Genomic DNA, 441,526 nt, shown 5'->3' on the forward strand with positions numbered 1-441,526 from the left:
TCGAGCTGTCCCGCGGTGAGGTCACGGTCACCGTGGCCGCTGCCGACTACCTGGGCGTGATGCTCGCGCTGCGCGACGCGCCCGAGGCGCGCTTCGAGCAACTGATCGATCTCTGCGGCATCGACTACTCCACCTACGGCGATGGCCGCTGGGAAGGCGCGCGCTTCGCGGCCGTGTCGCACCTGCTGTCGGTGAGTCTGAACCAGCGCGTGCGCGTGCGCGTGTTCTGCCCCGAAGACGACTTCCCCGTGCTGCCCTCGGTCACGGCCATCTGGAACAGCGCCAACTGGTACGAGCGCGAGGCCTTCGACCTGTACGGCATCGTCTTCGAAGGCCACGCCGACCTGCGCCGCATCCTCACCGACTACGGCTTCATCGGCCACCCCTTCCGCAAGGACTTCCCGCTCTCGGGCCACGTCGAGATGCGCTACGACGCCGAGCGCCAGCGCGTGATCTACGAGCCCGTGACGATCGAGCCGCGCGAGATCACGCCGCGCGTGATCCGCGAAGACAACTACGGCGGCCTGCACTGAAGGCGCGAGGCACACCGACATGGCAGAGATCAAGAACTACACCCTGAACTTCGGCCCGCAGCACCCGGCCGCGCACGGCGTGCTGCGCCTGGTGCTCGAACTCGACGGTGAGGTCGTGCAACGCGCCGATCCGCACATCGGCCTGCTGCACCGCGCGACCGAAAAGCTCGCCGAGCACAAGACCTTCATCCAGTCGCTGCCCTACATGGACCGTCTCGACTACGTGTCCATGATGAGCAACGAGCACGCCTACTGCCTGGCGATCGAGAAGCTGCTCGGCATCGAGGTGCCGATCCGCGCGCAGTACATCCGCGTGATGTTCAGCGAAATCACCCGCATGCTCAACCACCTGATGTGGCTGGGCTCGCACGGCAACGACTGCGGCAGCTCCACCATCCTGATCTACGCGTTCCGTGAGCGCGAAGACCTGTTCGACATGTACGAGGCGGTGTCGGGCGCGCGCATGCACGCCGCCTACTTCCGCCCGGGTGGCGTCTACCGCGACCTGCCCGACAGCATGCCGCAGTACCAGGCGAGCAAGGTGCGCAACCAGCGCGCGATCGACGAGATGAACCAGAACCGCCGGGGTTCGCTGCTCGACTTCATCGACGACTTCACCCAGCGCTTCCCGACCTACCTCGACGAGTACCACACGCTGCTCACCGACAACCGCATCTGGAAGCAGCGCACCGTGGGCATCGGCGTGGTGCCGCCCGAGCGCGCGCTCAACCTCGGCATGACCGGCCCCATGCTGCGCGGCTCCGGCATCGCCTGGGACCTGCGCAAGAAGCAGCCCTACGAGGTCTACGACCGCCTCGATTTCGACATTCCCGTGGGCAAGACCGGCGACACCTACGACCGCTACCTGGTGCGCATGGAGGAGCTCAAGCAGTCCAACCGCATCATCAAGCAGTGCGTGGACTGGCTGCGCGCCAACCCGGGCCCGGTCATCACCGACAACCACAAGGTCGCGCCGCCTTCCCGTGAGGCGATGAAGACCAACATGGAAGAGCTGATCCACCACTTCAAGCTCTTCACCGAAGGCTTCCACGTGCCCGAGGGCGAGGCCTATGCCGCCGTCGAGCACCCCAAGGGCGAGTTCGGCATCTACCTCGTGAGCGACGGCGCCAACAAGCCCTACCGCCTGAAGATCCGCGCCCCCGGCTTCGCGCACCTGGCCACGCTCGACGAAATGGCGCGTGGCCACATGCTGGCCGACGCGGTCGCCATCATCGGCACCATGGACATCGTTTTCGGAGAGATCGACCGATGAATGCCGCTGTGAGCGCTCCTGTGCAATTCTCTGCCGCCACCATCGCGCGTTTCGACCGCGAGGTGGCCAAGTACCCGCCCGAGCAACGCATCTCCGCGGTGATGGCCTGTCTGTCCATCATCCAGCAGGAGCAGGGCTGGGTGAGCACCGAGGCCGAGGCCGCGCTGGCCGCCTACATCGGCGTCGAGCCGATCGCGGTGCACGAGGTCACGACCTTCTACAACATGTACAACCAGCGGCCGGTGGGCAAGTTCAAGCTCAACGTCTGCACCAACCTGCCGTGCCAGCTGCGCGATGGCCAGAAGGCGCTGCACCACCTCGAGCACAAGCTGGGCATCGCGATGGGCGAAACCACGCCCGACGGCCTGTTCACGCTGCAGCAGAGCGAGTGCCTGGGCGCGTGTGCCGACGCACCCGTGATGCTGGTCAACGACCGCCACATGTGCAGCTTCATGAGCCACGACAAGCTCGACCAGCTGGTCGACGGCCTGCGTGCCGCGGAGGGCAAAGCCTGATGAACGCCGAACAGATCATTGGCCAGTTCGCCGCCACCGGCGTGCAGACCTGCTTCCATGGCCGCCACATCAGCCCGCAGATCTACGCCGATCTGAACGGCAAGAACTGGTCGCTCAAGGACTACGAAGCGCGCGGCGGCTACCAGGCGCTGCGCAAGATCCTGGGCAAGGACGGCGGCGAAGGCCTCACGCAGGACCAGGTGATCGCCACCGTGAAGGAATCGGCCCTGCGCGGCCGTGGCGGCGCGGGCTTCCCTAGCGGCCTCAAATGGAGCTTCATGCCGCGCCAGTTTCCGGGGCAGAAGTACCTGGTGTGCAACTCCGACGAGGGCGAACCGGGCACCTGCAAGGACCGCGACATCCTCATGTACAACCCGCACATCGTCATCGAAGGCATGGCGATCGCGGCGTACGCCATGGGCATCACCGTGGGCTACAACTACATCCACGGCGAGATCTTCGAGGTGTACGAGCGCTTCGAGGCCGCGCTGGAAGAGGCGAGGGCGGCCGGCCTGTTGGGCGACAACATCCTGGGTTCGGGCTTCTCGTTCCAGCTGCATGCCCACCACGGCTTCGGCGCCTACATCTGTGGCGAGGAAACCGCGCTGCTCGAATCGCTCGAAGGCAAGAAGGGCCAGCCGCGCTTCAAGCCGCCGTTCCCGGCCAGCTTCGGCCTCTACGGCAAGCCCACCACGATCAACAACACCGAGACCTTCGCGGCCGTGCCCTGGATCATCCGCAACGGCGGCCAGGCCTACCTCGAGATCGGCAAGCCCAACAACGGAGGCACCAAGATCTTCTCGGTCAGCGGCGACGTCGAGATGCCCGGCAACTTCGAGATCCCGCTCGGCACCCCGTTCAGCAAGCTGCTCGAACTCGCGGGCGGCGTGCGCAAGGGCCGCCAGCTCAAGGCCGTGATCCCCGGCGGCTCGTCGGCGCCGGTGCTGCCCGCGCACATCATGATGGAATGCACGATGGACTACGACTCCATCGCCAAGGCCGGCTCCATGCTGGGCTCGGGCGCCGTCATCGTGATGGACGACTCGCGCGACATGGTGTCTTCGCTCAAGCGCCTGTCGTACTTCTACATGCACGAGAGCTGCGGCCAGTGCACGCCCTGCCGCGAAGGCACGGGCTGGCTCTGGCGCATGGTCGACCGCATCGACCGCGGCCTCGGCAAGCCCGAAGACATGGTGCTGCTCGACAACGTGGCCGAGAACATCATGGGCCGCACCATCTGCGCGCTCGGCGACGCGGCGGCCATGCCGGTGCGCGCCATGATCAAGCACTTCCGCCACGAGTTCGAGGCCAAGATCGCCGCCGCGCAAGCCGCGGGCAACAACGCGGCCACGGCCTGAACCGAGGAACACGGACATCCCCATGGTTGAAATCGAACTCGACGGCCAGAAGGTCGAAGTGCCCCCGGGCAGCATGGTCATGCATGCGGCCGAGAAGGCGGGCACCTACATCCCCCACTTCTGCTACCACAAGAAGCTCTCGATCGCGGCCAACTGCCGCATGTGCCTGGTCGAGGTGGAGAAGGCGCCCAAGCCCATGCCCGCCTGCGCCACACCGGTGACGCAGGGCATGGTCGTGCGCACGCAGAGCGACAAGGCCGTCAAGGCCCAGAAGTCGGTGATGGAGTTCCTGCTCATCAACCACCCGCTCGACTGCCCCATCTGCGACCAGGGCGGCGAATGCCAGCTGCAGGACCTGGCCGTGGGCTACGGCGGTTCGGGCTCGCGCTACCAGGAAGAAAAGCGCGTCGTCTTCCACAAGAACGTGGGCCCGCTGATCTCCATGCAGGAGATGAGCCGCTGCATCCACTGCACGCGCTGCGTGCGCTTCGGCCAGGAAATCGCCGGCGTGATGGAGCTCGGCATGAGCCACCGCGGCGAGCACGCCGAGATCGAAACCTTCGTGGGCCAGTCGGTCGACTCCGAGCTCTCGGGCAACATGATCGACATCTGCCCGGTCGGCGCGCTCACGAGCAAGCCCTTCCGCTACCAGGCCCGCACCTGGGAGCTCTCGCGCCGCAAGAGCGTGAGCCCGCACGATTCCACCGGCGCCAACCTCGTGGTGCAGGTCAAGAACCACCAGGTCATGCGCGTGGTGCCGCTCGAGAACGAAGCGGTCAACGAATGCTGGATCGCCGACCGCGACCGCTTCTCGTACGAAGCGCTCAACGGCCCCGACCGCCTCACCCAGCCCATGCTCAAGCAGGGTGGTGAATGGAAGACCGTCGACTGGCAGACCGCGCTCGAGTACGTGGGCGAAGGCCTGCGCCAGATCCAGGCCGAGCACGGCGCGAACGCCATCGGCCTGCTGGCCAGCCCGCACAGCACGCTCGAGGAACTGGCCCTGGCTGGCGCGCTGGTGCGCGGGCTGGGCAGTGCCAACATCGACAGCCGGCTGCGCGCGGCCGACTTCGGCAACGCCGCGCCCGCCCACAGCGCGCGCTGGCTGGGCCTGCCCATTGCCGAACTGTCCACGCTGCAGCGTGTGCTCGTGGTCGGCTCCAACCTGCGCAAGGACCACCCCCTGTTCGCACAGCGCCTGCGCCAGGCCGTGCGCCATGGCGCGCAACTGAGCGCACTGATCGCCGCCGAAGCCGACTGGGCCATCAAGCGCCGCCACACCCTGCTGGCCGACAGCCGCCAATGGGTGGGCGCGCTGGCCGGCATCGCCGCCTCCGTGGCCGCCGAGAAGGGCGTGAGCGCGCCCGTGGCCGCCGAGGTGAACGACACGCACCGCGCCATCGCGGCCTCGCTGCTGGGCGGCGAGCGCAAGGCGGTGCTGCTGGGCAACGCCGCCGCACACCACGAGAAGGCTTCCAGCCTGCTCGCGCTCGCGAACTTCATCGCCGAACACACCGGTGCCTCGGTGGGCTACCTCGGCGAGGCCGCCAACACCGTGGGCGCGCAACTCGCGGGCGCGCTGCCCGGTCAGGGTGGCCTCAACGCCGCGCAGATGCTCGGTGGCGCCGTCAAGGGCGCGCTGCTGCTCAACGTCGAAGCGCAAGATACCGCGCTGGGCCTCGACGGCCTGCAGAAGGCCGAGATGGTCGTCACGCTGAGCCCGTTCAAGACCAACCTCGAGGTGAGCGACGTGCTGCTGCCGATCGCGCCCTTCACCGAAACCTCGGGCAGCTTCGTCAACGCCGAAGGCCGTCTGCAGAGCTTCCACGCCGTGGTGCGCCCGCTGGGCGACACCCGACCGGGCTGGAAGGTGCTGCGCGTGCTGGGCAACCTCATGCGCCTGCCCGGCTTCGATGCCGATTCTTCGCAGGCCGTGCTCGCCAAGGCGCTGCCGGGCGTGGAGCAGGGCGCCCTGGTGCCCGCCGCGCGCCTGGACAACCGCAGCCAGGCCACCATCGACACCACGCCCGCGCAGACCGAACCGGTCGTGGCCAGCATCTACCAGCTCGACGCGCTCGTGCGCCGCGCGCCCGCGCTGCAGCTCACGGCCGATGCCCGTCGGGCGCGTGCCGAAGAAGGAGCCGCAGCGTGATCGACGCCATGTACAACGGTGGCCTGGGCCTGATCAACGCGCCCTGGTGGACAGGCGCCGCCTGGCCCGTTCTCTGGGCCCTGATCAAGATCGTGGCCGTGCTTGCGCCGCTCATGGGCGCGGTGGCCTACCTCACGCTGTGGGAGCGCAAGCTGCTCGGCTGGATGCAGGTGCGCCACGGCCCCAACCGCGTGGGCCCCTTCGGCCTGCTGCAGCCCATCGCCGACGCGCTCAAGCTGCTCACCAAGGAACTGATCCGCCCGAGCGCGGCCGCCAATGGCCTGTTCCGCCTCGGTCCCATCATGGCCATCATGCCGGCGCTGGCCGCCTGGGTGGCGATTCCCTTCGGTCCCGAGGCCGTGCTCGCCAACGTCAACGCGGGCCTGCTGGTCATCCTGGCCATCACCTCGATCGAGGTCTACGGCGTGATCATCGCGGGCTGGGCCTCGAACTCGAAGTACGCTTTCCTGGGCGCGCTGCGCGCCTCGGCGCAGATGGTGAGCTACGAGATCGCGATCGGCTTCTGCTTCCTGGTGGTCGTGATGACCGCAGGCAGCCTGAACCTGGCCGAGATCGTGGCCTCGCAGAACCGCGGCACGGGCGCTGGCATGGGCCTGAACTTCCTGTCGTGGAACTGGCTGCCGCTGCTGCCCATCTTCATCGTCTACCTGATCTCGGGCGTGGCCGAAACCAACCGCCACCCCTTCGACGTGGTCGAAGGCGAGGCCGAGATCGTGGCCGGTCACATGGTCGAGTACTCGGGCATGGGCTTCGCCATCTTCTTCCTCGCCGAGTACGCGAGCATGTGGCTGGTGTCCATCCTGGCCGTGCTGATGTTCCTCGGCGGCTGGCTGCCCCCGCTCGACAGCGACCTCTTCAACTGGATCCCGGGCTGGATCTGGCTCGGCATCAAGACCTTCTTCGTGGTCTCGCTGTTCATCTGGATCCGCGCCACCTTCCCGCGCTTCCGCTACGACCAGATCATGCGTCTGGGCTGGAAGATCTTCATTCCCGTCACGCTGGTGTGGCTGCTGCTCGTGGGTGCGCTCATGAAGTCGCCCTGGAACATCTGGCACTGAGGACAGGGGAACCAACATGTCCACCTCCACGACCGCCGTCGCGCCGTTCAGCTTCCGCGACTTTTTCAAGAGCTTCATGCTCGTCGAGCTCTTCAAGGGCATGGCCCTGACGGGCCGCTACGCCCTGCGCCGCAAGGTCACGGTGCAGTTCCCCGAAGAGAAGACGCCGCTGTCGCCGCGCTTCCGCGGCCTGCACGCGCTGCGCCGCTACGACAACGGCGAAGAGCGCTGCATCGCCTGCAAGCTCTGCGAAGCCGTGTGCCCGGCCATGGCCATCACCATCGAGAGCGATGTGCGCGATGACGGCACGCGCCGCACCACGCGCTACGACATCGACCTCACCAAGTGCATCTTCTGCGGCTTCTGCGAGGAAAGCTGCCCGGTCGACTCCATCGTGGAGACGCACATCTTCGAATACCACGGCGAAAAGCGCGGCGATCTCTACTTCACCAAAGAGATGCTGCTGGCCGTGGGCGACCGCTACGAACCGCAGATCGCCGCGGCGAAGGCGGCCGACGCCCCGTACCGCTGAGCCCATCAGAGATCCCATGGACTTCACGACCGGTTTCTTCTACCTGTTCGCGGCGGCGTTGCTGTTCGCGGGCTTTCGCGTGGTCACCGCGCGCAACGCGGTGCACGCCGTGCTCTACCTCATGCTCGCGTTCTCGCAGGCCGCGGCGCTCTGGCTGTTGCTCAAGGCCGAGTTCCTGGGCATCACCCTGGTGCTCGTGTACCTGGGCGCGGTGATGGTGCTGTTCCTGTTCGTCGTGATGATGCTCGACATCAACATCGACGCGCTGCGCCGCGGCTTCTGGAGCCACTTCCCGCTCGCGGCCCTGATCGGCGCCGTGGTGGCGGGCGAGCTCATCGCCGTGCTGTGGGTGGGCTTCCCGAGCATCGCGAACAACGCGCCCGCGGTCTCGCCCACGGTGTCCAACACGCGCGAGCTCGGCAAGCTGCTCTACAGCGCTTACCTCTATCCCATCCAGGTCGCGGGCTTCATCCTGCTCGTGGCCATGGTCGCGGCCATCGCGCTCACCCTGCGCCAGCGCAAGGACAGCAAGGCCATCAACCCGGGCGACCAGGTGCACGTGCGCGCCAGCGACCGCCTGGTGGTGGTGCCCATGGCGGCCGTGAAAACCGCCGCCCCGACCGCTCCCGCCGCCACCGCCGAGGAGGGCAAGAAGGCATGAACGCCATGAACCACCTGGGCCTGGGCCACTTCCTCGCGGTCGGCGCGATCCTGTTCGCGATCTCCGTTGTCGGCATCTTCCTCAACCGCAAGAACCTGATCGTGCTGCTCATGGCCATCGAGCTCATGCTGCTCGCGGTCAACATGAACTTCGTGGCCTTCTCCCACTTCCTGGGCGATCTGCACGGCCAGGTGTTCGTGTTCTTCATTCTCACCGTGGCAGCGGCCGAATCGGCCATCGGCCTCGCCATCCTCGTGCTGCTGTTCCGCAACAAGTCGTCGATCAGCGTCGAAGAACTCAACACGCTCAAGGGCTGACCGGACATGAGCAACACGCTTTCCGCTTCCACGCTGCTGGCCGTGCCGCTCGCGCCCCTGGTGGGCTCGGCCGTGGCCGGCATCCTGGGCACGGCCTTCGGCGGCAACGTCATCGGCCGCCGCGCCTCGCACGGGGCCACCATCCTCGGTGTGCTCGTGGCCTTCATCCTGTCGGCCATGACGCTGTCCGACGTGATCGGCGGCGCGCGCTTCAACCAGACCATCTACGAGTGGATGGTGATCGGCGGTCTCAAGATGGAGATCGGCTTCCTGGTCGACGGGCTGACCGCGATGATGATGGTGGTGGTCACCTTCGTCTCGCTCATGGTGCACCTCTACACCATCGGCTACATGGCAGACGACGAGGGCTACAACCGCTTCTTCGCCTACATCTCGCTGTTCACCTTCTCCATGCTCATGCTGGTCATGAGCAACAACCTGCTGCAGCTGTTCTTCGGCTGGGAAGCGGTGGGTCTGGTGTCGTACCTGCTGATCGGCTTCTGGTTCAACAAGCCCTCGGCCATCTTCGCCAACATGAAGGCCTTCCTGGTCAACCGCGTGGGCGACTTCGGCTTCATCCTCGGCATCGGCCTGATCGTGGCCTACGCCGGCACCATGAACTACACCGAGATCTTCGCCAAGGCCGGCGAACTCGGCGCCCTGGGCTTCCCGGGCACCAGCTGGATGCTGGTCACCGTGATCTGCATCTGCCTGTTCATCGGCGCCATGGGCAAGAGCGCGCAGTTCCCGCTGCACGTGTGGCTGCCCGATTCCATGGAAGGCCCGACCCCCATCTCGGCGCTGATCCACGCCGCCACCATGGTGACGGCCGGCATCTTCATGGTCGCGCGCATGAGCCCGCTGTTCGAACTCTCGGACACCGCGCTGAACTTCGTCATGGTCATCGGCGCGATCACCGCGCTGTTCATGGGCTTCCTGGGCATCATCCAGAACGACATCAAGCGCGTGGTCGCGTATTCCACGCTCTCGCAGCTGGGCTACATGACCGTGGCGCTCGGCGCCTCGGCCTACTCGGTCGCGGTGTTCCACCTGATGACGCACGCCTTCTTCAAGGCGCTGCTGTTCCTGGCCGCGGGCTCGGTGATCATGGGCCTGCACCACAACCAGGACATCCGCTGGATGGGTGGCGTGCGCAAATACATGCCCATCACCTGGATCACCTCGCTGCTGGGCACGCTCGCGCTGATCGGCACGCCGCTGTTCTCGGGCTTCTACTCGAAGGACTCGATCATCGAGGCGGTGCACTTCAGCAACCTGCCCGGCGCCGGCTTCGCGCACTTCGCGGTGCTCGCCGGTGTGTTCGTGACCTCGTTCTACTCGTTCCGCCTGTACTTCCTGGTCTTCCATGGCCAGGAGCGCTACGACCAGAACCCCGACGCGCACCACGATGACCACCACGACGACCACGGCCACGGCCATGGCGACGGCAAGCCGCACGAGTCGCCCTGGGTCGTGACGCTGCCGCTGGTGCTGCTGGCCGTGCCTTCGGTGTTCATCGGCTTCTTCACCATCACCCCGCTGGTGTTCGGCGACTTCTTCCGCGACGCCATCACGGTGAACGCTGCGGCCCACCCCGCGCTCACCGAGTTCGCCAAGATCTTCCACGGCCCGCTGGCCATGGCCGCGCACGCGCTGAGCACGCCGCCGCTGTACCTGGCCCTGGCCGGCGCGGTGAGCGCCTGGTACTGCTACCTCGTGAATCCCGCGGTGCCGGCCGCCATCGGCCGCGCGCTCAAGCCCCTCATCACCATCCTCGAGAACAAGTACTACCTCGACTGGTTCAACGAGAACGTGCTCGCCCGTGGCGCGCGCGCCCTCGGCGTGGGCCTGTGGAAGGGCGGCGACCGGGGCGTCATCGAAGGCGGCGTGGTCAACGCGAGCTGGAAGCTCGTGGGCCTGATCTCGTCCGTGGTGCGTCGCTTCCAGACCGGCTACCTCTACCACTACGCGCTCATGATGCTGGTGGGGATCATGCTGTTCATGACGTACTTCGTCTGGCTCGCGAAATAAGACAACAGAAAGAAAGCCACCATGGGTTTGCTGAGCCTTGCCATCTGGACGCCCATCGCCTTCGGCATCGTGCTGCTGGCGCTGGGCCGTGACGAGCACGCGGGCATGGTCCGCTGGGTCGCGCTGATCGGCGCCATCGCCGGTCTGGTCGTCACCCTGCCGCTCTACACCGGCTTCGAGGTCGGCAGCGCGGCCATGCAGTTCACCGAGAAGATGCTCTGGATCGAGCGCTTCAACATCCACTACCACCTGGGTGTGGACGGCATCTCGCTGTGGCTGGTGCTGCTCACGGCCTTCATCACCGTGATCGTGGTGATCGCGGGCTGGGAGGTGATCACCGAGCGCGTGAACCAGTACATGGGCGCGTTCCTGATCCTGTCGGGCCTGATGATCGGCGTGTTCGCCGCGCAGGACGGCATGCTGTTCTACGTGTTCTTCGAGGCCACGCTGATCCCCATGTACCTGATCATCGGCATCTGGGGCGGCCCGAACAAGATCTACGCCGCGTTCAAGTTCTTCCTCTACACGCTGCTGGGTTCGCTGCTGCTGCTGATCGCGCTGATCTACCTCTACGTGCAGTCCAAGGGCAGTTTCGCGCTCACCGACTGGTACGCGCTGCCGCTGGGCAAGACCGCGCAGACCCTGCTGTTCTTCGCCTTCTTCGCGGCCTTCGCGGTGAAGGTGCCGATGTGGCCGGTGCACACCTGGCTGCCCGACGTGCACGTGGAAGCGCCCACCGGCGGCTCTGCCGTGCTGGCGGCCATCATGCTCAAGCTCGGCGCCTACGGCTTCCTGCGCTTCTCGCTGCCCATCCTGCCCGACGCCTCGCACCAGTGGGCCGGCCTCATGATCGGCCTGTCGCTGGTGGCGGTGATCTACGTGGGCCTGGTGGCCATGGTGCAGCAGGACATGAAGAAGCTCGTGGCCTATTCGTCGGTCGCGCACATGGGCTTCGTCACGCTGGGCTTCTTCGTCTTCAGCGACCTCGGCGTCAGCGGCGCCCTGGTGCAGATGGTGTCTCACGGCTTCGTGTCGGCCGCCATGTTCCTGGCCATCGGCGTGCTCTACGACCGCGTGCACTCGCGCGAGATCGCATCCTACGGCGGTGTGGTCAACACCATGCCGCGCTTTGCCGCCTTTGCGCTGCTGTTCACCATGGCCAACGCCGGCCTGCCCGGCACCGCGGGCTTCGTGGGCGAGTGGATGGTGATCATTGCGGCGGTCAAGGCCAACTTCTGGATCGGCCTGCTGGCGGCCTCGGCCCTGATCTTCGGCGCCGCCTATTCGCTGTGGATGTTCAAGCGCGTCTACCTCGGTGAGCCGGGCAACGACGACGTGCGCGCGCTCACCGACATCAACGCCCGCGAATTCCTCGTGATGGCGCTGCTCGCGATCGCGGTGCTCGCCATGGGCGTGTACCCCAAGCCCTTCACCGACGTGATGGACCCCTCGGTGGCCGAGCTGCTGCGCCACGTGGCCCAATCCAAGCTCCCGCTGAACTGAAGAGAGCCCTCCCATGATCGACAAACTCAGCTGGGTCGCGGCTTACCCGGAAATCCTGCTCGCGGTGATGGCCTGCGTGATCGCGCTGGTCGACCTCGGCGTCAAGTCGCCCAAGCGCGGCGCCACCCATGTGCTCACCCTGCTCACGCTCGCCGTGGTGGCGCTGCTGCTGGGCGTGGCCGCATCCGGCGGACAGACCATCGTCGGCTTCGGCGGCATGATCGTGAGCGACCCCATGGGCAACTGGCTCAAGTGCTTCGGTGCCCTCGCGCTCATGGTCACGCTGGTCTACGGCCGCGGCTACGCCAGCCAGCGCGACATGCTGCGCGGCGGTGAGCTCTTCTCCATGAGCCTGCTCGCGCTGCTGGGCATGTTCGTGATGATCTCGGGCCACAACTTCCTGGTGATCTACCTGGGCCTGGAGCTGCTCACGCTCTCGAGCTATGCCCTGGTGGCCCTGCGCCGCGACGACATCGCCGCCACCGAAGCCGCCATGAAGTACTTCGTGCTCGGCGCGCTGGCCAGCGGCTTCCTGCTCTATGGCCTGTCCATGGTCTACGGCGCCACCGGCTCGCTCGACCTGGCCCAGGTGCTGGCCGCCATCTCCGGCGGTGCGGCCACGCTCAAGGGCTCGCCCCAGGTGCTCACGCTGGGCCTGGTGTTCGTGGTGGCCGGCCTGGCCTTCAAGCTCGGTGTGGCGCCGTTCCACATGTGGGTGCCCGACGTCTACCACGGCGCGCCCACGGCCGTCACGCTGCTGATCGGCGGTGCGCCCAAGCTCGCGGCCTTCGCCATCGTGATCCGCCTGCTCGTCGAAGGCATGGCCCCGCTCGCGGTCGACTGGCAGCAGATGCTGGGCGTGCTCGCGGTGGTGTCGCTGCTGGTGGGCAACCTGGCCGCCATCGCGCAGACCAACCTCAAGCGCATGCTGGCCTTCTCCACCATCGCGCAGATGGGCTTCCTGCTGCTGGGCCTGCTGGCCGGCGTGTCGGGCGGCAGCACGGCCAACATGGCCAACGCCTACAGCTCGTCCATGTTCTACGTGATCACCTACGTGCTCACCACCCTGGGCACGTTCGGCGTGATCCTGCTGCTCTCGCGCAGCGGCTTCGAGTCCGAGAACATCGAGGACCTCGCGGGCCTGAACCAGCGCAGTCCGCTGTACGCCGGCGTGATGGCCACCTGCATGTTCTCGCTCGCGGGCATTCCGCCGCTGGTGGGCTTCTACGCCAAGCTCTCGGTGCTGCAGGCCCTGCTGGCCTCGCCCTCGGCCTTCCACGTGGGCCTCGCGGTGTTCGCTGTGGTCATGTCGCTGGTGGGCGCGTTCTACTACCTGCGCCTGGTCAAGGTCATGTACTTCGACGCGCCGGTGCAGACCGCGCCGATCGAGGCCGGCCTCGAGGTGCGCTCGGTGCTGTCGCTCAACGGCCTGCTGGTGCTGGTGCTGGGCATCGTGCCGGGCGGTCTCATGGCCCTTTGCGCGCAATCCATCGCGGCGCTGTTCGCGTGATCGCAAAGGCCACGGAACCCGTGGCCCGCGCCGTGCTCTGACGCCCCATGGACCAAACCGCTGCCGTCTGGCTGGTGCTCACCGCCGCCCTCGTCGCCGCCAACCTGCCATTCGCCAACGAGCGCTGGTTCGTCGTGGGGCCGCGGCGCGCGCCCAAGTCGATGTGGGTGCGCCTGCTCGAACTCGTGGTGCTGTACTTCGTGGTCGGGGCGATCGGCCTCGGCCTCGAACAGCACGCGGGCCAGATCTACCCCCAGGGCTGGGAGTTCTACGCCACCACGGCCTCGCTGTTCGTGACCCTGGCCTTCCCCGGCTTCGTCTACCGCTACCTCTACAAAAAGCGGCATGCCTGACGCCCACCTGAAGGAAGTGCCGCTGGCGCGCACCGAGCTGTTGCGCGGCCACTTCCTGCACGTGGTGCGCGACACCGTGCGCCTGCCCACGGGCGCCGAGGCCACGCGCGAATTTGTTCTGCACCCGGGCGCGGTGATGGTGATCGGCCTGCTCGACGACGGCCGCGTGGTGCTCGAGCGCCAGTACCGCCACCCCATGCAGGCCGTGATGGTGGAATTCCCCGCGGGCAAGCTCGACCCGGGCGAGGGCAGCCTGGCCTGCGGCCGGCGCGAGCTGCGCGAGGAAACCGGTTACACCGCGCGCGAATGGGCCTTCGCGGGCCGGCTCGCGCCCACCATCGCGTACTCCGACGAGGTCATCGACATCTGGTTCGCGCGCGGCCTGCGCCTGGGCGAGCGCGCGCTCGACGACGGCGAGGCGCTCGACGTGTTCGCCGCCACGCCCGCCGAGCTGCAGGCCATGTGCCGCGACGGCCGCGTCATCGACTGCAAGACCCTGGTGGGCGCCCTCTGGCTGCAAAACGTCCTGAGCGGCGCCTGGGTTCTCGATTGGCAGGAGAATCCGGGGCCATGAAGGTCCTCGATCTGCAATGCGCGCACCAGCACGTGTTCGAAGGCTGGTTCGCGTCCGAAGACGATTTCAACAGCCAGCTCGCGCGCGGGCTGGTGAGTTGCCCGCTGTGCGGTGATCAGCACATCGAGAAGAAGCTGTCGGCGCCGCGGCTGAACCTGCGCGCCGGCAAGCAGGACGCGACGCCGGCCCCCGCGTCCGGCGTGGCCATGAGCAACCACCCCGCGCACGCCGAACTGGCCGAGCTGCAGGCCCGCATGCTGCGCGCCATGCGCGAGATCGTGGCCAACACCGAAGACGTGGGCGAGCGCTTCGCCGAACAGGCGCGCGCCATGCACCACGGCGAGATCGAACGCCGCAACATCCGCGGCAGCGCCACCCCCGAGGTGGCGCTCGAACTCATCGAAGAGGGCGTGGACGTGATGCCGCTGCCCTTGCTGCCGCCGGCGAAGGAAACGCTGCAGTAGCTGGTTCTTCGGGGTTTCGTACGACCACCTCGCGGGGCCGGCTGGCGGGGTTCGCGTGCTTCGGCGTGCTCGCGGGCGGCCGCCCGGGCTTGCACACATCCCTTCGTCAACACTGTTTCTGGCGCGCGCCTTCTGTGGCAACCGCGAATGGCGCCTGCGCCCGCGAACCCCGCGAGCCGACCTGAAGAAACCTGTGCACACCACTGTGGGTGTGCCTGGGCGTCGCTGGGGTCGCCGGAGCATGGGCACCCGCTCCAGCGGCCCTGAGGCAACCCAGGCAAGAGAACCTCAGGGATACAACCCACGCAGATCCCGCGCATGCAGGATGCGCTGGCACGCGATGATGAAGGTGGCCGTGCGCAGGCTCACCTTGTGGTCTTCGGCCACCTGCCACACGGCGGCGAACGCGTCTTTCATGATCTTCACGAGCCGCGCGTTGATCTCGTCTTCGGTCCAGAAGAAGCTCGAGAAATCCTGCACCCACTCGAAGTAGCTCACGGTGACGCCGCCCGCGTTGGCGATCACGTCGGGCAGCACCAGCACGCCGCGGTCGTGCAGGATGTCGTCGGCCTGCGGCGTGGTGGGGCCGTTCGCGCCTTCGATCACCATGCGCGCCTGGATGCGGCCCGCGTTCTTTTCGGTGATCTGGCCTTCGAGCGCCGCCGGGATGAGGATGTCGCAGGGCAGGCCCCAGAAGTCTTCGCTGGCCACGGTGTCGGCCCCCGCGAAGCCGGCCACCGAACCGTGGCGGCCCACATGGTCGAGCAGTGCGGGCACATCGATGCCGCTGTCGCGGTAGAGCGTGCCGCCGTGGTCCTGCACCGCGACGATGCGCGCGCCGGCCTCGGCAAACAGCTTGGCGGCCACGCCGCCCACGTTGCCGAAACCCTGTACGGCCACGCGCGCCGCGGCCACGTCGAGCCCGGTGCGGCGCGCGGCCTCGGCCCCCACCGTGAACACGCCGCGGCCCGTGGCCTCGCGCCGGCCCAGCGAACCGCCGAGGTCGACCGGCTTGCCCGTGACCACGCCCGTGGCCGTGGCGCCTTCGTTCATCGAGTAGGTGTCCATCATCCAGGCCATCACCTGCTCGTTGGTGTTGACGTCGGGCGCGGGGATGTCCTTGCTCGGGCCGATGATGATGCCGATCTCGCTCGTGTAGCGGCGCGTCACGCGCTCGAGCTCGCCGCGCGAGAGCTGGCGCGGGTCGACGCGGATGCCGCCCTTGGCGCCGCCATAGGGCACGTTCACCGCGGCGTTCTTGATCGACATCCAGGCCGCCAGCGCCATCACCTCGGACAGCGTGACGTCCTGGTGGAAGCGCACGCCGCCCTTGCCCGGGCCGCGGCTGGTGTTGTGCTGCACGCGGTAGCCCTCGAAGTGCGCCACCGTGCCGTTGTCGAGCTGAATGGGCACGTCGACGATCAGCGTGCGCTTGGGACGCTTGAGCGTTTCGACCCAGCGCGCGAGCCGGCCCAGGTAAGGCGTGACGCGGTCGACCTGTTGCAGGTAGATGCCCCAGGGGCCGAGGTGGTGGGGGTCGAGGTAGGAGGGCAGGGCCTGGGTGAAGGTGGCTGGGGCGTGGGCAGGTGTCATGGTGGGGGACTCCGGGATCGTGCGGTCTAGTGCGGTCTAGTGCGGTCTAGTGCGGTCTTGTGGGGTGCGGTGACCGGTCTGCAGGGCACTGTAAGCAGGCGCCTGCGCTGTGTCCAAGGCCGCGTCTCGATGGTTCCATGCCGGCCCTGCATGGGACATGGCCGCGCCGCTGCTAGCATCGCGCGCGGGCGGGCGCACAGACCCGCTCCCACGAGGGAGGAAAAACCATGACACCGATCGAGGCCGCCACCGTGCCCGGCCCCGCGCCAGTTGCGCCGCAGCAGGACACACCACCGCGCGTGCAGACACTGCCGATCCGCTTCACCGGCTCGGGCAGCGAGTACTTCCGCATCTGGATCGTCAACCTGCTGCTCACGCTGGTGACCTTCTCGCTGTACTGGCCTTTCGCGCGCGCGCGGCGCATTGCCTATTTCCAGAACAACACGCTGGTGGGCGACGACCCGCTGGGTTTTCACGGCGACCCCTGGAAGATGTTCCGCGGCTACATCGTGGTGATGGTGCTGGCCATCGCCTACGGCGCCTTGTCGGAGACCGTGCCCGCCGTGGCCGCGGTGCTGCTCTTGCTGTTCGCGCTGGTGTGGCCCGCGCTGTGGCGCGCCTCGCTGCAGTTCCGCCTGCGCAACACCAGCTGGCGCGGCGTGCGCATGGCCTTCGTGGGTGACCTCAAGGGCGCCTACGGCGCGTTGCTGCCGTTCTTCGTGCCTGCGCTGGTGCTGGTGCTGTTCCTGCCCGACGTGGCCAGCGACGAGAAGCCCTCGCCCGAGGCCTCGCGCCGCGTGCTGTGGGTGCTGGGCGCGGTGGCGGTGTACACGCTCGCGGTGCTGCCCTGGTGTTTCGCGCGTCTCAAGCGCTACCAGCACGGCAGCTACCTGTTCGCGGGCGAACGCACCGAGCTGCGGGCCGGCAACGGCCGCTTCTACGGCCTGCTCGCGCGCGTGATCGGCCTGCTGCTGCTGGTGGTGGCGCTGGTCATCGGTGTGGTTGCCCTGATCGCCTACAGCGGCGGGCCGGGCGCGCGCATGCTGGGCTTCTTCGCCGCCATCGGCGTGATGTACCTGCTGATGCCGCTGATCGTGGTGCCCTATGCCACGGTGGCGCTGCAGAACCTGGTCTGGGCGAACACCCGCACCCGGCACACGCGCTTTCGCAGCGAACTGCGCTTCGGCACGCTGTTTCGGCTCACGCTGGTCAACTGGCTGCTGATCGTGTGCACGTTGGGCCTGTACTGGCCGTTCGCGCAGGTGCGCACGGCGCGCGCGCGGCTCGAATGCATGGCGCTGCAGGTCAAGGGCGACGTGGACAGCTGGATGGCCCGCGCCCAGGTGCGCCAGGGCGGCGTGCTCGGCGATGCCGCGGGCGATTTCTTCGGTATCGACGTGGGCCTGTGATGCCGCGCGGCGCGCCCCTGCTCACGCGCTGGTACGACGGCACCAGCCCGCGCGCGCACGCGGTGTTCGTGCGGCTCGACGGAGACACGCTGGTGATCGAGCCGCGCGAGCCGGGCCTGGCGCCGCAGCTCTACCCCTTGCGCGGCGTGCGCTGGCCCGAGCGCCGCACCCATGGCCAGCGCCAGACCGAGCTGCCCGATGGCGGTCTGCTGCAGCACGCCGACGCGCGCGAGTGGGACGCCTGGTGGGCCAATCAGTCGATCGGTGAGTCCTTCGTGGTGGGCTGGCAGCAGAGCTGGCGTGGCGTGCTCGTCGCGCTGCTCACCACGGTCGCGGTCCTCGGCCTCACCTGGGTCTGGGGCGTGCCCTGGGCCAGCGCGCGGATAGCGCAACACGTGCCGCCCGCGCTCGAGGCGCGCATCGGCCGCGAGAGCATGGAACAGCTCGAGCGGGTGTTCTTCCAGCCCAGCGCCCTGCCCGCGGCGCAGCAGCAGGCGCTGCAGGCGCGCTGGCAGGCCATGGTGCAGCGCGCCCACGCGGCCGGCGAAGCGCCCCCGCACACCCTGGCGTTTCGCGCCTCGCCGCGCCTGGGGCCCAACGCCTTGGCCTTGCCGGGCGGGCAGATCGTGGTCACCGACGAGCTGGTGCGGCTGCTGCACGACCAGCCCGACGTGCTCATGGGTGTGCTCGGCCACGAACTCGGCCACGTGCAGCACCGCGACGGCATGGACATGCTGGTGCGCTCGACCTTCATCAGTGCGCTCGTGGGCGTGGTGTTCGGCGACATGGGCGGCTTCGTCGCGGCCGTGCCTGCGGCGCTGCTCACGCAGTCGTACTCGCGCGACGCCGAACGCCGCGCCGACCAGCGCGCGGCCGAACTGCTGCACGCCAACGGCGTGCCGCCCGCGGTCATGGCCACGCTGTTCGAGCGCCTGCGCGCGCGGCACCAGGCCGGCGAGGACGAGGCGCTGCCCATCGCCATTGCGAGCCACCCGGCCGACGCCGAGCGCGTGCGCTTCTTCCGCGAGTGGGCCGCCAACCCTAGCCGTTGAACTGCAGCGCGGCCAGGCCCGCGTACACGCCGCCGCGCGCCACCAGCTCGGCGTGCGTGCCCTGTTCCACCAGGCGTCCGTGGTCGAGCACCACGATGCGGTCGGCGCGCTGCACCGTGGCCAGGCGGTGCGCGATCACGAGCGTGGTGCGGTCGCGCATGGCGGCCTCCAGCGCGGCCTGCACCACACGCTCGCTCTGCGCGTCGAGCGCGCTCGTGGCCTCGTCGAGCAGCAGCAGCGGCGGGTTCTTGAGCATGGCGCGCGCGATCGCGATGCGCTGGCGCTGCCCGCCCGACAGGCGAACGCCGCGCTCGCCCAGGAAGGTGTCGTAGCCCTCAGGCAGGCGTTCGATGAACTCGTCGGCGAAGGCCGCGCGCGCGGCCGCCTTCACCTCGTCGTCGCTCGCGCCCGGCTTGCCGTAGCGGATGTTCTCCAGCGCGCTGCTCGAGAAGATCACCGGCTCCTGCGGCACGATGCCGATGCGCTCGCGCAGGGCCTGCAGGTCCATGGCGTCGATGGGCGTGCCGTCGAGCACGATGCGGCCTTGCTGCGGGTCGTAGAAGCGCAGCAGCAGGCCGAACACCGTGCTCTTGCCCGCGCCGCTCGGGCCCACGATGGCCACGGTCTGCCCCGGCGCCACCGCGAGCGAGAAACCGTCGAGCGCGGCCTGGGCAGGCCGCGAAGGGTAGTGGAAGCGCACGTCTTCGAACGCCAGCGCGCTGCCGCCCTCGGGCAGCGGCGCGGCCAGTGGCTGTGCGGGCGAGCGCACCGGCGATTCGGTGGCCAGCAGCTCCATCAGGCGCTCGCTCGCGCCCGCGGCGCGCAGCAGATCGCCATAGACCTCGCCGAGCACGGCCACCGCGCCCGCGAAGATCACCACGTAGAACACCGCCTGCCCCAGCTGGCCGGGCGTGAGCTGGCCATTCAGTACCGCCTGCGTGCCCTGGAACAGGCCCCAGAGCACCAGGGCCGCGTTGGCGATGATCACGAAGGCCACGAGCGCGGCGCGCGCGCGTGTGCGCCGCACGGCGGTGTCGAAGGCGAACTGCGTGGAGCGGTCGAAGCGCTGCGCCTCGCGCCCCTCGGCCGCGTAGCTCTGCACCGTGGGAATGGCGTTGAGCACCTCGGCCGCGATCGAGCTCGAGTCGGCCACGCGGTCCTGGCTGGCGCGCGAGAGCCGGCGCACGCGGCGGCCGAACCACATGGCCGGCAGCACCACGAACAGCACCACCGCCACCACCTGCACCATCACATAGGGGTGCGACCACACCAGCATGCCCAAGGCGCCCAGGCCCATCACCGCGTTGCGCAGGCCCATCGAGAGCGACGAGCCCACGACGGTCTGCACCAGCGTGGTGTCGGTGGTCAGGCGCGAGAGCACCTCGCCGGTCTGCGTGGTCTCGAAGAACTGCGGACTCTGGCGCAGCACGTGGCTGTACACGGCGTTGCGCAGGTCGGCCGTGATGCGCTCGCCGATCCAGCTCACGAAGTAGAAGCGCACCGCCGAGAACACGCCCAACGCCACCGCCACCGCGAACAGCTCGGCGAAATGCTCGCGCAGCGCCAGCGCCTGCTCGCCGCGCCCGGCCGGCACCAGGCCGTCGTCGATCAGCAGCCGCAGCGCCGCCGGAAAGGCCAGCGTGGCCGCCGCGGCCAGCACCAGGAACAGCAGCGCCAGTGCGATCTGCAGGCGGTAGGGCCGCATGAAGGGCAGCAGCCCGCTGAGGGAGCGCGGCGATTGGCCGCGCGGACGGTCGGAGGCGGTGGTCATGGCCGGATTCTGCTCCGGCGCCGTGACGCGCCGTCACAACCCGCGTGTGCAACCCGATTGCGTGTCATCGAATTGCACGATAACAATTGGCACACCACCCAACCAGGAGCCGGTTCATGTTCGCCAAGTCCCTCATCACCGCCACCGTGCTCGCGCTGGCCGCCGGCGCTGCGTTCGCCGAAGGCCCGACCTGCCAGGCGCAGTCGGCCGAGAAGAAACTGGCCGGCGCGGCCAAGAACAGTTTTCTGAAGAAGTGCGAGAAAGACGCCGCCGCCGTGTGCGAAGCCAACGCCGCCGAGAAGAAGCTCGCGGGCGCGGCCAAGAACAGCTTCACCAAGAAGTGCGTGAAGGACGCGGTGGGCATGGCCGAGGCGAAGAAGCCGGCCTGAACAGCGGGCGCCGTCGCAGCGGCTACAGCACCAGCCGCTTCGCGTACCCCGTCATCTCCAGGTAGCCACGCCCCACCGTGCGGCCGTTGCTGTCGATCAGGTCCGACAGCCCTTCCCAGTAGATCGCGCCCGTGCTGGCGCGGCTGTCGAGCTCCTGGGCGTCGATGCGGGCGCGCACGGTGTAGAAGTCGGCCGGCGTGCGCACGGCCCATTCCACCGGGTAGCGCGTGCGCGTGAGTGGGCTGGTCCACCAGCGCCGCGGCGCGAAGTCCACCTCGCCCACCGGGAAGCGGTGGATGGCGTTCGGGTCTTGCGCGTCGCCCGCAGCGCGAAAGGAGCCCCCGGCCCAGAGCTTGCTGCCATCGGCGCGGCGCAGCTGGAAGGCCGTGAGGCTGTGGCCCTCGAACAGGTTCATGCCGATCCAGTCCCAGCCCACGGCCTCGGGGTGCAGCAGGGCCTCGCTCCATTCGTGGTCGAGCCAGGCCGTGCCCGTGACGGCGAAGCGCTGGCCCGCCAGGCCGAGCGTGCCGCGCACGCGCAGCTGCGGCTGCGTCACGTAGAAGCTTGCCTGCGCCGCATCGGGGCCCTTGCGCGAGAAGCCGCGATCGCCCTGCAGCAGCCAGGTCTGCGGCGCCTCGGCCTCGAGCTCGATCAGCAGCGTGTCGCCGGTCAGGCGCGTGCGGTAACCGCCGTCGGCGCGGCGCTGCAGGAACCAGTCGCGGATGTGCACCTCGGTGTCGCGCTCGCTCGCGAACACCGCGCGCTCGGGGCTCGGCGGCGGCTCGCCGTTCCAGCGCGCGATGCGCTCGTCGTGGTGCAGCCGCTGGCCGGCCACGTCGGTGATGGCCGCGTGCGCGAACAGCAGTTGGCGCGCCGCGAGCCGGCCCGACAGGGCCTGGGCCGGGTCCACGCGGCTGCGGAAGAAGGTCACCTGGAAGCCGAACTCGCGGCCGGCGGCGTCCTGCGCCTGGCCCGTGAGGTACCACCATTCGGTGCGCGTGTCGGGGTGGGCGCCGTGGTCGCGCGGGAACACCAGCGGCCGCGGCCGCAGCGCGTCGCCGGGGCGCGCCACGTCGCGGGCCTGCGCGCGCGGCAGCGCGAGGGCGGGCGCGAGTGCGAGTGCAAGTGGGGTCAAGAGCAGGGGGCGGCGCGCGATCATGGGTTCACCAGTCCTGTTTCACGGCCTGCACCGCGTCGCGCGAGGCCGCGGCCCGGCCCGCGAGCCAGGCCGTGAGCGTGCCCGCGAGCACCACCGCCACGCACAGCGCCAACAGGCGCGGCCAGGGCAGCACGAGGTCCATGGTCCAGTGAAAGCTCTGCGGGTTCACCACGTGCACCAGCACCAGGCTCACGAGCAGGCCCAGCCCCAGGCCCGCGAGCGCACCCAGCACGGTCCAGGCCAGGCCTTCGAGCGCCACCACGCCCAGCACCTGCGCGCGCGTGAGCCCCAGGTGCGCGAGCAGGCCGAACTCCTTGCGCCGCACCAGCACCTGGGCGCTGAAGCTCGCGGCCACGCCGAACAGGCCGATGCCGATGGCCACCGCCTGCAGCCACACGGTGACGGCAAAGCTGCGGTCGAAGATGCGCAGCGAGGTGGCGCGGATCTGCTCGGCCGACGCGAACTCGACGGCCTCGGCCAGGCCCTGCTGCGCGGCCAGCGCGCGCAGGGCTTCGCGCACCGCGTCCGGGTCGACGCCCTCGGCGGGGTGCAACGCGAGGTCGCTCACGCGGCGGTCGCGCGTGAGCCGCGCGTACACGGCTTCGTCGATCGCGATGCTGCCGTGCTGGCGCGCGTAGTCGCGCCACACGCCGGCCACCACGTAGCGCGCCGCGCGCGCCTCGGGCGCGGCCAGGGCCTGCGCGAGCGCGGGCAGCGCCTGGCCAGGGCGCGCGCCGTACAGGTCCTGCATGGCCTCGCTCACGTACACCGGCACCGTGCCCTCGGGCACGGGCACGGCGCGGCCCACCAGCGGCAAGGGCAGGGGCTCGCCCTGCAGCGTGCGCACCAGCAGGGTCACGGGCGGGCGCGCCGGGTCGAACTGCAGCGGCAGCGCGCGCAGCGTGTCCACGCGCGCCACGCCGGGCAGGGCGCGCACGCCGGCCACGAAGGCCTCGGGCAACGGCGCGCCGTCGGGCCCGCCGCTGCTGCGCAGGTACAGCGGCGCGGGCAGCACGGCGTCGAGCCAGTGCGAGACCGAGTCGCGAAAGCTCGCCACCATCACCGTGAGCGCCACCGACAAGGCCAGGCTCGCGACCACGCCGCTGGTGGCCACGGCCGCGGTTTCGCGCAGGCGCCGCGCGCGCTCCACCGCAAGCAGCGGCAGCGCGTGGCGCGCCACGCGGGGGGCCAGGTGTTCGAGCAGCGCGCCCACCGCGAGCGGCAGCGCCGCGATGCCGCCCACCAGCAGCAACCCCACCGACAGGTACGCCCCCAGCGCAATGCCGGCCACGGGCGGCGCGAGCGCGCACAGCCCGGCCAGCAGCACCAGGCCCAGCGCCAGACCGTGGCGGCGGCGCGGCGGCAGCGCCGAGCCCAGGCCCTTGAGCGCCTGCGCGGGCGCGAGCGCCGCGGCCGCGCGCGCGGGCCACCAGCCGCCCACCAGCGCCGCGGCCAGGCCCAGTGCGCCGTACAGCAGCGCGGCCGGCGCGCTCCAGCGCAGCGGCGGCGTGACACCCGTGAAATAACCGCCGCCGAGGTCGCCGCCCAGCCGCTGCAGCGCCAGCGCCGCGAGCGCCGTGCCCAGCAACAGGCCGAGGGCGCTGCCCAGCAGGCCGATGCCGGCCGACTCGGCCAGCACCAGGCGCAAGCGCTCGCGCGCCGACAGGCCCATGACCCCGAGCAGCGCGAACTGCGGCTGGCGCCGTGTGACCGACAGCGACAGCACCGAGAACACCAGGAAAGCGCCCGTGAACAGCGCCACCAGCGCGAGCACCGTGAGGTTCACGCGGTAGGCGCGCGACAGGCTGCTCACCCGCTCGCCCGCCTGCGCCGGGCCTTGTGCGAACACGCCGGGCGGCAGATCGAGCGCGGCGACCACGCGGTCGAGTGCGGCGCCGGGCGCCAGCCGCAGATCGATGCGACTGAGCTCGCCGGGCTGCCCGGCCAGGGCCTGCAGCGCGGCCACGTCCATCACCGCGAGCGGCGCGCCCGGGGCGTTGACGCGGCCGGCCACACGCAGGTCAGCGCGGCGCGCGCCCAGGCGCAGCGACACGGTGTCGGCCGCGCCCAGCGCCTCGCGCGCGGCGGCGTTGAGGAACACGGTGTCGGGCGCGAACAGGTCGAGCCGGTCGGCGCCAGCGCGCTCGCTGTCCACCAGCGGCAACAGCGCGGGCGCCACGCGCGCCACCAGCAGCGCGTCCACGCCCAGCAGGCGCAGGCCCAGGCGCTCGCCGCTGGCGCTGCGCGCCTCCACCGTGCGTTCGAGCACCGGGCTGGCCACGGCCACCGCAGGGTGGGCGGCCACGCGTTCGAGCAGCGCATCGTCGAGCGGTCCCTGGCGCGCCCGAAGCTCGGCGTCGGGCTGGCCATTCACCGCGGCCACCGCCTGGCCGAATTCGGCCAACGCCGAGGCGTTGATGAGCTGCACCGCGAAGGCCAGGGCCACGCCCAGCGCGACCGCGAGCACCGCCACCGCGCTGCGCCACGGGTGGTGGCGCAGCTCCTGCCAGGAGAAGGTGGCGAGCAAGCGGCGCATGCGCGCAGCTTACGCGGCCCGGCTTGCCCCCGCCCGGCGGTCGGGCCGGGCAGGGCGGGTGTGGTTGAATACGGGCTTTGCTTTTTTCCGTTGAACTGAGGATTTGCCATGGGCAACAAGATCGTCACCGAGGCCGACCGCAAGGCCACCCCGCGTCCCACCGCCGCCAACGGCGTCGTGCTGCCCACGCCCGGCCGTGGTCAGCGCCGCAGCCTGGAGCGCGGCGTGGCCACGCGCAGCAAGAAGAACCCCGGCAAGCGCCCGCACAGCGGCTGATTGAGAACCCCCCCGCCGCGCTGCGCGCGACCCCCCCAGGGGGGCGGCGCCAGCGGCCCGGCGGAGCCGGTTCCGCGGCGCCCCTCGGTCGAGGGGCTCGCGCCAACAAGTCCGCTTTGGCGGGCTTTTTGTTTTCTGCTTTTTGTTTTCTGGTCTGGTCTAGGAGTCCTTCCATGCAACGCCGTTGTCTGTTGGCCGCCGCCCTGATCGCTTCGGCCGGGCTGGCCGCGGCCCAGGCCCCGTTGCGCGTGATCGCGCACGACTCGTTCGAGCTGCCGGCGCCGCTGCTCGCGCAGTTCGAGCGCGAGGCCGGCGTGAAGCTGCAGCTCATCAAGGGCGGCGATGCGGGCGAGGTGCTCAACCGCCTGATCCTCACGCGCGCCAAGCCCATCGCCGACGTGGCCTTCGGCATCGACAACGCGCTGCTGCCGCGCGCCGAGCAGGCCGGCGTGTTCGATGCCTACGACGGCCCGGCCGCCAAGCGCCCGGCCGCCGCGCCACTGGGCGCGGGCGTGGTGCCGGTTGACCTGGGCTATGTGGCGCTCAACGTGGACAAGGCCTGGTTCGCCGGCAAGGGGCTGGCGCTGCCGGCCTCGCTCGACGACCTCGCCAAGCCCGCCTACAAGAACCTGCTCGTGGTGCAGCACCCGGGCACCTCCAGCCCGGGCCAGGCGTTTCTGCAGGCCACCATCGCGGGCCTGGGCGAGGCGCAGGCCTTCGAGTGGTGGGCGAAGATGCGCGCCAACGGCGTGAAAGTGGCCAAGGGCTGGAGCGAGGCCTACTACACCGACTTCACGCGCAACGGCGGCACGCGGCCCATCGTGGTGAGCTACGCGAGCAGCCCCGCGGCCGAGGTCTTCTTCAGCAAGACGCCGCTGACCGAATCGCCCACCGCCAACCTGTTCCTGCGCGGCAGCGTGTACCGGCAGGTCGAGGGCGTGGCCCTGGTCAAGGGCGGCAACCCCGCGCTGCGCCAGGCGGCGGGCCAATTCATCGAGTTCCTGCGCTCGGCCCCGGTGCAGCAGGCCCTGCAGACCAGCATGTGGATGTACCCGGCCGAGCCGGGCACGCCGCGCGCCGAGCTGCTGCGGCGCCACGCGGCCGAGCCCGCGCGCTTCGACAACCCGCCCACCGAACCCGCGGGCGACACCTTGCGCGCCTGGCAGGACCGCTGGGTGCGCACGGTGTTGCGCTGACCCGGCCCATGCGCTTCGCCCTGAGCGCGCTGCCCCTGGGCTTTCTGCTGCTGTTCGCGGCGGCGCCCGTGGCGCGCCTGCTGGCCGAGGGCTGGGGCACGGCCGAGCCGGGCTTCTGGGGCCTGTGGGCCGACGCCTACCTGCGCGGCCGCGTGCTGTGGTCGCTCGCGCAGGCGGGCCTGAGCGCGGCGCTGTGCGTGCTGCTCGGCCTGCCGCTGGCCTGGGTGTTCGCGCGCTTCGAGTTCGCGGGCCGCGCGCTCGCGCTGCGTGCGCTCATGCTGCCCTTCGTGGTGCCCACGCTGGTGGCGGCCATGGGCGTGCTGGCGCTGTTCGGGCCGCGCGGGGTGCTGGGCATCGACGGCTCGGACACGCCCTGGCTGCTGGTCTATGGCAACGTGTTCTTCAACCTCTGCCTCGTGGTGCGTGCCGGCGTCGACGCGCTCGATCAGGTCAGCGCTTCGCGCGTGGCCGCGGCGCGCACCCTGGGCGCCACGCCCTGGCGCGCGTTCTGGCGCGTCGAATGGCCGGCCGTGCGGCCCTGGCTCGCGTCGGCGGCCTGCCTGGCGTTTCTGTACTGCCTGAGCGGCTTCGGCCTGGCGCTGGTGCTCGGTGGTCAGCGCTGGGCCACGGCCGAAGTGGAGATCTACACCCTGGTGGCGCACGAGCTTGCACTCGGCCAGGCCGGCGTGCTCGCGCTGTGGATGCTGCTGCTCAACGGCGCGGTGGCGCTGGCCTATGCGGCGATCGAGCAGCGCCTGGCCGTGCCCGCGCGCGCCGACCGGCTGCCGCGCCGCGCGGCCCGCGGCATGGGTGAGCGCGCCGCCGTGGCGGCCGCGCTCGCGCTGCTGGGGGCGGTGGCGGCCGCGCCCCTGCTGGCCATCGTGTGGCGCGCGGCGCCGGCCCTGGCGGACGGCAGCGCGTGGCGCGTGCTCGGCGAGCCCGCCACGCAACTCGCGCTGGGCAATACGCTGCGCTTCACCGTGCTGGCGCTGGCCCTGGCGCTGCCCATGGGCGTGCTGCACGCGGTGTCGGCGCAGGCGCTGCGTGGCTGGGGCGTGGTGTGGCGCGCCGCGGCCTTCCTGCCCTTCGTGGTGTCGCCGGTCACGGTGGCCTTCGGGCTGCTGCTGCTCTACCCCGAATGGACCGCGAGCCTGCCGCTGCTGGTGGCGGCCTACGCGCTCATCGCCTATCCCTTCATCGCCAAGGCGCTCGCGGCCGCGCTCGACGCCGTGCCGCCGCACCTGGCGCAGGCCGCGGCCACGCTGGGCGCTTCGCCCTGGCGCGTGTTCTGGCGCGTCACACTGCCCCAGGTGTGGCCCGCGCTGCGCCGCGGCACCGCGTTCGCGGCCGCCACCATGCTGGGCGAGTTCGCGGTCTCGCTCTTTCTCTCGCGGCCCGAATGGCTCACGCTCACCACGCTGATCCACCAGCGCCTGGGCCGGCCGGGCGAGTCCAACCTGCAGGCCGCGCTGGTGCTCGCGGGCCTGCTCATGGCGCTGGCGCTGCTGGTCTTCGTGCTCATCGAAGGCCGCGCCCGCCCGCGCCCCGACCCCGCCGACCATGCTCGAACTGCGTGACATCCACCACCGCTGGGACCAGCGGCCCCTGCTCGATGGCGTGAGCCTGCGCGTGGACGCGGGCCGCACCGTGGCGCTGCTCGGCGCTTCGGGCAGCGGCAAGAGCACGCTGCTCAAGATCGCCGCGGGCATCGAGACGCCCGAGCGCGGCAGCGTGTGGTTCGACGGCGCCGATCTCACACGCACGCCGCCGCACCGGCGCGGCTTCGCGCTCATGTTCCAGGACTTCGCGCTGTTCCCCCACCTCGACGTGCAGGACAACGTGGCCTTCGGCCTGGTGGAGCAGGGCGTGCCGCGGCGCGAGGCGCGCGAGCGCGCGCGCGCACTGCTCGAGCGCTTCGGCCTGGGCGCGCATGCGCGCTCGCGCGTGGCCCACCTCTCGGGCGGCGAGCAGCAGCGCGTGGCGCTGGCGCGCGCGCTCATCACGCAGCCGCGCGCATTGCTGCTCGACGAACCCTTCTCCGCGCTCGACGCCGCGCTGCGCGAGCAGCTGCGCGCCGAATTCCGCGAGCGCATCGCCGAGGCCGGCATGGCGGCGATCCTGGTCACGCACGACGAGGCCGAGGCGCGCGCGATGGCGCAGCAGGGCTGGGCGCTGGAGGGCGGCCGGCTCGTGCCGCGCTGGTGAGGTCCGGCACAATGCCCGACACCGTGGACAAGCCCGCCCCCAGCCCGCGCCGCGACGCGGCCAGCCAGCGCCTGCGGCGCATCGACCAGCCGCTGGTGGAAGACATCCGCCTGCTCGGCCGCCTGCTGGGCGAGGTCATCCGCGATCAGGACGGCGCGGCCGCCTACGACACCGTGGAGCGCATCCGCCTGCTCGCGGTGGCCTTTCGCCGCGACGCCGACCTGCAGAGCGAACAGGCGCTCGAGCAGTTGCTCAAGTCGCTCAGCGACGACCAGACGGTGAGCGTGATCCGCGCCTTCACCTACTTCAGCCACCTCGCCAACCTCGCCGAAGACCGCCACCACATCCGCCGCCGACAGGCGCGCGAGCGCGCGGGCGACCAGCAGGAGGGCTCGCTCGACGTGGCGCTGGCGCGGCTGCGCTGGAACGGCGTGCTGCCGCAGACGGTGCGCGAGGCGCTGGCGCACAGCCACGTGTCGCCGGTGCTCACCGCGCACCCCACCGAGGTGCAGCGCAAGAGCATCCTCGACGCCGAGCGCGGCATCGCACAACTGCTCGCGCAGCGCGACGACATCCGCGCGCGCTCGCAGGGCACGGGCGGCGCGCTCGACGCCGTGGCCACGCGCGAGATCGCGGCCAACGAGCTGCAGCTCAAGGCGCGCGTGATGCAGCTCTGGCACACGCGGCTGCTGCGCTTCTCGCGCCTGACCGTGGCCGACGAGATCGAGAACGCGCTGAGCTACTACGACACCACCTTCCTGCGCGAAATCCCGCGGCTGTACGCGAACCTCGAACGCGAACTGCCCGGCGGGCCGGTGGCGAGCTTTCTGCGCATGGGCCACTGGGTGGGCGGCGACCGCGACGGCAATCCGCAGGTCACGGCCGACACGCTCGCGCTCGCGCTGCGCCGCCAGAGCGAGGTCGCGCTGCGCCACCTGCTCACCGAGGTGCACCACCTGGGCATGGAGCTCTCGCACTCGGCGCGGCTGGTGAGCGTGCCCGAGCCGCTGCAGGCCCTGGCCGCCGCCAGCCCCGACACCAGCGAGCACCGCCAGGACGAACCCTACCGGCGCGCGCTCACGGGCATCTACGCGCGCCTGGCCGCCACGCTCAAGGCCCTGAGCGGCGGCGAGGCCGCGCGCCACGCGCTGCCGCCGCAGAACCCCTACGTCGATTGCGCCGATTTCGTGCGCGACCTGCGCATCATCGAAGACGCGCTGCTCGCGCAGCACGGCGAGGTGCTGGCCGACCTGCGGCTGCGCCCGCTGATCCGCGCGGCGCAGGTGTTCGGCTTTCACCTCGCCACGCTGGATCTGCGCCAGCACGCGCAGCGCTTCGAGGCCGTGGTGGCCGAACTGCTGGCCACCGCGAAGCTCGAGCCCGCCTATGGCGCGCTCGACGAAGCGGCGCGCTGCCGCCTGCTGCTGGCCTGCCTCGACGACCGGCGCGCGCTGCGCGTGCCCGGACACACCTACTCGGCCGACACCGAGAGCGAGCTCGCGGTGTTCGTCGCCGCGCGCGAGCTGCGCGAGCGCTACGGCGCGCAGGCGCTGCGCCACCACATCGTGAGCCACACCGGTTCGGTGAGCGACCTGCTCGAGGTGCTGCTGCTGCAGAAGGAGACCGGCCTGCTGCCGCGTCCGCTGGCCGACGGCGGCGTGCCCGGCCTCATGGTGGTGCCGCTGTTCGAAACCATCGACGACCTGCGCCGCGCCGCGCCGCTGCTGCGCGACTACTTCGCGCTGCCCGGCATTGCGTCCATGGTGCAGCGCGCGGGCGGCGAGCAGGAGGTGATGCTGGGCTACTCCGAGAGCAACAAGGACGCCGGCCTGTTCACGAGCAACTGGACCATCCACCGCGCCAGCGTGGAGCTGGTGGCGCTGTTCGACACGCTCGCGCGCGATGGCCTGCCCGGTGTGCCGGCCACGCGCATCCGGCTGCGCATGTTCCACGGCCGCGGCGGCAGCGTGGGCCGCGGCGGCGGGCCGAGCTACGACGCCATCCTGGCCCAGCCCGAAGGCACGGTGCGCGGCCAGATCCGCCTCACCGAGCAGGGCGAGGTGATCGCGTCCAAGTACGCCAACGCCGACATCGGCCGGCGCAACCTCGAAACCCTGGTGGCCGCCACGCTCGAGGCCACGCTGCTGCCGCCGGCCAAACCGATTCCGGCCGAATGGCACGAGGTGGCCGAGCGGCTCTCGCAGGCCAGCGCCGCGAGCTACCGCGCGCTGGTGCAGGAAACGCCGGGCTTCGACCGCTACTTCTTCGGCGCCACGCCGATCCGCGAGATCGCCGAGCTGCACATCGGCTCGCGGCCTGCCACGCGCGGCGCACCCGGGCGCATCGAAGACCTGCGCGCCGTGCCCTGGAGCTTCAGCTGGAGCCAGTGCCGCGTGACGCTGCCGGGCTGGTTCGGCCTGGGCAGCGCGGTGCACGATTACCTGGGCGAAGGCCCGGGGCGCGAGCAGCGCCTGGCCCTGCTCAAGAGCATGCACCGGCGCTGGCCGTTCTTTCGCACCGTGGTCGCCAACATCGACATGGTGCTGGCCAAGAGCGACATGGCGCTGGCGCGCCGCTACGCCGACCTGGTGGACGACGAGGGCCTGCGCCAGCGCATCTTCGCGCGCATCGAGGCCGAGTGGCAGCGCACCGCGCAGGCGCTGCAGCTCATCACGGGCAATGCGCAGCGGCTGGCGGACAACCCCTCACTGGCGCGCTCCATCCACCACCGCTTTCCCTACATCGATCCGCTGCACCACCTGCAGGTGGAGCTCATGCGGCGCTACCGCAGCGGGCAGGCGGGCGAGCGCGTGCAACTGGGCATCCACCTGTCCATCAACGGCATCGCAGCCGGCCTGCGCAACACCGGCTGAGCGCGCGCGGGCGCGGCGCGCTCAGCCGCCGCGCAGCGCCTTGAGCAGCTTCTGGCCCGCGCGGCCGTCCACCGCCCAGCCCAGGCGCTGCTGCTCGGCGCGCACCGCGGCGCGCGACTTCTCGCCAAGCTGGCCGTCCGCCGTGCCGATGTCGTGGCCGCGCGCGAGCAGCAGGGTCTGCAGCTCGCGGCGCTCGGCGCGCGACAGGCCGGGGTCGTCGGTGGGCCAGGGCGTGGCGAAGGGGCCGGCGCCGCGCAGGCGGTCGGCCAGGTGGGCGATGGCCAGGCCGTAGCTCTCGGCCGCGTTGTAGCTGTAGAGGGCGTCGAAGTTGCGTGTGACGAGGAAGGCCGGGCCCTGCACGCCCGCGGGCGCGAGCAGGCCCAGGCTCAGGCCCTCGGGAATCGGCGTGCCGTCGACCAGGTGCACGCCGCGCGCGCGCCACTCGGCGCTCGGGCGTTTGCTGCGCCGGCCTTCGCCCGCGGCCGAGAAGCCTGCGGGCAGCTTCACCTCGAAGCCCCAGGGCAGGTCCTGGCGCCAGCCCGCGCGCTGCAGGAAGTTCGCGGTCGAGGCGAGCGCGTCGGGCGCGCTGTCGAACAGGTCGGCGCGGCCGTCGCCGTCGAAATCGACCGCCAGCCGCTCGAAGGTGCTGGGCATGAACTGCGTGTGGCCGAAGGCACCGGCCCACGAGCCCGTGAAGCGATCGGGCGCGAAATGGCCGGCCTGCAGGATGCGCAGCGCGGCCACGAACTCGGTGCGGAAATAGGCCTGGCGGCGGCCGAAGCACGAGAGCGTGGCCAGCGACTGCACGATGGGCGTGCGGCCGAAGCCCTGGCCGAAGTTGCTCTCGACGCCCCACACCGCGACCACGGTGGCCGGGTCCACGCCATAGCGCTGCTGCACGCGCTGCAGCACCTCGGCGTGTTCCTTCAGGCGGGCTTCGCCGTCGGCCACGCGCTCGTTGTCCACGAGCACGGCCAGGTAGTCCCAGATCGGGGTCTTGAACTCGGGCTGGGCGTCGAGGTTGGCAACCACGCCCATGTTGGGCTGCAAGGCCTCGGTGTGGGCGCGGAACGTGGCCTCGCTCACGCCCGCGCCGCGCGCGGTGCTGCGCAGGCCGTCGAGGCACTGGCGGAAGTCGTCGGTCTGGGCATGGGCGCTGGCGCTGGCGGCCAGCAGCAGGGGAAGCAGGAATCTCATCGCAGACAGAGGCGCGCGGCGCGCCAGAAGTTCAAGCCATCCAGGTGCTGTTGTGTTCGGGCACCAGCGCGCGCCAGCCGAGTTCGTGCTCGATGCGCAGGCGCAGGGCATCGGCGGCCTCCATGTCGCCGTGCGTCACGAACACGCGGTGCGGCGCGCGCGGCAGCTGGCGCAGCCAGGCCATGAGCTGGCCCGCGTCGGCGTGGGCCGAGGCCGAGGCGAGCTGCACCACCTCGGCGCGCACCGGCCAGTCCTGGCCGAAGATGCGCAGTGTTTCCGTGCCCTGCGCCAGGCGCGCGCCGCGCGTGCCCGGCGCCTGGTAGCCGGTGAGCACCACCATGTTGCGGTGGTCGCCCAGGTGCTGGCTCAGGTGGTGCAGCACGCGCCCGCCGGTGGCCATGCCGCTGGCGGCCAGGATCAGCTTGGGCCCGCGCTGCATGGCAATGGCCTTGGACTGCTCCACGCTGGTCACCAGGTGCGCGGCGCGTTCCATGTCGCGGCACTGCGCGGCGCTCAGGCGGTGCTCGCCCAGGTGGTGTTCGTAGAGTTCGGTGGTGTGCACGGCCATGGGGCTGTCGAGGTACACGGGCAACGCCTTGGGCAGCTCGCCGCGCGCCTTGAGCTGGGCGATCGCGTGCAGCAGCGACTGGGCGCGGCCCACGGCGAACACCGGCACCACCGCCGTGCCGCCGCGCGCGGCCAGGCGCGCGAGCGCGGGGCCGAGTTCGGCGAGCAGGTCTTCCTGGGGGTGGCTGCGGTCGCCGTAGGTCGATTCGCACACCACCACGTCGGCCTCGGGCGGGGCATCGGGCGCGGGCATCAGCGCGTCGTCGGGCCGGCCCAGGTCGCCCGAGAACAGCAGCCGCTTACCGCCCACCTCGATCAGCACGCTGGCCGCGCCGAGGATGTGGCCCGCGCCCGACAGGCGCACGCGCCAGCCGCGCAGCGGCTCGAAGACCTCGTGCGGCGGCACCGCGTGCAGGTGCTTGAGGCTCTCGCGCGCGTCGTCCTCGTTGTAGAGCGGCAGGGCCGGCTGGTGCTTGCTGAAGCCCTTGCGGTTGGCGTAGGCGGCTTCTTCCTCCTGCAGGTGGCCGCTGTCGGGCAGCAGGATGCGGCACAGGTCGCGCGTGCCCGGCGTGCACCAGGCCTTGCCCTTGAAGCCTTCGCGCACCAGCAGCGGCAGGTAGCCGCTGTGGTCGATGTGCGCGTGCGTGAGCACCACCGCGCCGATCTGCGCCGGCACCACGGGGAGCGGGTCGCGGTTGCGCAGGCGCAGTTGTTTGTAACCCTGGAACAGACCGCAGTCGACCAGCAGCCGCTGGCCCTCGTGTTCGACCAGGTACTTGGAGCCGGTGACGGTGCCGGCCCCGCCGAGAAATCGGATGTTGACGCCCATGCGGGCATCTTAGGCGCTGCGGCCTGGGTTCAGGCCAGGGCCTCGTTGAGCCAGATCATGAAGACGAATCCGGCGAGCAGCGTGGCGCTGGCCGCGCCCTCGAAGCCGTTGCGGTGCGTCTCGGGAATGATCTCGTGGCTGACCACGAAGATCATGGCGCCGGCCGCGAGCGCCAGGCCCAGCGGGTAAAGCGCGGGCAGGCTGCCCAGCACCGCGATGCCCAACATCGCACCGAGCGGCTCGGCCAGGCCCGTGAGCGCGGCCACGCCCCAGGCCTTGCCCGCGCCCAGGCCCAGGGTGCGCAGCGCCATCGCCACGATCAGGCCCTCGGGCATGTTCTGCAGACCGATGGCCAGCGCCACGGCCGCGCCGCCGTGCACGGCGTCGGCGCTGGCCGGGCCGGCATAGGCCACGCCCACGGCCAGGCCCTCGGGCAGGTTGTGGATCATGAGCGCCAGCACCATGAGCCAGGCGCGCTGCGCCGCGCGGTCGCCGGGCCGGGCGGCCACGGCATGCCCGGGCGCGGCCGGCGGCAGCACCGCGTGTTCGTGCGGCAGGGCGCGGTCGATGCCGAGCATGAGCGCCATGCCCAGCGCCAGGCCCAGGCCGCTGAACAGCGCGCCCGCGCCGCCACCGCCCACCAGGGCGCGGCTGGCCTCGAGCGAGGGCAGCAGCAGCGAGAACACCGCGGCCGCGAGCATCACGCCGGCCGAGAAGGCCATGAAAGCCGCTTCCTGGCGCTTGCCGATGCGCTGCACCACGAACACGGGCAAGGCACCCACGGCGGTGGCCACGGCCGCCAGCAGCGAGGCCTGCACGCCCGCCACCATCGCGCTGCCGCCGTCCACCGCGAGCCACCAGGCCTGCGTGGGGCCCCAGAAGGTCGAGGCCGCCGCCAGGCCGGCCATGGCAAGCACGCCCGCGGCCAGGGCCAGCAGCGCGGTGCGCAGGGCGTGGGCGGGCACGGGGCTTTCGAGCTGCTGCAGCTGGGCCCAGACGGGCTGGATCTGGCGGAACAGGGCGGTCATGGCTGGCGTCCAATCGATATGGCCAGATAGTTTTGCAAAAACTATCGATGAAGGCCAATCGATGCTCGTTATGGCGGGGATAGTCGCGCCATGCCGCCCGCTCACGACCCCTGGCCCGCGCTGACCGATGTGCTGAACCGCCTGCGCCGGGTGCGCCAATTGCGCTTCGAATCGCGCAGCGCGGCGGGCACGGGCTGGGACGGCGAGGGCAAGGGCGGCGTCGCGGTGGGCGAGCCGGCCCCGGGCGTGCTGGTGTTCGAGGAACAGGGCCATTGGCAGGCCGCGGCGCCGGGGCGCGAGCCCACGGCCTTTCGCAACGTGTTCCGGTGGTCGGCGCTGCCCTCGGGCGCGCTGCGCCTGGAACACCTGCGGCGCGGGCCCGAGCAGCCGGTGTTCCTGTTCGACATGGCGCCGGCCGCCGAGGGCCACTGGCGCGAGATCGAGGCCCACCAGTGCGCGGCCGACCGCTACGCCGCCACGCTGGTGTGCGAAGGCCCGCTGCTGCAGGTGCGCTGGACCATCGCCGGCCCGCGCAAGCGCGAGGCCATCCACTACACCTACGGGCCCTGACCGGGCCTCAGCTGAAGAAGTCCTTGGCCTTCTCGAACCAGCCCTTGTCGTTCGGGCTGTGCTTGTGGCCGCCCTTCCTGAACGACTCGTCGAGCTCCTTGAGCAGCTTGCGCTGGTGCTCGGTGAGCTTGACCGGCGTTTCCACCGCCACGTGGCAGTACAGGTCGCCCGGGTAGCTGCTGCGCACGCCCTTGATGCCCTTGCCGCGCAGGCGGAAGGTCTTGCCGCTCTGCGTGCCTTCGGGCAGGTCGATGGTGGCCTTGCCCTGCAGCGTGGGCACGTCGATCTCGCCGCCCAGGGCGGCGGTGGTCATGCTCACGGGCACCTGGCAGTGCAGGTCGTCGCCGTCGCGCTCGAAGATGTCGTGCTTGCGCAGCCGGATCTCGATATACAGGTCGCCCGCGGGGCCGCCGTTCTGGCCCGGTTCGCCGTTGCCGGTGCTGCGGATGCGCTGGCCGTCGTCGATGCCCGCGGGGATCTTGATCTCCAGCGTCTTCTGCTTCTTGATCTTGCCCTGGCCGTGGCAGGTGGTGCAGGGCTCGGGGATGACCTTGCCGCGGCCCTGGCAGGTCGGGCAGGTCTGCTGCACGCTGAAGAAGCCCTGGCGCATCTGCACCACGCCCTGGCCGTGGCAGGTGCCGCAGGTCTTGGCGCTGGTGCCGGGCTTGGCGCCGCTGCCGTGGCAGGTCTCGCAGTCGTCCCAGCTCGGGATGCGGATCTGCGTTTCCTTGCCGGTGGCGGCCTCTTCGAGCGTGACCTCCATCGCGTACGACAGGTCGGCCCCGCGGTACACCTGGCGGCCGCCCGCGCCGCGGCGCGCGCCACCGAAGATGTCGCCGAAGATATCGCCGAAAGCGTCACCGAAACCGCCGAAGCCCTCGGCGCCGCCGGGGCCGCCGCGCATGTTGGGGTCCACGCCCGCGTGGCCGTACTGGTCGTAGGCGGCCTTCTTCTGCGGGTCGGAGAGCATCTCGTAGGCCTCCTTGGCCTCCTTGAATTTCTCCTCCGCGCCCTTGGCCGCATCGCCCTGGTTGCGGTCGGGGTGGTACTTCATCGCGAGCTTGCGGTACGCCTTCTTGATCTCCTCGTCGGAGGCGTTCTTGGGCACGCCGAGCACTTCGTAAAAGTCGCGTTTGGCCATGGTCTTGTGGGCTTGTTGTCGTCGAACACGAACGCCGCGTCAGGTTGCCCGGACGCGGCGGTGTGGGGCTGCTGCGGGTGCGATCAGCCTTTCTTGACTTCCTTCACTTCGGCGTCCACCACGTCGTCGTCGGCGGGCTTGCTGTCGGCGCGGGCCTCGCCCTGGGGCGCGGCACCGGCGGCGGCCTGCTCGGCCTGCTGCGCGGCGTACACCTTCTCACCGAGCTTCTGGCTCGCGGTCATCAGGGCCTCGGTCTTGGCTTCGATGGCGGCCTTGTCGTCGCCCTTCGTGGCCTCTTCCACGGCCTTGATGGCGTCCTCGATGGCGGTCTTCTCGCCGGCCTCGAGCTTGTCGCCGTGCTCGCCCAGGCTCTTCTTCACGCTGTGCACCATGGCCTCGGCCTGGTTGCGCGCCTGAACGAGCTCGACCTTCTTCTTGTCTTCGGCGGCGTTGAGCTCGGCGTCCTTCACCATCTGCTGGATCTCGGCTTCGGAGAGGCCCGAGTTCGCTTTGATGGTGATCTTGTTCTCCTTGCCCGTGCCCTTGTCCTTGGCGCCCACGTGCAGGATGCCGTTGGCGTCGATGTCGAAGGTCACCTCGATCTGCGGCATGCCGCGCGGCGCGGCCGGGATGCCTTCGAGGTTGAACTCGCCAAGCAGCTTGTTGCCCGAGGCGATCTCGCGCTCGCCCTGGAACACCTTGATGGTCACGGCGGGCTGGTTGTCGTCGGCGGTGGAGAACACCTGCGAGAACTTGGTCGGGATGGTGGTGTTCTTGGCGATCATCTTGGTCATGACGCCGCCCATGGTCTCGATGCCCAGCGACAGCGGGGTCACGTCGAGCAGCAGCACGTCCTTGCGGTCACCCGAGAGCACCTGGCCCTGGATGGCGGCACCCACGGCCACGGCCTCGTCGGGGTTGACGTCCTTGCGCGGCTCCTTGCCGAAGAACTCCTTGACCTTGTCCTGCACCTTGGGCATGCGGGTCATGCCGCCCACCAGGATCACGTCGTGGATCTCGCCCACGCTCACGCCGGCGTCCTTGATGGCGGTGCGGCAGGGCGCGATGGTGCGCTCGATCAGCTCTTCGACCAGGGCCTCGAGCTTGGCGCGCGTGAGCTTGATGTTCAGGTGCTTGGGGCCCGAGGCATCGGCCGTGATGTAGGGCAGGTTGATGTCGGTGGCGGCCGAGGACGACAGCTCGATCTTGGCCTTCTCGGCGGCTTCCTTCAGGCGTTGCAGGGCCAGCACGTCCTTGCTCAGGTCGACGCCTTGCTCTTTCTTGAACTCGGAAATGATGTGGTCGATGATGCGCTGGTCGAAGTCTTCACCGCCCAGGAAGGTGTCGCCGTTGGTGGACAGCACCTCGAACTGCTTCTCGCCGTCGACGTCGGCGATCTCGATGATGGAGACGTCGAAGGTGCCGCCGCCGAGGTCGTACACGGCGATCTTGCGGTCGCCCTTGTCCTGCTTGTCCAGGCCGAAGGCCAGGGCCGCGGCGGTGGGCTCGTTGATGATGCGTTTGACATCGAGGCCGGCGATGCGGCCGGCGTCCTTGGTGGCCTGGCGCTGCGCGTCGTTGAAGTAGGCGGGCACGGTGATCACGGCCTCGGTCACGGGCTCACCGAGGTAGTCCTCGGCGGTCTTCTTCATCTTGCGCAGGATGTCGGCGGAGACCTGCTGGGCCGAGATCTTCTTGCCGCGCACCTCCACCCAGGCGTCGCCGTTGTCGGCGGCCACGATGGAATAGGGCATCAGGTCGATGTCCTTCTGCACTTCCTTCTCGGTGAACTTGCGGCCGATCAGGCGCTTGATCGCGTACAGCGTGTTCTTGGGGTTGGTCACGGCCTGGCGCTTGGCCGAAGCGCCGACCAGCACCTCACCGTCTTCCTGGTAGGCGACGATCGAGGGCGTGGTGCGCGCACCTTCGCTGTTCTCGATCACCTTGGTGTTGTTGCCTTCCATGATGGCCACGCACGAGTTCGTGGTGCCGAGGTCGATGCCGATGATGCGTCCCATGTTGGTTCTCCGTCCGGTGTGGAAATAGGTGTGAAAACGATGTGCGGAAGATGTGGATAACTGGTGGGTATTTCAAGGCCGCTTATTTGGGCGCCGCCACCGTGACCAGGGCCGGGCGCAGCACGCGCTCGGCAATGAGGTAGCCCTTCTGCAGCACCGTGACCACGGTGTTGGGCTCCTGGTCGGCCGGCACCATGCTGATGGCCTGGTGCTGGTGCGGGTCGAAGCGGCTGGCCGCGGCCGGCGCGATCTCGACCACCTTGTGGCGCTCGAGCGCGCTCTTGAGCTGCTTGAGCGTGGCCTCGGTGCCTTCGCGCAGCTGCTCGCGCGTGGCTTCCTGCACCGCGAGGCCGGCCTCGAGGCTGTCGGCCACGGCGAGCAGGCTCTCGGCAAAGCCCTCCACCGCGAATTTGCGCGCCTTGGCCACTTCCTCGTCGGCGCGGCGGCGGGCGTTCTCCGCCTCGGCCTTGGCGCGCAGGAACTGGTCGGCCAGATCGGCGTTCTGGGCCTTGAGCGTGGCCAGTTCGGCCTGCAGGCCGGCCAGGGCCTCGGCCTCGTTCGCCGCCTGGGCGGCTTCGGCCTCTTCGGGGCTCACAGGGGCCTGGGCAGCGGGGTTCTGAGGGTCGGTGGGGGGCGTCTGGCTCATCGTGGCGAAGGCGGTTCGGGTTCGTGGAAACGGGCGGTTCGGGGGGGGCGGTTTGCCCGACAAGTCGGGCATTTGGGGCCGGTGCGGCGGATTTCAAGGGGGTGACAGGGGCCCGATCGCGGGCGCGGCAGAATGGCCGGCCTTCTTCGTCACTTCCAACGCCGACACCTGCACCATGAAACTCATCCGCCACGGCCGGCCCGGCGCCGAGCAACCCGGTCTGATCGACGCCAGCGGCACGCCGCGCGACCTCTCAGGGCTGGTGGCCGACTTCGGGCCGGCCACGCTGGGCCCGGATTCTATGGCCCGGCTGGCCGCGATCGACCCGCTCACCCTGCCGCCCGTGCCCTCGGGCACGCGCCTGGGACCCTGCGTGGGCCAGGTGGGCAACGTGGTCGCCATCGGCCTGAACTACGCCGACCACGCGGCCGAAGCCGGCCTGAAGGCGCCCGGCCAGCCCATCGTGTTCAACAAGCACAGCGGCGCCATCAGCGGCCCCCACGACGACATCTGGCTGCCGCCCGGCGCGACCCAGCTCGACTGGGAGGTCGAGCTCGGCATCGTGATCGGCCAGCGCACCTTCCACGTGAGCGAGGACCAGGCGCTGCGCCACGTGGCCGGTTTCTGCCTGGTCAACGACGTGTCCGAGCGCGCGTACCAGATGGCCTACGAAGGCCAGTGGGTCAAGGGCAAGAGCTACCCCACGCACTGCCCGATCGGCCCCTGGCTGGTCACGCCCGACGAGCTCGGCGACCCGCAGGACGTGGACCTCTGGCTCGACGTGAACGGCCAGCGCCGCCAGACCGGCAACACCCGCACCATGATCTTCGGCGTGGCCCACATCGTGAGCTACCTGAGCCGCTTCATGGTGCTGCAGCCGGGCGACGTGATCCCCACCGGCACGCCGCCCGGCGTGGGCATGGGCCACAAGCCGCCGCTCTACCTGAAGCCGGGCGACGTGGTGACCCTGGGCGGCCGCGGCCTGGGCGAGCAGCGCCAGGTGGTGGTGGACAGCCCGGCGCGCTGAGCGCCGCGGCTCAGGCCTTGGCCGCTTCGGCCGCGGTCAGGGCCGGGTCCGCGGGGCGGCGCGCGTAGCGCTGCGCCAGCACCGCGCACACCATGAGCTGCATCTGGTGGAACACCATCAGCGGCAGCACGATGGCCCCCGCGACGTTGGCCGCGAACAGCACGTTGGCCATGGGCACGCCGGTGATCAGGCTCTTGGTCGAGCCGCAAAAGACGATGGCGATCTCGTCTTCCTTGGAGAAGCCGAGCCGGCGGCTGCCCCACACCGTGACCGAGAGCACCAGCGCCAGCAGCACGCCGCAGACCACGAGCAGGCCCGCCATGGCGCTCAGCGGCAGCTGCGACCACAGGCCGTCGATCACCGCGTGGCTGAAGGCCGCGTAGACCACCAGCAGGATCGAGCCCTGGTCGACCACCTTCATCACCGAGGTGCGGCGCTTGAGGAAATCACCGATCCAGGGCCGCAGCAGGTGGCCGGCGATGAAGGGCAGCAGCAACTGCACGCCGATGCGGCCGATGGCGCCCAGCAGGTCGCCCATGGCCGCGTCCTGCGCCAGCAGCAGCCCCAGCACCAGCGGCGTGAGCACCACGCCCAGCAGCGTGGAGGCCGAGGCGCTGCAGACCGCGGCCGGTACGTTGCCGCGCGCCATCGAGGCAAAGGCAATGGCCGACTGCACGGTGGCCGGCAGCGCGCACAGGTAGAGGATGCCGGTGTACAGGTCGGGCGTGACCAGCGGCCGCAGCACGGGCGACAGCGCCCAGCCCAGCACGGGGAACAGCGCGAAGGTGGTGGCCACCACCGCGATCTGCAGCCGCCAGTGGCCGATGCCCGCGAGGATCGCTTCGCGCGAGAGCTTGGCGCCGTGCAGGAAGAACAGCAGGCTCACGGCGACCTTGGTGGCGATGGCGAGCGCGTCGGCGAAGACGCCCTGCGCAGGCAGCAGGCTGGCCAGCGTGACGGTGGCGATCAGGTAGAGGGTGAAGTTGTCGGGCAGCAGGCGGGAGCGGGCCATGGCGGTGGGCGGCGGGTCGGGGCGATGGCCGCGATTGGACCGCAGCCCTGCTCCAAAGAGAAATGAATTTATCGGATGCATTTATCATGCGAGCGCATGAACATCAGCCTGCGCCAGTTGCGTGTGTTCCAGGCCGTGGCGGCGCACGGCAGCTTCACGCGCGCCGGCGCGCAGGTGGGCCTGAGCCAGCCCGCGGTGAGCCGCTGCGTGACCGAGCTCGAACAGCAGCTCGGCCTCAAGCTGCTGGACCGCACCACGCGCGAGGTGCTGCTGACCGCGGCGGGCCGCAACCTGGCCACGCGGCTCGAGCGCGTGCTCGACGACCTCGACGCGGTGCTGCTCGACGTGCGCGGCCTGGCCACGCAGCGCCAGGGCCGGGTGCGCATCGCGAGCAGCCCCACGCTGTCGGCCAACCTGCTGCCCGAGTGCATCGCGCGCTGCCAGCGCGAACACCCGGGTCTGGCGCTGGTGCTGCTCGACCGCATGCAGCACGACGCGCTGGCCAGCGTGCTCGCGGGCGAGGTCGACTTCGGCGTGGTGATCGACCCGGGCCCGAACAGCGCGCTGCACGCCGAGCCCGTCCTCAGCGAGCCGTTCTGCTTCGTCGCGCCGCCCACGCACCGGCTGGCGCGCAAGCGCTCGGTGCGCTGGACCGAGCTGGCCGGCGAGCCGCTGGTGCTGCTCGACCACGCCTCGGGCAGCCGGCGCCTGATCGACGACGCGCTGCGCGAGCAGGGCGTGGCGCCGCCGCTGGCGCAGGAGGTGGGCCACGTGACCACCATCTTCCGCATGCTCGACGCCGGCCTGGGCGTGTCGGTGGTGCCCACGCTGGCGTTGCCGCCCGGGGGCCTGCCGGGCCTGGTGGTGCGGCCGCTGCTGCCGCGCATCGACCGCAACATCGTGCTGGTGCGGCGCGCGCGGCGCGTGTTGTCGCCCTTGGCCGAGGTGGCCTGGGCGCTGGTGGCGCGCGTGGCGGCCGAGCGGGCTTGAGCGGGCCTGAGCGGGCTTGAAGCCCGCGGCGCGATCAGGCGGTGCTGCGGGCGGCGCTGCGCGGCGCGGGCCGCGCGGCCGCGCGCGCGCCCTGGTTGCGGTGCTGCCAGCGGCCCGCAAAGGGCTTGAACTCGCCGAGCCGGCGCGCGAGCTCGGCACCGTGCGGCGTGAGCTTGTAGCCCGTGCCGCAGTGGTCGAGCAGGTGTGCGGCCCGCAGCTCCTTCAGCCGCGTGTTGAGCGTGTTGGGCGTGACCCCGCCCACGCTGTCTTGCAGCAGGCGAAAGGTCTGGGGGTGTCCGTCGGCCAGCGCGTGGATCACGCGCATGGCGTAGCGCGCTTCCAGCAGATCGAACAGCTGGCTCAGGGCTTCGGTGTCCTTGCTCATCGGCGGTCTCCTCGCGCGAACCGGGCAGCGGGTGTCGGCCGGTTCACTATAGGCATGCCCACCGTCGCTATCAAGTTGGTAGCTGTGTGCGGTGCAGCATGTGGCTGCCGGGCCACCCGGGTTTGACCGGATGGCGGATCAGACGGCCGCGTCCCCGTTTCCGGTGGCCGCCGTGCCGGGCCGGTACACCTTGCGCAGCAGCGCGATCAGCGTCTGCACCTCGTCGGCCGTGAGCGCCGCGGTGGCCTCGGCTTCGAGCGCGCTGGCCGTGGCCTGGGCCTCGCGGTACAGGCGCTCGCCCGTGGGCGTGAGGTGCAGGCCCTGGGCGCGCCGGTCGCTCGGGTGCGGGCGGCGCGTGATGAGGCGGCGCCGCTGCAGCGCCTTGACCATGCCCACGAGGTTGGGCGGCAGGATGTCGAGCGCGGCGCAGATCTGGCGCGAGGTGACGCCCGGGTTGTGGGCGATCACGCTGAGCACCGAGTAGTCGACCGGGCGCAGCTCGAACGGCGCCATGCGGCGCAGGAAGATGCCGATGACCGAGAGCGCCGCGCGCCGCGCGTTGTAGCCCACCAGGGTTTCGAGGTGGCCGGTGTCGGGCAGGCCGTCGCCGGCCGCGCCCGCGGCCGCATCGGGCGCCGCGGCCTTGCGCACGCCACGGGGGCGGCGCAGGGCGTTGGCGATCGAGGGTTCGCTCATGGCTCTCTCAGGCGCACAGGGCCTTGATGTCCTCGGGCACGGGGATGGCGCGGATGCGCGAGGCATCGGCCGGGTCGCGTTCGCAGAAGGCGCGCACCTCGGTGCCTTCGCACAGCAGGGTGTCGCCGCGCATCACGCGGTGCTGGTGCTTGAACACCTTGGCGCCCCATTCGATCACGCTGGTGTGCACCTGCAGGCGCTCGCCGTAGGTGGCGGGCTTCTTGAACTGGGTGTGGATCTCGAGCAGCGGCGTGCCGATGATGCCGCGCGTCTTGACGAGTTCGCGCCACGGCGGCACGCCGCACTGCACGAAGAAGTTGAGGGACGAGGCGTCCATCCACTTGCTGAAATTGGGGAAGAAGACGATGCCGGCGGGATCGCAGTCGCCGAACATCACCTCCACTTCATACACAACGGTCTTGGTCATCGAAGGGGTCACTGACAGGAAAAACTGGAAGCGTCTTCAGGGTTGCCCTGGCCCTTGTAGCGGGCCACGGCAGGATACGCGCACAAGGGGCGGCTGCGCTGCGCCGACCAGGCCGCGGGCAGCTCGGTGTTCACCCCGCCCGGGTTGCCCGCGCCGCGCGCCTGGGCCTTCACGGCCTGCGGCGGCACGCCGTGTTCCACCCATTGCACCAGCGGGCCGAGCAGGTCGAACTGGTCGGTGGCCGGGCCGCCGCTGCAGTGGTTCATGCCGGGCACGGGGAAGTAGCGCGCGAAGTCGGCGGCGCGGCCTTGCTGGCTGGCGTTCACGCGCTCGAGCCACTGGCGCGTGTCTTCTGCCGAGAAGATCGCGTCGCTCACGCCGTGGTACAGCACCACCTTGGCGCCGCGCGCGCGCAGCGGCAGCAGGTTGTCGGGCTTCTCGTGGCCGGGCGGGCCCATGAGCGACAGACCCGATTCGCGGTGGGTGGCGTCGGTGGCCGCCACGGCGGCGAGCAGCGCGTCGATGTCGGCCTTGGCCGGGTCGACCAGGCCCACGGGCGGCGCGGTGAACACCGTACCCACCGAGAGCGGGTCGAGCGCGACCGCGTTGACGAACTTCCAGGTCGCCCAGTTGCTGCCCGCGATGCCGGCGTCCCAGGGGAAGGCGCTGTAGATCGGCTGGCCGTTGGCGGCGCGGCCGCCCGCGTGCACCTGGGCCAGCGCGCTCTTTTGCGCGGGTGTGAGGCAGCGGCCGTCGCGCGCGCCGCTGCAGGTGGGCACATCGCGTGCGGGGTCGAACGTGGCCTGGCAGGCCTGCGTGGCCTGCACCAGGCCGTCGGTGAGGCCGTCGAGCGCGTCGCAGCGCTGCAGCACGGCGCGCGCCACGGTCTCGCGCTCGGCCGCGGTCAGCGCGCTGGCGAGATCGGGGATGCTGGCGTTGGGGTTGAGCGGGTGCTTCACCGTGGCGCCCGGCGTGGCCAGCGGCAGCCAGCGCTGCGCGCCCCAGAGCTGCGCGAGCGCGGCGTTGGGCAGGCGGTAGCCGGGCGCGCCGATCAGGTAGCCGTCGTACTGGTCGCCCAGCCGGCTTGCGGCCACCAGCGCGTGGCGGCCGCCGTTGGAGCAGCCGCCGATGTAGGAGCGGTCGGGGCCCTTGCCGTAGGCGCTGGCGATCAGCGCCTTGGCCATGGGCGTGAGCGTGGCCACCGCCTGGTAACCGTAGTCGAGCCGGGCCTGGGGCTCGAGGCCGAAGTAGGGGGTTTGCGCACCGGTGTGGCCGGCGTCCGAGCTGATGACGGCGAAGCCCTGCACCAGCGCGCCGGTGAGCGGGCCGCCGCCGAGAGCGCCTTCGGCCGGGCGCACCACGCCGTCCAGGCCGCCGTTGCCCTGGTGGTAGAAGCGCCCGTTCCAGGCCTGGGGCAGGCGCATCTCGAAGCCGATCGCGTAGTCGCGGCCGTCGCGGCCCTTGCGCTCGTTCACGCGGCCCTTGACCAGGCAATGCGCGGCCACGGGCTGGCCGGCGAGCTTGAGCTCGCCCGCGGCCACGGGCACGGCCGATTCGATGCGCGTGGCCGGGTGCTGGAATTGCGCGGCCAGCGCCTCGCAGCGCTGCAAGGTGGCGCCGGTCGCGGGGCTCAGGCGCGCGGGCGTGGCCACGGCGTTCGGCGCGCCGCCGGGCGCGTTCGCGCACGCCGCCAGCAGCGCCGCCACACCGAGGGCGGCCGCACCGGCCAGGGGCAGGGGCTTGTTCATGGTGTCTCCTCGGGTGGTTCTTGTCGTCGCTCGGGCGCGGCGGTCTTCAGCGCGGCGCCATGCGCAGCGCGCCGTCGAGCCGGATCACCTCGCCGTTGAGGTGGGTGTTGGTCACGATGTGCGCGGCCAGCGCGGCGAACTCTTCGGGCTTGCCCAGGCGCGACGGGAAGGGGATGCTCGCGGCCAGCGAAGCCTGCACCGGCTCGGGCAACTGGCGCATGAGCGGCGTGGAGAACAGGCCCGGCGCGATGGTGCAGACACGGATGCCGTGCTGCGCGAGGTCGCGCGCCATGGGCAGCGTCATGCCCACCAGGCCGCCCTTGGACGCGCTGTAGGCCTGCTGGCCCACCTGGCCGTCGAAGGCCGCCACGCTCGCGGTGAACAGCATCACGCCGCGCTCGCCGTCTTCGAGCGGGTCGAGTTTGGCGCAGGCCGCGGCGAACAGGCGGCTCGCGTTGTAGGTGCCCACGAGGTTGACGGTGATGACCTTGGCGAAGTCGTCCAGCGGCGCGGCGCTGCCGTCTTTCTGCACCACGCGCTTGGCGGTGCCGATGCCCGCGATGTTCATGAGCATGCGCGCGGGGCCGTGCGCGGCGGCCGCGCCATCGATCGCGGCCTGCACGCTGGCGGTGTCGGTCACGTCGCACTTGAATGCAACGCCGCCGATGTCGGCGGCCACGCGCTGCGCGCCCTCGAGGTTCACGTCGAGCACGGCCACCTTGGCGCCCAGGCGCGCGAGTTCGCGCGCGGTGGCCTCGCCGAGGCCGGAGCCGCCGCCGGTGACGAGTGCGGCCTGTCCTTCGATCTTCATGCGTGTCTCCTTCAGTTCTTGGCAGGGGGAAGCAGGGTGTTCGGCGCGGTGCCGGCATGCAGCGCGGCCACGAGCTCGGCGCGGTGCTTGAGCACGGCGCGCTGGTTGATCGAGCCTTTGTCGGTGACCTCGCCCTTGTCGATGCTGGGCGGCTCGGCGAGCAGGATCAGACGCGCCACGCGGTTGGCGCTGCCGGTGGCCTGCGCGGCCAGGTCGTTGAGCACCCGCTGGAAGTGCGCGAGCACCGGCGGCTGCACCAGCACCTCGGCCAGCGGCGCGTCGGCGCTCAGGCCGGGCGCGAGCGTGCGCACCGCGCCGGTGGTGAACAGCATGGCGCCCACTTCTTTCTCGTTCAGGCCGGTGATGACCGCGTCCTGCACGAAGGGCGCGCCGGCCGCGATGATCTTCGCGCGCAGCGGGCCCACGCTCACGAAGGTGCCGGTGGCGAGCTTGAAGTCTTCGGCGATGCGGCCGTCGAAGCGCAGGCCCAGGTTGGGGCGCGCGGGGTCGATCCAGGCCACGGCGTCGCCGGTGCAGAAGAAGCCTTCGTCGTCGAAGGCCTCGGCTGTTGCTTCAGGGCTGCGCCAGTAGCCGGGCGTGATGTTGGGGCCGCGGTAGCGCACCTCGGTCTTGTCGCCGCTGGGCACGAGCTTGAGCTCCAGGCCCGCCGCGGGCAGGCCAAGGTCGCCCGACTTCACCTCGGGCCGCGTGATGTAGAGGCCGAAGGGGCCCGACTCGGTCATGCCCAGGCCGGTGCCCATCACGATGCGCTCGCCGACCTCCTGCTCCTGCACCGCGTGCAGCGTGTCCCACACCGGCTGCGCGAGCGCGGCGCCGGCGTAGAAGAACATGCGCACGCGGCTCAGCAGGTTCTTGCGCAGCACCGCGTCGGTCTTCATGGCGTTGGCGATCGCCTCGAAGCCCGTGGGCACGTTGAAGTACACGGTGGGCGCGATCTCGCGCAGGTTGCGCAGGGTCTCGCCGATGAGCGCGGGCGTGGGCTTGCCGTCGTCGATGTAGAGCGTGCCGCCGTGCATCAGCGTGAGGCCGACGTTGTGGTTGCCGCCGAAGGTGTGGTTCCAGGGCAGCCAGTCGAGCAGCACCGGGGGCGTGTCGGGGTCGGCCAGCACCGGCATGCTCTGCGCCATCTGCTGCTGGTTGGCGCACCACATGCGCTGGGTGTTGATGACCGCCTTGGGCAGCTTGGTCGAGCCCGAGGTGAACAGGAACTTGGTGATGGTGTCGGGCCCGGTGGCGCGCATGGCGGCGTCCACCGCGGGCGTGGGGCGCGTGGCGCGCAGGGCCGCGAAGCTGGTGGTGGCGCGGCCGGGCACGCTGCCGCTGCCGGTGACGATCTCGACCTCGGGCCCGAGCGTGGCGAGCAGGGCGCGCTCGTAGCGCGGCGCGTCGGCCGCGTAGACCAGGCCGGGCGTGAGCGTGTTCACCAGGTGGCGCAGCTTGTCGTAGTCCTGGCTCACCAGCGAGTAGGCGGGCGAGGCCGGGGCCCAGGGAATGCCGGCGTAGAGGCAGCCGAGCGCGATCTGCGCGTGTTCGAGGTCGTTCTCGCTGGCGATCAGCACCGGGCGCTCGGCGCTCAGGCCGCGGTCGAGCAGGGCCTGGCCGATGCTGCGCGCGGCGTCGAGCGCCTGCGCGTAGCTCAGGTGCACCCAGTCGCCGGTGCTGCCGTCGGCCATGCGCGCGCGGCGCGCCATGAACGTGCGATCGGGCGCCACCTGCGCCCAGTGCACGAGGCGGTCGGTGAGGCGATCGGGGTAGGGCTGCAGCGGCTGCACGGCCTTGAGGTAGGCCGTGCCGTCGGCGGTGTGGCGCAGCTCGGCCTCGGTGATGCCGAAGGCGAGCGCGCGGTAGCGCGGCGCCCCGCTGGATGGAGCCTGCGCGCTGCGCGCTGCGGCGCGAGCGCCTTCGGGCGGCCGTGCGGCGCTCATTGTTTTTTCACCTTGGGCCCGCGGCCTTCGAGGAATTCGCGCACGCGCGCCTTGGCCTCGGGCGCGTCCTGCACGATGGCCGAGATCAGGGCTTCGGTGAAGAAGCCGTGGTCGGCGGTCTGGTCGGCGATGCGCGGCAGCGCCTGCATGAGCGCGTAGTTGGTGAGCGGGGCGTTGCTGGCGATGCGCGTGGCGAGTTCGAGCGCCTTCTCCAGCGCCGTGCCCTGCGGCACCAGGTACTGCGCCAGGCCCACGCGTTCGCCTTCTTCGGCGCCCAGCACGCGGCCGGTGAACATCATGTCGGCCATGCGCGCGGCGCCGATCAGGCGCGGAATGCGCACCGAGCCGCCGCCGCCCACGAAGATGCCGCGCGAGCCTTCGGGCAGCGCGAAGAAGGCCGAGGCGTCGGCCACGCGGATGTGGCAGGCGCTCGCGAGTTCGAGGCCGCCGCCCACCACCGCGCCGTGCAGCGCGGCCACCACGGGCACGGGACCACGTTCGACCTGGTCGAGCGCGTGGTGCCACATGCGCGAGTGGTGCACGCCGGCGGCGGCGTTGCGCTCGCTCAGCTCCGACAGGTCGAGGCCGGCGCAGAAGTGGTCGCCGTTGCCGTGGATGACCGCGGCGCGCACGCTGTGCGGCATGCCCTGGAAAATGTCGCGGATGGCCAGCACCAGGCCGTCGTTGAGGGCGTTGCGCTTGGTCGGGCGGTTCAGGGTGATGAGCGCGATCTGCTCTTCGTCACCGCGCAATTCGATCGTCAGGTCGTTGGTCTGGATGGGCATGGTTGGCTGCCTTGTGGGGGTGGTCGATTATTGTTATAACGAATAACCAAATCAATCCGGCGGCCGACGAAATCGGCCCCGGGTTTACCCTAGGAGCACTGCTGTGGACCATCAGAACCTGGTCGCCATCGACATCCACACCCACGCCGAAGTGAGCTGCTGGAACCCCTTCGACAACTACGGCGAGGAGTACGACCGCGCGGCCGACAAGTACTTCGGCAACAGCCGCCGGCCCACCATCGCCGAGACCATCGCCTACTACCGCGAGAAGAAGATCGGCCTGGTGATGTTCACCGTGGACAGCGAGAGCAAGCTCGGGCGCCGCCGCATCCCGAACGAAGAGATCGCGCAGGCCGCGCGCGAGAACAGCGACATGATGATCGCCTTCGCGAGCATCGACCCGCACAAGGGCAAGATGGGTGCGCGCGAGGCCGAGCGGCTGATCAAGGAGGAAGGCGTCAAAGGCTTCAAGTTCCACCCCACGGTGCAGGGCTACCACCCCTACGACAAGATGGCCTGGCCGATCTACGAGGTGATCAACGCGCACAAGCTGCCGGCCATCTTCCACACCGGCCACAGCGGCATCGGCTCGGGCATGCGCTGCGGCGGCGGCCTGCGGCTCGAGTACAGCAACCCCATGCACCTCGACGACGTGGCGATCGACTTCCCCGACATGCAGATCGTGATGGCGCACCCCAGCTTCCCGTGGCAGGACGAGGCGCTCTCGGTGGCCACGCACAAGCCCAATGTGTGGATCGACCTCAGCGGCTGGAGCCCCAAGTACTTCCCCAAGCAGCTCGTGCAGTACGCCAACACGCTGCTGAAGGACCGCGTGCTGTTCGGCAGCGACTACCCGCTGATCACGCCCGAGCGCTGGATGAAGGACTTCGAGGTCGCCGGCTTCAAGCCCGAAGTGATGCCCGGCATCCTCAAGGGCAACGCCGTGCGCCTGCTCGGCCTGGCCTGAACCCCGGCCACCCGGCGGGGTGGCCGAAAGTTTCATGCCATAACGGCATAGCAGCTTGATCCCCCGGCCCGTGGCGCAAGCGGCGCGGGCGCGGCAGAGTCGCAGCACTTGTGCCTGACGTGGCACATGTCTCCGGCGCGCTCCCCGCGAGCGCCGCTTCCGTTCTCTTCTGACAGGATCGACTCCATGACCGCTCTGAGCCGTCGCCGTGCCCTCACGGCCGCCGCTGCATTGGGTGCCAGCGCCGTTGCTGGCAAGGCCTTCGCCCAGCAAACCGTGACGCTGCGCCTGCACCAGTTCCTGCCCCCGAGCGCGACCATCCCCGCGCGCGCCATCGTGCCCTGGGCCCAGAAGCTCGAAGCCGAATCGGGCGGCCGCCTCAAGCTGCAGCTGTTCCATTCCATGTCCATGGGCGGCTCGCCGCCGCAGCTGTTCGACCAGGCGCGCGACGGCGTGGTCGACATGGTGTGGACCGTGCTCGGCTACACGCCGGGCCGCTTCAACAAGGCCGAGGTGTTCGAACTGCCCTTCATGAGCGGCAAGGCCGAGCCGGCCTCGCGCGCCTTCCACGAGTTCGTGCAGACCCACGCCGCCGACGAGTTCCGCCAGGTGCACCTGCTGGCCGCACACACCCACGGCCCGGGCCTGTTCCACAGCAAGTTCCCCATCAGCGGCCTCGACAGCCTCAAGGGCAAGAAGGTGCGCGGCGGCTCGCGCGTGATCAACAACATGCTGCTCAAGCTGGGCGCCACGCCCGTGGGCATGCCGGTGCCGGCGGTGACCGAGGCGCTCACCAAGGGCGTGCTCGACGCCACCACCATCCCCTGGGAGGTGACGCCCTCGCTCAAGATTGCCGATCTGGTGAAGCACCACACCACCTTCGCCGGCCCCACCGGCCTGTTCACCCAGACCTTTGCGCTGGTGATGAACCGCAACAGCTACGACAAGCTGCCCGCCGACCTCAAGGCCGTGCTCGACAAGAACTCGGGCGTGGAGGCCGCGGCCTTCTTCGGCCGTGCCATGGACGAGGGCGACAAGGCGGGCCTGGAGGTGGCGCAGAAGGCGGGCAACAGCATCGTCACGCTCAACGCCGCCGAGACCCAGCGCTGGAAGTCCACCGCCGCGGCGGTCGAGGCCGACTGGATCAAGGAAGTGAAGGCCAAGGGCATCGACGGCGCGAAACTCGTGGCCGACGCGCGCGCGCTGATCGCCAAGCACACGGGCTGATTCAGCCCGCCGTCAGGCGAGTCACCAGGCGCCGCGTGAGCGGCGCCACCACCAGCGCCACGGGGAAGGCCACCGCCCACGAGGACAGCCAGGCGCTGGCCCACGCGCCGGGGAAGGCCGCGTCCAGACCCGTGGCGCGTGCCGTGGCGATGCCCGAGACCAGCAGGGACATCAGCCCCGACAGGATGAAGCCGAACAGGGTGGGCGCCCATCGCTGGGGCAGTTTCATGCGGACATCTCCGGGTTGGTGGTGGCATTGCGAACGGGGCGCGAGTGTGCCAGCCGCTGAAGGCTGTGCGCCACATGGGCGCCGAACAGACGCGCGGTTTTCAAATCGCCGGGTGCAAAGGCGTCGGCCGGCGAGGCATGCCCCGCCTGCGCCATGAGGCCCGACCACGACCCAAGGCGGTTGGCGGCTTCCTCGTAGGGCACGCCGCTGTGCTGCTCGGGCAGGATGGGGTTGCCCACCCACCACATGCCGTGCTGCATGGCGAACACGAACATGGACAGCAGTGTGGACTGCTTGTCGCCCGCGGGCAGCGAAGACACGGTGAAGCCGGCGGCCAGCCGCCCCTGCAGCGCCTGCTCGCGCCACAGGCGGCCCGTGGCGTCCATGAAGGTCTTGAACGGCCCCGACACGCCGCCCAGGTAGGTGGGCGAGCCCATCACGATGCCGTCGTAGGCGGTGAGCCGTCGGGGCTCGCGGGTGAGCGTGTCCACGTCGAGCAGATCGACGATCACAGCGCCGGTGGCGGTGGCGCCGGCCGCGACCTGGCGCGCGATGTGTTCGGTGTGCCCGTGGGCGCTGTGAAAAACGATGGCGAGGGTGTTCATGGGCAGATCCTTTCGAGGAGGGCGGCGCTGAAGAAAAGACCGGCGCCGAAGACGGTGTGGTTGGCCAGGCTGCGCAGGCGGTTGGCGCCAGGCTGAGGGGTTTTCGAGGCCGCGATGCCGGCGCCCATGGCAGGCTGCATCAGCAGGAACGGCGCGGCGACCGTGAGCAGGCCGAAGGCCAGTGCCGGCGGCCACGACGGCCGCTGCAGCCAGCCATCGCCTTGCCACAGCACCAGCAGCACCGCATAGGCCACGCCCACCGTGTAGTGGGTGAGCCAGCCGAGCGCCTGTTCGCCGGGTACCGGCGCTGCGCGTGCGATGGCGGGGTGGGCAAAGCGGCCGTGGCGCATGTGGCCCACCCAACGGCCGATCAGGCCGAAGCCCGCGAACGGCTGGCCGAAGCGCGTGAGCAGCAGCAGCCAGGCGTCCATGGCGGCGGTGGCGCCGAGGCCGATGAGCACGATCCGGCCGGGGTCGGAAAGCAGGGGCATGGTGTACCTCCGGGGTTGACGGTGAAAAGGCTTGACGGTTACTGTAGAAGTTGAAGTCAACTTCAAGTCAAGCCCCCATGGACATCTCGGAAGTCGCCAAACGCTCGGGCGTGCCGGCGTCGGCATTGCGCTACTACGAACGGCGCGGGCTGATCCGCTCGCTCGCGCCCGAAGGCCAGCGCCGCCGCTTCGCGCCGGCGGTGCTGGAGCAGTTGTCGTTGATCGCGCTGGGGCAGGCGGCGGGCTTTTCGCTCGACGAGATCCGCCAGCTGTTCACCGCGGGCGGCGCGGCGGCCATCGACCGCCAGGTGCTGGCCGCCAAGGCCGACGAACTCGAGCGCATGGTGCGCCGCTTGAAAGCCATGATCGACGGCCTGCGCCACGCGGCCATCTGCCCGGCACCCAGCCATGCCGAGTGCCCGTCGTTCCAGAAGCTGCTCAAGGCGGCCGCGAGCGGCGCGCTCGAGCGCCGGACGCGCGCACGCGCGGGCACGGGCACGGGCTCGGAAACGGGCTGAGCCATCGTGGTTTTCCCGGGGGCCTGACGCGTTTCGCGTCGGGGTCGTGACACAGGGGGGGGGTATGCCGGTCCGGCCTGCCTCTCACCCCGATCCGAGGAGACAACCCCCGTGAGCCTGTCCGCCATCACCCGGCCGCGCACGCGCGCCGCCCAGGAGGTCCGACCATGCACGCCATGAGCCGGAGCTGTCCGCCGTCACCCTCCAAGCCGCTGCTGCCGCGGCTGCCTGCACGCCCGGCCGGCGAGCGGCCGCTGCACACGAGCCTGAGCCCGCGCATCAGCCGCGAGCTGGCCGAGCAGCGCTACGACCGCCAGACCGGCGCGGTCAGCACCGAGCTCGTGCAGCGCACCAGCCGCAACCTCGCCACCGGCAAGACACCCGCGGTGCGCCTGCCCGACGAAGACCTGGTGGCCTCGCTGCCGCCCGGCGCGCAGGCGATCGACTTCGGCATTGCCGACGGGCAATGCCTGCCGGCCTTTCTCAAGCGGCAGGTGCACGTCACCGGCATCGACCAGGACGCCGCGGCCATCACCACGCTGCAGCGCCACTGGGGCCAGCACCCCGACGCGCAGCGGCTGCGCTTCGTGGTGGGCAGCAGCCTGAGGGCCGCGCCCTTCGACGACGGCGCCGTGGACTACGTGCGCCTGTGCAACGTGCTGCCCTACCTGAGCGACGCGGCGCTGCGCGAAACCCTGCAGCAGGCGCGCGACCTGTTGCGGCCTTCGGGGCGCATCTTCGCCACGCTGTACCACCGCGCGCAAACCAGCGAATGGGGCCGCCGCCACAGCGTGGCCGAGGCGCTGGCGCTCGCGCCCGACGGCCTGCGCTGCCGGCTGCACGGTGTGCACTACGAGGCCTATGGGCGCAACCAGTTGCTGCTGCCCGACGGCGCACGCCACAGCTCGGGCTTCACCGGCATGCGCCTGGACAGCACCGGCGGCGCCGGCGCCGTGCCCGCAGCCCAGGTGGACCGGGAGATCGGTCTGGCCGCGCGCATGCTCGACGAGGACGGCGCCGAGTTTCTCGTGATCCGCGTGTGCCTGGTGCTGGGCCGGGCCGGGCCGGTCGAAGACCCGGTGGCCTTCGCCGAGTACCGGCCCCACTAGGCCTCAGCCGCCCCAGACCTCGCGCGCCGTTTCCACCACCAGCGCGAGCTTCTTGCGCTGGTCTTCCACGGCGATGTTGTTGCCGTGCACCGTGCTCGAGAAGCCGCACTGCGGCGACAGGCAGAGCTGCTCCAGCGGCGCGTACTTCGCGGCCTCGTCGATGCGGCGCTTGAGGTCGTCCTTGCTTTCGAGCTGGCCGAACTTGGTGGTGACCAGGCCCAGCACCACGGTCTTGCCCTTGCCCAGGAAGCGCAGGGGGCGGAAGTCGCCCGAGCGGTCGTCGTCGTACTCGAGGAAGAAGGCGTCGAGCCGCATCTCGGACAGCAGGGCCTCGGCCACGGGTTCGTAGTTGCCGGCCGCCGCGTGCGTGCTCTTGAAGTTGCCGCGGCACAGGTGCATGGCCAGGGTCATGCCCTTGGGCTTGCGGTCGACCACCTTGTTGATGAAGCTGGCGTAGCGGTGCGGCAGCTCGTTGGGGTCGTCACCGCGCTGGCGGGCGGCCTCGCGCATCTTCTCGTCGCACAGGTAGGCCATGTTGGTGTCGTCCATCTGCACGTAGGTGCAGCCGGCGTCGGCCAGGCTCTGCAGCTCGTCCGCGTAGGCCTGGGCCACGTCGTCGTAGAAGGCCGGGTCGAGCTCGGGGTAGGCGTCCTTGCTGATGCCCGCGCGGCCGCCGCGGAAGTGCAGCATGGTGGGCGAGGGGATGGTCACCTTGGGCAACAGGCCGGGCAGGCCCAGCGCCTTCACCTGCGCCTGCAGGTACTGGAAGTCGGCGAGCTGGATGTTCTTGGCGTGGCGCACCTTGTCGATCACGCGGATCACGGGCGGGGCCAGTTCCTCGGTGCCGTCGGGCTTGCGGATGGTGACCGGGATGTCGGTCTTCACGCCGCCGAGCTGCTCGAGGAAGTCGATGTGGAAGTAGGTGCGGCGGAACTCGCCGTCGGTGATCGACTGCAGGCCGACGTCGGCCTGGAATTTCACGATCTCGGTGATCGCGCGGTCCTCGACCTCGCGCAGCTGCGCCGCCGTGATCTCGCCCTTGGCCTTCTGTTCGCGCGCCTGCAGCAGGTAGGCGGGGCGCAGAAAGCTGCCGACGTGGTCGGCGCGGAACGGGGGGTTCAGGCTCATCTTGTCTCCAGGGAGGGGGGGTTGGGTTCGGGAGCGGCGACGGTAGCGGATGCGCCGCCGGGCCGCAACCGCTGCGTTCGCCATGGATACAGAAAATGCCTGAATCCCAGCGATTCACCCGGAAATCGCGCGGTTTTCGGGCATCCATGTATACATTGCGTATCCATGAACACCACCCCCAACCACTTTCCGCTCAACGCCTGGTACGCCGCCGCCTACGACGTGGAGGTCGGCCGCAGCCTGCTCGCGCGCACGGTCTGCAACCAGAAACTGGTGCTCTACCGCCAGACCGGCGGCCGCGTGGCCGCGCTCGAAGACGCCTGCTGGCACCGGCTGCTGCCGCTGTCCATGGGCCGGCTCGAGGGCGACGAGGTGGTCTGTGGCTACCACGGCCTGGTGTTCAACGCCGAGGGCCGCTGCACCCACATGCCGAGCCAGGAAACGCTCAACCCCTCGGCCTGCGTGCGGCGCTTTCCGGTGGCCGAGAAGCACCGCTTCGTGTGGATCTGGCCCGGCGACCCGGCGCTGGCCGACGAAGCCCTGATCCCCGACCTGCACTGGAACCACGACCCCGAGTGGGCGGGTGACGGCAAGATGATCCGCGTGAAGTGCGACTACCGGCTGGTGATCGACAACCTCATGGACCTCACGCACGAGACCTTCGTGCACGGCAGCAGCATCGGCAACCGCGCGGTGGCCGAGGCGCCCTTCGTGGCCACGCACGGCGATCGCACCGCCACCGTCACGCGCTGGATGGAGAACATCGAGGCGCCGCCGTTCTGGGCCGGCCAGATCCAGCAGGCGCGCGGCTACCAGGGGCCGGTGGACCGCTGGCAGATCATCCGCTTCGAAGCGCCGTGCACGGTGGCGATCGACGTCGGCGTGGCGCCCGCGGGCAGCGGCGCGCTGCCGCGCGACGGCGGCGACCGCAGCCGGGGCGTCAATGGCATGGTGCTCAACACCATCACGCCCGAGACCGACAACACCTGCCTGTACTTCTGGGCCTTCGCGCGCAACTACTGCCTGGGCGAGCAGCGCCTGACGCACCAGCTGCGCGAGGGCGTGGCCGGCATCTTCCGCGAAGACGAGTTCGTGCTCGAAGCGCAGCAGAAGGCGATCGAGGAACACCCCGACCACAAGTTCTACAACCTCAACATCGACGCCGGCGCGATGTGGGCGCGGCGCCTGATCGACCGGATGGTGGACGCCGAGCGCGGCACGCCGGGCTCCACCGTCCTCCCCATCCGCCGCGCGGGCTGACGCCATGGCCCCCCAAGTCCTGGCCGATGGCGTGCCCGAAAGCGCCCAGGTGCGTGCGCTGCTGCAGCTGCGCGAGCTGATCCTCTCGGGCGAGCTCGCGGGCGGCTCGCGCATCGCCGAGCTCGCCATCGTCGAGCGCCTGGGCGTGTCGCGCACGCCGGTGCGCGCCGCGCTGCTGCGGCTCGAACAGGAAGGCCTGCTGCGCGCGCTGCCCGGCGGCGGTTATGTGGTCGAGACCTTTTCCGAGCGCGACATCGCCGACGCCATCGAGCTGCGCGGCACGCTCGAAGGCCTGCTGGCGCGGCTCGCGGCCGAGCGCGGCGCGCCAGCGGCCGTGCTCACCGAAGCGCGCGGCGTGCTCGCGCGCATCGACGCCGTGCTCGCCACGCCCACGCTCGACGACGAGGCCTTCTCCGACTACGTGGCGCTCAACAGCCGCTTTCACGTGCTGCTGGCCGAGATGGCCGACAGCCCCACGGTGGAGCGCCAGCTCGAACGCGTGTGCGCGCTGCCCTTCGCCTCGCCCTCGGGCTTCGTGCTCGCCGAGGCCGAATCGACCCAGGCGCGCGACATGCTCATCGTCGCGCAGGACCAGCACCGCCAGGTGCTCGACGCCATCGAACGCCGCGAGAGCGCGCGCGCCGAGGCCATCCTGCGCGAGCACTCGCGGCTGGCGCAGCGCAACCTGCGCGCCGTGCTCGCGGGCCACACCCAGGGGCAGGCGCACGCCGCCATGCCCGCGCTCAAACTCATCCGCCGCCGCTGACCCCATGAAGAGCAACCCCGTCTGGCAGACCGCGCGTGTCGCCGCCATCACCGATCTCACGCCCACCGTGCGCGAATTCCTGCTGCAGCCCGAAGGCGGCAGCGCCATCGCCTGGCCGCCGGGTGCGCACCTGCAGCTGCGCCTGCGCGTGGCCGGGCGCGAGCAGACGCGTTCGTACTCGCTGGTGGGTCTGCCCGTCGAGGCGGGCGGCGCCTACCGCATCGCGGTCAAGCGGCTCGACGACGGCCGCGGCGGCTCCCGGGCCATGTGGTCGCTCGCGGTGGGCGACACGCTGCCCGTGAGCGCGCCGCAGAACCACTTCGCGCTCGCGCTCGACGCGCCCGAGAGCCTGCTGCTCGCGGGCGGCATCGGCATCACGCCGCTGGTGGGCATGGCGCGCGCGCTGCGCCAGCAGGGGCGCGCCGTGCGCCTGCTGTACGGCGCGCGCAGCCAGGCCGAGCTGGCCTATGCCGAGGCGCTGCGCGCCGAGCTCGGCGAGGCCCTGGTCACCGCGGTGGCCGAGCGCGGCGAGCGGCTCGACCTCGCGGGCGCCATCGCCGCGCTGCCCATGGGTGCGCCGTGTTACGTCTGCGGGCCCGCGGGCCTGCTCGACGCCGCGCGCGCCGCCTGGGCCGCGCAGGGCCGCGCCGCGGCCGACCTGCGCTTCGAAACCTTCGGCAGCGGCGGCCGGCTGCCCACGGGCAGCTTCGTGGTGCAGGTGCCGCGCCACGGCTGCGAGCTCACCGTGCCGCCGGGCGAATCGCTGCTGGACGCGCTCGAGGCCGCGGGCGTGGAGGTCATGAGCGACTGCCGCCGCGGCGAGTGCGGCCTGTGCGCCATGGACGTGCTCGCGCTCGAAGGCGAGATCGACCACCGCGACGTGTTCCTGAGCGCGCACGAGCGCGCCGCCAACCAGCGCATCTGCGCCTGCGTGTCTCGGGTGGTGGGCCGCATCACGCTCGACAGCGCCTGGCGCCCCGACGAGCCGGCCGCCGGCGGCCCCGCGAGCCAGACCCAAGCTCGGGGTTTGCCCCAGGTTTCATAACATAACGGCATAGCTGAAAGTCGGTCTCCGGACTGGCTGCCCGGCCGGGCCGCATGCACAGTGTGGGCGCGTTTTTCCCGCCGCCCGTGCCGCCGAGCACCCACACCCCCCCAGGCGCGGGCCCCAACCCGATCGGAGACAGACGATGAACTTCCTGAAGCGACGCACCGCGCTCGCGGTGCTCGGTGCGGTGGCCGCGGCCACGGTGGCCGGCACCGCCATGGCCCAGACCGTCACGCTGCGCCTGCACCAGATGCTGCCGCAGCAGGCCACCATTCCCGCGCGCGCCCTGGTGCCCTGGGCCCAGAAGGTCGAGGCCGATTCGGGGGGGCGCATCAAGGTGCAGCTGTTCCACGCCATGCAGCTCGGCGGCGCGCCGCCGCAGCTGTTCGACCAGGCCCGCGACGGCGTGGTCGACCTCACCTGGACCGTGCTCGGCTACACCCCGGGCCGCTTCCCCAAGACCGAGGTGTTCGAGCTGCCGTTCATGAGCGGTGACCCGGTGGCCTCGTCGCGCGCCATCCAGGAGTACGTGGAGAAGTTCGCCGCCGACGAGTTCAAGGACGTCAAGCTCATCGCCGTGCACACCCACGGCCCCGGCCTGTTCCACAGCAAGACGCCCATCACCGGCCTGGAGAGCCTGCGCGGCATGAAGGTGCGCGGCGGCTCGCGCATCATCAACAACATGCTGGTCAAGCTCGGCGCCACGCCCGTGGGCATGCCCGTGCCGGCCGTGACCGACGCGCTCACCAAGGGCACCATCGACGCCACCACCATCCCCTGGGAGGTCACGCCTTCGCTCAAGGTGACCGAGCTGGTGAAGAACCACACCACCTTCGCCGGCAAGGAAGGCCTGTACACCCAGACCTTCGCGTTCTCGATGAACCGCGCGTCCTACGAGAAGCTGCCGCCCGATCTCAAGGCGGTGATCGACAAGAACTCGGGCATCGAGACCGCGGCCCTGTTCGGCCGCGCGATGGAAGAGGGCGACAAGGCCGGCCGCGACATCGCGGTCAAGGCCGGCAACAACATCGTCGCGCTCGACATCCAGGAAACCCAGCGCTGGCGCCGCACCGCGTCCACCGTGGAGACCGACTGGATCAACGAAGTGAAGGGCAAGGGCATCGACGGCGCGAAGCTCGCGGCCGAGGCCCGGGCCCTGATCGCCAAGCACAGCCGATAATCGCGGCTCTTTCGACGGCCGGTCCGCTCCCGGTGATGCCGGGGCCGGATCGGCTTGATTTTTCTGATTGGACCCCGCCTTGAAGTTCCTCTCGTTCTTAGCCCAGGTCTGCGCGGTGCTGGCCGGCTTCATCCTCACCGCGGTGACGCTGGTCACCTGCGTCAGCCTCATCGGCCGCAACACCACCGGCTGGACCATCCTCGGCGACTACGAACTCACGGCCGTGGCCGCGGGCGCCGCCGTGGCCCTGTTCATGCCGCTGTGCCAACTGCGCCGCGAAAACATCATCGTGGACTTCTTCACCGCCAAGGCGCCGGCTTCCGTCAACGCCCTGTTCGACCGCTTCGGCGCCCTGCTCATGGCCCTCATGATCGGTGTCATCGGCTGGCGCACCGCCGTCGGCGGCCTCAGCGCGCGCGAGTCCATGACCACCACCATGATGCTCGGCTTCCCCGAGTGGATCACTTACGCGGCCATGGTGCCGCCGCTGCTGCTCACCGCGGCGATCGCGCTGGCGCAGACCTTCGGCCCGGCCCTGGACGAGGAGGGCGCTGCATGAGCTCGCTTGCCATGGCCCTCAGCATCTTCGGCGTCATGCTCGGCCTCATGGCCGTGCGCGTGCCGATCGCGGTCGCGATGTTCGCGGCCGGCACCTTCGGCTACCTCTACCAAGTGGGCCTGCCGCCCTTCCTCAACAACCTCAACGGCCTCGCGTTCGCGCGCTTCGCGAGCTACGACCTGTCGGTGATCCCGCTGTTCATCCTGATGGGCAACTTCGCCACGCAGGGCGGCATCTCCAAGGCGCTGTTCCAGTTCGCGAGCGTGATCATGGCGCGCTTCAAGGGCGGCCTGGCCATGGCCGCCGTGGGCGCAAGCGCGGCCTTCGGCTCCATCTGCGGTTCGTCCATCGCCACCGCGGCCACCATCACCTCGGTGGCCCTGCCCGAGATGAAGCGCCACGGCTACTCGGGTCGCCTGGCCACGGGCACGCTGGCTGCGGGCGGCACGCTGGGCATCCTGATCCCGCCCTCGGTGCCGCTGGTGATCTACGCCATCCTGACCGAGCAGAACATCGCCAAGCTGTTCGCCGCGGCCACCATTCCCGGCATCATCGCGATGCTGGGCTACATGATCGCGATCGCGATCTACGTGCGCGTGCGCCCCGGCCATGCGCCCGACCACAACCTCGACCTGCCGAAGATGTCGCTTCAGGCGGTGATGGGCGTGCTGCCGCTCGCGGTGGTGTTCCTGATCGTGTTCGGCGGCATCTACGGCGGCCTGTTCACCCCCACCGAAGGCGCGGGCGTGGGCGTGGCCTGCACCTTCATCGCGGCCGTGCTCAAGGGCGAGCTCACGCTCAAGAAGGTCAAGGAGTGCTTCCTGTCGACCGCCTCGGCCAGCGCCATGATCTTCATGATCTTCATCGGCGCCGACATGATGAACACCTCGCTGGCGCTCACGCAGGTGCCGGCGCAGCTGGCCAGCGTGATCCAGGGCTGGGACGTGCCGCCCGTGATGGTGGTGGGCGGCATCCTGCTGTTCTACGTGGTGCTGGGCGCGGTGATGGACGAGCTGTCCATGATCCTGCTCACCATCCCCATCTTCTTCCCCGTGATCATGGGCCTGGATTTCGGCATGCCGCAGGAATCGGTCGCCATCTGGTTCGGCATCATGGTGCTCATGACGGTCGGCTTCGGCCTGCTCGCACCGCCCGTGGGCCTGAACGTGTACGTGGTCAACGGCATGGCCAAGGACGTGCCGATCGGCGAGAGCTACCGCGGCGTGATGCCCTTCCTCGCGGCCGACACGCTGCGCACGCTGCTGCTGCTGTTCTTCCCGCCGATCTCCCTCTGGCTCGTCCAGTTCGTGGGATGACGCTGCCGCGCCGCGCCGCCCTCGTGGCCCTGGGCCTTGCGCCCTGGGTCGGGGCGCTGGCGCAGCAGCCCGCCTTCCCCACGCGCGGTCTGCGCCTGGTGGTGCCGTTCGCGGCCGGCGGGGTGGGTGACCTCACGGCGCGCATCGTGGCGGGCAAGCTGGCCGAGCGGCTCGGCCAGCCCGTGGTGATCGAGAACCGCCCCGGCGCGGGCGGCGTGGTGGCCGCGGAAACCGTGGCGCGCGCCGAGCCCGACGGCCACACGCTGTTCCTGATGTCCAACGGCACGGCCGTCACGGCCGGGCTGTTCAAGTCGCTGCCCTTCGACACGATCAGGGACTTCGCGCCCGTCTCCACGCTGGGCTTCTTCGACATCGCGGTGCTCGCACACCCCGACGCCCCGTTCAAGACCTTTCCCGAGCTGCTGGCCTACGCGCGCAGCCACCCGGGCAAGCTCAACATCGGCAGCATCAACATCGGCAGCACGCAGCACCTGGCGGCCGAGCTGTTCAAGAGCAGCGCCGACATCGACGCCCAGACCGTGCCCTTCAACGGCACGCCCAACCTGATCGGCGCGCTGCGCGGCCGCCAGGTCGACGTGGGCGTGGAGATCCTCGCGCCGGTGCTGGCCCAGGTGCGCGCCGGCGCGCTGCGCGCGCTCGCGGTGGCGGGCGAGAAGCGCTCGGTGGTGCTGCCCGACGTGCCCACGGCGGCCGAATCGGGCGTGGCGGGTTTCGTGGCCTCGTCGTGGAACGCGATCGCCGCGCCCGCGAAAACGCCGCGGCCGGTGATCGATCGCCTTCAGCGCGAGATCGCGGCCAGCGTGGCCGACGCCGAGGTGCAGAAGAAGCTGCGCGAACTCAACATCGACCCGCGTTCCTCGTCGCCCGAGCAGACGGCCGCGCTGCTGGCCGGCGACATCAAGCGCTGGAGCGCGGTGATCGAGCGCGCGGGCATTCCCAAGCAGTGAGCGCGCCGCGGGGTGCGGCATGCCGCCCCGCGCTCAGCGCCACATTCAACCCCACCAGGGCAGCAGCCGCTTCATCGCCGCCACCTCGCCGCAGTGGTCGGGCTGGTAGCCGGGCAGGGCGGCCATGCGGGTCTGCCAGGCGCGGCTGCGCAGCAGCTGCAGCAGGCGCTGCATGGGCGCTTCGTCGAGCGTGCGCTTGAGGCCCACGAGCAGGTAGCGCTCGTCGGTGATGGGCACGAAATCGAGCCGCGCGCTGCGCGCCGCGTACTCGGTGCCCAGGCCCACGTCGGCGGTGCCGCCGGCCACCGCCAGCGCCACCGCCGCGTGCGAGCGCTCGATGTGGTCGTAGCCGTCGATGTCCAGCGGCATCAGCCCCGCGCGTGCCAGCAGCTCGTCGAGCAGCAAGCGCGTGCCCGTGCCCAGCGCGCGGTTCACGAAGCGCGCCTGCAGCCGCGCCACGTCGTGGATGTCGCGCAGCCGCATGGGGTTGCCGGGCGCCACGATCAGGCCCTGCGTGCGGCGCGCGAAGCCGATGATCTTGTGCTGGCCCGGCTTGAGCATGGGCCGGTAGGTGCGGGCCGTGGCCGTGCCCGCGTCGGCGAAGGGCTGGGCGTGAAAACCCGCCACGTTGCAGCGGCCCTCGTTGAGCGCGCGGATCGCGTCCACGCTGCCGCAGAAGTGCACGTCCAGGTGCAGCGCGGGCCCGCCCTCGCGCTGGGCCGCGAAGTCCACCAGTTCGTTGAGCGCGTGGTCGTGGCTCGCGTACAGGCGCAGCGTGGGCGCGTTGTCTTCCCCGCCCTCGGGCGCGAGCACCTGCTGGAAGGCGCGTTCGAGCTCCACGCGCAGGCTCTCCAGCTGCGGGCCCAGCCGCGCCTGCGCGAGCCGCTCGGCCGCCAGCAGCTTCTCGCCAAAGGGCGTGAGCCGCGCGGCCTGGCCACGCTCCCAGAAGATCAGGCCCTGGCCGAGCGCGGCCTCCCAGTCCTTCAACTGGCCCCACACGTGGCGGTACGACAGGCCCACCTCGCGCGCCGCGCCCGAGATCGAACCGCTGCTCTTGACCGCCTGCAGCACGTCCATCATGGGGTTGCGCAACAGCGACGCCCCATGGGGCTGGGTGGGCTCGCGGGTGCTCAGGTGGTAGGCCAGCTCGATGCGTCGCATGGCCCCGAGTGTGCCGCAAGCCCCCTTATGCAATGCGGTGCATATCGCGTCTTCACGCAGGGCGCGATGCCCGGCACTTGGCTACAGTGCAGGCCCTGATGAACACCTTCTCCGACAGCCTGGGCGTGGCCTTCGCCCTGATCGCGTCGGGCGACACCGGGCTCTGGGCCATCGTGTGGCGCTCGCTTTTCGTGAGCGCCTGCGCCACCGCCATCGCCTACGCGCTGGGCCTGTGGCTCGGGGCCTGGCTGGCGGCCGCGCGCTTTCGCGGCCGTGGCGCGGTGCTCACGCTGCTCAACACCGCGCTCGCGGTGCCCGCGGTGGTGGTGGGCCTGGTGGTCTACCTGCTGCTGTCGCGCTCGGGACCGCTGGGCTTTCTGGGCTGGCTGTTCAGCGTGCCCGCCATGGTGCTCGCGCAGACCGTGCTCGTGCTGCCGCTGGTGACCGCGCTGGTGCGCCAGGTGGTGGAAGACGCCGAGCTCGGCCACGGCGAGCAGCTGCGCTCGCTGGGCGCGGGCACCACGGTGCGCAGCCTGCTGCTGGCCTGGGACGAGCGCTACGCGCTGCTCACCATCTTCATCACCGCCTTCGGCCGCGCCGTGTCCGAGGTGGGCACGGTGATGATCGTGGGCGGCAACATCGACGGCTTCACGCGCGTCATGACCACCGCCATCGCGCTCGAGACCAGCAAGGGCGACCTGCCGCTGGCGCTGGGCCTGGGCGTGGTGCTGCTGGCCGTGGTGCTGCTGCTCAATGCCGCCGTCTCGCTGCTGCGCCGCTGGCGCGAGAAGGCCGACGGCCTGCTGCCCGTGGGAGCGCCTGCATGAGCGCCGCCGGGCCGTTCCCAAGGCGCTCAGCCCCGCAGTGCGCAGCGCGGAGGGTGGTCCAGTGACCGGCATGCCCGGCGCGCCCACGCTGCCCGCGGCCTGCTTCGATGTGCGCGGCCTGCAGGTGCGCCTGGGCCCGGCGCCGCGCGCGCCCGCGCTCGACGGCGTGAACCTGCGCATCACCGAAGGCGAGCGCGTGGCCCTGATCGGCGCCAACGGCAGCGGCAAGAGCACGCTGCTGCGCGCGCTGCACGGCCTGCTGCCGCTCACCGAAGGCCAGTGCCAGCGCCCCGAGGCGCGCCGCATGGCCATGCTGTTCCAGCGCCCGCACATGCTGCGCGTGCGCGCCTGGCAGAACGTGGCGCTGGGCCTGTGGCTCAAGGGCCTGCGCTGGCGCGAAGCGCGCGAGGCCGCGCACGCCGCGCTGGGCCGCGTGGGCCTGGCCGACATCGCGCAGCGCAACGGCCGCGCGCTCTCGGGTGGCCAGCAGCAGCGGCTCGCGCTCGCGCGCGCCTGGGCGCTCAAGCCCGACGTCTGGCTGCTCGACGAACCCACCGCCAGCCTCGATCCGCACGCCAAGCGCGAGGTCGAGCAGCTCATTGCCGAGTTCACCGCCACGCCCGTGGGCGGACGCCCCACCACCCTGGTGTTCGCCAGCCACAACCTCGGCCAGGTCAAGCGCCTGGCCAGCCGCGTGGTTTACCTCGAGCAGGGCCGCGTGCTCGCCGACCTGCCCGTGGACGATTTTTTCAATGCCGACCTGTTGCGGGCCCTGTGCCCGCACGCCCACCTTTTTGTTCAAGGAGAAGCCTGGTGAAACCCATCCACACACTCGCCACGCTGGCCGCCGGCCTGCTGCTCGGCGGCGCCGCGCTCGCGCAGAACATCGTCGTGGCCTCCACCACGTCCACCGAGCAGTCGGGCCTGTTCGGCCACCTCCTGCCGCAGTTCAAGCAGGCCACGGGCATCGACGTGAAGGTGGTGGCGCTGGGCACCGGCCAGGCCATCGACATGGCGCGCCGCGGCGACGCCGACGTGCTGTTCGTGCACGACAAGGTGGCCGAAGAGAAATTCGTCGCCGACGGCTTCTCGGCCAAGCGCCAGGAGGTCATGTACAACGACTTCGTGCTCGTCGGCCCCAAGGCCGACCCGGCCAAGACCGCGGGCAAGGACATCGTGGCCGCGCTCAAGAAAGTGGCCGCGGCCAACGCGCCCTTCATCTCGCGCGGCGACAAGAGCGGCACGCACGCGGCCGAGCTGCGCTTCTGGAAAATGGCCGGCGCCGAAGCCGCAAAGGGCAGCGGCTACAAGGAATGCGGCTGCGGCATGGGCCCGGCGCTCAACATCGGCTCGGGCTCGAACGCCTATGTGCTGACCGACCGCGGCACCTGGCTCAACTTCAAGAACCGCGGCGAGCTCGTGGTGCTCGTGGAAGGCGACCAGCGCCTGTTCAACCAGTACGGCGTGATGCTGGTGAGCGCGGCCAGGCACCCGCAGGTGAAGACCGCCGAAGGCCAGAAGTTCGTGGACTGGGTGACCGGCGCCGCGGGCCAGGCCGCGATCGCGAGCTACAAGATCGGCGGCGAACAGCTCTTCTTCCCGAACGCGGCCCGGTAAGGGGTCGCCCGCGGCTCAGCCTTCAGCGGCCGCGAGCGCGCACGCGGCCTGGTGGTGCGTGAGCCACACGCGCCCGCTCAGGTGCCGCAGGAAGTCGCTGCGCTGCAGCTTGTCCATCACCGGGCCCTTCACCTCGGACAGGTGCAGTTGCAGGCCGGCATCGCGCAGGCGCTGGTTGATGGCTTCGAGGCTGTCGAGCGCGCTGGCGTCGATGTCGTTGATGGCCGAGCACTGCAGCACCACGTGGCGCAGCGCGGGCCGCTCGGCCACCGCGGCGTTGATGCGGTCTTCGAGCGCGCGCGCGTTGGCGAAGTACAGGCTCTCGTCCATGCGCAGCGCGAGCACCGCGGGCTGCGTGATCACCGTGTGGCGCTGCACGTTGCGGTAGTGCTCGGTGCCCGGCACCTGGCCCACCTCGGCGATGTGCGGCTGGCTGGTGCGCCACAGGTGCAGCAGCAGCGACAGGCCCACGCCCGCCACCAGGCCGCTTTCCACGCCCGCCGCGAGCGTGACGACCAGCGTGGCGAGCACCGCGGTGAAGTCGGCCTTGGCATAGACCCAGGTGCGGCGCAGCATGCCGAAGTCGACCAGCGAGAGCACGGCCACCACGATGGTGGCGGCCAGCGTGGCCTGCGGCAGGTGGAACAGCGCCGGCGTGAGCAGCAGCGAAGCGAACAGGATGCCGACGGCGGTGAACACGCCGGCCGCGGGCGTTTGCGCCCCGGCGTCGAAGTTCACCACCGAGCGCGCGAAGCCGCCCGTGACCGGAAAGCCCCCGCTGAACGCGGCCGCGAGGTTGCTGCCGCCCAGGGCCACGAGTTCCTGGTCGGGCTCGATGCGCTGGCGCCGCTTGGCCGCCAGCGTCTGCCCCACCGACACCGACTCCACGAAACCCACCACGCTGATCAGCAGCGCGGGCACCAGCAGCGACTGCCAGAGCGCGACATCCCACAGCGGTTGCGTGAGCGGCGGCAGGCCCTGTGGCACCGCGCCCACGAGCTTCACGCCGTGCGCGCCGGCGTCGATCGCCCAGGCGAACACGGTGGCGCCGACGATGGCCGCCACCGGCCCGGCCTTGGCCGCGAGCTCGGCCGCGCGCGGCGACAGGCCCAGGCGCTGCAGCAGCGGCTGCAGGCCACGCCGCACCCAAAACAGGAAAGCCAGGCTGCTGGCGCCGATGGCCAGCGTGAGGCCATGGATGTGGCCCCGCTGCGCCCACACCGCCGCGAGCATCTCGACCAGGTTGTGGCCGCCTGCACTCACGCCCAGCAGCGTCTTGAGCTGGCTGGCCGCGATCAGCAGGCCCGAGGCCGTGATGAAGCCCGAGATCACCGGGTGGCTCAGGAAGTGGGCGATGAAGCCCAGCCGCAGCAGGCCCATGGCGAGCAGGATCAGGCCCGAGAGAAAGGCCAGCGTGATCGCCACCGCGAGGTAGGCCGCGCTGCCCGCGGCCGCGTGTTCGCCCACCGCCGCGGCGGTCATGAGCGAGACCACGGCCACAGGGCCCACCGCGAGCACGCGGCTGCTGCCCAGCAGCGCGTACACCAGCAGCGGCGCCACGCTCGCGTACAGGCCCACCTCGGGCGGCAGGCCCGCGAGCTGCGCGTAGGCCAGGCTCTGCGGGATCAGCATCAGCGTGACGATCACCGCGGCCAGTGCGTCGCGCAGCAGGGTGTCGCGGCGGTAGTCGCGCGCCCACACCAGGGCGGGCAGGGCCGGCAGCCAGCGGGGCGCGCGCGGGTTCATGGCGTGGGGCGGGGCAGGCGGCTGAGGTCGTAGCCCGCGGCGGCGGCGGTGGCCAGCAGTTCGTCCCAGGGCCGCTGACCGGCCTGCGACAACGCCCACAGCGTGGTGCAGCGCGTGCCGCTGCGGCAATAGGCGAGCACCGGGCCCGTGGCCTGCGCGAGCGCTTCGCCGAAGGCCTGCACCTGCGCGGGGCCGATCTGGCCCGAGACCACGGGCTGGAACACGAAGCGCAGGCCCGCGGCCTGCGCGGCCGCGGCCATGGTGTGGTGGTCGGGCTGGCCGGGCTGTTCGCCGTCGGGCCGGTTGCAGATGACGGTGGTGAAGCCGGCCGCGGCCAGCGCGGCCATGTCGGCGGGCGCCACCTGCGGCGCCACGGCGAGGCTGGGGGTGAGGCGTTTGAGGTCCATGGGGGTTCCTGAGCGTGGGGGTGTCAGGCGTGGCGCGGCGGCTTCTGGGCGCGCAGCCGCTCGATCCATTCGTACACCAGCATGCCGGCCACCATGGCCACCACGAACACCAGGCCCTTGAGCTCGCCCGAAGCCATGGAGACCAGGCCCGGGCCCGGGCAGAAGCCCGCCAGGCCCCAGCCGATGCCGAAGGTGAGGCTGCCCAGCACCAGCCGGCGGTCGATCTGCGTGGCCTTGGGCAGTTGCATGGCGCCGTCGAGGAAGCTGCGCGTGCGCCGCTTGGCGAGCGCGAAGGCGAACAGGCCCACGGCGATGCCGCCGCCCATCACGAAGGCCAGCGACGGGTCCCAGGCGCCCGCGAGGTCGAGGAAGCCCTGCACCTTGCCGGGGTCGGTCATGCCCGAGAGCAGCAGACCCAGGCCGAAGACCAGGCCGACGATGAACGCAACGAGTTTCTGCATGGCGGTGTCCTCAGAGCAGGTGGCGGATGACGAACACGGTGGCGAAGCCCGTGGCCATGAAGGCCAGCGTGGCCACCAGCGAGCGCGGCGACAGGCGCGAGAGCCCGCACACGCCGTGGCCGCTGGTGCAGCCCGCGCCGTAGCGCGTGCCGATGCCCACGAGCAGACCGGCGATCACGATCAGGCCGAAGCCGGCGTCGATGCGCGGCGCGTTGATGAAGCCTTCGGGCGCGAGCGCGCGGTAGACCAGGGGCGACACGAACAGGCCCGCGAGCAGCGCCACGCGCCAGCCCACGTCGCCGCGGACGGGGTTGAGCACGCCGCCCAGGATGCCGCTGATGCCGAGCACGCGGCCGTTGAACAGGATCAGCAGCGCGGCCGCCACCCCGAGCAGAACGCCGCCGGCCAGCGAGGCCCAGGGCGTGAAGTTGGCGAGATCTATGGTCATGCGGGGTCTCCTCAGCGTTGGCAGAACTGTTGGTAAAGGGTGCGGATGACGGCCTGGGCCTGCGGGCTGTCGATCTGGTAGTACACGTGCTTGCCTTCGCGGCGCGTGCTCACCAGCGACTCTTCGCGCAGCACCGTGAGCTGCTGCGACAGCGTGGGCTGGGTGATGCCCAGCGTGGCTTCGAGTTCGCCCACGTTGTGTTCGCCCTGCAGCAGCTGGCACAGCAGCATCAGGCGATCGGGGTTGGACAGCACCTTCATGAGCCGGCAGGCGGCTTCGGCGCTGGCGTGCATTTCTTCGAGGTCGAGTTTGATGGCGGGCATGGGGATTTCCGTCGAATGGTCGTCACTATATTGACAGATATATTGTTTGTCAATATATTGGCGTTTACTTATTCAAAGGAGCGCCCCATGCCCACCCATCCCTCGCGTCCCCAGGTCCAAGGCCTGTTCGACCCCGCCACCTGGACCGTCACCTACGTGGTCCACAACGGCCCGGGCACGCCCGCGGCCATCGTCGATTCGGTGCTCGACTACGACCCCAAGTCCGGCCGCACGCGCACCGCGTCGGCCGACCGGGTGATCGAATACGTGAAAGCCCAGGGCCTGACCGTCGAGTGGATCCTCGAGACCCATGCCCATGCCGATCACCTCTCGGCCGCGCCCTACCTCAAGCGCCAGCTCGGCGGGCGCATCGGCATCGGCGGGCGCATCACCCAGGTGCAGCAGGTGTTCAAGGGCCTCTTCCATCTCGAGTCCGAATTCCACCCCGACGGATCGCAGTTCGACCACCTGTTCGCGGACGGCGAAACCCTGCGCATCGGCGCCCTCGAAGGCCGGGTGCTGTTCGTGCCCGGCCACACCCCGGCCTGTGCGGCCTACCAGGTGGGCGACGCGGTGTTCGTGGGCGACACGCTGTTCATGCCCGACGTGGGCACGGCGCGCTGCGACTTCCCCGGCGGCGATGCGAAGACGCTCTACGCCTCGGTGCAGAAGATCCTCTCGCTGCCCGGCGACACGCGGCTCTTCATGTGCCACGACTACCCGCCCGAAGGCCGTCCGGTGCGCTTCGAGACCACGGTCGCGGAGCAGCGCGCGCACAACATCCACGTGCACGCGGGCGTGAGCGAGGCGCAGTTCGTGGCCATGCGCACGCAGCGCGACGCCACGCTGGAAATGCCCACGCTCATCCTGCCCTCGGTGCAGGTGAACATCCGCGCGGGCGAGATGCCACCGCCCGAGGCCAATGGTGTGCGCTACCTCAAGATCCCGGTGAACGCGCTCTGAGCCCGTGCGGCCCTCACGGGCCGAGCTGGCGCATCACCTCGGTGTGGAAGTCGCCGCTGGCCGAGGCCGCGGTGAAGTCGGCGGTGCGGCCATCGAAGCGCACCGTGCCCTGGTGCAGCAGCACCAGGCGCTGCGCCTGGCGCGCCTCTTCGATCAGGTGCGTGGCCCAGAGCACCGCCATGCCGTGGTCGGCGCACAGCGCGAGCACGGTGGCCATGAGCTGCTCGCGCGAGGCCGGGTCCAGGCCCACCGTGGCCTCGTCCATGAGCAGCACGCGCGGGCGGTGCAGCAGCGCGCGCAGCAGCTCCACCTTGCGCCGGTTGCCGCCCGAGAGGCTGCGCACCGGCGCGCGCGCCTGCGCCTGCAGGCCCAGCCGCTCCAGGCCTTCGTCGATGCGTGGGTTCGCCTGCGCGCGCGGCAGACCGTGCAGGTCGGTGTGGAAATGCAGGTTGGCGCGCACCGAGAGGTCGAGGTCGAGCGCGCTTTGCTGGAACACCACGCCCAGGCCCGCGAGTGCGCGGTCCGGGTGGCGCGCGAGGTCGTGGCCCAGCACCACGATGCGGCCCTCGTCGGGCGTGAACAGGCCGGTGAGCAGTTGCAGCAGCGTGCTTTTGCCCGCGCCGTTGGGCCCCAGCAGCGCCACCAGCTCGCCGGCCTGCAGGCTGAGGTCCACGCCCTTGAGCGCGGGTCGCGGGCCGTAGCTTTTCTTCAGGCCCTCGGCCTGCAGCAGCGGGGCGTTCATGGCTTGAGCAGGTTCATGCGTTGCAGCAGGCGCTTCTCGCGCTCCACCGTGGCGGCCACCGCGGCGCGGTAGTCGCGCGTGTTGAGGTAGTCGATCGCCTGGTCGAAGCGCGCGAGCTCGCGCACGTGGCGCTCGCTGAACATGGCCTTGTGGAAGGCCTCGTGCAGCACCTGCACCGCGGCCTCGGGCGTGCCCGCGGGCGCGGCCAGGCCCCAGGGCGAGCTGTGCACCGCATACGGGTGGCCGAGCTCGCGCAGCGTGGGCACCTCGGGCCAGCGCGGGCTGCGCTGCGCGCCGAAGGTGGCGAGCAGCCGCACCTTGCCCTGGTCGACCCAGGGCGCGAAGCCGGTGGAGTTCACGCCCGCCATCACCTGGCCGCTGGCGAGGTCGAGCATCTGGTCGGCCGTGCCGCGGTAGGGCACGTGCACGTAACGCACGCCCTGTTGCTGCAGCACCTCTTCCATGGCGAGGTGCGCCGTGGTGCCCACGCCGGTCGAACCGACGATGAGGCGGCCCGGGTTCGCACGCCCCCAGTCCAGCAGGTCGGCAAAGCGCTGGAACGGCGAGGCCGCGGGCACCAGCACGCCGAAGGTGGTGCCCGAGACCTGCACGATGGGGCTGAGGTCGGTCAGCGGGTTCCAGGGCACGGCGTTCATGAGCGCGTGCCGGTACACGGTGATGGGCACCTGGCCGATGGTGTGGCCGTCGGCGTGCGCGGCCTTGAGCAGCGGTGCGACCTGGCTGCCGCCCGCGCCGGGCCGGTTGATCACCACCAGCGGCTGGCCCAGCAGCGGCGCGGCCTCTTCGCACAGGATGCGCAGCGTGAGATCGGTGGCGCCGCCCGCGGGCCAGGGCACGATCAGCTCGATGGGCCGCGAGGGATAGGCCGCCGCGCGCGAAGCGCCCGCGCGGCCCGCCAGGGCCGCCACGCCCAGGCCCAGCATGGCACGGCGTGTCACACCCGGTTGTTGCAGGCTGGAGCAGTGTGGCGCAGGGGTTGGGGGCAGGAGCGGGGGTGACACGGCACAAAACCAGGGTTTGTCCGGAGCCGCAACGGCGTGTGGCGGCCCCGATGCGCGGTGATCGGCAAGTTCCACGCCACGGTGCGCGCGTGGCACCGAACTTGCACCCCGAAGCCCACCACAACGACATTCAGGAGACTCCCCATGCCCCGTTGCCTGCGCCCGCTGCTGGGCCTTGCCCTGCTCGCCGCCGCCCCGGCCTTTGCCCAGGTGTTCGTGTCGAGCGAGAAGGACAACAAGCTCTATGTGTTCGACGCCCAGGGCGAGCGCACCGGCGCCATCGACGTGTGCAAGCGGCCGCGCCACCTGATGTTCAACGCCGACAAGAGCCAGATCTACGTCTGCTGCGGCGACAGCAACCAGCTCGGCATCGTCGATGTGGCCACGCAGAAGATGACCGGCAAGCTCGCGCTCGGCGACAGCCCCGAGATCTTCGACCTCAGCCCCGACGGCAAGACGGTGTACGTCTCGATCGAGGACGAGAACGTGATGGCCGCCTACGACCTGGCCACGAAGAAGCCGCTGTTCCAGGTGAAGACCGGCGGCGAGCCCGAGGGCGTGCGGGTCACGCGCGACGGCAAGACCGCCTACGTCACCTCCGAGGTGGCCAACGTGGTCCACGTGATCGACCTGAGCCAGAAGAAGGTGGTCAAGAACATCACCGTGGGCAAGCGCCCGCGCCGCTTCGTGCTCTCGGCCGACGGCAGCGAGCTGTGGGTGACCAACGAGCTCGACGCCAGCGTGAGCGTGGTGGACACCGCGACGCACACGGTGAAGGCCACGGTGAAGTTCGCGGTGCAGGGCCTGCGCGAGGCCGACATCACGCCCGTGGGCATGGCGCTCAGCGGCGACGGCAAGACCCTGTGGGTGGGGCTGGGCCGCGCCAACCGCGTGGTCGAGGTGGACGTGGCGAGCAAGACGCCGGGCCGCCAGGTGCTGGTGGGCAAGCGCGCCTGGGGCCTCACGCTGCACCCCGATGGCAAGACCTTGTACGTGAGCAACGGCCTGTCCGACGACATGACGCTGGTGGACACCGCGAGCGCCAAGGCCGTTCGCACCGTGGCCGTGGGCCGCGTGCCGCACTCCGTTCTCGTGAAGTGACGTGAAGCGACTCGCCGCCGTCGCCCTCGCCGTTGTCCTCGCGCTGTGCGCGGCCTTCGCGCACGCGCAGGCCACCCGACCGGTCCACGTGACGCTGGGCGTGGTCACGCTGGCCGACGACCCGCGCCACGCGCCGCGCCGCATGGAGAAGGCCTACCCCGGCCACCCCACGGGCACCGCGCTGGCGGGCGTGGCACTGGCCGTGGACGAGGCGCAGGTGGAGCTCGACACGCGCGGCCTCGCGCTGCAGGTCAAGGCCTTCGAACTCGCCGACGCGGCTGCGCTGCCCAAGCTGCTCGCCGAGCTCAAGGCCGCGCGCGTGCAGCATGTGGTGGCCGACCTGCCGGTGCCCGAACTGCGCGCGCTGGTGCAGGCCGCGCCCGCGGCGCTGGGCGGCGCCATCGTGTTCAACACCGGGCAGGACGACGACGGCCTGCGCGCCGAACACTGCGCCGCCGCGCTGCTGCACACCACCCCGAGCGCGGCCATGCGCGCCGATGCGCTGGCCCAGTACCTGGCCGCGCGCAACTGGCGCAAGGCCCTGCTGCTCAACGGCCCGACGCCGGCCGATGCGGCGCAGACCCGCGCCTTCGAGCGCGCCGCCAAGCGCTACGGCGTGCAGATCGTCGAGCGCAAGCCCTTCAAGCTCAGCGGCGACCCGCGCGAGCGCGACCTCGCCAACACGCGGCTGCTCACCGGCGAGCGCAGCCACGAGGTGGTGGCCGTGATGGACGCCGACGGCGAGTTCGCGCGCACCGTGCCCTATGCCACGCAGTGGCCGCGGCCGGTGCTGGGCGCGGCCGGCCTCACCGCGCAGGCCTGGCACCCGCACTGGGAGCGCAACGGCGGCCCGCAGCTCACGCGGCGCTTCGCGCGCGCGCAGCAGCGGCCCATGGACGCGCACGACTGGGCCGCCTGGGCCGCGGCCAAGGCCGTGGCCGCGGTGCTGGTGCACGACCCCAAGGCCGGCGTGGCGCAGCAACTGCAGGCGCTGCGCAAGGGCGTGGTCACCATCGACGGCTTCAAGGGCCAGCGTCTGAGCTTCCGGGCCTGGGACGGCCAGTTGCGCCAGCCGCTGTTCCTCGCGCACGGCGACGGCGTGGTGGGCCTGGCGCCGCTCGATGGCGTGCTGCACCCGCGCGAGGTGCTCGACACCCTGGGCGTGGACGAGGCGGAGAGCGCATGCAAGGCCCGCTGAACCCGCCCGCCGACGGCGTGGCAGCCGACCCCGCGCCGTCGCCGCTCGCGCACCGCCTGCGCGCGCTGCGCGCCGTGGTCGGCCGCGAGCTCAACCGCTTCCTGCGCCAGCCCTCGCGCCTGGGCTCGGCGCTGGTGCGACCGCTGCTGTGGTTCGTGGTGTTCGCGGCGGGCTTTCACAACGTGTTCGGCGTGGCCATCGTGCCGCCGTACCAGACCTACATCGAATACAAGGTCTACATGGTGCCGGGCCTGCTCGGCATGGTGGCGCTGTTCAACGGCATGCAGAGCTCGCTGTCCATGGTCTACGACCGCGAGATGGGCGTGATGCGCCTGCTGCTCACCGCGCCGCTGCCGCGTGGCTGGCTGCTGGGCTTCAAGCTGCTGGGCAGCACGGTGCTGTCGGTGCTGCAGATGGCGGTGTTCCTGCTGATCGCCGTGGCGTTCGGCATCGACCTCGCCTGGGGCGATCTGCCCGGCCTGCTGCTGGCCATGGCCTGCGCGGCCACCATGCTGGCCGCACTCGGTCTGATGCTCTCGGTGTACGTGAAGCAGCTCGAAAACTTCGCCGGCACCATGAACTTCGTGATCTTCCCCATGTTCTTCATCAGCCCCGCGCTGTACCCGCTGTGGAAGCTGGAGGAAGCGGGCGCCTGGTGGCTGCTGATGCTGGCGCGCTGGAACCCCTTCACCCACGCGGTCGAGGCCATGCGCTTCGCGAGCGTCGGGCAGTTCAACGCCACGGCCTGGGCCGTGGTGCTGGGCTGCGGCGCGGTGTTCTTCGTGCTCGCGCTGCGCGGCTACGACCCGCAGCGCGGCTTCATCAAAACCAAGGGCGGAGGCTGACCGTGGTGCTTCGTGTCTCGATGCAACGCCGCGCCGTGCTGGGCGCGGCCGCACTGGCCGCCGCCGGCGTGCGCGCGGCCGACGATCCCACCGGCGGCGACCCGCTGGGCTCCATGCAATGGCCCGGGCTGCGTCAGCAGTACCTGGCCGGCGCGCCGCTGCGCTTCAGCGAGGCGGTGAAGGTGCAGGGCCCGCGCTTCGCCGACGACGCCATGAACGTGCCGATCCAGGTCGACGCGCGCGCGCTCGCGCCGTTGGGCGTGGAGCGCATCCAGGTGGTGGTGGACCGCAATCCGGTGCGCGAGGTGCTCACCTACGAGCCGCTGCGCGCGCTGCCCATGCTGGCGTTCCGCATCCGCATGGAGCAGGCCTCGCCGGTGCGTGCCTTCGTGAAAACCCGCGACGGCCAGTGGCACGTGGGCGGCAGCTGGGTACAGGCCGCGGGCGGCGGCTGCACCGTGCCCGGCGCCACGCGCGCCGACGGTTCGTGGAGCCGCACCCTCAACCAGGTGCAGGCACGGGTGTTCGACGACCTCATCGAAGGCAGCCGGCGCTTGCGCCTGCGCGTGATGCACCCCATGGACACGGGGCTGGTGGCGGGCATCCCGGCGTTCTACATCGAGCGGCTGGAGCTGGCCGACAGCGCCGGCCAGCCCTGGTGGCGCGTGGCGCTGCACGAGCCGGTGAGCGAGAACCCGCTGCTCACCTTCGAGCTGCCGGCGCGCGCGCGCGGCGTGATGCTGCTGCGCGGGCGCGACAACAACGGCAACCGCATCGAGGCCGAGGTGGCGGCATGAAGCGCGCCGCGCTGGCGTTGTGGCTGCTGGCGGTGGCCGGGGCCGCGGCGGCGCAGCCCTTGCGCTACGAGCTTCAGCCGCGCCGCATCGCCGACGGCCACTGGGTGATCGAGGGCGCGGTCGAGGACTTCTCGCGCGCCAACGGCTGCAACATCATCAACACCGCCTTCGTGAGCACGGGCGAGGGCGTGGTGGTGATCAACACCGGGCCGTCGAAGCGCTACGGACAGGCCCAGCGCGAGGCCGTGGCCGCCACCACGCGCGAGCCGGTGCAGCGCGTGCTGAGCCTGAACCTGCACCCCGACTACTTCTTCGGCCACCAGGCCTGGGCGGACGTGCCCACGCAGGCCCTGGCGGGCACGGTGGGCGGCATGCGCGCCGAAGGCGCGGCCTACGCCGACAACCTCTACCGCCTCTGCGGCGACTGGATGCGCGACACCGAGGCCACGCCCGCGCGCGAAGCCATCGCGCCGCAGGCCCTGGCCACGGCCACGCGGCGCCTCGAGCTGCGCCGCCTGAGCGGCCACACCGCCGACGACCTGGTGGTGATCGACCGCGCGGCCGGTGTGCTGTACGCGGGCGGCCTGGTGTTCAGCGAGCGCGTGCCCACCACGCCGCACGCCGACTTCGAGGCCTGGCTGGCCGCGCTCGACACCTTGCAGCGCTGGCACGCCGAAGGCCAGTGGCGCGTGGTCGTGCCCTCGCACGGCCCGGTGCACGAGGGCCTGCGCGGCATCGAGCAGACGCGCGACTGGCTGCGCTGGATCACCGGCCTCATGCGCGAGCGCGCCGAGCGCGGCGTGGACCTGAGCGAGCTGCTGCGCGAGCCGGTGCCCGCGCGCTTCGCGGCCTGGGCCGCGCAACCGGCCGAGTGGCACCGCACGCTCGCGCAGTGGTACCCGGTGTACGAGCGGCGCGCGCTGGGCGGGGGGCGCTGAAGCGGCTTCTAGAATGCGGGCGCCCATGTCCTTCCCGGCGCTGAACGCTTTCGCCCTGTGCCTTGTGATGCTGCTGAGCACCGTGCTCGGCGGCCCGGTGGTGTCCGTCCCGTCCGGGGACACCGCCGCCTGGGGCGCGAGCGCGGAGCTGCCGCTGCGCAGCGCCAGCCTGCGCAGCGGCGACCTCAAGCCCTTCGGCGCCGAGCGCCGTGCGGCCAAGAAGGCCACGGCGAAGAAGATCGACGACGCCCTGCCACCCGGTGCGACCCCGCTCGTGCTGGCGGCTTGGGCCGATGCCGGCCCGGCCCCGACCGCGCAGCACCCGCTGCCCGCGCCGCTGCCCGCCGGCTATCTCGCGCGCGCGCCGCCGCTCCCCGCGGCCTGACGTCGCGCGCACCCCCGGTGCGCTGTTCCCGCAACAACCGGATCTTTCTTCATGGACAACATGGACATCATGTGGGCCGCCTACGCGCTGCCCGTTCTGCTGCTCTGGATGGCCTGGCGCGAACGCCGCAGCCGCAACACCCCGGACGCGCGCCTGCTCGGCACGCTCGCCGCACTCAGCGCCGCCATCGTGGGTTCGTACGAACTGCTGCTCTGAGGTCGCCAACGCCCCGCGCGCCCCACGCGCGACCGCTGTGCCGGTGCTTCGTTTTTGAACACTGTCACAGCCGCGACCGTGGTGGCGCTGCGGCGTGGCGCAGTGGCGGGGGCCTCAGGCGGCCCGATCTGTCTCAAAAACCGCTGGCACGGTTGTTGCCATTTCTGTCGTGTGCCGGGCCCATGCCGAGGGGGCGAGGCCAGGCCACGGGCGATCGCGCGGGTGCGCGGGCGCCGAACAACCACCCACGACAGCAGGAGACAAACCGTGAAACGCAGCCTATTGAGCCTCTTGGTCCTGGCCGCCACCGCCCACGTGGGCGCGCAGGGCGTGACGGACGCGATGATTGCCGACGACGCGAAGTCGACCAACAACGTGTTGAGCTGGGGCCTGGGTACCCAGGGGCAGCGCCACTCGCCGCTCACCGGCATCAACGCCAAGAACATCAACCGCCTCACGCCGGCGTGGTCGATGTCGTTCGGCGGCGAGAAGCAGCGCGGCCAGCAGAGCCAGCCGCTGGTGCACAACGGCAAGATGTTCGTCACGGCCTCGTACTCGCGCATCTTCGCGCTCGACGCCAAGACGGGCAACAAGCTCTGGAAGTACGAGCACCGCCTGCCCGAGGGCATCATGCCCTGCTGCGACGTGATCAACCGCGGCGCCGCGCTCTACGACAACCTGGTGATCTTCGGCACGCTCGACGCCCAGCTCGTGGCGCTCGACCAGGACACCGGCAAGGTCGTGTGGCGCGAGAAGATCGACGACTACAGCGCGGGCTACAGCTACACCGCCGCGCCCCTGATCGCCGAGGGCCTGCTGCTCACCGGCGTGTCGGGCGGCGAATTCGGCGTGATCGGCCGCGTCGAGGCGCGCGACCCCAAGACCGGCAAGATGGTGTGGACGCGCCCCGTGGTCGAAGGCCACATGGGCTACAAGGACGGCAAGGAGAACGGCATCTCCGGCACCACCAACGCGTCGTGGCCCGGTGAGACCTGGAAGACCGGTGGCGCGGCCACCTGGCTCGGCGGCACCTACGACCCCAAGACCGGCCTGGCCTACTTCGGCACCGGCAACCCCGGCCCCTGGAACAGCCACGTGCGCAAGGGCGACAACCTGTACTCGGCCTCGACCGTGGCGATCGAGGTCAAGACCGGCCAGATCAAGTGGCACTACCAGAACACGCCCAACGACGGCTGGGACTACGACGGCGTGAACGAGTTCGTGACCTTCGACATGGACGGCAAGCGCGTGGGCGCCAAGGCCGACCGCAACGGCTTCTTCTACGTGAACGACGCCGCCACGGGCAAGCTGCTCAACGCCTTCCCCTTCGTCAAGAAGGTCACCTGGGCCACCGGCATCGACCTCAAGACCGGCCGCCCGAACTTCGTCGACGACAACCGCCCGGGTGACCCCACGGGCGCGGGCGGCGACGGCGCCAAGGGCAAGGCGGTGTTCTCGGCCCCGGGCTTCCTGGGCGGCAAGAACCAGATGCCCATGGCCTACAGCCCCAAGACCGGCCTGTTCTACGTGCCCACCAACGAATGGGGCATGGAGATCTGGAACGAGCCCATCACCTACAAGAAGGGCGCGGCCTTCCTGGGCGCGGGCTTCACCATCAAGCCGCTGTTCGACGACCACATCGGTTCGCTGCGCGCGATCGATCCCAAGACCGGCAAGGTGGCCTGGGAGGTCAAGAACAGCGCGCCGCTGTGGGGCGGTGTGCTGACCGCGGGCGACCTCGTGTTCTGGGGCACGCCCGAAGGCTTCCTGAAGGCCGCCGATGCCAAGACCGGCAAGGTCGTGTGGCAGTTCCAGACCGGCTCGGGCATCGTGGCCCCGCCCATCACCTGGACCGAGGGCGGCGAGCAGTACCTGAGCGTGGTGAGCGGCTGGGGTGGCGCCGTGCCGCTGTGGGGCGGTGAAGTGGCCAAGAAGGTCAACTTCCTCGAACAGGGCGGCTCGGTCTGGACCTTCAAGCTGATGAAGTAAGCCCCGCCAGCGACTCCTGGTTTTTTCGTGGTGTTCACGGGTGGCCCGCCTCGGGGGTGGGCCACCCGCTTTTTTTCTCCGCTCCGTTCCATGCGATATCTGATCTTCATCGGCCTGACCGCGGCCGCGGGCCTGGCGCAGGCCGCCGACCTCAACGCCGCCGTGGACCTCGCGAAGGCCAGCGGCTGCTACTCGTGCCACGCCAACGCCGAGAAGGTGGTGGGCCCGGCGTTCTCGGCCATTGCCGACAAGTACAAGGACGAGAAGGACGCCGCCGCGTCGCTCGCGCAATCGATCCAGAACGGCTCCAAGGGCAAGTGGGGCCGCATTCCCATGCCCGCGCACCCCAGCCTGAGCGCGGCCGACCTCAAGACGCTGTCGGCCTGGGTGCTCACGGTCAAGCCCTGAGGGCCCACGGCGCCGGCCAGCCGGCGTTCAGCGGCAGCGCACCACGGCGTTGCCGCCCGGCGCGCTGGCGCTGCTGTCGCGCGCCAGCACCTCGGCCGCGGGCCCGGCGTCTTTCGATTGCGCCTCGGCCCCGGCGCGCAGGCGCACCACGTCACCCACGCGCAGCGGCAGGCCCTCGGGCGCGCGCGCGATCCACACCGGCGCGTACCAGTCGCCGCCGTCCACCACCTTGAGCTGGCAGGCCAGGCGCAGCACGCGGCCGGCGCGGAAGTCGTCGTCGCTGAAGGCCTCCAGGCGCTGCAGGCCGGCCTGGGCGAAGGGGTGCATCCAGCCGGGCACGGCGCCGCGCAGCCGAACGCGCCAGACGCTGCCCGGCAGACCGGCGGCGTGGCACAGCGTGGGCGTGCGCGCCGCGTCGGCCGTGCCCGCGGCGCTGCCCGCGAAGCCGCCGTGCAGGTGGGCGGGCGGCGGGCCACCGGGCCGCACGGGCCAGGCGGGACGCGGATCGCGCACCTCGATCACGCTGCCCGGCGCCAGCGAGGCGGCTGCGGTGCCCGCGGGCAGCAGCGCGGTCACGCCGGTCCAGCGCAGGCCCAGGGGGCGGGTGGCGTCGGGCTCGGCGCATTCGCCCTGCACGAGGCGGCCGGCCTCCATCTCCTGCGCCGTCACGCCGGCGCGCAGCGCGGGGTGGAGCTCGGGATGGCCGTCGCGCAGCGCCTGGCGCTCGCGCAGCACCTCGACCACCTGCGCGCGCGTGTCGGCGCCCGCGCGTGGCGCGGTTTCGCAGCCGGCGAGCAGGGCCGCGGCGAACAGGGGCAGCAGCATGGGGCGTTGCATGGGGGTCAGCCGGCCTGGCGCAGCGCGGGGAAGTCTTCGTCGCGGTACTCGCGTTCGCCGCGCGCACCGCGCGCACCGCGGTCGAGTTCCTGCTTGCGCAATTGCACGCGGCGGATCTTGCCCGAGATGGTCTTGGGCAGTTCGTCCACGAACTCGATGCGGCGCACGCGCTTGTACGCCGCGAGCTGCTCGCGCGCGAAGCCCAGGATGTCCTGCGCGAGCGCGGGGCCGGGCGCGGCGCCGGCCGCGAGCAGCAGGTAGGCCTTGGGCACCAGGCCGCGGATGGGGTCGGGCGCGGGCACCACCGCCACCTCGACCACGGCCTCGTGTTCGATCAGCGCGCTTTCGAGCTCGAAGGGGCTGATGCGGTAGCCCGAGGCCTTGAAGACGTCGTCGGCGCGGCCCACGAAGGTGAGGCAGCCATCGGCGTCGCGCACCGCGGTGTCGCCCGTGTGGTAGTGGCCGTCGCGCATGACCTCGGCGGTCTTCTCGGGGCTGTCCAGGTAGCCCACCATGAGGCCGAGCGGGCGCTGCGAGAGGTCGATGCAGACCTCGCCTTCGTCGGCCTCGTGGCCATCGGCGTCGAGCAGGCGGATGGTGTAGCCCGGCAGCGGCCGGCCCATGGAGCCGGGCTTGATCGGCTGCCCGCTCACGTTGCCGATCTGCGCGGTGGTCTCGGTCTGGCCGTAGCCGTCGCGCAGCCACAGGCCCCAGGCCGCGTGCACCTGCCCGATGATCTCGGGGTTGAGCGGCTCGCCCGCGCCGATGAGCTCGCGCAGCGCGAGCCGGTCTTTCCACGCGGCCAGGTCTTCCTGGATCAGCATGCGCCACACCGTGGGCGGGGCGCACAGGCTGGTGACGCCGCAGCGCGCGAGCGTGGCCAGCAGCGCGGGCGCCGAGAAGCGCGGCGTGTTGTGGATGAACACACAGGCGCCCGCGTTCCAGGGCGCGAAGAAGCAGCTCCAGGCGTGCTTGGCCCAGCCCGGCGACGAGATGTTCAGGTGCACGTCGCCCGGGCGCAGGCCGAGCCAGTACATGGTGGACAGGTGGCCCACGGGGTAGCTCTGGTGGGTGTGCAGCACGAGCTTGGGCTGGGCCGTGGTGCCCGAGGTGAAGTACAGCAGCAGCGGGTCGGTGGCGCGCGTGGGGCCGTCGGGCGTGAAGGTGTCGCTGTGCGAGGCCGCGGCCGCGATGTCGTGCCAGCCCTCGGGCACGGGCGCGTCGGCACTGGCCACGGCCACGCGCGTGAAGCCGCTGCCCAGGGCCGCGAACTTGGGGGCCTGCGCGGCGCCGGCCACCACGTGTCGGACCTCGCCGCGCGCGAGGCGGTCGCGCAGGTCGTCGGGCGTGAGCAGGTGGGTGGCGGGGATCAGCACCGCGCCGAGCTTGATGCACGCGAGCATGGTGTCCCACAAGGCCACCTCGTTGCCCAGCATGAGCAGCACGCGCTCGCCGCGCCGCACGCCCAGGCCGCGCAGGTAGTTGGCCATGCGGTTGGAGCGCGCGCGCATCTCGGCAAAGCCCAGGCGCTGCTCGCTGCCATCGGCCTCGGTGATCCAGAGCGCGGGGCCGTGGTGGTCTTGTGCGAGGGCGTCGAAGTGGTCGAGCGCCCAGTTGAAGTGCTCGAGCACCGGCCAGCGGAACTCGCGCCGGGCCTGGTCGGGGTGGTCGCGCAGGCGCAGCAGCTGTTGGCGGGCGGATTCGAAGGCGGGGTGGGCGGTGGTCATGCGGGTTCGCTCGGGCGGGGGGGCGTTCGCGCCGCATCTTGGGTGCGCGGGCCCGCCCCGCCCAAGCGGGTTTTCCCCGGTGGGGGGTATCAGTCCACCAGCTCGGCCACCAGCCGGCCGCCGACCATGAAGCCCGGCGGCACCGGCTCCTCGCGCTCGAACTTCACCAGGCCTTGGCCCTTGCAGTACCACTCGCGGCTGGTGAGCGGCACGTTGGTGAAGCCGTTCACCGGGTCGGTGTAGAGGTTGAGCACCGCGCGGCCGACCACGCGCAGGCAGGGCCCGAAGCGGCCCGCGGGCGTGGTGACCTGGTCGTCGTCGGCCTCGATGCGCCAGCCCATGGGCACGCGGTGGCTGTGCTTGAGTTCGCGCGGGTGCTCGTTGCGGCGCAGGATCAGGTAGGGCACGGTGGGCGTGGTCCATTCGGTACCCACGGTGTAGGGCGCCTTGAGCACCCACAGGGGCTCTTTCTCGGGCGTGGGCTCGGCGTCGATGTCGAGCCGGATGGCCACGCGCCGGATGCCTTGCGCGTCTTCGCGCAGCCAGTAGGACACGCCCTCGGAGTGGTGGCGCACGGCCACGGGCTGGCCGTCGAGCGTGGCGGGGCTGGTCACGCGCAGGGTCCAGCGTTCGTCGGGCCGGCGCTCTTCGCTGTCCACGCGCACCGCGTAGGTCTGGCTGAAGCCCGTGTGCAAGGGGAACCAGGCCTCGCCGCCGGAGGGCGTGCAGGCTGCCAGCGGCCAGGCGGCGAGCAGCAGCAGCGCTTTCATTTTTCGGGCAGCTGCGCGCGCGGCAGGTCGCTGAGCTTGATCTGCAGCGGGTCGCTGCCGGGCGGTCGCAGCCACGAGAAGCCGCCGGGGCCGCGGCGCGGCTCGGTGCTGCCCATCTGGGTGTTGCCCTCGCGCGCTTTGCGCAGGCCGTCGCCGAGCAGGCGGTGCAGGTCTTTCTCGTAGGGCACGCGGTGCACGCGCGGCATCTCCAGCGGCGCGTTGTCCTTCATGGGGTTGACCCAGATGTAGATCGCGCCCGCGTGGCCGCGTGCGGGGCTGGGCTCGTCGAACACCGCCGAGAGCAGCACGAATTTTTCGGGCAGCGGCGCGTCGCTGGGCCAGCCCGACACGCCCATCAGCGTGGTGTGCGCCACCGCGTAGAAGGCGCTCACCAGCAGCACGCCGCCGAGCTTGACGGCCCAGTGCCAGCGCGTGGCCAGGCAGAGCACGAGCAGCAGCGCCGCGAGCAGCGCGTAGACGATGACGAGCCAGAGCAGGGCGGTGGAGGTGGCGGGGATCATGGCGGTCGGGGCCGTCTGCAAGGCGGCTAGAGGCCGGCCCGCTGCACGAGGGTGCGCGGCCGGGTGTTGATGTCGAGCACGCGGCCCGTGTCGTCGAGGGTGAAGCGCACCAGCGTGCGCTCGTCGCCCTTGCGCGGGATCTGCTGGGTGCCGGTGAACACGATCTCGGCCTGCGGGTTCACCTTCACCACGCTCACCGACACGTCCACCGGCTGCTGGTCGCGGCTGTCGTAGTAGTGCGCGTTCACCACGTACTCGCCCGGCGCGAGGCCGCGCAGCGTGACGATCTCCTGGCGCACCGGGCTGCTCACCACGCGGCCGTTCACCAGCACGCTGCTGTTCTTCTCGCCGCGGTCGTCGCGGTCCAGGTGCAGCAGGCCGGCGTCGCGCTGGCGGAACCACAGGGTCTGGCCGCTGGGTTCGAGCACCCAGGCGTCGATGTCGTTGGGGTTGTTGTCGGGCCAGCTCACGGTGACGATGAACTCGGCCTTGGCCGGGATGTCGCCGGCCTTGCGGCTCTTGGGGTTGAAGGCCAGCAGCGCGATGACGAAGCAGAAGACGAAGGCGATCAACATGTTGAACAACATGTCGTAGAACGGGTCGGCCTCGGTGTCACGCGCCGTGCGGCCGATCGCCATCGGGCGTCTCCTGGGGGGGCGCGGCCGACGCGATGGCGTCGGCGATCAGCGCGTCGGCGAAGCGGTCGAGCCGCATCAGTTGCAGGCCGAGCAGGATGTTGCCCGTGAGGCCGGTGACGGTGGTGAGCAGGGCGATGCCCAGGCCGCCGGTGAGGCTCTTGAGCAGCTGGCCCGACATCGAGGCGTCGAAGGTCTGCACCTGGCCCAGCTGCAGCGCGAGGATGGAAAAGCCGATGACCTTGCCCAGCAGGCCGAGCTTGAGCTGGATGCCGTTGAGCCACCACGCCATCTCGTGCGGGCCGTGCGCGCGCTCGCCCAGCACCTGCAGCCAGGTGGCGCGGTCGGCGCCGGCCGGGGCGCAGCCGCTGCGGTATTCGTGCGACCAGTCGCCGCTGGCGCCGGGTGTGCGGGTGGCGATCCAGCGGTCCAGCGCCAGCCGCTGTTCGCCCAGCACCCAGGCGCGCCGGCCGGCCCAGGCGGTGCAGCCGGTGAACAGCAGCGCAATCACCAGCGTGAGGCCGGTGGGGTCGGCGTCGAGCAGGCGGTGCCAGGCCCCGGCGCGCCACAGCAGCAGCGCGCCGAAGGCCAGCAGGCCGGCGTAGGCGCACCACAGCAGGAACAGGCCGCGTTCGCCGCGCTCGAGCGCGAGCGGCGCGCGGCCCAGGCCGGGCAGGCGGCCCACCACGGCGGCCCCGAGCATGCGCTGGTGCGGCGCGGCGCTGCTCATGGCGCGGGCTCGGGGTGCAGCAGGCGCGATTCGGCGTCGCTGCGGAACACGATGGGGATGTGGCGGCGCGCCGGTGCCTCGCGCACCAGGCGCAGCACCCGTTCGTGCTGCGGGCTCTTGCTGCACACCGGGTCGGTGTTGGCCGCATCGCCCGTGATCTGGAAGGCCTGGCAGCGGCAGCCGCCGAAATCCTTGTGGCGCTCGTGGCAGCTGCGGCAGGGCTCGCGCATCCAGTCTTCGCCGCGGAAGGCGTTGAAGGCGCCGCTGCGCTGCCAGATCTCGGCCAGCGTGTGCTCGCGCACGCTGGGCAGCGCCAGGCCGGGCAGCTCGCGCGCGTTGTGGCAGGGCATGGCCAGGCCGTCGGGCGCGACCGACAGGAACACCGAGCCCCAGCCGTTCATGCAGGCCTTGGGCCGGTCCTCGAAGTAGTCGGGCACCACGAACAGCAGGCGGCAGCGGTTGCCGATGCGCTCGCGGTATTGGTTCACCACGGCTTCGGCGTGCAGCAACTGCTCGCGCGTGGGCATGAGGTGGTCGCGGTTGACCCAGGCCCAGCCGTAGTACTGCGTGTTCGCGAGTTCGAGGTACTCGGCGCCCAGGTCCAGCGCCATCTCGATGATCTTGTCCACGTGCGGCAGGTTGTGCCGGTGCAGCACGCAGTTCATCACCATGGGCCAGCCCTGGTCCTTGATGGTGCGCGCCACGCGCTGCTTGAGCTCGAAGGTGCGCGTGTGGCTCAGGAAATCATTGAGCTCGCGCGTGCTGTCCTGGAACGAGAGCTGCACGTGGTCCAGACCGGCGTCGTGCAGGCGCTGGGCGCGCGCGGGCGTGAGGCCCACGCCCGAGGTGATGAGGTTGGTGTAGAAGCCCAGCCGGCGCGCCTCGGCCACCAGTTCTTCGAGGTCGTCGCGCAGCAGCGGCTCGCCGCCCGAGAACCCCAGTTGCGCCGCGCCGAGCGCGCGCGCCTGCTGCATCACGTTCACCCACTCGGCGGTGCTCAGCTCCTGGGTGATGCGCGCATGCCGCGTGGGGTTGTAGCAAAACACGCAGTGCAGCGGGCAGCGGTAGGTGAGCTCGGCCAGCAGCCACAGCGGCGGGCCGGTGCGGTGGCTGGGTTCAGTCCAGCCAGCCACGGCGGCTTCCTTCTTCGAGCAGGGCGCGCACCTGCCCGCCGATGCCCAGCACGCTGAACGCGGTCTCGAGGTCGGCCACGATGCCGTCGAGGCTGTGCGCGCCGTCGCAGCGCTTGAGGATCTCGGCCGCGCTGTGGTTGAGCTGGACCATGCCCTCGGGGTAGAGCAGCACCCAGGCCTGCTGGGCGTCTTCGTACTGCAGGCGGAAGCGGCGCGACAGGCGCGGCAGATCGGGCAGGGGGGTGTCGGTCATGGGAGCGGTCCCTTCATTCGCAAGAGGCCTTCTCGATCGCGTCGAGCATGGTCCAGAGGATGTCGAGCTTGAACTGCAGGATCTCCAGCGCGCGCTGTTGCTGCTCGCGCGTGGTGAAGTGCGCCAGCGTCACGCGCAGGCCGTGTTCGACGTCGCGGCTGGCCAGGGGAATGCGGCTGCGGAAATAGCCCAGTCCCTCGGCCTCGATCCAGGGGTAGTGCTGCGGCCAGCTGGCGAGCCGGTCCTTGTGGATCTGCGGCGCGAACATCTCGGTGAGCGAAGAGCAGACGGCCTCCTGCCAGGGCGCGCGCGCCGCGAAATTCACGTAGGCGTCGCACGCGAAGCGCACGCCGGGCACCACGCGCTGCAGCGAGAGCAGCTCGGCGCGCGGGATGCCCACCGCTTCGCCCAGCCGCGTCCAGGCCTCGATGCCGCCGGCGTTCGGGCCCTGGTGATCGCCCTGGCCGTCGTGGTCGAGGATGCGCTCCACCCACAGACGGCGGTGCTCGCGGTCGGGCATGTTGGCGAGGATGGCGGCGTCCTTGCGCGGGATGCAGACCTGGTAATAGAAGCGGTTGGCCACCCAGCAGCGGATCTCGTCGGGCGTGCAGCCGCCCGCGTTCATGCGCACGTTGAACGGGTGGTGGATGTGGTACGCGCGGCCCTTGGCGCGCAGCTGCGCTTCGAATTCGGTGGGGGTCCAGGCGTCCACGGCGAGCCTCAGAAGTGAATCACCATTCCGTCGTGCGCGACCTCGACGCCGTGGCGCACGAGCTCGGCCCGCTCGGGCGAGTCCTCGATCAGGATGGGGTTGGTGTTGTTGATGTGGATGAGCACCTTGCGCACCGAGGCCGGCAGGCGCGAGAGCTCGCTCAGCATGCCGCCGGGGCCGCTTTGCGGCAGGTGGCCCATCTCGGCCGCGCGCTTCTTCGACAGGCCCAGCCGGATCATTTCGTCCTCGGTCCAGAAGGTGCCGTCGACCAGCACGGTGTGGCAGCCCGCCATGAGCGCGCGCAGCGCGGGCGTGAGCGCGCCCAGGCCGGGCGCGTAGAACACCTGCGCGCCGCTCTGCGGGTTCTTCAGCAGCAGGCCGATGTTGTCGCCCGGCCGCGGCCGGCCGCGGAACGGCGAGTACGGCGGCGGCTGCGAATCGAGCGCCACGGCCACCACCTGCAGGCCGGGCACGCCCGGCGGCTCGATGGCGCGGCCGTCCAGGGGCAGCGGGTGCTCGGCCACGCCGCAGTAGTGCGAGAGCACGCGCGTGAGCGGCAATGCGTTGCCGATGTCCGAGAGCACCTCGGGCGTGGCCAGCAGCGGCAGCGGCGTGCTGCGCTCGCGCAGCATGAGCAGGCCGGTCACGTGGTCGATCTGCGCGTCCATCAGCAGCACGGCGGCGATGCCGCTGTCGCGCACGGCGCGCGCGGGCTGCAGGGGCGGGTGTTCGCGCACCTGCTGCAGCACGTCGGGCGAGGCGTTCACCAACAGCCAGTCCTGGCCGTTGGCGCTCACCGCGATCGAGCTCTGCGTGCGCGCGCGCGCCTTCACCGTGCCGGTGCGCAGGCCCTGGCAGTTGGCGCAGTTGCAGTTCCACTGCGGAAAACCGCCACCGGCGGCAGAGCCCAGGACGCGGATGTGCATGTCAGCCCACCAAGAAAAAGGCGCACGCGTGGATCACACGTGCGCCCGGACGCTTCACCGCGGGTCAGCGGTTGGCGATGTACATGGTGATCTCGAAGCCGAAGCGCAGGTCGGTGAAGGCCGGGGCGGTCCATGGCGAAGGGGTTTGCATGGCGTTGTCTCCTGTGGGGTTGGCATGGAACGTGACTGCGGCGGGCTGGCGTGTCACACCGACCGCTCGCCCCCACCCAACTGCAAAATCGATGCCATGTCGCCACGCCCGTTCACATTGCCCCTGCCACGCGCCCAGCGCATGGCCTGGCGCGAGCGCGGCGCGCGCGAGGGTGAAGCCTGGCTGGTGCTGCACGGCGGCCCCGGCAGCGGCGGCAACCCGGGCCTGTGGGCGGCGCTGTCGCCGGCCTCGCAGCGCGCCGTGATGCCCGACCAGCGCGGCAGCGGCGCCAGCGCGCCGCGCGGCGGCCTGCGCGGGCAGACCGCGGCACAGCTCGTGGCCGATGCCGAGGCCCTGCGCGGGCACCTGGGCATCGCGCGCTGGAACCTGCTGGGGGGATCGTGGGGCGCGGTGCTGGCACTGCTCTACGCGCAGGCGCACCCCGGACACGTGGGGCAGGTGGTGTTGCGTGGGGCCTTCGCGCTGCGCGCGGTCGAGATCGCGGGCGTGCTCCTGCCCGCGCCGCGCTGGGGGAAAACCCTGGGGCCCTTGGCCCATCCCCTGCCCGCGGGCGGTCGTCTGTCGCTGCCCGCGGTGCTCAAGCGGCGGGTGCAGTTGCTGCAATCTGGCACACCGGGTGTTGCATCGCTGCGCGCCGGTCGCGCCTGGGCGCTGATGGAGGCCTTGCTGGCCGCGCACGGTCAGCGCCGCGCGCTGCGCCACGCGCCCGCGGGCGCGCCGCGAAGCGCCGCGCTGCGTCGCCAGTGGGCCGTCACGCAGCGTGGGCTGCGGCGCGCACAGGCCCGGGCTTGCGCCACGCGGGCCGACCGGCGCGACCGCCAGGTCTGGCGCCGCCTGCGCGTGCAGGCCCGGCTGCTGCGCCGCCGCGCCGGCCTGCGCCCGGGCGCCTTGCAACGCGCGGTGATCGCCTGCGCGCGCGCGGGGGTGGCCGTGCACTGGCTGCATGGGGATTTCGACGCCGTGTGCCCACCGGCCAACAGCGCGCGCGGGGCCGCGCTGGGCCGCGCCCACGGCGGCCCCGTGCGGCACACGCGGGTGCACAGCGGCCACCTGGCCCACGAACCCGCGATGGCGCGGGCCTTGCGCGCGGCCGCTGTCGGGCCGGGGCAGGCGCCCGACGCGCCCGCCGAGGCCGCATGAACCGGCGGCGTGCGCTGGCCATGGCCCTGGCCTGCAGCGGCCTGGGTGCGGGCTGCGGCAGCGCCACGCGCCCCGGGTCCGGTGAGCGCGAACCGCCGTGGCGTGCCCTGGCCGATGGCCTGTGGGTCTGGGACGGCGCCAACGCCGAGATCGACGCGCACAACGCCGGCCACGTGGCGCCCACGGTGGCGCTGGTGCGCGGGCCAAAGGCGCTGCTCATCGACCCCGGCCCGAGCGCCCGCCACGCGCAGCGCGTGCGCGCCTCGCTGCGCGCGCGTTTCGGTGCCGAGGTGGTGGCCATCGTGAACACCCATGCGCACGCCGAGAACGTGCTGGGCAATGCGGCCTTCGCCGACGGCATCGGCGCCGGCCGCGTGCGTGTGTGGGCCAGCGCCGCCACGCGCCAGGCGATGCAGCAGCGCTGCCCGGCCTGTCTCAAGAGCCTCACCGAGCGCGTGGGCGCTGAGGCCATGGCGGGCACGGCCATCGTGCTGCCCACCGACACCCTGGCCGAGGGCGATGCGCTCACGCTGGGCGGGGTGCGTCTGCGCGCGCTGCGCGTGGAACAGGGCCACACCGAAGGCGACCTGGTGCTCTGGTGGCCCGAGGCCGGCGTGCTGATCGCCGGGGGGCTGGTGTGCGACGGCCGCCTGCCCGAGCTGGCCCAAGGCTCGCTCGACGGCTGGCTGGCCGCGCTGCAGCGGCTGGCGGCGCTGCAGCCGCGCGTGGTGGTGGGTAGCCGCGTGACCGACGCGCAGGGCATCGTGCAGACCCAGCGCTACCTGACCACCTTGCGCCGCGAGGTGCTCGCGGCCATGGACGCCGGCCGGCTCGCGGGCGAGCGCGGCCTGGTGCCCATGGACGACTGGCGCCACTGGGCCGGCCACGCCGAGCGGCAGGGGTTCAATGTGCAGCGCGCGTGGCGGGAGCTGGAGGCGGTGTGGATGCAGGCACCGTCCGGCGCGGCGACGTCGCGTTGAACGGCTGCGCCCGGGTCAGCGCAACAGATCCGCCGGCAACTGGTCCTTCTTGCGGTAGATGGTGTTGCGCGACACCCCCAGCGCCTTGGCGGCGGCCGACACATTGCCCTTGTGCTGGCGCAGCGCCTCGGCCATGGCGGCCAGGGCCACGTCCTGCAGGCGGAAGGCTTCGCCGCGTGACTCGGGGGCGCCGGTGGCGGCGGGCGCGTCGGGCCCTGCGGCCGTGGGGGTCGCAGGCCCTGGCAGCGGGGCCGTGGGGGCCGCCTGCCGATCGAGCTTGAGCTCTTCCACGAAGTCGTCGGGCAGGTGTTCGGTGGTGATGCTGCCTTCGCAGCCCACCATCACCACCGCCGTGCGCAGCAGGTTGTGCAGCTGGCGGAAGTTGCCGGGCCAGGCGTAGCGCTTGAACAGCGCCATCACCTCGGGCGCGATCTGGATGTTCTCGCCCTGGGTGCACAGGGTCTGCAGGATCTTCTGCACCACGGTCTCGAAGTCGGTGCGTTCGCGCAGCGCGGGCAGGCGCACCACCAGGCCGTTGAGACGGTAGTAGAGGTCTTCACGGAAATCGCCGCGCGCGATCATGTCCTTGAGGTTCTTGTGCGTGGCGCAGACCACGGCCACGTCGACGTCGACCTCCTTGCCGGCACCCAGCGGGCTCACCTTGCGTTCCTGCAGCACGCGCAGCAGCCGCGCCTGCAGGTGCTTGGGCATGTCGCCGATCTCGTCGAGGAACAGCGTGCCGCCGTGGGCCTGCGCGATCTTGCCGATGGCGCCCTTCTTGCGCGCGCCGGTGAACGCGCCTTCTTCGTAGCCGAACAGCTCGCTCTCGATCAGCGTCTCGGGAATGCTCGCGCAGTTCACCGACACGAAGGGCTGGCCCGCGCGCGGCGAGTCGCCATGAATGGCCTGGGCCAGCAGGTCTTTGCCGGTGCCGGTCTCACCCAGGATCATCACCGGGATGTCCTTGCCCGCCACCATGCGCACCTTGTGGATCACCGCGGCCACCTGCGGGTCGCCGGTGTTGAGGTATTGCAGGCTGGAGAAGTGCGGCTTGCGCGAGAAGGCGGGGGCGGGCGCCGGTGCGGCCACGGCGGGGCTCACCACGGGCGGTGTCCACGCGCTCGGGTTCTTGATCTTCACGCGGCACCACACCGAGACGCCGTTGTGCATCACCAGCTGCTTGGGCGCGGGCAGCGCGCCCGCGAACAGGTCGATCAGCGCGCCGATGGGCATGCCGAACAGCGACTGGAAGGTGTGCGTCTTGAGCGCCGCGAACGACAGGCCGAACTGGAACTGCGCGCTGCGGTTGGCCGACAGGAAGCGCCCCTCGGGCGAGAACACCGCGATGCCCTCGACCAGCGTGCCCAGGAATTCCGAACGGCTGTGGAAGTGAAGCCGGATCGCCTTGGGGAAGATGTCGGCGAACATGTGGTTCTCGATCATCTGCGCCGACATGCGCACCAGCGCCAGCGTGTGCTGGTGGTAGCTGCGGTGGTCGCCCGTGACGTCGAGCGCGCCGATCACCTGGCCGTAGGGATCGAAGATGGGCGAGCACGAGCAGGTGAGGAACTTGTTCGCGTCGAGGTAGTGCTGGTTGCCGTGCACCGTGAGCGCTTCTTCTTCGGTGAGCGCGGTGCCGATGGCGTTGGTGCCCTTGCCGCGCTCGGACCAGTCCATGCCCGGCGTGAGCGCCACGCGCGACGCCTTCTCGAGGAAGTCGGGGTCGCCCAGCGAGTGCAGCACCATGCCGCGCGCGGACGTGAGCAGCACCATGCTGTGCGTGTTCACGATCTGGTCGTACAGCGTTTCCATCACGGGCGCAGCGTGCTGGAACAGGAAGCGGTTTTCTTCGATGGCCTCGTGCAGCACGTGGCGCGCCGGGCTGCTGAAGTCCGGTTCGTCGGCCGCGGCGATGCCGTACTTCAACGATCGCTGGTGCGATGCGTCGATCAGGTCCGCACTGCCGGCGGACACCGCCTGGGCGCCCGCTGCGGGGCTGTGCGGCCGTGTGGGCATGGCTGCGTTCATGTTGTCTCCTGCACCGGGCGCCGGCGGCAGACCACCCCAGTAGTCCGCCGCCCATCGGGGGTCCTCACCGTGTTCGGCGGGACGTCCTCTGTCGGGGCGATCGCTCTTGTCGGTCATGAAATTCTCTTCATATCGGTTGCGCGCGACAACACGGAACTTTCCCGCAATGCTTCCGGCTGACACACGGTGTCTCCGGTGTTGTTCCCTGCAAGAAGCCGGCCACGCGGACACTGTTCCGATTTGGAGCAATGCGCCCGTGGCAGCCCCACGGGCCCGCTTTTTGCAGACCTGGGGCAGGACCGTTTCGAACCCTGGAGACAACGCATGAAGACCCCCACCCGCCCCCGAACCCTGTTGCGCGCGCTCACCGCGCTCGGCCTCGCCGCTGCGCTGGCCAGCGCCTTCGCCCATGGCGACGTGACGCCGCAAGCGGTGGACACCAGCACGCTGCCGCCGCTCGGCGCCAAGTGGCTGGACGCCAACCCCTACAGCAGCGGCCCCGCGCACAAAGAGGCGCTGCGCATCGGCACCTCGGCCTACAACCAGAACTGCGCGCGCTGCCACGGCCTGGAGGCGATCTCGGGCGGCATCTCGCCCGACCTGCGCAAGTTCGACGCCGACTGCACAGGCCTGGCCGACCCGGCCAAGAAGGCCGCCTGCTACAAGGAGATGGACGACTACTACCTGGCCACCGTGCGCCGCGGCCGTGTGCGCGACGGCCGCGTCTACATGCCGCCCTTCGAGGGCACCATGAACCAGGAAGCGATCTGGGCGATCAAGACCTACCTGGAGACGCGCCGTGAAAAGTGACGCGGCCCGCCTGAACCGGCGCACGTTGCTGACCGCGGCACTGTGCGCGGGCCTGCCTGCGCTGCATGCGCAGGAGCTCAGCGACCTGGCGAAGATCCGCGCGAGCGGGGCGCTCAAGGTGGCCGTGTACAAGGACAACGCGCCGTTTTCCGACGGCCCCGCCAACGACATGCAGGGCCTGGACGTCGCCCTGGCCGGCGCGCTGGCCAGGCAACTCGGCCTCAAGCTCGCGCTGCTGCCTTTCGACGCCGGCGAGAACATGAACGACGACCTGCGCAACATGGTCTGGCGCGGCCACTACCTGGGCTATGGCCCGGCCGACGTGCTGCTGCAGGTGCCGGTCGACCGCACCCTGATGCAGAAGAACCGGCAGGTGCTGATCTTTGCGCCCTACATGCGCCAGCAGCTCGTGCTCGCGCACGACACGCAACGCATCGCCGAGGTGAACACGCCCGAAGACCTCAAGGGCCAGCCGCTGGCGGCCGAGCGCGGCGCGGCCGCGGCGAGCGTGCTCATGGGCCACGGCGGCGGGCTGCTGCGCAACCAGGTGGCCATCCTGCCCAGCGGCACCGAGGCCGTGCAGGCGGTGCTGGACGGCAAGGCCGCGGGCGCCTACGTGCTGCGCGCGCAGGCCGAGGCGGTGCTGGCGCGCGCGGGCGCTGCGGGCGGGCGGGTGCGGCTGACGCCGCTGGCCTTCCCGGGCATGGCCGTCAATGGCTGGCCGGTGGGCATGGCGATCAAGGCCGAACACAAGGCCCTGGGCCAGGCGATCGAAACCGCGATGGGGCAGTTGCGCGAAAGCGGCGAGCTGCTGGCCTTGTTCAAGGCCAACGGCCTCACGCTGACCGCGCCCTGAAGGGGGCGGTCGGCTGCCCTGGCGCCTCAGGCGCCGAGCCGCTGCACAACCGCGTCGAAGTTGGCCGTGGCGCGGGCAAGTTCGGTCTGCAGCGCCGACACCGTATTCGACGCGCCTGCGCCGTCGCCCGGTTGGTCTTCAACGACCAGCGGGTGCGCACGCAGCGCGTCAAGCTGCCATTGCAGCGAACGGATCCGCTCGACCGCCTGGGCGCCCTGGTCGTGCAGGCTTTGTGCCTTGCCCAGCGCGATGGTCGCCTGCGCGAGCGATTGCTCGGCCTTCATCCGCGTCAGGGTGGCCTGCCGAAGCGTGGTCGCGCTGTTGCGCATGGCCGCGGCGTTTCGCAGGCTGCTGATCCAGCCGCGGTCCCATTGGCGATGCACCGTCTCGGCGGCGATCTCTGCCGCTTCCGATGCCTGCAGCGCCTGGCGGGCCGCGGCGACGGCTTGCACGCCTTCGCGGACCTGACGCTGCAGGCGGGCCATGGTGTCGGTGAAGCGCGTGGGTGCTGTGGCGGCTGCGACCGGTTCATCCGGTTCGGCGGCGTCGCCGGCGCTCAGGCCATGCTGGATGTTCCGTGCAATCTGGCGATCGGTATCGGCGTCCGCCAGGGCCTGCGCATAGGTGGGGTCTGTGGGCGAGAGGGCGTCCATCTCCGCCTGGGCAGCGGCTTCCTGCTGCCGGGCGGCGTCGCGCGCCAGTTGCATGATCGCCGGCTCCTGCGTCGGCAGCGCATCGGGCAAAGACAGCTCGACCAGTGCGCTCCATTCTTCCTCGCTGGCCTTGCGCCGGGCGCGCAAGCGGTCCAGCTGCCCCTGATCGGTGCTGCGTTCGATCCAGCGGTCGAGCTCGATCATCGTCTGTTGGGCCAGCAGCAGTTTGCTGTGTTGCCGAATGAGGTTCTCGGCGGCCGCTTCATCGCGCTCCGTGATCATGGGAATGATCGGCTCGATCCCGTCATCGCGCGTGGCAGCCGTGCCTGACGGAGCCGTGGCCACTTCGGTGGCTTGGGTGCTGTCCGGCGGCGTCGTCGGCGCTTGCGGAACGTCCGTGGTGCTGGCCTCGACCCAGGCGGTCCAGTCGTCGTCGGTTCCGTTCAGCGCCTTATCCAGGGCTTCGAATGCGGCGTTGGCCGTCGCCGGTTTGCCACGGCCTGCCGTGTTCGCGGGGCTTTGCAAACGCGCCGGCGCTCGGGCGGCTTGGGCCGAGCGCGCGGCCTGAAGGTCTTGCTCGTTTGCCTGCAAGCGTGCCTCAGCGTCTTGCAGTTGCCGGGTCATCGCGCGCAGGGCGGCGGCCGTTTTGTCCATGGCCGTTTGCGCACGCTGGATGGCCTCGAGCTTGCCAGGCATGAGTTGCTGCAGGCGCGACTCGCCCGATTTCTGTTCCCGGTTGTGCGCTTCCACTGCGATCTCGTGGGCCCTTTCGAAGGGTTTGCGGCGGAGCCGCAGTTGTGCAACGTCTGCCTCGGCCCGGTCCACTTTCACGCGAAGCTCGATCACCTTCGCCTCATCGCCACGCGTCGGGTCGTTCAAGGCGCTCGTGCGGGCCAGCACCGCGGCTCGGGCCAGTTCGATTTCGCGCAGCCGGTTTTGCGTCATGTCCACGCGCGTCTCGAGAAGCGCCACCGCATCTGCGGTGGCGGCCCCGGCTTTGCGGTGTGCAAGGGCGCGGGCTTGCGTGAGCTGGGCGCGCAACGAGAGCAGGTCGTGGTTGGCGCGTTGCACCTCGGTCTCGAACAATGGGGTTTGCGAAATCGGCGCACGAGGCGCTGCGTTCTTGCGGTCGGCCGATGCGGGCGCCGACGCCAATGCCTGTCGGGTTTTTTCCACCAGCAGCTGTTGCTCCTGATGCTGCTGTTTGACCCGGGCCACCCAATTCAGCGAAGCATCGGCCTGCTTGCGCAGCGACGCGCTGCGCTCGCCGTGCAATGTGGTCCAGTCCGTCGAGACTTGGTTGTCGTGCGCCGCGATCCGCTCGGTCGCGATGCGCAGCTGGTCGAGCTCGACGAGCCTGGCCGAGGCCTCCCGGTGCGCCTCCTCGGCCGCTGCGATGACCTGCACCTCGCCCGCCGTCACCGGCTGGGACTGTCGCTGATTGATGTCGGCCAGGAGTTGGTCGAGTTCATCGTCTTCTGCCGGGCGGGCCGCTTCAACCCTCTTTTCCTGCGCAGCGATGTCGGCCAAGGTGATGCGCACCGAATCTTCGGCAGCGCGGACGATGTCGTTCAGCCTCTTGCTGCCCTTGCCATGCTCGCTCCGCCATGCGGCGGCTTTTGCGCGCGCCTCGGCCAAGGCGTTCTGCTGCAGGCCGAGTCGCAGCCGGAGGTTATCGAGTTTCTCCTCGACCGTGCGCGTGCCGGGCGCGGGCTTGGCCGGCAGCGCGGCCCGGGGACTTTTGCCCGCGTCCCGGGGAAGCGTCGGGGCCGGGATGGCGAGCCGCGCGGTGGCTTCGCCGAGGGCAAGGGCGGTCTCGCGGGCGCGGACGAAGTCACCTTGATGCGCCTGGTCCGCAGGATCGCCATTGAGCGCCACCGTGCCCGCCTCGCGCTCGCGTTGCAGCGGGTCCGCCGGCGCAGCGAGATCCTCGACCACAATCTTGTGGTTGCCCGATGACGGGCGCCGCTGGCGGGCCGCGATGTTTTCCGATAGCCACTCGAAATGCCGAGCGGAGAGCGGGCGCTTCCGGGGCAGTGGCGAGGCCGATGGCCAACCGATGGCGGCCGAGGCGGCATCGAAGTCCCCGCTGGTGTCGTCTGCGGTTTCGGGTGCGGTCCCCGGCAACTGGGGCAGGGCGTTTGGGCCATCGCCGGTGTTGATGGCGCCTGTCGCCACCGGCGCGGTGTCGGCCACCGCGGCGGCGCTGGCGTTCGATGCGGCCAGGCCCGCCGATGCCGGGGCTCGGAGCCTCAGCATCAGCTGCATGGCACGACGCGCCTTGGCGGGATCGTCGGCGCCCAGGCGGGCCAGCCGATAGAGCTGCGCGGTCTGCTGGTCTGGTGCCGTCAGCGCATGGACCATGCCGAGCACTGCGCAGCCCATTGCCTGCAGCCGGGCGCAGCCGGCATCGGCCAGGGCGGGGTCTGCTTGCTGAAGCGTGAGCAGTTCTTTGGCGAGTGCGTGAAGCTTGGCCAGCACCTCCTCGTAGCTCTTCACCGCCTGCTGGCAGCCCTTTGCCAGCTCACGGTTGGCCGCCGCTACCTCGTCCGGGCGGTGGGCCGGATGCGCGAGGCGTTTGGCTTCGCGCTTCGCCGCTTGCTTTTCTGCCTTCTTCACCGCATTGGCCAGTTCCTGCAGCGGCTGCATCGCGGTTCTTGCTTCGTCATTCAAAGCCGAGAGGCGTTGGGGGATGGCCAGCAGGTAGGCCATGCCAATGGACAGGTCGAGGTCGAGGGTGGGGTGGCGATGGCGCAGCGCGGTGCTGTGCCCGAGGCCAGCTACCGATTGGCTGGTGGGTGACCGACGCACGACCTGGCCCAGGCGCAAGAGAAACCGGGCCCGGGACAGTTCGGGCACAGCGTGGCGCGCGTCTGCTCCGGCGCGTTGAGCCTGCGGAGCGGTTTCACCCTTGATGAAATACAGCTGCGCTCGCTGAGCCAACGCGGTGGCCTCTTTCAGTGCGACGCGGGCCGGCGTTTGAGCGCTTTGTGGCGCGCGGTTGAGCGCCACGGACCCGGCGGTGCGCGCAAAGTCGGTCTCGTCGCGGATGTCCGCTTTGCGGAGCCGGGTCTGGGCGTCCAGCGAGCGCTGGAGCAGCGTTTGGGTGGCGGCGGCCGACTCGCTCTGGATGGCCTCTGACAAGGCCTGCAGCGGAGCGGCGAGGTCGCTGACCCGCAGGGGTCCCGCGTCCGCATGGGCTGCCCAGTCCTGCAAGGCCTTCAGCGCATTTCGAACCGCACTCGCGCGCTGACGGTCGGCCGGCTTGAGGTTGTTTCTGAGGCCCTCGATGGCGGGGTGTGCCATGGCGGCGGCCAGCAGGTTGTTGACCACCGCCCTGGATTCGCGGTCGGTGCGGTCGGGCGCCCGGCGGCCCAGGGCCACCTGCAGGCGCCGGATGGCGCCACCGCCGGTGGTGACCACATTGGCGCCTTGTCCGTTTCGTTTGACGTGCAGCCGGGCGTCGGGCTTACGGCCGGCCTTGTCGCCCAACCATTGCGCCACATGCGGGATGCTGATGTCGGCGGGGGTGACGATCGGTGCGCGCGAGGATGAGGCTTTCATGGGAATCGACGTGTGTTGGCGGGTTGGTCGGTGCAGTGCCGGGCGGCGACGCGCTGCAGCGGGCGTTGTGGAGGCGGCTGGGGTCAGGCCCGCTCGGCAAGAGGGGCCAGGGCGGCTTCGGGTGGCATGGGTTCTTGGGCCATGCCCTGCAGGGCCAGCACCCACAAGGCACGTACCGCGCCGAAGCGCGCCAGGGCGTCGGTCAGCGGCTCGTCGGCGAGCGCCGCTGCCGGCAGTTCGGTCATCAGCAGCAGGTCGCCCTCATCGGGGTCGCGGGCCACGCGCACCCCGCCGTTGTGCTGCCACTGGGCGTTGTAGGTCAGTGCGGTCTGGCAGGCCAGCAGTTCGTGTCCGGGCGCCGGCTGACCCAGGGGCGCCGTGAGCACCAGCCGCGGCGGGGCAGGCGCCCATTCGACCAGCAGCGGCTCTTTGCCGAGCGCCTCGATCAGCCAGGCCGCATCGTCAAGCCGTGTCACTGCACCCAGGTCGGGCTGCGCTTGAACGGCGTCATTGAGGGCGACGTCGATGTCGTGGGCGTTCTGGGACGGCATGGGCGCACTCCAGCGGGTGGGATGTGCGTGTGTGCCGCGCCACTAACGCCCGATCCGGGCTTAACCCATCATGGCTCGGTCAACGGTCTGTGGCGGTCGACCGTTCGGCGAGGGCCCTTGCGGCGGCTGACCGCCATTCAGCTTGAACCGGGTCCCGCAGCCTCTGCGGCGTTGACCCGATTGGCATCACCGATCGGGGGCCTGCTTGGTCTGCCGAACGATCTCGTTCAGCACGGTGTCTGCCTGCGGGCCCGCGGCCGAATGGATCCACGGCGCTGCCTGGGCGGGATCGGTCTGGCCCTGCCGGGCCGGTGCGTAAGCCTGCGCACAGGGCAGGTCTATTTCCGTTTCGCCATGCGCCAGTGTCAGAAACGCCTCAGCCAGCCGGGTAAGCACCATGCGGTCTTGTGGGTGCAGGCCGACGCCTTGGGCTGCCTGTGCCAGGTCCTCGCCCAAGGCCGTGCATGTGTCGATGCAGGCTTTGGTTTTCTTCGTCAACTCGGTGCAACACCGCGTGAAGGCGGTGCGCGCTTTGGCCAGGGCCTGGGGCAGGGACGCAGGGGCCACGCACTGGGCTTGTTCGCGGCGGGTGGCTTTCAGCCGCTGCGCCAGGTGGGCGTCGCGCACCAGGGCGTCGAGCTGCTGCAAAGCGCCTGGCCATGAAGTCGCCCAGACCGACCTTTCGCAGTTTCAGCTCGGTCCGCTGGCCGCGGGCCCGAACGTCGAAGATCTTGCCGTGGTTCTTTTCGGAATGGCTCCAGGTGAGCAGCTGCGGAACCAGGCTCGAAGGGAGGGGGCGTGAGAGGGTGTTGTGCGCGGGCATGGCCGGGGAGGGTGTTCGCTTCTGCTTGTGGGTGACGCACGCAGGCCCGATCTGCCCGACGGGCTGGAGGCTTGGCCTGATCAGGACTGCTCGTCAGGCGCTGGTGTGGGCCGGGACATCTGTCTCTCGAACCTGGCGATCTGGAATGCCTCTGCGGCCTCTTGAAAGACCGCATTCATGTCGGCCTGTATGCGCTCGTGGATATCGCAGACCAACCTTGCGGTCTCGATCTGGGTGCGCTCCTCAGCGCCCTTGCCATGCGGTTCGCTCTCCAGATTTTTCAGAACCTCGGCAGCCTCGGCGGCCTCCTCCTGCGCTTCCTGTGCAAGCACCTCACAGTCGCTCAAGTACGACCCGGTGCTGAAGGCCACAAAGCCCAGGACCTGCCTGCTTTGCAACAGCGCGTGATGGCGTTGCGCCGCGAGCAAATCGGCCCGCACTCGCTGGATCTGCGCGGCGCGCACCGCGTTGTCGACGTTGCTGCTTGTGCTCGCCTGACGCGGCAACACAAGCTGAAGGCGGTTCTGCGCGGTCTTGCCGCTCACGTCGCTGGTGTTCTTCGAAGCCAGGAGCTTCTGCAAGGTGTCGGTGAGGACATTGATCTTGATCTCGGCGAACCGCAGTTGTGGCGGCCTCGGCGCCGGGACTTGCTCAACCATTCGGGGCGACACGGCGGGCGAAACGGGCTGTGGCTCCTCAGCCCAGGCTTCGTTCTCCGCGTGTTCGATGTCTAGCGGCTGCAGCGGTTGATGGGCATCGTCAAAGGTGTCGCGATCCTCTGGTTCCGGAAACGCCGCCGCATTGCCTTCGTCTGCTTCCAACGGGGCTGGATCGCTGACCACGTTGTCGTCAATGCGTGCCGCCTCGTCGGCATTGAACGCGACCCAAGCCTCCCGCACGACCTGTTCCATTTCGGCGTGTATGCGATTGCTGATCTTTAGGACCAAGCGGGCTGTCTCAGCGCGGGCGAATTCCTCGGAGCCACCTTGCGATGCGCCCTCCATGCGATTCAGAACCTCGGCGGCCTTGTCGGCATCGTTCTTCGTGTCCTGTTCGAACCGCTGGCATTCGCTCAGGTACGAGTTGGCCGTGAATGCCGAAAGGTCAGGGATCTGCGTGCTTTGCAACAGCGTGAGATGGCGTTGTGCAGCGAGCGAATCGGCGCGCACGCGCTGAATTTGGGCCGTGCGAATCGCGTTGTTGACGTCTTTGCTCTTGCTCGCCTGGCGCGGCAACAGATCCTCGAGGCGCTTCTTCATGGCCTTGCTGCTCGCACTGCTTGTCTTCTGCTGCGCCTGGAGCTTTCGCAATTCTTCCCCAAGGATACGAACCTTGATCTCGGCGAGCCTCAGCGGCGGCGACAACGGTGCCTGGACTTCGTCGGTTTCCGGCGGCTCAAGCTCGAACAAGACCGGATCGATCCTGCTGCCTTGCGTCTCGAGGTCGTCCGTGAAGTACGGCTCGCCGCGCAACAGCCGCAAGGCCATTTGCTGCCGATCACCGTCGGAACTGCAGCCCATGGTGGCCACCTGGTACAGGGCACCCTGATAACTGTCGGGCGCGCTCAGGAAGGGAATCAGCTTCTTCAGAATGCTCTCGCCATAGGTGCGAAGCGCGACGCGCTCACTGGGGAGCAAGCTGATGGACAAGGCGTGCGTGCGCATCAGCCGGATGGCCAGTTCTCCCAGGTCTTTGATCGCCGCGTCGTGAGCCTGGACCAGTGCTTGGGATGCTGCGTGGAACGCATGCGCGTCGCTGTTTTTGGCGGCTTCTTCGGCCTGCAGTCTGCGTTCAGCGAGGCCTTGCAGAATGCTCGCAGGCTGGTCGATCCAACGCTTCTGGAGCAGCATGCCTGCATGGTAGAACCCGTTGCGCCGATAGGGATCTCGGGTCAGCTTCTTCTGTTCCCGAAGCAGCCGTGTCTTCTCTTGCGGCGTGTTGTTGGCTCCGAGGAGCGCTTGTTCGCCGAGGGCTTCGAAGTACCGTTTGGCTCGGTATTGATGGAGCTTGAAGGTGCGGCGGTCTGCTTTGCTGGCGGTCTTGTCGGCCTTTTGAGCTTCTTGAGGCGTGCGGAAAGCGCCGAAGGCCTCGAAGTCGATGCGAAATGCATTCAGCAGGTCGTTCTCGGCGGCGTCCACCAGCACTTTTGCAATGGCTCGGACATCCGGCGATTTTTGTGACATGCGCCGCAGACCGGCATGGGCCTCCGTGGCGGCAGCCGCGGTCTCCTCGGCGATCTCGGATTCGGTGGTCAACAGCGCCCCATTGACCAGCTTCATTTTCTCAGCCACCTCCTGCGCGCTGAACTGGACCTTTTCGTCTTTCGAGAGCCACCGGATCAGGTCCAGGGCGGCATTGAAGGGCAGGAGATCGTTTTTGCGGATGGCGATGCCATTGATGCCGGTTCCCGCTTCATCGACAAGGCTCTGGATCGCGAGATGCACCGGGCCTTTCGCGGGCTCCTCCACCCGGGCGCGCCAGCGGGCCCGCATGCGCTGCAGGAAGCTCGGGGTCGGTCGCGCCTTGGTGTGCCGCGCGGCGGCCGCGGGCTCGGCCATGGCCTTGATGTTCGGGCTGGTCTTGTCGCTGACCTGGCTTCGGGGCTGCGAAGGGCCATTGCGGAGGGAGGAGAGGGTGTTCTTGAACATGGCGCGTGCAGGGTGCGTTGGCTCGATGGCGGCGCGGGCTCAGGCGCGCAGTGCCGAGGCCGGCCCCATGGGCGGCGCTGCCGAAGGGTTCGCGGCGGCGCCCGGGCTCGCCGCCTGCCCGATGCGCTGCAGTGCCAGCGTCCAAAGCGCCTGCTCCGCGCCAAAGCGCAGCAGTTGATCGGGCAGTTCGGGCCCTTGCAGCGCCGACGCCGGCAGATCGGTCATCAACAGCCACTCGCCCTCGTCGTCGCGGCCCACGCGCAGCGGGCCGTGCTCGGGCCACTGGGCGTTGTGCAGCAGGGCGGCCCGGCTGGCCGCCAGTTCGTGCTCGGGCTCGGGTTGGCCCAGGGGGGCGGTGAGCACCAGGCGCGGCGGCTCGTCGGCCCATTCGGCCAGCAGTTCGTGGCCACTGGCCAGCGCCAGCACCCAGGCGCTCGAATCCAGCCGTGTCACCATGCCCAGCTCGGGCACCGCCTGCGTCGCCTGATCGAGCGCGGTGTCGACGTCGTCGGGGGTGAGCAGGGGCATGGGGCACTCCGGGCGGTGGAATGCGTGTGGGTGCCCCCAGGCCCCACCCCGATCCGGGCTTAAGCCTTCACGACTCGGTCAAAAGACCGGCCTCAGCGCCGCTTGGCGCCCAGCTTGCGGTAGATGGTGGCGCGGCTGATGCCGAGCGCGCGCGCGGCTTCCATCACGTTGCCACGCGCGTCGTCCACCGCTTTGCGGATCATCGAGGTTTCGAAGTCCTTGAGCGGCACGCCCTGGGGCGCGGGCGCGCTGCGCGCGGCGCGGCGTTCGGGCTGGGCCAGCACCTGCAGACGCAGGCCCGACCACAGCGGCACCTCCTGCGCGCCCAGGTGGGCGGTGGCGGCGTCGAACAGGCTTTCCACCGGGGCCGCGAAGTACAGGCTCGCGTGGCCGGCCTCCTGGCCCATGGGCACGCACAGCATGTCGGCCGCGGGGCGGTTGAGGCCAGTGATGGCGCCGTCGGCGTCGAGGCAGACCAGGCCGTCGCTGTCGTCGCCGAGCACGCGGCCGGGCCAGTTCATGCGCAGCAGCAGGTGGTGCGGCCGCGCCAGGGCCAGCGCGTTCTCGATGCTGCGCGCCGACTGCGACACCAGGTGCTTGAGCGCGGGTTGCTCGGTCACGTTCACGCCTGTGAGGTCGAGCATGCCCACACAGCGGCCGTCCGGGTCCCAGATGGGCGCGCCGGCGCAGCTGTAGATGCTGGTGGCGTCGAAGAAGTGTTCGCCGCGGTGCAGCCACACCGGCTGCAGGTCGGTCAGCGCCATGCCGATGGCGGTCGTGCCCACGGCGCGCTCGGACAGGTCCACGCCGAGCCGGGCGATGCGGCTGACGCTGGGCTCGTGCAGGTCCACCGGGCCGTTGACGTCGATCACCACGCCTTGCGCGTCGGTGAGGATGGCGAAGTAGCGCGTGTGCGCCATGGCCCGGGAGAGCGAGCGGATCACCGGCGCGGCCGCCTGCAGCAGGGGCTGGCTGGCTTCCATGGCGCGGCGCGCCTGGGCCGCGCTCACCGGGTCGAAGCTCACGCTGCGCCGCGGGTCCAGCCCTTGCTGCAGACAGCGCCGCCACGAGCGCGCCACCCACGGCGCCAGGCGCGGGCCGGCTTCGGGGTTGCGGCCGTCGAGCACGGCGCGGCGGGCCTGTTCGATCAGGGCCAGCCGGTCGTGGGCGGGAGAGGGGGGGCTGAGCGGCATGGAGGCCATTGGAGCAGTCCGTTCGGGGAGGATCAACCGATGACCGCGCCGCTGGGGGGCGGGGCCTCGGTGCTGGGCAGGCTGACGGGCAGGCCGGTGTCTTGCGCCAGCCGCTCGAGGTCGTCGGGCGTGTCGAGGTCGCGCACATGCCGCGGGTTGTCGGTGGGCCAGGCGGCCACCGCGTCGGGCTGATCGCGGCGCCAGGCGCGCAGGCCGCCGTGGCCGCGGCCGCGCAGCGTGGCGCAGGCGATCTCGTCGAGCACCACCGGGTGGCCGGGCTGGCCGTTCACCGTGGGCACCAGGGCATGCAGCCCGCGCTCGCGCCGATCGAAGGCGTCGAGCGCGGCCTGCAGCGCGGACGCATCGAGCAGGGGCAGGTCGGCCAGCAGCACTAGGAGCCGGTCGGGCATGGCGGTGAGGTGGCGCAGGCCGGTGTGCAGGGAGTCGGACGGGTCGTCACCGGGCTGGGGGTTGCGCACCACCAGGGGCCAGAGCGCGCGCGGCAGGGTGTTGAGGTGGCGCAGGATGGCCGCGCCGTGCGGGCCGCCGACCACCAGCACGGTGTTCACCGCGGGCAGCGCCTGCAGCGATTCGAGCAGCCGCTGCAGCAGCGTGCGGCCGCCGAGGCGCACCAGGCATTTGGGAATGCTCCCCAGGCGCTGGCCCGCACCGGCGGCCAGTATCAGCGCGGTGGTGGTCATGCGGCAGGTGTCTCGTTTTGGAACAGCACCCCCGTATCCTGCACGAAGCGTGCCCGGCGCGGGTTCAGTCGGCTTCGCGCACGAAGCAGGCCACGGGCTCATTGGGGTCGATCTCGAGCCGGTCCTTGGCCTCGCCCACCGCGAGGTCGCGCGGCAGCGGCACGCCGTTCTTCACGGCCAGCAGCTCGGCCATCACGCTCACCGCGATCTCGGCCGGCGTCTTGCTGCCGATGTAGATGCCGATGGGCCCGCGCAGGCGCGCCAGGCCCTCCTCGGTCTGGTCGAAGTGCTCGATGAGCCGCGCGTGGCGCAGCGCCTGGTTGCGCCGCGAGCCGATGGCGCCGATGTAGAAGGCCTCGGTCTCCAGCGCTTCGAGCAGCGCCAGGTCGTCGAGCTTGGGGTCGTGGGTGAGGGCGACGATGGCGGTGCGCCGGTCGGCGCGGAAGCCGCGCACCAGGTCGTCGGGCATCTCGTGCGAAAGCGTCACGCCCGGCACCTGCCAGGCCCCGCGGTATTCCTCGCGCGGGTCGCAGACGGTGACCGAGAAGCCGCTGAACAGCGCCATGGTGGCCAGGTACTCGGTGAGCTGGCCGGCGCCGATCATGAGCAGCCGGTACTCGGGGCCGAAGGCGTTGTGCAGCCAGCCCTCGTGCTCGCGCAGCGCCTCGGGCTGTTCGATGTCGGTGAGCACCACGCGGCCGGTGGCGATCTCGGTGCTGCGCTGGGCCATGCGGCCCGCGCTCAGGCGCGCCACCAGGTCGTCGAGCGTGGCCGCGTCGGGGTTGAATTCGAGCAGCAGTTCCAGCGTGCCGCCGCAGGGCAGGCCGAAGCGGTGGGCCTCGTCGGCGCTCACGCCGTACTTCACCTTGCGCGGCGGGCCGTCCTGCAGGGCGTCGCGGTAGCGGTGGATCAGGTCGTCCTCGATGCAGCCGCCCGAGACCGAGCCCACCACCGCGCCGCCCTCGCACAGGGCCATGATGGAGCCCACCGGGCGCGGCGAACTGCCCCAGGTGCGCATGACGGTGGCCAGCAGCGTGGCCTTGCCCGCGCGCCGCCAGTCCAGCAGGGTGCGCAGCACGAAAAGATCGAGGTTTTCCATGGTCGGTGTCACCGCCAGGCGGCGGTGAAGAAGAAGGCAGCGGCAATGACGAAGACGGCCCCGAACCGGGGTGGCGGTGCCCGCATTTTTCCTCGAAGCGTCGGCCGCAGCCGTCGGTGATGCCTTTGGCCGCACGGTCGACAAGGCGTTGGCCGGGCTGGGCGATCTTGCCACCCACGGCGGACCTGGCGGTCGGGTTGGGGTGCGTGTGTCCGCTGTCGCAATCTGAGACTTTGTGGGGCCGGCAAACATCCCACTGGGGTTAACCCTAGGCGATTCGGTGCGGTCGGCTTCAAACAATCGTATGCAGACGCTTGCATACGTCCCGCTTTGCAAGGCGTCGCCCCACAGGAGACAAGAATGCAGAAGGTGCTTCACATCAACCCCGACAAATGCACGGGTTGCCTGCAGTGCGAGATGGCGTGTTCGTTCGAGAACTACGGCATCTACGCCACGTCGAAGTCGCGCATCAAGGTGTTCGACTTCCACCACACGGGCAAGAAGGTGCCCTACACCTGCACGCAGTGCGACGAGGCCTGGTGCCTGCACGCCTGCCCGGTGGAGGCCATCAAGGTCGACAAGGACACCGGCGCCAAGGTGGTCAACGAGACCACCTGCGTGGGCTGCAAGGTCTGCACCATCGCCTGCCCGTTCGGCACCATCAACTACGTGCAGGAAACCGGCAAGGTGCAGAAGTGCGACCTCTGCGGTGGCGACCCGGCCTGCGCCGACGCCTGCCCCACCGGCGCGATCACCTTCATCGACGCCAACTGGACCGGCATCGACCGCATGAAACAGTGGGCCGACAAGCTGGGCAACCAGCCGAGCGCCGCCTGACCCGTAGCCGCACAAGGAGACCCTCATGTCCTGGGCTGGAAAAATCCTCCGCGTCAACCTGAGCGCGGGCACCGTCACCTCCGAACCGCTGAACATGCAGTGGGCCCGCGCCTACATCGGCTCGCGCGGCCTCGGCAGCAAGTACCTTACGAGCGAGGTCGACCCCAAGGTCGACCCGCTCTCGCCGGACAACAAGATCATCTGGGCCACCGGCCCGCTGACCGGCACCATGGCCTCCACCGGCGGCCGCTACACCGTGATCACCAAGGGCCCGCTCACGGGCGCCATCGCCTGCTCGAACTCGGGCGGCTACTGGGGCGCCGAGCTCAAGATGGCGGGCTGGGACATGGTGATCTTCGAGGGCAAGAGCCCCAAGCCCGTGTTCCTCTACATCAACGACGACGTGGCCGAGCTGCGCGACGCCTCGCACCTGTGGGGCCAGACGGTGTGGAAGACCGAGGAGATGGTCAAGACCCAGCTCCAGGACCCGCTGGTGCGCGTCTCCTGCATCGGCCAGGCCGGTGAGAACCAGGTGCTCTACGCCGCCGTGGTCAACGACCTGCACCGCGCGGCCGGCCGCTCGGGCGTGGGCGCGGTGATGGGCAGCAAGAACCTCAAGGCCATTGCGGTGCGCGGCACCAAGGGCGTGGGCAACATCCGCGACCCCAAGGCCTTCATGCAGGTCACCAAGGAGAAGAAGAAGATCCTGGCGGAGAACGCGGTCACCGGTCAGGGCCTGCCCACCTATGGCACCCAGGTGCTGATGAACGTGATCAACGAGGTGGGCGCGCTGCCCACGCGCAACCACCGCGACGTGCAGTTCGAAGGCGCCAAGGACATCTCGGCCGAGGCCATGGCCACGCCGCGCGAGAGCGACGGCAAGAAGCACCTGGTGACCAACCAGGCCTGCTTCGGGTGCACCATCGCGTGCGGTCGCATCAGCAAGATCGACGAGACCCACTTCACCGTGCAAAACAAGCCGCAGTACTGGGGCGCCAGCGGCGGCCTTGAATACGAAGCGGCCTGGGCGCTGGGCGCGGCCAACGGCGTGAACGACCTCGAGGCCCTGCAGTACGCCAACCTGCTGTGCAACGAGTACGGCATGGACCCCATCAGCTTCGGCGCCACCGTGGGCGCGGTGATGGAGCTCTACGAAATGGGCGTGCTCACCAAGGAGCAGATCGGCGTGGACGCGCCCTTCGGCTCGGCCGCCGCGCTCGCCGCCTTCGCCGAGATGACCGGCAAGGGCGAGGGCTTCGGCAAGGAGATCGGCCTGGGTTCGGCGCGCCTCACGAAGAAGTACGGCCACCCCGACCTCTCGATGAGCGTGAAGGGCCAGGAATTCCCCGCCTACGACGGCCGCGCCATCCAGGGCATCGGCCTGGCCTACGCCACCAGCAACCGCGGCGCGTGCCACCTGCGCGGCTACACCATCGCCTCGGAAGTGCTGGGCATCCCGGTCAAGACCGACCCGGTGGAGAGCGAGGGCAAGCCCGAACTCGTGAAGGCCTTCCAGGACGCCACCGCCGCGTTCGATTCGTCGGGCCTGTGCGTGTTCACCACCTTCGCCTGGGGCGTGGCCGATCTGGCCCCGCAACTGCAGGCCGCGTGCGACGAGCAGTACACCACCGAGGAACTCGAAAAGATCGGCGAGCGCATCTGGAACATGGAGCGCGAGTTCAACAACGCCGCGGGCTTCACCAAGGCCGACGACTCGCTGCCCAAGCGCCTGCTCACCGAGGCCGCCAAGACCGGCCCCGCCAAGGGCATGGTCAGCAAGCTGCCCGAGATGCTGCCCAAGTACTACGCGGCGCGCGGCTGGGACAGCGAAGGCCGCCCCACCGCGGAAACCAAGGCGCGGCTCGGCCTGTAAGCACGCATGCACCACGTCATCCTCGGCGCCGGCCCGTCCGGCGTGATCGCGGCCGAGACCATTCGCAAGCACGCGCCGCTCGACACCATCACCCTCGTGGGCGATGAGGCCGAGCCGCCGTACTCGCGCATGGCCATTCCCTACCTGCTCATCGGCAACATCGACGAGCGCGGCACCTACCTGCGCAAGGGCGCGTCGCACTACGACGCGCTGCGCGTGCGCCAGGTGCGCGCGCGCGCCACGGCGGTCGACAGCGCGCGCCGCACCGTCACGCTCGACGACGGCCAGACCCTGGCCTTCGACAAGCTGCTGATCGCCACCGGCTCGCACCCGGTGCGTCCGCCCATCCCGGGCATGGATGCACCCGGTGTGCACCCGTGCTGGACGCTGGAAGACGCGCGCGCCATCATGGCGCGCGCCAAGCCCGGCGCACGCGTGCTGCAGATGGGCGCCGGCTTCATCGGCTGCATCATCATGGAGGCGCTCAAGCAGCGCGGCGTGGCGCTGAGCGTGGTGGAGATGGGCGACCGCATGGTGCCGCGCATGATGGGTCCCACCGCGGGCGGCATGATCAAGCGCTGGTGCGAAGCCCAGGGCGTGAAGGTCTACACCGGCACGCGCGTGGAAGCCATCGAGCCCCAGGCCGGTGGCGCTCTGCGCGTGAAGCTCTCGGGCGGCGACACGGTGGAGGCCGATCTCGTGATCAGCGCCACCGGCGTGCGCCCGGCCATCGGCTTCCTGAAAGACTCGGGCATCACCTGCCTGCAGGGCGTGCTCACCGACGAGCACCTGCAGACCAACGTGCCCGGCATCTACGCCGCGGGCGACTGCGCGGAGGCCTACGACAAGGTCAGCGGCAAAACCATCGTGAGCGCGATCCAGCCCAACGCCGCCGAGCAGGCGCGCGTGGCCGCGCTCAACATGGTGGGGCAGGTGGCCGAGCTCAAGGGCGTCACGCAGATCAACGTGCTCGACACCCTGGGCATGATCTCGGCCAGCTTCGGCAACTGGGAAGGCGTGCCCGGCGGCGAACACGTGGAGCTCACCGACCTGAACGCCGGCCGCCACCTGAGCCTGCAGTTCAAGGGCGATCAGCTCGTGGGCTGCAACTCGGTGGGCTGGACCGAACACGTGGGCGTGATGCGCGGCCTGGTCGAAGGCCAGGTGAAGCTGGGCGAGTGGAAGGACAAGCTCAAGGCCGACCCGACGCGCCTGATGGACGCCTACCTGGCGTCCGCGCAGGCGCAAGGCCACTGGGCCGGTGCCGGCGACACGCGCCGACGCTGAACATGAGCCCCCACGCTCCGCCGCTGCGCGGGTCGCTGCCCCCCGAGGGGGCTGCCCCGCCTTGGGGCGGCCCGGCGGCGGGGCGTCCTCACGGACTCCCATGAAGATCACCTTCAAGCTCTTCGCCACCCTCACCGACTACCTGCCGCACGAGGCGCGCCGCGCCAACCAGGTCGATCTCGACGTGGCGCCCGGCACCACCGTGCAGCAGGTGATCGACCCCTACGGCATGCCGCCCAAGCTCGTCCACCTGGTGCTGGTGAACGGGCGCTTCGTGCCGCCCGAGCAGCGCGCGGGCACGGCGCTCGCCGACGGCGACGTGCTCGCCGTGTGGCCGCCCATCGCGGGCGGCTGAAGCGGCGACCTGCGCCGCCCGCACCGTGCAAAGCCACTACCCCGAGCGCTTCGAGCGCGACATGGGCTGCACCGAGGCCGACTGGCTGCGTTGGCTGCCCGATGCCATCGGTGCCGCGGCGTGGCAGCTCGGGCCGGATCGCGCGCAGGTCGAGCTGCCTCCGGGCCGCCTCGAACTGCGCTGGCAGCTCATGCCGCCGCGCACCATCGCGCTGGTGCGCCTGCCCGTGCTGCGCGTGGCCTTCCGCTTCGAAGGCCTGAACGACGCGCAGCGCCTGGCCTTCATGCGTCGCTTCGACCTGTACATGCAGCGCGGCGGCGGCTGAGGCTTGCACAGGCGTATCGCGGCGCTTTGCAAACGGTGACGCGCGCGCCAATTAGTGCGCTCGCGGTAGTGCCGCAGAGACAGGCCCCTCCTAACCTCGCGGGCGTTTCCAAGGAGGGCGCCCCGTGAGCGCGAAACGCAACATCGAGCACGACAGCGAATTCAGCAACCCGGTGTACGCCGCCAAGATGCGGCGCAAGCGCTGGTTGCGCCGCCTGTGCGTGCTGCTCGGCATCGCCCTGGCGATCGTGCTCTGGGGCCTGGGCTTCAAGGGGGCCCGCCTGTGAGCACACCCAACCCGAACAAGCCCCGGTCCGGCTGGGCCGAAGGCGACTGCTACAGCCTTGAACTCGTGCCCGCCCCCCAGCCGCGCCGGCGCTGGCGCCGCTGGCTGCTCGGGCTGCTGCTCATCGGCTTGCTCGTGGTGGCGGCCGTGGTGGCCGTGTGGCTGCACAAGGCCCAGCGCATCGACGCCCCTCAACCACCCGCCAGGTTGCGCAGCAGGTAGCGCGCCAGGGCCTTCCAGAAATCCAGGCCCGAATGCTGGTCCCACACCAGCGACACGTCGGCCACCGCCTTGTGGCCGATCATGGCGAGCAGGCCGACGATGCACACGATGGCCACGGCCTGCAGCACTGTCTGCGAGGAGGGCGCTTTCATCGGCGTTGGCGCCTCGCCCACCGCCCTCACACGTGCCCGAAATCCCGCCGCAGCGTGGGCAGGCCCACGCCCGCGGCGTCGAAGCCGCCGTCGACCGCGAGCACCTGACCGGTCACGTAGCTCGCCTCGGGCGAGCACAGAAAGCCGATGCCGTTGGCGATCTCTTCTTCGGTGCCGTAGCGCGCGAGCGGCACGGTGTCGTGGTAGTCGGCGCGGATGGCCGGGGTGTGCACCTGCTTGGCCATGGCGGTTTCCACCGGGCCGGGCGCGATCGCGTTGCAGCGGATGCCCAGGCCCGCGAGTTCCACCGCCTGCTGCTTGGTGAGGTGGATCAGCGCGGCCTTGCTCGTGCCGTACGCCACGCGCAAGGTGCTCGCGCGCAGGCCCGAGATGGACGCGATGTTCACGATCGCACCGCCGCCGTTGCGCCGCATCACCGGCACGCAGGCCTGGCTCAGCAGGAACACGCCGTCGAGGTTGGTCGCCATCACGTAGCGCCACTCTTCGAAGCTGGTCTGCACCAGCGGCTTGAACACGGCCACGCCCGCGTTGTTCACGAGCGCGTCGATGCGGCCCAGCGCGGCGTCCACCTGCGCCACCATTGCCGCCACCTGCGCGGGGTCGGACACGTCGGCGTGCACGGCCAGCGCGCGTCCCGGGCTTTCGGCCTCCAGCGCGGCGTGGGCCGTGGTGAGGGCGGGCGCGTCCTTGTCGACCACGGCCACGCGCCAGCCGCGTGCGAGGAACCAGCGCGCGCTGGCCAGGCCGATGCCGCGCGCGGCGCCGGTGACGATCGCCACGCGCTCGGGCGTGGCCTGCAGGGCTTGCAGGGATTCGGACATGGCGCGCTCAGTTGCGCGTCTGGTCGACGAGCTTGTTCTTGGCGATCCAGGGCATCATGGCGCGCAGCTGGGCGCCCACCACCTCGATGCTGTGCGCGGCCGTGTTGCGCCGGCGCGCGGTCATGCTCGGGTAGCCGGTGCGGCCTTCGAGGATGAACATCTTGGCGTAGTCGCCGTTCTGGATGCGCTTGAGCGCGTTGCGCATGGCCGCGCGCGACTGCTCGTTGATCACCTCGGGGCCGGTCACGTACTCGCCGAACTCCGCGTTGTTGGAGATCGAGTAGTTCATGTTCGCAATGCCGCCTTCGTAGATCAGGTCCACGATGAGCTTGAGCTCGTGCAGGCACTCAAAGTAGGCCATCTCGGGCGCGTAGCCGGCTTCCACCAGCGTCTCGTAGCCCATCTTGATCAGCTCGACCGCGCCGCCGCACAGCACGGCCTGCTCGCCGAACAGGTCGGTCTCGGTCTCTTCCTTGAAGTTGGTCTCGATGATGCCGGCCTTGCCGCCGCCGTTGGCCATGGCGTAGCTCAGCGCCAGGTCGCGCGCCTTGCCCGTCTTGTCCTGGTGCACCGCCACCAGGTGCGGCACGCCGCCGCCCTGGGTGTAGGTGCTGCGCACGGTGTGGCCCGGGGCCTTGGGCGCGACCATCCACACGTCCAGGTCGGCGCGCGGCACCACCTGGTTGTAGTGCACGTTGAAGCCGTGCGCGAAGGCCAGCGAGGCGCCCTGCTTGATGTTGGGCTCGACGTTGTTCTTGTAGACCTCGGCGATCTGCTCGTCGGGCAGCAGGATCATCACCACGTCGGCGGCTTTCACCGCGTCGTTGACTTCCATCACCGTCAGGCCGGCCTTGCCCACCTTGTCCCACGAGGCCCCGCCCTTGCGCAGGCCCACCACCACCTTCACGCCGCTGTCGTTGAGGTTCTGCGCGTGCGCGTGGCCCTGGCTGCCGTAGCCGATGATCGCCACCGTCTTGCCCTTGATGAGGGACAGGTCGCAGTCCTTGTCGTAGAAAACTTTCATGGTGTCTTGTCTGTGGTTGCGGTGAGGGTCACACGGCCGCCGCCGCGGGGGCGTCGGCCATGAGCGATAGCGCCGCCTCGATCACGGCGGCGGGCGAGATGCGGGCCACGGCCTCGAGGCGCGAGGCGTAACCCACGGGGATGCGGGGCGCGCCCAGGCGCGCGATGCGGCAGCCCGTGGCCTGCACCGCGGTGGCGGCCACCTCGGCGCCGAAGCCGCCGGGCTGCACGGCGTCGTGCACCACCAGCAGGCGGCGCGTGCGGGCGGCGTCGCGCAGCACGGTGTCGCGGTCCCAGGGCCAGAGGGTGCCGAGGTCGATCACGCTGGCGTTCACGCCTTGTGCGGCGAGCGCCTCGGCGGCCTGCGTGGCGGTGTGCACCGCGGCCGACCAGCTCACGATGCTGAGGTCGTCGCCCTGGCGCAGCACCTGGGCGCGGCCGGGTTCGTGCACCCGCGTGTCGTCGACCTCGCCCTGCAGGCCCCAGAGCTCCTTGTTCTCCATGTAGATCACCGGGTCCTCGCCGCGCAGGGCCTGGGTCAGCATGCTGTAGTTGTCCTGCGGCGTGGCCGGGCACATCACCACCACGCCGGGCAGGTGGGCGAACCAGGCCTCGAGGCTTTGCGAGTGCTGCGCGGCCGAGTTGGCCCACAGGCCGATGGGCATGCGCATGACCAGCGGCACGCGGCCCTGGCCGCCGAACATGTAGCGGTTCTTCGCGGCCTGGTTGACGATCTCGTCCATGCCGCAGAGCGCGAAGTCGACCACGCGCATCTCGACCACGGGGCGCATGCCGACCAGGGCCATGCCCACGCCAGCGCCCACGATGGTGGCCTCGGAAATCGGCGTGTCGATCACGCGCTCGGCGCCGAAGCGGGCCTGCAGGCCCTTGTACTGCTGGAAGATGCCGCCCCGGCCCACGTCTTCGCCCATCACCACCACGCGCGGGTCGTCGCGCATCGCGTTGGCCACGGCGAGCACGGCCGCTTCGGCATAGGTCATGCGGGTCACAGCCATGCGCCGGCTCCGGTGGTTTGAATGTCGGTGTAGGCCGCGGCCACGTCGGGCGGCGGCGAGGCGTCGGCAAAGGCCACGGCGTCGTCGATCTCGGCCTGCACCTCGGCGTCGATGGCGTCGAGCTGCGCGGCGCTCACGCCGCTGGCCAGCGCACGCGCGCGGGCGCGCTTGAGCGGGTCGGCGTCGAGCGCACCCTGCAGGTCTTGCGGGTCGCGGTAAGCCTGGGTGTCCACCGACACGTGGCCGCGCACGCGCCAGGTGAGGGCGTGCAGCAGCTGCGGGCCTTCGCCCCCGCGCACCTTCGCCACCAGGCGCTCGGCCATCGCCGACACGGCCTCCACGTCGTTGCCGTCCACCGTTTCGCTGGGCACGCCGAGCGCGTTGGCGCGCGCCGCCACGCCCGGGCCGGCGGTGAGGCCGGCGGTGCTGGTGGTGGCCGAGTAGCGGTTGTCTTCGCAGACGAAGAGCACCGGCAGGCGGTACACCGCGGCCCAGTTGAGCGCTTCCAGGAAGGGCCCGCGGTTGATCGCGCCGTCGCCGAAGAAGCAGGCCACCACGTTGGGCTTGCCCTGCAGCTTGAGCGCGTGCGCCGCGCCGCAGGCGATCGGCAGCCCCGCGGTGACCACACCGTTGGCGCCCAGCATGCCGACCGAAAAGTCGGCGATGTGCATGGAGCCGCCCTTGCCGCCGTTGCTGCCATCGGCGCGGCCGAACAGCTCGGCCATCATGCGGCGCACGTTGCCGCCCTTGGCCAGCGTGTGGCCGTGGCCGCGGTGGGTGCTGGTGAGCAGGTCTTCGCGCCGCAGGTGGGCGCACACGCCGGCGGCCACCGCTTCCTGCCCGATGGACAGGTGCAGCGGGCCGCGCACCTTGGCGCGCTCGTCCACCTTGGCGCCGAGCACGCCCACGCCGCCCTGGCTGGCCACTTCGGCCGCGAGTTCGAAGGCGCGGATGCGCGCCATGGTCCGGTAAAGATCGATCATGGGGAGCGGGTCGGTCAGAGGGCGACGGTGGAGATCCAGGGCACGGCCGCGATCACCAGCACGCCGACCATCAGGGCCACGAGGTAGGGCCAGATCGCGCCGATGACCTCGTCGGGCGGGGCATCGCCGATGCGGCAGGCGATGTAGAAGCCCACGCCGATGGGGGGCATCATCAGGCCCACGTTCATCGCGCACACGATGACCATCGAGTAGTGGATGTCGTGGATGCCGAGCTTGCGCGCGATGGGAAACATGATGGGCGCGAGCAGCAGCACCGCGGGCAGGCCTTCGAGCAGGCAGCCCAGGATCACGAACACCACGATGGTCACCGCCATGAAGGCGATCCAGCCGCCGGGCAGGGTGGTGAGGAAGGTGGAGAGCTGCTGCACCACGCCGCTTTGCGTGATCGACCAGGCCATGGCCGAGGCCGCGCCCAGCACCAGCAGCACCACGCCCGAGAGCGCGGCGGTTTCCACCAGCATGTCGTAGAACTTGCGCAGGCCGATGCCGCCGTACATGACCTGGCCCACGAACAGCGCGTAGACCACGGCCACGGTGGAGACCTCGGTGGCGGTGGCCACGCCTTCGCCCACCGCGGTGCGGATCAGGAAGGGCAGGGCCAGCGCGGGCGCGGCGATCAGCAGGAAGCGGCCCACGAGCTTCATGGGTGCGCGTTTCGCGCCGTGCATGTTCTCGTGGCGGGCCTTCCAGCGCGCGAGCACCAGCAGCATCAGCAGCAGCACCATGGCGATCACGAAGCCGGCCTGGAACAGGCCCGCGATGGACACGCCCGCGACCGCGCCGAGCACGATCAGCACGATGCTGGGCGGCACGGTGTCGGCCATGGCCGCGCCGGTGGCCAGCAGGGCCACCATCTCGCGCGGCTTGTGGCCGCGGCGCTTCATTTCGGGGAACAGCGCCGGCGCCACGGTGGCCATGTCGGACACCTTGGAGCCCGAGATGCCCGAGACGATGAACAGCGAGCCCAGCAGCACGTAGGACATGCCGGCCTTGATGTGCCCCAGCAGCGAGGCCAGGAAGTCGACGATGGCCTTGCCCATGCCGGTGGCGTCGAGCACGCAGCCCAGCAGCACGAAGATCGGCACCGAGACCAGCACCAGGCTGGACATGCCTTCGTCCATGCGCCCGATCACCACGCTCAGCGGCACGTGGGTGCTGAAGGCCAGGTAACACACCGCGCCGATGCCGAAGCAGAACGCGATCGGCACGCCCGCCACCAGGCACACGGCCACGAAGCCGATCAGGAAGATGGCGATGTTGGTGGTGCCCAGCTTCATGAGCTGCGGCGACAGCGCCCAGCAGGCCGCGGCGATCGCGGCCACCAGCACCACCGCGAGCGCGAGCTCGGTCTTGCGCACGGTGCGGCCGGCGTAGAGCAGGATCAGGCCGAGCATGGCGATGAAGCCGAAGGCGATCGAGGCCACGCGAAAGCTGTTGGGCAGGTCGAGCGCGGGCGTGTGGATGAACCACTCGTCCTTGGCGTATTCGACGGCCGAGGGGATCAGCGCCACCAGCATCGCGGCCATGGCCATGAGCGCGAAGGCGTGCACGAACGAGCGCACGCGTTCGGGCATGAGGTCGACGAAGAGCGCCAGCCGCAGGTGCTCGTTGCGGTGCACGGCGATGGCCGCGCCCAGCATGGTGAGCCAGATGAAGCAGATCGACACCACCTCGTCCGACCACACCAGCGGCTTGCCGAACACGTAGCGCGAGATCACGGCCGTCAGCAGCAGCACCGTGATGGTCAGCATCAGCAGCGCCGCGACGGCTTCGAAGGGGCGCAGCCACAGCGGGCTCTTGCGCGTGTCGGCGGGCGTGGCGCCCTCCAGGGCGTCACCGCCCGAAGGCGGCGACCCGGCGGTCATTTGGCTCATAGGAATCTCGAAAGTGGCGCGCGCCCGGGTCGAACCGCGAGGCACCACGGATCCGGCTCCGCCGGTCCGTCGGTGCCGCCCCCCTGGTCAGGGGGGACGCGCGCAGCGCGGCGGGGGGTCAGCCCAGCTTCCCGGTGTGCTTCTCGAGCACCGCCCAGGCTTCGTCGCCGAACTTGGCCTTCCACTCGCTGTAGAAGCCGGCGCTGCGCAGCTTGTCGCGGAAGGGCGCGGTGTTGGGCGTGTTGAACACGATGCCCTTGGCCGCGAGCTCCTGTTGCAGCGTGGCGTTGGCGGCGGCCACGTCGGCGCGCTCGGCCATGGCCGCGGCGTTCAGGTGCTTGGCCACCACGTCGCGGATGTTGGGCGGCAGGCGGTCCCAGGCGCGCTTGTTGATCAGCGTCCAGAAGCCGTCCCACATGTGGTTGGTGATCGAGCAGTACTTCTGCACCTCGTGCAGCTTGAAGTTCGAGATCACGGCGAACGGGTTTTCCTGGCCGTCCACGACCTTGGTCTGCAGTGCGGTGTACATCTCCGACGCGTTGATCGAGGTCGGCGCCGAGCCGAAGGCCTTGAACATCGAGGTCCACATCGGCGACACCGGCACGCGGATCTTGAAGCCTTCGAGGTCGGCCGGCGTCACGATGGGCTTGGTCGACGTGGTGATCTGGCGGAAGCCGTTGTCCCAGATCTTGTCGAGCGCCACCAGGTTGACCTTGGCGATCTGCGCGCGGATGTAGGCGCCGACGTCGCCGTCCATGGCCTTCCACACGGCGTCGTAGTTGGGGAACGCGAAGCCCAGGCCGTTGAGCGCGGTCTGCGGCGTGAGCGTCGACAGGATCAGGCCCGAGAGGTTGAACATCTCGACGCCGCCCGAGCGCAGCTGGCTCAGGGTGTCGGTGTCGGAGCCGAGCTGGTTGCTGGGGAACAGCTGGATCTCCATGCGGCCGTTGGTTTCCTTGCGGATCGCCTCCACCGCTTCCTTGGCGCGCACGTTCATGGGATGCGCGGGCGGCTGGTTGTTGGCGTACTTGAAGGTGAACTCGGCGCTCTGGCCATACGCCATCTTCAGCGGCGCGGCCACGCTGGCCGCGGCGATGCCGGTGGCCTTGATGAGGGTGCGGCGGGAAAAGGTCATCGATGTCTCCTCGTTGGGTTCTGCGGGCGGGGAAAGGGGGGCTCAGGATACGGGCGCGGCGGCCGGAATGTCGAACAGCTTGGGCATGAACAGGCCGCTGGCGAGGTAGCCGCCGTCCACGCCGAGGGTCTGCCCGGTGATGAAGGCGGCGGCCTCGCTGCAGAAGAACAGCACCGCGGCCGAGACCTCCTGCGGCGAGCAGAAGCGCTGCATGGGGCACACGTCCTGGTAGGTGCTGGCCTTGGAGCTGCCGTGCAGCGAGCGCAGCATGGGCGTGTCCACGAAGCCGGGCGCGATGGCGTTGACCGTGACGCCCTGGGCCGCGACCTCGATCGCGAACTGGCCGGTCATGGCGATGAGCGCGGCCTTGGAGCTGCCATAGGCGAGGCGCCCCGTGCCCGCGCGCACGCCGCTGATGGACGAGACGTTCACGATGCGGCCCCAGCGCTGCGCCTGCATGGCGGGCAGCACGCGCTGCGTGAGCAGCATGGGCGCGGTGACGTTGACGGCCAGCGTGGTGTTCCATTGCGCGAGCGTCACGTCGCGCGCGGGCGTGGTCGAGACGATGCCCGCGTTGTTCACGAGGATGTCGACCTGGCCCACGCGCGCGAGCAGCGCGTCCATGCCGGCCGCGAGGGCCTGGGCATCGGCGAGGTCGAACACGAAGGCCTGGGCGCGGCCGCCCGCGGCCGTGATGGCCTGGGCCGCGGCCTCGGCCGCGGGGCCGTTGCGGTCCACGATGCAGACCATGGCGCCCTGCTCGGCGAGGTCGTGCGCGATCTGCAGGCCGATGCCGCTGGCCGCGCCGGTGATCAGGGCCACCCGTTGTTGGTGCTGCTTAGGGTTGTCCATCTCGCCCTTGTGAGGTTGAATGTCCAGAATGTGAATCAAGTGGAGCGATGGTGGCAGCAGCGCTCTGAATGGCGTCCCAGGGAAACCCTGAATGGGCCTGCAAAAGCGGTTCACATGGTGGATCACTTGCTGCGGGTTTTCACCGACATGAATGCACCTGAACTACCGGCCGGCGACACGCCCGGCGCGCAGACCCTGCGGCGGGGCCTGTCCATCCTCAAGCTGCTGGCGCGCCACCAGCCCGATGGGCTGCGCATCGGCGAGATCGGCCGCCGCCTGGGCCTGAGCAAGGCCACGGCGGTGCGGCTCACGCACACCCTGGCCGACGAGCGCTTCGTGGTGCACGACCCGGCCTCGCGCTGCTACCGGCTCGGGCCCGAGTCCTTCGTGGTGGGGCTGGCGGCCGAGCCCAGCTACTCGTTGCAGCGCCTGGCCACGGCCTCGCTGCGCGCGCTCGCGCTCGAAACCGGCGACTGGGTGTTCTTCTCGGTGGTGCAGGGGATGGAGGTGATCTGCCTGTCGCGCGAGACGGGGCATGGCCCCATCCCCAGCGACGCGCTGCGCCTGGGCGACCGCCACCCGCTGGGCGTGGGCGCGGGCGGGCTGGCCATTCTGGCGGCGCTGCCCGACGACGAGGTGGAACAGGCGCTGCAGGTGAACGGCGCGCACATCGACAAGAACTACCCGAAGTCGCCGGTGGCGGTGATCCGCCACCTGGTGGCCGAAACGCGCGAGCGCGGCTACGCGGTGATCCCCGGCATCGTGGTGCCGGGCTACTGGGCATTGGGTGTACCGCTGGTGCAGCGCGACGGCCGGCCGGTGGGCGCGATCGTGCTGGTGGCGAGCGAGTCGCGCCTGCACCCCACGCGGCGCGCCGCGCTGGGCGACCGCATGCTCGCGATCGCGCGCGACCTCATGAGCCGCGCGGAGCAGGGCGCGGCGGCCTGAGCGCGCCGGGCGGCGTGTGGGGGCTTGCCGCTAAGCTCCCCGCATGGACGCCCTGATCGCTGCCGCCGCGCGGGCCTTGTCGGCCGGCGACCCGCTGGCCGCACTGCAGCGCGTGGCCCTGCGCGATGACCCGCCCGCGCTCGCGCTGCGCGGCATCGCCATGGCGCAGTTGGGCGAACTGGTGCGGGCGCGCGAGCTGTTGCGCCGCGCGGCGCGGGCCTTCGGTGCGCGCGAGACCGTGGCGCGTTCCCGCTGCGTGGTGGCCGAGGCCGAGGTGGCGTTGGCCCTGCGCGAGCCGGGCGGGCCGCCGCGCGCCCTGCTGGCGGCCTGTGCCGCGCTGCGCGTGCGCGGCGACACCGCCAACGCAGGCCAGGGCCACCTGATCGCGGCGCGGCGCGCGCTGCTGCTGGGGCAACTGGGCGAGGTCCGCGAGCAGCTCTCCCAGGCGCGTGCGCTCGACCTGCCGCCGCTGGCCAGCGCGGTGATGGAGCTGGTGGCCGCCGAACTCGCGCTGCGATCGCTGCACACCCGCGCTGCGCGCGAGGCGCTGATCCGCGCGCATGCCGCGGCCCAGGTGGCCGCGGTGCCGGCCCTGCTGGCCGAGGTGCGCGCGCTCGCGGCCGAGCTCGACCGGCCGGCCGCGCGCTGTGTCGACGCGCGCGGCGAACAGGCCTTGCGGCTCGATGGCGTCGAGGCCTTGCTGGCCTCGCGCGCGCTGGTGGTCGACGCCTGCCGCCACGGCCTGAGCGCGGGCGCGGCCTGGCGGCCGCTGGCGGGCAGGCCGGTGCTGTTTGCGCTCGCGCAGACCCTGGCCGAGGCCTGGCCGGCCGACGTGCCGCGCGAGGCGCTGATCGCGCGCGCGTTCCGCCAGCGCGTGACCGACGAGACGCACCGCGCGCGGCTGCGGGTGGAGATCGGCCGGCTGCGCGCGCTGATCGCGCCGGTGGCGGGCATTGCGGCCACGCCGCGCGGCTTCGTGCTGCGGCCCGAAGGCGATCGGCCCGTGGCGTTGCTGCTGCCGCCGCTGGCGGGCGAAGGGGCCGCGCTGCAGGCCTTGCTGGCCGATGGTGCGGCCTGGTCGAGCGCGGCGCTCGCGCAGGCCCTGGGCGCGAGCCAGCGCACGGTGCAGCGCGCGCTCGCCGCGCTCGAAGCGCAGGGCCGGGCGCGCGCGGTGGGGCGCTCGCGCGCGCGGCGCTGGCTCGCGCCGCCGCTGTCGGGTTTCACGACGATCTTGTTACTCCCCGCGGCGCTCTCGCCTGACTAGAGTGGCTTCACCGCGCCACCCCGGCGCATTCACGGAGAGACACCATGAGCCGCAACACCCCGACCCAACCGGCGCAGATCGTGCGCGAATACGGCCCCTTCGACGGCACCGCGGTGCACGGCGTCACGCACGACGGCCGGCACGTGTGGGCCGCGCTCGGCCCCTGCCTGGTGGCCATCGACCCGGCCAGCGGTGAGACCGTGCGCACGCTCGCGCGGCCCGGTGACGCCGGCACCGCCTTCGACGGCCGCCACCTCTACCAGATTGCCGAGGCGCGCATCGACAAGATCGATCCCGCCGATGGCCGTGTGCTGGCCTCCATTCCTGCGCCGGGCCAGGGCGCCGACTCGGGCATGGCCTGGGCCGAAGGCAGCCTGTGGGTGGGCCAGTACCGCGAGCGCAAGATCCACCAGATCGACCCCGAGACCGGCGCCATCCTGCGCACCATCGAATCGGACCGCTTCGTCACCGGCGTCACCTGGGTCGATGGCGAGCTCTGGCACGGCACCTGGGAGGGCGACGACAGCGAGCTGCGCCGCCTGGACCCGGCCGATGGCGCGGTGCTGCAGCGGCTGCAGATGCCCGCGGGCATGGGCGTGAGCGGGCTGGAGTCCGACGGCGGCGACCTGTTCTATTGCGGCGGCGGCGGCAGCCAGCGCGTGCGTGCGGTGCGCCGCCCGCGGGGCTGAGGGGCGCGCTCAGGCCTCGGCGTCGTCGGCCACCACCACGCGCAGGTGTGTCGTGGCGCGGGCCAGGTCCTCGGGCAGCGGGCGATCCACCACCAGCACCTGCACGTCGGCCCAGGCCAGGCTGGTGATGAGGCCGGGCGCGTAGAACTTGCTCGCGTCCGCCACCACCATCACCGTGCCGGCGTGCGGGGCCACGGCCTGCTTGAACTCGACCTCGAAGGGGTCGAAGTCGAGGCAGCCACCGCGCGGATTGAGCGCGGCCACCGAGGCGATGAAGAAGTCGGGGTGGAGCTGGCCCGCGAAGCGCAGCGCGTTGGCACCGGCCAGCGTCATGTCGGCGCTGCGCAGCGTGCCGCCGGGCAGCATCACGCTGTGGCGGTCGCCGCTTTGTGCGAGCGTGCGCGCCACCTCGAGCGAGGGCGTGGCCACGGTGAGGCCGCGGCGCTCGGCCAGGGCCTCGGCCACGAAGCAGGCGGTGCTGCTGTTGTCGAGCACCAGGCTCGCGCCGTCGGGCAGCAGCGCTGACACCGCGCGCGCGAGCCGGCGTTTGGCGCCCACGTTGCTGCGCAGGCGCAGCTGGAAAGGCGACTCCTGGACCGCGCGGTGCAGGCTGACGCCACCATGGAATTTCTCCACCACGCCCTCGTCGGCCAGGGCCGCGAGGTCGCGCCGCACGGTTTCGCCCGACACGCCCAGGCGCTGCGCGAGCTCCACGGTGGTGATGGTGGGGGTGGCGCGCAGGATCTCGACGATGCGTTCCTGGCGCGCGCTCAACACGGGGGTGGTGCCCATGCTCAGGCCCCCCGCTCGGTGAGCAGCGCGCCGCTGCGGCTGTCGAAGGCGCGCAGGCGCGAGAGCTCGGGCGTGAGCACGATGGGCTGCTCGGTGTCGAGCACCGCGTCGGCCGCGGTGCGCACCAGCACCTCGGCACCGCCCACGCGGATCTGCGCGTAGGCCTCGGCGCCCAGGCGCTCGACGCGCTGCACCACACCGCTCCAGTGCAGCGGCGCGGCGGGCGCGTGGTGCGAGAGCGTCAGCTCCTCGGGCCGCAGGCCGAGCACGGTGCCGGGCTGCAGCGCGGCTTCGCCGTAGCGCGCCTGGAGCCAGGCGCGGCCGTCGGCGGCGTCGTCGGGCACGGTCAGGAAGTTCATCTCGGGCGAGCCGATGAACGAGGCCACGAAGCGCGTGCCGGGCTGGCGGTAAACGTCCATGGGCGCGCCCACCTGCTGCAGCCGGCCGCGGTCCATCACCGCGATGCGCGTGCCCAGGGTCATGGCCTCGACCTGGTCGTGCGTGACGTAGACGATGGTGATGCCGAGTTCGGTGTGCAGCTTCTCGAGCTCGCCGCGCATGTGGGTGCGCAGCTTGGCGTCGAGGTTGGAGAGCGGCTCGTCGAACAGGAAGACCTTGGGCTTGCGCACCAGCGCGCGCCCGATTGCCACGCGCTGGCGCTGCCCGCCCGAGAGCGCGTTGGGCCGGCGCTGCAGCAGGTCGGTGATCTGCAGGCGCTGCGCGGCTTCGTTCACGCGCTGGTCGACCTCGGCGCGCGAGAGGCGGCTGGTGCGCAGCAGGCCGAAGGCCATGTTCATGTAGACCGTCATGTGCGGGTAGAGCGCGTACGACTGGAACACCATGGCGACGTCGCGCTCGTGCGGCTCGGCGTGGGTCACGTCGCGCCCGCCGATGAGCAGGCGGCCTTCGCTGATGCTTTCGAGGCCCGCGATCATGCGCAGGGTGGTCGACTTGCCGCAGCCCGACGGCCCGACGAGGACCATGAATTCGCCCGCCTGCACCTCGAGGTCGAGGTGGTCGACGGCCACGTGGTCGGGGTAGCGCTTGCAGATGCCTTGGAGCGAGATGGCGGCCATGGTGTTCGGTGGGTGAGGGTTGAAGCTTATTTCAGGCCGGCGTGCATGAAGCTGTCGACGAAACGGCGCTGGAAGATCAGGAACAGCAGCATCAGGGGCGCGATGACCACCATGGTGGCGGCCATCAGGCGCGGCCAGTCGGCGCCGCTGTCGGCCTTGGCGAGCAGGCCCAGGCCGATCGGCAGGGTGCGCACCGATTCGCTGTTGGTCACGAGCAGCGGCCACATGTAATCGTTCCAGTGGGTCACCACGGAGATCATGCCGAAGGCCACCAGCGTGGGCTTGACCAGCGGCAGGTACACGTGCCACAGCGTGGCCCAGTGGCCGCAGCCGTCGAGCCGCGCGGCGTCGGCCAGTTCGGTGGGTACCTGGCGGAAGGCCTGGCGCAGCATGAAGGTGCCGTAGCCGCTGGCGATGAAGGGCACCATCAGCGCCCACAGGCTGTTCATGATGCCGAGCTCGCGCACGGTGATGAAGTTGGTGAGGAAGGTGGCGTAGATGGGGAACATCACCTGCAGCAGGAACAGGCCGAAGAGCAGGTCGCGCCCGGGGAAGCGCAGCCGCGCGAAGGCGTAGGCCGCGAGCGTGATGGTGGTGAGCTGCGCCAGCAGGATGCCGCCCGTGACCATGAGCGAGTTCAGCAGGTAGGTGCCGAAGGGCGCCACCGCGAGCGCGGCCGGGTAGTTGGACCATTGCAGCGCCTGCGGCAGCAGGCCGGCCGCGGGGTCGAAGATCTCGGCGCGGGTCTTGAACGAGGTGAGCAGCATCCAGGCCAGCGGGCTCAGCCACAGCAGCATGGCCGGCAGCAGCAGCCAGTGCATCCAGCTCGACCGCGAAAAGGGTTTCGGTGTGCTCATGCTCAGCGCCCCAGGTAGTGCACGCGGCGGCCCAGCGTCGCGGCCACGATCGCGATCAGACCGCCCACGACCAGCAGCAGGATGTTGGCCAGCGCCGAGGCGGTGCCGATGTCCTGGAACTGGAAGGCGTTCTGGTAGATGTAGAAGGTGAGCACGTTGGTCGCGTCGGCCGGTCCGCCCTGCGTCATCACGAACACGTAGTCGAAGATCTGGTAGGAGTGCAGCACGCCGATCACCACCACGAAGTACAGCGTGGGCGAGATCAGCGGCACCGTGATGTGCACCAGTTGCCGGAAACCCGAGACGCCGTCGAGGCGCGCCGCTTCGTACAGGTCGCGCGGCACCAGTTGCAGCGCGGCGAGCAGGATCAGCATGAAGTAGCCCGCGTACTTCCAGATGCTCATGAAGATGATGGCCGGCAGCGCCCAGCGCTTGTCGTAGAGCCATTCGAGCTTGGGCAGGCCCAGGAAATCCATGAGCCCGTTGATGGGCCCGTAGCCCGGGGCATAGAGGAACACCCAGACCATGCCCGCGGCCACCGAAGGCACCATGACCGGGTAGAAGAACACCGAGCGGTAGAGCGCGGTGCCGCGCAGCTGGCGGTCCAGCGCCACCGCCAGCAGCAGCGCCAGGCCGATTGAGGTCGGCACGGTGACCACCATGTAGACCACGGTGTTGCGCAGCGAGGTCCAGAACAGCTCGTCGTGCCAGAGGCGCTGGTAGTTCTCCCAGCCGACGAAGAAGCGCTCGGGCGAGCCGAGCTGTACGTCGTGGAAGCCGTAGACGATCGATCGCAGGATGGGCCAGTAGGTGAAGGCCATCAGGAACAGCAGCGAGGGCGCGAGCATGACCACCGCGGTGGCCAGCTCGCGCCGCCGCTGGCGTTTCCACGCCAGCGGCTCGGCGCCCGGGGAGTCGGCGGGGAGCTGGTTCATGGCCGGATCAACCGCGGCGGCGCGACAGGCGCTGGATCTCGAGGTTGGACTTGGCCGTGGCCTCGCGCAGCGCGGCGTCGGGCTTGAGGTCGCCGGCCAGGGTGCGGTCGATGGCGCTCTGCAGGTGCGCGCGCACCTTGTGGTAGCCCGGCACCTGCAGGAAGGCGCCGGCCACCTCGGCGGTGACGAAGGCGGTGCGCGACTCGGGCACCTTGGCCACGTGGGCCTTGAGCGCCGGCGTCTCCCACGAGGACTTGCGCGCCGCGAGGTAACCGGTGTCGATGCACCACTGGGCTTGGTTGGCGGTGTTGGTCATCCAGCGCGCGAAGGTCCAGGCGGCGCGCTTGTGCGCGTCGGGCAGCTGGCGCGCGATGAGGATCGGGCCGCCGCCCATGGTGGAGCCGAGCTGCTTGCCCTTGGGCATGGGTGCCACGCCCACCGGGAACGAGGCCGACTTGAGGATGTTGGTCATCGAGCCCGTGGAGTGGTAGAGCATGGCGGTGCGCCCGGCCATGAAGTCGTTGGCCGAGCTCTCCCAGGTGGAGGCCGCGGGCATGTTCTTCGCGGCCGCCATGCGCTGCCAGAACTCCAGCGCGTTCACGCTCTCGGGCGCGTCGAAGTTCACCTTGTCCTTGGTCCAGAAAACCAGGCCGTTCTGGCGCACGAAGCTCTCGAAGATCCAGTCGTGCCAGCCGCCGCCGATGGTCAGGCCCCACTGCGAGACGGTGTCGCCCTGGCGCACGGTGAGTGCCTTGGCCGCGGCTTCGAGCTCGGTCCAGGTGGTGGGCGCGGCCTTGATGCCGGCCTTCTCGAACGCGGCCTTGTTGTAGTAAAGCACCGGGGTGCTGCACTGGAAGGGCAGGCCGTAGAGCTTGTTGTCGGACATGCAGGTGCCGAGGAAGCCGGGGATGAAGTCCTGGAACACGTCGTCGGCCTTGGCCAGTGCGGTCACGTCTTCGAGCGCGTTCATGTCGAGGAAGGTGCGCATCATCGAGTTGATGGGCAGCCAGGTGGCCGGCGGGTCGCCCACGCCGAGGGCGGTCATCACCTTCTGCTCGGTGTTGTCGTAGCTGCCGGCATAGATCGCCTCGACCTGGATGTCGCTGTGCGCGGCGTTGAAGCCCGCGATCATGGTCGACACCAGCCGGTTGATGTCGCCCGACACCCCGACCGGGTACATGAAGGCCAGCTTGACCTGCTGCTGGCCGCTGGCGAACAGCGGCATGCCGCCCAGCAGGGCCGCGGCGGACACGCCGGCGCTGCGCTGGATGAAGTGGCGGCGCGAAGGGGTTTTCACGGGATTCACAGGGGACATGGCACAGCTCCTAAAAAAAGGTGGAACGGGGAAGTGGCACGGCAAATGCTCAACAGGCATCGTGACAACCATGTGAAATCCACAAAAGCAAGAATGATTCCAACAAAAAGCTTGGATATGCGTTGAAACCATGAATAAACTGCCTTCCCCATGAACGCCCCCCTGCTCATCGCCCAGTTGTCGGACCCGCACGTGGGCACCGGCCCCGACTTTCTCGGCGGGCGCATGGACACGCGGGCCGCGCTGCAGCAGGCGGTGGCGCACGTGGCGGCCCTGCGGCCCGCGCCCGATGTGGTGCTGCTCACCGGCGACCTCACCGAGCGCGGCAGCGCGGCCGAGTACGCCCAGGTGCTGGCCGCGCTGGCCCCGCTGCCCATGCCGGTCTATGCCGTGCCCGGCAACCACGACGACCCCAAGGTGGCGCAGGCGGCACTGCCGCAGTGCATGCCGGTGGCCGCCGACGCCCCGTCTGGTGCGTGCTGCTACCGCGTGCGCGTGGGCGGCCTGCACCTGATCGCGCTCGATACCGTGGTACCCATGCGCTCGCACGGCGCCCTGCCGCCGGTGCAGCTCGCCTGGCTCGCGCGCGCGCTGGGCGCCTGCCGCGGCGAGCCGGTGCTGCTGTTCATGCACCACCCGCCGCTGCCCACGGGCATCGAGGCCATGGACGCGTGCAGCCTGCTGGAAGGCGGCGACGAGCTCGCCGCGCTGGTGCGCGCCCACGGCGCGGTGCAGGGCATCCTGTGCGGCCACCTGCACCGCCCGGTGCAGATGCAGTTTGGCGGTGCGCCGCTGCATGTGGCGCCGTCGGTGTCGCACCAGATCCGGCTCGACCTGCGGCCCGGTGCGCCCCTGCTCGCGCAACTGGAGCCGCCCAAGGTCTCGCTGCACCGCTGGACGCCGGCACACGGCCTGTGCACCCACAGCAGCTACGTGCAGGACTTCGGCCAAGGGGTGCCCCTGTGATGCGCGCCCTGGCTGGCGGCGAGCGCCACACCTTCAGCGACCTGCGCGCCCTGCTGGCCTGCGCCTCGCCCGCGCGATCGGGCGACGAGCTCGCGGGCATCGCCGCCGGCAGCGCGCAGCAGCGCGTGGCCGCGCGCGAGGCGCTGGCCGATCTGCCGCTGCGCCACTTCCTGAACGAAGCCGTGGTGCCCTACGAAGACGACGAGGTCACGCGGCTGATCGTCGACACCCACGACGCGCCGGCCTTCGCGCCCGTGGCCCACCTCACCGTGGGCGGCTTTCGCGACTGGCTGCTCTCGGACGCGGCCGACACCGCCGCGCTGCGCGCGCTCGCGCCCGGGCTCACGCCCGAGATGGTGGCCGCGGTGAGCAAGCTCATGCGCAACCAGGACCTGATCCTGGTGGCCAGCCGCTGCGAAGTGGTCACCCGGTTTCGCAACACGATCGGCCTGCGCGGCCACCTCGCGGTGCGCCTGCAACCCAACCACCCGGCCGACAGCCCGGCCGGCATCCTGGCGAGCGTGGTCGACGGCCTGCTCTATGGCGCGGGCGATGCGTGCATCGGCGTGAACCCAGTGAGCGACAGCGTGCCCGAGCTGGTGCGGCTGCTGCACCTGTTCGACGGGCTCGTGCAGGGCCACGGCGTGCCCACGCAGGCCTGCGTGCTCACGCACGTGACCAACACGCTGCAGGCGATGGCGCAGGGCGCGCCGGTGGACCTGGTGTTCCAGAGCATCGGCGGCACCGAGGCCACCAACCGCAGCTTCGGCATCCACCTGGGCCTGCTCGACGAGGCGCATGCGGCCGCGCTCGCGCAGCGCCGCGGCACGCTGGGCGACCACTGCATGTACTTCGAGACCGGCCAGGGCAGCGCGCTGTCGGCCGGCGCCCACCACGGCGTGGACCAGCAGACGATCGAGGCCCGGGCCTACGCGGTGGCGCGGCGCTACCGCCCGCTGCTGGTGAACACCGTGGTGGGCTTCATCGGCCCCGAGTACCTCTACGACGGCAAGCAGATCGTTCGCGCGGGCCTCGAAGACCACTTCTGCGGCAAGCTGCTCGGCCTGCCCATGGGTTGCGACATCTGCTACACCAACCACGCCGAGGCCGACCAGGACGACATGGACAACCTGCTCGTGCTGCTGGCCAGCGCGGGCCTGAACTTCATGATGGGCGTGCCCGGCGCGGACGACGTGATGCTCAACTACCAGAGCACCTCGTTCCACGACGCGCTGTTCGTGCGCCAGCTGCTGGGCAAGCGCCGCGCGCCCGAGTTCGAGGCCTGGCTGCAGGCGCAGGGCATCACCGATGCGCAGGGCAGGGTGCGCCCGGCGCGCGAACTGCCCGCGCTTGCGCGCGGCTTCAGCCCCTGGCTGGAGGCGCCATGAACGGACCGCTGCCCCCGGCCGACCCGCCGCGCGCGCCCGACCCCTGGGTGGCGCTGCGCCGCCACACGCCGGCGCGCATCGCGCTGGGCCGCTCGGGCGACAGCCTGCCCACCGACGAGCTGCTGCGCTTTGCCGCCGCGCACGCGAGGGCGCGCGACGCGGTGCATGTGCCGCTCGACGTGGATGCGCTGTGCGCCGCGCTCGCCGGCGCCGGCTGGGCGCCGCTGCGCGTGGCCAGCCAGGCGCCCACGCGCGAGGACTACCTGCGCCGCCCCGACCGCGGCCGCCGCCTGCGCCCCGAAGATCTGCAGGCCTTGCGCGACGCCGCCACCGGCCCGGTGGACCTCGCGGTGGTGCTGGGCGACGGCCTGTCCGCCCTGGCCACGGCGCAGCACGCGCTGCCCGTGCTGCAGGCCCTGCGCGACGCCCTGGCCCCGGCCGGCCTGCGCTGGGCCCCGCCGGTGGTCGCCACGCAGGCGCGCGTGGCGCTGGGCGACGAAATCGGCGCGGCGCTGCAGGCGCGGCTGGTGCTGGTGCTGCTGGGCGAACGCCCGGGCCTGAGCGCCGCCGACAGCCTGGGCGCCTACCTCACGCACGCGCCGCGCGTGGGCCGCACCGACGCCGAGCGCAACTGCGTGAGCAACATCCGCCCCGAGGGCCTGGCCCCGGCCGCTGCCGCGCAGCGCCTGGCCTGGCTGGTGCAGCACGCGCTGCGCCGCGGCCTCACCGGGGTGGGCCTCAAAGACCTCAGCGCCATCGAACAACTGCCGCCATGACCCCTCAGACACCGCCCCCGCTGGCCTTGTTCGATCTCGACCACACGCTGCTCGACGGCGACGGCGACGACCTCTGGTGCCGCTTCATGATCCGCCACGGCGTGATCGGGCCGGCCATGGCCGAGGCCAACGAGCGCATGGGCCGCGACTACCGCGCGGGCCGCGTGGGCGCGCAGGCCTTCAGCGACTTCTATGCGGGCCTGCTGGCCGGCCGCAGCCCGGCCGACTGGGCGCCCTGGCAGGACCGCTTCCTCGCCGAGGAGGTGCTGCCGCGCCTGCCCGATGCCGCGCGCGCGCTGGTGGAGAGCCACCGGGCGCAAGGTCATGCACTGCTGCTCACCACCGCGAGCAACCGCGTGATCGCCGCCCGCAGCGCGGCCGAGCTGGGCTTTGCGCACTGGATCGCCACCGACCTCGAACTGGTGGACGGCCGCTACAGCGGCCGCGTGCAGGGCACGCCCAACATGCGTGATGGCAAGCTGCACCGGCTGCTGGCCTGGTTGCAGGCGCACGGCCGCTCGCCCGATGAACTCGACCGCGCCTGGTTCTACAGCGACTCGATCAACGACCTGCCCCTGCTCAGCCGCGTGGGCCGGCCGGTCGCGGTGAACCCCGATGCACAACTGCAGGCCCACGCACAGGCGCACGGCTGGCCCGTGATCGACGTGCTGGGGCGTGCGACCGCGGCCTGAGGCGCGCGGCAGCGTCGTCCGCCCTCAGGCCAGGGTCTTCAGGCCCAGCCAGGTGAGCAGCAGCGAGCCCATGAGGTGCAGCGCCGATACGCCGAAGGCCATGAGCACGCGGCCCTGCTGCAGCAGCATGACCACCTCGATCGAGAAGGTGGAGAAGGTGGTGAGCGCGCCCAGCAGGCCGGTGACGATGGCCAGGCGCCACACCGGGTCGATGTGCGGGTTGGCCTGCAGCACCGCGAACGTGAGGCCGATGGCGTAAGCGCCGACCCAGTTGGCCGCGAGCGTGCCCCAGGGCAGCAGCGCGTGCGGCGTGTTCAGCCACAGCCCGAGCCGCCAGCGCAGCAAGGCGCCCGCGCAGGCGCCGATGCAGATGGCGAGCACGGGCTGCATGCTCAGAAGGGCGCGTCGCCGTCGGCGGTGGCCGTGGCGGTGCTGGCCGCGGCGAAGCCGGCGCCGGTGGTCACGGTGCCGGTACCGCTGGCGCTGCCCTCATGCCCGGGCACCTGGCCCGGCTGCAGTTCGCCGCCGAGCGCGGCGATCAGCGCGTCGAGCACGCCGCGCAGCTCGCCGGTGCCGATGGCCACGTTGGTGTCGAAGGACTGCTCCTCGCTGCCGGCGTCTTCGAACACGCCCTCGAGGAACTGGATCTTCTTGAGCGCCATGCTTTCCGTGAGCACGAAGCTCACGCGGCCTTCCCAGTTGAGCGCGAGCCGCGTGGGCAGCTTGCCTTCGCTGATGTGGCGGCGCACCTCGTCGTTGAACAGGTGGTGGCGCGTGAAGCGCACCACCGAGCGCTCTTCGTCGCTCGATCGCAGCTCGCAGTCGCGCTCCACGGCCAGGCCCTCGGGCCATTGTTCGGTGTCGGTCACGCTGAGCCACTGCGTCATGGCCGCCTGCGGCGTCACCTGGGTGTTGAACAGCGTGACGGCCAGGCCGTCGAAGGCGCGCACCAGCGCGGTCACGATGTCGTCGAGCTTGCCCTGGCTGCTGGCGTCGGTGGCGAGCCAGCCGCGTTCGGGGTCGATCCAGATCCAGGCCGACTGCTGGCGCGCGAAGGCCTGGGGCAGCAGCGCGAGCAGCGCGTCTTCGCGCAGGCCCTTGGTTTCCTTCTTGCCGGGCTTGCGGCCGGTGGTGGCTTCGATGTGGTCGGCCGCCTCCTGGGCCTTGCGCCGCACCACGGCGCCGGGCACGGCCTTGGTTTCGATCTGCAGCTTGAGGATGCGCTGGCCGGCCACGGCCTCGACCAGCGGGCCATGCGCTTCGCCGCGCGGCTCCACCCAGCCGACCGATTTGTCCTGTGTGGCGGTGCAGGGCACGAAGCGCGCGCCATCGAGCGCTTTCTCCATCGCATCGGGCGTGGGCGACCAGCCGGGCGCGATGCGGTAGAGCGTGAGGTTCTTGAACACGAAACGGGTCTCCGGGAAAAACAAACCCCGCGGCCCTGGGGACGCGGGGTGTGCAGTTTAGTGGCTGGTGCCGGGCGCTCACATCTTCGACGGCATCCAGGTGACCAGCCCCGGGAACCAGTACAGCAGCAGCACGGCCAGCACCATGATGAAGAAGTAGGGCAGGCAGGCCACCGCGATCCAGGTGATTTCGCGCCGGGTCATGCCTTGCAGCACGAACAGGTTGAAGCCCACGGGCGGCGTGATCTGCGCCATCTCGACCACGATCACGATGAAGATGCCGAACCAGATCAGGTCGATGCCCGCGGCCGTGACGGTGGGCAGGATCACGCCCATGGTGAGCACGATCATGGAGATGCCGTCGAGGAAGCAGCCCAGCACGATGTAGAACACCGCCAGCGCGATCAGCAGCATGCCCGGCGACAGGCCCAGCCCGCCCACCCATTCGGCCAGGTGCCGCGGCAGGCCGATGTAGCCCATGGACAGCGTGAGGAAGGCCGCGCCCGCGAGGATCAGCGCGATCATGCAGTACAGCCGCGTGGCGCCGAGCAGCGCGTCGCGAAAGCTCTGCCAGTTGAGCGAGCCCTGCGAAGCGGACAGGATCAGCGAGCCCACCACGCCGATGGCCGCGGCCTCGGTGGCGGTGGCGATGCCGCTGTAGATCGCGCCGATCACGCTGCCGATCAGCAGCACCACCGGGATCAGGTGGCGCGATTCGCGCACCTTCTCGGCGAAGCCCATGCCCGCGTCGGCGCTGGGCACCTTGCCGGGGTTGAGCAGGGCCCAGACGATGAGCGAGCCGCTGAACAGCGCCGCGAGCAGGATGCCCGGGATCACGCCGGCCACGAACAGCTTGGCGATGGACACCTCGGCCGCCACGCCGTAGACGATCATGATGATCGAGGGCGGGATCAGCAGGCCCAGCGTGCTCGCGCCGCCGAGCGAGCCCACGATCTTCTCGGCCGGGTAGCCGCGCCGCGTGAGCTCGGGGATGGTCATCTTGCCGATGGTGGCGCAGGTGGCCGCCGAAGAGCCCGAGACCGCCGCGAAGATGGTGCTGCCCAGGATGTTGGTGTGCAGCAGCCGGCCCGGCAGCGCGTTGACCCAGGGCGCAAGGCCTTTGAACATGCTCTCGGACAGCTTGGTGCGAAAGAGGATCTCGCCCATCCACACGAACAGCGGCAGCGCGGTGAGCGTCCAGCTGCTCGCCGAGCCCCAGATGGTGAGCGCCATGGCGTCGCCCGCGGGGCGCGAGGAGAACAGCTCCATGCCGATCCAGGCCACGCCCGCGAGCGTGAGGCCGATCCACACGCCGCTGCCCAGCAGCACGAACAGCGCCACGATGAGCAGGCTGGTGACGACGAACTCATTCATGGCGGGTCTCCGCTTCGGTGCGCAGGCGTTGGCCTTGCAGTTCGAGCACCCACTCGTCGATCAGCGCCACGAGCAGCACGGTGCAGCCCAGGCCCATGAGGATCTGCGGGATCCACAGCGGCGTGGCGTCGGACGCGGTGGAGATGTCGTGGAACTGGTGCGATTGCCACACCAGCCGCCACGAGAACCACGCGAGCGCGCCGCTCATGAGCACCGCGACCGACAAGGCCCAGAGCTCCATGCCGCGGCGCGCACCGCCGGTGAGCTTGCCGATGATGAGCGTGACGCGGATGTGCTCGTTCTGCTTGAGCGTGTGGGCCAGCGCGAGAAAGCCCGCGCCGGCCATGGCGTAGCCCGCGTAGGCGTCGGTGCCCGGCACGTAGAAGCCGGCGAGCCGGCTCACGATGGACAACAACACCATGACGAGCACGCCGATCATGAACAGCGCGGCGAGCCAGCCCGCGCCGAGGTAGAGAGCGTCCAGCGTTTTGCGCATGCGCTCACTTGCGGTAGGCGTCGATCATCTGCTGGCCCTCGGGGCCGGCCTTGCTCAGCCATTCCTGCAGCATGGTGGCGCCCACCTTCTGCAGGTCGGCCTTGAGCGCGGCGGACGGCGGCTCCACCGACATGCCATTGGCCTTGAGCGTGGCCATGGTGTCGGTGTTGACCTTTTCGGAGGCGGCCCAGCCGCGGGCCTCGGCGTCGGCGGCGGCCTTGAGCAGCGCGTCCTGCGTGGGCTTGTCGAGCGCGTCGAAGGCCTTCTTGTTCACGATGACCGCGTTCTTGGGCAGCCAGGCCTGCACGTCGTAGTAGAACTTGAGGTGCTCGTAGAGCTTGCTGTCCACGCCCGTGGCGCCCGAGGTCATGTTGTTCTCGACCACGCCGGTGGCCAGGGCCTGCGAGAGCTCGGCGGCCTGCACCGTGACGGGCTGCGCGCCCACGAGTTCGGCGATGCGCGAGGTGGCCGGGCTGTAGGCGCGCCACTTGCTGCCCTTGAGATCGGCCGCGCTGGCCACGGGCTTCTTGCTGTACAGGCCCTGCGGCGGCCAGGCCACGGCGTAGAGCAGCACCATGCCCTGCTCGGCGAGCTTCTTCTGCAGGATGGGCTTTTGCGCGGCGTAGAGCTTCTTCGAGTCGGCGTAGCTGGTGGCCAGGAAGGGGATGCCGTCGGCGCCGAACATCTGCCATTCGTTCTGGTAGGCCGTGAGCAGGATCTCGCCGGCCTGGGCCTGGCCGCCCTGCACGGCGCGCTTGATCTCGGGCGCCTTGAACAGCGAAGCGCCGGGGTGCACCGTGATCTTGAGCTTGCCGTTGGAGGCCTTCTCGACGTCGCTCGCGAAGGTGGCGAGGTTGACCGAATGGAAGTTGGTCGCGGGGTAGGCGGCGGGCAGGTCCCAGCTGGTCTGGGCCAGGGCGGGCAGGCTGGAGGCCAGGGCGGCGGCGGCCACGGTGAGGCTGAACAGGCGACGTTTCATGGTGGGGGACTCCAAGGGGTGGGGACGCGTGGTGTGCTGCGTAGGCGGCGCGCCGACTCTATCGGGCAGCGTGCAAAGTGTGATCGGTGTTTTCCCTTGATGTCAACAAATCGTTGGCAAATCGTCGGCATAACGCCTAAACTGCCGCGCACCGAAATCACGCACGCCCGCCGCCATGGCCAAGTCCAAAGCAAGCGCCAAGCCAACCGCCGCCACATCGCCCATCGTGTCCTCGGCCCACCTCGTGTCGCCGCACAGCGCCGAGATGAGCGAGTTCGAGTTCGGCCTCATCGTGGCGGGCAATGCCTTTCACCGCTGGGTGGTGCACTGCATGTCGGCCGCGGGCCTCAAAGACCTCACCGCGCTCGACGTGCTGGTGCTGCACCACGTGTCGCACCGGGCGCGCGACAAGCGCCTGGCCGACATCGCCTTCATCATGAACGTGGAAGACACCCACCTCATCAACTACGCGCTCAAGAAGCTGCAGGGCCTGGGCATGGTGGAGTCGAGCAAGAACGGCAAGGAGGTGACCTACGCGCCCACCGACGCCGGCAAGGGCTACGTCACGCGCTACCGCGAGATCCGCGAGACCTGCCTCATCAACGCGCTGCGCGCCGACGACGCGCTCAACCACGACATCGGCGAACTCGCGCGGCTGCTGCGCGTGCTCTCCGGCATCTACGACCAGGCCGCGCGTTCCGCGGCATCGCTGTGAACCCCATGAACCCTTCAATCGACACCCGCTGGCAGTTCTGGATCGACCGCGGCGGCACCTTCACCGACATCGTGGCCAAGCGCCCCGACGGCACGCTCACCACGCACAAGCTGCTGTCGGAAAACCCCGAGCACTACCGCGACGCCGCGGTGGCGGGCATCCGCCACCTGCTGGGCCTGAAGGCCGGCGAGGCGGTGACGCCCGCGCAGGTGGCCTGCGTGAAGATGGGCACCACGGTGGCCACCAACGCACTGCTCGAACGCAAGGGCGAGCCCACGCTGCTCGTGACCACGCGCGGCTTTCGCGATGCGCTGCGCATCGCGTACCAGAACCGGCCGCGCCTGTTCGAGCGCCACATCGTGCTGCCCGAACTGCTCTACAGCCGCGTGATCGAGGCGCAAGAGCGCATGGGCGCAGGCGGTGAAGTGATCGAGCCGCTCGACCAAGCCCACCTGCGCGAGCGCCTGTGGGCGGCGTTCGACGCCGGCCTGCGCAGCGTGGCCATCGTGTTCATGCACGGCTACCGCCACACGGCGCACGAGGCCGCGGCCGCGCGGCTGGCGCGCGAGATCGGCTTCACGCAGGTGAGCACCTCGCACGAGACCAGCCCGATGATGAAGTTCGTGAGCCGCGGCGACACCACCGTGGTCGACGCCTACCTCTCGCCCATCCTGCGCCGCTATGTGGACCAGGTGGCCGGCGAGATGCCGGGCGTGCCGCTGTTCTTCATGCAGAGCAGCGGCGGCCTCACCGACGCGCACCGCTTCCAGGGCAAGGACGCGATCCTCTCGGGCCCGGCGGGCGGCATCGTGGGCATGGCACGCACCGCCACGCTGGCGGGCCACGACAAGGTGATCGGCTTCGACATGGGCGGTACGTCCACCGACGTGTCGCACTACGCGGGCGCGTTCGAGCGCGAGTTCGAGACCCAGGTGGCCGGCGTGCGCATGCGCGCGCCCATGATGAGCATCCACACCGTGGCCGCGGGTGGCGGCTCCATCCTGAGCTTCGACGGCTCGCGCTTTCGCGTGGGCCCCGAGAGCGCGGGCGCCAACCCCGGGCCCGCGAGCTACCGCCGCGGCGGCCCGCTCGCGGTGACCGACGCCAACGTGATGCTGGGCAAGATCCAGCCCGCGCATTTCCCCCGGGTGTTCGGCCCCAACGCCGACGAGCCCTTGAGCGCCGAGGCGGTGCGCGAGAAGTTCGATGCGCTCGCGCAGCAGACCGGCCGCACCGCCGAAGACGTGGCCGAGGGCTTCATCCGCATCGCGGTGCAGCAGATGGCCAACGCGATCAAGAAGATCTCGGTGGCGCGCGGCTACGACGTGACGCGCTACACCCTGCAATGCTTCGGCGGCGCGGGCGGACAGCACGCCTGCCTGGTGGCCGACGCCCTGGGCATGCAGCGCGTGTTCGTGCACCCGCTGGCGGGCGTGCTGAGCGCCTACGGCATGGGCCTGGCCGACCAGAACGTGATCCGCGAGCAGGCGGTGGAGCGCGTGCTCGACGCGGCCGCGCTGGCGCCCATCGCGCAGCAGCTCGACGCGCTCGCGCAGGCCGCGCACGACGAGCTGCGCGCGCAGCAGGCGGGCGCGGGCGAGGTGCCCATTGAGCTTCGCTTGCACCGCCGCGTGCACGTGCGCTACGAGGGCAGCGACGCCGCGCTCGTGGTGCCCTTCGGCGAGCTGGCCGCGATCGAAGCGGCCTTCGAGGCCGCGTACCGCCAGCGCTTCGCCTTCCTCATGCCGGGCAAGCGCCTGATCGCCGAGGCCGTGTCGGTGGAGGCGGTGCTGGCGGGCGATGCACCCGCCGAGCCGCGCCACGCGCTGCACGAGCCGCGAGAAGTGCCACGCCGCGACACCGTGCGCATGTACGCCGAAGGCCAGTGGCTCGACGCCGCGCTGGTGGTGCGCGAAGACCTGCGCCCGGGCGACGTCATCCCCGGCCCGGCCATCATTGCCGAGAAGAACGCCACCACCGTGGTGGAGCCGGGCTGGGAGGCCCAGCTCACCGCGCTCGACCACCTGGTGCTCGAGCGCCGCGTGCCGCGCGCCACGCGCCACGCGGTGGGCACCACGGTCGACCCGGTGCTGCTCGAGGTGTTCAACAACCTGTTCATGAACATCGCCGAGCAGATGGGCCTGCAGCTGCAGAACACGGCCTACTCGGTGAACATCAAGGAGCGGCTCGATTTTTCGTGCGCGCTGTTCGACGACCAGGGCAACCTGATCGCCAACGCGCCCCACATGCCGGTGCACCTGGGCTCGATGGGCGAGAGCATCAAGACCGTGATCCGCGAGAACCGCGGCCGCATGCAGCCCGGCGACGTGTACGTGCTCAACGACCCGTACCACGGCGGCACCCACCTGCCCGACGTGACCGTGATCACGCCGGTCTACATCGGCGGCGCCGCCGAGCCCACCTTCTACGTGGGATCGCGCGGCCACCACGCCGACATCGGCGGCACCACGCCGGGCTCGATGCCGCCGTTCTCCACGCGCATCGAAGAAGAGGGCGTGCAGATCGACAACGTGAAGCTGGTCGAAGGCGGCCGGCTGCGCGAGGCCGAGATGATCGCGCTGCTGCAGAGCGGCGAATACCCGAGCCGCAACCCGCAGCAGAACATGGCCGACCTCAAGGCGCAGATCGCGGCCAACGAGAAGGGCGTGCAGGAACTGCGCAAGATGGTCGATCAGTTCGGGCTCGACGTGGTGCAGGCCTACATGCGCCACGTGCAGGACAACGCCGAGGAGTCGGTGCGTCGCGTGATCACGCGCCTGAAAGACGGTGCGTTCACGCTGCCGCTGGACAACGGTGCGCAGATCCGGGTGGCGGTGCGCGTGAACGCCGCCGCGCGCAGCGCGCAGATCGACTTCACCGGCACCAGCCCGCAGCAGACCAACAACTTCAACGCGCCCACGGCGGTGTGCATGGCCGCGGTGCTCTACGTGTTCCGCACGCTGGTGGACGACGACATCCCGCTCAACGCGGGCTGCCTCAAGCCCATCGAGGTCATCATCCCGCCGGGCTGCATGCTCAACCCCAACCCGCCGGCCTCGGTGGTGGCGGGCAACGTGGAAACCTCCACCTGCATCACCAACGCGCTGTACGGCGCGCTGGGCGTGATGGCGGGCAGCCAGCCGACGATGAACAACTTCACCTTCGGCAACGCGCGGCACCAGTACTACGAGACGATCTCGGGGGGCAGCGGCGCCGGCGAGGGTTTTGACGGCACGTCGGTGGTGCAGACGCACATGACCAACTCGCGCCTGACCGATCCCGAGATCCTGGAGTTCCGCTTTCCGGTGCGGCTGGAGAGCTACGAGATCCGCAAGGGCTCGGGCGGGGCGGGGCGCTGGCGCGGCGGCGACGGCGGCGTGCGCCGCGTGCGCTTCCTCGAACCCATGACCGCGAGCATCCTGTCCAACGGGCGCGTGCACCCGGCCTTCGGGGCCGCGGGCGGCGCGCCCGGCGCGCCGGGCATCAACCGCGTGGTGCGCGCCGATGGCCGCCAGGAGGATCTGCAGCACATCGGCCAGGCCGAGATGGGCGTGGGCGACGTGTTCGAGATCCACACGCCGGGCGGCGGGGGCTACGGAAAGCCCTGAGCCGCGCGGCTCAGAGTTCTTCGACGCGGCGCGCGGGGTAGCTGTCCCAGGCCTGGCAGCCCGGGCATTGCCAGAAGTGCTGGCGCGCCTCGAAGCCGCAGGCCGCGCAGCGGTAGCGCTTGAGCGGGCCGCTGGCGTTGTCGAACGCGCGCTGCACGCTGGCCTGGGCCTTGGCGTCCGACAGGGTTTCGCCCGCGAGCCACTGGCTGGCGATCACGAGCGAAGGTTCGGCGTCGAGGTGGCGCAGGTAGGCGCGGCGCGCGTCCTCGGGCTGTTCGGCCAGGCGCGCGAGCGCCTCCGTGACGTCGATCGAGGGCGCCTGCGCCTGAGCGTCTTCGAGCAGGGCGCGCACCGGCGCGCTGCGCCCGGTCTGGCGCGCGAGCTCGGCCATGCCGCGCGCGGCCAGCGGCAGGGCCAGCGGCGCCTGGCGCGCGAGCGCGAGCAGGTCGTCGAGCGCGCCCGCAGCATCGCCCTGCTGCGAGCGCAGCGCCGAGCGCGCCATCCAGCCGCGCGCGAGGCCGGGCGCGCGGCGCACCACCTCGTCGAGCAGGGCGCGCGTGTGCGCGGCCTCGCCCTGGCGGTGCGCGGTTTCGGCCTGCTCGCACAGGTAGTGCGCGATGCGCGTGGTGAAGCTGCCCTGTTCCACGGCGTCGAGCTTCTCGGCGATGGCCTGGGCCTGAGGCCAGTCGCGCGAGCGTTCGTAGATGCCCAGCAGCGCCAGGCGGGCCTCGCTCTCGAACGCCGTGCCTTCGAGCTTGTGCAGCGCCGATTCGGCGCGGTCGAGCAGGCCGGCCTTGAGGAAGTCGAGCGCGAGCGCGTGCTGGGCGCGGTCGCGGTCCTTGCGGCTGAGGTCGGCGCGCGCGAGCAGGTGCTCGTGCACGCGCACCGCGCGGTCGTAGTCGCCGCGGCGGCGGAACAGGTTGCCGAGCGCGAAGTGCAGCTCGGTGGTGTCGGGGTCGCCCTGCACGGCCTCGATGAAGGCGTCGATGGCCTGGTCCTGCTGCTCGTTGAGCAGGTGGTTGAGGCCGCGGAAATAGGCCTTGGGGGCCTGGCGGCTTTCGAAGCGCCACTGGCGCAGGTCGAGCCGCGAAGCGGCCCAGCCGAGCGCGAACGCCACGGGCAGGCCCCAGAGCAGCCAGGTCAGGTCAAAGTCCATGCCGGCGATCGATGGGCTCGTTGGGCATCACGGTGGTGTCCGCGCCGAAGGTGGTGTGGCCGGCGCGTGCCCGGGCGCGCTTGGCGCGCAGCCACAGCGGCAGCATCACGATCACGCCCAGGAACACGCCGAGCAGCAGCACCACCAGCAGCACCAGCACGAGCGGCGCCTGCCAGCTGTGGCCGAAGAACAGGTGCAGCGTGACGCTGTCCTGGTTGTTCAGCGCGAAGGCGAAGAGCACAAAAAAAAGGGCTGCGTTGAGCAGCCACATCAGGTACTTCAATGCATCCCCTCTGTGGTGGGCTGCGATTGTAGTCAGCAGGGTTCAAGCCGGGTCTTTGGGCCCTTGTTGCAGCAGCAGCCTGGTGCGTTCGTCCACCTGCTCGCGCAGGGCCTTGCCGGGCTTGAAGTGCGGCACGCGCTTCTCGGGAATCATCACGCTCTCGCCCGAACGCGGGTTGCGTCCGATGCGGGGCGAGCGGCGATTCACCGAGAAGCTGCCGAACCCGCGGATCTCGATGCGATGGCCCTTGACCAGGGCGTCACCCATCGCGTCGAGGATCGCCTTGACGGCGAACTCCGCATCGCGGTGGGTGAGCTGGCCGAAACGGGCCGCCAGGGCTTCAACGAGATCGCTGCGGGTCATCAGCGGCCGTTGTTGCTGTTGTCGAGCTTGGCGCGCAGCAGGGCGCCCAGGCTGGTGGTGCCGGCGTTGCCCGCGTTCTGGCTCAGGCTGGCCATGGCTTCCTGCTGGTCGGCAGCGTCCTTGGCCTTGATCGAGAGCTGGATGTTGCGGGTCTTGCGGTCCACGTTGACGACCACGGCAGAGACTTCGTCGCCTTCTTTCAGCACGTTGCGCGCGTCTTCCACGCGGTCACGGCTGATTTCGGAGGCACGCAGGTAGCCGATCACGTCCTCGCCGAGGTCGATTTCAGCGCCCTTGGCGTCCACGGTCTTGACCTTGCCGGTCACCACGGCGCCCTTGTCGTTGACGGACACGAAGGTGGTGAACGGGTCGCCGTCGAGCTGCTTGATGCCCAGGCTGATGCGCTCGCGCTCGACGTCGATGGCGAGCACCACGGCGTCGACTTCCTGGCCCTTCTTGTAGTTGCGCACGGCTTGCTCGCCGGGCTCGTTCCACGAGAGGTCGGACAGGTGCACCAGGCCGTCGATGCCGGCGGCCAGGCCGACGAACACGCCGAAGTCGGTGATGGACTTGATCGGGCCCTTCACGCGGTCACCGCGCTTGGTCTGCTCGGCGAACTCGTGCCAGGGGTTGGCCTTGCACTGCTTCATGCCCAGCGAAATGCGGCGCTTGTCTTCGTCGATGTCGAGCACCATGACTTCGACTTCGTCGCCCAGCGACACCAGCTTGGACGGGGCCACGTTCTTGTTGGTCCAGTCCATTTCGGAGACGTGCACCAGGCCTTCGATGCCGGGCTCGAGTTCCACGAACGCGCCGTAGTCGGCGATGTTGGTGACCTTGCCGAACATGCGGGTGCCTTGCGGGTAGCGGCGGCTCACGCCCAGCCACGGGTCGTCGCCCATCTGCTTGAGGCCCAGCGAAACGCGCTGCTTCTCGGTGTCGAACTTGAGGATCTTGGCCGTGATTTCCTGGCCGGCCTGCACCACCTCGCTGGGGTGGCGCACGCGGCGCCAGGCCATGTCGGTGATGTGCAGCAGGCCGTCGATGCCGCCGAGGTCCACGAACGCGCCGTACTCGGTGATGTTCTTGACCACGCCGTGCACGATGGCGCCTTCTTTCAGGGTCTCCATCAGCTTGGCGCGCTCTTCGCCCATGGAGGCTTCCACCACGGCACGGCGGCTCAGCACCACGTTGTTGCGCTTGCGGTCGAGCTTGATGACCTTGAATTCCAGGGTCTTGTTCTCGTAGGGGGTGAGGTCCTTGGTGGGACGGCTGTCCACCAGCGAGCCCGGCAGGAAGGCGCTGATGCCGTTGACCATGACCTTGAGGCCGCCCTTGACCTTGCTGGTGGTGGTGCCGGTGACGAATTCACCCGACTCGAGGGCTTTCTCGAGGGCCATCCACGAAGCCAGGCGCTTGGCCTTGTCGCGCGAGAGCAGGGTGTCGCCGAAGCCGTTCTCGACGGAGTCGATCGCGACCGACACGAAGTCGCCGACCTGCACTTCGAGCTCGCCCTGGTCGTTCTTGAACTCGGCCAGCGGCACATAGGCTTCCGACTTCAGACCGGCGTTGACCACCACGTGGTTGTGTTCGATGCGAACGACTTCCGCGGTGATGACTTCACCAGCGCGCATTTCGGCGCGCTGCAGGGACTCTTCGAAGAGAGCGGCAAAAGATTCAGACATGGGGTTTCCTGAGAACCGCTTCGCGTCGGCAGGGGGCGGCCCGGGAGGGCTGCGGAGACGACGGCTGGGCGGTTGTTGCTTGTGCCGTGCGAAACACGGCGGGTTGGTTGAAAGAACCCTGGGACCTGCGGACGGGGAACATCCGGCGGGGTCTTCGGGGCCTGGAGAAAGGCCTGCTCAGCGAACCGGGAAGGCCTGTTTGCCGTGCCACCAGTCCAGCACCCGGGCCACCGATTGCTCGATGTCGAGGTGGGAGTTGTCCAGCAGCACCGCGTCTTCGGCCGGCTTGAGGGGCGCGTGCGTGCGGTTCATGTCGCGCGCGTCGCGTGCCTGCAAATCGGCCAGAAGGTCGGCGAGTATAGCGGGGATTCCCTTTGAAATCAATTGCTTATGGCGGCGCAGGGCGCGCTGCTCGGCGCTGGCCGTGAGGTAGACCTTGAGCGGCGCGCCCGGGAAGATCACCGTGCCCATGTCGCGCCCGTCGGCCACCAGGCCGGGCAGGTGGCGGAAATTGAGCTGCAGGTCGAGCAGCGCGGCGCGCACCTGGGGCACGGCCGACACGCGCGAGGCAGCCATGCCGGCGGCCTCGGCGCGCAGGGCCTCGGTCACGTCCTCGCCCTCGAGCCAGGTCTTGCCGGGGGTGAAGCGCACGTCGAGCCGGGCCGCGAGCTCGCCCATGCGCTCGGCGTGGGCGGGGTCGCGCAGGTCGGCTTCGGTGGTGGACAGGCCTTCGCGCTCGGCGGCCAGGCCCACGAGGCGGTAGAGCGCGCCCGAGTCGAGCAGGTGGTAGCCGAGGGTGGACGCGACCTCGGCCGCGAGCGTGCCCTTGCCCGAGGCGGTCGGGCCGTCGATGCAGATCACGGGGATGCGCTCGGCGGGTGTGCGGCACACGCTGAACAGCGTTTCGAAGTAGTCGGGGAAGGTCTTGCCCACGCACTTCGGGTCGTCGATGCGCACGGGCAGCTGCGCGGGGTTGAAGGCCGCGAGCGAGAAGCACATGGCGACGCGGTGGTCGTCGTAGGTGTGAATCGTCGCTTGCCGCCATCCATGCGCCCCCACGCTCCCCACTTCGTGGGGTTCGCTGCCCCCCGAGGGGGCTGTCCCGCCTTGGGGCGGCCCGGCGGCGGGGCCGCGCGGCGGCGTGATGCGGATGAAATCGGCGCCTTCTTCGACCGTGGCGCCGAGCTGGCGGCATTCGGTGGCCATGGCCGCGATGCGGTCGGTTTCTTTCACGCGCCAGCTCGCGATGTTGCGCAGCGTGGTGGTGCCGTCGGCGTAGAGCGCCATCACCGCGAGCGTCATCGCGGCGTCGGGGATGTGGTTGCAGTCGAGGTCGATGGCCTTGAGCGGCCAGGCGCCGCGGCGCACGCGCAGGGCGTTGTCTTCGCCGACGATGTCGGCGCCCATGAGGCGCGCGGCCTCGACAAAACGGATGTCGCCCTGGATGGACGACAGGCCGATGCCATCGATGGCGATGCCGTCGGTGCCGGGCGTGGGCGCGGCGATGGCGCCGAGCGCGATGAAGTAGCTGGCCGACGACGCGTCGGCCTCGACGGCGATGCGCCCGGGCGAGGTGTAGCGGCTGCCGCGCGCGATGGTGAAGCGGTCCCAGCCGTCGCGCTGCACGCGCACGCCGAAGCGTTCGAGCAGGTTGAGCGTGATCTCGATGTAGGGCTTGGAGATGAGCTCGGTGGCCATCTCGATCACCACGTCGCCGTGCTGCGCCACCAGCGGCAGCGCGAGCAGCAGCGCGGTGAGGAACTGGCTGGACACGTCGCCGCGCACGCGGATCGGGGCGTCGAGCCGCAGCGGGTGCACCTGGCCGTCGCCGATGCGCAGCGGCGGATAGCCCTCGTTGTGCAGGCACTGCACCGGGCAGCCGAGCTGGCGCAGGGCATCGACCAGGTCGCCGATGGGGCGTTCGTGCATGCGCGGCACGCCAGAGAGCTCGAAGCGCGCGCCCTGGGCCGTGGCCATGAGCGCGAGCGCGGCGGTGAGCGGGCGCATGGCGGTGCCGGCATTGCCCAGGAACAAGGCGGCCTCGCGCACGGCGAGCCGCCCGCCCATGCCCTGCACACGCACCGATTGCGGGCCGGTGGTATCGATCTGGCAGCCCAGCGCGCGCAGCGCGTCGAGCATCACGCGGGTGTCGTCGGAATCGAGCAGGTCGTCGACCTGCGTCGGGCCTTCGCTGAGCGCGGCGAGCAGCAGCACGCGGTTGGAAATGCTCTTGGAGCCGGGCAGTCGCACGCGGCCGCCGGCGGTGGCGAGCGGGGGCAGGTCGAGGCTGGGGATGCTGTACATGCGCGGCCTCAGCCCTGGGGCTTGACGGCCGTCATGCGCCAGCCCGCGCGAGCTTCGCTGGCGACGTCGATCAGGTCTTCGAGCGCCTGCGCATCGCCATTCTTGATGACGCTTTCGAACTGCTGCAGCGCGCGCAGGAAGTGGCGCGACTGTGTGATGAGCTCTTCGCGGTTGGAGAGCAGGATATCGCGCCAGATGGCGGCGTCGCTCGCGGCGATGCGGCTGAAGTCGCGAAAGCCCGGGCCCGCGAGCGAGAGGAAGTCTTCGCCCTCGGGCTGGTTCTTGATCGCGGTCATGAGTGCGAAGGCCAGCAGGTGAGGCAGGTGGCTGATGGCCGCATAGGCCGCGTCGTGGCCTTCGGGCGTCATGCGCTTGACCTGGCAGCCCAGCGCGCGCCAGACCTGCTCGGCCTTGTCCACGTGCGAGGGCAGGGTGCGCTCGATCGGCGTGAGGATGACCTGGCGGCCGCGGTAGAGCTCTGCGTCGGCGTGGTCCACACCCGCGAGTTCCTTGCCCGCGATGGGGTGGGCCGGCACGAACACGCCCACCTGCTCGCGCAGCACACGGCGCGCGGCGTCGATCACCTCGCGCTTGGTCGAGCCCACGTCCATGATGAGCACGTCGTTGCGCACCAGGTGGCGGATGGCCTTGAAGGTGGCCTCGGTGGCGGCCACGGGCACGGCCAGCAGCACGAGGTCGGCGCCCGACACGGCCAGCAGCGCCGACGGCGCCTCGACGTCGATCACGCCGAGCTGGCGTGCGCGTTCGGTGGTGGACGGCGACTTGCTGTAGCCCACCACGCGTTTGACCAGCCCCGCGCGCTTGAGCGCCAGCGCGAACGAGCCTCCCATGAGGCCACAGCCGATCAGACCCAACTGTTCAAACATCATTCGGTCACCGGGTAGGCACCCAGCACCTTGTAGAAGGCGCACAGGCTTTGCAGTTCTTCGAGCGCGGCGGCCACGTGCGGCTGCGAGGGATGGCCCGCGATGTCGATGTAGAAGTAGTACTCCCACTGGCCCGACTTGGCGGGCCTCGACTCGAAGCGCGTCATGGACACGCCGTGGCGCTTGAGCGGCACGAGCAGGTCGTGCACCGCGCCGGGCCGGTTGGGCACCGAGACCACGAGGCTGGTGCAGTCGCGCCCGCTGGCCGGCGGCATGGCCAGGGTCTGGGGCAGGCAGATGACGGCGAAGCGGGTGCGGTTGTAGGCCTCGTCCTGCACCGCGTGCGAGACGATGTGCAGGCCGAACTGCGCGGCCGCGCGTTCGCTCGCGAGCGCGGCGCAGCGCGGGTCTTCGGCGGCCAGGCGTGCGCCTTCGGCGTTGCTAGAGACCGCACGGCGTTCGGCATTCGGCAGGTGCTGCGTGAGCCAGCCCTGGCATTGCGCGAGCGCCTGCGGATGGGCCATGACCACCTCGACGCCGTCGAGACCGGCCTCGCGGCGCAGCAGGTTGTGGCGGATCAGCAGGCTCACCTCGCCCACCACGTGCACGGGCGAGCGCAGGAACAGGTCGAGCGAGCGCGCGACCACGCCTTCGGTGGAGTTCTCCATGCCCACCACGCCGTACTGCGCGGTGCCCGCGGCGGTGGCGTGGAACACCTCGTCGAAGCTGCTGCAGTAAATGAGGTTGGCGGCGCTGCCGAAGAACTCGACCGCGGCCTGTTCGCAGAAGGTGCCCTGCGGGCCGAGCACGGCCACGCGCTGCGGCGTTTCGAGCGCCAGGCAGGCCGACATGATCTCGCGCCAGATCGCGCCCACGTGCTGGTTGAGCAGCGGGCCGGGGTTGGCGGTCTGGATCTTCTCGATCACCTGGGCCACACGGTCGGGACGGAAGAAGGGCGAACCCTCCTGGCGCTTGAGCTCGCCGACCTGCTCGGCCACGCGCGCGCGCTGGTTGAGCAGGCTCAGCAGCTGCTGGTCGATGGCGTCGATCTGCACGCGCAGCGCGCCCAGGGCCTCGGTTTGCTGGGGTAGGGCAGCCATGCTCAGGCCATTTCCTTTTCGAACTGCTGCATGTAATCGACCAGGGCGCGAACGCCCTCGATGGGCATGGCGTTGTAGAGGCTCGCGCGCATGCCGCCGACCGACTTGTGGCCCTTGAGCTGCAGCAGGCCGCGCGCCTGCGCGCCCGCCAGGAAGGCCTCGTTGCGCGACTCGTCCTGGAGGAAGAACGGGATGTTCATGCGCGAACGCGCTTCGGGCGCGACGCGGTTCTCGTAGAAGGCGGAGCGGTCGATGAAGTCGTAGAGCAGCGCCGCCTTGGCGATGTTGCGGCGCTCCATCTCGGCGATGCCGCCCTGGCGCTGCAGCCACTGGAAGGTGAGGCCGGCGAGGTAGATCGCGTAGGTGGGCGGGGTGTTGTACATCGAGCCGTTGTCGGCCACGGTCTGGTAGTTGAAGGCGCTCGGGCAGATCGGCAGGGCGTGGCCCAGCAGGTCTTCGCGGACCACCACCAGCGTGAGGCCCGCAGGCCCGAGGTTCTTCTGCGCGCCGCCGAAGGCCAGGCCCACGCGCGACCAGTCAACCGGGCGCGAAGCCACGTGCGAGGAGAAGTCGATCACCAGCGGCGCGTCGCTGCCCAGGGCCTTGAGATCGGGCAGCTCGTGGAACTCCACCCCGTGGATGGTCTCGTTGCTGCACAGGTGCACGTACTGCGCGTCGCCGCCGATGGCCCAGCTCGCGGGCGCGGGCAGGGTGGTGTGCTTGGTGTCAGCGTTGCTGGCCGCGACGCGCGCCTGGGCATAGCGGCCCGCTTCCTTGTGCGACTTCTGGCTCCAGCTGCCGCTGATGACGAAGTCGACCGCGCCGCCGCGCGAGAGGTTCAGCGGCACGATGGCGTTTTCGCCCAGGCCGCCGCCTTGCATGAACAGGACCTTGAATTGCGCGGGGATCGCGAGCAGCGAGCGCAGGTCGGCCTCCGCGCGCGCGATGATTTCGCCGAAGGCCTTGCCGCGGTGGCTCATCTCCATCACGCTCATGCCCGTGCCGTGCCAGTCGAGCATTTCGCCTGCGGCGATCTCGAGCACCTCGGCGGGCATGGCGGCCGGACCGGCCGAGAAGTTGTAGGGCCGCGCCGTCATGCCGCGGTCTCGGCGTCACCGCCTTCGGGTTCGCCGCCCTCGGGCATGTTGGCGTCGTTCTCGACGATGCGCTGCAGACCCGACAGCTCGTCGCCGGCGTCGAGCGAGATCAGCGTCACGCCCTGGGTGGCGCGGCCCATCTCGCGGATCTCGGCGACGCGGGTGCGCACCAGCACGCCCTTGTCGGTGATGAGCATGATCTGGTCGTCGTTGTGCACCAGCGTGGCGGCCACGACCTTGCCGTTGCGCTCGCTCTGCTGGATCGCGATCATGCCCTTGGTGCCGCGGCCGTGGCGCGTGTACTCGCCGATGGGCGTGCGCTTGCCGTAGCCGTTGACGGTGGCCGTGAGCACGCTTTGCGACTCGTCTTCGGCCACCAGCATGGCGATCAGGCTCTGGCCTTCTTCGAGCATCATGCCGCGCACGCCGCGCGCGTTGCGGCCCATGGGGCGCACGTCGTTCTCGTCGAAGCGCACGGCCTTGCCGCCGTCGGAGAACAGCATCACGTCGTGGCGGCCGTCGGTGAGCGCGGCGCCGATGAGGAAGTCGCCCTCATCGAGGTCGACAGCGATGATGCCGGCCTTGCGCGGGTTGCTGAACTCGTCGAGCGCCGTCTTCTTCACCGTGCCGCCCGCGGTGGCCATGAACACGAAGTGGTCGGCCGGGAAGCTGCGGTTGTCGCCCGTGAGCGGCAGCACCACGTTGATCTTCTCGCCTTCGGCCAGCGGGAACATGTTCACGATGGGCTTGCCGCGCGAGCCGCGCGAGCCGCTGGGCACCTCCCAGACCTTGAGCCAGTACAGGCGGCCGCGGTTGGAGAAGCACAGGATCCAGTCGTGCGTGTTGGCGATGAAGAGCTGGTCGATCCAGTCGTCTTCCTTGGTGGCCGTGGCCTGCTTGCCGCGGCCGCCGCGGCGCTGCGAGCGGTACTCGGACAGCGGCTGGCTCTTGATGTAGCCCGAGTGGCTGAGCGTGACCACCATGTCGGTGGGCGTGATCAGGTCTTCGGTGGCGAGGTCCTGCGCGTTGTGCTCGATCTGGCTGCGGCGCGCGCCGAGCTTGGTCTGGCCGAACTCCTGCTTGAGGGCGATCAGTTCCTCGCTGATGATGGTCGACACGCGCTCGGGCCGGGCCAGGATGTCGAGCAGGTCGTCGATCTCGGCCATCACGTCCTTGTACTCGGCGACGATCTTGTCCTGCTCCAGACCGGTCAGGCGCTGCAGTCGCATCTGCAGGATTTCCTGGGCCTGGGTTTCCGAGAGGCGGTACAGCCCGTCGCTCTGCATGCCGAAGCCGCGGTCGAGGCCGTCGGGGCGGTAGTCGTCGGCGTTCACCACGCCGCCATCGGCCTTGGCGCGCGTGAGCATCTCGCGCACCAGCGCGCTGTCCCAGCTGCGCGTCATCAGTTCGGCCTTGGCCACGGGCGGCGTGGGCGACTCGCGGATGATGCGGATGAACTCGTCGATGTTGGCCAGCGCCACGGCCAGGCCTTCGAGCACGTGGCCGCGCTCGCGCGCTTTGCGCAGGTTGAAGATGGTGCGCCGCGTCACCACCTCGCGCCGGTGCTCGAGGAAGACCGTGACCAGGTCTTTCAGGTTGCACAGTCGGGGCTGGCCGTCGACCAGCGCCACCATGTTGATGCCGAAGGTGTCCTGCAGCTGCGTCTGCTTGTACAGGTTGTTGAGCACCACCTCGGGCACTTCGCCGCGCTTGAGCTCGATCACCAGGCGCATGCCGGATTTGTCCGACTCGTCCTGGATGTGGCTGATGCCCTCGATCTTCTTCTCGTGCACCAGCTCGGCCATGCGCTCCTGCAGGGTCTTCTTGTTGACCTGGTAGGGCAGCTCGTCAACGATGATGGCCTGGCGCTGGCCGCGGTCGATGTCCTCGAAGTGGCACTTGGCGCGCATCACCACGCGGCCGCGGCCGGTGCGATAGCCGTCCTTGACGCCCTGGATGCCGTAGATGATGCCGGCGGTGGGGAAATCGGGCGCGGGGATGATCTCCATCAACTCGTCGATGGAGGCCTCGGGGTTCTTGAGCAGGTGCAGGCAGGCGTCCACCACCTCGTTGAGGTTGTGCGGCGGGATGTTGGTGGCCATGCCCACGGCGATGCCGGCACTGCCGTTGACGAGCAGGTTGGGCAGGCGGGTGGGCAGCACCAGCGGTTCTTTTTCGCTGCCGTCGTAGTTCGGACCGTAGTCGACGGTTTCCTTGTCGATGTCGGCCAGCATCTCGTGGGCGATCTTCGACAGCCGGATTTCGGTGTAACGCATGGCGGCGGCGTTGTCGCCGTCCACCGAACCGAAGTTGCCCTGGCCGTCGACCAGCATGTGCCGCAGCGAAAAATCCTGCGCCATGCGCACGATGGTGTCGTACACCGCCGAATCGCCGTGGGGGTGGTACTTACCGATGACGTCACCGACGATACGCGCCGACTTCTTGTACGGCCGGTTCCAGTCGTTGTTGAGTTCGTGCATGGCGTACAGCACGCGCCGGTGCACCGGCTTGAGGCCGTCGCGTGCGTCTGGGAGCGCGCGGCCCACGATCACGCTCATCGCGTAATCGAGATAGCTCCTGCGCATCTCTTCTTCCAGACTGATGGGCAGGGTTTCTTTGGCGAATTGGGTCATGGCTGGGGGACGCAGGCGGCGCCGTCTGGAATGCAGCCAAAGATTCTAAGGCGGGCCCGGAAGTTGCCTTTGGCCGGCTATTTGTTGCACATGGACAACGGATGCAGGCCTGTCTTTGTAGGCGGATGCCGCGTCCGGAGCAGCGGGCAGCCGTTTATCGCGCTTGTGGCACAATTCCCCGAGCGTTACGGGTCTTTAAGGCTTCGCCCGGACGTCAACCAATGTCACGCAGGTCGTCTGCGGCTTACCAAGAGGAAAACCATGAAAAAACTCAACCGAGTGGCAATGCTGTTTGCAACCGCCGCCATGGCAACGGCTGCTGGCGCCCAGACCATCGACAACTGGCGCAACGGCACCAGCGAGCTGGTGTGGAAAAACGGCACGAACGAACTCTGCTGGCGCGATGCCTCCTGGACGCCGGCGACCGCCGCCCAAGGTTGCGACGGTGCGATCGTTCCGCGCGCTGCCGCTCCGGCGCCTGCCCCGGCGCCCGCTCCGGCCCCGGCCGCTGCGCCCGCTCCGGCCCCCGCCCCCGCTGCAGCCCCTGCCGCTCCGGCCGCCACCAAGGTGACCTACGCCGCTGACGCCTTCTTCGACTTCGACAAGGCCGTGCTCAAGCCCGAAGGCAAAGCCAAGCTGGACGACCTGGCTGGCAAGGTCAAGGGCATCAACCTCGAAGTCGTGATCGCCGTGGGCCACACCGACTCGACCGGTAAAGCCGCTTACAACCAGGCCCTGTCGGTGCGCCGCGCCGAAGCCGTCAAGGCTTACCTGGTGAGCAAGGGCATCGAAAGCAACCGCATCTACACCGAAGGCAAGGGCCTGACCCAGCCGGTGGCCGACAACGCCACCCGCGAAGGTCGCGCCAAGAACCGCCGCGTGGAAGTGGAAGTGGTCGGTACCCGCAAGAACTGATTGGCTTCCCCATCACAAAGAACCGCGCCCAGGCGCGGTTTTTTGTTGCCTTCGCATAATTGCTGCCCATGACCGTTCATTTGAATGCCGACCCGGCCGAGCTGGCCAAGTTTTCCGATCTGGCCCACCGCTGGTGGGACCCCGACAGCGAGTTCCGCCCGCTGCATCAGATCAATCCTCTGCGGCTGGACTGGATCGATGGCCTGGCCGGCCTGTCTGGCCAGCGTGTGCTCGATGTGGGTTGCGGGGGCGGCATCCTGTCGGACTCTATGGCGCGCCGCGGCGCGAACGTGACCGGGATCGATCTCGCCAGCAAGGCTTTGAAAGTGGCGCAGTTGCATGCGCTGGAGGCCGCGACGCCGAACGTGCAATACCTCGAAACCAGCGTCGAGGCGCTGGCCGCGGAACAGCCGGCGAGCTTCGACGTAGTCACCTGCATGGAGATGATCGAGCACGTGCCCGACCCGGCCTCGGTGGTGCGGGCCTGCAGTGAACTCGTGAAGCCGGGGGGCTGGGTGTTCTTCTCCACCATCAACCGCAACCCCAAGGCGTTCCTGTTCGCGATCATCGGCGCCGAGTACATGCTCAAGATGCTGCCGCGTGGCACGCACGAGTACGCGAAGTTCGTCAAGCCCAGCGAGCTGGCCGCCCATTGCCGCGCCAGCGGGCTCGACCTGCTGCACACGCGCGGCATGGAATACAACCCGCTGACGCGCCGTTACTGGCTCAGCGGCGACACCAGCGTCAACTACCTGGTTGCCACCCGCAAGGCCTGAGATGGCCGCAGTGGTGTTCCGTGGGGTGAGGGCCGTGCTGTTCGATCTGGACGGCACCCTGATCGACAGCGCACCCGACCTGGGCGCGGCGGCCGAGGCCTTGCGCACGGCCCGTGGGCTGCCGCCATTGGCTCCGGACGCCTACCGGGCGCATGCGGGATCCGGCGCGCGCGGCATGCTGCGCGTGGCCTTCGACCTCACGCCCGACCACCCCACCTACCCGGCGATGCGCGACGAATTTCTGAACGCGTACGAACGGTGCATGCTGATCCGCACCCAGGCCTTCCACGGGGTCGACGGATTGCTACAGACACTGTCGGCACGGCGCATCGGCTGGGGGGTGGTCACCAACAAGGCCCAGCGGTTCGCCCTGCCCATTGCGCAGGCCATGCCGGTGCTGGCCGGGGCTGGTGCGATCGTCTGCGGGGACACCACACCGCATGCCAAGCCGCATCCCGCGCCCTTGCTGGAAGCTGCGCGACGCCTGGCACTCGAGCCTTCGGACTGCATCTACGTGGGCGACGACCTGCGCGACATCCAGGCCGGCAAGGCCGCGGGCATGCGCACGGTGGCCGCGCGCTACGGTTACCTGGGTGCGGCGGCCGTGGTGGACGACTGGGCCGCCGACGCGGTCATCGATTCACCGGCCGAGGTCTTGAATCTGCTCGAATTGCCCTAAACTCCCCGGTCCTGGGGCTGTACCGGTTTCGACGTGGGTTCGGACACGCAGCAGGGCATGTCGAGGTTCTGTCACCTCGTAAAACCGCAGAAACAAACCAACTGCAAACACCAACGCAGCAAACGACTCTTACTTCGCCCAAGTGGCGAATGCCTAAGGTCGTATCCGGGGACTAACCTCCCCGGTCCTCGCAGCAGCTCGTCGATGGGCTGTGCCGATGGCCGCAAGGCCTGAAGCCGCGAGGTCATTCACATCGACTGGACCTGCCACGGGCACCTTGTGGCAGGTCGAGATCCAAGGGTGCTGGCTGTCCCGGTAGCGTGCCGCTGCGCGACCGGAACGGCGAGATCCAATCCAGACGGCTAAACATGTAGATCTGCGCGAAGAAGGCTTACGGACGGGGGTTCAATTCCCCCCAGCTCCACCACATTCCTCGGTAAGTACCGGAGGCCGCGTTGGCGCGATGCGCCCTGCGCACACCCCCTCTGCGGACTCCTTCCAAGGGGCGTCCGAATCCAGATGTAACCACTCGTCGTCGCGGGCCGGACGCCCGTCTTGTCGGGCGTTCCCAGCGGGTCGAAGACGGAAAGCATCTTGGGATGAGAACTACCTTACAGGGTATGCATGGACTCAGCTCGCCTCGACCAGGGCAGCGCGGAGTGACCTTGATCGAGCTTCTGATGGCCTTGGTTGTCATGGCGGTGTTGCTGGCGATCGGGGTACCCAGCTTCCGCACTTCCATTGCGGGCAATCGATTGAGCTCATCGACCAACGAACTCGTGAGTGCGCTGGCGCTGGCCCGCAGCGAGGCGGTGCGACGTGGCAACCGAATCACTGTGTGCAAGAGCGCCGATGGCGCCAATTGCACCACCGCGGGGGGGTGGCAGCAGGGGTGGATCGTGTTCACTGATGGCACACGTGCCACCGCGGTTGCCACCGTCGACGTCGGAGAAACCGTGATATCTCGTGGACAGGCTGTAAGCGCGCCCGTCATGATCACGGGCAATGCCGGAGCGCAGAACTTCGTCTCGTTCGCTGCGGACGGCACAGTTCGCACAATGGCCGGTGCTTTGCAGGCTGGCGTGCTCAGGGTGTGCTACCCCAACAGCGCGCTTGGCAATGAGCGACGCGCGCGGGATATCGAATTGCTGGCCACCGGACGACTCACGCTCACCACGCCCGGCAACGTAGCGGTTGCCTGCCCCGCACCATGAATAGCCAGTTCTCATCTCCCCAGGCCGGACGGTCTGCGCGTTCTCGTCAGCGGGGCGTCGGCCTCATTGAAGTGCTAGTGGCCGTATTGGTGCTGTCGCTGGGCATGCTGGGCATGGCCGGCTTGCAAGCCAGTGCCCTCAAGGCGGGGCAGAGCAGCCACGCCCGAAGCCAAGCGGTGATGTTGAGTTACTACATGCTGGACATGCTTCGTACCGATCGTGCCGGTGCCGTGGGGGCCGCGTACAACATGCCGGCCACTTGCGACCCGGATGCGATCGTGAACAATGACCTATCGGGCAATACCCGTCGGCACTGGCTTCAGAGCGTGCGCAATACGCTGGGTCAGAGTGACACGAGTTGTGGCGCCATCACTTGTGATGCGGGCGGTCTTTGCTCAATCACGATCAACTGGGATGACAGCCGGGCTGGTGGCTTGGGTAACCAGACCTTTACAACCAGCAGTCGCATATGAGGCACGTCAACAAGATGCGCGGTCTGGGAGCCGCCCGACAACATGCTCGCGGCTTCAGCCTGATTGAGCTGATGGTCGCGCTCGTGCTGGGCTTGGTGATCGTTGGCGGCGTGGTGAGCCTGTTCGTGAACAACCAACAGGCGGCACGCACCAATGAAGGGCTTGGTCGTCTGCAGGAAAACGCCCGCACGGCCTTCGAATTGCTGGCACGCGAGATTCGCCAGGTTGGCGGCAATCCCTGCGGCGCTGTCACCACGACGAATGCCCTGATCAATCCGGCGGCGAACTGGTGGTCGAACTGGGATGGTGGCGTGTTGCGCGGCTTCGACGAAACCCAGGACACCCTCGGCATGGCGCCATTCGGTGCCGGCGTCGGTCAGCGCGTGGCTGGTACCCATGCCTTGATCGTCCTGAGCGGCGGCATGTTCAATGGATCGATCATCACCAACCACACTCCCGCCAACCAGACCATCACGCTCAACAGCACAGGCCATGGTCTTGTGGCTAACGATCTGGCCGTGGTGTGTGACGGTGAGTCGGCGGCGTTGGTGCAGCTCACCGCAGTTACGACCACACCGGCCGGTACCGTGAGGCATCAGGTGGGCGGGACCTCATTGAATTCGACAGTAGACATCGGCTTTCCAGCTGGCACCCCCAAGACGTTTCAACCGAACGGGCTGGTCACGCGGTACACCGCCAGTTTCTGGTACGTTGGTAACAACCCGCGTGGAGGTAGGTCGCTGTATCGCATGGGTCGCAACGGGGTGGGTGAAGAGATTGCGGACGGCGTGAGCAACATGCAGGTGGGTTACCTCACCAGGAATCAGGGCAACGGCAACCTGGCTAACGACTGGGTGACGGCCAGCGCCGTGACGGACTGGACGAACGCCGCTACCAATCTGCCGGTCGCCGTACGGTTGACGTTGACCTTGAGCAGCGCGGATGGCGTAGGCGTTGGCCAGGTGCCGTTGCAGCGGCAGGTGTTCCATGTGATCAACCTTCGAAATCGTCCAGCGCCATGAGATCTCGTTCGTCGAACCGTTTCTCCCGGCCAAGCGCGCAGCGCGGCGTGGCCTTGGTCATCGCTCTTGTGCTGTTGGTGCTCATGACTCTGCTCGGACTCACCAGCATGCGTGGCGTTGCGCTCGAAGAGCGCATGACGGGCAATACCTACGATCGAAGTCTTTCTTTTCAGGCGGCGGAGTCTGCCCTTCGTGAAGCGGAGGCGTTGGTGGAGGCCAATCGACCCACGCCTGCGGCACTGGCCGCTTGTGTCAATGGCATTTGTGGGTCGCCAAACCCTGCCGATCTGGAGCGCTGGCTTGACCCCGCGTTTCCGTCGCCACCCAACCCCGGTGGCTGGCAAGCTGCCACTCAAGTCTCGAATGGGCCCATTTCGCTCACCCCGCAGTACATCGTTGAATACCTGGGCGATACGTTCCCGTGCCAACCTGGAAATCCTGCATCGACTAACGATTGCAAACGCTACCGTATCACCGCGCGCAGCGCGCCCGGTGGCGACCGTTCGGTTGTCATGTTGCAGTCCGTTTTCGCTACCGATTGAGCCTGTCTGACAGGGAGACCCCATGAAACCTCAACTTCTGCGACGCGCTGCGGCGTCCATCGCGCTCACCTTGGTGTCGCTGCTCTCGGTTGGAATGGTGCAGGCGGTGGATTGGCCGTCTCGGCCTCTTACAGCCAACGTCACGGCCAAGCCCATGACGATGCTGATTGCCGGGCGAGACCACAAGTTTTTTTACGAGGCCTACAACGACGCGAGCGACCTGAACCCCTCTGCCAATGATGGTCTCGATCTGTGGTTCAAGCCGGGCATCACCTACTACGGTTTATTCGACTCGACGCTGTGCTACACATATAGTGGAAGTGGAAACAATGGCCTGTTCCGTCCGGCGTCGCAGGCAGATGCCCGTGGACGCTGCCTGACGGGTGGAAGCGCCGGAGAGTGGTCAGGCAACTGGCTCAATTACGTCACCACGAGCCGCATTGATGCGCTGAGAAAAGTGCTGTATGGCGGCTCGCGAGAGGTCGATAGCCTCACCCAGACGGTTCTGCGCCGCTCCTATGTGCCGCAGGACGCGCACAGTTGGGGCAAGGAGTACCACCGCAGCCAGGGCTACTTGATCAGCGAGTACACCGACCTGCCTGACCTCACAGCCGATAACGTCCGCCACTTTTTCGGCAGCCTGACCGCTAACCGCGCCACCAATTGCGCCACTCTGAACGACTGCAGTAATTTGCCGCCCTTATTGCGCATCCGCGCCAACGTGGGCAACAACGCGCGCATCTGGGAGTGGGCATCCAAAGAACGACCGGTGCTCGACAGCGATCTCTCGACTGGCGCCTTCCCTGCGGGTACCGGAGCACAGCGCGACCTCACCGTTCGTGTCGAGGTCTGTACTGCCACCTTCAATCGCGATTGCAAGCTCTACCCCAATGGCCAGTACAAACCGGTGGGCATCCTGCACGAGTACGGCGAAAACGATGCCATGCTGTTCGGTCTGATCACAGGCAGCTACGACCAGCATTTTTCGGGCGGTCGATTGCGCAAAGTGGTGTCTTCCTTCCGAGGCGAGGTCAACGCAACCACTGGGCAGTTCACCAGCGACGCTCGCATCGTCCAGACCTTTGACCGCTTGCGGATCCGAGGTTTCAACCAGTCCACTACATCCTCCGAGTACTGGAAATCCAGTCCGTACACCGACTCATCCAAGGACCCGACGGAGGGGCAGCTGGTCGATTGGGGCAACCCGATCGGCGAAATGATGTACGAGGCCCTGCGCTACTTCGCGGGCAAGGGCTCGCCCACGGCTGCCTTCAACACCGGCACGGCATTCGACGCCGCTGTCGGATTGAGCACGGCCACCTGGGACGATCCCTACGACCGTACAAACAGCGCGGCAAAGGCCTCGTTCTGCGCCAAGCCCAATTTCTTGACTATTTCAGACATCAACCCGTCCTACGACTCGGACCAGTTGCCGGGCAGTAGCTTTCCGCTGCGTGGCGGATCGGCCAGCAGCCGCTTCCCGAACGATACTGCCAGCAGCGGAACCACGGGCGATTTGTCTGGCCTGAACGTCACGACCCTGGGCAATACCATTACGGCGATTCAGTCGGATATCACCGGCCGTACCTTCTTCATTGCGCAGTCCGGCACGGTCAATGACCGATCTCCAACCCCCAAGACCGTCAATTCGCTTGGGAACATTCGTGGACTGTCGCCAGAAGAGCCAACCAAAGACGGCTCGTACTACGCAGCGTCCGTCGCCTACTTCGCAAAGACCCGAAACATCCGCAACTTCGGCGCCGACCGGCCAGTGAATGTGGATACGTACGCGATTGCGCTAAGTTCTCCGTTGCCCCGTATCGTGGCGAAGCTACCCAACGGGCGCGAAATCAGTTTGGTGCCATTCGCCAAGACTACCAATGGCAACGGCGTATCGAACACCAAGGGTGACTACCAACCCACCAACCAGATTGTCGATTTCTACGTCGAATCAATCGTCAACTCCGGCCCCGCCGATGCCAACCCGGCGGTGAACGGTGGCCGGTACTCGGCGCGCTTCCAAATCAACTTCGAAGACGTGGAGCAGGGTGGCGATCACGACATGGACGCCATTGCCGAGTACCTTGTAGTTGCCAACGCCGATAACACTTTGTCGGTGACAGTCACGCCGCGTTACCAAGCTGGCGGCGCATTGCATTCCATGGGTTACGTGATCTCTGGCACCAACAGGGACGGCACGTACTTGGTTTCGCAAGATGAGGCGACCACGCGTCAGTATTTCCTCAATGTCCCCTCAGCCACCGGTTTGCCTGGAATGTGTGACGTTGCTTCGCCGCCCTCGGGCTGCAACCGGCTTCCCACTATCGGCGAAACTCCCCGGACCTTTGTGTTCTCGCCTGGTACCAGTGGTGGCGCTTCCTTTCTGAAGGATCCGCTGTGGTATGCCGCCAAGTTCGGTGGCTTTGTGGACCGCGACAAGAGCAATACGCCCAACCTGCCGCTCGAATGGGATGCCAACGGCGATGGTGTACCCGACACCTACTTCCTGGTACAAAACCCCATCACGCTGCGCGAAACGCTGCGCCAGACCTTTAATACCATCATCGACAAGAGCGGTTCGGCTGGCAACATCGCATCGAACTCCACCGACCTCAACACGGGCACCCGGGCCTACCAGGCCAAGTTCAACTCACAAACGTGGTCGGGCGAGCTAGAGGCGCGTGGCGTGACCACCAATGGCGTCGACGCGGCCACTGCATGGCGGGCCTCCGACTTCCTCAAGAGTGACAGCGGTCGGCGCATCTACTACTCGTCGCCTAGGACCGGTGTGAGCGGCGGTGAGTTCTCTGTCACTGCGCTCACCGCCAACGGTGACCTCGCCCTCTTCAACAACGATGGCGCTCTGGTGAACTACCTGCGCGGTGACCGCTCTCTTGAATTGCAGCGTGCTGGTGGCCGATTCCGCGATCGCGGCGATCTTGCCAGCGGGACAGTGCTGGGCGATGTCGTGCACTCTTCGCCGGTGTTCCAAGCGGACACCCAGACGCTGTACGTCGGCGCCAACGACGGTATGCTGCATGCGTTCGACGCGAACACTGGCCGTGAGGTGTTCGCCTACATCCCCAAGCCGGTCATGCCGCAGCCGGCGCCCTGTGCCGCCGCGGACTGCGCGGGCATCAAGGCGCTCGCGGACCTAGGCTACAACGAGAACCACCGCTACTTCGTCGACGGCGAGATCGCTGTCAGCAACCGCTCGCAGACGCCGGGTAAGAACCTGCTGGTGGCTGCGCTCGGGCGGGGCGGTAAAGGCTTGTTTGCCCTCGATGTGTCCGATCCCGCGAGCTTCGACGCCAGCAAGGTGCTGTGGGAAGCCTATGGCAATGATGTAGACATGGGATACGTGCTGGGCCGTCCGGTCTTAGGGCGGGTGCGCACCAACGCCGGTACCGTCTGGGCCTCTATCACGGGCAATGGTTACAACAGTACGAATGCGAGGGCGGTGCTGTTCGTGCACAACCTTGAGACCGGTGCCCTGATCGCCAAGATCAATACCGGCGCAGGCGGCGATAACGGCCTTTCGTCCCCCGGTTTGTTCGATGCTGATAACGATGGTGTCATCGATACAGTTTATGCCGGCGACCTGCGGGGCAACTTGTGGAAGTTCAATATCGCGTCGGCTGATCAGACCACCTGGGCAGTGGCCAACGGGGGCGTGCCGTTCTACGTGGCGCGCGATGACAATGGCAATGTTCAGCCGATCACTGCGCCAATCCGTATGGTGCGCAACTTCACCACGGGGGATGCCAATTTCGGCAAGCTCTTCATCCATTTCGGAACGGGCAGTTACTTCCGAATTGGCGATCCCAGCATGGGCGGCGAACTGGTGTTGCCACAAATCCAATCATGGTATGGGCTGATCGACGAGGGCGCGGCGATTACCGGAAACCGCAACGACAGTCTCGTGCGTCGCACCATGAGCAGCGACAGCACGTTCGCGAGCCGGGTTGTCCGTACGTTCTCAGCCGCTTCGCCGGGTGACATGGCGGGCAAGAAAGGCTTCTTCATCGATATGCCTGCACTCGAGCGTATCGTGACGGCTGCCAACACCGTTCGCGCGGTCGAACCGGCCCTGCTGGTCAGCATCATCCGACCTCAAGCCGACGAGTGCGTGCCAGGCGGCACCGGCTTTGTAGCGGCCATTAACCCTTTCACCGGCGCGCGCCTCACCCGACCGTTCTTCGATATCAACAATGACGGCAACTTCAACAACGACGCCATCAACGGCGTGTACATCGGCGCCGTCGACCTGAGCGTGGGCATGCCGGGTGAGTCGATCCTCATCGGCAACCGCCTGGTGGTCGGTGGCTCGCTTGGCACGATGAGCTCGGTCAAGGTCAATCTGGGGCTCACGCCGGTGCGAGGTCGCCTGACCTGGCGCGAGATTGTTCGGGACTGATGCGACACCATCTGAAAACTGTAATATCCAATATGCACCGCCGTACCTTGCCCATCCCGCGCCAGAACGGTTTTACGCTGGTTGAGTTGATGATAGTGGTTGCGATCGTGGCCATACTCGCTGCGGTCGCCTACCCAAGCTACCAGTCCCACGTGCAGAAGACTCGTCGGGCCGCTGCGGCCGCTTGCCTGACTGAGTTGTCTCAATGGATGGAGCGAAACCACACCACATGCTTGGCCTACAACCTCACAGGAGCCGCTTGCGGCACCGCGATGACCACGGCCCAACTGCCCGCCTTGCAATGTCGAAACGATGTAGCCATTGCATACACCATCGCATTTGCGGCTAACCCGACTGCCAGCGCGTATACGTTGAATGCCGTTCCGCGAGGCCCTCAGGCGTCAGATACCCGTTGCGGTACGCTGACCCTCAACCAGGCGGGCACCAAGGGTGCGGTTGCGGCGTCGGGCTGTTGGAACTGAGCGCGCCCTCGGCGTCATGCGCCGACAATGCGACGCATGATGCTTTCACTTGAAGAAGTTCTCTTTTCTCAGGGATTCGGTACCCGCCGCATTTGCCGTGGTCTCATTCAGCAAGGACATGTTGCGATTGGCGACCGAGCCTCGTTGTGTACCGATCCCGAAGAGGTAGTTGATCCAATCGGGTTTCGCTTTGTCGTCGACGGCACTGCGTGGACCTGGCACGAACGTGCTTACCTCATGCTTCACAAGCCGGCGGGCTACGAATGCTCGCAGCGCCCGTCGGCACACCCGAGCGTGTACACGCTGTTGCCGGCCCCGCTGCGCCAGCGCGGCGGCGGTGCAGCGGCTGGCGTGCAAGCCGTGGGGCGGCTCGACCAGGACACCACCGGCCTGCTGCTGTTGTCCGATGACGGGGCCTTCATTCACAAGATGACTTCGCCCAAGCACCACGTGCCCAAGGTCTACGAGATCACGTTGCGGCACGCCATGGAGGCCGGCGCCGTTCAGCGCCTGTGCGATGGCGTGGTGCTCGACGACGATCCGAAGCCGGTGCGCGCGCTGGCCGCGGAACTCGTGGCGCCGCTGCACCTGCGGCTCGTGCTGGGAGAGGGCAAGTACCACCAGGTCAAACGCATGGTGGCTGCGGTGGGCAATCGCGTTGAGGCACTGCACCGGTCGGCCTTCGGCGAGCTGCGCTTGCCGCCCGATCTGGCGCCCGGTGGCTGGCGCTGGCTCACACCCCAAGAGGTGCAGGGGTTGCGCGATTTCCGCGCGCGCCGATGACGGACCATCGTCCGTGCGGCGTCAGAGCAGGTCGCCCTTGCGGCTGTCCAGCGGCATCAGGAACGAGTTGTTGTCCTGCCACTGCGAGTTGAAATCGCTGCTGCGTGCGTCGGCCGGCACGCTGTTCTGCCAGTTCGACGACAGTGGGTTGAAGTCGCTGTGCGGGCGGCTGCTGCGTTGGCGGTTGATGGCACTGCGCAGGTTGGTCTGGGCCGCGATGATCGCGCGCTCTTCCATCTCGCGCTCGCGCATCGCGCGGTTGAATTCGGATTCGCCCAGGAATTCGGCGCGGATCTCGGCCACCGTGGGAAGGCTGTTGGACCGAACCACCCAATAGGGCAGGCCGATCTGGCTGAGCAGCGAATGCTTGAGCGCCCGCGTGCTGCGAGGAATGCCTGCGGGGCCGGGCACATCGAGGCAGCCCACCACACGCCCATCTGACTTGCAGATCGTGAACGTGCAGTACACACCACCCAGCAGCTTGTACCAGTCCACCCCTTCTTCACGCTGCCGCGGCAGCGTGAAGCGCGTGACCGGCAGCTTGATCATCACGTGGTGGTCGTAGAAGGCGCGCGCGAGCCAGTGCCACACGCGCGCTTCTTCGCTGTTGGCCAGGGGGCGCGCTGCCAGCGGCCAGTGCTTGGGCAGGCGACGCCGCTTCTTGGCCTGGCGTTCCACCCAGATGCGGTGCAGCAGCGCACCCACCGCCAGCAGGGCGGGGGTGAGAGCGGCGAGCAGCCAGGGTTGGTTCCAGTCGATCATGGATTCGGGCAGGTGGCCAGATTTGTATCAAAGTGTATAGAAGCCGCCACGGATCCGATAAGGCGTCAAGCCGAAAGCCGGCGAGGTCGTGATTTCCTTGGGATTCGCGCCGGCCGCCTGTGGCGGCCGCACCGCGTTGCCGCGAAATGCTTCTCGGGCTGGACCCGGATTGTCCGCGCGCCGTTCCCCCGAGCCCATCCCTCAATTGCAGGAATGCGTGATCAGACACGCGGATTTGTCACGAACTGCTGCAACAAGCGCGTCAATGCCTCGGGTTGGTCGCGGTGCGGGCTGTGGCCGCAGGCGGGCAGGGCGTGCAGGCCGGCGTGGGGCGCAGCTCGGCGGATCGCTCGCAGCTGGTCGAGTGTGCCGTACTCGTCGTTTTCGCCTTGCACCAGCAGCAAGGGGCTGCCGATGCGGCGGCATTCCGCTTCGATGTTGTAGTCGCGGAAGGCCGGGCTGAGCCAGACGTCGTTCCATTGCCAGAAGGCGTTGTCGACGTCGCGGTGGTGCCGGGCCAGCCGCTGGCGAAGGCTGCCGGGGGCGTCCGGGTCTTTCAGGTAGGCGTCACGCGCCTGGGCGATGGCCTGCACCGATACGTCTTCCACGAACACATGGGGCGCCAGCACCGCACACGCCTCCACGGGGTGGGCGCTCGCGTGCAGCAGGGCGATGGTCGCGCCGTCCGAGTGCCCGACCAGCACGGGCCGCTCGATGCCCAGCTTCGCGAGCAGCGCGGGCAGCACCTCCAGCGCTTCGCGGTGCATGTAATCGGGCTCGTGGCGACCGACGTGCCAGAAACCCTCGATGCGGGGCTCGCCCCGCACGTCGTGGACCGGGTCTGATTGCCCGTAGCCGCGCCGCGAATACAGCCAGCCCGCACGGCCGGTGGCGCGGCACAAGGTTTCGGGCCAGCTCTGGCCCCGCTGCGTCCAGAGGGAAACGCTGCCCAGGCCTTCGTGCAGGAACACCAGGGGCGCGCGCGTGTTGTCTCCCGGGATGTGCGCCACTTCCAACCGCACCCCGTGCACGTCGATATGGGTCATGCGCCGATCGTAGCGGCGTCGCCGGATGCGCGCCGGGTGCGCGGACGGGTATTCTTCGCGCCATGCGATCCATGTTCGATGCTTTCTGGCGCTCGGTCGCCTACTGCCTGCACCCGCGCGTGATCGCGCTGTCCTTCCTGCCGCTGGTGCTGATGGTGGTGCTCTCGTTCGCGCTCGGCTACTTCTTCTGGGACACGGCCGTCAGCGCGGTCGCCGCCTGGTTCGAAGCCTTCGACCTCGTGCAGGCCTTTCTGAGCTGGCTCGAGCGCATGGGGCTCGCTTCCTTGCGTGCGGTGTTCGCGCCGATGGTGGTGCTGGTGCTGGCCACGCCCGTCATCGTGCTGGTCTGCCTGCTGCTGGTGGCCCTGTTCATGACGCCCGCGATGGTGGATCTGGTCGGGCAGCGGCGCTTTGCGCGTCTGGACAAGCGCCACGGCGGCTCCTGGGTGCTCGGCCTGTTCTGGTCGCTCGGCTCCACGCTGGTCGCCGTGCTGGCGCTGCTGCTGTCCATGCCACTGTGGCTGGTCCCGCCCCTGGTGCTGATCCTGCCGCCGCTGATCTGGGGCTGGCTGACCTACCGCGTGTTCGCCTTCGATGCGCTGGCCACCCACGCCAGTGCCGACGAGCGCCGCCAGCTCATGCGCGAGCACCGCAGCGTGCTGCTGGTGATGGGCGTGCTCAGCGGCTACCTGGGTGCAGCGCCCAGCCTGCTGTGGGCCTCGGGGGCCATGTTCATCGCCCTGGCGCCGCTGCTGGTGCCGGTCGCGATCTGGATCTACACCCTGGTCTTCGCGTTCGCCTCGCTCTGGTTCGCCCACTACCTGCTTGCCGCGCTCGAGCGTCTGCGCGCCACGGCCGCTGTCGAGGTGGTGGACCCGGCCCCTGCAACGCCGGTGTCCGAAGCCTCGGTCACCCCCCCGAATGGCCTGCCGCCGGCCGACCCGCTTCCTCTGCCCCCCGGACCGCACCAACCATGAGCCCTGCTTTCGGCCTGATCATCGTCGGCGACGAAATCCTCTCCGGCAAACGCCAGGACAAGCACCTGCCCAAAGTGGCCGAGCTCCTGGGCGCGCGCGGCCTGTCGCTGGCCTGGGCGCGCGTGGTGGGCGACGACCGCGAGCGCATCACCGACGCCTTGCGCAGCGCGTTCGCCGGCCGCGACGTGGTGTTCTGCTGCGGCGGCATCGGCGCCACGCCCGACGACCACACGCGCCAGTGCGCCGCAGCCGCCCTGGGCGTGGAGTTGCAGTTGCACCCCGAGGCCGCCCGCCTCATCGAAGAGCGCATGCGCGACGTGGCGGCCGAGCAGGGCGTGCCCTTCGACCCGCAGCGGCCCGACAACGTGCACCGCTACAACATGGGCGTGTTCCCCGCTGGCGCACGCATCGTGCCCAACCCGTACAACAAGATCCCCGGCTTCTCGTGCACCGGGCCCGGGGGCGCCGAGCTGCATTTCGTGCCAGGCTTTCCCGTCATGGCCTGGCCGATGATCGAGAACCTGCTCGATCAGCGCTACGCGCATCTGCACCGCGCGAACGCCTGGCAGGAGCGCTCGGTGATCGTCATGGGGGCCATGGAGGCCGCCCTCACCCCGCTCATGGAACGCATCGAAGCCGGCCACCCCGTGAAGGTGTTCAGCCTGCCCAGCGTGGACCACCCGACCTACGGGCGGCACATCGAACTGGGCGTCAAGGGTGCGGTGGAGGCCGTGGCGGCGGCATTCACCGATCTGCTCGCCGGCCTGCAGGCACAGGGGGCCGAGCTGGGCCCCGAAGTGGTGCGCTGACTGTTTGCACTGTGTTGGTGCCTTGATGCCTTGTTGTGGTGCATGGGCGGTATCGGGCTGCCGCTCACCCGCGCAAAGGCGCCAGGAGCCGGCGCCATGCCCCGACATGGAACCGTTCTGGCGCACCGGCCGCGGGCCATAATCGCCGCTTCGCCCCAAGGATGAGCTCGGGCGACATGCCCAGTGGCATGGAACCTGCATACCCCCCAGCCGTCGCCTTTCTTTTTCCCACCCCTTCCAGAGACACAGGAGCATTTGATGGCCAAGACCGTCGCAGACGTGATGCAGATGGTGAAGGACAACGAAGTCAAGTTCGTTGATTTCCGTTTCACCGACACCCGCGGCAAAGAGCAGCACGTCACCGTGCCGATTTCGGCGTTCGACGAAGACAAGTTTTCTTCGGGCCATGCTTTCGACGGCTCGTCGATCGCCGGCTGGAAGGGCATCGAGGCCTCGGACATGCAGCTCATGCCCGACCCGAACACCGCCAACATCGACCCGTTCTTCGAAGAGACCACGCTGTTCCTGCAGTGCGACGTGGTCGAGCCCAGCGACGGCAAGGCCTATGACCGCGACCCGCGCTCGATCGCCAAGCGCGCCGAGGCCTACCTGAAGGCGTCCGGCCTGGGCGACACCGCCTACTTCGGACCGGAACCCGAATTCTTCATCTTCGACGGCGTTCGCTACAGCAACGAACCTGGCCGCGTGTTCTTCGAGATCGAAGAGTACGAAGCCCCCTGGAACAGCGGCGCCAAGCTCGAAGGCGGCAACCGCGGCCACCGTCCCACCGTCAAGGGCGGCTACTTCCCCGTGCCCCCCGTCGACAGCACGCAGGACATGCGCGCCGAGATGTCCCTGATCCTCGAATCGCTGGGCATCCCCGTCGAGGTGTTCCACCACGAAGTGGCGGGCGCCGGCCAGAACGAGATCGGCACCAAGTTCTCCACCCTGGTGGAGCGCGCCGACTGGACCCAGGTGCTCAAGTACGTGGTGTGGAACGTGGCCAATGCCTACGGCAAGACCGCCACCTTCATGCCCAAGCCCTACGCCGGCGACAACGGCTCGGGCATGCACGTGCACCAGTCGATCTGGAAAGACGGCAAGAACCTGTTCGCCGGTGACGGCTACGCCGGCCTGAGCGACTTCGCGCTGTATTACATCGGCGGCATCATCAAGCACGCCCGCGCGCTCAACGCCATCACCAACCCCGGCACCAACAGCTACAAGCGCCTGGTGCCCGGCTTCGAAGCGCCCGTGAAGCTGGCCTACAGCTCGCGCAACCGCTCGGCGTCGATCCGCATCCCGCACGTGGCGAACCCCAAGGGCCGCCGCATCGAGGCGCGCTTCCCCGATCCTTCGGCCAACCCCTACCTGGCCTTCTCGGCCCTGATGATGGCTGGTCTGGACGGCGTGGAAAACAAGATCCACCCGGGCGAAGCCGCCACCAAAGACCTGTACCACCTGCCGCCCGAAGAGGACAAGCTGGTCCCCACCGTGTGCAGCAGCCTCGACCAGGCACTCGACTACCTCGACAAGGACCGCGCCTTCCTGACCAAGGGCGGCGTGTTCACCGACTCGATGCTCGACGCCTACATCGAGCTCAAGATGGGCGAAGTGACGCGCTTCCGCATGGCGCCGCACCCCGTCGAGTACGAGATGTACTACAGCCTGTGATCCGGCACCCGCTTGCGCGGGTACGGTGAATGCAGAGGGACGGCTCCGGCCGTCCCTTTTTCTTGGGCGAATGTCTCCGCAGGGTTCGCCTGAGGCACTTTCGCCGGGCAATTCGGTCATACTGCCCGCCGAAAAAACCGCCTTGGAGTGCCTGTGTCCGTTGCCCTGTCCTTTCCGGTTCGTCGCCTGCTGCCCCTGCTCATGCTGACGGGCGCCTTGCCGGTGTTCGCCCAGGACACCATCTACCGCTGCGGCAACGAGTACATCAACAACGCGGCCATCGCCAAGCAACGCGGCTGCGCGCCGCTGCAGGGCGGCAACGTCACGGTCATCGAAGGCACCCGCCCGTCACCCGCAAGCACCGCCCCGGCGCCGCGCGGCAACGGCGCGGTTCAGGGCAGCGGCCCGCGCGTGGACAGCACGGCCCAGCGCCAGCGCGACGCCGACGCCCGCGCCACGCTCGAGGCCGAGCTGCGCAAGGCCGAAGAGCGGCTGGCCGAAGCGCAGAAGGCCTATGCCAACGGTGAGCCCGAAAAGCAGGGCATCGAAGGTCGCAACCACCAGCGCTACCTCGACCGCGTGGCCAGCCTCAAGGACGCCGTGACCCGCGCCGAGAACGATGTCGCCAGCATCCGCCGCGAACTGCAGCGCCTGAACTGAGCCTGTCGCACAATCGGCGGCTTGAACAAGTCAGACGCTCTCTCCCTCTTCAAGCTGGTCACGCGGCGCGGCGGTGAACGCGAGGCCGCGCGGCCCAACGCCGCCGCCGCTTCGCGGTTCCAGGCCCTCGACCTGCTCGCCACGCTTGTGGCCGTGGTCGACACCGAAGGCCAGGTGCTCTACGCGAACGCCGCGCTCGAAGACGCGCTGGGCATCTCTCGGCGCAGCATCGCGGCCGTGCGGCTGCAAGACTGCTTCACCGAGCCCGTGCTGCTCGACAATGCCTTGCAGGGCGCGCGCAGCAACGAGTTCGCGGCGCTGCGCTACGACGCCTTCCTGCACCGCCTCAACCACGAGCCCATGCCGGTGCACGTGGTGGTGGCGCAAACCGAGCAGACCGGCGAGGTGGTGGTGGAAATGCTGCCGCAGGAACAGCAGACCCGACAGGAGCGCGAAGAGCGCCTGCTCGACCAGGCGCAGGCCAACAAGGAGCTGATCCGCAACCTCGCGCACGAGATCAAGAACCCGCTGGGCGGCATCCGCGGGGCGGCGCAGCTGCTGCAGATGGAGCTGCAGAGCAAGGAGCTCATCGAGTACACGCAGGTGATCGTGCACGAGGCCGATCGCCTGCAATCGCTGGTCGATCGCCTGCTCGCGCCGCACCGCCGGCCGCACGTGGTGGGCGATGTAAACATCCACGAGGTCTGCGAGCGCGTGCGCTCGCTCATCGTGGTCGAGTTCCCCAAGGGGCTGAAGGTCGTGCGCGACTACGACACCTCCATCCCCGAGTTCCGCGGCGACCGCGAGCAGCTGATCCAGGCGCTGCTCAACATCGTCCACAACGCGGCGCTGGCGCTCAGCGAGCGCATCGAAGCGGGCGATGCGCGCATCACCCTCAAGACGCGTGTGGGTCGCCAGGTGACCTTCGGCAAACAGCGCTACCGGCTGGCACTGGAATTGCATGTCATCGACAACGGGCCCGGCGTGCCGGACTCGATCAAGGACCGCATCTTCTTTCCCCTGGTCTCGGGGCGCGACGGTGGGTCCGGCCTGGGGCTGACGCTGGCGCAAACCTTCGTGCAGCAACACCATGGCCTGATCGAGTGCGAGAGCGAGCCGGGCCGAACGGACTTCAAGATCCTGATTCCGTTGCCTTGACCACTTTGCACCACGCTCGCCGAGCCACCTGAAGGGACGACCGTTAAATGAAGCCGATCTGGATAGTGGATGACGACCAGTCCATCCGCTTCGTGCTCGAGAAGGCTTTGCTCCGCGAAAACCTGCCCACGCGCAGCTTCACCAACGCCACCGAAGTCCTCAAGGCCCTGAGCGACACCCCCGAGAGCGAGGGCCCGCAAATCCTCGTGAGCGACATCCGCATGCCTGGCGGTTCGGGCCTGGACCTGCTCGAGAAGGTCAAGCAGCGCTACCCCGCGCTGCCCGTCATCATCATGACGGCCTTCTCCGACCTCGACAGCGCGGTCTCAGCCTTCCAGGGCGGGGCCTTCGAGTACCTGCCCAAGCCCTTCGACCTGACCAAGGCGGTGGAGCTGATCCGCCGCGCGGTGGACGAGAGCCAGCGCGAGGAAGTGTCCGAAGAGCGCCTGAGCGCCATGCCCGAAATGCTGGGCCAGGCGCCCGCCATGCAGGACGTGTTCCGCGCCATCGGCCGCTTGAGCCAGAGCCAGGTCACCGTGCTGATCACGGGCGAATCGGGTTCGGGCAAGGAGCTCGTGGCGCGCGCATTGCACAAGCACTCGCCGCGCGCGAGCGGGCCCTTCGTGGCCATCAACACCGCCGCGATCCCGAAAGACCTGCTGGAAAGTGAACTGTTCGGCCACGAGCGCGGCGCCTTCACGGGCGCGCAGACCATGCGCCGCGGCCGCTTCGAACAGGCCGATGGCGGCACGCTGTTCCTCGACGAGATCGGTGACATGCCCTTCGATCTGCAGACGCGCCTGCTGCGCGTGCTGTCCGACGGCCAGTTCTACCGCGTCGGCGGCCACAGCGCCGTGCGCGCCAATGTGCGCGTGATCGCCGCCACCCACCAGAACCTCGAGCAGCGCGTCAAAGAGGGCGTGTTCCGCGAAGACCTGTTCCACCGCCTCAACGTGATCCGCCTGCGCCTGCCCGCGCTGCGCGAGCGCCGCGAAGACGTGCCCATGCTCACGCGCTTCTTCCTGCAGCAGAGCGCCAAGCAGCTCGGCGTGGAGCCCAAGCGCATTTCGGACGCCGCGCTCAAGCTGCTCGGCAGCTTCGATTTCCCGGGCAACGTGCGCCAGCTCGAAAACGTGTGCCACTGGCTGACCGTGATGGCGCCCGCGCAGGTGATCGAGACCAAGGACCTGCCGCCCGAGGTGCTTGGCGCCGTGGGCAGCCCCGAGATGGTCGCCGCGGCCAGCACGGCCCTGCCGGCCTCGCTGGCGCCGGTCGCAGCGCCGGCGGCGTTCGCCAGCCCGGCCCCGGCCGAGGCCGCGCGCGAAGCGCTTGCGCCCGCCACCGCGCCGGTGGCGGCCGTGCCCGCGCCCGTGACCGCCGATGCGCCCGCCGCGCCGTCGTCGTGGGAAGCGGGCCTTCAGGCCGAGGCCCTGGCCCTGCTCGAAACCGGCCGCACCGACGTGTGGGACGTGCTCACGCGCCGCTTTGAAACGCGGCTGATCCAGACCGCGCTGGCCAACACGCGCGGCCGCCGCATCGAGGCCGCGCACAAGCTCGGCATCGGCCGCAACACCATCACGCGCAAGATCCAGGAACTGGGGATGGAGTGACCGCCCGGGTGGTGCTCACGCCAGCGTGAGTACCACCGGCGCGTGATCGCTCGGGCGCTCGTTCTTGCGCGGCAGCTTGTCCACCGCGCAGGCCGTGGCGCGGGCCTTGAGCGCCTCGCTCACCAGGATGTGGTCGATGCGCAGGCCGCGGTTGCGGCGGAAGGCGAGGTCGCGGTAATCCCACCAGGAATAGTTTTTCTCGGGCTGGGGGAACAGGCGCACGCTGTCGGTCAGGCCCAGGCCGATCAGTGCCTGCAGCTGCGTGCGCTCCTCGGTCGTGCAGTGGATGGTCTCGCGCAGGCCCACCGGGTCCCACACGTCGAGGTCGTCGAAGGTGATGTTGTAGTCGCCCATGAGCACCAGCGACGGGTGCGCCGCGAGCTCGCCGCGCACCCACTCGCGCAGCGCGTCGAGCCAGCGCATCTTGTAGGCGAACTTGTCGCTGCCCGGCGCCTGGCCATTGGGAAAGTAGCCCCCGATCACGCGGATGCCCTCGACCGTGCCGGCGATCACGCGCGCGTGGTCGTCCTCGAAGCCCGGGATGTTCTTCACCACGTCGGTGGCCGGCGACTTGCTCAGCAGCGCCACGCCGTTGTAGGTCTTCTGCCCGTGCCACTGCGCGTGGTAGCCCGCATCGGTGAAGGCCTGCGCGGGGAACTTGTCGTCGGTGAGCTTGAGCTCCTGCAGCACCAGCACCTCGACCGGGTTGGCCGCGAGCCAGTCGAGCACCTGCGGCAGGCGGATGGACAGCGAGTTGACGTTCCAGGTGGCAAGGCGCATGGTTCAGGGCTTTCGCACGTAGGTCACGAAGGCGAATGGCAGGCCGTTCGCCGCGGTATGGGCCTCGCGCGCGGTTTCGGTCCATTCGGGGCCGAGCGCGGGCATGAAGGCGTCGCCCTCGAAGGCCTGTGCGATCTCGGTCACGACCGCGCGCTGGGCGTGGGGCAGCGCTTCGCGGTAGAGCTCGGCGCCGCCGATCACCCAGATCTCGGGCGCGTCGCCGCACAGGGCCAGCGCCTCGGGCAAGGAGCCCGCGCGCTGCGCGCCCTCGGCCCGCCATTGCGCGTCGCGCGTGAGCACGGTGTTCTGACGGCCCGGCAGCGGCCGAAAACGCGGGGGCAGCGAGTCCCAGGTCTTGCGGCCCATGAGCACGGGGGCGCCCAGCGTGTGGCGCTTGAAGTGTGCAAGGTCTTCGGGCAGGTGCCAGGGCAGGGCGTTGTCCTTGCCGATCACGCCGTTGGCGGCGCGCGCGTAGATGAGGTTCAGGCGGGGCATGGCTCGGGCCTTTTCAGACCGCCACGGGCGCCTTGATCACCGGGTGGTGCTGGTAGTCGAGGATCTCGAAGTCGTCGAGCTCGTAGTCGAAGATCGAGGCCGGACGGCGCTTGATGCGCAGCGTGGGATAGGGGTAGGGCGTGCGCGAGAGTTGCAGCTCGACCTGTTCGCGGTGGTTGCTGTAGATGTGGCAGTCGCCGCCGGTCCAGATGAACTCGCCCACCTGCAGGTCGCACTGCTGCGCCAGCATGTGGGTGAGCAGCGCGTAGCTCGCGATGTTGAAGGGCACGCCGAGAAAGATGTCGGCGCTGCGCTGGTAGAGCTGGCAGCTCAGCTTGCCGTCGGCCACGTAGAACTGGAAGAAGGCGTGGCAGGGCATGAGCGCCATCTTGTTCAGGTCGGCCACGTTCCAGGCGCTCACGATGATGCGGCGCGAGTCGGGGTTGGTCTTGAGCTGCTTGACCACCTCGGCGATCTGGTCGATGTGCTGGCCGTCGGGCGTGGGCCAGTTGCGCCACTGCACGCCGTACACCGGGCCGAGGTCGCCGTCTTCGCGCGCCCATTCGTCCCAGATGGTGCAGCCGCGCTCCTGCAGCCATTTCACGTTGCTGTCGCCGCGCAGGAACCACAGCAGCTCCACGATGATGGCCTTGGTGAACACCTTCTTGGTGGTCACGAGCGGGAAGCCTTCGTTGAGGTCGAAGCGCATCTGGTGGCCGAACACGCTGACCGTGCCGGTGCCCGTGCGGTCCGTCTTGGGCACGCCCGTGGTGTACACGTGGCGCATGAAATCTTCGTACTGGGAGCGGACGGGGCGGGCGGTGGTCATGGCGGCGGCAAATGGCAAGCCGGCATTTTGCACCGCCATGGCGCGCGGCCTTCAGGGCCGCGCCGAAACCGTTTGCGCGAGCAGGGGCGAGGCGGGGGCGATGGTGGGGTCGAACGGGTGCTCGGTGAGCGCGTAGAAGCGCTGGATGCGGCGCACGTAGTCGCGCGTCTCGGCGAACGGCGGGATGCCGCCGTGCTTGTCGACCGCGCCCTCGCCCGCGTTGTAGGCCGCCACCGCCAGGGGCACCTGGCCGCGGAAGTACGACAGCAGCCAGCGCAGGTAGCTCATGCCGCCGCGGATGTTCTGCTCGGCATCGAAGGGCTTGCTGATCGCGAAGCGCGCCGCGGTCTCGGGAATGAGCTGCATCAGCCCCTGGGCGTTCTTGTCGGACACCGCGTGCACGTTGAAGTTGGACTCGGCGCGGATCACCGCATACACCAGGCCCGGCTCGAGCCCGTAGCGCGGCGCGAGCCTGTAGACGATCTTCATGATGCGCTGCTGCTCGGCCCCGTCCACATGGGCGCGGTAGGCCGTGGCCAGTGCGGCCTTGCGTTCGGCCTCGCGCTGCTGTTCGGCGCGTTCGGCCTGTTCGCTGGCCGCGCGCGCCTCGCGCCGTTCGGCATCGCGCACGCAGTCGGGCTTTTCGGCGGCCACGCCCAGGCGCTTGAACATCTCGGCCGCACGCTCGTCGCCGAGCAGCGCGGCGCGCGCGAACCAGTGCGCCGCGAGCGCGTCGTTGCGCGACAGGCCGCGGCCGTTGGCGTGCATCCAGCCCAGGTTGAAGGCCGACACCGCGTCGCCCGCGAGCGCGGCCTGGCAGTACAGGCGGACCGCCTGTGCCGCGTCGCGCGGCACGCCCTCGCCATGCTCGTACGCGATCGCCTGTTCGCGCCATTGCTGGCGCAGCGCGCCGTCCACCGGCTGCACCGCCTGCGCCGCGCCCGCGCACGCGCCCAGGCCGATGGCCAGGGCGGGCAGCGTGCGGCGAAGCAGCGGGTTCATGGCGTCAGGACGCGGCCAGGGTTGAAGCGGTTGTGGGGGTCGAGCGCCGCCTTGATGCGGCGCATCAGCGCGAGCGCCACCGGGTCCTTGAAGTGCGGCAGGTGGCCGGCCTTGAGGCTGCCCACGCCGTGCTCGGCGCTGATCGAGCCATGGTAGCGGGCCACCGTGTCGAACACCAGTTGGTTCACGCGGCTTTCCTGCGTTTGCAGGAAGTATTTGGCATCGGCGCCGGCCGGCGCCTGCACGTTGTAGTGCAGGTTGCCGTCGCCCAGGTGGCCGAAGTTCACCAGCCGCACGCCGGGGATTTCGCGCTGCAGCAGCGCGTCGGCCTCGTCGCAGAAGGCCGGGATGCGCGACACCGGGATGCTGATGTCGTGCTTGATGTTCAGGCCTTCCTGCGCCTGCGCGAGCGGGATGCTCTCGCGGATGTGCCAGAGCGCATGGGCCTGCGCGATCGATTCGGCCACCACCGCGTCGCTCACCAGGCCCTGTTCCATGGCGGCCTCGAGCAGGCCCTCGAACTGGGCGCGCGCGTGGTCTTCGCCTTCGCTGTCGCTGTTCTCCAGCAGTACGCAATAGGGCGTGTCCTGCCACAGCGGCACCCTCAGCTGCGGCATGTGGCGCGCCACCAGCGAGAGCGCGAACTGCCCCATCACCTCGAAGCCCGTGAGCCCGGCTGCCAGGCGCTGCTGCGCCAGGCCCAGCAGATCGACCGCGGCCTGCAGCGAGGGCACCGAGGCCCAGGCCGTGAGCGTGGCCGCGGGTTGCGGGAAGAGCTTGAGCGTGGCCGCGGTGATGATGCCCAGCGTGCCCTCGCTGCCCACGAACAGGTCGCGCAGGTCGTAGCCGGTGTTGTCCTTGCGCAGGCCCGAGAGGCCATGCCACACCTCGCCCTCGGGCGTCACCACCTCCAGGCCCAGGCAGAGCTCGCGCGCATTGCCGTAGCGCAGCACCTGCGTGCCGCCCGCGTTGGTGGCCAGGTTACCGCCGATGGTGCAGCTGCCCTCGGCCGCGAGGCTCAGCGGGAACAGCAGGCCTTCGGCCTCGGCCGCCTGCTGCACCGCCTGCAGCACGCAGCCGGCCTCCACCGTCATGGTGAGGTTGGCGCGATCGATCGCGCGCACCGCGTTCAGGCGCTGCAGGCTCAGCACCACCTGGGTGCCGCTGTCGTCGGGCACCGAGCCCACGACCAGGCCGGTGTTGCCGCCCTGGGGCACCAGGCTCGCGCCGTGCGCGGCGCAGGCGCGCACCACCGCGGCCACTTCGTCGGTGCTGCCCGGCCGCACCACGGCCAGGGCGCGGCCGTGCGCGCGCTGGCGCCAGTCGCGCTCGTAGGCTTCGAGGTCGTGGGTGTCGCGCGTGAGCACCTGGGCGGGGCCCACGGCGGCACGCAGGGCGTTCAGCAGATCGGCTTTCATGGCGGGCACCGTGGCATCAGGGTTCGCGCGCCACCGCGCGCTCGGCCGCGGCATTGGCCGCGGCCACGTCGGCCGCCACGGCCTCGGGCCCGGCCGCGCGCAGGCGCAGCCGCACGTGCAGGGCGCAGGCCACGAACAGCGTGATGCACAGCAGGGTCTGCAGCACGGCCATGAGCGTGGACAGGCCGCTCTCGCCGCTGGTGGCGCGCACCACGCCCTCGGTGAAGTACAGCCAGACCAGCAGGCTGACCCAGCGGTAGGTGTACATGCGGTTCTTGAGCAGGCCGGCCAGCGGCAGCGCCAGCGGCAGCACCTTGATGGCCCACCACGAGCCGCCTTCGCGCAGCGGCGCGAGCCAGAGCTCCCAGGCCAGGCCGACGGCGATCAGGCCCACCAGGCTCGCGACGGCCAGGCGCCGCGTGAAGGCCACGCGCGTGGCCGGATCGGAAGAGAGGAACGACATGCGGGCCCGGCGAAAAAACGAGGCTGGCATGATACCGGCATGACCTTGTCCGAGCGGCTCGACACCCTGCGTCCCCTGGCGCGCGACCTCTGGCGCAACGCGCTGAATTTCCCGTGGCGCACCACCGCGCTCACGCTGCAGGAGCGCTTCCGCGAAGACCGCCTGGGCCTCACCGCCAGCAGCCTCACCTTCACCACCACGATCTCGCTGGTGCCGCTGTTCGCGCTGGCGCTGGCCATCTTCAGCGCCTTTCCCATGTTCGACCGGCTGCAGCGCGGCCTGCAGCGCAGCCTGGTGGAGAGCCTGGTGCCCGAGAGCATCGCGCGCCCGGTGCTGATGTACCTCAACCAGTTCGCGGCCAAGGCCACGCAGATGGGCTGGGCGGGCGCGCTGGCGCTGCTGGTCACGGCGCTCGCGCTCATCCTCACCATCGACCGCAAGCTCAACGACATCTGGCGCGTGCGCCAGGCACGGCCGGTGACGCAGCGCATCCTGGTGTACTGGGCGGTGCTCACGCTGGGGCCGCTGCTGCTGGCGGCGAGCGCGGCGGCCACCACCTACGCCTTCGGCGGCGCGCGCGGCCTCGCGGGCCTGCCGGGGCCGCTGCGCCTGCTGATCGATTCGCTGCAATTGCTGCTGGTGACCGCGGGCATGGCCGCGCTGTACCGCTACGTGCCCAACACGCGCGTGCGCTGGAGCCACGCGCTCGTGGGCGGCCTGTTCACCGCGGTGGGCCTGGAGGTGGCCAAGCAGGTGCTGGCCTGGTACCTCAAGCAGGTGCCCACCTTTTCGGTGCTCTACGGCACCTTCGCCACCGTGCCCATCCTGCTGGTGTGGATCTACCTGGGCTGGGTGATCGTGCTGCTGGGCGCGGTGATCGCGGCCTACCTGCCGAGCCTGCTGCGCGGCGTGGCGCGGCGCGGTGACGTGCCGGGCTGGAGCTTCCAGCTCGCGCTCGAACTGCTGGCCCAACTCGCCGTGGCGCGCGCCGGGCAGCCGCGCGGCCAGAGCCTGGAAGCGATCGCGGCCGCGCTGCGCGTGGAGGCGCTGCAGCTCGAAGAGCCGGTGGCCGCGCTGGTGGCGCTCGACTGGCTGGGCCGGCTCGACGAAGAGGGCGAGCGCTACGTGCTGCTGATCGACCCGGCCACGACCGCGCTGGGCCCGCTCATGGAGCGGCTGCTGCTGGCGCGGCACAGCGCCACGGCGCGCCTGTGGGAGCGCAGCCATTGGGCCGGCATGACCGTGGCCGAGGCCCTGCCCGAGCCGCTCATGCCACGCTGAACGGCGCGGCCAGGAAACCGCGGAAGCGCGCCCGCCCGCCGCGCGTGGGCGCGGCCGTGAGCCGGTAGGCCGGAAAGCGCCGCAGGAAGCGGCCGATGGCGATGCGCCCTTCGAGCCGCGCCAGGCTCAGCCCCGCGCACTGGTGGATGCCGAAGCCGAAGGCCAGGTGCTTGTTGGGCTCGCGCGCGATGTCCAGCGTTTCCGGGTCGGTGAACTGCGCCGGGTCGCGGTTGGCCGCGCCGATGCACAACGTCACCAGCGTGCCCGCGGGCAGGTCGAGTTCGCCGATGCGCGTGTCTTTCACGGCGCGGCGGTTGCCCAACTGGTTCGACGACTCGTAGCGTAGGAACTCGTCGACCGCGCGGTCGAGCACGGCCACCTCGTCGCCGGCGTCCATGCGCTGCAGCAGTTGCGCGCGCACGGCCGGGTGTTCGTGCAGCGCCACCAGCGCGTTGCCGATCAGGTTGGTGGTGGTCTCGTGGCCCGCGTTGAGCAGGAAGATGCAGTTCTGCAGCAGCTCGACCTCGCTCAGCTGCTCGCCGTCGGCTTCGCCCTGGATCAGGCGCGTGAGCACGTCGCGCTCCGGGTCTCCGGGGGCCAGGCGCCGCGCGGCCACCAGGGTGCGTAGGTAGTCGCACATCTCGGTCACGGCGCGGTGGCCGCGCTCGGCCTGCGCGGGCGTCACCACCGGTTCGAGGGCGCCCAGGATGGCGAGCGACCATTCGCGCAGTGGCCCGCGCTCGGCGTGCGGCACGCCCAGCAGGTTGCCGATGATCTCCACCGGAATGGCGGCCGCGAAGTCTTCGATCAGGTCGCCGCCTTCGTGCGCCGCGATGCCGTCGAGCAGGCGGTCGACCAGTTCCACCAGGCCGGCCTCCATGTCGGCGATGGCGCGGCGCGTGAGCGCGCCCATGATCAGGCGGCGCACGCGCGTGTGCAGCGGCGGGTCGTTGAACACCAGGCTGGTGGTGTGGTGCTCGAACAGCGGCGTGCCCCGGCCGTACTTGGGCGCGAACTCCACCTGCTTGTCCGAGCTGAAGGCCTGGGCGTCGCGGTACACGGCCACCAGGTCGGCCCAGCGCGTGAGGAAGACCGAGCCGTCGGGCATGCGGCGGATCGGCTCGCGCTCGCGCAGCGCGCGGTAGACCGGGTAGGGGTTGGCGAAGAAGTCGGGCGGCAGGGCGCGCAGGTCGAAGGCCTGCGCAATGGCCTGGGCGCGCTCGGGCGCCATCGGGGGGGTGATGAGCTCGGCGGTGATCATGCGCGCAGGAAGTCGCGGATCGCGAACAGCGTGGCGTCGGGGGTTTCGGTCATCTGGTGGTGGCCCACGGGCAGCGTGACCACCTGCACCCGCTTGCCCGCGGCTTTGCCGGTGTCGATCAGCGTCTTCGCGGCCCGGGCCTGCGTCATCTGGTCGAGCGCGCCGAGCACGAAGAGCACGGGGCAGGTCAGGGCCTGCATGGCGGCCTCGCCGTTGGCGTAGCGGTCGCAGGCCACGAAGCCGCGGTGGAACACGTTGACCTCGGGGTTGCTGCGCAGCACGCGCCGGCCCAGCGCCATGCCCGCGCCGTAGACCCAGGTGCCCGGGCCCAAGGCCGAGGGCGGCGCGGCCAGCGTGCTGCGGCTGAACACGTTGACCATGCGCAGCGCCTTCTCGGGCTCGTTGAGCGAAGACTCGATGAGCGCGGGCGAGACCTTCATGGGGTAGGCCGTGCCCACGAGCACCGCGTGCGTCACCCGGTCTTTGAGGCGGGCCGCGGCCTCGAGCGCGATCAGCGAGCCCCAGCTGTGGCCCACCAGCGCGGCGCGCGGCACGCCCGCGGCGTCGAGCAGGGCGGCGATGAAACCGGCGGCTTCCTCGACGCTGGACGGCGCTTCGCCCGCGCTGCGAGCGTGGCCCGGCAGATCGACCGCGAGCACGTTGAAGCCGTGGTTGGCCAGGTAGCGGCTTTGCAGGATCCACACGCTGTGGTCGTTGAGCACGCCGTGGATGAACACCACCGTGGGCTTGGCCGGGTCGAGCGCCTTGCCGCCGGTGTAGCAGTAGGTGCGGGCGCCGTTGACGAGCAGTTCCATCACGCGGCCTTTTCTGCGGCCTTGAGCGCGCGCTTGAGGTCGTCGATCAGGTCGTCGGCGTCTTCGAGACCGATGGACAGGCGGATGGTGCCGGGGCCGATGCCCGCGCCCGCGAGCGCCTCGTCGCTCATGCGGAAATGGGTGGTGCTCGCGGGGTGGATCACCAGGGAGCGGCAGTCGCCCACATTGGCGAGGTGGCTGAACAGCTTGAGCGCCTCGATGAAGGCGCGGCCCTGGGCGCGCGAGCCTTTGATGTCGAAGCTGAACACCGAGCCCGCGCCGCGCGCGCCAAAGCGCAGCAGCTTGCCGGCAAGCGCATGGCTGGGGTGCGATTCGATCAGCGGGTGGCCCACGCGCCCCACCAGCGGGTGGCTCGCGAGGAACTGCACCAGCTTCTCGGTGTTGGCCATGTGGCGGTCCATGCGCAGCGACAGCGTCTCGATGCCCTGCAGGATCAGCCAGGCCGAGTGCGGGCTCATGCAGGCGCCGAAGTCGCGCAGGCCCTCGCGGCGCGCGCGCAGCAGGAAGGCGCCCACGGTGCTTTCCTCGGTGAACACCATGTTGTGGAAGCCCTCGTAGGGCTCGCTGAACTCGGGGTAGTGGCCCGCGGCGTCCCAGTCGAAACTGCCGCCGTCGACCACCACGCCGCCGATGACCGTGCCGTGGCCGCTGAGGAACTTGGTGGCCGAGTGGTAGACCAGGTCGGCGCCGAGCTCGAGCGGCTTCACCAGATAGGGCGTGGTGAGCGTGGAATCGACCAGCAGCGGCACCCTGGCCTCGTGCGCGATCTGCGCCACGGTGGGGATGTCGAGCACGTCCAGCCCGGGGTTGCCCACGGTCTCGCCGAAGAACAGCTTGGTGTTGGGCCGCACCGCCGCGCGCCAGCCGTCGATATCGCCGGGCTTGACGAAGGTGGTGTCTATGCCGAAGCGGCGCAGCGTGTAGTGCAGCAGGTTCTGGCTGCCGCCGTAGAGCGCGGTGCTGGCCACGATGTGCGAGCCCGCGCCCATGAGCGTGGCCACCGCCAGGTGCAGCGCGGCCTGGCCGCTGGCCGTGGCGATGGCGCCGATGCCGCCTTCGAGCGCGGCCATGCGCTGCTCGAACACCGCGTTGGTGGGGTTGCTGATGCGGCTGTACACGTGGCCCGCGCGCTCCAGGTTGAACAGGGCCGCGGCGTGCTCGCTCGACTCGAAGACGAACGAGGTGCTCAGGTGGATGGGCACGGCGCGTGCGCCGGTGGCGGGGTCGGGGCTGGCGCCCGCGTGCAGCGCGAGCGTGTCGAAGCCGGGGTCGGCATGGCCTGCCATGGGTGTCGTCTCCAGGGTGTTTTTCGGCGGATTGTGGGCTATATTGGCCGCCAGTCTCGCCTGCAGGCGACACATCCCGAGGAGCACACATGAAAGTCAGCGACATCCTGCGCGTCAAGGGCGGCACGCTCTACACCGTTTCCCCGGACGAACGCCTCGAAATCGCGGTGCAGACCATGGCGCAGTACGACATCGGCTCGCTGGCCGTGATGGAACACGGCGAGCTCGTGGGCATGCTGACCTTCCGCGAACTCATCGAGACCCTGGCCGACAACGGCGGCCAGCTCGGCAACCGCACCGTGCGCTCGGTGATGGACGACCACCCCATGACCTGCACGCCCGAGACCGAGCTCGAACAGGTGCGGCCCATGATGCTCGAGAAGCACACGCGCTACATGCCGGTCATGGAGAGTCGCATGCTCATGGGCGTGATCAGCTTCTACGACGTGGCCAAGGCCGTGGTGGACAGCCAGAACTTCGAGAACAAGATGCTCAAGGCCTACATCCGCGACTGGCCCGAGGAAGAAGCTGCGCAAGACCCGCAGCCGCGCTGAGCCCCGCGCTCAGCCCAGGCTGGCGTGGATGTGCTCGCGCACGCGCGGGTAGATCTGCGCCTGCCAGCGCCGCCCGCTGAACACGCCGTAGTGGCCCACCCCCGTCTGGATGTGGTGCGTCTTGCGGTAGGGCCGGATGCCCGGGCACAGGTCCTGGGCCGCCACGGTCTGGCCGATGGCGCAGATGTCGTCGCGCTCGCCCTCCACCGTCATCAGCGCCGTGCGCCGGATCGCCGCGGTGTTCACGCGCCGGCCGCGCCACATCAGCTCGCCGCGCGCGAGGTCGAAGGTCTGGAACACCTTGGCCACCGTCTCCAGGTAGAACTCGGCCGGCAGGTCGTTCACGGCCAGGTATTCCTCGTAGAAGTCCTGGATGGTGCGGGCCTCGTCCACGCGGCCGTCCACCAGGTGATCGACCATGGTGCGAAACGACTGCTGGTGCCGCTCGGGGTTCATGCTCATGAAGGCCGTGAGCTGCACGAAGCCCGGGTACACGCGGCGCATGTGGCCCGCGTGCGGCAGCGGGACGTGGCTGATGAGGTTCTGCTCGAACCACTCGATGGGCTTGCTGGTGGCCAGCCGGTTCACCTCGGTGGGGTTCACGCGGCAGTCCACCGGGCCGGCCATGAGCGTGAGGCTGGCGGGTGCGGCGGCGTGCCCGTCCTCGGCCATGAGCGCCGTGGCCGCGAGCGCCGCCACGCAGGGCTGGCACACCGCCACCATGTGCGCGCCCGGGCCCAGGTGCGCGGTGAAGCGCACCAGGTAGTCGATGTAGTCGTCGAGCCCGAAGGCGCCGTGGCGCAGGTGCACGTCGCGCGCGTTGTGCCAGTCGGTGATGTAGACGTCGTGGTCCTGCAGCAGGGTGCGCGCGGTTTCGCGCAGCAGCGTGGCGAAGTGGCCCGAGAGCGGCGCCACGAGCAGCACCGGCGGGCTGGGGTCGGCCGCGCGCTTCTTGAAGTGCAGCAGGCTGCCAAAGGGCAGCTGCAGCGCCACCGTTTCGTCCACGGCCACCGGCTCGCCGTTCACCAGCACCTCGCCGATGCCATAGGGCGGGCGGCTGTGGGTGAGGCGCAGGCGACCCACGAGGTCGCAGGCGGCCGCGAGCTGGCGCAGCCAGGTGCGCTCCGTGCGCGGCACCCACAGCGCCGAGGCCAGCGACTGGGCGGCCAGCCGCCAGGGTGAGAGCAGGTCGGACTGGGTCTGGTAGGCCTGATAGAGCAGCATGGTGTGCCTCTCGGGGAGGGATGTGCGGCATGCAGGCAAGTCCTGCGCCAGCCCGGCCGTGCACCGCCGCGGTGCCTCGCGCCGGCCCGCGCATGGCACAGGCTTTGCTGCGGCCGTGCATCCACAGGAGACGCCCATGGCCACGGCAGAACTCACCATCAGCAGCAAGAACTACGGGGCCTGGGCCTTGCGCGGCTGGCTCATGTGCAAGCTCGCGGGCCTGAAGTTCACCGAGAAGGTGATCCCGCCCGACGATCCTTCGGTGCGCGCCGAGATGCTGCTGCTCTCGTCGTCCATGCGCGTGCCCTCGCTGGTGCACGAGGGTGTCACGGTGTGGGACGTGCTGGCCATTGGCGAGTACCTCAACGAGATCAAGCCCGATGCCGGTCTGCTGCCGGCCGACCGCGCGGCGCGCGCGCACTGCCGTGCGATCTGCGGCGAGATGCACTCGGGCTTCACGGCGCTGCGCTCGTCGCTGCCCATGAACATCAAGGCCCACTTCCCGGGCTTCAAGCTCTGGAGCCGCGCGCAGACCGACATCGACCGCATCGAGGCGATCTGGACCGAGTGCCTGGCCAACTACGGCGGCCCCTGGCTGTTCGGCGCCAGGCCCTGCATCGCCGACGCCATGTTCGCGCCGGTGGTGACGCGCTTCATCACCTACGCGGTGCCGCTGGACCCGGTGTGCGTGGCCTACTGCGACACGGTCATGGGGCTGCCGGCGATGAAGGAATGGGTGGCCGCGGCCGAGGCCGAGCCGGACGAGATCGACGAGTTGGATGCGGAGTTCTGACACCCGCCGATCAAGCCGGCGTAAAACGACTCACGCCGGCCAAGGCGTCGGCTTCGGGATTTCGCACACCGGGTCCACGTCCACCGTCTTGAAATCGGCGGGCGAGACGATCTCCAGGTACTCCATGTCGGGCGAGTAGTCGAACAGGTAGTGCCGCACCCCGGGCCGCTGGTGCACGCAGTCGCCGGCCTCCACCAGCGTCACCTGGTCCTCGTACATGAAGCGCGCCCAGCCCTTGAGCATGATCACGATCTGGAAATCGGCCTCGTGCCGGTGCCAGCCCGTGCCCTCCTCGGGCGGCAGGTTGGCCTTCACCAGGTGCGCAATCACCTTGCCGTGCGTGGCCTTGGCGATGCCCAGGTCGCGGTAGAGGAAGAAGTCGCGCAGGCCGCCGCCCTGGTAGGGCGTGTCGGCGGGCTTGACGTGCGAAAACAGGGTTCCGGTGCGATCCAGCATGAGACGCTCCTTTCTGGGGCATGGCAGCCGCGGTTGCGCTGCTATGCAAGCCGAAGCACGAAGCATTCCGGAACCGGCCCGGGCAGGCCCCCGCCGGTCGCTCGCCGATAATCGGCTCCCATGAGCGGCAACACCCTAGGCACCCTGTTCCGGGTCACGAATTTCGGCGAATCCCACGGCCCGGCCATCGGCTGCGTCATCGACGGCTGCCCCCCGGGCATGGACCTGTCCGAGGCCGACATCCAGGGCGACCTCGACCGCCGCCGCCCCGGCACCAGCAAGTTCGTCACCCAGCGCAACGAGCCCGACACGGTCGAGATCCTCAGCGGCGTGTACGAGGGCAAGACCACCGGCACGCCCATCTGCCTGCTGATCCGCAACACCGACCAGCGCAGCAAGGACTACAGCGAGATCGCGCGCAGCTTCCGCCCCGGCCACGCCGACTACACCTACTGGCAGAAATTCGGCATCCGCGACCCGCGCGGCGGCGGTCGCTCCTCGGCCCGCCTCACCGCGCCCACCGTGGCCGCGGGCGCGGTGGCCAAGAAGTGGCTGGCGCAGAAGTTCGGCACCACCTTCCGCGGCTGCATGGTGCAGATCGGCGAGATCGCCATCCCCTTCGAGGGCTGGGAGCACGTGCCGAACAACCCCTTCTTCGCGCCCGTGGCCGACGTGTCCGCGCTCGAGGACTACATGGGCGCGCTGCGCAAGCGCGGCGACTCTTGCGGCGCGCGGCTGCGCGTCACGGCCAGCGGCATGCCCGTGGGCCTGGGCGAGCCGCTGTACGACCGGCTCGACGCCGACATCGCCCACGCCATGATGGGCCTGAACGCCGTCAAGGGCGTGGAGATCGGTGCGGGCTTTGCGAGCGTGGCCGATTTCGGCAGCACCCACGGCGACAGCCTCACGCCCGAGGGCTTCGCGGCCAACAAGGCCGGCGGCGTGCTCGGCGGCATCAGCACCGGGCAAGACCTGGAGGTGCAGATCGCCATCAAGCCCACGAGCTCCATCCTGGTGCCGCGCGAGAGCATCGACATCACGGGCGCAAGCACCGAGGTCATCACCAAGGGCCGTCACGACCCCTGCGTGGGCATCCGGGCCACGCCCATCGCCGAGGCGCTGCTCGCGCTGGTGGTGATGGACCACGCGCTGCGCCACCGCGCGCAGTGCGGCGACGTGGTCACCGACACGCCCGACATCGCCGCGCGCTCGCGGGGCTGAGGCTTGGCTCCGGCGACGACCCGCGCGGGGGCGGAGCGGGGCGGCTCCGTGCTGGCCTTCTGTGCACTGTCGGCGAGCTACTTCGCCCACATCGGCTTCTTCAACCCCTACCTGCCGCTGTGGCTCAAGGACATGGGCTTCGGCCTGCTGGCCATCAGCGTGCTCACCTCGGTGCAGTCGGCCACGCGGCTGTTCGCGCCCTACGGCTGGGGCTGGCTCAGCGACCACACGGGCGAGCGCGTGCGACTGCTGCGCCTGGGCTCGGCGATCGCGCTGCTGTTCTCGCTCGGGCTGTGGTTTCCGCTCGGCGGGCCGCTGCTGTTCGCGGTGCTGCTGGGGATGTTCACCCACACCAGCGGCATGATGCCCATGAGCGAGGCCGTGCTCGCGCAGATCGTGAGCCGCGACGGCCGATTCGACCCGCGGCGTTATGGCCGCGTGCGCGTGTGGGGCTCGATCGGCTTCCTGTTGACGGTGCTGCTCGCGGGCGCCTGGTTCGATGCCTTCGGCATGGGCAGCTTCGCGGCCTGGACCTCGCTCACGCTCGCGGCCGTGGCGCTGAGCACCTGGTGGCTGCCCGACCACCGCGAGCCCGCTGCGCACGAACAGCGCCCCGAGCCCATCGGCCCCGTGCTGCGCCAGCCGCGCGTGCGCTGGTTCTTCGCGGCGGTGTTCTTCCACGTGCTGGCCCACGTGTTCGTCTACGTGTTCTTCTCGCTGCACCTCGATGCGCAGGGTTACGCCAAATCGGCCATCGGCCTGTTCTGGGCGATCTCGGTGCTGATCGAGATCGGCTGGTTCTTCACCCAGGGCCGCTGGCTGCCCGCGCTGCGGCTGCCGGGCTGGCTCGTGCTCGCGGGCGTGCTCATGGGTCTGCGCATGGCGGTCACCGCCACGCTGCCCGCGGTGTGGCCGGTGCTGGCGCTGGCGCAGCTGCTGCACGCCATCACCTTCGCGGCCCACCACACGGTGTGCATTGCCTGGATCAGCGAGCACTTTCCGGGCCGCCTGCGCGGGCGCGGGCAGGCGCTGTACGCGGTGATCGGCTATGGCCTGTCGGGCGTGAGCGGTGGCGTGCTGGGCGGGCTCGTGTCGAGCCGCTTCGGCCTGTCCAGCGTGTTCTGGCTCGCCAGCGCCTGCGGTTTCGCCGCGGCGCTGTGCGCGCTCAGGGTGCGGGCGTTGACGCGAGCCAGCGGCGCAAGGGGTTGAAACCCGTGACGAGCGCGGTGGCCACCAGCACCAGCGCGCCGCCCACGAAGATCCCGCTGGAGAGTTCTTCGCCCAGGAACAGGTGGCCCCAGGTGACGCCGAACACCGGGATCATGAAGGCCGGGCTGATGGCCGCCACGGGCGAGACCTGGCGGATGATGCGCAGGTGGATCCAGTAGGCCACGCCCGAGGTGACCACGCCCAGCACCAGCACCGAGAACATTGCTGCGGGCGTGAACTGCGCCTGTGGCAGGGCCCAGAGCGCGCCCGGCGCGAGCACCACCAGCGCGGCCAGGTGCAGGCCGCCGGCAATGGCCAGCGGCTCCATGCGCGTGGTGGCGCGCTTCATGAGCGGCGTGGACGCGCCGTAGCAGGCCGAGGCCACGATGCAGGCCAGCACGGCGAGCACCGTGGGGCCGTCGAGCCGCACCGGGCCAAGCTGCACGATCAGCGCCACGCCCGCGAAGCCCACGGCGCAGCCGAGCAGCTTGCGCACGGTGAGCGTGTCTTCCTTGAACCAGGCCGCGGCCAGGGTGCCGAACAGCACCGCCGTGGTGTTGAGCAGCGCGCTGTAGCCTGCCGGCAGGCGCAGCGAGGCCCAGGAGTACAGCAGGAAGGGCAGGGCCACGGTGAGCATGCCCAGCAGCCCGAGTTCGCGCCAGTGCCGCCAGGGCCAGGGCTGGCGCAGCGCGCGCATGATGCACACCAGCGCCACGATGGCCAGCGACACGCGCAGGCCGGCCAGCGTGAGCGGCCCCAGCAGCGGGGCCGCGATGCGCAGGAACAGGAACGAGCTGCCCCACAGGGCCGACAGGCCCACGAGCTGCGCGAAGTGGCGCGTCTTCACCGCGCAGCGGACTTGCGGACCAGCCCCTCGATGGCGAGCTCGTAGCCCGCGATGCCCATGCCCACCACGATGCCCGCGGCCACGGGCGAGATGTACGAGTGGTGGCGGAAGGCTTCGCGCGCGTGCACGTTGGAGATGTGCACCTCCATCACGGGCAGCGGCGCCACGCCGGCGATCGCGTCGTGCAGCGCGATGGAGGTGTGGGTGTAGGCGCCCGGGTTCATCACCACGCCCAGCAGCTCGCCGGCCTTGAAGCGTTGGCCCGCGGCATGGATGGCGTCGATCAGCGCGCCTTCGTGGTTGCTCTGCAGGGCCTCGAGCGTGTGGCCATGGCGCGCGGCGGCGGCACGGCAGTTGGCCTCGACGTCGGCCAGCGTGGCCGCGCCGTAGGTGCCGGGTTCGCGCGTGCCGAGCAGGTTGAGGTTGGGACCGTTGAGCAGCAGGATGACGGGCATGGGTGGTGTCTCCTCGGGAATCGATGAAGCTTAAACCAGCGGGGCCCGCGGCCGGCTCAGGCCAGTGGCACAGTGAGCGCTGCGATCACCTGTTTGGTGGACGGCCGCACGCCGCGCCACCACAGAAAAGCCTCGGCCGCCTGCTCCACCAGCATGCCCACGCCATCGGCCAGGGTCTGCACGCCGGCCTCGCGCGCCTGGCGCAGGAACGGGGTGAGCCCCTTGCCGTACACCATGTCGTAGGCCAGCGCGCCGGGCGCGAACAGGCCCGCGGGCAGCGGCAGCGCCTCGCCCGCGAGGCCGGCCGAGGTGGCGTTGATCACCACGTCGAAGGCTTCGCCCGCGAGGTCGGCGTAGCCGCCGCTCTGCAGCGCGGCGTGGGCCGCGAAGTCGGTGCGCAGCGCGTGCGCCTTGTCGGCGCTGCGGTTGGCCACGGCCAGCAGCGCCGGGCCCTGCTGCGCGATCGGCAGCAGCGCGCCGCGCGTGGCGCCACCAGCGCCCAGCAGCAGCACGCGCCGGCCCTTCAGGGACCGGCCGAGGTTGACCTGCAGGTCGTTCACCAGGCCGATGCCGTCGAAGTTCTCGCCCAGGATGCGATCGCCCTCGAACTTGAGCGCGTTGGCCGCGCCGGCCAGGCGCGCGGCCTCGCTCGGGTGGGTGGCGAGCTCGCGGGCCTGCAGCTTGAAGGGCAGGGTCACGTTGACGCCGCGGCCGCCCTCGCGGCGGAAGGCCTCGACCGTGGCGGCGAAGCCGTCGAGCGGGGCTTCGATGGCCGTGTACGTGAGCGACTGCCCCGTGGCCTGGGCGAAGGCGGTGTGGATCTGCGGCGATTTGCTGTGCGAGATCGGGTGGCCGATGACGGCGTAGCGGTCGGTCATGAAGGCTTTCGGGGGGCAGGGTCTTGGGCGAACCCGCCATTGTCACGCAGCGCCGGGCCGGACAATCGCGGCCATGAACACCCCACGCCTCAAGATCGATTTCGTCTCCGACGTGTCCTGCCCCTGGTGCGCCATCGGCCTGGGCGGGCTGGAGCAGGCCCTGCAGCGGCTGGACGGCGAGATCGGCGCCGACATCACCTTCCAGCCCTTCGAGCTCAACCCGCAGATGGCACCCGAAGGCCAGGACATCGGCGAGCACCTGGCGCAGAAGTACGGCAGCACGCCCGAGCAGCAGGCGCAGATCCGCGAGACCATCTGCGCGCGCGGCGCCGAGGTGGGCTTTGCCTTCAACCCCGCGGGTCGCGGGCGCATCTGGAACACCTTCGACGCGCACCGCCTGCTGCACTGGGCCGCCGAAGAAGGCCAGGCCGGCCGGCAGACCGCCTTGAAGAAGGCGTTGCTCGCGGCCTGCCACACGCGCAGCGAGGCCATGGGCCACCCCGAGGTGCTGCTGGCCTGCGTGCGCGAGGCGGGGCTCGACGAAGCGCGGGCCCAGGCCATCCTGGCCAGCGACGAATTCGCCGCCGAGGTGCGCGAGCGCGAGCAGTTCTACGTGTCGCACGGCATCCACTCGGTGCCCGCGGTGATCATCAACGACCGCCACCTGATCTCGGGCGGCCAGCCCGCGGCGGTGTTCGAGCAGGCGCTGCGGCAGATCGCTGCAGGGCAGGTGGGCTGACGCCGCTCAGCGCCCCAGCTGCGTCAGCGCCGCCTGCAGGCCCGCGAGGCCGCCCACGCGCTGGTCGTTGATGAAGATCTGGGGCATCTGCCGCACCGAGGGACCGCACTTGGCGTAGAAGGCCAGGCGCTCGGCCTCGTCGTCGATCTTGATCTCCTCGAAGTCCAGCGAGCGGGACTTGAGCAGCATCTTGGCGGAATCGCACTGCGGGCAGGCGGACTTGGAGTAGACGGTGATCTTGAGGCTCATGGCGCACGAGTGTAGAGCGCTGGCGCCGGCCCCACGGGGCGTATGGGGGCGAATCCGGGTAGGCACGCGGCGGGTCGGCCCGCACAATCGCGGCCCATGAAAATCAAGCCCACCCCCCTGACCGCTGCCGTGGCGGGCGCCGCTGCCGCGCTCGCCTGGCCCCTGATCGCATCGCACTCGGGCACGCCCGGCGGCTCGTGGGGCATCGACCTCATCGTGCTCACGCTGCTGGCCATCGCACTGCCGGCCCACCTGCTGGTGGTGGGCTTCGAGCGCCCCGCGCCCGGCGCCGAGCGCAAGGTGGACACGGCGCTGCTCAAGCGCATCGCGGTGTGGCTGGCGGTGGCGCTGGGGGTGACGCTGCTGCGGTCGGCGATGGGGGGGTGAAGCGCCGGCCTCAGGCGGTCTCGCGCTGGGCCAGGGCGCGCGCGATCCGGTGCTTCTTCACCGTCGGCCGCGGCACCGGGTAGGGCAGGTGCTCGAACCAGGCGCGCACGTCTTCGTCGAGCCCGGTGCCGTGCATGAAGTTGTAGAGCGCCTTGCGCAAGCCGATGCCCAGCGCGTCGTGGTCCACACCCGTGGGATCGATGAAGCCGATGTCGTTCTTGGCGAACCTCACCTCGGGCAGCGGGATCAGCTCGATGCCATAGGCCTTGGGGTCCAGCCCCACCGGCGAATGCACGGTGCACGAGAAGCGGTGGAAGAAGCCGCTCTGGATGCAGCCGTTCTGGAACAGCTGGCGCACGTATTCGAGCGCGTCCACCGTGTCCTGCACGGTCTGGGTGGGAAAGCCGTACATCAGGTAGGCGTGCACCAGGATGCCGGCGTCGCTGAAGCCCTTGGTGACGCGCGCCACCTGGTCCACGGTGACGCCCTTTTTCATGAGCGCGAGCAGGCGGTCGCTGGCGACTTCGAGGCCGCCGCTCATGGCGATGCAGCCGCTGTCGGCGAGCAGCTGCGCGAGCTCGGGCGTGAAGGTTTTTTCGAAGCGGATGTTGCCCCACCAGCTGATGGGCAGTTCGCGCCGCAGCAGCTCCTCGGCCAGGGCCTTGAGGGCCTTGGGCGGTGCGGCCTCGTCGACGAAGTGAAAGCCCGTCTGGCCGGTTTCTTCGACGATGCGCTCGATGCGGTCGGCCAGGGTGCGGGCCTCGGCGGTCTCGTAGCGGCCGATGTAGTCGAGCCCCACGTCGCAGAAGCTGCACTTCTTCCAGTAGCAGCCGTGCGCCACGGTGAGCTTGTTCCAGCGCCCGTCGCTCCAGAGCCGGTGCATGGGGTTGAGCATGTCGAGCAGGCTCAGGTAGTCGTGCAGCGGCAGGCCGTCCCAGGTGGGTGTGCCCACGTCTTCGAAGGGCACGTCGGGCTCGGCGAGGTTCACGTACTTCACCGCGCCGTCGGCGTCTCTCACGAAGGTGCGCTGCAGCCGCTGGGGCCCGCGCTGTCCGCGCAGGTGCTCGATCAGCGACAGCAGCGGCCGTTCGCCGGCGTCGAGCGTCACGTAATCGACGAAGTCGAACAGGCGCGGCTCATTGAGTTCGCGCAGCTCGGTGTTCACATAACCGCCGCCGAGCGCGATGGGCCGTTGCGGCCAGCGCGCCTTGATGGCCTGGGCGATGCGCAGCGCGCCATAGACCGCGCCCGGGAAAGGCACCGAGAGCAGCACGAGCTGCGGCGCGTGGCGCTCCAGGGCCTCGAGGGTGAGCGATTGCAGCAGCGTGTCGATCAGCGTGGGCGGCGCGGCCAGGGCCTGGGCGAGCGGCTCGAAGCTGGGCTGGCTGCTGGCCAGCGATTCGCCGTAGCGCACGAAGGCGAAGCGCTCGTCCACCGCGTCGCGCACCACGTCGGCGAGGTCGTCGAGGAACAGGGTGGCGATGTGGCGCGCGCGGTCTTGCGTGCCCAGCGCGCCGAAGGCCCAGCCCAGCGGGTCGCCGCTGCCATCGCCGTCGTCGCCGCTGAGGTGGCCGTACTGCTCGAGCGCCGCGAAGCGCGGACCTTCGGGCAGCAGCTCGCGCGCGGCGATGCGGTGCGCGAGCGTGCCGTCGCGGCCCTGCAGAAACGCGATGGTGGGCGCGATGCTGCGGCGGTAGCGCGCGAACTGGTCGAGGAAGGCGTGCACGCTGGCCGTGCGCTGCGCCTCGGGCAGGGCGAGCGCGCGCTCGCGCACGGCGTCGAGTCCGGCGGGCGTGAACAGGCGCAGCACCAGGGCCAGCGCGAGGTCGGTCTGCACGGCGTCGATGCCGCGCGAGCGCAGAAAGCCCGTGAGGTAGGCGGTGGAGGGGTAGGGCGTGTTGAGTTGCGTCATCGGCGGGATGACGCTCAACACCCGAAAGGCGGGCGCGTTCATGGCAGGCAGGGCGAGGGCGGCAGTGTACGGCCGCCCCGCCGCGCCCGCGCGCCCCAGGTCAATCGGCGAGCTCGCCCACGGGCACGCAGCTGCAGAACAGGTTGCGGTCGCCGTAGACGTTGTCGACCCGGCCCACGGGCGGCCAGTACTTGTTGTGGCCGCGCGCGTCGAGCGACGCCGCGCCGACCTCGCGGCCGTAGGCGTGGGCCCAATCGCCCTTGAGCAGGCTGGCCGCGGTGTGCGGCGCGTTCTTGAGCGGGTTGTCGTCCTGCGGCCACTCGCCCTGTTCGATGCGCGCGATCTCGCCGCGGATGGCGATCATGGCGTCGATGAAGCGGTCGAGCTCTTCGAGCGTTTCGCTCTCGGTGGGTTCGACCATGAGCGTGTTGGCCACGGGGAAGGACAGCGTGGGCGCGTGGAAGCCGTAGTCGATCAGGCGCTTGGCCACGTCCTCGGCCATCACGCCGCTGCTGTCTTTCAGGTCGCGCAGGTCGAGGATGCACTCGTGCGCCACGTGGCCGTTCGCGCTCGCGTACAGCGTGGGGAAGTGGTCTTTGAGGCACGCGCTGATGTAGTTGGCCGAAAGGATGGCCGCCTCGGTGGCGCGCTGCAGGCCCTCGGCGCCCATCATGCGGATGTACATCCACGAGATCGGCAGCACCGCCGCGTTGCCCAGCGGCGCCGCGGAAATGGCGCCCACGCCGTTCACCGGCAGGCCGCCGGCCGCGTGGCCGGGCAGGAAGGGCACGAGGTCTTCGACCACGCACACCGGGCCCACGCCCGGGCCGCCGCCGCCGTGCGGGATGCAGAAGGTCTTGTGCAGGTTGAGGTGGCTCACGTCGCCGCCGAACTCGCCGGGCGCGGCCACGCCCACCAGGGCGTTCATGTTGGCGCCATCGACGTAGACGCGGCCGCCGTGCCGGTGCACCAGCGCACACAGCTCTTTCACCTGGGTCTCGAACACGCCGTGCGTGCTGGGGTAGGTAATCATCACCGCGGCCAGGTTCGCGCTGTGCTGTTCGCACTTGGCCTGCAGGTCGGCCAGGTCCACGTTGCCGTTGGCGTCGCACTTGGTGACCACCACCTGCATGCCCACCATCTGCGCGCTCGCGGGGTTGGTGCCGTGCGCGCTGCTGGGGATCAGGCAGACGTTGCGGTGGCCTTCGCCGCGCGCACGGTGGTAGGCCTGGATCACCAGCAGGCCCGCGTACTCGCCCTGCGAACCCGCGTTGGGCTGCAGGCTGATGCCCGCGTAGCCCGTGGCCTCGCACAGCCACTGGCGCAGCTGCTGGTCGAGCAGCGCGTAGCCCTGGCGCTGGTCGGCCGGCGCGAAGGGGTGCACGTGCGCGAACTCGGGCCAGGTGATGGGGATCATCTCGCTGGTCGCGTTGAGCTTCATGGTGCACGAGCCGAGCGGGATCATGCTGCGGTCGAGCGCGAGGTCTTTGTCGGACAGCGCGCGGATGTAGCGCAGCATGCCGGTCTCGCTGTGGTGGCTGTTGAACACCGGGTGCGTGAGGAAGTCGCTGGTGCGGCGCAGTTCGGTGGGGATCAGCGGCTCCACGCCTTTCTCGAAGGCCTCGAAGTCGGGCAGGGCCTGGCCGTCCTTGGCGAAGATGGTCCACAGCAGCGCGATGTCTTCGCGCGTGGTGGTTTCGTCGAGCGTGGCCATCACGTACTCGCCCCAGGCGCGGCGCAGGTTCACACCGTGCGCCACCGCGCGCGCCATCAGCGCCTCGGCCTCGGCCGCGCCCACGTGCAGGCACACGGTGTCGAACACGCCCTGCTCGCCATGGTGGGTGTTGGCGTGGCCGAGCTGCGCCAGTCCGCGCGCCAGCACCGCGGTGTAGGCGGCCACGCGCTGCGCGATGCGCTTCAAGCCCTGAGGGCCGTGGTACACGGCGTACATGCTCGCGATCACCGCGGGCAGCACCTGCGCGGTGCAGATGTTGCTCGTGGCCTTCTCGCGGCGGATGTGTTGCTCGCGCGTCTGCAGCGCCAGGCGGTAGGCGGGGTTGCCGTGGGCGTCCACGCTCACGCCCACCAGGCGGCCGGGCAGGCTGCGCTTGTACTCGTCGCGGCAGGCCATGAAGGCCGCGTGCGGGCCGCCATTGCCCATGGGCATGCCGAAGCGCTGCGTGGTGCCGACCACGATGTCGGCGCCCATCTCGGCCGGCGTCTTGAGCAGCGTGAGCGCGAGCAGGTCGGCGGCCATGATGAAGGCCGCGTGTTTGCCGTGCACGGTGGCCGCGTCCTGCGTCCAGTCGTGCAGCCAGCCGCTGGAGGCGGGGTACTGCGCGAAGGCCGCGAAGTAGTCGTCGGCGGCGAGCAGGCGGTCCCATTCTTCGCCCGACATGGCCACGCGCACCTCCAGGCCCAGCGGCGCGGCGCGGGTCTGGATCACCTCGATGGTCTGCGGGTGCGTGTCGCCCGAGACCACGATGGCATTGCCGCGCGCCTTCACCGAGCGCTTGGCCAGCGTCATGGCCTCGGCCGCGGCGGTGGCCTCGTCGAGCATGGACGCGTTGGCGATGGCCATGCCCGTGAGGTCGGTGACCATGGTCTGGAAGTTCACCAGCGCTTCCATGCGGCCCTGCGAGATCTCGGCCTGGTAGGGCGTGTAGGCGGTGTACCAGGCCGGGTTCTCGAGGATGTTGCGCAGGATCACGCCCGGCGTGTGGGTGCCGTGGTAGCCCTGGCCGATGAAGCTCTTGAGCAGCTTGTTCTGCTGCGCAATGGCCTTGAGCTCGGCCAGCGCCGCGGCCTCGGTCACGGGCGCGGGCAGCTTCATGCCCTGGCTGCGCGCGATGCTGCGCGGCACGATGCTGTCGATCAGCGCGCGGCGCGAGGCCTCGCCGATCACCGACAGCATGTGGGCCTCGTCGGCCTCGGTGAGGCCGATGTGGCGGGCGACGAACTCGCTGGCGTTCTCGAGTTCACCCAGGGGTTTGACGGCGGGCATGAGCATGGCTCGGGCTTTCCTGCAGGGGCGGGGGTGGTCAGTTGTTCGCGGCGAAGGCGTCGTAGGCGGTCTTGTCGAGCAGCGCGTCCACCTGCGAGGCGTCGCTGAGCTGCACCTTGAAGAACCAGCCGGCGCCCAGCGGGTCGCTGTTGGCGAGCGCCGGGTCGGCGCGCAGGGCTTCGTTGACCTCGGTGACGGTGCCGCTCACGGGCATGTAGACGTCGGCCGCGGCCTTCACCGACTCGACCACGCCGGCCACGTCTTTCTGGGCGAAGGCCTTGCCCACTTCGGGCAGTTCGACGAAGACCACGTCGCCCAGCGCGTCCTGCGCGTGGTGGGTGATGCCGACCGTGGCGACGTTGCCGTCCACGGTGATCCATTCATGGTCTTCGGTGTACTTGGTGGTCATGAGGAAAGCTCCTGGGGGATGGGGGGAAGGATCAGCCGCGGTAGTAGCGGTTGGGCACGAAGGGCATGGGCGCCACCACCATGGGCACGGCCTTGCCGCGCACCAGCGCGTTCACGCGGGTGCCGGGGGCGGCGAACGCCGGCGGCAGGTAACCCATGGCGATGGGCTGGTTGATGGTAGGGCCGAGCAGGCCGCTGGTGACTTCGCCCAGGCGCTCGCCCGCTTCGCTCTGCAGTTCGGTGTGCTCGCGCACCGGCACGCGCTCCTGCGCGATCAGGCCCACGCGCACGCGCTCGGGCGGGGTGGCGCCGTCGAGCTGGGCGAGCACGCGCGCGGCGCCGGGGAAGCCGCCGGCGCGCGCGCCGCCGCTGCGGCGCACCTTCTGCATGGCCCAGTTCAGGCCGGCTTCGACGGGCGTGGTGGTGGTGTCGATGTCGTTGCCATAGAGGCACAGGCCGGCTTCGAGGCGCAGCGAGTTGCGCGCGCCCAGGCCGATGGGCTGCACCTCGGGCTGCGCAAGCAGCGCGCGCGCGAAGGCCTCGGTGTCGGCCGCGGCCAGCGAGAGCTCGAAGCCGTCTTCGCCGGTGTAGCCGCTGCGCGTGACGAACAGCGGCCGGCCCTGCCATTCGAAGGCCGCGCCGGTCATGAACACCAGCTTTTCCACGCCGGGCAGCAGGCGCTGCAGCGCGGTCACGGCCTGCGGGCCCTGCAGCGCGAGCAGGCCGCGGTCGAATTGGGGTTCGATGGTGCAGCGCTGGCCGATGCGCTGCTGCATGTGCGCGAGGTCGCCGTGCTTGCAGGCGCCGTTGACGATCACGAACAGGTGGTCCTCGCGGTTCACGAACATCAGGTCGTCGACGATGGTGCCCTCGTCGGTGAGCAGCAGGCCGTAGCGCTGCTTGCCCGGCGCCAGGCCGATCACGTCGACCGGCATCAGGCTTTCGAAGGCGGCCGCGGCCTCGGGGCCCGACAGGCGCAGCTGGCCCATGTGCGACACGTCGAACAGGCCGGCGGCGTTGCGCGTGTGCTGGTGCTCGGCCATGAGGCCCGCGGGGTACTGCACCGGCATGCTGTAGCCCGCGAAGGGCACCATGCGCGCACCGAGTTCGAGGTGCAGGGCGTGCAGCGGGGTCTGGAGAAGTTCGGTGGCGGACAAGGGCGGACTCGCTGGCAGGGCAGGCCCCTCGCGGGGCGAAACACGGCATGCCGTGTGCTGCCCCGCTGTCCGCTCTACCTGAGAGATTCACGCGGGCGATGCCGCGCTTGCTCCTTCGGTGGACCCCATCGCGTGGGGCCTCTCTCCAGGGGGGATCGCCTGCCTTGCGGCGGGCGTTTGCCAGTCCTTTTGCCTGAGCGTTCGGGGCCGTTGCGGCCTCCTGCGCCTTCGGCGGCCCCACGCGGGAGCTCTCTCCTGAGCAACGCCGCGGATTCTAGTGCAGTCGACGCGGGTGGCGTTGATCAAACCCCGAGCGGGGCCGATTCCGGCAGCAGTTTGGCCAGCCGCGCGCTGACCGCCTGCGCCCGCTCGCGGCCCGCGATGCGCTCGATCTCGGCCAGCATCTCGCGGCCCACGGCGACCATGCTCGCGGCGTCGCGCGCTTCGCGCAGCGCGTCGCGCAGGCGCTCGGCCATCTGCCGGTCGCGCGGCGCGAACATGCGGTCCGAGAGGTCGAACAGGAACATGCGCGCGCTGGCCAGCGAGCGCGGGCCGCTGAAATCGTCGACCGAGCCCTGCACCGCGAGGCCCGGTGACGGGGCCGGGGCGGGCGGCGGGCGGTCGTCCAGCAGGTAGCCGCCCGCGATCAGCGATTCGACGATGGCCTTGCCGTCGCCGTGGAAGAGGGCATGCAGCGAGGCGGTGGATTTGCGGCCGTCGGCCACGAGCAGGATCGCGCGCTCGCGCTGACCCAGGGTGCGCTGGCCGGGTTGCAGCTCGGCCCGGCCCTTGTCGGTCTTGTTGAGCATGGGTGTGGCAGGGAGTGCTACGGATGACGCAGCACTCTGCGCAGGCCGCATGACGTTCGCGTGTCATGCGGGCGCAAAAAAGCCGCCCGCAGGCGGCTTTCGCCGAGGGATGTGAACGAACGCACATCCCGCGCGGCGGCGCGTCACATCCCCGCGTAGTTCGGCCCGCCACCGCCCTCGGGCGTGACCCACACGATGTTCTGCGTCGGGTCCTTGATGTCGCAGGTCTTGCAGTGCACGCAGTTCTGCGCGTTGATCTGCAGCCGGTCGGCGCCGTCTTCGGTCTTGACGTACTCGTACACGCCCGCGGGGCAGTAGCGGCTCTCGGGGCCCGCGTACTTGGCGAGGTTGATCTTCACCGGCACGCCCGCGTCCTTGAGCGTGAGGTGGGCGGGCTGCTGTTCCTCGTGGTTGGTGTTGCTCACGAACACGCTGCTCAGGCGGTCGAAAGTGAGCTTGCCGTCGGGCTTGGGGTAGGCGATCTTTTCGCACTCGGCCGCGGGCTTGAGGTAAAGGTGGTCGGCCTTCTCGCGGTGCAGCGACCACGGCGGGCTCTTGAAGCCCAGGCGCGGCAGCAGCCAGTGCTCGATGCCCACCATGAGGCCGCCGATGAGGTTGCCGTACTTGAACCAGCTCTTGAAGTTGCGCGAGCTCTCGAGCTCTTCGCGCAGCCAGCTCCGGTCGAAGGCCGCGGGGTAGGCGGCCAGTTCGTCGTGCTGGCGGCCGGCCTGCACGGCCTCGAAGGCGGCCTCGGCGCAGAGCATGCCGCTCTTGATCGCCGCGTGGCTGCCCTTGATGCGTGCGCCGTTGAGGTAGCCCGCGTCGCAGCCCACGAGCGCGCCGCCCGGGAACACCGCCTTGGGCAGGCTCATGAGGCCGCCCGTGGTGATGGCGCGCGCGCCGTAGCTCAGGCGCTTGCCGCCTTCGAGGAACTGGCGGATGCGCGGGTGCGTCTTCCAGCGCTGCATTTCCTCGAACGGGCTCAGCCAGGGGTTGCTGTAGTTCAGGCCGGCCACCAGGCCCAGCGTGACCTTGTTGTCCTCGAGGTGGTAGAGGAAGCCGCCGCCGTAGGTGTCGTTCTTCATGGGCCAGCCCGCGGTGTGCACCACCAGACCGGGCTTGTGCTTGGCCGGGTCGATCTCCCAGAGCTCCTTCACGCCGATGGCGTAGGCCTGCGGATCCTTGCCTTCGTCGAGGTGGAACTTGGCGATCAGCTGCTTGCCCAGGTGGCCGCGCGCGCCTTCGGCGAACACGGTGTACTTCGCGTGCAGCTCCATGCCGAGCTGGAAGTTCTCGTTGGGCTGGCCGTCCTTGCCCACGCCCAGGTTGCCGGTGGCCACGCCCTTGACCGAGCCGTCTTCGTTGTAGAGCACCTCGGCGGCCGCGAAGCCGGGGAAGATCTCCACGCCCAGGGCCTCGGCCTGCTGGCCCAGCCAGCGCACCACGTTGCCCAGGCTGATCACGTAGTTGCCGTCGTTGTGGAAGTTGTTCGGGATCAGGAACTTCGGGGTGTCGAAGGCGCCGGTCTCGGTGAGCCAGAGCAGCTGGTCGTCGCTCACGGGCTGGTTCAGCGGCGCGCCGTCGGCCTTCCAGTTGGGCAGCAGCTCGGTGAGGGCCCGGGGGTCCATCACGGCGCCCGAGAGGATGTGCGCGCCGGGCTCGGAGCCCTTCTCGAGCACGCAGACGTTGACCTCGCTGCCCTTCTCGGCAGCCAGTTGTTTCAGCCGGATCGCGGTGGACAGGCCGGCCGGGCCGCCGCCGACGATCACCACGTCGTATTCCATGGCTTCGCGGGGGCCGTACTGGGCCAAGATCTCGTCTTGCGTCATGGGGTCTCGCTCATAATGGTTGGCACACCCCCCGGATGCCCGCCTTTGCGGCGGCGTTCGTGTGTCCGGGGAGCGCGCATTTTATGCGGCGATGCAATAAATCGAACGGTCGTTCGCATTTCAGAGAGACCTCCCCATGGCGTACACCCTCGACCTGTCCGGCCGCGTGGCCCTGATCACCGGCGCGTCCAGCGGCCTGGGCGCCCAGTTCGCCAAGACGCTGGCGCGCGCCGGCGCGGCCGTGGTGCTGGCCAGCCGCCGCACCGACCGCCTCATGAACCTGCGCGCGCACATCGAGGCCGAGGGCGGCGCGGCGCACGTGGTGGCGCTCGACGTGACCGACCTGGCCTCGATCCGAGCCGCGGTGGCGCACGCCGAGACCGAGGTCGGCCCGATCGACATCCTCATCAACAACTCGGGCGTGAGCACCACGCAGCGCCTGCAGGACGTGGCCGAGGCCGATTACGACTTCGTCTTCGACACCAACACCAAGGGCGCGTTCTTCGTGGCGCAAGAGGTGGGCAAGCGCATGATCGCGCGCGCCAAGGGCGCGGCCCCGGGCAGCTTCGTGGGCGGGCGCATCGTGAACGTCGCGTCCATGGCCGGGCTCAAGGTGCTGCCGCAGATCGGCGTGTACTGCATGAGCAAGGCCGCCGTGGTCCACATGACCAAGGCCATGGCGGTGGAGTGGGGCCGCTTCGGCATCAACGTGAACGCCATCTGCCCGGGCTACATCGACACCGAGATCAACCACGCGCACTGGCAGACCGAGCAGGGCCGCAAGCTGGTGGACATGCTGCCGCGCAAGCGCGTGGGCCAGCCGGCCGACCTCGACGCGCTGCTGGTGATGCTGTGCGCCCACGAAAGCCATTTCGTCAACGGTGCGGTGATCGCGGCCGACGACGGCTTCGGGGTCTGAATGACCGCGCTGGTGGTGCAGCGGCCGGGCGGCCTGCCGCCCGGCATGGTGACGGGTCTGGCCGCGGGCCTGGGCGCGGGCGCCTTCTGGGGCTCGGCCTTCATCGCGCCGGTGATCGTGCCCGAGTTCGGTTCGGTCGACGTCACCGTGGGCCGCTTCCTGGCCTGCGGGCTGCTCTCGCTCCTGCTGCTGCTCTGGGGTGCGCTGCGCGGTGAGGCGCGCTGGCCCACGGCGCCCCAGGCGCGCGCCGCGCTGGGCCTGAGCGTGCTGGGCTACACCGGCTACTACCTGCTGCTGGTGATCGCGATCCAGGCCGCGGGCGCGGCGCTGCCGGTGCTGATCATCGGCACCATCCCGGTGTGGATCATGCTGCTGGGCAAGCCGCAGGGCCTGCGCTGGCGCAGCCTGTTGCCGGGCCTGCTGCTCACGGCCGCGGGCATTGCGCTCATGGTGCGCGCCGACGCGCACGGCGCCACCGGCGGCGGCGCGGGGCTGTGGCTGGGCGTGCTGTTCGCCGCGCTCGCCGCCGCCGCCTGGACCGCCTTCGGCCTGCTCAACGCGCGCTGGCTCGCGCGCCACCCCGAGGTCAACTCCACCGTGTGGGCCAACTGGCTCGGGCTGGCCGCGGGCCTGGGCGCGCTGGGCATCTGGGCGGTGGCGGGCAGCCCGCTCGCCACGCTGCTGGCGCAGCCGCGCCTGGGCCTGTTCGTGGCGGTGTGCGCGGTCACCGGCATCGGCTCGGCCTGGATCGCCTCGGTGCTCTGGAACATGGCGAGCCGGCGCCTGAGCGCCAGCCTCGCGGGCCAGCTCATCGTGAGCGAGACCGTGTTCGGCCTGCTCTACAACTTCGTCTGGAACGGGCAGTGGCCCGTGGCCCTGCAATGGGCCGCGTGCGCGCTGTTCGTTGCCGGCATCCTCGCCTCCATCCGAGCCCACCGATGAAATTCGAACTGCCCGATAAGAAGAAAGCCGTTCACACCATGCGCATCCCCATCCGCTGGGGCGACATGGACGCCATGGGCCACGTGAACAACACGGTGTACTTCCGCTACCTCGAAACCATCCGCATCGAGTGGATGCGCTCCATCGGCTGCCAGCCCGACCCGCAGGGCGAGGGGCCGGTGATCATCAACGCCTTCTGCACCTTCCACAAACAGCTCGAGTTCCCGGGCGAGGTGGTGGCGACCATGTTCGTGAGCGACGTGGGCCGCAGCAGCTTCGAGAGCTGGTGCACGCTCGAACGCGCCGACGTGCCGGGCGTGGTCTATGCGTCGGGCGGGGCGACCACCGTGTGGGTGGACTTTCCGAAGCAGAAGTCGGCCCCCATCCCCGACAGCCTGCGCCAGCACCTGATCGACTGAGCCCCGCCCTCAGGGGTGCCAGTTCGACAGCACCGGCGGCGTGTTGGCCGATCGGCTGCCCGCGAGCGCGTACGACAGCGCGTTGGCCGCGCGGATCACGTGCTGCGCGTGCTGGTCGAGCGTGCGTTTGGGCAGGCGCGAGCTCGGGCCCGAGATGCACATCGAGCCCAGCAGCCGCCAGCCCAGGCCGAACACCGGCGCGGCCACGCTCGACACCTCGGGTTCGCGCTCGCCCAGCGAGAGGTGGTAGCCGCGCTTGCGGATGCCTTCGTAGGGCTCGCCGCGCTCGCCGCTGAAGGCCAGGATCACGCGGCCCGGCGCGCCCTTGTCGAGCGGCAGCCGCTCGCCGATGCGCACGTGGTGCCGCACCGAGTGCGGCCCTTCCACGCGTGAGATGCAGGCGCGGATGCTGCCCTCGCGCACGTAGAACGAAGCGCTTTCGCCGGTGAGCGCGACCAGCTCGCGCAGCACCGGCTCCACCACCAGGTTGACGTCGAAGCCGCGCTGGTAGCGCGCGCCCAGCCAGCCGGTGGCCGGGCCCAGGCGCCACTGGCCGTCGTCTTCCTGGACCATGTAGTGCGACAGCGCGAGCGTGCGCGCCAGCCGCAGCACCGTGGTCTTGTGGATGCCCGTGCGCCGGCTCAGCTCGGCCAGCGAGAGTGTGGATTCACCGGCCTGGAAGGCCTCCATGAGCGAGAGCGCGCGCGTCACCGCGGTGACGCCTTCGGCGGGTTCGGTGTCGGACGGGGCGGGGTTTCGCATGCTGCACCATGGTTCACTGGGTGAAACGGCATTGTACTCAGTGCAACCTTTGCCCAGAATCCGGCGCACAGCGAAGCGGTTCGCTGCACAACGATGGAGACAAGCCAGTGAACATTTCCCGCCGCCTTCTGACGGGCCTTGCCCTCGCCACCGCCTTCGTGGGCCTGTCGCACGCCCAGGCCTGGCCCAACAAGCCGATCCGCCTCGTGGTGCCGTTCCCCGCGGGCGGCGGCACCGACCTGATCGGGCGCGAACTCACGCAGAAGATCACCGAGGCCACCAAGTGGAACTTCGTGGTCGACAACCGCCCTGGCTCGGGCGGCAACATCGGCATCGACAACGTGGTGAAGTCGCCCGCCGACGGCTACAACCTGGTGCTGGGCCAGACCAGCAACCTTGCGATCAACGCCACGCTCTACGAGAAGCTGCCCTACGACCCGGTGAAAGACCTCACCCCGGTGTCGCTGGTGGCGAGCGCGCCGCTCACGCTGGTGGTGGCCACGAACTCCAAGTTCCGAACCCTGGCCGACGTGATCGCGGCCTCCAAGGCCAAGCCCGGCTCGATCAACTTCGCCACCTCGGGCAACGGCACCGTGGCCCACCTGGCCATGGAGCTGTTCCAGCGCGAGGCCGGCATCAAGCTCATGCACATCCCCTACAAGGGCGCGGCCCAGGGCATCAACGACGTGATGAGCGAGCGTGTCGAGGTCTATGTCTCGTCCATTCCCACGCTGCTGGGCCACATCAAGAACGGCAAGCTGCGTCCGCTCGCGGTCACCTCGCTCAAGCGCGTGGACGACCTGCCCGACGCGCCCACCATCGCCGAGTCTGGCTACAAGGGCTTCGAGGCCGTCACCTGGTTCGGCGTGCTCGGCCCGGCCAACCTGCCCAAGGACGTGGTGGCCCGCCTCAACACCGAGATCAACAAGGCCCTGCAGACGCCCGCGCTGCAGAAGCAGCTGAGCGATCAGGGCGCCGACGTGCTCGGCAGCACGCCCGAGGCCTTCGGCAAGCTGGTCCGTGACGACATCGTCCGCTGGGGCAAGGTCGTCAAGGAGTCCGGCGCCAAGATCGACTGAGACCCGGCCGATCCCCCTCTTGTCCCACCTCCAGGAAACCACCGTGTCCCTTCCCGACATCGTGCGCGACTTCGATCGCGTGTCCCCCGAACTCGTGCAGCAGGCCGGCGCCTACCAGGCCGCGATCCTGGCCGACGTGAACGGCCGCCGCGGCGCGCTGCACGGCCGCATCGCCGCGCTGCGTCCGTCCATGAAGGTGGCCGGCACCGCGTTCACCGTGGAGGTGCGCCCGGGCGACAACCTCATGATCCATGCCGCCATGTCGCTCGCGAAACCGGGCGACGTGCTGGTCATCGACGGCAAGGGCGACCAGACCGCCGCGCTCATGGGCACCATCATGATGACCGCCTGCCGCAAGCTCGGCATCGCGGGCGTGGTGGTCGACGCCGCGGTGCGCGACTCGCTCGAGATCGAGGAGATGGGCTTTCCGGTGTTCAGCGTGGGCACCAACCCCAACGGCCCGACCAAGCAGGTGGGCGGGCGCATCGGCCACCCGGTGTCGGTGGGCGGTGTCACCGTGCACCCGGGCGACCTGGTGGTGGGCGACGCCGACGGCGTGGTGGTGATCGAGCGCGCCCGTGTGGCCGCGCTGATCCCGCTGGCCGAGAAGAAGGTGAAGGACGAGGCCGCGCGCATCGCCGCCATCGGCCAGGGCGACACCGCCGCCAAATGGCTCGATGCGGCCCTGCGCACCGCGGGCGTGTTGAAAGAAGGGGAGCGCCTGTGAGCAACGCCGTCGCCCTCAAACCCGCGCTGCTCGTCACCGCGGCCGACCTCGCCCCGCAGGCCCTGGCCCTGTTGACCGATTTCGAGATCGTCTACGCGGGCAAGACGCCCACCGACGAGGACATCGTGGCCCTGTGCAAGGCCCACAACCCCGAGGCCATCATCGTGCGCTACGGCAAGGTGGGCGCGGCCGCGATGGACGCGGCCCCCGCGCTGCGCGTGATCTCCAAGCACGGCAGCGGCACCGACACCATCGACAAGGTGGCGGCGCAGGCCCGCCACATCGAGGTGCGCGCCGCCGTGGGCGCCAACGCCGCGGCCGTGGCCGAGCAGGCCCTGGCCCTGTTGCTGGCGTGCGCCAAATCCGTGCCCAAGCTCAACGCGCGCATGCAGGCCGGCTTCTGGGACAAGGCCACGCACAAGAGCGTCGAGCTCGCGGGCCGCACCGTGGGCCTGATCGGCCTGGGCGCGATCGGCCAACGCTTCGCGCGCATGGCCCTGGCGATGGAGATGCGCGTGATCGGCTTCGACCCGTTTGCGAAGAGCCTGCCCGCCGGCATCGAAGCCGTGGACCTGGCCACGCTGTGGCGCGAGTCCGACGCGATCTCCCTGCATTGCCCGCTGACCGCGGACAACCGCGGCCTGCTCAACGCCGAGACCCTGGCGCAGTGCAAGCGCGGCGTGATCGTGGTGAACACCGCGCGCGGTGGCCTGATCGACGAGGCCGCGCTGCTGGCGGCCGTGCGCTCGGGCCAGGTGGGCAGCGCCGGCCTCGACAGCTTCGCGGTCGAACCCATGACCGCGGGCCATCCCTTCCAGGGCGACGAACGCATCATCCTGAGCCCGCACATCGGCGGCGTGACCGCTGACGCCTTCGTGAAGATGGGCGTGGGCGCGGCCGAGAACGTGCTCTCGGTGCTGCACGCCTGATCCGCCATGGCCCCGCGTTGGAAACACTCGCCCGACGGGGCGCGCTGGGGCGAGTTCGGCCCGGACGATCAGCGCGGCCGCATGAACCTGGTGACGCGCGAGAAGGTGCTGCAGGGCGTGGCCGAGGTGCGCGAGGGCCTGAGCTTTTGCCTCTCGCTGCCGCTCGACGTGCCCGGCGGCGCCCGCATGAACCCGCGCCGCCAGCCGCCGCAGCGCTACTCGGTGATCCGCAACGGCCCCAGCGCGGGGCAGCAGGGCTTTTGCTGGTCCTACGCGTCGGAAGACCCCGAGCTCACCGACGTGGTCAACGACGACGTGGCCCTGCTCAGCCTGCAGTACTCCACGCAATGGGACAGCCTGGCCCACGTGGGCAGCCTGTTCGACGCCGATGGCGATGGCGTGGCCGAGGCGGTGTTCTACAACGGCTACCGCGCGGGCGAACACATCCGCCCCGGCACCGAAGACCCGCAGGCCACGCAGGCTTTCGCGCGCTTCCCCGGTCCGCAGGCCGATGCCCTGGGCATCGAACACCTCGCGGAGCACGGCGCGCAGGGCCGGGGCGTGATGATCGACCTTGAACACCACCTGGGCCGCCGCCGCCAGGCCGTGGGCTACGACGCGCTCATGCGCATCCTCGAGGCCGACGGCATCGCGGTGGAAAGCGGTGACATGGTGTGCCTGCACACCGGCTTTGCCGACACCCTGCTCGCCATGAACCGCCGGCCCGACCTGGAGACCCTGCACGCCACCGGCAGCGGGCTCGACGGCTGGGACGACCGGCTGCTCAACTGGATCGTCGACGTGAAGCTGGCCTGCCTGCTCGCCGACAACCCCGCGGTGGAGCTGGTGGTGCCCAAGCTGGCCCGGCCCGCGGGCGGCCCCGCGCTGCGCCAGCCGCGCCTGCCCCTGCACGAGCACTGCCTGTTCAAGAACGGCATTCACCTGGGCGAGCTCTGGTACCTCACCGAACTCGCCCGCTGGCTGCGCGCGCATGGGCGCAGCCGCTTCCTGCTCACGGCGCCGCCGCTGCGCCTGCCGGGCGCGGTGGGGTCGCCGGCCACGCCCATCGCCACCGTTTGATCCCGAGGCCCACCCACAGGAGACCACCATGAACCCATCCCGAACCCGCCGCACCCTGTTCGCCGCCTGCGCGGCGCTGGGCCTGACCCTTGCCGTCCCGATGGCGCAAGCCCAGGGGCTCTGGCCCGCCAAGGCGGTGCGCATCATCGTGCCCTACGGGCCCGGTGGCGCCGTTGACGTGGTCACGCGCAAGATGGCGCAAAAACTGACCGAGCAGACCGGCCAGAGCTTCTACGTCGAGAACAAACCCGGTGCGACCGGCACCATCGGCGCCAGCCTTGCCGCCAAGGCCGAGCCCGACGGCTACACCCTGGTGGCCAACGACACCACGTACTCGCTGTTGCCCCACATCTTCAAGAAGCTGCCTTTCGATCCGCAGACCGACCTGGTGCCGGTGAGCGCCTATGTGTTTGCGCCCATGGGCCTGGCGGTCAATGGCCAGTCGCGCTTCAAGACCCTGAACGACCTGGTGACCGAGGCCCGTCGCGAGGCCAACCGCGTGAGCTACGGCACCGGCGGCCCGGGCACCACGCCGCATTTCGCCACCGAAGCGCTGGGCATCGCCGCGGGCGCGAACTTCATGCACGTGCCGTTCAAGGGCGCGGCCGAGGCGACCACTGCCATCCTGTCGAACACCATCGACATGCAGATCGCGTCCACCACCGGCCTCATGGGCAACGTCAAGAGCGGCAAGCTGCGCCTGCTCGCCGTCAGCGGCGACAAGCGCCTGGCCGCGCTGCCCGACGTGCCCACCTTCGCCGAGACCGGTGTGGGCTGGTCCGGCGTGGTGAACTGGACCGGTCTCTGGGCGCCCAAGGGCACGCCCGCCGACGTGATGGCGCGTCTGCAGAAAGAGATTGCGACCGCCATGGCCTCGGCCGACATGAAGTCCTTCGCCGAGGGCATGGGCGCCGAGCCGCGCCAGGTGGGCGGTGAGGCCTTCGGCCGCATGCTCAAGGACAGCACCGATGCCTGGGGCAAGGTCGCTGCCAACACCGCATTCGAAAAGCAATAAGTCACGCCGGGCGCGCCTGAGCGCGCCCGGGTTCCCGAGGAGACAAACATGCAGAGACAACGGGGGCGCGTTCGCGTCCTGGCCCCGCTCGGCCTGGCTGCCTTGATGATGGGCCTGGGCGGTGCCCAGGCCCAGACGCCCGCTTGGCCGGCCAAGCCGGTGCGGCTGGTGGTGGGCTTCGCTGCCGGCGGCCCCACCGATGTGGTGGCCCGCGGATTCGCCGAGCAGGCGGGCCGGGGCCTGGGTCAACCGGTGGTGGTGGACAACCGGCCGGGGGCCAACACCATCATCGCGGCCGAGGCCGTGGCCAGCGCCAGCGATGGCCACACCTTGCTGATGGCCGCGACCAACCACACCATGATCCCGGCGCTCTACAGCGCGCGGATCAAGTTCGACGCCGTGCGCTCGTTCAAGCCGGTGTGTCGCATCGCCAGCGCGCCCACGGTGCTGGTGGTCGGCCCTGCGCTGGCGGTCAAGAGCCTGGGTGAGTTCGTCGAACGCGCCAAGGCCACGCCGCTGGGCATCACCTACGCCACGCCGGGCATCGGCAGTTCGGTGCATTTCGCCAGCGAGCTGTTCGCCCGGCAGGCGGGCGTGAAGCTCACCCACGTGCCTTACAAGGGTGCCGCACCCGCCGTGGCCGATGTGCTGTCCGGTCAGGTCGATGCCTCGTTCGCCACGCTCGGGTCGGTGCTGCCGCTGATCAAGTCCGGCCAGCTCACCGCGCTGGCGCTGGCGCACCCGCAGCGATCGCCGCAGTTGCCGGGCGTGCCCACCTTCGCCGAGGCCGGCTTCAAGGACTATGCGGCCGACGCCTGGTACGGCCTGCTGGCACCGGCCAGCACACCCGAGTCGGTGATGGCCTTGCTGCAGCGTGAAGCGCGCGCCTACGCAACCTCGACCACGGGCGGTGACAAGCTGCGCTCGCTGGGCATGGAGCCCCAGGTGCAGTGCGGTGAAGCCTTCGCGCGCGACGTGGCCCGTGAGACGGCGCTGTGGACGCAGATGGCGCAGCAACTCAAGCTCAAGGTCGATTGAGACCTTCCGGCCCACCCGACACAGGAGACTCGCATGAAAACCTTCCCCCTGGATACCGCGCGCCGACGCCTGGTGGTGGCCCTGGGCGGCGCCGCTTCACTGGCCGGGCTGGGTGGCCTGGGTGGTTGCGCCACGGGGGGCGCGCCCGCGGCTGCGGCAACGCCCGCCACGCCGCCCCAGCCCGCGCCGACCACCGTGCCGCATTCCGCCGGCAGCGCCGTGCCGCGCTCGGCCATGCCCGCACTGGCCTGCGACTGCCATCACCACATCTACGACCGGCGCTACCCCGCGCACCCCTCGGCCACGCTGTTGCCCGATGACGCCAGCGTGGCCGACTACCGCCTGTTGCAGCAGCGCCTGGGCCTGCAGCGCCATGTGGTGGTCCAGCCCTCGACCTTTGGCACGGACAACCGCCTGCTGGTCGACGCGCTCAAGGCCTTCGGGCCGACTGCGCGCGGCGTGGCCGTGGTGGACACCAGCGTCACCGACGCCCAACTGCGCGACCTGCACGCCGCCGGCGTGCGCGGCATCCGTTTCAACCTGAGCTTCCTGGTCGGCATCGGTCCGGAGATGATGGAGCCCCTGGCCCGCCGCATTGCGCCCCTGGGCTGGCACCTGCAGGTCAACGGCAGCGCCGACCGGCTGCTGGCCGCGGCCGACACGCTGCAGCGCCTGGCCTGCCCGGTGGTGTTCGACCACATGGGGCAACTGCCCCAACCGCAAGGGCTCAAACACCCGGCCTTCGGCCTCTATGCCCGCCTGCTCGACGCCGACAAGGCCTGGTTCAAGCTGTCCGGCCCTTACCTCACCAGCAAGAAACCCGACTTGTCCGACGCGGGCGTGGTCGCGCGCGCCCTGATCGGTCTGGCGCCGGAGCGCATGGTTTGGGGCAGCGACTGGCCGCACCCGACCAAGAAGGCCGACGAAAAGCCCGACGATGCGGCGCTGCTCAACCTGCTCGATGATTGGGCGCCCACCGCTGCGATCCGCCAGCGCATCCTGGTCGAAAACCCGGCCAAGCTCTACGCCTTCTGAGACCCGCCATGCTGCTGTTGAACCCGCCCGACATCCGTTCGCTCGACGTCTTCACGGTCTTGCCCGAGCGCTTCCGCCAGCGCCGGCGCACGGCGTGGAGCGACGCCAACCTGGGCGGGCGCGAGGTCGACTCGTTCCTGGAAGGACCGGTGTTCGACGACGCCGGCAACCTCTACGTGACCGACATCCCGTTCGGCCGCGTGTTCCGCATCGACCCGCAAGGCGAGTGGGCGCTGGTGGCGCAGTGGGACGGCGAGCCCAACGGCATGAAGTTCCTCAACAGCACCGAGCTGCTGGTGACCGACTACCGCAACGGCCTGATGGTGGTGGACAGCCGCAGCGGCGCGGTGCGGCCTTACCTGGGCCGGCGCAACACCGAGGCGTTCAAAGGGCTCAACGACCTGACCTTCGACAGCCAGGGCAACCTCTACTTCACCGACCAGGGCCAAACCGGTCTGCACGACCCCACGGGCCGCGTTTACCGGCTCAGCCCGTCGGGCCGGCTCGACCCGTTGCTGGTCAATGTGCCCAGCCCCAACGGCATCGTGCTGTCGCCCGACGAGAGGTTTTTGTTCGTCGCGGCCACGCGCGGCAACTGCGTGTGGCGCATGCCCTTGCTCGCCGATGGTGGCGTGGCCAAGGCGGGTCAGTTCTTCACCTCCTACGGCCCTAGCGGGCCCGATGGCCTGGCCATGGACCAGGGGGGCCGGCTGCTGGTGGCCAATCCCGGGCTGGCCTATGTGTGGGTGCTCAACCACCGGGCCGAGCCGGTTGAGGTGTTGCGCACCGACGCCGGTGCCTCACTGACCAACCTGGCCTTCGGCGGGCCCGATCGCAAGACGCTGTACTGCACCGAGTCGGTGAGCGGCTCCATCCTGCGCATCGGCATGGACCAGCCCGGCCTGCCGCTGGCGCGCGGCCCGGGCTGAGCCGGCGCAGCGCGTCTGTACTCAGGCCGCGGGCTTGGCCTTGGGCACGCGGCCCAGCAGGTAGAACTCGGGGTTGGGCAGCATGCCGGTGACGTTGGCCATGCGGTTCGAGAGACCGAAGAACGCGGTGATGGCGGTGATGTCCCAGATGTCTTCGTCGTCGAAGCCGTGCGCATGCAGCGCGTCCATGTCGGCGTCTTCCACCTCGTGCGAGGCCAGGCAGACCTTCATCGCGAAGTCGAGCATGGCGCGCTGGCGCGGCGGGATGTCGGCCTTGCGGTGGTTCACCGCCACCTGGTCGGCCAGCAGCGGCTTCTTCTCGTAGATGCGCAGGATCGCGCCGTGCGCCACCACGCAGTACAGGCAGTGGTTGGCCGCGCTGGTGGCGGTCACGATCATCTCGCGCTCGCCCTTGGTGAGGCTGCCGGTTTCCTTGAGCATGAGCGCGTCGTGGTAGGCGAAGAAGGCGCGCCACTCGGCAGGCCGGCGCGCGAGCGCCAGGAACACGTTGGGAATGAAGCCCGATTTCTCCTGCACCTCGAGGATGCGGGCCTGGATGTCCGGGGGCAGGGCGTTGAGGTCGGGCAGGGGGTAGCGGTTCTTCTGGGGCATGGGGTGTCTCCGGGTTGAGGCGCCCGCCAGTATCGGCGAGGCCTGCGGTATCGTTGCGCCCGTCCGCGACAACCCTGCCCACCCTCCCATGAACCTGCCCGACGATCCCGAATTCCAGCGCGGCCTGGCCGCCCGCACCGAAGTCATGGGCGAAAGCTTCGTTGCCAACGCCTTCGGCAACATGACGCCTTTCACCGAGCCCATGCAGCACCACATCACGCGCCGCGCCTGGGGCGACGTGTGGCAGCGCGGCGTGCTCGACCGCAAGACCCGCAGCCTGATCACCGTGGCCATGCTCACCGCGCTGGGCCGCCAGCACGAGCTCAAGGGCCACGTGCGCGGCGCGCTCAACAACGGCGCCACGGCCCAGGAATTGCAGGAGGTTCTGCTGCACGCCGCCGTGTACTGCGGCATTCCCACCGCGGTGGACGCCTTCCGCACCGCCGCGAGCGTGGTCGACGGCGAGTCCGCCTGATCCATTTTCTTGTTCCCGAACGGAGGTTTCCGATGATGCGTTCTTTCTCCCTCAGCCGCCGCGTGGCGGTGCTGGCCGCGCTGGCGCTGGGCACCGGCCTGGCGCAGGCCCAGTCCGCCACCACCCGCATCCTGGTGGGCTTTCCGCCCGGCGGCGGCACCGACGCCATCGCGCGCATCCTGGCCGAGAAGCTGCAGCCCGAGCTGGGCCACCCGGTGGTGGTGGACAACAAGCCCGGCGCGGGCGGCCAGCTCGCGGGCCAGGCGCTCAAGGCCGCGCCGGCCGACGGCGCCACGGTGTTCCTGAGCCACGACCACAGCGTCTCTATCCTGCCGCTGACCATGAAGAACCCCGGCTTCGACCCGTCCAAGGACTTCGTGCCCGTGGCCGGCTTCGCCACCTTCGTGAACGCGGTGGCGCTGTCGGGGGGCACGCCCGCGCGCGACCTCAAGGCCTGGATCGACAGCGTGAAAGCCGCGGGCGGCAAGAGCACCGTGGGCATCCCCGCGCCCGCGTCCACGCCGCAGTTCGCGGTGCAGGTGATCGGCAAGCAGTTCGGGCTCGACCTGGTGGCCGCACCCTACCGCGGCAGCGCGCCCATGATGAGCGACATGCTGGGCAACCAGATTCCGGCCGGCGTGGGCTCGGTGCCCGACTTCATCGAGAACCACAAGTCGGGCAAGCTGCGCGTGGTGGCCGTGATGGGCACCCAGCGCCAGTCCGCGCTGCCCGACGTGCCGACCTTCACCGAGCTCGGCATCAAGGGCTTCGAGGACGTGCCGTACTACGGCATCTTCGCGCCCGCGGGCACGCCGCAGGCCGCCATCGACCGCCTCGCGGCCGGCGTGCAGAAGGTGATTGCCATGCCTGAGGTGCGCGAGAAGCTCGCGGCCATGGGCCTGACCGTGGGCTACATGAGCGGCGCCGAGCTCGGCAAGCGCGAGACCGCCTACCGCAGCGTGTGGGCGCGCATCATCAAGGACAGCGGCTTCCAGCCGCAGTGAGACCGGCGCGCCTCAGCCGGCCATGAGCCGGTGCACCAGGTCCGGCGTGCTGTGGGCCTGGTACTTGCGCATCAGCCGCGCGCGGTGCACCTCCACCGTGCGGTGGCTGATGGCCAGCAGCTTGCCGATCTGCTTGCTCGTGAGGCCGTCCATGATGAGCGCGGCCACCTCGCGCTCGCGCGCGGTGAGCTCGGCGCGCACCGGGCGGTGCGAGCTCAGGTCTTCGAAGCTCCAGATGCCGGCCGCGTGCGGCGCGCTGCGGTCCACGGCGCGGCCGGTCACGTGGCACCAGAAGGTCTCGCCGGCGTGCCGGCCGCCCACCCGCTTCATGATGCGGTTGTCGGCGTAGGTGCCGCTGCGCCCGAGCAGCGGGGCCATGCGCGCGCCCAGGCGCTCGTACTCGTCGGCGCTGGGGTAGAGGATCTGGAAACTCTGGCCCACGAGCTGTTCGCGCGTGGCGCCGAACATGTCGCACAGCGCCTGGTTGCAGTCGACCATGGTGCGCTCGCGCGACAGCGCCAGGCCCACCGGGGCCAGGTCGAACGCGAGCCGGTAGTCGATGTCCATCGGGTTGCCCTTTACGAAATACTACGTAATGCGCTACGTAGTATCGTTGCGCTTTCCCCCAGACCCAACGGAGGCAAACCCGTGAACAAGATCTACCCCAGCGCGGCCGCCGCGCTCCAGGGCGTGGTCGCCGATGGCCAGCTCATGGCCGTGGGCGGTTTCGGCCTGTGCGGCATTCCCGAAGCGCTCATCGACGCGCTGCGCGACAGCGGCGTGAAGAACCTCACCGTCATCTCCAACAACGCGGGCGTGGACGGCTTCGGCCTGGGCAAGCTGCTCGACACGCGCCAGATCAAGAAGATGATCAGCAGCTACGTGGGCGAGAACAAGGAGTTCGAGCGCCAGTACCTCGCCGGTGAGCTCGAGCTCGAGTTCACGCCGCAGGGCACGCTGGCCGAGAAGCTGCGCGCCGGCGGCGCGGGCATTCCGGCCTTCTTCACCAAGACCGGCGTCGGCACCATCGTGGCCGAGGGCAAGGAGCTGCGCGAGTTCGACGGCGAAACCTACGTGATGGAGCGCTCGCTGGTGCCCGCGGTCTCGCTCGTGAAGGCGCACCGCGCCGACAAGAGCGGCAACCTGCAGTTCCGCTACACCGCGCGCAACTTCAACCCCGCGGTGGCCATGGCCGGCAAGGTCTGCATCGTCGAGGTCGAGGAGATCGTCGAGACCGGCGAACTGCACCCCGACCAGGTCCACCTGCCGGGCATCTACGTGCACCGCATCGTGCTCAATGCCTCGCCCGAGAAGCGCATCGAGAAACGCACCATCACCGAAAAGGCAGGAGTCTGACCATGCCCTGGACCCAGGACCAGATGGCCGCGCGCGCGGCCCAGGAACTCGAAGACGGCTTCTACGTGAACCTCGGCATCGGCATTCCCACGCTGGTGGCCAACCACGTGCCCAGCACCAAAGAGGTCTGGCTGCAGAGCGAGAACGGCATGCTGGGCATCGGCCCGTTCCCCACGGAAGACGAGGTCGACGCCGACCTCATCAACGCCGGCAAGCAGACCGTGACCACCATCAAGGGCTCGTCGATCTTCGGCAGCCACGACAGCTTCGCGATGATCCGCGGCGGCAAGATCAACCTGTCCATCCTCGGCGCCATGCAGGTGAGCGAGCACGGTGACCTCGCCAACTGGATGATCCCGGGCAAGATGGTCAAGGGCATGGGCGGCGCCATGGACCTCGTGGCCGGCGTGCCGCGCGTGATCGTGCTCATGGAGCACGTGGCGAAGAAGAAGGACGGCACCGAGGACCTGAAGATCCTGCCCAAGTGCACGCTGCCGCTCACGGGCGTGGGCGTGGTCGACCGCATCATCACCGACCTCGGCGTGATGGACGTGACGCCGCAAGGCCTCAAGCTCGTCGAGACCGCCCCGGGCGTCACGCGCGAGTTCATCCAGAGCAAGACCGGCGTCACGCTGTTCTGATCGACACCCCGGCGGGTATACTCGCCGCTTCACCCGTCATTGGGGAGTAGCCGCCCGGCGTTCCAAGCGCCGGGGTTCGCGTCAACAGACTTGGCCCGCAGGCCATGGCGCGAACAGCCTCCAGCCTGGCAAGACCTTTGACCACACCGCCTCCGCATGTGCCGGGGAGGCGGCGTGGTCTTTTGGTTTTTCGCCGGCCATCGGAGTTTTCCTTGGAAGCCTTCCTCATTTCCACCGGCATCGTCGCGCTCGCCGAAATGGGCGACAAGACGCAGCTGCTGTCGCTCGTGCTCGCGGCGCGTTTCAAGCGGCCCTGGCCGATCGTCGCGGGCATCTTCGTGGCCACCATCCTCAACCACGCGCTCGCGGGCGCGGCGGGCGCCTGGATCATGGCGGCCGTGGGCCCGACGGTGATGCGCTGGGTGCTGGGCCTGTCCTTCATCGCGATGGCGGTGTGGATGCTGATTCCCGACAAGCTCGACGAAGGCGAGGTCAAGGCCAGCCGCGGCCTGGGCGTGTTCGCGGCCACCACCTGGGCCTTCTTCCTGGCCGAGATGGGCGACAAGACGCAGATCGCGACCATCGCGCTGGGCGCGCAGTACGCGCCGCTGTTCGCGGTGGTGGTGGGCACCACGCTGGGCATGATGCTGGCGAATGCGCCCGTGGTGTTCTTCGGCGACGCGATCACGCGCCGCGTGCCGATCAAGCTGGTGCACACGGTTGCCGCGCTGATCTTCGCGGTGCTGGGCGTGATGGCTCTGCTGGGCGTGGGGGCCTGAAAAAGAAACAGGCCCCGGAAGGGGCCTGTGGCGTGTGTGGAGCGGGTGAAGGGAATCGAACCCTCGTATGAAGCTTGGGAAGCTGCCGTTCTGCCATTGAACTACACCCGCATCGGGCGCCGATTCTACTGGCTAGAATCCGCGCCCCCATGTCCGCATCCGCCCCCCACCGTCCCTTCTGCGCCATCGACTTCGGCACTTCCAACTCGGCCATCGCGCTGTCCTCGCCCGGGGGCGGCGCGGCCCTGATCCCGGTCGAGGGCGCCGAGTGCACCATGCCCACCGCGGTGTTCTACGGCGTCGAGGGCCTGGCGCCGCACGAGCCGCCACAACGCCTGTTCGGCCGCCAGGCCCTGGCCGCGTACGTCGAGGGTCACGAGGGCCGGCTGATGCGCTCGATGAAGAGCGTGCTCGGATCGCCGCTGGCCGAGCAGAGCACCGACGTGGGTGAAGGCCGCTCGGTGCGGTACCTGGACGTGGTGTCGGGCTACCTGCAGCACCTCAAGTCGCTCGCCGAACGGCGCGCGGGTGCGCCGCTGGAGCGCGCCGTGCTGGGCCGGCCGGTGTTCTTCGTCGACGGCGATCCGGCGCGCGATGCGCAGGCGCAGCACACGCTCGAACAGGCGGCGCGTTCGGTGGGCCTGCGCGAGCTGAGCTTCCAGTACGAGCCGATCGCCGCCGCGCTCGACCACGAGCAGGGCATCGACCGCGAACAGCTCGTTCTGGTGGCCGACATCGGCGGCGGCACCTCGGACTTCTCGCTGGTGCGTGTGGGGCCCGAGCGCCGCCGCCGCGCGGACCGCAAGGACGACATCCTGGCCAACCACGGCGTGCACACCGCGGGCACCGACTTCGACCGCCAGGTCGAGCTCGCGGCCATCCTGCCGGTCTGCGGCTACCGCGGCCTGGGCCCGGCGCGCGCCGACGGGCCGCCGCGCGAGGTGCCCAGCCGGGTGTACTTCGACCTCGCCACCTGGCACCTCATCAACACCGTCTACAGCGCGCCGCGGGTGGCCGAGCTGCGCCGCATGCGCGATTTCTACGGCGACCCGCGCCAGCACCAGCGGCTGATGCGCGTGGTGGACGAGCGCCTGGGCCATGGCCTGCTGGGCCTGGCCGAAGCGGCCAAGATCGCCGTGGCGCAGGGCGGCGACACGGTCATCGACCTGTCGCGGCTCGAGGCCGGGCTGCGGGCGGGCTTCGACGAAGCGGCTGCACTCAAGGCGCTCGACGCGGAACTGCAGCGCATTGAAGACGCGGCCGATGAAACCCTGGCCCTCGCGGGCGTGAACGCCGGCGCGGTGGACGCGGTGTACTTCACCGGCGGCTCCACCGGCTTTCGCCCGCTTACCGAGCGCATCGCCGCGCGCGTGCCCGCGGCGCAGGCCCTGCACGGCGACCGCAACGCCAGCGTGGCCCAGGGGCTGGGCGTGCACGCTCAGCGGGTGTTCGCCTGAGGCGGCGACGGGCCTTGGGCCCGCGCGCCAGGGGCGCTCAGAACCCCACGGCCTGCCCGTCGCGGCGCGCATCGCTCGCGGCCACGTAGCCGTCGGCAAGGTCGTCGCTCAGGCGCGCGATGAACTGGCCGCTGCCGAAGTCGAGGTAACTGTCGGCCGCGGGTTCGAAGCGGTGGCCCAGGGCCTTCAGGCCGTCGCGCAGCGCCGGGTCCATGGTGGATTCGAAGTCCACGTTCAGGCCCTGGCCCCACTTCCAGCGCGGCGCGTCGCACGCGGCTTGCGGCTGCTGGCCGTGCACCAGCATGCGCACCAGCGTCTGCACGTGGCCTTGCGGCTGCATGTTCGCGCCCATCACGCCGAAGCCCATCACGGGCTGGCCGTTGCGCGTCAGGAAGCCCGGGATGATGGTGTGGAAGGGCCGCTTGCCCGGCGCCACCTGGTTGGGGTGGCCGTCCTGCAGCGTGAAGCCGTGGCCGCGGTTCTGCAGGCTGATGCCCCAGCCTGGCACCACCACGCCGCTGCCGAAGCCCAGGTAGTTCGACTGGATGAAGCTCACCATGCGGCCCTGCGCGTCGGCCGCGGTGAGGTAGATGGTGCCGCCGCGCGGGGGCTGGCCCGGGCCGGGGTCGATCGCGCGTGTCGGGTCGATCAGGCGCGCGCGCTCGCGCAGGTAGGCCGGGTCGAGCAGGTCCTGCGTGCGCACCTCGGTCATGTAGCGCTCGTCGCCCACCCAGCGGTAGGTGTCGGCGAAGGCGAGCTTGATGGCCTCGATCTGCAGGTGCTGGCCTTCGACGCTGTCGGGCCCGAAGCGGCCGATGTCGAGCTGTTCGAGCATGCCCAGCGCCATCAGCGCGGCGATGCCTTGGCCGTTGGGCGGCAGCTCGTGCACCGTGTGGCCGGCAAAGCCCATTTCGATCGGCCTGACCCACTGCGGGGTGTGGGCCGCGAGGTCGCTCGCGCGCAGCTGCGCGCCGTGCTCGCGCGCGAAGGCTTCGATGGCCTGTGCGATCTCGCCGCGGTAGAAGGCCTCGCCGCGCGTGGCCGCGATGGCGCGCAGCGCACGGCCCGCGTCGGCGAAGACGAAGCGCTCACCCGTGGCGGGCGCGCGCCCGCGCGGCAGGAAGGCCTGCGCGAAGCCGGGCTGGTTCTGCAGCAGCGGCACGGCGCGGGCCCATTTGTCGGCCACGATGCCGCCCACCGCATGGCCGCGCTCGGCGAGCTCGATCGCGGGCTCCATCAGGTCGGCGAAGGGCAGGGCGCCGAAGCGCTCGGACAGCGCGGCCCAGCCCGCGACCGCGCCGGGCACGGTCACGGCGTCGAAGCCGCGCAGCGGGATCTGGCCGTGCTTGTCGCGGAAGTAGGCCGGGCTCCAGCCCGCGGGCGCCTGGCCCGAGGAGTTCATGCCGTGCAGGCCCTGTCCGTCCCACACGATGGCGAAGTTGTCGCTGCCCAGGCCGTTGGACACCGGCTCGACGACGGTGAGCGCGGCCGCGGCCGCGATGGCCGCGTCGATCGCGTTGCCGCCCTTGAGCAGCATGCGCAGGCCGGCCTGCGCCGCCAGCGGCTGCGAGGTGGCGACCACGTTCCTCGCCATCACGGGCGAGCGCAGGGTGGGGTAGGGGTTGGTCCAGTCGAACTTCATCGTGACGTCACTTGAGCACGTCGCCGAGGCACAGGTATTTGATCTCCACGTAGTCGTCCATGCCGTGGTGCGAACCCTCGCGGCCCAGGCCCGACTGCTTCACGCCGCCGAAGGGCACGTGTTCGGTGGCCAGGATGCCCACGTTGATGCCCACCATGCCGTACTCGAGCGCCTCGCTCACGCGGAAGATGCGGCCCACGTCGCGGCTGTAGAAGTAGCTCGCGAGGCCGAACTCGGTGTTGTTCGCGGCGGCGATGGCTTCCTGCTCGGTCTCGAACTTGAAGACCGGCGCGAAGGGGCCGAAGGTTTCTTCGCGCGCGCAGAGCATGTCGGCCGTGGCGTCGGCCACCACCGTGGGCTCGAAGAACTGGCCCTGCAGCTTCTTGCCGCCGGTGAGCACGCGGCCGCCCTTGGCCACCGCGTCCTGCACGTGGCGCTGCACCTTCTCCACCGCCGCGTCCTCGATCAGCGGGCCCTGCACCACGCCGTCCTCGAAGCCGTTGCCCACCTTGAAGGCCTTGACCTTGGCGGCGAACTTCTGCACGAACTGCTCGTACACGCCGGCCTGCACGTAGAGGCGGTTGGCGCACACGCAGGTCTGGCCCGCGTTGCGGTACTTGCTCGCGATCGCGCCCTCCACGGCCGAGTCGATGTCGGCGTCGTCGAAGACGATGAAGGGCGCGTTGCCGCCGAGCTCCAGGCTGAGCTTCTTCACCGTGGGCGCGCACTGCGCCATCAGGATGCGGCCGACCTCGGTGGAGCCGGTGAAGCTCAGGTGGCGCACGGTGTCGCTTGCGCACAGCACCTTGCCCACGGCGATGCTCTGTTGCGCATCGGCCGTGATCACGTTGAGCACGCCGGCCGGAATGCCCGCGCGCACCGCGAGTTCGGCCGCGGCGAGCGCGGTCAGCGGCGTGAGCTCGGCCGGCTTGATCACCACCGGGCAGCCCGCGGCCAGCGCGGGCGCGACCTTGCGCGTGATCATGGCCAGGGGGAAGTTCCACGGCGTGATGGCCGCGCACACGCCGATGGGCTGCTTGAGCACCAGCAGGCGGCGGTTGGGGTCGAAGGTGGGCAGGGTTTCGCCGTTGACGCGCTTGGCCTCTTCGGCGAACCACTCGACAAAGCTCGCCCCGTAGGCGATTTCGCCCTTGCCCTCGGCAAAGGGCTTGCCCTGCTCGGCCGTGAGGATGCGGCCCAGGTCTTCCTGGTTCGCCATCAGCAGGTCGTACCACTTGCGCAGGATGCCCGCGCGTTCCTTGGCGGTCTTGGCACGCCAGGCCGGCCAGGCCTTGTCGGCCGCGGCGATGGCGGCCTCGGCGTCGGCCGGGCCGAGGTTGGCCACGTCGGCCAGCTTCAGGCCGGTGGCCGGATCGTGCACGTCGAAGCGCGCGCCGCCCTTGGCCCACTGGCCGTTGATGAGGCCGTCGGTCTTGAGCAGGGTCGGGTCCTTGAGCAGGGCCAGGGGGGAGGTTTTCATGTCCATGGGCGTCGTCTCCGTCGGTTCGCGAGCTGGGGGAATCGGGTAAATATTTAACTTGTTAAATATTTCGGGCGCCATTGTGCCGCCATTGCGCCCACGAGCATAGCCCCCGACCCGCGCCGGGGCGGTGCCAGCGGCGACTGCCCGCCCGGTGCCCGTGGTTTTCCCTGGGCTGGCCGGGCCCGCCCCGCATGTTGGAAAATAGCGGGTTCGCGTGCGCGGCACGCGCCCCTTCCGATCCCAAAGGCCCCCATGACCCGTCCCGTCTCCGTCGCCGACATCCGCAAGAGCTTTCTGGACTTCTTCGCTTCCAAGGGCCACACCGTGGTCGCGTCCAGCCCGCTGGTGCCGGGCAACGACCCCACGCTGATGTTCACGAACTCGGGCATGGTGCAGTTCAAGGACGTGTTCCTGGGCACCGACAAGCGCCCCTACGTGCGCGCGGCCTCCGTGCAGGCCTGCCTGCGCGCCGGCGGCAAGCACAACGACCTCGAGAACGTGGGCTACACCGCGCGCCACCACACCTTCTTCGAGATGCTGGGCAACTGGAGCTTCGGCGACTACTTCAAGCGCGAGTCGCTCAAGTGGGGCTGGGAGCTGCTGACCGAGGTCTACGGCCTGCCCAAGGAACGCCTGCTGGCCACCGTCTACATCGACGACGACGAGGCGTACGACATCTGGACGAAAGAGATCGGCCTGCCGCCCGAGCGCGTGATCCGCATCGGCGACAACAAGGGCGGCAAGTACAAGAGCGACAACTTCTGGATGATGGCCGACACCGGCCCCTGCGGCCCCTGCTCGGAGATCTTCTACGACCACGGCCCGCACATCCCCGGCGGCCCCCCGGGCAGCCCCGAGGAAGACGGCGACCGCTTCATCGAGATCTGGAACCACGTGTTCATGCAGTTCGACATGAAGGAAGACGGCAGCGTGGTGAAGCTGCCCGCGCCCTGCGTGGACACCGGCATGGGCCTGGAGCGCCTGGCCGCCATCCTGCAGCACGTGCACAGCAACTACGAGATCGACATCTTCGACGCGCTGATCAAGGCCGCCGCGCGCGAGACGCACACCGCCGACCTCGCCAACCCCTCGCTCAAGGTCATCGCCGACCACATCCGCGCCACCAGCTTCCTGGTCAGCGACGGCGTGATCCCGAGCAACGAGGGCCGCGGCTACGTGCAGCGGCGCATCATCCGCCGCGCTATCCGCCACGGCTACAAGCTGGGCCAGAAGACACCGTTCTTCCACAAGCTGGTGCCGGTGCTGGTCGAACTCATGGGCGCGGCCTATCCCAACCTTGCGAAGCAGGCGCAGCGCATCACCGAGGTGCTCAAGACCGAAGAGGAGCGCTTCTACTTGACCCTGGCCAACGGCATGGAGATCCTCGACGGCGCGCTGGCGGGCGACCAGAAGGTGCTGCCCGGCGACGTGGCCTTCAAGCTGCACGACACCTACGGCTTCCCGCTCGACCTCACCAACGACGTCTGCCGCGAGCGCGGCGTGACGGTGGACGAGGCGGGCTTCCAGGCCGCCATGGAGCGCCAGAAGGCGCAGGCCCGCGCGGCCGGCAAGTTCAAGATGGACAAGGCGCTCGAGTACACGGGCGCGGGCAACCGCTTCGTGGGCTATGAAACGCTCGAATCGCCGGCCCAGGTGGTGGCGCTCTACCACGAGGGCACGCCGGTGCAGCAGCTCACGGCGGGCCAGAGCGGGGTGGTGGTGCTGGGCACCACGCCCTTCTACGCCGAGAGCGGTGGCCAGGTGGGCGACCAGGGCGAGATCGCCGCGAGCGGTGTGCGCTTCGAGGTCGCCGACACCCAGAAGATCAAGGCCGACGTGTTCGGCCACCACGGCAGCGTGGCCGAGGGCACGCTCAAGGTGGGCGACGCCGTGACCGCGCGCGTGGACACCGCGCTGCGCGCCGCCACGGTGCGCAACCACAGCGCCACCCACCTCATGCACAAGGCGCTGCGCGAGGTGCTGGGCGACCATGTGCAGCAGAAGGGCTCGCTCGTGAACGCCGAGCGCACGCGCTTCGACTTCGCGCACAACGCGCCGCTCACCGACGAGCAGATCCGCCGCATCGAGGCGATCGTGAACGCCGAGATCCTGGCCAACCCGGCCACCGAGGCGCGCCTGATGGACATCGAGTCGGCCCAGAAGACCGGCGCCATGATGCTGTTCGGCGAGAAGTACGGCGAGACCGTGCGCGTGCTCGACATCGGCAGCAGCCGCGAGCTCTGCGGCGGCACCCACGTGCAGCGCACCGGCGACATCGGCCTGTTCAAGGTGGTGGCCGAGGGCGGCGTGGCCGCGGGCGTGCGCCGCATCGAGGCCGTGACGGGCGAGAACGCACTGGCCTATCTGCAGTCGCTCGAGCGCACCGTGGCCCAGGCCGCGGGCGCGCTCAAGGCGCCGGTGGCCGAGCTCACCACGCGCGTGGGCCAGACGCTGGAGCAGATCAAGGCGCTCGAGAAAGAGATCGCCGCGCTCAAGGGCAGGCTGGCTTCGAGCCAGGGCGACGAGCTCGTGGGCCAGGCGGTGGACGTCAAGGGCATCAAGGTGCTGGCCGCCACGCTCGACGGCGCCGACGCCAAGACCCTGCGCGACACGCTGGACAAGCTCAAGGACAAGCTCAAGACCGCGGCCATCGTGCTGGCGGCCGTGGACGGCGGAAAGGTGCAACTGGCCGCGGGCGTCACGGCCGACAGCGTGGGCCGCGTGAAGGCCGGCGAACTGGTGAACTTCGTGGCCCAGCAGGTGGGCGGCAAGGGCGGCGGCAAGGCCGACATGGCCATGGCCGGCGGCACCGACCCGAGCGGTCTGGCCAAGGCGCTGGCCTCGGTGCAGGGCTGGGTGGCCGAGAAGGCCTGACCCCCAGGCCAGCCGGGCTGGTCAGCCCGGCTGGCCGATCGAATCGCGCAGGTCGGCCGGGCGCGAGGTCGCGAAGCCCAGGCGCCCGATCAGGAACAGCACATTGCGCAGCAGCCGCGCGAGTTGGGCGCGCGCTTCGCGCGAGTGCGCGGGCGCGCTGAGCTGGATCGAGGGCATGCGCGTTTCCACGGCGTCCTCGTCGCTGGCGGCGCTGCCGTAGTGCAGCAGCGGGTCCTTGCGCAGGGCCAGGCGGGCCTCCACGAGTTCCACCGCGCGTTCGAGCTTGCGCATGTCCTCGAAGCCGATGTCCCAGCACACCTGGCGGCCTTCGAGGCGCTCCACCACGCTGCAGCCCATGGGCAGCTCCCAGCGCTTGGGTTCCTGGCGGCCCGAGAAGAAGCGCCGTGCCTGCTCCCAAAGCGAACCGGTGTCGGCGGCGAAGTGTTCGAGCGTCTGGCGGATCTCGACCGCGAGGTCGCCCTGCGAGCCGGGGCCGGGCACCACCACCACGCCGTCGTTGTCCAGGCGCGCGCCGTCGACCGTGACGCGCTGAGGGTGCCAGCCCGCGGCCACCGACTGCGCGACGCCGCGCACCATCTCGCGCGCGCTCCAGGGCGCGAGCATGAGCGTGACGCCGCCGGCCTGCAGCCAGCGCAGGCCCACGGCCGCGTCGCTGCCGTCGCCGAGCAGGCGCTGCAGGGCCGTGGCCGCTTCGCGCTGGTCGTGGCGGCTGGCGCCCATGAGCACCACCACCACCAGCGCCTCGTTGCCCTTCATGGCCGGGGCGTTGCACACCATGCAGCGCACCTTGGCATCGGTGCGCGAGAACACGTCGCAGGTGGTTCGGGGGGGAAGTACCGCGCCGTCGTTGTTGAGCGTTTGCAGGACGGCGGCGGGGGTGTCGGTGTTGAGGCGGGGCATGGACATCGGGCGAGCGGCTCGCGGCGGGCCCCGACATCTTGGCTTGCGCGGCCCCGGGGCCGTTCGCGGGCGGTTCGTGCGGACGGTGGGGGCGACTGCCGGTCGCGCGCCGGGCGGCGCCAGGGCGGGGCCTGAGTCCTTAGTGTTCAGGTGCCCGTCAGGGCATCGTCATCGCGGGCCGGAACCGCCCCGCCGGGGCCCGGACTCAGGCGGTTCCTTCCACTCCCCCCTGTACCCATGAACGCTATCAGCCTGGGCGGCACCGGCCGCACGCAAGGCCAGGTGCCGGCAACGGCCGCTTCCTTTCCCCATCACCGCAACGGCGCCGAGACCGCCGGCACGGCGGTGCCGCAGCCGCTGGCCGCCGGTGATCTGTCCGGCCAGATCGAGCGCATCGACCAGTCCCTGCGCCAGGCCGGCCGCTGCGCCGAGGAAGCGGGCCACACCGTGGCCCGGCTGGCGGCGAGGCTCGGTGTCCTGCGCGAGCAGCAATCGGCGGCGCGCGCGGCCCGCGGGCGCGACAAGGACCAGCGGGACTATCTGCGACTGCAGATCGGCCTGTGTGAGCAGCAACTGAGCGAGGCCGAGCGCGACATCGTGGTGGCCCGCGCGTCCATGGAGGCCTTCGAAGCGCAACGGCACGCATGTGTCGCGGCGCTCGAACAGGCCCGGGCGCGCGCGCGTTCGCGCGAATCGGCGCCGGCGATCCGTCCTGTGCAGCCGCGGGATGCGGGGGGCGGCACCGCCGCCGCCCGGCCCCACGTGCTGCGGGCCGCGCGCGCGCGCACGAAGGCGGTGACCGAAGCGCGCGCCTCGGACGTCGCCGACAAGGGCAAGGACCGCATGGACCCCGTGTCCCCGACGCCGGTGATGCCGGTCGACGCGCCCCGCGACGAGGTGCGTTTCATGGCCGCGACCGCGCTGGGGGCGCTCGCCTTGGGCTTGATCGGCGTGTTGGTCGACCGCTCCGTGGGGCTGAAGATCGGCGAAGCGCACAGCATTGCGCCCACCTTTGCCCACCTCGGTGCCATGGGCAGCCTGAGCGCGCTGGTGGCCCGCGGGGAGCGCCTGGACACGCCGCTGCGCGTCACGGTGCTCGCGCTGATGGTGGGGCTCACCGCGCTGTTGATCGCGCAGGGGCTTCAGTCGGCGTCCGATGCCGCCGGTGCCGGCCAGTCCAGGCCCAGCCTGCTCTGAAAGCGCCGCGCCTGCCCCGTGACCGGGTCGGTGAAGGCGATGCCCTGTGCGAGCAGGCGCAGCGGCTCGGCGAAGTCCTCGGCCTCGTCGGGGCCGCGGCGCACGCGCGGGTAGAACCGGTCGCCGGCGATGGGCAGGCCCAGCGCGTCGAGGTGCACGCGCAGCTGGTGGCGCTTGCCGGTCAGGGGCTCGAGCGCGTAGCGCGCCCAGTCGCCGCGCACCTCGAGCCGCTCGATGCGCGTTTCGCTGTTGGCCTCGCCTTCGGTCTCGACCATGCGGAAGAAGGCCTCCACGTCTTCTTCGATGCGGCTGCGGCGCGTCTGCGGAAAGGCCTGCGCGGGGTCGTGCGGCGCGATCGCCTCGTAGCGCTTGTGCACCTGTCGGTCGCGGAACAGCGCGTGGTAGGCGTTGCGGTCCTGCGGCCGCAGGTTGAACACCACCAGGCCCGCGGTCTCGCGGTCGATGCGGTGGATGGGGTTGAGCGTGTCGATGCCGGTGCGCCGCTTCAGCCGCACCATGAGGCTGTGGCGTACGTATCGGCCCGTGGGGGTCACGGGCATGAAGTGCGGCTTGTCGGCCACCAGCAGGTGCTCGTCCTGGAACACGATGCGTTCTTCGAACGGGATCGCGGCCTCGCCCTCGATCTCGCGCCAGTAGTACAGGCGCGCGCCCGGCACGCAGGGCGCGTCGGCCGCCACGGGCCGGCCCTCGTCGTCGAGCACGTCGCCCTGGGCCAGGCGCTGCGCCCAGGCCAGCGGCGCCACCACGGGCAGCCGCTCGCTCAGGAACTGCAGCACCGAGCCCCAGGGCACAGGCTTGGCGAAGGGGATCGCGACGCAGCTCGGCGAGAGGCCTTCGCGCGTGGGGATCAGGGGGTTTTTGGGGCGGTGCGCCATACCAGGTCCCACACACCGTGGCCGAGCTTCAGGCCGCGATTCTCGAACTTGGTGAGGGGGCGGTAGTCGGGCTTGGGCGCGTAGCCGCCGTGTTCGTCGGACACCGTGTTGTGCAGCAGCGGCTCGGCGCGCAGCACCTCGAGCATCTGCTCGGCGTAGGGCTGCCAGTCGGTGGCCAGGTGCAGGTAGCCGCCGGGCTTGAGCTTTCTGGCCAGCCGGTTCACGAACGGTCCCTGGATCAGCCGGCGCTTGTGGTGCTTGGTCTTGTGCCAGGGGTCGGGAAAGAAGATGTGCACGCCGTCCAGGCTGGCCTCGCCGAGCATGTGGTCGAGCACCTCGACCGCGTCGTGCCGCACGATGCGGATGTTGTCCAGGCCGCCGTCGCCCGCGAGCTTGAGCAGCGCGCCCACGCCGGGCTCGTGCACCTCGCAGCACAGGAAGTTGTCTTCGGGCCGCACGCTGGCGATGTGCGCGGTGGCGCCACCCATGCCGAAGCCGATCTCGAGCACCAGCGGCGCATCGCGGCCGAAGGCGGCGCGCGCGTCGAAGGGGCGCTCTTTGTCGAAGGGCAGCAGCAGGCGCGGGCCGTACTGCTCGTAGGCCTTGGCCTGGGCGGTGGTGGTGCGGCCGGCGCGCAGCACGTAGCTCTTGACCTGGCGCAGGTAGGGCACGTCGGTGGGCGGGGTGCGCGGCTGCGCGTGGCGGGGATCGGTCATGGGAAGGCGGCCTTGAAGGGCCGGGATTTTAGGCGGGCCGGCGCTGCGCCCAGGCCGCGGTCCAGGCGGCGGTCCAGCTGGCCAGGGCATCGGGCAGCGGGCCGCTGGCCGCGGGCAGGCCCAGGGCCTGCGCGGCCGCGTTCAGCGCGGCCAGCGGCTCGCGCAGGTCGAGCGGCTGGGCGCCGTTCTGCTTGCTCAGCTTTTCGCCGTTGTCGCCCAGCACCAGCGGCGTGTGCAGGTATGCGGGCGTGGGCAGGCCGAGCGCGCGCTGCAGCAGGATCTGGCGCGGCGTGTTGTCGGCCAGGTCTTCGCCGCGCACCACGTGGGTGATGCCCTGGTCGGCGTCGTCGACCACCACCGCGAGCTGGTAGGCCCAGAGGCCGTCGGCGCGCCGCACGATGAAGTCGCCGACGGCGCGCGCCACGTCCTGCGTCTGCGGGCCCAGGCGGCGGTCGGTCCAGGCCACCTCGGCCTGTGCCGGCACCCGAAAGCGCCAGGCGCGTGCGGGCCGCCCGGCCAGGCCGCCGCGTTCGGGCCGGCAGGTGCCGGGGTAGGGCGCTGCGGCGTGGCGCTCGCGCGGCGTGCCCGCGGCCTGCAGCGCGCGTTCGATGTCCTGGCGCGTGCAGGCGCAGGCGAAGGCGTCGCCCTGGGCGAGCAGGCGATCGAGCGCGGCCTGGTAGGCGGCACCGCGCGCCGATTGCCAGCGCACCGGCTCGTCGCTCAGGAGGCCGCAGGCGGCGAGCTGTTCGAGGATGAGCGTGTCGGCGCCAGGCACGCAGCGCGGGCCGTCCACGTCTTCGATGCGGACCAGCCAGGCGCCGCGGTGGGCGCGGGCGTCGAGCCAGCTCGCGAGTGCGGCCACCAGCGAGCCCGCGTGCAGCGCGCCCGTGGGCGAAGGGGCGAAGCGGCCGCGGTAGGACACCTCAGGCCAGGGCCAGCGCGAGCTCCAGGCCCGAGACGAAGGCGTCTTCGACGCGGTGGCCCAGGCACCAGTCGCCGCACAGGCCGATGCCCAGCGCCGCGTCGAGCAGGTGGCTGCGGCCCAGCGGGGTCTGGGTCTGCGCGTAGCGCCAGCGGTGCACCACGGCGTGCGGCGGCGTGGCGCGGATGCCCGTGATCTCGGCAAAGCCCTTGAGCAGCTTGGCTTTCACGCGCTCGGGGTCGTCTTCGAGGTGCTTGGTCGACCAGGCCGGGCTGGCCTGCACGGTCCAGCGCTCGATCGGGTCGCGCCCAGGCTTGCTCGATTCGCGCGCCAGCCAACTGATGCGGTGGTGCGTGCTGCGCGCCGCGCTCCACTGCGGGCCCAGGTGGGCCAGGCCGGGCTGCATGGCCTGCGGGAAAGCGACCATGAGCGTCCAGCACGGCGCCACGTGCACGGGCGTGAGCGCCTGGCGCAGCGCGGGCGCCACGCCCGAGGCGAGCAGCAGGTCGTGCGCCTGCGGGTGCGGGATGGCGAGCAGCACGCGGTCGAAGCCGCCAAGCACGCGCTGGCCGCCGTCGCCGCCCGTGCTGTCTTCGCAGCGCAGCTGCCACTGGCCGGGGTGCAGGGCGTCGGCTTCGATGCGGCTGACGCGGGTGTTGAGCAGGGTCTGCGCGGGCAGGCCGCCGTGCTGCTCGGGGTGCAGCAGCGGCTGGGCCCAGAGCGTGACCAGCGCGTTCATGCCCGGCGCGGCCACGAAGTGCGGCTCGGTGGGCGGCGGTGCGCTGGCCAGCACGTGGCCGAAGGCGTCGAGCACGCGCACGGTGCTGGCGCTCCAGGCGCGCACCGCGCTGGTGGCGGTGGCGCGCAGCACGCGCTCGAAGCGCTCGTCGCGGACGGTGAAGTACTGCACGCCGTGGTCGAAGCCGCCGAACTCGGTGCGGCGCGTGGCCATGCGGCCACCGAAGCCGCGGCTCTTTTCGAGCAGGGTGACGCGGTGGCCGGCCTGCAGCAGGGTGCGCGCGCAGGCCACGCCGGCCATGCCGGCGCCCACCACGGCGAAATGGAGCGATTCGGAAGCGCGAGCGGTCGGGCTGGATCGTTTCATGGCGTTGGGCGTGCGAGGGTGGGGCGACTGTAGCAGCGCGCTCCGGCGCGCCGCCATGGGGCCTTCACTGCTGGTGGTGGCGGTTGAGCAGCGCGTCGCGCGTGCGCTCGTGCTTGAGCTGGTCGAGCCACCAGCGCAGCGCGCGGCCGCTGTCGCCGGCCACGCGCGTGCTGTGCCAGCCATAGGCCACGCGGATCTGGCGCTCGGTCTGCTGCACCGACTTCACCACCAGCCGGCCCGCGGCGATGTAGGGCTGGGCCAGCGGCAGCGGCAGAAAGCCCGAGCCCAGGCCGCGCAGCTGGGCCTCGAGCTTGTGGTGCATGGTGGGCACGGTGAGCACGTCCTGTCCGGGCAGCAGGTTGTGGCTCATGCCGCGGCCGCGCTGCGTGCTGTCGGCCACGGCCACGGCGCGGTGGGGGCGGATGTCCTGCTCGCTCAGGCTGCCTTCCACCGCAGCCAGCGGGTGGTGCGGCGCCACGGCGTAGACGAAGCTCACGCTGCCCAGCGTGGCCGACTGCAGGCCGGGCGAGGAAATCTGCGCCGCGATGCCCAGGGCGAGGTCGGCCAGGCCGTTCTGCAGCACCTCGAGCGTGCCCGACAGGGTTTCCGAGCGGATGCGCAGCTGCGTGGGCGCGCCGGTGGCGTAGAAGGCCTCGCAGAGCTCGAACAGGGTGTCGCGCGCGATCAAGGCGTCGGCCGCGATGGTGAGCTGCGGCTCCCAGCCCGTGGCCACGCGCTTGACGCGCTGGGCCACGGCGTCGAGTTCGTTGAGCAGGTACTCGCCCGCGCGCAGCAGCTCGGCGCCGGCCGGCGTGAGCACGGCGCGCCGGGCGCTGCGGTCGAACAGCAGCACGTCGAGCGCGTCCTCGATCTGGCGCACGCGGTAGGTCAGGGCGCTGGGCACCATGCCCAGTTCGCGCGCCGCCGCGGCCATGCTGCCCAGGCGCGACACGGCTTCGATCAGGGCCAGGTTGTCGGCCGACAGGGCGCTGCGCGGGATGGTGCCAGAGGTGGGCATGGCGGGTTCAATCGTTCAAATGATTTGAATGATGCCATCAAATCGCTGCGAACCCGGTGCGGGGGCGCACGCCCAGAATTCATACCCATGCCGGTCCCGTACCGGCCCGTTCAACCCCTCACCAGGAGCCCCAGCCATGATGCAGATCCGCCGTTCCGACGCCCGTGGTTACGCCGACCACGGCTGGCTCAAGAGCTACCACTCGTTCTCCTTTGCCAACTACTTCGACCCGGCCTGGATGGGCTGGGGCAACCTGCGCGTGATCAACGAGGACCGCATCGCCCCGGGCACCGGCTTCGGCACGCACGGCCACCGCGACATGGAGATCATCAGCTACGTGCTGCACGGCAACCTCGCGCACAAGGACAGCATGGGCAACGTCAAGGGCATTCCGCCCGGCGACGTGCAGCGCATGAGCGCGGGCAGCGGCGTGATGCACAGCGAGTTCAACCACGCGCCCAACGACACCACGCATTTCCTGCAGATCTGGATCGAGCCGAACCAGCGCGGCATTGCCCCGAGCTACGAGCAAAAGGGCTTTGCCGAGGCCGAGAAGCGCGGCCGCCTGCGCCTGGTCGCCTCGCCCGACGGCGCCGAGGGCTCGGTGAAGATCCACGCCGACGCCGCGATGTACGCGGGCCTGTTCGACGGCGCCGAGCAGGCCTCGCTCGAACTGAACCCGGCCCGCAAGGCCTATGTGCACCTGGTGCGCGGCGCGCTCGAGGTCAATGGCGAGCAGCTTTCGGCGGGCGACGCCGCCGTGATGGACGGCGAAGCCGCGCTGCACCTGGCCAAGGGCCGCGACGCCGAAGTGCTGGTGTTCGACCTCGCACGCTGATTGTTTTTTTCCCGGTCCCCTTTTTTCTTTTCACCCCTTCTCAAGGACTCAGCCATGAACGCACTGCAAAACCCCCTGTCCCTGATCGGCCGCATCCTGCTGGCCATCCTGTTCGTGCCCGCGGGCTTCAGCAAGATCGGCGGCTTCGCCGGCACCGTGGGCTACGCCACGGCCATGGGCCTGCCCGCGCCCACCGTGGGCGTGGCTGCCGCGCTCGTGATCGAGCTGTTCGGCGGCCTGGCGCTGCTGATCGGCTACCGCACCCGCGTGGCCGCCATCGCACTGGCCGTGTTCACGCTGGTGGCGAGCTTCTTCTTCCACGCCTACTGGGCCGTGCCGGCCGAGCAGCAGATGGTGCAGCAGCTGATGTTCTTCAAGAACATCGCCATCGTCGGCGGCCTGCTGGCCTTTGCGGCCTTCGGCGCCGGCGGCTTCAGCCTCGACGCCAAGCGTGGCCAGTGATTTCCCTCAACCCTGGAGCCATTCCATGACCAAAGTTGTTGTTGTCTACCACTCGGGCTACGGCCACACCCAGCGCATGGCGCAATCGGTTGCCGAAGGCGCCGGTGCCGAGCTGATCGCGATCGACGCCGACGGCAACCTGCCGGCCGGCGGCTGGGAAGCCCTGGACGCCGCCGACGCCATCGTTTTCGGTTCGCCGACCTACATGGGCACCGTGAGCTGGCAGTTCAAGAAGTTCGCCGACGCGTCCAGCAAGGCCTGGTTCTCGCAGAAGTGGAAGGACAAGGTCTTCGCCGGCTTCACCAACAGCGCCACCATGAACGGCGACAAGCTGTCCACGCTGCACTACCTGTTCACGCTGGCCATGCAGCACAGCGGCGTGTGGGTCGGCACCGGCCTGATGCCCAGCAACAGCAAGGCCGCGCAGCGCAACGACGTGAACTACGTCGGCTCGTTCAGCGGCGCCATGGCGCAAAGCCCCTCGGACGCCGGCGCCAACGAGATGCTGCCGGGCGACCTCGAAACCGCCCGCCTGTTCGGCGAGCGCGTGGCGGCGACCGCGAAGAAATTCAAGGGCTGATGCCGCCAGGGCTTCACGCGGCGATAACATCCGGCGCGTGAAGATACTGACCATCCTCCCCTGGGCAGACTGGCTTGCGCTGGTCTGCTTTTTTTCGTTGTGGGTGGGCTATGCGGTGTTCGCCAAGACCTGGGCGCGGCAGCGGCCCTCGCTGCTGGCCACCACCAACCGCTACCGCCGCTACTGGATGGAGCAGGCCATCACGCGCGACCCGCGCATGCTCGATGGCCTGATCACGCAGAACCTCTCGACCACGCCCGCGTTCTTCTCGTCCACCTCGATCCTGGTCATCGGCGCGCTGTTCGCGCTGCTCGGCACCACCGACAAGGCCAGCGAGCTCATGAGCGAGATCCCGTTCGCGCAGGCCACCACGCTGCTGGTCTTCGAGTTCAAGATCCTGGTGCTGATCGCGATCTTCGTGTACTCGTTCTTCCGCTTTTCCTGGTCCATGCGGCAGTACACCTTCGTGGCGCTGGTGATCGGCTCGATGCCAGCGCCCGAACGCTTCGAATCGGGCGAGTTCGACCGCCGCGCCTACGCCGACCGCGCGGCCGCGCTCGTGGCCTCCGCGGCCGAAACCATGAACGACGGCCTGCGCGCGTACTACTTTTCGTTCGCCCTGCTGGGCTGGTTCGTGTCGCCGCTGGCCATGGTGATCGCCACCACGGTGGTGGTCGCCATCCTCTACAGCCGCGAGTTCCGCTCCGAGGTGTTGCACATCCTGCGGGACTGATCGGGTGGCGCCGGATCGGGCGCCACGGCCTCCTAAAATCGGCGCGATGTTCGTACACCTGCGCCTGCACACCGAGTTCTCCGTCGTCGACGGCACCAACCGCATCGACGACGTGATCGCCGCCGCCGCGGCCGACCACCAGCCCGCGCTGGCCATCACCGATCTCAACAACCTGTTCGGCGCCGTCAAGTTCTACAAGGCGGGCCGCGACAAGGGTGTCAAGCCCGTGATCGGCGCCGAGGTGCTGCTGCAGGGCTTCAGCGAAGAAACCCCCAACGCCATGCCGGGCGCGCACCAGCCGCCGCTGCCGCGCGTGCTGCTGCTGGTGCAGGACAAGCAGGGCTACCTCAACCTGTGCGAACTGCTCGCGCGCGCCTGGACGCGCAACGTGGTGCGCGACCAGGCCGTGATCAAGCGCGAGTGGCTCGAAGAACTCAACGCCGGCCTGATCCTGCTGTCGGGCGCGCAGGCGGGCCCCGTGGGCCAGGCGCTGCTGGCCGGTGACGCGCAGCGCGCCGGCGAGCTCGCGCTGCAACTGGCCTCGCTGTTTCCGCACCGCTTCTACCTGGAGCTGCAACGCGCCGGCCGCGCCGACGACGAGCGCCACGTGGTGGCCGCGGTGCAACTGGCCGCGCGGCTGCACCTGCCGGTGGTGGCCACGCACCCGGTGCAATTCCTCACCGCCGACGACTACGAGTCGCACGAGGCGCGCGTGTGCATCGCCGAGGGCGAGATCCTGGCCAACAACCGGCGCGTGCGCCGCTTCACGCGCGAGCAGTGGTTCAAGCCCGCGGCCGACATGGCCGCGCTGTTCGCCGACCTGCCTTCGGCCGTGGCCAACACGGTGGAGATCGCGCGCCGCTGCAACCTCACGCTGGTGCTGGGCAAGCCGCAGCTGCCCAACTTCCCCACGCCGCTGATCGACGGTGTGCCCATGCCCATGGCCGACTTCTTCCGCCAGTCCTCGTACGAGGGCCTGGAAGAGCGCCTGGCCCACCTCTACCCCGACCCGGCCGTGCGCGACCAGCAGCGCCCGCGCTACGTGCAGCGGCTCGAGTTCGAGATCGGCACCATCCTCAAGATGGGTTTCCCGGGTTACTTCCTGATCGTGGGCGACTTCATCAACTGGGCCAAGAACAACGGCTGCCCCGTGGGCCCGGGCCGCGGCTCGGGCGCGGGCTCGCTGGTGGCCTACGCGCTCAAGATCACCGACCTCGACCCGCTGCAATACAACCTGCTGTTCGAGCGCTTCCTCAACCCCGAGCGGGTGTCCATGCCCGACTTCGACATCGACTTCTGCCAGGGCAACCGCGACCGCGTCATCGAGTACGTGAAGCAGAAGTACGGCAAGGAGGCGGTGAGCCAGATCGCCACCTTCGGCACCATGGCCGCGCGCGCGGCCATCCGCGACGTGGGGCGCGTGCTCGACCTCTCGTACGGCTTCTGCGACGGCATCTCCAAGCTCGTGCCCAACAAGCCCGGCATGAGCGTGACCCTGCAGTACCCGCCGGTGCCCAAGAAAGAGGGCGACAAGAACAACTACGCGCTCGAGATGGAGCCGGTGCTGGCCGAGCGCGTGCAGAAGGAAGAAGACGTCAAGACCCTGATCGAGCTCGCGCAAAAGCTCGAGGGCATGACGCGCAACGTGGGCATGCACGCCGGGGGCGTGCTGATCGCCCCGGGCAAGCTGACCGACTTCTGCCCGCTCTACGCGCAGCCGGGCAGCGATTCGGCCGTGAGCCAGTACGACAAGGACGACGTCGAGGCCATCGGCCTGGTGAAGTTCGACTTCCTGGGCCTGGCCACGCTGACCATCCTGGAGATCGCGCGCGAGTTCATCGTCAAGCGCCACAAGGGCCGCGAGAACTTCCGCTTCGAGGACGTGCCGCTCGACGACCCCAAGGTGTATGCGCTGTTCGCGCGCGGCCAGACCGAGGCCGTGTTCCAGTTTGAAAGCCGCGGCATGCAGGGCATGCTGCGCGACGCCAAGCCCACGCGGCTCGAAGACCTGATCGCGCTCAACGCGCTGTACCGGCCAGGCCCGATGGACCTGATCCCCAGCTTCGTGGCGCGCAAGCACGGCCGCGAAGAGGTGGTGTACCCGCACCCCGCGGTGGCCGACATGCTCAGCGAGACCTACGGGATCATGGTCTACCAGGAGCAGGTGATGCAGACCGCGCAGATCCTGGGCGGCTACTCGCTCGGCGGCGCCGACCTGCTGCGCCGCGCGATGGGCAAGAAGAAGGCCGAGGAGATGGCCGAGCACCGCGAGAAATTCCGCGCCGGTGCGCTCGCCACCCACGGCATCGATCAGGACAAGGCCGACGAGATCTTCGACCTGATGGAGAAGTTCGCGGGCTACGGCTTCAACAAGTCGCACGCCGCCGCGTACTCGCTGCTCGCGTACCACACGGGCTGGCTCAAGGTTCATTACACGGCCGAGTTCTTCTGCGCGAACATGACCGTGGAAATGGACGACACCGACAAGCTCAAGGTGTTGTTCGAGGACGCGCAGAAGATGGGCATGGCCTTCGAGCCGCCCGACGTCAACCGCGGCGGCTACCGCTTCGAGCCCGTCACCGACAAGCTGATCCGCTACGGCCTGGGGGCCATCAAGGGCACGGGCCAGCAGGCCATCGAGGCCATCGTGGCCGCGCGCGAAGGCCGCGGCGAAGGCCCGAACGGCAACGAGAGCGGCCCGTTCCGCAGCCTGTTCGACTTCTGCCTGCGCGTGGACCGCTCGCGCATCAACAAGCGCACGGTCGAGGCGCTGATCAAGGCCGGGGCCTTCGACACCCTGCACCTCAACCGCGCCGAGCTGCTGGCCTCGCTGGACATCGCTTTCGAGTACGCCGCGACCACGCAGGCCAACGCCCACCAGGGCGGGCTGTTCGACATGCTCGGCGGCCCGGACGGTGAAGCGGGCCATGGCTCGAGCACGCAGGAGCCCGACCTGGTGCGCGTGACGCCCTGGGGCGTGAAGGAAAAGCTCACCAACGAGAAGAGCGCCATCGGCTATTACTTCTCGGGCCATCTGTTCGACGAGGTGGAGCGCGAGGTGCGGCGCTTCGCGCGCACGCGCCTGGTCGACGTGGTGGACAGCCGCGACCCGGTGATCCTCGCGGGCATCGTCACCGACTTCCGCGTCATCAACGGCCAGCGCGGCAAGCTCGCGCTGTTCAAGATCGACGACAAGACCGCGGTGCTCGAGACCAGCGCCGACGAGAACCTGATCAACCAGCACCGCGCGCTGCTCAAGGACGACGAGCTCATCGTGGTGCAGGCCGTGGCCCAGCCCGACCGCTTCTCGGGCGGCCTGCGCCTGAAGCTGCAGCAGATCTGGGACCTGGCCACGGCGCGCTGCCGCTTCGGCAAGTACCTGCGCGTGGCGGTCAACGGCCACGCGCCGGCCATTGCGCAGCTGGTGCGCGAATTCCCGCCCAAGCGCGAGGAGACCGAGCAGGGCGAGCTGGTGCGTGGCCTGCCGGTGCGGCTGGCGCTGCAGCGCGCGGGCGCGCAGTGCGAACTGCAGCTCGACGACCGCGCGCTGTTCTTCCCCACCGACGCAGCGCTCGCGAGCTGGACCGCGCAGGCGCACGAGCAGCGCGCGGAGATCGTGTTCGATTGACCTGAGGGCGCGGCGCCCCTTAGTATTACGCCCGTTATAACGACGAGGCGCCGCCATGCACACGCTCAAACTCACCCAGATCGGCAATTCCGTGGGCGTGATCCTGCCCAAGGAGGCCTTGGCCAAGCTGCGATTGGAGAAGGGGCAGACCGTCTTCCTGACAGAAACCCCCGAAGGCCTGGTGTTGACGCCGTATGACCCGTCACTCGAGGAGCAGATCGAGGCGGGCCGCGCCTTCATGCGGGACTACCGCGACACCTTTCATCAACTGGCCAAATGAACTGGCGCTGGGTCGACAGGGGCGCGCTGATGCTCCTGCACGACGAAAGCCTCGCGGAGCACGGCGGGCGCGCAGGGCTTCGGGACGAAGGACTGCTGGAGTCCGCGCTGGGTCGACCTCGAAATCTCGCGGCCTATGGCGCGCCCGACGTGGCCGATCTGGCTGCCAGCTATGCGGTGGGTCTGGCCAAGAACCATGCTTTTGTCGATGGCAACAAACGCGCGGCCTTCCTCGCGATGGGCTTGTTCCTTTATCTGAACGGTCGGCGGCTCGTGGCCACACAGGCCGACGCAACGCTGACCATGCTGAACGTTGCCGCAGGCGCCATTGACGAGGCGGCATTGGCCGCATGGATCCGGCGCAACAGCGTGGACCGGGTCTGATCAGTCTTCTGGCCGCAGTCCCAGCAGCATCGAAGGCGGCACGCGACCGTCGATGTCGCGCGGCAGCGTGCCCGTGCGGTCGATGGCGCGCAGCACCGCTTCGTCCCAGGCCGGGTTGCCGCTGCTCTTGGTGAGGCGGCGGCCCGTGATGGTGCCGTCGGGGGCCACCTTCACCTCGACCTCGGCGCGCGGGTTGCCCGGCGCCACCTCGGTGAACACGATGTTGGGCTTGATGCGCGCCACCACCTTGCCCGCATAGCTCGACGATGGCCCGCTCGACTGTTGCGCTGTGCCCGTGCTCTGCGGGCCGCCGCTGGCGCCGGCCTGGCCCATCATGCGGGCCAGCTGTTCCTTGCGCAGCTGCTCCTGCACCTGGGCCTGGCGGCGCTCGTCGGCGGCCTTCTTCTCGGCCGCGCGCTTCTCTTCGGCCAGGCGCTGCTGGCGCTCGCGCTCGGCCTGGGCCTTCTTCTCGGCGGCGGCTTTTTCGGCGGCCGCCTTCTTTTCCGCCGCGGCCTTTTTCTCGGCCGCCGCTTTCTTCTCGGCCAGCTCTCGTTCGCGCTCGCGCTTTTCTTCGGCCAGGCGGCGTTGTTCGCGCTCGCGCGCGGCGGCTTCGGCCTTGGCCTTGGCTTGCTGGGTCGCGATGTCGGGCTGGGCGGGCGCGGGGGCCGGGGCCGGTGGGGGCGGCGGCGGCGCCGGTTGCGGCGCGGGAGCCGGCGGCGGTGGCGGCGATGGGGGGGCCGGCGCGGGCGGCGGCGGCGGGGGTTCGACGGCGCGTGGCGCGGCCTCTTGCGGCAGACGCGACCAGATCTCGGCCTCGACCGCGGGCGTGACGGCGTCGCGGCGCCAGCTCACGCCCCAGGTGAGGGCGGCGATGAGCAGGGCATGCACGACGACGGCCTTGCCCACGGCGCCGCCCCAGCGGCCGGTGGGCGGCGGGGCGAGGTCGAGGTGGTCGGCAGTGGATCGCATGGGGTCTGGCAACGGCGTCGATCAGCGGCCGGCCTGCACCGCGAGGCCCACGCGCTGCACACCGTTCTTCTGCAACGTGTCCATCACCCGGACCACGGACTCGTAGCGCACGGTCTTGTCGGCGCTGATGATCACGGGCACGGTCGCCGGGTCGCTGCCCTCGGCGCTTTGCAACTCGCGCACGCGCAGCGCGAGCAGGTTCAGGGGCACGGGCACGCCCTCGGCGCTCGCGCGGCCTTCGACCACGCGCAGCTCTTCGTTCTTGTCGATCACCACCTGCACGAAGCGGTCGGGCTGGCGCTGGGCCTGGCCCACGCTGGGCAGCGCGATCTGGCTCGGCGTGATCAGCGGCGCCGTGACCATGAAGATGATCAGCAGCACCAGCATCACGTCGATGAACGGGACCATGTTGATCTCGTTGACGGTGCGGCGGCCGCGGCCGCGGGGGGCGAGCTTGGCCATGGCGGGTTCAGAAGCTCGATGCGCTGGCGCTGGGGTGGGCCGGTTGCACGCCGAGGTTGCGCTGCAGGATGTTGGAGAACTCCTCCATGAAGGTCTCCAGGCCGTTGGCCACGCGGTCGATGTCGTGCGTGAAGCGGTTGTAGGCGACCACCGCGGGGATGGCCGCGAACAGGCCGATGGCCGTGGCCACGAGCGCTTCGGCGATGCCGGGCGCCACCGTGGCCAGCGTGACCTGGGCCAGCGAGGCCAGGCCGGTGAAGGCGTGCATGATGCCCCAGACCGTGCCGAACAGGCCCACATAGGGCGCAACCGAGCCCACGGTGCCCAGGAACGAGAGATTGGCTTCGAGCACGTCGAGCTCGCGCTGGAAGCTCGCGCGCATGGCGCGGCGCGCGCCATCGAGCAGGGCGCCGCTGTCGGTGATGCGGCGCTCGCGCAGCTTCTGGTACTCGCGCATGCCGCTGGCGAAGATGCGTTCCATGGGGCCGCCCTGGCGGGCGTTCTGCGTGGCCGCCGCGTAGAGCTCGTTGAGGTTGGCGCCCGACCAGAACTCGCGCTCGAATTCGTCGTTCTTGCCTTTCACGCGCTTGAGCGTGCCCAGCTTGCGAAAGATCGCGGCCCAGCTGAGCAGCGACATCAGCACGAGCAGCAGCACCACGGCCTGGACCACCCAGGTCGCGTGGAGCATGAGCTGGACGATGGAGAGATCAGGGGTCATGGCGTCAGGGATCGCGGTGGAGACAAAAGGTTTCTGAACGGGCCGGCCGTGAGGGGTTCCGCGGGCGCAGCCTCGCCGTCAGCCCGGGCCTGTGCCCAGGCCCAGGGCGTGCAGCAGTTCGGGGGGCATGCGGCGCGGCGCCACGGTGTTGGCGTCGACCCAGCCGATGCGGATGGTGCCTTCGCACAGCAGTTCACCCCCCGGGGCGTCGCGGCGCGCGGTCTGCGCGATTGTCAGGGACGCGCGGCCGGCTTCCGTCACGTCGGCGGTAACCAGAAGCAAATCATCGAGCCGGGCCGGGCGGTGGTAGCGCAGCTCGGTGCCGCTCACCACGAACAGGCCGCCGGCGGTTTCGCGCAGGCGCTGCTGTTCGACGCCGCGCGCGCGCAGCCACTCGGTGCGCGCGCGCTCGAAGAACTTGAGGTAGTTGGCGTAGAAGACGATGCCGCCCGCGTCGGTGTCTTCCCAGTAGACGCGCACGCGCCAGGCGAACGGGGGCTGGCCGCTGGGCGCGGCGCTCACAGCGCGGCCTCCAGCCGGGCGACCGCCTCCTGGAGCTGCTCCAGGGAGCTGGCGGTGGAAAAACGCAGGTAGCGGCCCGGGTCGGCCTGCGCGAAGTCGCGGCCCGGCGTGGCCGCGATCTGGCAGCGGCGCAGCAGCTCGAAGGCGAAGCGCCAGCTCTGCGCGTCTTCGGGCTGTGCGCCACCGGGCGCCAGGCCCCAGCGGGCGGCGGCCTCGCGGATGTCGGCCCAGGCGTAGAAGGCGCCGTCGGGCACCACGGGCACGTGCAGACCGAGGCGGTTGAGCTCGGGAATGAAGACATCGCGCCGCGCCTGGAAGGCCGCGCGGCGGCGCTCGTACTCGTGCAGGCTTTCCGCTTCGAAGCAGGCCAGCGCGGCATGCTGCGCGATCGCGCTCGCGCAGATGAAGAGGTTTTGCGCCAGCCGCTCCACCGCGGGCACCAGCGCGGGCGGCAGCACCAGCCAGCCCAGGCGCCAGCCCGTCATGTTGAAGTACTTGCTGAAGCTGTTGACGCTGATCACCGACTCGCCCAGACCGTCGGGCAGCGAGAGCGCGGTCTGGCCGAAGGCGGTGTCGTAGCTCAGGCCCAGGTAGATCTCGTCGATCAGCGTGATGCCGTCGCGCGCGCGCACCTCGGCGGCGATGCGCTGCAGCTCGTCGCGCGCGATCGAGGTGCCCGTGGGGTTGGAGGGCGAGGCCAGCAGCACGCCGCGCGTGCGCGCGCCCCACTGGCTGCGCACCTGATCGGCGCTGAGCTGGAAGCGCTGCTCGGGGCCGCAGGGCACCATCACCGCGCGGCCCTCTGCCGCCTGCACGAACTGGCGGTTGCAGGGGTAGCTCGGGTCGGGCATGAGCACTTCGTCGCCCGCGTCGATGAGCGCGAGGCAGGCCAGCTGCAGCGCGGCCGATGCGCCCGCCGTGACCACGATGCGCGAGGGATCGACCTGGTGGCCCCAGCGCGTGAAGTACCAGCCCGCGATGGCCTCGCGCAGCGCGGGCAGGCCCAGGGCGTTGGTGTACTGGCTGCGGCCGTCGCGGATGGCGCGCTCGGCGGCCTGCTGCACCAGCGGCGGCGCGGTGAAATCGGGCTCGCCGATGTTGAGCGCGATCACGGGGCGGGCCGCGCTGGCGGCCTCGCGCGCGGCCGCCTTGGCCACTTCCATGACGTAGAAGGGATCGACGCGCTGTGCGCGGGCCGAGATCTTCATCGGCGCGTGCCCGCGCGCGGAGCGGCGGCGACCTCGGCCGGGCGCAGCTGTTCGGCCAGCGGGTGCAGCACGCCGTTGACGAACTTGTGGCCGTCGGTGCCGCCGAAGGACTTGGCGAGTTCGATGCACTCGTTGAGCACCACGCGCCAGGGCACATCGGGGCAGTGCTGGAATTCGTACACGCCGATCCAGAGCACGCCGTGCTCGATGGGCGAGAGTTCGGCCAGCGGGCGGTCCAGGCGCGGCGCGATCAGCGCGTCGAGCTCGGCGCCCTGCGCGGTGCAGCCGCGCACCAGCGCGTCAAAGTGCAGGCTGTCGCACTTGTGGAAGCCCGAGAGGTCGCGCGTGAAGGCGTCGATCGCGTCCACCGGGTTGCGGCCCACCAGGTGCTGGTAGAGCGCCTGCAGCGCGAACTCGCGCGCGCGCGTGCGCGCCGACTTGTCGGTGGCCTTGCGGTGGGCGGCGTTGTCTTGCGTGCTCATGCTCAGCCGATCTGCTCCAGAACCAGGGCCATCTCGACCGCGACGCGCGCCGCGTCGCGGCCCTTGTCGACCTGGCGCGCCAGGGCCTGGGCCTCGTTCTCGGTGGTGAGGATGGCGTTGGCGATCGGCAGCTGGTGGTCGAGCGCCACGCGCGTGACACCGGCGCCCGACTCGTTGGCCACGAGCTCGAAGTGGTAGGTCTCGCCGCGGATGATGCAGCCCAGCGCGATCAGCGCGTCGTACTCCTCGCGCTCGGCCATGGCCTGCAGCACCACGGGCACCTCGAGCGCGCCCGGCACCTTCACGTGAGCGATGTTTTTCTCCTGCACGCCCAGGGCGAGCAGCTCGGCGTGACAGGCCTGGAAGAGGGCGTCGGTGATGGCCTCGTTGAAGCGGGCCTGCACGATGCCGATGTGAAGGCGCTTGCCGTCGAGCGCGCCTGCCGTGCCTTTGTCTGCACCAAACATGGGGATTGCCTTGTGTTCTTGAAAATCAGTTCGGGCGGCCGATGAAGCCGACGATCTCGAGGCCGTGGCCCTGCATGCTGGGCATGCGCCGTGGGTTGCCCATGAGCTCCATGCGCGCCACGCCGCATTCGCGCAGGATCTGCGCGCCCACGCCGTAGGTGCGCAGGTCCATGCGGCCGCGCTCGGGCGCCTGGGCCGCGCGGGCCGTGCCCTCGAACTGCGCGAGCAGTTGTTCGGCCGACTCGCCGCAGTTGAGCAGCACTGCGACGCCGCGGCCTTTGTCGGCCAGGAAGCGCAGGCTCTGCTCGAGGCTCCAGCTGTGCATCGAACGGCCCACCTCGAGCGCGTCGAGCACCGACAGCGGTTCGTGCACGCGCACGGGCACCACGTCTTGCGGGCCCCACTGGCCTTTGACCAGCGCCAGGTGCACGGCGCCGCTGGGCTGGTCGCGGAAGGCGTGGGCGGTGAATTCGCCGAAGGCGGTGTTGAGCGCGCGCGCGCCCACCTTCTGCACCAGGCATTCGGTGCGGCTGCGGTATTCGATGAGGTCGGCGATGGTGCCGATCTTGATGCCGTGCTCGGCCGCGAAGAGCTGCAGGTCGGGCAGGCGGGCCATGGTGCCGTCGTCTTTCATGACCTCGCAGATCACGGCGGCGGGCGTGCAGCCGGCCATGGCGGCCAGGTCGCAGCCGGCTTCGGTGTGGCCGGCGCGCATGAGCACGCCGCCCTCGACGGCCTGCAGCGGGAAGATGTGGCCGGGCTGCACCAGGTCGCTGGCCTTGGCATTGGGCGCCACGGCGGCCTGCACGGTGCGCGCGCGGTCGGCGGCCGAGATGCCGGTGGTCACGCCCTCGGCGGCCTCGATGGAGGCCGTGAAGGCCGTGCCCATCTTGGTGCCGTTGCGCGGCACCATGGGCGGCAGGTTCAGGCGCTCGCAGCGCTCCTTGGTGAGCGTGAGGCAGATCAGGCCGCGGCCGTAGCGCGCCATGAAGTTGATGGCTTCGGGCGTGACGTGGTCGGCCGCGAGCACGAGGTCGCCTTCGTTCTCGCGGTCTTCCTCGTCGACCAGGATCACCATGCGCCCGGCGCGGATGTCGGCCACGATGGCCTCGACGGGTGAAATGGCCACGGGGGTCAGGATCTGTTCGGGTGCGTTCATGTGGGCTCCTGGGTGGGGGCCAGCACGCCAGCCGAGAGCATGCGCTCGACGTAACGGGCCACGGTGTCGATTTCGAGGTTCACGGTGCTGCCGGCGGCGAGGTCGCCGAGCGTGGTGTGCTGCACCGTGTGGGGAATGAGGTTGATGCTGAACCCGCAGCCCTCGGGCTGATCGTCCACGCGGTTGACGGTGAGGCTCACGCCATTGACCGTGATCGAGCCCTTGTAGGCCAGGTACTTGCCGAGTTCGGCCGGGGCGCGCACGCGCAGCTCCCAGCTCTCGCCCACGGGCGCGAAATGGGTCACGGTGCCGATGCCGTCCACGTGCCCGGACACGATGTGCCCGCCCAGGCGGTCGTGCGCGCGCAGGGCCTTTTCGAGGTTGACGCGCGGGCCGACCGCGCCCAGGCCGGTGGTGCGGGCCAGCGATTCGGCGGAGATGTCGATGGTGAAGCGGTGCGCCGGCAGGTCGAGCGAGGTGACCGTCATGCAGGCGCCGTTGAGCGCGATGCTGTCGCCCAGACCGACGTCGTCGAGATAGCCCGGTGGCGCTTCGATGGTGAGGCGCCGCCCGTGCTGCAAAGAACCGCCCAGCGCATGGGAGTCGGCGATGCGCCCCACGCCGGTGATGATGCCGGTGAACATGCCGGCATTTTCGCAGGGTTTGGACGACCGCCCGGCGGATCGCTCGACAGCCCCCGGGCGGGCAGGGGTCAGCCGCCCTTGAAGCAGGCGGGCAGCGACGTGCCTGCGGCTGCGTTGAGCAGGCGGCGCGCCCCGGTGTGGGTGAGTTCGAGATCGCCGCAGCGGTCGTCGGCCATGCCGCCGGTGCGCAGCGCGCGCAGCGTATAGGCCTGGGCCGCGGTGAGCGTGGCCACCACCGCGTTGTTCTCGACCAGCACGATCCGGTAGGCCGCTTCGCCCTCGCGCGGCGTCTGCTGCAGGCTGGCGGGCAGGCTCGCGCCCGCGTGCGTGTCCATGCTGCTGTAGCGCCGGCGCAGGAACTGGCTGGCCTCTTCGAGCGCGCGCTGGGCATCGGCGCGCCGGCTGGCGCGAACGTGCTCGGCGTAGCTCGGGTAGGCGATCGTGGCGAGGATGGCGATGATCGCGCAGGTGATCATCAGCTCGAGCAGGGTGAAGCCGCGATGGCGGCGGCCGGGCGCGCGCGGGCGGCTCATTGCGGCAGCCTCGTGAGCGTGTACTGCTGGCGGCTCCAGCGGCCGGGGCAGTTGACGCCGCTGTCGAGGGCCCCACCCAGGCCGACGATGCTCCAGCGCCCGCCAAGGCAGGACGTGTTCTCGGGCGGCGCTTCGCCGTCCCGGCCGGCCACACGGGTCAGGCCCTTTTGGGCGGCGCTCATTTCCGACGGGGTCAGCCGGTTGACGAAGCCGCTGCCGCGACCGAAGCCGCCGGTGGTGGAGAACACCGCGGACACCGCGTCGAGCCGCCCGTCGTGGTCGACGTCGAAGGCCGGCTTGCCTTCGCCATCGAGGGCGTTGAAGACATACACCGCGCTGAGCGGCGTTGCCGGGGTCTCGCAGTTCTCGGCGCCGGCGCTGTTCTGGTTGATCACCACCGTGGTCAGCACCACGCTCGAGCCCGCATTCACCACCGGGGCGATCGAGCGTTCGCCGGCATAGCGCCCGCCGAGCATGAACTTCCAGCCGCGGTAGGCGGGCGGGTGGGCGGTCCAGTCGATCTTGCGGCGCGTGAGCCGGTAGAAGCGGTTGCCGCCCACCTCGGCCTGTTGCTCCAGCATGTCCTGCTGCAGCAGTTGATCGGCGGTCACGGGCACGAAGGCCGGGTCTGGCGTGCCGTCCTGGCGCGAGGTGGGATCCCAGATGCCGTAGACGCTTTCGCGCTGCGCGGTGTCGCCCGGGTCGCTGTCGTCGAGCAGCATGCCGGTGCCCACCACGACGATGGTGCCGCCCCCGGGGTGGGCCTGCCACGCGGGGGCACCGTAGATGGGGCGGTGGTGTTCGGTCGTGAACAGCGGTTGGCCATAAGCCACCTTCCAGTTGGCCGGCGCGCCGCGCAGGTCGAAGCGCCACAGGTGGCCGTTGGCGTCGCCGGCGTAGGCGGCGACGACGCGCCAGCGGGCGTCGCGCACCAGGGTCACGCCGCCCAGACCGCGTCCCGCCGGGTACGCCGCAGGCAGGGCGATCGTGCGGATCACCGCGCCGGTCAGGGCGTTGAGCACGACGAGCCCGTGCCGGCCGCCGTCGGCCTGGCCGTTGTAATGGCCGCTGCTGAGAACCACGACCCAGTCGCCCGAGTCGGTCTGGCCGCTGCGTGCAGGGGTGGTCATGTGGCCGCTGGCAAAGGGTGTGTTGTCACCGTCGTTGGTCGTGTCCATGACGTCGGGCCCGGTTTCCCACAGGAAGTTGGCGGCCGTGAGCGGGTCGGTGTCCGGTGCGTCCTTCGGGGCCCGCAGGCCGTAGACCAGGCGTTCGCCGCGGCCACCGCTGCCCACCACGAGCGGGATCCAAGAACGGCCGTCGTAGACGTCGTTGAGGGACAGCGGGCCGTCGAGCACGTAGCGGAACCCGCGGTCGCTGTCGGCCTGGTCGAGTAGCCGCTTCATGCTGCGCCGGGGCATGTAGGCGGCCCGCTCGCTGCCTTGGGCGGCGTCGAGGGCGTGCACCACGCCGGCGTTGGTCGCCACGAACAGGGTGTCGCTCAGCGGGCCGGTTTGCGCGAGAAAGCCGGCGTAGGCGGTTTTGCCGCTCACCGTGCTGGCGGGATCGTCGTAGCCCAGGTGCTGGGCCGCGCTCTGAAGCACCGGCGGGCTGTTGACGATCGCGCCCATGCGCGAGCTGCCGCGCAAGCGGTACAGCTGGTTCGCCGTGTCGACCACCGGGTCCTTGCCGCGCAGGTAGTCGACGAAGCCCGGGCCGCCGGGCAGGTAGGCGGCGCGGGCGCCCGCCTGCAGATAGGCCCGGATGCCCGCGGGCAGGTTGGTCAAGGCGCCTTTGAATTCGAAGCCGCTGCCGTTGTCGTCGAGGCTGTAGACCTTGCGCTGATCGGGCGGGGGCAGCATGGCCTGGGCCGACCAGTAGGTGGTGCTCGCGGGGCTGAGCGCCTGGCCGCTCGCGTTCTGGTCGAGCAGCAGCGGCTCTCCCTTCGCGTCGAGTCGCATGGCGGTGACGTCGCCGGCGTTGTCGTTGGTCCGGTACGTGACGCCGTACCTCAGGCGCGTGGCCAGGGAGCCTTCGACCGAGCCTGCGGACGTGGTGCCCAAGGCGATGCCCGCGTCGTTGCCCGAGGCGTTCAGGATGTCCGCCAGGATGGCGTTGAACACGGTCAGCAGGTCTTCGGTCTTGTATATGCTGAAGCTGCGCGCGCCGCCCGTGTAGCCGGCCTGGATGAAGTCGTCGATGTGGGCGGGCGGCAGGTCGGCCGCGGTGTTGGTGACGGTGGGCCAGCTCGGGGGCGTGGCGGTGCCCGGGTTCTGCAGGAATTGCGCCCGGTACTGGTCGATCTGCTCGAAGGTGAGGCCGCTGGTGGCGAGCGAACCGTCGAGCCGTCGCATCTTGCCCGAGGGTTGCACCATGTAGCCCACGGTGTAGGTGGTCATGTTCTGCCAGAACGTGGGCTTGCCCGGCTGCGTGGGCACCTCGTTGGCGAGGTTCGGGCGCAGGTCTTCGTTCCAGTGGTAGTGCGCCGTCAGGTCGGCGAGCGTGCCGCTGGAGACCCCCGGGTAGGGGATGTAGAGGCCGCGCGGGCTGGCCGAGCCTTTGGGGTCGTAGGCCAGCGCAGGCGGGGGCAGGCCATTGCGGCCAGTGCCGGTGAAGGTCTTGCCGGCCTGGCTGTCGTCGTCGCTGCCCCCGTTCGTGGCGGTGCCGTTGGACCAGCCGCCATCGGACAGCACGAGGTTGTAGGCCCGGCGGCAACCCATCTCGGGGTTGGCCGCGCCGGCGGGCTTGCCGGGGTCGCGCGCCCAGGGGTTTTCCAAGGCGTCGGACGGGACGCGCAGGTAGCCGGCGACCTTGTCGAGCGCGTTGTGCAGCGGCGTGCCGCCGAAGGGGGTGCTGAAGTACAGCCAGTCGTACAAGGCCTGGTTGTCGGCCGACCCGGTTTGCCAGTCGCGCGCGCCGCGCAGGACCTTGGGCTTGTCCACCGTGACGCCGGGCCGAAGGCCGATCGCCGATCCGAGGTCGTTGATCGGCAGGTAACCGATGCGGACCTGCCGGTCGAGGCGCTTGTCGCTCAGTGCCAGACCCAGGGCCGTGGCGGCGGCCGACATGCGGTCGCGGTGGTAACGGAACCAGGTCAGGATGTTGGCGGTTTCCTGGGCCGTGGTGCAGCTCGCGGGACCGCAATCGCTGCGGTGGTGGTCGACCGGCAGGGGAATGCTGGCCGACGAGCCGTAGACCACGTCGACGGTGGTGCCCGCGTCGCAGAATTGCCCGCCGATGTTCCTGGCGAGATCGGGCCGGTTCAAGGGCACGCCCTTGAAGCCCAGCCTGCTGCACACCACGTAGCTGAAGACCGGCGGGGCGCCGGTGCGAACGTCGGCCGCCGTGAGCTTGACGTGCCGGGGCACATAGGCGCTGATGGCGCCGTTGGTGAAGGCGCTCCAGAACTGCGTGCTGTCCTGGAGCTGCGCGAGGTCGTAGGTCGGGCGGGGCAGTTCGTCGCTTCGCACCACCAGCGCAGGCGTGTCGCGCAGGGACTCGCGCGAGGGCGCGAACAGGTAGCGCGAATAGCCCACGCTGTCCTGGTTGCTGACGAACACGAGCCCGTCGTTGACGGGCACCGGCTGGCCCAGGGCGTCCACGCGGGGGCGGTAGGTGACGCGCGGGTTGTAGTACAGCGGGTTGGCTTCGCTCGAGCGCATGGCCTGCCAGTAGCCGCCGTGCACGATCTGCCCGCCGCTGCCGTAGTCCTGTTGCGTGATGTTGTAGTCGTCCTGCATGGGGAAGGCCATGGACCCCGAGTTGTCGAGCGTGACCATCAGGATCGGCTTGGCCCCCACCGCACCGACCATCAAAGGATGCTCGGCGGGCTGTGCCCGGGCCGCGGCCCCGATCAGCAGCAGCGGCAGCAGCGCGATCAGCCCGTGCAGGCCGTGTCGAAACCGGGGCGGGCGTGGCGCATTCAACTCACTCATAACCGGCTCCTGAGGCTGACCGAACGGGAAGGGTGGGCGACACGATGGCCTGCAGCCAGACCTCGCTGCCCGCCAGGCCCACCAGGGCGCCGGTGGCGGGATCGATGGCGGCGCCCGCCGACAGCCCGCGTGCGGTCACGAGGTAGCGGCTGCGGGTCATGGCCTCGGCCATGCAGGTCGGCGCCGGCGCGCTGGCCGGTTCGGTGCTGAGCGAGTCCACCGGCGCGGGCACCTCGATGAGCGAGGCGGCGCCCGGCACCCAGTTGCCGATCGCGGCCCACCGGGCCTGGGCATCGCCGGCATCGCTCAAGGGGGGCGCCGTCACGAGCCTGGCCTTGACGGCGTTGTCGTAGAGCGTGCCGTCCTCGACGGCATCGATGACCACCGCCTCGCAGTAGCGCAGGGCGCTTTCGGCCGCCAGGCGGGCGACCTCGCCCATGCGGCTGTTGTTGGCGATCTCTTCCACCGTGGCGCTGCGCCGGGCCGCGAACAAGCCGGCCAGGGCCAGCACGGTGAGCAGGAACAAGACCACGGGCAGCACAGTGCCGTGCTGCCCGCCCACGGGTGCCGGTCCGCGGCACGGGCTGCGCGAACGCGTCATGGTGCGAGGCCCGCGTAGGGGTTGGCGACCGAACCGCCGCTGGCCTCGTAAGGCCGGGGGATCGCGGGTCGCGCGTTCGGCAACGGCACCAGGGCCCGGTAGGCTCGGCGCAGGTAGCGGTCGGTCGCCGTTTGGACCGTGCCATCGCACGCGACGTGGCGGGTGAGCTGGGCCAGGGTCTGGCCGTCGGCCGCCACGGGCCGGGCCGAGCGCACGAGCACGCAGACCTCGACCGCGGCCACCCGGGCCCAGTCGTCCGCCGTGACCAGCGCGGAGGCCTCGACGATGCCGGTGACCTGGTGGGGCGCAATGGCACCAGCGGTCGTGGCCCGGGTGATGGCGTAGCGCAGACGCAGGCGCTCCACATTGGGCACCAGGGCCGCGGTGCTGCGCTGGCCGCCGCCCGTGCCGCCGCGGCAGAACAAGGACGGCGTCCTGTTGACGTCGTCGTCCACGTAGAAGCGGTGATCGGCAAGGAATACCCCCGCCGCGTTCGCTGCGATGGCGGTGCCGGTGCAGTTGCCCGGGGCGGGCGGCTGGCCGGGTACGGGCAGCAGCGCCATGCTGTTGAGCAGGCTGGCTTCGTAGCCGATGGCGATGGCGTCGTTGGACGGGCCGCCGGTGTTGCAGGTGCCTGGCGCGCCGAACGCACCGCCGGTGTCCGCGAAGCCCTTGTCGCACCCCCAGACGGGCAGGTCGGTGAACACGCGCTTGCCCGATGCGTCCAGCGACGAGTAGCCGGCGAGCGCGATCTGGCTGCGCAGCACCTGAAGCGCGAGCGCGCCTTCCTCGTTCATCTCGGATGCGAGCGCGCCATAGCGCGCCGCGCTGGCAGTTTGCAGGTAGGTGAGGCTGGCCACCCCGGTGACGAAGAGGCCCAGGGCGAGCGCCACCATCAGCTCCACGAGCGTGAGGCCGCGTTGGGGGCGGGGTCCGGTGCGCAGCCGCTTCACAGGCCCACCCGGAAGTGCATGCAGCTGCGGCCGTCGCGGTCGCTCTCGCTCAGGTCCTTGTTGCACGCGTGCCGGGCCGCGCCGTCCAGGCTGTTGGCCGGATCGATCGACGTGTCGCGCCAGAGCAGCCAGATGTCGAGCTCGCGCGCCTGCGCGCTCGGTCGCGAGACGACTTCGGCCGCGCCCTCCGGCAAGGCCTTGGCCACCAGTTGCAGAAAGGCTTGCCGGTCAGCTGCCGCCACGTTGCGGGCTGCGTCGGTGTCCGGGGCGTCGGCGTTCAGGCCGGGGACGCTGCCGGCGGGCGTTGCCCCGAACGCGATGTCGTAGGCGCCCAGATCGAATCCGTACACGTTCAGGCGTGCGCGTTCGACGTAGTACTGGGCGAGCGAGACGCCGGTGAGGCGCATCTGCGCAGCCTTCTGGTGGAGCAGTGCCGATGCCCCGAGCCGGGCCATGGCGAGCAGGCCGAAGCTCATCACCGCGATGGCCACCAGCACCTCGATCAGGCCCGTGCCGCGTTGCCGGGTGGTTCGGACACCGCGCTCAGGGTGTCTTGCTGACATAGGACCGCCCGATGGCATTGAGGGTGACGGTGCGGCCTTCGCCGGCCGTGCCGGCGGCGAGCAGGCTCATGGTGAGGCCCTTGCTGCTGTTGAGCGTGCCATTGGGTCGGAAGGAGAGCCGGTTCGCGGCCGGGCCGCTGTAGGTCATGCTCGCGATGCCGCTCTGGGGCCCGCGCTGGGCCACCACGGTGTCGCCGGCGTTGAGCTGGTGGTCGGCGTTGAGGTCGATGAAGACCAGCCAGCCCCGGGCCCAGTTGGTCTGAGCGCCGCAGCCGCCGTTGCCGTTCTGCACGCACACCTCGACGTTGCGCGAGACCCGGGTGGCCGTGCTGCGGGCGAGCCGCATGTCGCCCGCGAAGGCGTCGGCGGCGGCGTCGAGCCGCCACTGGCGCAACAGGCCCGCAAAGGCCGGCACGCCGAGGCTGATCAGCAGCGCCAGCACCACCAGGGTGACCAGCAGTTCGACGAGCGTGAAGCCGCCGGCGCGGGGGCGGGCGCGGGTGGGTGTGCGGTTGGGTGGGGGGCTTTGCATCACCCGCGCATGGTCCACAGCGGCGCCGGGCGGGGCGGTGCGCAAGGTCCCGGCGGTGGCGCCGTGCGACGAGAGTCGAAAGGCCTACTGAACTCGCACTAGTTCAGGTGTACTAAGCGGACCGATCGGTCGAGGGCGCCGAGAGAAAAGCGTCACGGCCCCGCACCAGGGCCGTGACGCGAAGGTCGTCGCCGATGGGCTGCAGCGCCTGCCATTGCAGGGCCACGCGCTGGTCCAGGCTGTGCAGCGGGCCGAAGGGCGCGATGCCCGCGCCCTGGCCGAGCAGCGAGGGCGCGAGGTACACGAGCAGCTCGTCGACCTGGCCTTCGCGCAGCAACGAGGCATTGAGCTTGGCGCCCGCTTCCACGTGCACTTCGTTGACCTCGCGGCGCGCGAGGTCGGCGAACACGGCGGCCAGATCGACCTTGCCGCCGGCGCCGGCGAGCGCCGTGGTCTGTGCGCCCCGGGCCTGCAGGGCGGCCACGCGCTCGGGCGCCGCGCCCGCGTGGTAGAGCCAGACGGCACGCCGGCCCGGCTCGGCCGGTGGCTCGAACAACCGGGCCTCGGTGGGCGTGTCGAGCCGGCTGTCGATCACCACCAGGTGCGGCTGGCGCACCAAGCCGGGCACACGCGCATCGAGCCGCGGATTGTCTTCGAGCACCGTGCCCGCGCCCGTGAGCACGGCGCAGGCGCGCGCGCGCCAGTGGTGGCCGTCGTGGCGCGCGGCTTCGCCCGTGATCCACTGGCTCTGGCCATCGGGCAGGGCGGTGATGCCGTCGAGCGAGGCGGCGATCTTCAGGCGCACCCAGGGGCGCTGGCGCAGCATGCGGCTGAAGAAGCCGATGTTGAGGCGGCGCGAGCCCAGGCTCAGCGGGTGCCCGGGCGGCAGCAGGTCCACCTGCACGCCCGCTTCGCGCAGGCGGCGCAGGCCATTGCCGGCAACCTGGGGATTGGGGTCGGTGGTGGCGACCACCACGCGCGCCACGCCCGCGGCCACGAGCGCGTCGCAGCAGGGCGGTGTGCGGCCGTGGTGCGAACAGGGTTCGAGCGTGACGAACGCGGTGCTCCCGCGCAGGTCGTGGCCGTTGTCGCGCGCCTGGCGCAAGGCCATCACCTCGGCATGGGCCTCACCCGCGCGCTGGGTGTGGCCTTCGCCGATCACCGTGCCGTCGGCGCGCGCCAGCACGCAGCCCACGCGGGGGTTGGGGTTGCTCAGGGCGAGCGCGCCGTGTGCCAGGTCGAGGGCGCGCTGCAGCAGGGCCTCGTCGTTCATGGCCCGCGTTCAGCGCTTGACTTCATCGACCAGCGCGCGGAACTCGTCGATGTCTTCGAAGCTGCGGTAGACGCTCGCAAAGCGCACATAGGCCACCTTGTCGAGCTTCTTGAGTTCGCGCATCACCATCTCGCCGATGCGGTTGGCCGGCACCTCGCGCGCGCCCAGGTTGAGCAGCTTTTCTTCGATGCGTTCAATGGCCGCATCGACCTGCTCGGTGCTCACCGGGCGCTTGCGCAGCGCCAGCGCGAACGAGGCGCGCAGCTTGCCCGGCACGTAGTCGACGCGGCGGCCGTCCTTCTTCACCACCGCCGGGAAGCTGACCTCGGGCCGTTCGTAGGTGGTGAAGCGCTTGTCGCAGTGCCCGCAACGGCGGCGGCGGCGGATGAAATCCGCCTCTTCGGACACGCGGGTCTCGACGACCTGCGTCTCGAGGTGGCCGCAGAAGGGGCACTTCATCGAGGGTCAGCGGTAGACCGGGAAGCGCGCGGTCAGCGCGTTGACCTTGGCGCGCACGGCCTCGATGTTGGCCGGATCGCGCGGGTTGTCGAGCACGTCGGCCACGAGGTTGGCGGTCAGGCGGGCCTCTTCGTCCTTGAAGCCGCGCGTGGTCATGGCCGGCGTGCCGATGCGCACGCCGCTCGTGACCATGGGCTTCTCGGGGTCGTTGGGGATCGCGTTCTTGTTGATGGTCATGTGGGCCTGGCCCAGCACGGCCTCGGCCTCTTTGCCGGTGATGCCCTTGGCGCGCAGGTCGACCAGCATCACGTGGCTCTCGGTGCGGCCGCTCACGATGCGCAGGCCGCGCTGCGTGAGCGTCTCGGCCACGATCTGCGCGTTCCTGACCACCTGCTGCTGGTAGGCCTTGAACTCGGGCGCGAGCGCTTCCTTGAAGGCCACGGCCTTGGCGGCGATCACATGCATGAGCGGGCCGCCCTGCAGGCCCGGGAAGATGGCGCTGTTGATGGCCTTCTCGTGCTCGGCCTTCATCAGGATGATGCCGCCGCGCGGGCCGCGCAGGCTCTTGTGGGTGGTGGAGGTCACCACGTCGGCGTGCGGCACGGGGTTGGGGTACACGCCGGCGGCGATCAGGCCGGCGTAGTGCGCCATGTCGACCATGAAGATCGCGCCCACGTCCTTGGCGACCTTGGCGAAACGCGCGAAGTCGATGCGCAGGCTGTAGGCCGAGGCGCCGGCCACGATGAGCTTGGGCTTGGCCTCGTGGGCCTTGCGCTCCATGGCGTCGTAGTCGATCTCTTCCTTGTCGTTGAGGCCGTAGGACACCACGTTGAACCACTTGCCCGACATGTTCAGCGGCATGCCGTGCGTGAGGTGGCCGCCTTCGGCCAGGCTCATGCCCATGATGGTGTCGCCGGGCTTGAGGAAGGCCAGGAACACGGCCTCGTTGGCGGACGCGCCGCAGTGGGCCTGCACGTTGGCGGCGTCGGCGCCGAAGAGCTGCTTCACGCGGTCGATCGCGAGCTGCTCGGCCACGTCCACGTGTTCACAACCGCCGTAGTAGCGCTTGCCCGGGTAGCCTTCGGCGTACTTGTTGGTGAGCTGGGTGCCCTGCGCGGCCATGACGGCCGGGCTCGCGTAGTTCTCGCTCGCGATGAGCTCGATGTGGTGTTCCTGGCGCGCGTTTTCGGCCTGGATGGCGGCAAACAGCTCGGGGTCGGTCTGTTCGATGAGGATGCGGCGGTCGTACATGGCAGTCCTGTGAGAGTGGAACCTTGCGCGGTGACAAGGGCTGCCCAGGCGAACGGCGGAACGCCCGGCCTTGCGGCGCGGGCAGCACGCTTCCCAGTGGTTGTCCCGGAGAGGGTGGCCGTTGGCCGTTCCGGGGGTCCACGTCAGCCGCCGACCCGCTCGCGCGGGTGGTGGCCTATCGCCAGTCGCGTACCGGCGCGTAGTTTAGCCGAGCACCGATGCCCACCAGGGGCATCAGGACGGCAGGGCCGTGTGCGGCGCAGGGCGCACCTCGGCCTCGACCTCGACCGACGGGGCCGGGGCGTTGACGGGAATGGCGCGCGCCGGCGGCACGTAGCGCTGCACGGGCTTGCCCATGGCCACGCTCTTGATGCGCAGGTGCTCGGCCATCACGCGGTCGATGTACCAGCCGCCGTCGCTGCTGACCGCGCCCACGTAGAGGCGCAGACCGCCTTCCACCGAGCCGGCGCGCTTGACGGCGTCTTCGAGCACCTTGGCGCCCACGCGCAGGTTGGACAGCGGGTCGAAGGCCGCGAGCTCGCCGCCGAAGTCTTCGTATTTGTCGGTGTGCACCCGCGTGAGCACCTGCATCAGGCCCTGTGCGCCCACGGGGCTCTGCGCGAAGGGATTGAAGCGCGACTCGATGGCCATCACGGCCAGCAGCAGCGTCGGGTCGATGCGCGCGCGCTCGCCGATGTTGTAGGCCTCGGTCACGAGCGCCGCGAGTGGCTCGGGAGCCACGCGGTACTTGCGGCTGAGCCACTGGGTCACCTTGGCCTGCTGCTCGGTCAGGTCGCGCAGGCTGGTGGCGGTGACGCGTTCGATCGCGGTCGGTTCGACCTCGACGTCGCGCTCGACCACCTGCTGCGCCTCCTGGCGCTGCAGCAGCCAGCTCAGCAGCCGCTCCTCGGCGCTGGCGCGCAGGTCGGCGCGCATGCCGAACACGAGCAGCGTGACCGCGGCGACCGTGCCGAGCAGGGCCAGGCCGTTCTGGGTGGTGTGCAGGAAACCCTGGTACACGTCGGACGCGGCGTGTTTCAGGGACGTTGCCAGGGCACTGGGCGTGCTCTTCTGCGGCGTCTGCGAGTTGGTCCTCATGGATCGCTCCTTGCTGGTCGGGCAGCGGCGCACAGGCACCGCCGACCGGTCGTTGGGGTCGCCATCGAACGCTTCATGGGGCAAAGCGTCGAGTTAGCCCTTGCGGGCAGCGTTGGGGGTTTACCCTCGCGTGGGCAAAAGTCGGCGGATGGTAGGGAGGGGTTAATAACAAGTCAATGTTTTGAACCTCGATCAAAAGAACAATTTGTCATTTGCGATTGCCGGCCTGCGTGCGTTTCGTCATCTTTCCGCTCGCGGGCCCAATGGCGACGCGGGCTTGCGCCACATGACGCCGTGATGACCGCTTGTCGGTTTGTGCCTGCCTTTCGGTTCGCGAAACGCGCATCCACCGCAACAAAATGGGCGAAACCGGCGCGATTGAAAAGTTCCATGACGGATCGACGATCGTGGCTTGAACCGCGGCCCGGGCCGGCGTAGTCTTCGCCTGCCGGGCTTGAAGTCCGGCATCTGCCGACAGCGCGGCGAACCGCAAGTCGGCCCCCATCGGGAGCAATCTCTTGCTTCCAGGCTGGCGGGACCCATACCCTCCCACCGCCAAAACCGACGGCAAGTGCCTTGTTGCCCGCCGTCTGCCCCGGCAGGTGCCCCCTGCCGGGGTTTCTGTTTCTGGGGCCGTCATGCCGGGCGGCGACGGCTTGCGCGACACTGCGCGCCATGGCCGCCGACCTGTCCTTGAATCCCGCTTCCGGTTCTGCCGCCCGCCGTTGGGCCCGCCGCCTGGCCTGGGCGCTTGCCTCGCTGCTGTTGTTGTGGGGGCTGCTCTGGCTGGCGTTGCCGCCGCTGTTGAAGTGGCAGATCGAGAAGCAGGGCAGTGCGCTGTTGGGGCGCACGCTCACGCTCGAGCGGGTCGACCTGCGGCCCTGGTCGCTGAGCCTGGCGCTCGAGGGCTTGCGGGTGGCGCGCGCCGCGGGCGATCCGGCCGATGTGGGCCCGCAGTTCGAGTTCAAGCGCCTGTTCGTCGATCTGGAGCTGCAGTCGCTGCTGCGCCTCGCGCCGGTGGTGGATGCACTGCGGCTCGAAGCGCCCCGCCTGCACCTGCGGCACCTGGGCGAGGGGCGGCTCGATGTGGACGACGTGATTCAGCGCCTGCGCGGGCCCGAGCGGCCCGGCGACGCCCAGCCCGAGCCCCTGCCGCGCTTCGCGGTGTTCAACATCGAGCTGGTCGATGGCGCGCTCGACTGGGTCGACACCCCGGTCGGCGTGACCCACCAGCTCGAAGGCCTGCACCTCGCGGTGCCGTTCCTGAGCAACCTCGGCTCGCGCCGCAACGTGGTGACCGAGCCGCGGCTGGCCTTCACGCTCAACGGCAGCGCCTTCGACAGCCGCGCCAGCACCACGCCCTTCGCCGACGACCACCGCACGCGCGTGCGGCTGCAGGTGCCCGGGCTCGACGTGCGGCCTTACCTGGCTTACTGGCCGCGCTCGCTGCCGGTGCAACCCACCGCCGCGCGGCTGAGCCTGGACCTCACCCTGGACTTCGAGGCGCACGCCGAGCCAAGCCTGGTGCTCGCCGGGCAGATCGGCCTGTCGGACGTGCGCTGGGCCGAGGCCGGCCAGCCCGTGCTGGGCTGGCAGCGGCTCGACCTGGACCTGCGCCGCGCCGAGCCGCTGCGCCAACGCGTGGAGATCGCCCGCATCGCCTGGCAGGGGCCCTCGCTCGACGTGTCGCGCGATGCGCAGGGGCGCATCAACCTGCTGCGCCTGGCCGAGGCCGGTCAGCGCGGGGCGCCGCGGCCGGCCGCGGCGCCGGCGTCCGGCGCGCCCGCCGGCGCCCGGCCGGCCTGGCAGGTGGTGGTCGACGCGTTCAGCGTCGATGGCGCAACCGTGCGCTGGCGCGACGCGGCCGTGAAGCCCGCGGCCGACCTGGCGCTGACCGATCTGCGCCTGAAGGCCACGGGCCTGGCCTGGCCGGTGCAGCAGGCGGCCCCCGTCGAACTGCACGCCCGGCTCGGCGACACCCCGCTGAGCCTGCGCGGCAGCGCCACCGACCGCGCGGCCCAGGCCCGCCTGACGTTGGGCGAGCTGCCCCTGTCGGTGGCCAGCCCCTACCTCGTGCAGCAGCTGGTGCCCGCGCTCGACGGCCGCCTGCAGGGCGAGTTCGCGCTCGATTGGCGGGCGGCGTCCGGCGCCGACGCGGGTGCCCTGCGGCTCGACGCCACGCGCCTGCAACTGGCCGACCTGCGCCTGGGCCCGGCGCGCGCGCCGCTCGCGCGCCTGCAGGGCCTCACGGTTGCGGGCGCACAGGTCGACCTGCTTGCACGGCGCGCCGAGGTGGCGCAGATCGCCGTTCAGGCGCCCGATCTCGACGTGCTGCGCCGCGCCGATGGCCGCTGGATGGCCCAGGACTGGCTGCGCGGCGATGCCGCCACGCCCGACGCCCGTTCGGCCGCTGCCGCCCGGCCCGCTGCCCCCGCGGCGCCCGCGCCCGACCCCTGGCGCGTGCTGCTCAAGGAGGTCCAGCTGCAGGACGGCCGCCTGCGCTTCAGCGATCAGAGCACGCCGCGGCCGGTGGCGCTCGCGGTGCAGGCCCTGTCGCTGCGCCTGCAGAACCTTGAGCCCATGGCCGTGCGCGCGCCGCCGGCGCCGATCAGCCTGCGGCTGCAGCTCGATCGCGGCGACCGCGGCCGCCGCGCCGCCGAGGGCGGGCGCATTGCCTTCGACGGCCAGTTGCAACTGCCAGGCCAGGGCGTGGGCGCGGGCGCGCGGGGCCGCGCGCAGATGGAGCGGCTGCCGCTGCACGCCTTCATGCCCTACCTGGCCGACCGCGTGAACTTCGAGCTGCTGCGCGCCGACGCCAGCCTGCGCGGTGACGTGGCCGTGGGCCTGGCGGAGGCGGGCACCACGGTCGAGCTCGCGGTGGAGGCCGCGCTCGAAGACCTGCGCGCCCAATCGCTGAACCCCAACGAAGAATTGCTTGCCTGGAAGAGTCTGCAGGTGCGCGGCCTGCGCGTGCGCAGCGCGCCCGGCCAGGCCGCCTCGGTGCAGGTCGCCGAAACGGTGCTCAGCGACTACTTCGCGCGCGTGCTGATCGACGAGCAGGGGCGCATCAACCTGCAAGGCCTGCTCAAGCCCCCGCCCGAGGCGCCATCGGCCGCCACGCCTCCGGCCGCCGCACCGGCGGCCCCTGCAACGGCTGCCCCTGCGACCGCGACCGCACCCTCGGGCCCCACGCCCGACATCCGCGTCGGCCCGATCAGCCTGGTCAATGGCCGCGTGCGCTTCTCCGACCGCTTCGTGCGGCCCAACTACACCGCCAACCTGAGCGAGGTGACCGGCTCCCTGAGCGCCTTCAGCAACCGCCCGCCCGCGCCCGGCCAGCCGTTGGCGCTGGCCGAGCTGTCGCTCAAGGGCCGCGCCGAGGGCACGGCCACGCTGGACGTGAGCGGCCAGATCAACCCGCTGGCCCAACCGCTCGCCATGGACGTGCGCGGCCTGGTGCGCGACCTCGAGCTCTCGCCGCTGTCGCCCTACAGCGCCAAGTACGCCGGCTACGGCATCGAGCGCGGCAAGCTGAGCATGGACGTGCGCTACCGCATCCAGCCCGACGGCCAGCTCGATGCCAGCAACCAGATCGTGCTCAACCAATTGAGCTTCGGCGAACGCGATCCCAACAGCAGCGCCAATCTGCCGGTCAAGCTCGCGGTGGCCCTGCTGGCCGACCGCGACGGCGTGATCGACATCAACCTGCCCATCAGCGGCTCGCTCAACGACCCGCAGTTCCGCCTCGGGCCGGTCATCGTGCGCGTGATCGTGAACCTGATCGGCAAGGCCATCACGGCGCCGTTCTCGCTCATCGCCAACGCCTTCGCCGGCGGCGGTGCCGACGCCAGCCAGATCGACTTCGAGCCCGGCCGCGCCACGCTCGACGACAACGACCGGCGACAGCTCGAGGCCGTGGCCCGGGCCCTGCAGAACCGGCCCGCGCTGCGCCTGACCATCCACGGCCATGCCGAGCTGGCGTCCGAACGCGAGGGCTGGCAGCGCGCGCGCCTGGACAGTCTGCTGCGCGCCGAGAAGCGGCGTCGCCTGGCGCGCGCCGGCGCCGAGGTGCCGGCGGAGCCCGAGATCGTCGCGGCCGAGCGCGACGAGCTGCTGCGCGAGGTCTACCGCCGCGCCGACATCCCCAAGCCACGCAACGCCATCGGCCTGGCCAAGGACATCCCGCCCGCGGAAATGGCCGCGCTGCTCGCCGCCTCGCAGGTGCCCGGCGACGACGCCATGCGCGATCTCGCGGTGGCGCGCGCGGTGGCGGTGAAGGACTTCCTGCTCGGCCTGAAGCTGGGCGAAGACCGCGTGTTCCTGGGCGCGCCGCGCCTGGGCCCGGTCAAGGCCTCGGAGGCCACGGAAACCACCACGCGCCCCCAGCTGCCCTCGGCGCGCGCCGAGCTGCAGCTCGCGCCGCGCTGATCGCTGCACCGGGCGCCGCACCAGGCGACGCGATCCCCGCCTTCACGCCGCCGCACCGCTGCGGCGACAATACGCGTTTTCCCGCGCGCGGCCCCGTCCGCGCGCCCCGGTCGCCCCGACCGCCTCTGCCCCTCCACATGTCGCTGTTTTCCCTGCGCCAGAAGCCCGTCACCGAACCCGCCGTGAACACGCCCACCTCCCCCAAGCCCGCCAACGCCCATCCGCTGGACGCCCTCACCGGCGGCGTTTTTTCGGCCGCCACCTCGGGCGATCGCAGCGCGCGCCTGCGCGACTGGCTCGCCCAGGCGCCCACGGCCGAGCAGATGCAGGAAGTGTTCAAGGAGCTGAGCCAGCGCGACCGCGGCGCGGCCAAGCCCCTGAAGGAAAAGCTCGACGAGCTCAAACGCCAGAAGGCGCAGGAGCAGGCCGCCACCGAATGGAGCGCCAAGGCCGAGGCCCTGCTCGGCGCGTCGCGCCTGAACCTCGCCGATGCCCTGGCCTGGCAGCGCGACGCCGCGCGCGCCGGCGCCCCGCTGTCGCGCGAGCCGCTGGCCACGCTGCGCCAGCAACTGGCCGAGCGCATCAAGTCGATCGAAGACCTGCAGCACGCGGTGCAGGTCGAGCGCGAGGCTGCGGTGCTGATCGCGCAGCGCATCGAGGTCCTGTCCACCAAGCCCTGGCGTGAAGCGCAGCAGGCCGCCGACGCGCTGCGCAACGACGTGGCGCAGTGGCAGCAGCAGGTCGACGGCCTCACGCAGGACCCGCAATGGGCCAGCGTAGAGCCCAAGTTCCCGCCCATGCTCGACGCCTCGCGCCAGCAGCTGCAACTGGTGTGGGAAGCCTTCTCGGCCGCGCTCGCGCAGGCCGTGGCGGCCGACGCCGACCCACAGGCGCCGCTGCCCGCCGTGCCCGTGTGGGCCGACGAGCTGCGCGTGGCGCGCGGTGAACCCGCGGCCGCCGCCGAAGCCGCCGCGGCCGCCGACGGCCAGGCCCAGACCGAGCGCCGCGAACGCGCCAACGCCGAGCTCGAGGCCGCGGTGGTCGCGCTCGAAGCCGAGCTGGCCCAAGGCCACGGCAAGGCCACGCCCAAGGTCGCCAACGAGGTGCGTCAGCAGCTCAAGAAACACGGTCGCCTGATCGCGCCTGCGCTCGACGCGCGCGCGCAGGCCGCGCTGGCCCAGGCCGGCGAACTCGAAGGCTGGCAGCGCTGGCGCGCCGACCAGCTGCGCGAGGAACTCGTGGCCAAGGCCGAGGCGCTCACCAAGGCGCCCGAGGGCCAGCGCCTGGGCGGGCGCAAGCTGCAGGAAACCCTGCGCCAGCTGCGCGAGCAGTGGAAAACCACCGACCAGGGCGGCGCGCCCAACCACGCGCTGTGGAAGCGCTTCGACGAGGCCTGCACCGAGGCCCACAAGCTGGTCGAGGTCTGGCTCACGCAGGTGCGCCAGCAGGCCGACGCCACGCGCGCCCAGCGCATGGCCATCATCGACGAGCTCAAGGCCTGGACCCAGGCCCATGCCGAGAGCAGCGACTGGAAGGCCCAGCTGCGCGAACTGCACGCCTTTTCCGAGCGCTGGCGTCAGGCCGGCCACCTGAGCGAAAAGGCCTTTGCCGAGATCCAGCCGCAGTGGAAAGACGCGATGCACCAGGCCCACGCACGCCTGGAGGCCGCGCAGGCCGAGAGCACCGCGCGCCGCAAGGCGCTGATCGAAGAAGCCACGGCGCTCGCCGAAGCCCGTCCGCTGCGCATTGACGCGGTCAAGGCGCTGCAGCAGCGCTGGCAGGCCGAAGCGCACGCGGTGCCGCTCGACCGCAAACAGGAACAGAAGCTCTGGGAGGCCTTCCGCGCCCCCATCGACAGCGCCTTCGAGCGCAAGACCCAGGAACGCCAGCAGCACGGCCAGGCCCTGAGCGAACACGACCAGCGCGTGCTCGACGCCGCGCGCGAACTCGAAGCGGCGAGCCAGTCGGGCGACGCCGCGCGCATCCGCGCCGCCATGGCCGCGCTCGAAGCGGCCAGCCAGGCCGCACCGACCACCCCGTCGTCGACCGCCCCGGCCGCAGCCCCCGCACCGGCGACGCCGGCGGGCGAAGGCGAGGGTGCGGGCGCGAGCGAGGGCGCCGCCGCCCCGGCCCCGCAGGCCGCGCCGCGCAAGCTCGTGGCCATGCGCGGTGACGACCGCCCGGGCCAGAAGCGCGCCGAAGCGGCCCCGGCCGGCCGCGACGCCCGCCGCGACGGCAAGCCCGCGGGCCGTGGCGATGCGCGCGGCCCGCGCGAAGGCAACCGCTTCGGCCGCGACGACCGCGGCTTCGGCGACCGTGGCTTCGGTGGCCGCGACGACCGCGCGCCGCGCGGCCCGCGCCTGGGTGACGCCGCGTTCCGCGCGCAGCGCCAGGCCCTGGACGCCGCGCAGGCGAGCCTCAAACGCCTGGCCGAACAGGCGCATGGCGAGGTGCTCACTCAGCTCGTGGACGCCTGGCGCGCACGCGACGCCGAACAACTGCCCGCGGCCCAGGCCCTGGGCCCGCGCGTGGGCGCGGCGCAGCGCAACGCCTGGGGCGCGGCGCTGGCCAAGCCCGCGGCCGATGCCGGCGATGCGCTGCTGCGCCTGGAGATCGCGGCCGAGGTGCCCACGCCCGCCGAGCAACTGAGCGAGCGCCGCCTGCTGCAGCTGCAGCTGCTCACCCGCCGCCACGAGGCCGCCCCGGCCGACACCTGGGCGCAGGACGTGGCGCGCGTGTTCGCGGGTGCGCACGACGAGCGCGCCGCGCGCCGCCTGCAGGCGGTGCTCAAGGCGCTGCTCAAGCGCTGATCAGCCCGCCTTCGCCGCGTTGAAGAAGCCGTCGTAGAGCGGCATCAGCGCCGCGAAGTCCTGCGCGAAGCGCTCGCGGTTCACGAAGTAGGCCTCGCAGGTCACGGCGAAGAACTCGGCCGCGTTGCTGGCCGCGTAGGCGTCGAGCCACGGGGGCTCGCCCCCGAAGCGCTCGGCCATGGCCACGGCCTCGCGAAAGCCCGCGTAGGCCTCGCCCATCACGCGCTGCCAGTGCGCGGCCGCGGCGCGGCGGTCGTTCAGGCCCAGGAAGCCGTCGGGCAGCACGGGCGCGCCCTGCGGCTCTTCGCCCGGGCTCAGCTCGCGCATGTCCATCTTGTGCACGAACTCGTGGATCACCACGTTGTGGCCGATGGCCGCGCGCTCGCCCGCGCTGGCCACGTCTTCCCAGCTCAGCATCAGCGGGCCGCCGTCCATGGCCTCGCCGGCCAGGGCCTCGGTGTACTGGTGCACCACGCCCACGGGGTCGCGCACCTCGCGCCGCGCGAGCACCGCGCCCGGTTGCACCACGATGCCCACGAAGTCGCCGTACCAGTCGAGCCGGTCGGCGCTCTGGCGCACGGCGCGGCCGTCGGGGCCGTGCATGTGCAGCAGCGGCCGGCAGGCCTGGGCCGCGATCGACAGCGCCATGGCGTCGGTGATTTGCAGGCCGTTGGCGCCGGTGAATTCCTTCTCGGCCAGGAAGTGCGCGCACAGCCCGCGCAGCGTGTTCCGCTCGGGCGCCGACAGCGCCTGCAGGAACGGCAGCTGCTGCAGCGTGTGCGCCCACAGCGCATCGGGCACCGGGGTGGGGCGGCGCCAGCGCCGCCGCAGCGACGACCACCAGCTCACAGCGCCACCCGCCGCGCGCCCGCGGCCGTCAGGCGCAACACCTCGGCACGCGGCGGGCTGGCCTGCAAGTCCCAGTCGCTGAGCACCAGGCGGCGCAGGCCGTCGCCCAGCGCGTGCTCGGCGGGGCGGTGCGTGTGGCCGTGGATCAGCGTGCCGGCGTTGGCCGCGCGCAGCGCCTGCCGCGCGGCGGCGGCGTCCACGTCGGCCCACAGGCCGGGGTCGTGGCCCAGTTCGCGCTTGCGCGCTTCGCTGCGCGCGCGCAGGTCGGCCGCAATGGTCTCGCGCGCGGCCAGGGGCCGCGCGAGAAAGGCCGTCTGCCAGGCCTCGCCGCGAACCTGCGCGCGGAACGCGAGGTAGTCGGTGTCGGCCAGGCACAGCGCGTCGCCGTGGCTGAGCAGCCAGCGCTGGCCGCCGAAGGCCAGCACCGTGGGGTCGGCCAGGCCGCGCATGCCGCTGGCCGCGAGCGCCTGCGTGCCGAGCAGGAAGTCGCGGTTGCCGGCCATGAAGAAGAGCGCCGCGCGCTTTGAGAAGCGGTGCAGCGCGGCCACGCAGTCGCGCACGAAGGCGCGCTCGGGCGTGTCGGCGTGGTCCAGCACATCGTCGCCCACCCAGACCTCGAACAGGTCGCCGAGGATGAAGAGCGCGTCGGGCGCGGGCGCGGCGTCGAGGTAGGCGAGCCACGCGCGCTGCGTGGCCGGCTCGGACGCTTGCAGGTGCAGGTCGGAGATGAGGTCGACCGTGCGCCAGGTGGACGGCGCAACGAGCTCGTCGGTGCGCTCACCCATGGGTGCGATCAGAGGGCGACGGCCTTCTCGATCACCACGTCGGCCTTGGGCACGTCGTCGTGGAAGCCCTTGCGGCCCGTGGCCACGCCTTCGATCTGCTTGACGATCTCGCTGCCCGAGACCACCTTGCCGAACACCGCATAGCCCCAGCCCTGCGCGCTCGGCGCGGTGTGGTTGAGGAAGCCGTTGTTGGTGACGTTGATGAAGAACTGCGCGGTGGCCGAGTGCGGGTCGTTGGTGCGCGCCATGGCCACGGTGTAGACCTCGTTCTTGAGGCCGTTGTTGGCTTCGTTCTCGATCGGCTTGTCGGTGGGCTTCTGGTTCATGCCCGGCTCGAAGCCGCCGCCCTGGATCATGAAGCCGGGGATCACGCGGTGGAAGATCGTGTTGTTGTAGTGGCCCTTGTTCACGTAGGCCAGGAAGTTGGCGGTGGACTTGGGGGCTTTCACCGCGTCGAGTTCGAGCGTGATCACGCCCATGCCGGCGATGTGCAGTTCCACTTGGGGGTTGGCCATGTTCATTTCTCCAGGCTGGCTTTGTTGATGGTGACGGGGGTGGCGGGCACGTTCTGGTGCATGCCGCGGTTGCCGGTGGGCACGGCGCGGATCTTGTCGACCACGTCCATGCCCGCGACGACCTTGCCGAAGACGGTGTAGCCGTAGCCATCGGGCGAGGGCGCGTTCAGGCCGGCGTTGTCGACGACGTTGATGAAGAACTGCGAGGTGGCGGAGTTCGGGTTCGAGGTGCGGGCCATGGCGATGGTGCCGCGGTCGTTCTTGAGGCCGTTGCCCGCTTCGAGCGGCACCGGCGCGCGCGTGGGCTTTTGCTGCATGTCGGCGGTGAAGCCGCCGCCCTGGATCATGAAGTTGCCGATGACGCGGTGGAACACGGTGCCGTCGTAGTGCTTCTCTTCGACGTACTGCAGGAAGTTCTCGACCGTCTTGGGCGCCTTGGCGGCGTCGAGCTCGACCACGATGTCGCCCAGCGAGGTGCTGAGCTTCACGCGCGGCTTGGCGTTGGCGCCTTGCGCGTGCGCGGCGCCCGAGAGGGTGAATGCGGCCAGGAGCGCGAGCAGCGCGCGGCGGGAGAAGGTCATGGGCGAAGTCCTCAGCGGTTGGGGTTGGCGGGCATGTCGAAGATGCCCTGCACGGCCTTGAGCTTGGGTTCGAGCCGGCGGTTCCCGGCATCGATCTGTTGCGCACGCTGCCACGCGCGCTGCGCGAGCCGCGCGTACACGTCGCCCAGGTTCTCGTGCGCCACCGCGTACTGCGGGTTGGCGCGGATCGCACCTTCGAGCGCGGTGCGCGCTTCGTCGTAGCGGCCCGCGGCGGCGTGGATCACGGCAAGGTTGTTGTAGGGCTCGGGCAGTTCGGGGAATTCCTGCGTGAGCTGCGCGTAGGTTTCCTGTGCCGCGGCCACGTCGCCCTTCTGGTTCTGCGCCACGCCCACCAGGAAGCGCATCTGCGGGTCGCGCGCGTTGGTCTGCAGGTAGCGCTGTGCGCGTTCGATCGCCTGCTCGTACTGGCCGGCGCGCGTGAGGCGCGACACCTCGTCGTAGGGCGTGACGGTGGGCGTGAAGGTGGATTGCGCGAACGCGTGCGCGCTCACGGCGAGCAGCCCGATGGCGAACAGGCGGGGCAGGGAGGGGCAATGGGACATCGGTGCGCCGCGGTCCGGCGGTGACGCTCGGTGGTACATGGAACCTCGTCGGCTGGGGCGGGCCGGCGTTCAGGGGGTGGCCGACCAAAGGCCCGGTCGCACACGCTTGTGCGCGGTGGGCGTCGATATACTGGCGCGCATTGTATCTGAGGGGTACCGGCTGGCCGGTCGCATCAGACCGTGCCTGCGGGGCGCCGGACCCGTGAGGCGCCGCGCTTGCGGGCGCGGTGGAAGCGGCCGGCACCGCACCCGCCTTGCGCCTTGCGATGACCCTGCACATCCACAACACCCTCACGCGCCGGCTCGAGCCTTTTGCGCCCATCGAGCCCGGCCACGTGCGCATGTACGTCTGCGGCATCACGGTCTACGACCTGTGCCACGTGGGCCATGCGCGCTCCAACATCGCGTTCGACGTGGCGCGCCGCTGGCTCGAAGCGAGCGGCCTGCGCGTGACCTTCGTGCGCAACATCACCGACATCGACGACAAGATCATCCGCCGCGCGCTGCACAACGGCGAGACCGTGCGCGCGCTCACCGACCGCATGATCGCCGCGATGTACGAAGACTTCGACGCGCTCGGCATCGCGCGCCCCACGCACGACCCGCGCGCCACCGACTACGTGCCGCAGATGCTCGACATCGTGCGCACCCTCGAAGGCAAGGGCCTGGCCTACCGCAGCGGCGACGGCGACGTGAACTACGCGGTGCGCCGCTTCGCCGGCTACGGCAAGCTCTCGGGCAAGAGCCTGGACGAGCTGCACGCGGGCGAGCGCGTGGCCGTGGCACAGGGCAAGGAAGACCCGCTCGACTTCGTGCTCTGGAAGGCCGCCAAGCCCGAGGAGCCCGCCGACGCGCAATGGGACTCGCCCTATGGCCGCGGCCGCCCGGGCTGGCACATCGAGTGCTCGGCCATGGCCTGTGCGCTGCTCGGTGAAACCTTCGACATCCACGGCGGCGGCGCCGACCTGCAGTTCCCGCACCACGAGAACGAGATCGCGCAGAGCGAGGGCGCCAACGGCGTGCCGCTGGCCCGCGTGTGGATGCACAACGGCTTCGTCAACGTGGACAACGAGAAGATGTCCAAGAGCCTGGGCAACTTCTTCACCATCCGCGAGGTGCTGCAGAAGTTCGACGCCGAGACGGTGCGCTTCTTCATGCTGCGCGCCCACTACCGCAGCCCGCTCAACCACAGCGACGCCCACCTCGACGACGCGCGCGCCGCGCTCAAGCGGCTCTACACCGCGCTGTCGGCCGTGCCCGCGGCCGAGGTCGCCATCGACTGGACCGACCCGTTCGCCGCGCGCTTCAAGGCCGCGATGGACGACGACTTCAACACCCCGGTCGCGCTGAGCGTGCTGTTCGAACTCGCCAGCGAGCTCAACCGCGGCAAGCAGGCGCAGCACGCGGGCCTGCTGCGCGCGCTCGGCGGCGTGCTGGGGCTGCTGCAGGCCGATCCCGCGGCCTACCTGCAGGGCGGTGGCGCGGGCGCCTCGCTCGACGAAGCGGCCATTGCCGCGCAGATCGCTGCGCGCGCCGCCGCCAAGCAGGCGCGCGATTTCGCCGAGGCCGACCGCATCCGCAAGGCCTTGCTCGAGCAGGGCATCGTCCTCAAGGACGGCCCCGCGGGCACCACCTGGGAACGCGCCTGATGGCCACGCCGAGCCAGTTGCCCGAGTTCGGCCCCGACGCGCCCGTGTACTGGGGCGAGGCCTGCCGCCACCTGATCAAGCGCGACCGCGTGCTCAAGAAGCTCATTCCGCAGCACCCGGGCGCGTTCCTGCAGTCGCGCGGCGACGCCTTCGTCACGCTCGCGCGCAGCATCGTGGGCCAGCAGATCTCGGTGAAGGCCGCGCAGTCGGTGTGGGACCGCTTCGACGCGCTCACGCGCAAGATGACGCCGGCCCAGGTGCTCAAGCTCAAGGTCGACGACATGCGCGCGGCCGGCCTGTCGGCGCGCAAGGTCGAGTACCTGGTCGACCTCGCGCTGCACTTTGCCGACAAGCGCGTGCGCGTCAACGACTGGCCTTCGATGGACGACGAGGCCATCATTGCCGAGCTCGTGGCCATCCGAGGCATCGGCCGCTGGACGGCCGAGATGTTCCTCATCTTCCACCTCATGCGGCCCAACGTGCTGCCACTCGACGACATCGGCCTGCAGAACGGCATCAGCCGCGCGTACTTCTCGGGCGAGCCTGTGAGCCGCAGCGAGATCCGCGAGGTCGCCGGGTCGTGGGCGCCTTATTGCAGTGTGGCCACTTGGTATATTTGGCGGTCGCTCGATCCGCTCCCCGTGAGCTATTGAGTCACCAGAGTAGGAGCCTGACATGGCCAAAAAGAACTTTCTCGATTTCGAGCAGCCCATCGCCGAGCTCGAATCCAAGATCGAGGAACTGCGTTACGTGCAGACCGAATCGGCGGTCGACATCTCCGAAGAGATCGACAAGCTCGCTTCCAAGAGCCTGCAACTCACCAAAGACATCTACAGCAACCTGTCGCCCTGGCAGATCACCAAGATCGCGCGCCACGCCGACCGGCCCTACACGCTCGATTACGTGCGCGAGATCTTCACGCACTTCACCGAGCTGCACGGCGACCGCCATTTCGCCGACGACCTGTCCATCGTGGGTGGCCTCGCGCGCTTCAACGGCCAGCCCTGCATGGTGATCGGCCACCAGAAGGGCCGCGACACCAAGGAACGCGGCCTGCGCAACTTCGGCATGACCAAGCCCGAGGGCTACCGCAAGGCGCTGCGCCTCATGAAGCTGGCCGAGAAGTTCAAGCTGCCGGTCTTCACTTTCGTGGACACGCCCGGCGCCTACCCCGGCATCGATGCCGAGGAGCGCGGCCAGTCCGAGGCCATCGGCCGCAACATCTTCGAGATGGCACAGCTCGAGGTGCCCATCATCTCCACCATCATCGGCGAGGGCGGCTCGGGCGGCGCGCTGGCCATCGCCGTGGCCGACCAGGTGCTGATGCTGCAGTACTCGGTGTACTCGGTGATCAGCCCCGAGGGCTGCGCCTCCATCCTCTGGAAGACCAGCGAGCGCGCGAGCGACGCGGCCGAGGCCCTGGGCATCACCGCCCACCGCCTCAAGGCCCTGGGCCTGGTCGACAAGATCGTCAATGAGCCCGTGGGGGGCGCGCACCGCGACCACAAGCAGATGGCCGCCTTCCTCAAGCGCGCGCTGGGCGATGCATTCCGCCAGGTGGCCGACCTCAAGGTGAAGGAACTGCTGGAGCGCCGCTACGCGCGCATCGACGGTTATGGCCGCTTCACCGACACCAAGGCCGAAGCGCGCGAGAAGCGCTGACGCCGCCGAAGCGGCGTTGCCCGGGGCCCAGGCGCTTGCCGACTGGGCCCTTCGTCATTGGGGGCCTGACGGCGTGCCCGAGGGCCCGGTGGCCGTCGCCTTCAGCGGCGGCGCCGACTCCACCGCCTTGCTGCTCGCGGCCCACGCCCTGTGGCCGGGCCGCGTGATCGCGCTGCACGTGCACCACGGCCTGCAAGCCGCGGCCGACGCTTTCGAGGCGCAGGTGCGCGAGCGCTGCGCACGCCTGGGGCTGGCCTGCCATGTGCGCCGCGTGGACGCGCGCGCGGCCCCGGGCCAGAGCCCCGAAGACGCCGCGCGCGGCGCCCGCTACGCCGCGCTCGCCGCGCTCGCACGCGAGGCCGGCGCGGACTGGGTGCTGCTGGCCCAGCACCTCGACGACCAGGCCGAGACCGTGCTGCTCGCGCTCTCGCGCGGCGCGGGCCTGCCGGGCCTGGCCGCCATGCCCGAGGCCTTCGTGCGCGAAGGTGTGCGCTTCGGCCGGCCCTGGCTGGGCCTGCGCGGCCAGGCCCTGCGCGACGCGCTGATCGAGCGCGGCGAGGCTTTTGTCGACGACCCGAGCAACGCCGACCTGCGCTTCACGCGCAACCGCATCCGCCACCGCCTGAGCCCGGCCTGGGCCGAGGCCTTCGAGGGCTACCGCGAGGCGCTCGCGCGCAGCGCCGCGCATGCCGCGCAAGCGCAGCGCCTGCTCGACGAACTCGCCGCGATCGACCTCGCCGCCACCGGCACGCCGCCGCGCATCGCGGCATTGCAGGCGCTCTCGCGCGAGCGCCAGGCCAACGCCTTGCGCCACTGGCTGCGCCAGGCCCACGGCGTGGCGCCGAGCGCGGCGCAACTGGCCGAACTGCTCGACCAGGTGCAGGCCTGCCGCACGCGCGGCCACGCGATCCGGCTCAAGGTGGCCGCGGGTGTGGTGTGCCGCGAGGGTGCGCAGTTGGCGTATACCCCCTCGATATAATCCCGGGGTTTTGCCCGGCTCCGGGCACCCGGCAGCGGTGATCGCTGCGCTTTCCCCTCCCTTCCAATGGCCTTGATCGTTCACAAGTACGGCGGCACCTCCATGGGGTCGACCGAACGCATCCGCAACGTCGCCCGCCGCGTCGCCAAATGGCACAAGGCCGGTCACCAGATGGTGGTGGTGCCCAGCGCCATGAGCGGCGAAACCAACCGCCTGCTGGGTCTGGCCAAAGAGCTGGCCCCGGGCAAGCCCGGCAAGGCCTACGGCCGCGAGCTCGACATGCTCGCCGCCACCGGCGAGCAGGCCTCGTCGGCGCTGCTGGCCATCGCGCTGCAGGCCGAAGGCCTGGAGGCCGTGAGCTACGCGGGCTGGCAGGTGCCGATCAAGACCAACGACGCCTACACCAAGGCCCGCATCGAATCGATCGACGACGCGCGCGTGCGCGCCGACCTCGCCGCCGGCAAGGTGGTGATCGTCACCGGTTTCCAGGGCATCGACGACGGCGGCAACATCACCACGCTGGGCCGTGGCGGCAGCGACACCTCGGCCGTGGCCGTGGCCGCGGCGCTCAAGGCCGCCGAGTGCCTGATCTACACCGACGTCGATGGCGTCTACACCACCGACCCGCGTGTGGTGCCCGAGGCGCGCCGCCTGGCGCGCGTGAGCTTCGAAGAGATGCTCGAGATGGCCAGCATGGGCTCCAAGGTGCTGCAGATCCGCTCGGTGGAGTTCGCGGGCAAGTACCGCGTGCCGCTGCGTGTGCTCTCGAGCTTCACGCCCTGGGACATCGACCTGAATGAAGAAGCCGCCTCCGGCACCCTGATCACTTTCGAGGAAGAAGAAGCCATGGAACAAGCCGTCGTTTCCGGCATTGCGTTCAACCGCGACGAGGCCAAGGTCTCGGTGCTCGGCGTGCCCGACAAGCCGGGCATCGCGGCGCAGATCCTGGGCGCCGTGGCCGACGCCAACATCGAAGTCGACGTGATCATCCAGAACCTGAGCAAGGACGGCAAAACCGACTTCAGCTTCACAGTGCACCGCAACGATTACCAGAAGACGCTCGACCTGCTCAAGGCGCAGGTGGTGCCCTCGCTGGGCGCGGCCGATGTGGTGGGCGACAACCGCATCTGCAAGGTCAGCATCGTGGGCATCGGCATGCGCAGCCACGTGGGCGTGGCCAGCCGCATGTTCCGCTGCCTGAGCACCGAGGGCATCAACATCCAGATGATCTCGACCTCGGAGATCAAGACCTCGGTGGTGATCGACGAGAAGTACATGGAGCTGGCCGTGCGCGCGCTGCACCGCGAGTTCGATCTCGACCAGAGCGCCGACAAGATCGAGGCCTGACGATTTTCCCGCGTGTGCTTTGGGGCATAATGCGGGACTTCCGGAGTGATGACCGAGTGGCCGAAGGTGCTCCCCTGCTAAGGGAGTATGGGGTGTAGAGCCTCATCGAGGGTTCGAATCCCTCTCACTCCGCCACAGATCGCAACAAGGGCGCCCCTCGGGGCGCCCTTGTTTTTTGCCGATCGGCTTTCTACCGCGAACCGCCATGCCCCAGAGCCTCTCGCGCACCGCCTTCGCCACCTTGCTGCTCATCGCCTTCATGATGGGGGCGAACCACGTGGCCGCGCGGTTGGCCTTCGACCATGGCGTGACCGTGGCCACTGCGGTCACCGTGCGCAGCGGCATCACCGCGCTCGTGGTCGCTGCCATCGTGCTGTTCGCGCGCGTGCCGCTGCGCTTGCAGGCGCGCCACCGCAAGGCCTTGCCCGCCATCGGCCTGCTGGTGGGCGTGCAGAGCCTGTGCCTGTACGCAGCCGTGGCGCGGCTGCCGGTGGCGCTCGCGCTGCTGGCCTTCAACACCTACCCGTTGTGGACCGCGTTCTGGGCGCGGGTGATCTACGGCCACCGGCCCGCGCCGCACCTGCTCAAGGCCATGCCGCTGATGCTGCTCGGCCTGGCGCTCGCGCTCGACGTGTCGGGTGCGGCCTCGGGCCTGGGCGCGGGCGGGCACTGGGCGCGCATCGGCGTGGGCGTGGGCTTCGCGCTCGCGGCGGCCGCCAGCTTCGGCCTCGCGCTGGTGTTCACGCAGCACGAAACCGCGGGCCTCGACGGCCGCGTGCGCACCGCGAGCACCATGGCCATCGCCTCGGTGATCGCGCTGGTGGCCAGCACCACGCAGGGCGGCCTGCACTTTCCGAACGCCATGGCGGGCTGGTGGGGCCTGGCGGGCCTGACCTTTCTCTACGGCACGGCCTTCACCATCATGTTCACCGTGCTGCCGCGGCTGGGCGTGGTGGGCAACTCGGCCATCATGAACATCGAGCCGATCTTTGCGCTAGTGCTCGCGTGGGTGTTCCTGGGCCAGTCGATCGCAGCCATTCAGGTGGCGGGCGGCCTGATCGTGGTCGCCACGGTGATGTGGCTGGGGTTGCGGCGCGGCTGAGGCCGCGCCCTCACTGGTCGTCGAGCGAGGCGCTCCAGCGGTCGCCCCAATCGCTGAGCGTGCGGCGGTCGCGCTTGGTGGGCCGGCCCTGCGTCTGGGCCAGCGCGGGCTCGGGGGCCAGGCGGCGCTGTTCGGCCGCGGCCGTGCGGCGCGCCAGCGATTCGGCGGTTTCTTCGTAGAGCTGCTGCGCCACCGGCGCGGGCCCGCGCACCGCGCTCAGGCCGCGCACCACCACCGTGCGCCATTCGTTGCCCTGGCGGAATTCGAGCGTGTCGCCCACGCGCGGCTCGCGCGAGGCCTTGGCCACCTGGCCGTTGAGGCTCACGCGGCCCTTGTCGATGGCTTCGGCGCTGAGGGCGCGGGTCTTGAAGAAGCGCGCGGCCCAGAGCCATTTGTCCAGGCGCACGCGTTCGGTCGGGGCTTCTCGGTCGGGCACTTTCATGGTTCGGTCGTGAGGGGCAGGCGCACCGTGGCGTCGAGGCCGCGCACGGCGCCGCCTACGCTGCGGTTGTTCAGTTCGATCTGGCCGCCGAGGGATTGCACGATCTCCCGGCAAATCGCGAGCCCGAGGCCCGAGCCCGAGAGGCTGGGGCCGGCGCCGTGGTCGGTGGCGAAGGGTTGGAACAGGCGCTGGCGCAGGCTTTCGGCGATGCCCGGACCGCTGTCGCTCACGGTGAGCGCGGCGGTACGCGCGTCGCGGTGCAGGTCCACGTGCAGCGCGCCGCCCTGGGGCGAGTGCTTGATGGCGTTGTGCAGCAGGTTGCGCGTGAGTTCGCGCAGCGCCCATTCGTGCGCCCGCACCGGCGCCTCGCCACCGAGTTCGAGCGCGAAATCGAGGTCGCGCTCGGCGATCAGCGCCGACAGGTCGAGCGCCACGGTGCGCACCACGCCGGCCCATTCGGTCAGGGGCACGTCGCGGTCCTGGCGCAGCTGCTCCACCTTGGCGAGCGCCAGCATCTGGTTGGCGAGGTCGGTGGCGCGGTCCACGGTGTGCGCGATCTCGTCGAGCGCCTGGCGCGGCTCGACGTCGCCGCGGCGTGCGGACTGCAGCTGCGTCTTGAGCACCGCGAGCGGCGTGCGCAGCTGGTGCGAGGTGTCGCGCACGAAGCGCTTCTGGTGGTCGAGCAGATGGGACAGCCGCTGCATGTGCTGGTTGGTGGCGTCGAGCAGCGGCAGCAGCTCGCGCGGCGCGTCCTGCGCGGGCAGCGGCGAGAGGTCGTTCTCGCTGCGCGAGGCCAGCGCGCTGCTGATGTCGCGCACCGGCCGCGTGGCGCGCTGCACCACCACCACCACCACGAGCGCGATCACCGCCAGCAGCGCGGCCTGGCGCCACAGCGTGTCGATCAGGATCTGGCGTGCCAGGGTCTGCCGCAGCTCCAGGGTCTCGGCCACCTGGATGGTGGCCACGCCCTGGCCCTCCACGCCGGCCACGGGCTGCAGCAGCACGGCCATGCGCACCTTCATGCCGCGGTACTGGTCGTCGTAGAAGTTCACCAGCGCGGCGTAGATGTTGTCCTTGGGAATGGCGCGCCGCGGCGTGGGCAGGTCGTCGAAGCCCGAGACCATTTCGCCGTGAAAACCGGAGACGCGGTAGAACAGCCGGCTGCGGTTGTCGGCCTCGAAGGCCTCGAGCGCGGAGTAGAGCAGGGTGGCGTGCACGCGCGCCGCATCGCCGCGCCCCGTCACCTGCAACTGCTCGCCGAGCGATTTCGCCGTGGCCAGCAAGGTGCGGTCGTAGGCGGTGTCGGCCGCGGCCAGCGCCTGGCGGTACAGCACCACGGTGTTGAACACCACGTAGGCGAACACCGGCAGCAGGATGCCCAGCAGCAGGGTGCGGCGCAGCGAGAACGGACGTGGGCTCACGGTGCCTTCAACAGGTAGCCCAGCCCGCGCAGCGTGACCAGTTGCGCGCCGGTGTGCGCGATCTTCTTGCGCAGCCGGTAGGCCACCACCTCGATCGCTTCGGTCTGCACCTCTTTCTCGCCCGGGAACACGAGCTCGAACAGCCGCTCCTTGGCGATCGCGTGGCCCGGTCGCGCGAGCACCGCGCGCAGCAGCGCGAGCTCGCGCGGCGTGAGCTCCAGCGGCGTGCCCTGGTGGTACACGGCGCCGCTCTCGGCGTCCACCGTCATGCCGCACCAGGCGGTCGAGGCGGGCGCGTCGCTGCCGGTGGCGCGGCGCACCAGCGCGCGCACGCGGGCCTCGAGCTCGTCGAGGTCGAAGGGCTTGGCGAGGTAGTCGTCGGCGCCGGTGTTCAGGCCCAGGATGCGGTCGCCCACGGTGCCGCGCGCGGTGAGGATGATGACGGGGGTGCGCAGGCCCGCGGCGCGCGCCTGGGCCAGCACCTCGAGCCCGTCCTGGCCCGGCAGCGAGAGGTCGAGCAGCACCGCGTCGGGCTGGCTTTGCCGCCACACACCGAGCGCGCGCAGGCCGTCGTCGCAGGTGAGCACCTGCAGGCCGCGGCGCTCCAGCGCGCGGCTCAGGGTCACCTGCATGGTGGCGTTGTCTTCGACCAGCAGCAGCTTCATGCGGCGGCCATTATCGGCAGCCGCCTGCCCTGCCGCCCGTATCAGGGTTTCCCCCAGGGCGTCCGACAGCCAACTGACAGCGCGCCCGCCGAACATTCGGCCCGCCCCTTTCACCCACAGGAGACAACGCCATGCGTCGCGACACCTTCCTCAAATCCCTGGCCGCTCTGGCCGCCGCGGGCGCGCTGCCCAACGCCGCCTGGGCCAACGCCAACATCAAGATGATGATCCCTGCCAACCCCGGCGGCGGCTGGGACGGCACCGGCCGCGCGCTCGGCGACGCGTTGCGCGACGCGGGCGTGGCCTCTTCGGTGACCTTCGAGAACAAGGGCGGCGCGGCCGGCGCGATCGGCCTGGCCCAGTTCTACAACGCCAGCAAGGGCGACCCGAACGCGCTGATGGTGATGGGCGCCGTGATGCTCGGCGGCATCATCACCGGCAAGCCGCCGGTGTCGATCACCCAGGTCACGCCGATCGCGCGCCTGACCACCGAATACAACGTGTTCGTGCTGCCGGCCGAGTCGCCGCTCAAGACCATGAAGGACGTGGTCGAGCAGCTCAAGAAAGACCCGGGCAGCGTGAAGTGGGGCGGCGGTTCGCGCGGCGCCACCGAGCACATCGCCGCCGCGCAGATCGCGCAGGCCGTGGGCGTGCCCGCCGCCAAGATCAACTACGTGCCCTTCCGCGGGGGCGGTGAGGCGGTGGCCGCCATCCTGGGTGGCAACGTCACCGTGGGCGGCAGCGGCTACAGCGAGTTCCAGCCTTACATCGAGAGCGGCAAGATGCGCGCCATCGCCGTGACCTCGGGCAAGCGCCTGGACGGCATCAACGTGCCCACGCTGAAAGAGCAGGGCATCGACGTGGAGATCGGCAACTGGCGCGGCGTGTACGGCGCGGCCGGCATCACCCCCGCGCAACGCGACGCGCTGGTGGCCATGATCACCAAGGCCACGCAGAGCAAGTCGTGGCAGGAAGCGCTCAAGAAGAACGGCTGGACGCCCGCGCTGCTGACCGGCAAGGCCTTCGAGGAATTCGTCGACCGCGACTTCTCTTCGCTGCGCGCCACCATGGTCCGCGCCGGCATGGTCTGACGGACGCACGGCGATGAGCGAGATGCAGCAAGCCGCCCCGTCGCGCACGGGGCAGGTGGCGATCGGTCTGGGTGCCATCGGCGTGGCCGCGGTGCTCGCCGTGGGCGCCTGGCAGATCCCGTCCGACGCGGGATATGCCGGCGTCGGCCCCAACTTCATCCCCTGGCTGATGTGCGGCCTGATGGCGGTGTGCGGCACGCTGCTCGTCGTGCAGGCGCTGCGCGGCGGCTGGAAAGACGTGGAGCCGCCCTCAGGCGCCGACCGCGCCGACTGGCCCGCCCTGCTGTGGGTGTGCGCCGGCGTGATCGCCAATGCCTCGCTCATCACCACCATCGGCTTCGTGCTGAGCTGCACGCTGTGCTACGCGCTGGCCGTGCGCGGCCTGCGCCAGAGCGAGGGCAAGCCCGCCGGCGGGCCGAAGACGACCGGGGTCGACTTCGTCACCGGCGTGCTCATCGCCGCACCCGTGTACTGGGTGTTCACCAAGGTGCTGGCGGTGAACCTGCCCGGCATCAGCGCCAGCGGCTGGATCTGATACCGAGGCCTTCATGAGCGACATCCTCCACAACCTGCTCCAGGGCTTCGCCACCGCGGGCACGCCCATCAACCTGCTGTGGGCGCTGGCCGGCTGCGCGCTGGGCACGGCCATCGGCGTGCTGCCGGGCCTGGGCCCCGCGGTGACCGTGGCCATGCTGCTGCCCATCACCTCGCAGGTCGAACCCACGGCCTCGATGATCTTCTTCGCCGGCATCTACTACGGTGCGATGTACGGCGGCTCGACCACCTCCATCCTGCTCAACACCCCGGGCGAGACCGGCACCATGGTGACCGCGCTCGAAGGCTTCAAGATGGCCAAGAACGGCCGTGCGGGCGCGGCGCTCGCCACCGCGGCCATCGGCTCCTTCGTGGCCGGCACCATCGCCACCGTGCTGGTCACGCTGTTCGCGCCCGTGCTCGCCGAGTTCGCGGTGCGCCTGGGGCCGCCCGAGTACTTCTGCCTCATGCTGCTGGCCTTCACCACGGTGAGCGCGGTGCTGGGCAAGAGCGCGCTGCGCGGCCTGACCTCGCTGTTCCTGGGCCTGTCGCTGGGTCTGGTGGGCATCGACCAGATCACCGGCCAGGTGCGCTACACCGCGGGCATCCTCGAATTCATGGACGGCCTCGAGGTGGTGCTGGTGGCCGTGGGCCTGTTCGCGGTGACCGAGGCGCTCTACAACGCCGCCTACGAAGGTCGCATGGAAGCCAGCATGAACCGCCTGACCAAGGTGCACATGACCGGCAACGAATGGCGCCGCTCCTGGCCCGCCTGGCTGCGCGGCACGGCCATCGGTTTCCCCTTCGGCACCATTCCCGCGGGCGGCACCGAGATCCCGACCTTCCTGAGCTACGCCACCGAGCGCAAGCTCGCCGACCCCGAGGCGAAGCAGAGCTTCGGCACCACGGGCGCCATCGAAGGCGTGGCCGGCCCCGAGGCCGCCAACAACGCGGCCGTCACCGCCACGCTGGTGCCGCTGCTCACGCTGGGCATTCCCACCTCGGTGACCGCGGCCATCCTGCTGTCGGCGCTGCAGAACTACGGCATCAACGCGGGCCCGCAGCTGTTCCAGACCTCGTCCACCCTGGTGTGGGCGCTGATCGCCTCGCTCTACATCGGCAACGTGATGCTGCTGGTGCTCAACCTGCCGATGGTGGGCCTGTGGGTGAAGCTGCTCAAGATCCCGCGGCCGCAGCTGTACGCGGGCATCACCATCTTCGCCACGGTGGGTGTGTACGGCATGCGCCAGAGCGCGTTCGACCTGTACCTGATGCTGGGCATCGCGCTGCTGGGCCTGTTGATGCGCCGCTTCGACTTCCCCGCCGCGCCGGTGATCGTGGGCCTGATCCTGGGCCCGCTGGCCGAGGCGCAGATGCGCAACGCGCTGTCCATCGGCGAAGGCAGCTGGCGCGTGTTCATCGAACGCCCGATGTCACTGGGCCTGCTGATCGTGGTGGTGATGGTGCTGCTGCTGCCGCGCATCGTGGCCTACGTGCAGCGAGGGCGCGAAGCCCCGGCGTCGGCCTGAACGCCGCTTCTGATGATGGATTGAAGCCTTCCCCTGTCGGGGAAGGCTTTTTGTTCTTTCGGCTTACATTTTTTGCCCATCACATTCTTGAGGCAGAAGGTGCATGAAATCGGCCAACCACTGGATCGTCGAAGGGGGCCGATGGGCCTTGTGCTACGTCCTTGGCTGGCTGATGGTGTTCGCGGGAACGGCACTGTCCCTCTACATGTGGGCGGCACCGTTCGAGCACTGGGATGAGATGCTGTCGTTGCTGTTCTGGCGATCGTTCATCCCCGCGGCCCCCGTGTGCGTGATCCTCCGCGCATCCTGTTGGCGGCGTCGCTTCTGGCATTGATTCAGAGCGTTTTTCTCAGGAGAGGGTGACGATGGATGCCAGTGACTACGTGGCCACGACGCTGATGGCCACTGCGGTCGCGAGTTACCTGACCGATCTTTTCCGGTTCAGGAAAGCGACGAGGCGGAGCTGGCTTTGCCTGTTGCTCACCATGTGCTTTCTGTCGACCACGAAACTCATGCAAAGCGGATGGGCCATCACCCTGGGCACCGCCTCGAGCGTGGGGTCGACGGTGTGTTTCTTCTTCAGTGCTTTCGCGCACTTCCGGTCTGAGAACAAGCCGGAGAAAAAGCCGTGACTCAGCCCACTTCCCCAGCCACGCGCGCAGGCAAGGCCAGCCGCACCAGCCCCCAGGCCCGGCCCATGAACAGGCCGGTGAAGCTCCCGTAGAGCCCGGCCACGGTGAGCGCGAAGGCGGCGTCGTTCGCCTGTTGCGGCGCCATGGCGAGTTCCACGCCCACGCCGTACTTCACGAGAAAGATGCCCAGGATCAGCAGCAGCGGCAACGCGCTGCCGGGCAGGCGGTAGCGGCGCTGCACCGGGTCGAAGCGGGCGGTGCTGCGGCGCTGCGCCATGAGCGCGAAGGCCGCGGCCGCGGCAATGAGCCCGGAGAGGGCGGCGGCGGCCGCGTGCGGGGAATGGCCCAGCGCCGACCAGGTGCCGAACACCGAGAACAGCGCCATGGCCGCGGGCAGTGCCGCCACCCGCGTGAGGCTGGCGCTGCGCGCGCGCAGCTGGCTCAGGCCCAGCGCGAGCAGGGCGGCGAACAGGCCCCAGACCCAGGGCGGGGTCTGGCGCACGATGGGGCCGATGGCCTCGGGGTGGGTGGCGAGCAGTTGCAGCAGCATGGCGGTCTCCGGTGGTTGGGCGATGCCGCACTGTGCGCGGCGCCCCCGCGGGCGGCCACCGGCTTGCGACGAAACACCGCGCGCGCGCCGCGAAACCGCGCGCGGGCGGCGCGCTCAGTCCGACAGGCCGAGCGCGATGGTGCCGAAGGCGCCGTAGTCGGCCACCACCCGGTCGCCGGGCTCGATCGCCAGCGGCACCATGCAAGTGCCGCACGAGGCCCAGTCGCCCGCGCGCAGGCCGATGCCCAGTGCCGAGAGTTCGTTGGCGAGCCAGGTGAGGGCGGTGCGCGGATCGCCGAGCAGGGCGCGGCCTTCGCCGTCGCGCGCGTACCGCAGGCTGCCGTCGGCGCGGCTCACCGTGGCGTGCACGCGGTGGGCCGCGAGGTCGGCGCTGCGCCAGGCCTCGGGCGCGGCCGGGCCGAAGGCGAAGCGGCCGCAGCAGGCGTCGTCGGCGATCAGTTGGGCCTGGCCTGCGCGCGCGAAATCGGCAAAGCGCGAGTCGGGCACTTCGAAGGCCGGGTGCAGCGAGGCCACGGCCGCGAGCACCTCGGCCGCCGTGTAGGGCGCAGCGCGCGGCGGCAGGTCGGCGCCGAAGCGGAAGGCGAACTCGGGCTCGACCACGCGCATGCGGTTGCCCGCGAGCGTGAGCGTGGCGCCCACGGGGTGCACGAAGCTTTCGAGGATGCGCCCCGGCAGCGGGCCGTCGACCTGGATGTGGGCCTGGCCCGCGGCGCTGGTGGCCGCGATCTTCCAGCCCACCACGCGCTGGCCGGCCACCGTGGGCAGCGCGGCCTGCACGGCGTGGCCGGCCGCGGCGTCGGCCGGGCGCAGCGCGGGGGGCAGGGCGTCGAGGGCGGTGCCGGCCTGGCGGTGGGACCAGAGCAGGCGGGCAGCGGCCGGGGCGTCGAAGGTTTCAATGGCGGGCATGGCGTTTCCAGGTGGGGACGCGCCATGTTGCCAGAGGCCGCTCAGTTCTCGCGGGGCGTGGGCGTGTCGGGCGGGGTGCGGGGTGGTTCTGGCTGCGGCCGCGGCTGCGCGGGCTGCGCCAGGGCCAGCAGCCGCTGCTGCAAGTTTTGCTGTTGCAGCAGGCGCAGCTGGCTTTCGAGGTCCTGGTTCTCGGCCTGCAGGCGCTCGATTTCGTTCAGGTGGTACTGGGTGGCGGTCTGGGTCTGCAGCGAGTCCTCGTGCATGTCTGCGAGATGCATCAGCTCTTGCTCGATCACCAGGGCCTGCTCGGGCGGCAGCCCGCCGAGTTGGTTGCTGAGCCTCAGCCGCTCTTGCGCGATCTGATCGATCAGTTCGTCGAGCGACATGTCGTCGAAGCCTTCTTCCAGGCCCTCGGGCGCCTCGTCGGGGTGGGCCAGCGTGGCCGATGGCTGCCCGGCGGCGGGGATGTTGCGGTTGGGGGTGGGGCTGGGCGAAGGCGAGTGGCTGCGGGATCTTTGGATCATGTTGAAAGCAGGGGTAAAGACACAGGGCGATGCGCTGCGGCCGGCCTGGGGCCCGCCGCACGCCCGGCCTGGGTGGCGCGACCAAGGCCCGGGTTGCCGCCGTGACGGCTTCTTCACGCGGGCCGTGTCTGCATACCCGCCCCGGGTACCATGCCGCCCATGACCCGCGACGACCGCCTGCCCCGCGACGCGCAGAGCATCCTCGAGCTCGCTGCGCGTTCCATGTTCGACCTGTTCGCCAACGCCAGCGAAGGCATGCTGCTGGTGGACCGCGACGCGCGCGTGGTGTGGATCAACGACCAGTACCGCCGCTTCCTGCCCGCGCTGGGCTTCGAGCGCGAAGAGGACTTCGTGGGCCAGCCCGTGAGCAACGTGGTGCACAACACGCAGATGCACCGCGTGCTGGCCACGGGCAAGCCGATCCTGATCGACCTGCTCGACAACCGCGCCGGCACCTTCGTGGTCACGCGCATTCCGCTGCGCGACGACCAGGGCGAGGTGATCGGCGTGCTGGGCATCGTGCTGTTCGACCACCCCGAGACCACGCTGCAGCCGCTGATCACCAAGTTCGCGCGGCTCGAACACGACCTGAAGGAAGCGCAGCGCCAGCTCGCCACGCAGCGGCGCAGCAAGTACACCTTCGCGAGCTTCGTGGGCACCAGCCCGGCCGCGGTGGAGGTGAAGCGCCAGGCGCGGCGCGCGGCGCAGTCGACCAGCCCGGTGCTGCTGCTGGGCGAGACCGGCACCGGCAAGGAGCTGCTGGCGCACGCCATCCACGCGGCCTCGCCGCGCGCGGGCAAGGCCTTCGTGGGCGTGAACATGGCGGCGGTGCCCGAGTCGCTGCTCGAGGCCGAGTTCTTCGGCGTGGCGCCCGGCGCCTACACCGGCGCCGACCGCAAGGGCCGCGACGGCAAGTTCCGGATCGCCGACGGCGGCACGCTGTTCCTCGACGAGCTCGGCGACATGCCCATGGCCATGCAGGTGAAGCTGCTGCGCGCGCTGCAAGAGGGCGAGATCGAGCCGCTGGGCTCGAACCAGCTCGTGCGCTGCGACGTGCGCGTGGTGGCCGCGACCTCGCGCGACCTGCCGCAGCTCGTGCGCGAAGGGCGCTTCCGCGAAGACCTGTACTACCGCCTCAACGTGCTGCCGATCCGCGTGCCACCGCTGCGCGAGCGGCGCAGCGACATCCCGCAGCTGATCGAGGCGCTGTGCGAGGACATCGCCGCGCGCGGCGGCGGTGCGCCCATGGACATCGGCCCGCAGGCCCAGGCCCTGCTCGCCGCGCAGACCTGGCGCGGCAACATCCGCGAATTGCGCAACGTGCTGGAGCAGCTCGCGCTGCGCACCGATGACGCGCTCATCACCGCCGCCGACGTGGATGCCATCCTGCGCGAGGCCGGCCTGCCCGCGCTCGCGCCGATCGAGACCGCGCCCGCCAGCGCGCCCGCGGGCGCCGAAGACCTGCGTCCGCTGCCCGAGCAGATCGCCGAGCTCGAGCAGCGCGCCATCGCCGCCGCGCTCGCGCGCACCGGCGGCAACCGCACGGCCGCGGCGCGGCTGCTGGGCATTTCGCGCGCAAGCCTGTACGACCGGCTCGCGGCCCTGCCCGGGCTGTCTGAAATCCAGACGGCCGACTGAAATTCAGACGCTTGCGGGCTTCGGGGCGTCTGACATTCAGACGATCGTCGCCGCGGCGACGGCGCGCCTCCTTGTGAATCAAGCACTTGCGCGGCTGGCACGGCCTGTGCAAAAGGGGTGCACGGCGCGCCGCGCCGCGACCCACCCACAAGGAGACAGCCCATGTTCCACGCCACCCGCCGCCTGGCGGTGATCGCCCTGGCCTGCACGGCCAGCCTGGCCTTTGCCCAGTCCAGCAAGAGCGAGATCCGCATCGCCCACATCCACAGCAAGACCGGCCCGCTCGAGGCCTATGCCAAGCAGACCCACACGGGCCTGATGATGGGCCTGAAGTACGCCACCGGCGGCACCATGATGGTGGGCGGCAAGAAGATCGTGGTGATCGAGAAGGACGACCAGGGCAAGCCCGATGTAGGCAAGAGCCTGCTGGCCGCGGCCTATGCCGACGACAAGGCCGACATCGCCATCGGCCCCACCGCCTCGCCGGTGGCGCTGGCCATGCTGCCCGTGGCCGAGGAGTACCGCAAGATCCTGCTGGTGGAGCCCGCCGTGGCCGACTCCATCACCGGTGACAAGTGGAACAAGTACATCTTCCGCACCGGCCGCAACAGCAGCCAGGACGCCGCCGCCAACGCCGTGGCCCTGGACGCGCCGAACAACGTGATCGGTGTGCTCGCCAACGACAACGCCTTCGGCCGCGACGCCGTGAAGGCCTCGAAGGACTTCACCAAGAAGGCCAAGATCGTGCACGAGGAGTACCTGCCCGTGGGCACGACGGACTTCACCGCCGGTCTGCTGCGCCTGGTCGACAAGCTCAAGGACCAGCCGGGCAACAAGTACATCTCGGTGGTGTGGTCGGGTGCGCCCACGCCCTTCGCCAAGATCGCCGAGATGGAGCTGGACAAGCGCTACGGCATCAAGCTCGCCACGGGCGGCAACATCCTGCCGGCCATGGTGGCCTACAAGCAGTTCCCGGGCATGGAGGGTGCGCTGTACTACTACTTCGGCATCCCCAAGAACCCGATCAACGAGCACATGGTGGCCGAGCACTACCGCGAGTTCAAGCAGCCGCCCGACTTCTTCACCGCCGGCGGCTTCAGCGCCGCGATGGCCGTGGTGACCGCGCTCAAGAAGACCAACGGTGACACCAACACCGACAAGCTCATCCAGACCATGGAGGGCATGAGCTTCGACACGCCCAAGGGCACCATGACCTTCCGCAAGGAAGACCACCAGGCCATGCAGAGCATGTACCACTTCAGGATCAAGGCCGACCCGGCCTTCGCCTGGGGCGTCCCCGAGCTGGTCCGCGAGATCAAGCCCGAGGACATGAACATCCCCATCCGGAACAAACGCTGACCCTGGCGGGCGCCCCGCGCGGGGCGCCCGAACCCCCATGCTGCAAACCTCTAACCTCACGGTCCGCTTCGGCGGGCACGTGGCGGTGAATGCTGTGTCCTGCGCGTTCGAGCCGGGCACGCTCACCGCCATCGTCGGCCCCAATGGCGCGGGCAAGACCACCTACTTCAACCTGATCTCGGGGCAGATCAAGGCCACGGCTGGCTCAGTCACGCTCGACGGGCGCGAGCTCACGAAGCTGCCCGCGCCGCTGCGCACGCGCGCCGGCCTGGGGCGGGCGTTCCAGCTCACCAACCTGTTCCCGCAGCTGAGCGTGCGCGAGAACGTGCGCATGGCGGTGCAGGCCCGCGCGGGCGCAGGGCTCGATTTCTTCCGCGTCTGGAGCGACCGCAAGGACCTGATCGAACAGGCCGACCGCATCCTCGAGACCGTGGCCCTGATCGACAAGGCCGAGGCCCGCGCCGCCAGCCTGCCGCACGGCGACCAGCGCAAGCTCGAGGTCGGCATCCTCATGGCGCTCGATCCCAAGGTCTACATGTTCGACGAGCCCACCGCGGGCATGAGCGTGGACGAGGTGCCCGTGATCCTCAACCTGATCCGCCAGCTCAAGCAGGACCGCAGCAAGACCATCCTGCTGGTGGAGCACAAGATGGACGTGGTGCGCGAGCTCTCCGACCGCATCATCGTGCTGCACAACGGCGAACTGGTGGCCGATGGCGAACCCGAGTCGGTGATCGCCTCGCCCGTCGTTCAGCAGGCCTACCTCGGCGTGAACCCCGAAGAAGCGGTGGCGGCATGAGCGAACCCCTGCTGAAACTCGAGGGCGTGCACACGCACATCGGGGCGTACCACATCCTGCACGGCGTGGACCTGGCGGTGCCGGCGAACGAACTCACCATGCTGCTGGGCCGCAACGGCGCGGGCAAGACCACCACGCTGCGCACCATCATGGGCCTGTGGAAGGCCAGCCAGGGCCGCATCACGCTGGCCGGGCAGGACATCACCGCGCGCGCCACGCCCGACATCGCGCAGAGCGGCGTGGCCTACGTGCCGGAGAACATGGGCATCTTCTCCGACCTGAGCGTGAAGGAGAACATGCTGCTGGCCGCGCGCGGCGCGCGCACGCTCGACGACGTGGACACGAAGCGCCTCGAGTGGATCTTCGACATGTTCCCCGCGATGAAGAAGTTCTGGCTGCACCCCGCAGGCAAGCTCTCGGGCGGGCAGAAGCAGATGCTCGCGGTCTCGCGCGCCATCGTCGAGCCGCGCCAGCTGCTGCTGATCGACGAGCCCAGCAAGGGCCTGGCGCCGGCCATCATCCAGAACATGATCGCGGCCTTCAAGGCGCTCAAGGCCGCGCAGACCACCATCCTGCTCGTCGAGCAGAACTTCAACTTCGCGCGCCAGCTCGGCGACCACGTGGCCGTGATGGACGACGGCCGCGTGGTGCACAGCGGCGCGATGGCCGAACTGGCCGAAGACACGGCGCTGCAGGCGCGCCTGCTCGGCCTCTCGCTCGGAGCGCATCAATGAGTTTCCTCAAAGACTTCGACTGGCGCCCCGTCGCCCTGGTGCCGCTGCTGGCCGCGCTCGCGCTGCCCGCGGTGGGCAGCCCCTCGACCTGGCTCACGCTGACCGTGGCGGGCCTGGCCATGGGGCTGATCGTGTTCATCATCGCCTCGGGCCTCACCCTGGTGTTCGGGCTGATGGACGTGCTCAACTTCGGCCACGGCGTGTTCATCGCGCTCGGCGCCTTCGTGGCGGTGAGCGTGTTCGGCGGCCTCAACGCCTACGCCATCGCCGACAGCTTCTGGCTCAACCTGGTGGCGCTGGTGCCGGCCATGCTCGCGGCCATGGCGGTGGCGGGCGCGCTGGGCCTGGTGTTCGAGCGCGTGATCGTGCGGCCCGTGTACGGCCAGCACCTCAAGCAGATCCTCATCACCATGGGCGGCATGATCATCGGCGAGGAGCTGATCAAGGTCATCTGGGGCCCGGGCCAGCTCGCGCTGCCGCTGCCCGAGACCCTGCGCGGCAGCTTCCTGATCGGCGACGCCTCGATCGAGAAGTACCGCCTGCTCGCGGTGGCCGTGGGCCTGACGGTGTTCGCCGCCATGGTGTGGACGCTCAACCGCACCAAGGTCGGCCTGCTGATCCGCGCCGGCGTGCAGGACCGCGAGATGGTCGAGTCGCTGGGCTACCGCATCCACCGCCTGTTCGTGGGCGTGTTCGTGGCGGGCAGCGCGCTCGCGGGCCTGGGCGGCGTGATGTGGGGCCTGTACCAGCAGACCGTGCTGCCCCAGATGGGCGCGCAGGTCAACGTGCTGATCTTCATCGTCATCATCATCGGCGGCCTGGGCTCCACGCTGGGCGCGCTGGTGGGCGCATTGCTGGTGGGCCTGATGGCCAACTACACCGGCTTTCTCGCGCCCAAGGTGGCGCTGTTCTCCAACATCGCGCTGATGGTCGCCATCCTGCTGTGGCGGCCCCAGGGCGTGTACCCCGTAGCCAACCGATAAGGAGCAGCGCCCGTGTTGTCCCGTCTGCTCTCCCACGACCTGCCGCGCAGCCGCCCGCTGGCGGTGCTGCTCGCGCTGCTGGTGCTGGGCCTGGCCTTCGCGCCCTTCCTGTTTCCGGGCGTGAAGGCGCTCAACGTGGCCGCCAAAGTGCTGATCTTCATCGCCCTGGTGGTCAGCTTCGACCTGCTGCTCGGCTACACCGGCATCGTGAGCTTCGCGCACACCATGTTCTTCGGCATCGGCGCCTACGGCATCGCCATCTCGGCCACCGCGCTCGGCCCCACCTGGTGGGCGCTGATCGTGGGCGCGCTCGGGGCCCTGCTGCTGTCGCTGCTGCTGTCGCTGCTGATCGGCCTGTTTTCGCTGCGGGTGCGCGCGATCTTCTTCGCCATGATCACGCTCGCCGTGGCCTCGGCCTTCCTCACGCTGGCCTCGCAGCTCTCGGACATCACCGGCGGTGAAGACGGCCTGACCTTCCGCCTGCCCGAGCTGCTCTCGCCGGGCTTCGCGCTGATGGAGGACGACTTCCAGGGCCCGTTCGGCCCGGTGGCGCTCAACGGCCGCTTCATCACCTACTACCTGCTGTTCGTGTGCGTCACGGCCATGTTCCTGGTGATGCTGCGCATCGTGAACTCGCCCTTCGGCCGCGTGCTGCAGGCGATCCGCGAAAACGACTTCCGCGCCGAGGCCCTGGGCTACCGCACGGTGGTGTACCGCACGCTCTCCAACGTGATCGCCGCCTCGTTCGCCACGCTCGCGGGCTGCCTGCTGGCGCTCTGGCTGCGCTACAACGGGCCCGACACCTCGCTGTCCTTCGAGATCATGCTGGACATCCTGCTGATCGTGGTCATCGGCGGCATGGGCACGCTCTACGGCGCCATCATCGGCAGCGTGGTGTTCCTGGTCGCCCAGAGCTACCTGCAGGACCTGCTGCGCTGGGCCGGTGCGCTCACCGAAGGCGTGCCGCTGCTGCCCGCCCTGCTCACGCCCGACCGCTGGCTGCTCTGGCTCGGCCTGCTGTTCGTGCTCTCGGTCTACCACTTCCCCACCGGCGTGGTGGGCAAGCTGCGCGAGCGCGCATCGCTCAAAGGCACGAAGGAGGGCGCATGAACCTCGCCACCCCCGAACCGCGTTCGCGTTACCTCGTGTGCGAGGGCCGCGAGATCCACTTCACCGACTGGGTGCCCGCGCAGGCCGGCGGCCCGGTGGTGATCGCCTGGCACGGCCTGGCGCGCACCGGGCGCGACATGGACCCGCTGGCCGCGCACCTGTGCGCCCAGGGCTGGCGCGTGATCTGCCCCGACACGCTCGGCCGCGGCCTGTCGCAGTGGAGCCCCAAGCCGCAGGAAGAGTACTGCCTGTCGTTCTACGCGCGGCTGGCGCGTTCGCTGGTGGACCAGCTCGGCCTGCAGCGCTTCCACTGGGTGGGCACGTCCATGGGCGGGGCGATCGGCATGGTGTGCGCGGCCGGGCCGCTGCAGGGCCGCATCGAGCGCCTGGTGCTCAACGACATCGGGCCGCAACTGGCCGCGCCCGCGGTGGCGCGCATCCGCGCCTACGCCGGCAACCCGCCGGCCTTCGGCACGGTGCACGAGCTCGAGCAGTTCTTCCGCACCGTCTACAAACCCTATGGCTACCTGCCCGACGCGCAGTGGCGCCAGCTCACCGAAAGCTCGCTGCGCCGCCTGCCCGACGGCCGCGTGACGCCGCACTACGACCCGGCCATGGTGCAGCAGTTCGAGCACCACCCGCAGGACTACGAGCTCTGGCCCACCTTCGACCGCATCGAGGTGCCGGTGCTGTGCCTGCGCGGCGCCGAATCCGACCTGCTGCTGGCCGACACCGCCGAGGCCATGCGCGACCGCGGGCCGCGCGCGCTGGTGGTGACCATTCCGGGCTGCGGCCACGCGCCCGCGCTCAACGTGCCCGACCAGTTCGATCTGGTGCAGCGTTTCCTGAGCGGGCACTGAACCCGCGCGCCCGCCCGCGCGCGTTCAGCGGATGTCCAGCGGCGCGAAGGACTTCACCAGATCGTCCACCGCCTTCACCTGCGCGAGGAAGGGCTCGAGCTTGTCCAGCGGCAGGGCGCTCGGGCCGTCGCACTTCGCGCGGTCCGGGTCGGGGTGGGCTTCGAGGAACAGGCCGCCCAGGCCCACGGCCATGCCGGCGCGCGCGAGGTCGACCACCTGCTGGCGCCGCCCGCCCGAGGCCGCGCCGCCCGCCTCGCGCTGCTGCAGCGCGTGGGTCACGTCGAAGATGATGGGCAGCTGGCCCGTGGTCTGCTTCATCACGCCGAAGCCCAGCATGTCGACCACCAGGTTGTCGTAGCCGAAGCTCGCGCCGCGCTCGCACAGCAGCACCTGCGCATTGCCCGCCTCGCGGAATTTTTCGACGATGTGCACCACCTGCGAGGGGCTCAGGAACTGCGGCTTCTTGATGTTCACCACGCGCCCGGTCCTGGCCATGGCCACCACCAGATCGGTCTGGCGCGCGAGGAAGGCGGGCAGCTGGATCACGTCGGCCACCGCGGCCACGGGCTCGGCCTGCCAGGGCTCGTGCAGGTCGGTGATCACGGGCACGCCGAAGCGCTCCTTGACCGCCCGCAGGATCTTCAGGCCTTCGTCGAGGCCCGGGCCGCGGTACGAGTGGATGGACGAGCGGTTGGCCTTGTCGAAGCTGGCCTTGAACACGTAGGGGATGCCCAGGCGCTGCGTGACCTGCACGTAGTGCTCGCAGACCTGCAGCGCCAGGTCCATGGACTCGAGCACGTTCATGCCACCGAAGAGCACGAAGGGCAGGTCGTTGGCGCAGCGGACGGTGGGGGTGATGGCGATGGTGGTCATGGGGCGGTCGGCAATGGGGCGAGGGCCCGGCGGCAGCGGCGGGCAGGCGCGTATTGTCGTGCGAGTTGCCTCGGTCGCCCGGGTCGCGCGGCCCGCGCGACCCGCGAGCCTCAGGCCAGCGGCAGGCGCAGGCTGGCCCGCAGGCCGCGCCCGTGCTCGCCGGCATCGAGCCGCAGCGCGCTGCCCAGCAATTGCGCGTAGCGCGCCACGATCGACAGGCCCAGCCCCGCACCCACGCGCTCGCCGTTGCGTTCGCCGCCCTGCGACCAGCGTTTGACCAGCTCGCCGCGCGCCGCCGGGTCCATGCCCGGGCCGTCGTCCGCCACCGCGAGCGTGCAGTGCCCCGCGGCGCGGTCCGCGTCGAGCTCGATGGTGAGCGTGGTGCCGCCGTGGCGCAGCGCGTTGTCGATCAGGTTGTCCAGGATGCCTTCGATCAGCACCGCGTCGGCCATCACGTGCACCTCGTCGGCGCCGTCGTCGAGGCCGCGCGCGCCCAGGTCCACGCCCTGCGCGTCGGCGCGGTCGAGGTGGCGCAGCACCGCCTGGCCCACGAGCGGCGCGAGCGCCAGCCGCTGTGGTTTGAGTGCGAGCGCGGCTTCGTCGGCGCGCGCGAGGTCGAGCAACTGGTGCACCAGCCGGCCCGCGCGCTCGGCGCTGTGCGCGATCTGGCGCAACTGCTCGCGCGTGGCCGCGGCGTCGGGATGCGCCAGGCCGTAGTCGGCCAGTGCGCGGATGCGCGCGAGCGGGGTGCGCAGCTCGTGCGCCACGTTGCCCGCGAACTCGTGCTGGGCGTGCACGCTGCGACCCAGGCGGTCGAACAGGTCGTTGACGGCATGGCTCAGGTGTTCGATCTCGCGCGTGGACGGCGCGATCGCCACCGGCGTGAGGTCCTTGGCGTCGCGGTGCGCAAGCGTGGCCTGCAGCCGGCCCAGCGGCGCGAGGTCGCGCGAGATGCTGCGCCAGATCGCCAGGGCCAGCAGGCCCAGCAGCAGCAGCAGGGGCAGGGCGCCGTACAGGAGCAGCTGGTGCAGCAGCTCGTTGCGCACGCGCGTGGTGTGCGCCATCACGACGTGCAGCGCCTGATCGCCGACTTCGTGGCGCAGCACCACGCCACGCACCACGCGGCCGTCGTGCAACGCATTGCCGTAGCGAAAGCTCTGGCCCGGCAAGGGCGGGCGCAACGCGGGCAGCGGTGTGCCCGTGAGCGTGGAGCCGTCGGGCCGCAGTACCGCGTAGTGCACGAACTCGGCCTGGTCGAACAGGGCGGCTTCGAGCTCGCCCGGCGAGAGCTGCAGCGCCACCGTGCCATCGGGCTGGGCCTGCAGGTGCGAGGCGATTGCGTAGGCGTCGTCGAGCAGTGCGCGGTCGAAGGCGCGCTCGGTGAAGTGGCTGGCCACGCCCAGCGTGGCCACGGTGCCGATCAGCCAGCTCAGGGCCAGTGGCAGCATCACGTGCCGCCACAGGCGCGCGCGCAACGAGGGCGCGGGCGGGCGGTTCATGGTGCCTCGGGTTCGACGCGGTAGCCGATGCCGCGCAGCGTGCGGATCGCCGCGCCGCTGCCCGCGAGCTTTTTGCGCAGGCGCGAGATGAAGGCCTCTAGGGCGTTGTCGGCCAGCGCTTCATCGAAGCCCGAGAGCTTGTCGGACAGCTCGCGTTTGCTCACCGCGCGGCCCGGCGGGCTCATGAGCTCCCACAGCACCTCGAACTCGCGCGCGGGCAGGTCCAGCGGCTGGCCCGCCACGCTGAACTGGCGCGCGCGCCGGTCGAGCTCGAGCGCGCCGAGGCGGGTGAGGTCGTCGCTGCCGGTGGCGCGGCGCACCAGGGCGCGCAGCCGGGCCTCCACCTCCGCGAGGTCGAAGGGCTTGCCCAGGTAGTCGTCGGCGCCGCTGTCGAGGCCGGCGATGCGCTCTTCGGTGCGGTTGCGTGCGGTCAGCACCAGCACGGGGGTGCGGTCGCCGCGCGAGCGCGCCTCGCGCAGCACGGCCAGGCCGTTGGCCATGGGACTGCCGGTGTGCGGCTGCTGCGGCAGGTTGAGGTCGAGCAGCACCGCGTCGAAGGGTTGCACGCGCCACAGGTGGGCGGCGGTCTGCGCGCTGGCCGCTTCGTCCACCCGGTGCCCGGCATCGGTCAGGCTGCGCGCGATCACCTCGCGCAGCACCGCATCGTCTTCCACCAACAGGATCCGCATCGGTCCGAGGCTAGCAGACGGCCGTGGTGGCGCCCTCAATCGGCCGCGGCCTGCAGCGCGGCGAGCTGCCGCCTGGCGCGCAGGTTGCCGCGCAGCGTCGACCACAGGGCCCACAGCAGCAGCGCCGCCGTCATGGCCAGCAGCGTGGCGCTGATGGGGCGCTCGATGAACACCATCGGGTCGCCGCGCGAGATCAGCATGGCGCGACGCAGGTACTCCTCCATCAGCGGGCCCAGGATGTAGCCCAGCAGCAGCGGGGCGGGCTCGAAGCGCAGCACCATGAGCAGGTAGCCCATGACGCCCAGCGCGGTCACGAGGTAGATGTCGAAGCCGTTGTTGTTGACGCTGTACACGCCCAGGGCCACGAACACCAGGATCGCCGGGTACATCCACGCGAACGGGATGCGCAGCAGCGCGACCCACAGGCCGATGGTGGGCAGGTTGAGGATCACCAGCATGATGTTGCCGATCGCGAAGCTCACCACCAGGCCCCAGAACAGCGCGGGCTGCTCGCTGATGAGCATGGGACCGGGCTGGATGCCGTGGATGATCAGCGCGCCCAGCATCACGGCCATCACCGCGTCACCGGGGATGCCCAGCGACAGCGAGGGCACGAAGGCGGTCTGCGCGGCCGCGTTGTTGGCGGATTCGGGCGCGGTGATGCCCTCGATGGCGCCTTTGCCGAAACGGCTGGGGTCGCGCGCCACCTTCTTCTCGATGGCGTAGGCCATGAAGGCCGCGATCGACGGCCCCACACCGGGCAGCGCGCCCAGTGCCGAGCCCAGCGCCGAGCCGCGGGCCATGGGCTTGACCGTGGCCCTGAACTCCTCGCGCGAAGGCGCCATGGAGCGCAGCGAGATCTTCTCGATCTTGCGGTTGGCGTCGGCCGACTTGATGCAGCGCACCACCTCGGCGATGCCGAACAGGCCCATGGCCAGCGCCACCAGGTTGATGCCGTCGGTGAGTTCGGGCACGTCGAAGGCGAAGCGCGCCACGCCGGAATTGATGTCGGTGCCGACCATGCCCAGCAGCAGGCCGAACACCATCATGGCCAGGCCTTTCACCGCCGACCCCGAACTCACCGAGGACGCGGCGACCAGGCCCAGCAGCATCATCGAGCAGAACTCGGCGGGGCCGAATTTCAGGCCCACCTCGGCGATCACGGGCGAGAACAGCGTGAGCAGCACCAGGCCCGACATCGCCCCCGCCAGCGAGGCGATGGTGGTGACGAACAGTGCGACGCCGGCCTTGCCATTGCGCGCCATCGGATAGCCGTCGATGCAGGTCACGGCCGACGAGGGCGTGCCCGGCAGGTTCAGCAGGATGGAGGCGGTGGAGCCGCCGTACTGCGCGCCGTAGTACACGCCCGCGAGCATGATGATCGCAGCCGTGGGCGGGATGTGGTACGAGAGCGGCAGCAGCAGCGAGATCGCGGCGAGCGCGCCGATGCCCGGCAGCACGCCGACCACGGTGCCCAGAAAGACACCGAGGAAACAGTAGAGCAGGTTGATGGGCTCGGCCGCGACCTGCAGACCGAACCAGAGGTTGTTGAGCAATTCCATGGCAGGGTTCTCGCTGGGGCGTGCTCAGGGGCTCCAGGGCCAGATCGGCAGCACCATCTGCAGGCCGATCGGGAAGATCAGCGTGGTGAGCAGCGCCACCACCGCGCAGACCGTGAGCCGCGTGCGCCACGCCATGGCTGTGGGCGTGAGCGAGATCAGCGCGGTGGCGAACGAGGCCAGCACCACGCCGAGCCCGTGCAGCGTGAACGCGAAGACCAGCAGGCTCAGCACGCACCAGAACAGGCTGCCCCATTCCACGGCAATGGCGCTGCCGCGGCGCCACCAGGCGGGCAGGGCCACGAGCAGGCCGAGCGCGGCCAGCGTCCAGCCCAGCACCACCGGGAAGTAGCCCGGGCCCATGCGGGCCGTGCTGCCGAAGTCGTAGGCGCTGCCGTGCAGCGCAAAGAAAAGGCCGATGGCGGTCATCAGACCGCCGCCGACCAGGTCGTGGGTGTCGCGGGTGATTTTCATGGCCGCGAGCCTAGGTGCCGGTGCCTGACCGGAACCTGATTGCTCAGCGGCGGGCGCCCTGGGCGAGTGCGCGTTGGCGGCTGTCGTCGAGCGCCTGCGCGTTCACGGGCTCGCGCGTGGGCCAGCCCTGCAGGTGCTGCTCGGCGATGTCGGTGAGCGCCCGGATCCACTCGGGCCGGTCGTTGAGGCAGGCGATGTACTCGAAGCGCTCGCCGCCGGCCTGGGTGAAGGCCGCGCGCGCTTCCATGTCGATCTCTTCGAGCGTTTCGATGCAGTCGCCCGTGAAGCCCGGGCAGATCAGCTGCACGCTTTTCACGCCCTGCTGCGCCATGGCCACCAGCGTGGGTTCGGTGTAGGGCTCGAGCCACTTGGCCTTGCCGAAGCGGCTCTGGAAAGTCACGCGGTAGCCCTTGGCGTCCAGGCCCAGGGCCTGCGCGAGCAGGCGGCCGGTCTTGAGGCACTCGCAGTGGTAGGGGTCGCCCAGGTGCAGGGTGCGTTCGGGCACGCCGTGAAAACTCATCACCAGCTGCTCGGCCTGGCCGTGGGCCTGCCAGTGCGCGCGCACCGAGCGCGCGAGCGCGGCGATGTAGCCCGGGTGGTCGTGGTAGCGGTTCACGAAGCGCAGCTCGGGCACGTGGCGCTGGCGGGCGCTCCAGGCCGTCACGGCGTCGATCACGCTCGCGGTGGTGGTGCCGCTGTACTGCGGGTAGGCCGGCAGCAGCAGGATGCGCGTGGCGCCCTCGGCCTTGAGCGCGTCGAGCACCGAGGCGATCGAGGGGTTGCCGTAGCGCATGGCATAGCGCACCTGCACCTGGTGGCCGCGCTCGCCCAGGTGGCCGCCGAGCAGCTTGGCCTGCTTCTCGGTCCAGACCTTGAGCGGCGAGCCCTCGGGCGTCCAGATGCTCGCGTACTTGGCGGCCGATTTGGCCGGCCGCACGCGCAGGATCACGCCGTGCAGGATGGGCAGCCAGACCAGGCGCGGGATCTCGACCACCCGCGGATCGGACAGGAACTCGCCCAGGTAGCGGCGCAGCGCGGGCGCGGTGGGTTCGTCGGGCGTGCCCAGGTTGCACAGCACGACGGCGGTGCGGGCCGGGCTGCCGTGGGCGTATGGGGGTTCGGGCGCAAACGTCGGGGAGGGCATGCGCTATTCTCCCGCACGCATGAACAAGACCCCGAGCCCGACCCACGAGCCCCTGCGATCCGCTGTGCTTCAGGCCCTGGATGCGGGCCGCATCAAGGCCATCAGCCTCGACCTGGACGACACGCTGTGGCCGATCTGGCCCACCATCGAACGCGCCGAGGCCGCATTGGCCGCCTGGCTGCGCGAGCACGCCCCCGCCACCGCGGTGCTCGCGGGCAACCCGCAGGCGCTGCGCGAGGCGCGCCACTACCTGCAGATCAAGCGGCCCGATCTGTCGAACGACCTGAGCGCGCTGCGCCGCGAGTCGATCCGTTTCGTGCTGCTCAAGGCCGGTGACGACCCCGAGCTCGCCGAAGAAGCCTTCGAGGTGTTCTTCGAGGCGCGCCACCGCGTCGAGCTGTTCGACGACGCGCTGCCCGCGCTCGAATGGCTGGCCGGCCGCTACCCGGTGGTGGCGCTGTCCAACGGCAACGCCGACGTGCACCGCGTGGGCCTGGGCCGGCACTTCCACCACAGCATCAGCGCGCGCGAGTTCGGTGTGGGCAAGCCCGACGCGCGCATCTTCCACGCCGCGGCCGAGGCCGCGGGCGTGCGCCCCGGCGAGGTGCTGCACGTGGGCGACGACGCCCAGCTCGACGTGCTCGGCGGCCTGATCGCGGGCCTGCAGGTGGCCTGGGTCAATCGCGACGGCCGCGAGTGGGAACACGCCCCGCTGCAGCCGCACCTGACCGTGCCCGACCTCATGAGCCTGTGCAACCAGCTGGCCTGACCCTGCACGGCATCGCCGCCTCGCGCGCGCTGCGCCCGCTGTGGGCCGCGACCGAGCTCGGCCTGGCCTTCACGCACGTGCCCACGCCCTACCTGGGCGGCGCCACGCGCACGCCCGAACACCTGGCGCTCAACCCCAACGGCCACATCCCGGTGCTGGTGGACGCGCGGCCCGAGGGCGAGGTGGTGGTGTGGGAAAGCATGGCCTGCGCGCTCTACCTCGCGCGCGTGCACGGCGTGGCCGATGGCGTGGGCATCGCACCCGCCAGCCCGCGCGAAGAGGCCGAGGCCCTGCGCTGGAGCTTCTGGGCCGTCAACGAATGCGAGGCCGACGCGCTCACCGTGCTCGCGCACCGCGTGGCCATGCCCGAGCCGCGCCGCAAGCCCGCGCTGGCCGACGCCGCCGAGCGCCGGCTCGCGGTGCCGCTGCGCGTGATCGAGGCACACCTGCAGCGCCAGCAGGCCGCCGGCCAGGAACACCTCGCGGCGCAGCGCTTCACCGTCGCCGACCTGTGCGTGGCCAGCGTGCTGCTGTGGGCGCGGGCCTCGGGCCCGCTCATGGCCGATCACCCGCTCACGCACGCCTGGCTCAAGGCCTGCCTGGCGCGGCCCGCTTACCGCGCGGTCAAAACCAGGTATTGAGCCCGATCCGGCTTGGGGCGCAGCGTGGGGGTCTAGAAGCCCCAGACCAGGCGGCGCGAAACCCAGCCGGTCTCACCGCTCGCGCGCTCCACACGCACCCAGTCGCGGCGCTTCTCGAGTGTCTTGAGCAGTTCGCCGCGCGCCATCTGCGCGACCACCGCGCTCGACGTGCTGGGCGCGCTGCGCAGGTTCAGGGTCGGGCCCTTGACGATGTGGTGCGGTGCCTTGCCGGTCATCGAGCGCGCGACCCAGCCGGTGTCGCCCTCGAAGTCCTTCACCGCGAGCCAGCTGCCGCGCCGCCCGGTCACCTCCAGCGGGTAGCCGCGCTGCAGTTCCCAGAGCACGGCGCTGTCCAGCGTGGGGGCCTCGCGCATGTTCACGGTGCTGCCGCTGATGCTGACCATGGTCTGGGCGTGTGCGCCCGCGAGCGCGGCGAGCGACAGGGACAGGGCGATGAAGCCGCGGGAAAAGGGTCGTGCAACGGTGGCAGCCGCCATGGGGTACTCCTCGGTCGGGGGGTGAACGGTCTTGGGCCTGAGGGACCGCGGCCCGGGGTCTAGGTTCCCCGATCCGCGCGCACGGGTTTGCCCAGCGCCCGCTGGGCGGCCTCCAGGCCGCTGCGCACCGCGCCTTCGAGCGTGGCCGGGTAGGGGCCGTCGACGTGGTCGCCCGCCGCCCACAGGCCCTCGGCCACCACGGCCGGCGGCCGTTGCAGGCCGGGTGTGCAGGCGAAGGTGGCGCGCTTTTCGGTCACGGTCTGCAGTGGCAGCAGGTGGATGCCCAGCTGCGCGCCGGCCTGCGCGATCGCCGCGGCCTGCAGCGCCTCGCGCTCGCCTTCGCTGGCGCTGATCACCAGCGCCATCACGCCCTGCATGGCCGGGTCGCGCGGGCTCAGTGCGCCGCGGTCGAAGACGAACTGGGCCGGGCCGTCGCGCAGCGCGAGCACGGGGGCCGCCAGCCGCGCCGCGGGCGCCCAGGCGTAGACCGTGGTGATCGCGGTGTGCTGCAGCGCCTCGGCGCAGCGGGCCCATTCGGGCGCCACGGCGGCCAGGGCACGCGCGGCCGCGGGCGCGCCCGTGGCCCAGACCACGCGCTGGAAATGCGCCTCGGTGCCGTCGCTCGTTTGCAGCTGCCAGCCCGCGCCGTCGCGCGCGATGCGCTCGACCCGGCGGCCCGTGTGCACCGACTGCCCGCGCTCGAGCAGCCAGCGCTCGGCCGCGTCGGGCAGCAGGGCCGACAGGTCCACGCGCGGCAGCAGCAGCGCCGCGGGCGCGATGCCCGCCGTGGCCTGGCCGAACAGCGCGTCGCGCAGCACGCGCAGGAACACGCGGCCGCTGGCCTGCGCGCTCGGCAGGTTCAGCGCCGACACGCACAGGGGCTCGATCAGTTCTTCCATGGCGCGCGCCGACACGCCGCGGCACAGCGCGGCCACGCTGGCCCCGGGCGGGCAGTCGAAGTTCGCGGCGCGCCAGCGCAGCGTGGCGCGCAGCAGGCCCAGGCGGTCGCCCCAGCCCCAGCCGCGCGCGGTGGCGATGGCGGCCAGCGCGTCCAGCGGCGCGCGCCAGCTTCGGGCCCAGTCGGGCACCTGCAGGCCGCGGCCGTCGGCGAAGCGCAGCGACAGCGGCAAGGCGTGCAGCACGTCGAGCGGCGCCACGCCCAGGTGCTGCATCAGGCCCAGCGTGTCGCGGTAGGCGCCGATGAGGATGTGCTGGCCGTTGTCCAGCGTGCAGGCGAGACCGTCGCCGCGGTGCAGCACCAGCCGGCGCGCGCGCCCGCCGAGCGCGTGCGCGGCCTCGAACAGCGACACCTGCTGGCCGTTCTCGGCCAGGGCCACGGCCGCCGCCAGGCCGGCCCAGCCGCCACCGACCACCGCGACCCGGTTCACAGGCGCCCCAGCGCCTGCACCTTCCAGGCGAGCCAGAACTTGCGCAGCGGCGTGAGGCTCACGCGCTGCGTGAGCACGGCCATGGGGTCGGCCGCGATCTCGTGCAGCAGGGTGCGGTAGATGCTGGCCATCATGAGGCCGGGCTTTTGCGCGCGCCGGTCGGCATCGGGCAGCAGGGCCAGGGCCTCGGCGTAGGTGTCGAGCGCGCGCTGGCACTGGAAGGCCATGAGCGCGCGAAAGCGCCGCTCGAAGTCGGCCGCGTCGCTGCCGGGCGCGGCGCCGCGCTTGAGCAGCTCGTGGGCCTTGACGTCGAAGCGCTGCAGCTCGTCGATGGGCAGGTAGATGCGCCCGCGCATCGCGTCTTCGCCCACGTCGCGCACGATGTTGGTGAGCTGGAAGGCCAGGCCCAGGCGGTGCGCGTAGTCGGTGGTGCGTGCATCGGTCTGGCCGAAGATGCGCGCGGCCACCTCGCCCACGATGCCCGCCACCAGGTGGCAGTAGCGCTGCAGGTTGGGGAAGTCGAGGTAGCGGCTTTGTTCGAGGTCCATCTGGCAGCCCTCGATCACCGCCAGCAGGTGGCGCGATTCGATGCCGAAGGTGGGCGCGAGCGGCATCAGCGCCTGCGTCACCGGGTGCGTGGGCTGGCCCTGCCAGGCGCGGCCCACCTCGCTGCGCCACCATGCCAGCTTGGTCTGCGCCACGCCGGCGTCGCTCACCTCGTCGACCACGTCGTCGACCTCGCGGCAGAAGGCGTAGAAGGCCGTGATGGCCGCGCGGCGCTCGGGGGGCAGGAACAGGAAGGCGTAGTAGAAGCTGCTGCCCGAGGCGGCGGCTTTCTGCTGGACGTAGTCTTGCGGGCTCATGGGTTGCGGCGAGTGTACGCACTCGATGGCCGCCGCCGCGGTGCGCCGGCCCGGGCGCTGGCGCTCAGCGCAGGATGTCCAGCCGCTGCGGGCGCCAGCTGTAGCGGCGCACCACGCGCGGCGCTTCGCAGGTGGGGCGCATCGCGCCGGCGTCGAGCAGGCCCCAGTCCTGGCCGTGCGCGCTGCCCAGCCCCTGCAGCCGCGACATGTCGAAGCATTCGAGGCGCAGCGAGTCGGGCACCAGCAGCACGCGCGCGGGGTCTTCGCGCAGCCACTGCCAGGCGTTGCGCTCCTGCTCGGCCAGCGGCGCGATCACGCTGAAGTGGTGCAGCGGCCGGCGCGAGAACAGCAGGAACTGCTCCTTGAACTGCAGCAGGCCCACCTCGCGCGTGGGCTCGAGCCGCTGTTCGAGCCGCTCCATCACGGCGCGCGGCGTGCGGTGCGCGTCCATGGCCGGCCACAGCCACAGCGAGAGCGCCAGCCAGCCGGCCAGCGACACCAGCACGCCCTGTTCGAGCACCTCGCGCCGCCAGGTGAGCGCGGTGGCCGCGAGCAGCCCCAGGCCCAGCAGCAGCATCGGGAGGGACAGGCCCGCCAGCGCACCGCCGTAGTCCTCGAGCCGCGGCCCGAACAGGCCGGGCTTGAAGCGCGCCACCGCGCCGAGCGCCAGCATCGCCACCGCGGCCAGCACCAGCATCGCGCGCAGCGCGGTCGTGGTGGTGCGGGTGTCGCCGGCCTCGCGCGCGCGCTGCCAGAGCACGCCCGCGGCCAGGCTCAGCATGGGCAGCGCGGGCAGGATGTACACGATGCGCTTGCCGCGGCTGAGCGAGAAGAACACCAGCACCATCAGGGCCCAGGCCATGAGCACACGCACCGTGCGGTCCTGGCGCAGCAGCGCCGCGAGCCGCCGGCCCTGCGTGGCGAACAGCAGCAGCAGCGGCAGCCACACGCTGGGAATGGCCGCGGTGAACAGGTAGTGCCAGGCGTTGATGTGGCCCCAGGGGTTGGCGTAACGGCCGGCGGTCTGGCGCAGCAGGATGTCGTCGCGGTAGGCGCGCAGCGCTTCGTCGCCCGAGGCCTGCACCGCCCACAACATGGGCCCCAGCCACAAGGCCAGCACGCCGAGCAGCACGGCCAGGCCCAGCCAGCTGCGCGCGCCCCAGAGCCGGCCGCCCTGGGCACCCGTGCGCGCGCCCCAGGCGGCGAGCGGGATCAGCATGAACAGCGGCAGAAAGCCCACGCCCTTGGTCATGATGCCGAGGGCCATGGCCGCGAAGGCCCCGAGGTACCAGCCCCAGCTCGGCCCGAGCACGAAGTGCCGCAGCAGGCCGTAGCAACCCAGCGTGATCCAGAAACACACCAGCGCGTCGAGCTGGGCGCCCTTGGCCTGCAGCAGGAACTGCGGCGTGAGCAGCAGCACCAGCACCGCGTTGCGCGCCGCGTCGGCGCCCCAGATGCGCCGGCCGATGTCGTGCACCAGCCAGACCGTGCCGATGCCCGCGAGCGCGCTGGGCAGCAGGAAGGCAATCTTGAGCTGGCCGGTGGCCAGGTAGAACAGCGCCACCAGCCAGATGAAGACCGGCGGCTTGTCGGGGTAGGGCTCGCCGCCGCGCATCGGGAACAGCCATTGGCCCGACTCGACCATCTCGCGCGCGATCTGCGCGAAGCGCGGCTCGTCGGCGGGCCAGGGCGAGCGCATCCCGATGCCGGCGGCAAGCACCAGCAGGGTGGCGATCATCAGCACGGCGATGCCGATGTCGCGGCCCGCGCGCGGAGCGGTGTCGGGGCTGTTCATGTCGGGGGGGCGGCGCGCCGCAGGGTGTCGAGCCGCTCGCGCAGGCCGCTGCGGTACAGGTACAGGCCGATGCCGGTGCACACGAGCAGCGTGGCCAGGCTGGCCCAGAGCTGGGTGCTGCTGTGCAGGGCCAGGCCCGAGCCGGCGTAGCTGAACATCACCATCTGCGGCAGGTAGCCGATGGCGCTGCCCAGGGCCACTTCGGAAAAGCCCAGGCCGGCCAGGCCCGCGAGGATGTTGGTGGCCAGGTTGCTGCCCACGGGCAGCAGGCGCAGCAGGCAGATCCACAGCCAGGTGTCTTGCGCCAGCAGCTGCTGCAGGGCCTGCACGCGCGCCGCGTGGCGCTGGCGGATCCAGTTGCCCGTGAAATGGCGCACCACCGCCATGGTGAGCAGCGAGCCCGCCACCGTGAGCAGCGTGCTCACCGCGGCGCCCTGCCAGCCGCCCATGAGGTAGCCGCAGCTGAAGGCCAGCACCTGGCGCGGCCCGCCGAGCGCGGTGTAGACCACGGCCGCCACGCCGAAGACCGGCCAGGCCACGCTCCAATGGTGCAGGAACAGCCGGTGCAGCAGGTCTTCCTCGGTGACCGGGCCCCACCAGCCGTAGTGCAGCGCGAGGAAGGCCAGCGTGATCACGCCCGTGAACACGAGCGGCTTCACGACCAGGGCCATCAGCGTCTTTGTCATGGCGCCGGCTCGCCCACGGTTTGCTTGTCGCTCAGGGTGGGGCGCTGGCTGCGCCGCATCAGCCAGCGCACGCCGACCATGTCGACCAGCCCCACCCACAGCCGGTTCCAGGCGGTGTACTTGGAGATGCCCGCGCGGCGCGGCCGGTGGTTCACCGGCACCACCGACACGCGCCCGCCGATGCGCTGCACCAGCGCGGGCAGGAAGCGGTGCATGTGGTCGAAGTAGGGCAGGCTGAGCCAGGTCTGGCGCGGGATGAGCTTGAGACCGCAGCCGGTGTCGGGCACGCCGTCGTCGAGCACGCACCGGCGCACCGCGTTGGCGATGCGCGACTGCAGCTTCTTCCAGCGCGTGTCCTGGCGGTGGCGGCGGTGGCCCGCGACGCAGAAATCGGGGCCGCCGCTCAGGAGCCGGCGGGCCTCGGCGATCAGCGCGGGGATGTCGGCCGGGTCGTTCTGGCCGTCGCCGTCGATGGTCACCAGGAAGCGCCCGTTCGCGTGCCGGGCCGCGGTGAGCAGCGCGGTGCTCTGGCCGCAACTGTGCGCGTGGCGCAGCAACTGGCCGCGCACGCCGCTGCGCCGGCATTGTTCGAGGAAGACCTCGCCGGTGGCGTCGCGGCTGCCATCGTCGACCAGCACCACCTCGAAGCCGATGTGGGGGTTGAGGGCGGCGGCGATCTCGGCCACCAGCGGGCCGATGTTGTCGGCCTCGTCTTTGGCGGGGATGAGGACGGAGACTTCCAGGGACGTGCCAGTCATGGGCGTGCTCCTCGGGATGGCGGTGGGGACGGTGGCGGCGGCCAGGGGCGCGCCGGGAAACCAGGGAGGCAGGGCCGCGGGCGCTGCGGCGCGGGGGCGCGGGGCCAGCGCGAAGGCGCTCAACGCCCCCACCCCGATGCCCGCGAACACGTCGAGCGGAAAGTGCAGGCCCAGGGCCACGCGGCTCCAGGCCACGGCCGCGGCCAGGCCCAGGGCGGCCAGCGCGAGCCAGCGGCGTGGGGCCGTCAGCAGCGCGGCCGCGCCGAGCGCCGCGGCCACCGTGGCGTGCATGCTGGGCCAGGTGGACGAGCTGCCGTGCGGCGCCCACTGCGTGCCCAGGCCCAGCGCGGCGGGCCGGGGCATGGGCCAGGCCGCCTGCAGGCCCCGGGCCAGCAGCCAGGCCAGGGCCATGGCGAGCAGCATGTGCCGCGCGGCCGTGCGCCAGGGGCCGCCGGCCAGCGCCAGCGCGGCGATCGCCGCGCCCGCGACCCAGGGCAGGCTGTCGCTGGCCAGCCGCGCCAGCAGCACCAGGGCCGGCGGCGCAGACGGCGGCAGGTTCCACCAGGGCAATAGAAAGGCGTTGATCGCGTCCATGGAAGGCGCCTGCGCGAGAGGCGGGCGGGCTTGCGGGCAGGGCAAGCCGGCGATCAGAACGGGCCCGGATTAACTGGGCATTAGTCCGGGCCCGCGGGGCGTGGTCAGGCCGGGGGGGCCTCGCCTTCGAGCACCAGCCGCACCTCGTGGCGCGCCACCGCCTTCAACAGCAGGTCCGGATCGGTGATGCCTTGTGCCCAGGCCTCGTGCAGGGCGCTAAGGATGGCCTGGCCGTCGGTGTTCGCCAGGGTCTCGCCAATGGCCATGTGGTCAACGAGGCTCAGGGCGCACCCGAACAGGACTTCCGTGTGCTTTTTGGACCACATGTCTGCGCCGCTCAGGGGGCCCGCGGTGACCACCGCCAGCACGGCCAGTTCTGCGGCCGCCTGCCGCTTGGCCGAGCGCTGGCCCACGCCCACGTGCGAGGCGAGCAGGGCGGTCTGCAGGCGCTTTGCCAGCGGCTCGGACGCCTTCGCCTTCGCGGGCGCAAAGGCGGCGGATCGCATGACCCGCCGCAGGTTGTCGACCGGATGGCCCTCGACCACATCCTTTTCCATCCAGGCCCGGGTCAGCACCTCAGAGGGTTGGATGGCGTGGTGCTGGATGGCGGTTTCGGCGTACCAGCGCATCTCCTTCAGGACCCAGTCGGCCTTGAGTTGGGCCAGATCGCTCGCCGAGGTCTGCATGAGCTCGACCGCGCAGGCGTACAGGCGCTCGCGAACGCGGCGCTTGCTCAGGACACCTTCCTGTTGGTCGAGGGGCGCCGTCTTGATGGCCATCATGGCCAGCATGGCCGCGGCCCGGGCCTGTTTGAGGGTCTGGGGCCGACCTGCGATGCGCTGCTGGGCGAGCTGCCTCACGTCGCCGAGCATGGCCCGGTATTCGCGGCGGCACAGGCGCAGATCGGCCCAGGCCTGCTGCAGGGATGTGGCTTCGCACGGGAGCCGCCGCAGCAGCGCGGGCAGGTAGGACATCGGCGGGCGGGCCGGCCGGGCGGGCGCGGCGTTTGGCGCCGGTCGCGGCGCCGGGTGGGCCGCGGGAATGGAGGCCGGGTATTGGTTTGCGGAAAGCTTGTTCATGGGCAAGGGGGTAGAGGCTTGGCCAGGGATGGCGCGAGCAGGCCGTGGGTGGTCGGTTCGCGCGGCCTGTTCCCCGGGTCGGCCACCCGTCTGCGCGCCCTCGGCAAAACAGCCGGTCCGCCGCCTCAGTAGGTGATGGTCAGCACCACCGTGTCGCCGTAGCTGCCCGCCGGCACCACCTGGTTGGCGGGGATGCGCGCGTAGACCGTGTGGTTCTTCGCCCCTGCCAGGCAGACCACGCCCAGCCCCAGCAGGTTGGTGCTGATGTTGCCGCCCACCCCGGGCCCGCCTGCGCCGCCGTCGCCCCAGGCGCTCTGGCGGTTGCTGTCGCTGTAGAGGCCGTAGCCCAGGCGGCCGCTGCCGGCGGCCATCTGGCGGTTGCCGGGGCTGCCGTTGCTGCCGCTGGAGAGCGTGAGCGTGTAGCTCACGCTGCAGGCGAGCAGCAGGTAGGTGGGGGTGCAGGTCACGGTGACGCCGGCCTGGCTGTCCACGCGCGCGCCGCCCGGCGAGGTGTAGGCGCCGAAGGCCAGCGGCGTGGCCGCGACGCTGCAGGTGTGGGCCTGTGCGCCCGTGTGCAGGGCCAGCCAGAGCAGGGGCAGGGCAAGCCAGCGCAGCGCGGGGGTCATGAGGGCAGCTCCGGGGTGCAGGTGAGCGGGCCGAGGGTGGCCATGGGCAGATCCTCGGGCAGGGTGAACTTCAGGTGGCACAGGCCCTGCGGGCCTTCGATGCGCAGCACGTTCTGCGCCGCGGCGTCGGCGATCCAGACCTGGCCGCCGTGGCCGAAGGGCGCGCCGGCCGAGCCTTCGTCGCCCAGGCGCGTGGCGCGCGAGCCGGCGGCCACGTAGGCGCCATCGGGCCGCAGCACCACCAGCAGCGCCGAGCGCGTGCGCTGCGCCGGAAAGCGCACGCGCACCGCGGTCTGGGCCGGTGCGCGCACGTTGAGCGTGGGCACGGTCACGGCCACGTCCAGCGGCAGCACGTCGGCGGCGATGCCCACGGTGTTGTCCTGCCAGGGCAGCAGGCCCCAGACCCAGGCGTGGCCGCGGGCGTCGGTCACGGCCACGTCGCGGTGGTTGAGCTGCACGCCCACGCCGGGCAGGCCGTCGAGCTCCACGCGCGCGGCCGCGGTGTCGCCCAGCGGCCGGCCGATCACGGGCGCGCCGCCGAACCACAGCACACCGCCCTGCGCGGTGGCGCGCCAATGGGTGGACGGGTCGTCGCGCCAGCGCGCGGCCTGCAGCTCGACCCGGCCGGCCTCGCCGAGCCAGCTCAGGCCGGCCAGGCCGCGCAGCGCGTCGTTGCCGCCCTGCAGGCGCCAGCCCAGGCCGCCCGTGGTGGCTTCGTTGCGTTGCGCCTGCGCGGTCAGGCCGGGCTGGTCGCCACCCTGCACGCGCACCGCCACCGAGGTGCGCGGGTCGAGCGCGCGCGTGAACAGCACGGCCACGCTGGTGCTGCCCTCGCGCCGGAACAGGCTTGCGCCCATGTGCCACTGCGCGCCCAGGCGGCGCTGCACGCCGGCGGTGAGCACGCGGGCGGGGCGGTCGAAGGCGTCGCGCTGCCAGATGGCGCCGCCCGACACGGTGGTCTGGCCGATCGAGGTGCCCGCGAACAGGCCGACGCGCCGGCGCGGCAGCGCGCTGCCGTCGAGCAGCCGGAAGTGCGCGCCGTTGGCTTCGGCCGTGAGGTTGAGGGTGCCGCGCCGCTCGATGCGTTCGAAGCCGAGCACGGTGCGCTGGCCACGGCCCAGGCCCTCGGTGTCGCTGGTGGCGACCTGGGCGCTGAACACGCCCAGGCGCGCCGGCACCCAGTGCAGGCCGGCGCTCGCGGTGCGCGCGTGGCGCGCGAGTTCGGCGCGCCCGAGCAGGGTGAGGTCGTTGCTCAGGCCATGGCGCAGGGCGCCGGCGACGAAGCCGTCGCGGTAGGTGTCGGCACTGGTGGCATAGCCGCGGCGCAGCACGCCGGCCTCGGCGCAGCCATCGGACAAGCCCTCGCGCAGCAGGCGCGGGCTCACGTAGTACGGCACGGTCTGCACCTGCTCGACGCCGAGCACGTCGCGCTGCACCACGCGGATCTCGCCCGCGCCGGTCACGCCGGGCAGGGCGTCGAGCGTGTAGCGGCCCGGGCCCACGCTGGCCGTGCCCGCGGCGCGGCCGTTGACCAGCAGGTCCACGCCGCTGGGCACCTGGGCGCTGCCTTGCACCGCGGGCAGGGGCTGGGTGATCAGGTCGGGGCGCAGCGCGAAGTCGGTGCCGTGCTGCACGCCGGCAAAGCGCAGCGCGGGCGCGAGCTCACCCCCGCAGGTGATGCTGTCGCCCACGGTGGTGCGGCGCAGTCCCTGCGGGTCGGCGTGGGTCCAGGCGGTGTCCAGGCGCTGCCAGCGCGGCAGGTTTTGCAGATCGGCGCCGCTGCGCAGCACGCCGCTGCTGCGCAGCAGGCCACCTGCGCTCCAGCCGAAGGCGCGCAGGTCGAGCAGGGTGGCGTGGCGGCTGCCGCCGCGGTCGGACTCGAGGTTGCTCGAGTAGTCGAGCGCCACGCCGGGCAGCGGCTCCACGATGGGCGTGCGGGTCGCGGGCGTGCCGTCCATCTGCAGCCGCTGGGGTTCGAAGTCGGCGATCGGCGCGTCGAGCACCAGGCGCTGCGCGGCGACGTCGAACAGCGGGTTCCAGGCGTCCAGGCGGTGGTGGGCGGCGCCCTCGATCCAGCGCGGCGCATCGACCGGGCGCAGCCGCCACTGCTGCAGCACCGCCCGCGGTGCGTACCAGGCGCCGGCCTCTTCCATCAGCGGCGCGTAGGTGTCCACGCGCTGGCCATTGAGCCAGACCTCGATCAGGCGCGGCGCGGGCTGCGCGTGCACCGCGGCCGGCCCCAGCAGGGCAAGCCACAGCAGCAGGCGCCACAGGCCCTCAGAGCGGCGACGGCGCATCGAGCGCCCCGGCCAGCGGGCCGGCATCGCTGTCGGCTTCCCAGCGCAGCGCGCCCGGTGTCCAGCCCGCGGGCAGCGCCCAGCGGCACAGGCCGGCGGGCAGGGCGTAACACGGGCCCAGCGTGGCCTGGCGGCCGTCGGAGGCGGTGAGCTTGAGCGCGCGCACCTGCAGGTGGCGCAGGCCGCTGTTGCGCAGCTCCACGCCGTTCTCGCCCAGCTTCCAGTGCGGCTGCGGGCCGGGCGTGCCGGCGCCCGTGACGAAGACCGGCAGGCTCACGCGCATGAGCAGCTGCACGCCGCTTTCGAGCAGTTCGGGCGTGGCGACCTGGGTGAGCCAGAGGCGGTAGCTGCGCTCCACGCCGGCCTCCACCGGGCCGCGCAGGCCCACGCGCACCACCTGCGAGGCGCCCGGGGCGATCTCGAGGATGGGCGGGTTCACGATCAGCGCGGTCGAGGGGCGCAGCTCGTCGCCGGCCTCGGCAGGCTGCGACCAGTCGAACACCTCGGCCTGCAGCAGCAGCGGACGCGGCGTGGGGTTGTGCACCATGAGCTGGGTGGCGGCGGCGCGGCTGCCCAGGTCGACGCGCACCGGGCGCACCTGGAAGGCCTGTGCGCTCTGCGCGAACAGCAGCCCCGCGAGGGCGGCGATATGGGCAGCGATGAGGGCGGCGCGCATGGCCGGCCTCAGTAGGTGGCGGTGACGGTGATGGTGTCGAGGTAGACACCCACCGTGGCCGTGGCGCTCGAGGGCACGCGGCCGTAGACCGTGAAACTCTGCGACAGGCCGGTGCCGGTGGACGCCACGGTCGACGAGCCGCCCGTGCCGTCGCCCCAGGGCTGGGTGCGGCCGGCGTCGCGGTACAGGCCGTAGACCAGGGTGTCGGCGCCGCTGGTCATGCGGCGCTGGGTCATGGTGGCGCCGGTGCCGGTGCCGGCGCTCAGCGAGAGGGTGTAGGGCGTGCCCACGGTGCAGATGGCCGTCACGTTCACGCTGCCGTCGGACTGGTTGCCGGGCGTGACGATGCCGAAGGCCAGTGCGCCGCCGCCGATCACGGTGCAGGCGGGCAGCACGGTGGCGGTGACGGTGAACGTGGCGCTGCTCTGGGCCCAGGCGGGCAGGGCGAGCAGGGCCAGCAGGGGCGGCAGTGCCAGGCGGCGGGCCAGGCGGCGGGTGGGGCGAACGGTGCGCTTGAACATCGGATCCTCCTTGTGGGTCGGCGTCCAGGCCATGCGTGGCCGGGTGCTGCCGTCACTGTCGGCGATCCGTGAGCGTTTGTTGAGGGCGTTCGGCCCCTCTGCGGGCGCTCCCCGCGGGCGGTGTCCAGCATTCCCCGCAGGGCCGTGGCCGGGGTTTCCTCAGCCCGCCTGGCGCAGTGCCTCGGTGCGCGCCGCGTAGTCCTGGCGCAGCTGCTTGCGCACCAAGGCCGCGTCGTGGCGGCGGCGCTCGTCGGGCGTGAAGGGGCGCAGCGGCGGCACGGCCACGGGCTTGCCGTCGTCGTCGACCGCGACCATGGTGAAGAAGCAGCTGTTGGCGTGCCGCACCACCTGCGTGCGGATGTTCTCGGCCACCACCTTGATGCCGATCTCCATCGAGCTGCGGCCGGTGTGGTTCACCGAGGCCAGGAAGGTCACGAGCTCGCCCACGTGGATGGGCTGGCGGAACATCACCTGGTCGACCGAGAGCGTGACCACGTAGCGCCCGGCGTAGCGGCTGGCGCAGGCGTACGCCACCTGGTCGAGCAGCTTGAGCACGGTGCCGCCGTGCACGTTGCCCGAGAAGTTGGCCATGTCGGGCGTCATGAGCACGGTCATGCTCAGCTGGTGGGCGGGGAGGTCCATGGGGGCGTTGGCGGGCTGCGAAGGGCTGGGACTGTACACGCGGCCCGCTCAGTGCGGCCCGCGCAGCGGCGGCGGCAGCGCGTCGCCGGCCTGGCGGCGGCGAAACAGCGCGGCGCGCGCGAGCACGATGGTGGTCACCGGCGCGGTGATGGACAGCACGATGATGATCAGCCACACGTGCAGCGACAGCCCGTGGCCGCGCGTGCTGAAGTGCAGGATGGACGCGAGCGTGACGATCCACGCGCCCAGCGTGGACGCCAGCGCCGGCGCGTGCATGCGCGAGAAGAAATCGGGCAGGCGGCGCAGACCCAGCGCGGCCAGCAGCACCACGACACCGCTGGCCAGCAGCAGCAGGCCCACGGCGATTTCGGACCAGGGCGGCAGCGTCATTCAATCACCTCGCCGCGCAGCAGGAACTTGGCCAGCGCCACCGAGCCGATGAAGCCGAACAGCACCATCAGCAGCGCGCCCTCGAAGTACATCTCGCTGTCGTAGCGGATGGCGAGCACGAGCATGACCAGCATGCCCACGACGTACATGAAGTCGACCGCGAGCACGCGGTCCTGCGCGCTCGGGCCCTTGAAGAGGCGCATCAGGCCGATGCCCATGGCGACGAGGTAGAGCACCAGCGTCGCGCCGATCGCGATCGAGAGGAAAGGGCTCATCCGAAGATCTCCTGGAGCGGCCGCTCGTAGTCGGCCTTGAAATGGGCGATGAAGGCGGCTTCGTCGTCGAGGTCGAACACGTGCAGCAGCAGTGCGCCGTTGTCGGGTGCGAGCTCGGTCCACACCGTGCCCGGCACCACCGCGGTGATCATGGCCAGCGCGGCCAGGCCGTGCGTGTCGCGCAGGTCGAGCGGCACCACCACGAAGCGGCCGCGCGGCGGCTCGCGGCGCAGGCGCACCACGCCCGCGGCCACCTGGATCGCCGACACCACCACGTCGCGGCCCACGCGCGCGATCAGTTGCGCCAGCGTGAGCCAGCGGCTCAGCGGGCCGGGCGTGGGCCGCAGCGGCGCCATCAGCAGCGGCGCCACGATGGCCACGACCAGGCCCAGCAGCAGCTGGCCCGCGCTGGTGCTGCGGTTGAGCATGAGCCAGCCCAGGAATAGACCGAAGGACAGCCAGGGCGAAGGGATCAGGCGCTTCATGGCTGCGCTCCTTTGACCGGGTTGGGCACGGTGCGCGTGCCCAGCACGGCGTCGATGTACAGGCGCGGCGCGTGCAGCACCTCGGCGGTGGCGCGGGTGTAGCCCAGCACCGCCTCGGCCTGCGCCACCAGCAGCAGCGCGGCGGCCAGCAGCGCCGCGATCGGCAGCGTCTCGACCACGCGCAGGCGCGGCGCGGGCCGGTCCTGCGCAGTCCAGAAGTGGCGCACGCCCACGCGCATGAGCGCGATGGCCGCGAACAGGCCCGAGCCGATCAGCAGCGTGAACAGCCACCAGGCCGGCGCGCTGCCCAGATCGAGCAGGGCCTGCAGCATGCTGAGCTTGCTCACGAAGCCCGAGAGCGGCGGCAGGCCCGCGATCACCATGGCGCAGACCGTGAAGGCCACGCCCAGGAAGGCCAGCGCCGCGGGGATGGCGCGGCCGATCAGCGCCTCTTCGTTGTCGTCGAGGTTGATGCCCTTGGGCGGCTCGGCGTCGAGGAAGGCCGGCAGCGCGTAGTTGCCGTCGTCGAGGTCCTCGGGGCCTTCTTCGACCTCGCGCGCGCGCTCGATCAGCTCGACCAGCAGGAACAGCGCACAGCCCGCGAGCGTGGAGCTCGCGAGGTAGAACAGCGCGCCGCTGGTGAGCGCGGGCGCGTCGAAGCCGATGGCCGCGATCAGCGTGCCCGATGAGGCGATCACGCTGTAGCCCGCGAGCCGCCCGAGCTGCTGCGAGGCCAGCATGCCGATGGCGCCGAAGGCCAGCGTGGCCAGGCCGCCCCAGACCAGCACCGGGCCGCCGAAGCCCGCCGACGCGCCGCCCGCGTCGGCCGGGAAGCACAGCGTCCACAGGCGCAGGATGGCGTACACGCCCACCTTGGTGAGGATGGCGAACACCGCGGCCGAGGGCGCGCTGGCCGCGCCATAGGCCGGCGGCAGCCAGAAGTTGAGCGGCCACAGCGCGGCCTTGGCCAGGAAGGCGACCGCCAGGATGGCCGCACCCGCGTGCAGCAGGCCGCGGTCGCCGGGCGGGATCAGCGCGATCTTGGCCGCGATGTCGGCCATGTTCAGCGTGCCCGTGACGCCGTAGATCACCGCCACCCCGATCAGGAACAGCAGCGAGGCCAGCAGGTTGATCGAGATGTAGTGCAGGCCCGCGCGCACCCGCGCCAGCCCGCCGCCGTGCAGCAGCAGGCCGTAGCTGGCGGCCAGCAGCACCTCGAAGAACACGAACAGGTTGAACAGGTCACCGGTGAGGAAGGCGCCGTACAGGCCCATGAGCTGCAGCTGGAACAGCACGTGGAAGTACACGCCCGCGTGCTGCCAGCGCGCGAGCGCGAACAGCAGCGCGGCCAGGCCCACGGCGCCCGCGAGCACGGCCATGAACACGGCGAGCGGGTCGGCCACGAGCACGATGCCGAAGGGCACGGGCCAGTTGCCCGGCAGGTACACGCCGAGCGCGGCGGTGCCGTCGGCCTGCACGCGCAGTAGCAGCCACACGGCCAGCAGCAGGCCGGTCAGCGTGGACGCGGTGTTGATCACCGCCTTGAGGCGGCGGTTGCCTTCGCCCAGCATGAGCATGAGCGCGGCCGTGCCCATGGGCAGCAGCACCGGGGCCACGAGGAGGTGTGCGGTGGCGGGGATCAAGACCGTTCCTCCTGGCCGTCGACGTGGTCACCCCCCGAGAGGCCGCGCAGCGCCAGCAGCACCACCAGGTACAGCGCGGTGGTGGCGAAGCCGATCACGATGGCGGTGAGCACCAGGGCCTGCGGCAGCGGGTCGGTGTAGTTGGTGAGGTCGGCCGGCACGCCGGCGCGCACGATGGGCTCGGCGTCGACCGACAGGCTGCCGACGCTGAAGATGAACAGGTTGACCGCGTAGGACAACAGCGCCAGGCCGATCAGCACCTGGAAGGTGCGGGGGCGCAGCACCAGCCACACGCCCGCGCCGGCCATGATGCCGATGGCGATCGAGACGACGATTTCCATCAGACGGCTCCTTTCACGGTGGGGGTGGGCGGGGCCGGCGGTTCGGGCGCCTGCGCGTCGTCCTCCTGCGCCGCCTGCTGGCGGCGCGCGCGCAGCGATTGGTGGGCGATCGCCGTCAGCAGCAGCAGCGTCGAGCCCACCACCACGGCGAACACGCCCACGTCGAACAGCGCGGCCGTGGGCAGGTGCACCTCGCCCACCAGCGGCCAGGTGACGTGCGCCGTGTGCGTGGTGAGGAAGGGGTAGCCCAGCGCCAGCGAGCCTAGGCCGGTGGCCAGCGCGATGGCCATGCCGTAGGCGATCCAGCGCGGCGGCAGCAGGCGCATGCGGTCTTCGACCCAGCGCGTGCCGCTCACCATGTACTGCGCGATGAAGGCGATGGCCACCACCAGGCCGGCCACGAAGCCGCCACCGGGCTCGTTGTGGCCGCGCATGAACAGGTGGAAGGCGAACACCGCGGCCACCGGCAGCAGCAGGCGCACCAGCACCGCGGGCACTTCGAGGTAGCGCTGCGGCGTGTCGCCGTCCTCGCGCGTGACGAGGTCGCTCTCCACGTTCTGCGGCACCGCCCGCTGCTGCGCGGGCCGGTCGATCACCTCCATGGGCGGACGGAAGCGCCGCAGCAGCGCGTACACCGTGATGCCCACGATGCCCAGCACCGTGATCTCGCCCAGCGTGTCGAAGGCGCGGAAGTCGACCAGCATCACGTTGACGATGTTGGTGCCGCCGCCTTCGGGCAGGGCCTTTTCGATGAAGAAGGGCGAGATCGACAGCGGCGCCTTGCGCGTGAGCAGCGCGTACGACAGCGCGGCCAGGCCCACGCCGATCAGCACCGCGATCAGCAGGTCGCGGCGGCGGCGCCAGTAGGTGCGCGCCATGGTGCCGGGCTCGTCCTCGAGCCGCTTGGGCATCCAGCGCAGGCCGAGCAGGAACAGCACCAGGGTCACCACCTCGACCGCGAGCTGCGTGAGCGCGAGGTCGGGCGCAGAGAACCAGGCGAAGGTGATGCACACCGCCAGACCCACCACGCCGAGCATGATCAGCGCGGCCAGCCGGTGGAACTTGGCCTGAACCGCCGCGCCCAGCGCGCAGGCGCCGCCGATCGCCCACAGCAGCACGAACTCGGGCGCCAGCGGCACGCGCGGGCGATCGCCCCAGGCCAGCGGCACGATCAGCGCCGAGCCCAGGCCCGCGAGGCCGGCGATCACGATCATGGCCGCGAGCTGGGGCTGCAGACGCCGCGTGCCAAGCCAGCGCACGCCGCGGCGCGCACCGTCCGACAGCAGGGCGATGAGGCCCTCGAACACGCGCTTGCCATCGAGCCCGAACAGGCCGGGCGCGCGGCTGCTGTCGCGGTTTTTGAAGCGCTGCGCGAACAGCAGGTACACCACCAGGCCGCCCGCGGTGGCGATCAGGCTCATCACCAGCGGCGTGTTGAAGCCGTGCCAGACCGCCAGGCTGTAGGCGGGCAGGTCGCCGCCCACCACGGGCGTGGCCGCGGTGGCCAGCAGCGGCCCGATGGACCAGGCCGGCAGCGTGCCCACCACCACGCAGGCGAGCACCAGCAGCTCCACGGGCACGCGCATCCAGTGCACGGGCTCGTGGGGCTGGCGCGGGCAGTCGGGCGGGGCGCCGAAGAACACGTCGTGCCCGAAGCGCAGCGAATACACCACCGCGAACAGGCCCGCGAGCGTGGCCAGCAGCGGCAGGCCGTGTTCGATCAGCGGGCTCGCGCTCACGAACACGGTCTCGGCGAAGAACATTTCTTTGGACAGGAAGCCGTTGAGCAGCGGCACGCCGGCCATGGCCGCGCAGGCCACGATGGCCAGCGTGCCGGTGACGGGCATGCTGCGGTACAGGCCGTCGAGGCGGCGCATGTCGCGCGTGCCGGTCTCGTGGTCGATGATGCCCACCGACATGAACAGCGAGGCCTTGAAGGTCGCGTGGTTCATCATGTGGAAGACCGCGGCCACCGCGGCCAGCGGGCTGTTCAGGCCCAGCAGCAGCGTGATCAGGCCCAGGTGGCTGATGGTGGAGTACGCGAGCAGGCCCTTGAGGTCGTTCTGGAACATGGCCGCGTACGCACCGAGCAGCAGCGTGGCCAGGCCCGCGCCGCCCACGATCCAGAACCACTCGGGCGTGCCCGCGAGCACCGGCCACAGCCGCGCCAGCAGGAACACGCCGGCCTTCACCATGGTGGCCGAGTGCAGGTAGGCCGACACCGGCGTGGGCGCGGCCATGGCGTGCGGCAGCCAGAAGTGGAACGGGAACTGCGCGCTCTTGCTCAGCGCGCCCAGCAGGATGAGCAGCAGCGCGGGCGTGTACAGCGCGTGCTCGCGCACCGCCGCGCCGGCCTTGAGCACGGCGTCGAGCTCCAGGCTGCCCACGATGTGGCCCAGCAGCAGCACGCCGGCCAGCAGGCACAGCCCGCCGGTGGCGGTGACGGTGAAGGCCATGCGCGCGCCGCGCCGCGCGTCCTTGCGGTGCGTCCAGTAGCCGATCAGCAGGAACGAGAACACGCTGGTGAGCTCCCAGAACACCACCAGCTGCACCAGGTTGCCCGAGAGCACCACGCCCAGCATGGCGCCCATGAAGCCCAGCAGCAGCGAATAGAAGCGCGCGGCCGGGTCGTCGGGCGAGAGGTAGTAGCGCGCGTACACGATCACCAGCAGGCCCATGGCGCTGACCAGCATCGCGAACATCCAGGCGAAGCCGTCGATGCGCACGACCAGGTCCATGCCCAGCGAGGGCAGCCAGGCCAGGCGCTCGGTCAGCACGGCGCCGTCGCGTATCTCGGGATAGAGCAGGGCGAGGGGAACGGCCACCCCGAGGGCCACCAGCGCGGCCCACAGGGACTCGAGGTTGCGCGCGTTCGTGGGCAGCAGGGCCGCCACGCCGCAACCCACGAAGGGGAGCAACAGCAACAGGAAGAGGGAAAAGGGCATCCCCCGAGTCTAAGCGGCGATGGGCCAAGCCCCTTCAAATGCCCGGCATGTGCCCGGCAAGTGCTTTGAACCTGCTTTCAGATGTCTTCATCTGACCTCAACCTGACTGCCGCGCTCCCTCGCCGAGCAGCTTCTTGCGCCGCTTCCAGAGCGTGGTGCGCGACACGCCCAGGCGCTGCGCGGCCTCGGCCAGCCGTCCGCCCGAGAGTTCGAGCGCGCGCTCGATCTGCGCCAGCTCGGCCTGCTCGCGCGCGCTGGCCAGCGTGGCGGGCGCGCCGGCGGGCTCGTCGAGCGCGCGTTCGGGGAACAGGTCGGCGCTGCCCAGGGTGTCGCCCTCGGCCAGCGCCAGCGCGCGTTCGACGCGGTTGCGCAGCTCGCGCACATTGCCCGGCCAGTCGTGGGCCAGCAGCGCGGCCTGGGCCTCGGCGGCCAGCGCGGGCGCGGCCAGGCCCTGGCGCTGCGCGGCCTGCTGCGCAAAGCCCTGCGCAAGCGCCAGCACCTCGGCCGGCCGCTCGCGCAGCGGCGGCACCCAGAGCTCGACCACCGCGAGCCGGTAGTACAGGTCTTCGCGGAATTCGCGCGCCGCGATGCGCGCGCCGAGGTCGGCGTTGGTGGCGGCCACGAGGCGGCCGCGAAAGCGCAGGTCCTGGCGGCCGCCGAGCCGGCGAAAGACGCCGTCTTGAAGCACGCGCAGCAGCGCGGCCTGCAGCCGCGGATCGAGCTCGCCGATCTCGTCGAGGAACAGCGTGCCCGCGCCGGCCTCTTCGAACCAGCCCGCGTGCGCGCCCGTGGCGCCCGTGAAGGCGCCGCGCTCGTGGCCGAAGAACTGGCTTTCCATGAGCTCGCGCGGCACCGCGGCGCAATTCACGGCCACGAAGGGCTCGGCGGCGCGCGCCGAGCGCTCGTGCAGCACGCGCGCCGCCACCTCCTTGCCCACGCCGGTTTCGCCGCGCAGCAGCACGGGCACGTCGCGGCCGGCCAGGCGCTCGAGATCGGCCGCGAGCCGCGCGGTGGCCGGCGACAGGCCGAAGCCCTGGGGCGCCGCACCGGGCTCGCGCCGCGCGGGCACCAGCTCGCGGATGCGCTGCACCAGGCGTTCGACGTCGAAGGGCTTGGTCAGGTAGTCGTCGGCGCCGGCGCGCATGAGGCGCACCGCCTGGCCCACCTCGGCGAAGGCGGTGGCGAACACGATGGGCGTGTCGCCCAGGTGGGGCAGCGCGCGCCGGTACAGGTCTTCGCCCGAGCCGTCGGGCAGGCGGATGTCGCTGAGCACGAAATCGGGCCGGGCCTGGCGCAGCGCGGCCAGGGCCTGCGCGGCGTTCACCGCGTGCTCGACGCGAAAACCTTCGAGCCGCAGGCGCTGCGCGAGCGCGCCGCCGAGCACGGCGTCGTCCTCGATCAGCAGCACGTGGAGGGGGGCGTCGGTGGGGGTCATGGGAGGTCGGTGTCGGCGGCAGGGCCGTCGTCGAAGGGCAGTTCGAGCCGGATGTGCGTGCCGCGGCCCGAGTGTGCATCCACGGCCACGCGGCCGCGCAGGCGCTGCACCAGCCGCACCACCACGGCCACGCCCAGGCCCGCGGCCTGCTCGGGTGGCTGCCCGCGCTCCAGGCTGTCGGCCACTGGCGCGGGCAGGCCCGGGCCTTCGTCGGTCACGCGCAGCAGCAGCCGGTCGGGCAGCGGCTCGCAGTGCAGGCTCACGCGGCTGCCGGGCGCCGAGGCCTCGATGGCGTTGAGCATGAGGTTGAGCAGCACCTGGCGCACCTCGCCGCCGGCCAGCGGCAGCTCGTGCGCGGGCGCGCCGTCGATCTCCAGCAGCACGCCGGCGCGCTGCGCGTGCGGCTGCAGCAGGCGCTGCAGGTCGCTCAGGTCCTGCGGACCGAAGGCGCGCGGCTCGCTCGCGGGGCGGTGCGTGGCCAGCGTGGCGTCGACCACGCCGCCGAGCACGCGCAGGCCGCGCTCCATGAAATCGAGCGCTTCTTCGCGGGTGTCGGGCCGGTCGCCGAACTTGCGCAGCGTGTCCACCGCGGTGACCACGCCCGCGAGCGGGTTGCGCACCTCGTGCGCGAGCGTGGCCGCGAGGCGGCCGAGCACGGCCTCGCGTTCCTGCTCGGCCATGCGCGCGATCAGCGCCTCGCGCTCGCGCGCGGCCAGGGCCATGCGGTTGTAGGCGCGCAGCAGCCGCGCGGTTTCGCCGTCACCCGCGGGCACCTGGTCGGCCGGCACCGGCGCGGGGCCGGCCTCGCCGGTCTGCTGCAGGTGGCGCGTGAGCAGGTCCAGCGGGCGCTGCAGCCGGCGCAGCACCCACAGGCCCAGGCCGGCGCAGCCCAGGCCGATGGCGAGGTTGAACGCGGCCACGCGCCACCACAGCGCACGCCGCTCGGCCACGTAGTCGGTGAGGTCGAGGTTGGCCACCACGGTCAGCGCGCCGGGCTGGCCGCCGCGCGCCAGGCGCTCGTCGGCCAGCGGCCGCCACACCCAGTAGCTGCTGTCGGCGGTGTCGATGCGCGCGCCCCGCGGCCGCTGAACCACCTCGGCGGGCAGCGGCGCGTCGGGCAGGCCGGCGCGGTCGGCGCGGGCCAGGATGCGGCCCTGCGCGTCGAGCAGGAACAGGTGGCGGTCCACCAGGCCCTGGTGCATGCGCAGCGATTCGTCGAGCGCGCGCCGCATGCCTTCGGTGTCTGCGCGCATCACCGGCGGCAGCAGGCCCGCGGCCATGCCGTCGAGGTAGACCTGCCCGGTGCGCCCGATCTGCGCCTCGACCTGGTTGAGCAGGCCCTGCAGCGCGATCTGCGTGGTGCCCAGCGCCGTCACGAGCACCACCGCCACCAGCGCCAGGGGCAGGCGGGCGGTCATGGGCAGGCGTTGCAGCCAGCGCATCAGGGCATGTCGGGGCATGCCCCGATCGTAGACGCCGTGGCCGTGCGGCTCAGCCCAGCACCCGCAAGGGCCGCGGCAGCGCGAGGTCCAGGCGCTGCGCCACGTCCACGCGCAGGCCGAGCACGCCCTGGTCGAACCAGGCCCCCGCCGCCAGCACGAGCTGGGTGTGGGCGTCGCAGCGCTCGCGCAGCAGCGCGCGCGGCGCGCCTTCGTCGAGGCGGGCGCTCCAGCGCAGCCCGCTGGCGCGCGCCGCGGCCTCGAAGCGCTGCAGCACGTCGGCCGCCGCGCGGCGCGCCTGGGCGATGCGGTGCTCGCGCATGCGCTGCGCGTGCCAGCCGGCGCCGATCGGCACCGGGCCCACGTTCTGCAGCCGCGGCACGTCGATCACGGCCACACCGTGCAGCTCGGCGCCGTGCCGCTGCGCCAGCAGCACCGCCTGCGCGATCGCGGCGTCGATGAAGGGGCCGTGCGCGAGCGCGAGCACCACGCGCTGCACCGGCGGGCCGTCCGCGTGGCCATCCCCATCCGCTTCGGCGTCCGGCTCGCCGGCGCGCGGCAGCACACCGGCCAGCGCGTCCTCGTGCGTGCCGCGCCACAGCGGCACGCCGCTCACGTAGCCCGCACGGCCGATCAGGTGGCCCGCCACCGGCGTGGTGAGCAGCAGGAACAGCACCGCCAGCGCGGCCTTGAGCCACACGCCGGGCTCGCCCAGCAGCGCGGCCACGCCCAGCAGCACCAGGCCGCTGCCGGCCACGCCGGCCTTGGTGGCGGCGTGCGTGCGCAGGAAAAAATCGGGCAGGCGCAGCACGCCCACGGCGGCCAGCAGGCACAGCAGCGCGCCGGCCAGCAGCAGCAGCGCGCCCAGGGTTTCGACCAGCGCGTTCATGGCATGTCTCCGGGCGCCTGCTGCGGCCCCTCGGCCAGCCGGCCGCGCGCGATGAAGCCCGCGAAAGCCACCGTGGCCAGGAAGCCCACCAGCGCCACGCCGAGCGCCACGTCCACGAAGGCCGGCGCGTCGGACACCAGCGCGGCCAGGCCCGCGGCGGCCACGCCGAGCAGGCCCAGCATGTCGAGCGCGATCACGCGGTCGGCCGCGGCCGGGCCGCGCACGATGCGCACGCCCGCCGCCAGCGCGGCTGCGGCCAGCAGCAGCGCGCTCAGGGCGATCACCGCCTGCAGCAGGGTGTCGTTCATTCCACGCACTCCTTCACGCGCCGCTCGAAGCCGCGCTGGATCTGGGCCACCGTGTCCTCGCCCAGGTGCAGGGCGTGCACGTAGAGCACGCGCCGGCGCGGGCACACGTGCAGGCTGGTGGTGCCGGGCGTGAGCGTGACCAGGTTGGCCAGTAAGGCCACGCCGAACTCGCTCTGCAGCGACAGCGGCACGGCCACGATGCCGCTGCGCTGCACCCGCTGCGGCCGCAGCACCGCCTGCACCACGTCGCGCACCGAGAACAGCAGCTCGCGCGCGAACAGGGCGGCCAGCACGCACCAGGCGCGCGCGCGTCCAAGCAGGGGTCTCATGGCAGCAGCTCCTCCGGCGGCGCAGGTGGGGCGGTCACGGGCGCCGCGTTCCCGAGCACCGCCTGCGTGTAGGCCTCGTGGCCCAGCAACTGGTCGGCCGAGCGCAGCGCGAAATCCACGAAGGGCTCGCTCCACAGGCCGATGGTGAGCGTGATGCCGGCCAGCGCCGCCACCGGCGCGAGCAGCAGCACGCGCTCGCGGCCGCGGTCGCGCCAGGCACCGGCGGCCTGCTGCGAGAGCGCGGTGGGCGCTTTCCAGAAGGCCTCGTTCCAGATCTTCAGCATCGAGTACAGCGTGAGCGCGCCCACCGCCAGCGCGGTCACCGCCAGTGCCACGTGCCCGGCCTCCAGGCTCGAGCGGATCACCACGAACTTGGCCCAGAAGCCCGACAGCGGCGGCAGGCCCGCGAGCGAGAGCGCGGGCACCACGAACAGCAGCGCGAGCAGGGGCGCGCTGCGGTGCAGGCCGCCGATGCGCTTGAGGTCGTAGGAGCCACCGGCCACGCGCAGCACGCCCGCGATCAGGAACAGGTTGGCCTTGACCACGATGTGGTGCAGCACGTAGAGCACCGCGCCCGCGATGGCCAGCGGCGTGGCCACGGCCAGGCCCACGAGCATGTAGCCGATCTGGCTCACGATGTGGAACGACAGGATGCGCCGCACGTCGTAGTGCGCGGCCGCGCCCAGCACGCCCGTGACCATGGTGAGCGCGGCCAGCACGCCCACCACCGGGCCGATGAGGCCGTGCACGCCCGCGAACACCAGGGTGAAGCAGCGCAGCAGCGCGTACACGCCGACCTTGGTGAGCAGCGCCGCGAAGATCGCCACCACCGGCGCGCTCGCCGTGTGGTACGCCGCGGGCAGCCAGAAGAACAGCGGGAACACCGCGGCCTTGGCGCCGAAGGCCAGCAGGAACAGCACCGCCAGCGTGGCCACCAGGCCCTGGTTCTGCACCTGCGGCAGGCTGCGCGCGAGGTCGGCCATGTTGAGCGTGCCGGTGAGGCCGTAGAGCAGGCCCACGCCGAGCAGGAACAGCGTGGTCACCAGCAGGTTGAGCACCACGTACTTCACGCCCGCGTCGAGCTGCGCGCGCGTGCCGCCCTGCACCAGCAGGCCGAACGAGGCGATCAGCATGATCTCGAACCACACGTAGAGGTTGAACAGGTCGCCCGTGAGGAAGGCGCCCGTCACGCCCAGCAGCAGGCCGTGGTAGAGCGGATGAAAACCCGCGCGCTCGCGTTCGCGCGCGCCGTCGGCCAGCGCGTAGACCGACACCGCCACCGCCATCAGCCCGGTGATGACCACCATGGCCGCGCTCAGCAGATCGGCCGCGAAGCTGATGCCGAAGGGCGCGGCCCAGTCGCCGAACTGGGTGGCGATCACCGCGCCGTCGAACACGGCGCCCAGCAGCAGCAGGCTCGCGAGCAGCAGGCCCGCACTGCCCAGCAGACTCACCGCGCGCTGGGCACGCGGCCGGCTGTGCAGCAGCGCGCACAGCGCGAGCGTGGCCAGCGGCACGGCCACGGGCAGCGTGAGCAGCAGGTGCGGCGACAACGGCGTCATGCTGTCTCTCCCCGGGCGGGCTCGGCCTCGCGCATGGCGTCGGGGTCGGTGGTGCCGAGCGCGTGGTGGGCGCGCTCGAACAGCACCACGGTGAAGGCCACGAGCGAGAACGAGATGACGATGGCCGTGAGGATCAGCGCCTGCGGCAGCGGGTTGGCGCTGACGGCCAGGCCGCTCGCGCCTTCGGGCACCAGCGGCGGCACGGCCGAACCCAGGCGGCCCGCCACGAAGATGGCCAGGTTCACCGCGTTGCCCAGCAGCAGCAGGCCCAGCACCATGCGCAGCAGGTGGCGCGACATCAGCAGGTAGAGCGCGGCCGCCAGCAGCACGCCGAAGGCCAGGGCGTAGAGGGTTTCCATGGTCAGGGGGCGGCGTCGTCGCCGAGGTAGAAGCCCACGAAGGCACAAACCGCGCCGAGCACCGCGAGGTACACGCCGATGTCGAACAGCAGCGTGGTGCCCAGGCCGAAGCCGTTGGGCCAGAAGTGCCACTGGTGCGTGAGGAAGGCGCTGTCACCCAGCAGCGCGGGCAGGCCCGAGAGCAGCGCGAGCACCAGGCCCGTGGCGGCAATGCCGGTGGGCGGCCAGCGCAGCGCGCGCAGCAGCGCCTCGCGCCCGCGCGGCAGCGCGTGCACCGTGAAGCCGGCCGCGGCCACCAGGCCGCCCACGAAGCCGCCGCCGGGCTCGTTGTGGCCGCGCCAGAGCAGGTAGAGCGAGAACAGCAGGGCCAGCGGCAGCAGCACGCGGCCGGCCACGGCCAGGATGGGCGAGTTCATTCGGTGTCCTCCGCTCGGTCGGCGGCGCGGCGGCGCGTGCCCGCGAGCACCGCGGCCGCGGCCAGCGCCGCGAGCGCGAGCACCGTGATCTCGCCCAGCGTGTCGAGCGCGCGGAAGTCCACGATGATCACGTTCACCAGGTTGCGGCCGTGGGCCTCGGGCACGCTCGCGGCGTGGAAGAAGTCGGACAGGCGCGCGTCGAAGGGTGTGGCCAGCACCGACAGCAGCACCAGCGTGGCCACCGCGGCGAAGCCGATCGCGATCAGCGCGTCGCGGCGGCGCTGGCCGGCCGGGCGCCGGTCGGGCGTGGCAAAGGGCATGCGCGCGACCACCGCCAATAGCACCACGATGGCCACGGCCTCGACCGAGAACTGGGTGAAGGCGAGGTCGGGCGCGCCGTGGAACAGGAACACCAGCGCGAGCCCGAAGCCCACCATGCCCGCGGCCACGATGCCGCGCACGAAGCCCTCGGCGCGCACCACCGCCAGCGCGGCCAGCACCAGCAGCGCGGGCAGCAGCGCGTGCAGCGAGGCCGCGCCGGCCAGCGAAGGCCAGGCCAGCGCGCCCTGCGTGAACAGCGTGGCGCCCAGGGCCAGGCCCACCACCGCGAGCGTGGCCCCCACGTAGCGGCGCAGGCTGCCGCTCTGGATGCGCTGCGTCTGCCAGGTGGCCAGGCGCGCAAGGCCGTTCATGGCGCGGTCGTAGGCGGCATCGGGCCCGTGGCGGCGGATCGCCTCGCGCGCCACCAGCACGCGGTGCAGCCGGTCCCAGCCGCGCAGGATCGCCAGGCCCAGTGCGAAGGTCAGCGCGCTCAGCGCGAGCATGGGCGTGAGCCCGTGCCACAGCGACAGCGTGGCGCCGGTGGCGTGGCCGGCCACCGCGCTGGCGGCGCTGGCCACCAGCGCGCCCGCCAGGCCCGGGGCCAGGCCGAGCACCAGGCCCAGCGCGGCCAGCAGCGCGGGGCCCAGCCACAGCGCCAGCGGCGGGTCGTGCGGCGTCTGCGGCGTGGGCCGCAGCGGGCCCCAGAAGGTGCGCACCGTGACCACGCCGGCCACGGCCACCATCACCGCGTTGGCCGCGATGGCGATGGCCACCGGCAGCCACGAAGCGGTGGCGGTGAGCTGGGCCTCGTACACCAGTTCCTTGGCCACGAAGCCCACGAAGGGCGGCAGGCCCGCCATGGACAGGCCCGCGAGCAGCGCGATGCCCGCGGTCAGCGGCATGCGCCGCGCCAGGCCGCGCAGCTGCGTGCTGTCGCGCGTGCCGGCCTCGTGGTCGACGATGCCGGCCACCATGAACAGGCAGGCCTTGTAGAGCGCGTGCACGATGAGGAAGGCCACCAGCGCGGACGCGGCCAGCGGGTGCGGCAGGGCGATCAGCGTGACCAGCGTGCCCAGCGACACCACGGTGGAGTAGGCGAGCACGCGCTTGAGGTCGGTCTCGCGCAGCGAGAGCAGCGCGCCGGTGAGCATGGTGGCCAGGCCCGCGGTGAGCAGCAGGCCGGTCCACAGGGCGTGTTCGCCGAAGGCCGGGTTGAGCCGCGCGAGCAGGTACACGCCGAGCTTGACCATGGTGGCCGAGTGCAGGAAGGCCGACACCGGCGTGGGCGCGACCATGGCGTTGGGCAGCCAGGCGTGCAGCGGCACCTGGGCCGACTTGGCGAACGCGCCCAGCGCCACCAGCACGATGATCCAGGGCGCGGCGGGCAGTTCGGCCAGGCTGCCCATGGCCAGCAGCTCGGACACGCGCAGCGTGCCCGTGGCCTGGCCCAGCAGCACCGCGCCCGCGAGCAGCGCGAGCCCGCCGCCCACGGTGATCAGCAGGCCCTGCTGGGCCGAGCGGCGCGAGGCCGCCTGCTCGGGCGTGAAGCCGATCAGCAGGAAGGACGCGAGGCTGGTGAGCTCCCAGAACACCAGCAGCGCGATCAGGTCGTCGGCCAGCACCGCACCCAGCATGGCGCCCATGAACAGCGTGAGCCGCGCGAAGAAGCGCGCGAGGTCGGCGTGGCCGTGCAGGTAGCGCGCGGCGTACAGGAAGATGAACGTGCCGATGCCGGTGATCAGCAGCGCGAACAGCAGCGACAGGCCGTCGGCGCGCAGCGCGAGCGAAATGCCCAGGCTCGGGATCCAGGGCCAGAGCTCGACCACGGCGCCGCTGTCTCGCACCGGCGCCCAGCGCGTGGCGAAGACCACGAACAGCGCCGCGGGCAGCAGCCAGGCCAGGCCGGCGAGCGCGGCGCGCCAGCGCAGCAAGGCCCACAGCACGGGGGCACCGAGCAGGGCAAGGGCAACGGCAAGGGTGAGGGGCATGGGCGGTCCGGGCTAGGTACTGCCCGAACAGCGCAAGCGCCGTGCCGGACCGCTGGCGCGGCCCGGGGCGTTTCAGATCAAGGACTTGCCGGCGCGCGCGCGGCCCGCGTGTTCAGGAAACTGAACGTTCGGCCTCGGCCACGTTGCCCGGGGTGAACGCGCTGCCCGGTGCGGCGCCGCGCAAGCGCTGCACCAGCGCGGCCGCGTCGGCGGGCACGGCCTGGCCGCGCCAGACCACGTGCTGGTCGGGCCGGCACAGCAGCAGCGCGTGGCGGTACTCGGCCGGGCGCGCGGCTTCGGCCGACACGTCGAGCACCCGCAGCGGCACGCCCGCGGCGGCCGCGGCCTCGGTGAGGGCCGCGGCGTCGGCGCCGGGCCGGGTGACCAGCAAGGTGTAGCCGGGGCCGAAGGCGTCGTAGAGCGAGCGGCCGTCGGCCAGCCAGAAGTGCGGCGCGCGGCAGCCCGGCACGGTGGACGGCGTGAAGTCGCCCATGGAGTAGGGCGGCGGCGCTTCACCGTCGCCCGCGATGATGGGCGAGCCGCTGTAGTAGTAGCCGAAGTTCAGGCCCGCGCAGCAGAACTGCTGCACGTTGAGCCGGTAGGCCTCGTCGCCGATGCGCGCGCGCTCGGCCGCGCCCGCGGCGTCGTCGGCCTCGATGTTGGGCGGCACCGCGCTGCGCGCCTTGATCATCTTCTGCGCGTGGTCCATGGCGAAGCGCGAGACCTGCTCGGTGATGGGCTGGCGCTCGGCCTCGTAGGCGTCGAGCATGGCCGGGTCGGCCCAGCCCTGGACCTGCGCGGCCAGCAGCCACGAGAGGTTGAGCGCGTCGGCGATGCCGGCGTTCATGCCGTAGCCCGCGTAGGGCACCCACAGGTGCGCGGCGTCGCCGGCAATGAACACGCGGCGGTCGCGGAAGCGGTTGGCCACCAGGCGGCGGCCCACCCAGTCTTCGCGCGAGATCACCTCGTACTCGAAATCGGCGCCCACGCCCAGGATGTGGCGGATGCTCTGGTCGCGGTCGACCGCGTCGAACTCGGTCTCGTGCGGATGCAGGTGGTTGTGCACCAGCCAGGTCTCGCGGCCGTCGATGGCGAACACCGTGCCGCAGCGGCGCGGGTTCACCGCGTAGTAGCACCAGGCGCGCTCGCCGGGCAGGCGCTCGAGCAGGCCGGGCGCGCGGATGTGGGTGGACTGCACGCGCTGGATCACCGCCGTGCCCTCGAACTGCGCGCCGATCGCCTTGCGCACGCCCGAAGAGCCGCCGTCGCAGCCCACCAGGTAGCGCGCGCGCACGCGCCGGGGCGCACCGCCGTCGAGCGCTTGCAGCGTGGCGTTCACGCCCTGCGCGTCCTGTTCGAAACCGTCCATGCGCGTGCGGTTGAGCAGCGTCACGCCGGGCAGGGCCGCGGCGTGTTCGAGCAGGATGGGTTCGAGGTAGATCTGGTTGATGCGGTGCGGCGGCTCGGGCGTGGGCCACCAGGTGTCGGGGCCGCCGTTGTCGGTGAAGCGTTCGAGCCGGTTCGGGATGGGGATGCGCGTGAGCTCCAGGCCCGTCATCGTGGTGCGGAACACCACGTCGTTGGGGTGCTCGTCGGGCAGGCCGGCGCGGCGCAGCTTGTCGGCCACGCCGAGCTGGCGAAAGCGCTCCATGGTGCGCGCCGCGACGTGGTTGCACTTGACGCTGGGCGGCTCCATGTAGGCGCGCAGCTCGGCCACGGTGACGCGCAGGCCGCGGCCCGCGAGGTCCATGGCGAGCGTGAGGCCCACGGGGCCCGCGCCCACCACGAGCACGTCGGTGTCGAAAGCATCGGTAGCGGGGGTGTGCATGGCGGAGGGTTTCATTCGAGCTTGATGCCGGCGTTGCGGATCACCTGGCCCCACTTCACGGTTTCGCTGCGGATGTAGTCGCCGAAGGCCTTGGGGGTGGAGGGCGCGGGTTCCACGCCGATGTTGCGGACGCTGGCCTGGATGGCCGGGTCGTTGAGCGCGTCCACGATGGCCGCGTTGAGCTTGTTCACGATGGCGTCGGGCGTGGCCGCGGGCGCGACGATGCCGAACCAGCCCACCGATTCGTAGCCCGGCAGTCCGGCCTCGGCCACGGTGGGCACATCGGGCAGCGCGGGCACGCGTTTGGCGCTCGTGACCGAGTAGGCGATCAGCTTGCCCGCGCGCACGTGCTGCAGCGCGGCGGGCAGGTCGGTCACCGCGAGCGGGATCTGGCCGGCCAGCGCGTCGACCGCGGCCGGGCCCGATCCGCGGTAGGCGATCTGCGTGATCTTCACGCCCGCCATCTGCTCGAACAGCGAGGCCGTGAGGTGCATGGCCGTGCCGTTGCCGCCGTGGCCCAGGCTCACCTTGGCGGGCTCGCGCTTGGCCAGCGCGATCAGCTCGGCCTGGGTGCGCGCGCCCAGCGAGGGGTGGCCCACCAGCACGAAGGGAATCATGGCCACCAGCGAGACCGGCTTGAAATCCTTCACCGGGTCGTAGGGCATCTGCGGGTACAGGCTCACGTTGGCCGACAGGCCGCCCGCGGCGCCCAGGCCCAGGGTGTGGCCGTCGGGTTCGGCCTTGGCCACGGCGGCCAGACCGATGTTGCCGCCCGCACCGGGGCGGTTCTCGATCACCAGGGGCTGGCCGAGCTTGGCGCTCACGTGCGGGCCGATGGCGCGCACGATGGCGTCCGAACTGCCGCCCGGCGGGAAGGTGACGATCACGCGGATCGGCTTGGTCGGCCAGGCCGGTTCCTGGGCGGCGGCGGTGCCGTGCAGCGCGAGCAGCGCCGCGGCGGCCAGGGTGGCGCGCAGCGCGTGGCGCCGGGTGGGTGCGGTCATGGTCTTGTCTCCTGGTGTTGTTCGGCGATCGCAGCACCCATTGCATCCGCTTCGCATTCATGCGTAAAGTGAAACTTATCGAACGATTGACAAGTTTTTCTCGTGAATACCGACACCCGCTTCCTGCCCACCATGCGCCAGCTGCGCGCTTTCGCCGCCGTGTACCACCTGCGCAAGGTGAGCGCCGCGGCCGAGCAGCTCGCGGTCACGCAGTCGGCGGTGAGCCTGTCGCTGCGCCAGCTCGAAGACGGCCTGGGCGCGCGCCTGTTCGAGCGCACCACGCGCACGCTGGAGCCCACGCAGGCGGCGCACGAGGCCATCGTGCTGGCCGAGCGCATCCTGCGCGATGCCGACACCCTGGGCGCGGGCATGCGCGAGTTGTCGGCGCTGCGCCGCGGCCGCGTGGCGCTGGCCATCACGCCCACGTTGGCCGAGCTGCTGCTGCCCGAGGCTCTGCTGCGCTTTCGAGAGCGCCACCCGGGCATCCATGTGGCCGTGGACGATTGCGCGCCCGACCAGTTCGTGGCCCGCGTGGTGGGCGCGCAGGCCGATTTCGGCATCGGCGTGCCCGAGCAGGCCGGCGCCGACGTGGACACCGAGACCCTGGTGCGCGACCACCTCGCGCTGGTGTGCCACCCCACGCACCCGCTGGCCGCGCGGCGCCGGCTGCGCTGGGCCGATCTGGCCGAGCAGGCGCTGATCACCGTGCGACCCGGCTACGGCGTGCGGCCGCTGATCGATGCCAGCGCCGCGCGCGCGGGCGTGCGGCTGCGCGTGGTGCACGAGGTGAGCTTTCTGTCGACCGCGCTGTGGATGGCGCGCGCCGGCCTGGCCGCGGCCATCATGCCCGCGGCCTATGCGCGCACCGCGCCCGCGGGCGCGCTCGCGGTGCGGCCGCTGTCGGCGCCACGCGTGTCGCGCGACATCTGCATCGTCACCCGGCGCGGCCGGGGCCTCACGCCCCCGGCGCTGGCGCTGGTGGAACAGATCCGGGCCACGCTGTAGCGCTGCTGGCCCGCGCCTCAGCGCTCCACCACCCGCTGGCCTTCGACCACCCCGTTGCCCGGGTACAGCACCACGCGTTCGCCGGGCTGCAGACCGCTTTCGACCACCGCGTGCTCGGGGCCGCGCGCGCCTGGCGTGACCGGGCGCAGGCGCGCGCGCGACGCGCCATCGACCACGAACACGCGCCAGCGGCCGTTCTCGCGCAGCAGGGCGGCCGTGGGCACGAGCAGCGCGTCGCGCAGCGCGAGCGTGACGATGCGCGCGTCCACGCGGTAGCCGTCACCGAGCGCGCGGCGTTCCGGCCAGGGCTCGTCGAGCGCGATGCGCAGGTTCACGCGCTGCTCCTCGATGCCCAGCGCCGAGACCTTGGTGAAGGCCACGGGCTCCACGCGCGCCACGTGGGCGCGCAGGGTGGGCAGACCGGCGCCGATCTGCAGCGTCACGGGCGCGCCCTCGGGCACGCGCGCTGCGTCGCCCGAGAGCAGGTCCACCACGGCCTCCAGGCGCTCGGTGTCGCCGATGTCGAGCAGCGCCTGGCCTGCGGACACCGGACCTTCGCTGTCGCGGTGCAGCGTGATCACGCGCCCCGCGACCGGGCTGCGCAGCGTCCACAGACCGCTGTCGGCGCGGCCGCCATCGGCCAGCGAGAGCGCGGCCTGGGCCTCGCTGCGCGCAAACGCGGCCACGCGGCGCTCGGCCTGCGCCGCGGCCACCGCCTGCTGGGCCTGGCGTTGCGCGAGTTCGGCCTGTTCGCGCGCGGCCGGCGAGACGAAGTGCGCATCGGCCAGCGCCTGCTGGCGCTGCAGGTCCAGCCGCGCCTGCGTGAGCGCGACCTGCTGGCGCGCCACCTGGGCGTCGGCCGCGGCCAGCGCGGCCTGCGCGCTGCCCAGGCGCTGCTGCAGCACGGCGCGCGTGCGCGCGTCAATCAGGCCCGGGGCCACGGGGCGCAGCACCAGCACCGCCTCGCCGGCGGCCACGTTGTCGCCCACGCGCAGGCCGGGGCGCTGCAGTTCACCGGCCGTGGGCGAGGCCAGCGTGTAGCGCTGCTGCAGCCGCAGCACGCCGTCTTCTTCGATCGTCTGCTCGAAGGGGCCGCGCTGCACGGTGGCGCTCTGCACCGGCAGCGGCGCGGGCCGCAGGGCCCAGGCGAGCAGGGCGGCGAGGGCCAGCGCGGCGGCGCCGATCGGCAGCCAGCGGCGCCACGGGAAAGCAGGGGAGGTGGGGGAGGTGGGAGAGGCAGAAGCGTTCATTCGCGCACCTTGAGAACGGCCACGAGGTCGAAGCGGTCGACCCGGCGGCGCACCAGCAGGGCGCTGGCCGCGCCCGCGGCCAGCACGATGATCGCGGCCCAGGCGTAGGTGGCGGGCGCGATGACGACGGGGAATTCGATGTTGTCGGAGGACATGAGGCGCATCAGCAGCGCGGCCAGGCCGCGGCCCGCGAGCAGGCCCAGCGGCAGCGCCAGCAGCAGCTCGAACGCGAGCTGGCCCAGCAGCAGCACCGAGACCTCGCCGCGCGTCATGCCCAGCACGCGCAGGCTGGCCAGGTCCCAGGCGCGTTCGGACAGCGCGATGCGCGCGGCGTTGTAGGTGATGCCCACGGCCATGGCCACCGCGAACAGCGTGAGGATGGCGCTGAACGCGCCCATGTTGTAGGAGGTGCGTTCGTCGAAGGCGCGCTGCACCGAGCGCTTGTCGAACACCGCGGCCACGCCCGGCGTGGCCTTGATCGCGGCCCAGAACGCGGGCAGCGCGCTGTCGTCGACCAGCAGCGCGGCGTCGGACAGGCCGGCGCCGTCGCGCGTGGCGCGGTGCAGCGCGGGCAGCGACATCCAGGCCTGCTGGCCCATCAGCGTGTGCACCACGGCCACCACCGGCAGCTCCACCTGTTCGCGGTTGCCCACGCGAAACGCCACGGTGACGCGGTCGCCCGCCTGTGCACCGATGTCGCGCGCGAGCAGCTGCGACAGCACGATGCCCTCGTCGGGCAGCGCCACCGGGCCCCGGCGCGCGTCGACCACCGGCAACAGCGGCGCGTGCGGCGGCAGTCCGGTGAGCGCGACCTCGCGCGAGCGTGCGCCGCGCAGCACCCGCACCGGCTCGCTGCGGTAGGCCTCGGCCATCAGCACGCCGGGCAGGCGGCGCAGCTCGGCCGCCACCGCGGGCGCGGCGTGGGGCTGGAAATGCAGCACCACGTTGCCGGGCTGCACCTGGCGGAACTGCACGTCTTCGATGTGGGCGATGGCGTCGAGCCAGAACGCGCCCGCGATCTGCAGGGCCATGGCCATGGCCACGCCGGCCACCGTGAAGGCGCTGCGCCAGGGGCGGTTCTCCACATCGCGCAGCACCATGAGCGCGCGGGCGCGCACCCGCGCCCCCGGGGCCAGGCGCTCGGCCAGCGTGCGCCGGTAGGCGGGCGGCGCGGGCGGCTGCATGGCCTGGGCCGGGCGCAGCCGCACCACGGCGCGGATCGCGGTCCACGCGCCCAGCGCGGCGGCCGCGGCGGCGACCGCCACCGCCACGCCCACCAGCGGCGCGGACGTGCGATAGGCCAGCGCGTCGAAGCGGAACACCGGCTCGTACAGGCCCAGCATGGCGCGCCCGATCAGCCCGCTGAGCGCCAGACCGGCGACCACGCCCAGCCCGGCCACCAGCAGCGCCATGCCGACGTAGTGGGCCGCGATCGCGCCGTCGCCATAGCCCAGGGCCTTGAGCGAAGCGATCTGCGCGCGCTGCGTGGCGACCTGGCGTGCCAGCACGCCGTTGAGGATGAACATGGCCACCGCAAGGAAGATCGCTGGCAGCACCGTGCCCATCACGCGCAACTGGTCGAGCTCATCGTCGACCACGCGCGCCGAGAGCTGGTCGCGCCGCAGCACCGCACCCAGCGAGCCATAGGGTTCGAGCAGGCGGTCGAGCGCGGCCACCACGGCGGGTTCGCTGGCGCCCGGCTCCAGCCGCAGCACCGCCTGGTTGAAGGCGCCGCGCAGGTCGAGCAGCTCGGCCAGGCGGCGCGCGTCCACCCACCAGATGCCGAAGCTGCGCTCGTCGGGCGCGCCGCCGCTGCCCGCGAACACGTACTCGGGCGAGATCGCCAGGCCCACCACCTGCACCGCCAGCAGCCGGCCGTTGAGCACGGCGTGCACGCGCGCGCCCGGGCGCAGGCCTCGGGCGCGCGCGAAGCTCTCGCTCACCACGGCCTCCAGCGCCGGGCCGGCCTCGGGCCAGCGGCCCTCGCGCAGCCGCGTGGCATTGAGGGCCTGGGTGCCCAGCGGCGCGCGCACCAGGTCGAGCGCCACGAAGCGGCCGGTCACGGGCGCGCCCGGGTCGCCGAGGTCGATCTGCGCGTCGAAGGCCAGGCCGGTCTGCACCTCGGCCACGCCATCGATGGCGGCCACGCGCGCGGCCAGCGCGGTGGGCGCGCGCTTGAGGCTCACGGACACGTCGGCCAGGCGGTGGCTGCGGTAGAAGTCGTCGCGCGCCTGCAGCAGCGAGGCATGCACCGAGAACAGGCCCACGAACCCTCCCACCCCGATGGCCACCACCAGCGCGATGGTCAGCACCTGCGAGCGCAGGTTCCACAGGTCGCGCCAGAGCTTGAGGTTGAGCGCCCGCATGGCCACGCGCTCACCACTGCAGCGCCGCGGCCGGCACGCGCGCCGGGTTGGGCCGGTCTTCGACGATGCGGCCGTCGGCCAGGCGCAGCACGCGGTGCGCCATCTGCGCGATTGGCGCGTTGTGCGTGATGACCACGGTGGTGGTGCCGAGCTCGGCGTTGACGCGCTCGATGGCCTGCAGCACGCGCACGCCGGTGGCGCAGTCGAGCGCGCCGGTGGGCTCGTCGCACAGCAGCACCGCGGGGCGCTTGGCGATGGCGCGCGCGATCGCCACGCGCTGCTGCTCGCCGCCCGAGAGCTGGGCCGCGAAGTGGTTCATGCGCTCGGCCAACCCGACCAGGGCCAGCGCGTCCTCGGGCGCCATGGGGTCGGCCACGAGTTCGGTCACCAGGGCCACGTTCTCGCGCGCGGTGAGGCTGGGAATGAGGTTGTAGAACTGGAACACGAAGCCCACGTGTTCACGCCGGTAGGCCGTGAGCTCGGCGTCGCTGGCGCCGGTGAGCTCGCGCGTGCGGCCCGCGTGGGTCCACTGCGCGGTGCCGCTGCTGGCCGAATCGAGCCCGCCCAGGATGTTGAGCAGCGTGCTCTTGCCGCTGCCCGAGGCGCCCAGCAGCACCACGAACTCGCCGCGGTGGATGTCGAGGTCGACGCCGCGCAGCGCGTGCACGGCCGTCGGGCCGTCACCGTAGGTCTTGGTGAGGCCGCGCGCGCGAAAGACCGGGGGCGGGACCGGGGGCGGGGCATCGGGCATGCACCTCATTGCAGCATGGGCACCGGCGCGCGCGGTTGACGCTGATCAAGCCTTGGGGCACGGTGTCGCTTTGCCTGGAGGTGGGCCATGGACGCCGATTCCGCTGTGGCCAGTGCGGCCGCGCGCACCGAACACGATGCCTGGGGGGCGATTCACATCCCGGCGGGCGTGCCCTGGGGCGCGCAGACCCAGCGCGCGCTGGAACACTTCGCCATCTCCACCGAGCGCATGCCGCGCGAGCTGGTGCATGCGATGGCATTGGTCAAGCGCTGCGCCGCGCAGGTGAACGCGGCGCTGGGCGCGCTCGATCCGCCCGTGGCCCAGGCGATCGCCGAGGCCGCCGACGCGGTGATGGCCGGCCGCTGGGACGACGCCTTTCCGCTCGCGGTGTGGCAGAGCGGCTCGGGCACGCAGAGCCACATGAACATGAACGAGGTGCTCGCGCACCTGGCCTCGACGCCGCAGCGCACCGTGCACCCCAACGACGATGTGAACCGGGGCCAGTCGTCCAACGACGTGGTGCCCACGGCCATCCACCTGGCGGCGCTGCTGGGCGTGGAGCGCGCGCTGTTGCCCGCGCTCGACGCGCTGCGCGAGGCGATCCAGGCGCAGGCCGCGCGCGTGACCGATGTGCTCAAGACCGGCCGCACCCACCTGCAGACCGCGCTGCCGCTCACGCTCGCGCAGGAAATGGGCGCCTGGGCCGCGCAGCTTGTGCAGGCGCGCCGGGGCATCGAACAGGCGGCGCAGGCCGCTCAGGGCCTGGCCATCGGCGGCACCGCGGTGGGCAGCGGCGCCAATACGCATCCGCAGTTCGGCGAGCGCATGGTGCAGGCCCTGGCCGCCGCCACGGGCCTGGCGCTGCGCCGCGCCGACGACGCCTTCGCCGCCCAGGCCGCGCACGACGCGCTGCTGGGCCTGCACGCCAGCCTGCGCGTGCTGGCCGTGGCGCTGCGCAAGATCGCCGACGATGTGCGCTGGATGGGCAGCCCCTGGCTCGGCGAGTTGCGCCTGCCCGCGAACGAGCCGGGCAGTTCCATCATGCCGGGCAAGGTCAACCCCACGCAGAGCGAATCGCTGCTGATGGTGACGGCCCAGGTGATGGGCAACGACGTGACCATCGGCTTCGCGGCCACGCTCGCGCAGTTCCAGATGCACGCGGCCAAGCCGGTGCTCGCGCTCAACCTGCTGCAGAGCATCCGGCTGCTGGCCGACGGCATGCGCAGCTTCGAGCGCCACTGCCTGCGCGGCCTGGAACCCGAGCGCGAGCGCATCGCGGCGGCGCTCTCGCCGGCCATGCTGCAGGCCACGCGGCTGGCGCGCCACATCGGCCACGAAGCGGCGGCCGTGCTCTACCGCGAAGCGCAGGCCACGGGCCGGCCGCTGCGCGAGCTGGCGGTCGAGCGCGGCGCGCTCAGCGCCGCGCAGTTCGACGACTGGGTGAAAGGCTGAAAGAAGGGCCCAACGGCGGGCGGATCAGACCCGCTCGACGATCAGCGCGATGCCCTGGCCCACGCCGATGCACATGGTGCACAGCGCGTAGCGGCCGCCGGTGGTGTGCAGGCGGTTCACCGCGGTGGTGACCAGGCGCGCGCCGCTGGCGCCCAGCGGGTGGCCCAGCGCGATCGCGCCGCCCCAGGCGTTCACGCGCTCGTCGTCGTCTTTCAGGCCGAGCTGGCGCAGCACCGCGATGCCCTGCGCGGCAAAGGCCTCGTTGAGTTCGATCACGTCGAGCTGCGCGAGCGTGAGGCCGGTGAGGGCCAGCACCTTCTCGGTGGCGGGCGCGGGGCCGATGCCCATGATGCGCGGCGCCACGCCGGCCGTGGCCATGCCCACCACACGCGCCTTGGGGCTCAGGCCGTTCTTCGCGGCGCTGGCCTCGTCGGCCAGCAGCAGCGCGCACGAGCCGTCGTTCACGCCGCTGGCGTTGCCCGCGGTCACCGAGCCCTCGGGCTTGACCACGCCCTTGAGCTTGGCCAGCGCTTCCAGGCTGGTCTCGCGCGGGTGCTCGTCCTTATCGACGATCACCGGGTCGCCCTTTTTCTGCGGGATGCTCACCGGCACGATCTCGCGCGCGAGGTGGCCGGCCTTTTGCGCGGCCACGGCCTTGAGCTGGCTGGCCAGGGCCATGCGGTCCTGGGCCTCGCGCTCGATCTTGAAATCGACGGCCACGTTCTCGGCCGTCTCGGGCATGGAATCGACACCGTACCGCGCCTTCATGAGCTTGTTCACGAAGCGCCAGCCGATGGTGGTGTCGTAGACCGCGTTGGCGCGGCTGAAGGCGCTCTCGGCCTTGGGCATCACGAAGGGGGCGCGGCTCATGCTCTCCACGCCGCCCGCGATCATCAGGCCCGCTTCACCGGCCTTGATGGCGCGCGCCGCGCTGCCCACGGCGTCCAGGCCCGAGCCACAGAGGCGGTTAATGGTGGCGCCGGCCACCTCGATCGGCAGGCCCGCGAGCAGCGCGGCCATGCGCGCCACGTTGCGGTTGTCCTCGCCGGCCTGGTTGGCGCAGCCGTAGAGCACATCGGTGACGCTGGCCCAGTCCACGCTGGGGTTGCGCTCCATCAGCGCCTTGATGGGGATCGCGGCGAGGTCGTCGGTGCGCACGCTGGAGAGCGCGCCGCCGTAACGGCCGAAGGGGGTGCGGATGGCGTCGCAGATGAAGGCTTGGCGTTGGGTCATGAAGGCTCCGGGGAAAAAACGGTTCAGGCCGCGGGGGCGGCAGGGGCTGCGATCGGCAGGCCCACCAGGCGCTGCAGCTCGTCGAGCGTGAGGCCCTCGACCGCGTCGATCAGGCGCAGGCCCTGGGGCGTGCACTCGAGCGTGGCGAGGTCGCTGTAGATGCGCTTGACGCAGGCGATGCCCGTGAGCGGGTAGCTGCATTGCGCCACCACCTTGCTCGCGCCCTGCTTGGTGAGCAGGTCCATCATCACCCAGGTCTGCTTGGCGCCGATGGCCAGGTCCATGGCGCCGCCCACCGCGGGGATGCTGCCGGGCTCGCCGGTGCTCCAGTTGGCCAGGTCGCCCGTGGCCGAAACCTGGAAGGCGCCGAGCACGCAGATGTCCAGGTGGCCGCCGCGCATCATGCCGAAGCTGTCGGCGTGGTGGAAAAACGCGCCGCCGGCGAGCAGCGTGACGGGCTGCTTGCCCGCGTTGATGAGGTCGTAGTCTTCGTGGCCCGCGGCGGGCGCAGGACCCATGCCGAGGATGCCGTTCTCGCTGTGCAGGATCACCTCGCGCCCGGCGGGGATGTGGTTGGCCACCAGCGTGGGCTGGCCGATGCCCAGGTTCACATAGGCGCCGTCGTGGATGTCTTGTGCGACGCGCTTCGCGAGCTCGTCTTTGGTGCGGCGGGTGTAGCTGCTCATGCGGCTTCCTTGAAACCACCCGCGGCCGTGGCCACGCGCGGGATCTGCACGACGGCGCTCACGTGGATGCCGGGGGTGACGACGGTCTCGGGGTCGAGCGCGCCGAGCTCGGCGATCTCGAACACGCTGGCCACGGTGCGCCTGGCCGCGGTGGCCATCACCGGGCCGAAGTTGCGCGCGGCCTTGCGGTAGGTGAGGTTGCCCCAGCGGTCGCCGCGCTCGGCCTTGATCAGCGCCACGTCGCCGTGGATCGGGTACTCGAGCACATAGGGCCGGCCGTTGATGATCCGGGTTTCCTTGGGGCTGCCGTCGGCGTTCTTCGCCAGTTCGGTGCCGTAGCCCGTGGGCGTGAAGAACGCGCCCACGCCCGCGCCCGCGGCGCGCAGCCGCTCGGCCAGGTTGCCCTGCGGCACCAGTTCGAGCTCGAGCTGGCCACTGCGGTACAGGCCGTCGAACACGTGGCTGTCGGCCTGGCGCGGAAAGCTGCAGATGATCTTGCGCACGCGGCCGGTCTTGAGCAGGGCGGCCAGGCCGTGGTCGCCGTTGCCGGCGTTGTTGTTCACCACGGTCAGCTCGCGCGCGCCCTGTTCGATCAGGCCGTCGATGAGTTCGTTGGGAATGCCCGCGGTGCCGAAGCCGCCGATCAGCACGGTGGCGCCGTCGCGCACACCCTGCAGGGCTTCGGCCACCGAGGTGGCGATCTTGTTGATCAAGGGGGTCTCCGGGTGGGGATGTGTTCTAATGACGAACACTTGTTCGATTGACGAATCATTCTAAGCGCCGCGCCCCGACCATGGCAACCCACGCCCACCGCGCCCCCGACGCGCCCACGCCCGGCGACGGCTATGTGCAGTCGTTCGCGCGCGGGCTCGAGGTGATCCGCTCGTTCAACGCCGAGGCGCCCGAGCAGACGCTGTCGGAAGTGGCCGCGCGCAGCGGCCTCACGCGTGCGGGGGCGCGCCGCATCCTGCTCACGCTGCAGGCGCTGGGGTATGTGGAAAGCGATGGCAAGCTCTACCGGCTCACGCCGCGCATCCTCGACCTGGGCTTTGCCTACCTCACGTCCATGCCGATCTGGAACCTGGCCGAGCCGGTGATGGAGCGGCTCTCGGACAGCGTGGGCGAGAGCTGTTCGGCCGCGGTGCTCGACGGCGCCGACATCGTCTACGTGCTGCGCGTGCACACGCACAAGATCGTGGCGCTCAACCTCAACGTGGGCACGCGGCTGCCGGCCTGGTGCACCTCGCTGGGCCGGGTGCTGCTCGCGGGGCTCGACGACACGGCGGTGAAGGCGCGGCTGAAGGCGAGCGCGATCCAGGCCAACACGCGCCACACCGAGACCGATCCGGCCGAACTGCTGGCGCGCGTCCAGCAGGTGCGCCGCCAGGGCTGGGCGCTGGTGAACCAGGAGCTCGAAGAGGGTCTGATCTCGATCGCCGCGCCGGTGCGCAGCCGCACGGGGCAGGTGGTGGCCGCGCTCAACGTCTCGGGCCAGGCCAACCGCACCAACGCCACGGTGATGAAGGAGCAGCTGCTGCCGCGGCTGCGCGAGGCGGCGGACGAGGTGTCGGCCTTGCTGGCGAGGACGGGGCGGCGCTGAGGGCCCGCGCCCGGCTCACCGCGTACCCAACACCCCCCGCGGCGCACACCCGAACTGCTTGGCGAACATCTTGCCGAAGGCCGATGCGCTGCCGTAGCCGAGCTGGTCGGCCAGTTGCCCCACGTTCAGCCCCTGGTCGGCCAGCGCGAAGGCGCGCATCAGCCGCAGCTGCTGGCGCCAGCGGTGCAGGCTGAGCCCGGTTTCCTGCGGGAACAGGCGGATCACGCTGCGTTCGGACAGGCCCACGCGCCGCCCGAGCTCGGCGATCGGCTGGGTGTTGCCCGGGTCGGCGATCAGCAGCCGGCACAGGCGCGCCAGGCGCTTGTCGGTGGGCAGCCTCAGCGACAGCGGCCGGCGCTCGAGCCGGCCCACCTCGTCGACGATCAGGTCCATCACCCGGCCCTCGGGGCTGTAGAGCCCGTAGGCCGGCGGGATCGACATGGCCCGCAGGATCAGCTCGCGCAGCAGCGGCGTCACCGCGAGCACGTGGCAGTCCTCGTCCTGCCCGGGCACGGTGCCGGTCCAGAAGTAGAGCGTGCGCATTTCCACCGCCGTGTCCATGCGGATCTCGTGCTCCACCTGCGCGGGCATCCACATGGCGTGGCTGGGCGGGATGGTCCAGAGCACGCCCCGGGCGCGGATGGTCATGACGCCCTGGGTCGCGTAGATGAGCTGGTCGCGGTCGTGGCGGTGGGCGGCGATGACCACGCCCGCGGGATCGGAGCGCGCGAGCGCGGCCACCGGGCGCGGCGCGCGGTTGGCGGCCTGGGCGTTCGGGTGGGGGCTGGCGGGCGCGGCACGCGGCGCGCGATCGGAGGTTGGCGGTTCTGGACGCATATCTGGCGGTCTTGATTGTGCCGGCCATCGCGCGGCCCCCGAAGATCGCGCCATGCACAACCGACCGACGCAGATCCTCCTCAACATCGGGCACGCGCTCGACCACCTGATGCTGCTGATCTTCGCCACCGCGGTCACCCGCATCGCGGCCGATTTCGGGCTCGCGCGCTGGGAAGACCTCATGCCCTATGGCGTGGCGGCGTTCTTCTTCTTCGGCGTGGGCTCGCTGCCCGCGGGCAAGCTGGGCGACCAGTGGGGCCGGCGCAAGATGATGCTGGTGTTCTTCTTCGGCATGGGCCTGGCGTCGCTGCTCGTGGCGGCCACGCAGACGCCGCTGCAGATGGCGTTTGCGCTCGCGCTGCTCGGGGCCTTCGCGTCCATCTACCACCCGGTGGGCATTCCCATGCTGGTGCAGGGCGCGCCGCGGCCGGGCTGGACCATCGGCGTCAACGGCCTCGCGGGCAACCTCGGCGTGGCCGGGGCGGCCGTGGCCACGGGCTTTCTCATGCAGTACGCGGGCTGGCGCACGGCCTTCGTGGTGCCGGGCCTGGTGTGCCTGGCGTGCGGCCTGCTGTTCGCGCTGCACGGCACGCGCGAAGCCGCCGCGCCCGCCGCGAAGAAAAAGGCCGCAGGCCACGCGCCCCACGGCGTGTCGCTGGCGCGGCTGTTCCTGGTGATGACCATGGCCGCCACCAGCGGCAGCCTGCTGTTCAACCTGTCCACCAACGCGAACTTCGAGCTGCTCACCGACCGGCTGCAGGGCATCGCGCAAGACCCCGCGCGCATCGGCGTGCTGCTGGCCGCCGTGTACACCGCGGCCTCGGTCACGCAGCTCGTGGTGGGCTACCTGATCGATCGCCACGCGCTCAAGACGCTCTACATGGGCGTGATCGCGATCCAGGCGCTGCTGCTGGTGCTGGCCACCACGCTCAGCGGCTGGGCGTTCCTGGCCATCCAGTTCCTGTTCATGGCGGCCATCTTCGGCGCCATTCCGTTCACCGACGCGCTGATCGTGCGCTACGTGGACGACGCCATGCGCTCGCGCGTGGCGGGCATGCGGCTCGCGGTGTCGCTGGGGGCGAGTTCGGTGGCGGTGTGGCTGATCGGGCCGGTGGTGAAGAACGCGGGCTTCACCGCGCTGCTGGGCGTGATGGCCGCGACCTCGGTGGTCACGCTGCTGGTGCTCACGCAGTTGCCGGGCGCGCCCGTTCAGGGGGCGGCCGCGCACCAGCGGTAGACCTCGCCCTGCCAGCGCTGCGCGAAGCCCGCGGGGCAGTCGCCCGCGGCGATCGGCAGCACGAGGTCTTTCAGGCCCTGGGCGCGCGCGTAATCGCCCCAGGCGGCGGCCTGGGCGGGCAGGGCGCGCACGGCGGCGTAGCGCGCACTCCACTGCGCGTGGAAGGCCGGCGCCCACATGGCGGCGGCGCCCTGTTTCCAGTCGACCCAGACCGGGTGCCGGGTGCGCGAGAAGAAGGGCTCGAAGCTGCGGTCCAGCGGCACCAGGAACACGCGGTCCGCGGGCGCGGCCCGCACCGCCGCCACGAGCGCGTCGAGGTCGCGCGTCTGGGCCGTCACCGGCACCTTGGGCGGGCGGTGGTAGGCCGCATGCAGGTGCGTGGCGGCGGTGATCAGCACGAGCAGCGCGAGCGCCAGCGTGCGCGCGGCCTCGCCGCGCCGCCACAGCCACAGGAACACGGGCAGGGCCAGCCAGCGCAGCGTGTGCAGCGCGCCGCCGGCCTGGCTCCAGAGGTCGAAGCCCAGCATGGCGAGCGCGAGCGCGGCCACGGCCCAGGGCGCGGCGCGATGCAGCGCCGCGTGCGCGCCCCAGCGCGCCTGGCCCATCAGCACCGCCAGGCCCAGGCCCGCCACGGCGAGCAGCAACTCGGCCGGCTCGCGCACGCCGTCGAGCAAGCCCAGCAGCACCAGCAGGCCGAGCACCGCGCGCGCCGGTTCGCGCGCCTGCGCGGCCAGCGCCGTGCCCGCGGCCAGCATCAGCACCACCGAGAAGAACTGGATCAGGCCGTCGATGCGCAGCAGGTGCAGGTTGAACACCAGCCGGTGCGGCCAGGCGTAGGGCAGCACCAGGCCCACGGCGAAGACGGCCAGCGGGACCAGCAGCGCGGTGCGCCAGAAACGCGGCGCGGGCAGCACCGCGGTGGCCAGCCCGCCGCCCGCCAGCAGCAGGCCGAACTGCACCGCCTTGCGGCGGTCGATCGCTTCGGCCAGGAAGTGGTCGGGGTAGTAGAGGCGGATGTAGGCGAGGTAGTCGAAGTCCACCACGGCGCCGTGCAGGGTCTGCCCGATCGCGAGCAGCACCGGCGTGGCCGCCAGCAGCCAGCCCGCGGCCAGGCGCGCCACGGGCGCGGGGCGCCAGGCCTCGGCGCCGGCCTGCCACCACAGCGCGGCCAGCACCGCCAGCAGCCAGAGGCCCACGAAGGCGTTGATGGCGAAGCAGATGCCCGCGCACAACCCCGCCAGCAGCCAGCGGCGCGACTGCATCGCCAGCAGCGCGCCCAGCAGCGGGCCCCAGGTCATCTCGGAGTGCGAGAAGTAGCCGATGAAGAGGCCATGGTCGCCGATGGGGGACGAGCCCGATATCCAGGGGCTGCACACCGTGGCCAGCAGCGCCAGCGCGGCCAGGCGCGGCGTGCCCAGCAGGCGCGCCTGCCACAGCGCCAGCGCCACGATGGCCGCGGCGCGCGACAGCGCGTAGGCGATGTGCATGTCGCGCTCCAGCGTTTCGGGCGAGGTCAGCCCCTGCATGAGCATCCACACGCCCGAGCGGAAGTGGCGCAGCGACTGCGTGAAGGCGTCGTTCGCGAGTTCGGGCGCGTCGAACCAGCGCAGCGCGAGCGGGATGTGGAAGACGTTGTTGCCGATGCCGAAGGTGAAGCCCGTGAACACCAGCGAGAGCGCCAGGGCCCCGAGGGCCGCGGCCCAGAGCAGGGGGGCGCGGGCTGCGCCGGGCGTGGGCGGGGGGGCGAAGTGGCCGGCGGCGTCGGTGCGCGTTGCGCTCATGTCGGAACCTGTTCTGTCCGCGGCTGATGGCGCCCGGCGGCGCGCGAAATGCTATCACGCACCCCCCTCTGAAAAACTGATTTCCGCGCGCCGGGTTGCGGCGCGGGGCGGGCCTTGCACACACTCGGCCGCCTCGACAGACCACAACAGGAGACAAGCACGTGAGCGCCACACTCGGATGGATCGGCCTCGGCCGCATGGGCGAAGCCATGGTGAAGAAACTGCTGCAGGCCGGGCACACCGTGCAGGTGTGGAACCGCACCCGCAGCAAGGCCGAGCCGCTGGCCGAATACGGCGCGACCGTGGTGAACAGCAAGCTCGACCTCGCGGGCTGCGACACCGTTTTCACCATGGTGTCCACCACCGACGACCTGAAGGAAGTGCTGTTCGGCGACGGCGGCGTGCTCACCGGGGCCACCCGGCCCAAGACCGTGATCGACAGCTCGTCGATCTCGCAGGAAGGCTCGGCCGAGATCCGCGCGCGGCTCGAGGCCATGGGCGTGAACTACCTGTGTGCGCCCGTGTCGGGCAACGCCAAGGTGGCCAAGGCCGGCAAGCTGCTGCTGGTGGCCTCCGGCCCCAAGGCCCTGTACGACGCCAACGAGCCCTACCTCGCCGCGATGTCGCGCAAGGCCATGTGGGTGGGCGAGGGCGAGCTGGCCCGGGTCTGGAAGATCGCGCACAACACCATGTTCGGCGTGATCATCCAGAGCCTGTGCGAGATCACCGTGCTGGCCGAGAAGGCCGGCATCCCGCGCCACGTGTTCCTCGAGAGCATCAACGACTCGGTGCTGGGCAGCATGTACACGCGCTACAAGACGCCGGTGCTGACCAACCTGACGTTCGAGCAGGTGACCTTCACGCCCAAGCTGCTGCTCAAGGACATGGACCTGGGTCTGGGCGCGGGCAAGGCGCACGGCGTGCCCATGCCCTCGGCCGCGGCCACGCGCGAGAGCATCGCGCGCATGGTGGGCCGGGGCCACGACGACGTGGACTTCGCGATCCTGCTGCAGGAGACCGCGGCCGACGCGGGCCTGACGATCGCGCCGCTCAACGTGCCGGTCGGCGACGGCCTGAGCAGCTGAGGCGGGGCCGGTCATGGCAGCGCGTGCACAGCGCACCCTGATCCGCGGCGCCAGCATCGTCACCATGGACGCGCAGGGCGACCTGCCCGTGGGCGACCTGCTGGTGGCCGGCGACACCATCGAGGCCATCGCGCCGCGGCTGGCGGTGGACGACGCGCAGGTCGTCGACGCCAGCGGCTGCATCCTGGTGCCGGGCTTCATCAACGCCCACATGCACACCTGGCAGACCGCGCTGCGCGGCCTGGCCGCCAACTGGACCCTGCTGCAGTACTTCAAGAACATGCACGCGGGCCTGGCCACGGTGTTCGCGCCCGAAGACCTGCACATCGCCACGCTGGTGGGCGCGCTCAACCAGCTCAACTGCGGCACCACCACGCTGGTGGACTGGTGCCACAACAACCCCACGCCCGCGCACAACGACGCGGCGGTGGACGCGTTGCTGCAATCGGGCATTCGCGCGGCCTTCTTCCACGGCACGCCCAAGCCCGATCCCAAGCCGGGCCAGACGCCGTTCTGGGAGGTGCCGCACCCGCGCGCCGAGGTCGAGCGGCTGCTCAAGGCCCACCAGGGCCGGCCGCTGCTGCAGGTCCACGCCGCGGTGCTGGGCCCGCACTACAGCACGCTCGACGTGGCGGTGCACGACTTCCGCATGGCCAAGGAGCTCGGGCTGATCGCCTCGCTGCACCAGGGCGGCGGGCCGGCGCGCACGCCCGACGGCTGGGAGCGTCTGGAGGCCCTGGGCCTGCTGGGCGAGCAGATCAACATCGTGCACGGCCACGCGCTCACCGACGAGCAGCTCCAGCGCTTCTGCGACCTGGGCATGAGCTTCTCGGCCGCGGCCGAGAGCGAGATGTCGCAGGGCCATGGCCACCCGCTCACCGGGCGGCTGCGCGGCTTCGGGCGCGCGCCCTCGCTGGGCGTGGACCTGGAGAGCGTGATGAGCGGCGACATGATCAGCCAGGCCCGCATCGCGCTGGGCATCCAGCGCAGCCTGGACAACGTGGCGCACCGCGCGGCGCACGGCACCATCCCCGACACGTCCACCATCACCACGCGCGAGGCCCTGGCCTGGATCACGGTGGAGGGCGCGCGCATGCTGCGCCAGCTCGACCGCCTCGGCACCCTGGCCCCGGGCAAGCAGGCCGACCTGGTGCTGATCCGCGCCGACGACCTCAACATGCAGCCGGTGCACGACCCCGTGAGCGCGGTGGTGTTCCAGGCCACGCTGGCCAACATCGACAGCGTCATGGTGGCCGGCGAATGGCGCAAGCGCGAAGGCCGCCTGCTGGGCGTGGACCTGCCGCCGCTGCTGGCCGCGCTGCGCGCCTCCGGACAAAAAATCACGCAGGCCATGGGTTTGACTTGACCCACCCCCGCCGCGCTGCGCGCGACCCCCTCAAGGGGGCGGCACCTGCGGCCCGGCAAAGCCGGTTCCCCGGTGCCACTGGATTGCGCCGCTGGTGGCGCAGTCGGGTGGCCTGTTTCAACCATCAGGAGACAAGCAGATGAAGAAAACGTGGAACAGGATCTGGTTGCTCGCCGCCATCGGCGCGCTGGCGGCCGGTTCGGCCTGGGCGCAGAGCGGCAACAAGCCCATCACCTTCCTGGTGCCCTTCACCGCGGGCAGCGGCACCGACATCGTGGCGCGGCTGGTGGCCGAGACGATGCAGCGCAACATGGGCCAGACCATCGTGGTGGAGAACCGCCCCGGCGCGGGCGGCAGCATCGCCTCGGCCCAGGTGGCGCGCGCCGAGGCCGACGGCCACCTGGTGCTGATCCCCTCGTCCAGCCACGCGGTCAACCCGGCCGTGTACCCCAGCCTGCCCTACGACACGCTGCGCGACCTCACGGGCGTGACCGCGCTGGCGGCGCTGCCCAACGTGATGGTCACGTCCGCCGGCAAGGGCTACAAGAGCGTGGCCGACGCGGTGGCCGCGGCCAAGGCCAAACCGGGCCAGCTCAACTACGCCTCGGCCGGCGTGGGCAGCGCCACCCACCTCAACGCCGAGAAGTTCCGGCTGCAGGCCGGCATCGAAGCCACGCACGTGCCCTACCGCGGCACCCCCGAGGCCCTGGCCGACGTGATGGGCGAGCGCGTGGACTGGTTCTTCTCGCCGCTGTCCTCGGCGCTGCCGCTGATCCGCGACGGCAAGGTGGTGCCGCTGGCCGTGAGCACGGCCACGCGCCACGCCGCCTTGCCCAACGTGCCCACCACGGTCGAGGCCGGCGTGCCGGGCTCGGACTTCGTGTTCTGGGTCGGCATGGTGGTGAGCGCGAAGACGCCGCCGGCCATCGTCGAGCGGCTGCACGCCGAAGCCACCAAGGCCCTGGCCGACCCCGCCGTGGTCGAGCGCCTGGGCCGCCAGGGGGCCGTGCCCTATCCCATGGGCACGGCCGAATTCAACCAGTTCATCCGCACCGAGATGGACGCCGCCGCCCGCATCGCGCGCGCGGCCAACCTCAAACCGCAATGAGCCAAAGCATCCACGTCATCGGCGTCGGCAAGATGGGCCTGCCCATGGCCCGCCACCTGCTCGCCGCAGGCCACGCCGTGTCGGTCGAAGACCCCTCGGCCGAGCGCCTGGCGCTGGCCTGCGAGGCCGGCCTCACCGTGGCCGACCGTCTCGCGCAGGCCGCGGTGGTGGTTTCGTCGCTGCCGCACGATGGCGCGCTGCTTGCCGTGGCCGAGCGCGTGGCCGCGCACGCGGCCCGCGGCGCCGCCTGGATCGACACCAGCACCGTCTCGCCCGCGGCCTCGGCGCGCGCGGCCGAGGCCTGCGAGCGCGCCGGCGTGATGCACCTGCGCTGCACCGTCTCGGGCAACAACCACATGGCTGAAGCGGCCCAGCTCACGGTGATGGCCTCGGGCCCGCGCGCCTTGCACGAGCGGCTGCTGCCGCTGCTGCGCTGCTGGGGCCCGAACCACTTCTGGCTCGGCGAGGCCGAGCAGGCCCGGCTCATGAAGCTGGTGGTCAACCTCATGATCGCGCAGACCAGCGCCATGCTGGCCGAGGCGCTCACGCTGGGCCAGAAGGGCGGCCTCGCCTGGCAGGACCTGTGGCAGGTGATCGGCGCCAGCGCCGTGGCCTCGCCCATCGTGAAGGCCAAGAGCGTGCAGCTTTCGCAGAACGACTACACGCCCACCTTCACCGTGGGCCAGATGAACAAGGACATCGACCTCATCCTCGCCGAGGGCGCGCGGCTGCAGGTACCGCTCACGCAGACCGCGGCCACGCGCCAGCTCATGGCCTCGGCGCAGGCGCAGGGCGACGCCGAACTCGATTACGCGGCCATCATCCGCGTGCTGCAGCGGGCCTCGGGCCTGGCGGTGTGAAGCCGCGGGAGAATCGGACCATGCGTTCCTTCGTCTACCAGGGTCTTCCGTCGCGCGTGGTGTTCGGCGCCGGCGCGCTCGCGCAACTGCCGCAGGCCATCGCGGCCATGGGCGCGCAGCGCGCGCTGGTGCTGTGCACGCCCGAGCAGCGCGCCAGCGCCGAGCGCGTGGCGCAACTGCTCGGCGAGCGCGCCGCGGGCATCTTCGACCGCGCCGTCATGCACGTGCCGATCGAGACCGCGCGCGAGGCGCGCGAGGTGGCGCGCCAGCTCGGCGCCGACTGCGCCGTGGCCATCGGCGGCGGCTCCACCACCGGCCTGGGCAAGGCCATCGCGCTGGACTCGGGCCTGCCCATCCTGGCCATTCCCACCACCTACGCGGGCTCCGAGATGACGCCGATCTACGGCATCACCGAGGCCGGCCTCAAGAAGACCGGCAAGGACCTGAAGGTGCTGCCGCAAAGCGTGCTCTACGACCCCGAGCTCACGCTCACGCTGCCCGTGGGCCTGAGCGTGACCAGCGGGCTCAACGCCATCGCGCACGCGGCCGAGGGCCTGTACTCGGCCGAGGGCAACCCGGTGATCGACCTGATGGCCGAAGAGGGCATCGCCGCCATCGGCCGCGCGCTGCCCGGCATCCGCGCCAACCCGGCCGACCTCGAGGCGCGCGGCGACGCGCTGTACGGCGCCTGGCTGTGCGGCATCGTGCTGGGCTCGGTGGGCATGGCGCTGCACCACAAGCTCTGCCACACGCTGGGCGGCAGCTTCAACCTGCCGCACGCCGAAACCCACACCGTGGTGCTGCCGCACGCGCTGGCCTACAACGCGGCCGCCGCGCCGCGGGCCATGGCACGCATCGCGCGCGCGCTCGGGCGCGGGGCCGACGAGGCGCCGCAGGCGGTGTACGACCTGGCGCGCGACAACGGCGCGCCGGTGGCGCTGCGCGACATCGGCATGAAAGCCGAAGACCTCGACCGGGCCTGCTCGATCGCGATGCAGAACCAGTACCCGAACCCGCGCCCGCTGGAGGCCGGCCCGCTGCGCGCGCTGCTGCAGGCCGCGTGGGAAGGCGCGCGGCCGGCCTGAGGCGCGCGCCTCAGCCCGTGGTGTCGTCTTCGGCGGCTGCGCCGTCGTCGGCCGGCAGCCGGCGCGCCAGCACCTTGTCGATGGTGCGGCCGTCCATGTCCACGATCTCCAGCCGCCAGCCCTCCCACACCGCGTGGTCGCCTTCGCGCGGCAGCCGGCCGGTGAGCAGCATGAGCATGCCGCTGAGCGTGTGGTAGCGGCCGCGTTCTTCGTCGGGCACGCGGTCGAGCGCGAGCCGGTCCTTGAGCTCGGGCACGGGGATGTGGCCGTCGAGCAGCCAGGAGCCGTCCTCGCGTTGCATGGCCCATGAGGTCTCGGGGTCGCGCGGCTGGAATTCGCCGGTGATGGCCTCGATCAGGTCCTGCAGCGTGACGATGCCCTGCACCTCGCCGTACTCGTCGATCACGAAGGCCATCTGCACGTCCGAGAGGCGGAAGTTGTCGAGCAGCTCCATGCCCGTGATGGTCTCGGGCACGTACAGCGGCGGCTGCAGCGGCTGCTGGTCGAGCGCGCGGTTCTCGCCGCGCAGGGCCTGCGTGAGCCACAGGCGCGCGTTGAGCACGCCCTGCAGTTCGCCCAGGTCGCCCTTGACCACGGGGAAGCGCGAATGGCGGCTGCTTTCCACACGGGCCATGTTCACCTCGAAGGACTCTTCGAGATCGAGCACCACCACGTCGCTGCGCGGCACCATGAGCGAGCCGATCTGGCGGTCGTCCAGGCGGAACACGTTGCGCACCATGGCGTGTTCGTGCGATTCGATCACGCCCGCGCTCGTGCCCTCGGCGAGCATGGCGTGGATCTCTTCCTCGGTCACGGCGGCGGCGCTGTTCTCCTTCACGCCCAGCAGGCGCAGCAGCGCGCGCGTGGACACCGACAGCAGCAGCACGAAGGGCTTGGTGGCCTTGGCCAGCCAGTCGATCGGACGCGCCACCAGGCGCGCGAAGGTTTCGGGGTGGGTCTGGCCCAGGCGCTTGGGCACCAGCTCGCCCACCACGATGGAGAAGTAGGTGATGACCACCACCACCAGCGCGGTGGCGCCGATCTGGCTCGCCTGCACCGGCGCGCCCAGCGATTGCAGCCACAGCGCCAGCGGCCCGGCAAGCGCGGCCTCGCCGACGATGCCGTTGAGCACGCCGATCGAGGTGATGCCGATCTGGATGGTGGAGAGGAAGCGGTTCGGGTCTTCGCCGAGCTTGAGGGCCGCGGCGGCCGCACCGTCGCCCTCGTCGATGAGCTTTTGCAGGCGCGCCTTGCGCGCGGTCACGAGCGCCAATTCGGACATGGCGAAGACGCCATTGAGAAGAATCAGCGCGATCAGTAAGGCAATTTCCATGGTGGGGGAGGGTGGTGGAGAAATCAGAGGGGCGCGAGCACGCCGGTGGCGAGCAACAGCAGCACCAGGGCGCCCAGCGCGATGCGGTACAGCACGAAGGGCCGGTAGCCGCGCGTGGACACGAGCTTCAAGAACCAGACGATGACGGCGTAGCCGACGCCGAAGGCGATCAGCGTGGCCAGGGCCGTGGGCCCGGCGGCGATGGGCGTGGTCGTGCCGGCGCTGCGCGCCAGCTGGTACAGGCCCGAGGCCGCCACCGCCGGCAACGCCAGCAGGAACGAATAGCGCGCCGCCGCCTCGCGCGTGTAGCCCATGAGCAGGCCCGCGGTGATGGTGCCGCCCGAGCGCGACACGCCGGGGATCAGCGCCATGGCCTGCGCGAAGCCGAACACCAGGCCGTGCCCCCAGCCGAGCTCGCGCAGTGTGCGCGTCTGCGGGGCGCGGCGGTCGGCCCAGCCCAGCAGCAGGCCGAACACGATGAGCATCGTGGCGGTGATCGCGAGGTGGCGCAGCGAGGTCTCGATGGCGTCCTTGAACAGCAGCCCCAGCGCCGCGATGGGCAGCGTGCCCACCAGGATCAGCCAGCCCATGCGCGCATCTGGGTCGCGGCGCAGCGCGGGCTGCGTGATCGAGCCCCACCAGCGCACCAGGATGCGCGCGATGTCGTGGCGGAAGTACACCAGCACCGCGGCCTCGGTGCCGAGCTGGGTGATGGCGGTGAAGGCCGCGCCGGGGTCGGTGCCCGAAGGCAGCAGCGGGCCGAGGATGCGCAGGTGCGCGCTGGAGGACACCGGCAGGAACTCGGTGAGTCCCTGGACGATGCCCAGGATCGCGGCTTCGAGCCACGGCAACCAGGTGTCCATGAAGGGAAAGGGCAAGGGGCACGGCCGCGCGGGCCGGTGCCGGGCCGCCAGCGGCGCCCGGTGGGGCGCTGCGGGGCTGGCGGGGCGGGGGTGAAGCGCTTCAGGCGCGCCGCGGCGGGCGGAACGGTGCTTCGGGCACCGGCGCCGGCAGCACGCCGGCGTGCCACTGCGGCTGCAGCGGCGTGAGCACGTGCGCGAACGCCAGGGTGGCGGGGCGCTGGAGCGTGTCGGGCAGGTCGGGGAGCTCGTCGGCGAGCGCGTGCTCCAGGTCGGCCAGGCCCTTGGTGCTCGGGGCCGACACGCCGTGCGCGGGCGCGGCCAGCGAGGCCACGGCGGGCGTGTCGACGGGGTGGGAGGGGATGGCGAAGCCGATCACGCCCCAGAGGAAGTGAACGGCAAACAGCGCGATGAGCCAGCGGCGCATAAGGACCGCATTCTACGGAAGCCGCCCGGCCGGGGCCTGGCCCGGGGGCATCAGGTGGCGTGCACCGCCGGGGCCGCGGCGCCGCTGGCCGGCGGCGCGAGCACGTGGCGGGCCATGGCCTGCGCGAGCTCGGCCTCGCCCAGGAACACCGTGTCCACGCCCTCGGCCATCAGGCGCTCGGCCTCGTCTTCGTTGTGCGAGCGCACCACGATGCGGATCTCGGGGTTGAGCGTGCGCGCGGTCTCGATCATCTGGTGCAGCGAGAGCGTGTCCTGCGTGGCAACCACCAGCATGCGCGCGTTCGCGATGTGCGCCTGGATCAGCACCTCGGGCTCGCCCGCATTGCCCCAGACCGCGGCCATGCCGCGCGCTCGCAGGCCTTCCACGATGTCGCGGTTCTGGTCGGCCACCACGAAGGGCTGGCCCACGGCGCGCAGCGCATCGGCGATGCGCCGGCCCACGCGGCCGTAACCCACCAGCACCACCTGGCGCGAGAGGTACTTGGCCTCGGTGCTGCGCGGCAGCTCGGCCAGCGGGTCGTCGCGCGCCTCGAGCCGGCGCACCAGCAGCGAGTGCGCGCGCAGCAGCTCGCGCAGCGGCCCGATGGCCTTGAACAGCAGCGGGTTGAGCGCGATGGAGATGAGCGCGCCCGCGAGCACCAGGCTGTGGCCTTCGTCGGGCATGAGGCCGAGCTGCGCCCCCAGGCCCACGAGGATGAACGAGAACTCGCCGATCTGCGCCAGGCTGGCCGACACCGTGAGCGCGGTGTTGAGCGGGTAGCGCAGCGCCAGCACCAGCGCCGCGGCCGCGAGCGACTTGCCCACGATGATGATGGCCACCACGCCCAGCACGTGCACCGGCTCGTTCACCAGCACGTAGGGGTCGAACAGCATGCCTACCGAGACGAAGAACAGCACCGCGAAAGCGTCGCGCAGCGGCAGCGATTCCTGCGCCGCGCGGTGGCTGAACTCGGACTCGCGCAGCACCATGCCCGCGAAGAAGGCGCCGAGCGCGAAGGACACGCCGAACAGCTCGGCCGAGGCGAAGGCGATGCCCACGGCCGCCGCCACCACGCACAGCGTGAACAGCTCGCGCGAGCCGGTGTGCGTGACCTGCCACAGCACCCAGGGGAAGAACTTGCGGCCGATCAGCAGCATCACGGCCACGAAGCCGCCCACGCGCAGCAGCGTGAGGCCCAGCGTGCTCCAGACCGATTCGGCGCCCGCACCGTTGTCGGGCGCCACGCCGCCCAGGAAGCCCGCGAGCGGGGGCAGCAGCACCAGCACCAGCACCATGGCCAGGTCTTCGACCACCAGCCAGCCCACCGCGATGCGCCCCGTCATCGAGCCCAGGATGCCCAGGCTTTCGAGTGCGCGCAGCAGCACCACCGTGCTCGCCACCGAGAGCGATATGCCCAGCACCACCGCGGGGCCGAGGTCCCAGCCCCACCACAGCGCCATGCCCATGCCCATGAGCGTGGCCACCAGCATCTGCACCACCGCGCCGGGCAGCGCGATCTTGCGCACCGAGAGCAGGTCGTCGAGCGAGAAATGCAGGCCCACGCCGAACATCAGCAGCATCACGCCGATCTCGGCGAGCTCCGCCGCGATGCCGGCATCGGCCACGAAGCCCGGCGTGTGTGGGCCGATGATCACGCCCGCGAGCAGGTAACCCACGAGCGCGGGCAGCCGCACCTTGGTGCAGAGAAAGCCCAGGACCAGCGCGAGGCCGAGACCGGCGGCGATCGTGTTGATGAGCGTGAGGTGGCCGTGCATGCGGTCAGTGTCGCGCAAAAGTCATGCCGGCTGGGGGCCGTGGGCCTTGAAGACCTCCAGAAAACGTTTGAGGCGCGCGGGCTGGAAGCGCGCGTACGGGTACACCAGGTGCACCGGCAGCGGCGTGGCGGCCCAGCCCGGGGCCAGGTGCAGCAGCCGGCCGTCGCGCAGTTCCTCGCTCACCATCCAGGCCGAGACCACAGCCGCGCCCAGGCCTTCGAGCGCGGCGCTGCGCAGCGCGTAGAGGCTGTCGGTGCTCAGGCGCGGGCGGATGGCGATGGTCTGCGCCGCGCCGCCGCCCACGGGGCTGAGCACCACGTCGTCGCGGTAGAAGGTTTGCAGCGCGAGCCAGGGCAGGGCGCGCAGCGCCTCGGGCGTGCGCGGTACGGGCCGGCCACCGAGCAGGGCGGGCGAGCCGATCACGATGCGCGGCAGCTCGTAGAGCGGCAGCGCCACCAGCTTGGGGTCGCTGATCTCGCCGACCTGCACCGCGCAGTCGATGCCCTCGGCCACGAAATCGGGGTGGCGGTCGCTGAGCAGCCATTCCACGCGCACGCCGGGGTGGGCGCGCAGGTAGCGTGCCAGCGGCGCCACGAGCTGCGTTTGCCCGAGCGCGTGCGGCACCAGCACCTTGAGCGTGCCGCTGGCCGCGCTGCGCGGGCCGCGCAGCGATTCCTGCAGCGCCTCCCATTCGTCGATCAGCGCGCGCGCCATGGCCAGGCAGCGCTCGCCATCGGGCGTGAGCGTGACCGCATGGGTGCTTCGGTGCAGCAGCCGCACACCGAAGTGGCGCTCGAGCGCCTGCAGCCGGCGGCTCACCGTGGGCTGGGTGGTGTCCAGGCGTTGCGCCGCGGCCGACAGGCTGCCGCTTTCCACGATGCGCACGAAGGTTTGCAGCAGTTCGAGCCGGTCGCCGGCGAGAGGGCTTTCTTTCATGCGTCGAGCGTATGACGATTGTTCGTGCCGCAGTCTATCCGCGCCTGGCGCCCAGGGGAACAATCGCGCCCATCGTTCAAAACTGCTTTCTCATCCCATGTCTTCCATTCCTGTCACGCATGCCATCGAAGCGTCCCCCGGGCCCGCGGCCGCGCCCTCGCTCGCGCTCACCCTGTTGCTGGCCACCGGCGCCGGCGTCAGCGTGGCCTCGCTCTACTACAGCCAGCCCATGCTGCCCGCCATGGCCAGCGGCCTGCACGCGGGCGAGGGCGCGATCGGCGCCGTGCCCATGCTGACGCAGCTCGGCTACGCGCTGGGCATCCTGCTGCTCGCGCCGCTCGGCGACCGCCACGACCGCCGGCAGGTGATGCTGGTGAAGGCCGTGCTGCTGGCCCTGAGCCTGCTCGCGAGCGCGCTGGCGCCCGGCATCGGCTGGCTGCTCGCGGCCAGCCTGTGCGTGGGCCTCACGGCCACGCTCGCGCAGGACTTCGTGCCCGCGGCCGTCTCGCTCGCGCCGCCCGAGCACCGCGGCAAGGCCGTGGGCACGGTGATGACGGGGCTGCTGCTGGGCATCCTGCTCTCGCGCGTGGTGGCTGGCGCGGTGTCGGCGGCCGCGGGCTGGCGCACGCTGTTCTTCGTGTCGGCCGCGGCCTTGCTGCTGCTGGCGCTCGCGGTGCGTGCCCGGGTGCCGGCCTTCGCGCCCACCACGCGGCTGGGCTACCGCGCGCTGCTCGGCTCGATGGTGGGCCTGTGGCGCGCCCACCCCGTGCTGCGCCGGGCGACCGTCGCGCAAGGCCTGCTGGCGTTGGGATTCAGCGCCTTCTGGTCGACGCTGGCGGTGATGCTGCACCACCAGTTCGGTCTGGGCAGCGGCGTGGCCGGCGCCTTCGGCCTCGCGGGGGCCGCGGGCGCGCTGGCCGCCCCCATCGCGGGCCGGCTCTCGGACCGCCGCGGTCCGCGGCGGGTGGCCATCCTGGGCGCTGCCATCGCAGCCCTGGCCTATGCGGCCATGGCCGGCATGGCGCTGCTGCCGGTGGCCGGGCAGCTCGCGCTGCTGGTGGTGGCGGCGATCGGCTTCGACTTTGGCGTGCAGGCCGCGCTGATCGCGCACCAGAGCACCATCTACGGCCTCGACCCGGCCGCGCGCAGCCGCCTCAATGCGCTGCTGTTCACGGGCATGTTCATCGGCATGTCCGGCGGCGCGCTGATCGGCACGCTGGCGCTCGCGCACTGGGGCTGGCTGTCGATCGCCGCCATCGGCGCGCTGAGTTCGGCGGCGGCGGCGGTGTGGCGCTGGCGGGGGTGACGGACTTGGCAAAGCCCCCGATGGCCTGTCACAGGCGGGTGCGCCAGTAGCCGGGCTTGCGCCGAAATGGCGCGATGGCGAGGATCACCAGGCGGTAGCCCACCATGCGGTAGACCACCGAGTGGGGAAAGTCTTTCGGGAACACGCGCCGGGTTCCATGGCGGTAGGGGCTGCCCACCCCCGGCATGGCCACGGCGATGCGCGCCGCGGCCTCCACCTGCGCCAGGAAACGCTCACCCAGACCGGGTGACTGCTGCTCGTAATACGCGACCTGCTCCTGAAGCTCGCGCAGGGCTTCGGGGTGAAAGACCGCCAGGGTCATGCGCCGAGCGAGCGGCGCACGCGGGCAAAGCCTTCTTCGATCGGCACCAGTGCCACGCTGCCTTGCTCGACATCGGCGATGCGGCGCTTGAGCTCGATGTCCCAGCTGGCCTCCACATCGGCCACGTGCGGATCGAGGCTGGCCAGCAAGGCTTCGGCCAGTTGGGCCCGCTCTTCGGGCGCAAGCGACTGGGCGCGTGCGGTCAGTTCAGCGAGCAGGTCATGGGGCATGGCGGGCTCCGGTGGGGCTGGCCAGTTTAGCAGTGCAGGCCTGGGCGGGCACCCCGCTTGCCGGTGGGCGCGGTCCGATCGACGGACGCCTTCTGTCCACTCCACGAGGAGCCCGCCCATGACCCACCTTCGCAAAGACGCCGACGCCTGTTCCCTGCTCGATGCCGACCACCGCGCGGTCAAGAAGCTGTTCAAGGCCTACGAGTCGCTCGTCGGCTCGCGCGCGCGCGACGCGGCCGGCCAGCGCCTGGACCTGGCGCGCCAGATCTGTCAGGAACTCACCGTGCATACGGCCATCGAGGAGGAGATCTTCTACCCCGCGCTGCGCGAAGCGCTCAAGGACACCGCCCCCCTGGCCGAGGCCGAGGTAGAGCACGACAGCGTCAAGGAACTGATCGCGCAGCTCGAGACGCTCGACCAGGCCGACGAGGCCTTCGATGCGCGCGTGAAAGTGCTGGGTGAGTACGTGGACCACCACGTGAAGGAAGAGCGCAACCAGATCTTTCCGGCCGCGCGCGCCGCGCGCCGGCTCGACCTGCTGGCCCTGCGCGACGAACTGCAGGCGCGCAAGGATCAACTCATGGGCGTGACCGCGGACTGAGCCCGCGCGCGCCCGCACACCGCGCTCCGTTCAGCGCGCTCAATACACCGCGAAGCGCCCGGTCCACTTGCGCTCGTAGTCCATGCGCGCGAAGTGCTCGGCCATGAAGTCGATGAAGGCGCGCACCTTGGCGCTCAGGTGCTTGCGGCTCGGGTAGGCGAGGTTGATGGTGAGGTGCGGCAGGTCCCAGTCTTCGAGCACCGGCACCAGGCGGCCGGCCACGATGTCGTCGTAGACGATGTAGCTCGGCTGGATCAGGATGCCCATGCCGTCGAGCGCGGCGGCGCGCACGATCTGGCCGTCGTTGGTTTCGAGCAGGCCCTTGATCTGCACCGTCTGCTGGCGGCCGCTGTCCACGTGCGTGAAGCGCAGCTCGTTGGGCGTGTTGGCGTGCAGATACACCAGCAGCTTGTGGCGCTGCAGGTCGTCGAGCCCCTTGGGAAAGCCGTGTTTGGCGAGGTAACCCGGTGAGGCCGCGAGGATGCGCCGCGTCTGGCCGAGCCGGCGGATGGTGATGTTGCTGTCGGGCTCGTACTCGCGCGTGCGGATCGCCACGTCGATGTTGTTGTCGATGATGTCGAGGTAGCGGTTGGCCGCCTCCACGTGCACGCTCACGTTGGGGTAGCGCTCGGTGAAGCCGCGCAGCAGCGGCGCGATGTGGTGCATCGCAAAGCTCAGCGAGGCCGTCACGCGCAGCACGCCCGTGGGGTTGAGCGCGGCGGCGTTCACATCGGACTCGGCGTCGCGCAGGTCGCCCAGGATGTTGCGCGCGCGCTGGAAGAACTCCTGGCCGGTGTCGGTGAGGTAGAGGCGGCGCGTGTTGCGCTCCACCAGGCGCGCGCCCAGGCGCTCTTCGAGCGCGGCCAGGTGGCGGCTCGCGCTCGCGTTGCTCAGGTTCAGCGCTTCGGCGGCGCGCGACAGGCTGCCGGTTTCGGCCACCTGCACGAACAGTTCGATCTCGGTCCAGCGGTCCATCGCTTTCGAGTGTGTCTCCGGGTTGTCCCTGGTTTTCTTGCGCGCGGCGGAAAAGTCTTTTCGTTCCGCGGCATTGGTTTTCCATTTCGTGCCGCCTACATTCTGCCGCCACGGTGGCCTCACGGCACGCCCCACGGAGACAAGACGGTGCGCAACCTCAACCAGGACAACATCACCCAGGCGGTCATCGCCCGCCTGGCCGCCACGCCCGACCCGCGCCTGAAGCAGGTGCTGACCAGTCTGGTGCAGCACCTGCACGCCTTTGCGCGCGAGGTGAAACTGACCGAGGCCGAGTGGGCCTACGGCATCGACTTCCTGACCCGCGTGGGCCACACCTGCACCGACCAGCGCCAGGAGTTCATCCTGCTGTCGGACACGCTGGGCCTGTCCATGCTCACGGTGGCGCTCAACAACCAGAAGCCCGAAGGCTGCACCGAGGCCACGGTGTTCGGCCCCTTCCACGTGGAAGGCGCGCCCGAGGTGCCGCACGGCGCCGACGTGGCCAATGGCGCGCCCGGCAAGCCCTGCGAGGTCAGCGGCCACGTGCGCGGACCGCGCGGCGAGGCCGTGGCCGGCGCGGTGATCGATGTCTGGCAGGCCGATGCCGATGGCCTGTACGACGTGCAGCGCGAAGGCCTGGAACAGCCCCAGGGCCGCGCCGTGCTGCGCAGTGGCGCCGACGGCGGCTTTCACTTCAAGACCGTGGTGGCCGAGCCTTACCCCATTCCCACCGACGGCCCGGTGGGCGAGATGCTCACCGCGACCAAGCGCCACCCCTGGCGCCCCGCGCACCTGCACTTCCGCATCCAGGCCCCGGGCTACCAGACCCTGGTCACGCACGTGTTCCGCAACGGCGATCCCTACCTCGATTCCGACGCCGTCTTCGGCGTGCGCAGCTCGCTGCTGGCCGACTGGGTGGAACAGCCCGACGGCCGCATCACCCTCGATTTCGATTTCGTTCTCGCCCCTCAATAACACCCTCCACCGGAGACAAGACCATGACGATGAAGAAGCGGACTTTCGTGGCCACCGCCCTGGCGGCCGCGCTCATGAGCGCCGGCCTGGGCACCGCCCAGGCGCAACAGACCTTCAAGCTCACCATCGCGTCCAGCCACCCCACCTCGCTGCCCTGGGTGGGCCTCATGAGCACGCTGTTCGTGCCCGAGGTGAACAAGCGCGTGGAGGCCCTGGGCAAGGGCTACAAGATCGAGTGGAAGGAGTCGTACGGCGGCCAGCTCTACAAGATGAACGCCACCCTGGCCAGCGTGGGCTCGGGCATCGCCGACATCGGCTGGGTGTTCGCCAACCTCGAAGCGGCCAAGATGCCGCTGACCCAGTTCGCCACCGTCACGCCCTTCGCCACCGGCGACATCCGCATGCTGCTGCAGGTGGCCAACGAGATGAACGAGAAGGTGCCCGCGCTCAAGGCCGAATGGGACAAGAACAATGTGGTGTTCCTGGGCGCCAGCGGCGTGGACACCTACCACCTGTTCACCAAGATGCCCATCAACACCTACGCCGACCTCGCGGGCAAGAAGATCTCGGCCCCGGGCGCGGTGGGCGTGTGGCTGCGCGGCTCGGGCGCGGTGCCGGTCGACGGCTCGCTCACCAGCTACTACACCGACATCCAGACCGGTGTGAGCGAGGGCACGATCTCGATCGCCACCGGCATCCTGCCCAACAAGATCTACGAGGTCGCGCCCTACGTGACCACGGCCGACATCGGCGCGCTCTACAACGGTGGCATGGCCATCAACAAGGACAGCATGGCCGCGCTGCCCCCGGACGTGCAGAAGATCATCAAGGACGTGGGCCTGGAGTACTCGCGCGTGCTCGGCGACACGCTGGCGCAGCGCTACGAGGCCGCGCTCAAGGCCATCGGCGAGCAGGGCGCCAAGCAGGCGGTGCCGGTGAAGATCGCGCCCATGGCCCCTGGCGAGCGCGAGAAGTGGGCCCGTTCCATGCCCAACATCGCGGCCGACTGGGTCAAGGCCAACGCCTCGCGCGGCCCGGCGGCGCAGATCATCAAGACCTACATGGACGAGCTGCGCAAGCGCGGCGCCAAGCCCGTGCGCGACTGGGACAAAGACCTGTGATCGGCCGTTCATGAGCTACGAAGCCAACACCGACCTCGAGGAGGCCCCGGTCTCCTCGGCCCCTTCCAGTCCGTTCGGCCATCTCATCGATGGCCTGAACGGCCTGGGCTCCATCGTGATCGCGCTCGTGATGGTGCTGATGTGCGCCGACGTGTTCATGCGCAATGCGTTCAATCAGCCCATCGACGGCGTGGCCGAACTCGTGGCCGCATCCATCATCGTGATCGTGTTCCTGCAGCTGCCCGCCACGCTGCGCCACGGCCGCATGAGCCGCGCCGACCTGTTCATCGACCCCTTCGTGGCCAAGCGCCCGCGCGCCGGCATGCGCCTGCGTGCGCTGTTCTCGCTCGGCGGCATCTTCGCCTGCGGCGTGATCGCCTACGCCACCTGGCCGCTGTTCCAGCGCGCCTGGGCCAACAACGAGTTCTTCGGCATCGAAGGCGTGTTCACCTTCCCGACCTGGCCCATGCGCATCGTGGTGTTCGTGGGCGCGGCCCTGGCCGCGCTGCAGTACGCGCTGCTGGCCTGGCAGGACTGGCGCGACGCCGGCCGCGCACAAGGAGCAGGCCATGAGTGATCTGCTGCTGGGCTTCATCGCCATCGGGGGCATGCTGGCCCTCATCGTCCTGGGCATGCACATCGGCGTGGCGCTCATCGTCACCTCGTTCGCCACCGTGTGGCTGATGCGCTCGCCCGAGATCGCCGCGCGCTTCGTGGGCGCGGCGGCCAACGACGCCATCCGCGACTACCTGTTCGGCGTGGTGCCGCTGTTCGTGCTCATGGGCATGTTCGTGAGCGTGAGCGGGGTGGGGCGCGACACCTTCGACGTGTTCCAGTGGCTGTTGCGCAAGCTGCGCGGCGGCCTGGGCCTGGCCACCGTGGGCGCGAACGCGGTGTTCGCGGCCATCACCGGCATCTCGATCGCCTCGGCCTCGGTGTTCACCAAGGTCGCGGTGCCCGAGATGATGCGCCACGGCTACACGTCGCGCTTCTCGGTCGGCGTGGTGGCGGGCTCGTCCATCCTGGGCATGCTGATTCCGCCCTCGCTGCTGATGATCATCTACGGCGTGATCGCCGAAGAATCGATCGGCCGCCTGTTCCTGGCGGGCGTGCTGCCGGGCCTGCTGCTGGCGCTGCTGTTCTGCGCGCTCATCCTGGGCATGGCCTACTTCCGGCCCGCCAGCATGTACACCGCCGGCCTGCCCGCTTCGGCGCAGGAGCAGGACACCGAGACCTGGGCCAGCGCGGCGGTCAAGTTCTTCCCCATCCTGCTGCTCGTGGTGCTGGTGCTGGGCGGCCTCTACAGCGGCCTGTTCACGCCCACCGAGGCCGGCGCCGTGGGCGCGGCCGGCGCCTTCGTGATCGCGCTCGCGCGCCGCCGCCTCACCTGGCGCAAGCTCTGGAACGTGCTCACCGAAACCGGTTATGTGTCGGTGTCGGTGCTGTTCCTGATCGTGGCGGCCTCGCTGTACAGCCGCATGCTCGCGCTCACCGGCATGCCCGCGGCCATCACCACCGGCATCACCGACATGGGCCTGGGCCCCTGGGGCTTCCTGGTGGCCTACCTGCTGATCGTGATCGCGCTGGGCTGCATCATCGACTCGGTCTCGATCATGCTGATCATGCTGCCCATCGTGCTGCCCATCGCGGCCAGCTTCGGCATGGACAAGATCTGGTTCGGCGTGCTCACCGTGGTGGCGGTCGAGATCGGTCTGCTCACGCCGCCGTTCGGGGTCTCGGTCTACACCGTCAAGAGCGCGCTCAACAACCCCAACATCACCATCAAGGACATCTTCGCCGGCGCCTTCCCCTTCGTGCTCGTGATGGTGTTGTCGCTGGTCATCCTCGCCATCTTCCCGGGCCTGTCCACCTGGCTCGCCCGCATGTGAGTCGCTTTCCATGATCTACGTCTTCCACCTCCTGGACAAACCCAACGGGCTCGAACTGCGCCAGCGCATCCGCCCCGAGCACAAGGCCTACCTGGCCGCCGTGGCCGACCGCATGGCCTTTGCGGGGCCGCTGCTCGCCGACGACGGCGTGACCATGGTCGGCAGCGTGCTGGCGATCGACTTCGACAGCCGCGAGGCCGCGCTGCGCTGGCAGGCCGACGAGCCCTTCACCAAGGCCGGCCTGTACGCCAGCGTGGCGGTGCATGCGTTCCAGAACCTGTGGCCGCAGAAGGTGGGCTTCCCGCCCCAGGCCTGAGCACCCATGGCCCTCGTCAAGCACATCGTCATGTGGAACATCCTCGGGGCCAGCCCCGAGGAAAAGCTGCGCAACACCGAGCGCCTCAAGGCCGCCTTCGAAGGCCTGCGCGGCCGCATCCCGGGCCTGCGCACGCTGGAGATCGGCGTCGACTTCAGCCGCGTCGACTACGCCTGCGACGTGGTGCTGTACTCCGAGTTCGACAGCGCCCAGGCGCTCACCGATTACGCTTCGCACCCCGAACATTTGCGCGTGCGGCAGGAACTCGAAGGCCTGCGCATTGCGCGCCACCAGGTGGACTACACCCCGAACTGAAAGGACCTCGCCCTGTGACCCCGCTCGATACCCAAGCCCTCGACACGATCTTCACCAAGGCCCGCACGGCCAACGGCTTCATCGACAAGCCCGTGCCCGAGGCGCTGCTGCGCCAGGTGTATGAACTGGCCGCGCTGGGCCCCACGTCGATGAACTGCCAGCCCACGCGCTACGTGTTCCTCAACACGCCCGCCGCGCGCGAGCGCCTGCTGCCGGCCATGCTGCCCGGCAACCTCGACAAGACGCGCAGCGCGCCGGTCACGGTCATCGTGGCCACCGACACGAAGTTCTACGAGCACATGCCCAAGGTCTGGCACCGCGAGGGCGCCAAGGAAATGTTCGAAGGCAACGCCGGCATGGCCAGCGCCACCGCAACGCGCAACGGCACGCTCGGCGGCGCCTACTTCATCATCGCGGCGCGCGCGCTCGGCCTCGACTGCGGCCCCATGAGCGGCTTCGACATCGCCAAGGTCGACGCCGAGTTCTTCCCCGACGGCCGCTACAAGACCAACTTCCTCATCAACCTCGGTTACGGCGACGACAAGCTGCTGTTCAACCGCAACCCGCGCCTGGGCTTCGACGAAGCCTGCCAGGTGCTCTGAGCGGCCCCACGCTCAGCCGGCATGGCCGGACGCCGCTCGCCGGATCACCGAGGCCATGTGCTTCACGGTGGGCGAGCGGTTCACCCCCTTCTTCCACAACAGGCCGGGCGTGCGGATCGGCGAGGGGTCTTCCAGCGGGATCAGCCGCAGGTCGGGCGAGGGCGTGAACGCGCTCTCGGCAATGATGCCCGCGAGGTCGGTCTGGCGGATCAGCTCGATCATGGGCGCGATCGAGTTGAGCTCGGCCACCACCAGCGGCTGCGCGCCCGCCGCCTCGAAGCATTCGTCCAGCAGGCCGCGCGTGCTGAACTGCCGGGGCAGCAGCACCACGCGGCGCTGGTGCAGCTCCACCATGCGCACGCGCCGCCGCCGCGCCAGCGGGTGCGAAGCGGCCACGCACAGGCGCAGTTCCTCGTTGTAGAGCGGCTCGAACCAGAGCTCGGGCCGGTCGGCCGGGCGGTAGGACACGCCGAGGTCGAGGTGGCCGCTGGACAGGCGCCGTGCGATCTGCTCGGCCGACAGCTCTTCGACCGCCACCTTCACGTTCGGGTGGTAGGCCAGGAAGGCCGACACGCACAGCGGCACCAGCCGTGTGTTGAAGCTGTGCGTGGCCGCGATGCACAGCTCGCCCGCGAGCGCATCGCCCGGCTGGGTCAGCGCCTGCAGGCCGCGGTCGATCTGTTGCAGCGCGGGCACGAAATGGCTGCGCAGCAGCTCACCGGCCTCGGTCAGCGCCACCTTGCGGTTCGTGCGGTCGAACAGCACCTGGCCCAGCTCTTCCTCGAGCTGGCGGATCTGGTGCGACAGCGTCGACTGCGTCACATGCAGCCGCTCGGCCGCGCGCGTGAAATTGAGCGTGTCGGCCAGCGTTTCGAAGTAACGAAGGTGGCGCAGTTCCATGGGGGAAACCCTTGAAAGACGATCGATGCCATCGATCATAGCCGTCGAAATTCATCACTTCCATCGCAGTCGCCGGGTGCCTAGACTGCGGGCGGATTTCCCCTCAGGCGCACCAGAACAAACGCATTGGAGACACGCATGGCCCAGCTCGAAGCCGAAGACATCACCCAGGCCGTCATCGATCGCATGGCCGACTGCCAGGACCCGCGCTTCAAGCAGGTCATGACCGCGCTCGTGAAGCACGCGCACGCCTTCATCCGCGAGGTGCAGCTGAGCGAGGAAGAGTGGATCAACGCCATCCTGTTCCTCACCGAGACCGGCAAGATGTGCGACGACAAGCGCCAGGAGTTCATCCTGCTGTCGGACACGTTGGGCATCTCCATGCTCGTGGTGGCGCTCAACCAGCTCAAGGCCGCACGCGCCTTCCAGCAGGGCGGCGGCGGCGCCGAACAGCCCACCGAGGCCACGGTGCAGGGCCCGTTTTACTGGGAAGGCGCGCCCGCGCTGCCGCTGGGCGCCGACATCGGCGAGAACATGCCCGGCGAACCCGCCTACTACCAAGGCCGTGTCACCGACACCGAGGGCCGGCCCATCGCGAATTGCTGCCTCGACGTGTGGTCGGGCGACGGCGAGGGCGTGTACGACATGCAGATGGGCGACGACGCCGGCATGCGCCTGCGCGCGCGCTTCCACACCGACGAGGACGGCCGCTACCGCTTCTGGTCGATCAAGCCCAGCTTCTACCCCGTGCCCGACGACGGCCCGGTGGGTGGCATGCTGCGGCGCATGGGCCGCCACCCGAACCGGCCCGGCCACATCCACATGAAGGTGTATGCGCCCGGCCACCAGAGCGTGACCACGCACCTGTTCGTGGCCGACAGCCCCTACCTCGATTCCGATGCCGTGTTCGGCGTGCGCAACAGCCTGATCGTGCCCTTCACCACGCACCCGCCGGGCACCGCGCCCGACGGCCGCGCCATGGACCGCCCGTACCACAGCGCCACGTACGACTTCCGCCTCGTGCCCGCGCGCTGAGCGCGCCGCACCCGTTCCCCGCTTTCACTGGAGACCGTCTTGAAGATCGGCAAGGCCACCGTGCCGCAATCGGCCATCTGCGCCCACAACCCCGAGGCCATCGTCGTGCGCGGCGAGGACCTGTGCAACGGGCTCATCGGCCAGATCGGCTTCGGCGACTACTTCTTCCTGCTGCTCACCGGCCGCCGGCCCGATGCGCCCGCGAGCGCCGTGCTCAACGCCACGCTGGTGGCCATCGCCGAGCACGGTCTGGTGCCCAGCGTGCAGGCCGCGCGCATGACCCTGGCCGCGGCACCCGACGCGCTGCAGGGCGCGGTGGCCGCGGGCATCCTGGGCTGCGGCTCGGTGATCCTGGGCGCTTCCGAAACCGCGGGCCGGCTGTTCGACGAGATCGATCGCGCCGCGCCGCAGCACGGCGGTGACCTGCGGGCCGCGGCGCGCGCCGTGGTGGCCGACTGGCGTTCGCGCGGCCAGGCCGTGCCGGGCTATGGCCACCCCGTGCACAAGGACCGCGACCCGCGCGTGGCCGCGCTGTTCCGCGAATCGCAGCGCGCCGGCGGCGGCCAGCGCTTCGTGCAGATCGCCGAAGCCGTGGAGGCGGTGCTGCCCGAGGTGATCGGCAAGCCGCTCAAGCTCAACGTGTCGGCCGCGATTCCCGCGGTGCTGCTGGGCGTGGGCTTTCCGCTGCGCGCGCTCAAGGGCGTGCCCATGCTCGCGCGCTGCGCGGGCCTGATCGCCCACATGGCCGAAGAGCTCGAACAACCCATCGGATTCGCGCTGTCCTACCAGGCCACGCGCGAAGAGCGCTACACCGGCGTGGTGCCCGAGGGCTTCGTGCCGGTGCAGAAGATCGATTGAGGAGGACACGGCCATGATCCCCGTACTCAAAGGCCTGCGCGTGGTCGAGCACGGCACCTTCATCACCGGCCCCGCGGCCGCCATGGTGCTGGCCGACATGGGCGCCGAGGTGGTGAAGGTGGAACTCCCCGGCACGGGCGATCCGTTCCGCGCCTTCAAGGGCGGGCTCTACAGCCCGCACTACCAGACCTACAACCGCAACAAGCACAGCGTGGCGCTGGACACGCGCAAGCCCGAAGACCGCGCCACCTTCGACCGCCTCATCGAGGGCGCGGACGTCTACATCCAGAACTTCCGTCCGGGCTTTGCCGAGCAGATCCACGCCGGCGAGGCGCGGCTGCGCGAGATGAACCCGCGCCTGATCTACTGCGCCATCAGCGGCTTCGGGCCCGACGGCCCGTCGGCCAGCCGCCCGAGCTACGACACCGTGGCCCAGGCCGCCAGCGGCTTCCTGCGCCTGCTCGTGAACCCCGAGAACCCGCGCGTGGTGGGCCCGGCCATCGCCGACGCCATGACCGGCTACTACGCGGCCTTCGGCATCCTGGGCGCGCTGCACGCGCGCCACGCCAGCGGCGAAGGCCGGCGCGTGGACGTGTCCATGTTCGAGGCCATGACCCACTTCAACCTCGACGCCTTCACCCACCTGTTCTCGGTGGGCGAGGTCATGGGCCCCTACAGCCGGCCCAGCGTGTCGCAGAGCTACGTGCTCGAATGCGCCTGCGGCGGCTGGATCGCGCTGCACATGTCCTCGCCCGAGAAGTTCTGGCAGGGCCTGGCGCTGGCCATGGACAAGCCCGACATCTTCGAGGACGAGCGCTTCTGCGACCGCTTCGCGCGCATCACCCACCAGGACGCGCTGATCGGCGTGCTGCGCGACATCTTCAAGCGACGCCCGCGCAGCGAATGGTGCGAACGCCTGCTCGCGCAGGACGTGCCGCATGCGCCCATGTACCGCACCGACGAGGTGCCCGACGACCCGCAGGCCCGGCACCTGCAGCTCTTCGTGGACATGCAGCACCCCACCATGGGCCCCTCGCGCACGGTGCGCTCGCCCATCAGCTTCGACGGCCAGCGCAACCTGCAGGTGACGCCGCCGCCCACGCTGGGCGAGCACAACGCGCTGTACGCGCAAGGCTGGCCCCAAGCCGCACGCTGACCCCCCCAAAAAAAACACCGGAGACACCGCATGACCCGTTCCCTGCCCAACCGCCGAGAAGCCCTGATCACGCTGGGCGCCGCGGCCGGCGCCTTCGCGCTGCCCGCTGCCGCCCAGAGCTACCCCGACCGCCCGCTGCGCGTGGTGGTGCCCTTCGGCCCCGGCACCACCACCGACATCATTGCGCGCATCGTGGGCGAAGGCCTGGGCCGCGAGCTCGGGCAATCGATCGTGGTGGACAACCGCGCGGGCGCGGGCGGCACCGTGGGCTCGGCCCAGGTGGCGCGCGGCGCGGCCGACGGCTACCAGCTCGTGATGGGCACGGTGGGCACGCACGCCATCAACGCCACGCTGTTCAAGAACCTCAGCTACGACCCGCTCAAGGACTTCGCGCCCGTGGCGCTGGTGGGCTACACGCCCACCTTCCTCGTGGTGGCCGGCGACGGGCCGCTCAAGACCCTGGCCGACCTGAAGGCCAAGGCCGCGCAGGGGCAGGGCGCCACCTTCGCCTCGGCCGGCAACGGCACCTCGGGCCACCTCGCGGGCGAACTGCTCAAGAACCGCCTGGGCGGGCAGATGCTGCACGTGCCCTACAAGGAAGGCGGCATGGCCATGAACGACGTGATGACCGGCCGCGCCGACTTCATGTTCTACCACCCGGCCGCCGTGCTGCCCCACATGCAGGCCGGCAAGCTGCGCGCGCTCGGCGTGTCCAGCGCGCAGCGCAGCGCCGCCGCGCGCGACGTGCCCACGATTGCCGAGCAGACCGGCAGCGACTTCGACCTGGTCGCCTGGTTCATGCTGTACGCGCCCGCGGCCACGCACGCGCCGGTGCTGGCGCGGCTGCGCCAGGCCACGGCCGCCGCGCTCACCAAGGGCGACACCGCGGGCAAGCTGGCCGCGCAGGGCGTGGAACAGCGCCCGCTCGGCCCCGAGGCCATGGACGCCTTCGGCCGCAGCGAAGTGGCCAAGTGGGCCGCGCTGGTGCGGCAGTCGGGCGCCCAGGTGGACTGAGCGCGGCGCCAGCGCGATTTGACAGAGCGATTTGACAGAGCGATCGATCCCCAACCACAAACGGAGACAAGCATGCAACGTTCGACTTTCGTCCGCCTCACGGCCATTGCGCTGGCGGCCGCGGCCCTGTCCGGGGCCGCCACGGCCCAGCAGGTGATCAACCTCACCGTGGCGTCCAGCCACCCCACCACCATCCCGTGGGTCGGCTTCATCAAGGACGTGTTCATGCCCGAGGTGGACAAGCGCCTGGCCGCGGGCGGCAAGTACAAGATCCAGTGGAAAGAGGCCTTCGGCGGCCAGCTCTACAAGGCCAACGCCACGCTCACCAGCGTGGAGCAGGGCATCACCGACATCGGCTGGGTGTTCAGCTACCTCGAGCCCGCCAAGATGCCGCTGTCGCAGCTGAGCGCGCACACGCCGTTCACCACCAGCGACCCGCGCATCGTGCTCGGCGCCATGACCGAGATGATCGAGAAGAACCCGGCCTTCAAGGCCGAGTGGGACAAGTACAACATCGTCTTCCTCGGCGCCACCGGCTCCGACACCTACGACATCTGGACCAAGAACCCGGTGAAGTCGGTGGACGACCTCAAGGGCCGCAAGCTGTCGGCGCCGGGCATCCTGGGCGTGTGGCTGCGCGGCGTGGGCGCCACGCCGGTCGACGGCGCGCTCACCACCTACTACACGGACATCCAGACCGGCGTGAGCGAGGGCGTGGTCTCGTTGGCCACCGGCATCCTGCCGGCCAAGGTTTACGAGGTCGCGCCCTACATCACCAAGGTGAACATGGGCGTGGTGTTCTCGGGCGGTGTGGCCATCAACAAGGACAGTTGGGCCAAGCTGCCGCCCGAGGTGCAGCAGGCCATGCGCGAGGCCGGCGCCGAGTACACCCGCCGCCACGGCGAAGACCTGCTGCAGCGCCACCAGACCGCCATGAACCGCATGGTCGAACTCGGCAAGACGCAGAACCCGCCCGTGACCGTGACGCCCATGTCCGAGGCCGACCGCCGCAAGTGGATCGACAACATGCCCAACCTCGCGGGCGAGTGGGTGAAGAACAACGAGGCGCGCGGCGTGCAGGCCCGCGCGCTGCTCACCCAGTACATGGCCGCGGTGAAGGCGCGTGGCGCCAAGCCCGAGCGCGACTGGGAGAAGTGAGGCCCGCGCGGGCGCAGCGATCACCAATCGAACACCTCTGGCACAGGGGTGGGGAGATACCGGAACCGGGTATGCACCCGGATCACTCAAGGGCGGGCCTCTCAAGGCCCGCCTTTTTTCCCCATACCGATTCAGAGGAGCGAACGATGAACGCCTTACCCGACATGGCGCGGCTGTGCCGCGAGGCCAGCCAGGCCCTGGGCCTGGACGATGTGAACGCGCTGGCGCAGGGCCACACCGTCGAGATCGACGGTGTGCTGGTGGCGCTGCACCACGGCGAGGGCCTGAGCTGGCCGGTGGTGGTGGCCGAGATCGGTGCGGCCGCGCCCGACCAGGCGCTCGACGTGTACCGCCGCCTGCTGCAGGTGCAGCTCATGAGCGCCGACCAGACCGACCTGCGCTTCGGCCTCAACCCGTTCCGCGACACGGTGGTGCTGTCGCAAACGGTGCGCTTCGGGCCCGGCGCGGCGCAGGCGGCGGCGCTCGCGGCCATCGTGAAGGCCACGGCGGCGCAGGCCGGCGAGTGGCGCGACAGCCTGCTCGTGGGCGACGCGCACGAGGCGTTCGACGACGCACCCGACGCCGCCCACGGCCCCGATCCGCTGTGCCACGCCCTGCGCGCCTGAGGATGCCTCCATGTATCGCACCGGCATCCAGCGCAGCACCACGCTGCCCACACGCCATCGCGAGTCCGTGGCCTCCTGCACGCGCAGCCCGTCGCAGCCCGGCCGCGCCAGTGTGCTGGCGCAGGAGGAACCCGTGGCCACCGAGCGGTCGGTCACGGGCGATCGCCCGGCCAGCGCACACGACTCGCTGCCCATCGCGCTGCCCATCGCGTTGCCCATCGCCCTGACCATCACGCCCCCCGAGACACCGCCCCGGACACCACCCGGCTCACCCCGCCCCCCACGGCGCCAGCGCGCCGGCCCGCCGCCGCCGGGCTATGTGCCGCGTTCGCCGCGCCAGCCCATGCTGCGCGAACTGGGCCGCCAGATCGAGCCCGTGTACGGGCACTCGGCCCTCGTGCTGCACACCACGCGCGCCCATGCGACGGCCCCGCCCGACATCGAAGCCGCCCCGCGCCTGTGGCAGCTGACCTACAACTACTGCACCGGCGCGGGCGTGTACGCGAGCTCGTTCGCGATCGGCTCGCTGGCATCGGCCGCGGTGAGCCCGCTGAACCCGCTGGCGGCGGGCGTGCTGTTCGACCTCGTCGCCCCCTTGCTGCACGGCTCCATGGGCGAAGCCGTGGGCATGATGATCCGCAAGAACCGCGGCGCGGCCTACAGCTCGCCCGACACCGACGCCTGGCGCGCCTGCAGCGACGCGCTGGCCGACTGGCTGCAGGCGCGCTGCGCGGGCGATCGCGCGGGTCTGGAAGACGCCTGCGAACGCTTCAACACCGAGGTGATCCAGCTCTGGCGGCGCTGGGGCCGGCCCGCGCACACCGACGCGCTGGGCGACGCGCACACGATCGACCTGCGCGCACAGCTGATCGACCTGCGCACGCCGCTCAAGGCCATGGGCATGGGCTTCCTGGTCGACGAGGTGGCCTTCGCCTGGTTCGCCATTGCCTACGCGGGCGCGGGCCGGGTCGCGGTGGAATTGCTGCGGCAGGTGGCGCAGGGCGCGCGCGAGTGGGGCCTGCGCGAGGCCTACCGCTTTTCCTTCTACAACTTCCTCAACCACCTCGCCTGGGGCGCGGGCATGGGCGGCTCGTTCACCACGGTTCAGCAGAACGCCATGCGCAGCCTCGTCTACCCCGACGCGGTGCAGCCCGATGGCGGCGTGCACAGCACGCAAGCCCGCGAGCGCAAGATCGCGGCGCTGCGCGATCGCATCCAGGTGCTGCGCGACCACCACACCGGGCTCAACCAGGCGGCGACGCGGCGCGCCAACGAACTGGCGCCGCTCTCGCCCGTTCACGACGAAGAACACACGGCCCTGTGCGAGGCCATGAAGCTGATCGAGGCCGCGGTGGCGCGGCGCGAGGCGGAGATCACGCACCTGCAGCGGCAGGGCGAGCTCAGCCGCCTGGAGCGCGACGACCAGACCTTTCGCGCCAACATGCGCACCCTGTTCTCGCCGCCGCTGCGGCGCAACCAGATCGCGCGCCTGGCGGGCAACGTCGCCTGCCTGATGCCTTATGTCGCGAGCATGACGGGCCTGGCGGCCACCAATGCGGCCCATGCACGCCAGTTGGTGGCCGCGCAGCACGGGGGCCCGGCGGTGACGGCCGAACAGGCGCAGCAGGTCGCGCTGGCCAACACCTTCATGGGCTCGCGGCTGATCGGCTTCTGGTACGGCCGCACGTTTCTGCAGGCCGGCTTCAAGTTCGGCTATGGCATCGGTGCGGGCCTGTACCAGCGCTGGCGCGGCACGCCGGCCGACGAGGTGATGCGCATGCCCCCGGTGGCCGATCCGCCGCCCCAAGCCCACGCCGAGGCCGACACCGACGCCGACACCGGGGCCGACACCGGGGCCCATCGCTCCGCGCAGGCGGTGCAGAGTTCCGTGGTCGAGACCGAGGTGGGGCCGTTCTTCATGCCCGACAGCGAAGGCGACGGGGGCGAAGCCAGCGGTGCGCCGGTGCGCATCAGGACCACGCTCGAGGAGGGGCAGGAAGAACTCGAGCGCAACCTCGCGGACCTGCACCGGCGCCACGGCCCTCAGCGCACGATCGAACTGCTCACCGCACTGAACGCGGTGATCAAGGCCGAGATCGAGGACTCGCGCCGCGGTCGCGACAGCGAGGACAGCGAAAGCGGCGGCGGCGAGGCGCCCGCTTGAGTCAGCGCGCCGCGGCCTCGGCCCCGATCAGGGCGGCGCCGGGCGGCGCGTGGGCCGCATCGCGCACCAGGCACAGCAGGCGCACGGGCTGCGGGTAGGCCGCACTGCGCGCCTGCAGCAGGGCCGCGGTCTCGCGCAGGCGATCGGGGGCCAGGCCCACGGCCAGCAGCAGCGTGGGCCGGCGCGGCACGAAGCGGCGCAGGGCTTCGGGCGCGTCCCGCAGTTCGCCGCAGTCCCAGGGCTGGCGCGGGTGGCGCGCGCGCCACCACCACAGCTCGTGCCACTTCACCGCGAGCTTCAGGCGCAGCCCGGCCCAGCGCGAGCGCGCGGCGAGGGCGGCGAGCTCGTCATTGCGGTCGAGGTCGCGCGCGAAGCGCTGGCAGGCGTGCAGCGCGGGCCCTGGCCCGGGCGCCACCAGCGCCGCGCAGCTGAAGCGCTGCGCCACCTCGGGCAGGGCATGGGGCCGCCACCAGGGCGCGCGCCCGCTGCCCAGGCCCGCGTGGCTCCAGCGCTGCAAGGCCTCGCTCAGGCCGGCGGGCTCGCCGCCGCTCGCCGCGGGCGCGGCCGCGATGTCGCGCAGGGCCTGCGCGTCGAAGCGCGCGAGCAGCCGTCCGCGCCAGGGCAGGGTGGGGGTGTTCATCGGCGCGATGGTAAGGGTGGTCAGGGCGGGCCTTGATGCCGAAGTGAGGGAACCGCGGCCTCGCATCGCCGCACTCAGGCGGTCTTGCCCCCCGACCGAGGAAACGCGCCTTGATTCCCAAATCCCCCCGCAGCGCACCCGCCTCCTTCCAGGGGTCTCCCACCAAGCCACGCCCGCAGCCGGTGAGCAAAACCGACCCGCAGGTGAAGCCGCTTTCGCCCGGGCGGCAAAGCCACAGCCACAGCCGCAGCCACAGCGACAGCGGCCCCACCGGTGCGGGCGAGCCGCCCGGCGAGCAGGCCAGCCTGCTCGGGCCCGAGGCGTCCGACAGCGAGGTGCCCGTCCCCCCTTACCGCCCGGTTCCGTACCGGCCCGGGCTCTCGAAGCTGCTGGTGCTCTCGCGCCTCGGCCAGGACGAGGACCTGCCCGAAGACGTCCTTCACACGGCGCGGCAGCGCGTGCCGCTGTCCGTGCGCGAGGCGGTCGCGCAGCCGGCCGAGGTCGAGGTGCCCTCGTGGGCGTCGCAGTTCGGCTTCAACTACCTCGCGGGCGCGGGCGTGTTCTCGGCCTCTTTCGCCATCGGCTCGCTGCTGTCGGCGCTGATCGCCCCGCACAGCGTGGCCGCGGCCTCGGCGGTGTACGGCCTGGTGGCGCCCACGCTGCACGGCACGCTCGGCGAGGCGGTGGGCGGCATGGTGCGCGCCAACTGGGGCGCGGCCTACGGTTCACCCGACAGCGCGGCCTGGCAGACCTACACCGACGCCTTGTCCGACTGGATCGCCGCCAGCATCGGCGGCACCCCCGCCGAGCGCGAAGACGCCTGCGAGCGCATGAACGCCGTGGTGCTGGCCACCTGGGAGCGCCTGGGCCGGCCCGCGCGCATGGACCACCTCGCGGGCGCGGTGCCGGGCGAGCTGCGCGATCGCCCCATCGACGCGCTGACCGTGGCCGGCATCGCGGGCCGCAGCTTTCTCGTCGACGACGCGGCCTTTCTCTGGTTCGCCATTGCCTACATGGGCGCGGGCCGCGTGGCGATCGAGATCCTCGACGCCGTGGCCGCGGGCAGCACGGCCTGGGGCATGCAGCAGGCCTACACGTTTTCGATGGCCAACTTCGTGAACCACCTGTGCTTCGGCGTGGCCGTGGGGGGCTCGCTCACGGCGGTGCAGCAGAACGTCTCGCGCACCCTGTTGCCGGGCGCCACGCGGCCCGACGGCGGCGTGCAGACCCGCCGCGCGCGCGAGGCCAAGATCGCGGCCCGCCAGGCCCGCATCGACGCGCTCGACGACTTCCGGGCCGAGCACCTGCGCCGCCACATCCAGATCCTGGACGCGCTGCCCGAGCTCAGCGAGGCGCAGCACACCTTGCTGCTGGCCTTGCAGGAAGGCGACGCCACGATCACGGCCGCGATCGCCGCGCACCGCAAGGCCATCGCCCAGCTCGAACGCCTGGGCGAAAGCGGCTGGCTCGCGCGCGACCGCAAGACCGTGCGCGACAACCTCGTGGCCATGGCCTCGCCCGGGCGGCGCCTGCACCAGGGCACGCGCGTGGCGGCCAACGTGCTGAGCCTGCTGCCCTACGTCACGCAGATGAAGACGCTGGCCGCGACCAACCTCGCCTATGCGATGGGTGTGCTGTCGCAGGCGCAGGGCGGGCCCGGGGTGTCCGACACCCTCGCGCGGCAGGCGCTGTACGGCAACCTCTTCGCGGGCAGCTGGCTCATCGGCAGCTGGTCTCTGCGCATGCCGCTGCAGTTCGGCCTCAAGCTCGCGGCCGGCGCCACCACGGGCGTGGCGCGGTGGGCGCAGGGGCGCGGCGCGCCGGCCGCGGGTGGTGCGGCCGAAGCCGACGCAGCGGCCGGGCACCCGGACAGGCCGCCGGCCGACATCGGGCTGCCGCCGCTGCCCGAGATCGGCTCGGCGGTCGAGTTCGACGCCGAGGCCGAGCGCAGCACCGCCACCCGGCTCGAGTCCGGCTCGGACAGCCGCTCCGCGGAGGACGCCGCCGTCGAGCGCTCGGAGCGCGCGGTGCGCGGCGCGCTCCAGCACCTGGACGAGGCCGTGCGCGGCCTGGGCCCGCGGGCGGCCGAAGACGCCGGCTACGGGGACATGCAGCGTTCGCTGCTGCGCATCAACGATCCCCTGCCGCCGCTGTCGGAAACCGAGTGAGCGCGGCGCTCAGGGCGGCAGCTGCGCGAAGTAGTGCGCCATGGCCTGGAGGTCGGCGTCGCTCAGGCCGCGCAGCGACGCGGCCATGATGGTGTCGCGCCCCGTGGCCTGGCCGCTCAGGAACTGCCGCATCGAGTGCAGCAGGTAGTCCTCGCGCTGGCCGGCCAGGCGCGGCATCTGCTCACGGCCCGCGTAGTTGGGCAGGTGGCAGCTGGCGCAGCGGTTGCCGTTGGCGACCTGCTCGCCGCGCGCGAACCGCGCGGCATCGCGCGGGCCCGGCTGCGGCTTGAGCGGCTGGCCCGCGAAGTGTTTCGCCATCGCGGCCAGGTCGGCGTCGCTCACGCCGTCGAGCAGGCCTTTCATGGCGGGCACGTCGCGCAGGCCCTCGCGGATCATCACGAGCTGGTTCTCGATGAACAGCGCGGGCTGGCCCGCGAGCGTGGGCGAGTTGGGCAGCGGCGCGGGCGCGCCGCCGGCGCCGTGGCAGGCCGCGCACGCGGCCAGGCGCTCGCCGAGCGCCTGGGCCGATGCGGGGGCCGACCACGCCGCCAGCAGCGCTGCGCACAGCAGCAGCGCGCGGCGCATCAGCGGGCGTAGCTCACGCGGTAGATCGCGCCGAGCTGTTCGTCCGAGACCAGCAGCGAGCCGTCCTTCATCTGCAGCAGGTAGGCCGGGCGGCCCCAGAAGCTCTGGTCGGCCTCGTTCATGAAGCCGGTCATGAAGGGCACGACCTGGGCGTTCTTGCCGTCGGCCGTGGCCTTCACCATCACCACGTCATAGCCGATCTTCTTCGTGCGGTTCCACGAGCCCTTGCGCGCGTTGAACAGCACGTTGCGGTACTCGGGCGGGAACATGGTGCCGGTGTAGAAGGTCACGCCCATGCTGGCGGCGTGCGGGCCCATGAGCGCCACGGGCGGCTCCACGCCCGCGCAGGCGTTGGCTTTCTTCACGTCGGGGTCGGCCAGCTTGCCTTCGTGGCAGTAGGGGAAGCCGTGGTTGAGGCCGGTGGCGCGCATGCGGTGCAGGGTGTCGTTGGGCGTGTCGTCGCCCAGCCAGTCGCGGCCGTGGTTGCTGAACCAGAGCTCCTTGGTCTGCGGGTGCCAGTCGAAGCCCACGCTGTTGCGCACGCCCGTGGCCACCACCTCCATGCCCGAGCCGTCGGGGTTGTAGCGGCGGATCTGCGCGTACTCGTTGCTCGGCAGCTCGCAGATGTTGCAGGGGGCGCCGAAGGGCACGTAGAGCTTGCCGTCGGGGCCGAAGGCGATGTACTTCCAGTTGTGGTGCTGTTCCTTGGGCAGCTTGAAGGCGGCCGTCATGTCCACCGGCTGGGCGTTGGGGTTGGTGGCGATGCCGTCGAAGCGCAGCACCTTGTCGATCGCCATCACGTAGAGCGAGCCGTTGCGGTAGGCCACGCCCGCGGGCTGGTTGAGCTTGTCGACCACGGTGCGCACGCTGCGCGCGCTGCCGTTGTCGCTGACCTCGTAGACGCGGCCGATGCCGCGCGTGCCCACGTAGTACTTGCCGTTGTCGCCGGCCGCGATGGCGCGCCCGCCGGGCAGGCCGGTGGCCCAGATCTCCACCTTGAAGCCCGGCGGCAGCTTGATCCGGTCGATCGGGATCTGCTCGGCCGGGGTCACGGTCATCTTGCCGGCCAGCGGCGCGAGGTTGGAGTTGGCCATGCTCGCGGGCATGCCTTGCTGCCAGGCCGGTGCGGCAGCGGCGGGGGTCGCGGGGGCGGCTGGGGCCGCGGCGGTGGGGGCCTTCTGCTGGGCGCAGCCCACGAGCGCGAGCGCCACGGCGGCGGCCAGCACGCCCGGGCGGGCGAGGGTCTTGATCATGCGGAGTCTCCTGAAGATTCGAGTTGTTCGCAGGCAGGCCGATGGTTGGCATGCCTACAAAATGCTGGCGACAATCGGGGCCACACGCATCGCGGCAAACCCTCACCGGACCCGGGTATTCGCCTATCGCCGCGATAGCCAAGGACACCGCCCCATGGACTTCCACACCTGGCTCATCTACCTCGTCGCCGCGCTCGGCCTGTCGCTGTCGCCGGGCCCCAACGGCCTGCTCGCGCTCACGCACGGCGCGCTGCACGGTCAGCGGCTCACGCGCTTCACCATCGCGGGCGGGGCGCTGGGCTTCGTGGTGCTGATCGCGCTGTCCATGTTCGGCATCGGCGCGCTGCTGCAGGCCTCGCTGGGCTGGCTGGCGGTGCTCAAGTGGGTGGGCGGCGCCTACCTCGTGTGGCTGGGCATCCAGGTGTGGCGCTCGCCGCCGCTGGGCGACACGCTCGCGGCCTCGGCGGGCGGGCCGGTGCGCGCCGGCGTGCTGTTTCGCCAGGGCTTTCTGTCGGCCGTGACCAACCCCAAGGGCATCCTGTTCTTCGCGGCCTTCCTGCCGCAGTTCATCGACCCCGCGCGCGCCCTGTGGCCGCAGTTCGTGGTGATGGCCGGCACCTTCGCGCTGGTCGAGGTGGCCACCGAATGCTTCATCGCAGGCGCGGCCCACCGCATCCGCCCCTGGCTGCAGCGCGTGGGCAAGACCTTCAACCGCGCCTGCGGCGGCGTGTTCATGGCCATCGGCCTCGCGCTGCCGCTGCGCGGCTGACGCCGCCTCAGCCGACCAGCCCCAACCGCTCGGCGATCCACCAGCTGCCCACCAGGGCGATGCCGATCGAGCCGCCCACCACCACGCCGCGCTGGTAGAAGCGGGTGTGGCGCAGCGCCCAGGCGATCGGGAAGAACACCGCCACGATCGCGAGCTGGCCCAGCTCCACGCCGAGGTTGAAGCCGCCCAGGGCGACCGCGAGCTGGGTGGCCGGCAGTTCGAGGTCGAGCAGCACGTTGGCGAAGCCGAAGCCGTGGATCAGGCCGAACACGAAGGCCAGGCGCCAGCGCTTGAGCGAGAAGCCGCCCAGCAGGTTGTTGAGCGCGGCCAGCACCACCGAGGCAGCGATCACGGTTTCGATCAGCACCGCGGGCAGCGACACCACCCCGAAGATCGCCAGGCCCAGCGTGATCGAGTGCGCCACGGTGAACGAGGTGACCACCGCGAGCACGTCGAACAGGGCCGGGCGCAGCGCGGGCTGGGGCAGCCAGTCGACCGCGCGCGAGGCGGCCGTGCGCCGCTGCGCCGTGAGCGGCGCGAGCACCAGCAGGCTGAGCAGGAACAGGATGTGGTCGAAGCCGATCCAGATGTGCCACACGCCCTCCACCACGTAGTGGCCGAAGACCTGCAGCGCGGTCTTGGGCTGCTCGGGCAGCAGCACGGTCTGCGGCCGGTCCGGCGCGAGCACGGCACTGCCCTCGGCGCCCGGCACCTCGACCTTGACCAGCGCGCGGTGCAGCGCGTCGCGCTCGAACAGCAGGCTGTAGGTGAGCGAGAGCCCGGTGGGTCGCGGCGTGGCGCAGGCCACGGTCCATTCGGCGCTCAGGTAGTGGCCATCGCTGCGCTCGCTGGCGAGCAGGTCGATGGGCTGCAGCTCGCAGGCCCGGTCGCCGGCCTGCAGCGCCAGGCCGCTGCGCAGCCAGGCCAGCAGTTCGGCCGAGCGGGGCGACACCTCGGCCCAGCGCACCTGGCCGTCGCGGTCGGTGTCCAGGTCGAGTGCGAGGTCGGCGTCGCGCAGGTGGACGTCGGCGCGCAGCACCAGCGCGTCGCCGCGCGGCTGCAGGCTCAGGTAGGCGTTGCTGCTGCTGTGGGCGTGGGCCGCCGGCAGGGGCAGCAGGCAGGCCAGCGCGGTGGTGGCGGCCGCGAGGGTGCGGGTGATCAAGGGGCGAAGCAGGCCCATGGGTCGGTTCTCCACGAAGGGGCTCAGCGGCCCAGGCGCTGGCGCAGCCGTTGCGCGAGCGGGTTCAGGGCGGGGTCGGTGTAACCGGTGGCGGCCAGCCAGTCGAGCACGGGCGCGGCGCGCTGCGGCTGGTTCAGCGCCAGCGCGGCCTCGGCCAGCAGCACCGCGTCGGCGGGCTCCTGCTGCTCGGCCCAGTTGCGCGCGGCCAGGTCCAGGCCGCGCGCCACGTCGCGGCCGGTGCGGATCCAGTACTGCATCTGCGGCCGCTCGATCAAGGCCTCGCCGCGCGCGTCCTGCGCCTGAAGGCGCTGCAGGGCCTGCTCGTCGAGGCGCTCGGCGCGCGGGTCCTTGAGCGCACGGGCCGCGAGCACGGCCTGCACCAGCAGTGCGTCGCTGGGCGCGGGCTCGAACAGGCTCAGGCGCAGCGCGTCGGCGTGGCGGCCCTGCTGGTTGAGCAGGTCGGCCAGCGCGCTGCGCACCAGGTGGGCGCGCGGGCGCGCCTGCAGGTGGGCCTGCCACACGGCGATGGCGGCCTCGGGCCGGCCCGCCACGCGCAGCGCCTCGCCCTGGTGGTAGCGCAGCCAGTCCTGCGCCTGCGGGCCCTGGTAGTCGGGCAGGGCCACCAGGCGCTCGAACACCGGCAGGGCCAGGGCCGCGCGGCCCGTGCGCACGCGCAGGATGGCGTCGCAGGCCGCGCCTTCGTCGGGGCCCACGCGCTGCGCGATGGCGGCGCAGTCGGCGCGCGCGGCCTCGAGCTGGGTGGTGAGCAGCAGCAGCGAGAAACGCCACGAGCGGTACTCGGCGCGCGCCGGGTCTTGCGCGATGGCGGTGTTCAGGTCGGCGATGCCGCCCTTGAAATCGTGGAAGCCCTGGCGCACCAGGGCGCGCATGAAGGCCATGGGGGCGTCGGGCGCGGGCGCGGTCCACCAGGGTTCGAGCGCGGTGCGCGCCGCGCCGTACCAGCGCAGGTCGCCTTCGGCCAGGCCGAGCACGAAGGCCTCGCGCGCATAGGCCAGCGCGGCGGCCTCGTTGCGCGGGTCGCGCCGCCAGGCGGCCGCGGTCTCGCGCAGCGCCTGCGCCCCGCCGCCGGCCTGGGCCGAGCGCGGCAGCACCACGGTGTCGGGCGCGGGCTGTACCCGGGGCTGGGCCAGGGCGGCGGTGCCCACGAGCAACAGGGCGAATAAGCCCACTGCGGGTTTTCCCTTGAATCCATCACCGTGTTTTGTGCGTTTCATGTGTTGCGTTCCGTCGCTATCCATACTGCCCAACAGTACGCGACGATTCGCCTCGCGGATGCAGTTCCCTGCACCGCGTGCCATCAACGTCATCAAACCCTTGGGTGCAACCATGCAAAAACTGTTCGCTGCCATCGTCTCCGCCGTGATGCTCCTGTCCGCTCCCGCCTTCGCCGCCAGCCACGCCGGCGGCAAGATGGACGACAAGGTCGACTGCACGAAGAAGGAAAACGCCGACAAGGAAGCCTGCAAGAAGAAGTAAGCCGGGGCTTTGCCCTGCACGCCTCGGGCCTTTGGCGCCCGGGGCCCCTTGGGGAGCTGCAATTGCGGGCACCATCGCGGCCATGAGCCGCCATGCGAACGCTTCTTGCAGCGCCCCCGCCACCTCCTCCCCACCCCCCCCAGCCACCCCCTCTCGCCGGGCGCGACGCCGCCTGCTGTGGGCGTTCGCGCTGCTCGCGCTGGGCCTCGGCTGGTACTTCAAGCTGCCTGCGCTGGCCTATTACGCGGCGCGCACCCACCTGGCGAGCGCCGACTGGGAAGGGCGCTCGGTGGGCCTGTCGTCGTACCGCGTGGCGATCGAAGGCCTGCCCGTCGACGGGCTCACGCGCAACACCTCGGGCCTCACGTTCAACGCCGACACCGGCACCCTGTTCACCGTGATCAACCGGCCGCCGCAGGTGGCCGAGCTGTCCACCGATGGCCGGCTGCTGCGGCTGATCCCGCTCGAGGGCGTGAACGACCCCGAGGGCATCACGCACGTGCAGGGCGACACCTACGTGATCTCGGACGAAGACAGCCACAGCCTCACCTGGGTGCGGCTCGAGCCCGGCGCGCAGCGCCTGTCGCTCGCGGGCCAGCCCCGCCTGCAGCTCGGCATCGACGTGGTGCGCAATGCGAGCTTCGAGGGCGTGTCGTGGGACTCGGCCAATGGCCGCCTGTTCGTGGTGAAGGAAAAGCTGCCGTTGCGCGTGCTCGTGATGACCGGCCTGCAGCCGGCCATCGGCGGCTCGGGCTTCGATGTCGGCATCTCCGAGTGGAAGTCGTCCTCGGCGGCCACGCTGTTCATGAGCGACCTGTCCTCGCTCACCTTCCACGAGCCCACGGGCCACCTGCTGCTGCTCAGCGACGAGTCGGCCATGGTGGTGGAGTACGCGCCCGATGGCACACCCGTGAGCCTGCTGCCGCTGTGGCGCGGCATGAACGGCCTGCAGCGCAAGGTGCCGCAGCCCGAAGGGCTGGCGGTGGGCAACGACGGCGCGGTCTATGTGCTGTCGGAGCCCAACCTGTTCTACCGTTTCGAGCCGCCGCGCGCGCCGGCCTGGGCCTTGCGCTGAAGGGCACTCGCGTCAGCGCGGCCCGCGCCCACCCTCGATCTGCCCGCGCAGCCGCTCTTCCTGCTCGCGCAGTTCGGGCGTGAGAGCCTCGCCGAAGTCCTCGGCCTCGTACACGCGGCGGATCTCGAGCACCGACTGCGCGCCCCGCGTGGGCTTGGGGCAGCGCCGCGCCCAGGCCACGGCCTCGTCGAGCGAGGCGCATTCCCAGAGCCAGAAGCCGGCGATGAGCTCCTTGCTCTCGGTGAACGGGCCGTCGACCACGCGCGTGCCGCGGCCGTCGAACACCACGCGCGCGCCGCGCGCACTCGGGTGCAGGCCTTCGCCCGCGCGCATCACGCCGGCCTTCACCAGTTCTTCGTTGAACGCGCCCATCGCGGCGAACTCGGCTTCGGTGGGCATTTCGCCCGCTTCGGTGCCGGCGTCGGCGTGCACCATGACCATGAACTTCATGCGTTTCTCCTGAAGGTGGCGGCCAGCCATTCTGGCGCCTTCAGGGGGTACGACGTTCGAGCGGGGCCGGATCAGACAAGGGCCTCTTCCGCGACGAAGCGCGCGCGCTCGCCGGGCGTCAGGCGCGCGAGCGCTTTCTCTCGGAGCACCGCGGGCAGCAGGGCCAGCACGGCGTCTGCGTGTGCGGGCTTGCCCTGGGGCACCAGCGAGGCCAGGTGCTGCAGCAGCCGCACCGCCGCGTCTTCCACGCCCAAGGCCTGTTCGTCCGTCAGGAACACGTGCTTGGAGGCGAGCTCCATGCTGAACGTGACCAGTTTCTTGTGGTGCATGGCCATCCGATCGCTTCTGGGCAGGCGGTCTTCACCGTCGCTGCCCACCACCATGTGGCTCAGGTGCAGCAGGAGCTGGGTGTCCGACGCGGTCCACATCGTGTCGTCGCGCAGCAGGTGATCGATCAGGGGCGTGATGGTTCGCTGCGCACCCTCGTGGGCGTTCAGGAAGTCGATCGCGCGTTGCAGGTGCGCCAGCAAGGGAGCGAGTTCGGGGTGCTTTTGCGTGAGGTACTGGAGTTCGGCCAGGTTGAGCAGGCTGTTCTTGTCGTTGTAACTGGCCGTGGCCAGCACGCAGGCTTCGACGAGCATGCGCGCGCGATCGCGGGGCGGCATCGCGCCAGCGCAGCGTTCCTGAATGCCCTCGAGCACATCGAACACGCCGGGCGTGTCGAGCAGGCGTCGCCAGGCCACCGTCCAGGTCACCAGGGGCAACTGGGCGGCATCCAGCAGGGCATGGGGCGATGTGCCGAACTGCACCATGGTCTCGTGGGTGAGCAGCACACCCAGCACCTGTCGGGCGTCGTTGGTGTCAATGCTGTCGAACAGGCGCATGGTCAGCACCTCGGCGCACCATTGCCGGGTGCGCGCATCCTGCGGTTCTTTGTCGGGGGACGAGGGGCGCGCGAGCAGGTTGTTGAAGATGCCCGACAGGCGCGTCATCGCGTCAACGTTGCGGGCGTTGAAAGGCCGGGGGAGCACCATCGGCAGGCGCTCTGCGTCGCGCAGCCAGAGCAGGGTTTCATGGAGTGCTTCGGGGGCCTTGCCCATCAACGCGGTTTCGTCGTCGCGGCGAGCGGTGGCCAGGGCATGGGCCAGGTCAAGGTTCAGGACGAAGCGGGATTGGGGTCGCATGGGGTGAAAAGCCCGGAGGGCGCAATGGAAAGAGCGGCTGTGTCGGCCCGACAAACACCGCGGTTCCTGGCCGGTTTCAGTCTTCACAGCTTTTTCATGGCGCTGGCCCCGCGCCGCGCGGCCGGGTCAGACGCCGGCGTCGCACGGGTCATACGGCAAGAAGCGCTTGCGCTCGCACTCGCTCAGGCGCGCCAGCGCCGCCTGGCGCAGCGCGTGCGGCAGCAGCCCCACCACCAGTGGCGCCTCTGCGGGCTGGCCATCGGGCACCAGCGAGGCCAGGTGCCGCAGCAGCGCCACCGCGGCGGTTTGCACGCGCGCGGCCTGGTCGGTGCGCAGCTGCAGGCCCTGGTCCGCGAAGCCCAGTGCGAAGCCGTGGAGCGATTGAAAGTGCATCGCCAGGCCGTCCTCGCCCCCGAGCGTGGCGCAGTCGGCCGGTACCAGGGGCGTGGTCAGGTGCGCCAGGTGCAGCAGCAGCAGGGTGTCGGCCGCGGTCCACAGCCGCTCTTCGTGCAGCAGGTGGTCGAGCAGCGCGTCCACCTGCGTGCCGGCATCGCTTTCGCTCTGCAGAAAAGCCACGGCCGCCTGGGTGTGGCGCAGCAACGGCCGCAGCGCGGGCTGGCGCTCGGCATCGTCGGCGAGCCGTGCCAGGGTAACGCGCTGGCGCTCATGCAGGTGCAGCGTGCAGACCAGCACAGCTTCTTCGGACAGCATGTGCGCGCGCTCGGCGCAGGGCAGCGAGGCCGCATGGGTCTGCGCCTGCAGCAGCACGTCGTACAGCGGCGAACTGCCCAGCAGACGGCGCCAGGCGATGGTCCAGGCGCAGAGGGCCAGCGCAGGGATGTCGGCGAGCGTGGGGCGCTCGGGCTCGGGGTGCGCCAGTGCCTTGTGGTTCAGCAGATCGTGCAGCACGCGCTTGGCCTGCCGCGGGGCCATGCTCTCGAACAGGCGCATGCACAGCGCCAGCGTGCGCAGCCGCCGCGTGTGGTCGTTCCCCAAGGGCGGCTCGCTGGCCGCCTCGCGGCCCAGCAGCGCCACGAAGCGGCGCGCCAGCGCCTCCAGCACCGGCGCCCCGGCCCGCAAGGGCAGGCGCTGCGAGTCGAAAGACCAGCGCAGCGCCTCGAGGTAGGGCGCAGCGGCCCGTTGGCCGCGCTTGTCGACCAGGGCGATGGGCAGGTACCCGTCGCGCGCCATGGCCTGGAGCTGCTTTTCCTTGTGGGGCGCCAGCACCTCGCTCAAGGGGTACTGGCTGGCGGCCGCCACGTCGGCCAGGTTGTTCTGCCAGATGTATCGGAGGCTGGGGGCTCGCATGGCGCTGCAGGGTAGACGTAAGGGGTAGGGGGTATCGTTGCCGAGGGCCGTGGGTAGGGCCGGCGGCCGCGCCGGTTCCCGCGCCACGCCCGTCTTCATGCCTTGTTCATCGGGAAAGCCCCGCTGCCGCGCCCCTTGAACGCTCACTTACGATGCCCTCATGAACATCTACGACCAGCACCTGGACCCCACCCCGGCCAACCACGTGGCCCTGTCGCCCGTGAGCTTCGTGGAGCGCACCGCCGAGGTCTTCGGCGACATGCCCGCCACCGTGCACGGCGCACGCCGCTATACCTGGGCGCAGGTGCGCGAGCGCTCGGCGCGGCTGGCCGCGGCGCTGCGCGCGCTCGGCATCGGCCACGGCGACACGGTGAGCACCCTGCTGCCGAACACGCCCGAAATGGTCGAGGCCCATTACGCCGTTCCCGCGCTGGGCGCGGTCATCAACACGCTCAACACCCGGCTCGACGCGCCGCTGCTGGCCTGGCAGATGAACCACTGCGAGGCCAAGGTGCTGATCGCCGACCGCGAGTTCGCGCCGGTGGTGGCCAAGGCGCTGGCGGCCCTGGGCCGCGACATCGTGGTGATCGACGTGTGCGACAGCGAATACACCGGCCCCGGCGAGCGCCTGGGCGCGCACGAGTACGAGGCCCTGCTGGCCGCGCACGAACCGCTGCCGCGCCTGGACGGCCCCGCCAACGAGTGGGACGCGATCGCCGTGAGCTACACCAGCGGCACCACGGGCGACCCCAAGGGCGTGGTCACCCACCACCGCGGCGCCTACCTGAACGCGGTGAGCAACGTGGTCACCTGGACCATGCCGCAGTTTCCGCGCTACCTCTGGACGCTGCCCATGTTCCATTGCAACGGCTGGTGCTTTCCGTGGACGGTGGCGCTGCAGGCCGGCGTGCACGTGTGCCTGCGCCGCGTGGAGCCGCAGGCCATCCTCGCGGCCATGCGCGATCACGGCGTGAACCACTACTGCGCCGCGCCCATCGTGCACAACGGCATCATCTCGGCGGTGGCCGAGAACCCGGCGCTCAAGGACGGCATCGGCGCGGTGCGCGGCATGGTGGCCGGTGCGGCGCCGCCCGCGGCCATGATCGAAGGCATGGCGCGCATGGGCTTTCAGATCACCCACGTGTACGGCCTCACCGAGGTCTACGGCCCCGCGTCGGTGGCGGTGGCGCGGCCGAGCTGGGCCGAGGCCGAGCTGGGCGAGCAGGTGCGCCTGAACGGCCGCCAGGGCGTGCGCTATCCGCTGCAAGAGGGCATGACCGTGATGGACCCCGAGACCATGACCGAGGTGCCCGCCGACGGCCAGACCATGGGCGAGATCATGTTCCGCGGCAATATCGTGATGAAGGGCTACCTCAAGAACCCGGCGTCCACCGCCAAGGCCTTCGAGGGCGGCTGGTTCCACACCGGCGACCTGGCCGTGCTCGAACCCGACCGCTACGTGAAGATCAAGGACCGCAGCAAGGACATCATCATCAGCGGCGGCGAGAACATCAGCTCCATCGAGGTGGAAGACGCGCTTTACCGCCACCCCGCGGTGCTGGCCTGCGCCGTGGTGGCGCGGCCCGACCCGAAGTGGGGCGAGAGCCCGCTGGCCTATGTGGAGCTGCGCCCTGGCGCGCAGACCACCGAGGCCGAGCTCATTGCCCATTGCCGCACGCTGCTGGCCGGCTACAAGGTGCCCAAGGCCGTGCGCTTCGAGCCCATTCCCAAGACAAGCACCGGCAAGATCCAGAAGTTCGAGCTGCGCGAACGCGCCAAGAGCTCGAGCGCCATCGAATGACGCCACCCGAGGCCCCCGCCATGAACGATCGACTCGACCCCGCGCTCGCGCAGGATCCGAATGCCCCCGTGCGCTACGAGCGCGACGCGCGCGGCGTGGTCACCCTCACGCTCAACCGCCCGCAGGCCTTCAACGCACTGAGCGAAGCCATGCTGGCCGCGCTGCAGGCCGCGGTGGAGCGTGTGGCCGCCGACGAAGGCGCGCGCGTGGTGGTGCTGGCCGCCGAAGGCAAGGCCTTCTGCGCCGGCCACGACCTCAAGGAAATGCGCGCCGAGCCCTCGCTCGACTACTACAACCGCCTGTTCGCGCAGTGCGGCCGCTTCATGATGGCGCTGCAGGCCCTGCCCGTGCCCGTGATCGCGCAGGTGCAGGGCATTGCCACCGCCGCGGGCTGCCAGCTCGTGGCCATGTGCGACCTGGCCGTGAGCGCGCGCGACGCGAAGTTTGCGGTGAGCGGCGTGAACCTGGGCCTGTTCTGCAGCACGCCCAGCGTGGCGCTGAGCCGCAACCTGGGCCGCAAGGCCGCCTTCGAGATGCTGGTGACGGGCGCCTTCATCAGCGCCGACGAGGCCAAGGCCCAGGGCCTGGTGAACCGCGTGGTGGACGCGGCCGACGTGCCCGCCGAGGTGGCGAAGCTGGTCGACAGCATCGTGGCCAAGCCGCGCGTGGCGATTGCCGCGGGCAAGGGGCTGTTCTACCGCCAGCTCGAAGTGGGCATGGCCGCGGCCTACGAAGACGCCGCGCGCACCATGGCCTGCAACATGATGGACCCGAGCGCGCTCGAAGGCGTGCAGGCCTTCATCGACAAACGCCAACCCAACTGGTGAGCCGCGCATGAAAGCCGCCTTCTACGAAAGCGTGGGCCCGGCCCGCGAGGTGCTGCGCGTGGCCGAACTGCCCATGCCCGAACCCGCCGCGGGCGAGGTGCGGGTGCGCGTGCTGTGGTCGGGCGTGAACCCGTCCGACGTGAAAAGCCGCGCCGGCCTGCGCAGCAAGACCCTGCCGTTCCCGCGCATCGTGCCGCACAGCGACGGCAGCGGCGTGATCGACGCGGTGGGCGAGGGCGTGAGCCGCACGCGCCTGGGCGAGCGCGTGTGGCTGTGGAACGCCGCCTGGGGCCGCGCGCACGGCACCGCCTGCGAATGGCTGTGCCTGCCCGAGGCCCAGGCCGTGCGCCTGCCCGAGGGCGTGAGCGGCGAGGCCGGCGCCTGCCTGGGCATTCCCGCGCTCACCGCGCTGCACGCCGTGCTCATGGACGGCGGCGTGGCCGGCAAGACCGTGCTCGTGACCGGCGGCGCGGGCGCGGTGGGCCACTACGCGGTGCAGATGGCGAGCCAGCTCGGCGCGGCCCGCGTGATCACCACCGTGAGCAGCGACACCAAAGCCCGCGTGGCGCGCGAGGCCGGCGCCGACGACGTGGTGAACTACAAGACCGAAGCCCTGGTGCAGCGCGTGGCCGAGCTCACGCAAGGGCAGGGCGTGGACCGCATCATCGAGCTCGACATGGCCGCCAACGCCGCGGCCAACCTGGAGATGCTCAAGCCCAACGCCGAGTGCGTGGTGTACGGCAGCGGCGCCTCGCCCATGGCCTTGCCCTTCTACCCGCTGATCGTGAAGAACCTGCAGCTCAAGTTCTTCATGGTCTACCACCTCACCGCGGCCGACCGCGCCCGCGCCACCGCCACGCTCACGCGCCTGCTCGAACGCGGCGCGTTGCAGCACCTGATCGACCAGCGCCTGCCCCTGGACCAGATTGCCGCCGCGCACGAGCGCGTGGAAAGCGGCCAGGCCCTGGGCAACGTGGTGCTACAGGTGGGCCCGGCCAGCTGAACCCGCACCCGACATGCAAGACGACATCCCCACCCTGCGGCGCGTGCTCAAGGACTGCCGCACCATCGCCGTGGTCGGCCTCTCGGCCGAGTGGCACCGGCCCAGCTACTTCGCGGCCAAGTACATGCAAGAACACGGCTACCGCATCGTGCCGGTGAACCCCAGGTACCCCGAGATCCTGGGCGAAACCAGCTACGCCCGGCTCGAAGACATTCCCTTCCCCGTGGACATGGTCGACGTGTTCCGCAAGGAGGCCGACATTCCCCCCATCGCGCAGAGCGCCGTGGCCATTGGCGCCAAATGCCTGTGGCAGCAACTGGGCCTGCGCAGCGCAGAGGCCGACCGCATCGCCACCGCCGCCGGGCTCGACAGTGTGTGGGACCGCTGCGTGAAGATCGAACACGCGCGCCTGTTCGGCGGCCTGCATTGGGCGGGCGTGAACACCAAGGTCATCTCGGCCAAGCGGCCTCAATAAGCCCTGAACCAGCAAGCCATGGCCGACCGTCAATTCCGCCCCGAAACCCTGGCCATCCACGCCGGGCAGATCCCCGACAGCAGCACCGGCTCGCGCGCGCTGCCCATCTACCAGACCACCAGCTTTGTGTTCGACAGCGCCGAGCACGCGGCCAGCCTGTTCAACCTGCAGACCTTCGGCAACGTGTATTCGCGCCTGAGCAACCCCACGGTGTGCGCGCTCGAAGAGCGCGTGGCCGCGCTCGAAGGCGCGCGCGCCGCCGTGGCCTGCGCCAGCGGCATGGCCGCTGAAACCCTGGCCCTCACCACCTTGCTGCAGGCCGGCGACCACGTGGTGGCCGCGGGCGCGCTCTACGGCGGCAGCGTGACCATGCTGGCCGTGAACCTGCGCAAGTTCGGCATCGAAACCACCTTTGTGGACGCCACGAAGCCCGAGGCCTTTGCCGCCGCCATGCGCCCCAACACGCGCGCGGTGTACGCCGAAACCCTGGGCAACCCCAGCATGGTGGTGCTCGACATCCGGGCCATTGCCGACGTGGCCCACGCCCACGGCGTGCCCCTGATCGTGGACAACACCGTGCCCAGCCCCGCGCTGTGCAACCCCGTGGCCTTCGGGGCCGACATCGTCATCCACAGCGCCACCAAGTACCTCGCGGGCCACGGCACCACGCTGGGCGGCGTGGTGGTGGAGGCCGGCACGTTCCCCTGGGACAACGGCAAGTTCCCCGGCATGACCGAGCCCAGCCCCGGCTACCACGGCGTGAAGTTTTACGAGACGTTCGGCAACTTCGGCTTCAGCATGCGCTGCCGCATGGAAGGCCTGCGCGTGTTCGGCGCATCGCTGGCGCCCACCAGCGCCTGGCAGATATTGCAGGGCGTGGAGACCCTGCCCCTGCGCATGGAGCGCCACTGCAGCAACACCCTGGCCCTGGCCCAGTTCCTGAAAGACCACCCGCGCGTGAGCTGGGTGAACTACCCCGGCCTGCAAGACCACCCGCAACACGCGCTCATGCAGCGCCAGATGCGCGGCGCCTCGGGCCTGCTGGCCTTTGGCGTGAAGGGCGGGGCCGAGGCGGGCGTGCGCTTCATTGAAGGCGCGCAGTTCATGAGCCACCTGGTGAACATCGGCGACACCAAGACCCTGATCAGCCACCCCGCGAGCACCACCCACCGCCAGCTCGACGAAGCCCAGCAACGCGCGGCCGGCGTGCTGCCCGACATGGTCCGCATCTCGGTGGGGCTGGAGCACATCGACGACATCCTGTGGGACGTGGACCAGGCGCTCACGCGCGCCTGACCCGGGAGCCAGGCCATGCCGGGCAGCGCGAAGATGATCACGAACGTGGACGACTTCTTCGCCCAGGGCTGCGGCCGCTGCGAGCGCTTTGCCACCGCCGATTGTTCAGCGCGGCGCTGGGCCGAAGGCCTGCTGGCGCTGCGCCGCATCTGCCGCCACGCCGGCCTCACCGAAACCGCGAAATGGGGCCACCCCTGCTACATGCACGCGGGCCGCAACATCGCGCTCATTGGCGCCCTGCGCGGTGATTTCAGGCTGGTGTTCTTCAACGCCGCGCTCATGCAAGACCCCGAAGGCGTGCTGCAGCGCCTGGGCGCCAACACGCGCCACGCCGACATGCTGCCGTTCACCGATGCCGCGCAAGTGGCCGAACGCGAGGCCGTGATCAGCGCCTACCTGCGCGAAGCCATGGGCTACGCCGAGGCGGGCCTGCTGCCGCCCAAGGAGGTGCATGCCATCGAACTGCCCCCCGAACTCGTGGACGCGCTCGACGCCGACCCCGAACTGGCCGAAGCTTTTCACCGCCTCACGCCGGGCAGGCAGCGCAGCTACGTGATCCACCTGGGCTCGGCCAAGACATCGACCACGCGGGTGGCGCGGATTGAGCGGATGCGGGGGAGGGTGTTGGAGGGGAAGGGGGTGAATGAGAGGTGAGGGGGATGGGGGCTAGGTCAGGGCTTTCGATTACGGTGCTTGATAGGCGGCTACAGACTGAAGTCGGACGCTGGTCAACGACGGCTTTGTTGCCTCCGAGTGCGACGCGGATCCTGTGGCCGCGGCAGTTTCAGCCGTCTCTTTGGAGCAGCGCCCGCCCTTGCCGAGGCATCGGCGAAAATGAACAAACAACAAGGGGAGCTATGGAGAACAAGATTCCATTCACCAGCTACGACTTTTGGGCGTACCTGTCGGCAGGCTTCCTGTTCCTGTTCATCGCTGACCTAGTGGCCGGCACAGGACTGCTCGCTCGCGACAGCTGGACCGTCGTGCAAGGCGTGGTGGCCGTGTCGGCCGCGTATGCAGTGGGCCAGCTCGTCGCAAGTCTGTCCTCCTTGGTGTTCGAGCGCCTCCTTGTTGGCAAGCTGCTCGGCTATCCGCGGAACGTGTTGTTCGGCCAACCAAGGGCATGGGCGTGGGTGCGGCAGCTAATGCCCGGTTACTTCTCGGCTCTCCCTGATCAGACACGGAAAGCAGCACTCGATAGGGGCAAGGCAACCGGCATTACGAGCCCCGGTGAGGGCTTGTTCTGGGCAGCGTTCGCCAATGCTCGTGCAACGCCTGTCGTTATGAGCCGCCTCGACAACTTTCTAAACCTCTACGGTTTCTGCCGAAACACTGCTCTCGTCGCCTTCGTGGACGCAGGGCTACTCTATTGGTCATACCGCTGGGGCAACGGACCTGACGAGCGGTTGTATTGGTCGTTGGCCGCCACCGCCGTCGGCGTCGGCATGACGTTCCGCTACCTGAAGTTCTACAGGCACTACGCGGTGGAAGTGTTCACGTCCTTTGCTCACAGCAAGGAGAGCTGATAGTGCTACCACTTCACGATGGCGCGCTTCAAATCTTCAACGTAGAGCACGGCGCGTGCGCGCTTTTGACGATGCCGCCGGCGGGCAATTGCCACCGCATTCTCATCGACTGCGGCCACAACGCATCGACGCAGTGGTATCCCGGGCCTCATCTGAAACAGCTGGGCGTCACGGAGTTGCAGTTGATGGTCATCACCAACTACGATGAAGACCACGTCTCCGGCTTCAGGAACCTGATTGAGCAGGGCATCAATGTCCACAGAATTCTGCGGAATCCTGCGGTGACTCCCGCAACTATCTCGCACCTAAAGAGTGAGGACGGCATGGGCCGAGGAATTGACGCGCTCGTGCGAGTCCTGACGCACTTCCCGCAGTTGGATGTCGCTGGCACCCAATTCCCTCTGCCCAACGGTGTCAGCGTAGAGTGGTTTTGGAACCCCTACCCCTACTTCGATGATGAAAACAACCTGAGCTTAGTCGTCGTCCTTGACGTCTACGGCTTCAAGTTCATGTTTCCGGGCGATATGGAGAAGCGTGGCTTCCGCAACCTGCTAAACACCAACGCGCGGTTCAGAGCTATCGTCTGCGAGGTGAACGTGCTGGTCGCAGCGCATCACGGCAGGGACAACGGCATTTGCGAAGAGATGTTCGACAACTGGGGATGTCGCCCGAAGCTGGTGGTCATTTCGGACGACTATAAGCAGCACGCGACGCAGGAGACTACTAATTACTACGGCAGTAAGGCACAGGGCATTACGGGTTTCCGCCGCGACCAGGGTCTTCGGCGCGTGCTGACCACCCGCAGCGATGGCGAACTGATGTTCTCGTTTCAGAACGGGTACTGCATTGTGAGCTAAAGGGAAATGACCCACCGAAGCGCCCCCTGGTGGACGCGCCCTTGCGAGGGCGTCCGACTCAGGCTTCCAGGTCATCCGGGACGATGAGTTGCAGGCAGCCCAGGTCGAGGTTAATGTTGCCACCGCAAAGGAACGCGGCCGTGATGAGCTTCTCGACAGCGGTATCGTTAGAGTGGCCGACCATGACGAACTTGGCCGTGGAGCCGAATTTGAACAAGCTGCCGGTCTGTCACTCAGTTGGTTGCGGCATCTCTCCGCGACGAGGTCGCATGCCGCGCATGCTCCCCTATGACAGCTTTCGGGAAGGCGATTGACCGGCGTGGTTGTCCGCTCTCGCTGCATAGCAGACAGCCAACAGTTGCAAAACTCTCAATCCGGCAACCCATACCTAACCCTCGCCCCCTCCAACGCCACCACCCCCGTCGCCTTCAACTGCTCCACCATCGCCCCCGCTTCCTCCTCCGACAACTTCGGCTGAAACCGCGACGCAATCGTGCCCATCAGCGTCTTGAGCGAAGCCGGCCGTTGTTTGCCCCGGTCGATCAGGTACTCGATCACGCGCGACAGCTTGTCGTCGTCGGGCAGTTGGGCCGGTGGTTTGGGTTGGAACAGCGGAATCTCCGCCACATCGCCCCAGCGATGCGCGTGCAAACCGTTCCTGCGCAATTGCTCCAGCAGCGGGTCCATGCCCGTGTCTTTGGCAATCACATGAAAGTAGGCCTAGGGCTCTTGCGTGCAGAGCGCGCCCAATTGGTAGGCCATGTGGAAGTCGAGCGCGTTCTTGCCGACGCCACCCATCTTGATGACCTTGGCGTCGCTGCCCTTGGCCTGCAGCAATTCCACCAGGTCGTACTTCACCTTGCTTTGCGTGGCGCCCACGAACACCCACACCTTGAACACCGATGGCGATAGGCGTGCCGCCAGATCGGGCTGCACGTTTTCGTAGTCGATGAGGACGTGATTGGTGGGCGTGGTCACCCCGGCTCCCTCCTTGTTCGCGTTGAAACGCGTTGTTACAGCGAGGCTAGCCGAAGGCCAAAAGCTTGTGGCGCGGTGTCATCCCTCATCGGGGGGATGTGCTCACGCCAACAAATCCCGCAGCCTGTGCGCCTGCCAGAACGCCGGCTCGTGCAGATCGCTGTGCCCCGCCTTGTGCACCACGCCGCCCGTGCCCGTCCACGTGGGCCGGTAGAGGTTGGTGCTTTGCAGGTGGTCGCTCTGTGTGCGGCCCTCGCCGCGTTGGCCGCCAACGCTGCCCATCACCTGCACGCTGTCGTGGTCTGAATAGACGTTGTGTTGCTGCTCGGTCTGGTGCGCGCTCGGCGGGCATTCGATGCGCGCCGGGGTGCCCAGCAGCACCAGGCGGCGCAGCCGCAGGGCGGGCTGCAGGGCCAGGGCGCGCATCACCACATTGCCGCCGTGGCTGTGCGCCACCACGTCGAGCAGGGGGCGCCCCATGGCCTGCCACCAATGCACGAAGTGTTCGGCGCCCACGCGGCGCGCGGCATCGCTGTTCTTGCCCGACCAGCTGAACTCATTGGGGTGGCCCACCAGATCGCTCACGCCCGCGCGGTGCAGGTGGTGCCACAGGCTGTCGGCGGGCGCCACGCCACCGGGCAGGCCGGCCGGGTCGCGCCACCAGTCGGTGTCGGCGGCCCAGGTGCCGTGCACGATCACGGTGTGTTTGAGGGTTTGCGCGCCGCGCTGCGCGGCGCTGGGCGCGGTCTGGTTGGAGGCGGCGGTGGCGCTTTGCCAGTGCCGGATCAGCATGAGGCTCACCCGCTGCAGCAGGGCCTCGCGGGCCTCGCCTTCGAGCGCTTCGAACACCGGGCGTGCGATCTGCTCCATGGCTGTGATGAGCGCGCTGCCTTGCTCATCTCCCCGCGCTTCCCGCCAGCGTATGCCGCTCACACTCGCATAGGCGTCGTGGCTGATGCGCGAGGCCAGCACGCGCGCGGTGGCCAGTTGCTGCAGGCGGTTGCCGGGGCAGAAGCTGTTGGCGTGCTCGATCAGTGAGCGCAGCGCAAAGCCGCACAGAAAGCAGGGCAGGGCGTCGGCGAGGCGCTCGTCGCGCAGCGCGCCCAGCGCTTGCGCGTGATCGCGCAGGCGTGCATCGCGCTCGGCCGCCTGATCGCGGATGGACGCGTCACGCGGGTCGTCGTCCTCACGCGCCATGCGCGTGTCGTCATCGAAGCGGGCGCTGTGGTGGTCGTCAAAGCCGATGAAGTCCGGGTGTCGTTCGGCCATGGCCATCACATGCGCGTAGGCCTGGTCCAAAGCGGTGGTGGCGAATCCCATGGTGTGGCCTCCCGGAGTCTGGTTGGCTCGCAGCCTAGCCGAACGCGAACGGCGTGGGTATGCCTGGGCATGGCCTGGGCCCTTGCAGCCCCCGGCGACAATCCCCCCATGCCTTCCCGTTCCTTCCTCCGCATGGCCCTGATCCTGGGCCTGATCTCGGCCATCGGCCCTTTCGCCATCGACATGTACTTGCCTGCGCTGCCCGAGATCGGGCGCGCGCTGAACGCGCCCGTGGGCGCGGTGCAGATGAGCCTCACGGCGTTCTTCATTGCCATTGGCGTGGGCCAGTTGTTGTACGGCCCGGTGTCCGACATGGTGGGCCGCAAGCCGCCGCTGTATTTCGGGCTGGGGCTGTTCGCGCTGGCCAGCGTGGGCTGCGCGCTGGCCTCGCAGATCGAGACGCTGGTGGCCCTGCGTTTTCTGCAGGGCCTGGGCGCGGCCGCGGGCATGGCCATTCCGCGGGCCGTGGTGCGCGATCTGCACACCGGCACCGACGCGGCGCGCCTCATGTCCCTGCTGATGCTGGTGTTCAGCGTGTCGCCCATCCTCGCGCCGCTCGCGGGCAGTGCGGTGATCGCGCTGAGCGGCTGGCGCGCGGTGTTCTGGGCCGTGGGCCTGGCGGCGCTCGCGGGGCTGGCGATGGTGTACGCCACGCTGGCCGAAACCCGCACGCGCGAGCAGCGGCTCGAGAGCAGCCTGGGCAGCGCGCTGCGCGCCTACGGCGTACTGCTGCGCGATGCGCATTACCTGGGCTTGGTGGGCATTGGCAGCGCGGCGCTCGCGGGCTTCTTCGTGTTCCTCGCGGGCTCGCCCTTCGTGCTCATCAACCACTACGGGCTCACGCCCACGCAGTACAGCCTGGCCTTCTCGGTGAACGCGGTGGCCTTCATCGGCGCTTCGCAGTTCACCAGCCACCTGGGTCGGCGCTTCGGGCTGGTGCCCATGGTGAAGGTGGCGTCCACCGCATCGGCCGCGTTCAACGCCTTGCTGCTGGGCTACTACCTGTTCGGGGGCGACCAGTTGCCGGTGTTGATTGCGCTCAATTTCATCGCGAGCGCGTTCATGGGGCTGGTGATTCCCACGGTGTCGGTGCTTGCGCTGGAAAAGCACGGGCCCATCGCGGGCACGGCGTCGGCGCTCATGGGCACGTTGCAGATGCTGGTGGGCGCGGTGGCCATGGGGGTGGTGGGCGCGTTCGCCAACGGCGCGCCGCTGCCCATGGTGGCGGGCATGGCCGCGGGCTCGCTCACGAGCTTCGCGCTCATGGGGCTCACGCTTCGGGCTCGGCGTCGAAATCGTCGGCCGGCGCCAACCTGAGCAGGGCCTGGGCCTGCGCCACGGTGCCGGCCAGCCACAGGTCCACGTCGCCGCGCTCGATGGGGATCACGCTGCGCTTGTCCTGCTGGTCGGCGGGCAGGGGCTGTTTGGTGGCCGGGTCGAGCTCGGGCTTGTGCATGCGGCCCATCAGCGGGTGGCCGTTGGCACCCAGCGTGAGCATGGTGTACGACTCGTGCGCCTCGCCGGTCTTGCGGTCGATCCAGCGGTGCCACAGGCCCGCCAGGCCCCAAGGCGCGCCGTCGGCGCGCTGGAAGCGCCACCACACGTTGCGGCCGGTCTCCCAGTTGGGTTCGTAGAAGAGGGTGGCGGGCACGATGCAGCGTTGTCCGCGCGCCCACGCGTCCTTGAAGCTGGCCTTGCTGCGCATCTCTTCCGAGCGCGCGTTGTAGGTCGCGAACTTCACCTCCGGCGTGGCGGAAAACGGGGGGATCAGGCCCCAGCGGCCCACCACCAGTTCGCGGCTGTAGCCGGCGTCGTCGCGCGCGCGGCGAATGAAGGGGCCGGGCTGGCGCGGGTACAGCTCGCGCCCGAACACGGGGCGGATGAAGGCCTCGCTGTTGGCGCGGCCCAGGTGCCATTCGTCTTCGATCGCGGCCTGGGTGGGGGTGAGGTAGCGGGTGCACATGGGGTGATGCCGGGCGGACGGGGATTCTGCTGACGATGCGCTGATTTGTACCGCCAGCCGATACTCCCCCGCCCAACGCCCGGCCCAATCGCCCCACAGAATCCGCCCGCCTGAGTCCGGACGACCGTCCCCAAGGCAGAGGGAGGCCCACATGGCTGCTGGAAGGGGCTGTTCGTGAACGGCCTGCTGCTTTTGTCTCTGGTTGCGTCATGCACCCTGGGTGCCATGCTGTCGTGCTGCCTGCTGCACAACCGGCCGCCGCCTTCGGGGGCCGGCCTGGGGCCCCATGTGCTGCACGCGGGCTGCGCCGACCTGATGACCGCCATGAACTGCCCCGCCTACGCCATCACCTGCCTCGCCGGCGCGGTGGTGCTGCTCGCCCATCCCTTGTCGGTGGTGCACCTGTGCGCCCTGGCGGGCGCGCCCCACAAGAGCCTGGGCCTGCTGGCCGCGCAAGGGCTGTTGCTGGCGCTGTTTGTGTGTTCGTTGGTGGTGCAGTTGTCGCCGCCGCGGGTGATGCGGGTGGACGAGGTGTTGCCGGGCTGAGCGCGCCGCGCCCCGCCGCTCAGGCGCTGGCCGCCATCTGCCCGAAGCGCCCGTTCTGGAAGTCGTGGAAGGCCTGGATGATTTCCTCGCGGGTGTTCATCACGAAGGGGCCGTGGCCCACCACAGGTTCGTCGATGGGCTCGCCGCCCAGGAACAGCAGCACGGCGTCGGTGCTGGCCTCGATGTCGAGCGCCTCGCCTTTGCGGCCCAATTGCACCAGTTGCGCGTCGCTGGCCTCGGCCTCGCCGTTCACCCGCACGCGGCCGCGCAGCACCACCAGCGCGGCGGTGTGGCCGTTCACCAGGGGCAGGCGGGTGCGCTGGCCCGCGTTCAGGCGCAGGTCCCACACGTCCATGGGCGTGTGGGTGCGCGCGGGGCCGGCGTGGCCCTGGTAGTCGCCGGCGATCACGCGCACGCGGCCCGCGCCGTCGGGCAGGGGCACCGAGGGGATGTCGGCGTCGAGGATGTTCTGGTAGCCGGGCGGCTGCATCTTGCTGCGCGCGGGCAGGTTCACCCAGAGCTGCACCATTTCCAGCGGGCCGCCGCGGCGCGTGAATTCGGGCGAGTGGAATTCCTCGTGCAGGATGCCCGAGGCCGCGGTCATCCACTGCACGTCGCCGGGGCCGATGGTGCCGCCCGCGCCGGTGGAGTCGCGGTGCGCCACCTCGCCCTCGTACACGATGCTCACCGTCTCGAAGCCGCGGTGCGGGTGCACGCCCACGCCGCGCGGTTGCTGCGCGGGCGGAAATTGCGCGGGGCCGGCGTAATCGAGCAGCAGGAAGGGGCTCAGCGCGGCGCCGTGGTCGCCGTAGCTGAACAGCGAGCGCACGGGAAAACCGTCGCCCACCCAATGGGGGCGCGGTGCGTGGTGAACGGCCTGGATCGGCTTGAGCATGGGGCTTTCTCTCCGGTGAGCAGCCCCGGTGGCCAGGGCGAACACCGGAGCATATGGGGATGAAAACGCCCCTTCCAAGCCAGGGGTTCAGGCCGGCGTTGGGCCCGCGTTCAGGCGGTTTGGGTGCGGCGCGTGAGCCAGGCCTGCCAGGGGGTGGGTGCGATCCACGCACCCTCGCGGGTCTGCAGCGTGCTGGCCCGCACCGGCGCGCCGAAGTAGCCGGCGCTGTCGTCGGTGCGCACAGTGCGCGGGTCGCCCACGGCGGCGAGGTAGTCGCGCAGCAGCGCGTCGATGCCCATGCGCTGCGGGCCGCCGATCTCGCGCCAGCCGTTCAGCGGCGCGCCGAGGGCGGTGTCGGCGAGCGCGCTGGCCACGTCGGCCGAGGCAATGGTCTGTATGCCCGCGCTGGGCGCGTGCACCACGCCGTCGCGCGTGTAGCTGTCGGCGATGGTGCCGATGAACTCGTGGAACTGCGTGGCGCGCACGATGGTGTAGGGCAGGCCGCTCTCGCGGAGCAGGCGTTCCTGCGCGAGCTTGGCGTGGAAGTACGCATTGCCCGGCGGCTGGTCCACGCCCACGATGGACAGGGCCACGCCATGCCTCACGCCCGCGGCGGCCGCGGCCCGCGTGATGTTGCGCGTGGAGGTGTCGAAGAAGTGCATCACGGCCTCGGCCTCGAAGCTCGGCGAGTTGCTCGCGTCCACCACCACCTGCGCGCCCTGCATCGCCGCGTCCAGGCCCTGGCCGGTGAGGGTGTTCACGCCGGTGGACGGGGCGGCGGCCACCACGGTGTGGCCGCGCTGCTGCAGCAGCGCGCCGAGCTGGGTGCCGATGAGGCCGGTGCCTCCGATGATCACGATCTTCATGTGCGGTCCTTCGTTGGTGGGGCGAGGACCCGCGGGGTGCGGCTGGGCCGGTGGGCGTCCTCTGCCCCTCAAGACGGCGCACCCGGGCGGTTTGTGACGTGGCGTCGGATGGGCGGTGCCGCGCTCACATCCACAGCGCGCGCCACAGCAGCAGCGGCAGGTCGCGCCGGTCCACGGTCACGCGCTGGGCCCAGCTGCGGTGCTCGATGGCGGCGATGTGGTCGAGCACGCGCAGGCCGCCTTGCACCACCAGGCGCAGTTCCCAGCCCGCGCGGCCCGGCACCTCGTGCACCAGCGGCGCGCCCATCTGCATGAGGCCGCGCGCGTGCGCGCAGAGCTCGGCCACCACGGCGTGGCGCTCGCGCCCGCGCGCGTCGCTGTCGGGCATGAAGTCGCGCACGGTGGTGCCGTGGCGGCGCAGCACGTTGGCGGGCAGGTAGACGCGGCCGGTGGGCAGGTCGCGGCTCAGGTCCTGCCAGAAGTTGATGAGTTGCAGCGCGCTGCAGATGCGGTCGCTGCGCTGCAGGGCTTCGTCGTGGCGCACGTTCCACAACTGCAGCAGCAGCCGGCCCACGGGGTTGGCCGAGCGGCTGCAGTAGTCGAGCAGCTCGGGCAGGTCGGCGTAGCGGTGGCCGCTGGCGGTGTGGCGCACGTCTTGCTCGAAGGCGCTGAGCAGGGCGCGCAGCAGGTCCGGGTCGAGCGCGTGGCGCCGCACCCCGAGCACCAGCGGGCCGAACACCTGGGGCCAGCGCGTGGCCGGCTGGCCTTGCAGCGCGGCGTCGAGTTCGGCGCGGTAGTCGGCCAGCAGGGCCAGGCGCGCCGGGGCGGGCAGGTCGCCCTCGTCGGCAAAGTCGTCGGCCAGGCGCGCGAAGCGGTAGATGGCCGCGATGGCCGGGCGCAAGGCCGCGGGGCACAGCCACGAGGCGACGGGAAAGTTCTCGTAGTGCTGCACCGACGCGCCGAAGGCCACGGGCGCCGGTGGGACCGGATGGCTGGCGCTGGAAGGGGTGGGGGTATGCACTAGAATTTCTGTTACTAACCGGTCAGTCATTAATTCTGCTGACCGCTTTGGCCGTCAAAACAAGCACCACAAGGGGTTGAGCGCATGAAAGCGACGCATTTTGTCCGCATTGTGACGAGCACGGGCGCCTTGGCCCTGGTGGCCGCGCTGGCGGCCTGTTCCCGGCCGGCGCCCGCCCCCGAGCCGGTGCGCGCGGTGAAGCTGGTCACGGTGTCGGCCGGTGCGCTCGATGCCAGCGCCGAGTACGCGGGCGAGGTGCGCGCCCAGGTCGAATCGCGGCTGGGCTTCCGGGTGGGCGGCAAGCTGCTGGAGCGCCCGGCCGAGCTGGGCCAGCGCGTGAAGCCGGGCCAGTTGCTCGCGCGCATCGACGCGCAGGACCTGGCGCTCTCGAGCCAGGCCGCACAGGCCGCGGTGGCCGCGGCGCGCACCCAGCGCGATCTCGCGCGCGCCGACCTCGACCGCTTCAAGAACCTGCAGTCCCAGGGCTTCGTGAGCGGCGCCGAGATCGACCGCCGCCAGGCCACGCTCGACGCTGCCGAGGCTTCGCTGAAACAGGCGCAGGCGCAGAGCTCGGTGCAGGGCAACCAGGCCGCGTATGCCCGGTTGCTGGCCGACAGCGCGGGCGTGGTCACCGCGGTGCAGGCCGAGGTGGGGCAGGTGGTGTCGGCGGGCACGCCGGTGGTGGTGGTGGCCCAGGACGGCCCGCGCGACGTGGTGTTCGCGGTGCCCGAAGACCGGCTCGCGCTGGTGCGACCGGGCACGCCCGCCACGGTGCGGCCCTGGGCCGGCACGCCCGACGCCCAGGCGCTCAAGGGCACGGTGCGCGAAGTGGCGGCCAGCGCCGACGCGACCACGCGCACCTTCCTCGTGAAGCTCGCGCTGCCGGGCAACGCGCCGCTGCCGCTGGGCTCCACCGCCTACGTCACGCTGCAGACGCCGCTGAGCGGCGCGCAGGCCATCACCCTGCCCACGAGCGCGGTGCAGCGCTCCAGCGAGGGCGACCGCAAGGGCAGCATGGTGTGGGTGTTCGACGCCGCCAGCAGCACGGTGCAGGCCCGCCCCGTGGTGGTGGCCGGCGCCGACGGCAACCGCGTGGTGATCGCGGACGGCCTCAAGCCCGGTGACGAGGTGGTGGCCGCGGGCGGCCATGTGCTGAGCGCCGGCCAGAAGGTCACGCGCTTCGCGGCGCAGTGAGGCCGGCCATGCAGGAACTGCACAACGAAGGCGCGGGCTGGGCCTCGCGTTTCAACCTCTCGCGCTGGGCGCTCGAACACCCGGCCTTCACGCGCTACCTCATGGTGGTGCTGATGCTGTTCGGCATCGCCTCGTACTTCCAGCTCGGGCAGGACGAGGACCCGCCGTTCACCTTCCGTGCGATGGTGGTGCGCGTGTTCTGGCCCGGCGCCACGGCCGAACAGGTGGCCGACCAGGTGGCCGACCGCATCGAGCGCACGCTGCAGGAGGTGCCCTATGCCGACAAGATCCGCACCTACACCAAGCCCGGCGAGGCGCTGATCCTGTTCCAGGTGGCCGATTCCTCGCCGCCGGCCGAGGTGGGCCAGCTCTGGTACACGGTGCGCAAGAAGGTGGGCGACATGCGCGCGCAGTTGCCCGCGGGCGTGGTGGGCCCGTTCTTCAACGACGACTTCGGCGACGTCTACGGCGTGATCTACGCGCTGCAGGGCGCGGGCTTCAGCCACGCCGAACGCAAGGACGTGGCCGAGGACGTGCGCCAGCAACTGCTCAACGTGCCCGACGTGGCCAAGGTGGAGCTGTTCGGCGTGCAGGCGCAGAAGATCTACGTGGAGGCCTCGCAGAAGCGCCTGGCCACGCTGGGGCTGGACCTGAACCAGGTGCTCGACCAGCTCGGCCAGCAGAACGCCATGGCCTCGGCCGGCGCGGTGCAGACGCCGCTGGACGTGGTGCAGGTGCGCGTGGACGGCAGCTTCAATTCGGTGGACGAGCTGCGCGCCATGCCGATCCGCGCGGCCAACGGCCGCACCATCCGCCTGGGCGACATCGCCGAGGTGCACCGCGCCACCATCGACCCGCCCGAGGTGCTGGTGCGCCACGACGGCCAGGACGCGGTGGCCCTGGGCATTTCCATGGCCAAGGGCGGCGACATCATCCGCCTGGGCAAGGCGCTCAAGGGCGTGGTGGCCAACATCGAACGCACGCTGCCCGCGGGCATGGCGCTGGTGCAGGTGCAGGACCAGCCGGCCGCGGTGACGCTGTCGGTCAACGAGTTCGTGAAGGTGCTGATCGAGGCTGTGGTGATCGTGCTGGTGGTGAGCTTCCTGGCGCTCGGCCTGCACCGTCGGCCCGGCGGCACCGGCCTGCGCCGCTACGTGCTCGACGCCCGGCCCGGCCTGGTGGTGTTCATCACCATCCCGCTGGTGCTGGCCATCACCTTCCTGGTGATGAACCACTACAACATCGGCCTGCACAAGATCTCGCTGGGCTCGCTGATCATCGCGCTGGGCCTGCTGGTGGACGACGCGATCATTGCGGTGGAGATGATGGTGCGCAAGCTCGAAGAGGGCTACGACATGTTCCGCGCCGCCACCTTCACCTGGGACGCGACCGCCATGCCCATGCTCACGGGCACGCTGATCACGGCCGCGGGCTTCCTGCCCATCGGCCTGGCCAACTCCACCACCGGTGAATACACCTTCGCGATCTTCGCGGTCACGGTGATCGCGCTGCTGATTTCGTGGGTGGTGGCGGTGGTGTTCGTGCCCTACCTGGGCGTGAAGCTGCTCAAGGTGAAGGCCAAGGCCGAGGGAGAGCCGCACGAAGCCTTCGACGGCCCCATGTACCAGCGCTTCCGGCGCCTGGTGGACTGGTGCGTGCAGCACCGCTGGCTCACCATCGGCGCCACCATCCTCACCTTCGTGCTGGGCCTGGCGGGCATGGGCCAGGTGCAGCAGCAGTTCTTCCCCGATTCGAGCCGGCCCGAGATTTTGGTGGACATCTGGCTGCCCGAGGGCAGCAGCATCAACGCCATGGACGAGGTGTCGCGCCGCGTGGAGCAGCGCTTCATGCAGGAGCCCGGCGTGAAGGCCGTGAGCACCTGGGTGGGCTCGGGCGTGCCGCGCTTTTATCTGCCGCTCGACCAGATCTTTCCGCAGAGCAACGTGGCGCAGTTCATCCTGCTGCCCGAGAGCCTGGCCGAGCGCGAGCGCATCCGCAAGGCCTTGCCCACGCTGCTGGCCACGCAGTTCCCCGAGGTGCGCGGGCGCGTGAAGCTGCTGCCCAACGGGCCGCCGGTGCCGTATCCGGTGCAGTTCCGCGTGGTCGGCAGCGACCCCGCGGTGCTGCGCGGCCTGGCCGACGAGGTGCGCGCCGCGATGGCCAAGAACCCCAACACGCGCGGCGTGAACGACAACTGGAACGAGTCGGTCAAGCAGATCCGCCTCGAGGTGGACCAGGCCAAGGCGCGCGCGCTCGGCGTCACCACGGCCAGCATCGCGCAGGCCTCGCGCACCACGCTGGTGGGCTCCACCGTGGGCCAGTACCGCGAGGGCGACGAGCTGATCGACATCGTGCTGCGCCAGCCGCTCGACGAGCGCGACGCGCTCACCGATCTGGCCAACAGCTACCTGCCCACGGCCAGCGGCCAGGCCATTCCGCTGCAGCAGGTGGTGAAGGTGGGCTTCGGCTGGGAGCCGGGCGTGATGTGGCGCGAGAACCGCGAGTACGCCATCACCGTGCAGAGCGACGTGGTCGAGGGCCTGCAGGGCGCCACCGTGACGGCGCAGCTCAAGCCGGTGCTCGATGAGATCCAGGCGCGCTGGCTCACCGAAGGCCGCACGGGCTACCGCATCGAGGTGGCGGGCGCGGTGGAGGAGAGCAGCAAGGGCTCGGCCTCGATCGCCGCGGGCGTGCCGCTGATGCTGTTCATCGTGTTCACGCTGCTCATGGTGCAACTGCAAAGCTTCAGCCGCGCCATGCTGGTGTTCCTCACCGGCCCCATGGGCATGGCAGGGGTGGCGGGCGCGCTGCTGCTGCTCAACCGGCCCTTCGGCTTCGTGGCGCTGCTGGGCGTGATCGCGCTCATGGGCATGATCCAGCGCAACTCGGTGATCCTGATCGACCAGATCGAGCAGGACCGCGCGCGCGGCGTGCCCGCCTGGGACGCGATCGTGGAAGCCGCGGTGCGCCGCATGCGGCCCATCGTGCTCACGGCCGCGGCCGCGGTGCTGGCCATGATCCCGCTCTCGCGCAGCGTGTTCTGGGGCCCGATGGCGGTGGCCATCATGGGCGGGCTGGTGGTGGCCACGGTGCTCACGCTGCTCGCGCTGCCGGCGATGTACGCGGCCTGGTTCCGCGTGAAGCGGCCCGCTGCCACGGCCTGAACGGCTTCGATACCGGCCTGACATGTTTCGACATGTTCAGGCCTCAAGTTCGTCTAGAGTTCCGGCTCCAAGACCTCAGGGAACCCCCTTCTTCACCATGAAGCGACTGCTTGTGGCGCTGTCGGCCAGCGCCCTGCTGGCCGCGTGCAGCGTGAGCCGGCCCCCGCCCGATGTGGCGGTGAACGTCCCCGACCGCTGGATCGCGCCGGTGCTGCCGCACCAGGGCAGCACCGAAGCCCTGGCCGACTGGTGGGACCGGCTCGGCGATCCGGTGCTGCGCGACTGGATCGAGCGCGCCCAGCGCAACAGCCCCGACATCGCGAGCGCGCGCGCCCAGGTGTTCGCCGCGCGCGCCACCCTGGCCGGCGCGCAGAACCAGGGTCAGCCGCAGCTCGACGCCGTGGCCACCGCCAACCGCGGCGTGACCGACCCCAGCACGCCGCTGACCACCACCCTCGGCGCGGGCCTGCAGGCCTCGTGGGCGGTCGACCTCTGGGGCGGCAGCGCCGCGCGCGTGGACAGCGCGCGCGCCCAGGAACAGATCTCGGGCGTGCGCTGGCACGAGGCGCGCGTGCTCGTGGCCTCGCAGGTGGCGCAGCTGTATTTCGGGCAGCGCCTGTGCCGGCTGCAGCTCGACGTGACCGGGCGCGACCGCGATTCGCGCCGCGTGACGGCCGAGAGCAACGACGTGACCGAACGCGCCGGCCTCACCGCGCCCGCGGTGGCCGCGCTGGCGCGCGCGAGCGCGGCCGAAGGCCAGGCGCGCTGGCGCAGCCAGCAGACCCAGTGCGAGCGCCAGGTGAAGGCGATCGCGGCCACCACGGCCCAGCCCGAGGCCGATGTGCGCCGCCAGATGGCCGCCGCGCCCGACCTCGCCGCCTGGCTGGTGCCGGGCCGCGTGGACGCGCTGCTGCAGGTGAAGGCCGTGCCCGCCGAGGTGCTGCGCCAGCGCCCCGACGTGTACCGCGCCCAGCGCGAGCTGGTGGCCGCGAGCGCCGACGTGGGCGTGGCACGCGCCGCGCTGCTGCCCAGCCTCTCGCTGCAGGGCAGCGTGCTGCGCAACCGCATCACCGCCGGCCCCACGCAGGGCAGCGTGAACACCTGGTCGATCGGGCCCATCACGCTGAGCCTGCCGCTGCTGGGCCGCGGCGCGCTCAACGCCAACGTGGACAGCGCCCAGGCCCGCTACGAGGCCGCGGCCCAGGCCTACGCGGGCGTGTTGCGCCAGGCCGTGAGCGAGGTGGAGCAGGCGCTGGTCACGCTCTCGGGCCTCAACGAACGCCTGGCCGCCACCGAGACCGCGGTGGCCGGCTACAACCGCTCGTTCGAGGCCACCGAGGCGCGCTACCGCGTGGGCTTTGCCAACCTCAACGAGCTCGAAGAGGCGCGCCGCCTCAAGCTCAACGCCGACAGCAGCGCCGTGTCGCTGCAGCAGGACCGCATCAACGCCTGGCTCGAGCTCTACGTGGCGCTCGGCGGCGGCTTCGACCCCGCGGCGGTGGACGCCACCGTGCGCGACGCCCTTCAACCCAACGCCCCGAACGACGCCCGATGAACACGCCATCCACCCCCCGGCGCCGCTGGTTCTGGCCGCTGGCCGCGCTGGCCCTGGTCCTGATCGCCCTCGCGGCCTGGCTGCTGCTGCGCCCCTCGGGCGAGGCCGGCCCCGCGGCCGACGCCAAGGCCGCGGCCGACGCCAAGGCCGCGGCCGACGCGCCGCGCCCCGCGCTCACCGTCACCGTGGCCCGGCCGCAGCGCGAATCGCTGCCGATCCGCCTGCAGGCCAACGGCAACATCAGCGCCTGGCAGGAGGCCAGCGTGGGCGCCGAGGTGAACGGCCTGCGGCTGTCCAGCGTGAACGTGAACGTGGGCGACACCGTGCGCAAGGGCCAGGTGCTGGCCGAGTTCGTGCGCGAGACCACGCAGGCCGACACGCTGCAGGCGCGCGCCAGCCTGATGCAGGCCGAGGCCAGCCACCAGAACGCCAAGGCCGACGCCGACCGCGCGCGTGCCATCGAGAACACCGGCGCGCTCTCGCAGTCGCAGGTGGCGCAGTACCTCACGCAGGAAAAGGTGGCGCTGGCCCAGTGGGAAGCCGCCAAGGCCGCGCTCGCCGCCACCGAGGTCCGCCTGGGCAACACCCGCGTGCTCGCGCCCGACGACGGCGTGATTTCGGCACGCAGCGCCACCGTGGGCGCGGTGGTGGGCGCGGGCCAGGAGCTGTTCCGCCTGGTGCGCCAGGGCCGTCTCGAATGGCGCGCCGAGGTCACGCCCAGCGAGGTCGACCGCGTGAAGATCGGCCAGGCCGTGGCCGTCACCGCCGCCACCGGCCGCGAGGTGCAGGGCAAGGTGCGCGCCATCGCGCCCAGTGCCGATCCGCAGACGCGCAACATCCTGATCTTCGTGGACCTGCCGCGCCACGCCGAGCTCAAGGCCGGCACCTTCGCGCGCGGCAGCTTCGACCTCGGCCAGAGCGACGCGCTCACCGTGGCCAGCGCCTCGGTGGTGGTGCGCGACGGCCACACCTACGTGTTCGCCATCGACGACCAGGGCCGCGCGAGCCAGCTCAAGGTGCGCACCGGCCGCCGCGTGGGCGAGCGCGTCGAGGTGCTCGAAGGCCTCAAGCCCGAGGCGGCGGTGGCGCTGCAGGGCGCGGGCTTCCTCAACGAGGGCGACCTCGTGAAAGTGGTGCAGTGACCATGAACGTTTCCGCCTGGTCCATCCGCAACCCGATCCCGGCGGCGATGCTGTTCGTCATGCTCACGCTGGCGGGCCTGTTCTCCTTCCAGCAGATGAAGGTGCAGAACTTCCCCGACCTGGACCTGCCCACCGTCACGGTGGTCGCGTCGCTGCCCGGGGCCTCGCCCAACCAGCTCGAGAACGACGTCGCGCGCATCATCGAGAACAGCCTGGCCTCGCTGCAGGGCCTCAAGCACATCACCACCAAGGTGCAGGACGGCACGGTCTCGCTCACGGTGGAGTTCCGCCTCGAGAAGAACACGCAGGAAGCGCTCGACGACGTGCGCTCGGCCGTGGCCAAGGTGCGCAGCGAGCTGCCCAGCGACCTGCGCGACCCGATCGTGAACAAGGTGGAGCTGGCCGGCGGCGCGGTGCTGGCCTACACCGTGGCCTCGGACAAGATGGACGCCGAGGCGCTCTCGTGGTTCGTGGACAACGACGTGTCCAAGCTGCTGCTGTCGGTGCCCGGCGTGGGCGCGGTCAACCGCGTGGGCGGCGTGGACCGCGAGGTGCAGGTGCTGCTCGACGCGCTCAAACTGCAGGCGCTCGGCGCCACCGCCACCGACGTGTCGCGCCAGCTCGCGCGGGTGCAGATCGAGAGCGCGGGCGGCCGGGTCGACCTCGGCGGCAGCCAGCAGCCGCTGCGCACGCTGTCGCAGCTCGCCTCGGCGGAGGCGCTCGCGGGCATGGAAATCCCGCTCGGCGACGGCCGCCGCATCCGGCTCGACCAGGTCGCCGAGGTGCGCGACACCGTGGCCGATCCCACGGCCGCGGCCTTCCTCGACGGCAAGCCCGTGGTGGGCTTCGAGGTGGCGCGCAGCCGCGGCGCGAGCGAGATCGAGGTGGGCGACGGCGTGCGCGCCAAGCTCAAGGCGCTGCAGGCGGCGCGTCCCGACCTGCAGATCACCGAATCGTTCGACTTCGTGACCCCGGTGAAGGAGGAATTCGACGCCTCCATGACCCTGCTCTACGAGGGCGCGATCCTCGCGGTGCTGGTGGTCTGGCTGTTCCTGCGCGACTTCCGCGCCACCGTGGTCTCGGCCGTGGCGCTGCCACTGTCGGCCATTCCGGCCTTCATCGGCATGCACTACCTGGGCTTCACCATCAACGTGGTCACGCTGCTGGCCATGTCGCTGGTGATCGGCATCCTGGTGGACGACGCGATCGTAGAGGTGGAGAACATCGTGCGCCACATGCGCATGGGCAAGACGCCGTACCAGGCCGCGATGGAAGCGGCCGACGAGATCGGCCTGGCGGTGATCGCCACCACCTTCACGCTGATCGCGGTGTTCCTGCCCACGGCCTTCATGGCGGGCATTCCGGGCAAGTTCTTCAAGCAGTTCGGCTGGACGGCCGCGCTCGCGGTGTTCGCCTCGCTGGTGGTGGCGCGCGCGCTCACGCCCATGATGGCGGCCTACCTGCTCAAGCCCTTCGTGGCGAAGGAGATGCCGCGCTGGGCCGCCTCGAACCCGCTCACGCGCGGCCTGTGGCGCTGGGCGAACGACCACGCCGAGCCGGCCTGGCTCGACCGCTACCAGGGCTGGGCGCGCTGGTGCATCCAGCACCGCTGGATCACCGCGCTCGGTGCGGGCCTGTTCTTTGTGGGCTCGCTGATGCTGATCCCGCTGCTGCCGCAGGGCTTCATTCCGCCCGACGACAACTCGCAGACCCAGGTGTTCCTGGAGCTGCCGCCCGGCGCCACGCTGGAGCAGACCGTGGCCACGGCCGAACGCGCGCGCCAGCTGGTGGCGGCGGTGCCGCACGTGCGCTCGGTCTACACCACCATCGGCTCGGGCACCGCGGGCACCGACCCGTTCGCGCCGCAGGGCGCGGCCGAATCGCGCAAGGCCGCGCTCACCATCCAGCTCGACCCGCGCCACGAGCGCCCGCGCAAGCAGGGCATCGAAAACCAGATCCGTCAGGCCATGTCCAACCTGCCGGGCGTGCGCAGCAAGGTGGGCCTGGGCGGCTCGGGTGAGAAATACATCCTCACGCTCACCGGCAGCGACTCGAATGCGCTGGCCACCGCGGCGCGTGCGATCGAGCGCGACCTGCGCACCGTGCGCGGCGTGGGCAGCGTGCAGTCCACCGCGGCCCTGGTGCGCACCGAGATCATCGTCACGCCCGACCTGGCGCGCGCGGCCGAGCTCGGCGTGACCAGCGCGGCCATCGCCGAGACGCTGCGCATCGCCACCGTGGGCGACTACGACAACGCGCTGCCCAAGATGAACCTGCCGCAGCGGCAGGTGCCCATCGTGGTCAAGCTCGACGTCGGCGCGCGCCACGACCTCGACGTGCTGCGCCGCCTCACCGTGCCGGGCGCGCGCGGGCCGGTGCTGCTCGAACAGGTGGCCTCGCTCGAATTCGGCGGCGGCCCCGCGGTGATCGACCGCTACGACCGCTCGCGCAACATCAACTTCGAGGTCGAGCTCGCGGGCATCGCGCTGGGCGACATGAAGGCCGCGGTCGAGAAGCTGCCCAGCCTGCGCAACCTGCCGCCGGGGGTGTCGGTGCTCGAGATCGGCGACGCCGAGGTGCAGGGCGAGCTGTTCGCGAGCTTCGGCCTGGCCATGCTCACGGGCGTGCTGTGCATCTACATCGTGCTGGTGCTGCTGTTCAAGGCCTTCCTGCACCCCTTCACCATCCTGGCCGCGCTGCCGCTGTCGCTGGGCGGGGCCTTCGTGGCGCTGCTGCTGGCCAACAAGAGCTTCTCCATGCCTTCGCTGATCGGGCTCATCATGCTCATGGGCGTGGCCACGAAGAACTCGATCCTGCTGGTCGAGTACGCGATCGAGGCGCGGCGCGAGCACGGCATGAGCAGGCTCGACGCCATCCTGGACGCCTGCCACAAGCGCGCCCGGCCCATCGTGATGACCACCATCGCCATGGGCGCGGGCATGCTGCCGATCGCGGTGGGCTGGGGCGCGGCCGATTCGAGCTTTCGCTCGCCGATGGCGGTGGCGGTGATCGGCGGCCTGATCACCTCGACCTTCCTGAGCCTGCTGGTGATCCCCGCGGTGTTCACCATCGTGGACGACGTGGCGCTGTGGTTCGGCCGCCGCTTCAGTGGGGGGCGTGGCCCGGCGGGGGCGGCAGGACAAACCAGTTCGCCGGCCCATCCGCTGCCGAGCGAACCGCCTCGTTGAGCATGCAGGCCGTCTCGCGCAGCGCGAGCGGCAGCAGCGCTTCGAGCGCGCCGGCCTCCTCGGCGGCGCCCGCGCCCGTGAGGGCCACGGAACAGGCCTGCACGGCCACCCCCCGCTGCCCGCAGTAGCCGCGGAAGATCTGCGTGGCGCGCGGGCAGAACAGGCTGTCGCTGCAGACCCAGACCGTGTCCTCGCCGGGCCGCAGCGCCATCTGCGCATCGGCCAGGCGCAGCAACAGCAGGGCGTTGCCGTGGGTGTTGTCGCGCTGGCGGCCCGGGTGGTCGCCCGGCTGGGCCTCGATGAAGTGCGCGCGCTCGCCGATGGCCTCGCGCAGTTCCTGCAGCGCAGGCGCGTGATGCCAGAGGTGCCGCGCCGAATCGCTTTCGCCCAGAACGGCGGGCGCGTGCGCCGGCAGTTGCAGGCTCGCGGGATCGCCCAGGCCCTGCCGCAGCGCGGCCTCGTAGCCATCGAGCAGGGCCTCGCGCTCGTGGTCCGTGAGCCGGCCCCAGCCCGCGCTGCCGTAGCCGGCCAGGCCCTCGGCCATCACCGCGCGCACGGGCTGGCGTTCGGCGGGCAGCAGCGCGCGGCCGCCGACGCAGACCACCTGCAGCTGCGCGAGCGCGGCGGGCCCGAAGCGATCGGCCAGCGCCTGCAGCGCGGTCTTGAGGGCCAGCAGGCGCACCGCGTTCACCGCGTGCAGGCCCAGCGGCACCACGAGCACGCGGGGCGGCGCGGCGAGGCCGTGGGTGTCGGGCGGCCGCGCCACGAAGACCCGGTCCATGCCGGCCTCGATCAGGGCGCGCGCGGGCAGGTCGCTGTGGGCGATGGCCTGGTTCACGCAGCGCGCGTCGCTGGCGGTGGGGCCCCAGGCGAAGAGCCGGTGTTCCTGCGCACGCGCGTTGACCGTGGCCGGGTCGGTTTCGTCGAGGCGCAGGAAACACCGCAAGGGTTCGACGAGGTGCGGCTCGAAGGGCTGGGCGGCGGTCGTGTCGCGTTCGGCGGCCGGGGGCAGGGCGATGGGCACGGCGATGGGCAGCATGCCCTGCGTGGGGACGTGGGGCGGTGTGCGGAGCACGGAGGCGTGGTGCATGGCGGGGGCGCGCGGGGCGCAAAACGGAGGAGCCCGCTGCGTCACCGTCCGGGTGCGCCGGTTCGTGCGCGGCCCGGTGTGTGCGCGCGTGTTGAGGCCTTCGTCACAACGCCGCCACAATAGGCGGCCATGCGCCTGCGCCACATCGAAGTCTTCAACGCCGTGATGCTCACCGGCAGCGTGAGCGCTGCGGCGCGCATGATCAACGTGACCCAGCCGGCCGTGAGCCGCACCTTGAAGCACGCCGAGCTGCAGCTGGGCTTTCCGCTGTTCCAGCGCGCGGGCGGGCGGCTGGTGCCCACGGCCGAGGCGCAGACGCTGTACCCGCACATCGAGCGCCTGTTCGCCCAGCTCGACGAGGTGCAGCGCCTGGCCGGCAGCCTCAAGGCGGGGCGCACGCGTGGCGAACTGCGCGTGCTGACCGTGCTCGGCCTGAGCTATGAGGTGGTGCCGCGCGCCATGCGGCTGTTCCGCGAGAAGCACCCGCACGTGCTGGTGCACCACCAGGCGCTGCATTCGGTGCAGATCGTCTCGGCCCTGGCGCTGCAGGAGGCCGATGTGGGCTACGTGTTCAACCCCGGCTCACACCCCGCGCTGGTGCAGGAAAAACTGGGCGAGCGCCGCGTGATGGCGGTGGTGCCCAAGGGCCTGCTCACGCCGCGCCAGCTCAAGGCCGGCAGCATCGGCTGGGCGCAGCTGGCCAAGCTGCCCCTGATCGCGCTCGACGCGCAGGACCCGCTGGGCATGCGGCTGGCGCACACGCTGCGCGAGCACGAGGCCGAGATCCGCCCCGTGATGACGGTGCAGACCTATCACGTGGCGCTGGCGCTCGCGCACCACGGCGTGGGGGCGGCGCTGGTGGAGGGCTGCACCGCCACCTCGGCCGATCCGGCCAAGGTCGACGTGCTGCCCTTCGAGCCGCTGGTGCCCACCACGGTGCACCTGTTGCGGCCCGCGGCGCGGCCCCACTCGGTGGTGGCCCGCGCCTTCACGCGCTTCATGCAGCAGGCACTGCAACAGATCGGCTGACGGCCACGCCGCGCGCGCGCCCCACGGCGCCCTGCAGCAGGTGCGACACGCGCTGGGCGCTGCCCGCGGCCAGCGTGAAGCCCAGCGCGCCCTGGCCCGCGTTGAACAGCAGGTTGCGCGGCGCGCCCGCGACCTGGCCCAGGATGGGTACGGCCGTGGGCGTGGCCGGGCGCAGGCCGGCCCAGGCCTGCACGTCGTTGCCGCTGCAGGCGAGCGGAAACACCTCGCGCGCCGAGCGGCGCAGCTGGGCCACGCGGCGCGGATCGAGCGTGGTGTCGTGGCCCGCGAGCTCGGCCAGGCCGGCCACGCGCAGGCGCTGGCCCAGGCGCGCGAACACCACCTTGCGCTGCGCGTCGGTGATGCTGACCTGCGGCGCCAGGCCGGGCGCGTCGGGCACGCCCAGGGTCAGGCTGTAGCCCTTGAGCGGGTACACCGGCACCGACGCGCCGAGCTGGCGCGCGAAGGCCGCCACGCCCGTGCCGAGCGCGGCCACGAAGGCGTCGGCTTCGATCCAGCGCTCGCCGGCCTGCACCGCCACCAGGCGATCGCCCTCGCGGCGCAGGGCGCCCGCCGAGCCGCCCACGCGGTCGCCGATCACGAAGCGCACGCCGCGCGCCTGCAGCACGCCGTGCAGCGCGTCGCACAGGCGCGCGCAATCGGCCGCGCATTCGCCCGGGGTGTAAATGCCGCCCACGTGCTGCGCGCCGCTGCCCGCGAGCGCCGGCTCCACCTGCAGGCATTCGGCCAGGCTGAGGGCGTGCTGCTCGGCACCGCCGAGGCGGCGCTGCAGGTCCATCTGCCGGCGCGCGGCGGCGAACGAGGCTTCGCTGCCGAACATCACGAGCTTGCCGCTGGCCTGAAAGTCGCAGTCGGCCTGGGTGTCGGCGAGCAGGCGCTGCAGCGCCTCGCGGCTTTCTTCGGCCAGGCGCAGCAGCTCGGCGGTGCTGTGCGCCGAGACGTCGGCGCGGCAGGCGGCGAGAAAGCGCAGGCCCCAGGCCCATTGCTGCGGGTCGAGCCGCAGGCGCAGCGAGAAGGCCGAGTCGCGCGAGAACAGCAGCTTGGGCAGCTGGGCCCAGATCGACGGGTCGGCCAGCGGCTGCACATAGGCGTAGCTGAGCTGCGCGCCGTTGCCGAAACTCGCGCCCTGGCCGGGCCGTGCGCGGTCGATCACGGTGACCTCGAAGCCGTCGCGCTGCAGTTGCCACGCGGTGCTCAGGCCGACGATGCCCGCGCCGAGCACGGCGACGCGGCGCGGGGCGGTGGAGGACAGGGAAGGGGCGGCTTGCATGCCCGGCACTCTACGGGTTAACCCGGGGCGCGCGGAAATGCAGACAGGCCCATGGCCCATAACCGGAATGCATGGCCTGGCCCCACAAAAGCATGAGCCCGCCGCGCCGCGGTGCCTAGACTGGCGGCTTCCCCCCATTGCCGGTTCCCACCGCTGCACCGCCATGCAAGCCTCGCACGTTTTCCACCGCCAGCTCACCCACGACCTGCCCGTTGCCGTGAGCGGCCAGGGCATCACGATCACCGACAGCCAGGGCAAGACCTATCTCGACGCCTCCGGCGGCGCGGCCGTGTCCTGCCTGGGCCACGGCCACCCCGACGTGATCGCCGCCATGCACGCGCAGATCGACCAGCTCGCATACGCGCACACCAGCTTCTTCACCACCGCCGTGGCCGAGGAGCTCGCGAGCACGCTGATCGACACCGCGCCCAAGGGCATGAGCCACGTGTACTTCGTGAGCGGCGGCTCCGAGGCCGTGGAGGCCGCGCTCAAGATGGCGCGCCAGTACTTCGTGGAGATCGGCCAGCCGCAGCGCAAGCACTTCATCGCGCGCCGCCAGAGCTACCACGGCAACACCCTGGGTGCGCTCGCCGTGGGCGGCAATGCCTGGCGGCGTGAGCAGTTCAAGCCGCTGCTGATCGACGTGACCCACGTGTCGCCGTGCTACGAATACCGCGACCAGCGCGCCGACGAAACGCCCGAGCAATACGGCCAGCGCCTGGTGGCCGAGCTCGAAGCCACCATCGAACGCCTGGGCGGCGAGAACGTGATCGCCTTCGTGGCCGAGACCGTGGGCGGCGCCACCGCGGGCGTGCTCACGCCCGTGCCCGGTTATTTCAAGGGCGTGCGCGAGGTCTGCGACCGCCACGGCATCCTGCTGATCCTCGACGAGGTGATGTGCGGCATGGGCCGCACCGGCACGCTGCACGCCTGCGAGCAGGAGGGCGTGGTGCCCGATCTGCTCACCATCGCCAAGGGCCTGGGCGGGGGTTACCAGCCCATCGGCGCGGTGCTCGCGCAGGGCCGCATGGTGGACGCATTCCGCCGCGGCAGCGGCCTGTTCCAGCACGGCCACACCTACCTGGGCCATGCGGTGGCCTGCGCCGCGGCGCTCGCGGTGCAGCGCGTGATCCAGCGCGACGGGCTGCTCGCGCAGGTGCGCGAACGCGGTGCGCAGCTGCAGCAGATCTTCGCGCGCGAATTCGGTGACCACCCGCACGTGGGCGACGTGCGCGGCCGTGGCCTGTTCTGGGGCATCGAGCTCGTGGCCGACCGCGCGAGCAAGCAATGGTTCGACCCCGCGCTCAAGCTGCACGCGCGCATCAAGCGCGCGGCGATGGAAGAGGGCGTGATGGTCTACCCCGCGGGCGGTTCGGTGGACGGCCGCTGCGGCGACCACGTGCTGCTCGCGCCGCCCTTCATCAGCACGCCCGACGAGCTGGCCCAGATCGTGCAACGCCTCAAGCGCGCGATCGACAAGACCCTCGCGTCTGTCCCGATGGTCAGCGCCTGAAACTTGCCGTTAGCATCGCCACTCCCGAATCGGGGGCCTCAAGAGGGTCCCCACCGTTTCCCCAACCCAGCGATCCGCAGGAGAACACCATGAAAAAACTCACCGCCTGCCTCAGCGCCGTGGCCGCATCGGCCGCCCTGATGGCACCCGCCGCGCCCGCACACGCGCAACAGAAGTTCATGACCATCGGCACCGGTGGCGTGACCGGCGTGTACTACGCGGCCGGCGGCGCCATCTGCCGCCTGGTGAACAAGGACCGCGCCAAGCACGGCATCCGCTGCTCGGTGGAATCCACCGGCGGCTCGGTGTTCAACGTGAACACCATCAAGGCCGGCGAGCTCGACCTGGGCTTCACCCAGTCCGACGTGCAGTTCAACGCCGTCAAGGGCGTGGGCCAGTTCAAGGACAGCGGCGCCGTGAGCGACCTGCGTGCGGTGTTCGCCGTGCACCCCGAGCCCTTCACCGTGGTGGCCCGCAAAGAGGCCAACATCACCAAGTTCGAAGACTTCAAGGGCAAGCGCTTCAACGTGGGCAACCCGGGCTCGGGCACGCGCGCCTCGATGGAAGAGCTGCTGGCCGGCATGGGCTGGAAGCTGTCCGACTTCTCGCTCGCCTCCGAGCTCAAGGCCGACGAACACGGCCCCGCGCTGTGCGACGGCAAGATCGACGGCTTCTTCTACGGCGTGGGCCACCCCAGCGCCAACATCCAGGACCCGACCACCTCGTGCGGCGCCAAGCTGGTCTCGCTGACCGGTCCGGTGGTCGACAAGCTGGTGGCCGACAAGCCCTACTACGCCAAGGTCACCATCCCCGCGGGCCTGTACCCGAACAACCCGCAGCCCACCAACACCTACGGCGTGGTGGCCACGGTGGTCGCCTCGGCCAAGACCTCGCCCGACACGGTGTACGCCGTGGTCAAGGCGGTGTTCGACAACTTCGACGAGTTCAAGAAGCTGCACCCCGCGCTGGCCAACCTGAACCCCGAGAACATGGTCAAGGACGGCCTGAGCGCGCCGCTGCACGAAGGCGCGGCCCGCTTCTACAAGGAAAAGGGCTGGATCAAGTGAGGCGAGGGGCCTGGCCACGGGCCCCGCACCCTGCACATGGCGAAGTGAGCTTCGCCATTTTTTTTTGACCCATCCCCTTTGCCTTTCCCGGAGCGCACAACCATGAGCACCGACATCGAAAAAGCGCCGGAAGCCCTGCAGCAACTGGTGGCCGACAGCGACACGGGCGGCCGCAAACCCACCGGCCTCACGGCCGGCATCATCTTCGCCGTGGCCCTGCTGTGGGCCCTGTTCCAGTTCTGGTACGCCTCGCCGCTGCCCTTCGCACTGGGCTTCGGCATCCTCAACGACACCGAAGCGCGCGCCATCCACCTGGCGTTCGCGCTGTTCCTCGCCTTCCTGGCCTGGCCGGCCTTCAAGCGCTCGCCGCGCCAGCACGTGCCCGTGGTCGACTGGCTGTTCGCGATCGCGGCCGCCTTCTCGGCCGCCTACCTGATGCTGTTCTATGCCGAGCTGGCCACGCGCCCCGGCCAGCCGAACACGCAGGACATCGTGGTGGCCACCATCGGCCTGGTGCTGCTGCTCGAGGCCACGCGCCGCGCCGTGGGCTGGCCCATGGCGGCGCTGGCGGCCTTCTTCATCGCCTACGCCATGCTCGGTCCCTGGCTGCCCGAGGTGCTCGCGCACAAGGGCGCCTCGCTCAACCGACTGCTCTCGCACATGTGGCTCACCACCGAGGGCGTGTTCGGCATCGCGCTCGGCGTGTCGGCCGGCACCATCTTCGTGTACGTGCTGTTCGGCGCGCTGCTCGACCGCGCCGGCGGCGGCAACTACATGATGCAGGTGAGCTTCGCGGCGCTGGGCCACCTGCGCGGCGGCCCCGCCAAGGTGGCGGTGGTGTCCTCGGCCCTCAACGGCATGATCTCGGGCAGCTCGGTGTCCAACGTGGTCTCGGGCGGCATCTTCACCATCCCGCTCATGAAGAAGGCGGGCTATGGCGGCGTGAAGGCCGGTGCGATCGAGACAATGAGCTCGGTGAACGGCCAGATCATGCCGCCCGTGATGGGCGCGGCCGCGTTCCTGATGGTGGAGTACGTGGGCATTCCCTACGCCGACATCGTCAAGCACGCCTTCCTGCCGGCCACGCTGTCCTACATCGGGCTGCTCTACATCGTGCACCTCGAGGCGCTCAAGCTCGGCATGAACCCGATCGTGAACGCCGAGCCCAAGCCCTGGCGCGTGCGCCTCATGCGCAACCTGATCGGCATCAGCGGCAGCATCGCCGTGGTGTGCGCGATCTACTACCTGATCGCGGCCATCCAGGCCACCCTGGGCGCGGCCGCGGGCTACGCGGTGGGCGCGGTGGTGCTGGCGCTGTACCTGTTTTCGCTGCACCAGGCGGCGCGCAGCCCCGACCTGCCCGAAGACATCGACATCGAGAACCCCAAGCCGCTGCAGACCTGGCCCACGGTGCGCGCCGGCCTGCACTACATCATGCCGATCGCGGTGCTGATCTGGTGCCTGATGGTCGAGGTGATGTCGCCCGCGCTCTCGGCCTTCTGGGCCGTGGTGACGCTGGTGGTGCTGATGCTCACGCAAAAGCCCCTGATCGCGATGTTCCGCGGCGTGCCCGCGCCCGGCGCCTGGAAAGACGGCTGGGATTCGGTGGTGCAGGGCTTCGGCGACGGCTCGCGCAACATGATCGGCATCGGCGTGGCCACGGCCACGGCCGGCATCATCGTGGGCGCGATCACGCTCACCGGCCTGGGCCTGCGCATGACCGAGTTTGTCGAATTCGTGGCGCAGGGCAACGTGATGGCCATGCTGCTCTTCATTGCCTTCGTCTGCCTGGTGCTGGGCCTGGGCGTGCCGACCACGGCCAACTACGTGCTGGTGGCCACGCTGATGGCGCCGGTGGTGGTGGAGCTGGGCGCGCAGAGCGGGCTCATCATTCCGCTGATCGCGGTGCACCTGTTCGTCTTCTACTACGGGATCATGGGCGACATCACGCCGCCCGTGGGCCTGGCCACCTTCGCGGCCGCGGCCATCTCGGGCGAAGACTCGATCAAGACCGGCGTGCAGGGCGCGATCTATGCACTGCGCACGGTGATCCTGCCCTTCATCTGGATCTTCAACCCGCAGCTGCTGCTGATCGACGTGCACGGCTGGGGCGAGTTGATCCGCGTGGTGCTGGCCTGCACGCTGGCCACGCTGGTCTTTGCCTCGGTGACCATGCTCTGGTTCCGCGTGAAGAACCGCTGGTGGGAGACCGTGCTGCTGGCCATCGCCGTGGTGCTGCTGTTCCGCCCCGACGCCTTCATGGACCGCCTCTACGCACCCACCCAGAGCGTGGCCCCGTCGCAGGTCTACGAGGTGGCGCGCAACGTGCCCGCCGGCGACCGTGTGGTGATGGTGATCCAGGGCCTCACGCTCGAGGGCGACGAGGTGACCAAGACCGTGGCGGTGCAGCTCGGCGACGCCGGCGACGACGGCCGCAAGCGCCTGTCCGACGCGGGCCTGCAGCTCATGCCGCTGGGCGATCAGATGCAGATCGGCGCCATCAAGTTCGGCTCGCGCGCGGCCAAGTCGGGCTTCGAGCAGGGCTGGGACGTGAAAGAGGTGCTGGTGCCCTCCGACGCGCCCACGCCGCACTGGTTCTACCTGCCCGCGCTGCTGCTGGTGGGCTTCGTGTGGTGGAACCAGGGCCGGCGCATGAAGCCGGGCCTGAAGGCCGCCGCGGCATGACCCGCATCGCGCTGATCCACGCGCTGGCCCATTCGGTCGCGCCCATCAACGAAGCGATGGCGCGCGACTGGCCCGAGGCCGTGCGCATGAACCTGCTCGACGACAGCCTGTCGGCCGACCTGGCCAGTGGCGGCCGCGGGCTCGATGCCGCGATGCACGCGCGCTTCGAGGCCCTCACCGCCTACGCCGAGTCCACCGGGGTGCAGGGCATCCTGTTCACCTGCTCGGCCTTCGGGCCCTGCATCGAGGCCGCGGCCGCGCGCCGGCCGGGCCTGCCGGTGCTCAAGCCCAACGAGGCCATGATCGACGAGGCCGCGGCGCTGATCGCGCAGCAGGGCGGGGCGGTGGGCCTGATCGCGACCTTCCCGGCCACGCTGCGGTCCATGCCGCCCGAGTTCCCGGCGGCGGTGCCGCTGCGCACCGCGCTGGCCGAGGGCGCGCTCGATGCGCTCAACGCCGGCGACACCGCGCGCCACGACGCCCTGGCCGCCGAGGCCGCGCGAGGCCTGCAGGCCCAAGGCTGCTCGGTGATCGCGCTGGCGCAGTTCAGCCTGGCGCGCGCCGCTGATGCGGTGCAGGCCGCCACCGGCCTGCCCGTGCTCACCACCCCGGGCAGTGCGATCCGCGCACTGCGCCGCCGGCTGGGCGCCTGAACGGGGTCCCGACATCGCCCGGGCGCGGGCTTTCCCTGAGCGGCCAACGGCTACAATGCCGGGTTTCCGTGAGTGGGCTGCCCGCCCCGCCGGGCCGGCGTCTCGCCGGCTTGTCGGCGCCAGACACTCCGCGGCGCGCGGGTGGCGAAATTGGTAGACGCACCAGGTTTAGGTCCTGACGCCAGCAATGGTGTGGGGGTTCGAGTCCCCCCCCGCGCACCACCCCCACGGAACCACCGATACCCGGCGCCGGCCCGACCGGCCGGCCCTTCCCTTGGAGAACACCATGACCGTGACCGTTGAAACCCTGGAGAAGCTCGAGCGCAAGATCACGCTCACGTTGCCCGCCGACGTGATCCAGAACGAAGTCGCCGCGCGCCTCAAGCGCATCGCGCGCGACGTCAAGATGGACGGCTTCCGCCCCGGCAAGGTGCCGATGAACGTCGTGGCCCAGCGCTACGGCTACTCGGTGCACTACGAGGTCATGAACGACAAGGTGGGCGAGGCCTTCGCCACCGCCGCCAACGAAGCGCAGCTGCGCGTGGCCGGCCAGCCGCGCATCACCGAGAAGGAAGGCGCGCCCGAAGGCCAGCTGACCTTCGACGCCGTGTTCGAGGTCTACCCCGAAGTGAAGATCGGTGACCTGGCCAGCGCCACCGTCGAAAAGCTCGACGCCGCCGTGGACGACGCCGCCATCGACCGCACCGTGGACATCCTGCGCAAGCAGCGCCGCACCTTCGCGCAGCGCGCCCAGGACCAGGCCGCCCAGGACGGCGACCGCGTCACCATCGACTTCGAAGGCAAGATCGACGGCGAGCCCTTCGAGGGCGGCAAGGCCGAAGGCTTCCAGTTCATCGTCGGCGACGGCCAGATGCTCAAGGAGTTCGAAGACGCCGTGCGCGGCATGAAGTCGGGCGAGAGCAAGACCTTCCCGCTGGCCTTCCCGGCCGACTACCACGGCAAGGACGTGGCCGGCAAGACGGCCGACTTCCTGGTCACCGTGAACAAGATCGAAGCCGCCAACCTGCCTGCGGTCGACGACGCCCTGGCCAAGTCGCTGGGCATTGCCGACGGCAGCGTGGAAGGCCTGCGCGCCGACATCCGCAAGAACCTCGAGCGCGAAGTGAAGTTCCGCCTGCAGGCCCGCAACAAGGCCGCCGTGATGGACGCCCTGGTGGCCGTGGCCGAACTCGACCTGCCCAAGTCCGTGGTGCAGTCCGAGCTCGACCGCCTGGTCGAAGGCGCGCGCGCCGACCTCAAGCAGCGCGGCATCAAGGACGCCGACAAGGCCCCGATCCCCGAGGAGCTGTTCCGCCCGCAGGCCGAGCGCCGCGTGCGCCTGGGCCTGGTGGTGGCCGAGCTCGTGAAGGCCAACGAACTGCACGCCAAGCCCGAGCAGATCAAGGCCCACATCGACGAACTCGCCGCTTCCTACGAGAAGCCCGCCGACGTGGTGCGCTGGTACCAGAGCGACAACCGCCGCATGGCCGAGGTCGAGGCCATCGTGATCGAGAACAACGTCACCGAGTTCGTGCTGTCCAAGGCCCAGGTCACGCCCAAGACCGTCGGCTTCGACGAGCTCATGGCCCAGGCCTGATCGGTCTGCCTCAACCCGGTCGAAGAGGGCGGAGCGATCCGCCCTTTTTTTCGCCCGCACCGCCCCCAATTTCCCCTGCGGACCGCACCGCCCGCGCCATGGCCCCACGCGCCATGGGTCTGTGTGGCGGTTGGTTACAGTAGAGCCACCTCACCCGCCGACGAAACGGCGCATCCGGAGAAACGCATGAGCGCAATGGACATCCAGGGCCTGGGCATGGTCCCCATGGTCATCGAACAATCGGGCCGCGGCGAGCGCGCCTACGACATCTATTCGCGCCTGCTCAAAGAGCGCGTGGTCTTTCTCGTGGGGCCGGTGAACGACCAGTCGGCCAACCTCGTGGTGGCGCAGCTGCTGTTCCTCGAGAGCGAGAACCCCGACAAGGACATTTCCTTCTACATCAACTCGCCGGGCGGCTCGGTGAGCGCGGGCATGGCGATCTTCGACACCATGAACTTCATCAAGCCCGACGTTTCCACGCTGTGCGTGGGCATGGCCGCGAGCATGGGCGCGTTCCTGCTGGCTGCGGGCGCCAAGGGCAAGCGCTTCGCGCTGCCGAACTCCAAGGTCATGATCCACCAGCCCCTGGGCGGCACGCAGGGCCAGGCCACCGAGATCGAGATCCACGCGCGCGAGATCCTCAAGACCCGCGAGCAGCTCAACAAGATCCTGGCCGAACGCACGGGCCAGCCGCTCGAGAAGATCGAGCGCGACACCGAGCGCGACTACTACCTGAGCGCGGCCGAATCGGCCGAGTACGGCCTGATCGACAAGGTCATCGAGCGCCGACCGACGGCCGGTTGATCCAGCGGAACAGGGCGGCGGATCGCGGGATTCGCCGCCCTTTTCCCGCGTTTGGCCCGGTCGACCCTTGAACTATCATTCAATACCGTTTTTCCCCCCTAGCGACCATGGCCGACAAGAAAGCCGCCTCCAGCGAGAAAGCGCTGTATTGCTCCTTCTGCGGCAAGAGCCAGCACGAGGTCAAAAAGCTGATCGCCGGCCCTTCGGTGTTCATCTGCGACGAGTGCATCGACCTGTGCAACGACATCATCCGTGACGAGTTGCCCGGCGTCGAAGCGGTCAAGGCCTCGGCCGATGACCTGCCCACCCCGGCCCAGCTCAAGGCCAACCTCGACAACTACGTGATCGGCCAGGACGCGGCCAAGCGCGCGCTCGCCGTGGCGGTCTACAACCACTACAAGCGCCTGCGCCACAAGCAGGGCGCGCGCAAGGACGACGTCGAACTCGCCAAGAGCAACATCCTGCTCATCGGGCCCACGGGTTCGGGCAAGACCCTGCTCGCGCAGACCATGGCGCGCATGCTCAACGTGCCCTTCGTGATGGCCGACGCCACCACGCTGACCGAGGCGGGCTATGTGGGCGAAGACGTCGAGAACATCGTCGCCAAGCTGCTGCAGAGCTGCAACTACGACATCGAGCGCGCCCAGCAGGGCATCGTCTACATCGACGAGATCGACAAGATCACGCGCAAGTCCGACAACCCCTCGATCACGCGCGACGTGTCGGGCGAGGGCGTGCAGCAGGCCCTGCTCAAGCTCATCGAAGGCACCATGGCCAGCGTGCCGCCGCAGGGCGGGCGCAAGCACCCCAACCAGGACTTCCTGCAGGTCGACACGACCAACATCCTGTTCATCTGCGGCGGCGCCTTCGCGGGCCTCGAGAAGATCATCGAGAACCGCACCGAGGCCTCGGGCATCGGCTTCTCGGCCGCGGTGCGCAGCAAGCAGCAGCGCAGCCTCACCGAGGTGTTCAAGGAAGTCGAGCCCGAAGACCTGATCAAGTTCGGCCTGATCCCCGAACTCGTGGGCCGCGTGCCCGTGATCGCCTCGCTGGCCGAGCTCAGCGAAGACGCGCTGGTGGACATCCTCACCCAGCCCAAGAACGCCGTGGTCAAACAGTTCGCGCGCCTGCTCGCCATGGAGGGCGCCGAGCTCGAGGTGCGGCCCGCGGCGCTCAAGGCCATCGCCCGCAAGGCCCTGGCCCGCAAGACCGGCGCGCGCGGTTTGCGCTCCATCCTGGAAAACGCGCTGATCGACACCATGTTCGAACTGCCTGGCCTGAACAACGTCGAGAAAGTGGTGGTCGACGAGTCCACCATCGACGAAAGCAAGCCGCCGCTGCTGGTGTACCGCGAAGCAGCCAAACAGGCCTGATACCCATCGAGGTTCCTATGTCCGGTCAGACCCCCTTGCCCAGTACCCCCATCGAGCTGCCGCTGCTGCCGCTGCGCGACGTGGTGGTGTTCCCCCACATGGTCATCCCGCTGTTCGTGGGTCGGCCCAAGAGCATCAAGGCCCTCGAGGCCGCGATGGAGGGCGAGCGCCGCATCATGCTCGTGGCCCAGAAGGCCGCGGCCAAGGACGAGCCCTCGGTGAGCGACATGTTCGAGATGGGCTGCGTGGCGTCCATCCTGCAGATGCTCAAGCTGCCCGACGGCACCGTGAAGGTGCTGGTCGAGGGCGTGCAGCGCGCCAAGGTGCTGTCGATCAAGGACGATGACTCGCACTTCGTGGCCAACGTGAACCCGATCGACCCGGCGCAGGAACGCGCCGAGGCCCCGGCCAACGAACTCGAAGCGCTGCGCCGCGCGGTGATGCAGCAGTTCGACCAGTACGTCAAGCTGAACAAGAAGATCCCGTCGGAGATCCTCACCTCGATCTCGAGCATCGACGACCCGGGCCGCCTGGCCGACACCATCGCTGCGCACTTGCCGCTCAAGCTCGAGAGCAAGCAGGTCGTGCTCGACCTCGACCCGGTGGTCAAGCGGCTCGAGAACCTGTTCGAACAGCTCGAGCGCGAGGTCGACATCCTCAACGTCGACAAGAAGATCCGTGGCCGCGTGAAGCGCCAGATGGAGAAGAACCAGCGCGACTTCTATCTCAACGAGCAGGTCAAGGCGATCCAGAAGGAGCTCGGCGAGGGCGAAGAGGGCGCCGACATCGAGGAGATCGAGAAGAAGATCAAGGCGGCGCGCATGCCCGCCGACGCGCGCAAGAAGGCCGAGGGCGAGCTCAAGAAGCTCAAGCTCATGTCGCCCATGTCGGCCGAAGCCACCGTGGTGCGCAACTACATCGACGTGCTCGTGGGCCTGCCCTGGAGCAAGAAGACCAAGATCAAGCACGACCTGGCCTATGCCGAGGAAGTGCTCAACGCCGACCACTACGGGCTCGAGAAGGTCAAGGACCGCATCCTCGAATACCTCGCGGTGCAGCAGCGCGTGGACAAGGTCAAGGCCCCCATCCTGTGCCTCGTGGGGCCGCCGGGCGTGGGCAAGACCTCGCTGGGCCAGTCCGTGGCCAAGGCCACGGGCCGCAAGTACGTGCGCATGGCGCTGGGCGGCATGCGCGACGAGGCCGAGATCCGCGGTCACCGCCGCACCTACATCGGCGCCATGCCGGGCAAGGTGCTGCAAAGCCTGAACAAGGTCGGCACGCGCAACCCGCTGTTCCTGCTCGACGAGATCGACAAGCTCGGCACCGATTTCCGCGGCGATCCGTCGAGCGCGCTGCTCGAGGTGCTCGACCCCGAGCAGAACCATACTTTCGGCGACCATTACGTCGAAGTCGATTTCGACCTGTCCGACGTGATGTTCGTTGCGACCTCGAATTCGATGAACATTCCGCCGGCCCTGCTGGACCGCATGGAGGTGATCCGCCTCTCGGGCTACACCGAGGACGAGAAGACCAACATCGCGATGCGCTATCTGCTGCCCAAGCAGATCAAGAACAACGGCATCAAAGAGGGCGAGGTCGAGGTGCGCGATGACGCGGTGCGCGACATCGTGCGCTACTACACCCGCGAAGCCGGTGTGCGTTCGCTCGAGCGCGAGCTCTCCAAGATCTGCCGCAAGGTGGTCAAGGGCCTGCTGCTCAAGAAGCTCACGCCGACCGTGGTGGTCACGGCAGACAACCTCAGCGAGTTCCTGGGTGTGCGCAAGTACACCTATGGCCGCGCCGAGCAGCAGAACCAGGTGGGTCAGGTCGTGGGCCTGGCCTGGACCGAGGTGGGCGGTGACCTGCTCACCATCGAGGTGGCCATCATGCCCGGCAAGGGCGCAACCACGCGCACCGGTTCGCTGGGCGATGTGATGAAGGAATCCGTGGAGGCCGCGCGCACCGTGGTGCGCAGCCGTGCCCGCGTGCTCGGCATCAAGGACGAGATGTTCGACAAGCGCGACATCCACATCCACGTGCCCGATGGCGCCACGCCCAAGGATGGTCCGAGCGCGGGCATCGCGATGACGACGGCCCTGGTGTCGTCGCTCACGGGCATTCCCGTGCGCGCCGACGTCGCCATGACCGGCGAGATCACGCTGCGCGGCGAGGTCACGGCCATCGGCGGCCTGAAGGAAAAGCTGCTGGCCGCGCTGCGCGGTGGCATCAAGACCGTGGTCATTCCCGAAGAGAACGTGAAGGACCTGGCCGAGATCCCCGACAACGTGAAGCAGGGCCTCGAGATCATCCCGGTGAAGTGGATCGACAAGGTGCTGGCGATCGCGCTCGAGCGCCAGCCCGTGCCGCTCACCGACGAAGAAGTGGCGGCCCAGATCGCGGCGGCACAGGTGCGCCCGGCCGCGGCCGAAGGCGATGCGGTGAAACACTGAAAAATTTTTCGAGCGGCTTGAAAGTCTCCCTTTTTTGCCGCTATACTTCTAGCTTCTGCAGAACACAACAAGTTGTGCAGAAAACGCGGGAATAGCTCAGTTGGTAGAGCGCAACCTTGCCAAGGTTGAGGTCGCGAGTTCGAACCTCGTTTCCCGCTCCAGATTCGCAAAAAGGGAAGCTCTGCTTCCCTTTTTTGTCGGGTGTCCGCACCGGCGCGTTAGCAAAGCGGTTATGCAACGGATTGCAAATCCGTCTAGGGCGGTTCGACTCCGCCACGCGCCTCCAGATTGCCTGTCAGACCCCGCTCGCTCGCGCAGCGGGGTTTGTTTTTTTCACCTGCGACAATCCCCTGGCGGACTTGGCCTCGATGGTGAAATTGGTAGACACAGCGGACTTAAACTCCGCCGCTTTCCCGCAAGGGAGCGTACCGGTTCGACCCCGGTTCGAGGCACCAATATACGACCAGGGATGACTGTGCGCAAGCGTCAAACGCAGTCAAAACAACGATTTACGACAGGTGGTGACTCGGTATGATCGCGCTGTGACGTAGTTCTAGCGCATCCTTCCCCCCGAATTTCCCCCGCCTCAATCCCCCAATGGCTACCCCGAAGAAAACCCCCCAAGGTACGTGGCGGATTCAGCTTGAGATTCAGGGGGTCAGGGACTCGGGCACCTTTCCGACGAAACGAGACGCCGAGGCATGGGCGCAGCAGAGGGCGACCGAGATTCGCGCCATGGCCTCGGGGAAGGCTGGCACAGTCAAGACCTTGCGGGATGCTCTCAGGCGCTACGCAGAGGAGGTCAGCCCGACCAAGCGAGGCGAGGCCAAGGAAATCATCCGCTTGAAGGCGTTTGAGAAACAGGCTCTCCCCCTGACCAAGACCCTAGACAATCTGACGACAGCCGACTTGGCCGCGTGGAGGGATTCCCGCTTGGCGGTGAACGCTCGGGGTTCTGTCTTGCGGGACATGACCCTCTTGGGGTCTGTGATTGAGGTCGCCCGAAGGGAATGGGGTTGGATCAAGACGAACCCCATGCGGGATGTCAAACGACCTCAAAATCCCGACCACCGGCAGCGGGTCATCAACGGGCGAGAAATTCGTGGCGTGCTGCGCTCTTTAGGTCATGGACGTGGAAAGACCCTCACCGTCTCTCAAGCCGTCGCACGGTGCTTTTTGGTGGCTCTGGCGACCGGCATGCGGGCTGGGGAGCTATGCGCGATCCAGTGGGCCGATGTGAAGCCGGATCACGTAAGGCTGCACACGAGCAAGACAGGGGTTGCCCGAGATGTTCCTCTGTCTGGCTACGCCAAGCGCACTATTGAGCGAATGCGCGGCTGGGATGACAAGTCGGTGTTTGGCCTACAGCCTCAGACCTTGGATTCGCTTTTTCGCCGAGCAAGGGAAAGGGCGGGGCTGTCGGGGTTTACTTTCCACGATGCACGCCATTCGGCAGCGACGAGGATCGCGCAGAAGCTGCATGTCCTTGACCTATGCCGCATGTTCGGCTGGAAGCGGGTCGATCAGGCGATGACCTACTACCAGCCGAGAGCCTCAGACGTGGCCCGCCGTCTGTAGCCGCTCCCACTCCACCAGATCGGACAGTAGCCACTTCCCGTCCCTGCCGGGTTTTGGGATCGTGCCTGCCTTGATCCTGCGGGCGAGGGTGCTGGGAGAACAGTCGTACCGTTGGCACATCTGCTCGCGGTTGAGCCTGACGCCTGAGTTGCGAACGAGAGTGACGACAAGCTCGCGCAGGCTCCGCAGTTCTTGGGCTACTTCGTCTGTCATAGCGGCTCCCACATGCTTGAGACTTTGACCTCTGCGTTGCTGGAGTATTGCTTCAGACCGCGCCAAGGCAAGTTTTGCCAAAGAGCCCTTGACGTCACGGAGGCTGCTTCGTCTGTCGTACGAGCCCCGCCTAGCCAATACTCGCCATCCCACTTGCTGCGAGCGGTTCTCCCATCATTCCCAAGGCGCTCATAGACCCCGATCCGCACCGGCTTCGTTTCACCGGGAAACCAAGGGGTCAGCTTGAAAGTGATGGTGAGGACTTGGGTTTTCATGGGCGGCTCCTTTGCAAGCAATTTTCCATGCTGCGATTCACTCATCCCCGAGCCTCGCTTTCAGGGTGGAGATGGCGGCGGATGCGAGCGTTACCGCTGGGTCGCATGGGTGCCAGCGTGCACCCTTTGCTTTGCAGGCCTCCAACGCCTCCAGCGCCTGCCGCATGACCGCCAAGTGCCGAGCCTCTCGTTCTCCTGACATGGCGACGATGCGGGTCTGTTCCATGAGTTCGGCTTGAAGGGCTTGGTTCTCCGCCACTAGGCGGCGGATGTGGGCGGCGGCCGAATCAAGGTCATCGGCATGCTCGCTCCAAGAGCTGCAAGGGTGCTTTCCTTGCAGCTTTTCAGCGCACCGCAGCGCATCGGTGTTCTGGTCGGTCATGGGCATTTTTTCCAGCAGTTGTAATAGCCTCGGAAGTACCCAAGCCAAAACGCAAGCAGTACCAGTGCAATACACAGCGCGGCAGTTGTCCAGTTGATGAAAAAGCAGGTCACATCTCAGCCCTCCCACGGATGGCGGAGGCGATGGCTCCGTCAGGTGAGTAATCCATGTCGTCAGCGATTTGCGCGCATTGCTCCCTCTCATGGGCAGCGACGAGGGATGCGAAGCGCTCAAGCTGCGCTGTTGTGCCCGGCCCACCCCATGCCTCCTGGGTGTATTTCCCGTCTTGGTCGATGTGGTGGTAGACGGCGATCCCCGCCTCTCTCAACCACGCAATGATCTGGTCGCGGTCGGTCATGGCAGCCTCCGAAATTCAACGACCCACACCCAGGGGTTGGCGTCCCAGGACCCGGGGCCGTTGATGTCCTCCCACAGCGCTTGATAGTCTTCAACGACAGACCCGCGCAAATCTCCGTGCTCGTCACCGGCACTTCGGATCTCTTCGATACCCTCGGCCCAGCAGTCTGTTGCGCTGATGTCCTGCAGCCGCTCCACGCGCACGCCGGTGACCTCCAGCGTGATGCGGCTGGCCCAACGGGGCATGTGGATGCTGGGAATGCTGCGCGCGGGAAGTCCCGTCGCTGGCGTCTCGTTGTCGTAGTCCACGTAGGTGCGGCCGGACGGATTGCCCAACGTGCCCAGCTCCGTGGCCGCGTAGTAGTGGCCGCGCTCGCTGTCGTAGGCAAGGTTCTCCCGCACCCACAGCCGGTCGCCTGGCTGGCCGTAGGGGCAGCGTGGCGCATCGCCCAGAAGCAACTGGCCCTGCTCCATGTCGTGAGGATCGGTGGCAGCCCATTGCAACCGCTCGTCAGCGAAAGGACGAATCACGCGCTGCGCACCCGGCGGCACGTCAGCCTTCAACACTCGCCGCGTCTGCGTCTTCGTGCCGGCCAGCAGGGCGCGCACCATCGGCGCGCTGAACAAGATGGGGCGCTCGATCAGTTGTTGTGTGCTCACGGCTGCTCTCCGGTGGCTTCGTCAATGGCCGCGTCCAACAGCAATCCGGTCGAGACGCAAGCAAGAACGGTGGAAACAGTCTCAGGCGCGTAGCCGTAGAGCCCCCAACGGCGCTCAATGGACGCTGCCAAGTAGTGATCGCCAATTCGCAACGCGCGTGCGTATCGCTTGCGGTCGCTTTCGGCTTGCGCGGGTGTTCGTTCGCTCATCCCGCACCCCCAGCACGCCGTGCGGCGTCGATGGCGGCGAGAGCTTCTTTAGCCTCGCGCCAATCCCCGGATCGCAGCGTTCCGGCTTCCCAACTACCGACAAGGATAGACAGCGCACGTTGGCATCGCTCCGCATCCCTGCGCTCCTGCTCGCTGGCCTGGGTGGGTGGGTGGAGGTAGAGCGGAATGGTTCGATCCGGCTCTCGTCCATTCCACTCGCTCGGGTAGAACTCGCGGTGCAGACCGAATACGCCGTCGTATTCGTAGACGTAGCAGTACGGCGCCACCGGCTTCGCCTCTGCCTGCGGCTGGCTGGCGCGAACAGAGGTCATTTCTTTCAGAACCTGATCTTCTGTGCGACCATTACTGCCATCCCGCGACGGTTTGAAAATTGCGTAGCCGCAAGGCTGCCCAACTGTTTGGGGATCAGCGTTTTCTAAGTTCTTTGGGTACGGGTTGTCGAACGCCCAATATTCCGGGCGACCGCCCACGTGATTGCGCCACAGCCAAAGCTTCTTCGGGTGCCCGATTGCTGCCTGCGGCTGGCTGGCGAGGGCTGCGCGGGCTTGCCAAACTTGCCAAAGGCCAAGATCAGGCTGACCATCACCGCCGTGCGGAGCGCGCAGATATTTCAGCTTGAACCACGCGCAAAACTTCTCCCGCTCGCTCGGCGCTTCGGCTTGCGTGGGCGCTTCCGCGATGACCTTGAGAATCTGCCCTTCGACGTTCTGGCGAGTCACGGCCAGGATGCGGGTGCGGTCATGGTTCCAGCACACCACCACATCACCCTCGTCTGCCTGCGCTGGCGCTTCGGGCGCGGCGGCGAGCATGGCTGCCAAGTCGCGAACTGCCTTAGCGGCTTTTGAGCGCATCCAGTGTGCATCGTGCTCATAGCTCGGGGAGCCTCTGTGCATCACGCCGATCGCCTCAATGTCAGCCGCCAAGCACTCCAGCATGTCTTGCACATCCGGCACTCGCTGGCGGTCGGCCTGCTGCGGGGCGGGGTGGGTGTAGAGAGCAATGAAGTCTTTTCGCTCGCGCAACACGCCCATCTCATCGTCTCTGTAAAACTCAACGTAAGGCCCACAGTCTGGACCCCATCCCTCACGCATCCACGCCACCGGCGCCTGCTGCGCCAGCTTGGCAAGCACTGCGGCTTCGACTGCGCGGGCAATTTGATCTGCTGTCCCATGGCTCGTTAGGACGATGCTTTGGATCGCCTGGCGGCGCTCGTCATCGGTCAGGATCGTGCTCATGCTTTCTCTCCGGTTGCTTTTGCGATGGCGGCGCGCCTCTCAGCGTCAGGGCCGCAGAACTTGAGCCCGTCGCAGGTCGGGCAGGTTTCCCAGAATGGGAGGCTGTCAGTGCCGAGTTGGTGTGAAACGGCGTGATAGACCGTTACCCTGCCTTCGCCTCCGCAGTCGTTGCATTCCCATGCGTCGAGGTCGTCGTCTGGCGTTTGCTCGCTCATGCCGCACCCCCAGCACGCCGTGCGGCGTCGATGGCGGCGTCGAATTCGCTCTTGTCGCGCCAGTTGATGTACGTCGGCACAAGGCCCTTGGTGTCATCCAGCCGGATCGTCCCGGAAGGCCAGTTGCGAATCCAATCCAACCGCGCCGCGTCCTCCGCATCCACTGCCTGCGGCTGGCTGGCGAGAGCTGCGCGGTTGGTGGCTTCACACCAAGCGTGATAGGCAAAGGTCTTTTCGTAGGCATCACCGCCTGATCGCAGGTACTGCCCTTTCTGCTCCCACCACGCTTCAAATGGCTCAGACTCGCTCGGCGCTTCGCCTTGCGTGGGCCTCCCGCCGACCGACACGGCCTTGTGGCACTCGCCGCAGAACTCGACGGGGATGCCGTCGCCGGTTTTGACCTCGTAGGTCTTGCCGGTGTGCGCGCAGGGCGTGGGCTGCGCTGGCGCTTCGGGGGCGGCGAGAGAATCGTTGTGCTTTTGAACGATCAGGGCCGTCAGTCGCTCCGAGTGCTCGTCTTCTCCGACGTAGGCAACGCGGTCGCCGTGCGTGCCGGTCGTCATTTCCCAAATCGACCAGCCTCGGTCTGGGCAGGAGCCGTGCCAGCGTTCAATCCATCGGTTCATTGCTTCTCCAGCGCCGCGATGGCGGCATCAAGTTCGGAACGGAACACAGCGAAGGGAGCCCTCTTAGCATGAACACACACCCCATTCGTGTAGAGGCGCGCTCGTTGCAAAAGCGAGAGCAATTCGTCTCGCGGCACCTGCACCCCTGCTTGCTGTGCTGCCAGTGCTGCACGGACTGCGGATTGCAGTTGGTCGGCGGTGTAGACATCGGTGTCACCAATGTTTGGCTTGTCTACCCAGTACATGCCGTCACGCCATTTCAATCGAAATGCTGGCTCCGGCAGTTCCACCGCCTCAATCGCTTCTTTGATCGGGTCCATGTCTCTCTCTCCTGATGTTGGTTAGGCGGCTTACCAAGGGATGTCTTCGTCTGCGGATGCACCCTTGCGCGGGGCCTGCTTGGCGGGCTTGGTGGCGTGGTACTTCTCCAGCACCGCCGCGTTGAACCGCTCCGAGCCCCAAACGTGGTTCCACCATTTCCCCTGATCCGTTTTGCGGGCCGGGTAGCTCACAAAGTCGCCCTTCTGACCGGAGACGATCCGGCACCCCTTGATGGACAGGAACGCTTCCGATCCTTCCTTGCTGGACAGATCGACGTTGAATTGCTCGCCGTGGTGTTGGATGGTGATGTGCATGGTCAGGCGGCTTGAAGCTCGGGTTTGTTGGCTTTGATGGCAGCACGCAGGGCAGAGTGGTCCCGCAGTTGCTTCCACAGGTATTCGCGTGCGTCGTTGCTGGTGCGGACATGCTCGTTGGCGTACCACTCGCGCACCGCTTCCATGGTGTTGCCCTCGGCCTCAAGCTGCGCCAGTTCGGCGGCGAACTGATCGAGGGCTTCGGTATCCAGCGGCGGCAAGTCTTCGCCCGCGTAGATGTAGAGGCCAAGGCCGTGCATGCTGATGGTCTTGGTCAGGCACCGCACGATGGCGGTATTGATCTGGAACGCATCCGGCCCCTTGATGGCCTGGTTCTTGTGGTTCATCACCGGAAGCCAGCAGGTTTTCGTGTGGCCCTTGATCGACACCGAGGTTTTCACCATGGCCGAGCCGTCAGGCATGAAACACGCGGGCATGCCGTTGAACTCAGCAGCCTCCCAAGTGGCTTGGGGGTCGATCTTGAGGACTTCGGACCACGCCCAAGCCCACGACAGATACGTCAGCCCGTTCTTGCTTTCGGTGTGCTGGTTGACGTTGATTTTCAGAAGTTCAGACATTGGTCAGCCTTTGAATGGATCGGGGATGTGTCGGGTTCGCTTGATGTGGAGCTGGCGCTTGAACTCACGCAGGAACTCGCGCCAAGCTGCTCTGATGGCTTTGAGCATCACGACCTCCGAAATGCCACCCAAGCCCTGTGGATCGCGTAGCGCAGGCCCTTGGGTCTGTTGGTCCGATAGGCAAACTTCGCAGCAGTGATGCGCGAGTCGTCTGGAATGTCGATTTCCTGCACCTTTCCCTTGATAGCGGCTACAGGCTTGGTCATCGTTTCCGTGTTGATGCGGTGCAGGCTCACCATGCACACACCATGGGGGTGCAGGCATCCGATGCGAGAGCAGCGGGGGGAGTCCATGTGTTCGCAGGTCATCACCATTTCCCGGTCGCAAAGCGGTGGCACAGAACGAAGTTGCCCAAGAGGCAAACGACGACGATGGAAAAGAACGCCCCGGTGCGAACTGCGAACGTCTCAATGCTTGGCAGTATCAGCACGCCTATCCAGACCCATGCCAGAAGCCAAACGGCCAAGATGGAAAGTCCTTTGGCAAGGCTCATCACACCACCCCCCAGGCCAGCAGGCCAACCATGACAACCGCAATCACTGCGGAAAGAGCCGATGCAACCCTGTGACCAAGCGGCTCACGTTCGGGCATTGGGTGAATGGGGCCTCGGGCATACGGGCCGAAGGCTTCGCACAGCGTGCGCGGGTAACGACGGGTGTTCATCACATGTACCCCAGCAAAGAGCCCATAGGAGCGAAGAAAACACCCACGATTCGGATGATCAGCATGGCCGTCACAGGACCGTCTGCCATCTCAAAAATCTTGTAGATGTTCCCCAGCCAACCAATGAAGGCGAGAACGAAAAGGACGATTCCGGCGAACTGGAGAAAGTAGGCTTTCATGCTTTCCTCCAGCTACGCTTGTTGCGTTCAAGCCTGCTCGGCTTGATCTCTTCCAACTCCAGACTCCCCATGTCCGTATCCGCCCACTCGCTCATTCCGAAGTCGTGGGCAAGGGAGAACTGCGAATCACGCTCGTCCAAGTGGCGGATTTCGATGGGAGCCTCTTGGAAGTCGCGGGCTTTGATGACGCGGCCAATGCGGCGGGCCGATTCGGTGCCTTCGCTGCTCATTCGCCTTCTCCGGTGGCAAGCTGAATCACGCGATGCGCGTCGGCTCGGTTTTCTCCGTGTGATGAGCCCTCAACGTAGGCTGTTTGGCGGCGACTTTCCGGCCACCAATGCACAACGCGATCTCCGATAACGGTCACCTTGAGCCCTCCGGGTTCCATGCGCTCAATCAACTGGAACTCGGCCTCGCGCGTCAGCTTCTTGAGTTGCTTGAGGCTCATGCTTGCTCTCCGGTGGCTTTGCGGATGGCGGCATTGACCCGAACCCACCATTCGCTGCCCTCGGTGCGCATAGGCTGTTCAACGGCCTCAAGCAAGACGGACAACAAATCAGGCGCGGCAGCTCGGATGCGCTCATGAGCGGCAATCACATCCGCCGCGAACTCCAGCCGCTTGTGTCCTTGAGCGTCTCCGTACTGAAACTCTCCGTACTTGTCGGCGATGGCGAGAACTTGCTCGCGCGTCAAGCTTGGTGTGTGCTTGCTCATGCCGCCTCCATGTATTCGCTCACCAGACCCTCGATCACCTTCTGCGTGTAGCCGTCAGCCAGGTATCGCGCACGAAGCTCTTTGACCGCTGCCAACACAAGCTCATCCGACTTGTTCGACAGGATCACTTTCAGCAGCTCGGGATTGCTCACCGCTCCGTAGATCAGCGTGGGCTTGTGCAGAGTGGGCGTGAGGTCGCTTTCAAAGGTGGCGACCCACTCGGAGAAGGTTTCGCACGTCAGATCAGCGTTTGCGCCGGTGACTTGCTCGCGTGCGATGACCTCGGCCATCGTCGTATCCGGTGCGTTCCAAGGCGCGCTCGGGCTGTAGTAGCTGACGCCGGGAGGAAGGTTGCTCACTGCATCTCTCCTGTGGGTTAGGCGTCTGTGTTGAGCACCATCCAAACGACAAACGCTTGGAACTCGGGCTCATCCTGGGAGACGGTGAAAACCGCTCCGCTTTGCTGAGTCACCTCAAGCGCGCCGCTTTCAAGCCTTTTGATGCTGCGGACTCGGTTTTCTTGACGAACCGGAGTGATGCGGGCTTGGGCATAAATCCGATCTACAAGCGTGCTCATCTCGTCTCTCCTGTATTTGCCTCTGGTGAGGCGATGGATGCAGTTTAGAGAGACGTAAACCAGCAGTCAAGCAAAACCTAAACCGTCCGGCGTGAAACGTCGGTCATCCGATGAGCGGCGATGCGAACGGGCAACAAAAAACCCGCTCGAGGCGGGCTAGCTCATCTCAGCGCGCGAGGGTCAGTCACGCTTGATCCAAGAGTCGTCGCAAGGCCACGCTTTCAACAAAGATCGCCTAGCTATCACGGCGATGTCTTGATGATTGTTCTCGGGCGCAGACAACAACTCCTTGCGCACGATAGCGGCAGCTTGGGAAACGCTAGCGCCCTTGGGCGTGCAAAACGACGGAGCGTACTGCGCGCCCGCTCTTGCCGCAGATATTCCGTTTACCCGCACAAGTGTTTCAGCATCCAATAACCCGCGTGCGTAGGTACTCAAGAGCAGATCACCGTCTCTATCTGCGGGCATGAGTTCCAAAACCTGGTTTCCGGTTAGCGCCCAAGACTGACCGGCGGCCACAATCAGTCCAAGCAGCGCAGCTCGTTTCATGCTACAGGAACCTCGCGCCAACCTTTGCCCTGCATGCAACTGGCGTAAACCATCATCTGCTGCATTTTGGTCGCCAGGGGTACGGAGAACGTCGCCTGCATGCACTGGCCTCGGTCTCGCATGAACTCGTCTTCAGTCGATCCAGCTTTGACCCACACGGTTTTGGGCTGGCTCGCACAACCGGCAAGCACGGCGGCGAGCACCAGGGCGTACAGCTTCATTTCTTGGCCTTCTTGGTCACGGGTTGTTCAAGGGGCGGAGCTGGCGGAATGTGGGTCGGATCAATGCCATTTCTGGCAAGGATCATGAACCACCGGAAGCGCTTGCGCTCGGCCTCGTCCATCTTCTCGAACTGACGCGCGATTTGTAAAGCCTCTTCGCTCAGGCTGTCACCCTCTTCATGGGGGATAGGCCGGTCGAAGTAGTTCGCTGGCAAGCCGAGGCTTTCGACTAGACGCTTGGCGGACGTGTCTCCGAAACCGTCCGCCAGAAGCTGGGAAAGCCGGCCCTTCGTGATTCCTGCCGCTCGGATCAAATCCGACCGTTCGTTGTTGAACCGGGTGCGCAGCAAGTGCTTGAGCCAGTGCTTGCGGACTTCTTCCATGGTGTTGGTCATCCTAGCGACAGGCGGTTTAGGTAAACCTTGACGCCATGGTTTACGAACATCTAAACTCGGGCCATGGAACTCAAGACATGGCTTGATGCCGAGCGGGGCCGATACACCGCACTGGCTGCACACCTTGACGTCACCGTGGGCCGCATCAGTCAGATGGCGGACGAGGGCGTCCCCGTGAAGTACATGCAGGCCGTTCGGGCGTTCACCAAAAACAAGGTGACGCTCGAAGAAATGGTCAAGGCGCGCACGCCTGACAGTAAGACCGCCGAGGCGGGCTAAGGACGTTTCGTTCTGCATGGACGAATCGTCCTTTTTTTCGCCTGAAACCGTCACCCCTAACCGACCCTAAACCTTAGGGAGCCCCTGATGAAGCTGTTCTACGACGACGAGTTTGATGCCATCCGCCAAGCCATCAGCGACTGCGGAAAGCCTTTCAAGCTGGTTGCAGCGCACATGTTCCCCGACATGAAGCCCGAGAGCGCCTACGCCAAGCTCAAGCGCTGCACCGACTCTCAAGGCGACGAACGCCTGACCTTCGGCCAGGTGGTGCGCCTGATGGCCTTCTGCGAGTGCTACGACCCGCTGATGTACGCCTGCGACGAGACGCTGCATGCGCGCCCTGATCGCAAGGCCCCCGAAGACGAGGCCATCAAGCTGGTCGAGGTGGTCAACAACGCCGCGCAGACCATGAACCACGCGCTCAAGGCCATTGAACAACTCAAGGCCCGTGGTGGCATTCGGGTGGTGGCATGAGATTAGTCGTCATTGACGCCACGCACGGCGTTTATCGGGTCTTTGAGGGCCGCAAGTTCCTTGCCGAGTACCACACGTTTCCCGGCCAATTGGCTACTGCTGAGCAGGTCGAAGAGATTCGATTGGCCGACGTTGAGCAGCAGCAAGGAAACCCCGCATGACCAAGCCCAACACCCACGCCAACGAAGGCAGCGCACAGCCCATGAAGGGCCTGTCCAAGCGCGCACAACGCGAACTCGCACCCCGCAAGGCCAGCGCCTACAGCTTTGCCAAGCCGAACAAGCAGGGGAAGAAGTAAATGCGCGACTACGGCAAGGTTTCCCCGCAGTTCTGGATTGGCCGGACGGGCAAATCCCTGCGCGGCAATGCCGAGGCTCAGGTGCTCGCCCTGTATCTGATGACGAGCCCTCACGCCAACATGATCGGCGTCTACCACTGCCCGATTGCCTACATGGCACACGAAACCGGGCTGACCATCGAAGGGGCTTCGAAGGCCCTTCAAAGCCTCATCGATGCGGACTTCTGCACCTTTGATGCGGTTGATGAGTACGTGTTTGTCCACCAGTTCGCACTGCACCAGGTCGGCGAGTCGCTGGCGGCATCGGACAAGCGATGCAAGGGTGTTGAAAACGAGCTTGCCAAGGTTCCGAAAAACCAATGCTGGCAAGCATTTAGGGCTCGCTACGCGGTTCCCTACAACCTGCCGATTCCGCATCAAAACGCAAGCCCCATCGAAGCCCCTTCGGAGCCCCTTGCAAGCCAGAAGCAGAAGCAGAAGCAGAAGCAGAAACAGAAGCAGGAGCAGAAAGAGGGAGGCGCGCCGCGCAAGCGCAGCGCCCCCCACGACCAACCTTGCCCGCACGACGTTGACCAGCAGACGTGGGCTGACTGGCTGACCCTGCGAAAGAAGAAATCCGCCCCGGTGACCGAAACCGTGGTGAACGGCGCTCGGCAAGAGGCTGAGAAGGCGGGGATGGCCCTTGATGCGTTCTTGCAGGTGTGGTGCCTTCGCGGATCGCAGGGCATGCAGGCGGACTGGCTCAAGCCGCATGAGCGCCAGACGCAAAGCCGGATGACCTTTGCCCAGCAGGACCGAGAGGACGGCATGCGGCGGTGGGAGGAGATGACCGGCCGTATTCACCCTGACCGCAAGCAAGGCGGCGAGGTGATCGATGTCGATGGGTTCGAAATCTTGGGGATTCAGCGATGAGCCTTTCACTGCAAGCGATTGACCGTCTGTTCACGCGTATGTCGGTGACCTACGGCGAGGCGTGGAATAGAAGCCTCGGACAAGCGCCGATCAACGATGTGAAGTCCGTTTGGGCGCATGAGCTTGGCGTGTTTGCCAATAGCCTCACGCGCATTGCTTGGGCACTGGAGAACCTTCCGGCCAAGTGCCCCAACGTGATCGAGTTTCGCAACCTCTGCCGACAGGCACCCATGCCGGAAGCGCCTCGACTGCCCGAGCCGAAGGCAGACCCTGAGCGCGTGCGTGCCGAGCTGGCAAAGCTGGGCGACCTCAAGGTGAAGGTGCAGACCAAGGGCGGTGACGGCAGGGAATGGGCTCGAAGCATCCTGCGCCGCTACCAGGCATGCGAGCGGATCAATCCGACCGTGCTGCGTTTCGCCCGCGAGGCGTTGAAGGAAGCCGCATGACCCGCCGCCACGCAGCCATTGAGCTTCTGCGCCACGGCCCGCTGTCTGCGCATGAGTTCAGGGAAATCACTGGCTGGCCCCCAAGGGTGTGCCGGTGGGTTCTTTCGTACCTCGTTGACCAACTCGGATCGGTTGAGCGTGTTGGCGGGGCTTATCAACTTGTGGAGACGAAAGCATGAACTGCAAACCCGGTGATTTGGCTGTGATCGTGAGAAGCGGAGCTCAAAACGCTGGAAAGCTTGTTGAGATTGCTCGACCAGCAACGCAAGCCGAAAGGAAGATCTTTGATCACCGCCGCGAAGGATTTCATTGGTGGGTCTGTTCAATTGGAACTCCAATAGTGGACTCGTGGGGTGATGCTCGGATGGAAACCGCTTTGCCAGATGCGTGGCTCCGCCCAATCCGCGACCCCGGAGATGACGCCACCGACGAGATGGTTCAGCTTCTCGGCAAGCCTCAAGAGGTGACGGCATGAGCGAAGAGCACAAGCTGGACAAGTTCCACAAGCACGAAGCGCTAGACCGCGCTTGGATCATGTTCCAGATGGTCAACGACTGGCTTGTCGATCATCCCTACATCGAGGCAGACGCCGTGCTTTCGCCAATGGCAGGGGCTGCGAGTCAAGCGCTCTGGAACCTCTACCAAGAGATTGGGGCGCGTGAAGAGATGGGGATCCCTCGCTGCGATGTCGTCCCCCTTCCCGTGATCAACATGCCCGAGGAATCGGACCTCATGCGTTCTTTGAGCCGTCGTGCTGCTGGAGGTGGGGAATGAACCTTGACCAACTCTGCGCAGAAGCCCTCAAGCGGATCGCGCATTACGTGAACCTGTCGGCTGCGCAGCACCTTTACATGCTGCGGGGGAAGGTGAAGAAATGAGCGAACGCCTATCCCTTCCGATGTGGGAGCCGGTGCAGGCTCACAAGGCCCTGAACGCCACCATCTGGCCCACCCTTAAGGCAATGCTCATTGCCGGTCACCGCATGGTGGTCGAGGTCAAGCCGGAAACCCGCAGCCTGGCGCAAAACCGCCGCCTGTGGTCGATGCTGACCGACATCAGCGAACAGGTGGACTGGCACGGCCGAAAGCTCACGCCCGAGGACTGGAAACACCTCTTTACCGCGAGCCTGCGCAAGCTGGATGTGGTGCCGAACCTTGATGGCTCTGGCTTTGTGGCGCTGGGCTTGTCCACCTCGTCCATGACCAAGCGCGAGATGAGCGACATGCAAACGCTCATGGAGGCTTTCGGCGCAGAGCGTGGCGTGATGTTCAGGGCTTGGGAGGAAGCGTGAGGCAAGTAGCCGTTCTTTTCGCCCGTGCTGACAGCGTTTACAAGACCTTGCCAAGTGTTGATGTTTGGGATATCGAGCGCGATGCCCGCAAGTGGCCTGGGGGCTGTCCTGTCGTCGCGCATCCTCCTTGCAGGGCATGGGGAAGGCTTCGGGCTTTCGCTAGGCCGCGCCCTGATGAAAAGGATTTGGCACGCTGGGCAGTCGCTCAGGTACGCGAATGGGGTGGTGTGCTGGAACACCCGGAGTCATCGCAACTTTGGGTTGATCAGGAATTGCCACGCGGTCAAAAGCGCGACGAATTCGGCGGATGGACTCTGCCGATTCATCAATGGTGGTGGGGGCATCGAGCTCAGAAACGAACCTGGCTTTACATCGTTGGCATTGAACCGCAAGACATCCCCGCAATACCGCTGCGACTCGGTAAGTCGGATTGCCGCATCAGGCTAGACAAGCGCAGGCCAGACGGAACGCACATTCGCAAAGGCGATCCTGATTATCAACCTTTACTTGGTGATGCAGAGCGTGAGCATACGCCGCCGGACCTTGCTTATTGGCTGGTTGAATTGGCGCGAAGGACAAACGTATTGTCGGAGGCGGCATGACCTTCCGCCGCACCCGCTGTCCACATTGCCGAGCGAAGCTCGAAGAAGGCCAGCGCATTCACCCTGATTGCATAGCCCCATGGGCAGAGGCACAGGCAGCAAAGAAAGAGCGCGAGGAAGCGAAGAAAGCTCGAATGGCTGCAAAGGTTGACCGGGCACTGACCAGAGAGCGCAAGGAAGCTCTAAAGACGATTCCCCAACTCATCAAAGAGGCACAGCGTGAGTTCAACCTGTACGTGAGGACGCGAGATGAAGAAAAGCCTTGTATCTGTTGCGGTCAGCGCCCTGTGTCGTCCGCAGGACTCAGTGGACACCTTTGGGATTGTGGGCATTACCGGTCCACTGGCAGCGCCTCGCATCTTCGATTCAACGAAGACAACGCGCACCGTCAACTTGTCGTCTGCAACCGCTATGGAGCGGGTAGGGCGGTGGACTATCGAATCGGCCTCATTGCTCGCATCGGGTTGGCCCGGGTGGAAGCCCTAGAGGCCGACAACACCCCGAAGAAGTGGACGAGAGACGAACTCATCGCCATCAAAGAGAAGTACAGGAACAAGACCAAGGAACTGAGGAAGCAGCAGGCATGACGCAACGCAAAAGCATGGGACCGCCGAAAGCGGCAGCAAACCGGATCGTGTACGAGCGCCTTCGCCTCGATTGCAAGGAATGCCAGTGCTGCGGCAAGAAGTGGCACTACAAGCGCGAGAAGGAAACCGGCGTCTGCGTTCAGGTGAACATTGGTGGCCGGATCATGGCTGTTCGTCGGGCTATGTACATGGCCGCGTTCCCTGACAAGCCGATCCAGTGGGGACGACGGGTTACCTCGCGCTGCCAGAACGAGCATTGCATCAACCCCGAGCTGTTGGTTCAGGTGACGGCGGGAACGCTGCTCAAGTCGCACTACGACAAGGGGATCAGAGACCGACGCAAGGCCGCTGCTCACCTGGCGAAGTGCAAGCCAGCCACGAAGCTGACGGCAGAGGATGCGCTTTCGATCATGCTGGACGACCGTTCTGCGCCAGCCGTCGCAGCCGATCTAGGCGTGTCTCCGGCCTACGTGAGAGCCATCCGCCGGGGTCATTCTCAAGTGCAGGCCAACCCATTTGCGGGGCTCATCCGATGACCTGTGAAGCCTGCCAGGAAGCCGAAAACAACCCCCTAACCGGCCTGATCAACGCCGGATGCAAGGGGTGTGCAGCTCGCAGCCTTGCGAAGTCCCCGGACTACTGTGAATCGGTGCGGATCAAGGATTTCTCCCCCGCATACCGCAAGGCGCTACAGACGACCTTTGGTGAAGACAGGGCAAAGGGGCATGAGATGGTGAAGGAATGGGCCGAGAGGCTGAAAGGAGCGCAATGACCGACCACCCATCAATCACCGAGCGGTACATCACTGCAAATGGGGCGACAGACGTCATCACCGCTGCTGGGTGGGTGGCTCAACGTCACGAGATGGCGCTGATGCTTTGGGCGGTCATGTACCAAGGCAAGACCAGCCAAAAGCACCGATTGGCCGAAATGCTGGGCGACCACCTGAATCGGGCAAAGGAAAAGCGCAAGACCTTGAAGGGTGATGCATGGAAGATCGCCCGAGAAATGCTCGCCTGGCATTGCGAGGGGGTGTGCACGGCTTGCGACGGCCGGGGCTATGAGGCCATCCAAGGAACGCCATCCCTGTCGGACAACCTGTGCAGCCATTGCCACGGCTCAGGAAAGCGCCCTTACCCCCGTGACGCCGCCCATGTTTGGATGGAGCAGGAGCTAAACCAGCTTTCCGCAATTGCCGCAAACGAGATGATGAAAAGACTTGCACGTGCGCTTGACTTCTGATATCGTGGGCCGGTCGATAAATTCCCGGGACCGGGAAAAGAGCAAAAAGTGACGCCCCCTTTGTGTGGGCAGAACTGTCACTATCGAATTCAGAGCCTCCCACAGCGGAGGCTTTTTCGTTTCTGAGCGTCACACAGTAGGGCGCTTGGCCGGCCCAAATAGTGGGGTCGAGGTCCGAAGGCTGGCGGAACAAACCTCGCCCACGAACTAACCCAGCACGCTGCCTCAGATCGGAGCCAACAAGCAGGGGTAAGCGACCCAGGGGCATTGCCGTTACCTGGATGGCGCCTGCGGCATACATCGGGCTTAACTCGGGCCGGAAGGGCCGCCGGATGCGTAACCGGCTTCGTTTCCGCAGGGCCGCATCCACCGCCCAAGCCACGTAGTTGACCGCAAGGGATACGTGCCCTGCTCCTACAAAGTCAGTGAACACTGACAACCTGACCTGACAGGCTTTCAGGGTCCGCCCAGCAGGGCGAGTGACAAGGGGCTCAACATGGGCCGACCATCCAAATTTGAAGAGGCCTTCATCGCGCAGGCGGAGAAGCTGTGCAAGCTTGGTGCGACCGACATGGAAATCGCCGATTTCTTTGAAGTTGAAGTCCGCACCTTGTACCGCTGGAAAGCAGAGCATCCTGAGTTTTGTCAGGCCTTAAAAGCCGGGAAGGATGTGGCTGACGAAAGAGTCGAGCGCAGCCTATACGCAAGGGCCAACGGCTACGAGCACGACGAGGTCGACATCCGCGTGGTGGACAAAGAGATTGTCCAGACGCCGATTCGCAAGTACTACCCACCCGACACGACCGCTGCAATCTTCTGGTTGAAGAACCGCCGCCCTGAGCAATGGCGTGAAACGAAAGCCGTCGAGTTGACCGGCTCTAATGGTGGACCGGTTGTGATCCAAGCCACTGCGGCGGATGAGCGGATTTAAGCTCACAGCCAAGCAGGAAGAAGCCCAAGACGCCTGCGCATCGGACAGCACGCATGTGATGCTGTTTGGTGGCTCCAGGAGTGGCAAGACGTTTCTTCTGGTGCGCAATCTGGTGATGCGTGCGCTGAAGGCTCCGGGAAGCCGCCACGCGATCTTCCGCTTTCGCTACAACCACCTAAAAGCGTCGGTGGTGCTGGACACCTTCCCGAAGGTGATGCGTGTGGCTTTCCCTGGTGTGCAGTACACGATGCACAGTCAGGACGGTTACGCAGAACTGGCGGGTGGTTCTCAAGTCTGGTTTGCTGGTCTTGATGACAAGGACCGCACCGAGAAGATTCTCGGGATGGAGTTCGCAACGCTGTACTTCAACGAGTGCAGCCAGATTCCGTATGGGTCGGTGACAACTGCGCTCACCCGGCTTGCTCAACTTGCCGAGCAGCAGGTGCAGGGCAAGCAGTCAAGACCGCTGAAACTGCGGGCGTTCTACGACTGCAACCCGCCGAACAAGTCGCACTGGACTTATCGGTTGTTCGTGGAAAAGGTCGATCCAGAGACGCGCGAGAGCGTGCGAAAGCCGCTTGATTACGCCTCGTTCCAGATCAACCCAAAGGACAACGTAGCCAACCTATCGCCCGAGTATCTGGCGACGCTTGAGGGCCTTCCAGCTCGGATGCGGGCTCGCTTCCTCGAAGGTCGATTCGCTGACGCAAACCCGAATGCGCTGTTTCCTGAGGAATTCACGGATAAGTGGCGCGTCGAGGATGGTGTGGTACCTGACTTCGTTCGCGTCGTCGTTGGTGTTGACCCTTCAGGTTCTGATGATGTGGACAACGCAGACAACGACGAGATTGGCATTGTCGTTGGGGCGCTAGGCACGGATGGAAACGCCTACCTGCTTGAAGACTGCACGATCAAGGCGGGTCCGGGAACGTGGGGCAAGGTCGCCACAAACGCTTATGAGCGCCATGAGGCCGATTGCGTGGTCGGTGAAACGAACTTCGGCGGCGCGATGGTTGAGCAAACGATCAAAGTCGCTCGGCCAGGCACAAACTTCAAGAAGGTGACGGCCTCTCGCGGCAAGGTGCAGCGAGCGGAGCCGTTCTCAGCCCTCTACGAGCAGGGCAAGGTGCGACATGTAGGCCGGTTCGTGAAGTTGGAAGACGAACTCGCTGGGTTCTCAACGCATGGCTTTACCGGCTCGCACAGCCCTAACCGTGCTGACGCTTGGATTTGGGTGTTGGCTGAGCTTTTCCCAAGGCTCACCAAGACAGACAAGCGCGAGAAGAAAGACCCGAACGTACATCGGCACTACAGCGACACCAATTCATGGATGGGCGCATGAAACAACACTTTGAGAACGAACACGCAAGCTGTGAGGTGGTGAAGAACCCCGAACTGCCGCCAGAGATGGATCGCGTGCGCGAGCTGGTGAAGGTCTGGACCGATCCGGAACATCGCAAACAAGGCCACGCAACCGAGCTTGTGAAGTCTGTGTGCGAGGAAGCCGATGCCCATGGTGTGGTGCTGATCCTTCAACCGCGCCCGTTTGGGCATGTTCAAGGTCTCAAGGCTCTTGAAGGTTGGTATCGGCGCTTCGGGTTTGCCCGGACGCAGGACAACCCGGTTCTGATGGCTCGGGCTCCCAGTTTCCGCCCTCGCTTGAGTGGTGTTGCGCAAGCAATCGACGGGGTGGTGCGTGGCTAAGCGCGGCTCTAAGGAACTCGTCAAGGACGACGGCAAAGAGCCCAAGACCATTGTCGAGACGGCAAAAGCTCGGTATGAGCGCGCCAAAGAGGCTTATGAAGCCCCTCGCATGCTGTCGATTGAGGACACCCGTTTTGTTATGGGTGACTCTGACAACGGTTGGCAGTGGCCGCAAGCGATCTACCGTGACCGGGCGAACATCAACAAGAAGCCGTGCCTGACGGTAAACGTTACGGCGCAGCACTGCAACCAGATCATCAACCAAATTCGCCAGAACCGCCCCAGCGCGAAGATTCTGCCGGTTGACGACCATGCAGATGTGGAGACCGCAAAGATTCTCGGCGGCATGCTGCGTGCGATTCAGGCGGAGAGTTCGGCGGACACGGCCCACGACACGGCAGCAGAACACGCGATCTACGGCGGGGAAGGGTACTGGCGCATCGTCACCGAGTACGAGGACTACAACTCCTTCAACCAAGTGATCCGCGTCAAGCCGATCATGAATCCGCTCTTGGTCTACGTGGACCCGGACGCGAAAGAGCCGGATCGTTCTGACGCTCGGTGGGGGTTCATCTTTGAGGACATCTCAAAGGAACTCGCAAGGGAAGAACACCCGGACATTGACCCGTCGAGCTGGGTTGAAGACCCGAAAGGCTGGGTCAAAGGCGACAAGGTGCGCCGCGCTGAGTATTTCTGGTGCGAGTACGCCGACGACACGCTCTATCTCTTGGAAGACGGCACGACCGTTCTCAAGAGCGAGTTTCCGGAAGACTTCGCGGTCAAGGATGGCTTCGTTCAGAACGACGGCGTTCCGGTGATTGGCGTGGTGTTTGAGCGCCCGACCAAGCGCAAGCTGTGGAAGTGGTGCAAGTTGCTGGGCGGCGAGACTGAGCCCGTCGATAAGCGCGATTGGCCCGGTCAGTACTTCCCCATCATCACGGTGCTTGGGAAAGAGGTGAACGTCAACGGCGACATCATCCGCAAGGGGATTGTGCGCGACCTCAAAGACCCGGCGCGGATGCTGAATTACAGCTTTTCCGCTGCTGTAGAAACCCTCGCTTTGCAGAACAAGGTGCCTTATCTGGCCCCGACTGAGGCGATTGAAGGGTTTGAAGACATCTGGGGGATGGCGAACCTCGAAAACCGTTCGTATCTTCCCTACAACGCTTTCGACGACGAAGGCAAGCCGCTCCCGCAGCCGCAGCGCCAGCCCTCGGCAACGATGCCCACGGCTCAGGTGCAGATGCTCCAGTTGGCAACCGAGCAAATGCGCGCCGCTTCTGGTCAGCAATCGGCCAACTTCGGCATTCGTTCCGAAGCGCAGTCGGGTGTGGGTATTCAGCGCCTGAAACAGCAAGGCGAGATTGCTACCTTCCACTTTCCGGACAACCTGGCCCGTGCGCTGAAGTACGAGGCCAAGGTGATTCTTGACCTGATCCCGAAGGTGTACGAGCAGCAGAGGGTTGTTCGCATTCTTGGGCTTGATGGCAAGCAGGATTCCGCGTTGCTCAACCCGGACATGCCTGAGGCTTATGCGGAAAGCAACTCGGCGGTTGACAAGATTTTCAACCCGGGTGTGGGTCGGTATGACGTCGTTATTGACACCGGCCCGAGCTATGCGACCCAGCGTCAGGAAGCCTCTGCGGCGATGACTGAGTTGGCGTCGAAGTACCCGCCGCTGATGGATGTGGCGGGCGACATCGTGATGAAGACTTACGACTTCCCGATGGCCGATGAGCTGGCCGAGCGGATGAAGAAGCTTCCCACGATTGCGCAGTTGGTCGATGACGACAAGGGCAAGGAAGGGATTCCTCCCCAAGCGCAGGCGGCCATGCAGCAGATGCAGCAGCAGATGCAGCAGCTTGACCAAGCTATTCAAGGCATGGAACAGGAGTTGTCGCAGACGCAGGACAAGCAGCGACAGGCCGAGTTGAAAGCGCAGATGGAGGAATCCAAGCGCATCAAGGCGGAAACGGAGAACTACGTTCTCAAGGCGCAGCAGCAACTG

Annotated in this window: 445 protein-coding genes, 6 tRNA genes, 1 other RNA gene and 3 riboswitches (2 of these 455 cut by a window edge); of the genes, 218 read left to right on the forward strand and 234 right to left on the reverse strand. The window is 70.0% G+C overall.

The features are described from left to right. The 15 genes in view from G9Q37_RS03165 to G9Q37_RS03235 are tightly spaced (at most 47 nt apart) and all read left to right on the forward strand, a layout consistent with a single transcriptional unit that may run on beyond the window. Positions 1–533, forward strand: partial view of an NADH-quinone oxidoreductase subunit C gene (locus G9Q37_RS03165; RefSeq protein ID WP_166224445.1) — the 3' portion only. It extends 91 nt beyond the left edge of the window; 533 of the gene's 624 nt are visible here — the last part of the coding sequence; the start codon falls outside the window, past its left edge; its stop codon occupies positions 531–533. A 19-nt stretch (positions 534–552) separates the two neighbouring features. Beyond that, complete coding sequence (locus tag G9Q37_RS03170; protein ID WP_166224448.1) at positions 553–1,806, forward strand: NADH-quinone oxidoreductase subunit D; 1,254 nt, start codon at positions 553–555, stop codon at positions 1,804–1,806. Continuing rightward, positions 1,803–2,321, forward strand: coding sequence for an NADH-quinone oxidoreductase subunit NuoE (gene nuoE / locus G9Q37_RS03175; protein ID WP_166224451.1), 519 nt, complete (start codon positions 1,803–1,805; stop codon positions 2,319–2,321). Before G9Q37_RS03170 ends, nuoE begins: the two co-directional genes overlap by 4 nt. Then, positions 2,321–3,679 carry an NADH-quinone oxidoreductase subunit NuoF gene (nuoF, locus tag G9Q37_RS03180; protein WP_166224454.1) on the forward strand — a complete coding sequence of 453 codons (1,359 nt, stop codon included), beginning with the start codon at positions 2,321–2,323 and terminating at the stop codon, positions 3,677–3,679. Before nuoE ends, nuoF begins: the two co-directional genes overlap by 1 nt. Positions 3,680–3,701: 22 nt before the next feature. After that, positions 3,702–5,831, forward strand: coding sequence for an NADH-quinone oxidoreductase subunit NuoG (gene nuoG, locus G9Q37_RS03185; protein WP_166224457.1), 2,130 nt, complete (start codon positions 3,702–3,704; stop codon positions 5,829–5,831). Then, complete coding sequence (gene nuoH / locus G9Q37_RS03190) at positions 5,828–6,910, forward strand: NADH-quinone oxidoreductase subunit NuoH (RefSeq protein ID WP_166224460.1); 1,083 nt, start codon at positions 5,828–5,830, stop codon at positions 6,908–6,910. The genes nuoG and nuoH overlap by 4 nt, the downstream gene beginning before the upstream one ends. A gap of 16 nt (positions 6,911–6,926) precedes the next feature. After that, on the forward strand, positions 6,927–7,442 hold the full coding sequence (gene nuoI, locus G9Q37_RS03195) for an NADH-quinone oxidoreductase subunit NuoI (RefSeq protein WP_166224463.1): 516 nt from the start codon (positions 6,927–6,929) through the stop codon (positions 7,440–7,442). 16 nt (positions 7,443–7,458) lie between these two features. After that, positions 7,459–8,103 carry an NADH-quinone oxidoreductase subunit J gene (locus tag G9Q37_RS03200; RefSeq protein WP_166224466.1) on the forward strand — a complete coding sequence of 215 codons (645 nt, stop codon included), beginning with the start codon at positions 7,459–7,461 and terminating at the stop codon, positions 8,101–8,103. A gap of 5 nt (positions 8,104–8,108) precedes the next feature. Beyond that, a complete protein-coding gene (gene nuoK, locus G9Q37_RS03205; RefSeq protein WP_166230909.1) occupies positions 8,109–8,420 on the forward strand; it encodes an NADH-quinone oxidoreductase subunit NuoK in 312 nt (103 codons plus the stop codon). A 6-nt stretch (positions 8,421–8,426) separates the two neighbouring features. Then, positions 8,427–10,451 carry an NADH-quinone oxidoreductase subunit L gene (gene nuoL / locus G9Q37_RS03210; protein ID WP_166224469.1) on the forward strand — a complete coding sequence of 675 codons (2,025 nt, stop codon included), beginning with the start codon at positions 8,427–8,429 and terminating at the stop codon, positions 10,449–10,451. Positions 10,452–10,472: 21 nt separating this feature from the next. After that, positions 10,473–11,954 carry an NADH-quinone oxidoreductase subunit M gene (locus G9Q37_RS03215; RefSeq protein ID WP_166224472.1) on the forward strand — a complete coding sequence of 494 codons (1,482 nt, stop codon included), beginning with the start codon at positions 10,473–10,475 and terminating at the stop codon, positions 11,952–11,954. Between the two features lie 13 nt (positions 11,955–11,967). Beyond that, positions 11,968–13,464 carry an NADH-quinone oxidoreductase subunit NuoN gene (gene nuoN, locus G9Q37_RS03220; protein WP_166224475.1) on the forward strand — a complete coding sequence of 499 codons (1,497 nt, stop codon included), beginning with the start codon at positions 11,968–11,970 and terminating at the stop codon, positions 13,462–13,464. A 47-nt stretch (positions 13,465–13,511) separates the two neighbouring features. After that, positions 13,512–13,817, forward strand: a complete 306-nt coding sequence (locus tag G9Q37_RS03225) for a DUF2818 family protein (protein WP_166224478.1) — start codon at positions 13,512–13,514, stop codon at positions 13,815–13,817. Beyond that, positions 13,810–14,391, forward strand: coding sequence for an NUDIX domain-containing protein (locus tag G9Q37_RS03230; protein ID WP_166224481.1), 582 nt, complete (start codon positions 13,810–13,812; stop codon positions 14,389–14,391). The genes G9Q37_RS03225 and G9Q37_RS03230 overlap by 8 nt, the downstream gene beginning before the upstream one ends. After that, on the forward strand, positions 14,388–14,855 hold the full coding sequence (locus G9Q37_RS03235) for a DUF1178 family protein (protein ID WP_166224484.1): 468 nt from the start codon (positions 14,388–14,390) through the stop codon (positions 14,853–14,855). The genes G9Q37_RS03230 and G9Q37_RS03235 overlap by 4 nt, the downstream gene beginning before the upstream one ends. 288 nt (positions 14,856–15,143) lie before the next feature. Here G9Q37_RS03235 and G9Q37_RS03240 read toward each other — a convergent pair whose 3' ends face one another. After that, entirely contained in the window at positions 15,144–16,448 is a 1,305-nt protein-coding gene (locus tag G9Q37_RS03240) for a Glu/Leu/Phe/Val family dehydrogenase (RefSeq protein ID WP_166224487.1), read from the reverse strand. A 227-nt stretch (positions 16,449–16,675) separates the two neighbouring features. Here G9Q37_RS03240 and G9Q37_RS03245 point away from each other — a divergent pair, with 227 nt between their 5' ends. Then, the gene (locus tag G9Q37_RS03245) at positions 16,676–17,857 is read left to right on the forward strand and encodes a YjgN family protein (protein WP_166224490.1); all 1,182 of its coding nucleotides are present in this window, start codon (positions 16,676–16,678) and stop codon (positions 17,855–17,857) included. Then, positions 17,857–18,909: a M48 family metallopeptidase gene (locus G9Q37_RS03250; protein ID WP_166224493.1), complete on the forward strand. Its 1,053-nt coding sequence runs from the start codon at positions 17,857–17,859 to the stop codon at positions 18,907–18,909. The genes G9Q37_RS03245 and G9Q37_RS03250 overlap by 1 nt, the downstream gene beginning before the upstream one ends. On the opposite strand, the gene G9Q37_RS03255 is transcribed toward G9Q37_RS03250, so the two are convergent. After that, the gene (locus G9Q37_RS03255; protein ID WP_166224496.1) at positions 18,899–20,680 is read right to left on the reverse strand and encodes an ABC transporter transmembrane domain-containing protein; all 1,782 of its coding nucleotides are present in this window, start codon (positions 20,678–20,680) and stop codon (positions 18,899–18,901) included. The two genes, G9Q37_RS03250 and G9Q37_RS03255, sit on opposite strands and share 11 nt — an antisense overlap. Before the next feature lie 116 nt (positions 20,681–20,796). On the opposite strand from G9Q37_RS03255, the gene G9Q37_RS03260 reads away from it, so the two are divergent. After that, on the forward strand, positions 20,797–21,069 hold the full coding sequence (locus G9Q37_RS03260) for a hypothetical protein (RefSeq protein ID WP_166224499.1): 273 nt from the start codon (positions 20,797–20,799) through the stop codon (positions 21,067–21,069). A gap of 22 nt (positions 21,070–21,091) precedes the next feature. On the opposite strand, the gene G9Q37_RS03265 is transcribed toward G9Q37_RS03260, so the two are convergent. Both G9Q37_RS03265 and G9Q37_RS03270 read right to left on the reverse strand, forming a co-directional pair. Next, a complete protein-coding gene (locus G9Q37_RS03265; RefSeq protein ID WP_166224502.1) occupies positions 21,092–22,228 on the reverse strand; it encodes a lipocalin-like domain-containing protein in 1,137 nt (378 codons plus the stop codon). A 4-nt stretch (positions 22,229–22,232) separates the two neighbouring features. Continuing rightward, a complete protein-coding gene (locus G9Q37_RS03270) occupies positions 22,233–24,764 on the reverse strand; it encodes an ABC transporter permease (protein WP_166224505.1) in 2,532 nt (843 codons plus the stop codon). Between the two features lie 108 nt (positions 24,765–24,872). Here G9Q37_RS03270 and G9Q37_RS03275 point away from each other — a divergent pair, with 108 nt between their 5' ends. The 5 genes from G9Q37_RS03275 (at position 24,873) to ppc (ending at position 31,314) form a co-directional block, all read left to right on the forward strand. Then, positions 24,873–25,040 (forward strand): hypothetical protein, encoded by a 168-nt coding sequence (locus G9Q37_RS03275; RefSeq protein WP_166224508.1) that lies wholly within the window; start codon positions 24,873–24,875, stop codon positions 25,038–25,040. Positions 25,041–25,213: 173 nt separating this feature from the next. Continuing rightward, positions 25,214–26,236, forward strand: a complete 1,023-nt coding sequence (locus tag G9Q37_RS03280) for a thiamine ABC transporter substrate-binding protein (protein ID WP_166224511.1) — start codon at positions 25,214–25,216, stop codon at positions 26,234–26,236. Between the two features lie 8 nt (positions 26,237–26,244). Then, positions 26,245–27,813, forward strand: coding sequence for an ABC transporter permease (locus G9Q37_RS03285; protein ID WP_166224514.1), 1,569 nt, complete (start codon positions 26,245–26,247; stop codon positions 27,811–27,813). Continuing rightward, complete coding sequence (locus tag G9Q37_RS03290; protein ID WP_166224517.1) at positions 27,797–28,441, forward strand: ABC transporter ATP-binding protein; 645 nt, start codon at positions 27,797–27,799, stop codon at positions 28,439–28,441. The genes G9Q37_RS03285 and G9Q37_RS03290 overlap by 17 nt, the downstream gene beginning before the upstream one ends. 11 nt (positions 28,442–28,452) lie before the next feature. Beyond that, entirely contained in the window at positions 28,453–31,314 is a 2,862-nt protein-coding gene (gene ppc, locus G9Q37_RS03295) for a phosphoenolpyruvate carboxylase (RefSeq protein ID WP_166224520.1), read from the forward strand. 21 nt (positions 31,315–31,335) lie between these two features. Here ppc and G9Q37_RS03300 read toward each other — a convergent pair whose 3' ends face one another. From G9Q37_RS03300 to G9Q37_RS03310, 3 genes are read right to left on the reverse strand one after another with little or no spacing between them, the layout of a single operon-like run. Further along, a complete protein-coding gene (locus G9Q37_RS03300) occupies positions 31,336–32,511 on the reverse strand; it encodes a lytic murein transglycosylase (RefSeq protein WP_166224523.1) in 1,176 nt (391 codons plus the stop codon). 31 nt (positions 32,512–32,542) lie between these two features. Then, positions 32,543–33,907, reverse strand: coding sequence for an MBL fold metallo-hydrolase (locus G9Q37_RS03305; protein ID WP_166224526.1), 1,365 nt, complete (start codon positions 33,905–33,907; stop codon positions 32,543–32,545). A gap of 29 nt (positions 33,908–33,936) precedes the next feature. Next, on the reverse strand, positions 33,937–34,935 hold the full coding sequence (locus tag G9Q37_RS03310; RefSeq protein ID WP_166224529.1) for a ZIP family metal transporter: 999 nt from the start codon (positions 34,933–34,935) through the stop codon (positions 33,937–33,939). Positions 34,936–35,025: 90 nt separating this feature from the next. Here G9Q37_RS03310 and G9Q37_RS03315 point away from each other — a divergent pair, with 90 nt between their 5' ends. Beyond that, positions 35,026–35,505 carry a DUF6314 family protein gene (locus G9Q37_RS03315; RefSeq protein ID WP_166224532.1) on the forward strand — a complete coding sequence of 160 codons (480 nt, stop codon included), beginning with the start codon at positions 35,026–35,028 and terminating at the stop codon, positions 35,503–35,505. Positions 35,506–35,512: 7 nt separating this feature from the next. Here G9Q37_RS03315 and dnaJ read toward each other — a convergent pair whose 3' ends face one another. From dnaJ to grpE, 3 genes are all read right to left on the reverse strand, one after another. Then, positions 35,513–36,646 (reverse strand): molecular chaperone DnaJ, encoded by a 1,134-nt coding sequence (gene dnaJ / locus G9Q37_RS03320; RefSeq protein ID WP_166224535.1) that lies wholly within the window; start codon positions 36,644–36,646, stop codon positions 35,513–35,515. A gap of 83 nt (positions 36,647–36,729) precedes the next feature. After that, complete coding sequence (gene dnaK / locus G9Q37_RS03325) at positions 36,730–38,664, reverse strand: molecular chaperone DnaK (protein ID WP_166224538.1); 1,935 nt, start codon at positions 38,662–38,664, stop codon at positions 36,730–36,732. A gap of 82 nt (positions 38,665–38,746) precedes the next feature. Beyond that, entirely contained in the window at positions 38,747–39,310 is a 564-nt protein-coding gene (grpE, locus tag G9Q37_RS03330) for a nucleotide exchange factor GrpE (protein ID WP_166224541.1), read from the reverse strand. Positions 39,311–39,485: 175 nt separating this feature from the next. On the opposite strand from grpE, the gene G9Q37_RS03335 reads away from it, so the two are divergent. Beyond that, entirely contained in the window at positions 39,486–40,337 is an 852-nt protein-coding gene (locus G9Q37_RS03335; protein ID WP_166224544.1) for a fumarylacetoacetate hydrolase family protein, read from the forward strand. A 10-nt stretch (positions 40,338–40,347) separates the two neighbouring features. Here G9Q37_RS03335 and G9Q37_RS03340 read toward each other — a convergent pair whose 3' ends face one another. Then, a complete protein-coding gene (locus G9Q37_RS03340) occupies positions 40,348–41,349 on the reverse strand; it encodes a bile acid:sodium symporter family protein (RefSeq protein ID WP_166224547.1) in 1,002 nt (333 codons plus the stop codon). A gap of 96 nt (positions 41,350–41,445) precedes the next feature. On the opposite strand from G9Q37_RS03340, the gene G9Q37_RS03345 reads away from it, so the two are divergent. Next, entirely contained in the window at positions 41,446–42,339 is an 894-nt protein-coding gene (locus G9Q37_RS03345) for a LysR family transcriptional regulator (RefSeq protein WP_166224550.1), read from the forward strand. 34 nt (positions 42,340–42,373) lie between these two features. On the opposite strand, the gene G9Q37_RS03350 is transcribed toward G9Q37_RS03345, so the two are convergent. The 7 genes from G9Q37_RS03350 to G9Q37_RS03380 all read right to left on the reverse strand — a co-directional run bounded on the left by G9Q37_RS03350 (position 42,374) and on the right by G9Q37_RS03380 (position 49,137). Continuing rightward, the gene (locus G9Q37_RS03350) at positions 42,374–42,724 is read right to left on the reverse strand and encodes a winged helix-turn-helix transcriptional regulator (protein ID WP_166224552.1); all 351 of its coding nucleotides are present in this window, start codon (positions 42,722–42,724) and stop codon (positions 42,374–42,376) included. A 138-nt stretch (positions 42,725–42,862) separates the two neighbouring features. After that, positions 42,863–43,420 carry a MarR family winged helix-turn-helix transcriptional regulator gene (locus tag G9Q37_RS03355; protein ID WP_166224555.1) on the reverse strand — a complete coding sequence of 186 codons (558 nt, stop codon included), beginning with the start codon at positions 43,418–43,420 and terminating at the stop codon, positions 42,863–42,865. 7 nt (positions 43,421–43,427) lie between these two features. Continuing rightward, entirely contained in the window at positions 43,428–43,847 is a 420-nt protein-coding gene (locus G9Q37_RS03360; RefSeq protein ID WP_166224558.1) for an acyl-CoA thioesterase, read from the reverse strand. An 8-nt stretch (positions 43,848–43,855) separates the two neighbouring features. Continuing rightward, the gene (locus G9Q37_RS03365) at positions 43,856–45,595 is read right to left on the reverse strand and encodes a tannase/feruloyl esterase family alpha/beta hydrolase (protein WP_166224560.1); all 1,740 of its coding nucleotides are present in this window, start codon (positions 45,593–45,595) and stop codon (positions 43,856–43,858) included. Between the two features lie 46 nt (positions 45,596–45,641). Continuing rightward, the gene (locus G9Q37_RS03370) at positions 45,642–46,406 is read right to left on the reverse strand and encodes an SDR family NAD(P)-dependent oxidoreductase (protein ID WP_166224563.1); all 765 of its coding nucleotides are present in this window, start codon (positions 46,404–46,406) and stop codon (positions 45,642–45,644) included. Between the two features lie 11 nt (positions 46,407–46,417). Further along, positions 46,418–48,352 carry a feruloyl-CoA synthase gene (locus G9Q37_RS03375; RefSeq protein WP_166224566.1) on the reverse strand — a complete coding sequence of 645 codons (1,935 nt, stop codon included), beginning with the start codon at positions 48,350–48,352 and terminating at the stop codon, positions 46,418–46,420. Next, a complete protein-coding gene (locus G9Q37_RS03380; RefSeq protein ID WP_420810305.1) occupies positions 48,349–49,137 on the reverse strand; it encodes a crotonase/enoyl-CoA hydratase family protein in 789 nt (262 codons plus the stop codon). The genes G9Q37_RS03375 and G9Q37_RS03380 overlap by 4 nt, the downstream gene beginning before the upstream one ends. Before the next feature lie 103 nt (positions 49,138–49,240). Between G9Q37_RS03380 and G9Q37_RS03385 the strand changes: the two genes are divergently transcribed. Continuing rightward, positions 49,241–50,104, forward strand: coding sequence for an amidohydrolase family protein (locus G9Q37_RS03385; protein ID WP_166224569.1), 864 nt, complete (start codon positions 49,241–49,243; stop codon positions 50,102–50,104). A 186-nt stretch (positions 50,105–50,290) separates the two neighbouring features. Beyond that, positions 50,291–51,331, forward strand: a complete 1,041-nt coding sequence (locus G9Q37_RS03390) for a TRAP transporter substrate-binding protein (RefSeq protein ID WP_166224572.1) — start codon at positions 50,291–50,293, stop codon at positions 51,329–51,331. 1 nt (position 51,332) lies between these two features. On the opposite strand, the gene G9Q37_RS03395 is transcribed toward G9Q37_RS03390, so the two are convergent. Genes G9Q37_RS03395 through G9Q37_RS03405 form a run of 3 tightly spaced genes read right to left on the reverse strand, consistent with a single transcriptional unit; the run spans position 51,333 to position 52,656 of the window. Beyond that, on the reverse strand, positions 51,333–51,560 hold the full coding sequence (locus tag G9Q37_RS03395; RefSeq protein ID WP_166224575.1) for a DUF2798 domain-containing protein: 228 nt from the start codon (positions 51,558–51,560) through the stop codon (positions 51,333–51,335). Then, complete coding sequence (locus G9Q37_RS03400; protein WP_166224578.1) at positions 51,557–52,165, reverse strand: flavodoxin family protein; 609 nt, start codon at positions 52,163–52,165, stop codon at positions 51,557–51,559. The genes G9Q37_RS03395 and G9Q37_RS03400 overlap by 4 nt, the downstream gene beginning before the upstream one ends. Then, a complete protein-coding gene (locus G9Q37_RS03405) occupies positions 52,162–52,656 on the reverse strand; it encodes a DUF2938 domain-containing protein (RefSeq protein ID WP_166224581.1) in 495 nt (164 codons plus the stop codon). The genes G9Q37_RS03400 and G9Q37_RS03405 overlap by 4 nt, the downstream gene beginning before the upstream one ends. Positions 52,657–52,733: 77 nt before the next feature. Here G9Q37_RS03405 and G9Q37_RS03410 point away from each other — a divergent pair, with 77 nt between their 5' ends. Both G9Q37_RS03410 and G9Q37_RS03415 read left to right on the forward strand, forming a co-directional pair. Further along, complete coding sequence (locus G9Q37_RS03410; protein WP_166224584.1) at positions 52,734–53,174, forward strand: helix-turn-helix domain-containing protein; 441 nt, start codon at positions 52,734–52,736, stop codon at positions 53,172–53,174. Positions 53,175–53,341: 167 nt separating this feature from the next. After that, positions 53,342–54,283: a class I SAM-dependent methyltransferase gene (locus G9Q37_RS03415; protein WP_166224588.1), complete on the forward strand. Its 942-nt coding sequence runs from the start codon at positions 53,342–53,344 to the stop codon at positions 54,281–54,283. A 3-nt stretch (positions 54,284–54,286) separates the two neighbouring features. Here G9Q37_RS03415 and G9Q37_RS03420 read toward each other — a convergent pair whose 3' ends face one another. Further along, entirely contained in the window at positions 54,287–55,411 is a 1,125-nt protein-coding gene (locus tag G9Q37_RS03420) for a 5-methyltetrahydropteroyltriglutamate--homocysteine S-methyltransferase (RefSeq protein WP_166224591.1), read from the reverse strand. A 165-nt stretch (positions 55,412–55,576) separates the two neighbouring features. On the opposite strand from G9Q37_RS03420, the gene G9Q37_RS03425 reads away from it, so the two are divergent. The 7 genes from G9Q37_RS03425 (at position 55,577) to G9Q37_RS03455 (ending at position 62,508) form a co-directional block, all read left to right on the forward strand. After that, entirely contained in the window at positions 55,577–56,671 is a 1,095-nt protein-coding gene (locus G9Q37_RS03425; protein ID WP_166224594.1) for an aromatic ring-hydroxylating dioxygenase subunit alpha, read from the forward strand. Positions 56,672–56,675: 4 nt separating this feature from the next. Further along, complete coding sequence (locus G9Q37_RS03430; RefSeq protein ID WP_166224597.1) at positions 56,676–57,437, forward strand: GntR family transcriptional regulator; 762 nt, start codon at positions 56,676–56,678, stop codon at positions 57,435–57,437. A 4-nt stretch (positions 57,438–57,441) separates the two neighbouring features. Next, positions 57,442–58,482, forward strand: coding sequence for a PDR/VanB family oxidoreductase (locus tag G9Q37_RS03435; RefSeq protein ID WP_166224600.1), 1,041 nt, complete (start codon positions 57,442–57,444; stop codon positions 58,480–58,482). A gap of 145 nt (positions 58,483–58,627) precedes the next feature. Beyond that, positions 58,628–59,665: a TRAP transporter substrate-binding protein gene (locus tag G9Q37_RS03440; RefSeq protein ID WP_166224603.1), complete on the forward strand. Its 1,038-nt coding sequence runs from the start codon at positions 58,628–58,630 to the stop codon at positions 59,663–59,665. A 79-nt stretch (positions 59,666–59,744) separates the two neighbouring features. Then, the gene (locus G9Q37_RS03445) at positions 59,745–60,224 is read left to right on the forward strand and encodes a TRAP transporter small permease (RefSeq protein WP_166224605.1); all 480 of its coding nucleotides are present in this window, start codon (positions 59,745–59,747) and stop codon (positions 60,222–60,224) included. Then, on the forward strand, positions 60,221–61,540 hold the full coding sequence (locus G9Q37_RS03450) for a TRAP transporter large permease (RefSeq protein ID WP_166224608.1): 1,320 nt from the start codon (positions 60,221–60,223) through the stop codon (positions 61,538–61,540). Before G9Q37_RS03445 ends, G9Q37_RS03450 begins: the two co-directional genes overlap by 4 nt. Then, a complete protein-coding gene (locus G9Q37_RS03455; RefSeq protein WP_166224611.1) occupies positions 61,537–62,508 on the forward strand; it encodes a Bug family tripartite tricarboxylate transporter substrate binding protein in 972 nt (323 codons plus the stop codon). The genes G9Q37_RS03450 and G9Q37_RS03455 overlap by 4 nt, the downstream gene beginning before the upstream one ends. 45 nt (positions 62,509–62,553) lie before the next feature. Here the strand turns inward: G9Q37_RS03455 and G9Q37_RS03460 are convergent, their stop codons facing one another. After that, complete coding sequence (locus tag G9Q37_RS03460) at positions 62,554–63,669, reverse strand: substrate-binding domain-containing protein (RefSeq protein ID WP_166224614.1); 1,116 nt, start codon at positions 63,667–63,669, stop codon at positions 62,554–62,556. A 98-nt stretch (positions 63,670–63,767) separates the two neighbouring features. Here G9Q37_RS03460 and G9Q37_RS03465 point away from each other — a divergent pair, with 98 nt between their 5' ends. The 3 genes from G9Q37_RS03465 to G9Q37_RS03475 all read left to right on the forward strand — a co-directional run bounded on the left by G9Q37_RS03465 (position 63,768) and on the right by G9Q37_RS03475 (position 66,113). After that, a complete protein-coding gene (locus G9Q37_RS03465) occupies positions 63,768–64,496 on the forward strand; it encodes an ABC transporter permease (protein WP_166224617.1) in 729 nt (242 codons plus the stop codon). A gap of 70 nt (positions 64,497–64,566) precedes the next feature. Further along, positions 64,567–65,313: an ATP-binding cassette domain-containing protein gene (locus G9Q37_RS03470; protein WP_166230914.1), complete on the forward strand. Its 747-nt coding sequence runs from the start codon at positions 64,567–64,569 to the stop codon at positions 65,311–65,313. Then, a complete protein-coding gene (locus tag G9Q37_RS03475; RefSeq protein WP_166224620.1) occupies positions 65,310–66,113 on the forward strand; it encodes an ABC transporter substrate-binding protein in 804 nt (267 codons plus the stop codon). Before G9Q37_RS03470 ends, G9Q37_RS03475 begins: the two co-directional genes overlap by 4 nt. A 15-nt stretch (positions 66,114–66,128) precedes the next feature. Here the strand turns inward: G9Q37_RS03475 and G9Q37_RS03480 are convergent, their stop codons facing one another. From G9Q37_RS03480 to G9Q37_RS03500, 5 genes are read right to left on the reverse strand one after another with little or no spacing between them, the layout of a single operon-like run. Beyond that, complete coding sequence (locus tag G9Q37_RS03480) at positions 66,129–67,859, reverse strand: SulP family inorganic anion transporter (protein ID WP_166224623.1); 1,731 nt, start codon at positions 67,857–67,859, stop codon at positions 66,129–66,131. Continuing rightward, the gene (locus G9Q37_RS03485) at positions 67,856–68,266 is read right to left on the reverse strand and encodes a protein tyrosine phosphatase family protein (protein ID WP_166224625.1); all 411 of its coding nucleotides are present in this window, start codon (positions 68,264–68,266) and stop codon (positions 67,856–67,858) included. The genes G9Q37_RS03480 and G9Q37_RS03485 overlap by 4 nt, the downstream gene beginning before the upstream one ends. Before the next feature lie 23 nt (positions 68,267–68,289). Beyond that, positions 68,290–68,727 carry a YeeE/YedE family protein gene (locus G9Q37_RS03490; RefSeq protein ID WP_166224628.1) on the reverse strand — a complete coding sequence of 146 codons (438 nt, stop codon included), beginning with the start codon at positions 68,725–68,727 and terminating at the stop codon, positions 68,290–68,292. Between the two features lie 10 nt (positions 68,728–68,737). Next, positions 68,738–69,175, reverse strand: a complete 438-nt coding sequence (locus G9Q37_RS03495) for a YeeE/YedE family protein (protein WP_166224631.1) — start codon at positions 69,173–69,175, stop codon at positions 68,738–68,740. Between the two features lie 11 nt (positions 69,176–69,186). Continuing rightward, positions 69,187–69,498: an ArsR/SmtB family transcription factor gene (locus G9Q37_RS03500; RefSeq protein ID WP_166224634.1), complete on the reverse strand. Its 312-nt coding sequence runs from the start codon at positions 69,496–69,498 to the stop codon at positions 69,187–69,189. Between the two features lie 87 nt (positions 69,499–69,585). Here G9Q37_RS03500 and G9Q37_RS03505 point away from each other — a divergent pair, with 87 nt between their 5' ends. Beyond that, positions 69,586–70,461 (forward strand): MBL fold metallo-hydrolase, encoded by an 876-nt coding sequence (locus G9Q37_RS03505; RefSeq protein WP_166224637.1) that lies wholly within the window; start codon positions 69,586–69,588, stop codon positions 70,459–70,461. 13 nt (positions 70,462–70,474) lie between these two features. Here G9Q37_RS03505 and G9Q37_RS03510 read toward each other — a convergent pair whose 3' ends face one another. After that, positions 70,475–71,203 carry an ABC transporter ATP-binding protein gene (locus G9Q37_RS03510; protein WP_166224640.1) on the reverse strand — a complete coding sequence of 243 codons (729 nt, stop codon included), beginning with the start codon at positions 71,201–71,203 and terminating at the stop codon, positions 70,475–70,477. Continuing rightward, the gene (locus G9Q37_RS03515) at positions 71,200–72,162 is read right to left on the reverse strand and encodes a tripartite tricarboxylate transporter substrate binding protein (protein ID WP_240936500.1); all 963 of its coding nucleotides are present in this window, start codon (positions 72,160–72,162) and stop codon (positions 71,200–71,202) included. The genes G9Q37_RS03510 and G9Q37_RS03515 overlap by 4 nt, the downstream gene beginning before the upstream one ends. Positions 72,163–72,369: 207 nt before the next feature. Here G9Q37_RS03515 and G9Q37_RS03520 point away from each other — a divergent pair, with 207 nt between their 5' ends. The 9 genes from G9Q37_RS03520 (at position 72,370) to G9Q37_RS03560 (ending at position 80,102) form a co-directional block, all read left to right on the forward strand. Further along, the gene (locus G9Q37_RS03520; RefSeq protein WP_166224643.1) at positions 72,370–73,326 is read left to right on the forward strand and encodes a PQQ-dependent catabolism-associated beta-propeller protein; all 957 of its coding nucleotides are present in this window, start codon (positions 72,370–72,372) and stop codon (positions 73,324–73,326) included. A 1-nt stretch (position 73,327) separates the two neighbouring features. Further along, positions 73,328–74,524 carry a type 1 periplasmic-binding domain-containing protein gene (locus tag G9Q37_RS03525; RefSeq protein WP_240936502.1) on the forward strand — a complete coding sequence of 399 codons (1,197 nt, stop codon included), beginning with the start codon at positions 73,328–73,330 and terminating at the stop codon, positions 74,522–74,524. Beyond that, positions 74,509–75,369, forward strand: coding sequence for an ABC transporter permease (locus tag G9Q37_RS03530; RefSeq protein ID WP_166224646.1), 861 nt, complete (start codon positions 74,509–74,511; stop codon positions 75,367–75,369). The genes G9Q37_RS03525 and G9Q37_RS03530 overlap by 16 nt, the downstream gene beginning before the upstream one ends. 2 nt (positions 75,370–75,371) lie before the next feature. Further along, positions 75,372–76,166 carry a quinoprotein dehydrogenase-associated SoxYZ-like carrier gene (locus G9Q37_RS03535; RefSeq protein ID WP_240936505.1) on the forward strand — a complete coding sequence of 265 codons (795 nt, stop codon included), beginning with the start codon at positions 75,372–75,374 and terminating at the stop codon, positions 76,164–76,166. Beyond that, positions 76,163–77,104: a quinoprotein relay system zinc metallohydrolase 1 gene (locus G9Q37_RS03540; RefSeq protein WP_166224649.1), complete on the forward strand. Its 942-nt coding sequence runs from the start codon at positions 76,163–76,165 to the stop codon at positions 77,102–77,104. The genes G9Q37_RS03535 and G9Q37_RS03540 overlap by 4 nt, the downstream gene beginning before the upstream one ends. 67 nt (positions 77,105–77,171) lie before the next feature. Beyond that, complete coding sequence (locus G9Q37_RS03545; protein ID WP_166224652.1) at positions 77,172–77,489, forward strand: hypothetical protein; 318 nt, start codon at positions 77,172–77,174, stop codon at positions 77,487–77,489. 51 nt (positions 77,490–77,540) lie between these two features. Continuing rightward, a complete protein-coding gene (locus tag G9Q37_RS03550) occupies positions 77,541–77,705 on the forward strand; it encodes a hypothetical protein (RefSeq protein WP_166224655.1) in 165 nt (54 codons plus the stop codon). Between the two features lie 282 nt (positions 77,706–77,987). Continuing rightward, positions 77,988–79,694, forward strand: a complete 1,707-nt coding sequence (locus G9Q37_RS03555) for a PQQ-dependent methanol/ethanol family dehydrogenase (RefSeq protein ID WP_277345029.1) — start codon at positions 77,988–77,990, stop codon at positions 79,692–79,694. Between the two features lie 90 nt (positions 79,695–79,784). Beyond that, positions 79,785–80,102, forward strand: coding sequence for a c-type cytochrome (locus tag G9Q37_RS03560; RefSeq protein ID WP_166224661.1), 318 nt, complete (start codon positions 79,785–79,787; stop codon positions 80,100–80,102). 27 nt (positions 80,103–80,129) lie between these two features. Here G9Q37_RS03560 and G9Q37_RS03565 read toward each other — a convergent pair whose 3' ends face one another. The 11 genes from G9Q37_RS03565 to pqqA form a co-directional block, all read right to left on the reverse strand. Continuing rightward, positions 80,130–80,939 (reverse strand): hypothetical protein, encoded by an 810-nt coding sequence (locus G9Q37_RS03565; protein ID WP_166224664.1) that lies wholly within the window; start codon positions 80,937–80,939, stop codon positions 80,130–80,132. A 5-nt stretch (positions 80,940–80,944) separates the two neighbouring features. After that, positions 80,945–82,666 carry an AMP-binding protein gene (locus G9Q37_RS03570; RefSeq protein WP_166224667.1) on the reverse strand — a complete coding sequence of 574 codons (1,722 nt, stop codon included), beginning with the start codon at positions 82,664–82,666 and terminating at the stop codon, positions 80,945–80,947. A gap of 89 nt (positions 82,667–82,755) precedes the next feature. Next, the gene (locus G9Q37_RS03575; RefSeq protein WP_166224670.1) at positions 82,756–83,436 is read right to left on the reverse strand and encodes a hypothetical protein; all 681 of its coding nucleotides are present in this window, start codon (positions 83,434–83,436) and stop codon (positions 82,756–82,758) included. Beyond that, positions 83,433–83,957 (reverse strand): hypothetical protein, encoded by a 525-nt coding sequence (locus G9Q37_RS03580; protein ID WP_166224672.1) that lies wholly within the window; start codon positions 83,955–83,957, stop codon positions 83,433–83,435. Before G9Q37_RS03580 ends, G9Q37_RS03575 begins: the two co-directional genes overlap by 4 nt. Positions 83,958–83,983: 26 nt before the next feature. Continuing rightward, on the reverse strand, positions 83,984–84,595 hold the full coding sequence (locus G9Q37_RS03585) for a hypothetical protein (RefSeq protein WP_166224675.1): 612 nt from the start codon (positions 84,593–84,595) through the stop codon (positions 83,984–83,986). Next, positions 84,570–85,322: a MotA/TolQ/ExbB proton channel family protein gene (locus tag G9Q37_RS03590; protein ID WP_205710716.1), complete on the reverse strand. Its 753-nt coding sequence runs from the start codon at positions 85,320–85,322 to the stop codon at positions 84,570–84,572. The genes G9Q37_RS03585 and G9Q37_RS03590 overlap by 26 nt, the downstream gene beginning before the upstream one ends. Beyond that, the gene (pqqE, locus tag G9Q37_RS03595) at positions 85,319–86,455 is read right to left on the reverse strand and encodes a pyrroloquinoline quinone biosynthesis protein PqqE (protein ID WP_166224678.1); all 1,137 of its coding nucleotides are present in this window, start codon (positions 86,453–86,455) and stop codon (positions 85,319–85,321) included. Before pqqE ends, G9Q37_RS03590 begins: the two co-directional genes overlap by 4 nt. Beyond that, a complete protein-coding gene (pqqD, locus tag G9Q37_RS03600) occupies positions 86,439–86,708 on the reverse strand; it encodes a pyrroloquinoline quinone biosynthesis peptide chaperone PqqD (protein ID WP_166224681.1) in 270 nt (89 codons plus the stop codon). The genes pqqE and pqqD overlap by 17 nt, the downstream gene beginning before the upstream one ends. Before the next feature lie 13 nt (positions 86,709–86,721). After that, on the reverse strand, positions 86,722–87,420 hold the full coding sequence (gene pqqC / locus G9Q37_RS03605) for a pyrroloquinoline-quinone synthase PqqC (RefSeq protein WP_240936506.1): 699 nt from the start codon (positions 87,418–87,420) through the stop codon (positions 86,722–86,724). Between the two features lie 8 nt (positions 87,421–87,428). After that, a complete protein-coding gene (gene pqqB / locus G9Q37_RS03610) occupies positions 87,429–88,346 on the reverse strand; it encodes a pyrroloquinoline quinone biosynthesis protein PqqB (protein WP_166224684.1) in 918 nt (305 codons plus the stop codon). A 64-nt stretch (positions 88,347–88,410) separates the two neighbouring features. Beyond that, positions 88,411–88,497 (reverse strand): pyrroloquinoline quinone precursor peptide PqqA, encoded by an 87-nt coding sequence (gene pqqA, locus G9Q37_RS03615; RefSeq protein ID WP_166230929.1) that lies wholly within the window; start codon positions 88,495–88,497, stop codon positions 88,411–88,413. Between the two features lie 96 nt (positions 88,498–88,593). Here pqqA and G9Q37_RS03620 point away from each other — a divergent pair, with 96 nt between their 5' ends. Beyond that, positions 88,594–89,658 (forward strand): alpha/beta fold hydrolase, encoded by a 1,065-nt coding sequence (locus G9Q37_RS03620; RefSeq protein ID WP_166224687.1) that lies wholly within the window; start codon positions 88,594–88,596, stop codon positions 89,656–89,658. Beyond that, positions 89,655–90,638, forward strand: coding sequence for an MBL fold metallo-hydrolase (locus tag G9Q37_RS03625; protein ID WP_166224690.1), 984 nt, complete (start codon positions 89,655–89,657; stop codon positions 90,636–90,638). Before G9Q37_RS03620 ends, G9Q37_RS03625 begins: the two co-directional genes overlap by 4 nt. A 15-nt stretch (positions 90,639–90,653) precedes the next feature. Here G9Q37_RS03625 and G9Q37_RS03630 read toward each other — a convergent pair whose 3' ends face one another. After that, positions 90,654–92,666 (reverse strand): sigma-54-dependent Fis family transcriptional regulator, encoded by a 2,013-nt coding sequence (locus G9Q37_RS03630; protein WP_420810306.1) that lies wholly within the window; start codon positions 92,664–92,666, stop codon positions 90,654–90,656. Between the two features lie 324 nt (positions 92,667–92,990). Between G9Q37_RS03630 and pedF the strand changes: the two genes are divergently transcribed. Together pedF and G9Q37_RS03640 are read left to right on the forward strand one after the other, a co-directional pair. Then, positions 92,991–93,476, forward strand: a complete 486-nt coding sequence (gene pedF, locus G9Q37_RS03635; RefSeq protein ID WP_166224693.1) for a cytochrome c-550 PedF — start codon at positions 92,991–92,993, stop codon at positions 93,474–93,476. Continuing rightward, positions 93,466–94,332: a substrate-binding periplasmic protein gene (locus G9Q37_RS03640; protein ID WP_166224696.1), complete on the forward strand. Its 867-nt coding sequence runs from the start codon at positions 93,466–93,468 to the stop codon at positions 94,330–94,332. Before pedF ends, G9Q37_RS03640 begins: the two co-directional genes overlap by 11 nt. A gap of 26 nt (positions 94,333–94,358) precedes the next feature. On the opposite strand, the gene G9Q37_RS03645 is transcribed toward G9Q37_RS03640, so the two are convergent. From G9Q37_RS03645 to G9Q37_RS03680, 8 genes are all read right to left on the reverse strand, one after another. Continuing rightward, positions 94,359–98,549, reverse strand: coding sequence for a hypothetical protein (locus G9Q37_RS03645; RefSeq protein ID WP_166224699.1), 4,191 nt, complete (start codon positions 98,547–98,549; stop codon positions 94,359–94,361). An 83-nt stretch (positions 98,550–98,632) separates the two neighbouring features. Beyond that, complete coding sequence (locus G9Q37_RS03650) at positions 98,633–99,100, reverse strand: type III secretion system chaperone (RefSeq protein ID WP_166224702.1); 468 nt, start codon at positions 99,098–99,100, stop codon at positions 98,633–98,635. 186 nt (positions 99,101–99,286) lie between these two features. Next, a complete protein-coding gene (locus G9Q37_RS03655; protein WP_166224704.1) occupies positions 99,287–99,748 on the reverse strand; it encodes a hypothetical protein in 462 nt (153 codons plus the stop codon). Between the two features lie 255 nt (positions 99,749–100,003). After that, complete coding sequence (locus tag G9Q37_RS03660; RefSeq protein ID WP_166224707.1) at positions 100,004–102,571, reverse strand: hypothetical protein; 2,568 nt, start codon at positions 102,569–102,571, stop codon at positions 100,004–100,006. Positions 102,572–102,610: 39 nt separating this feature from the next. Beyond that, positions 102,611–103,099 carry a type III secretion system chaperone gene (locus tag G9Q37_RS03665; RefSeq protein WP_166224710.1) on the reverse strand — a complete coding sequence of 163 codons (489 nt, stop codon included), beginning with the start codon at positions 103,097–103,099 and terminating at the stop codon, positions 102,611–102,613. Positions 103,100–103,191: 92 nt separating this feature from the next. Further along, on the reverse strand, positions 103,192–104,301 hold the full coding sequence (locus G9Q37_RS03670) for a sigma-54-dependent Fis family transcriptional regulator (RefSeq protein WP_166224713.1): 1,110 nt from the start codon (positions 104,299–104,301) through the stop codon (positions 103,192–103,194). Positions 104,302–104,324: 23 nt separating this feature from the next. Further along, positions 104,325–104,993 (reverse strand): nucleotidyltransferase family protein, encoded by a 669-nt coding sequence (locus G9Q37_RS03675; RefSeq protein WP_166224716.1) that lies wholly within the window; start codon positions 104,991–104,993, stop codon positions 104,325–104,327. A gap of 64 nt (positions 104,994–105,057) precedes the next feature. Beyond that, positions 105,058–106,092, reverse strand: coding sequence for an XdhC family protein (locus G9Q37_RS03680; RefSeq protein WP_166224719.1), 1,035 nt, complete (start codon positions 106,090–106,092; stop codon positions 105,058–105,060). A 360-nt stretch (positions 106,093–106,452) separates the two neighbouring features. Between G9Q37_RS03680 and G9Q37_RS03685 the strand changes: the two genes are divergently transcribed. From G9Q37_RS03685 to G9Q37_RS03715, 7 genes are all read left to right on the forward strand, one after another. Next, entirely contained in the window at positions 106,453–106,929 is a 477-nt protein-coding gene (locus G9Q37_RS03685; protein WP_166224722.1) for a 4Fe-4S dicluster domain-containing protein, read from the forward strand. 25 nt (positions 106,930–106,954) lie between these two features. Further along, complete coding sequence (locus G9Q37_RS03690; RefSeq protein WP_166224725.1) at positions 106,955–108,802, forward strand: aldehyde ferredoxin oxidoreductase family protein; 1,848 nt, start codon at positions 106,955–106,957, stop codon at positions 108,800–108,802. 6 nt (positions 108,803–108,808) lie between these two features. Continuing rightward, the gene (locus G9Q37_RS03695; RefSeq protein WP_166224728.1) at positions 108,809–110,089 is read left to right on the forward strand and encodes an NAD(P)/FAD-dependent oxidoreductase; all 1,281 of its coding nucleotides are present in this window, start codon (positions 108,809–108,811) and stop codon (positions 110,087–110,089) included. A 100-nt stretch (positions 110,090–110,189) separates the two neighbouring features. Beyond that, the gene (thiS, locus tag G9Q37_RS03700) at positions 110,190–110,444 is read left to right on the forward strand and encodes a sulfur carrier protein ThiS (RefSeq protein WP_166224731.1); all 255 of its coding nucleotides are present in this window, start codon (positions 110,190–110,192) and stop codon (positions 110,442–110,444) included. A 25-nt stretch (positions 110,445–110,469) separates the two neighbouring features. Then, positions 110,470–110,769 (forward strand): hypothetical protein, encoded by a 300-nt coding sequence (locus G9Q37_RS03705; RefSeq protein WP_166224734.1) that lies wholly within the window; start codon positions 110,470–110,472, stop codon positions 110,767–110,769. A gap of 124 nt (positions 110,770–110,893) precedes the next feature. Then, positions 110,894–111,055 (forward strand): hypothetical protein, encoded by a 162-nt coding sequence (locus G9Q37_RS03710; RefSeq protein WP_166224737.1) that lies wholly within the window; start codon positions 110,894–110,896, stop codon positions 111,053–111,055. Next, positions 111,052–111,276, forward strand: coding sequence for a hypothetical protein (locus G9Q37_RS03715; protein WP_166224739.1), 225 nt, complete (start codon positions 111,052–111,054; stop codon positions 111,274–111,276). Before G9Q37_RS03710 ends, G9Q37_RS03715 begins: the two co-directional genes overlap by 4 nt. Here G9Q37_RS03715 and G9Q37_RS03720 read toward each other — a convergent pair. From G9Q37_RS03720 to G9Q37_RS03755, 8 genes are all read right to left on the reverse strand, one after another. Then, the gene (locus tag G9Q37_RS03720; protein ID WP_166224742.1) at positions 111,246–111,428 is read right to left on the reverse strand and encodes a hypothetical protein; all 183 of its coding nucleotides are present in this window, start codon (positions 111,426–111,428) and stop codon (positions 111,246–111,248) included. The two genes, G9Q37_RS03715 and G9Q37_RS03720, sit on opposite strands and share 31 nt — an antisense overlap. A 26-nt stretch (positions 111,429–111,454) precedes the next feature. Next, positions 111,455–112,270 (reverse strand): SDR family NAD(P)-dependent oxidoreductase, encoded by an 816-nt coding sequence (locus G9Q37_RS03725; RefSeq protein WP_166224745.1) that lies wholly within the window; start codon positions 112,268–112,270, stop codon positions 111,455–111,457. Positions 112,271–112,277: 7 nt separating this feature from the next. Next, a complete protein-coding gene (gene ilvC, locus G9Q37_RS03730) occupies positions 112,278–113,294 on the reverse strand; it encodes a ketol-acid reductoisomerase (protein ID WP_166224748.1) in 1,017 nt (338 codons plus the stop codon). A gap of 28 nt (positions 113,295–113,322) precedes the next feature. Beyond that, positions 113,323–114,309 (reverse strand): alpha-ketoacid dehydrogenase subunit beta, encoded by a 987-nt coding sequence (locus tag G9Q37_RS03735; RefSeq protein WP_166224751.1) that lies wholly within the window; start codon positions 114,307–114,309, stop codon positions 113,323–113,325. Beyond that, positions 114,300–115,292, reverse strand: a complete 993-nt coding sequence (locus G9Q37_RS03740; RefSeq protein WP_166224754.1) for a thiamine pyrophosphate-dependent dehydrogenase E1 component subunit alpha — start codon at positions 115,290–115,292, stop codon at positions 114,300–114,302. The genes G9Q37_RS03735 and G9Q37_RS03740 overlap by 10 nt, the downstream gene beginning before the upstream one ends. Before the next feature lie 14 nt (positions 115,293–115,306). Beyond that, positions 115,307–117,187, reverse strand: a complete 1,881-nt coding sequence (locus tag G9Q37_RS03745; protein WP_205710717.1) for a TRAP transporter large permease — start codon at positions 117,185–117,187, stop codon at positions 115,307–115,309. Between the two features lie 118 nt (positions 117,188–117,305). After that, positions 117,306–118,322, reverse strand: coding sequence for a TRAP transporter substrate-binding protein (locus G9Q37_RS03750; RefSeq protein ID WP_166224757.1), 1,017 nt, complete (start codon positions 118,320–118,322; stop codon positions 117,306–117,308). Between the two features lie 42 nt (positions 118,323–118,364). Next, positions 118,365–119,174: an SDR family NAD(P)-dependent oxidoreductase gene (locus tag G9Q37_RS03755; protein ID WP_166224760.1), complete on the reverse strand. Its 810-nt coding sequence runs from the start codon at positions 119,172–119,174 to the stop codon at positions 118,365–118,367. Positions 119,175–119,321: 147 nt separating this feature from the next. Between G9Q37_RS03755 and G9Q37_RS03760 the strand changes: the two genes are divergently transcribed. The 3 genes from G9Q37_RS03760 to G9Q37_RS03770 are packed head-to-tail and all read left to right on the forward strand — an operon-like array spanning position 119,322 to position 122,075. Continuing rightward, entirely contained in the window at positions 119,322–120,122 is an 801-nt protein-coding gene (locus G9Q37_RS03760; protein ID WP_166224763.1) for an IclR family transcriptional regulator, read from the forward strand. 43 nt (positions 120,123–120,165) lie between these two features. After that, on the forward strand, positions 120,166–121,386 hold the full coding sequence (locus G9Q37_RS03765; RefSeq protein WP_166224766.1) for a helix-turn-helix domain-containing protein: 1,221 nt from the start codon (positions 120,166–120,168) through the stop codon (positions 121,384–121,386). Between the two features lie 44 nt (positions 121,387–121,430). After that, the gene (locus tag G9Q37_RS03770) at positions 121,431–122,075 is read left to right on the forward strand and encodes a Vgb family protein (protein WP_166224769.1); all 645 of its coding nucleotides are present in this window, start codon (positions 121,431–121,433) and stop codon (positions 122,073–122,075) included. A gap of 9 nt (positions 122,076–122,084) precedes the next feature. Here the strand turns inward: G9Q37_RS03770 and G9Q37_RS03775 are convergent, their stop codons facing one another. From G9Q37_RS03775 to G9Q37_RS03795, 5 genes are read right to left on the reverse strand one after another with little or no spacing between them, the layout of a single operon-like run. Next, positions 122,085–122,867: a DeoR/GlpR family DNA-binding transcription regulator gene (locus G9Q37_RS03775; RefSeq protein ID WP_166224772.1), complete on the reverse strand. Its 783-nt coding sequence runs from the start codon at positions 122,865–122,867 to the stop codon at positions 122,085–122,087. A 2-nt stretch (positions 122,868–122,869) separates the two neighbouring features. Next, positions 122,870–123,943, reverse strand: a complete 1,074-nt coding sequence (locus G9Q37_RS03780; RefSeq protein WP_166224774.1) for an ABC transporter ATP-binding protein — start codon at positions 123,941–123,943, stop codon at positions 122,870–122,872. Between the two features lie 26 nt (positions 123,944–123,969). Beyond that, on the reverse strand, positions 123,970–124,800 hold the full coding sequence (locus G9Q37_RS03785; protein WP_166224777.1) for a carbohydrate ABC transporter permease: 831 nt from the start codon (positions 124,798–124,800) through the stop codon (positions 123,970–123,972). A gap of 2 nt (positions 124,801–124,802) precedes the next feature. Continuing rightward, positions 124,803–125,735 (reverse strand): carbohydrate ABC transporter permease, encoded by a 933-nt coding sequence (locus G9Q37_RS03790; RefSeq protein ID WP_166224780.1) that lies wholly within the window; start codon positions 125,733–125,735, stop codon positions 124,803–124,805. A 7-nt stretch (positions 125,736–125,742) separates the two neighbouring features. Next, positions 125,743–127,050: an ABC transporter substrate-binding protein gene (locus G9Q37_RS03795; protein WP_166224783.1), complete on the reverse strand. Its 1,308-nt coding sequence runs from the start codon at positions 127,048–127,050 to the stop codon at positions 125,743–125,745. 150 nt (positions 127,051–127,200) lie between these two features. On the opposite strand from G9Q37_RS03795, the gene G9Q37_RS03800 reads away from it, so the two are divergent. The 4 genes from G9Q37_RS03800 to G9Q37_RS03815 are packed head-to-tail and all read left to right on the forward strand — an operon-like array spanning position 127,201 to position 130,872. Beyond that, positions 127,201–128,016, forward strand: coding sequence for a phosphodiesterase (locus tag G9Q37_RS03800; RefSeq protein WP_166224786.1), 816 nt, complete (start codon positions 127,201–127,203; stop codon positions 128,014–128,016). Further along, positions 128,016–129,404 carry an ethanolamine ammonia-lyase subunit EutB gene (locus G9Q37_RS03805; RefSeq protein WP_166224789.1) on the forward strand — a complete coding sequence of 463 codons (1,389 nt, stop codon included), beginning with the start codon at positions 128,016–128,018 and terminating at the stop codon, positions 129,402–129,404. The genes G9Q37_RS03800 and G9Q37_RS03805 overlap by 1 nt, the downstream gene beginning before the upstream one ends. After that, complete coding sequence (eutC, locus tag G9Q37_RS03810) at positions 129,401–130,180, forward strand: ethanolamine ammonia-lyase subunit EutC (RefSeq protein WP_166224792.1); 780 nt, start codon at positions 129,401–129,403, stop codon at positions 130,178–130,180. The genes G9Q37_RS03805 and eutC overlap by 4 nt, the downstream gene beginning before the upstream one ends. After that, positions 130,177–130,872: an HAD family hydrolase gene (locus G9Q37_RS03815; protein WP_166224795.1), complete on the forward strand. Its 696-nt coding sequence runs from the start codon at positions 130,177–130,179 to the stop codon at positions 130,870–130,872. Before eutC ends, G9Q37_RS03815 begins: the two co-directional genes overlap by 4 nt. A 24-nt stretch (positions 130,873–130,896) precedes the next feature. On the opposite strand, the gene crcB is transcribed toward G9Q37_RS03815, so the two are convergent. The 5 genes from crcB to G9Q37_RS03840 form a co-directional block, all read right to left on the reverse strand. Continuing rightward, positions 130,897–131,262, reverse strand: coding sequence for a fluoride efflux transporter CrcB (gene crcB / locus G9Q37_RS03820; RefSeq protein WP_166224797.1), 366 nt, complete (start codon positions 131,260–131,262; stop codon positions 130,897–130,899). A 2-nt stretch (positions 131,263–131,264) separates the two neighbouring features. Further along, complete coding sequence (locus G9Q37_RS03825; protein WP_166224800.1) at positions 131,265–132,278, reverse strand: recombination-associated protein RdgC; 1,014 nt, start codon at positions 132,276–132,278, stop codon at positions 131,265–131,267. A gap of 78 nt (positions 132,279–132,356) precedes the next feature. Continuing rightward, positions 132,357–133,652, reverse strand: coding sequence for a TRAP transporter large permease (locus G9Q37_RS03830; RefSeq protein ID WP_166224803.1), 1,296 nt, complete (start codon positions 133,650–133,652; stop codon positions 132,357–132,359). Continuing rightward, positions 133,645–134,148 carry a TRAP transporter small permease gene (locus G9Q37_RS03835; RefSeq protein WP_166224806.1) on the reverse strand — a complete coding sequence of 168 codons (504 nt, stop codon included), beginning with the start codon at positions 134,146–134,148 and terminating at the stop codon, positions 133,645–133,647. The genes G9Q37_RS03830 and G9Q37_RS03835 overlap by 8 nt, the downstream gene beginning before the upstream one ends. 4 nt (positions 134,149–134,152) lie before the next feature. Next, a complete protein-coding gene (locus G9Q37_RS03840; RefSeq protein WP_166224810.1) occupies positions 134,153–135,127 on the reverse strand; it encodes a TRAP transporter substrate-binding protein in 975 nt (324 codons plus the stop codon). Between the two features lie 175 nt (positions 135,128–135,302). Here G9Q37_RS03840 and G9Q37_RS03845 point away from each other — a divergent pair, with 175 nt between their 5' ends. Both G9Q37_RS03845 and G9Q37_RS03850 read left to right on the forward strand, forming a co-directional pair. Next, positions 135,303–135,842, forward strand: a complete 540-nt coding sequence (locus tag G9Q37_RS03845; protein ID WP_166224813.1) for a winged helix DNA-binding protein — start codon at positions 135,303–135,305, stop codon at positions 135,840–135,842. 5 nt (positions 135,843–135,847) lie between these two features. Further along, positions 135,848–139,450 carry a hydantoinase B/oxoprolinase family protein gene (locus G9Q37_RS03850; protein ID WP_166224816.1) on the forward strand — a complete coding sequence of 1,201 codons (3,603 nt, stop codon included), beginning with the start codon at positions 135,848–135,850 and terminating at the stop codon, positions 139,448–139,450. Positions 139,451–139,460: 10 nt separating this feature from the next. On the opposite strand, the gene lapB is transcribed toward G9Q37_RS03850, so the two are convergent. The 9 genes from lapB to gyrA all read right to left on the reverse strand — a co-directional run bounded on the left by lapB (position 139,461) and on the right by gyrA (position 150,958). Beyond that, positions 139,461–140,606, reverse strand: a complete 1,146-nt coding sequence (gene lapB / locus G9Q37_RS03855; protein ID WP_166224819.1) for a lipopolysaccharide assembly protein LapB — start codon at positions 140,604–140,606, stop codon at positions 139,461–139,463. Then, entirely contained in the window at positions 140,596–140,889 is a 294-nt protein-coding gene (locus tag G9Q37_RS03860; RefSeq protein WP_166224822.1) for a lipopolysaccharide assembly protein LapA domain-containing protein, read from the reverse strand. Before G9Q37_RS03860 ends, lapB begins: the two co-directional genes overlap by 11 nt. A gap of 42 nt (positions 140,890–140,931) precedes the next feature. After that, entirely contained in the window at positions 140,932–141,252 is a 321-nt protein-coding gene (locus G9Q37_RS03865) for an integration host factor subunit beta (protein WP_166224825.1), read from the reverse strand. Then, entirely contained in the window at positions 141,252–142,937 is a 1,686-nt protein-coding gene (rpsA, locus tag G9Q37_RS03870) for a 30S ribosomal protein S1 (protein ID WP_166224828.1), read from the reverse strand. The genes G9Q37_RS03865 and rpsA overlap by 1 nt, the downstream gene beginning before the upstream one ends. Before the next feature lie 177 nt (positions 142,938–143,114). Then, the gene (locus G9Q37_RS03875) at positions 143,115–145,241 is read right to left on the reverse strand and encodes a bifunctional 3-phosphoshikimate 1-carboxyvinyltransferase/cytidylate kinase (RefSeq protein WP_166224831.1); all 2,127 of its coding nucleotides are present in this window, start codon (positions 145,239–145,241) and stop codon (positions 143,115–143,117) included. An 8-nt stretch (positions 145,242–145,249) separates the two neighbouring features. Then, positions 145,250–146,128, reverse strand: a complete 879-nt coding sequence (locus G9Q37_RS03880; protein ID WP_166230938.1) for a prephenate dehydrogenase — start codon at positions 146,126–146,128, stop codon at positions 145,250–145,252. Then, positions 146,128–147,228 (reverse strand): prephenate dehydratase, encoded by a 1,101-nt coding sequence (gene pheA, locus G9Q37_RS03885; RefSeq protein ID WP_166224834.1) that lies wholly within the window; start codon positions 147,226–147,228, stop codon positions 146,128–146,130. The genes G9Q37_RS03880 and pheA overlap by 1 nt, the downstream gene beginning before the upstream one ends. A 2-nt stretch (positions 147,229–147,230) precedes the next feature. Continuing rightward, the gene (serC, locus tag G9Q37_RS03890; RefSeq protein WP_166224837.1) at positions 147,231–148,325 is read right to left on the reverse strand and encodes a 3-phosphoserine/phosphohydroxythreonine transaminase; all 1,095 of its coding nucleotides are present in this window, start codon (positions 148,323–148,325) and stop codon (positions 147,231–147,233) included. Then, the gene (gyrA, locus tag G9Q37_RS03895) at positions 148,322–150,958 is read right to left on the reverse strand and encodes a DNA gyrase subunit A (RefSeq protein WP_166224840.1); all 2,637 of its coding nucleotides are present in this window, start codon (positions 150,956–150,958) and stop codon (positions 148,322–148,324) included. The genes serC and gyrA overlap by 4 nt, the downstream gene beginning before the upstream one ends. A gap of 261 nt (positions 150,959–151,219) precedes the next feature. Between gyrA and ompA the strand changes: the two genes are divergently transcribed. The 11 genes from ompA (at position 151,220) to G9Q37_RS03950 (ending at position 162,261) form a co-directional block, all read left to right on the forward strand. Next, on the forward strand, positions 151,220–151,873 hold the full coding sequence (ompA, locus tag G9Q37_RS03900) for an outer membrane protein OmpA (protein WP_166224843.1): 654 nt from the start codon (positions 151,220–151,222) through the stop codon (positions 151,871–151,873). Between the two features lie 68 nt (positions 151,874–151,941). Then, positions 151,942–152,649 carry a bifunctional 2-polyprenyl-6-hydroxyphenol methylase/3-demethylubiquinol 3-O-methyltransferase UbiG gene (ubiG, locus tag G9Q37_RS03905; protein WP_166224846.1) on the forward strand — a complete coding sequence of 236 codons (708 nt, stop codon included), beginning with the start codon at positions 151,942–151,944 and terminating at the stop codon, positions 152,647–152,649. Position 152,650: 1 nt separating this feature from the next. Beyond that, positions 152,651–153,328 (forward strand): HAD-IA family hydrolase, encoded by a 678-nt coding sequence (locus tag G9Q37_RS03910; RefSeq protein WP_166224849.1) that lies wholly within the window; start codon positions 152,651–152,653, stop codon positions 153,326–153,328. Between the two features lie 13 nt (positions 153,329–153,341). Next, positions 153,342–153,755, forward strand: a transfer-messenger RNA (tmRNA) gene (gene ssrA / locus G9Q37_RS03915). A 238-nt stretch (positions 153,756–153,993) separates the two neighbouring features. Then, on the forward strand, positions 153,994–154,542 hold the full coding sequence (locus G9Q37_RS03920; protein WP_166224852.1) for a GspH/FimT family pseudopilin: 549 nt from the start codon (positions 153,994–153,996) through the stop codon (positions 154,540–154,542). Next, entirely contained in the window at positions 154,539–155,015 is a 477-nt protein-coding gene (gene pilV / locus G9Q37_RS03925; RefSeq protein ID WP_166224854.1) for a type IV pilus modification protein PilV, read from the forward strand. The genes G9Q37_RS03920 and pilV overlap by 4 nt, the downstream gene beginning before the upstream one ends. Then, positions 155,012–156,037 (forward strand): prepilin-type N-terminal cleavage/methylation domain-containing protein, encoded by a 1,026-nt coding sequence (locus G9Q37_RS03930; protein WP_166224857.1) that lies wholly within the window; start codon positions 155,012–155,014, stop codon positions 156,035–156,037. The genes pilV and G9Q37_RS03930 overlap by 4 nt, the downstream gene beginning before the upstream one ends. Before the next feature lie 47 nt (positions 156,038–156,084). Then, positions 156,085–156,579, forward strand: a complete 495-nt coding sequence (locus tag G9Q37_RS03935) for a pilus assembly PilX family protein (protein ID WP_205710718.1) — start codon at positions 156,085–156,087, stop codon at positions 156,577–156,579. A 22-nt stretch (positions 156,580–156,601) separates the two neighbouring features. Next, positions 156,602–160,996: a pilus assembly protein gene (locus tag G9Q37_RS03940; protein WP_166224863.1), complete on the forward strand. Its 4,395-nt coding sequence runs from the start codon at positions 156,602–156,604 to the stop codon at positions 160,994–160,996. 89 nt (positions 160,997–161,085) lie between these two features. Further along, a complete protein-coding gene (locus tag G9Q37_RS03945) occupies positions 161,086–161,478 on the forward strand; it encodes a type IV pilin protein (RefSeq protein ID WP_277345044.1) in 393 nt (130 codons plus the stop codon). 39 nt (positions 161,479–161,517) lie between these two features. Further along, positions 161,518–162,261, forward strand: coding sequence for a 16S rRNA pseudouridine(516) synthase (locus G9Q37_RS03950; RefSeq protein ID WP_166230941.1), 744 nt, complete (start codon positions 161,518–161,520; stop codon positions 162,259–162,261). Positions 162,262–162,282: 21 nt separating this feature from the next. On the opposite strand, the gene G9Q37_RS03955 is transcribed toward G9Q37_RS03950, so the two are convergent. Both G9Q37_RS03955 and G9Q37_RS03960 read right to left on the reverse strand, forming a co-directional pair. Further along, positions 162,283–163,023, reverse strand: a complete 741-nt coding sequence (locus G9Q37_RS03955) for a DUF2726 domain-containing protein (RefSeq protein ID WP_166224869.1) — start codon at positions 163,021–163,023, stop codon at positions 162,283–162,285. Positions 163,024–163,244: 221 nt separating this feature from the next. Next, complete coding sequence (locus tag G9Q37_RS03960) at positions 163,245–164,069, reverse strand: alpha/beta fold hydrolase (RefSeq protein ID WP_166224872.1); 825 nt, start codon at positions 164,067–164,069, stop codon at positions 163,245–163,247. Between the two features lie 62 nt (positions 164,070–164,131). Between G9Q37_RS03960 and G9Q37_RS03965 the strand changes: the two genes are divergently transcribed. From G9Q37_RS03965 to ntrC, 6 genes are all read left to right on the forward strand, one after another. Beyond that, complete coding sequence (locus G9Q37_RS03965) at positions 164,132–165,046, forward strand: EI24 domain-containing protein (RefSeq protein ID WP_166224875.1); 915 nt, start codon at positions 164,132–164,134, stop codon at positions 165,044–165,046. Then, positions 165,043–165,855 (forward strand): competence/damage-inducible protein A, encoded by an 813-nt coding sequence (locus G9Q37_RS03970; RefSeq protein WP_166224878.1) that lies wholly within the window; start codon positions 165,043–165,045, stop codon positions 165,853–165,855. Before G9Q37_RS03965 ends, G9Q37_RS03970 begins: the two co-directional genes overlap by 4 nt. Before the next feature lie 258 nt (positions 165,856–166,113). Beyond that, positions 166,114–167,529: a type I glutamate--ammonia ligase gene (gene glnA / locus G9Q37_RS03975; RefSeq protein WP_166224881.1), complete on the forward strand. Its 1,416-nt coding sequence runs from the start codon at positions 166,114–166,116 to the stop codon at positions 167,527–167,529. A 201-nt stretch (positions 167,530–167,730) separates the two neighbouring features. Next, positions 167,731–168,189 (forward strand): hypothetical protein, encoded by a 459-nt coding sequence (locus G9Q37_RS03980; protein WP_166230944.1) that lies wholly within the window; start codon positions 167,731–167,733, stop codon positions 168,187–168,189. A 54-nt stretch (positions 168,190–168,243) separates the two neighbouring features. Then, the gene (glnL, locus tag G9Q37_RS03985) at positions 168,244–169,347 is read left to right on the forward strand and encodes a nitrogen regulation protein NR(II) (RefSeq protein ID WP_166230947.1); all 1,104 of its coding nucleotides are present in this window, start codon (positions 168,244–168,246) and stop codon (positions 169,345–169,347) included. Positions 169,348–169,394: 47 nt separating this feature from the next. Next, positions 169,395–170,957, forward strand: a complete 1,563-nt coding sequence (gene ntrC, locus G9Q37_RS03990) for a nitrogen regulation protein NR(I) (RefSeq protein WP_166224884.1) — start codon at positions 169,395–169,397, stop codon at positions 170,955–170,957. A 15-nt stretch (positions 170,958–170,972) separates the two neighbouring features. Here ntrC and xth read toward each other — a convergent pair whose 3' ends face one another. The 6 genes from xth to G9Q37_RS04020 are packed head-to-tail and all read right to left on the reverse strand — an operon-like array spanning position 170,973 to position 175,944. Continuing rightward, a complete protein-coding gene (gene xth, locus G9Q37_RS03995) occupies positions 170,973–171,737 on the reverse strand; it encodes an exodeoxyribonuclease III (protein WP_166224887.1) in 765 nt (254 codons plus the stop codon). 3 nt (positions 171,738–171,740) lie between these two features. Beyond that, positions 171,741–172,232, reverse strand: a complete 492-nt coding sequence (locus G9Q37_RS04000; RefSeq protein ID WP_166224890.1) for a dihydrofolate reductase — start codon at positions 172,230–172,232, stop codon at positions 171,741–171,743. A 13-nt stretch (positions 172,233–172,245) separates the two neighbouring features. Next, on the reverse strand, positions 172,246–173,061 hold the full coding sequence (locus G9Q37_RS04005; protein ID WP_166224893.1) for a thymidylate synthase: 816 nt from the start codon (positions 173,059–173,061) through the stop codon (positions 172,246–172,248). Between the two features lie 51 nt (positions 173,062–173,112). Further along, complete coding sequence (locus G9Q37_RS04010) at positions 173,113–174,063, reverse strand: transglycosylase SLT domain-containing protein (RefSeq protein WP_166224896.1); 951 nt, start codon at positions 174,061–174,063, stop codon at positions 173,113–173,115. Continuing rightward, on the reverse strand, positions 174,060–175,481 hold the full coding sequence (locus G9Q37_RS04015; protein WP_166224899.1) for an FAD-binding oxidoreductase: 1,422 nt from the start codon (positions 175,479–175,481) through the stop codon (positions 174,060–174,062). Before G9Q37_RS04015 ends, G9Q37_RS04010 begins: the two co-directional genes overlap by 4 nt. A gap of 16 nt (positions 175,482–175,497) precedes the next feature. Further along, complete coding sequence (locus G9Q37_RS04020; protein WP_166224902.1) at positions 175,498–175,944, reverse strand: DUF2069 domain-containing protein; 447 nt, start codon at positions 175,942–175,944, stop codon at positions 175,498–175,500. Positions 175,945–175,983: 39 nt separating this feature from the next. Between G9Q37_RS04020 and G9Q37_RS04025 the strand changes: the two genes are divergently transcribed. Beyond that, positions 175,984–177,225 carry a YihY family inner membrane protein gene (locus G9Q37_RS04025; RefSeq protein ID WP_166224905.1) on the forward strand — a complete coding sequence of 414 codons (1,242 nt, stop codon included), beginning with the start codon at positions 175,984–175,986 and terminating at the stop codon, positions 177,223–177,225. Here the strand turns inward: G9Q37_RS04025 and G9Q37_RS04030 are convergent. From G9Q37_RS04030 to G9Q37_RS04040, 3 genes are read right to left on the reverse strand one after another with little or no spacing between them, the layout of a single operon-like run. Next, a complete protein-coding gene (locus tag G9Q37_RS04030) occupies positions 177,212–178,486 on the reverse strand; it encodes a cytochrome P450 (RefSeq protein WP_166224907.1) in 1,275 nt (424 codons plus the stop codon). The two genes, G9Q37_RS04025 and G9Q37_RS04030, sit on opposite strands and share 14 nt — an antisense overlap. Beyond that, the gene (locus G9Q37_RS04035; protein WP_166224910.1) at positions 178,483–179,301 is read right to left on the reverse strand and encodes an alpha/beta fold hydrolase; all 819 of its coding nucleotides are present in this window, start codon (positions 179,299–179,301) and stop codon (positions 178,483–178,485) included. The genes G9Q37_RS04030 and G9Q37_RS04035 overlap by 4 nt, the downstream gene beginning before the upstream one ends. Further along, a complete protein-coding gene (locus tag G9Q37_RS04040; protein WP_166224913.1) occupies positions 179,301–180,608 on the reverse strand; it encodes an O-acetylhomoserine aminocarboxypropyltransferase in 1,308 nt (435 codons plus the stop codon). The genes G9Q37_RS04035 and G9Q37_RS04040 overlap by 1 nt, the downstream gene beginning before the upstream one ends. Before the next feature lie 89 nt (positions 180,609–180,697). Between G9Q37_RS04040 and G9Q37_RS04045 the strand changes: the two genes are divergently transcribed. After that, a complete protein-coding gene (locus tag G9Q37_RS04045) occupies positions 180,698–181,162 on the forward strand; it encodes a CBS domain-containing protein (protein WP_166224916.1) in 465 nt (154 codons plus the stop codon). A gap of 9 nt (positions 181,163–181,171) precedes the next feature. On the opposite strand, the gene G9Q37_RS04050 is transcribed toward G9Q37_RS04045, so the two are convergent. After that, positions 181,172–182,383: a polyhydroxyalkanoate depolymerase gene (locus tag G9Q37_RS04050; RefSeq protein WP_166230950.1), complete on the reverse strand. Its 1,212-nt coding sequence runs from the start codon at positions 182,381–182,383 to the stop codon at positions 181,172–181,174. Positions 182,384–182,522: 139 nt separating this feature from the next. On the opposite strand from G9Q37_RS04050, the gene G9Q37_RS04055 reads away from it, so the two are divergent. Beyond that, the gene (locus tag G9Q37_RS04055) at positions 182,523–183,179 is read left to right on the forward strand and encodes a glutathione S-transferase (protein ID WP_166224919.1); all 657 of its coding nucleotides are present in this window, start codon (positions 182,523–182,525) and stop codon (positions 183,177–183,179) included. Between the two features lie 30 nt (positions 183,180–183,209). On the opposite strand, the gene G9Q37_RS04060 is transcribed toward G9Q37_RS04055, so the two are convergent. Next, positions 183,210–183,635 carry a cupin domain-containing protein gene (locus G9Q37_RS04060; protein WP_166224922.1) on the reverse strand — a complete coding sequence of 142 codons (426 nt, stop codon included), beginning with the start codon at positions 183,633–183,635 and terminating at the stop codon, positions 183,210–183,212. Between the two features lie 120 nt (positions 183,636–183,755). Between G9Q37_RS04060 and aroC the strand changes: the two genes are divergently transcribed. Together aroC and G9Q37_RS04070 are read left to right on the forward strand one after the other, a co-directional pair. Further along, on the forward strand, positions 183,756–184,856 hold the full coding sequence (aroC, locus tag G9Q37_RS04065) for a chorismate synthase (protein ID WP_166224925.1): 1,101 nt from the start codon (positions 183,756–183,758) through the stop codon (positions 184,854–184,856). A gap of 48 nt (positions 184,857–184,904) precedes the next feature. Continuing rightward, positions 184,905–186,065, forward strand: coding sequence for an MFS transporter (locus tag G9Q37_RS04070; protein WP_240936507.1), 1,161 nt, complete (start codon positions 184,905–184,907; stop codon positions 186,063–186,065). Here the strand turns inward: G9Q37_RS04070 and G9Q37_RS04075 are convergent. From G9Q37_RS04075 to aroE, 3 genes are read right to left on the reverse strand one after another with little or no spacing between them, the layout of a single operon-like run. Next, positions 186,022–186,912, reverse strand: coding sequence for a DMT family transporter (locus G9Q37_RS04075; RefSeq protein WP_166224931.1), 891 nt, complete (start codon positions 186,910–186,912; stop codon positions 186,022–186,024). The two genes, G9Q37_RS04070 and G9Q37_RS04075, sit on opposite strands and share 44 nt — an antisense overlap. Next, positions 186,909–187,367, reverse strand: coding sequence for a type II 3-dehydroquinate dehydratase (aroQ, locus tag G9Q37_RS04080; RefSeq protein WP_166224934.1), 459 nt, complete (start codon positions 187,365–187,367; stop codon positions 186,909–186,911). The genes G9Q37_RS04075 and aroQ overlap by 4 nt, the downstream gene beginning before the upstream one ends. Before the next feature lie 56 nt (positions 187,368–187,423). Beyond that, complete coding sequence (gene aroE, locus G9Q37_RS04085) at positions 187,424–188,245, reverse strand: shikimate dehydrogenase (protein WP_166224937.1); 822 nt, start codon at positions 188,243–188,245, stop codon at positions 187,424–187,426. A 73-nt stretch (positions 188,246–188,318) separates the two neighbouring features. On the opposite strand from aroE, the gene G9Q37_RS04090 reads away from it, so the two are divergent. After that, positions 188,319–188,984, forward strand: coding sequence for a DsbA family oxidoreductase (locus tag G9Q37_RS04090; protein ID WP_166224940.1), 666 nt, complete (start codon positions 188,319–188,321; stop codon positions 188,982–188,984). A 6-nt stretch (positions 188,985–188,990) separates the two neighbouring features. On the opposite strand, the gene G9Q37_RS04095 is transcribed toward G9Q37_RS04090, so the two are convergent. Beyond that, a complete protein-coding gene (locus tag G9Q37_RS04095; RefSeq protein WP_166224943.1) occupies positions 188,991–189,233 on the reverse strand; it encodes a glutaredoxin domain-containing protein in 243 nt (80 codons plus the stop codon). Positions 189,234–189,329: 96 nt separating this feature from the next. Here G9Q37_RS04095 and G9Q37_RS04100 point away from each other — a divergent pair, with 96 nt between their 5' ends. Beyond that, a complete protein-coding gene (locus tag G9Q37_RS04100) occupies positions 189,330–189,620 on the forward strand; it encodes a hypothetical protein (RefSeq protein ID WP_166224946.1) in 291 nt (96 codons plus the stop codon). Positions 189,621–189,630: 10 nt separating this feature from the next. Here G9Q37_RS04100 and G9Q37_RS04105 read toward each other — a convergent pair whose 3' ends face one another. The 6 genes from G9Q37_RS04105 to G9Q37_RS04130 form a co-directional block, all read right to left on the reverse strand. Further along, the gene (locus G9Q37_RS04105; RefSeq protein WP_166224949.1) at positions 189,631–191,574 is read right to left on the reverse strand and encodes a radical SAM protein; all 1,944 of its coding nucleotides are present in this window, start codon (positions 191,572–191,574) and stop codon (positions 189,631–189,633) included. Positions 191,575–191,632: 58 nt separating this feature from the next. Further along, a complete protein-coding gene (gene gcvP, locus G9Q37_RS04110; protein WP_166224952.1) occupies positions 191,633–194,542 on the reverse strand; it encodes an aminomethyl-transferring glycine dehydrogenase in 2,910 nt (969 codons plus the stop codon). 31 nt (positions 194,543–194,573) lie between these two features. Next, a complete protein-coding gene (gcvH, locus tag G9Q37_RS04115) occupies positions 194,574–194,945 on the reverse strand; it encodes a glycine cleavage system protein GcvH (protein ID WP_166224955.1) in 372 nt (123 codons plus the stop codon). A 31-nt stretch (positions 194,946–194,976) separates the two neighbouring features. Beyond that, a complete protein-coding gene (gene gcvT / locus G9Q37_RS04120; RefSeq protein ID WP_240936621.1) occupies positions 194,977–196,038 on the reverse strand; it encodes a glycine cleavage system aminomethyltransferase GcvT in 1,062 nt (353 codons plus the stop codon). 118 nt (positions 196,039–196,156) lie between these two features. Further along, positions 196,157–196,260: riboswitch (glycine riboswitch) on the reverse strand. A 13-nt stretch (positions 196,261–196,273) separates the two neighbouring features. Beyond that, positions 196,274–196,369: riboswitch (glycine riboswitch) on the reverse strand. Positions 196,370–196,403: 34 nt separating this feature from the next. After that, a complete protein-coding gene (locus G9Q37_RS04125) occupies positions 196,404–196,910 on the reverse strand; it encodes a hypothetical protein (RefSeq protein WP_166224961.1) in 507 nt (168 codons plus the stop codon). 143 nt (positions 196,911–197,053) lie between these two features. Further along, positions 197,054–198,739: an electron transfer flavoprotein-ubiquinone oxidoreductase gene (locus tag G9Q37_RS04130; RefSeq protein WP_166224964.1), complete on the reverse strand. Its 1,686-nt coding sequence runs from the start codon at positions 198,737–198,739 to the stop codon at positions 197,054–197,056. Positions 198,740–198,875: 136 nt separating this feature from the next. Here G9Q37_RS04130 and G9Q37_RS04135 point away from each other — a divergent pair, with 136 nt between their 5' ends. The 3 genes from G9Q37_RS04135 to G9Q37_RS04145 are packed head-to-tail and all read left to right on the forward strand — an operon-like array spanning position 198,876 to position 201,019. Further along, entirely contained in the window at positions 198,876–199,658 is a 783-nt protein-coding gene (locus tag G9Q37_RS04135; RefSeq protein WP_166224967.1) for an SDR family oxidoreductase, read from the forward strand. Continuing rightward, on the forward strand, positions 199,659–200,600 hold the full coding sequence (locus G9Q37_RS04140) for a DMT family transporter (protein ID WP_240936508.1): 942 nt from the start codon (positions 199,659–199,661) through the stop codon (positions 200,598–200,600). Continuing rightward, positions 200,597–201,019: an acyl-CoA thioesterase gene (locus G9Q37_RS04145; RefSeq protein ID WP_166224970.1), complete on the forward strand. Its 423-nt coding sequence runs from the start codon at positions 200,597–200,599 to the stop codon at positions 201,017–201,019. Before G9Q37_RS04140 ends, G9Q37_RS04145 begins: the two co-directional genes overlap by 4 nt. Before the next feature lie 9 nt (positions 201,020–201,028). Here G9Q37_RS04145 and G9Q37_RS04150 read toward each other — a convergent pair whose 3' ends face one another. Then, positions 201,029–201,781 carry an IclR family transcriptional regulator gene (locus G9Q37_RS04150; RefSeq protein WP_166224973.1) on the reverse strand — a complete coding sequence of 251 codons (753 nt, stop codon included), beginning with the start codon at positions 201,779–201,781 and terminating at the stop codon, positions 201,029–201,031. 107 nt (positions 201,782–201,888) lie between these two features. On the opposite strand from G9Q37_RS04150, the gene G9Q37_RS04155 reads away from it, so the two are divergent. The 8 genes from G9Q37_RS04155 to G9Q37_RS04190 are packed head-to-tail and all read left to right on the forward strand — an operon-like array spanning position 201,889 to position 209,613. Further along, complete coding sequence (locus G9Q37_RS04155) at positions 201,889–202,860, forward strand: Bug family tripartite tricarboxylate transporter substrate binding protein (RefSeq protein WP_420810307.1); 972 nt, start codon at positions 201,889–201,891, stop codon at positions 202,858–202,860. Between the two features lie 43 nt (positions 202,861–202,903). Further along, a complete protein-coding gene (locus tag G9Q37_RS04160; protein WP_166224979.1) occupies positions 202,904–203,587 on the forward strand; it encodes an RraA family protein in 684 nt (227 codons plus the stop codon). Further along, positions 203,584–204,516 (forward strand): NAD(P)-dependent oxidoreductase, encoded by a 933-nt coding sequence (locus G9Q37_RS04165; RefSeq protein ID WP_240936510.1) that lies wholly within the window; start codon positions 203,584–203,586, stop codon positions 204,514–204,516. Before G9Q37_RS04160 ends, G9Q37_RS04165 begins: the two co-directional genes overlap by 4 nt. 6 nt (positions 204,517–204,522) lie before the next feature. After that, complete coding sequence (locus tag G9Q37_RS04170) at positions 204,523–205,596, forward strand: cyclase family protein (RefSeq protein WP_166224984.1); 1,074 nt, start codon at positions 204,523–204,525, stop codon at positions 205,594–205,596. 28 nt (positions 205,597–205,624) lie between these two features. Then, entirely contained in the window at positions 205,625–206,611 is a 987-nt protein-coding gene (locus G9Q37_RS04175) for a Bug family tripartite tricarboxylate transporter substrate binding protein (RefSeq protein ID WP_166224987.1), read from the forward strand. Positions 206,612–206,659: 48 nt separating this feature from the next. Next, on the forward strand, positions 206,660–207,649 hold the full coding sequence (locus tag G9Q37_RS04180) for a Bug family tripartite tricarboxylate transporter substrate binding protein (protein WP_166224990.1): 990 nt from the start codon (positions 206,660–206,662) through the stop codon (positions 207,647–207,649). Between the two features lie 33 nt (positions 207,650–207,682). After that, positions 207,683–208,684, forward strand: a complete 1,002-nt coding sequence (locus G9Q37_RS04185; protein WP_166224992.1) for an amidohydrolase family protein — start codon at positions 207,683–207,685, stop codon at positions 208,682–208,684. 8 nt (positions 208,685–208,692) lie between these two features. Next, positions 208,693–209,613, forward strand: a complete 921-nt coding sequence (locus G9Q37_RS04190) for an SMP-30/gluconolactonase/LRE family protein (protein ID WP_166224995.1) — start codon at positions 208,693–208,695, stop codon at positions 209,611–209,613. Positions 209,614–209,634: 21 nt separating this feature from the next. Here G9Q37_RS04190 and G9Q37_RS04195 read toward each other — a convergent pair whose 3' ends face one another. After that, entirely contained in the window at positions 209,635–210,225 is a 591-nt protein-coding gene (locus tag G9Q37_RS04195; protein ID WP_166224998.1) for a peroxidase-related enzyme, read from the reverse strand. An 88-nt stretch (positions 210,226–210,313) separates the two neighbouring features. On the opposite strand from G9Q37_RS04195, the gene G9Q37_RS04200 reads away from it, so the two are divergent. Together G9Q37_RS04200 and G9Q37_RS04205 are read left to right on the forward strand one after the other, a co-directional pair. Next, positions 210,314–210,700, forward strand: a complete 387-nt coding sequence (locus tag G9Q37_RS04200; RefSeq protein WP_166225001.1) for a carboxymuconolactone decarboxylase family protein — start codon at positions 210,314–210,316, stop codon at positions 210,698–210,700. 35 nt (positions 210,701–210,735) lie between these two features. Continuing rightward, positions 210,736–211,704, forward strand: a complete 969-nt coding sequence (locus G9Q37_RS04205; RefSeq protein WP_240936625.1) for a Bug family tripartite tricarboxylate transporter substrate binding protein — start codon at positions 210,736–210,738, stop codon at positions 211,702–211,704. Positions 211,705–211,716: 12 nt separating this feature from the next. On the opposite strand, the gene G9Q37_RS04210 is transcribed toward G9Q37_RS04205, so the two are convergent. Next, positions 211,717–212,271: a PAS and helix-turn-helix domain-containing protein gene (locus G9Q37_RS04210; RefSeq protein ID WP_166225007.1), complete on the reverse strand. Its 555-nt coding sequence runs from the start codon at positions 212,269–212,271 to the stop codon at positions 211,717–211,719. An 81-nt stretch (positions 212,272–212,352) separates the two neighbouring features. Between G9Q37_RS04210 and G9Q37_RS04215 the strand changes: the two genes are divergently transcribed. From G9Q37_RS04215 to G9Q37_RS04225, 3 genes are all read left to right on the forward strand, one after another. Next, a complete protein-coding gene (locus tag G9Q37_RS04215) occupies positions 212,353–213,060 on the forward strand; it encodes a CoA transferase subunit A (protein WP_166225010.1) in 708 nt (235 codons plus the stop codon). A 2-nt stretch (positions 213,061–213,062) separates the two neighbouring features. Continuing rightward, positions 213,063–213,701: a CoA transferase subunit B gene (locus G9Q37_RS04220; RefSeq protein ID WP_166225013.1), complete on the forward strand. Its 639-nt coding sequence runs from the start codon at positions 213,063–213,065 to the stop codon at positions 213,699–213,701. A 29-nt stretch (positions 213,702–213,730) separates the two neighbouring features. After that, a riboswitch (yybP-ykoY riboswitch) is annotated at positions 213,731–213,909 on the forward strand. 4 nt (positions 213,910–213,913) lie between these two features. Then, positions 213,914–214,480 carry a TMEM165/GDT1 family protein gene (locus tag G9Q37_RS04225; RefSeq protein WP_166225015.1) on the forward strand — a complete coding sequence of 189 codons (567 nt, stop codon included), beginning with the start codon at positions 213,914–213,916 and terminating at the stop codon, positions 214,478–214,480. Between the two features lie 37 nt (positions 214,481–214,517). Here G9Q37_RS04225 and G9Q37_RS04230 read toward each other — a convergent pair. Then, positions 214,518–214,591, reverse strand: a tRNA-Gly gene (locus G9Q37_RS04230). Between the two features lie 38 nt (positions 214,592–214,629). Here G9Q37_RS04230 and G9Q37_RS04235 point away from each other — a divergent pair. Beyond that, positions 214,630–215,937, forward strand: coding sequence for an Hsp70 family protein (locus G9Q37_RS04235; protein WP_166225018.1), 1,308 nt, complete (start codon positions 214,630–214,632; stop codon positions 215,935–215,937). 37 nt (positions 215,938–215,974) lie between these two features. Here G9Q37_RS04235 and G9Q37_RS04240 read toward each other — a convergent pair whose 3' ends face one another. Beyond that, positions 215,975–217,579 (reverse strand): gamma-glutamyltransferase family protein, encoded by a 1,605-nt coding sequence (locus G9Q37_RS04240; protein ID WP_166225021.1) that lies wholly within the window; start codon positions 217,577–217,579, stop codon positions 215,975–215,977. A gap of 7 nt (positions 217,580–217,586) precedes the next feature. Next, positions 217,587–219,065 (reverse strand): NAD-dependent succinate-semialdehyde dehydrogenase, encoded by a 1,479-nt coding sequence (locus tag G9Q37_RS04245; RefSeq protein WP_166225024.1) that lies wholly within the window; start codon positions 219,063–219,065, stop codon positions 217,587–217,589. 249 nt (positions 219,066–219,314) lie between these two features. Here G9Q37_RS04245 and alaS point away from each other — a divergent pair, with 249 nt between their 5' ends. Next, the gene (alaS, locus tag G9Q37_RS04250; RefSeq protein ID WP_166225027.1) at positions 219,315–221,936 is read left to right on the forward strand and encodes an alanine--tRNA ligase; all 2,622 of its coding nucleotides are present in this window, start codon (positions 219,315–219,317) and stop codon (positions 221,934–221,936) included. 21 nt (positions 221,937–221,957) lie between these two features. Here alaS and G9Q37_RS04255 read toward each other — a convergent pair whose 3' ends face one another. Next, the gene (locus G9Q37_RS04255; RefSeq protein WP_166225030.1) at positions 221,958–222,863 is read right to left on the reverse strand and encodes a hypothetical protein; all 906 of its coding nucleotides are present in this window, start codon (positions 222,861–222,863) and stop codon (positions 221,958–221,960) included. 231 nt (positions 222,864–223,094) lie between these two features. Between G9Q37_RS04255 and G9Q37_RS04260 the strand changes: the two genes are divergently transcribed. Continuing rightward, positions 223,095–224,054 (forward strand): hypothetical protein, encoded by a 960-nt coding sequence (locus G9Q37_RS04260; RefSeq protein WP_166225033.1) that lies wholly within the window; start codon positions 223,095–223,097, stop codon positions 224,052–224,054. Here the strand turns inward: G9Q37_RS04260 and G9Q37_RS04265 are convergent. The 5 genes from G9Q37_RS04265 to G9Q37_RS04285 form a co-directional block, all read right to left on the reverse strand. After that, entirely contained in the window at positions 224,000–224,950 is a 951-nt protein-coding gene (locus G9Q37_RS04265) for a pseudouridine synthase (protein WP_166225036.1), read from the reverse strand. The genes G9Q37_RS04260 and G9Q37_RS04265 overlap by 55 nt on opposite strands. After that, the gene (gene trmB / locus G9Q37_RS04270) at positions 224,923–225,666 is read right to left on the reverse strand and encodes a tRNA (guanosine(46)-N7)-methyltransferase TrmB (RefSeq protein WP_166225039.1); all 744 of its coding nucleotides are present in this window, start codon (positions 225,664–225,666) and stop codon (positions 224,923–224,925) included. The genes G9Q37_RS04265 and trmB overlap by 28 nt, the downstream gene beginning before the upstream one ends. Before the next feature lie 28 nt (positions 225,667–225,694). Beyond that, positions 225,695–226,588 carry a tRNA glutamyl-Q(34) synthetase GluQRS gene (gene gluQRS, locus G9Q37_RS04275; protein WP_166225042.1) on the reverse strand — a complete coding sequence of 298 codons (894 nt, stop codon included), beginning with the start codon at positions 226,586–226,588 and terminating at the stop codon, positions 225,695–225,697. A 1-nt stretch (position 226,589) separates the two neighbouring features. Continuing rightward, positions 226,590–227,693 carry an NAD(P)/FAD-dependent oxidoreductase gene (locus G9Q37_RS04280; protein ID WP_166225045.1) on the reverse strand — a complete coding sequence of 368 codons (1,104 nt, stop codon included), beginning with the start codon at positions 227,691–227,693 and terminating at the stop codon, positions 226,590–226,592. A 64-nt stretch (positions 227,694–227,757) separates the two neighbouring features. Further along, positions 227,758–228,711 (reverse strand): LysR family transcriptional regulator, encoded by a 954-nt coding sequence (locus tag G9Q37_RS04285; protein WP_166225048.1) that lies wholly within the window; start codon positions 228,709–228,711, stop codon positions 227,758–227,760. Positions 228,712–228,847: 136 nt separating this feature from the next. Between G9Q37_RS04285 and G9Q37_RS04290 the strand changes: the two genes are divergently transcribed. From G9Q37_RS04290 to G9Q37_RS04320, 7 genes are read left to right on the forward strand one after another with little or no spacing between them, the layout of a single operon-like run. Next, positions 228,848–229,549 carry a pirin family protein gene (locus tag G9Q37_RS04290; protein ID WP_166225050.1) on the forward strand — a complete coding sequence of 234 codons (702 nt, stop codon included), beginning with the start codon at positions 228,848–228,850 and terminating at the stop codon, positions 229,547–229,549. A 54-nt stretch (positions 229,550–229,603) separates the two neighbouring features. Continuing rightward, a complete protein-coding gene (locus G9Q37_RS04295) occupies positions 229,604–230,011 on the forward strand; it encodes a DoxX family protein (protein WP_166225052.1) in 408 nt (135 codons plus the stop codon). Positions 230,012–230,036: 25 nt separating this feature from the next. Further along, positions 230,037–230,591 (forward strand): flavodoxin family protein, encoded by a 555-nt coding sequence (locus G9Q37_RS04300; protein ID WP_166225055.1) that lies wholly within the window; start codon positions 230,037–230,039, stop codon positions 230,589–230,591. Positions 230,592–230,628: 37 nt separating this feature from the next. Then, positions 230,629–231,324 carry a DUF599 domain-containing protein gene (locus tag G9Q37_RS04305; protein ID WP_166225058.1) on the forward strand — a complete coding sequence of 232 codons (696 nt, stop codon included), beginning with the start codon at positions 230,629–230,631 and terminating at the stop codon, positions 231,322–231,324. 46 nt (positions 231,325–231,370) lie between these two features. Next, entirely contained in the window at positions 231,371–234,952 is a 3,582-nt protein-coding gene (gene dnaE, locus G9Q37_RS04310; RefSeq protein WP_166225061.1) for a DNA polymerase III subunit alpha, read from the forward strand. 55 nt (positions 234,953–235,007) lie between these two features. Next, a complete protein-coding gene (locus G9Q37_RS04315; protein WP_166225064.1) occupies positions 235,008–235,232 on the forward strand; it encodes an AbrB/MazE/SpoVT family DNA-binding domain-containing protein in 225 nt (74 codons plus the stop codon). Further along, positions 235,229–235,615, forward strand: a complete 387-nt coding sequence (locus tag G9Q37_RS04320) for a type II toxin-antitoxin system death-on-curing family toxin (RefSeq protein ID WP_166225066.1) — start codon at positions 235,229–235,231, stop codon at positions 235,613–235,615. Before G9Q37_RS04315 ends, G9Q37_RS04320 begins: the two co-directional genes overlap by 4 nt. Here the strand turns inward: G9Q37_RS04320 and tolA are convergent, their stop codons facing one another. From tolA to G9Q37_RS04415, 19 genes are all read right to left on the reverse strand, one after another. Continuing rightward, positions 235,616–236,584, reverse strand: coding sequence for a cell envelope integrity protein TolA (tolA, locus tag G9Q37_RS04325; RefSeq protein ID WP_166225069.1), 969 nt, complete (start codon positions 236,582–236,584; stop codon positions 235,616–235,618). Positions 236,585–236,605: 21 nt separating this feature from the next. After that, the gene (locus tag G9Q37_RS04330) at positions 236,606–237,046 is read right to left on the reverse strand and encodes an ExbD/TolR family protein (RefSeq protein WP_166225072.1); all 441 of its coding nucleotides are present in this window, start codon (positions 237,044–237,046) and stop codon (positions 236,606–236,608) included. 7 nt (positions 237,047–237,053) lie between these two features. After that, positions 237,054–237,764 carry a protein TolQ gene (tolQ, locus tag G9Q37_RS04335; protein WP_166225075.1) on the reverse strand — a complete coding sequence of 237 codons (711 nt, stop codon included), beginning with the start codon at positions 237,762–237,764 and terminating at the stop codon, positions 237,054–237,056. 78 nt (positions 237,765–237,842) lie between these two features. Continuing rightward, positions 237,843–238,286, reverse strand: a complete 444-nt coding sequence (ybgC, locus tag G9Q37_RS04340; protein ID WP_205710720.1) for a tol-pal system-associated acyl-CoA thioesterase — start codon at positions 238,284–238,286, stop codon at positions 237,843–237,845. Then, on the reverse strand, positions 238,283–239,494 hold the full coding sequence (locus G9Q37_RS04345) for a pyridoxal phosphate-dependent aminotransferase (protein ID WP_166225078.1): 1,212 nt from the start codon (positions 239,492–239,494) through the stop codon (positions 238,283–238,285). The genes ybgC and G9Q37_RS04345 overlap by 4 nt, the downstream gene beginning before the upstream one ends. Then, entirely contained in the window at positions 239,491–239,976 is a 486-nt protein-coding gene (gene nusB, locus G9Q37_RS04350; protein ID WP_166225081.1) for a transcription antitermination factor NusB, read from the reverse strand. Before nusB ends, G9Q37_RS04345 begins: the two co-directional genes overlap by 4 nt. Positions 239,977–239,978: 2 nt before the next feature. Then, a complete protein-coding gene (gene ribH, locus G9Q37_RS04355) occupies positions 239,979–240,443 on the reverse strand; it encodes a 6,7-dimethyl-8-ribityllumazine synthase (protein WP_166225084.1) in 465 nt (154 codons plus the stop codon). Positions 240,444–240,468: 25 nt separating this feature from the next. Continuing rightward, positions 240,469–241,602 carry a bifunctional 3,4-dihydroxy-2-butanone-4-phosphate synthase/GTP cyclohydrolase II gene (gene ribBA / locus G9Q37_RS04360; protein ID WP_166225087.1) on the reverse strand — a complete coding sequence of 378 codons (1,134 nt, stop codon included), beginning with the start codon at positions 241,600–241,602 and terminating at the stop codon, positions 240,469–240,471. Next, on the reverse strand, positions 241,599–242,246 hold the full coding sequence (locus G9Q37_RS04365; protein ID WP_166225090.1) for a riboflavin synthase: 648 nt from the start codon (positions 242,244–242,246) through the stop codon (positions 241,599–241,601). The genes ribBA and G9Q37_RS04365 overlap by 4 nt, the downstream gene beginning before the upstream one ends. A 68-nt stretch (positions 242,247–242,314) precedes the next feature. Then, the gene (locus G9Q37_RS04370; protein ID WP_166225093.1) at positions 242,315–242,779 is read right to left on the reverse strand and encodes a type IV pilin protein; all 465 of its coding nucleotides are present in this window, start codon (positions 242,777–242,779) and stop codon (positions 242,315–242,317) included. Continuing rightward, on the reverse strand, positions 242,776–246,714 hold the full coding sequence (locus G9Q37_RS04375) for a pilus assembly protein (protein WP_166225096.1): 3,939 nt from the start codon (positions 246,712–246,714) through the stop codon (positions 242,776–242,778). Before G9Q37_RS04375 ends, G9Q37_RS04370 begins: the two co-directional genes overlap by 4 nt. Next, positions 246,707–247,315, reverse strand: coding sequence for a pilus assembly PilX family protein (locus G9Q37_RS04380; RefSeq protein WP_166225098.1), 609 nt, complete (start codon positions 247,313–247,315; stop codon positions 246,707–246,709). The genes G9Q37_RS04375 and G9Q37_RS04380 overlap by 8 nt, the downstream gene beginning before the upstream one ends. Then, positions 247,312–248,268 carry a PilW family protein gene (locus G9Q37_RS04385; RefSeq protein ID WP_166225101.1) on the reverse strand — a complete coding sequence of 319 codons (957 nt, stop codon included), beginning with the start codon at positions 248,266–248,268 and terminating at the stop codon, positions 247,312–247,314. Before G9Q37_RS04385 ends, G9Q37_RS04380 begins: the two co-directional genes overlap by 4 nt. Continuing rightward, the gene (locus tag G9Q37_RS04390) at positions 248,265–248,831 is read right to left on the reverse strand and encodes a type IV pilus modification PilV family protein (RefSeq protein WP_166225104.1); all 567 of its coding nucleotides are present in this window, start codon (positions 248,829–248,831) and stop codon (positions 248,265–248,267) included. The genes G9Q37_RS04385 and G9Q37_RS04390 overlap by 4 nt, the downstream gene beginning before the upstream one ends. Then, positions 248,812–249,363 carry a GspH/FimT family protein gene (locus tag G9Q37_RS04395; protein ID WP_166230959.1) on the reverse strand — a complete coding sequence of 184 codons (552 nt, stop codon included), beginning with the start codon at positions 249,361–249,363 and terminating at the stop codon, positions 248,812–248,814. Before G9Q37_RS04395 ends, G9Q37_RS04390 begins: the two co-directional genes overlap by 20 nt. Before the next feature lie 112 nt (positions 249,364–249,475). Beyond that, positions 249,476–250,636 carry a bifunctional diaminohydroxyphosphoribosylaminopyrimidine deaminase/5-amino-6-(5-phosphoribosylamino)uracil reductase RibD gene (gene ribD, locus G9Q37_RS04400; RefSeq protein ID WP_166225107.1) on the reverse strand — a complete coding sequence of 387 codons (1,161 nt, stop codon included), beginning with the start codon at positions 250,634–250,636 and terminating at the stop codon, positions 249,476–249,478. Between the two features lie 9 nt (positions 250,637–250,645). Continuing rightward, entirely contained in the window at positions 250,646–251,095 is a 450-nt protein-coding gene (gene nrdR, locus G9Q37_RS04405) for a transcriptional regulator NrdR (protein WP_166225110.1), read from the reverse strand. Positions 251,096–251,101: 6 nt separating this feature from the next. Beyond that, entirely contained in the window at positions 251,102–252,346 is a 1,245-nt protein-coding gene (gene glyA / locus G9Q37_RS04410; protein ID WP_166225112.1) for a serine hydroxymethyltransferase, read from the reverse strand. A gap of 234 nt (positions 252,347–252,580) precedes the next feature. Further along, positions 252,581–253,444, reverse strand: a complete 864-nt coding sequence (locus tag G9Q37_RS04415; RefSeq protein WP_166225115.1) for a transglycosylase SLT domain-containing protein — start codon at positions 253,442–253,444, stop codon at positions 252,581–252,583. A 675-nt stretch (positions 253,445–254,119) separates the two neighbouring features. Here G9Q37_RS04415 and G9Q37_RS04420 point away from each other — a divergent pair. Both G9Q37_RS04420 and G9Q37_RS04425 read left to right on the forward strand, forming a co-directional pair. Next, positions 254,120–257,872 carry a DUF748 domain-containing protein gene (locus tag G9Q37_RS04420; protein ID WP_166225118.1) on the forward strand — a complete coding sequence of 1,251 codons (3,753 nt, stop codon included), beginning with the start codon at positions 254,120–254,122 and terminating at the stop codon, positions 257,870–257,872. 137 nt (positions 257,873–258,009) lie between these two features. Continuing rightward, entirely contained in the window at positions 258,010–260,682 is a 2,673-nt protein-coding gene (locus G9Q37_RS04425; protein ID WP_166225121.1) for a DUF349 domain-containing protein, read from the forward strand. Here the strand turns inward: G9Q37_RS04425 and G9Q37_RS04430 are convergent, their stop codons facing one another. Genes G9Q37_RS04430 through G9Q37_RS04450 form a run of 5 tightly spaced genes read right to left on the reverse strand, consistent with a single transcriptional unit; the run spans position 260,683 to position 263,975 of the window. Then, the gene (locus tag G9Q37_RS04430) at positions 260,683–261,531 is read right to left on the reverse strand and encodes a M90 family metallopeptidase (protein WP_166225124.1); all 849 of its coding nucleotides are present in this window, start codon (positions 261,529–261,531) and stop codon (positions 260,683–260,685) included. Next, positions 261,528–262,316, reverse strand: coding sequence for a UDP-2,3-diacylglucosamine diphosphatase (locus G9Q37_RS04435; RefSeq protein WP_166225127.1), 789 nt, complete (start codon positions 262,314–262,316; stop codon positions 261,528–261,530). The genes G9Q37_RS04430 and G9Q37_RS04435 overlap by 4 nt, the downstream gene beginning before the upstream one ends. Positions 262,317–262,324: 8 nt before the next feature. After that, positions 262,325–262,831 carry a peptidylprolyl isomerase gene (locus tag G9Q37_RS04440; protein ID WP_166225130.1) on the reverse strand — a complete coding sequence of 169 codons (507 nt, stop codon included), beginning with the start codon at positions 262,829–262,831 and terminating at the stop codon, positions 262,325–262,327. A gap of 2 nt (positions 262,832–262,833) precedes the next feature. Continuing rightward, positions 262,834–263,412, reverse strand: coding sequence for a peptidylprolyl isomerase (locus tag G9Q37_RS04445; RefSeq protein WP_166225133.1), 579 nt, complete (start codon positions 263,410–263,412; stop codon positions 262,834–262,836). An 11-nt stretch (positions 263,413–263,423) separates the two neighbouring features. Further along, entirely contained in the window at positions 263,424–263,975 is a 552-nt protein-coding gene (locus tag G9Q37_RS04450; RefSeq protein ID WP_240936511.1) for a tetratricopeptide repeat protein, read from the reverse strand. Between the two features lie 266 nt (positions 263,976–264,241). Here G9Q37_RS04450 and cysS point away from each other — a divergent pair, with 266 nt between their 5' ends. From cysS to G9Q37_RS04485, 7 genes are all read left to right on the forward strand, one after another. After that, positions 264,242–265,624, forward strand: coding sequence for a cysteine--tRNA ligase (gene cysS / locus G9Q37_RS04455; RefSeq protein WP_166225139.1), 1,383 nt, complete (start codon positions 264,242–264,244; stop codon positions 265,622–265,624). After that, positions 265,624–266,277, forward strand: coding sequence for a DNA-3-methyladenine glycosylase family protein (locus G9Q37_RS04460; protein ID WP_166225142.1), 654 nt, complete (start codon positions 265,624–265,626; stop codon positions 266,275–266,277). Before cysS ends, G9Q37_RS04460 begins: the two co-directional genes overlap by 1 nt. 22 nt (positions 266,278–266,299) lie before the next feature. Next, positions 266,300–267,286, forward strand: a complete 987-nt coding sequence (locus G9Q37_RS04465) for an acetyl-CoA carboxylase carboxyltransferase subunit alpha (protein WP_166225145.1) — start codon at positions 266,300–266,302, stop codon at positions 267,284–267,286. Then, a complete protein-coding gene (gene tilS / locus G9Q37_RS04470; RefSeq protein ID WP_166225148.1) occupies positions 267,240–268,265 on the forward strand; it encodes a tRNA lysidine(34) synthetase TilS in 1,026 nt (341 codons plus the stop codon). Before G9Q37_RS04465 ends, tilS begins: the two co-directional genes overlap by 47 nt. Positions 268,266–268,331: 66 nt before the next feature. Continuing rightward, positions 268,332–269,612: an aspartate kinase gene (locus tag G9Q37_RS04475; protein ID WP_166225151.1), complete on the forward strand. Its 1,281-nt coding sequence runs from the start codon at positions 268,332–268,334 to the stop codon at positions 269,610–269,612. Between the two features lie 42 nt (positions 269,613–269,654). Then, positions 269,655–269,747 (forward strand) — tRNA-Ser (locus G9Q37_RS04480). Positions 269,748–269,817: 70 nt separating this feature from the next. Next, positions 269,818–270,714 (forward strand): EamA family transporter, encoded by an 897-nt coding sequence (locus G9Q37_RS04485; RefSeq protein ID WP_166225154.1) that lies wholly within the window; start codon positions 269,818–269,820, stop codon positions 270,712–270,714. A gap of 10 nt (positions 270,715–270,724) precedes the next feature. Here the strand turns inward: G9Q37_RS04485 and G9Q37_RS04490 are convergent, their stop codons facing one another. From G9Q37_RS04490 to G9Q37_RS04500, 3 genes are read right to left on the reverse strand one after another with little or no spacing between them, the layout of a single operon-like run. After that, positions 270,725–271,156, reverse strand: a complete 432-nt coding sequence (locus G9Q37_RS04490) for an RNA-binding S4 domain-containing protein (RefSeq protein WP_166225157.1) — start codon at positions 271,154–271,156, stop codon at positions 270,725–270,727. Then, positions 271,153–272,577 (reverse strand): sensor histidine kinase, encoded by a 1,425-nt coding sequence (locus G9Q37_RS04495; RefSeq protein WP_166225160.1) that lies wholly within the window; start codon positions 272,575–272,577, stop codon positions 271,153–271,155. The genes G9Q37_RS04490 and G9Q37_RS04495 overlap by 4 nt, the downstream gene beginning before the upstream one ends. Continuing rightward, complete coding sequence (locus tag G9Q37_RS04500; RefSeq protein ID WP_166225163.1) at positions 272,574–273,242, reverse strand: response regulator transcription factor; 669 nt, start codon at positions 273,240–273,242, stop codon at positions 272,574–272,576. Before G9Q37_RS04500 ends, G9Q37_RS04495 begins: the two co-directional genes overlap by 4 nt. A gap of 131 nt (positions 273,243–273,373) precedes the next feature. On the opposite strand from G9Q37_RS04500, the gene G9Q37_RS04505 reads away from it, so the two are divergent. The 5 genes from G9Q37_RS04505 (at position 273,374) to G9Q37_RS04525 (ending at position 277,028) form a co-directional block, all read left to right on the forward strand. Further along, positions 273,374–274,333: a Bug family tripartite tricarboxylate transporter substrate binding protein gene (locus G9Q37_RS04505; protein WP_166225166.1), complete on the forward strand. Its 960-nt coding sequence runs from the start codon at positions 273,374–273,376 to the stop codon at positions 274,331–274,333. 13 nt (positions 274,334–274,346) lie between these two features. Continuing rightward, positions 274,347–274,868: a tripartite tricarboxylate transporter TctB family protein gene (locus G9Q37_RS04510; protein WP_166225168.1), complete on the forward strand. Its 522-nt coding sequence runs from the start codon at positions 274,347–274,349 to the stop codon at positions 274,866–274,868. A 13-nt stretch (positions 274,869–274,881) separates the two neighbouring features. Beyond that, positions 274,882–276,396 carry a tripartite tricarboxylate transporter permease gene (locus tag G9Q37_RS04515; protein ID WP_166225171.1) on the forward strand — a complete coding sequence of 505 codons (1,515 nt, stop codon included), beginning with the start codon at positions 274,882–274,884 and terminating at the stop codon, positions 276,394–276,396. A 103-nt stretch (positions 276,397–276,499) separates the two neighbouring features. After that, positions 276,500–276,730: a hypothetical protein gene (locus tag G9Q37_RS04520; RefSeq protein WP_166225174.1), complete on the forward strand. Its 231-nt coding sequence runs from the start codon at positions 276,500–276,502 to the stop codon at positions 276,728–276,730. Between the two features lie 31 nt (positions 276,731–276,761). Next, positions 276,762–277,028, forward strand: a complete 267-nt coding sequence (locus G9Q37_RS04525; protein ID WP_166225177.1) for a hypothetical protein — start codon at positions 276,762–276,764, stop codon at positions 277,026–277,028. A gap of 1 nt (position 277,029) precedes the next feature. Here G9Q37_RS04525 and G9Q37_RS04530 read toward each other — a convergent pair whose 3' ends face one another. The 3 genes from G9Q37_RS04530 to G9Q37_RS04540 form a co-directional block, all read right to left on the reverse strand. After that, positions 277,030–277,578, reverse strand: a complete 549-nt coding sequence (locus G9Q37_RS04530) for a DUF6622 family protein (protein WP_166225180.1) — start codon at positions 277,576–277,578, stop codon at positions 277,030–277,032. 114 nt (positions 277,579–277,692) lie between these two features. Next, positions 277,693–278,505, reverse strand: a complete 813-nt coding sequence (locus G9Q37_RS04535) for a 2-keto-4-pentenoate hydratase (protein WP_166225183.1) — start codon at positions 278,503–278,505, stop codon at positions 277,693–277,695. A gap of 41 nt (positions 278,506–278,546) precedes the next feature. Then, the gene (locus tag G9Q37_RS04540; protein WP_166225186.1) at positions 278,547–279,029 is read right to left on the reverse strand and encodes a hypothetical protein; all 483 of its coding nucleotides are present in this window, start codon (positions 279,027–279,029) and stop codon (positions 278,547–278,549) included. Between the two features lie 150 nt (positions 279,030–279,179). On the opposite strand from G9Q37_RS04540, the gene G9Q37_RS04545 reads away from it, so the two are divergent. The 7 genes from G9Q37_RS04545 to G9Q37_RS04575 all read left to right on the forward strand — a co-directional run bounded on the left by G9Q37_RS04545 (position 279,180) and on the right by G9Q37_RS04575 (position 286,512). Further along, positions 279,180–280,667, forward strand: a complete 1,488-nt coding sequence (locus G9Q37_RS04545; RefSeq protein ID WP_166225189.1) for a sigma-54 interaction domain-containing protein — start codon at positions 279,180–279,182, stop codon at positions 280,665–280,667. Positions 280,668–280,829: 162 nt separating this feature from the next. Next, complete coding sequence (locus G9Q37_RS04550; RefSeq protein WP_166225192.1) at positions 280,830–282,026, forward strand: substrate-binding domain-containing protein; 1,197 nt, start codon at positions 280,830–280,832, stop codon at positions 282,024–282,026. A 37-nt stretch (positions 282,027–282,063) separates the two neighbouring features. Next, the gene (locus tag G9Q37_RS04555) at positions 282,064–282,825 is read left to right on the forward strand and encodes an ABC transporter ATP-binding protein (RefSeq protein WP_166225195.1); all 762 of its coding nucleotides are present in this window, start codon (positions 282,064–282,066) and stop codon (positions 282,823–282,825) included. Next, positions 282,822–283,559 (forward strand): ABC transporter ATP-binding protein, encoded by a 738-nt coding sequence (locus G9Q37_RS04560; protein WP_166225198.1) that lies wholly within the window; start codon positions 282,822–282,824, stop codon positions 283,557–283,559. The genes G9Q37_RS04555 and G9Q37_RS04560 overlap by 4 nt, the downstream gene beginning before the upstream one ends. Beyond that, positions 283,556–284,542, forward strand: a complete 987-nt coding sequence (locus G9Q37_RS04565) for a branched-chain amino acid ABC transporter permease (RefSeq protein WP_166225201.1) — start codon at positions 283,556–283,558, stop codon at positions 284,540–284,542. The genes G9Q37_RS04560 and G9Q37_RS04565 overlap by 4 nt, the downstream gene beginning before the upstream one ends. A 12-nt stretch (positions 284,543–284,554) precedes the next feature. Beyond that, entirely contained in the window at positions 284,555–285,652 is a 1,098-nt protein-coding gene (locus G9Q37_RS04570; RefSeq protein WP_166225204.1) for a branched-chain amino acid ABC transporter permease, read from the forward strand. Continuing rightward, on the forward strand, positions 285,649–286,512 hold the full coding sequence (locus G9Q37_RS04575) for an alpha/beta fold hydrolase (protein ID WP_166225207.1): 864 nt from the start codon (positions 285,649–285,651) through the stop codon (positions 286,510–286,512). Before G9Q37_RS04570 ends, G9Q37_RS04575 begins: the two co-directional genes overlap by 4 nt. 24 nt (positions 286,513–286,536) lie before the next feature. Here G9Q37_RS04575 and kdsA read toward each other — a convergent pair whose 3' ends face one another. The 6 genes from kdsA to hemH form a co-directional block, all read right to left on the reverse strand. After that, on the reverse strand, positions 286,537–287,385 hold the full coding sequence (kdsA, locus tag G9Q37_RS04580; protein ID WP_166225210.1) for a 3-deoxy-8-phosphooctulonate synthase: 849 nt from the start codon (positions 287,383–287,385) through the stop codon (positions 286,537–286,539). A 110-nt stretch (positions 287,386–287,495) separates the two neighbouring features. After that, on the reverse strand, positions 287,496–288,884 hold the full coding sequence (locus tag G9Q37_RS04585) for a sensor histidine kinase (protein ID WP_166225213.1): 1,389 nt from the start codon (positions 288,882–288,884) through the stop codon (positions 287,496–287,498). Further along, positions 288,881–289,573 (reverse strand): response regulator transcription factor, encoded by a 693-nt coding sequence (locus G9Q37_RS04590; RefSeq protein WP_166225216.1) that lies wholly within the window; start codon positions 289,571–289,573, stop codon positions 288,881–288,883. Before G9Q37_RS04590 ends, G9Q37_RS04585 begins: the two co-directional genes overlap by 4 nt. 35 nt (positions 289,574–289,608) lie before the next feature. After that, on the reverse strand, positions 289,609–291,135 hold the full coding sequence (locus tag G9Q37_RS04595) for a tripartite tricarboxylate transporter permease (RefSeq protein WP_166225219.1): 1,527 nt from the start codon (positions 291,133–291,135) through the stop codon (positions 289,609–289,611). 24 nt (positions 291,136–291,159) lie between these two features. Beyond that, the gene (locus G9Q37_RS04600; protein WP_166225222.1) at positions 291,160–291,606 is read right to left on the reverse strand and encodes a tripartite tricarboxylate transporter TctB family protein; all 447 of its coding nucleotides are present in this window, start codon (positions 291,604–291,606) and stop codon (positions 291,160–291,162) included. A 43-nt stretch (positions 291,607–291,649) separates the two neighbouring features. After that, positions 291,650–292,750 (reverse strand): ferrochelatase, encoded by a 1,101-nt coding sequence (gene hemH, locus G9Q37_RS04605; RefSeq protein ID WP_166225225.1) that lies wholly within the window; start codon positions 292,748–292,750, stop codon positions 291,650–291,652. Positions 292,751–292,769: 19 nt separating this feature from the next. Between hemH and G9Q37_RS04610 the strand changes: the two genes are divergently transcribed. Further along, on the forward strand, positions 292,770–293,519 hold the full coding sequence (locus tag G9Q37_RS04610; RefSeq protein WP_166225228.1) for an HAD family hydrolase: 750 nt from the start codon (positions 292,770–292,772) through the stop codon (positions 293,517–293,519). Further along, entirely contained in the window at positions 293,501–294,160 is a 660-nt protein-coding gene (locus G9Q37_RS04615; RefSeq protein ID WP_240936515.1) for a glutathione S-transferase family protein, read from the forward strand. Before G9Q37_RS04610 ends, G9Q37_RS04615 begins: the two co-directional genes overlap by 19 nt. Positions 294,161–294,192: 32 nt before the next feature. On the opposite strand, the gene G9Q37_RS04620 is transcribed toward G9Q37_RS04615, so the two are convergent. From G9Q37_RS04620 to G9Q37_RS04760, 29 genes are all read right to left on the reverse strand, one after another. Continuing rightward, positions 294,193–294,657, reverse strand: a complete 465-nt coding sequence (locus G9Q37_RS04620; RefSeq protein ID WP_166225230.1) for an SH3 domain-containing protein — start codon at positions 294,655–294,657, stop codon at positions 294,193–294,195. Between the two features lie 59 nt (positions 294,658–294,716). Beyond that, positions 294,717–296,045: a hydroxysqualene dehydroxylase HpnE gene (gene hpnE / locus G9Q37_RS04625; protein ID WP_166225233.1), complete on the reverse strand. Its 1,329-nt coding sequence runs from the start codon at positions 296,043–296,045 to the stop codon at positions 294,717–294,719. Further along, positions 296,042–296,908, reverse strand: a complete 867-nt coding sequence (gene hpnD / locus G9Q37_RS04630; protein ID WP_166225236.1) for a presqualene diphosphate synthase HpnD — start codon at positions 296,906–296,908, stop codon at positions 296,042–296,044. Before hpnD ends, hpnE begins: the two co-directional genes overlap by 4 nt. Positions 296,909–296,972: 64 nt before the next feature. After that, complete coding sequence (locus G9Q37_RS04635; RefSeq protein WP_166225239.1) at positions 296,973–298,703, reverse strand: ArnT family glycosyltransferase; 1,731 nt, start codon at positions 298,701–298,703, stop codon at positions 296,973–296,975. Beyond that, positions 298,700–299,389, reverse strand: coding sequence for a TVP38/TMEM64 family protein (locus G9Q37_RS04640; RefSeq protein WP_166225241.1), 690 nt, complete (start codon positions 299,387–299,389; stop codon positions 298,700–298,702). The genes G9Q37_RS04635 and G9Q37_RS04640 overlap by 4 nt, the downstream gene beginning before the upstream one ends. Continuing rightward, positions 299,386–300,741 carry a glycosyltransferase gene (locus tag G9Q37_RS04645; protein ID WP_166225243.1) on the reverse strand — a complete coding sequence of 452 codons (1,356 nt, stop codon included), beginning with the start codon at positions 300,739–300,741 and terminating at the stop codon, positions 299,386–299,388. Before G9Q37_RS04645 ends, G9Q37_RS04640 begins: the two co-directional genes overlap by 4 nt. A gap of 104 nt (positions 300,742–300,845) precedes the next feature. Continuing rightward, positions 300,846–301,715, reverse strand: a complete 870-nt coding sequence (locus tag G9Q37_RS04650) for a hypothetical protein (RefSeq protein ID WP_166225246.1) — start codon at positions 301,713–301,715, stop codon at positions 300,846–300,848. Between the two features lie 230 nt (positions 301,716–301,945). Beyond that, the gene (locus tag G9Q37_RS04655) at positions 301,946–302,446 is read right to left on the reverse strand and encodes a Csu type fimbrial protein (protein ID WP_166225249.1); all 501 of its coding nucleotides are present in this window, start codon (positions 302,444–302,446) and stop codon (positions 301,946–301,948) included. Further along, positions 302,443–304,743, reverse strand: coding sequence for a fimbria/pilus outer membrane usher protein (locus G9Q37_RS04660; RefSeq protein ID WP_166225252.1), 2,301 nt, complete (start codon positions 304,741–304,743; stop codon positions 302,443–302,445). The genes G9Q37_RS04655 and G9Q37_RS04660 overlap by 4 nt, the downstream gene beginning before the upstream one ends. Continuing rightward, positions 304,724–305,419, reverse strand: a complete 696-nt coding sequence (locus G9Q37_RS04665; protein WP_166225255.1) for a fimbrial biogenesis chaperone — start codon at positions 305,417–305,419, stop codon at positions 304,724–304,726. The genes G9Q37_RS04660 and G9Q37_RS04665 overlap by 20 nt, the downstream gene beginning before the upstream one ends. Positions 305,420–305,427: 8 nt before the next feature. Then, the gene (locus G9Q37_RS04670; protein WP_166225258.1) at positions 305,428–305,940 is read right to left on the reverse strand and encodes a Csu type fimbrial protein; all 513 of its coding nucleotides are present in this window, start codon (positions 305,938–305,940) and stop codon (positions 305,428–305,430) included. A 159-nt stretch (positions 305,941–306,099) separates the two neighbouring features. After that, positions 306,100–306,582 carry an acyl-CoA thioesterase gene (locus tag G9Q37_RS04675; protein WP_166225261.1) on the reverse strand — a complete coding sequence of 161 codons (483 nt, stop codon included), beginning with the start codon at positions 306,580–306,582 and terminating at the stop codon, positions 306,100–306,102. A gap of 48 nt (positions 306,583–306,630) precedes the next feature. Next, positions 306,631–306,972: a Na+/H+ antiporter subunit G gene (locus tag G9Q37_RS04680; protein ID WP_205710722.1), complete on the reverse strand. Its 342-nt coding sequence runs from the start codon at positions 306,970–306,972 to the stop codon at positions 306,631–306,633. Then, positions 306,969–307,247 (reverse strand): K+/H+ antiporter subunit F, encoded by a 279-nt coding sequence (locus G9Q37_RS04685; protein WP_166225264.1) that lies wholly within the window; start codon positions 307,245–307,247, stop codon positions 306,969–306,971. Before G9Q37_RS04685 ends, G9Q37_RS04680 begins: the two co-directional genes overlap by 4 nt. Then, positions 307,244–307,732, reverse strand: a complete 489-nt coding sequence (locus tag G9Q37_RS04690) for a Na+/H+ antiporter subunit E (RefSeq protein ID WP_166225267.1) — start codon at positions 307,730–307,732, stop codon at positions 307,244–307,246. The genes G9Q37_RS04685 and G9Q37_RS04690 overlap by 4 nt, the downstream gene beginning before the upstream one ends. After that, on the reverse strand, positions 307,729–309,327 hold the full coding sequence (locus G9Q37_RS04695; protein ID WP_205710760.1) for a monovalent cation/H+ antiporter subunit D: 1,599 nt from the start codon (positions 309,325–309,327) through the stop codon (positions 307,729–307,731). Before G9Q37_RS04695 ends, G9Q37_RS04690 begins: the two co-directional genes overlap by 4 nt. Before the next feature lie 44 nt (positions 309,328–309,371). Next, complete coding sequence (locus G9Q37_RS04700; RefSeq protein ID WP_166225270.1) at positions 309,372–309,716, reverse strand: Na+/H+ antiporter subunit C; 345 nt, start codon at positions 309,714–309,716, stop codon at positions 309,372–309,374. Further along, positions 309,716–312,661, reverse strand: coding sequence for a monovalent cation/H+ antiporter subunit A (locus G9Q37_RS04705; RefSeq protein WP_166225272.1), 2,946 nt, complete (start codon positions 312,659–312,661; stop codon positions 309,716–309,718). The genes G9Q37_RS04700 and G9Q37_RS04705 overlap by 1 nt, the downstream gene beginning before the upstream one ends. Positions 312,662–312,758: 97 nt before the next feature. Next, on the reverse strand, positions 312,759–314,096 hold the full coding sequence (locus tag G9Q37_RS04710) for a sigma-54-dependent transcriptional regulator (protein ID WP_166225275.1): 1,338 nt from the start codon (positions 314,094–314,096) through the stop codon (positions 312,759–312,761). Then, positions 314,093–315,556 carry a sensor histidine kinase gene (locus G9Q37_RS04715; protein ID WP_166225278.1) on the reverse strand — a complete coding sequence of 488 codons (1,464 nt, stop codon included), beginning with the start codon at positions 315,554–315,556 and terminating at the stop codon, positions 314,093–314,095. Before G9Q37_RS04715 ends, G9Q37_RS04710 begins: the two co-directional genes overlap by 4 nt. Positions 315,557–315,587: 31 nt before the next feature. Next, on the reverse strand, positions 315,588–316,424 hold the full coding sequence (mnhG, locus tag G9Q37_RS04720; RefSeq protein ID WP_166225281.1) for a monovalent cation/H(+) antiporter subunit G: 837 nt from the start codon (positions 316,422–316,424) through the stop codon (positions 315,588–315,590). Continuing rightward, complete coding sequence (locus G9Q37_RS04725; protein WP_166225283.1) at positions 316,421–316,732, reverse strand: MrpF/PhaF family protein; 312 nt, start codon at positions 316,730–316,732, stop codon at positions 316,421–316,423. Before G9Q37_RS04725 ends, mnhG begins: the two co-directional genes overlap by 4 nt. Beyond that, the gene (locus G9Q37_RS04730; protein ID WP_166225286.1) at positions 316,729–317,061 is read right to left on the reverse strand and encodes a Na+/H+ antiporter subunit E; all 333 of its coding nucleotides are present in this window, start codon (positions 317,059–317,061) and stop codon (positions 316,729–316,731) included. The genes G9Q37_RS04725 and G9Q37_RS04730 overlap by 4 nt, the downstream gene beginning before the upstream one ends. Beyond that, a complete protein-coding gene (locus G9Q37_RS04735; RefSeq protein WP_166225289.1) occupies positions 317,058–318,623 on the reverse strand; it encodes a Na+/H+ antiporter subunit D in 1,566 nt (521 codons plus the stop codon). The genes G9Q37_RS04730 and G9Q37_RS04735 overlap by 4 nt, the downstream gene beginning before the upstream one ends. Beyond that, positions 318,620–318,982, reverse strand: coding sequence for an NADH-quinone oxidoreductase subunit K (locus tag G9Q37_RS04740; protein WP_166225292.1), 363 nt, complete (start codon positions 318,980–318,982; stop codon positions 318,620–318,622). Before G9Q37_RS04740 ends, G9Q37_RS04735 begins: the two co-directional genes overlap by 4 nt. Positions 318,983–318,984: 2 nt before the next feature. Next, positions 318,985–319,398: an MnhB domain-containing protein gene (locus G9Q37_RS04745; protein WP_166225295.1), complete on the reverse strand. Its 414-nt coding sequence runs from the start codon at positions 319,396–319,398 to the stop codon at positions 318,985–318,987. Further along, positions 319,395–321,707 (reverse strand): hydrogen gas-evolving membrane-bound hydrogenase subunit E, encoded by a 2,313-nt coding sequence (mbhE, locus tag G9Q37_RS04750; protein WP_166225298.1) that lies wholly within the window; start codon positions 321,705–321,707, stop codon positions 319,395–319,397. Before mbhE ends, G9Q37_RS04745 begins: the two co-directional genes overlap by 4 nt. A gap of 112 nt (positions 321,708–321,819) precedes the next feature. After that, the gene (locus G9Q37_RS04755) at positions 321,820–323,535 is read right to left on the reverse strand and encodes an FAD-dependent oxidoreductase (protein WP_166225301.1); all 1,716 of its coding nucleotides are present in this window, start codon (positions 323,533–323,535) and stop codon (positions 321,820–321,822) included. A gap of 11 nt (positions 323,536–323,546) precedes the next feature. After that, positions 323,547–324,539 (reverse strand): Bug family tripartite tricarboxylate transporter substrate binding protein, encoded by a 993-nt coding sequence (locus tag G9Q37_RS04760; protein ID WP_166225304.1) that lies wholly within the window; start codon positions 324,537–324,539, stop codon positions 323,547–323,549. A 102-nt stretch (positions 324,540–324,641) separates the two neighbouring features. Between G9Q37_RS04760 and G9Q37_RS04765 the strand changes: the two genes are divergently transcribed. Then, a complete protein-coding gene (locus G9Q37_RS04765) occupies positions 324,642–325,544 on the forward strand; it encodes a LysR family transcriptional regulator (RefSeq protein WP_240936517.1) in 903 nt (300 codons plus the stop codon). A gap of 17 nt (positions 325,545–325,561) precedes the next feature. Here G9Q37_RS04765 and G9Q37_RS04770 read toward each other — a convergent pair whose 3' ends face one another. Genes G9Q37_RS04770 through G9Q37_RS04780 form a run of 3 tightly spaced genes read right to left on the reverse strand, consistent with a single transcriptional unit; the run spans position 325,562 to position 329,911 of the window. Further along, positions 325,562–326,794, reverse strand: a complete 1,233-nt coding sequence (locus tag G9Q37_RS04770; RefSeq protein WP_166225306.1) for an efflux RND transporter periplasmic adaptor subunit — start codon at positions 326,792–326,794, stop codon at positions 325,562–325,564. Then, positions 326,791–329,160, reverse strand: a complete 2,370-nt coding sequence (locus tag G9Q37_RS04775; protein WP_166225309.1) for an ABC transporter permease — start codon at positions 329,158–329,160, stop codon at positions 326,791–326,793. The genes G9Q37_RS04770 and G9Q37_RS04775 overlap by 4 nt, the downstream gene beginning before the upstream one ends. A 10-nt stretch (positions 329,161–329,170) precedes the next feature. Next, positions 329,171–329,911, reverse strand: a complete 741-nt coding sequence (locus G9Q37_RS04780; protein WP_166225312.1) for an ABC transporter ATP-binding protein — start codon at positions 329,909–329,911, stop codon at positions 329,171–329,173. Positions 329,912–329,998: 87 nt separating this feature from the next. Between G9Q37_RS04780 and G9Q37_RS04785 the strand changes: the two genes are divergently transcribed. Further along, on the forward strand, positions 329,999–331,363 hold the full coding sequence (locus tag G9Q37_RS04785; protein ID WP_166225315.1) for a class II fumarate hydratase: 1,365 nt from the start codon (positions 329,999–330,001) through the stop codon (positions 331,361–331,363). Between the two features lie 24 nt (positions 331,364–331,387). On the opposite strand, the gene pcaF is transcribed toward G9Q37_RS04785, so the two are convergent. The 3 genes from pcaF to G9Q37_RS04800 are packed head-to-tail and all read right to left on the reverse strand — an operon-like array spanning position 331,388 to position 333,995. Then, complete coding sequence (gene pcaF / locus G9Q37_RS04790; RefSeq protein WP_166225318.1) at positions 331,388–332,596, reverse strand: 3-oxoadipyl-CoA thiolase; 1,209 nt, start codon at positions 332,594–332,596, stop codon at positions 331,388–331,390. Between the two features lie 23 nt (positions 332,597–332,619). Beyond that, positions 332,620–333,282, reverse strand: a complete 663-nt coding sequence (locus G9Q37_RS04795; RefSeq protein ID WP_166225321.1) for a 3-oxoacid CoA-transferase subunit B — start codon at positions 333,280–333,282, stop codon at positions 332,620–332,622. Beyond that, on the reverse strand, positions 333,279–333,995 hold the full coding sequence (locus G9Q37_RS04800; RefSeq protein ID WP_166225324.1) for a 3-oxoacid CoA-transferase subunit A: 717 nt from the start codon (positions 333,993–333,995) through the stop codon (positions 333,279–333,281). Before G9Q37_RS04800 ends, G9Q37_RS04795 begins: the two co-directional genes overlap by 4 nt. An 80-nt stretch (positions 333,996–334,075) precedes the next feature. On the opposite strand from G9Q37_RS04800, the gene G9Q37_RS04805 reads away from it, so the two are divergent. Continuing rightward, positions 334,076–334,882, forward strand: a complete 807-nt coding sequence (locus tag G9Q37_RS04805) for an IclR family transcriptional regulator domain-containing protein (protein WP_166225327.1) — start codon at positions 334,076–334,078, stop codon at positions 334,880–334,882. Between the two features lie 15 nt (positions 334,883–334,897). Here the strand turns inward: G9Q37_RS04805 and G9Q37_RS04810 are convergent, their stop codons facing one another. Further along, a complete protein-coding gene (locus G9Q37_RS04810; protein WP_166225330.1) occupies positions 334,898–335,719 on the reverse strand; it encodes an AraC family transcriptional regulator in 822 nt (273 codons plus the stop codon). 52 nt (positions 335,720–335,771) lie between these two features. Here G9Q37_RS04810 and G9Q37_RS04815 point away from each other — a divergent pair, with 52 nt between their 5' ends. Next, entirely contained in the window at positions 335,772–336,956 is a 1,185-nt protein-coding gene (locus G9Q37_RS04815) for an MFS transporter (protein WP_166225333.1), read from the forward strand. On the opposite strand, the gene G9Q37_RS04820 is transcribed toward G9Q37_RS04815, so the two are convergent. Then, positions 336,929–338,737, reverse strand: coding sequence for a hypothetical protein (locus tag G9Q37_RS04820; protein WP_166225336.1), 1,809 nt, complete (start codon positions 338,735–338,737; stop codon positions 336,929–336,931). The two genes, G9Q37_RS04815 and G9Q37_RS04820, sit on opposite strands and share 28 nt — an antisense overlap. A 161-nt stretch (positions 338,738–338,898) precedes the next feature. Between G9Q37_RS04820 and G9Q37_RS04825 the strand changes: the two genes are divergently transcribed. The 5 genes from G9Q37_RS04825 to G9Q37_RS04845 all read left to right on the forward strand — a co-directional run bounded on the left by G9Q37_RS04825 (position 338,899) and on the right by G9Q37_RS04845 (position 344,241). After that, a complete protein-coding gene (locus G9Q37_RS04825; protein ID WP_166225339.1) occupies positions 338,899–339,822 on the forward strand; it encodes an NAD(P)-dependent oxidoreductase in 924 nt (307 codons plus the stop codon). A 13-nt stretch (positions 339,823–339,835) separates the two neighbouring features. Then, a complete protein-coding gene (locus G9Q37_RS04830; protein ID WP_166225342.1) occupies positions 339,836–341,188 on the forward strand; it encodes an amidohydrolase family protein in 1,353 nt (450 codons plus the stop codon). Between the two features lie 139 nt (positions 341,189–341,327). After that, on the forward strand, positions 341,328–342,296 hold the full coding sequence (locus G9Q37_RS04835; RefSeq protein ID WP_166225345.1) for a tripartite tricarboxylate transporter substrate binding protein: 969 nt from the start codon (positions 341,328–341,330) through the stop codon (positions 342,294–342,296). Beyond that, entirely contained in the window at positions 342,293–343,156 is an 864-nt protein-coding gene (locus G9Q37_RS04840) for an NAD(P)-dependent oxidoreductase (protein ID WP_166225348.1), read from the forward strand. The genes G9Q37_RS04835 and G9Q37_RS04840 overlap by 4 nt, the downstream gene beginning before the upstream one ends. 20 nt (positions 343,157–343,176) lie before the next feature. Then, on the forward strand, positions 343,177–344,241 hold the full coding sequence (locus G9Q37_RS04845; RefSeq protein WP_166225351.1) for a maleylacetate reductase: 1,065 nt from the start codon (positions 343,177–343,179) through the stop codon (positions 344,239–344,241). Between the two features lie 10 nt (positions 344,242–344,251). On the opposite strand, the gene G9Q37_RS04850 is transcribed toward G9Q37_RS04845, so the two are convergent. From G9Q37_RS04850 to G9Q37_RS04870, 5 genes are all read right to left on the reverse strand, one after another. Then, on the reverse strand, positions 344,252–345,574 hold the full coding sequence (locus G9Q37_RS04850) for a hemolysin family protein (RefSeq protein ID WP_166225354.1): 1,323 nt from the start codon (positions 345,572–345,574) through the stop codon (positions 344,252–344,254). Positions 345,575–345,597: 23 nt separating this feature from the next. Continuing rightward, entirely contained in the window at positions 345,598–346,437 is an 840-nt protein-coding gene (locus tag G9Q37_RS04855) for an undecaprenyl-diphosphate phosphatase (RefSeq protein ID WP_240936519.1), read from the reverse strand. A 100-nt stretch (positions 346,438–346,537) separates the two neighbouring features. Beyond that, a complete protein-coding gene (locus G9Q37_RS04860) occupies positions 346,538–346,861 on the reverse strand; it encodes a hypothetical protein (protein WP_166225357.1) in 324 nt (107 codons plus the stop codon). A gap of 50 nt (positions 346,862–346,911) precedes the next feature. Then, entirely contained in the window at positions 346,912–348,636 is a 1,725-nt protein-coding gene (locus G9Q37_RS04865) for a cation:proton antiporter domain-containing protein (RefSeq protein ID WP_166225360.1), read from the reverse strand. A gap of 21 nt (positions 348,637–348,657) precedes the next feature. Continuing rightward, positions 348,658–349,572: a LysR family transcriptional regulator gene (locus tag G9Q37_RS04870; RefSeq protein WP_166225363.1), complete on the reverse strand. Its 915-nt coding sequence runs from the start codon at positions 349,570–349,572 to the stop codon at positions 348,658–348,660. Positions 349,573–349,669: 97 nt separating this feature from the next. Here G9Q37_RS04870 and G9Q37_RS04875 point away from each other — a divergent pair, with 97 nt between their 5' ends. Continuing rightward, the gene (locus tag G9Q37_RS04875) at positions 349,670–350,878 is read left to right on the forward strand and encodes an MFS transporter (protein ID WP_166225366.1); all 1,209 of its coding nucleotides are present in this window, start codon (positions 349,670–349,672) and stop codon (positions 350,876–350,878) included. Between the two features lie 28 nt (positions 350,879–350,906). Here the strand turns inward: G9Q37_RS04875 and G9Q37_RS04880 are convergent, their stop codons facing one another. Further along, on the reverse strand, positions 350,907–351,200 hold the full coding sequence (locus tag G9Q37_RS04880) for a type II toxin-antitoxin system RelE/ParE family toxin (RefSeq protein ID WP_166225369.1): 294 nt from the start codon (positions 351,198–351,200) through the stop codon (positions 350,907–350,909). Next, positions 351,197–351,430 (reverse strand): addiction module protein, encoded by a 234-nt coding sequence (locus G9Q37_RS04885; protein WP_166225372.1) that lies wholly within the window; start codon positions 351,428–351,430, stop codon positions 351,197–351,199. Before G9Q37_RS04885 ends, G9Q37_RS04880 begins: the two co-directional genes overlap by 4 nt. Positions 351,431–351,548: 118 nt before the next feature. Here G9Q37_RS04885 and G9Q37_RS04890 point away from each other — a divergent pair, with 118 nt between their 5' ends. Next, a complete protein-coding gene (locus G9Q37_RS04890; RefSeq protein WP_166225375.1) occupies positions 351,549–352,031 on the forward strand; it encodes a hemerythrin domain-containing protein in 483 nt (160 codons plus the stop codon). 39 nt (positions 352,032–352,070) lie between these two features. Here the strand turns inward: G9Q37_RS04890 and G9Q37_RS04895 are convergent, their stop codons facing one another. Next, on the reverse strand, positions 352,071–353,006 hold the full coding sequence (locus G9Q37_RS04895) for a LysR family transcriptional regulator (RefSeq protein ID WP_166225378.1): 936 nt from the start codon (positions 353,004–353,006) through the stop codon (positions 352,071–352,073). Positions 353,007–353,153: 147 nt separating this feature from the next. On the opposite strand from G9Q37_RS04895, the gene G9Q37_RS04900 reads away from it, so the two are divergent. Genes G9Q37_RS04900 through G9Q37_RS04930 form a run of 7 tightly spaced genes read left to right on the forward strand, consistent with a single transcriptional unit; the run spans position 353,154 to position 358,224 of the window. Beyond that, entirely contained in the window at positions 353,154–353,981 is an 828-nt protein-coding gene (locus G9Q37_RS04900) for an intradiol ring-cleavage dioxygenase (RefSeq protein ID WP_166225381.1), read from the forward strand. 23 nt (positions 353,982–354,004) lie between these two features. Further along, complete coding sequence (locus G9Q37_RS04905; RefSeq protein WP_240936520.1) at positions 354,005–355,102, forward strand: C4-dicarboxylate TRAP transporter substrate-binding protein; 1,098 nt, start codon at positions 354,005–354,007, stop codon at positions 355,100–355,102. Positions 355,103–355,112: 10 nt separating this feature from the next. After that, on the forward strand, positions 355,113–355,679 hold the full coding sequence (locus G9Q37_RS04910; RefSeq protein ID WP_166225384.1) for a TRAP transporter small permease subunit: 567 nt from the start codon (positions 355,113–355,115) through the stop codon (positions 355,677–355,679). Beyond that, entirely contained in the window at positions 355,672–356,991 is a 1,320-nt protein-coding gene (locus G9Q37_RS04915) for a TRAP transporter large permease (RefSeq protein WP_166225387.1), read from the forward strand. Before G9Q37_RS04910 ends, G9Q37_RS04915 begins: the two co-directional genes overlap by 8 nt. A gap of 10 nt (positions 356,992–357,001) precedes the next feature. After that, on the forward strand, positions 357,002–357,307 hold the full coding sequence (locus tag G9Q37_RS04920) for a YciI family protein (RefSeq protein ID WP_166225390.1): 306 nt from the start codon (positions 357,002–357,004) through the stop codon (positions 357,305–357,307). Positions 357,308–357,313: 6 nt separating this feature from the next. Then, positions 357,314–357,622 (forward strand): Dabb family protein, encoded by a 309-nt coding sequence (locus G9Q37_RS04925; protein ID WP_166225393.1) that lies wholly within the window; start codon positions 357,314–357,316, stop codon positions 357,620–357,622. 14 nt (positions 357,623–357,636) lie between these two features. Beyond that, positions 357,637–358,224: a malonic semialdehyde reductase gene (locus G9Q37_RS04930; RefSeq protein WP_166225396.1), complete on the forward strand. Its 588-nt coding sequence runs from the start codon at positions 357,637–357,639 to the stop codon at positions 358,222–358,224. 12 nt (positions 358,225–358,236) lie between these two features. On the opposite strand, the gene G9Q37_RS04935 is transcribed toward G9Q37_RS04930, so the two are convergent. Continuing rightward, positions 358,237–359,124: a LysR substrate-binding domain-containing protein gene (locus G9Q37_RS04935; protein ID WP_166225398.1), complete on the reverse strand. Its 888-nt coding sequence runs from the start codon at positions 359,122–359,124 to the stop codon at positions 358,237–358,239. 138 nt (positions 359,125–359,262) lie between these two features. On the opposite strand from G9Q37_RS04935, the gene G9Q37_RS04940 reads away from it, so the two are divergent. From G9Q37_RS04940 to G9Q37_RS04970, 7 genes are all read left to right on the forward strand, one after another. Further along, the gene (locus G9Q37_RS04940) at positions 359,263–360,159 is read left to right on the forward strand and encodes a dioxygenase family protein (protein WP_166225400.1); all 897 of its coding nucleotides are present in this window, start codon (positions 359,263–359,265) and stop codon (positions 360,157–360,159) included. Positions 360,160–360,198: 39 nt separating this feature from the next. Then, positions 360,199–361,017, forward strand: a complete 819-nt coding sequence (locus G9Q37_RS04945) for a citryl-CoA lyase (protein WP_166225401.1) — start codon at positions 360,199–360,201, stop codon at positions 361,015–361,017. A 13-nt stretch (positions 361,018–361,030) separates the two neighbouring features. Next, entirely contained in the window at positions 361,031–362,173 is a 1,143-nt protein-coding gene (locus G9Q37_RS04950) for a CaiB/BaiF CoA transferase family protein (protein WP_166225403.1), read from the forward strand. A 30-nt stretch (positions 362,174–362,203) separates the two neighbouring features. After that, positions 362,204–363,187: a tripartite tricarboxylate transporter substrate binding protein gene (locus G9Q37_RS04955; RefSeq protein WP_166225405.1), complete on the forward strand. Its 984-nt coding sequence runs from the start codon at positions 362,204–362,206 to the stop codon at positions 363,185–363,187. Positions 363,188–363,259: 72 nt separating this feature from the next. Beyond that, a complete protein-coding gene (locus tag G9Q37_RS04960; RefSeq protein ID WP_166225406.1) occupies positions 363,260–364,345 on the forward strand; it encodes a C4-dicarboxylate TRAP transporter substrate-binding protein in 1,086 nt (361 codons plus the stop codon). A 146-nt stretch (positions 364,346–364,491) separates the two neighbouring features. Continuing rightward, the gene (locus tag G9Q37_RS04965) at positions 364,492–364,971 is read left to right on the forward strand and encodes a type III secretion system chaperone family protein (RefSeq protein ID WP_166225408.1); all 480 of its coding nucleotides are present in this window, start codon (positions 364,492–364,494) and stop codon (positions 364,969–364,971) included. Positions 364,972–364,981: 10 nt separating this feature from the next. Next, positions 364,982–367,135 carry a hypothetical protein gene (locus tag G9Q37_RS04970; protein ID WP_166225410.1) on the forward strand — a complete coding sequence of 718 codons (2,154 nt, stop codon included), beginning with the start codon at positions 364,982–364,984 and terminating at the stop codon, positions 367,133–367,135. A gap of 1 nt (position 367,136) precedes the next feature. Here the strand turns inward: G9Q37_RS04970 and G9Q37_RS04975 are convergent, their stop codons facing one another. Beyond that, positions 367,137–367,775: a hypothetical protein gene (locus G9Q37_RS04975; RefSeq protein WP_166225412.1), complete on the reverse strand. Its 639-nt coding sequence runs from the start codon at positions 367,773–367,775 to the stop codon at positions 367,137–367,139. A 182-nt stretch (positions 367,776–367,957) separates the two neighbouring features. On the opposite strand from G9Q37_RS04975, the gene G9Q37_RS04980 reads away from it, so the two are divergent. Then, positions 367,958–369,943 carry a hypothetical protein gene (locus tag G9Q37_RS04980; RefSeq protein WP_166225414.1) on the forward strand — a complete coding sequence of 662 codons (1,986 nt, stop codon included), beginning with the start codon at positions 367,958–367,960 and terminating at the stop codon, positions 369,941–369,943. A gap of 9 nt (positions 369,944–369,952) precedes the next feature. Here G9Q37_RS04980 and G9Q37_RS04985 read toward each other — a convergent pair whose 3' ends face one another. Both G9Q37_RS04985 and G9Q37_RS04990 read right to left on the reverse strand, forming a co-directional pair. Continuing rightward, positions 369,953–370,528, reverse strand: coding sequence for a c-type cytochrome (locus tag G9Q37_RS04985; RefSeq protein ID WP_166225416.1), 576 nt, complete (start codon positions 370,526–370,528; stop codon positions 369,953–369,955). Continuing rightward, positions 370,528–371,781 (reverse strand): PQQ-dependent sugar dehydrogenase, encoded by a 1,254-nt coding sequence (locus G9Q37_RS04990; RefSeq protein ID WP_205710723.1) that lies wholly within the window; start codon positions 371,779–371,781, stop codon positions 370,528–370,530. The genes G9Q37_RS04985 and G9Q37_RS04990 overlap by 1 nt, the downstream gene beginning before the upstream one ends. Positions 371,782–371,935: 154 nt before the next feature. On the opposite strand from G9Q37_RS04990, the gene G9Q37_RS04995 reads away from it, so the two are divergent. Further along, positions 371,936–372,550: a LysE family translocator gene (locus tag G9Q37_RS04995; protein ID WP_166225418.1), complete on the forward strand. Its 615-nt coding sequence runs from the start codon at positions 371,936–371,938 to the stop codon at positions 372,548–372,550. A gap of 7 nt (positions 372,551–372,557) precedes the next feature. Here G9Q37_RS04995 and G9Q37_RS05000 read toward each other — a convergent pair whose 3' ends face one another. Together G9Q37_RS05000 and G9Q37_RS05005 are read right to left on the reverse strand one after the other, a co-directional pair. Then, a complete protein-coding gene (locus G9Q37_RS05000; RefSeq protein ID WP_240936521.1) occupies positions 372,558–373,712 on the reverse strand; it encodes a HupE/UreJ family protein in 1,155 nt (384 codons plus the stop codon). 41 nt (positions 373,713–373,753) lie between these two features. Then, complete coding sequence (locus G9Q37_RS05005; RefSeq protein ID WP_166225423.1) at positions 373,754–374,920, reverse strand: tetratricopeptide repeat protein; 1,167 nt, start codon at positions 374,918–374,920, stop codon at positions 373,754–373,756. A gap of 157 nt (positions 374,921–375,077) precedes the next feature. Between G9Q37_RS05005 and G9Q37_RS05010 the strand changes: the two genes are divergently transcribed. Both G9Q37_RS05010 and G9Q37_RS05015 read left to right on the forward strand, forming a co-directional pair. Next, a complete protein-coding gene (locus tag G9Q37_RS05010; protein WP_166225426.1) occupies positions 375,078–375,227 on the forward strand; it encodes a hypothetical protein in 150 nt (49 codons plus the stop codon). An 82-nt stretch (positions 375,228–375,309) separates the two neighbouring features. Continuing rightward, positions 375,310–376,302 (forward strand): SdiA-regulated domain-containing protein, encoded by a 993-nt coding sequence (locus G9Q37_RS05015; RefSeq protein ID WP_166225429.1) that lies wholly within the window; start codon positions 375,310–375,312, stop codon positions 376,300–376,302. Positions 376,303–376,314: 12 nt separating this feature from the next. On the opposite strand, the gene G9Q37_RS05020 is transcribed toward G9Q37_RS05015, so the two are convergent. The 3 genes from G9Q37_RS05020 to G9Q37_RS05030 form a co-directional block, all read right to left on the reverse strand. Then, positions 376,315–376,752: a YciI family protein gene (locus G9Q37_RS05020; RefSeq protein ID WP_166225432.1), complete on the reverse strand. Its 438-nt coding sequence runs from the start codon at positions 376,750–376,752 to the stop codon at positions 376,315–376,317. Positions 376,753–376,823: 71 nt separating this feature from the next. Then, complete coding sequence (locus G9Q37_RS05025) at positions 376,824–377,936, reverse strand: hypothetical protein (RefSeq protein WP_166225435.1); 1,113 nt, start codon at positions 377,934–377,936, stop codon at positions 376,824–376,826. 126 nt (positions 377,937–378,062) lie between these two features. Next, a complete protein-coding gene (locus tag G9Q37_RS05030; protein WP_166225438.1) occupies positions 378,063–379,244 on the reverse strand; it encodes a hypothetical protein in 1,182 nt (393 codons plus the stop codon). 160 nt (positions 379,245–379,404) lie between these two features. On the opposite strand from G9Q37_RS05030, the gene G9Q37_RS05035 reads away from it, so the two are divergent. From G9Q37_RS05035 to G9Q37_RS05070, 8 genes are all read left to right on the forward strand, one after another. After that, positions 379,405–381,045 (forward strand): acyl-CoA synthetase, encoded by a 1,641-nt coding sequence (locus G9Q37_RS05035; protein ID WP_166225441.1) that lies wholly within the window; start codon positions 379,405–379,407, stop codon positions 381,043–381,045. Positions 381,046–381,065: 20 nt separating this feature from the next. Further along, positions 381,066–381,872, forward strand: a complete 807-nt coding sequence (locus tag G9Q37_RS05040; protein WP_166225444.1) for an enoyl-CoA hydratase — start codon at positions 381,066–381,068, stop codon at positions 381,870–381,872. Between the two features lie 7 nt (positions 381,873–381,879). Then, the gene (locus G9Q37_RS05045; RefSeq protein WP_166225447.1) at positions 381,880–382,875 is read left to right on the forward strand and encodes an NADPH:quinone reductase; all 996 of its coding nucleotides are present in this window, start codon (positions 381,880–381,882) and stop codon (positions 382,873–382,875) included. A gap of 13 nt (positions 382,876–382,888) precedes the next feature. Then, the gene (locus G9Q37_RS05050; protein ID WP_166225449.1) at positions 382,889–383,350 is read left to right on the forward strand and encodes a CoA-binding protein; all 462 of its coding nucleotides are present in this window, start codon (positions 382,889–382,891) and stop codon (positions 383,348–383,350) included. Between the two features lie 18 nt (positions 383,351–383,368). Then, positions 383,369–384,646, forward strand: coding sequence for an O-acetylhomoserine aminocarboxypropyltransferase/cysteine synthase family protein (locus G9Q37_RS05055; RefSeq protein WP_166225452.1), 1,278 nt, complete (start codon positions 383,369–383,371; stop codon positions 384,644–384,646). Positions 384,647–384,661: 15 nt separating this feature from the next. Next, positions 384,662–385,300 (forward strand): YdeI/OmpD-associated family protein, encoded by a 639-nt coding sequence (locus G9Q37_RS05060; RefSeq protein WP_205710724.1) that lies wholly within the window; start codon positions 384,662–384,664, stop codon positions 385,298–385,300. Positions 385,301–385,503: 203 nt separating this feature from the next. Continuing rightward, positions 385,504–386,172 (forward strand): hypothetical protein, encoded by a 669-nt coding sequence (locus tag G9Q37_RS05065; RefSeq protein ID WP_166225455.1) that lies wholly within the window; start codon positions 385,504–385,506, stop codon positions 386,170–386,172. Between the two features lie 2 nt (positions 386,173–386,174). After that, on the forward strand, positions 386,175–387,029 hold the full coding sequence (locus tag G9Q37_RS05070; protein WP_166225458.1) for a ComEC/Rec2 family competence protein: 855 nt from the start codon (positions 386,175–386,177) through the stop codon (positions 387,027–387,029). Positions 387,030–387,087: 58 nt separating this feature from the next. Here the strand turns inward: G9Q37_RS05070 and G9Q37_RS05075 are convergent, their stop codons facing one another. The 4 genes from G9Q37_RS05075 to G9Q37_RS05090 all read right to left on the reverse strand — a co-directional run bounded on the left by G9Q37_RS05075 (position 387,088) and on the right by G9Q37_RS05090 (position 389,327). Further along, positions 387,088–387,246: a hypothetical protein gene (locus G9Q37_RS05075; protein WP_166225461.1), complete on the reverse strand. Its 159-nt coding sequence runs from the start codon at positions 387,244–387,246 to the stop codon at positions 387,088–387,090. A 152-nt stretch (positions 387,247–387,398) separates the two neighbouring features. Next, entirely contained in the window at positions 387,399–387,716 is a 318-nt protein-coding gene (locus G9Q37_RS05080) for a hypothetical protein (RefSeq protein WP_166225464.1), read from the reverse strand. Between the two features lie 33 nt (positions 387,717–387,749). Next, the gene (locus G9Q37_RS05085; protein ID WP_166225467.1) at positions 387,750–388,007 is read right to left on the reverse strand and encodes a PIN domain-containing protein; all 258 of its coding nucleotides are present in this window, start codon (positions 388,005–388,007) and stop codon (positions 387,750–387,752) included. A 102-nt stretch (positions 388,008–388,109) separates the two neighbouring features. After that, on the reverse strand, positions 388,110–389,327 hold the full coding sequence (locus G9Q37_RS05090) for a hypothetical protein (RefSeq protein WP_166225470.1): 1,218 nt from the start codon (positions 389,325–389,327) through the stop codon (positions 388,110–388,112). A 108-nt stretch (positions 389,328–389,435) separates the two neighbouring features. On the opposite strand from G9Q37_RS05090, the gene G9Q37_RS05095 reads away from it, so the two are divergent. Further along, on the forward strand, positions 389,436–390,644 hold the full coding sequence (locus G9Q37_RS05095) for a multidrug effflux MFS transporter (protein ID WP_166225473.1): 1,209 nt from the start codon (positions 389,436–389,438) through the stop codon (positions 390,642–390,644). Here the strand turns inward: G9Q37_RS05095 and G9Q37_RS05100 are convergent. Continuing rightward, positions 390,598–391,290: an SOS response-associated peptidase gene (locus G9Q37_RS05100; RefSeq protein ID WP_166225476.1), complete on the reverse strand. Its 693-nt coding sequence runs from the start codon at positions 391,288–391,290 to the stop codon at positions 390,598–390,600. The genes G9Q37_RS05095 and G9Q37_RS05100 overlap by 47 nt on opposite strands. 174 nt (positions 391,291–391,464) lie before the next feature. Here G9Q37_RS05100 and G9Q37_RS05105 point away from each other — a divergent pair, with 174 nt between their 5' ends. Beyond that, positions 391,465–391,836, forward strand: coding sequence for a hypothetical protein (locus G9Q37_RS05105; RefSeq protein ID WP_166225479.1), 372 nt, complete (start codon positions 391,465–391,467; stop codon positions 391,834–391,836). Between the two features lie 19 nt (positions 391,837–391,855). Here G9Q37_RS05105 and G9Q37_RS05110 read toward each other — a convergent pair whose 3' ends face one another. The 3 genes from G9Q37_RS05110 to hpnC all read right to left on the reverse strand — a co-directional run bounded on the left by G9Q37_RS05110 (position 391,856) and on the right by hpnC (position 394,648). Continuing rightward, positions 391,856–392,731, reverse strand: coding sequence for a pirin family protein (locus G9Q37_RS05110; RefSeq protein ID WP_166225482.1), 876 nt, complete (start codon positions 392,729–392,731; stop codon positions 391,856–391,858). A gap of 110 nt (positions 392,732–392,841) precedes the next feature. Beyond that, positions 392,842–393,597, reverse strand: coding sequence for an SDR family oxidoreductase (locus G9Q37_RS05115; RefSeq protein WP_166225485.1), 756 nt, complete (start codon positions 393,595–393,597; stop codon positions 392,842–392,844). Between the two features lie 124 nt (positions 393,598–393,721). Continuing rightward, positions 393,722–394,648 (reverse strand): squalene synthase HpnC, encoded by a 927-nt coding sequence (gene hpnC, locus G9Q37_RS05120; RefSeq protein ID WP_166225488.1) that lies wholly within the window; start codon positions 394,646–394,648, stop codon positions 393,722–393,724. A gap of 54 nt (positions 394,649–394,702) precedes the next feature. On the opposite strand from hpnC, the gene G9Q37_RS05125 reads away from it, so the two are divergent. From G9Q37_RS05125 to G9Q37_RS05145, 5 genes are all read left to right on the forward strand, one after another. After that, positions 394,703–395,812: an efflux RND transporter periplasmic adaptor subunit gene (locus tag G9Q37_RS05125; protein ID WP_166225491.1), complete on the forward strand. Its 1,110-nt coding sequence runs from the start codon at positions 394,703–394,705 to the stop codon at positions 395,810–395,812. Between the two features lie 8 nt (positions 395,813–395,820). Further along, the gene (locus G9Q37_RS05130; RefSeq protein WP_166225494.1) at positions 395,821–398,976 is read left to right on the forward strand and encodes an efflux RND transporter permease subunit; all 3,156 of its coding nucleotides are present in this window, start codon (positions 395,821–395,823) and stop codon (positions 398,974–398,976) included. Between the two features lie 97 nt (positions 398,977–399,073). Next, positions 399,074–400,531, forward strand: a complete 1,458-nt coding sequence (locus tag G9Q37_RS05135; RefSeq protein ID WP_166225497.1) for an efflux transporter outer membrane subunit — start codon at positions 399,074–399,076, stop codon at positions 400,529–400,531. After that, positions 400,528–401,673 carry an efflux RND transporter periplasmic adaptor subunit gene (locus G9Q37_RS05140; RefSeq protein ID WP_166225500.1) on the forward strand — a complete coding sequence of 382 codons (1,146 nt, stop codon included), beginning with the start codon at positions 400,528–400,530 and terminating at the stop codon, positions 401,671–401,673. Before G9Q37_RS05135 ends, G9Q37_RS05140 begins: the two co-directional genes overlap by 4 nt. A gap of 2 nt (positions 401,674–401,675) precedes the next feature. Further along, complete coding sequence (locus G9Q37_RS05145) at positions 401,676–404,861, forward strand: efflux RND transporter permease subunit (protein ID WP_166225503.1); 3,186 nt, start codon at positions 401,676–401,678, stop codon at positions 404,859–404,861. Here the strand turns inward: G9Q37_RS05145 and G9Q37_RS05150 are convergent. Continuing rightward, positions 404,779–405,951 carry a hypothetical protein gene (locus tag G9Q37_RS05150; RefSeq protein ID WP_166225506.1) on the reverse strand — a complete coding sequence of 391 codons (1,173 nt, stop codon included), beginning with the start codon at positions 405,949–405,951 and terminating at the stop codon, positions 404,779–404,781. The genes G9Q37_RS05145 and G9Q37_RS05150 overlap by 83 nt on opposite strands. A 129-nt stretch (positions 405,952–406,080) precedes the next feature. Between G9Q37_RS05150 and G9Q37_RS05155 the strand changes: the two genes are divergently transcribed. Next, a complete protein-coding gene (locus G9Q37_RS05155; protein ID WP_166225509.1) occupies positions 406,081–406,980 on the forward strand; it encodes a LysR family transcriptional regulator in 900 nt (299 codons plus the stop codon). On the opposite strand, the gene G9Q37_RS05160 is transcribed toward G9Q37_RS05155, so the two are convergent. Then, positions 406,949–408,268 (reverse strand): D-amino acid dehydrogenase, encoded by a 1,320-nt coding sequence (locus tag G9Q37_RS05160; protein WP_166225512.1) that lies wholly within the window; start codon positions 408,266–408,268, stop codon positions 406,949–406,951. The genes G9Q37_RS05155 and G9Q37_RS05160 overlap by 32 nt on opposite strands. Positions 408,269–408,431: 163 nt before the next feature. On the opposite strand from G9Q37_RS05160, the gene G9Q37_RS05165 reads away from it, so the two are divergent. The 13 genes from G9Q37_RS05165 (at position 408,432) to G9Q37_RS05225 (ending at position 421,988) form a co-directional block, all read left to right on the forward strand. Continuing rightward, entirely contained in the window at positions 408,432–409,781 is a 1,350-nt protein-coding gene (locus tag G9Q37_RS05165) for an aspartate aminotransferase family protein (RefSeq protein ID WP_166225515.1), read from the forward strand. An 89-nt stretch (positions 409,782–409,870) separates the two neighbouring features. Continuing rightward, positions 409,871–410,848 (forward strand): TAXI family TRAP transporter solute-binding subunit, encoded by a 978-nt coding sequence (locus tag G9Q37_RS05170; RefSeq protein ID WP_166225518.1) that lies wholly within the window; start codon positions 409,871–409,873, stop codon positions 410,846–410,848. Positions 410,849–410,950: 102 nt separating this feature from the next. Then, entirely contained in the window at positions 410,951–413,533 is a 2,583-nt protein-coding gene (locus G9Q37_RS05175) for a TRAP transporter permease (RefSeq protein ID WP_166225521.1), read from the forward strand. Further along, positions 413,530–414,186, forward strand: coding sequence for an aspartate/glutamate racemase family protein (locus G9Q37_RS05180; protein WP_166225524.1), 657 nt, complete (start codon positions 413,530–413,532; stop codon positions 414,184–414,186). The genes G9Q37_RS05175 and G9Q37_RS05180 overlap by 4 nt, the downstream gene beginning before the upstream one ends. A gap of 135 nt (positions 414,187–414,321) precedes the next feature. Then, a tRNA-Leu gene (locus tag G9Q37_RS05185) sits at positions 414,322–414,408 on the forward strand. A 64-nt stretch (positions 414,409–414,472) separates the two neighbouring features. Further along, on the forward strand, positions 414,473–415,783 hold the full coding sequence (gene tig, locus G9Q37_RS05190) for a trigger factor (protein WP_166225527.1): 1,311 nt from the start codon (positions 414,473–414,475) through the stop codon (positions 415,781–415,783). A 186-nt stretch (positions 415,784–415,969) separates the two neighbouring features. Further along, positions 415,970–416,587 (forward strand): ATP-dependent Clp endopeptidase proteolytic subunit ClpP, encoded by a 618-nt coding sequence (gene clpP, locus G9Q37_RS05195; RefSeq protein ID WP_166225530.1) that lies wholly within the window; start codon positions 415,970–415,972, stop codon positions 416,585–416,587. 107 nt (positions 416,588–416,694) lie between these two features. Beyond that, a complete protein-coding gene (gene clpX / locus G9Q37_RS05200) occupies positions 416,695–417,960 on the forward strand; it encodes an ATP-dependent Clp protease ATP-binding subunit ClpX (RefSeq protein ID WP_166225533.1) in 1,266 nt (421 codons plus the stop codon). A gap of 17 nt (positions 417,961–417,977) precedes the next feature. Continuing rightward, positions 417,978–420,410: an endopeptidase La gene (gene lon / locus G9Q37_RS05205; protein WP_166225536.1), complete on the forward strand. Its 2,433-nt coding sequence runs from the start codon at positions 417,978–417,980 to the stop codon at positions 420,408–420,410. Positions 420,411–420,495: 85 nt separating this feature from the next. Beyond that, positions 420,496–420,571, forward strand: a tRNA-Gly gene (locus G9Q37_RS05210). A gap of 51 nt (positions 420,572–420,622) precedes the next feature. Next, a tRNA-Cys gene (locus tag G9Q37_RS05215) sits at positions 420,623–420,696 on the forward strand. 76 nt (positions 420,697–420,772) lie between these two features. Then, a tRNA-Leu gene (locus G9Q37_RS05220) sits at positions 420,773–420,865 on the forward strand. Positions 420,866–421,007: 142 nt separating this feature from the next. After that, positions 421,008–421,988, forward strand: a complete 981-nt coding sequence (locus G9Q37_RS05225) for a tyrosine-type recombinase/integrase (protein WP_166225539.1) — start codon at positions 421,008–421,010, stop codon at positions 421,986–421,988. A 209-nt stretch (positions 421,989–422,197) separates the two neighbouring features. Here G9Q37_RS05225 and G9Q37_RS05230 read toward each other — a convergent pair whose 3' ends face one another. The 21 genes from G9Q37_RS05230 to G9Q37_RS05330 all read right to left on the reverse strand — a co-directional run bounded on the left by G9Q37_RS05230 (position 422,198) and on the right by G9Q37_RS05330 (position 430,752). After that, positions 422,198–422,476: a hypothetical protein gene (locus tag G9Q37_RS05230; RefSeq protein WP_166225542.1), complete on the reverse strand. Its 279-nt coding sequence runs from the start codon at positions 422,474–422,476 to the stop codon at positions 422,198–422,200. Positions 422,477–422,513: 37 nt separating this feature from the next. After that, positions 422,514–422,858: a hypothetical protein gene (locus tag G9Q37_RS05235; RefSeq protein WP_166225545.1), complete on the reverse strand. Its 345-nt coding sequence runs from the start codon at positions 422,856–422,858 to the stop codon at positions 422,514–422,516. A gap of 109 nt (positions 422,859–422,967) precedes the next feature. Then, positions 422,968–423,216, reverse strand: a complete 249-nt coding sequence (locus G9Q37_RS05240) for a hypothetical protein (RefSeq protein ID WP_166225548.1) — start codon at positions 423,214–423,216, stop codon at positions 422,968–422,970. Beyond that, positions 423,213–423,860, reverse strand: a complete 648-nt coding sequence (locus tag G9Q37_RS05245; RefSeq protein WP_205710763.1) for a hypothetical protein — start codon at positions 423,858–423,860, stop codon at positions 423,213–423,215. Before G9Q37_RS05245 ends, G9Q37_RS05240 begins: the two co-directional genes overlap by 4 nt. Before the next feature lie 11 nt (positions 423,861–423,871). Next, positions 423,872–424,084 carry a hypothetical protein gene (locus G9Q37_RS05250; protein ID WP_166225550.1) on the reverse strand — a complete coding sequence of 71 codons (213 nt, stop codon included), beginning with the start codon at positions 424,082–424,084 and terminating at the stop codon, positions 423,872–423,874. Beyond that, positions 424,081–425,340 carry a hypothetical protein gene (locus tag G9Q37_RS05255; protein WP_166225553.1) on the reverse strand — a complete coding sequence of 420 codons (1,260 nt, stop codon included), beginning with the start codon at positions 425,338–425,340 and terminating at the stop codon, positions 424,081–424,083. The genes G9Q37_RS05250 and G9Q37_RS05255 overlap by 4 nt, the downstream gene beginning before the upstream one ends. 211 nt (positions 425,341–425,551) lie before the next feature. Further along, on the reverse strand, positions 425,552–426,181 hold the full coding sequence (locus G9Q37_RS05260) for a hypothetical protein (RefSeq protein ID WP_166225556.1): 630 nt from the start codon (positions 426,179–426,181) through the stop codon (positions 425,552–425,554). Further along, positions 426,178–426,501: a hypothetical protein gene (locus tag G9Q37_RS05265; protein ID WP_166225558.1), complete on the reverse strand. Its 324-nt coding sequence runs from the start codon at positions 426,499–426,501 to the stop codon at positions 426,178–426,180. Before G9Q37_RS05265 ends, G9Q37_RS05260 begins: the two co-directional genes overlap by 4 nt. Before the next feature lie 30 nt (positions 426,502–426,531). Next, positions 426,532–426,816 (reverse strand): hypothetical protein, encoded by a 285-nt coding sequence (locus tag G9Q37_RS05270; protein WP_166225561.1) that lies wholly within the window; start codon positions 426,814–426,816, stop codon positions 426,532–426,534. Between the two features lie 2 nt (positions 426,817–426,818). Then, positions 426,819–427,394 carry a Sak single strand annealing protein gene (locus G9Q37_RS05275; RefSeq protein ID WP_166225564.1) on the reverse strand — a complete coding sequence of 192 codons (576 nt, stop codon included), beginning with the start codon at positions 427,392–427,394 and terminating at the stop codon, positions 426,819–426,821. Positions 427,395–427,501: 107 nt separating this feature from the next. Continuing rightward, positions 427,502–427,693: a hypothetical protein gene (locus tag G9Q37_RS05280; protein WP_166225567.1), complete on the reverse strand. Its 192-nt coding sequence runs from the start codon at positions 427,691–427,693 to the stop codon at positions 427,502–427,504. A 68-nt stretch (positions 427,694–427,761) separates the two neighbouring features. Beyond that, entirely contained in the window at positions 427,762–427,947 is a 186-nt protein-coding gene (locus tag G9Q37_RS05285) for a hypothetical protein (RefSeq protein WP_166225570.1), read from the reverse strand. Between the two features lie 169 nt (positions 427,948–428,116). Continuing rightward, entirely contained in the window at positions 428,117–428,296 is a 180-nt protein-coding gene (locus G9Q37_RS05290) for a hypothetical protein (protein WP_166225573.1), read from the reverse strand. Continuing rightward, positions 428,293–428,526 carry a hypothetical protein gene (locus tag G9Q37_RS05295; RefSeq protein WP_166225576.1) on the reverse strand — a complete coding sequence of 78 codons (234 nt, stop codon included), beginning with the start codon at positions 428,524–428,526 and terminating at the stop codon, positions 428,293–428,295. Before G9Q37_RS05295 ends, G9Q37_RS05290 begins: the two co-directional genes overlap by 4 nt. Beyond that, positions 428,523–428,744 (reverse strand): hypothetical protein, encoded by a 222-nt coding sequence (locus G9Q37_RS05300; RefSeq protein ID WP_166225579.1) that lies wholly within the window; start codon positions 428,742–428,744, stop codon positions 428,523–428,525. The genes G9Q37_RS05295 and G9Q37_RS05300 overlap by 4 nt, the downstream gene beginning before the upstream one ends. Then, positions 428,741–429,010, reverse strand: a complete 270-nt coding sequence (locus tag G9Q37_RS05305) for a hypothetical protein (protein WP_166225582.1) — start codon at positions 429,008–429,010, stop codon at positions 428,741–428,743. The genes G9Q37_RS05300 and G9Q37_RS05305 overlap by 4 nt, the downstream gene beginning before the upstream one ends. Next, positions 429,007–429,369 carry a hypothetical protein gene (locus tag G9Q37_RS05310; RefSeq protein WP_166225585.1) on the reverse strand — a complete coding sequence of 121 codons (363 nt, stop codon included), beginning with the start codon at positions 429,367–429,369 and terminating at the stop codon, positions 429,007–429,009. The genes G9Q37_RS05305 and G9Q37_RS05310 overlap by 4 nt, the downstream gene beginning before the upstream one ends. A 17-nt stretch (positions 429,370–429,386) precedes the next feature. Further along, positions 429,387–429,587, reverse strand: a complete 201-nt coding sequence (locus G9Q37_RS05315) for an FAD-dependent oxidoreductase (protein WP_166225588.1) — start codon at positions 429,585–429,587, stop codon at positions 429,387–429,389. 180 nt (positions 429,588–429,767) lie between these two features. After that, positions 429,768–430,136, reverse strand: a complete 369-nt coding sequence (locus G9Q37_RS05320; protein WP_166225591.1) for a Rap1a/Tai family immunity protein — start codon at positions 430,134–430,136, stop codon at positions 429,768–429,770. Next, positions 430,133–430,357 carry a hypothetical protein gene (locus tag G9Q37_RS05325; RefSeq protein WP_166225594.1) on the reverse strand — a complete coding sequence of 75 codons (225 nt, stop codon included), beginning with the start codon at positions 430,355–430,357 and terminating at the stop codon, positions 430,133–430,135. The genes G9Q37_RS05320 and G9Q37_RS05325 overlap by 4 nt, the downstream gene beginning before the upstream one ends. Then, complete coding sequence (locus G9Q37_RS05330) at positions 430,354–430,752, reverse strand: hypothetical protein (protein ID WP_166225597.1); 399 nt, start codon at positions 430,750–430,752, stop codon at positions 430,354–430,356. The genes G9Q37_RS05325 and G9Q37_RS05330 overlap by 4 nt, the downstream gene beginning before the upstream one ends. A gap of 63 nt (positions 430,753–430,815) precedes the next feature. On the opposite strand from G9Q37_RS05330, the gene G9Q37_RS05335 reads away from it, so the two are divergent. Continuing rightward, the gene (locus G9Q37_RS05335) at positions 430,816–431,031 is read left to right on the forward strand and encodes a helix-turn-helix domain-containing protein (RefSeq protein WP_166225600.1); all 216 of its coding nucleotides are present in this window, start codon (positions 430,816–430,818) and stop codon (positions 431,029–431,031) included. An 87-nt stretch (positions 431,032–431,118) separates the two neighbouring features. Beyond that, positions 431,119–431,505 carry a hypothetical protein gene (locus G9Q37_RS05340; protein ID WP_166225603.1) on the forward strand — a complete coding sequence of 129 codons (387 nt, stop codon included), beginning with the start codon at positions 431,119–431,121 and terminating at the stop codon, positions 431,503–431,505. A 2-nt stretch (positions 431,506–431,507) separates the two neighbouring features. On the opposite strand, the gene G9Q37_RS05345 is transcribed toward G9Q37_RS05340, so the two are convergent. After that, positions 431,508–431,651, reverse strand: a complete 144-nt coding sequence (locus G9Q37_RS05345) for a hypothetical protein (protein WP_166225606.1) — start codon at positions 431,649–431,651, stop codon at positions 431,508–431,510. A gap of 11 nt (positions 431,652–431,662) precedes the next feature. On the opposite strand from G9Q37_RS05345, the gene G9Q37_RS05350 reads away from it, so the two are divergent. The 15 genes from G9Q37_RS05350 to G9Q37_RS05420 all read left to right on the forward strand — a co-directional run. Beyond that, the gene (locus G9Q37_RS05350; protein WP_166225609.1) at positions 431,663–431,803 is read left to right on the forward strand and encodes a hypothetical protein; all 141 of its coding nucleotides are present in this window, start codon (positions 431,663–431,665) and stop codon (positions 431,801–431,803) included. Next, complete coding sequence (locus tag G9Q37_RS05355; protein ID WP_166225612.1) at positions 431,804–432,715, forward strand: DNA-binding protein; 912 nt, start codon at positions 431,804–431,806, stop codon at positions 432,713–432,715. Then, positions 432,712–433,161: a hypothetical protein gene (locus G9Q37_RS05360; RefSeq protein ID WP_166225615.1), complete on the forward strand. Its 450-nt coding sequence runs from the start codon at positions 432,712–432,714 to the stop codon at positions 433,159–433,161. The genes G9Q37_RS05355 and G9Q37_RS05360 overlap by 4 nt, the downstream gene beginning before the upstream one ends. Positions 433,162–433,336: 175 nt before the next feature. Next, positions 433,337–433,636, forward strand: coding sequence for a hypothetical protein (locus G9Q37_RS05365; protein WP_166225618.1), 300 nt, complete (start codon positions 433,337–433,339; stop codon positions 433,634–433,636). Beyond that, a complete protein-coding gene (locus G9Q37_RS05370) occupies positions 433,633–433,935 on the forward strand; it encodes a hypothetical protein (RefSeq protein ID WP_166225621.1) in 303 nt (100 codons plus the stop codon). The genes G9Q37_RS05365 and G9Q37_RS05370 overlap by 4 nt, the downstream gene beginning before the upstream one ends. A 100-nt stretch (positions 433,936–434,035) precedes the next feature. After that, positions 434,036–434,452 (forward strand): recombination protein NinB, encoded by a 417-nt coding sequence (locus G9Q37_RS05375; protein ID WP_240936526.1) that lies wholly within the window; start codon positions 434,036–434,038, stop codon positions 434,450–434,452. Then, positions 434,449–435,054 (forward strand): hypothetical protein, encoded by a 606-nt coding sequence (locus G9Q37_RS05380; protein ID WP_205710725.1) that lies wholly within the window; start codon positions 434,449–434,451, stop codon positions 435,052–435,054. Before G9Q37_RS05375 ends, G9Q37_RS05380 begins: the two co-directional genes overlap by 4 nt. Then, positions 435,051–435,641, forward strand: coding sequence for a recombination protein NinG (locus tag G9Q37_RS05385; protein ID WP_166225624.1), 591 nt, complete (start codon positions 435,051–435,053; stop codon positions 435,639–435,641). Before G9Q37_RS05380 ends, G9Q37_RS05385 begins: the two co-directional genes overlap by 4 nt. Then, entirely contained in the window at positions 435,638–436,177 is a 540-nt protein-coding gene (locus G9Q37_RS05390; protein ID WP_166225627.1) for a hypothetical protein, read from the forward strand. The genes G9Q37_RS05385 and G9Q37_RS05390 overlap by 4 nt, the downstream gene beginning before the upstream one ends. Beyond that, complete coding sequence (locus tag G9Q37_RS05395) at positions 436,174–436,413, forward strand: hypothetical protein (RefSeq protein ID WP_166225630.1); 240 nt, start codon at positions 436,174–436,176, stop codon at positions 436,411–436,413. Before G9Q37_RS05390 ends, G9Q37_RS05395 begins: the two co-directional genes overlap by 4 nt. Continuing rightward, complete coding sequence (locus G9Q37_RS05400; RefSeq protein ID WP_166225633.1) at positions 436,410–436,883, forward strand: DnaJ-like cysteine-rich domain-containing protein; 474 nt, start codon at positions 436,410–436,412, stop codon at positions 436,881–436,883. The genes G9Q37_RS05395 and G9Q37_RS05400 overlap by 4 nt, the downstream gene beginning before the upstream one ends. 496 nt (positions 436,884–437,379) lie before the next feature. Further along, entirely contained in the window at positions 437,380–437,814 is a 435-nt protein-coding gene (locus G9Q37_RS05405) for a helix-turn-helix domain-containing protein (protein ID WP_166225636.1), read from the forward strand. Further along, positions 437,801–439,156, forward strand: coding sequence for a phage terminase large subunit (locus G9Q37_RS05410; RefSeq protein ID WP_166225639.1), 1,356 nt, complete (start codon positions 437,801–437,803; stop codon positions 439,154–439,156). The genes G9Q37_RS05405 and G9Q37_RS05410 overlap by 14 nt, the downstream gene beginning before the upstream one ends. Next, positions 439,153–439,518, forward strand: coding sequence for a GNAT family N-acetyltransferase (locus G9Q37_RS05415; protein WP_166225642.1), 366 nt, complete (start codon positions 439,153–439,155; stop codon positions 439,516–439,518). The genes G9Q37_RS05410 and G9Q37_RS05415 overlap by 4 nt, the downstream gene beginning before the upstream one ends. Then, positions 439,484–441,526 carry the 5' portion of a portal protein gene (locus G9Q37_RS05420; protein ID WP_166225645.1) on the forward strand. 336 nt of this gene lie beyond the right edge of the window, so the window shows 2,043 of its 2,379 coding nt (coding positions 1–2,043); its start codon is at positions 439,484–439,486; the stop codon falls past the right edge of the window. The genes G9Q37_RS05415 and G9Q37_RS05420 overlap by 35 nt, the downstream gene beginning before the upstream one ends.

The organism is Hydrogenophaga crocea, assembly GCF_011388215.1.
Lineage (GTDB): Bacteria > Pseudomonadota > Gammaproteobacteria > Burkholderiales > Burkholderiaceae_C > Hydrogenophaga > Hydrogenophaga crocea.

Coding starts and splice junctions, on each gene's coding strand:
- G9Q37_RS05235 (WP_166225545.1), bottom strand. CDS start 422,858: ATGACCGACCAGAACACCGATGCGCTGCGGTGCGCTGAAAAGCTGCAA.
- G9Q37_RS03450 (WP_166224608.1), top strand. CDS start 60,221: ATGAGCTCGCTTGCCATGGCCCTCAGCATCTTCGGCGTCATGCTCGGC.
- glnA (WP_166224881.1), top strand. CDS start 166,114: ATGGCCAAGACCGTCGCAGACGTGATGCAGATGGTGAAGGACAACGAA.
- G9Q37_RS03350 (WP_166224552.1), bottom strand. CDS start 42,724: ATGAGCAAGGACACCGAAGCCCTGAGCCAGCTGTTCGATCTGCTGGAA.
- G9Q37_RS04595 (WP_166225219.1), bottom strand. CDS start 291,135: ATGGAATTGCTCAACAACCTCTGGTTCGGTCTGCAGGTCGCGGCCGAG.
- G9Q37_RS03845 (WP_166224813.1), top strand. CDS start 135,303: ATGGCCAAGTCCAAAGCAAGCGCCAAGCCAACCGCCGCCACATCGCCC.
- G9Q37_RS04435 (WP_166225127.1), bottom strand. CDS start 262,316: ATGGGTGAGCGCACCGACGAGCTCGTTGCGCCGTCCACCTGGCGCACG.
- G9Q37_RS05375 (WP_240936526.1), top strand. CDS start 434,036: ATGAGCGAACGCCTATCCCTTCCGATGTGGGAGCCGGTGCAGGCTCAC.
- G9Q37_RS04045 (WP_166224916.1), top strand. CDS start 180,698: ATGAAAGTCAGCGACATCCTGCGCGTCAAGGGCGGCACGCTCTACACC.
- G9Q37_RS04370 (WP_166225093.1), bottom strand. CDS start 242,779: ATGAGCCGCCCGCGCGCGCCCGGCCGCCGCCATCGCGGCTTCACCCTG.
- G9Q37_RS04255 (WP_166225030.1), bottom strand. CDS start 222,863: ATGTCCATGCCCCGCCTCAACACCGACACCCCCGCCGCCGTCCTGCAA.
- G9Q37_RS05095 (WP_166225473.1), top strand. CDS start 389,436: ATGCCTTCCCGTTCCTTCCTCCGCATGGCCCTGATCCTGGGCCTGATC.
- G9Q37_RS05170 (WP_166225518.1), top strand. CDS start 409,871: ATGAAAAAACTCACCGCCTGCCTCAGCGCCGTGGCCGCATCGGCCGCC.
- G9Q37_RS04830 (WP_166225342.1), top strand. CDS start 339,836: ATGGCAGCGCGTGCACAGCGCACCCTGATCCGCGGCGCCAGCATCGTC.
- G9Q37_RS04260 (WP_166225033.1), top strand. CDS start 223,095: ATGAACGCTATCAGCCTGGGCGGCACCGGCCGCACGCAAGGCCAGGTG.
- G9Q37_RS03960 (WP_166224872.1), bottom strand. CDS start 164,069: ATGACCCATATCGACGTGCACGGGGTGCGGTTGGAAGTGGCGCACATC.
- G9Q37_RS05140 (WP_166225500.1), top strand. CDS start 400,528: ATGAACACGCCATCCACCCCCCGGCGCCGCTGGTTCTGGCCGCTGGCC.
- G9Q37_RS03425 (WP_166224594.1), top strand. CDS start 55,577: ATGAACACCACCCCCAACCACTTTCCGCTCAACGCCTGGTACGCCGCC.
- G9Q37_RS03405 (WP_166224581.1), bottom strand. CDS start 52,656: ATGCCCCTGCTTTCCGACCCCGGCCGGATCGTGCTCATCGGCCTCGGC.
- G9Q37_RS04885 (WP_166225372.1), bottom strand. CDS start 351,430: ATGCCCCATGACCTGCTCGCTGAACTGACCGCACGCGCCCAGTCGCTT.
- G9Q37_RS03370 (WP_166224563.1), bottom strand. CDS start 46,406: ATGAAGATCGAAGGACAGGCCGCACTCGTCACCGGCGGCGGCTCCGGC.
- nuoK (WP_166230909.1), top strand. CDS start 8,109: ATGAACCACCTGGGCCTGGGCCACTTCCTCGCGGTCGGCGCGATCCTG.
- G9Q37_RS03285 (WP_166224514.1), top strand. CDS start 26,245: ATGCGCTTCGCCCTGAGCGCGCTGCCCCTGGGCTTTCTGCTGCTGTTC.
- G9Q37_RS03275 (WP_166224508.1), top strand. CDS start 24,873: ATGGGCAACAAGATCGTCACCGAGGCCGACCGCAAGGCCACCCCGCGT.
- G9Q37_RS05145 (WP_166225503.1), top strand. CDS start 401,676: ATGAACGTTTCCGCCTGGTCCATCCGCAACCCGATCCCGGCGGCGATG.
- G9Q37_RS05315 (WP_166225588.1), bottom strand. CDS start 429,587: ATGAGCACGCTTGTAGATCGGATTTATGCCCAAGCCCGCATCACTCCG.
- G9Q37_RS03545 (WP_166224652.1), top strand. CDS start 77,172: ATGCTGCTGAGCACCGTGCTCGGCGGCCCGGTGGTGTCCGTCCCGTCC.
- G9Q37_RS03765 (WP_166224766.1), top strand. CDS start 120,166: ATGGACGCCCTGATCGCTGCCGCCGCGCGGGCCTTGTCGGCCGGCGAC.
- G9Q37_RS03680 (WP_166224719.1), bottom strand. CDS start 106,092: ATGGAAAACCTCGATCTTTTCGTGCTGCGCACCCTGCTGGACTGGCGG.
- G9Q37_RS03480 (WP_166224623.1), bottom strand. CDS start 67,859: ATGAACCCGCGCGCGCCCCGCTGGCTGCCGGCCCTGCCCGCCCTGGTG.
- G9Q37_RS04015 (WP_166224899.1), bottom strand. CDS start 175,481: ATGAAAGCCGATCTGCTGAACGCCCTGCGTGCCGCCGTGGGCCCCGCC.
- G9Q37_RS03225 (WP_166224478.1), top strand. CDS start 13,512: ATGGACCAAACCGCTGCCGTCTGGCTGGTGCTCACCGCCGCCCTCGTC.
- G9Q37_RS03695 (WP_166224728.1), top strand. CDS start 108,809: ATGCACCACGTCATCCTCGGCGCCGGCCCGTCCGGCGTGATCGCGGCC.
- G9Q37_RS04600 (WP_166225222.1), bottom strand. CDS start 291,606: ATGAAAATCACCCGCGACACCCACGACCTGGTCGGCGGCGGTCTGATG.
- G9Q37_RS03795 (WP_166224783.1), bottom strand. CDS start 127,050: ATGTCCCCTGTGAATCCCGTGAAAACCCCTTCGCGCCGCCACTTCATC.
- G9Q37_RS05045 (WP_166225447.1), top strand. CDS start 381,880: ATGAAAGCCGCCTTCTACGAAAGCGTGGGCCCGGCCCGCGAGGTGCTG.
- G9Q37_RS03770 (WP_166224769.1), top strand. CDS start 121,431: ATGAGCCGCAACACCCCGACCCAACCGGCGCAGATCGTGCGCGAATAC.
- G9Q37_RS03685 (WP_166224722.1), top strand. CDS start 106,453: ATGCAGAAGGTGCTTCACATCAACCCCGACAAATGCACGGGTTGCCTG.
- G9Q37_RS05225 (WP_166225539.1), top strand. CDS start 421,008: ATGGCTACCCCGAAGAAAACCCCCCAAGGTACGTGGCGGATTCAGCTT.
- G9Q37_RS05370 (WP_166225621.1), top strand. CDS start 433,633: ATGAGCGAAGAGCACAAGCTGGACAAGTTCCACAAGCACGAAGCGCTA.
- ppc (WP_166224520.1), top strand. CDS start 28,453: ATGCCCGACACCGTGGACAAGCCCGCCCCCAGCCCGCGCCGCGACGCG.
- G9Q37_RS05285 (WP_166225570.1), bottom strand. CDS start 427,947: ATGAGCCTTGCCAAAGGACTTTCCATCTTGGCCGTTTGGCTTCTGGCA.
- G9Q37_RS04905 (WP_240936520.1), top strand. CDS start 354,005: ATGACGATGAAGAAGCGGACTTTCGTGGCCACCGCCCTGGCGGCCGCG.
- G9Q37_RS04935 (WP_166225398.1), bottom strand. CDS start 359,124: ATGGAACTGCGCCACCTTCGTTACTTCGAAACGCTGGCCGACACGCTC.
- G9Q37_RS05395 (WP_166225630.1), top strand. CDS start 436,174: ATGACCTGTGAAGCCTGCCAGGAAGCCGAAAACAACCCCCTAACCGGC.
- G9Q37_RS04770 (WP_166225306.1), bottom strand. CDS start 326,794: ATGAACGCTTCTGCCTCTCCCACCTCCCCCACCTCCCCTGCTTTCCCG.
- G9Q37_RS03485 (WP_166224625.1), bottom strand. CDS start 68,266: ATGGACCTCAAACGCCTCACCCCCAGCCTCGCCGTGGCGCCGCAGGTG.
- G9Q37_RS03755 (WP_166224760.1), bottom strand. CDS start 119,174: ATGGACAACCCTAAGCAGCACCAACAACGGGTGGCCCTGATCACCGGC.
- G9Q37_RS03430 (WP_166224597.1), top strand. CDS start 56,676: ATGGCCCCCCAAGTCCTGGCCGATGGCGTGCCCGAAAGCGCCCAGGTG.
- G9Q37_RS03495 (WP_166224631.1), bottom strand. CDS start 69,175: ATGACCATAGATCTCGCCAACTTCACGCCCTGGGCCTCGCTGGCCGGC.
- G9Q37_RS03740 (WP_166224754.1), bottom strand. CDS start 115,292: ATGATCGATCTTTACCGGACCATGGCGCGCATCCGCGCCTTCGAACTC.
- G9Q37_RS04515 (WP_166225171.1), top strand. CDS start 274,882: ATGAGCGACATCCTCCACAACCTGCTCCAGGGCTTCGCCACCGCGGGC.
- G9Q37_RS05350 (WP_166225609.1), top strand. CDS start 431,663: ATGACCAAGCCCAACACCCACGCCAACGAAGGCAGCGCACAGCCCATG.
- G9Q37_RS04290 (WP_166225050.1), top strand. CDS start 228,848: ATGATGCAGATCCGCCGTTCCGACGCCCGTGGTTACGCCGACCACGGC.
- G9Q37_RS03815 (WP_166224795.1), top strand. CDS start 130,177: ATGACCCCTCAGACACCGCCCCCGCTGGCCTTGTTCGATCTCGACCAC.
- G9Q37_RS03720 (WP_166224742.1), bottom strand. CDS start 111,428: ATGAAAGCGCCCTCCTCGCAGACAGTGCTGCAGGCCGTGGCCATCGTG.
- G9Q37_RS05405 (WP_166225636.1), top strand. CDS start 437,380: ATGGGCCGACCATCCAAATTTGAAGAGGCCTTCATCGCGCAGGCGGAG.
- xth (WP_166224887.1), bottom strand. CDS start 171,737: ATGCGCCTTGCCACCTGGAACGTCAACTCGCTGTCCATCCGCCTGCCG.
- G9Q37_RS04670 (WP_166225258.1), bottom strand. CDS start 305,940: ATGTTCAAGCGCACCGTTCGCCCCACCCGCCGCCTGGCCCGCCGCCTG.
- G9Q37_RS05055 (WP_166225452.1), top strand. CDS start 383,369: ATGGCCGACCGTCAATTCCGCCCCGAAACCCTGGCCATCCACGCCGGG.
- G9Q37_RS03835 (WP_166224806.1), bottom strand. CDS start 134,148: ATGCGCAAAACGCTGGACGCTCTCTACCTCGGCGCGGGCTGGCTCGCC.
- G9Q37_RS04990 (WP_205710723.1), bottom strand. CDS start 371,781: ATGATCAAGACCCTCGCCCGCCCGGGCGTGCTGGCCGCCGCCGTGGCG.
- G9Q37_RS05050 (WP_166225449.1), top strand. CDS start 382,889: ATGCAAGACGACATCCCCACCCTGCGGCGCGTGCTCAAGGACTGCCGC.
- G9Q37_RS05240 (WP_166225548.1), bottom strand. CDS start 423,216: ATGACCGACCGCGACCAGATCATTGCGTGGTTGAGAGAGGCGGGGATC.
- G9Q37_RS04995 (WP_166225418.1), top strand. CDS start 371,936: ATGGACTTCCACACCTGGCTCATCTACCTCGTCGCCGCGCTCGGCCTG.
- G9Q37_RS04820 (WP_166225336.1), bottom strand. CDS start 338,737: ATGAGCGCAACGCGCACCGACGCCGCCGGCCACTTCGCCCCCCCGCCC.
- G9Q37_RS03270 (WP_166224505.1), bottom strand. CDS start 24,764: ATGCGCCGCTTGCTCGCCACCTTCTCCTGGCAGGAGCTGCGCCACCAC.
- aroE (WP_166224937.1), bottom strand. CDS start 188,245: ATGACCGACCGCTACGCCGTCATCGGCCACCCGATCTCGCACAGCAAA.
- rpsA (WP_166224828.1), bottom strand. CDS start 142,937: ATGTCTGAATCTTTTGCCGCTCTCTTCGAAGAGTCCCTGCAGCGCGCC.
- G9Q37_RS04245 (WP_166225024.1), bottom strand. CDS start 219,065: ATGGACATGAAAACCTCCCCCCTGGCCCTGCTCAAGGACCCGACCCTG.
- nuoI (WP_166224463.1), top strand. CDS start 6,927: ATGTCCACCTCCACGACCGCCGTCGCGCCGTTCAGCTTCCGCGACTTT.
- G9Q37_RS04545 (WP_166225189.1), top strand. CDS start 279,180: ATGCCGCCCATGACCCGCGACGACCGCCTGCCCCGCGACGCGCAGAGC.
- G9Q37_RS05335 (WP_166225600.1), top strand. CDS start 430,816: ATGGAACTCAAGACATGGCTTGATGCCGAGCGGGGCCGATACACCGCA.
- hpnC (WP_166225488.1), bottom strand. CDS start 394,648: ATGACTGACCGGTTAGTAACAGAAATTCTAGTGCATACCCCCACCCCT.
- G9Q37_RS05290 (WP_166225573.1), bottom strand. CDS start 428,296: ATGAAAGCCTACTTTCTCCAGTTCGCCGGAATCGTCCTTTTCGTTCTC.
- G9Q37_RS05035 (WP_166225441.1), top strand. CDS start 379,405: ATGAACATCTACGACCAGCACCTGGACCCCACCCCGGCCAACCACGTG.
- G9Q37_RS04315 (WP_166225064.1), top strand. CDS start 235,008: ATGCACACGCTCAAACTCACCCAGATCGGCAATTCCGTGGGCGTGATC.
- G9Q37_RS04040 (WP_166224913.1), bottom strand. CDS start 180,608: ATGGCAGGCCATGCCGACCCCGGCTTCGACACGCTCGCGCTGCACGCG.
- G9Q37_RS04725 (WP_166225283.1), bottom strand. CDS start 316,732: ATGAACGACACCCTGCTGCAGGCGGTGATCGCCCTGAGCGCGCTGCTG.
- G9Q37_RS04910 (WP_166225384.1), top strand. CDS start 355,113: ATGAGCTACGAAGCCAACACCGACCTCGAGGAGGCCCCGGTCTCCTCG.
- G9Q37_RS04235 (WP_166225018.1), top strand. CDS start 214,630: ATGTCCGCATCCGCCCCCCACCGTCCCTTCTGCGCCATCGACTTCGGC.
- G9Q37_RS03570 (WP_166224667.1), bottom strand. CDS start 82,666: ATGACCACCGCCCACCCCGCCTTCGAATCCGCCCGCCAACAGCTGCTG.
- G9Q37_RS03725 (WP_166224745.1), bottom strand. CDS start 112,270: ATGTCCGAATCCCTGCAAGCCCTGCAGGCCACGCCCGAGCGCGTGGCG.
- G9Q37_RS04185 (WP_166224992.1), top strand. CDS start 207,683: ATGAAAACCTTCCCCCTGGATACCGCGCGCCGACGCCTGGTGGTGGCC.
- G9Q37_RS03410 (WP_166224584.1), top strand. CDS start 52,734: ATGGACATCTCGGAAGTCGCCAAACGCTCGGGCGTGCCGGCGTCGGCA.
- G9Q37_RS03305 (WP_166224526.1), bottom strand. CDS start 33,907: ATGGGCGTCAACATCCGATTTCTCGGCGGGGCCGGCACCGTCACCGGC.
- G9Q37_RS03465 (WP_166224617.1), top strand. CDS start 63,768: ATGAACACCTTCTCCGACAGCCTGGGCGTGGCCTTCGCCCTGATCGCG.
- G9Q37_RS04130 (WP_166224964.1), bottom strand. CDS start 198,739: ATGACGCAAGACGAGATCTTGGCCCAGTACGGCCCCCGCGAAGCCATG.
- G9Q37_RS03435 (WP_166224600.1), top strand. CDS start 57,442: ATGAAGAGCAACCCCGTCTGGCAGACCGCGCGTGTCGCCGCCATCACC.
- G9Q37_RS03930 (WP_166224857.1), top strand. CDS start 155,012: ATGAGGCACGTCAACAAGATGCGCGGTCTGGGAGCCGCCCGACAACAT.
- tolQ (WP_166225075.1), bottom strand. CDS start 237,764: ATGACCCCTGATCTCTCCATCGTCCAGCTCATGCTCCACGCGACCTGG.
- G9Q37_RS04960 (WP_166225406.1), top strand. CDS start 363,260: ATGCAACGTTCGACTTTCGTCCGCCTCACGGCCATTGCGCTGGCGGCC.
- G9Q37_RS05365 (WP_166225618.1), top strand. CDS start 433,337: ATGAACTGCAAACCCGGTGATTTGGCTGTGATCGTGAGAAGCGGAGCT.
- G9Q37_RS03380 (WP_420810305.1), bottom strand. CDS start 49,137: ATGCCCATCCAGACCAACGACCTGACGATCGAATTGCGCGGTGACGAA.
- G9Q37_RS04675 (WP_166225261.1), bottom strand. CDS start 306,582: ATGGACCTCCCCGCCCACCAGCTGAGCATGACCGTGCTCATGACGCCC.
- G9Q37_RS05305 (WP_166225582.1), bottom strand. CDS start 429,010: ATGAGCAAGCACACACCAAGCTTGACGCGCGAGCAAGTTCTCGCCATC.
- G9Q37_RS04020 (WP_166224902.1), bottom strand. CDS start 175,944: ATGTCGTTCCTCTCTTCCGATCCGGCCACGCGCGTGGCCTTCACGCGG.
- G9Q37_RS03980 (WP_166230944.1), top strand. CDS start 167,731: ATGCTGACGGGCGCCTTGCCGGTGTTCGCCCAGGACACCATCTACCGC.
- G9Q37_RS04035 (WP_166224910.1), bottom strand. CDS start 179,301: ATGGAACTGCTCGTCAACGGCGCCCGCACCTACTGCTACACCGGCGGC.
- G9Q37_RS03775 (WP_166224772.1), bottom strand. CDS start 122,867: ATGGGCACCACCCCCGTGTTGAGCGCGCGCCAGGAACGCATCGTCGAG.
- pqqA (WP_166230929.1), bottom strand. CDS start 88,497: ATGCAAACCCCTTCGCCATGGACCGCCCCGGCCTTCACCGACCTGCGC.
- kdsA (WP_166225210.1), bottom strand. CDS start 287,385: ATGACCACCATCGCCATCACCCCCACCGTCCGCTGCGCCAACGACCTG.
- G9Q37_RS03790 (WP_166224780.1), bottom strand. CDS start 125,735: ATGAACCAGCTCCCCGCCGACTCCCCGGGCGCCGAGCCGCTGGCGTGG.
- pqqD (WP_166224681.1), bottom strand. CDS start 86,708: ATGACCGACACCCCCCTGCCCGATCTGCCGCGCCTGTCGCGCCGCTTC.
- G9Q37_RS03670 (WP_166224713.1), bottom strand. CDS start 104,301: ATGGCCTCCATGCCGCTCAGCCCCCCCTCTCCCGCCCACGACCGGCTG.
- G9Q37_RS03950 (WP_166230941.1), top strand. CDS start 161,518: ATGCTTTCACTTGAAGAAGTTCTCTTTTCTCAGGGATTCGGTACCCGC.
- G9Q37_RS03625 (WP_166224690.1), top strand. CDS start 89,655: ATGAACCGGCGGCGTGCGCTGGCCATGGCCCTGGCCTGCAGCGGCCTG.
- G9Q37_RS04650 (WP_166225246.1), bottom strand. CDS start 301,715: ATGTCCTACCTGCCCGCGCTGCTGCGGCGGCTCCCGTGCGAAGCCACA.
- G9Q37_RS04555 (WP_166225195.1), top strand. CDS start 282,064: ATGCTGCAAACCTCTAACCTCACGGTCCGCTTCGGCGGGCACGTGGCG.
- mbhE (WP_166225298.1), bottom strand. CDS start 321,707: ATGCCCCTCACCCTTGCCGTTGCCCTTGCCCTGCTCGGTGCCCCCGTG.
- G9Q37_RS04810 (WP_166225330.1), bottom strand. CDS start 335,719: ATGCGTCCAGAACCGCCAACCTCCGATCGCGCGCCGCGTGCCGCGCCC.
- G9Q37_RS03965 (WP_166224875.1), top strand. CDS start 164,132: ATGCGATCCATGTTCGATGCTTTCTGGCGCTCGGTCGCCTACTGCCTG.
- G9Q37_RS05280 (WP_166225567.1), bottom strand. CDS start 427,693: ATGGTGAGCCTGCACCGCATCAACACGGAAACGATGACCAAGCCTGTA.
- G9Q37_RS04915 (WP_166225387.1), top strand. CDS start 355,672: ATGAGTGATCTGCTGCTGGGCTTCATCGCCATCGGGGGCATGCTGGCC.
- G9Q37_RS04715 (WP_166225278.1), bottom strand. CDS start 315,556: ATGCCCCGACATGCCCTGATGCGCTGGCTGCAACGCCTGCCCATGACC.
- G9Q37_RS04645 (WP_166225243.1), bottom strand. CDS start 300,741: ATGGACGCGATCAACGCCTTTCTATTGCCCTGGTGGAACCTGCCGCCG.
- G9Q37_RS03315 (WP_166224532.1), top strand. CDS start 35,026: ATGCCGCCCGCTCACGACCCCTGGCCCGCGCTGACCGATGTGCTGAAC.
- G9Q37_RS04985 (WP_166225416.1), bottom strand. CDS start 370,528: ATGCGCCGCGCGCTGCTGCTGTGCGCAGCGCTGCTGGCGGCGTGGTCG.
- G9Q37_RS03235 (WP_166224484.1), top strand. CDS start 14,388: ATGAAGGTCCTCGATCTGCAATGCGCGCACCAGCACGTGTTCGAAGGC.
- G9Q37_RS04700 (WP_166225270.1), bottom strand. CDS start 309,716: ATGGAAATCGTCGTCTCGATCGCCATCGGCATCATGGCCGGCGCGGGC.
- G9Q37_RS04845 (WP_166225351.1), top strand. CDS start 343,177: ATGCGTTCCTTCGTCTACCAGGGTCTTCCGTCGCGCGTGGTGTTCGGC.
- G9Q37_RS03540 (WP_166224649.1), top strand. CDS start 76,163: ATGAAGCGCGCCGCGCTGGCGTTGTGGCTGCTGGCGGTGGCCGGGGCC.
- nusB (WP_166225081.1), bottom strand. CDS start 239,976: ATGAGCACGCAAGACAACGCCGCCCACCGCAAGGCCACCGACAAGTCG.
- G9Q37_RS03280 (WP_166224511.1), top strand. CDS start 25,214: ATGCAACGCCGTTGTCTGTTGGCCGCCGCCCTGATCGCTTCGGCCGGG.
- G9Q37_RS04855 (WP_240936519.1), bottom strand. CDS start 346,437: ATGGACACCTGGTTGCCGTGGCTCGAAGCCGCGATCCTGGGCATCGTC.
- G9Q37_RS03850 (WP_166224816.1), top strand. CDS start 135,848: ATGAACCCTTCAATCGACACCCGCTGGCAGTTCTGGATCGACCGCGGC.
- G9Q37_RS05390 (WP_166225627.1), top strand. CDS start 435,638: ATGACGCAACGCAAAAGCATGGGACCGCCGAAAGCGGCAGCAAACCGG.
- G9Q37_RS03910 (WP_166224849.1), top strand. CDS start 152,651: ATGGCCGCAGTGGTGTTCCGTGGGGTGAGGGCCGTGCTGTTCGATCTG.
- G9Q37_RS05025 (WP_166225435.1), bottom strand. CDS start 377,936: ATGCGACCCCAATCCCGCTTCGTCCTGAACCTTGACCTGGCCCATGCC.
- G9Q37_RS03360 (WP_166224558.1), bottom strand. CDS start 43,847: ATGACCAAGACCGTTGTGTATGAAGTGGAGGTGATGTTCGGCGACTGC.
- G9Q37_RS05135 (WP_166225497.1), top strand. CDS start 399,074: ATGAAGCGACTGCTTGTGGCGCTGTCGGCCAGCGCCCTGCTGGCCGCG.
- nuoL (WP_166224469.1), top strand. CDS start 8,427: ATGAGCAACACGCTTTCCGCTTCCACGCTGCTGGCCGTGCCGCTCGCG.
- G9Q37_RS04440 (WP_166225130.1), bottom strand. CDS start 262,831: ATGGCCAACCCCCAAGTGGAACTGCACATCGCCGGCATGGGCGTGATC.
- G9Q37_RS04060 (WP_166224922.1), bottom strand. CDS start 183,635: ATGCTGGATCGCACCGGAACCCTGTTTTCGCACGTCAAGCCCGCCGAC.
- G9Q37_RS04100 (WP_166224946.1), top strand. CDS start 189,330: ATGAAAATCAAGCCCACCCCCCTGACCGCTGCCGTGGCGGGCGCCGCT.
- eutC (WP_166224792.1), top strand. CDS start 129,401: ATGAACGGACCGCTGCCCCCGGCCGACCCGCCGCGCGCGCCCGACCCC.
- G9Q37_RS04095 (WP_166224943.1), bottom strand. CDS start 189,233: ATGAGCCTCAAGATCACCGTCTACTCCAAGTCCGCCTGCCCGCAGTGC.
- G9Q37_RS05060 (WP_205710724.1), top strand. CDS start 384,662: ATGCCGGGCAGCGCGAAGATGATCACGAACGTGGACGACTTCTTCGCC.
- G9Q37_RS05355 (WP_166225612.1), top strand. CDS start 431,804: ATGCGCGACTACGGCAAGGTTTCCCCGCAGTTCTGGATTGGCCGGACG.
- ribD (WP_166225107.1), bottom strand. CDS start 250,636: ATGAACGACGAGGCCCTGCTGCAGCGCGCCCTCGACCTGGCACACGGC.
- ribBA (WP_166225087.1), bottom strand. CDS start 241,602: ATGAACGCACCCGAACAGATCCTGACCCCCGTGGCCATTTCACCCGTC.
- G9Q37_RS05090 (WP_166225470.1), bottom strand. CDS start 389,327: ATGGGATTCGCCACCACCGCTTTGGACCAGGCCTACGCGCATGTGATG.
- G9Q37_RS04055 (WP_166224919.1), top strand. CDS start 182,523: ATGGCCACGGCAGAACTCACCATCAGCAGCAAGAACTACGGGGCCTGG.
- G9Q37_RS04365 (WP_166225090.1), bottom strand. CDS start 242,246: ATGTTCACCGGCATCATCACCGGCGTGGGGCGCATCGCCGACTCCCAT.
- nuoF (WP_166224454.1), top strand. CDS start 2,321: ATGAACGCCGAACAGATCATTGGCCAGTTCGCCGCCACCGGCGTGCAG.
- G9Q37_RS03335 (WP_166224544.1), top strand. CDS start 39,486: ATGAAACTCATCCGCCACGGCCGGCCCGGCGCCGAGCAACCCGGTCTG.
- G9Q37_RS04265 (WP_166225036.1), bottom strand. CDS start 224,950: ATGGCGCACCGCCCCAAAAACCCCCTGATCCCCACGCGCGAAGGCCTC.
- G9Q37_RS04170 (WP_166224984.1), top strand. CDS start 204,523: ATGGCCCCGCGTTGGAAACACTCGCCCGACGGGGCGCGCTGGGGCGAG.
- G9Q37_RS04835 (WP_166225345.1), top strand. CDS start 341,328: ATGAAGAAAACGTGGAACAGGATCTGGTTGCTCGCCGCCATCGGCGCG.
- G9Q37_RS04620 (WP_166225230.1), bottom strand. CDS start 294,657: ATGGCGGCTGCCACCGTTGCACGACCCTTTTCCCGCGGCTTCATCGCC.
- G9Q37_RS04195 (WP_166224998.1), bottom strand. CDS start 210,225: ATGCCCCAGAAGAACCGCTACCCCCTGCCCGACCTCAACGCCCTGCCC.
- G9Q37_RS04145 (WP_166224970.1), top strand. CDS start 200,597: ATGAAATTCGAACTGCCCGATAAGAAGAAAGCCGTTCACACCATGCGC.
- aroQ (WP_166224934.1), bottom strand. CDS start 187,367: ATGCCCGTCATCCTGCTGCTCAACGGTCCCAACCTCAACCTGCTCGGC.
- G9Q37_RS04950 (WP_166225403.1), top strand. CDS start 361,031: ATGATCCCCGTACTCAAAGGCCTGCGCGTGGTCGAGCACGGCACCTTC.
- G9Q37_RS04010 (WP_166224896.1), bottom strand. CDS start 174,063: ATGAACCCGCTGCTTCGCCGCACGCTGCCCGCCCTGGCCATCGGCCTG.
- G9Q37_RS05325 (WP_166225594.1), bottom strand. CDS start 430,357: ATGAAGCTGTACGCCCTGGTGCTCGCCGCCGTGCTTGCCGGTTGTGCG.
- G9Q37_RS03340 (WP_166224547.1), bottom strand. CDS start 41,349: ATGGCCCGCTCCCGCCTGCTGCCCGACAACTTCACCCTCTACCTGATC.
- G9Q37_RS03240 (WP_166224487.1), bottom strand. CDS start 16,448: ATGACACCTGCCCACGCCCCAGCCACCTTCACCCAGGCCCTGCCCTCC.
- G9Q37_RS05415 (WP_166225642.1), top strand. CDS start 439,153: ATGAAACAACACTTTGAGAACGAACACGCAAGCTGTGAGGTGGTGAAG.
- G9Q37_RS03170 (WP_166224448.1), top strand. CDS start 553: ATGGCAGAGATCAAGAACTACACCCTGAACTTCGGCCCGCAGCACCCG.
- G9Q37_RS04685 (WP_166225264.1), bottom strand. CDS start 307,247: ATGAGCCCTTTCCTCTCGATCGCGATCGGCGCGACGCTGGTGCTCTAC.
- G9Q37_RS03415 (WP_166224588.1), top strand. CDS start 53,342: ATGCACGCCATGAGCCGGAGCTGTCCGCCGTCACCCTCCAAGCCGCTG.
- ntrC (WP_166224884.1), top strand. CDS start 169,395: ATGAAGCCGATCTGGATAGTGGATGACGACCAGTCCATCCGCTTCGTG.
- G9Q37_RS03630 (WP_420810306.1), bottom strand. CDS start 92,666: ATGAACGCAGCCATGCCCACACGGCCGCACAGCCCCGCAGCGGGCGCC.
- pqqB (WP_166224684.1), bottom strand. CDS start 88,346: ATGCACATCCGCGTCCTGGGCTCTGCCGCCGGTGGCGGTTTTCCGCAG.
- G9Q37_RS04730 (WP_166225286.1), bottom strand. CDS start 317,061: ATGAGACCCCTGCTTGGACGCGCGCGCGCCTGGTGCGTGCTGGCCGCC.
- G9Q37_RS04815 (WP_166225333.1), top strand. CDS start 335,772: ATGCACAACCGACCGACGCAGATCCTCCTCAACATCGGGCACGCGCTC.
- G9Q37_RS05295 (WP_166225576.1), bottom strand. CDS start 428,526: ATGAGCAGCGAAGGCACCGAATCGGCCCGCCGCATTGGCCGCGTCATC.
- G9Q37_RS03645 (WP_166224699.1), bottom strand. CDS start 98,549: ATGAAAGCCTCATCCTCGCGCGCACCGATCGTCACCCCCGCCGACATC.
- G9Q37_RS05110 (WP_166225482.1), bottom strand. CDS start 392,731: ATGCTCAAGCCGATCCAGGCCGTTCACCACGCACCGCGCCCCCATTGG.
- G9Q37_RS03215 (WP_166224472.1), top strand. CDS start 10,473: ATGGGTTTGCTGAGCCTTGCCATCTGGACGCCCATCGCCTTCGGCATC.
- G9Q37_RS03255 (WP_166224496.1), bottom strand. CDS start 20,680: ATGACCACCGCCTCCGACCGTCCGCGCGGCCAATCGCCGCGCTCCCTC.
- G9Q37_RS04635 (WP_166225239.1), bottom strand. CDS start 298,703: ATGAACAGCCCCGACACCGCTCCGCGCGCGGGCCGCGACATCGGCATC.
- pheA (WP_166224834.1), bottom strand. CDS start 147,228: ATGGCTGCCCTACCCCAGCAAACCGAGGCCCTGGGCGCGCTGCGCGTG.
- G9Q37_RS04485 (WP_166225154.1), top strand. CDS start 269,818: ATGCCCCAGAGCCTCTCGCGCACCGCCTTCGCCACCTTGCTGCTCATC.
- G9Q37_RS03840 (WP_166224810.1), bottom strand. CDS start 135,127: ATGAAACGTCGCCTGTTCAGCCTCACCGTGGCCGCCGCCGCCCTGGCC.
- G9Q37_RS04220 (WP_166225013.1), top strand. CDS start 213,063: ATGCCCTGGACCCAGGACCAGATGGCCGCGCGCGCGGCCCAGGAACTC.
- glyA (WP_166225112.1), bottom strand. CDS start 252,346: ATGTACGACCGCCGCATCCTCATCGAACAGACCGACCCCGAGCTGTTT.
- G9Q37_RS05410 (WP_166225639.1), top strand. CDS start 437,801: ATGAGCGGATTTAAGCTCACAGCCAAGCAGGAAGAAGCCCAAGACGCC.
- ubiG (WP_166224846.1), top strand. CDS start 151,942: ATGACCGTTCATTTGAATGCCGACCCGGCCGAGCTGGCCAAGTTTTCC.
- G9Q37_RS03455 (WP_166224611.1), top strand. CDS start 61,537: ATGACGCTGCCGCGCCGCGCCGCCCTCGTGGCCCTGGGCCTTGCGCCC.
- grpE (WP_166224541.1), bottom strand. CDS start 39,310: ATGAGCCAGACGCCCCCCACCGACCCTCAGAACCCCGCTGCCCAGGCC.
- G9Q37_RS04280 (WP_166225045.1), bottom strand. CDS start 227,693: ATGAAACGATCCAGCCCGACCGCTCGCGCTTCCGAATCGCTCCATTTC.
- G9Q37_RS03675 (WP_166224716.1), bottom strand. CDS start 104,993: ATGACCACCACCGCGCTGATACTGGCCGCCGGTGCGGGCCAGCGCCTG.
- G9Q37_RS03310 (WP_166224529.1), bottom strand. CDS start 34,935: ATGACCGCCCTGTTCCGCCAGATCCAGCCCGTCTGGGCCCAGCTGCAG.
- hemH (WP_166225225.1), bottom strand. CDS start 292,750: ATGCCCTCCCCGACGTTTGCGCCCGAACCCCCATACGCCCACGGCAGC.
- G9Q37_RS05125 (WP_166225491.1), top strand. CDS start 394,703: ATGAAAGCGACGCATTTTGTCCGCATTGTGACGAGCACGGGCGCCTTG.
- G9Q37_RS05275 (WP_166225564.1), bottom strand. CDS start 427,394: ATGTCTGAACTTCTGAAAATCAACGTCAACCAGCACACCGAAAGCAAG.
- pedF (WP_166224693.1), top strand. CDS start 92,991: ATGAAGACCCCCACCCGCCCCCGAACCCTGTTGCGCGCGCTCACCGCG.
- G9Q37_RS04150 (WP_166224973.1), bottom strand. CDS start 201,781: ATGCGAAACCCCGCCCCGTCCGACACCGAACCCGCCGAAGGCGTCACC.
- G9Q37_RS03200 (WP_166224466.1), top strand. CDS start 7,459: ATGGACTTCACGACCGGTTTCTTCTACCTGTTCGCGGCGGCGTTGCTG.
- G9Q37_RS05330 (WP_166225597.1), bottom strand. CDS start 430,752: ATGACCAACACCATGGAAGAAGTCCGCAAGCACTGGCTCAAGCACTTG.
- G9Q37_RS04550 (WP_166225192.1), top strand. CDS start 280,830: ATGTTCCACGCCACCCGCCGCCTGGCGGTGATCGCCCTGGCCTGCACG.
- G9Q37_RS04240 (WP_166225021.1), bottom strand. CDS start 217,579: ATGAAGTTCGACTGGACCAACCCCTACCCCACCCTGCGCTCGCCCGTG.
- G9Q37_RS03375 (WP_166224566.1), bottom strand. CDS start 48,352: ATGAGCGCCGCACGGCCGCCCGAAGGCGCTCGCGCCGCAGCGCGCAGC.
- nuoG (WP_166224457.1), top strand. CDS start 3,702: ATGGTTGAAATCGAACTCGACGGCCAGAAGGTCGAAGTGCCCCCGGGC.
- G9Q37_RS03400 (WP_166224578.1), bottom strand. CDS start 52,165: ATGAACACCCTCGCCATCGTTTTTCACAGCGCCCACGGGCACACCGAA.
- gcvT (WP_240936621.1), bottom strand. CDS start 196,038: ATGGTGCCCTTCGCGGGCTACAGCATGCCGGTGCAGTACCCCGCGGGC.
- G9Q37_RS04500 (WP_166225163.1), bottom strand. CDS start 273,242: ATGAAGCTGCTGCTGGTCGAAGACAACGCCACCATGCAGGTGACCCTG.
- G9Q37_RS03490 (WP_166224628.1), bottom strand. CDS start 68,727: ATGCAGAAACTCGTTGCGTTCATCGTCGGCCTGGTCTTCGGCCTGGGT.
- G9Q37_RS04860 (WP_166225357.1), bottom strand. CDS start 346,861: ATGCGCCGCTGGCTCATCGCGCTGTTTGCCGTTCACTTCCTCTGGGGC.
- G9Q37_RS05180 (WP_166225524.1), top strand. CDS start 413,530: ATGACCCGCATCGCGCTGATCCACGCGCTGGCCCATTCGGTCGCGCCC.
- G9Q37_RS04735 (WP_166225289.1), bottom strand. CDS start 318,623: ATGACGCCGTTGTCGCCGCACCTGCTGCTCACGCTGCCCGTGGCCGTG.
- G9Q37_RS04295 (WP_166225052.1), top strand. CDS start 229,604: ATGAACGCACTGCAAAACCCCCTGTCCCTGATCGGCCGCATCCTGCTG.
- G9Q37_RS03875 (WP_166224831.1), bottom strand. CDS start 145,241: ATGTACAGCATCCCCAGCCTCGACCTGCCCCCGCTCGCCACCGCCGGC.
- G9Q37_RS05270 (WP_166225561.1), bottom strand. CDS start 426,816: ATGCACATCACCATCCAACACCACGGCGAGCAATTCAACGTCGATCTG.
- thiS (WP_166224731.1), top strand. CDS start 110,190: ATGAAGATCACCTTCAAGCTCTTCGCCACCCTCACCGACTACCTGCCG.
- G9Q37_RS03260 (WP_166224499.1), top strand. CDS start 20,797: ATGTTCGCCAAGTCCCTCATCACCGCCACCGTGCTCGCGCTGGCCGCC.
- G9Q37_RS04660 (WP_166225252.1), bottom strand. CDS start 304,743: ATGCGCCGTCGCCGCTCTGAGGGCCTGTGGCGCCTGCTGCTGTGGCTT.
- G9Q37_RS05165 (WP_166225515.1), top strand. CDS start 408,432: ATGCAAGCCTCGCACGTTTTCCACCGCCAGCTCACCCACGACCTGCCC.
- G9Q37_RS04460 (WP_166225142.1), top strand. CDS start 265,624: ATGGCCACGCCGAGCCAGTTGCCCGAGTTCGGCCCCGACGCGCCCGTG.
- G9Q37_RS03620 (WP_166224687.1), top strand. CDS start 88,594: ATGTCGCCACGCCCGTTCACATTGCCCCTGCCACGCGCCCAGCGCATG.
- serC (WP_166224837.1), bottom strand. CDS start 148,325: ATGACGGCGCGGCCCTACAACTTCTCGGCCGGTCCGGCCGCCATGCCC.
- G9Q37_RS04390 (WP_166225104.1), bottom strand. CDS start 248,831: ATGTCAGCAAGACACCCTGAGCGCGGTGTCCGAACCACCCGGCAACGC.
- G9Q37_RS03970 (WP_166224878.1), top strand. CDS start 165,043: ATGAGCCCTGCTTTCGGCCTGATCATCGTCGGCGACGAAATCCTCTCC.
- trmB (WP_166225039.1), bottom strand. CDS start 225,666: ATGACCGATCCCCGCCACGCGCAGCCGCGCACCCCGCCCACCGACGTG.
- G9Q37_RS03565 (WP_166224664.1), bottom strand. CDS start 80,939: ATGCAACGCCCCATGCTGCTGCCCCTGTTCGCCGCGGCCCTGCTCGCC.
- G9Q37_RS03395 (WP_166224575.1), bottom strand. CDS start 51,560: ATGAAACTGCCCCAGCGATGGGCGCCCACCCTGTTCGGCTTCATCCTG.
- G9Q37_RS04125 (WP_166224961.1), bottom strand. CDS start 196,910: ATGCTCAACAAGACCGACAAGGGCCGGGCCGAGCTGCAACCCGGCCAG.
- G9Q37_RS03440 (WP_166224603.1), top strand. CDS start 58,628: ATGAACTTCCTGAAGCGACGCACCGCGCTCGCGGTGCTCGGTGCGGTG.
- G9Q37_RS04775 (WP_166225309.1), bottom strand. CDS start 329,160: ATGCGGGCGCTCAACCTCAAGCTCTGGCGCGACCTGTGGAACCTGCGC.
- G9Q37_RS04345 (WP_166225078.1), bottom strand. CDS start 239,494: ATGAAGATCTCGGCCCGCGCACAGCGCGTCGATCCCTTCTACGTCATG.
- G9Q37_RS03650 (WP_166224702.1), bottom strand. CDS start 99,100: ATGCCGTCCCAGAACGCCCACGACATCGACGTCGCCCTCAATGACGCC.
- G9Q37_RS04520 (WP_166225174.1), top strand. CDS start 276,500: ATGAAATCGGCCAACCACTGGATCGTCGAAGGGGGCCGATGGGCCTTG.
- G9Q37_RS03940 (WP_166224863.1), top strand. CDS start 156,602: ATGAAACCTCAACTTCTGCGACGCGCTGCGGCGTCCATCGCGCTCACC.
- nuoE (WP_166224451.1), top strand. CDS start 1,803: ATGAATGCCGCTGTGAGCGCTCCTGTGCAATTCTCTGCCGCCACCATC.
- G9Q37_RS04000 (WP_166224890.1), bottom strand. CDS start 172,232: ATGCCCCGCCTGAACCTCATCTACGCGCGCGCCGCCAACGGCGTGATC.
- gyrA (WP_166224840.1), bottom strand. CDS start 150,958: ATGACCCAATTCGCCAAAGAAACCCTGCCCATCAGTCTGGAAGAAGAG.
- G9Q37_RS04965 (WP_166225408.1), top strand. CDS start 364,492: ATGAACGCCTTACCCGACATGGCGCGGCTGTGCCGCGAGGCCAGCCAG.
- G9Q37_RS03805 (WP_166224789.1), top strand. CDS start 128,016: ATGCGCGCCCTGGCTGGCGGCGAGCGCCACACCTTCAGCGACCTGCGC.
- G9Q37_RS04705 (WP_166225272.1), bottom strand. CDS start 312,661: ATGCCCTTTTCCCTCTTCCTGTTGCTGTTGCTCCCCTTCGTGGGTTGC.
- G9Q37_RS03575 (WP_166224670.1), bottom strand. CDS start 83,436: ATGAAAGCGCTGCTGCTGCTCGCCGCCTGGCCGCTGGCAGCCTGCACG.
- lon (WP_166225536.1), top strand. CDS start 417,978: ATGTCCGGTCAGACCCCCTTGCCCAGTACCCCCATCGAGCTGCCGCTG.
- G9Q37_RS03580 (WP_166224672.1), bottom strand. CDS start 83,957: ATGATCCCCGCCACCTCCACCGCCCTGCTCTGGCTCGTCATCGTCTAC.
- G9Q37_RS03880 (WP_166230938.1), bottom strand. CDS start 146,128: ATGTTTGAACAGTTGGGTCTGATCGGCTGTGGCCTCATGGGAGGCTCG.
- G9Q37_RS04925 (WP_166225393.1), top strand. CDS start 357,314: ATGGCCCTCGTCAAGCACATCGTCATGTGGAACATCCTCGGGGCCAGC.
- G9Q37_RS05300 (WP_166225579.1), bottom strand. CDS start 428,744: ATGAGCCTCAAGCAACTCAAGAAGCTGACGCGCGAGGCCGAGTTCCAG.
- hpnD (WP_166225236.1), bottom strand. CDS start 296,908: ATGAGCCCGCAAGACTACGTCCAGCAGAAAGCCGCCGCCTCGGGCAGC.
- G9Q37_RS05155 (WP_166225509.1), top strand. CDS start 406,081: ATGCGCCTGCGCCACATCGAAGTCTTCAACGCCGTGATGCTCACCGGC.
- G9Q37_RS03365 (WP_166224560.1), bottom strand. CDS start 45,595: ATGAACAAGCCCCTGCCCCTGGCCGGTGCGGCCGCCCTCGGTGTGGCG.
- G9Q37_RS03745 (WP_205710717.1), bottom strand. CDS start 117,187: ATGAGCCAAATGACCGCCGGGTCGCCGCCTTCGGGCGGTGACGCCCTG.
- G9Q37_RS05040 (WP_166225444.1), top strand. CDS start 381,066: ATGAACGATCGACTCGACCCCGCGCTCGCGCAGGATCCGAATGCCCCC.
- G9Q37_RS04535 (WP_166225183.1), bottom strand. CDS start 278,505: ATGCCCGCCATTGAAACCTTCGACGCCCCGGCCGCTGCCCGCCTGCTC.
- G9Q37_RS05100 (WP_166225476.1), bottom strand. CDS start 391,290: ATGTGCACCCGCTACCTCACCCCCACCCAGGCCGCGATCGAAGACGAA.
- G9Q37_RS04490 (WP_166225157.1), bottom strand. CDS start 271,156: ATGAAAGTGCCCGACCGAGAAGCCCCGACCGAACGCGTGCGCCTGGAC.
- G9Q37_RS05160 (WP_166225512.1), bottom strand. CDS start 408,268: ATGCAAGCCGCCCCTTCCCTGTCCTCCACCGCCCCGCGCCGCGTCGCC.
- G9Q37_RS05400 (WP_166225633.1), top strand. CDS start 436,410: ATGACCGACCACCCATCAATCACCGAGCGGTACATCACTGCAAATGGG.
- ompA (WP_166224843.1), top strand. CDS start 151,220: ATGAAAAAACTCAACCGAGTGGCAATGCTGTTTGCAACCGCCGCCATG.
- G9Q37_RS04880 (WP_166225369.1), bottom strand. CDS start 351,200: ATGACCCTGGCGGTCTTTCACCCCGAAGCCCTGCGCGAGCTTCAGGAG.
- G9Q37_RS04560 (WP_166225198.1), top strand. CDS start 282,822: ATGAGCGAACCCCTGCTGAAACTCGAGGGCGTGCACACGCACATCGGG.
- G9Q37_RS04590 (WP_166225216.1), bottom strand. CDS start 289,573: ATGCGGATCCTGTTGGTGGAAGACGATGCGGTGCTGCGCGAGGTGATC.
- gcvP (WP_166224952.1), bottom strand. CDS start 194,542: ATGCTCATGCCCGCCGTCAAACCCCTGGGTGAACTCGAGAACGCCAGC.
- G9Q37_RS04840 (WP_166225348.1), top strand. CDS start 342,293: ATGAGCCAAAGCATCCACGTCATCGGCGTCGGCAAGATGGGCCTGCCC.
- G9Q37_RS05175 (WP_166225521.1), top strand. CDS start 410,951: ATGAGCACCGACATCGAAAAAGCGCCGGAAGCCCTGCAGCAACTGGTG.
- G9Q37_RS05030 (WP_166225438.1), bottom strand. CDS start 379,244: ATGCGAGCCCCCAGCCTCCGATACATCTGGCAGAACAACCTGGCCGAC.
- G9Q37_RS04510 (WP_166225168.1), top strand. CDS start 274,347: ATGAGCGAGATGCAGCAAGCCGCCCCGTCGCGCACGGGGCAGGTGGCG.
- G9Q37_RS04105 (WP_166224949.1), bottom strand. CDS start 191,574: ATGAACGCGCCCGCCTTTCGGGTGTTGAGCGTCATCCCGCCGATGACG.
- G9Q37_RS03420 (WP_166224591.1), bottom strand. CDS start 55,411: ATGAGCCTGAACCCCCCGTTCCGCGCCGACCACGTCGGCAGCTTTCTG.
- G9Q37_RS04190 (WP_166224995.1), top strand. CDS start 208,693: ATGCTGCTGTTGAACCCGCCCGACATCCGTTCGCTCGACGTCTTCACG.
- G9Q37_RS04395 (WP_166230959.1), bottom strand. CDS start 249,363: ATGCAAAGCCCCCCACCCAACCGCACACCCACCCGCGCCCGCCCCCGC.
- G9Q37_RS04415 (WP_166225115.1), bottom strand. CDS start 253,444: ATGAGGACCAACTCGCAGACGCCGCAGAAGAGCACGCCCAGTGCCCTG.
- G9Q37_RS05260 (WP_166225556.1), bottom strand. CDS start 426,181: ATGAACCGATGGATTGAACGCTGGCACGGCTCCTGCCCAGACCGAGGC.
- G9Q37_RS04380 (WP_166225098.1), bottom strand. CDS start 247,315: ATGACGCGTTCGCGCAGCCCGTGCCGCGGACCGGCACCCGTGGGCGGG.
- G9Q37_RS03780 (WP_166224774.1), bottom strand. CDS start 123,943: ATGGCCGCCATCTCGCTCCAAGGCATCTGCAAGCGCTACCCCGACCAC.
- G9Q37_RS04955 (WP_166225405.1), top strand. CDS start 362,204: ATGACCCGTTCCCTGCCCAACCGCCGAGAAGCCCTGATCACGCTGGGC.
- G9Q37_RS03230 (WP_166224481.1), top strand. CDS start 13,810: ATGCCTGACGCCCACCTGAAGGAAGTGCCGCTGGCGCGCACCGAGCTG.
- G9Q37_RS04505 (WP_166225166.1), top strand. CDS start 273,374: ATGCGTCGCGACACCTTCCTCAAATCCCTGGCCGCTCTGGCCGCCGCG.
- G9Q37_RS05360 (WP_166225615.1), top strand. CDS start 432,712: ATGAGCCTTTCACTGCAAGCGATTGACCGTCTGTTCACGCGTATGTCG.
- G9Q37_RS04745 (WP_166225295.1), bottom strand. CDS start 319,398: ATGAACTCGCCCATCCTGGCCGTGGCCGGCCGCGTGCTGCTGCCGCTG.
- G9Q37_RS03760 (WP_166224763.1), top strand. CDS start 119,322: ATGAATGCACCTGAACTACCGGCCGGCGACACGCCCGGCGCGCAGACC.
- G9Q37_RS04205 (WP_240936625.1), top strand. CDS start 210,736: ATGCGTTCTTTCTCCCTCAGCCGCCGCGTGGCGGTGCTGGCCGCGCTG.
- ribH (WP_166225084.1), bottom strand. CDS start 240,443: ATGTTTGGTGCAGACAAAGGCACGGCAGGCGCGCTCGACGGCAAGCGC.
- clpP (WP_166225530.1), top strand. CDS start 415,970: ATGAGCGCAATGGACATCCAGGGCCTGGGCATGGTCCCCATGGTCATC.
- G9Q37_RS03500 (WP_166224634.1), bottom strand. CDS start 69,498: ATGCCCGCCATCAAACTCGACCTCGAAGAAATGCACGCCAGCGCCGAA.
- G9Q37_RS05020 (WP_166225432.1), bottom strand. CDS start 376,752: ATGAAGTTCATGGTCATGGTGCACGCCGACGCCGGCACCGAAGCGGGC.
- G9Q37_RS05265 (WP_166225558.1), bottom strand. CDS start 426,501: ATGGACCCGATCAAAGAAGCGATTGAGGCGGTGGAACTGCCGGAGCCA.
- G9Q37_RS03590 (WP_205710716.1), bottom strand. CDS start 85,322: ATGAGCAGCGCCGCGCCGCACCAGCGCATGCTCGGGGCCGCCGTGGTG.
- G9Q37_RS04805 (WP_166225327.1), top strand. CDS start 334,076: ATGGCAACCCACGCCCACCGCGCCCCCGACGCGCCCACGCCCGGCGAC.
- G9Q37_RS03955 (WP_166224869.1), bottom strand. CDS start 163,023: ATGATCGACTGGAACCAACCCTGGCTGCTCGCCGCTCTCACCCCCGCC.
- G9Q37_RS04785 (WP_166225315.1), top strand. CDS start 329,999: ATGGACGCCGATTCCGCTGTGGCCAGTGCGGCCGCGCGCACCGAACAC.
- G9Q37_RS03470 (WP_166230914.1), top strand. CDS start 64,567: ATGCCCGGCGCGCCCACGCTGCCCGCGGCCTGCTTCGATGTGCGCGGC.
- G9Q37_RS03690 (WP_166224725.1), top strand. CDS start 106,955: ATGTCCTGGGCTGGAAAAATCCTCCGCGTCAACCTGAGCGCGGGCACC.
- G9Q37_RS04475 (WP_166225151.1), top strand. CDS start 268,332: ATGGCCTTGATCGTTCACAAGTACGGCGGCACCTCCATGGGGTCGACC.
- nuoN (WP_166224475.1), top strand. CDS start 11,968: ATGATCGACAAACTCAGCTGGGTCGCGGCTTACCCGGAAATCCTGCTC.
- G9Q37_RS04450 (WP_240936511.1), bottom strand. CDS start 263,975: ATGTCCCATTGCCCCTCCCTGCCCCGCCTGTTCGCCATCGGGCTGCTC.
- G9Q37_RS04890 (WP_166225375.1), top strand. CDS start 351,549: ATGACCCACCTTCGCAAAGACGCCGACGCCTGTTCCCTGCTCGATGCC.
- G9Q37_RS04975 (WP_166225412.1), bottom strand. CDS start 367,775: ATGAACACCCCCACCCTGCCCTGGCGCGGACGGCTGCTCGCGCGCTTC.
- tig (WP_166225527.1), top strand. CDS start 414,473: ATGACCGTGACCGTTGAAACCCTGGAGAAGCTCGAGCGCAAGATCACG.
- G9Q37_RS05010 (WP_166225426.1), top strand. CDS start 375,078: ATGCAAAAACTGTTCGCTGCCATCGTCTCCGCCGTGATGCTCCTGTCC.
- ilvC (WP_166224748.1), bottom strand. CDS start 113,294: ATGAAAGTTTTCTACGACAAGGACTGCGACCTGTCCCTCATCAAGGGC.
- G9Q37_RS04320 (WP_166225066.1), top strand. CDS start 235,229: ATGAACTGGCGCTGGGTCGACAGGGGCGCGCTGATGCTCCTGCACGAC.
- G9Q37_RS03750 (WP_166224757.1), bottom strand. CDS start 118,322: ATGACCTTTTCCCGCCGCACCCTCATCAAGGCCACCGGCATCGCCGCG.
- G9Q37_RS04005 (WP_166224893.1), bottom strand. CDS start 173,061: ATGACCACCGCCCGCCCCGTCCGCTCCCAGTACGAAGATTTCATGCGC.
- G9Q37_RS05320 (WP_166225591.1), bottom strand. CDS start 430,136: ATGAAACGAGCTGCGCTGCTTGGACTGATTGTGGCCGCCGGTCAGTCT.
- pcaF (WP_166225318.1), bottom strand. CDS start 332,596: ATGACCCAACGCCAAGCCTTCATCTGCGACGCCATCCGCACCCCCTTC.
- G9Q37_RS03250 (WP_166224493.1), top strand. CDS start 17,857: ATGCCGCGCGGCGCGCCCCTGCTCACGCGCTGGTACGACGGCACCAGC.
- G9Q37_RS04865 (WP_166225360.1), bottom strand. CDS start 348,636: ATGCACGGCCACCTCACGCTCATCAACACGATCGCCGCCGGTCTCGGC.
- G9Q37_RS03390 (WP_166224572.1), top strand. CDS start 50,291: ATGACCGCTCTGAGCCGTCGCCGTGCCCTCACGGCCGCCGCTGCATTG.
- G9Q37_RS04920 (WP_166225390.1), top strand. CDS start 357,002: ATGATCTACGTCTTCCACCTCCTGGACAAACCCAACGGGCTCGAACTG.
- tilS (WP_166225148.1), top strand. CDS start 267,240: ATGGCCGCTTCACCGACACCAAGGCCGAAGCGCGCGAGAAGCGCTGAC.
- G9Q37_RS03660 (WP_166224707.1), bottom strand. CDS start 102,571: ATGTTCAAGAACACCCTCTCCTCCCTCCGCAATGGCCCTTCGCAGCCC.
- crcB (WP_166224797.1), bottom strand. CDS start 131,262: ATGCAGCCCGTGCTCGCCATCTGCATCGGCGCCTGCGCGGGCGCCTTG.
- G9Q37_RS03520 (WP_166224643.1), top strand. CDS start 72,370: ATGCCCCGTTGCCTGCGCCCGCTGCTGGGCCTTGCCCTGCTCGCCGCC.
- G9Q37_RS04140 (WP_240936508.1), top strand. CDS start 199,659: ATGACCGCGCTGGTGGTGCAGCGGCCGGGCGGCCTGCCGCCCGGCATG.
- G9Q37_RS05015 (WP_166225429.1), top strand. CDS start 375,310: ATGAGCCGCCATGCGAACGCTTCTTGCAGCGCCCCCGCCACCTCCTCC.
- G9Q37_RS03355 (WP_166224555.1), bottom strand. CDS start 43,420: ATGAGCGAACCCTCGATCGCCAACGCCCTGCGCCGCCCCCGTGGCGTG.
- lapB (WP_166224819.1), bottom strand. CDS start 140,606: ATGGACTTTGACCTGACCTGGCTGCTCTGGGGCCTGCCCGTGGCGTTC.
- G9Q37_RS03505 (WP_166224637.1), top strand. CDS start 69,586: ATGCCCACCCATCCCTCGCGTCCCCAGGTCCAAGGCCTGTTCGACCCC.
- G9Q37_RS04695 (WP_205710760.1), bottom strand. CDS start 309,327: ATGGGCACGGCCGCGCTCATGCTCATGCTGGGCGAAGGCAACCGCCGC.
- G9Q37_RS04300 (WP_166225055.1), top strand. CDS start 230,037: ATGACCAAAGTTGTTGTTGTCTACCACTCGGGCTACGGCCACACCCAG.
- G9Q37_RS03290 (WP_166224517.1), top strand. CDS start 27,797: ATGCTCGAACTGCGTGACATCCACCACCGCTGGGACCAGCGGCCCCTG.
- G9Q37_RS03585 (WP_166224675.1), bottom strand. CDS start 84,595: ATGGCGATCGGCCGCACGGCGCGTGACACCGAGGCCGACCCGTTCTAC.
- G9Q37_RS04540 (WP_166225186.1), bottom strand. CDS start 279,029: ATGATCCAAAGATCCCGCAGCCACTCGCCTTCGCCCAGCCCCACCCCC.
- G9Q37_RS03510 (WP_166224640.1), bottom strand. CDS start 71,203: ATGAACGCCCCGCTGCTGCAGGCCGAGGGCCTGAAGAAAAGCTACGGC.
- G9Q37_RS04665 (WP_166225255.1), bottom strand. CDS start 305,419: ATGCGCGCCGCCCTCATCGCTGCCCATATCGCCGCCCTCGCGGGGCTG.
- G9Q37_RS03560 (WP_166224661.1), top strand. CDS start 79,785: ATGCGATATCTGATCTTCATCGGCCTGACCGCGGCCGCGGGCCTGGCG.
- G9Q37_RS04135 (WP_166224967.1), top strand. CDS start 198,876: ATGGCGTACACCCTCGACCTGTCCGGCCGCGTGGCCCTGATCACCGGC.
- G9Q37_RS04090 (WP_166224940.1), top strand. CDS start 188,319: ATGAACACCCCACGCCTCAAGATCGATTTCGTCTCCGACGTGTCCTGC.
- G9Q37_RS03460 (WP_166224614.1), bottom strand. CDS start 63,669: ATGCGACGCATCGAGCTGGCCTACCACCTGAGCACCCGCGAGCCCACC.
- G9Q37_RS04795 (WP_166225321.1), bottom strand. CDS start 333,282: ATGAGCAGCTACACCCGCCGCACCAAAGACGAGCTCGCGAAGCGCGTC.
- G9Q37_RS05080 (WP_166225464.1), bottom strand. CDS start 387,716: ATGGACCCGCTGCTGGAGCAATTGCGCAGGAACGGTTTGCACGCGCAT.
- G9Q37_RS04445 (WP_166225133.1), bottom strand. CDS start 263,412: ATGACCTTCTCCCGCCGCGCGCTGCTCGCGCTCCTGGCCGCATTCACC.
- G9Q37_RS03530 (WP_166224646.1), top strand. CDS start 74,509: ATGCAAGGCCCGCTGAACCCGCCCGCCGACGGCGTGGCAGCCGACCCC.
- G9Q37_RS03865 (WP_166224825.1), bottom strand. CDS start 141,252: ATGACCCGCAGCGATCTCGTTGAAGCCCTGGCGGCCCGTTTCGGCCAG.
- G9Q37_RS04180 (WP_166224990.1), top strand. CDS start 206,660: ATGCAGAGACAACGGGGGCGCGTTCGCGTCCTGGCCCCGCTCGGCCTG.
- dnaK (WP_166224538.1), bottom strand. CDS start 38,664: ATGGGACGCATCATCGGCATCGACCTCGGCACCACGAACTCGTGCGTG.
- G9Q37_RS04640 (WP_166225241.1), bottom strand. CDS start 299,389: ATGACAAAGACGCTGATGGCCCTGGTCGTGAAGCCGCTCGTGTTCACG.
- G9Q37_RS03265 (WP_166224502.1), bottom strand. CDS start 22,228: ATGATCGCGCGCCGCCCCCTGCTCTTGACCCCACTTGCACTCGCACTC.
- G9Q37_RS04755 (WP_166225301.1), bottom strand. CDS start 323,535: ATGCACACCCCCGCTACCGATGCTTTCGACACCGACGTGCTCGTGGTG.
- G9Q37_RS04425 (WP_166225121.1), top strand. CDS start 258,010: ATGTCGCTGTTTTCCCTGCGCCAGAAGCCCGTCACCGAACCCGCCGTG.
- G9Q37_RS04970 (WP_166225410.1), top strand. CDS start 364,982: ATGTATCGCACCGGCATCCAGCGCAGCACCACGCTGCCCACACGCCAT.
- aroC (WP_166224925.1), top strand. CDS start 183,756: ATGAGCGGCAACACCCTAGGCACCCTGTTCCGGGTCACGAATTTCGGC.
- tolA (WP_166225069.1), bottom strand. CDS start 236,584: ATGCGATCCACTGCCGACCACCTCGACCTCGCCCCGCCGCCCACCGGC.
- G9Q37_RS04285 (WP_166225048.1), bottom strand. CDS start 228,711: ATGCCCACCTCTGGCACCATCCCGCGCAGCGCCCTGTCGGCCGACAAC.
- G9Q37_RS04175 (WP_166224987.1), top strand. CDS start 205,625: ATGAACCCATCCCGAACCCGCCGCACCCTGTTCGCCGCCTGCGCGGCG.
- G9Q37_RS04575 (WP_166225207.1), top strand. CDS start 285,649: ATGAACCTCGCCACCCCCGAACCGCGTTCGCGTTACCTCGTGTGCGAG.
- G9Q37_RS05130 (WP_166225494.1), top strand. CDS start 395,821: ATGCAGGAACTGCACAACGAAGGCGCGGGCTGGGCCTCGCGTTTCAAC.
- G9Q37_RS03830 (WP_166224803.1), bottom strand. CDS start 133,652: ATGAATGAGTTCGTCGTCACCAGCCTGCTCATCGTGGCGCTGTTCGTG.
- G9Q37_RS04465 (WP_166225145.1), top strand. CDS start 266,300: ATGGCCAAAAAGAACTTTCTCGATTTCGAGCAGCCCATCGCCGAGCTC.
- G9Q37_RS05230 (WP_166225542.1), bottom strand. CDS start 422,476: ATGAAAACCCAAGTCCTCACCATCACTTTCAAGCTGACCCCTTGGTTT.
- G9Q37_RS04025 (WP_166224905.1), top strand. CDS start 175,984: ATGACCTTGTCCGAGCGGCTCGACACCCTGCGTCCCCTGGCGCGCGAC.
- G9Q37_RS03245 (WP_166224490.1), top strand. CDS start 16,676: ATGACACCGATCGAGGCCGCCACCGTGCCCGGCCCCGCGCCAGTTGCG.
- dnaJ (WP_166224535.1), bottom strand. CDS start 36,646: ATGGCCAAACGCGACTTTTACGAAGTGCTCGGCGTGCCCAAGAACGCC.
- alaS (WP_166225027.1), top strand. CDS start 219,315: ATGACCCGTCCCGTCTCCGTCGCCGACATCCGCAAGAGCTTTCTGGAC.
- G9Q37_RS03800 (WP_166224786.1), top strand. CDS start 127,201: ATGAACGCCCCCCTGCTCATCGCCCAGTTGTCGGACCCGCACGTGGGC.
- G9Q37_RS04680 (WP_205710722.1), bottom strand. CDS start 306,972: ATGACGCTGCCGCCCTGGTCCGAAATCGCCGTGGGCCTGCTGCTGCTG.
- G9Q37_RS04895 (WP_166225378.1), bottom strand. CDS start 353,006: ATGGACCGCTGGACCGAGATCGAACTGTTCGTGCAGGTGGCCGAAACC.
- G9Q37_RS03785 (WP_166224777.1), bottom strand. CDS start 124,800: ATGAGCACACCGAAACCCTTTTCGCGGTCGAGCTGGATGCACTGGCTG.
- G9Q37_RS03945 (WP_277345044.1), top strand. CDS start 161,086: ATGATAGTGGTTGCGATCGTGGCCATACTCGCTGCGGTCGCCTACCCA.
- G9Q37_RS03300 (WP_166224523.1), bottom strand. CDS start 32,511: ATGAGATTCCTGCTTCCCCTGCTGCTGGCCGCCAGCGCCAGCGCCCAT.
- G9Q37_RS04565 (WP_166225201.1), top strand. CDS start 283,556: ATGAGTTTCCTCAAAGACTTCGACTGGCGCCCCGTCGCCCTGGTGCCG.
- G9Q37_RS04760 (WP_166225304.1), bottom strand. CDS start 324,539: ATGACCGCACCCACCCGGCGCCACGCGCTGCGCGCCACCCTGGCCGCC.
- G9Q37_RS04780 (WP_166225312.1), bottom strand. CDS start 329,911: ATGCCCGATGCCCCGCCCCCGGTCCCGCCCCCGGTCTTTCGCGCGCGC.
- G9Q37_RS04610 (WP_166225228.1), top strand. CDS start 292,770: ATGAACAAGACCCCGAGCCCGACCCACGAGCCCCTGCGATCCGCTGTG.
- G9Q37_RS04850 (WP_166225354.1), bottom strand. CDS start 345,574: ATGGAAATTGCCTTACTGATCGCGCTGATTCTTCTCAATGGCGTCTTC.
- G9Q37_RS04875 (WP_166225366.1), top strand. CDS start 349,670: ATGTCTTCCATTCCTGTCACGCATGCCATCGAAGCGTCCCCCGGGCCC.
- pilV (WP_166224854.1), top strand. CDS start 154,539: ATGAATAGCCAGTTCTCATCTCCCCAGGCCGGACGGTCTGCGCGTTCT.
- G9Q37_RS04940 (WP_166225400.1), top strand. CDS start 359,263: ATGGCCCAGCTCGAAGCCGAAGACATCACCCAGGCCGTCATCGATCGC.
- G9Q37_RS05255 (WP_166225553.1), bottom strand. CDS start 425,340: ATGAGCACGATCCTGACCGATGACGAGCGCCGCCAGGCGATCCAAAGC.
- nrdR (WP_166225110.1), bottom strand. CDS start 251,095: ATGAAGTGCCCCTTCTGCGGCCACCTCGAGACGCAGGTCGTCGAGACC.
- G9Q37_RS04710 (WP_166225275.1), bottom strand. CDS start 314,096: ATGACCCCCACCGACGCCCCCCTCCACGTGCTGCTGATCGAGGACGAC.
- G9Q37_RS05065 (WP_166225455.1), top strand. CDS start 385,504: ATGGAGAACAAGATTCCATTCACCAGCTACGACTTTTGGGCGTACCTG.
- clpX (WP_166225533.1), top strand. CDS start 416,695: ATGGCCGACAAGAAAGCCGCCTCCAGCGAGAAAGCGCTGTATTGCTCC.
- G9Q37_RS04740 (WP_166225292.1), bottom strand. CDS start 318,982: ATGGAAACCCTCTACGCCCTGGCCTTCGGCGTGCTGCTGGCGGCCGCG.
- G9Q37_RS03345 (WP_166224550.1), top strand. CDS start 41,446: ATGAACATCAGCCTGCGCCAGTTGCGTGTGTTCCAGGCCGTGGCGGCG.
- G9Q37_RS04655 (WP_166225249.1), bottom strand. CDS start 302,446: ATGACCCCCGCGCTGCGCTGGCTTGCCCTGCCCCTGCTCTGGCTGGCC.
- G9Q37_RS04870 (WP_166225363.1), bottom strand. CDS start 349,572: ATGAAAGAAAGCCCTCTCGCCGGCGACCGGCTCGAACTGCTGCAAACC.
- gcvH (WP_166224955.1), bottom strand. CDS start 194,945: ATGACCACCAAGTACACCGAAGACCATGAATGGATCACCGTGGACGGC.
- mnhG (WP_166225281.1), bottom strand. CDS start 316,424: ATGAACGCGCTGGTCGAAACCCTGGGCGCGCTGCTGCTGCTGGCCGGC.
- G9Q37_RS04585 (WP_166225213.1), bottom strand. CDS start 288,884: ATGAACCGCCCGCCCGCGCCCTCGTTGCGCGCGCGCCTGTGGCGGCAC.
- G9Q37_RS04690 (WP_166225267.1), bottom strand. CDS start 307,732: ATGAAGCGCCTGATCCCTTCGCCCTGGCTGTCCTTCGGTCTATTCCTG.
- G9Q37_RS03665 (WP_166224710.1), bottom strand. CDS start 103,099: ATGCCCCTGCTCACCCCCGACGACGTCGACACCGCGCTCGATCAGGCG.
- G9Q37_RS04375 (WP_166225096.1), bottom strand. CDS start 246,714: ATGAGTGAGTTGAATGCGCCACGCCCGCCCCGGTTTCGACACGGCCTG.
- cysS (WP_166225139.1), top strand. CDS start 264,242: ATGACCCTGCACATCCACAACACCCTCACGCGCCGGCTCGAGCCTTTT.
- G9Q37_RS05385 (WP_166225624.1), top strand. CDS start 435,051: ATGACCTTCCGCCGCACCCGCTGTCCACATTGCCGAGCGAAGCTCGAA.
- G9Q37_RS04330 (WP_166225072.1), bottom strand. CDS start 237,046: ATGGCCAAGCTCGCCCCCCGCGGCCGCGGCCGCCGCACCGTCAACGAG.
- G9Q37_RS03550 (WP_166224655.1), top strand. CDS start 77,541: ATGGACAACATGGACATCATGTGGGCCGCCTACGCGCTGCCCGTTCTG.
- G9Q37_RS04525 (WP_166225177.1), top strand. CDS start 276,762: ATGGATGCCAGTGACTACGTGGCCACGACGCTGATGGCCACTGCGGTC.
- G9Q37_RS05150 (WP_166225506.1), bottom strand. CDS start 405,951: ATGCACCACGCCTCCGTGCTCCGCACACCGCCCCACGTCCCCACGCAG.
- G9Q37_RS04030 (WP_166224907.1), bottom strand. CDS start 178,486: ATGATCACCGCCGAGCTCATCACCCCCCCGATGGCGCCCGAGCGCGCC.
- G9Q37_RS04210 (WP_166225007.1), bottom strand. CDS start 212,271: ATGGACATCGACTACCGGCTCGCGTTCGACCTGGCCCCGGTGGGCCTG.
- dnaE (WP_166225061.1), top strand. CDS start 231,371: ATGTTCGTACACCTGCGCCTGCACACCGAGTTCTCCGTCGTCGACGGC.
- G9Q37_RS04420 (WP_166225118.1), top strand. CDS start 254,120: ATGGCCGCCGACCTGTCCTTGAATCCCGCTTCCGGTTCTGCCGCCCGC.
- G9Q37_RS04200 (WP_166225001.1), top strand. CDS start 210,314: ATGAACCTGCCCGACGATCCCGAATTCCAGCGCGGCCTGGCCGCCCGC.
- G9Q37_RS04530 (WP_166225180.1), bottom strand. CDS start 277,578: ATGCTGCTGCAACTGCTCGCCACCCACCCCGAGGCCATCGGCCCCATC.
- G9Q37_RS05250 (WP_166225550.1), bottom strand. CDS start 424,084: ATGAGCGAACGAACACCCGCGCAAGCCGAAAGCGACCGCAAGCGATAC.
- G9Q37_RS03735 (WP_166224751.1), bottom strand. CDS start 114,309: ATGGCTGTGACCCGCATGACCTATGCCGAAGCGGCCGTGCTCGCCGTG.
- G9Q37_RS05340 (WP_166225603.1), top strand. CDS start 431,119: ATGAAGCTGTTCTACGACGACGAGTTTGATGCCATCCGCCAAGCCATC.
- G9Q37_RS05115 (WP_166225485.1), bottom strand. CDS start 393,597: ATGAAGATCGTGATCATCGGAGGCACCGGCCTCATCGGCACCCAGCTC.